Genomic DNA, 379910 nt, shown 5'->3' with positions numbered 1-379910 from the left:
CCGCGGACGGTTGCCGGTTGACCTTCGTCGTGCGCAACGCCACCGGCGCGGATCTTCCCGAGCCGCGCTTCGAGTTCGTGCTGTTCGACAAGGACGGCCTTGTCGACCGGCTGACCACCTTCGATTTCGGGGCGCTCGTCGCCGACAAGACGTCGGTTCGCCAGTTCGACCTCTCGGGCGTGTCCTGCGACCGGCTCGGCCGCATCCTGGTGAACGGGCCGGCCCGCTGCGGCGATGGCTCCGCACCGCATTGCAAGGCGGAACTCGCTCTTGCAAGCCGCGCCGACATTCCCCTGAACCGATAGGAAGCCGTCATGTCCTTCGCCGACATCCTCACCTCCGTCACGGGTTTCCTTGAGCTCGGCGGTCCCGTCGTCGCCGTGCTCGCGGGGCTCTCCGTGATCGCGCTGACGGTGGTGATCCTCAAGCTCGCGCAGTTCTGGCTGCAGCGCGTGGGCCGGCCGGGTCGCTCTGAAGCCGCCGTGCGCCTGTGGGCCCATGGCCGCCGGCGCGAGGCGTGGCAGGCGCTCGGAGACATCCGCAGCGCCTCCGAGGAAGCCGTGGCCATCGCCATGCAGGCGGCCGAAACCGGCAATGCCGACAAGGCCTTGGTCGAGGAAGACATTGCCCGGGCGGCGACCCGCCGGCTGCACCGCTACAACAGCGGCATGAAGGGGCTCGACGCCATCGCGCAGATTGCGCCGCTGCTGGGGCTCTTCGGCACCGTGCTCGGCATGATCGAGGCGTTCCGCGAGCTGCAGTCGGCGGGCAATGCCGTCGACCCCTCGCTGCTCGCCGGCGGCATCTGGGTGGCGCTTCTGACGACAGCCGTAGGCCTCGCCGTCGCCATGCCCGTTTCGCTCGTCGTCACCTACCTGGAGGGGCAGATCGAGAACGAGAAGGTCGCCATCGAGACGCTCGCATCGGCCGTTCTGCTGGAGCAGGCACGCGGCGGCCGGGCCGGCGTCGCCGAGGTCGAGGACGCGGATGCCGGGGGCTACGAACGGGTGGCCAATGCGCATTGAATTCGCCACCCCGCGCAGGCGCCGCCTGTCGCTGACGTCGCTGATCGATGTGATTTTCCTGCTGCTGCTGTTCTTCATGCTGTCGTCGACCTTCACGCGTTTCGCGCAGGTCGAGCTGGCGGCCCCGGGCGGCGGCGGCGGTGCGGGCGCATCGCGCCCCGACATCTTTGCCACCGTCGACGAGAGCGGGTTGACCGTCAACGGCACGCCTGTCGACCCGCAGGCACCGGGAACCGTGGTCTCGTCCCTGATCGAGGCCGGTGCGAAGACAGCGCTTCTTGTGCCGCGCGAGAGCGCGCGTGCCCAGGACCTGGTGAGCGCGCTCGAGCTGCTGCGCGGTGGCGGCGGCGCGCTGCAAGTGATCGTTGCGAGGCCGAGATGATCAGGGTTCGCCAGAAACCGCCGAAACGCCAGGCGGAAAGCACCATCTCGCTGATCAACATCGTCTTTTTGATGCTGATCTTCTTTCTGATCGCGGGGCAGTTGTCGCCGCCGGCCGATCCCGACGTGACGCTTGTCGAGACGACGGACGCACCACCGCTGGCGCCGCCAGATGCGCTTTTCGCCGACAGCAATGGCAGCCTGACCTATCGCGGCCGGCCGACCGATGTTGCCGCCTATCTCACGCAGATGGGCGCGAGCGGCGGGGCCGGGTACGAGAGCGGCGAGCGTTCCGGCGAGCCGTCCGTGATGCTCGCAGTCGACCGCGAACTGGAGGCGGTCCGCGTGCTCGCGATCGCCGACGAACTGTATCGCGCCGGCGCGGGCAAGGTGTCGCTGGTAACGAGGGGAGCTGAGTGATGAAGCTGAGACCGCATCATGTCGTGGCGGCCCTTGCGATCTCGACGGCCGTTCACGCCTCGACGGTCGCCGTCATCATGCACGAGAGCGATGGCGTGCAGATGGAGGGCGGCGGAGCCATCTTGTCGGCGGAACTCGGCGACGCCTTTGTTGACGCGCTGCAGGCGGGCGCCGATGGCGAGCACAACGAGGTCACCAGCGAAACGTCCGAGACGGTGACGCCGATCGACGCTCCGGAAGGGGAAAAGCCGGTCGAGCATTCGACCGCGCTGAAGGAGACGACCGGCGAGGAGGCGAGCGCCCCGGACGTCCCGCAAAGCGAGGCCGTGCCGCCGGAGCAGGTTGTAGAGGCAGTCGAGCCGCCGGCGGAGGCGACACCTGTCGAGACCGAGACGGCGGAAGCCCTGTCACAGGTCGACGAGACGGCCCCGGCCGAGGAAACCGTCCAGGCCCGGCCCATGGAAATGGCGGCCCTGGCACCCGCGAGCGCCGCGGTGGCGGTTGCGACGGCCGTCGAGCAGCCGACCGAAACGCCCGAGGAGGCCGCTCCCGTTAAGGCGAGCGTGTCGCCGCTCGAGGCGCAGCCGGTTCCCTCGACCGAGCAGCTCGAGGCGGTGGTCGCGGCGCCGATGCCGCAGGCACGGCCGAAGGACCTGAAGGTCTCCGAGGTTCGCCGGGAGGCGCCGGCAAAGAAGGCGAAAACCGTCAAGCGGCAGAAGGAGAAGGCGGCAAGCGTTCGAACGAAGAAAACGACGAGCGGCGCTGGCGGCCGGTCGAGCGCCACCGCCAAGGCGGGCGGATCGCAGAACATCGGCAAGTCGAAGGAATTCGGCAATGCCGATGCCTCGAAATATACCGGCAAGGTCTATCGCAGGATCGACCGGGCGAAGAAGCGCGGCCGCATCGGCCGGCAGCGCGGCGAGGCACTGGTGACTTTTGTGGTCAGCAGCAACGGCCGGCTCGCCGGTGTCAAGCTGGCGCGCAGTTCCGGCAACGAGGCGATCGACCGCGAGGCGGTGAAGACGGTGCAGCGGGCGCAGCCCTTCCCGTTGATCCCACCCGAGGCGGGGCGTAAGAACTGGGCCTTCACGGTGCCGATCGTTTTTTGAAGGGACATTTGTTCGAAAAGGCCGGATTTGGACAAAACACGACAATTTTTTTGCAATATTTGATTCAAAATTGCACCGGATTGATCCAAATTTTTTCCAGGCGGGAGGCCGGCCGTGGGCATCCCGCCTGTCACAGCAAAGACGCCTGTCCCCGCTTCGGCAGGGTCGCTGTCCTCGCCGGGCCGGCCAGGAAATCCCCGCACCACGGAGCCGGGGTATGATGCCGGTCTTCGAGACTCAGGTCCGGGCCGGATGCCTGGCAAGGTTGCGATGGGCATGGCGCAGCGCTTCGGCGATCTCGCGGCGGTCGTCGCGGTTGCGAACGGCGGTGTTGGCATCGGTCGCGATCAGGCGCAGGTGGGTCTTGAGCAGATACGCATGTTCGCTGCGCGTCACCAGCGCCATGCGGCCGACCGCCGCGATCAGGCGCAGCGTCATCATCACGTTGCCGCTGGCCACGCGGCGCAGCGGATGCAGCGCCGTGCCGACGATCTCGCCGACCTCGATCAGTTCCAGCCAGACGCGCGGTTTCTCGTCATCATCGCACACCAGCGAGGAGGGCGCGCCGCGCTGCAGGATCATTCCCAGCGATGCCGACAACTGGTCGATGGCACTGATCGCCGTGTAGGGGTCGTTGATGCCCGGCGAAAGCGCCCGCAACGCGATCTCGACGCTGAGATGGACGTTGAAGAGGATGTCGCCATCGGCCGCCCGTGCGTCGGCCAGAAGGATCGAGGCATGCAGCACGTCCTCGTCGATCCGCTTTGCCTTGTCGTGCTCGCCCTCGTCGTGGAGATAGGCAATCGGCGTGCTGGCCAGAATGAAATGTCCCGGACGGGCGACGACGCGCACGAATCCGTCCTTCTTCGTGGCCTCGTGCAGGATCGGAGGCGCCTCGACCGCCGTGACATAGCCCGAGCGGCGGGCGATGACGGCACGGCCTTCGCCATCGGGAACCGCGTCGTGGTCGTCGGCCTTTTCGGCCGGCTCCTCGTCCAGCAACCGGTCGATCGCCGAGCGCAGCGAACGCTGGGTTCGGCCGATTTCATTGTCGACCATCACCCGCTTCGCCGTGTCGTGCACGAAATAGACGACCTGGAAGAAGCTCAGCGTTGCCAGGGCGATGGCAATGGCGACGGCCAGTCGCGGGACCTCGTCGTCGCCCACGGCATAGAGCAGCAGAAGCGAATAGAGAAAAGTTGCCCCAAGCAGGCCGATGGTCGATTGATTGACACGATTGCCGGTGAAGGTTTCCAGCAGGCGGGGACCGATGTTGCCGGCGGCCAGCGTGAAGACCACCAGCGTCAGCGAGTAGACAAGGCTGATCACGGTCATCATCGCGCCGGCAATCGTGCCCAGCACGGCGCGGGCGCCACTGACGGTGATGTCCAGGAAGGGGACGGCCTCGAAGAGGGGCTCGAACAGACCCGACCGATCGATCCATGTGGCGGTGATCGCAAGCAGAACGCCGGTGCTTGCGATCATCGCCGGGACGAACAGGAAACCGCGAACCAGACGGCGAAGACGGAGGAGCAGGATTGTCTCGAACAAGAACGTCCCCATTGACGGCGGATCGGGGCGGGCCCGCGTGAGAGGTTGCCCGCAAGACGACAGCATATCCGTATTTCACCGCGCGGGACGAGGCCCGTTTTCGAAGGTGAGAATCCCGCGCCATGACGACGCCTGCCGGCTGCCGGCATCGGCGAGGGCGCTCGCGGTCCGGGCCTGCGCCATCTTTCTGGCCGGCGGTGTAGCTGTCGGCTGCATGTCGGCCGGGGCGTTTGCGGAGGCGCTGCCGCTGCCGCAACCGCGCCCGGTCGCACTTCCGGCCGGAGGGGGCGAAGAGATGGACGCGCGCCGGCCTGCGGAACGGCTCGAGGGAGCGTTGCCGGATGCCGCCAGCGCACCGCTGCCGGTGTCGAAACCGTCGCGGCCGGCCGGATCGGGCAGGATTGATGCGGCCCGGGCACCTGCTCCCGTCTTGTCATCTCCTCCGTCGCAGGCCGCGCCTGCCGCCGGTAAACCGGGGGGAGGATGCCTGGTCGCGCTCGGCGCGGCGGGAGCCGACTTCGACGCGGTGCCGCCGATAGAAACCGGCTCCGCCTGCGGCATCGAGGCTGCGGTGATCCTGCGGCGTATCGGCGATACCAACCTGCTGCCGCCGGCGACATTGTCCTGCGATACGGCGCTGCGGCTGGCCCGCTTCACGGGGAGCGCGATCCTGCCGGAGACCCGGCGGCTCGCCGGTGCCGGCGTGCGGGACATGATGATCGCCGCGTCCTACGATTGTCGCGGGCGGAACCGCGTGCCAGGCGCCCGGCTGAGCGAACATTCCTTCGGCCGGGCGGTCGATATCCGTGGATTGGGCCTGTCAGATGGCAGCGAGTTCGCGGTGACGCCGCGGGCGACCGCCGACCGCAGCACCCACGCGCGCCTTCAGCGGAGCTTGAGACAGGCCGCCTGTGGCCCCTTCACCACGGTGCTGGGGCCGGGCTCCGACGCCCATCACGACGATCACTTTCATTTCGACACCAAACCGCGCCGGAACCCCTATTGCCGGTAGGCACGGGACAGGGCGCCGCGGTGCTTCAGGCCGGCGTGCAGCGGTATATCGGGCCGTACTGGTACCAGAGCCGCCCCTCAAGCGTGGTCATCTCGAAGGTGAACCCGTTCCGGCGCAGCATCTCCTCCCAGTCGGCCTGGCTGGGCATGATCGTCAAGCCGCCGAAATACTGCTGGCGCACGATGCGGTACTCGGCCTCGGAGATACGGCCGTCATCGTGCCAGTTGTCGATCTCCTCGAAGATGATCTTGTTGTCGAGAAGCAGCGTCTCCCGGTCGAAGGCCTTGTCCCAGAAACCGAAGATCCGGAAACCGTGGGCAAATTCCCCGTCATTCAGCTCGCCGGCCCGATAGCGCGCGAGAAGCCGGTCCGGGTCGAACGCAGCAAAGGGAAAATCCGGGGCCATGACAAAGTTGCGGGTGACCAGCGCACCGCCGGGAACCAGCGTCTCGCGCAGTCGGCCGAGCAGCACGTTCTGTTGCGCCAGGCTGAGAATGTTCGAGAAGACGCCGTCGCCGACGATCGCCGAAACGGGGCCGGGGAGGGCGGCGGGAAGGTTCATCCAGTCGTCGTTGAGGACGGTCTCGCGGGCCCGGAAGGCATCCGGCAGCGCGTTGCGCAGATAGGTGACGGCGCCTTCGCTGATATCCATGCAGGTGACCGCAAGGCCAAGGTCGTGCATCGCCTGGCGAACGCGCACGGTCATTCCCATGACCAGGGCTTTTCCGTTCGCCCCCTCCGCCGTCTCCAGCGCGTCCCTGACATAGGCCTGGTATGCGGCGATCTCCTGATCGTCCGGAGTGCCCGGTTCGAAGCCGACCATGTTGGCGCCGCCGCCGGTACGCTGCTCGAAATCGTTGATATCCCACCTTTTGCCCATCATGGCCTCCCTGGTCGAAATCCGATGAAAACGCCAATTTCCCCTACGGTACTCCTGAGTGATAAGGGGGCTGAAGTCATTCGTCTAATTCGTTGAATCTATTTCTGATGTCCGGTTTGCGCGCAATGCCGCCCGGGCACTTGCGTCACCCGCTGAGCAGGTCGTGAATGATGGCCAGCGCGAAGAAGCAGAAGATGCCGCCGAACACGGCATAGGCCCGGTTTCTGTTCCGCTCGAACCAGCGCACCAGGACGGGCGTCGAGAAGACGGTGGCGGTGATCGAGTGACAGGCGACACCAAGGGCTCCGCACAGGAGCAGGATCGCGATCAGCAGCCGGCCGGAGGCATCCGGCGGGACGAACGCGGTGAGGATCGAGGCAAAGAACAGGGTCGCCTTCGGATTGGCGGCGCAGATCGCGAAGCCGGAACGGAAGGCGACGAGCCGCGAACCGGCGGCCAACGGGTTCGCCGCGCCGGCCCCGCCGGCCGTTCCGGCAAACGCGGCGCGCAGCGCCTTGATGCCGAGCCAGAGCATGTAGCCCGCACCGGCGAGGCGCAGCAGCTGGAACCCTTGCGGATACGTCTCGAAGACGACCCGCACGCCGAGCACGGCAAGCGCCGCCCAGAGGAAACTGGCGGCGGCAACGCCAAATCCGGTCGCAAGCCCGATCGGCCGTCCACCCGTCAGCGATGCGTTCATGACGGCGAACATGTTGGGACCGGGCGTCAGCCAGGCGACGATGTTGATCAACGCGATGTTGAACAGGACGAGAAGCATGCCGGTCATGTCCATCGCGCTGATCGCCCTTGTCAGGATGCGGCTTGCGAAACCCTGACGGCCAGGGCGGCAACCACGGCGTCGCCCATCTCGGCCGTCGTCACCTGCTTCATGCCGGGAGACATGATGTCGGCGGTGCGCAATCCCGCGTCGAGCACGCCATGCACGGCCGCCTCGATCCGCCGCGCTGCCTGCGGCTCGCCGAGACTGTGCTCCATCATCATCGCCAGGGACAGGATCGAGGCAAGCGGATTGGCAAGGTTCCGGCCGGCAATGTCCGGAGCGGAGCCGTGGATCGGCTCGTACATGCCCTTGCCCGTCTCGTTGAGCGCGGCGGAGGGGAGCATGCCGAGCGACCCCGTCAGCATGGAGGCCGCGTCGGACAGGATGTCGCCGAACATGTTCGTCGTCACCATGACATCGAACTGTTTCGGCGAGCGGATCAGCTGCATGGCGGCGTTGTCGACGATCAGGTGGTCGAGCGTGATGTCGGGAAACTCGTCGCGCACCACCCGGGTGGCAACTTCCCGCCAGAGCCGCAACGCCTCAAGCACATTCGCCTTGTCGACGGAGGTGACGCGCTTGTCGCGGGTCCGTGCGATGGTGCAGGCGGCACGTACGACGCGCTCGATTTCCGGCACGCTGTAGACGAGCGTGTTGTAGCCCTCCTGGTGTCCGTCGCCGGTGGTCCTCAGGCCCCTCGGCTCGCCGAAATAGATCCCGCCGATCAACTCGCGAACGATGATCATGTCGACACCCTCGACGATCTCGCGCTTCAGCGTCGAGGCCTCGATCAGCTGGGGGAAGACCTTGACCGGCCGCAGGTTGGCGAAGGCGCCGAGCTGCTTGCGCAGGCCGAGCAGGGCGACACGCTCGAGCGAGGCGGCGCCGGTCAGGTGATCCCATTTGGGCCCGCCTACGGCGCCCAGGAACACGGCGCTCGCCGCATCCGCCCTGGCGCGGGTCTCGTCGGGAAAGGCATTGCCCGTCGCATCATGCGCCGCTCCGCCGATCAGGGCCTCGTCGAAGGCAAGGTCGAGCGACAGGCCATCCTTGAGCGCCTGTGCGACCTTGCGTGTCTCGCGGGTGATCTCGGGTCCGATGCCGTCGCCGGCGAGGAAGAGAATGGTCTTCATGTGCAGTGTCTTTCCGGAAAACGATGGGACTGTTTCGTCGGGTGGATCAAGTGGTTTGCGCTGCAAGGTTGCAGGCCGGCAAGGGTGAAAACGGCTGAACGCCTGGCTGCGCGAGAGGTCGCGCATCCAAGCCTTCCAATGTCGATACCACTTTAAAGCGAGCGCGGGAAGTCGAACACGTATGCGTCAGGAATGCAGACCGGTCCGAGCAATGCCTTGAAGGCCTGCAGTTCGGCCCAGTCGTCCGAGGCTGCAAGCATGTAGAAGTTGCCGGAGTTCCAGATCAATTCCACATAGCGCAGCTCGATCCGGATCGCGTCGACGACATGCTCGAGCGGAACCTGACCCTTGACCATTTCGCCAAGGATGAACTCCTTCTCCTCAAGCTGGCCGGCATCGAAATATCTCGACTTGAAATCGCGGTCCTTGACCAGCTCCCGCCGCAGATATTCCTCGCGGCTGGCATGGGAGCACTTTTCCAGGCAGACGAAGATGCCGTCCCGTCGCAGGTTCTGCAGCACGAAGGGCACCTGCTCGTGACGGTCGGGGCCGTACATCTGGAAGGCCGTGTCCTCGTAGATGATGTCGAAGCCCTCGGAAAAGCGGGCAAGCTCCGGCGTGTTGCGGATGCGGTGCCGGTCGAGCTCGAAATAGGGGCCGAGGTGAAAATGGCAGTCGGGCGGACGGTTGCGCTCGAACTCGCGGCGGTTGGCGTCCGTCGGACTGTTCGACAGCGACGCGATGTGCCCCCCGCTTGCCGCGACGACGGTTCGCGCGATGACGGCCTCCGCGTTGCCGACGGTCTGGAGGTGAGCCGTCCGTCGAAGGTTGCGGCTCTTGCCCGTCAGATAGGCGGTCATTGCGTTGCCCAGACGGCATTCCTCCTCAAGCACGTAAGGGATGCTGGCCAGGAAATGGGCGTTGAACGTGCCGCTATAGCCCATGTAGCGCTCGTGGAAGGCGACAATGTCCTCCCGTCCGTCGAACAGCGACAGATCGGCGGTCACCTCGCGTTTCGACGGATAGCCCGAACGCCCCGCGGCGATCGCCTCGAACGCGTCCACCAGCGAGGTGACCCGCGGCGATGTTTCCCAGTGTTTCTGCCGGTCGAAGCTTGTCTTGAGCATGACCGTTTCCTCCCTGCTGCCCGCGATCAGATCGTTGCGTGGGTGGCGTCCCGAACGATGCTGTTCGGCGCGCCGTCCTGGTAGGGATGCCTGTGGGAATTGTGGGAGTTGAGGTCCTGGGCCGCCTGGTTGGTAAGCTCCAGCAACACATCGTCGGGCATGTCGCTGAAATTGGTGCGCACCGCATCGCCCTGTTCGCCAAGCCCCATCAGGTAGCGCTCGATGATACTGTCGTCGGCAGGGCCGACGATGCCGTCGACCGACTTGCGGATCAGTCCCTTGTCGAGGGCGAGCTGCCAGAACACCGTGCCGGGATAGGCGGTGGTGAAGAAGAACACTTCCGGCCGGTAGTCCATATCGATGCACAGGTCGACGGTTTCGCGAATGGTCTCCGCCGTCTCTCCGGGCGAACCGAACATGAAGGAACAGGAGGCATAGCCGAGCACCCGGACGGTCTCCTGCACCGCGGTCTTGATCGTCGCCGGCGTCTGTCCGGACTTGTCGATCACCTTGAGGATTGTCGGGCTGCCCGTTTCCACGCCATAGGCGACCCGGCGCAGCCCTGCGTCGTGGCCGAGTTCGAGCATGTTGCCGCGCCCCTCGCGTGCGGCGCGGACGATGTCGTTTGCCAGGATGTTGGTGCGGCAAGTGCCGCCCCACTCGACGCCGCGCTTGGGCAACCCGCTCTTGTGGAGCTCCGCGTAGAATTCGAGAGCCCACTTGTAGGAGGTGAGCATCAGGTCATCGAGGACTTCGATGTACTCAACCCCGTATTCGTAGTGCAGATATTCCATCTCGCGCACCACGTCGGCGGGCGGGCGTGAGCGGTAGGCCGTGCCCAGATAGTCGGAGAAGCAGTATTCGCAGGTGTAGGGGCAGCCGCGCGAGGCGATCATCTCGGCCGAGAATTTACCGCCCGACTCGGGCGCGCCCTGGTTCCATTTGCGCCCCTGGTTGAGGTGACCGACCGGATTGACGCGGTAGGTGTTCTCGATGTCCCACAGGTGGCGGAGCGGCCAGGGCATGTGACCGAGCTGTTCGGCGGTCATTGTCCGGCGCGGCGGGTTGCGGCGGATCTCCGTTTTCTCGCCGCGGCTGTCGGTCTCGTAGTAGGTGACCCCGGCGACGCCCTGCATGGATGCGCCCATCTCGATGCGGTGCAGGATCTCCGAAAAGGTGAGCTCGCCCTCGTGCTGGGAGACGTAGTCCACCGGCAGGTGCTTCAGCATGAAGTCGGGCATGGCCGAGGCGACGCCGCCACCAAGGACGATCGGCACGTCGGGCAGCTTGTCCTTGCAATAGGCGCAGATCTTCTTGATCTGAGCATACTGGGTGATGATCCCGCCGATGCCGATGACGTCCGGCTCGCCGGCCAGGGCCTCGTCCAGGCGTGCGAAGAGCCAGGCGTCGTAACCGGGATCGAGCGTGCTGATCGGCACGCGCCGGTCGGCGTTGAGATCGAGCCGGGTGAGGCGGTGCCCGTCCATGATGGCGCCTGCCGCGACATAGCCTTGACCGATCGGCAGCACGTTGGGATAGGACCACTCGCGCACCGGCGTGTTGATCAGCAGGACGTCGAGGCCCTCGTCACGGGGAGCGAAATCCTCGGCGCTCTTGCGGGTGGTGATGCGCGGCACGCCGCCTTGCGCGAAGCGGGGCGTGTCGATGACTTCGTACAGTCGCTGGAATGTGTCAGGCATAAGCCAGCCTTTCCTTGTTCATCAGGTCACGCACCTCGGTGCCCAGATAGGTGAGGGATTGCTCGATGGTCGCCTGGGGCAGCCGGCCGCCGAGATTGCACTCGGCGATGACCCCCTCGACGTCGAGATAGTCGACGATTTCCGACAGCCGGCGGGCGACATCGCGCGGCCCGCCATAGATCAGCTTGTCCTTGAGAAGCTCCGCATAGGAGGGCATCTCGACCTTGTACTTGCGCGACTGCCGCTCGATGGCGGCCATGGTGCTTGCGCGCGGCTCTTCCTGGCCGGAGCGTGTGTCACGGCCCACATGGATGGGTGCGCGCAGCAGCACCCGCGCGGCGCCCTCGTGGCCGGCCGCTTTCCACGACGCGCGGTAGAGGTCGACGCAGTCCTTCAGTTGGGGAACGGTCATGCCGCGCAGGCCGATAAGGATCGGGTAGCCCATCCGCCCCAGATGATGGAACGCCTCCTTGCGGTTGATGGCGAACCAGATCGGCGGGTGCGGTTGTTGCAGCGGGCGCGGCACGAGATTGACGGGTTCGAAACTGTAGTGCTTGCCCTGGTGGCCGTATGTCTCGTTGGTCCACAGCCCCTTGATGATCTCCAGCGCCTCTTCCTGGCGCGCCGTGCTTTCGGCGAAGTCGACGCCGAAGCCGCCATAGGCCTTCTCGTCCATGCTGCGGCCGACGCCGAACTCGAGCCGTCCGCCGCAAATGTGATCGAGCGCGGCGGCGTCCTCGGCGATGCCGACCGGATTGTGCAGGGGCAGGATGCTGACGCCGATGCCGATGCGGATGCGGCTTGTGCGGGCGGCCAGCGCGCTGGCGATCACCATCGGCGTCGACGACACGGACGGGATGCCGGCGCCCATCGTGCCCTTTGCCGCATCCTCGCCGGCGAAGTGCCGCTCCACCATCCACAGCGAGTCGATGCCGCAGCGGTCGGCATGCTCGGTGATCTCGAACGCCTCGGTGAAGGCGGCGGCCTCGCCCCGTCCGGGACGCAGGTCGCATTCCATCACGATGCCGATATGCATGCCGGCCCCTCCGTTTTTCCGGCGTGCAGCACCGTTTCGGTGCAGTCGGCGAGGATCTGCATGCCGTGATTGAAAATCTCTTCCTCGATGACGACCGGGGGCATCACCTTGATGACCGATCCGGACGGGCCGCATGTGTCGATCAGAAGGTTGTGCTCGAAACACAGGCGGGTGATGGCCGAGGCCCGTCCCGGCGTGTCGAGTTCCACGCCCCAGATCGCGCCGCGCCCGCGAATGTCGCGGATCTCGCCATGGGCCTGCCGCAACCGCGCGCCCCAGTTGCGCATCGAGGTTTCGATCGCGGCCGCGCTTCGGCTGGCCCGGCCGTCGCTCCAGAAGGTGCGGATCGCCTGGGTCGCCGCGACGAAGGCGAGATTGTTGCCGCGAAAGGTTCCCGCGTGCTCGCCCGGCTGCCAGATATCGAGCTCGGGCTTCATCAGGACGAGGGAGAAGGGCAGGCCGAAGCCGGACAGGGATTTCGACAGGCAGATGATGTCGGGCTCGATCCCGAAACGCTCGAAGCTGAAGAACGGCCCCGTGCGGCCGCAACCCATCTGGATGTCGTCGACGATCAGCAGGATGTCGTGCCGGCGGCAGAACGCCGCGATGCCTTGCAGGAACGCCTGCGAGCCGATATTGACGCCGCCTTCGCCCTGCACGGTTTCCAGGATCAGTGCCGCTGGAAGCTCGTAGCCGCTGCCGGCCCGGCCGATGCAGCTTTCCAAAAGGTCGAGCGTGTCGATCCCGCCGGCGAACCCCTCATAGGGAAAGAAATAGGTGTCGCGCAGAGGCAGATGCGAGCCGGAGCGCTTCTTGGCGCTGGCGGTCACGGCGAGCGAGCCCATGCTGACGCCATGAAAGGCGTTGGAGAAGGCGATGACGTGCCGGCGCTTCTTGACCTTGCGTGCAAGCTTCAGCGCGGCCTCGACCGCATTGGTTCCGGTCGGTCCGCAAAACTGCAGGCGGTAGTCCATGTTGCGCGGGGCGAGGATCTGCGAGGCGAACACCTCGAGAAATTCGAACTTGGCCGCCGTCATCATGTCCATGCCGTGCAGGATGCGGTCCTCGGCGAGATACCTGGCGACGGCCTCTTTCAGTTCGGTGGCGTTGTGACCGTAATTCAGCGACCCCGCGCCGCAGAAGAAGTCGATATAGGTCTCGCCGGAGATGCATTCGAGATAGGGGCCGCGGGCCCTGTCGAAGACGACCGGGAATGTTCGTGAATACGACCTTACGGAAGATTCCCCAGGGTGATGAGGACTTGCGGCAATGGAGTGCGCATTGGGCATGGTCTCACCTGGAAGCAATGACGATGCGGCGACCCATAAGGTCAGGTATGATGACCTAGAGTAAGAGAACGATAGACTGCATTTCCAGTGAGAGCAATTACAGGTTGTAATACTATTTGCATATAACTTGAGATGGAAATGGCTCGCTGCCGGGGCGGGAGCGGGCTTGAGGACGCGGGTGCGCGGAGTTCAACGTTCCGTCAGGCCTCGGCGACCGGCACGCTATCGATGGTTGAGGATGATGTGCGATCTCGAGGACGAGATCATGTCGCTGGACCTGACCCGGTCATTGAGGCCGGCGAGGGCCTCGGGCGAGGCGATGACGCATCTGGCAACGGCATCGACCTCTCCGGAAAGCGAGAACACCTCGCAAACGCCTTCGAGCGATGCCAGCCATTGCAGCGCCGGCTCGCAGGGGCGCACGGCGATCTCCACGAACAGGAGGGCGTGCATCAGGCCACCGGCTTCCTCCGCGATCTCGGCCCTGTAGCCCCGGATGACCCCGTCTGCCTCCAGCCGGGTCACGCGGTCCTGGACGGCGGTGCGGGACAGGTTGATCTGGCGCCCCAGTGCGGCGAAGCTGATGCGGGCGTTTCGCTCAAGCGCGGCCAGTATTCGCTTGTCTGTCCTGTCCAGAGCCAATTTTCCCTCGATACGCATGCCGCTTACGTCGGTTCGCAAGCTGTCCGGATGGCAGCTTCCGGAGGAATATACAAGCTCCCAAGACAGGAGGTCAGCATGAGAAAAGTCACCGCGAAAGAGTTCACCGGCACCAGGGCCTGGGACGCGCTCGACATCGAGAACATCGAGGGCGCGACGGTGCGGCTGCACTGGACCGACGCACCCTACAAATGGCACGTCAACGACGGTCCGGAGGTTTTCGTCGTCCTTGATGGCGCGGTCGACATGCACACGCGCAGGAACGGCAGGGAGGAGATCTGGCGGCTGGCAGTCGGGGACGTCTTTCACGCGGAGAGCGGCGATGAACATGTCGCGCACCCGGATGGCCCGGCCAGGGTTCTGGTGATCGAGAAGGCCGGGAGCGTGTAACCGGACCGCAACCGCCGCCGGGCGAGGGGCGTGCGGGGGCGCTCTTCATTTGAACGGGGCGGGCGTTGCCGGTTCCGGTTTGCGGCGGAAGCTGCTAGAACGCGCCGTCGCCGCCGACGGCATTGTCGTCGCGAGACAGCCGACCCATGTTCGACGAACATGTATCTGGCCACCGCACCTGGCCATGCGTGCCCGGTTCCAGGTTCCCGAATGCAAAGCCGATGAACGCGTATAACGACCACAGGATTGCCGTCGCCCCGATGATGGAATGGACCGACCGGAACTGCCGGGCGTTCCATCGTGTGCTGTCGCGCCAGGCCTTGCTCTATACCGAGATGGTTGCCTCGGCGGCGGTGATCCATGGCGATCGCGACAGGCTGATCGGCTTTGACGCGCTGGAACATCCCGTCGCCTGCCAGCTCGGCGGTTCGGATCCGGCCGAGATGGTCGAGGCGGCGCGCATCGTCGAGGCTTACGGCTATGACGAGGTCAACATCAATGTCGGCTGCCCCTCGGACCGGGTGCAGTCGGGGCGCTTCGGCGCCTGCCTGATGAAAGAGCCTGGCCTGGTTGCCGAATGCGTGCACCGGATGAAGGCGGCGGTTTCCATCCCCGTCACGGTCAAGTGCCGCATCGGCGTCGATGAACAGGACCCGGAACCCGCGCTCGATGCGATGGCCGACGCCGTCGCCGATGCCGGGGTCGACGCCTTGTGGGTGCACGCCCGCAAGGCCTGGCTGCAGGGGCTGTCGCCGAAGGAGAACCGGGACATTCCGCCGCTCGACTATCAGCGGGTCTATCGCCTCAAGGAACGCCTGCCGGATCTCTATATCGGCATCAATGGCGGCATCGCCGATCTCGATGCTGCGGAAAAACACCTTGAACATGTCGACGGGGTCATGCTCGGGCGCGCCGCCTATCACGATCCCTGGATCCTGGCCCGGGTCGACAGCCGGTTTCACGGGCAGGCCGATCCCGCATCCGACCGGCCGGCGGCGGTTGCCGCCTTTCGCGAGATCGCGCAGGAGCGGATCGCAGCGGGCATGCGGGCGAACCAGCTGATGCGTCATGTGCTGGGCCTGTTTCACGGAGTTCCCGGCGCGCGCGCCTGGCGCCGCCGCCTCACGGTGGATGCGGTCAAGCCGGGCGCCGGCATCGAGGTTCTCGACGAGGCGCTGCAAGAGATCCTGGATACCGCACTGGACAAATCGCCCGCACTGGGTCAGTTAGAAATGACAGGGGCCGTCGCAAGCTAGAGCCCGATCCCACCTGTTCCCGCGACGGCTCGCTCCAACGCCATCTCACGACCTTGCTGGGGGCTTTTCATGGATTTGTCGTCGATCAACGGCGAGGTCATCGGCCTCGTGGTCGCTCTCATCGCGTCAGGCGCGGTGGCTGGCCTGCTTGCCGGCGTGTTCGGTATCGGCGGCGGCGCCGTCCTCGTGCCGGTGCTCTACCAGTTCCTGACCTGGCTGGGCGTCGATGAATCTGTGCGCATGCATGTCTCCGTCGCCACCTCGCTCGGCATCATCGTGCCGACCTCTATCCGCTCCTTCATGGCGCACAAGGCGCGCGGCGCGGCCGATCTGGAGCTGCTCAAGAGCTGGCTGATCCCGGTTCCCGCAGGCGTCCTGATCGCCAGCCTTGTCGCCGCCTATGTTTCGGGCGACGGGCTCAAGGGCATCTTCGCCGGCATCGCCGTCGTCGTCGGCCTGCGCATGCTGTTCAACCGCGAGAGCTGGAAACTGGGATCCGATATCCCGGGGAACCCGATACGGGCGGCCTGCGGCATGCTGATCGGCTTCTTCTCGACGCTGATGGGCATTGGCGGCGGCGTCATGAACAACACCTTCATGACCCTTTACGGCCGGCCGATCCACCAGGCGGTGGCGACCTCGTCGGGCACCGGCGTGCTGATCTCCATTCCCGGCGTCATCGGCATGATCTGGGCGGGCTGGGGCGCGGCCGACCTTCCCGCGTTTTCCCTTGGCTACGTCAACCTTCTCGGCGTCGCGCTGATCATCCCGATCACCACATTCGCCGCGCCCTTCGGCGTGAAGATCGCCCATGCGCTGCCGCGCCGCCAGCTCGAGGTGTTCTTCGGCCTGTTCCTGCTGAGCGTCGCAGCCCGCTTCGCCTGGAGCCTGTGGGGCTGAGGCCACCTGCTACCGGAAGGATCAGGGCTGCAGGATCAGCCTGTCGCCCTCGACACGCCAACTGCTCAGGCGGTCAAGCGCCGAAAGCCCGAAAAGGCTCGTCTCCAGGGCTTCCTCGCGTGCCACGAAGGCGCGCAGGTCCGTGAGGCGCAGGCCGTCGATCTCCAGGCTTTCAAGCCGGATTGCCGCGACCTGGCTGATCCCGTTGGCCGTGGAAACCGGCACCGTATAGGAGAGGGCGGCGGTGTCGATGCCGGCGGCGCGTGCATCACGCGCGGTCAAGGTCACCACCGAAGCACCGGTGTCGACGAGGAACCCGACGGCCGCGCCGTTCACCGAAGCATTGATCCGGTAGTGCCGAGAACGGTCGCGGATCACGGTGATCGTACCCGTGCGGGCATCGGTCATGGCGGTTCCAGGCAGCAGAGTTCCCGACACGCGCTGCCGGACGGCGTCAAGTTCGCTGCGATAGGTGTATGCCGTCACCAGAGACAGGCCGAGCAACGCCCAGACAGCGAGCCACTTGAGCAGCACCAAAACCTGACGAGGCGCGGCGAGCATCGAGCCGCCGATGACGATGAGCAGCGCGACAAGCGCGACGACGCGCGGCCCCTTGTCGGAGAACATCGGCCCGTCGCCCGGCATGTCGACACCGAGGAGAAAGGCGACCACTGCGGCGACCATCACGGCGACGAGAACCGCGATGACCAGGGTTCCGGCGAGATTGCCGCGAAACATCAGCCGGCCTCCGTCAGTCGCGCCTGGCGGGAGGGTAGCGCCGCCATCACCGCGCCGCGCTCGGCGGCGCTGAGCGTCGCCCAGCCGGCGATCTCGTCCAGGGTGCGCAGGCAGCCGGTGCAGAGCCCGCTTCGCGGGTCGATCCGGCAGACCTTGATGCAGGGACTTTCAATTCCGCTCATAGGCTCGCGATATATCGGTTTCCGGTCGGTGTCGGTGACGCCATCCCGTCGATGTGGGGTGGCGTCACTGTCGCGACAAGGCCGTGATCGGAGCGGTCAGGATGCGCAAGGGGAAGGTGATGGCCGCTTTCGCCGTGTTGCCGACCGTTTCCACCGTTGCATCCGTGGTGCCGACTTGCGCACGCAAATCGAGCGATTCCAGCGCCCGGCGCAGCTCGGGGGCAGCCTGCGCCAGTTGCGCGAACTTGCCGTGGTTCGACGCGTCGGCGCCCTTGACCTCGGTCAGGTCGACGACCACGGCGCCGAGTTCGGCCAGTCCCTCCTCGTCGTCATAGGCGCCGAGCCGCTGCTTGCCGCCGGCAAGCAGGCTGGAGGCCTGCAACGCCCGGTCGTCGCGCGAGACGAGGATGACATAGGGTCGGTCGGGCTTGCCGGAGCGGCGCAACTGCGACTTGAAGACGTCGACATCGAGGTCCGGGGCGGCCATGGCCAGCAGCCCCATCTTGTTGCGGGGCAGCGGCTTGCCGGAAATCCGGATCTGCCGGGCCGTCTCGGTCAGCACCCAGTTGCCCATCGAATGGGCCAGGACATTGACCTTTTCCGCGTTCGATGCGGCGACCGCGCGCAAGGTCTTCTCCAGCCCGTCGCGGGCAATCGTGGCGCTGTTGTTGTCGTAGAGATAGCCGGTGATTTCGCCGCTCGAGGCCCAGGTGAAGAGCACCGCGACCTGCGGCAGGCCGGAATCGTGCTTCAGCTGAACCATCCGGTAAAGCGCTTCGGGAAAGCGCGTGTTGTAGCCATGCACGAAGACGAAGACCTCGCGCTGGCCCTTCGGTCGTTTCGCCAGTTCCCGGTTCAGCGCCGCGCGAAACCCGGTATCGTCCAGGTAGCTGGCGGCGCGCAGGGTGAAGTCCGTTTCCGGATTGCCCGGCGGCGCGCTCGGCCACTCGATCTTGCCCGGTTCATGGCTGGGGGGAACCGAGACGGTGGCGACGGCATGGTCCAGTTCATCGGCGCGCTCGCCGCTGAAGAGGCTTCCCGGCCGTGTGTCGCGCTGGCGCGTGGTGGCGACCAGGACGGTGTGCTCCGTGGCGTCCGGGGCCGGTTCTTGCGAGACCGTCAGGCTGCCGGGGCCCGGCCGGCCGGCGCAGGCCACCAGCACCATCGTCAGTGCCAGGACCAAGGCCAGGCGTGTTGGCGCGGCGTGGCCCCGGGCGGTAGGGCGCGTGAATGCGGGGCGGGATGTGCTGGTCTGCAACTGCTGCAACTCCGGATCGCCGGCCGAAGGGACGGTCGCGTTCGTTTTCATATCACGCTGCGGCAGGCGATGACATGCCACTCATGCGGCCGCGCAAAATCCGAGCAGGATCGAGAGGACCGCCAATTGCTGGGCAGCGCCGAGGACATCGCCCGTATGCCCGCCGATCTTGGCCAGCGCGAGCCGGCGAAGACCTGCCGCCGACAGGAGCGCGAGAACTGCAGCCCACATGGCCGCGGCAGGCGGGACGACAGCGAGGGCTGCGAGAAGGCCGCCTGCGCCAATTGCCGTCGCGAGCGCCGCGCCACGGGGCGACGGCGTGCCGCAAAGGCTGGCGAGCCCGCCGGGGCGCGCCGGAGGCAGGGCGGACCACACGCCCGCCATCACCGCCCGCGATCCCGCCTCGGCACAGACCAGAAGCAGTGCCGCCGGCAGGGCGGCGTGGCGCTCGAGGAGGGCGGCGACGAGCGCCACCTTGAGCAGCACCGAAAGGATCAGCGCCAGCGTTCCGAATGCGCCGATGCGGCTGTCCTTCATGATCTCGAGGCGACGTTCCGCCGTTCCCGCCCCGAAGAACCCGTCCGCGACATCAGCGAGCCCGTCTTCGTGCAGGCCGCCGGTCACCGCGATGCCGGTTCCGACCGCAAGAAGCGCGACGGCCATGTCGGGCAGCGCGCTGGCGCCGGCAAGAAGCAGAACAAGCGCGCCCGGCAGCGCCAGCACAGCGCCTGCCAGCGGCATGGTCCAGGCCGCGCGTGAAAAGTCGGGAAGCGAGGCCGGATTGTCGGTTCTGTTGACGCACGGAACGGGAAGGCGGGAGAAAAAGCGGATGCAGGCGGCAAGATCCGCCATCGCGCCGGAGATGCCTCCAGCGGGGCTTTCGCCGTCTTGCGGATGATCGCCTGTCATTTTCTGTCCGTCCGCCTTTGCGAGCCCGTGCCGGTCGGTTTATAGATCGGCGCCCGCCCGCCGCCAAGTTCAGGCGGTTCTACGCCGCCAGCCGGAGTTCCTGTTTCATGACCGTGTCCCAGTCCGCCCTGCCATTCGACGACATCCGCAACCTTGTCCGGCAGATGCCGGGGCCGGACGAGGAGGCGGTCGCCGAGGTGCGGACGAGGGATGCGCAACTGACCAAGCCCGCCGGCTCCCTCGGCCGGCTCGAGACGCTGGCCGAATGGCTCGCCGGCTGGAGCGGCAAGGGGCGGCCCAAGGTGACGCGTCCGGTTGTGGCGATCTTCGCCGCCAATCATGGCGTCGCGGACAAGGGCGTATCGGCGTTTCCGGCCAGCGTGACACGGCAGATGGTCGAGAATTTTTCCGCTGGCGGTGCGGCGATCAACCAGATCTGCATCGCCCATGATCTCGGGCTCAAGGTGTTCGATCTCGCGCTCGACATGCCGACGCCCGACATCACGGAGGAGGACGCCTTCGACGAGCCCAACTGCGCCGCGACCATGGCCTTCGGCATGGAGGCCGCCGCCGGCGGCGCCGACCTCCTGTGCATCGGCGAGATGGGAATTGCCAACACCACGGTTGCGGCCGCAGTGCTGGCGGCGCTTTTCGGCGGCGATCCGGCCGAGTGGGTCGGACCGGGCACCGGGGTGGACAATGACGGCATGACGCGCAAGCGCGCCGCCGTGACGCAGGCAGTGGAGCGCATCGCCGGTACGAAGGACCCGCTGGAGGTCTTGCGCCGGGTCGGCGGTCGCGAGATCGCGGCAATGGCCGGGGCGGTGCTCGCCGCGCGCCTGCAGCGCATCCCGGTGATCGTCGACGGTTTTGTAGCAACCGCCGCCGTTGCCGTCCTGCATGCGATGGATCCGCGCGCGCTCGACCATTGCCTCTTTGCGCATGTTTCGGCCGAGCCGGCGCATCGCCGGGCGCTGGAGACCATGGGCAAGGAGGCGCTGCTCGATCTCGGCATGCGGCTCGGGGAAGGCACCGGCGCGGCGCTCGCCGCAGGCATCGTCAAGGCCGCCGCCCAGGTGCATGATGGCATGGCGACGTTTGCCGATGCCGGCGTGTCGGGGAAGGGCGAGGGCTGAGCGGCAACCGCCGCGCGCCAATCCTCATCCCTTCGCAACCGCAAAGCGCGACCGGTAGGCGCTCGGCGTCTCGCCGGTCACGCGCAGGAACTCGCGGTTGAAATTCGACTTGGTGTTGAAGCCGCTGGCTAGCATCGTGGCGGTGGCGCTGTCTCCCTGACCCAGCAGCTTGCAGGCGTGGCGGATGCGATAGCCATTGACGTGGCGGGAGACGTTCTCGCCGCTTGTGCGGTTGATCGCAGCCGAGAGCTGTTTCATCGGAACGTGCAGGCGCCGGGCGAGGCGGGCAAGGGTCAGGTCCGGATCGAGGCATGCTCCGTCCCGGTCGAGCAGCGCGTCGAGTCGCGCCATCAACTCGCGGTCTGCCTCGGTGTCCACCACGGTCTCCGCTCCGGGCTCCCTGGCGATTGTGTCGCCGGCGTCCGGCTCTTCATCCTCTCCAACCGGTCCGGGGCGCGCGGCGACGAGACCGAGCAGCCCCACGGCCAGCAGCGCCAGTGACGAGGTGAGGCTGACGACAAGGGGGCGCAACCATGCTTCGCCGGACAACAGTGCAATGGCGATCGCCATGTCGCTGGCCGCCGACAGGAGAAGCGAGGCGCCGACCGCCTGCCAGATGCGCTGCGGCAGGCGACCGGCCTCGAGCCGCGCGAGCGGCAGGTCCTCGCGGCCACGCGCCTGCAGCAGGATCGCCGTGCCGTATCCGGCATACAATGCGACGAGGGCCACATCGGGAAGCCAGTGCAGCGCGCCCTGGCCAAGCGGCACGGAAAGGGCCGCGGCGAGCGGCGCCAGTGCATGCGGCAGGGCGCCGGGCAGGGCGGGAACACGGATCGCGGCCTGGCGGAAGGCGAGATAGGCAAGGGGTGGCACCAGCGACGCGGTCACCGGCAGCACGGGTTGAAGCGCTGCGATTCCATAATGCTGGACGAGTGAAATCAGGGTCCCCTGCAGCGCCGCCGCTCCGAGCAGCAACGGGAAAAGCGAGGGACCGTCGCGGAGCAGCACAAAGCGGCAGGCGAGGAAGGTCAGCACGAGGGCGACCGCAAGAGGGATCGGCAGGACAAGCATGAGGGCCTCGGTGGACGGTGTCGGGGCGCGGGGATATCCCTGGTACAGGATCCGGTTCCAGTCGTCCTTGATCCGGTTTCAGGACGCAAGGGCGGGCGCAGGCGGGCATTGACGGGAAATCGCTACCGAAGGAGTTCCCGAGATGAAACGCCTGATCCTCCTGTTTGCCCTTTCCGCAGTATCTGCCGTGTCGCCGGCTCTCGCCGAGGCGGGAAAAGCGGATCTGCCCGGTTATGACCGCATGGATGTGCCGGCCCGCCATCGGGCCATGCCCCTGGCTGCCTCCCTCTGGTATCCGGCCGGCCGCGCCACCTATCGCAATGTCATCGGCGACAGCGCCCTGTTTGTGGGAGCGCCGGCGATGATCGGCGCGGCGGTCGCCAAGGGACGACATCCGCTTGTGCTGGTGTCGCACGGCTCGGGCGGCAACATGGACGGACTTGCCTGGCTTTCCTCGCGCCTTGCCGCTCGCGGGGCCATCGTGCTGGCGGTGAACCATCCCGGCACCACGTCCGGCGATTCTTCTCCGCGCCGCACCATGCGGCTGGCACCGCGCGCCGCCGATCTGGGAGCCGCGCTCCTGGCCCTGCTCGCCGATCCGCAACTCGCACCGCATGTCGACCGGGAGCGCATCTCGGCGCTCGGCTTTTCGCTTGGCGGCAGCACCGTTCTGGGGCTCGCCGGCCTGCGCTTCGACGGCGATGCCTTTGCCGACTATTGCCGCAAGGCCGGGGAGGCATCGCCTGGATGTGATTTCCTCGCCAGCGGCGGCGTCCGGCTGGAGGCCTTGCCGGAGGCATTTTCGGCGGACATGCGGGACGCGCGCGTTTCGTCGGTGATCTCCGTCGATCCCGGCTTCACCCATGCTGCGGTGGAGGAAAGCCTCGCGGGCATTCGGGTGCCGGTGCTCTTCGTCAACCTGGGCGAGGAGCACCGTTGGCCGGCGGTGGATGTCGGTCCGAGAGGCAGCGGCCTTGCCGCCCGGATTTCCGGCGCGCGCCACGTGGCGGTGGCTCCCGCGCATCATTTCACCTTCCTTGGCGTGTGCAAGCCGGGAGGCGCGGAACTGCTGCGCAAGTGGGAGGACGATCCGGTCTGCGATGACCCGCAGGGCACCGACCGGGCAGGGACGCATGAGAAGATCGTGGAGACGGTGGCGGAGTTTCTCGGGCTCGCCCCGTGAACGGGCGGGCGCAGGCGCGAAGGGGAGAGGCGGACGAAGCGGGTCCGCCTCCTCTCAGGACGCCTTGCGGATCATCGACCTGCGCATCGCCGCGCGGCGCGGATCGGCGCTGGCGGCTGCCGTTTCCTCGAGCGCCGGCATCGCTTCCAGCACGCGCGAGGCGGGGAAGGTAACGATGACCTCGGTGCCCTCGCGCAGCTTCGAGCGAAGTTCCAGCTTGCCGCCATGCATCTGGACCAGCGCCTGGACGATCGGCAGGCCAAGGCCTGTCCCGTCCTCGGCGCTCTTGATGGCGATGGCGCCCTGGCCGAAGGCCTGCATGACGATCGGAATCTCGTCCTCGGGGATGCCGGGACCGTTGTCGCGTATCGAGATGTACTGACCGCCGCCGGCCGTCCAGCCGGCCTTGATCTGCACCTCGCCGCCGGTCGGGGTGAACTTCACCGCATTCGACATCAGGTTGAGGATCATCTGCCGGACGGCGCGCTCGTCTGCCCACAGCTTGGGCAGGTCGGCCTCGTAGGTCTCGACGATGGAGATGTGCTTCTTCTTGGCCCTGATGGCCATCATGTGCTTGCAGTCCTCGAGCAGTTCGGCGAGCGGCACCGCTTCCTCGCTGAGCTCGTAACGGCCGGCTTCGATGCGCGACAGGTCCAGGATCTCGTTGATCAGGTTGAGAAGGTGCTGGCCGGAATTGTGGATGTCGGCCGCGTAGTCCCGGTAGGTCGGGTTGTCGAGCGCGCCCAGCAACTGGTTCTTCATCACCTCGGAGAAACCGAGAATGGCGTTGAGCGGGGTGCGCAATTCGTGGCTCATGGTCGCCAGGAAGCGGGATTTGGCGAGATTGGCCTCCTCGGCGCGGCGCCGGGCCTCGTCGGAAATGGCGTTGGCCTGCTCCAGTTCGGCGATCAGGTGATCCTTCTCTGCACGGAACTCCAGCATCGTCACGGTCGAGATGTGGAGCTGGTTGCCGAGCATCAGGAAGAAGCCCTGCGCGCCGATGGCCATCGCCATCATGGCATAGTGGATGGCCGACTGCTGGTTCAGGAAGGAGACCACGATCGCCAGGGTGATCGGCAGCGTTCCGGCGAGCAGCGCCTTCGGCTGGCTGGCCGACAACATGGTCAGCATGGCGATGACGATCAGCATCGTCGCGAACTGGAAGATCTCTGAGCCGTCATGGCCGGGAGCCGTTGATTGCAGCAGGAAGAAGCCGGCCCAGGTGAGACCGTAGAGCATGTCGCCGCTGATCATCTGCCGGCGCCAGCGCCCCAGGTCGGCGTCGACGGGCACCTCGCGATCGAAGCGACGGCAGGCCATCAGCAGCAGCACATGGGCGATGATGTTGAAGGCCAGCCAACCGACGATCAGCTCGGCGCGCATCCACAACAGCGAGATGCTGCCGACGATCAGCGCGAAGAGCGGCAGCGCGATCGCCGCGCTCAGCCGGTTCTTCGAGAAGGTCAGCAGCAGTTCGTATTCGAAGTTCGCCTCGTTTCCGTCGCTGATCGACAACCGTTCGCGAACGTTGCGCACGGTGCGCGCCACGTCGCGCCGCCGCCGGGCACGTTCGCTGTTGAGTGCGGTCTTCGCCTCGCTGCTGGTCGTTGTTTCCTGCGCGGCCATGTGTTGCAGACGTCCGGTTGCCGGGACCTTGCCCCGTATGCTTGAAACCGCTTCATCATGGTGAGCAACCCTTAATATCCGCCTCAAGGACGTGGTTAACAAAACGTCTCGCGCCGGTCATGATGGCGGCCGAACCAAATCCGCGGATCTGTTTTCTTTCAGGAGCTTGCAAGAGGTAAGGATGGCGCTCGCACCCCAGAAGGACGGACTGGAAGCGCTGGCGGGAGAGATTTTCGCCTGCCGCCGCTGCGTCGACGCTCCCGACCGGAAGCCGCTTCCGCATGCGCCGCGACCGGTCTGCGTGTTGTCCGCCACCGCGCGGATAGCGATCTGCGGCCAGGCGCCGGGAACGCGGGTGCACGCCAGCGGCCGGCCGTTCACGGACCCGAGCGGGGACCGGCTGCGCGACTGGATGGGGATCGGGGAGGATGTCTTCTACGACGAAGCGCGCCTCGCCATCGTGCCGATGGGGTTCTGCTTCCCCGGCCTCGATGCGAAGGGCGGTGACCTGCCGCCCCGGCCCGAATGCCGGCGGCTCTGGCACGACCGCGTCTTTGCCGGCATGCGGCAGCTGCGGTTGAAGATCGTCATCGGCGCCTATGCCCAGTCCTATCACCTTGGCGGGCATGCGCGCGGTTCGGTCCGCGAAACGGTTGGCGCCTGGCGCGAGATCTACGAGGCGACCAAAGAAGAGGGCGTGGCCGCGATCTGCATGCCGCATCCCTCGTGGCGCAACAATGCCTGGCTGCGCAAGAACCCCTGGTTCGAGGAGGACTGCCTGCCGGTCCTGCGCGCCGAGGTGGCGCGACTGGCCGGCTGAGCAAAAAAACGCCGGCCCGTTTGGAGGGCCGGCGCAAGGTTATCCGGAGTGATACCGCAGAGGAGACGTTTCGGTATCAGCCGAAAAGATCGCCCAGGAAGGCACGCAGGTCGTCGAGCGTGGTGCGCTCGGACGCCATCGGCAGCGAGCCGTCCTGCGACCAGCCGACCATGCTCTCGTCGTAAAGGGAGACGTTCTCGTAGCCGAGAACCTCGTGCAGGACGAACCAGTTCGTCGCGGCCCAGTGGCCCGTGTTGCAATAGGAGACGATCTCGACCGACTTGTCGGCCAGGGTTTCCGGAACCAGGGCCGCAATCTCCGCCTGCGGCTTCAGCTTGCCGGCGGCGTCGTTGTAGAAACCGGCCTGGTCAAGCCCGAGCGCGCCGGGGATGCGACCGAAACGCGTCGCCTTGGAATGCTTGTCCTTGCCGGCGAACTGGTCGGCGGGGCGCCCGTCCACCAGGATTGCCGAGGTGTCGAGGCGCTTGGCGACGTCCGATGTCTGGATCAGATAGTCGTCGCGCGGCTCGGCGATGAACATGTCGCCGACCGGCGTGACGTTGCCTGTCTCGAGCGGGCGCTTCTCGGCCGTCCAGGCCTTGTGACCACCGTCGAGGATCGCAACCGCGTCATGGCCGAGATACTTGAAGGTCCAGTAGATGCGTGCGGCCGCGCCGAACTCGGAACTGTCGCCGCCCGCCGGCACGATGATCACGGCCTTGTCCTCGGACACGCCGATCTCGGAAAGAGCCGCCTCGAGCTTCTCCACCGACGGCAGGACGCCGACGACGGACCCGCGGTCGGTGCGCCAATAGCCGGGATACTCGCTCCACACGGCGCCGGGGATATGCCCCTTGAGATAGTCGTCCTTGCCGGACTTGGCGAAAGGAGAGCGGATGTCGAGGATGACGACGTCCTGGCGCTCAATGTGGTTGGCCAGCCACTCGGTGGTGACCAGAGGGGTGACCGCCGGTGCGGCCAGCGCGGGCTGGGCAAGCGCAACCGCCAGGGCCATGCCGAGCGCGGCTGCGATACGGGTGAGGGGAAACATGTCGCGTCTCCGCTTGATGGGCTCCCGGATCCGCTCCGGGATTTGATTTTCAAGCTTTGAGTTGACATCGACTGGAAAACGCGGCAAGCGGAATTCAGCCTGCTCTTGGAAGAAAAATCTAATATTCTCCACACGTGCAGTGAGCGAAGAAAACCAGTATCGACTTACCTGTGTTTCATGAAAAATGAATCCAGTTCTGTCGACTGCCATCCGGACCGGAAATCCATGATCGACCGTATCGACCGCCGAATTCTCTCCATTCTCCAGGAGGACTGCACGATTCCGGTGGCCGAAGTCGGCCGGCGGGTCGGGTTGTCGACCACCCCGTGCTGGCGTCGCATCCAGAAACTGGAGGAGGACGGGGTTATCCAGAGACGGGTGGCCATCCTCGACCCGAAGAAGATCAACGTGAAGGTCACGGCCTTCGTCTCGATCACGACCTCGCGGCACAATGACGACTGGCTGCGCAAGTTCGCCGACGTCATCTCGGAGTTTCCCGAGGTGGTCGAGTTCTACCGCATGGCCGGAGCGGTGGACTATCTGCTGCGCGTCGCGGTCCCGGACATCGAAGCCTATGATGCCTTCTACAAGCGGCTCATCGCCAAGATCGACATTTCCGACGTCTCGACATCCTTCGCGATGGAGCAGATCAAGTCGACCAGCCAGCTGCCGCTTGCCTATGTGCAGACGGAGAAGCCACGGGCTGAAAAGGACGATTGAGGGTGGGGTGGCTCCAGACGCATTCGGATTTATGAATGTGTTGGTGGCGCCCGACTGCGCTCTGGGCTAGTGTGCCGGGCGATACCACGCCGCGGCCCGGTTCAGGCGGTGGCGGGAACGCTCACTGGAGGTTCTCATGATGCAACTGTCCTGGACTGTCGGCCGAGGCCTGCGCAGCGGCGTGGCCGCGCTCGGGCTTGCCGCCTTCGGCATGGTCCCGGTCTCTTTCGCCGATGACATGTCCCCTGCAGCCGAGACGCGTGTCGTCGAGGCGGCGTTCGAGGACGTGCGCTTCGATGTCGAGAACGCGATCATCAATCGCGGACTGGTGATCGACTATGTCTCGCACATCGGCGAGATGCTGGCCCGCACCGGCGAGGATGTGGGGTCGGGCGAGCAGGTGTTCGCCCGGGCGGAGGCGATGCTGTTCTGCTCGGCCGCCCTGTCGCGCGCGGCCATGGAGGCCGATGCGGGAAACATCGCCTTCTGCCCCTATTCGGTCTTCCTCTATGAAACGCCGGATGCTCCGGGCAAGGTGACAGTCGGCTACAGGCGGCTGCCCGAAACCGGGACGGAGGCCTCCCGCAAGGCGCTTGCCGCTGTCAACGAACTCCTCTCCGGGATCGTCGGCGAGGCGGCCGGCGAGTAGCGGTCAGCCCGCTGCAGCCGTCGGCCAGTAGGTGCCGAAGCACCAGACATTCTCCTCCGGGTCGAGGCAGACGAATTCGCGGCTGCCGTAGTCGCGCTCGGTCAGCTGCTCGACGATCGTGGCGCCCGCCGTCTCGGCCCTGCGGAAGGCCGTGTCGACATCCGCGACCGCGACATAAAGCGTCTTGCCGCCCGGGCCGTTCGGCTCGCCGACAATCTTCGAAAAGGCATCGTCTCGCGACTGGCCGACCATGATCATGGAGGTTCCGAGGGCAAGTTCCGCGTGAGCGATGCTGCCGTCGTCGGCCTTGTGGCAGGCGTGCAGGCGGAAGCCGAAGGCCTCTTGCAGCCAGTCGACCATCCGGTTCGCGTTGCCGAAGCGCAGGGCTGGAAAGATGCAGGGTGGTTGCTGTTCGGTCATGGTTCGGGCTCCTGTTGGGGTGCCCGTCGATAGCGCGCCGCCGATCCTTCGGATTGAACAAATGTAACCTGGGAACCGGCGTCTTCTACCAGGTGGCGATGCCGAGATTGTCGAGGCTGGCGCGCCACGCGCGCGGCGCCAGCCCGGCAAAGGCGCCGAACTCGCGGATCATGTGGGCCTGATCGGCATACCCGCAGTCACAGGCAATGTCCGCCCATTCCGGCACCGCCTCGAAGCGCGCCAGCGCCTGTGCCCGGGCGAAACGGGCGATGCGCGCCACCGTCTTCGGCGGCAGGCCGATCTCGTCCCGGAACCGCTGCGAGAGATGCTTGCGGCTCCAGCCGATCTCCTCGCCGATCGCGGCGATGCCCTGTCGCCCGCCGCTGCCGACGATGCGCCGATAGGCGTGGACGACCTGCGGCGTGCCGTCCGTGGAGACCGACAGCCGCCGCCAGACGAAGGCTTCCGCAAGGTCGAGGCGGTGCTCCCAGTCGGTCAGGTCCTCTATCCTTCGCTTGAAGTCGAGAACCGCCCTGTCGGCGCAGTCATCGAGCGGGATCATGGCGCCGGTCAGCGCCGCGACCGGAAGGCCGATCACATGCCGTGCCCCGAGCGGCGTCAGGTTGATCTGCAGGCAGGCGGCGCGACCGGTCGAGCCGATATAGACCCGCTCGGTCGTCAGCCCGGCGGCGAAGCTCGGCCTGGCGTCTTCGCGGTCCGGCCTGCGGCCGAGCCCGATCCGGAACGGTTCGCCGAGACTGACGATCAGCGGCACGGTGAGCGAGGCGCTCTCGATCTGGCGGATCGGGCAGCCGGCGCGTTCGTCATAGGCTATGATTTCGCTGTACCAGCGGCGCAGGCCGGGTGGCGCCGGACGGCGCAGCAGCGTCACCGGCAATCCTTCCGGCACATATGTTCCCGGACCGTGCCGGTCGCGGGTCTCCGGGTCTGCGCGGGTCATGCCGCTGCTCCGCAGGTTTGCGTTCTTGCCCGTTCATTTTGCGCCCGTGGGACCGGTCGGTGCAAGCCGGGCGGCGGATGGCGGTCCGGCGGCCGTCGCCGCCGGACCGGAGCGGCTTACTTGTCGGCGTTTTGCAGCCGCGCGATCAGGCTCGACGTGTCCCACCGGTTGCCGCCCATCGCCTGTACCTCGGCGTAGAACTGGTCGACCAGCGCGGTGACCGGCAGGCGTGCGCCCGTCTCGTTCGCGGTCTTCAGGCAGATGCCGAGATCCTTGCGCATCCAGTCGACCGCGAAGCCGAAATTGAACGTGTCGTCGCGCATGGTCTGCCAGCGGTTTTCCATCTGCCAGGACTGGGCCGCACCCTTGGAGATCACGTCGATCACCTTGGCAACGTCGAGATCGGCCTTCTTGGCGAAATGGATTGCCTCCGACAGGCCCTGGACAAGGCCCGCGATGCAGATCTGGTTGACCATCTTGGTGAGCTGGCCCGCGCCTGCAGGTCCCATGTGCCCGACCATCTTGGCGAAGCATTCGATCGCCGGGCGGGCCGTTTCATAGATGTCCGCGTCGCCGCCGACCATGACCGTGAGCGCGCCGTTCTCGGCGCCTGCCTGTCCGCCGGAGACCGGCGCATCGAGGAAGCCGCAGCCCTTCTCCTTCGCGGCGGCATAAAGCTCGCGCGCGACTTCCGCCGAGGCGGTGGTGTTGTCGATGAAGATCGCGCCGCGCTTCATGCCGTGGAACGCCCCGTCAGGACCGGTCGTCACCGAACGAAGATCGTCGTCATTGCCCACGCAGGCAAAGATGAAGTCGGCGCCCTCGGCCGCCGCCGCCGGAGTGGCCGCGTGCGTGCCGCCGTGCTCGCCGGCCCATTTTTCCGCCTTGGCACTGGTGCGGTTGTAGACGGTGACCTCGTGGCCGCCCCGGCTCTTGAGATAACCGGCCATGGGATACCCCATGACGCCAAGACCGATGAATGCAACCTTCGCCATTGCGCCCCTCCCTTCGGGATTTCCGGATGAGGTCGCCCCGCCCGACACGTTGAACAGGAGGGCGACCGAACGTGTCAGTCGCTTCCTGTTTAGCGCATCGAACGGGGCGAGTCAGGGGGAGGGATGCAGAAGGTGCTGTTCCCCTGTCAACGGGTCGGGGTCGCGTCGCGCCCATGCTCGAAACGGGGGCGGCCGTCCTGCGCGAACAAGACCCTGGCGGAATGCGCCTGTGCCCGCGAGCGGTCCTCGGAGCGGGTGGCGGTCATGAAAGTTTCCGCGAGAATACCAATCATCGTTCTGTCTCCGCGTCTCTTTGTGGTGCCCGGATGATTGCGGTTTTCGCGAAATCATGCCACTCAGGAAAGATGATGAAATGTAAGCTGAGGTGACATATGGAGTGGAGCCGGATGCCGTCGCTCGCCAGCCTGCGCGCCTTCGCCACCGTCGCCGAGACGGGCACGCTGGTCGGCGCCGGGCGCGCGCTGAATGTCAGCCATGCCGCGATAAGCCAGCAGGTTCGCGCCCTTGAGGCGTTCTTCGGAACGCAGCTGGTGGTGCGGCAGGGACGCGGCATCGCGCTGACGCGGGAAGGGCGCAGCCTTGCGGACAATCTCGACGAGGCCTTCTCCATCATGCGCCGGGCCGTCGACGAACTCGCCCGTGCCGACCTTGCCAGGCCCTTGCAGGTCACCATGACCCCGGCCTTCGGGGTCAGCTGGCTGATGCCGCGCATCTCCGAGTTTCGGCATCGCCACCCGGAGGTCGAGCTGATGCTCAACCCCACGGCCGAGGTCGTCGAGATGGAACCTGGCGGCGTCGACCTCGCCATCCGCTACGGGCAGGGTCACTGGAGCGGGTTGCAGTCGGAACCGCTCCTGTTCACCAGTTTCGTCATCGTGGCGGCGCGCTCGCTGGTCGGCGATGCCGACTATCCCGATCCTGCGAAACTGCAGGAGTTTCCCTGGCTGCAGGAGATCGGCACGCATGAGATCGCCCAGTGGCTCGACCGGCAGGGCGTCGTTGCGACCGGCAGCCTCAATATCCTGCACCTGCCCGGTTACATGATGCTGGAGGGGCTGAGGCGCGGCGAGGGGGTAAGCGCGACGGCGCGCGCCTTCATCGAGCCGGACATCCGCTCGGGCGCGCTCCGCGTGCTCTTCGAGGACGTGCTGCCGGGCAACGGCTATCACCTGGTCACGCGCCCGGGCGTCCAGCGCCCGCCGCTCAAGGCGTTCCTGGCCTGGATCCGCAGCCACCGCGACCTGGAACCCGGCCCCGAGACCGGGGCCGCAGCTACGCGGACGTGAGGGGAGCGAGCGCTGCCTCGAGGTCGGCTGCAAGGTCGTCGACATCCTCGATGCCGATGGAGATCCGCAGGAGGTTCACAGGAACGCCCGTGGCGTCGCCCTCGATCGTGTGCCGGTGCTCGACAAGGCTCTCGACACCGCCGAGCGAGGTTGCCCGCTTGATCAGCTGCAGCCGCCCGGCGACGCCAAGCGCCTCCTCGGCACCGCCCCGAACGAGGATCGACATCAGGTAGCCGTAGCCGCCCAGCATCTGGGCCTTGGCCGCGGCGTGAGTCGGATGGCCGCGAAGGGACGGATAGAGCACGGTTTCCACGGCGGGATGCGCGGCCAGTCTCTCGGCAAGCGTCTGGGCGCTGGCGCACATGCGCTCCATGCGCAGGGACAGGGTGCGAAGGCCGCGCAGCAGCAGATAGGCCTCGAACGGTGCCAGCACGGCGCCCGCGTCATGACGCTCCTCGCGGATGAAGCGCCAGGCATCGCTGTCGGCGTCCCTGCATGTGGCGACGCCGGCGAGCACGTCGGAATGGCCGTTCATCGCCTTGGTCGCCGAATGCAGGACGATGTCGGCGCCAAGGTCGAGCGGCTTCATCAGCAAGGGCGTTGCCGCGGTGGCATCCACCGCGACGAGCGCGCCGCTTTGATGCGCGGCCTCGCTGATTGCCGCGATGTCGGCGACCGCCAGCCAGGGGTTCGACGGGGCTTCCAGGAACACGAGATCCGGTCCGCTTTCACGCAGCGTCTCGCGGAAGCGCTCGGTATCGGAGGCCTCCGCCTCGATCAGCGCGATGCCGCTATGCGCACAGTGCTTGCGCAGCCAGGAGGTCGTGCCCCAGTAGATGCCGGACTGCGCCAGGATCGTGCCGCCGGGGCGCACGGTGCGGATGGTCGCGGCGATCGCCGCCATGCCGGAGGAGAAGAGCCGGGTGTCCGTGCCGTTTTCAAGTCGGGCGATCAGGCTCTCGATCTGGCGTGCCAGATCATTGTCATCGCGCGAATAGATATGCGCGGCGCTGGTCAGCCGGTAGTCGGTGTCGCGGGCAAAGGTTGTCGCCGTGTGGATCGGCGGCACGACGGCGCCGGTTGCCGGATCGATGCCACCGCCGCCATGGGCGAGAATGGAGGCCGGCGCGAGCTTGCCGCTGCTGTTGTCGGACATGGAATGTCTCCGCGAGGGAAAAGGGTCGCCAAGCGGTATCCGCGACGCGCGCTTTCCGCAATGACGGATAGGTGCAGGCCTTGAAAAAGGCGTCGATCAGCTCCGCTTGAGATGCCGCGTCAGCCGCGCCTCGAGCCGCTCCCAGATCCGGCGCAGGATCTCCACCACCACCAGGTAGAGAACGGCAGCCCAGATATAGGCCTGGAAATCGAAGGTGCGCGAATAGGCCCGCCGCGTCTCGCCCATCAGGTCGAAAACGGTCACCAGCGAGACGATGGCCGAGCCCTTGATCATCAGGATCAACTCGTTGCCATAGGGGCGCAGCGCCACGATCAGCGCCTGCGGCAGGATCACCTTCCAGAAGGTGACGAGCCTTGAAATGCCGAGGGCGGAAGACGCTTCCCATTGGCCCTTGTCGATGTTCTGGACGGCGCCCCGCAGGATTTCCGCCTGGTAGGCGGCGGTGTTCAGCGTGAACGCGAAGATGGCGCAATACCAGGCGTCGCGGAAGAACCACCACAGGCCAAGATCGCTGAAGAACGGCCGGAACGTGCCGGCGCCGTAATAGATCAGGAACGTCTGCGCCAGCAGCGGCGTGCCGCGGAAGAAATAGACATAGGCATAGGCAATGCCGGAGACGAAAGGATTGCGCGAGGACCGTGCCAGCGCGACCGGCAGCGACAAAAGCGCGCCGGTCACCATCGATGTCCCGACCAGCTGCAAGGTAATGAGGATGCCGTCGAGATAGTCGTCCCAGTAGGTGCGGACATAGTCCGACATCACGTTGCTGGCGAGGTAGTAGGCAAGATAGGCGCCGGCGACGATCCACAGCGCCATCAGCACGTTGCCGGCGATGCGGGCAGCGCTCCAGCCATCCTGGCGGGCGGGCGGCGCCGGGCGCGCGGGGAGGGTCTCGGTGCTCACCCAGCTCATCGCGCCGCCTCGCCGCGTTTCGACCAGATCTCGATCCGTCTCAGCCCGATCGAGGAGATCATCGACAAGGCCAGATAGATCAGGCATGCGCTGCCGAAGAACAGGAAGGGCTCCTTGGTGACGCGGGCGGCAATGCCCGCCCAGCGCAGCAGGTCCTCAAGGCCGATGGCCGAGACAAGGGCCGTCTCCTTGAGCAGGATCAGCCAGAGATTGCCGAGTGCCGGCAAGGCAAGGCGGATGAGCTGCGGCAGGACGACGAGCCGCATCGTCTGGCCGCGGCTGAGGCCGAGCGCGTAACCACCCTCGTACTGGCCGTGCCGGATGCCGCGAAACGCGGAAAGGAAGGCCTCCGAGGCATAGGAGGAAAACACAAGCGACAGGGCGATCATGCCGGCGATGAAGGAGTTCACGTCAACCGTCGCACCCGTGACGAAGAGCCGGGCGATTTCGTTCAGCAGCATCTGGCCGCCGTAATAGACGAGGAACAGCGTCAGCAGTTCCGGCAGCCCGCGGAAGATGGTGGTGTAGATGTTCGCGGCATTGCGCAGCGACGCATCGCCGGAATTCTTGGCCAGCGCGACGAGGAAACCGATGACGAGGCCGAAAGGCAGCGATGCCAGCGCCAGGCTCACCGTGATCAGCACGCCGCGCGCGATCTCGTCGCCCCATCCCTCCGGGCCGAACGATATCAGGGTGAGGGCTTCATTCATGCGCTGGGACCGCGTTCAGGCGCAAGGCGGCGGAGGTCCGCCGCCTTGCGTGTTTCAACGCTCTTCAGCCGCCGTAGACGTCGAAGTCGAAATACTGGCCCTGGATCTTCTCGTAGGTGCCGTTCGCGCGGATGGCCTCGATGGCCGTGTTGAACATCGCCTTGAGGTCGTCCTCACCCTTGCGGATGGCGATGCCGGCGCCTTCGCCGTTGATCACCGGGTCCGGCGTCAGCGTGCCAAGAAGCTTGCAGCAGGCACCGTCGTCGGTGTCGAGCCACTCGGACAGCACGACGACGTCGTCGATGGCGGCGTCGATGCGGCCCGAGGCAAGGTCGAGCTTGTACTCGTCAGGCGTGGGGTAGAGCTTCAGCTCGGCATCGCCCAGCTTGGCTTCGGCATAGTTGGAATGCGTGGTCGAGGACTGGGCTCCGAGCAGCTTACCGGCCAGCGCTTCCTTGGTGGCGGCCGAGATGTCGCTGTCCTTCGGGACGATGATCGCCGGCGGCGTGTTGTAATACTTGTTGGTGAAGTCGACCTTCTGCAGCCGCTCCTCGGTGATCGACATGGAGGCGATGACGGCGTCGAACTTGCCGGCCTGCAGCGCGGGGATCATGCCGTCCCAGTCCTGAACGACGAACTCGCACTCGACCTTCATCTCGGTGCAAAGCGCCTTGGCGATGTCGATGTCGAAGCCGACGAGCTGGCCGTCGGAGGTCAGGTTGTTGAAGGGAGGATAGGCACCCTCGGTGCCGATCAGTACCTTGGTCCAGTCCTTGGCCTCGGCGCTGCCGACTGCCGCAAGAACGAGAGCGGCTGCCGCCGCGAGTTTCATGAAACGCATCTGATGTCCCCTGCAATTCCGGTTATTGCCGTGAAGCGGCTTCGCGCTCCTTCGGATCAGCCTGCATACTCCCATCAATATCAAATGGATTTCAACAGCTTTACGTTGCGTTGTCCCCATCGTCGTGGCGAAGACACCTTCGATTTCGGATCGGAACAGGACCTTTCGCAAGGGAAGGTGGTCGCGCCGTTACCGTGCGGGGATGCCGAATTCGGCAAAGGAGATGAAGTCGACCGGTTCGCCTTCTTCGATCCGCACCGTCTCCTCGGCGATCTCGATCAGCCCGTCGGCCTCGCGCAGCGAGGTGATCAGTCCGGACCCATCGCGCGCGAACTTGCGCACGACCGTGCGCCCCGCATCGTCGCTTGCCAGGATACCGCGGTAGAACTCGCGTCGGTCGGGCTTCTTCTTCTCCACCGAGAAGGCTGCGGGAACCTGGTAGCGTCTCGGGGCGAGGAAGGCACCGCCGCCGAGAACCGAGAGGACGGGCCGGACATAGAGCAGGCAGCAGATCATCGCCGCCACCGGGTTGCCCGGCAGGCCGAGCGTGACGCAGTCGCCGATCTGGCCGAAATTCATCGGCCGCCCCGGTTTGATCGCGAGCTGCCACATGTGCCGGGTGCCCAGCGCGTCGATCGCCTCGACCAGGTGGTCCTCTTCCCCGCGCGAGGCACCGCCCGTCGAGATGATTGCGTCATGCTCGCCGGCTGCGCGTTCCAGCGTCCTGCGGATCTGGGCGGCGTCGTCGGGCAGGATGCCGAGGTCGTCGATCTCCACGCCGAAACCGGCAAGCAGGCCGGACAGGAGATAGTGATTGCTGTCATAGACGCCGCCATCCGGCAGCGGATCACCGGGGCGGCGGATCTCGTCGCCGGTCGAGACGAGCGCAATGCGCACCGGGCGGAAGACATTGACGCGGGGCGTTCCGGTCGAGGCGATGGCCGCGATGTCCTGCGGTCTCAGCCGCGTGCCGGGGGCAACCAGCACGTCGCCCGCCTTCAGGTCCTCGCCGGCGCGCCGACGGTTGGCGCCGGGTTTCAGGCCCGGCGGGATCCGGACGAGATGGCCGTCTTCGTCCAGGTCGCAGTCTTCCTGCATGGCGACGGTGTCGGCGCCGGCGGGCATCACGGCGCCGGTGAAGATGCGCGCGGCGGTTCCGGGGGCAAGCGAAGCCGGGGAGGGATGTCCCGCCGGTATCCGTGCCGAAACGGGGAAGCGCCCGCCGGTTCGCCCGTGGTCGGCTTGCGCGAACGCATAGCCGTCGACGGCGGAGTTGTCGGCAAGCGGCACGTTCTGTCCGGCGCGGACGGGATCGGCCAGGATGCGCCCGGCCGCCGCTGCGAGATCGAGCGTCTCGTGTCCGACGGTCGCCGAGACGCGGTCCCTCAGGATGGCCAGCGCATCGTCGTGGCGCAGCCGGTCGCGGTCGTGCAGGAAACAGTCGTCGAGGAGGCGTCTAGACGAGGTCATCGGCGACTTTCCGCAACCCGCAGGTGGCAAGCACGAAGTCGGCGATGCCCTCGACATCGTCGAGGTCGAACGCGGGAAGCCGCGTCTCCGCCGCCGGCTCGTCGCTGGCGATGGCGACGACGCTGGGATCGTCGTCCGCCAGCCGCTCCGCGTTCAGCGTTGAATGGCGGCGCAGCTCGATCTTGGGATGCGGTGCGCGCTTGTAGCCCTCCACCAGTACGATGTCGCAAGGCGACAGCCGCTCGAGGATCTCGCCGAGCGAGGGTTCCTGCGCGCCGCGCAGCTCGTGCATCAACGCCCAGCGGCGGCTTGAGACGAGGGCAACCTCGACCGCGCCGGCAACCCGGTGCCGGTGACTGTCCGTGCCCTCCTGGTCCACATCAAAGGCGTGATGCGCGTGCTTGACCGTCGCCACCCGGTAGCCGCGAGCCGAGATGGCGGCGACCAGCCGTTCCGTCAGCGTTGTCTTGCCGGAATTCTTCCAGCCGGCGATTCCGAATACCGGGGCCTTGTGCGCCGCGCTCATGCCTCGTCCCTTGCCCGCGTCTCGGCAGCGTCGAGGTCTTCCGGCGTGTTGATGTTGAAGAACGGATCGGCAGCCCCCGGCTCGGGGGTGAAATCCGCGGCCGTGTTGGGATGAAGGTCGACAAAGGCGAGCACCTTGCGCGTGGTTCCCTCGCGCAGGAAGCGTTCGAGCGAATCCGCGACCGACACCGGCCAGTAGCCGAAGACCGGATGCATGTGCCCGTCCGATCTTGCCAGCACGATGCGCTCCGGATCGGGACCGCGCGCCTCGAGAAGACGCGGGGCCAGGTCGGCAGGGTAGAACGGCGTGTCGCCGGCCACCGAGATCACGCCCTGTGCCTCGCCGTGATGGGCGCGCGCCCATCGCAGGCCTGCCAGGATACCGGCAAGAGGACCGGCAAAGCCCTCGATCGGATCGGCAACGACCGGCAATCCGAATTCGGCGAAACGAGCCGGTTCGCCATTGGCGTTGAGCACGACCGCGCCGACCTGGCGTTCCAGCCGGGAGATGACGCGCGCCAGCATCGGCGCGCCGGCGAGCGGCAGCAGCGTCTTGTCGCCGCCGCCCATCCGGCGGGCCAGTCCGCCCGCGAGAATGCAGCCTGCAAGGGGAGCGGACGTCATGCGGCGTCTTCCGCGTTGCGCGCGCCCTTGCGCCGGTGTCTGGCGTCCTCGCCGTCGGCCTCGCTTGCCTCCATGTCGTAGATGAGCCGTTCGGCTCCCGACAGCACCACGAACCGCTGGCCGCGGGCGCGTCCGATGAGGGTCAGGCCGACGCGGCGGGCGAGTTCCACCCCCCAGGCGGTGAAGCCGGAGCGCGAAACCAGGATCGGGATGCCCATCATCGCCGTCTTGATCACCATTTCGGATGTCAGCCGGCCGGTCGTGTAGAAGGTCTTGTCCGCCGGGGAAATGCCGTTCAGCCACATCCAGCCAGCGATCTTGTCGACCGCATTGTGGCGGCCGACGTCTTCCATATAGGCGACGGCGCGGTCTTCCTGGCACAGCACGCAGCCATGGATCGCCCCGGCTTCCAGGTAGAGCGAGGGCTGGGTGTTGATCTTCTTCGTCAGCGCGTAGAGCCAGGACGTGCGCAAGCGGGCCTCCGGATCGAGGGCGATCTCGTCGAACCGCTCCATCACGTCGCCGAAGACGGTGCCCTGCGCGCAACCCGAGGTCCGGACCTTCTTCTTCAGCTTTTCCTCGTAGTTCGTCTCGCGCTCGGTGCGCACGACGACCACGTCCAGGTCCTCGTCGTGATCGATGCCGGTGATGCGGTCGTCGGCCTTCAGCATGTTCTGGTTGAGGAGATAGCCGACGGCCAGAAGGTCCGGGCGGTCTCCGATCGTCATCATGGTGACGATCTCCTGGGCGTTGAGGTAGAGCGTCAGAGCGCGCTCGTTCACGACGCGGATCTCGACCTCGTTTCCGTTCTGGTCACGCCCGGTGACCGGCGTCGAAAGCCGCGGATCCTGCGGGTCCGGCTTGACGTGAAAATCCGGCAATCGGTCCGGCATCCGGTCGCTTCTGTCTGCGGTATCCACTGATTTTTCCTTCCGCGGCCCGCGCCAAGATGGCGGGCCGGTCTCGGCGGTCCTGCGTCGGCACAAGGTAGGGAAGGACAGGCATGGCTGGCAAGCGCCGCGAAGGCTGTTCGTCGTGGAAACCTGTGACGCTCGGAGCTAAGCGGACAGGGCCCTGTTCCGCAGGTGCCGCCGCGCGACCCGTGTCGCGCTGAAGATCATCACCGACACGAGGTCGTCGTACCGGACGAGTTCGGGAGAATGGGCAATCGGGATATAGAGGCTGGAAAGCACGCTATCGCAGGCATCGGAGGCGTCGCAGAAGAAGAGCGGGTCGGCGGGCATCAGGCGGGCGGTGTCGGTGCGCTGGTCGATGATGGCGAAATCGCCGTGGCGCGGGTCGGCGCTGATGCGGTCCAGCGCCTCCAGTACGACCGGTTCCGGTCCCTCGATCATCTGGAGGAAGGTGTTGCCGGCCAAAAGCAGCGCCCCGGTCAGGCCGGCTTTTGCATTGTTGGTCCGCGAGCGCGACAGGATTCGCTCGATCTCCTCGTCGAAGGAGAGCGTCATGGTGCTGAAGTTGATCCTGCTCCGGTAGCTCAACCGGGTGATACTCATCGGACTGCCTCGATCGTGTTCGTGTTCTTGGCAGTCACTGTAGAAGCAACACCTTGGCTTTCGGTAAGCCGGATCTCGGATTCTCGGGTGTTGCCATTAACTTGACGGCAAGCAAGGACGCAGGGTCATCCGTATTTCAGACGAGCATCGCCGCGTGGGTGAAGCGGGCGGGCTCCAGCACGCGCGCCACTTCGGCCATGCAGCCGGCCATCTCCGGGAGGTCGACCGGTGCAGGAGCATTGGCGAGCAGGCCGAGCAGGCCGCCGGGCACGGCGTCATCAAGGCGGTAGTCGGCGAAGTAGAGCCAGCAATGCGGAAAGAGCCGTTCTGCAACGGGTCCCTCGCACAGGGTGAAAAGCCCGGAAAGCCGCGCGTCGCGCGAGGCGCAGTCGCGGCTGTCGACGAGACCGCCACGCTCGCCTTCCAGCCATTGCACCAGATGGTCGCGATAGAGCAGGATCGCCCCGGTCACACCGTTCAGGCGGTTCAATCGCCTGGCACGGCCGAGCATGTGCTCGATTTCGGTTTCGACCGGGCGGTGAACCGCGGTCCAGTCGATATGTGCGGCGTAGCAGATCGCATTCATGCTCATTTCCCGGATCCTTGTCCTTCCGGTGTGTCCGTCCCTGGTTTGGAATCCTGCCGGTGAAAACTTGGCGGAACGGTTAAGGAATGCGGTCGGGGAGGGAAAAAGTCGTCGATTTTCATCACATTTTGTCGGTGTGCTGAAAACTTCGTTTACCGATCCGGCTCGCCGCCTGCCGCGATATGCCGCCGGTGAAACCGATTGACCTTTCCCGTTGCGGCCTTACGTTCCCGGCTGATTGATCGGGCACGGGAATGTTGTGATGTTCTGGAAGAAGAAGGGGGATGAGATGCCGACGCGTGACGAGGTTCTGGCGGAACTGTCGAAGGTCAAGGGTCCGGATCTCGAGGGCGACATCGTCTCTCTGGGGCTGGTGTCGGATATCTTCATCTCCGAAGGGCGGGTGATCTTCTCGATCACGGTCCCGGCGGAACGCGCGCAGGGTCTCGAACCCTTGCGCCAGGCGGCCGAAAAGGTGGTCGGCAAGCTTCCCGGCGTCGAAAAGGTGCTGGCGGCGCTCACCTCCGAGCGCAAGGCAGGGGCATTGCCCCGGCCGCCCGAGGGCGGCGCGCCGGTTCGCCCGGCGCCCGCCGCGCGCGATGCGGCCAATGTGCCGCCGCCCATGCAGGGTCGGGCGCAGGCCGCCGAACCCGCCGCCGCCAAGCCCGGGGTCCCCGGCGTCAAGTCGATCATCGCCGTCGCGTCCGGCAAGGGGGGCGTGGGCAAGTCCACCACCACCTGCAACCTGGCGCTGGCGCTCCAGGCGAACGGCCTGAAGGTCGGCGTGCTCGACGCCGACATCTACGGACCTTCCATTCCCCGTCTTTTCCGTGTCTCCGGCCGGCCCGAGCCGGTCTCCGGCCGCATCCTGAAGCCGCTCGAGGGATACGGGATCAAGGTCATGTCGATGGGTTTCCTGGTGGACGAGGAAACGCCGATGATCTGGCGCGGGCCGATGGTCATCTCGGCAATCACCCAGATGTTGCGCGAGGTTGCCTGGGGCGAACTCGACGTGCTCGTCGTCGACATGCCGCCTGGCACGGGCGATGCGCAGCTGACCATGGCGCAGAACGTGCCGCTGGCCGGTGCGGTCATCGTTTCCACGCCGCAGGACCTGGCGCTGATCGATGCGCGCAAGGGGCTCAACATGTTCCGCCGGGTGGACGTGCCGCTGCTCGGCATCGTCGAGAACATGAGCTATTTCCTCTGCCCGGACTGCGGCGGCCGCCACGACATCTTCGGCCATGGCGGCGCCCGCGCGGAGGCGGAGAAACTGGGCGTGCCCTTCCTTGGCGAGGTGCCGCTCGACATGGCGATCCGCGAGAGTTCAGATGCAGGCACACCGGTGACTGTCACCGCGCCCGACGGACCGCACGCCGCTGTCTACAGGGACATTGCCGCCAGGGTCTGGGCCGAGATCGAACGCAACCGGGATGATGGACACCGCGCCGCGCCGCGCATCGTCATGGAAAGCTAGGGCGCTGCTGGCGCCTTGTTTGGCTGCGCCCGCCGCTCCGGCGATCCCGCACGAGAACCGCCCCGGCTCGGGGTGAATTTCGATTCGCACCGAGGCGGGCCGGAGGCCGTGAACTTGCCGTTTTTCGGAGCGTCAATTGCCGGCATCAAAAACATGAATTGATAAGTCATCTTTTCTACTTCAGGTAAACTGTTGATCGTCTGGTCAATTGCCGGAACCAAATCAGACGCGACCCGAGACGGAAATGCTGCATGGCAACATGCCTGAATATGTGATTTGTGTTATTTCGTGTCTTTTTGTTCTTAAAATCCCTTCTATGCGTATGAAATAGCACGAAAAATGGTTGGCGTCGCAAAACTGAATTCGTTTGCAACCACCCGGTCAAAATGACAATCTTCAAGAAGAGGGAGATTGATCTGAATGACGCTTGAGCCGGAGTCGGCTGGCCGCGTGCCGCCCGACATGGAAGCACAGACAAGACGCGCCGACGTTGCTGCCGAGGATGGCGAGCGCGCGATCGTCTATCGTCTGCTCGCCACGGCGTTGGAAGCTCCCGTCGGACGTGACTGGCTTGAGGTCGTTGGCGCTCTTCCCGTGATCGAGGGGCCCCTTGGCACGGCGCTGAAACAGCTTTCCGCCGAGGCCCGCGCGGCCGATCCCCAGGCGCTTCGCAGCGATTACCATGATCTCTTTATCGGCGTGGGCCGGGGCGAACTGGTTCCCTATGCGTCCTATTACCTGACCGGTTTCCTGAACGAGAAGCCGCTTGCCCTCCTGCGCCAGGAAATGCGCCGGCTCGGGATCGAGCGCAGTCCCGAGGTGAGCGAGCCGGAAGACCATATCGCCGCTCTGTGCGAGATGATGGCCGGCCTCGTCGAAGGGGCCTATGGCGACGGGGAGCCGGCGACCGCGAGCACATTTTTCAGGGCGCATGTCGCGGCGTGGGCGCCTTATTTCTTCAAGGACCTGGCCGGGACGTCGACCAGCGCGCTCTACGCGGCGCTGGGGCAGCTGGGCAAGGTGTTCATCGATCTTGAGGACGAGGCCGACCGGCTGTTTTCGCAGCAGCGGCAGGCAGGATAGGAATTGCGGCCGCGTTTCCCGGGCTCAGCGGCCCGGGCGATGTCGCCGGAACTTGAGAAGGACGGGCTGGTCCGTCCGGCAACACAAGAACTGAACAGACCGAAGAGGGTGTCATGAAACGGAAAGACACAGCCATTGAAGCGGATCGGCGCAGCTTCCTGAAACTTGCCGGACTGGGCGCCGTGGCCGGTTCGGCGACGCTGGTTGCCGGCGAGGCGCAGGCCGCGGCTCCGGTTTCGGAGACCGCCGCGGGCTACCGCGAGACCGAGCACGTCAAGACCTTCTACGACACCGCGCGGTTCTGACGTTTCAGGTCCCGGGTCGTGGCCTCCTGCCAAGGTGGCCGATGCTTGAAGCGAGTTGTTGAGGCGTTCGCCCCGAAGCGGGCAAGGGCGCCCGGCGCGACAAGGCGGAAGCAGCGCCGTTGTCGTGCATTCGAGGGAGAAACGTGATGCTGAGGAAAAAGACGAGCGGCGTGGCGCGCCGTGCCAGCCTGGCCTCCGCCATTGAGGCAATCGGCGCCAGCGCGATGGACCGCCGGAGCTTCCTGCGCAGGTCGGGTCTTGCCGCAGGCGGCCTGGCGGCTGCCGGCGCCCTGACCGGTGGCATGGTACGCAAGGCGGAGGCGGCCGGGCCGACCAATGCCAAGGTCGAGATCAAGAAGTCGGTCTGCACCCATTGCTCGGTCGGCTGTACCGTCCTGGCGGAAGTGCAGGATGGCGTGTGGACGGGTCAGGAGCCGGGCTTCGACAGCCCGTTCAACCTGGGGTCCCACTGCGCCAAGGGCGCGTCGGTGCGCGAGCACGCGCATGGCGAGCGGCGGCTGAAATACCCGACCAAGATGGTCAACGGCAAGTGGGAGCGCATCTCCTGGGAGCAGGCGATCAACGAGATCGGCGACCAGATGATGAAGATCCGCGACGAAAGCGGACCTGACAGCGTCTACTGGCTCGGCTCGGCCAAGCACAACAACGAACAGGCCTATCTGGTTCGTAAGTTCGCCGCCTTCTGGGGCACGAACAATGTCGACCACCAGGCCCGTATCTGTCACTCGACCACGGTCGCAGGTGTTGCCAACACCTGGGGCTACGGCGCGATGACCAATTCCTACAATGACATCCACAACTCGAAGTCGATCTTCATCATCGGCGGCAATCCTGCCGAGGCGCATCCCGTTTCGCTCCTCCATGTGCTGAAGGCAAAGGAAGAGAACGCGGCGCCGCTGATCGTCTGCGATCCGCGCTTCACGCGCACCGCGGCCCATGCTTCGGAATATGTGCGCTTCCGGCCCGGTTCGGATGTCGCCCTGATCTGGGGCATTCTCTGGCACATCTTCGAGAATGGCTGGGAAGACAAGGAATTCATCCGCCAGCGTGTCTGGGGCATGGACCAGATCAAGGCGGAAGTCGCCAACTGGACGCCCGAGGAGACCGAGCGCGTCACCGGCGTTCCCGGCTCGCAGCTGAAGCGCGTTGCCCGCACGCTCGCCAACAACCGTCCCGGCACGCTGATCTGGTGCATGGGCGGCACGCAGCACACCAACGGCAACAACAACACCCGTGCCTATTGCGCGCTCCAGCTGGCGCTCGGCAACATGGGCAAGTCGGGCGGCGGCACCAACATCTTCCGTGGCCATGACAATGTGCAGGGCGCGACGGATCTCGGCGTGCTCGCCGACACGCTGCCGGGCTATTACGGCCTTGCCGAAGGCTCGTGGAAGCACTGGGCCCGCGTGTGGGATGTTCCGTTCGAGGATCTGGCCGCCCGCTTCGCCACGATGAAGGGCGCAGACGGCGCCGACAAGGCGATGATGTACGAGACCGGCATTCCGGTGTCGCGCTGGATCGACGGCGTGCTGGAAGAGAAGGAAAACCTCCTTCAGCCGGACAACACACGGGCGATGGTGTTCTGGGGCCACGCCCCGAACTCCCAGACCCGCCTGCCGGACATGAAGCAGGCGATGGAGAAGCTCGACCTTTTGGTCATCATCGATCCGTTCCCGACCATGTCGGCGGTGATGCATGACCGCAAGGACGGCGTCTATCTGCTTCCGGCGACGACCCAGTTCGAGACCTCCGGATCGGTGACGGCGTCGAACCGCTCGCTCCAGTGGCGCGAGAAGGTCATCGATCCGCTGTTCGAGTCCAAGCCCGACCACACCATCGCCTATCTGCTGGCGCAGAAGTTCGGGTTTGCCGACACGATGTTCAAGAACATCGAGGTGAACGGCGAGGAGCCCCTCATCGAGGACATCACCCGCGAGTTCAATCGCGGCATGTGGACGATCGGCTATACCGGCCAGTCGCCCGAGCGCCTCAAGATGCACATGGCCAACCAGCACACGTTCGACCGCACGACCCTGCGCGCGATCGGCGGGCCGGCCGACGGCGACTTCTACGGCCTGCCATGGCCGTGCTGGGGCACGGCCGAGATGAACCATCCCGGATCGGCGGTGCTTTACGACACCTCGCTCCCGGTTGCCGAGGGCGGCATGGGCTTCCGCGCCCGCTTCGGCGTCGAGAAGGATGGCGACAATCTCCTGGCGGAAGGCTCCTGGCCGACCGGCTCGGAGATCGAGGACGGCTATCCCGAGTTCACCATGGCCATGCTGCAGAAGCTGGGCTGGGACGGGGACCTGACCACGGAAGAACGTGCTGCGATCGATGCGGTGGCTGGCGAGAAGACCAACTGGAAGACCGACCTGTCCGGCGGCATCCAGCGCGTCGCGATCAAGCATGGCTGCGCCCCTTACGGCAATGCCAAGGCCCGCGCCGTGGTGTGGACCTTCCCGGATCCGGTGCCGCTGCACCGCGAGCCGCTCTACACCAACCGCCGCGACCTGCTCGACAAGTACGCGACCTACGAGGACAAGACCTTCTGGCGCGTCCCGACCCGCTACAAGTCGATCCAGGAAAACGACTTCTCCAAGGATTTCCCGACGATTCTCACATCGGGGCGCCTTGTTGAATACGAAGGCGGCGGCGACGAGACACGGTCCAACCCGTGGCTGGCCGAGTTGCAGCAGGACATGTTCATCGAGGTCAATCCGCGCGATGCCAACAATATCGGCATTCGCGACGGCGAGATGGTCTGGGTGCACGGTCCGGAAGGCGGCAAGGTCAAGGTCATGGCGATGGTGACCGAACGCGTCGGCACCGGCGTTGCCTTCATGCCCTTCCACTTCGGCGGGCATTTCCAGGGCGAGGACCAGCGTCACAAATATCCGAAGGGCTCCGACCCGTATGTCCTTGGCGAGGCCACCAACACGGCCCAGACCTATGGCTACGACTCGGTCACCCAGATGCAAGAAACAAAAGCCACGCTTTGCCGCATCGAGCGCGTGGCGTAAGGGGGAAAAATCATGGCACGGATGAAATTCCTCTGTGACGCCGAGCGTTGCATCGAGTGCAATGCCTGCGTCACCGCCTGCAAGAACGAGCACGAGGTGCCGTGGGGCATCAACCGTCGCCGCGTGGTGACGATCCAGGACGGCAAGCCGGGCGAACGCTCGATCTCTGTCGCCTGCATGCACTGCTCGGACGCACCCTGCATGGCGGTGTGTCCGGTCGACTGCTTCTACCAGTCGGACGAGGGCGTGGTTCTGCACTCCAAGGACCTGTGCATTGGCTGCGGTTACTGCTTCTACGCCTGCCCCTTCGGGGCGCCGCAATATCCGCAGGCCGGCAACTTCGGCTCGCGCGGCAAGATGGACAAGTGCACCTTCTGTGCCGGCGGTCCCGAGGCTGACAATTCCTCGGCCGAGTTCGCCAAGTATGGCCGCAACCGTCTGGCCGAGGGCAAGCTGCCGCTCTGCGCCGAGATGTGTTCGACCAAGGCGCTGCTCGCCGGCGATGGCGACGTCGTCTCGGCGATCTACCGCGAACGCGTCGTGGCGCGCGGTTTCGGATCCGGCGCCTGGGGTTGGGGCACGGCTTACGAGCAGAAGGCCGGGAGCTTCTGATCCGTCCGGATCAGGACGGCGGGAACTGGCAAAGGCGGCTCATGGCCGCCTTTGTTTTCGACAGCTCAAGGCAAGACCCGTCACCGGTGTCCTTGCTGACGAGGCTTTGTCCGCTATCTCCCGGGATACCGCGGGAGGAGCGGCGCTTTTGACATTGCGCAGATCCCGTCCGGACGGACGGCGGAGCGACAAGGAGACCTGGACGTGAGATCGGGAAGGGCTGGCTGGGGCATGGCGGTGCTTGCATGCACCGCGCTCATGCTTGTTCCGGGATGCCGGGACGAGGAACAGAACCGTGCCCTGCACACGCAAAAGGGTGTCTATCAGGGCACACCCGACGAGACTTTGAGCGAGGCGGATCGTCGCGAGCTGCAGAACCGCGCGGGCAGTCAGCGCTTCTGAGCGCCAATGCTTGTGACGGGCGCTGCCGGACGGAGATGAGCGCGCGCCACGAGCGGTGAAGCCCCGGCAATGCCAGGGGAGGGAGAGAAGATGAACGGAATGGCAATCGCCTGCTTCGCCCGAGGGTTCGGCGGGGCGCTCCTGTCACGCGGCCTTGCCGCCCTGGTTGCGATGGTCCTCGGTGTCATGGTCCTTCAGGGCGCCGGCACCTCGGCCAACGCGCAGCAGCCCGCTGGCGATCCTGCGGCGGAAGCACCGGTCCAGGGCCAGGTCCCGGGCAACACGCTCGGCACGAATTCCGACACGGAACTCTGGCGCGCCGTGCGGCAGGGCGTTGCCGGAAACGTCTCCATTCCCGACAAGAACGCGGCAACCCTCGTCCAGTCGGAAGGCGAACTCTGGCGCTCCCTGCGCAACGGACCGCTGGCGCTCTACGCCAGTTGGGCGCTGCTGGCCATGGTGGTGGTGCTCTGCATCTTCTTCGCCATTCGCGGCCGGATCCGGATCGAGCATGGCCGCTCGGACCAGACGATCACGCGTTTCGCGGCGGTCGAGCGGTTCGGCCACTGGCTGTTGGCCTCGTCCTTCATCGTCCTGGCGCTGACCGGCCTCAACGTCATGTATGGCCGCTATGTCCTGCTCCCGGTTATCGGTCCGGACGCCTTCGGCGCGGTGACGCTCTTTGGCAAGTATCTTCACAACTACCTTGCCTTCGCCTTCATGGCCGGCCTTGTGATCATCTTCGCGATGTGGGTTCGTCACAACCTGCCGCACACGAGCGACATCAAGTGGATCCTCCAGGGCGGCGGCATTTTCTCGAAAAAGCTGCATCCGCCGGCAAAGAAGTTCAATGCCGGTCAGAAGATGATCTTCTGGCTGACGATCCTTTGCGGCATCTCGATCTCCATGTCGGGCTGGTCGCTGCTCTTTCCCTACACCACGCACTTTTTCTCCGGCACCTTCGGGGCGGTGAACTCCGTGTTCGGCACGGAACTGCCGACGGCGCTGACCGTGCTGCAGGAACAGCAGCTTGCCTCCCTTTGGCACGCGATCATGAGCGTGTTCCTGATCTGCGTCATCATTGCCCATATCTATATCGGCTCCATCGGCATGGAAGGCGCCTTCGATGCGATGGGCAGCGGCGAGGTCGACCTCAACTGGGCGAAGGAGCATCACTCGCTCTGGGTCGAGGAAGTGCTTGCCCGGCAGGGCGAAGAAAAGCATCCGCCGGCGGCGCAGCCTGCAGAGTAGTTGCATGGGTCGCATGATGCGTCATCCTGGTGCTGCGTTCCTGCTTGCCGTCGCAGCGATATGCCTGGCTTTCGCCGGCAGCGATGCGATCGCCGATACGGGTGCGCCCGCCGGGGAGAGCGCAACGGCTCCGGCTACCTGGCCGGAGCGCCTCGAAGGGCATGGCGGCCCGGTCAAGTCCATAGCGCTTTCGCAGGACGGGACGGCGGCGCTCTCCACGTCGTTTGACTATTCCGTCATTCTCTGGCGCATCGGGGCCGGAACGGGCGAGATCGTTCACCGCTTGATCGGCCATGAGGCTGCGGCCAATGACGCCCGCTTCGCAGGGCAGGGGCGGGCCGTTTCCGTTGGCGACGACGGAGCGGTCATCCTGTGGAACCTCGATGACGGGGCAATGCTGACGCGGATCGATACCGGCGAGGAAAAGATACTGTCCGTCAGCGTCAGCCCGGATGCCCGCTTCGCGGTGACCGCATCCTGGGATCGCACCGCACGGGTCTACGAGATAGGCGAGGCGTCCCTGACCGAGCGGGCCGTTCTCGAAGGGCACCGGGGCAACGTCAACGCGGCCGCCTTCTCCGCCGACGGGACCAGCGTCTACACCGCTTCCTATGACGGCGGCATCCGTGTCTTCGACCGTGCAAGCGGGGCGTTGCGGCGCGAGATCCATTCGCACGGCTGGGGCATCAACGTGATGCGCGTCCTGGCCGGCGGTTCGCAGATCGCCTTTGGCGCGACCGACGGGGTCGTCGCGGTGATCGACATTGCCAGTGGCACGGTCGTCAAGCAGCTGGCCTCCCACCCGCGGCCGGTCCTGTCTCTCGCTCTTTCGCCGGATGGCAGGCGGCTGGCGAGCGGCGGCGGCGACGGCCGCATCCGCGTCTACGCCACCGATGCGTGGGAACTGCTGGAGGAATACGAGAACCCTTACGGTCCGGTCTGGGGACTTGCGCTCACGGGCGATGACCAGGTCGCGTTCTATTCCGGCCTCGACGACCACGTGAACGCTTGGCAGATCAGCCCGCGCAGGCCCTTCGATCCGGTCGCGAGCGACTTCCCCCGCCGCTTCCAGGTGGCTGCCGAAGATGATCCGGGAGAGCGCCAGTTCGCGCGGAAGTGCTCCGTCTGCCACACGCTCACGCCGGACGACGGAAATCGCGCCGGCCCGACGCTCTACGGCGTCTTCGGTCGCCGGGTCGGCACATTGCCGGGCTATCCGTATTCCGAGGCGTTGCGGCGGCTCGACTTCGTCTGGAACGAGCAGACGATCTCCGATCTCTTCGATCATGGCCCGGACATCGTGACGCCGGGCTCCAAGATGCCGATCCAGCGCCTGAAAAGCGCCGAGGAGCGCGATGCGCTGGTGTCATTTCTCAAACGCGCGACGGCGCCGGATCGGACCTTGCCGGATGGCGGTCCGAGCGAACGGAAGGAACGGGAACAATGAAGGCATTCCTGAGTGCAGTCGTGGCACTTGCGGTCATCGGGACGGGAGCCTGGGCCTATCTGACGCGCGGCCTGGACTACTCCTCCGCGGCGACCTACTCGACCGATACGCCGGGCGCCGTTCGGCTTTCACCGGATTCGGGCGAACGGCCGGGGGAATGAATTCCTGTCGCGCGACGAGGCTGATCCGTGCCGTGTCAGGCATGGTGGCGATTGCGGTCGTCGCAGGTCACGCCGCACCGGCCGCCGCGCAGCTTCCAACCGCGGCTCAGCTTGAACGCGCCAGAGCCTCGGTCGTGGCTGTTCTGCCCGATTGGCCCGACGGGCGCGCCAATGCGGAAGAGCCGGAAGGCTCGGCCGTCGCCATCGGCGACGGAACGATGCTCCTGACCGCCGATCACGTGCTCGGCGCCGCGCGGTCGGTCCGTCTGCGCTTTCCCGATGGCCGTGTCGTCGCGGCCGAAATCGCCTTTCGAGATGCGCCGACGGATCTGGCGCTGCTGCGCGCGCCGGTGACCCTTGAGCCGCTGGCCTTCGGGACGGAGCCGTCGCTCGGCGCGCCCGTCTGCGCGCTCGGCAATGCTTTCGGCCTTGGCATCTCGCTGAGCTGCGGCGTGGTCTCGGCGACGGCGCGCGGCGGCGTCGGCTTCAATGCCGTGGAGGATTTCATCCAGACAGATGCCGCGGTCAATCCGGGCGCCTCGGGCGGCGCCCTGGTGGACGGCGAGGGTCGCCTTGTCGGGGTTCTGTCCGCGATCTTCACCAAGTCGGGCGACGGCGATATCGGCGTCAACTTCGCGGTCTCGGCCTCCCTTGCGCAGCGTGTTGTCGAGGCCGCTGCCATCTCGAAAAGCCCCCGGCGCAGCCTTGGCGCCCGTTTGCGCCAGACCCCGCCGGGCCCGCAAAAAGGGGGACTGGAAGTCGTCTCCCTCGAGGCTGGCGGCGCGGCGCAGCGGGCTGGCCTGCTTCCGGGCGATGTGATCCTGTCGATCGACGGCGTTCCGGCGGTCAAGCTCGCCGGGTTTCGCGGTCGCCTTGAGCGGGACGATGCCAAGGGTGTGCTCACCGTCCGGCGGGCGGAATCGGAACTTCAGGTGGAACTGGGAAAGACCGATTGACCAGAGACTTGCACGGGTTTCCGGATTCAGTTCCACAATCCGTTGAATCAGATTCTCAACCGGCAGATCTCCCCGGCCTCACGGCCCGGGCGAAAACGGGCCGAAACCGATGGAGAAAACCATGGACAACGATACGTTCAACATGTCCTTGAGGAAGTTCCTGAAGCAGGTGGGCGTTACCTCCCAGCAAGCAATCGAGGCCCATGTGCGCGGTTCCGGCGCCGAAAGCGGAAGCCTGACCGCGCGCGTGGTCCTGACCATCGACGGTCAGGAGTTCGAGCACGTCGTCACCGGGCGCATCGATCTGGGATAAACTTGCCGGCAGCGACACCGGCCGCGCCTTGAATCAGTTTGCGAAGGGATTCGCGTTTCATGTCAGGATTTGAGAGCATGGGTTTGCCAGACCCGGTGTTTCCTCCGCTGCTTGCCGGACATCCCGTTGCCGCCGGAACCGTGCCGTTCGAGGTGGCGGTTGCCGGAGCCGAGACCGGGGAACTTGGAGCCGGGGACCTGGTCTGGTCACGCTCGCTCGAACGGATCGAACTGGCCCTGGTGCTCGAGCCGGAGGTTGGCGCCGACCGGGTTCAAGAAATGCTGTTCCTGGCGATGGTCGCGACGACGGATGCCATCGGCGCCCTGATCCCGCCGGAGATTGCCCTGACCTATCTCTGGCCGGCGACACTGCGGGCGAACGGAGCTGCCGTCGGCCGGGCGAAACTTGCGCAGAGCGTGGAGCTGGACGAGAGCGGCGCGCCCGCCTGGCTTGTCGTGGGGCTCTCGTTGCAGCTGGCGCCGTTGACAGGACCGCTGGAACCGGGCGAGGTGCCGCATCTCACGAGCCTCGTCGACGAAGGCGCGGCCGAACTGGACCGCACCCAGGCGGTCGAGTCGCTGTCGCGCCACCTTCTCACCTGGATCCACACCTGGGATGTCGACGGTTTCGCGCCGGTTCTGGAAAACTGGCTGTTCCGTGCCGACGGTTACCGCGCGCAGGTTGTTCTGGAGACCGGCGACGGTCCCCGCAGCGGGCGGTTCGTCGGCCTTGATGAAAAAGGGAACCTCTTGATGAAGCCCGACAACGCGGACAGCGGGCAGACAATTGCCCTCCCGCTTGACGATGCGCTGGCATATCTCGACGAAACGGAGACGCGCCCGTGACCCGGTTGTTGCGCGCCATCCGTCTGGATGTGTCGGATACGCATGTCTTTCCGCTTGCGGCGGAGCCCGGGGACTGGGTCATTCCGGGCACCTTCGCCTTTCGCAACTACACGGACGAGGGGCTGACCGGAAAGATCCGCCAGGCCTTTGTCTCGGGCTTCCTGTCGCTGGAGAACCTTGGCTGGTCGACGCTCGCAACGCCGGCGGACCTTTCCCCCGAGGAGCGCGAACGGCTGATTGAACGGTTGGCACAGCATTTTGTCGACGAACACGGCGCTCCCGCGCTTGAGGCCGCGCGACCCGTCGCCGCTGCCGAGATCGACGATGCGTGCGAGCTTGCCGCCGAACTCGATCTCAACGCGCTTCTGGCGATCCAGCGGGAAATCGATGACGAGGGAGCCATCCACGAACGGTTCCACCTGGTGACGCCATCCGATGACAAATCCCATGCCCGGATCTGGGACGTGACCGAGGACGAATGATGCGCCAGTTCTGGAAATCATCGGGAATGCACCTGGTGACACGCGATGCCAACGGATGGCTTGCAGTCACGCCGGACTTTCTGCGGGCCTATTACACGCGGCCGGAAATTCACCCGGTGGAAGAGTCCTGCGATGCCGAGCACCGGTTGTTCGAGCATTTGATGAGCGATCCCTTCGCGGTCATCGACGACGCCGATCTCGCCGCCATTGCCGATCCGGACGCGGCCGACAACTATCGCGTCATCCTGCGCTTTCGCGACCATCTCGTCGCCAGTGGCAGCATCGAGGCCGGTTACGCGGCCTTCTTTTCAGGCGGGGCCCCGATCGACATTCCGCCGATGTTCATCGACCAGCTGGTGCATCTGATCGCCCACAATGTCCTGCGCAAGGTCGCCGATCCGATGCGGTTGCGCGCGGCGGAGATCCTGTTCCGCGAACAGTCCGTGACCACCGCGGAGGGGCAACTGATGCTTGCCGACGCCGAGATCGTCGAGACCTATTCGCGGACCGGCGGGTTCGGCGGGCTCGGAGCCTTGCTGGCCGAGGCCGGCACGCCGACGCGGGACGTGGCGCTGGATGTGCTGACCGAGGAGAACGCGGGGATCTACTGGGACCGCTCGGACCGTTTCGACACGGCCATCGACTTCCGCTTCACCGAACCGGCGCTCGATGCCTTTGCCCGGGTCCTGGAAAGCTGGATCGCGCATTTCCATGGCACCGGAGTACGCGTCCAGCCGCAACAGTCCATACGCGACGAGCGCTGGTCCTGGCATGTCGGCCTTGACGCCGGCGCAACGCGGATTCTCAACGCGCTCTATGAGGGCACGCCGGTCGACGAGGCGGAGCTGGGGCGGATCATCGCCCTGTTTCGTCTCGACTTCGACCGGAGCGGCGATCTCATCGAGACGATGCGGGGCAAGCCCGTCTGGATGGGACTGTCCATGGGGCCGGACGGCGCTGTCCGGATGAAACCTCAGAACCTGTTGACAAACCTTCCGATTCGGCGACGAAACTAGTTTCTCTTCGAAGCCCGCCGGTCTCCGGCAGCAATTGCAGGAAAGCACAGGCAAACCATGATCCTTTCGGACAACGGGCGGGCCATCGTCTTCATGATGTTCGCCATGGCGGGCTTCATCCTGAACGACAGCTGCGTCAAACTGGTGTCGAGCGATCTGCCACTTGGCGAGATCATGTTCCTGCGCGGGGCGATGGCGCTCTCCCTGTTGCTCGTCTGGTGCGTTGCCAACGGCACGATCAAGCGGTTTCCGCTGCTGCTCAACCGGCTGGTGGGGCTTCGCGTCTTCGCCGAGGTGAGCGCGACGCTGCTGTACCTCACCGCTCTCTTCAACATGCCGATCCCCAACGCCACCGCCATCCTGCAGGCCTTGCCCCTGCTGGTAACCGCCGGAGCCGCGCTGTTCCTGGGCGCGCCGGTCGGTTGGCGCCGCTGGACCGCCATCACCATCGGGTTCGGAGGTGTCTTGCTGATCGTGCGGCCAGGCATGGAAGGCTTCGACGCCTGGGCCCTGGTCGCCCTTGCCGGCGTCTTCCTCATGGCCCTGCGCGATCTGACGACAAGCGTCCTGCCGAAGAACATCCCGACGCTTGGCGTCACCTTCGCCACGCTTGTCGGTGTCACCGTGACGGGGTTGGGGCTGTCCGTGACCGAGACCTGGGTGATGCCGAGCGCGAAGAACCTGTTGCTCCTGGCAACGGCAGCCGGGTTCATCCTCGTCGGCTTCGTCTGCATCATCAACGCGATGCGCATCGGCGACATCTCCCTGGTGGCGCCGTTCCGCTATTCGATCATCCTGTGGGCGATCGTCATCGGATATCTTGTCTGGGAGGACATTCCCGACACGTTCACCCTTGCCGGCATCGCCGTGCTCGTGGGGACGGGCATCTACAGCCTTGCGCGCGAGCGCAAGCTGCTGAGCGGGGCCGGTCCCGCAGCGCAGGCCGACCTGCCGCGCTGAGTTCATGGGTCAGTCGGCCGGGGAGTCAGCGGGCCGGGGCGTTCCCGCAAGCCGCGATTTCGCTGCGCAGCCAGTCGCGGAAGGCGATGACCTTGCGCAGACGGAAGGCCGCCGGCGGTCCGACGAGATAGAATCTTGGCCGGATCGGCAGCTCAAGGCCGAACGGCGCGACCAGCCGTCCGTGCCGGATATCCGCTTCCGACAGGCTCCGCCGGCCAAGCACGACCCCGGCGCCTTCTATCGCCGCGTCGAGCCCGTGGTCGGCATGGGTGAAGCGCAAGCCCTTGGTGGCGTCGACACCGGTTTCGCCGGCAAGCTCGAGCCAGCGCGGCCAGCTCGGGGCGTCGGCAAGGTGCCGGATGCTGTCGTCATGGAGCAGCGTGACCGAGGCAAGGTCCGCCGGTGTCTTCAGCCGGGCGGCCATGTCGGGCGCGCACAGCGGCAGCGCCGCCTCGTCGACCAGCGGCTCCACCTCTAACCCCGGATAATCGCCCAGCCCGAAGCGGATGCCGACATCGGCATCGTCCCGCGCGAAATCGACATTGCGCAGGTTGGCGGACACCAGCAGCTCGATATCGGGATACGCATCGACAAACCGTCGCAGTTTGGGCGCCAGCCATTTGGCCGCGAATGCCGGACCGCTTGAGACGATCAGCCGGTTGTTGTCGGGGCTTGCCGAGATCGCCGAGATGCCTTCGACGATCCGTTCCAGTGCCTCCTCCACGGCCGGGAGCAGCTTGCGGCCGCCGGGCGTGAGCGAGATCGCCCGGTTGCCGCGCACGAAGAGCGGTTGGCCAAGCTGCTCTTCCAGCGTCCGGATCTGGTAGCTCAGCGCCGACGGCGTCAGATGCAGCTCGTCCGCCGCCTGCTGGAAACTCATGTGGCGGGCGACCGCCTCGAACACCCGCAAGGCGTTCATTGCCGGAATGTTGTAGCGCATTTCACTTCAAATTTTTTGTTTCGACTGGAGGAAAATACGAGTTTGTCGCGGGTATCGCAATCAGGCAGTTTATCTCCATGAAATGCCGGCACGTTGCCGGCTGCAACCGGAGAGCGAACATGACCTATCTCGACATTTCTCGGCTTGATCCGATGAACCTGACTGCAGCCGAGATCAACTGCCTCACCCGGCGGGGGCGCCGCCAGCGCGCCGAAGCCCTTCGCGCCATGCTGCGTCGTGTCTTTGCAAGGTGAGGGGGGAGGCAAAATCGAGGAACGCCGGCAAAGGCGGGTGACCCGGTCGCCCGCCTTTGCGCGTCCGGAACGCGAGGGCGTCAGGCCGGGATGCCGTCCGCGCTAAGGGTTTCCGAGATCCACCGCAGATAGTCGCCAAGCACTGCCTCCTGCCGTCTGCAATAGGCCCATTTGCCCTTCCGCCGGACGGTGATGAAACCGGCCTGGCGCAACAGGTCGATGTGGCGGCTCGCCGTTGGCTGGCTGACGCCGAGCGCTTCCGCGATCAGCGTCATGCAGACGCCGAACTCGACCGGATCGGCCGACCACTGGGTGGCGAAATACGTTTCCGGTGTTTTCAGAAGCCTCAGGATTTCCAGCCGTTGCGCGCTGGACATCGCCCTGATCTGGATTGACCTGTCTTGCATGCGGCTATCATATTGTCATTTAGCTAAATGACAATATGAAAAGGAGACCTCATGCTGCCTCTCGACAGGACGTATGACTTTGAAGGCCGGCGGATCGCCTGGGGCACGATTGGAGACGGCCCGCCGCTGGTCCTCATCCACGGTACACCGTTTTCCTCGCAGGTCTGGCGCCGGATCGCGCCCTGGCTGGCCTCACGCTGGAAGGTTCACTATTTCGATCTGGCCGGATACGGGCGTTCGCAGATGGCGGCGGGGCAGGATGTTTCTCTGGCCGTTCAGAACCGCGTTCTCGCCTCGCTTTTCCGCCACTGGCGGCTGGAGCGTCCGGATGTGCTCTGTCACGATTTCGGCGGAGCGACCGCCTTGCGCGGATATTATCTCGACGGTTTGCGCTACCGCTCCCTGACGATCTTCGACGCGGTCGCGCTCAACCCCTGGGGATCGCCGTTCGTCGCTCACGTGCGCAAGCATGAAGAGGCGTTTGCCGGACTGCCGGCCTATGCGCATGACGCCCTGCTGCGAGCGTATATCCAGGGCGCGGCCCACAAGCCCTTGTCGGAAGAGGCGCTGGCCGTCCACATGGCGCCCTGGCAGGGCGAGACGGGGCAGGCGGGCTTCTACCGGCAGATCGCCCAGATGGACCAGCGCTTCACTGACGAGATCGAACCGCTTTACGCACCGCTCGAGTGCCCCGTGCAGGTGCTCTGGGGGGAGGAGGATGCCTGGATCCCCGTCGAGACCGGTGAGCGGCTGGCCGCCCGCATATCCACCCGGCCGCTCATCCGGGTCCCGGCCGCCGGCCATCTGTTGCAGGAAGACGCTGCGGAAGCAGTCGTCGCCGCCATGTTGACGTTTGACCCGGCCGATCCGGGCCGATAGTTCTACGTAACCGGAGTGTTTCATACGACGGCGCGGCCTGGTCCCGGACCGGCATGTGGCGCCGACCAAAAAGCAGTTCACATGACAAAGAGTCTTTCCTCGGCACTGGCCGAGCGTCGTCCGTCGATTGCGCTTCTTGTCGCCGTTTCCGCGGTCAACCCGCTGGCCCTCAACATCTACCTGCCGTCGATGCCCACCCTTGTGGGCATTCTCGGCACGACCGCCGGCATGGTGCAGCTCACGCTGTCGCTCTACCTGGCGGCGGTTGCCGTCGCACAGATCGGCATCGGCCCCTTGTCGGACCGGCACGGACGTCGCCCGGTTCTCCTTTGGGGGCTCGGCATCTTTGTCGTGGGCAGCGCGGTCTGCGCCCTCGCCAACACGATCGAGGTGATGCTGGTCGGCCGCGTGCTGCAGGCCGTGGGCGGTTGCGCCGGCATCGTGCTTGGCCGCGCCATCGTGCGCGACCTCTACGATCGCAGCCAGGCGGCCAGCATGATCGGTTATGTGACCATGGGCCTCGCCGTGGCTCCGATGGTCGGCCCTGTGATCGGCGGCACGCTGGACGAGAATTTCGGATGGCGCACCAGCTCCTACCTGATGGTGGTGCTCGGCATTCTCGTGTTCGCCTGGTCATGGTTCGAGTTGCATGAGACAAATCACAGCCGCGCCTCGGGCGGCGGGCTGGCGGGCCTGGTGCGCAGCTATGCGGCCCTGGTTCGGTCGCCGGTTTTCGTCAGCTATGCCATGACTTCGGCCTTCACCTCGGCGGTGTTCTTTTCCTTCCTGGGCGGCGCTCCCTTCATCGCCGCCGAACTGCTGCACATGACGCCGTCGACCTACGGTCTCTATTTCATGCTGGTCGCCGCCGGCTACATGGTCGGCAACTGGATTTCCGGCCGCTTTTCCGCCCGCATCGGCATCGGCCGCATGATCACCAGCGGCAACACGGTCCTGGCGCTCGCGGTTTCGGCCATCGCCGTCTGCTTCTGGAACGATCTGTTGCATCCGCTCTCCCTGTTCGGCCCGATGTTCATCGTCGGGCTTGGAAACGGCATGTCGTTGCCCAATGCCATTGCCGGCGCGGTGAGCGTGCGTCCGGATCTTGCCGGTGCCGCATCCGGCCTGACCGGCAGCATGCAGATCGGCGCTGGCGCCATTGCCTCGGCACTGTCGGGCTGGCTCCTATCCGGCGTGTTGTGGCCGGGCACGATCTGGCCGCTCGTGCTCGTCATGGCGGTGGCCTGCGTCGTGGCGGTATTGGCCGGGATCGCTGCGCGGGTGCTGGAAACCGTCGACTGAGGCTTGCAGCTGGCGCATCATGCAGTTTGGGCCGCGCCGTGCCTCGGCTGGATCGCGCGGTCGCCGTGACAGGTGGACGGATGCGACCATGACGACAGACCTTTCCCTTGCCCGGCGCCACTTTCTCGCAGGTGGCGCGGCTCTCGGCGCGGCCGCGCTGTTGCCGCGTCGCCCTGCCTTTGCCGCCGCCACGGACTGGCGGGAACTGATCGCGCGTCCCGGCAAGGCCTCGCTGTGGGAGGAGGGCGGTCCTCTCGCCGATATCTGGGGCTATGACGGGGGCGTCCCGGGACCGCTCTTGCGCATCGCCCAAGGCGAGACGCTGAAGATCCGCTTCCGCAACAGTCTCGAACAGCCGACCACGGTGCATTGGCACGGCATCCGCATCGCCAATGCCTATGACGGCGTCGCAGGCCTGACGCAGGACCCGGTCGAGCCGGGCGCGGAGTTCGAGTATCTCGTTCATGCTCCCGATGCCGGAACCTACTGGTATCATCCTCACAACCGGAGTTGGGAGCAACTGGCCCGCGGGCTCTACGGAGTGCTGATCGTCGAGGAACCCGGGACGAAGGCCTACGACCGCGACGTGGTTCTTGCCTTCGACGACTGGCGGCTCGATGACGAGCGCCAGATCGACACGGCCAGTCTCGGCGCGATGCACGACTGGGCCCATGCCGGCCGGCTCGGCAACGTGCTGACCGTCAATGCCGAGCCGTATCTCCGCGAGAGTGCCCGCCCGGGCGAACGCCTACGCCTCCGGGTTCTCAATGCCGCCAACGCCCGGGTCCTCAACCTGCGCTTTGCCGGTCTTGCCCCGCGTGTCATCGCGCTCGACGGACAGCCGGTGACGCCGCACCTCCTCGAGGCGGAAACGCTTCGGATCGCGCCGGCGCAACGGTGCGACCTGATCATCGACCTTCCGGGGGAAGAGCGGGTCTTCAAGATCGACGAGGTCTCCAGGGACCCCTTTGCCGCCTGCGAGATTGTCGTCGCAGGTCCGGCGGCAGAACGCACGGCGGCGCTGCCCGACGACATTGCCCTGCCGGCGAACCCGGTGCCGAAGGCGCTCGACATGCGCGATGTGCTGCCCGTCGACCTGCGGATGGAGGGCGGTGCCATGGGAGGCATGCGCGAGGCGATGCTGCATGGTGAGCGAAGGGCGATGCGGGACCTCTTCGAGGCCCGCAAGATGTGGTCCTTCAACGGCATTGCCGGCAGCCATCACGATGCGGCGCTGTTCACCGTTGCACGCGGCCGTACCGTGCGTATTCCGATCGTCAACGACACGAGATGGCCGCACGCCATTCATGTCCATGGTCATCACTTCCGTGTCCTGTCCCGCAATGGCGAGGAGGTGACGCGCGAGCAGTGGCGCGATACGGTGCTGACGGAACCGGAAGAGCGCGTCGAGATCGCTTTCGTCGCGGACAATCCGGGCAAATGGATGATCCATTGCCACATGCTGGAGCATCAGGCGGCCGGCATGATGGCTTGGTTCGAGGTGACGTGAGCAGCGTGCCTTCGACTGCTCCATGGAGAGGAATTTGAGCCGCATGGCGAACAGACAGGACCGGCGCGCCGCCCGCGCCGAAGGGTCGCTCGATACGACGGGCTTCCTGCAGGTTGCTGCGAAATTCATCGAGGTCGCCAATCGCGAGAACCGCAAGATCCCGGCCACCGACCTTCACCTGGCGTTCCTGTGGGCTGCTGCCCGCTACAACGCCCATGTCGCCAAGGCGGTGATCGAGGTCGAGGACCACGAGGAGTTCGTCACCGGCATGGTCGAGCAATATCGCGAAATGCTGCGCCAGAACCTCGCCGATCCGGAGCTGGATCCGCCCGCCGGTCACGCCTGAGCGCATCTCCCGCGCGAACGAAAAGGGCCGGAGGAAAATCCTCCGGCCCTTTTCTCGTTTCGTGCCGCCAGGCGTCAGTTCTTCTTCAGGAAGTCGTCGGCGGTCAGCGCGTCGCCGTCCGGCAGCAGATAGTCGTCCGTGGTGACGATGCGCGGGCGCGCGCCGCCGCGAAGCGGCGTGTCGTCCATCTCCCACTGCGCCGAGATGCGACAGTCGTCGCACATCTCTATCAGGGCGATCTGGTCCTCGCGCTGGAACATCCAGTGCTTGCCGGAGAGCTTTTCACGAATGCGGGCGATGGAGGATTTCGTGCCGAACGGCTTGCCGCAGGAGGTGCAGGTGGCCGGCTCTTCCTCGTGCAGCACCACGGGTCGCATCGCCGCAGGCGCTGCGTTGTAGCGGGGCTCCAGCGTGATCACGCTCTCCGGGCAGGTCGCGGCGCACAGCCCGCATTGCACGCAGGCGGCCTCCGTCAGGCTCACTTGCGGCTTGTCCGGATTGTCGGAAAGCGCGTTCACCGGGCAGGAGGAGACGCAGGCAAGACACAGCGTGCAGCCCTTGGCGTCGATCTCGATGCGCCCGTAGGGCGCCGTTGCCGGCAGAGCGATGATGTCCGCGGTTGCGGGGGCCTGTGCCATGAGGCGTGAGATCGCGCTGCGCGCGACATCGCGCTTGCTCCCCACGGGAGCGAAGATGCCGCTTTCCCTGGGAAGCGGCCCTCGTACCGGTGCAAGGCGGGAGAGAACCGCGTCGGGATCGCTTTCCACGGCGATCTGGAACAGACCTTCGGTCGCGTATCCCATCCCGGCGAGCAGGCCGGCGGAAAGGTCGATTTCCATGCGAAGAGCGTCGAGTTCGTCGGATTTTGACGGCGGACAGAGGAACACCATTTCCCTGGCGCCGGCCAGCACGGCGGCGAGCATTGCGTCATGGCCGAACAGCGTCACGGCATGAACGTTGACCGGCAGCACATTGCCGGGCAGCCCCTTGCCGAAGCGCGCCAATGCGTTGATCAGGTCCTGTCCATGATCCCCGTCATGTACGAGAAGCACGGGATCGCGCCCGCCCGCCTCGCGATAGGTGCCCAGCAGCGCCTGCAGTCGGCGGACATGGGCGGCCCGGTTCGGATACTGGTAGCTGACCGCGCCCGTTGGACAATGCGCGGCGCAGGAACCGCACCCGCCGCAGATCCCGGCATCGACGACGATCTCGTTGCCGGCACTGGTGATCGCACCGGCCGGGCATGCATCGAGGCAGTTGCTGCAGCCGGTCTTGCCGGAGCGCCCGTGGGCACAGATGGAGGCGTCATAAGTGACGTATTGCGGTTTCTCGAAGGTCCCGACCATGTCGGCCATGTCGAAGAGCGCGCGTGCCACCGCCGCCGGATCCTTCGGATCGACGCGGCAATAGCCGTCGCGCTTGTCCGGCCCCGTTACCAGCGGTGTTCCGCCGGAAAGATCGAGGATCAGGCTGCAGCCGGCCTTGGCGCCGTCGCGGGCCAGCGAGAATGCCGGCGTGCCGCGCGATGAAGGAAGCATTTGCGCATAGCCGTCGACGGTGACGGAGAAATTGCTGAGCGATCCGCCGACGCTGCGGATGCGCCCCAGATGGACCGGAACCGGCAGGACGCCCGGCAGCAGGATGTCCGAGGCATCCGACAGGAGCAGGGAAACGGAGAGACGTCCGTCAAGCGCCAGCGCGGCATCGAGCGCCTGCTGGCCGGCACCATAGACCAGGCACACACCGTCGGATTCGATGGATCGCAGGGCGGCCGGGTCGGACGGCAGCAGCGCTTCGGCAAGCAGGGCCGAGATCTTCGGATGCGGATCCGTGCTGGTGTCGCACCAGCCCGCGCGCTCGCGAATGTTGAAAAAGGAGAGGCTCTGCTCCGCGCCGCGCTCCTCGGCGACGTCCTCGAACAATGGTGCTTCCTGGGTGCAGCCGACCAGCAGGGGTTCGCCGGTTGCCAGCGCCTTCTCGAAAGCGTCGAGCTGGGCGCGGCACAGCTGTGTGTGGATCGGCGTGCCCGCGTCGATTCCCGCGATCCGCGCGGGGTCGAGACGCATCGTCTTTTCGCAATTGCACAGCATGACCCGGGGTTTGGTCGACGTCATGTCGTTCCTCCGTGGCGACGGCCGGTTGGAGCCCCTTGCAAGGGGCGGTCCGCGACCGGTGCCGCTTGTTGATTTGCCTGTGACAATAGCCGAGTTTCCTGACCATTTCCTCCCTCAAGTCTGGTGGCGGTCAAAGCCGGACAGGGGGAGGCGATGCGCCGTGGCGCGGTCTTGCAGCTTGCCATTGTCTTTCCGCCTTGAAGGACCCAAAATCAGGGAGCCGCGATGTACCGCATCGTCCGGCAAGCGATGGGAGAGCGTCTTGCAAAGGGAAGTGTCCGCGTCCTTCGGAGTGGTGCTGGAGCGCCGGCCGTCGGCCTCGAAATGGGCCGACTGGTCATGGTCGGTGGTCGATGTGATCGCCGACGCACCGGCAACGGACGGCTGGACGGTCCTGTCGGACGAGGACGGGCGTCGGCGCTACCTGTCCTCCCCGCATGTGCTGGAACTGCACCACAAGATGGTCGATGCCTATGATGCCAACATCGAGACCGGCGCGCCGTCGATCTGGGTGATGCTGGATGAGGTGCTCTCCGGCGCGGATCCGGCCTATCGGGTGCGCGGCGTCACTGCCGACCCTTATGAGGCGCAAGGTGTTCTCGACAGCGCCGAAGGGATCGTCGACCGCCTGCCGATGCCCAAGGCGACCGTTGCCTGGATGGCGAAGTTCCTGGCCTCGTTGCCCGAGGCTCCGGCCTTTCGCAAGCGCCGCCGGGAGCGGCTCGAGGTCGAGAAGCAGATCTTCGGCAAGGAGCCGATCTTTTCCCCGCTCGGGCGACGTGAGGAGCGCGAGGAATGACACGGGAAACCGAAACGGGCTTCCTCTCCCGTTGGTCGCGCCGCAAGCAGGCGGTGCGTGACGGGGACCTGTCTGACGATGCGCTCGGCGATGCGGTCGGCGATGCGGAAGACACTGCCGGCGAGAATGACGGCGAGCGTGCCCGCAGCGCCGAATTGCGGGCGGAGGCGGCGCGTGTCGAGCAGGAGAACCGGGAGGCGGCCGAGGCCGTCGACCTGGAGGCGCTGTCCTTCGACAGCGACTATTCGGTCTTCCTCAAGAAAGGTGTTTCAACGGATCTGAAAAACGCGGCGCTGCGCAAGCTTTGGAGATCCAATCCCGTGCTGGCCTGTGTCGACGGGCTCAACGATTACGACGAGGACTTCCGCACCGTGCAGACGCTTGTCGGGGGGCTGAAGACGTCATGGCAGGTCGGCAAGGGCTATAGCTGGATGCTGGAGCCCAAGGAAGGGGAAGCCTCGGAGCCCACGGATGCGGCTGCGGAGCTTGCCGGGAGCGCGGAGCAGGACGGAGCCGTGGAGGCCGAGCCCGACCTTGCCGGCGACGGGCATGCTGCCGATGCCGACGAAACAGCAGGGGGCGAAGCGGCAGACGACGACGGGCCGGTGGTGTCCCTGGCGCAGCAGGAGGCGACAAGCACTGCCGATGTTCCGCTCGACGCTGAAGAAGCCGTGGTGACGACAGTCGCCGTGCGGGCCGATCATCCGGTGGAGGCGGTGCCCCGAGGCGAGCCGGCACGGCCGGCGCGGCGCCGGATGCGGTTTCAATAGGCCGGACGGCACGGCGATACAGCTTGGGGGCCTTTCCGGCAGCCGCCGCCGACTACTGCGGGGGAAACTGCGTCTGGCAGTAGCTCTCGGCACGGGCGCGGAAGGCCTCGTACTGACCGGAGTTGATCACCTTGTCGGCCCGCATCTGGTCGACGGCACCGACACGCTCGGCAAGGCAGGCGGCAAGGGCGGGATTGGCGGCGGCATTCCCGCCGGAGCCTGCCAGGGAATTGGCGAAAGGCGTCATGGCGACGCCGGCAAAGCCGACCTGGCCGATCCAGGCGATGGCGCTGGCAAGCGCTGCCGCGATCGCCAGCGCGAGGATGCGGGCCGCCGGCCCGTCGAGGCGACCGGCAGGGCGTCGTGCCTGCGGAGCCCCTTCATTCTCCATGGTCAGCCGCCGGTGACGCTCATGTGGCGCGTGACGGCGGGTTGCCGCGTGCGCCGGTCGATGATGAAATCGTGCCCTTTCGGCTTGCGGCCGATGGCCTCGTCGATGGCTGCGTGCAGCTGCTCGTCGCTTTCCGAGGCACGAAGCGGCGCGCGCAGGTCGGCGCTGTCGTCCTGGCCCAGGCACATGTAGAGCATGCCCGTGCAGGTAACGCGGACACGGTTGCAGCTTTCGCAGAAATTGTGGGTCATCGGCGTGATGAAACCGAGGCGCCCGCCGGTCTCCGCGATGCGCACATAGCGCGCCGGGCCGCCGGTCTTGTAGGGAATGTCCTCCAGCGTCAGCTGTTCGGCAAGCTTGGCGCGAACCATCGACAGCGGCAGATACTGGTCGGTGCGGTCCTCGTCGATCTCGCCGAGCGGCATCGTCTCGATCAGCGTGAGATCGTAGCCATTGGCGTGACACCACTCCACCATCGACAGGATCTCGTGCTCGTTGACGCCTTTGAGCGCGACCATGTTGATCTTGACGGAAAGCCCCGCCGCCGTCGCCGCGCGGATGCCGTCCATCACCTTGCCCAGGTCGCCCCAGCGGGTGATGGCCTTGAAGCGGTCGGCGTCCAGAGTGTCGATGGAAACGTTGATGCGGCGCACGCCGCACTCGTAAAGCTCGGTCGCGTAGCGCGCGAGCTGCGATCCGTTGGTCGTGATCGTCAGCTCCTCCAGCTTGCCGCTGTCGATATGACGCGACAGGCTGCGGATCAGGCTCATGATGTTCTTGCGCACCAGCGGCTCGCCGCCGGTCAGGCGCAGCTTGCGCACGCCCTTTTCGATAAAGGCCGAACACAGTCGGTCCAGTTCCTCCAGCGAGAGCACTTCGCGTTTCGGCAGAAAAGTCATGTCCTCCGCCATGCAGTAGACGCAGCGAAAATCGCAGCGATCCGTGACGGAAACGCGCAGGTAGCTGACGGTGCGACCAAACGGGTCGATCATCGGCTGGGACATGTGATGTTCCTCGCTCGGCCGCCGGCTGGCAGCGGCCTTCTCGATCTTCGGTCCGCGCGGGCCTGGAGCCCACGGTTCCTCCCTGATGTAATCATGCAAGGTAGCGGAATGAAGGGCCGCGTCAATCGGGACGACCCCGTGGGGTGCGCCCGACTTGCGACTTCCGCGCGCAGTGCGCCGGGCAACCGATCTTGCCCCTTGCCCTTCGCCGCGTCGGCACTATCGTCCGCCCCGACACATGTGCATCTGGGAAGGACCCGACCCGTGACCGACAGCACCAAGCCCTGGCCGACCGAGCTCCGCCTGAGCAAGGACAAGAAGCAGCTTACCGTCAGTTTCGACAGCGGCGAGAGCCACGAATATGCGGCGGAATACCTGCGTGTCTGCTCGCCTTCCGCGGAAGTGCAGGGACATTCCCCCTCGCAACGCAAGACCGTGCCGGGCAAACGCGATGTCGGCATCATGAAGATCGAGCCGGTCGGCAATTACGCCGTGCGCATTCATTTCGACGACCTGCACAATTCGGGGATCTTCTCCTGGGACTATTTCATCAAGCTGGCCGGCGAGCGCGAAACGCTTTGGGGCGGTTATCTGAAGGAGCTTGAGGAAAAAGGCCTGAGCCGGGACCGTTAAGGCCGGGGCCGCCGCTCAGCGCACGCCGCGGCGGCGTCGACAAATGCGCGGAATCACGGGCATAGTCTGCATGTTGGAATCACCGTGAAAGGGTGGAACGTGCAGCGTGACCGATCGAACCCGCGTGAGGGCGGGGTGCTTCTGAGCCGCAGGAGCCTTGTTCTCGGCCTTCCGCTTCTGGCGGCCGCCTGTCAGACGAAAAGCAGGGCCATCGAGAATGCGGGGCTGTCCGCAACGCCGGAGGGGCAGCCGAATTACGCGCTGGCCTACGCGGCTCGGCGGGATGGCGGCTTCAACATCCCGGCCATTCCCTGGAAGGATTTCGACCCGCGCTACCTGCGCCAGACCGTGCGCTATTTCTCGCGGCACGAGCCCGGCACCGTGGTCGTCGACCCGAAGTCGAAGTTTCTGTATCTCGTCCAGCCGGGCGGCAAGGCGATCCGCTACGGCATCGGCGTCGGCCGTGCCGGTTTCGCGTGGTCGGGCGATGCCACGATCCGCTTCAAGCGCGAATGGCCGAAATGGTTCCCGCCGGCGGAAATGATCGACCGCGACCCGAAGCTGGAGAAATATCGCGACGGGCAGGATGGCGGCCCGAGCAACCCGATCGGCGCGCGCGGGCTCTATCTGTGGCAGGGCAATGTCGACACGCTCTATCGCATCCACGGCACCAACGCACCGCGCAGCATCGGCACCAACGCCTCCTCGGGCTGCATCCGCATGTGGCAACAGGACGTCATAGACCTGCACAACCGCGTTCAGCTCGGCGCCAAGGTCGTCGTCCTGGGCTGATGGCGCGGGCCAGGGTTCACTCGCTCTCGGCCTTGAGCTTCTCGGCATAGGCGACGATGGCTTCGAGGTCGTCGATCTCGAGAATCATCTCGGCGATGGTCGAGGGGTGGTCAACGGGGCGTGGCTCGTCATGCGAGAAGCGCAGATGGGCCGGATGGGGCAGTCTGGCATGGAAGGTCTCGAACCGGTCGCGCCAGTCGTCGAGCGCCTTCACAAGGATCATGAAGGACGGCGTCGAGGAGATGCCTGTCATCCGGTTTTCCGGTGTGACGACGTGGCAGCGCGCGCAATGCAGCCTCGACAGGGCCGCGCCGCGTGCGGCCAGCGTTTCGTCGAAGGCCGCGGCGGGCGCGCAAAGCATGACGACGAGGGCAAGAGCCAGGCCCGCGACAGCGGCGACAGGTTGCGCTGGCATGATGGCGTTTAGCATCTCGTCCGTCCCTGGCCGGCCTTCACGCGGGGCCGCTTGCAACAGGATAACACCCCTGGCGGCACAGGAAAGCCGGCAACAAAAAGGGCCGGTAACAAAAAAGGCCGGCGCGAGGCCGGCCCTTCTGCGGTATTCGCCTTGGTCAGCGGATCGCGCGGCTCAGCGCTTGACCACCACCTTCGCTCCGACGTCGACATTGTCGTAGAGATGAACGACGTCGTCATTGGCCATCCGGATACAGCCCGACGACACGGCGGTGCCGATCGTCCAGGGCTCGTTCGAACCGTGGATGCGGTAGAGCGACGAGCCGAGATACATGGCGCGCGCGCCGAGCGGATTGTTCGGGCCGCCGGGCATATGCGCGGGAAGGATCTTGCCCTTGGCACGTTCGCGGGCGCGCATCTGCGGCGGCGGCGTCCAGCCCGGCCACTCGGCCTTGCGCGAGATGCGCTGTGTGCCGGCCCACTGGAAGCCCTCGCGGCCGACGCCGATGCCGTATTTCATCGCGCGGCCGTTCGGCAGCACGTGATAGAGGCGCCGCTCGCTCGTATCGATGATGATCGTGCCGGGGGCGTAGGATCCCTCGTAGCGCACGCGTTCGCGGCGGATCGGCGACTTGCCGCTCGGCACGCCGCGTGCGCTGTAGTCAACCCATTGGCGGGTGACAGGATCGAAGAAGCTCGACGCCGCAGCCGGCGTCGCAAGGACGGCGCCAACCAGCGCCGCGGCAATCAAATGTGAAATACGCATTCTCGGTTTCCCCATCCGGTGGTCGTCCGAACCAGCCCCAAGTCCCCCGCCGCCTCCCGGCCATAACCGCCCGGCTCGGGAAACGTTCCAGTGTCGATCGGGGCGCTGCCCGCGCCGGCATCGACAAAACGGGCCAAAGTGGCTCCTTAACGATAGTTGCCATTCTCCCTTGCGATGCGGTTAATGCAAAGGCGTTGATGGCAACAATGCTCGCCCGAATGCCGCCGGGATGCCGTGACGCCGATCACATGATCGTGAGTTTTCACGGTGCGGCAAAGGCCGGGGTGGCCTTTGTCCGGAAGAGTGGGGAGGCGGGCAGGCCCTGCGTGTTAGCCGAGATTGAGTTCCTTGAAGAAGTCGTTGCCCTTGTCGTCGATGACGATGAAGGCCGGGAAGTCCTCGACCTCGATCCGCCAGATCGCCTCCATGCCGAGTTCCTCGAACTCCACCACCTCGACCTTTTTGATGCAATCCTGGGCAAGGCGGGCGGCCGGTCCGCCGATCGAGCCCAGATAGAAGCCGCCATGCGCCTGGCAGGCGCGGCGCACCTGTGCCGAGCGGTTGCCCTTGGCGAGCATCACCATGGACCCGCCGGCGGCCTGGAACTGGTCGACATAGGCGTCCATGCGCCCGGCCGTGGTCGGGCCGAATGAGCCCGAGGCATAGCCTTCCGGCGTCTTGGCGGGGCCGGCATAGTAGATGGGATGGTTCTTGAAATAGTCGGGCAGCGGCTCGCCCGCCTCAAGCCGTTCGCGCAGCTTGGAATGGGCAAGGTCCCGGGCAACGATCAGCGGGCCGGAGAGCGACAGCCGCGTCTTGATCGGATGGCGCGACAGTTCGGCGAGGATTTCCGGCATTGGCCGGGTCAGGTCGATCCTGACGACCTGGTCGGACAGCGTTTCGTCGGTCACTTCCGGCATGTATTTCACCGGCTCGCGCTCCAGCGCCTCCAGGAAGACGCCCTCGCGGGTGATCTTGCCCAGTGCCTGCCGGTCGGCCGAACACGAGACGCCGATGCCGATCGGCAGCGAGGCGCCGTGGCGGGGCAGGCGGATGACGCGCACGTCGTGGCAGAAATACTTGCCGCCGAACTGGGCGCCGACGCCGGTCGCCTGGGTCAGCTTGTGGATCTGCTCTTCCATCTCCAGGTCGCGGAAGGCATGGCCGAGTTCGGAACCGGCGTTCGGCAATCCGTCGAGATAGCGTGCCGAGGCCAGCTTCACGGTCTTCAGCGTCATCTCCGCCGAGGTGCCGCCGATGACGATGGCAAGGTGATAGGGCGGGCAGGCGGCGGTGCCGAGCGTCAGGATCTTTTCCTTGATGAACTCGACGAGCCGGTCCGGCGTCAGCAGCGACGGCGTGCCCTGGTAGAGGAAGGTCTTGTTCGCCGAACCCCCGCCCTTGGCCATGAACAGGAACTTGTAGGCGTCCTCGCCCTCGCTGTAGAGCTCGACTTGGGCCGGCATGTTGGTCGAGGTGTTCTTCTCCTCGAACATGGAGATCGGCGCCAACTGCGAGTAGCGCAGGTTCTTCTTGAAATAGGCGTCGCGGGCGCCTTCCGCGAGCTTCGCCTCGTCGCTGCCGTCGGTCCACACCCGGCGGCCCTTCTTGCCCATGACGATGGCAGTGCCGGTGTCCTGGCACATGGGCAGCACGCCATGGGCGGAGATGTTGGCGTTCTTCAGGAGATCGAAGGCGACGAACTTGTCGTTTTCCGTCGCCTCCGGATCGTCGAGGATCTTGCGCAGCTGGGCAAGGTGACCGGGGCGCAGATAGTGGTTGATATCGGCGAAGGCCTCCTCCGCCAGCAGGCGCATGCCCTCCGGATCGACAACCAGAACTTCTTCCCCGTTGAAGCTCGCCGTGGAGACGAAATCCGCCGTCAGCTTCCGGTACGGGGTCGGATCCTCGCCAAGCGGGAAAAGCGTCGAGTGGCGGTAGTCGGGGGTCTTGGGCTCGGACATCGGCTTGCCTTGGCTGGAAGCTGGACAGGAAATGCTCGCCGCCTTTTACGCCATCCTTCGCCCGCCCGCCAAGCAGACCTTTCCCACAAGTACGGAGGCGGCGGAAAAGGGCCCGCCCGGATGCCTCATCGCGTGGCGACGATGTCGAGGCGGACGGTCACATCATTGGCAACGGTGGCCTCGGGAATGTCGCTGCCGATGCCGAAGACAAGGCGCGCCAGCGACACGTCCGCCTGCGCCCGGGCGCTGTCGCCTTCGACAGTGAGGGTGAATGGCAGGGCGAACTCCCGGACGATTCCCTTGATGGTCAAGGTGCCGGCCGCTTCATAGCGGTTGTCGCCAAGCGCTGTGATGCTGCCGGATTCGAAGATCGCGTCGGGATGGCTTGCCGGATCGAACCAGGCGGCGCTGGCCAGTGTCTGGTCGACCTGGCCCTGGCCGGTCGCGGCCGAGGCGGTGTCGATCACCGCGCGGATACGGCCCGTCTCCGGCGCCTGCGGGTCGAGCGTGATCTCCGCGTTCCAGCCCGCGAAACGTCCCTCGACAGGCGAACCGTTCTGCGTGGCGACGAAGGTCAGGCTGCTCTTCGATGTGTCGACCGTCCAGGAACTGGCGGCTGCAGGCGTTCCGGTGACCAGCGCTGCGGCGACGATGCCGGTCATGAGGGTCAGGCGGTTCTTGCGAAACATTGGGGGGTCCTCGTCAAGTGTCCCAGGCGATGCGTGCGATCCGGATCAGGAGACCCGGTTCTTCGTCTCGCTCGCCGGCGCGGTACTGACCATCCGGCGCAGCACGGTGTCGCGATTGATGAAATGATGCTTGAGCGCGGCCGCGACATGCAGGACGACAAGTGCCAGCAAGGCGAAGCCAAGCACTTCGTGCAATTCCTTCAGCACGGCTTCGGCCTCGGCCTTGCCGCCGAGCGCCTCGGGCACGGGCAGGTGCGGTACGGGAAGCACCTCGAACAGTACGGTCGGGATGCCCCAGGGCGATGCGGAGACCATCAGCCAGCCGGAGAGCGGAAGCGCGAGAAGAAGCGCATAGAGCCCTGCATGGCCAAGATGGGCTGCGATCCGCTCGATGGCGGGCATGCCGTCGGGAAGCCCGGGGGACGGATTGGCGAAGCGCCAGGCGAGGCGGAGAACCGCAAGCGCCAGCACCAGGAAGCCGAAGGACTTGTGCCACTGGTAGAGTGCGAAAGTATCCGGCGCCATCGGATCCAGCCCGGTCATGTACTTGCCGGCGACGAAAAGGCCCACGATCAGCACCGCCATCGTCCAGTGAAAGGCGATGGCGACGCTTCCGTAGCCGCCTTGCGTGTTGCGAAACTGCATGGTTCGGGCCGTTCCGTGTAGAGGCTGCTGCCGGATGTTGAGGGGTGCCGCGGGACCGGATGTCGGCCGCTCCCGCGGAGATTCAATAGCTCTTGGCCCTGATTACTTGGCCTTCAGGGCCTCGGCGGAGAAGGAAATCGTCACCTCGTCCCCGACATAGGGAACGAACATGTCCATGCCGTAGTCCGAGCGCTTGACGACCGTCTTTGCATCGAGGCCGACGGCGGGGGTCTTGGCCATCGGGTGCTCACCGATCGTGTTGATGGTGACGTCGAATGTTGCCGGCTTGGTGATGCCCTTGATGGTCAGTTCGCCGGCGACAGAGAGCGTGTTCTCGCCGGTCTTCTCGACCGTGGTCGAGACGAAGGTCGCGGTCGGATGGGCCTCGACCTCGAAGAAGTCGGCGCTCTTGAAATGCGCATCGCGCTCGCCCCAGAAGGTCGCCAGGCTGTCGACATTGACGGTCATGGCGATCTTCGAATTGGCCGGGGTCTCCTGGTCGATCACCAACTCGCCGTTCCAGTCGTTGAAGCGCCCGTCGGTCGTCGAGTAGCCAAGATGGTTGTAGGAGAAGACGAGGCTCGCGTGTGACTTGTCGAAGTCATAGGCAACGGGCTCGGCGATGGCCGGGGCGGCGACGAGAAGGGCGGCAAGGGCTGCGGCGCTGGTACGAAACATGTTCAAGGCTCCTGGCGGTGTTGACCGGTGTTCGATTGCTGCGGCCGCTTGTCGCGGCCTCGAGCCTCAGATCGTACGAAGAGCGCCCCGCATCAACTGCGTGAGGATGAAATGACTGTCCGCGTCGGGTGAACAATCCTGCTTCTAAATCTTCGAATGTATGACGCTTGCGCGACGCCTTGCGGTCGGGCAACCTCGCTGCCGCCGGGCTGGACGCATTGCGTTCGCGGCGGGAAGAGTGGCGGCCGCGAAGCGGCGCATGGAGGCGCGAAGATGATCGATCTGTACACCTGGAGCACGCCGAACGGCCGCAAGATTTCCATCATGCTGGAGGAGTGCGGTCTTCCCCATTCGGTGTTCCCGGTCGACATCACCAATTCGGAGCAGCACACGCCTGCCTTCATGCACATCTCGCCGAACAGCAAGATCCCGGCGATCGTCGATCGCGAGGCCGGTGTCAGCGTGATGGAATCGGGCGCCATCCTTCTCTATCTGGCGGAAAAGACTGGACGGTTCCTGCCTGGGGAGGGACCGGAGCGGCTGCGGGTCATCGAGTGGCTGATGTGGCAGATGGGCGGCTTCGGCCCGATGCTCGGCCAGGCCCATCACTTCCTGCATTTCAACCCGGGCAAGGCTCCTTACGCCGAAGAGCGTTACGCAAGGGAGGCGGAGCGCCTCTACCGGGTTCTGGACCGGCAACTGTCCGAGCACCAGTTCGTGGCCGGCGATTATTCGATCGCCGACATGTCGATCTGGCCATGGGCGAGCCGTTTCGAATGGCAGGGCATAGACCTGGCGGCCTATCCCAATGTCCGTCGCTGGTATCTGGAGGTCGCCGGCCGCCCGGCCGTGCAGCGCGGTTATGACATCCCTCAAACAGGTGCGGCGATCCCCATGCCCGCCTGAGCCTGCGCCGCCGCGCCTGTCTCCAGACGGAACTTCAGGAAGGTGCTGCCTTCGTGATCCACCTCGCCGAGGAAGGTGGCGCCAAGCCGTGCAAGCCCGCGAAGATGCCGGCGTGAGGGCGGCAGCAGGAAGGTCACGAAGGCAATGCGCGGATCGGCACGGGCAAACGCCAGCGCCTTGCGCGTGATCGCGATGCCAAGGCCGAAGCGGCCGGGCCTCAGAACCAGGCCGAAGTCCCATTCCTGGTCTTCGCGCTGAAATCCGCCCCATCCGGCATAGGTGCCGTCGCACAGGATCGCCCAGTGGCCAAGGCCGTCGCGATGCCAGCATTCTTCCTTGCCCGCCACGAACGCCGCGCTGTTCTGTTCGTCCCAGGAGCCAGTCGCCAGTGGCATGTGCTCGGTGACGCGCGGATCGCTCATATGCGCGGTGATCTCGTCCAGGGAGATCTCCGTCAGGCGTACGAAGGCAATTTCGGGTTCGGTTCGGTGTTTCATTGTTTGCGATCCCGTCGCGGATTGCTGGACGCGGCGGCAATTGCCCCTAGGGCGCCGCTGCCGCGTCCATGCCGGCTCAAGCCAGGATGGTCAGCCCGCGCCGAGAGGCCGGCCGGTCCATGCATTCGGCGAACCAGCGCTGCACGTTGGTGCGCTTCGGCAGTTCGGTGATCTCTCGCGCGCCATAGAACCCGCCAAGCGTGTCGATCCACGGGAAGATGGAGATGTCGGCGATGGAATAGTCGTCGCCCATGATGAAGCGGCGGCCGTCGAGCCGCTGGTCGAGCACGCCAAGAAGCCGCCGCACCTCGCCGGCATAGCGCTCGCGCGGGTAGGGATCCTTGACTTTGTCGGCGGCGAACTTGTGAAAATGGCCGAGCTGCCCGAACATCGGGCCGATCCCGCCCATCTGGAACATCAGCCACTGCAGGCACTCGTAGCGTCCATGCGCATCGGCCGGCATCAGCTTGCCGGTCTTGTCCGCCAGATAGACCAGGATCGCGCCGCTCTCGAACAGCGCCAGCGGCTTCCCGCTGGGACCGTTCGGATCGATGATCGCCGGGATCTTGTTGTTCGGGTTGAGCGAAAGAAATTCCGGTGTCATCTGGTCGTTGGTGTCGAAGGAGACCTTGTGGGCCTCGTAGGGCAGGCCGAGCTCCTCAAGCGCCACGGACACCTTGATGCCGTTCGGCGTCGCCAGAGAATAGAGTTGAAGCCGGTCGGGGTGCTTGGCCGGCCAGCGGCGGGTGATTGCGAAAGAAGCGAGCGAAGTCGGTTCGGACATTTACGTTTCCCTCTGGTTGCGAACCTGCATGATGCTGTCATAGGCGCTGAGGCGCCGGCTGTCCTGTGACGTTTTTTTCATCGCGCCGCTGCTACGGGCTCCTGGGGTGCCAATGGCGAGGCGGAACAGGAACGGAGACGATCTTGAACCTGTCGCTGCCGGTGCTCGCCGCGCTCACCGCCCTTGTCCTTGTCTGGTTCATTGGCTGCCTTGCCGTGCTTGTTGCCCAGAACAGGCGATGGCAAGGGTCGATGGCGCGTGCGGCTGACGAGCTGGGCCGGGAGCAGCGCCGCGCCGCGCGACTTGCCGCGTTGAACGAGCAGCTTGGCGGAGCGCTGATTTCCTGCGACGCGAACGGTCTCGTGGAAAGCGCCAATGCACAGGCGCGCCAGCTTTTCGGCATGTCGCGGGAGGCGTTTGCCGGGCGGCCGCTTGCCGCCATCTTCCCTGAATTGAGATATGACTGGCCGGCAACCGGCGCGGAAAGCGCCGACGGCGAGGGCGCTGGCGTCAGGCTCGAGACGACGGGCGTGCGGGCGGACGGGTGGTCGTTTCCCGCCGAGATCCGGGTCTCCCGGATTGACGCGTCCGCGTCCGGCGCCAAGGCGCTGCTTGTCACGGACATGACCGGGCAGGTGGCAACGAGCACCCGTTTGCGCGAGGCCCAGATCCGTCTGCGCGATGCCATCGAGGCGCTGCCGGATGCCTTCGTGCTGTATGACGCACAGGACCGCCTGGTCCTGTGTAACCGGCGCTACCGCGAACTCTACACGCTGAGCGGTGCGATCATCCGGCCTGGCATCACGTTCGAGGAGATCATCCGCAAGGGCATCGAGCTCGGCCAGTACGAGGATGCGCGCGACGATCCCGAAGGCTGGCTTGCAGAGCGGCTGCGTCTGCACCGCGAGCCTCCGCATGAGCCGATCGAACAGAAGCTGGGCAATGGCCGCTGGCTGCGGGTTTTCGAGAGGCGGATGCGTGACGGGCAGACGGTGGGTTTTCGCATCGACATCACCGAGCTCAAACGGCGCGAGCAGGCCCTGCGCGTCAGCGAAGGCCGGCTGGCCGGGATCGTCGACGGTGCCCTCGATGCGATCGTGGTGACGGATGGCGAGGGGCTGGTGACCGAGTTCAACCCGGCCGCCGAACGGGTCTTAGGTCGCAAGCGCGAGGCGGTTCTCGGCCGGTCCCTGTGGGAAACGCTTGTTCCCCCGAACCAGCGCGCCGGTTTCGAGACACAGCTTGCCCGGCTTGGCGGTGACACACTGCCCTCTCATGGCGGCGTCAGGTTCGAGATGCCGGCACGGCGCGCCGACGGTGCGGAATTCGCGATGGACGTCGCCGTCAGCCGTGTCGATGGTGCGGACGGGCCGCAATACGTGGCTTTCATGCGAGACATAACCGATGAGCGGGCCAAGACCCTCGCCCTTGAAGACGCGCTGAGCCGGGCTGAGGATGCCGACCGGGCCAAGTCGGATTTCCTGGCGATGATGAGCCACGAGATCCGCACGCCCCTCCACGCTGTCCTTGGCCTGCTCGACCTGATCGCCCATACCGGACTGACGGCACGCCAGCGGGACTATACCCGCACCGCGCAGGACGCGGCCCTTGCCCTGCTGCAGATTCTCAACGACATCCTCGACTTTTCGCGGCTCGAGGCCCGCCGGCTGGAATTCGTGCGCGAGCCGTTCGATCCACGCGCCGTCGTCGAGGCAGTGCGTGCGCTCTTTGCCCCCCAGGCGGCAGAACGACGGCTCGACTTCACCGCCAGCGTCCAGGAGGTCGTTCCCCAGGCCGTGATCGGCGACGCCGGGCGTGTCCGTCAGGTGCTTATCAACCTTGTCGCCAATGCCATGAAGTGGACGGAGGAGGGCAGCGTTTCCATTGACCTGTCGCTTCTTGCGGAGATCTCCGGGGACCCGGGGCCGGCGCGGTTGCGCTTCACGGTGGAAGACACGGGTCCGGGCATAGGCGAGGAGGAAAGGGAGCGGATCTTTTCCCGCTTCACGACCATGCAGGTTGGTGGCGGTGGACGCGTGGAGGGCGTGGGCCTTGGCCTTGCCATCTGCCGTGAACTCGTCGACGGCATGGGCGGCCGGATCGAGGTGGTTCCGGGGGCGGCGGGGCAGGGCAGTCGCTTCCTGGTCGATCTCGACCTTGAGATTGCCAGTGGCGTTGCAAGCGAGGTTGGCGGGCCCGCTGCCTCGCTGGAGGGGCTCCGCGTGGTCCTTGCCGAGGACAATCCGACCAATCGCATGATGGCCGGGGAAATGCTGGTCCGCTGGGGATGCAGCCATGTCGAGGCGACAAGCGGGGAAGCGGTTCTCGACCTGCTCGAGACTGGGCCCTTCGATCTTGTCCTGATGGACCTGTCCATGCCCGAGATGGACGGCGTCGAGGCGACGCGGAGGATCCGTGCAAGCGCTCGCCCCTATGCGGATATTCCCGTTGTCGCGCTGACGGCCCACGCACTGGTCGCCGAACGGGACCGGGCGCTGGCCGCCGGCATGAGCGCCTTTGTCACCAAACCGGTCGATGCCGCCGTCCTGCAGCGGGCGATGGTCGACGCCGTGGCGGGGACCTCTCCCGCGGCGGCAGTGCAAGCCGTTGAAGATGCGACGGAACCCGATTATCTGGCGGACCTTTCCGATGACGTTCGGGCACGGGTGACCGAGCGATGTCGGGTCGATCTGGTCGAGCATGCCGCGAGGCTGGACGCGGCGGGAGGGTCGGCAGAGGCGCTCGGCCGCTCGGCGCATGTGCTGGCGGCGCTGACGGAGACTTTCGGACTGCCGCTGCTGGCACGGCGCGCAAGGCAGGTGGAGGCTGATGTTCTTTCAGGGAGGATTGGTGAGGGCGCGGCGGTCGATACGAACGCCGCCGAGCTTGCGCAGTTGGCGCGCGAGGCCGCTCGCGGTCTTGCATCGAAGTGACCGGGCGACGTCGCGCAACGGGCGAGTTCGATCTGCTGCGACAACCCTGATGCGAAAATTACGTCATTTTGGTCTTGGACTTGTCAAGATTGCATGATCCCCTTCACGCTTCGGGAGCCGGATGGCAGCACGCCAGCCGGGAATCAGATTGCCGGCTTCGGTCCGGCCGCCATTGGGGGGAAGCTCATGCATTCGACTGTCAGGGATCGCGGCTCGCGATTGTTTGCAGGCCTTGCCCTATCGCTGCTCGTTTTCGGCGGCCTGGCATCCATGCCCGCAATCGCCCAGTCGTCCGGGGGAACATCCTCCGGTGAAGAACGGCGGATCGTCACGGTCGACGATGCTGATTACTTCGGCGCCGATTTCCGCACCCTGAAGGATGTCGATCTTGAGGCCTGCAAGGCCGCCTGCCTGGACAGCAACCAGTGCCGCGCCTTCACCTTCAACACCTCCGCCGGATGGTGCTTCCTGAAGTCCGATGTCGGCCGCCTGCAGGCCTTTTCCGGCGCGGTCGCCGGCCGTGTGGTGACCGTCGCCGTGCGCGACGAGGCCACCCGCAAGGCGCGCGAATCCGAAATCTCCTTCCTGCCCGGTTCGCTGACGGAAGAGGCGGGGCGCTACGGCCGCGCCCTGTCGCGCAAGTTCGATGCCGGCGGAGCAACCGCCGGGGCGCTCGAATCCGCCGCCTGGACCTCTCTCGGCGCGAGCCGTTACGAGGACGCGGAACGCAGTTTCGCGCGTGCGCTGACGCTGGATGGCGGGCGTTTCGGCCTCTGGAGCGGCCTTGCCAGCTCGCTGGTCGCCCAAAAGCCCTCCGACTGGCAACGCCGCAACCAGGTCGAGAATGACGGGGCGAGTGCGGCCATCAACGCCTATCTGGCGTCGACCGGCGAAGCCGAACGGGTCGATGCGCTCGATCTTCTGGCCAGCGCCCTTGAGCGCCGCCAGCTCTACAAGCCGGCCATCAAGGCGCTGCGCGCCGGCCTGGAGCTGGACGAGACACCGCTGCGCCGCACCCGCTACGACAAGATGGTGGCCCAGCACGGCTTCCGCATTCTCGACCATCAGGTGGATGCCGACGCGGCCACGCCGAGAATCTGCATCGTGTTCTCAGACACTCTGGCGCGCGCCACCGATTTCTCGCCCTTTGTGCGGGTGACCGGCGAGGGCCCTTATTCGATCGAGAGCGAGGGCGCCCAGATCTGCGTCGACGGCGTGCGTCATGGCGAGCGCTACTCGCTTCTGTTGCGTGAAGGCGTTCCGTCCGCCGATGGCGAGAAACTCGAGAAAACCGCCGACCTCACCGTCTATGTCCGCGACCGCAGCCCGTCAGTGCGCTTTCTCGGCCGCGCCTATGTGCTGCCGGCCGGCGATGGAGCGACGATCCCGGTGATCACCGTCAATACCGCATCGGTGGAGACGGAAATCTATCGCATCGGCGAGCGCGGCCTGGCCGCGGCGCTGCGCGACCAGCGCATCCTGTCCCAGCTCAACAACTACCGCGCCGACCAGATTCGCACCGAATATGGAGAGAAGCTCTGGTCGGGCACGGTGGAGACGCAGCAGCGCCTCAACCAGGATGTGACCACGGCGGTTCCGGTTGCCGATTTCGGTCTGGAAATGAAGCCCGGTGTCTACGCGATGGTGGCACGGGCGAAGGAGGACAGGGAGAACCGCTGGGGCCCGTGGGCCACGCAATGGTTCCTCGTCTCCGATCTCGGCGTCAGCGCCTATACCGGACCGGGCGAGGCGGTGGTCGCGGTGCGTTCGCTCTCCGACGCCTCTGCCGTTGCGGATGCGAGTGTGCGTCTCGTTGCGGTCAACAACGAGGTGCTTGGCGAGACGAAGAGCGACGCCGACGGCTTTGCCCGCTTCGCGCCGGGACTGACGCGTGGCACGGGCGGCAGCGCACCGGCGATGATCGGCGTCGAGACGGCGAGCGGCGACTATGCGTTCCTCGACCTTACCAAGCCCGCCTTCGATCTTTCCGACCGGGGCGTGGAAGGACGCGCCGCGCCGGGTCCGATCGACGTCTTCGCCTGGCTCGACCGGGGCGTCTTCCGGCCTGGAGAGACGGTGCATGCGGGAGCGATGGCACGCGATCCCGCCGCCATGGCCCTTCCCGATCTGCCGTTGACCTTCATCTATGACCGGCCTGACGGTGTCGAACATGCGCGCGTCCAGGTCGGCGAGGCAGGGGCCGGCGGCCGTGCCCACGCGCTGGAGCTGCCTGCCTCCGCCCAGCAGGGAAGCTGGTCCTTGAGGGTCCATGCGGATCCCAAGAGCGCGGCGCTGGCGCAAGTGTCCTTCCTTGTTGAGGATTACCAGCCCGAGCGTGTCGACTTCACGCCGACGGCGGATGCCGAGGCGCTCGATCCGCAAGCGCCGCCGACAGTCTCGCTCGAGGCGAAGTTCCTCTATGGCGCGCCGGCCGGCGGCCAGCGTGTCGAAGGCGATCTCGTCGTCTCGCCCACGCGCAAGAACCCGGCCTTCCCCGGTTACGTGTTCGGCCTTGCCGATGAGCAGGTCTATCCCAACCGCCAGTCGTTGCCCGATGGCACGGTGACCGACGAGACCGGCAAGGCGGATTTTGTCCTGCCCGCACCGCAGCTGGAGCCGACAACGGCCGGCTACGAGGCGAAGGTGGTTGTGCGCGTGGTCGAGGCGGGCGGGCGCTATGTCGAGCGTGGCCTGGACCTGCCGGTTCTGGCCGATGGCCCGCGCATTGGCGTCAAGCCTGGCTTCGATGGTGGCCTTGGCGAGGGTGGTCCCGCGAATTTCGAGATTGTCGCCATTGACCGGTCCGGTGCTCGCATGGCCGCGAACGACGTTTTGTGGACGCTTTCGAAGGTCGAGACCCGCTACCAGTGGTACCGCTCCGACAACCGTTGGTCGTTCGAGCCGGTGACAACGAGCAAGCGTGTCGCCAATGGCGAGATCGCCATTGAGGCCGGGCAATCGGCCATGCTGTCGGTTCCCGTCGAATGGGGGCGCTACAGGCTGGAACTGGTGATGAACGGGCCCGAGCCTGCCGCCACCAGCACCACCTTCAGCGCCGGCTGGTATGCCTCGGCCTCCTCCTCGCAAACGCCGGACGTCCTTGAGGTCGGCCTCGACAAGGAGGCCTACCGCGTCGGCGATACGGCGAAGCTGCGCCTGAAGCCGCGGTTCGACGGGATTGCGCTTGTCCAGGTGATGGGCGACAGGCTGATCGAGAGCCGGGTTGTCGAGGTTGCCGAGGGTGAAAGCGATATCGACCTCACCGTTACCGATGACTGGGGCAATGGTGCCTATGTCACCGCGACCCTGCTTCGACCGATGGACCTGGAGGCCAAGCGCATGCCCTCGCGCGCGCTCGGCCTGCAATGGCTTGCCGTCGACCCGGGCGAGCGTCGCCACAGCGTCGTGCTTGATGCGCCCGACACGATGCGACCGCGCACGACGATGGAGGTCGGGGTGCAGATTACCGGCCAGCCGGCCGGCAAGCCCGCCTTCCTGACGATTGCCGCCGTCGATGTCGGTATCCTCAACCTGACGCGATTCAAGACGCCCGATCCCGATGGCTGGTATTTCGGCCAGCGCCGGCTGGGCATGGAGATCCGCGACTATTACGGCGAATTGATCGACCGCACCGTGGGCGACCGGGGGCTGGTCCGCTCCGGCGGCGATGGCACCGGCCTGTCCCTGGCGGCCCCGCCGCCGCAGGAGGCGCCGATGGCGCTCTTCTCGGGCGTTGTCGAGACGGATGCCGACGGAAAGGCCACGGTTTCCTTCGAAGTGCCCGACTTCAACGGGACAGTCCGCCTCATGGCCGTCGCATGGAGCGAGAACGGTGTTGGCCACGCGGAACGCGAGGTGGTTGTGCGCGATCCCGTGGTGGTAACGGCGACCCTGCCGCGCTTCCTGGCTCCGGATGACAGCTCGCGCCTGCTGGTCGAGATCGACAATGTCGAGGGACCGGCCGGCGACTACGTGCTTCAGGCGGAGATTGACGGGCCGCTTTCCCTGGATCTCGACGACATTTCGGGGAAGGTCACTCTGGCGGCCGGCGAACGGCGCTCGCTTCGCTTCCCGGTGACGGCGAATGGCACGCCAGGCAACGCAACGCTCGCCCTGACACTGGCCGGTCCGGACGGACCGGTGGCGGAGAAGTCGCTGGCGCTCGGCATTCGCGACACGATGCCGCCGATCTCGCGGCGGTCCTTCGTGACGCTGGCGCCCGGTGCCGGCCTGACCCTCGATGCCGACACACTGGCCGGGATCGTGCCGCAGACGGCAAGCCTGACGGTGGCGGCCGGAGGTGCCGCGCGCATCGACATTCCGGGCCTGCTCGCCGCACTCGACCGTTATCCCTACGGCTGTACCGAACAGACCACGAGCCGGGCGTTGCCCTTGCTTTATTTGAACGAACTGGCCGTCGTCAGCGGACTTGAGACCGACAACGCGGCGCGCGAGCGGGTCGAAACCGCGATCCGCCGAGTGCTGGGGAACCAGAATTCGAGCGGATCCTTCGGCCTGTGGTCCAGTTTCGGCAATCAGGATCCCTGGCTCGACGCCTATGTGGCGGATTTCCTGATCCGGGCGCGCGAACGCGATTACGATGTGCCGCGCATCGCGCTGGAAAGTGCTCTCGACAATCTCGAGAACCGCATTTCCTACGCTTCGGACTTCGACGACGGCGGCGAGGGGATCGCCTACGGGCTCTATGTGCTGGCGACCGCCGGACGGGCCTCGGTCGGCGACCTGCGCTACTACGCAGATGTCAGGCTTTCAGCATTCGGATCGGCCCTGGCCAAGGCACAGGTGGGCGCGGCGCTGTCGATCTACGGCGAGACGGAACGTGCCGGACGGGTCTTCAAGGCTGCCGTTGCAGATGTCGGCAGGCCGGAGACGACCGGCTATCGCGGTGACTACGGGACTGCGTTGCGCGATGCGGCGGGCGTGCTTGCCTATGTCACCCGTGCCGGCGCGACGAGCGTTGATGCGATGCAACTCGCCCGCGATGTCGCCAACCGGCAGGATGCGGCCGACTACCTGTCGACGCAAGACATGGCCTGGCTTCTTGTTGCCGGCCATGAATTGCAGCAGAAGGCCGACGACGCGAGCTTCGCAGTCGATGGGCAGGTCGCCAGCGGCCGCCTTGACCGCAGGCTTTCCGGCACGGGCATCGCGGCGACGCCGGTGCGCATCGAGAATCGCGGCGACAAGCCGGCCGATGTGGTGCTGACAGTTGCCGGACGGCCGGTCGAGCCCGAACCCGCGGGCGGCAACGGCTACCGCATCACCCGGGCCTTCTACGATCTCGATGGCAACGAGTTGTCCGCCGGAACGCTGGGTTTCAACACCCGCATTGCCGTGGTGCTGACAGTGACGCGCGAGCGGCCGGGCAAGGGGCGCATGCTGGTCGTCGACCGGCTGCCGGCGGGCCTTGTCATCGACAACCCGCGCCTGGTGCGCTCCGGCGATATCGGCGCGCTCGACTGGCTGTCGACTGTCGACAATCCCGATCATGTCGAGTTCCGGGACGACCGCTTCGTCGCGGCCGTTGACGAGACCCAGCGGAACGCCGACGTGCTCACCTTCGCCTATCTGGCGCGGGCGGCCCTGCCAGGCAGCTTTGTCCATCCGCCGGCGACGGTGGAGGACATGTATCGCCCGGATCTCAGCGCGCGTACGGCGACGGGTCGTATCGAGGTGCTCGGACCATTGCGCTAGCGGAGCAGGTGGCAGATGGAACCGGCCGGTGACAGGGCTGCGGGCCTTGCGAGGCGCATGATCCGCCATTGGCGCTGGCTTGCCTTCATCGTTCTGGCCATTCCGGTGGCCGCGGCCGGCGCGCTTGCCTATGGCGTGCTGACTGTCGACCGGCAGGCACTTCTCGCTCCCGTGGAGATGTCGCGCATCGTCACGGATCGCGATGGCACGCTGCTGCGCGCGTTCCAGACGGGCGATGACCGTTGGCGACTGCCGCTTGACCCCGAAACGGTCGATCCGCTCTATCTGCGGATGCTGCTCGCCTATGAGGACCGGCGTTACCACGAGCACTACGGTGTCGACCCGCGCGCCGTGCTGCGCGCCGGGGCACAGGCTCTGTCACGGGGGCGGATCGTTTCGGGCGCCTCGACGCTGACCATGCAGACGGCGCGGCTGGTCATGGAGGAGCCCACCCGCTCGCTGGCGATGAAATGGCGTCAGGTGGTGAGCGCGCTTGCGCTTGAGCGGGAACTCGACAAGCGCGATATCCTCTCCCTCTATCTCGCCCGCGCTCCCTTCGGAGGCAATATCGAGGGTGTGCGGGCGGCAAGCCTCGCCTGGTTCGGCAAGGAGCCGGCGCGCCTCACGCCGGCGCAGGCGGCCCTGCTCGTGGCGCTGCCGCAGTCTCCCGAGGCGCGCCGCCCCGACCGCGACGCGATAGCCGCCCGCGCGGCGCGCGACAGGGTGCTGGCGGTGATGGAAGAGCAAGGCGTGCTCGATCGCGGGACGGTGGCCGCCGCCCGGCGCGAACCAGTGCCGACGCGCCGCCGGCCGGCGCCGATGCTGGCGCCCCACGCGACACGGCAGGCATTGGCGCGAAGCGGCGGGGCGCCCGAGGTTCGCCTGACGCTTGATGCCGGACTGCAGGCGCGGCTCGAGGCGATGGTTTCCGAGCGCGCCGCGCGGCTGGGGCGCAATGTCTCCGTCGCGCTGCTGGTCGCCGATCACGGCAATGGCGAGATCCTCGCGCATGTCGGTTCCGCCGGCCTTCTCGACGAGGCGCGGCGCGGCCATGTCGACATGACGGGCGCAATCCGTTCGCCCGGATCGACGCTGAAACCGCTGATCTACGGCCTTGCCTTCGAGGAGGGTATCGCCCATCCCGACAGCCTGATCGAGGACCGGCCGACGACGCTGTCCGGCTACAGCCCGACCAATTTCGACCTCGCCTTCCAGGGCACGGTACGGGTACGGCAGGCGCTCACCGCTTCGCTGAACGTGCCGGCCGTCGCGCTGCTCGACGCGGTCGGCGTCTCCCGGTTCGTTGCCAGGCTCCGCCGCGCCGGGACCGACCCCAGGTTCCCCGAAGGCGAGGCGCCGGGACTGGCGGCTGCGCTTGGCGGATTCGGCCTGACACTGCGCGATCTGGTCCAGCTCTATGCCGGACTTGCCCGCGGTGGCCGCCCGGTCGTTCTGCGCGAGACCTTCGGGACGGACGCGCACAACCGCCCGGGGCCGGATGCCGGCGCGGTCCTGTCTGCCGGGGCGGCGTGGCGGATCGGTGAGATCCTCTCGGAAGTGCCGCCACCCGACACCGCCAACGGGGAGGGCATCGCCTACAAGACCGGAACGTCCTACGGCTATCGTGATGCCTGGGCCATCGGCTATGACGGCCGCCACGTCGTCGGCGTCTGGGTGGGCCGGGCCGATGGCACGCCGGTTCCGGGCATCACCGGCTATCAGTCCGCGACCCCGATCCTGTTCGATGCCTTCCAGCGGGTTGGTGCGAAGCGCACCCCGCTGCCGCGTGCTCCGCGCGGGCTCGAGGCGGAGCGAGACCAGGTGCCGGCAGCGCTGCACTATGCGCGCACGGCGACGCGGCAGGACGGCTTGCGCGCCGCTCCGGGCCCGGAAATCTTCTATCCGCCCGACGGGGCGACGGTCGATCTGGGCTTGTCCGACGCCCCCGGAGCGAGCCCTGCCATGCCCCTGGTGATCAAGGCAAGGCGCGGTCGGGCGCCGTTCCTATGGCTTGCCAACGGCGCGCCGGTTGCAAGCGGCCCCTTCGCGACCGCGCTCACCTGGGTGCCGGACGGGCCGGGTGCCTCCGTGATTTCCGTGATCGACGCCGACGGCAACGCTGCGCGCATCACCCTGACCATTCGCTGAGTGTCAGCGCAGGTCCGAAGCGAACCCGGCGATCGCCTCCTGGGTCGGCACGTCCCACAGCAGCGGCGCATGGCCTTCATCCGCAACGACATGCAGCCGGGCGCCGGGATGGCGCTCGCCCATCGCGGCGAAGGTCTCGGCACTGAGGATATCCGACAAGGCGCCGCGGATGGCCAGCAAGGGGACGGCGGAGATGGCCTCGAAGACCGGCCGGAAATCCGGCATCTCCGTTTCCTCGTCGATCTCGCCGAGCGTGTTGGCGAGCCGCGCGTCGTAGTCGAGAAGCAAACCCTCCGCCGCCTCGCTGTAGAGCTGGCCGGCGAAGCGCCGCCAGCCGGCATTGTCGAGTGCGGGAAACTGGCCTGAAAGCGCGTCCTTGAGCCGTTCCGCCGCTTCGTTCCAGTCGCGTGCCGCCATGCGCCGGCCGATGGCGCCGGAGAGGCGGCGTAACCCTGCGCGCTCGATGGTCGGACCTATGTCGTTGAGGACGAGGCCGGCAACGCGCTGGGGCGCACGCCATGCGAGCAGCATCCCGTGCAGCCCGCCGCGCGAGGTGCCGACGACGACGGCACGCGCCAGCCCGAGCGCGTCGAGCCCGGCGTCGATGTCGGCGGCTTCCTGCTCGATCGAATAGGTGCGCCAGTCGGGATGCCGCCCCGAGCCGCCGCGCCCGCGATAGTCCATCGCCACGACACGGTGGCCGCGCGCGGCAAGCGTTTCGGCAAGCGCCCCGAAATCTCTGGCGTTGCGCGACAGGCCGGCAAGGCACAGCACATCCGGCTTGCGCAAAGCGGCGGACGACGGTGGCCAGACCGTTGCCGAAAGCTCCAGCCCGTCATTGCTCGGCCAGGTTTCCTGTTGCGGCCGCGAAGGAGGCGCCGCCTTCGCGCCGGCACCGCCATCCGGGGTGGCATCCCCGCGTTCGTCCGTCATTGTGCTGTGTGTCCCCCATCAGTCCCCTGGCAATGATAGGCAAGCCGGCGGCGGCTGCAAACCGGGTTCGAGCCGCTTTTCCTGCCCGTGGCGTCGCGTGTTGCGTCGTCTGCCGGTGCCGACTATTGTGCGCCACCCGGATGCACCATCCGGCCCATGCCACACTCCAAGAGGACCGCCATGTTCAAGGGATCCATCCCCGCACTCGTCACGCCGTTTCGCAACGGGACCGTGGACGAGAAAGCGTTTCAGGAGTTCGTGGACTGGCAGATAAAAGAGGGCAGCCACGGGCTGGTTCCCGTCGGCACCACCGGCGAGAGTCCGACGCTGACCCATGACGAGCACAAGCGCGTCATCGAGCTGTGCATCGAGGCCAATGCCGGCCGCGTGCCGGTGATGGCCGGCGCCGGCTCCAACAACACGGTCGAGGCAATCGATTTCGCCACCCATGCCGAGAAGGCGGGGGCGGACGCGCTGCTGATCGTGACGCCTTATTACAACAAGCCGAACCAGGCCGGTCTGCTGGCTCACTACCGCGCGATCGACGCGGCGGTCGGCATTCCGATCTACATCTACAATATCCCCGGCCGTTCGGTGATCGACATGCAGCCGGAGACGATGGCGGAGCTGTTCCGCACCTCGCGCAACATCAAGGGCGTCAAGGACGCGACGGCGAACATGTCGCGCGCCAGCCGCCAGCGCGAAGTCTGCGGGCCGGATTTCGTTCAGCTCTCCGGCGAGGACATCACCGCGCTCGGCTTCAACGCCCATGGCGGAACCGGCTGCATCTCGGTGACGGCGAATGTCGCGCCCGGCCTGTGCTCGCAGTTCCAGGAGGCCATGCTCGGCGGCGACTACGCCACCGCGCTGACCATCCAGGACAGGCTGGCCCCGCTTCACAACGCGCTCTTCATCGAGCCGAACCCGACGGGCGCGAAATACGCCCTGTCGCTGCTCGGCAAGCTGGAGGACGAGTTGCGCCTGCCCTTGGTGCCGGTCTCCGACACGACGAAGGTCGCGATCCGCGATGCGATGACGCATGCGGGCCTGCTCAACTGACAAGGACAGACGGTTTGCGGGGAGGCGGATGACGCCTTCCCGCGCCGCAACCGAACATGGCATCAAAACGCCCCGCCGACAGCAACCGCAAGATCATCGCGGACAATCGCAAGGCCCGGTTCAACTACGAGATCGAGGACACGCTGGAAGCGGGGATCGAGCTCAAGGGGACCGAGGTCAAGGCCCTGCGCGAGGGCAAGTCGATGATTGCGGAAAGCTACGCCAGCCAGGAGGGCGGCGAGTTCTGGCTGATAAATTCCTATATTCCGGAATACCTGCAGGCCAACCGCTTCAATCATGAGCCGCGCCGCAAGCGCAAGCTGCTGCTGCACAAGCGCGAGATGGCAAAGCTCGCTTTGGCCGTGCACAAGGACGGCAAGACCATTGTCCCGTTGAAGCTCTACTTCAACGACAAGGGGCGGGCGAAGGTCGAACTGGCCCTTGCCCGCGGCAAGAAACTGCATGACAAGCGCGAGACCGAGCGCCAGCGCGACTGGGGCCGCGAAAAGGCGCGCCTGTTGAAAACCGCGGGATAAGTTCTGGATAACCACTGGAGGGAGTGTGGGCGAATCGGAACGTCGTTCGACGTTTGTTCGCTCGCCTTCTACTTGAACTTTTTAATCCAATAGATTCTGAAATATGGATAAATTCATTTTTCAGTGATGGAGCGCAACAGCTCCCGCCGCGCCCCATCTATGGGCGTCGGCCGCCTTGTGGATCGGTCGACCTGCACATGCACGAAACGCCCCTGGGCGCTTGCACGGGTTTCTTCGCCGGCAAACAGGGCGATCTCGTAGGTGACAGATGAACCGCCGAGCCGCTCGACCCGGATTCCGGCCCGGACCGTGCCGGGGAAAGTCAGTTCCGAGAAATAGGCGCATTGTGTCTCGACGACGAGGAACACCGTTTCGGAGGCGCGCGGGTCGAGCACGCCTTCCTCGATCAGCCAGCCGTTCACGGCCGTGTCGAAATAGCTCAGATACTCGACATTGTTGACGTGGCCATAGATGTCGACATCCATCCAGCGGGTCGGGATTTCGCGGAAGAGGCGGAAATCGTCACGCGTCAGCGGCAAGGGGCGGGGCATTCTCGATCTCGCTCGGCTCGGCCGGGAAGGCAGGGGTGAGTGGACGACACCCATGGTGTTGTCTTCGACAATGGAGGGCCCGAAACAGCTTTCACGAGAAAAGTTTGGAAAGCTGGCGGTCCATTGTCCGGTGGGGAATACCTTCGCTTGTCAGGAATGCTGAGATGACCTCCTCGGGGGCTTCGTCGCCATCTCCACTGGTGAATTCAAGCGCCAGAAGCGTCAGAGTGTCGTTTTCCGGCCTGGTGGCAGCCTTGGGGAGACGGCGCAGGAGCGCCTGTCGCAAGGTCTCGACCTCATCCGCAGAAACAATGATCTGCGTTTCTCTTTCGCTGCCGCTGCTGCGGACCCGGATGTCACCGTTGCTTTCGTGCACGGCCTCCGTCATTGACCAGGCTCCGTCATGGGAACGCAGCTCTGCCCTGTGAAGGATCACGTGCGCGGCCATGCTGCCGATAGCGATACGCGTCAGGTCATCGTCATCGGGATAGCGGAGGGCGGAGTTTTTCGGCTCCTCGCGTATCAGTTCGCCATCGACCTCGACAGCGCTCACGAATGAGAGGCCGTACTGGGTGCCGAGGCTCAGGACGGCCCTGAAATGCGCTGCTTCCTCGTTGTTTGCGGCGTTTTCCGCCGCGGCGATCCGCTCCTCGCAGGCCCACAGGAACCCGTTGCACAGCGCGCCGCCGGCGTCCTCGCGCAGGCGGAGAAAGTCTCGCCACACAGCGCCATTGACGACAAAGACGAGATCAGGGCGGAGGTCGCGCATGGCCCTCTCCTTACAGCGTGCGCCGGCCGAACGTGTTGGAGCGCGGGAAGCCGTTCGGGGGCAGGCGGCCTGCCTGCGCTCGGTCGCCGCGCCAGTCGGTCAGCTCCTCCAGCTTGCGGGTGAAGCTGCGGCCGGAGGAATCGGTCCAGGTCAGTCCGTCTTCGCCCTTGAAGACAATGACATCCGAAACGCCGCCGTCGCGGTAGCGCTGCAGGCGCACGCCGCGTCCGCGCGTCATCTCGGCGACCTGCGCCAGCGGGAAGACGAGGAGCTTGCGATTGCGACCGATGATGGCGACATGGTCACCTTCGGCGGCAACGCAGAGCCTTGCCTCGCCCGGCGCCGTGACATTGAGCACCTGCTTGCCTTTGCGGGTGTTGGCGGTGACGTCGGCCTCGCTGACGAGGAAACCGCGCGCCTCGTCGGAGACGACAAGCAGCTTGCGGTCGCCGCGATAGACGAAGACATCGATGACGTCCTGTCCTTCCTCCATGTCGACCATCAGCCGCACAGGCTCGCCATGGCCGCGGCCGCCCGGCAGCTTGTCGGCGCCCAGCGTGAAGAACTTGCCGCCGGTGGTGAAGACGACGAGCTTGTCAGTCGTCTCGGCGAAAAGCGAGAGCTTGAGCGCGTCATCCTGCTTGAAGGCGAGCGAGGTGAGATCCTGCTGGTGGCCCTTGAGTGCCCGGATCCAGCCCTTCTGCGAGACGATGACGGTGATCGGCTCCTTCTCGATCATCGCCTGGTGGATGTCGACGACATCGTGCTCGGGCGCATCGCCAAAGGTGGTGCGCCGCCGTCCGAGCGGCGTTTCCGGACCATAGGCCTTGGCGATCTCGCCGATCTGCTTGCCGATCCGCGTCCATTGACGCGCATCCGAACCGAGCAGGACAAGGAGTTCGTCGCGCTCGGCGGTGAGCTTGTCGTGCTCCTTGCGGATCTCGATTTCCTCGAGCTTGCGCAGCGAGCGCAGCCGCATGTTGAGGATCGCCTCGGCCTGTACTTCGGTAAGGTCGAAGGCGGCCTTCAGCGAGGCCTTGGCATCATCCTCCTCACGGATGATGCGGATCACCTCGTCGAGGTTGAGATAGGCGATCAGGTAGCCGCCGAGCACTTCCAGCCGGTGCTCGATCTGGGCGAGCCGGTGCTGCGAGCGGCGAACCAGAACGTCCTTGCGGTGCTCCAGCCATTCCGCCAGCACCTGCTTCAGGCCCATCACCATGGGGATGCGCCCGCCCGACAGGACGTTCATGTTGAGCGAGAAACGGTTCTCCAGGTCGGTGAGCCGGAACAGCGATTCCATCAGCAGCGCCGCATCGACATTCTTGCTGCGCGGAATGAGGACGAGGCGCACGTCCTCGGCGGACTCGTCGCGCACGTCGTCAAGCAGCGGCAGCTTGCGAGCCTGCAGCAACTCGGCGATCTTCTCGATCAGCCGTGATTTCTGCACCTGATAGGGGATCTCGGTGACCACCACCTGCCAGGTGCCCCGGCCCAGATCCTCGACCTCCCAGCGGGCGCGCACGCGAAACCCGCCGCGCCCCGTCTCGTAGGCTTCCAGGAAGGCGGCATCGTTGCGCACAAGCAGGCCGCCGGTCGGGAAGTCCGGCCCTTGCACGAATTGCAAGAGGTCGGCCGTCGAGGCGTCCGGTGTCTTGATCAGGTGCTGGGCGGCGGCGCAAAGCTCGCCGATATTGTGTGGCGGGATCGAGGTCGCCATGCCGACCGCGATGCCTGCCGCGCCGTTGGCGAGCAGGTTGGGGAAGCCGCCGGGCAGCACCACCGGCTCCTTGTCGAGCCCGTCATAGGTCTCGCGGAAGTCGACGGTGTCTTCGTCGAGCCCGTCGAGCGTGCGCATGGCGATGTCGGTGAGGCGGGCTTCCGTGTAGCGCATGGCCGCGGCGCTGTCGCCGTCGATATTGCCGAAATTGCCCTGGCCGTCGACCATCGGGTAGCGCACGGCGAAGTCCTGGGCGAGGCGCACCAGCGCGTCGTAGATCGCCTGGTCGCCATGCGGGTGGTATTTGCCCATGACGTCGCCGACGACGCGGGCGCATTTCTTGAAACCGGCATTGGGGTCGAGCTTCAACAGCCGCATCGCGTAGAGCAGGCGCCGGTGCACCGGCTTCAGTCCGTCGCGCACGTCCGGCAGCGCCCGATGCGTGATCGTCGACAGCGCGTAGGAGAGGTAGCGCTCCTCAAGCGCGGAACGTAGGTCGATCGGTTCGATGCCACCGGGCGGAATCAGGTCTTTTCCCATGGCTATTGGCTACAGGTATTCGCGCGCTTGCGCAACGCATGCAACGCTACGGATGGCAGTTTTCCGCCGCTTTGGCGCGGTTACAGCGACCGTTTGACCGCCTGCAGGAAACCATCGCGTGCCGGCGAGACGGGGATCTGGCGCGGCGCCAGCACATGCCGGTCGAGAAAATAGCCCGTCAGGCGAAACGCGGCGTCCATCTGACTGGCGTCTAGGCCTGCCAGTTCGCGCTCGTCGGCGACGACCTCCGCGGCGTGTTCCGCGCGCACGCCGAGGAAGGCGGGCAGAGCCAGGAGCTTTGCAGCGTAGGGAAGACCGGCTTCCCGGCAGACCGCGCGCCCCGATTTCGGCGAGACATAGACGAGATCCTCGTGCGTGCCGGTCGCCGCGCATTCACCGAGGTCGAGGCCGAAGCCGAGCTCGGCCAGCATCTGCAGCTCGAAATGCACCATCAGCGCGCCGGCGATGGCCGGATCGCCGAGATGGGCCAGCACCGTCTCCAGACCATCGTGAAGCTGCGGATGCGGGTCGCGTTCGGGCAGCAGATGGAGGAGGGCGGCAAGCGCCTGGATGCCGTAGACGCCGGTGGGGCTCGCCATCAGCCCGGCGGCGCGCATCTCCAGCGGTTCGACGGTGAACAGGCCGAGATGATTGTCGAGCCGCGCCCGCCAGGTCAGTCGGGCACCGTTGCCCGGCTGCAGGGCAGCCTGCATCTTGCGGCTGCGACCGCCGCGCACGAGGCCCAGATGCCGACCGCGCTCGCGCGTCATCACCTCGAGGATCAGGCTGGTCTCGCCGTGCTTCCTCGTCGCCAGGATGATGCCGTCGGCGCTCCATTCCATCTCGGTCGCGGTTCTCGTTGCCAGTAGGGCAGGGACAGGAGCAAGAACTACCCGAGACAAACGGGTGATGCCAAGAGGGGCAATCAGACGAAGCCGTGAGCGATGCCGGCCGGTAGAGGGTATTGCTCGGGCTCTTACTTCTCGTGGGGCAGTTTCATGAACAAGGGCGCACGCATCATCAAGTCCATATTGTTCCTCTCTTTTTTACTGCCGAAAAAAGCCAAACGAACAAATCCCAGCCAGCCGCACGCCATGAACCAAGCAACAAATTCAGAAAGTCCATAGATCATAACTCGTGATGTCTCGGTGAGATGATCCGATGAATTGTAATTTTCATAATTCAATACAGGTATGGATGAGAGGGAAAAGAAATGAAACGCTATAGATGCGACTGTTATTAAAATCCAGAACCTAAATGGCATTATGAATACGCCAGTGGGTCGGAGGAATCGAATCGAAAACAGAACAAACCAGCAACAAATTGTTATGGTGATGCTCATGCAGAAGAAAAACTTCAGAGTGGAGGTGTCCGTGGTTCCAAGTAAATCTTTCGGCGCGTTGGATATTTGGTAAATAAATTCAAATATAGATTTTCCGAAAAATATATTCGATGATAAATCAAATATAAAAATTAGTGATATGAAGCATAGTAAGATCCGGATAAGAAATGAAAATGGACTTTGGGGTGGTGGTGTTTCCATTTTTGCTCTCCCGCGAGTCTCTGAAGATGTGTGATCTCCAGAGACTGGCTGTAGGATTCGTGCCCCCTACCTCGGGAACTCCAGGCCCATCTCGCGGTAGCGCTCCGGATCGTCGGACCAGTTCTCGCGCACCTTGACGAAGAGGAAGAGATGCACCGGGCAGCCGGCGGCCTCGGCGATCTCGGCACGGGCGGCCTGGGAGATCGACTTGATCGTGCGTCCGCCCTGGCCGAGGACGATCACCTTCTGGCTGTCGCGCTCCACATAGATGGTCTGCTCGATACGCACCGAGCCGTCCTTGCGCTCCTGCCAGGCTTCGGTCTCGACCGTCGACATGTAGGGCAGTTCCTGGTGCAGGCGCAGGAACAGCTTCTCGCGGGTGATCTCGGCCGCCAGCATGCGCATCGGCAGGTCCGAGGCCTGGTCCTCCGGGTAGAGCCAGGGACCGGGGGGAACGGTTTGGGCAAGATAACCCATCAGGTCGTCGAGACCGTAGCCCTTGGCGGCAGAGACCATGAAGGTCTGGTCGAAGGGCGCGCGCGCATTGGCGTTGGCGGCAAGTTCGAGCAGCGTTTCGCGCTGGGTGATGTCGATCTTGTTGAGCACCAGCACCTTCGGCAGGCGTACATCCGCCAGCCGGTCGAGGATCGCCTCGGCCTGCTCGTCGATGCCCCTCTTGGCGTCGATCAGGAGCACGACCACATCCGCCTCGCGCGCGCCGCCCCAGGCGGTGTCGACCATGGCCCGTTCCAACCGCCGCTTGGGCCGGAAGATGCCCGGCGTGTCGACGAAGACGATCTGGGAGGCATCCTGCATGGCGATGCCGCGCACCAGGGCGCGCGTCGTCTGCACCTTGTGGGTGACGATCGACACCTTGACGCCGACCAGCGCGTTGAGAAGCGTCGACTTGCCCGCGTTGGGGGCGCCGATCAGAGCGACGAAACCGGCGCGGGTGGCAGTCCCGCTGTCGTCGCCGGAGGGGCCACCGATGCGGGCCACGCCGGGCTCGATGCCGGTAGGGGTGTCGTCGTCTTGCGCGTTCACGTGTCGTCTTTCTCTGTCAGAAGTCCCTCGCGCAGCAAGGCGGCTTCCGCCGCACGCTGTTCCGCGATGCGTTTCGAGCCACCGGCGCCCTGCGCCGGTTCGTAGCCCTCGATATCGACACGAACGGTGAAGCTCGGCGCATGGTCCGGCCCGCTTCGTTCGGTCATCGTGTAGCGCGGGGCGGGCTTGCCGCGTCCCTGTGCCCATTCCTGCAGCATCGTCTTGGGATCCCGCAGCGGGCCGGAATAGCTCGTCATGCGCGGTCCCCAGAGCCGCTCGATCAGATTCTGCGCCGCTTCCAGCCCGCCGTCCAGATAAACCGCCGCGATCACCGCCTCGCAGACATCGGCGAGGATTGCGGTCTTGCGCTTGCCGCCGGTCTGCGCCTCGCTGTCACCCAGAAGCACGGCATCGCCCAGTTCCAGGTCGCGTGCGACCTCGGCACAGGTCTCGCGGCGCACGAGCTGGTTGAGGCGGCGGGCAAGCTCGCCCTCGTCGGCCTTCGGAAAGGCCTTGTGCAGCATGGTGGCGATGGCAAGGCCGAGGACGCGATCGCCCAGGAACTCCAGTCTCTGGTAGCTGGCGTCCGGGCCGCCGCTGCGCGCCGTGGCGCTGCCATGGGTCAAGGCCCGCGACAGGAGTTCCCTGTCGTCAAATGTGTGGCCGAGGCGCGTCTGCAGTCGCGCCTCGGCTTTTTTCTGCCCGTCGGATGTCATGATGCCAGTCTGCCCCGATCGCCGTTGCGGATCAAAGCATCCGGAACAGGCGGCTGCCGCGCACCGTCCACGGCCACTTCCAGAACATCCAGGCGGAGGCATCCTCGTCGACGGAGAAGAACAGCATCTCGGCCCGGCCGACGAAATTCTCGAACGGCACATAGCCGACCGCCGAAAGCACGCGGCTGTCGGTGGAGTTGTCGCGGTTGTCGCCCATCATGAAATAGTGGCCGGGCGGCACCTTGTAGACGCCGGTATTGTCCCAGGTGCCGCGTGTCGTCAGGTCGAGCGTGTCGTAGGAAACGCCGTTCGGCAGCGTCTCGCGGAAGCGGGGCACGCGGCGGACATTGCCGAACGTGTCGGTGGAGATGAAGTCGTCGATGCGGGTGCGCTCGACCGCGGTGCCGTTGATGTGCAGAACGCCGTCGATCATCTGGATCTCGTCGCCCGGCAGGCCGATGACACGCTTGATGTAGTCGATGGAATTGTCGCGCGGCAGCTTGAACACTGCGACATCGCCGCGCTCGGGCTCTTCCGCCCAGACGCGGCCCTCTATCGGCATCAGGCCGTAGGGAAACGAATAGCGCGAATAACCGTAGCTGTATTTCGAGACGAACAGGTAATCGCCGATCAGCAGCGTGTCCATCATCGATCCCGAAGGGATGTTGAACGGCTGGAAGAACAGCGTCCGCACGACGAGGGCGAGCAACAGCGCCTGCACAAGTACCTTGACGGTCTCGTAGAGGCCGCCATCCTTGCTCTTCTTTTCTTCAGACACGCTCATTGCATCCTTCGTGGTGGTCGCCGCGGCGGGGGCCGGTGCATCTCGATATGCAACGCCGGCCGGGACTGTGGCGCAGTGCCATGCTCACCGGCCGTTCGTTCCAGTGGGCCCGGGAGGGGGATTCCGCCGGATATTCTTGGCTTGTACCGGCTCGCCCTTGCAGACGCAACGCAAACGCGCACCGGCTGGTTCCGGACTGACGGCGTCGTCAGTCGTGCTCCATCGGGTCGGCGAGCGCCTGCGGCCAGTCCTCCGGCCAGGCGCTGATGACGACGAAGGCCTGGGCGAGCGGATCGTCGTCGGTGATTGTCAGGTCGATGCGCGCCACGAAGCCCGGCGGTACCAGTCGCTGCAGCCGGGCGGCGGCCGATCCGGCAAGTCGCATGGTCGGCTTGCCGGAGGGCAGGTTGACCACCCCCATCTCGCGCCAGGCGACGCCCATCCTGATGCCCGATCCAAGCGCCTTGGAGCAGGCTTCCTTGGCGGCGAAACGCTTGGCATAGGAGGCTGCTCGCATGCGTCGGCGGTCGGACTTGGCCCGCTCCTCCTCGGTGAAGACGCGCTTGACGAACCGCTCGCCGAAGCGTTCCAGCGTCTTCTCGATGCGGCGGATATCGATCAGGTCCGAGCCGATGCCGACGATCATCCGGCGGCCTCCGGGGCCCGTGCCGTCCCCCGACGAGCCTCGTCCATGCACCGGCGCATCTCGCGGATGGCGGCTTCAAGGCCGATGAAGATCGCCTCGCCGACAAGGAAGTGGCCGATGTTGAGCTCGGCCAGCTCGGGTATGACGGCGATGTCGCCGACCGTGTCGAAGGCAAGCCCGTGGCCGGCATGGACTTCCAGCCCCAGCGAGGCTCCGTAGGCCGCCGCCTTGCGGATGCGCGCAAGTTCCGTCCGCGCTCCGTCCATGTCGCCGTCATTGCGGAGATCGCAATAGCGGCCCGTATGCAGTTCCACGACCGGCGCGCCGAGCGAGACGGCCGCCTCGAGCTGCCTCTCGTCCGCCTCGATGAACAGCGACACCCGGCTGCCGTTCTCCGCAAGGGCGGTGACCACCGGCTTCAGGTGATTGTGCTGGCCGCGCGCGTCGAGGCCGCCCTCGGTCGTGCGTTCCTCACGCTTCTCGGGAACGATGCATGCTGCGTGCGGACGCGCTTTCAGAGCGATGGCCAGCATTTCCTCCGTCGCCGCCATCTCGAAGTTGAGCGGCAGGTCGAGCTCCCGGGAAAGCCGCTCGATATCGGCATCGGAAATGTGCCGCCTGTCCTCCCGCAGATGCGCGGTGATGCCGTCGGCGCCCGCCTGAGCCGCGAGATGGGCTGCGCGAACGGGATCGGGAAAGCGGCCGCCGCGTGCATTACGGATCGTGGCGACGTGGTCGATATTGACGCCGAGACGCAGGCGTTGAGATGTCATGCGGAAGCTCCCGGGGTGACGCAGGCTGGGACGCGAGAACGAAACGTCCCCAATATGGGGCAGTCCGGGCGCCCGCTTCAACGGCAAAGCGGACGCGGCGCGTCGTCACGTGTCCGTGTCGGCATCCGCGTCCGGCTGCGTGCGCGCGGCAAAGCGCATCCGGCGCGTGGCGATCTTCGCCCGGCGCGAACGCTGGTAGGCACGCACGCTGTAGAAGACGAGGAAATAGAAGAACGTTCCCACGGCGATGCCGAGCGGTACCGAGCCAAGCAGCATCGGCTTGATCAGCGGCAGGATCACATCGAGCGATTTCTCGAAGAAGCCGCCGCCCAGATGCCGGTCGATCGTTCCATGATCGAGCGTCTTCGCCTCTCCGTAGATGAGCAGCGAACCGATCTTGTAGGTGAATGCCCAGATGAAGGGGAAGGTGAGGGGATTGCCGACGGCGGTCCCCAGCGCGGCGGCCAGCATGTTGCCACCGATCAGGAAGGCGACGACGAAGCTCAGGAGAAAATGGAAGCCGATGAAGGGCGTCATAGAGGCGAAGGCGCCGGCGGCAAACCCCAGCGCGATGGCGTTCGGGCTGGCGGTCAGCCGCAACACGCGTTTCGAGAAATAGCGGGCCGAACGGGCAAAGCTGTGACGCGGCCAGACTGCCACACGCAGGCGCTCCAGGTGGCTCGGCTTGTCACGGCGTTTGAAAAGCATGCGGGCTCTTGTCTTCGATTCCTGCGGCGGCCACCCGCCTGGTGCAAAGTTGCGCTGCCGGAAGCGGACCCGGCCGATGCCGGGGTTCTAGCCGATTTCCCGTGTCACGCTCGATACATTCGTCTTTGCCCGCAGCTGGTTCATGATGCGGGTCAGGTGCTTCAGATCCCATACCTCAAGATCGATAAGGATTTCGTGAAAATCCGCTGCCCTGCGCAGCATTTTCAGATTGTCGATGTTTCCGTCCAGTTCGGCGATCGTCGCGGCGATCGTCGCCAGGGACCCCGGCTCGTTGAGGGCGGAAACGTTGATTCTGGCGGGAAAGCGCTCACGATGCTCCCCGCTCATGTCCCAGCGCACATCGAGCCAGCGGTCCGTCTCGTCCTCGAACGCCTGCAGCGCGGGGGACTGAATCGGATAGATGGTGACGCCGATGCCCGGCGTCAGGATGCCGACGATTCTGTCGCCGGGCACGGCGCCGCCGTCGGGCGCGAAGGAAACCGGCAGATCGCCGGCAAGGCCGCGAATCGGCAAGGGTCGCGAGAGGTCTGCATCCTCGTCGCTCTCCGGGATCCTGAACTTCATGCCGCTTCCGGCCTCAAGGTCGAACCAGCCGTCCTCAGGGGCATGCGCGGCATTGGGCAGCCGGTCGTCGCGATAGTCCGGATAGAGCGTTGCCACGATCTCGTGGGCACGGATTTCACCGCGTCCGACGGCCGCCAGGAGGTCGCCGACGGCGGTGAAGCCGAGCGGCGACAAGGCACTGCCGAGGCGGTCGTCGTTGAACGCATGGCCGGCCCGCTGGAACGCACGTTCCAGGATGTGCCGGCCGAGCGAGCCGTATTGCTGGCGGGCGCTTTCGCGTGTCGCCCGGCGAATGGCCGCGCGTGCCTTGCCGGTGACTGCGATCGACTCCCATGCCGGCGGCGGCGTCTGCGCCTGGCTGCGCACGATGTCGACCTCGTCGCCGTTCCTGAGCTCGGTGACCAGCGGCATGATCTGGCCGTTGATCTTCGCGCCGACGCAGGTGTTGCCGATATCGGTATGGACCGCATAGGCGAAATCGATAGGCGTCGCGCCGCGCGGCAGGGCGATCAGGCGTCCCTTCGGGGTGAAGCAGAAGACCTGGTCGTGGAACAGCTCCAGCTTGGTATTCTCCAGGAACTCTTCCGGTGTGTCGCCCTGCGACAGCAACTCGATAGTGCGCCGCAGCCATTCATAGGCGCGGCTTTCCTCGTTCAGCTTGTTGACGTTGCGCCCGCCAAGCTCGCCGTCCTTGTAGAGCGCGTGGGCGGCGATGCCGTATTCGGCCACCCGGTCCATGGACGTCGTGCGGATCTGCAACTCGACCCGTTGCCGACTCGGCCCCACGACCGTTGTGTGGATGGAGCGGTAGTCGTTCTGCTTGGGCGTCGACAGGTAGTCCTTGAAGCGCCCCGGGACGGCCGGCCAGGTCGTGTGAACGACCCCGAGCACCCGGTAGCAGGCCTCGACCGTGCCGACCACGACGCGGAAGCCGTAGATGTCGGACAGTTGCTCGAAGGCAATCGACTTCGACTGCATCTTGCGGAAGATCGAGTGGGGTCGTTTCTCGCGGCCGCGCACGAGTGCGGCGATGCCGCGCTCCTCGAGCCGCGACATCAGGTCGTGCTCGATGTCGAAGATGAGGCTCTTGTTTTTCTCCTCGAGCGCACCGAGGCGCTCCGTGATCGCCGCATAGGCGTCGGGATTGAGCGTCCTGAAGGCGATGTCCTCCAGTTCCTCGCGCATGTCATGCATGCCCATGCGCCCGGCGAGCGGCGCATAGATCTCCATGGTCTCTTCGGCGATGCGTCCGCGCTTGTGCTCGGGCATGTGATGGAGCGTGCGCATGTTGTGCAGGCGGTCGGCCAGCTTGACCAGCAGCACGCGCACGTCGTCGGCGATGGCGAGCAGAAGCTTGCGGAAGTTCTCGGCCTGTTTCGCCCGTTTGGAGGCAAGGTCCAGGCGCTTGATCTTGGTCAGCCCGTCGACGAGCTTGCCGATTTCCGGACCGAACAGCCGGTCGATCTCGTCGCGCGTCGCCGAGGTGTCCTCGATCGTGTCGTGCAGGAGGGCAACGGCGATGGTTGCGTCATCGAGACGCAGGTCCGTGAGGATCGCAGCCACTTCGAGGGGATGCGAGAAATACGGGTCACCCGAGGCACGCATCTGGGTGCCATGCTTCTGCATGGCATAGACATAGGCCTTGTTGAGCAGCGCCTCGTCGGCGTTCGGATTGAAACGCTGGACGCGTTCGACCAGCTCGTATTGCCGCATCATCGCGGAAACGCCTCACACATCGGTGCGGCCGCCGCTACGCCACGGTCTCTCGACGAATGGTGAAGTCGACCAGCGGTCGCGTCGCGGCGTTCGCCGCTCGACGACGCGCGGCGGCGCCAGGGCGCCGCCGGACGTCTCCGGTCAGATATCGTCCTTGCGCTCCGGCGGCACAAGTCCCTCCAGGCCGCGCAGCAGGTCTTCTTCCGACATGCGGTCGAATTCGACGGCGCTGTCGTCCACCGCGTTGACCTCGGTGCCGCCCTGCTGTTGCTGTGAAGAGGTGTTGGGAACCATCGGCACGGCGTCGGCCTCCGGCTCGTCCACCTCGACGTATTTCTGCAGCGAGTGGATCAGGTCTTCCTTGAGATCTTCCGGGCTGACGGTCTCGTCAGCGACCTCGCGCAGCGCCACGACCGGGTTCTTGTCGTTGTCGCGGTCGATGGTCAGCGGCGAACCGTTGGAGATCATCCGGGCACGATGGCTCGCAAGCAGCACCAGTTCGAAGCGGTTCTCGACCTTGTCGATGCAGTCTTCGACGGTCACGCGCGCCATGGGAATTCTCCATAATCTGTTGTCGGCAAGCCGTGACATGTACTGTGTTGCACCGCCCAACGCAAGCCTCGCGCAAGGATGTGACACAAGATTGTTTTTAATCACGTTTCTGGAATTGCTTGGGTCCGCTGGCGAATCGCGGTGAAAATCGCGTTGAGTTCTGTTGCCGTTTCATGGAGAAATGGTGTAGTGGGAGTTGCATAACGGCGGCGACAGAAGCCGTCCAAAGCAAAGACGGGGTGCTTGCAGGATGATGCACCCCACGGGCACGGAAACCGGATGGGTAATCCGGGTTGCAGGTCGATCCGAAAACGGTTCTGGGCACAGCCTATTCTCATGCGCGGCGGGCGAAACCGCGCATCAGGGTCGCTCATTATAATCGACGGGGACAATGATCCTCGCGGGCCGTTGATTGTCCTGTGTTACAGCGAAAGGTATTCCAAAAGATGTTCGATCCGCGTGAGAAGGTTGCCTTATTTATTGATGGAGCGAATTTGTATTCAACGGCGCGAACCATTGGTTTCGACATCGACTACAAGATGCTCCTTCAGGAATTTCAGAAGACCGGATACCTTCTTAGGGCGTATTATTACACAGCCCTGATCGAGGATCAGGAGTATTCGTCCATTCGTCCGCTGATCGATTGGCTGGACTACAATGGCTACAAGGTCGTGACCAAGCCTGTGAAGGAGTTTGTCGACTCTTCCGGCCGCCGCAAGATCAAGGGCAACATGGACATCGAGCTTGCCGTCGATGCCATGGAGATCGTCGAGCATGTCGATCACATCGTGCTGTTCTCCGGCGATGGTGATTTCCGCTCGCTGGTCGAGGCGCTGCAGCGCAAGGGCCGCAAGGTGAGCGTTGTCTCTACCCTGCAGACCCAGCCGCCGATGATCGCCGACGACCTCCGTCGCCAGGCGGACCATTTCATCGATCTCGCGACCCTGGCCAAGAAGGTCGGCCGCGATCCGGCCGAGCGTCCGTCGCGTCCGGCTCCGGCACGCCGGGCCGAGGTCGAGGAAGACGACGACGAGTATTGAACCGGGAATGTCGTCTTCGGCTTTGCTCAAGCTTCCGGATCCCGGGCGGGACTGTCCGTCCTGCCCGCGTCTGGTGGCGTTCCGCGAGACCCACCGGGCCCTCAGCCCGGACTGGCATAACGCGCCGGTGCCGACCTTTGCGGCACCGCGCCCGCGCCTGTTGATCGTCGGCCTTGCGCCGGGACTGCGCGGCGCCAACAAGACCGGACGTCCCTTCACCGGCGATTATGCAGGTGACCTGCTCTACGAGACGCTGACGGATTTCGGCTTCGCGCGGGGGCGTTATCAGGCCCGCCCGGACGACGGGCTGGAGCTCGTCGATGCGGCGATCACCAATGCGGTGCGCTGCGTCCCGCCGGAGAACAAGCCAGTCGGCGCCGAGATCCGCAATTGCCTTCCCTATCTGAGCGAGACCATCGAGGCGCTGCCCTCTCTGGTCTGCCTGGTCGCGCTGGGGCGGATCGCCCATGACGCGACGCTGTCGGCGCTTGGCGTTCGCCGTGCGGCGTATCCGTTCGGGCACAATGCACGGCATGATCCGCGCGCGGGACTGGCGCTTTTCGACAGCTATCACTGCTCCCGCTACAACACCAATACCGGGCGACTGACGCGCGAGATGTTTCGCGATGTGTTCGCGGCTGTGCGCGCCGAGATCGACGCCGCGTCCTAGCTCTCGCCCGCGCCCGCCTCGCCGGGCATGTCGGCGGCGAACCAGCCGGCAGGGCCCAGATGGTCCTGCGGCTGGAAACGGGCCTTGTAGTCCATCTTCGGCGAGCCCTTCACCCAGTATCCCAGATAGACATAGGGCAGGCCGAGCCCGCGGGCTCGCTCGACATGGTCGAGGATGAGATGGGTGCCAAGGCTCCGCTGGCCGGCATCCGGCTCGAAGAACGAATAGACCATCGACAAGCCGTCGCCCAGCCGGTCGGTGAGCGCGACGCCGAGCAGCGGTCCTTCGCCGCGTCCGGTGATGAACGTGTCGGGGCCGCGCTTGCGGTACTCGACCAGCATCGTTTCCACGTGAGTGTCCTCGATCATCATCGCGTAGTCGAGAACGGTCATGTCGGACATGCCCCCGCCCGCGTGGCGGGCGTCGAGATACCGGCGAAAAAGATCGTATTGCTGCGAGGAGGGGGCCGGTTCGCTGGCGGTTGCGACGATATCGGCGTTGCGGGCCCACAGGCGGCGGAAGGAGCGGGTCCAGCGGAAGTCGTCGACACGGATGCGGATCGATACGCAGGCACGGCAATTCTCGCAGGCCGGGCGGTAGGCGATGTTCTGGCTGCGGCGGAAACCACCTTGGGTCAGCACGTCGTTGAGCACCTGCGCCTTGGAGCCGACAAGATGCGTGAAGACCTTGCGCTCCTGCTGTCCCGGCAGATAGGGGCAGGGCGAGGGGGCAGTCAGATAGAATTGCGGTGTGTCCGTCGGATGTCGGGTCAATGCCGTCCTTTCCGCTCAGCGCTTCTCACAGCATTGCGAAACCATAGTATATGGGCGCAACAAATGTGAAGGTAAGCCAAAGAAGCAGCGCAAGCGGCGTTCCCGCGACAAGAAAATCCGAAAATCGGTAATGGCCCGGACCCATGACGATCAGGTTGGTCTGATAGCCGATCGGCGTGGCGAAGGAGCAGTTGGCGGCAAAGATCACGCAGGTGACGAAGGCCTCCACCGGCAAACCGGTCTGCACGGCCATGTTGACCGCGATCGGGGTGAACAGCACCGCCGTGGCGTTGTTCGACAGAAGGTTGGTGAGCAGCATCACCAGAAGGAACAGCGCCGACAACATGATCATCGGCGGCTGCCCCTGGAGCTGAGCGACCAGAAGGTCGGCGATCGCCTTGGCGCCACCGGTCACTTCCAGCGCGCTGGCGGCGGCGATCGAGGCGCCGATCAGCATGAAGATGCGGCTGTCGACGGCGCGCAATGCCTGGCGGACGTTGAGGCAGCCCGACAGAACCATGGCAAGCGTTGCCGCGATGGAGGCGGTGACGATCGGCACTAGGCCGAGGGCGCTGACGGTGACCATGATCGCGAAGATCGCGAGCGCGCGCGGGGCCAGCCGGCGCGGCGGAACTTCGGCTGCCGACCAGTCGAGCAGCAGGACATCGCGGTTCTTGCGCAGCCGCTGGATGTCGATGGCCGTTCCCGCGACGAGCAGCACGTCGCCCGGCTCCAGCCGGATTTCCGTCATTGCCATGCGCGGCATGCGCGAACGCCGCTGCACGCCCATCACCACGCAATGGGTTTCCGAGTGGAAGCCGCTCTGCGAGATGGTGCGTCCGGAAATGCGCGAGGCGGGCGCGACGACCACTTCCGCAAGCGTCAGCGAACGCTGCTGCGGGGCGCCGTTCTCCGTGTCGGAGGCGTCGTCGCCATCGGTGGCCATCAGCGGCCGGCGCTGCGACAGGGCGGCGGTCAGGGCGGTTCGGGTGGCGGCGACGATCACCGTGTCGCCGGGCATCAACGTGACATTCTCGAAAGGCGGCAGGATCGGCCGCTCGCCGCGTTGCACCAGACGCACCGTCATGTCCTTGAGCGCCGGGAACAGCCCGGCGACCGAGGTCACGCCCTCCAGCGGATGGCCGCTGTTGATGGCGATCTGGGCGATGAACTGCTTGCCGGACGAGACCTGCAACTCGTCCGCCATAGAGCGGCGCGGTTTCAGCAGGTAGGGCATGACGAACAGCACGTAGACGCTGCCGACCGCGGCCAGGATGACGCCGATGCCGGTGAAGCTGAAGAAGCCGAGCTTCAGGTCGCTCGTGCGGGCCGCCACGTCGGCGACGAGAAGGTTGGTCGACGAACCGATCAGGGTGGTCATGCCGCCAAGGATCGCGATGAAGGAGAGCGGCATCAGCAGGCGGCCGGCCGACTTCCCCTGGGCCGCGGCCACCGCCGAAAGGATCGGCAGGAACATCACGACGACGGGGGTGTTGTTGAGAAAGCCGCTGATCACCGCGACGGCGATCAGAATGGGCGCGGCGGCCAGCGCCGGCCGTCGCCGTGTCGCATCGACGATGATCTTCGCCGGGCGCTCCAGCGCGTCGGTCTGGAACAGGCCCTGGCCGACGATCAGCAGGCATATGACGGTGACGAGTGCCGGGTTGGCGAAGCCGGCAAGCAGCTCGCTCGGGCCGATGGTGCCGCCGGTCGCCGGTTCGAAAACACTGAAAATAAGGAGAAAGGCGACGACGGATCCGAGCGCCACCGCTTCAAGGGCGACGCGTTCCAGTGCATAAAGCACAATGGTGAAAACGATCACCACGAACGTGAGGATCATCGCGGGATCGGCTGGCAGCATACGTCGGGGCCCATCTCCTCAAACGGATCGCACGCCGTTCAGGCGGGCGGCGCGGCGTGCGCTCGACCCCATTTGTACCGGTCCCCGACCGTTTCGCAAAGCGGCAAACGGGCACGCGCGCCCGGTGCGCGGGAGAATGATTTTTCGTGAACCCGCGATTTGCCGTCAGTTCATTCCGCTGTCGCGGTTGATGACCACGGTGCCCAGCACGATGTCGTGCAGCAGGCGCTTCTCGCCGTTGAAGAAGGTGGCGAGCAGCAGCACGGGAATGGTGATCGAGAACCAGGACAGCAGCGCGTGCATGCCGGCGATCAGCACGTCCGGCCGCTTGCCGGAGACCATCCGCATGGTCAGCCCCATGGTGCGCATGCCCGGCGTCGCGCTGTTGGCGCCGCCCAGCGTGAAGGCGACATAGGCAAGCGCCACCGCCGGCCACAGGATCGGCATCAGCAGCCAGCCAAGGCCGAAAGTGAAGATGCCCAGGACGCCGACCAGCAGTCCGGCGAGCGCCGTCAGCGCGACAATCAGCACGGCGTCGATGAGGAAGGCGAAGATCCGGTTGGTGCGGACATTGGCGTAGAGGCGCGGATCGTCGAACCCGGCCGCCGGACGGGACAGGAAGTCGGTTTCAGGCGCGTTCTGCATGGTGTCCTTTCGCGGTTGCATGGGGCTCACGTGGGCATTGCCGCGCGGAATTTCAAATCGGGCGCGGCAGGTCGCCGCTCAGATGCGCGATTCGCCGAGGTCGAGCATGCGCACCGAATGGCCGGCCTGCTCAAGCGCCTCGTGGATGCGGCCCGCATGGTCGCGGTCATGGGTTTCCATGGTCACGTCGAGTGTCGTTCCCTTGGCCGGGACGTTGAGGAACAGCCGGTGGTGCGAGACTTCCAGGATGTTGCCTCCGAGCCGGCCGATCAGGGTCGAGATCTCGCCGAGGATGCCCGGTCGGTCGGCTGTGGTGATGCGAATCGACAGGAGACGCCCTTCGCGCGCCAGCTCACGCACCATGATCGAGGAGAGCAGGCGCGGGTCGATATTGCCGCCGCACAGCACGAGGCCCGTCTTGCGGCCGGCGAAGCGCTCAGGATGGGTCAGAAGCGCGGCAAGGCCGGCAGCGCCCGCACCTTCCGCCATCGTCTTCTGGCGGGTGAGATAGGCGTTGACCGCCCGCTCCAGCGCCGCTTCGTCGACAAGCAGGATGTCGTCGACCGTGCGCCGCACGATCTCAAGCGTCAGCTTGCCGACATTTTTCACCGCGATGCCCTCGGCCAGCGTCGCGCCGCCGCACGTGACCTTGCCGCCGCGCAGCGCGCCGACCATCGAGGGATAGAGCGCCGCCTCGACGCCGATCACCTCGATGCCGGGTGTCAGCGCCTTGGCGGCCGTCGCCATGCCGGAGATCAGCCCGCCGCCGCCGATCGGCACGACGAGGCAGTCGAGATCCGGCTGGTCGGCGAGCATTTCCAGCGCGATCGTTCCCTGTCCGGAAATGATCGCCGGATCGTCGTAAGGATGCACCCAGACGAAACCTTCATCCGCGGCGATGCGCTCTGCCTCGGCCTGCGCGTCGGCAAGCATCTCGCCGGCGAGCACCACCCGGGCTCCATAGCCGCGCGTCGCCGCGACTTTCACGAAAGGGGTTGGTTCCGGCATGACGATGGTCGCGGGGATGCCGAGTCGGGCCGCATGATAGGCGACCGCCTGGGCGTGATTGCCGGCCGACATGGCGATGACGCCGCGCCGGCGCTCCTCGGGCGTCAGTGCATGCAGCTTGACCAGTGCGCCGCGTTCCTTGAACGCGTTGGTGACCTGCAGGTTCTCGTATTTGACGAAGACCTCGGCGCCGGTGAGTTGCGAGAGTTTCGGCGCGGGCAGGCAGGGCGTGCGCATCACCGCCCCCTCGATGAGGCTGGCGGCGCGGGTGATCGTGTCCAGCGTGACCTGCATTGGGGCAACCTGACTGGGAGAAGGTTGCCCCAACTGCCATCAAGCCGGGATCATTTGCAAGCTCAGGATGGTGGAACCGACCATCAGCCCGGCCAGTGCAATGCGCAGTCCTTGCAGGAAACGGCCCGAGCCGCTGCCTTGGCGTAGCCAGCCGCCCGCCAGGAGCCACAACCCGTTGAGAAAGCCGCCGAGCAGGAGGAAGGTGAGCGAGAGGACGAGTGCGTCGAGAAAGTAGCGCTCGGCGGAGACGAACTGGCTGATCCCGGCGATCTGCATCGCATAGGCCTTCGGGTTCAGCGGATGCACCCAGAACCCGCGCAGGTATCCGGGGATCCGCTCCATCGCACGGCCGCCGGCGCCGTTGCTGCGCAGGATCGTCCAGGCGAGATACAAAATGTATCCCATGCAGGCCCAGCGCAGCACCTGGAAGACCTGTGGCGCGCTTTGCAGCAGCGCGAAGAGCCCGGCGACATTGAGCCAGAAGATCACCTGGAACCCGCTCATCGTGCCGGCCATGAAGGGCAGGGCGGGTCGCGCCCCGAAAGCGAGGCTGCTGGCCATCAGCGACATGTTGGCGGGACCGGGCGAGCCGACCATCGCCGCGACAAACAGGGCCAGCAAACCGAACTGGGCGACCGGCATCAGCATTTCGGAAGACATTGTCTCGAACCTTGCAGGGTGGGAACGGCCGTCGGGCCGTCCGGTTGGATTGTGCCAGGTCAGGACAATTGAATTGAAACAATCAGTGGTACAATGATAACATTGTGCTCATGACAATATTCTCGCAACTTGCCGACGAAGGCGCGGTTCCCGGCGCCCGCGCTCTCGAGCAACATCTTCGGCGCGGCATCGAGGACGGGCGGTTGGCGCCAGGCGAGCGCCTGCCGCCGATCCGCGAGGCCGCCTGGAAGCTCGGCTGCGCGCCGGGCACGGTGGCGCGCGCCTATCGCGGGCTTGTCGCGGCGGGGCTGGCCCATGGCGAGGTCGGCCGCGGCACATTCATCGGCGGGGGCGATCGAAAACTGGCCTTTCCTCAGGCGCGCGGGCAGGCGAGGCAGCCGGACTCGGCACGGGACCGCCCACTTGCCGATTTCAGCGTCAATGGGTTCCTGATGGAGGATGCCGGTCCGCTGCTGACCCGGGCTTTGCAGCAGACGACCGCGATGGTCGCCGGACACTCGGTCTCGCTCGCCTATCGCGGGGTCGAAGAGGATGGCGGTGAGCGCGAAGGGGCAATCCCCTTCCTGTCACGCTGGCGGGAGGGCCTGGCGGTTGACGAGATCGTCGTCACCGCCGGGGCGCAGGCAGCGCTTTCGGCCGTCTTCCTCGCGTTGCAGCAGCCGGGCGGCGGCATTGCCTGCGATGCGCTCACTTATCCGGGCGTGATCGGCGCGGCCGCCGCGATCCGCGAGCGCCTGCTGCCCCTGCGCATGGACGAGGACGGCATGGATCCGGATGCGCTTGACGCGCTCTGCCGACGTTCGTCCGTCTCTTGCGTCTTCCTCATGCCGGCGGTGCAGAACCCGACCGGTCGGACGATGCCGCTGCGCCGCCGCGAGCTACTGGCCGAGGTCGCCCTGCGACACGGCGTTCCCATCGTCGAGGACCAGGTCTACGGCTTTCTTGAGCCGGATCGGGTGCCGGGCTTCTCGCATCTCGCACCGGACACGACAGTCCTTGTCACCGGCCTGTCGAAATGCGTGGCGCCGGTGCTCCGGGTGGGCTACGTCGCCGCGCCCCGGCCGCTTGCCCGCAAGGTGATGGCGGTACAGAACGCGCTCAACCTCATGGTCTCGCCGATCCTGACGCAGACCGCCGTCCGCGTTCTCGCCGATCCGGAATTCGAGGCGCGGCTCGCCCGCCTGCGACGGGGGCTGGTCCGCCGCGCCGATCACGTCGCGGGGGCGTTTTCCGATCTCGACCGGATGCGGCTGGCGGGCGGGCTTGCCTGGCTGCCGGTGGGAGAAAACTGGACGGCGGACGGGTTTGCAGCCGAGGCAGAGACCGCCGGCATCCGCGTGTCGCCGGCGCGGTTCTTTGCGGTCGAGCAGCGCGCCGCCCCGCAGGCGGTGCGGCTCTGCCTTGCCTCCGTCCCTGATGAGACGACGTTTCGAACGGCGATCGCCGAGCTCGCGGCCCTACGCGACGCCCGCCCGCCGATGGCCGGCCTTGTCCCGTAGGGGATTGACGTCAGGTCCACAATGAATGGTCGGCGGCGATATCGGGGGGCGTTCATCGGCGACAAGAAATAGGCAGGATATTCTGCCAAATTGATTGCGAATTTCTCGGAATGGAGTCAATTTCATCATTGGGTCAAAATGAATTTTCCATTTTGACCCTGCGGGCTTTTGCAAAATATGGATTTCGCGCAGTTTTAAGCGTGGTCACATCGGGAGATGATGTGAATTTTAGCTGTTCAGAACAAGAATAATGGAGTGGAGGGGCAAATGAACCGGCTTTTACTTAAGGAAGATAAATCTTATCACATTGACCCGTCGAAGCCTCTTGGGGGAGACGGCCTGACTGGGGAAACCGCATTCAGTTCGCTGCCAGAGGCCTATGCGCATCTGCAGGAGAACGTAAGTCTCGGGGGGCGGACGGTGACGTTTCTGCTCGCGGACGGTGTCTATTCGCAGGGGCTTACGGTTGCTCCCGGAGCGATCGGTGGCGGCGAAATCCACGTGCATGGCAAGAACGAGGGCGGGGCGAAAATCGAAGTCGCCGACGGAGGAGGAGTGGTCAACACCAGCTCCATCAACCCCGTTGCCGTTAAGAACATCTGGCTGCCGAGTTGCAGTGCCTACTATGCCGCCCAGATCATTGTCCTGGCGGGAGTATCGTTCACCGACTCCTACCGCGTGGACAAGAAAACCGGAGAACGAAAAAAAGCGGATCACATGTCCGCGACGTATCTAGGATTGATATTCGTCAAGGATCCGTATGCCATCAGGGGCACGTGCGACACGCATATTCACGCCTACACGGGCGGGATCATCACGATCGACGACAGCACGCAGATATGGCCGGACGGCGTCAGCGACATGACGCGCTTCATCGGCGTGGCGGACGGGTCAGTCGTGGCGCGCAACATCTATGTTCACGGCAACTTCAATTGCCATACCTACCTCGTTCACAAGAACGGCTTCGCCGACCTCGAGAGCGCACATTTGCCCGGAACCGGAAGGATCGTTCAGACCGGAGGTGTCGTCACCTGACGTCACGGCTCCTCATCCGTTCTGCCCGATCTTCCTGAAACGGGAGTGAAAGCGATCGGATGACTGCCTGAGCTGCGTTCCCCGGCGATCGTTTCGTCGGGGACGTCACATCTGTCAGTGCTGTAAGCGGCTGTTCATCCAGGAGGCGCTGGCGCAAATATCGCGTCGTCGCGATGTTGTCACGGTCACGATAGACGCTTGCTTCATGGAAGGAGGGCGGGCCTGTCTGCTGGAAACGAGAACAGGCCAACTGGTCGCTCAATCCGTTCTAGAGCAAACCATCCGCCAGCAACTCGCGGGTGCGTTTCAGCGTCGAGCGGAGGGCGGCCTTGTAGCCCTGGTCGCTGTCGAACCGCGCCTGTTCGGCGTGCTCCTCAGGGCCGTTCGGCTCTTTGCCACGCAGGCCGATGTAGCAGTAGAACCGAATTTGCAGTTCGCCGGCATCATCCTCGAACAGTTCGTTGATGATCGCGCCTTCGCGTGGCCCGGTCGCCTGGAAGAAGGTGACCCTGTGTTGCGGTTCGAGCACGATGATCTCGCGCAGATCGGCGCCGGCGATCGTGGCGTCACGGACGAAAAGCGTCGCGCTTTCCTCGGAGACGTCGCATTTGGTGCACAGGCCGGGCGGGAGGAACAGCCGGGCGTCGCGCGCTTTCAACTCGAGGCCCTTCCATACCTGCTCGCGGGTGAGCGGGGTTTCGCCTTCCGGGTTCACCGGAATGGTGGCGGTCGAATAGATCATGTTGGTGGCCCTTGTTCAGGAGAGGTTGGACGGTCAGCCGGCGATCTGTGCCACGTAATCGTGGTAGGTGCGCAGCGGGCGGCCGAGCAGCGTGGCGAGCCGGTTCACATCGCCGGCCTCGGGCAGCATGCCGTCGCTCAGGAAGCGCTCGGCCATCAGACGCATGTCGAACGCCATCCAGCCGGGCATGAACTGGCGCATGTTCTGCTCGAACCCGGCGGTGTCCTCGCCCGGATAGGCGACCGTGCGGCCGAGAATGTCGCTCCAGATGGCGGCCGTGCTTGCGCCGGTCAGCGTGTCCGGGCCAACCAGATTGATGCGTGTGAGCGGGAGCGGGGTGGGCGACTGTTCGCGCCGGATCAGCTCGATCGCGGCGATCTCGCCGATGTCGCGTGCGTCGATCATGGCGAGGCCCTTGTCACCGATCGGCATCGGATAGATGCCATAGCCGGTGACCATATCCTTGATCGTGATCTCGTTGTCCATGTAGTAGGCGGGGCGCAGGATGGTGGCGTTCATCCCCATCTGCTCGATCATCCGCTCGACGCCGAACTTGCCCGCGAAGTGCGGCACGTTGACGTAGATGTCGCTGTGGATCACCGAGAGATAGACGATCCGCTCGATCTTGGTCTCGCGGGCGACGTTGAGCGCGATCAGCGCCTGGGTGAATTCATCGGCGACAACGCCGTTCAGCAGGAACAGCGTGGAGACGCCGGTCATGGCGCCGCGCAGCGAGGCGACGTCGAGCAGGTCGCCCTGGACGACTTCGACGCTGTCGGGGAAACTTGCCTTCGACTGGTCGCGGACGAGAGCGCGCACATCCGCGCCACGCTTCACGAGTTGTTCGACAACATTGCTTCCGACATTGCCGGTCGCGCCGGTCACGAGAATGGTCATTGGGGTCACTCCTTGAGTAGGGCCGATTGGCTGTTCTCAAATTAGTGATCCATATTCCTGCCACTAGCCGCTATATCTGAACGGAGAGTCTCACTGGTGGAACACATGGACCTTCTTGCCCTCGCTGACTTCAACCTGGTCGCCCGCCACGGCGGGTTTGGAAAAGCCTCTCGTGCCGCTGGGCGCCCGAAGGCGACGCTGTCTCGCCGTGTCGCGGAACTGGAGGCCAGCCTCGACTTGCGCCTGTTCGAGCGGGGAAAGCGCGCACTGAAGCTGACCGAGGAAGGACGTGCACTGTTTGAGCGGACTGGCCAGTTGCTCACCGAAATCGATGAGACGGCTGCAGCGATCGCCTCGGGTGGGCACAGTCCGCGGGGTCGATTGCGGATAAGTGCGCCTTTGCTCTTTTCTCAGATCGCGATGGGAAAGCTCGCCGCTGGTTTTGCGCTGAAATATCCGGAGGTCCGGCTTGAAGTTACGACCGAGGACCGGCCTGTCGACATGATCGAGGAAGCCTATGATCTGGTGATCCGGGTCAACCCGGAGCCGGATGAAAGCCTCGTCGGTCGGGCCTTCCTTCGAGATCGGCTGGTGGTCGTAGCGAGCCCGAACCTGACGCCAGACGCTGACGGCTCGGTCGTTCCGGCCGTCGTACGCGGGCCGGTCCGCCAAAACGATGTCTGGAACGTGACGACGCCGACGGGGAAATCGAGGATTGAGGTCAATCCGATCTTGAGCCTGTCGTCACTCGTCATGGTCCGTGATGCAGTGCGAATGGGGGTGGGCGCCGGGCGTCTTCCCGTGTCGCTGGTAAGTCACGACCTTGCTGCCGGCACGCTGGTGCATTGGGGTAACGTGGAAGGACCGGACATCGCTCTGTGGACGCTCTATCCAACACGTCGGCTGCTGAGCGCCCGTGTGTCGGCGTTTCTCGACTTCTTGAGAGAAGCCTTTCCGCAAGGGACACCGGACGAACTGGCCGCGTATGTGGGAAAATAAAGTGAAGCTTGCCGAACGGCGTTGGCGTCAAGGGCGGTTCGCGACGCGCCCACGTTTGGTTTGCGGCAAATGCCTTCCGAGGGCGAACAGAGCGCCCCCAAGCCGCCCTCCGCGTCGGACCGCAGACGACAGATGCTGACCACCGGGCCCTGACGCCCGCCGCGGCTCAGCCCCTGCCGGTGAGCTTGCGCGCCGCATCGACGGCGAAATAGGTCAGCACCCCGTCGCAGCCGGCGCGCTTGAACGCCATCAGGCTCTCCATCATGGCGCGTTCGCCGTCGATCCAGCCGTTCTGCGCCGCGGCTTGGATCATCGCGTATTCGCCCGACACCTGATAGGCGAAGGTCGGCCGCAGGAACGTGTCCTTCACCCGGCGGATGATGTCGAGATAGGGCATGCCCGGCTTGACCATGATCATGTCGGCGCCCTCGGCGATGTCGAGTTCGACCTCGTGCAGCGCCTCGTCCGTGTTGGCCGGATCCATCTGGTAGGTGCGCTTGTCGCCGACCAGCGTCGCGTTGGTGCCGACCGCGTCGCGGAACGGGCCGTAGAAGGCCGAGGCATATTTCGCCGCATAGGACATGATCTGGATGTCCTGGAAGCCGGCCGTGTCGAGCGCGGAGCGGATGACGCCGACGCGCCCGTCCATCATGTCGGAGGGGGCGATCACGTCGGAGCCGGCCTCGACCTGCAGGAGCGCCTGGGCGACAAGCTGTTCCACCGTCTCGTCGTTGAGGATCGTCTCGCCGTCCATCAGCCCGTCATGGCCGTGGCTGGTATAGGGGTCGAGCGCCACGTCGGTGATGATGCCGACCGGCAGTCCCGCCGCCCGGATCGACCGGCATGCCTGGCAGATCAGATTGCCGGGGTTGAGCGCCTCGGAGCCCATCGCATCGCGCTTCGCCGGATCGGTGTTGGGGAAGAGCGCGATTGCCGGAATGCCGAGTTCGGCGGCGATCTCGGCCTGTGCGACGATCCGGTCGACGGAGTAGCGGGTGACGCCGGGCATCGAGGCCACCGGCTGTTCGACGCCGGTGCCATCGGTCAGGAACAGCGGCCAGATCAGGTCGTCGACGGTGAGCGTGTTCTCGCGCACCAGCCGGCGCGACCAGTCCGTGCGCCGGTTGCGGCGCATGCGCCGGCCGCCGGTGGCCGCGTCGACATTGGCTGACGGGAGGCGGGAATGAGGAGGCTGGGGGGCGTTCATCGCATCGTCCGTGATTTGTGAGCTGTGCCTGTCCGGCGAACCTAGCACCGCAAGGCGGGCGACCGGAAGGTGCTGATGGCATGCGACCCACGGCCTGATTGACGCAGGGCCGGACGCCCGATATCCAACCTTCACCGCCACGGCGTCGTTGACCTGCGCAGGGTCACCGGCAGTTAGATGCAACGAAAAGGCAACCGGCGGCGGACCGGACAAGGGGGAGGGTACAGGCCCATGGATTTCGCTCTCGGTGAGGACCAACGCGCCTTTCAGGACGTCGCCCGGCAGTTCGCGCGCGACGAGATGGAGCCTCACGCAGGAGAGTGGGATGAAAAATCCTTCTTTCCCGTCGAAACGCTGCGCAAGGCCGCCGAACTCGGTTTTGGCGGGATTTACGTGGGCGACGATGTCGGCGGGTCCGGGCTTGGCCGCCTTGATGCTGCGGTGATCTTCGAGGAACTGTCGCGTGGCTGCACCTCGACGGCGGCCTATATCTCGATCCACAACATGGCCGCATGGATGATCGACCGCTTTGGCTCGCAGGAGCAGCGCCGGCGGTTCCTGCCCGCGCTTTGCTCGATGGAGCATTTCGCCAGCTACTGCCTGACCGAGCCGGGCGCCGGCTCGGATGCCGCCAGCCTGCGCACCCGCGCGGTGCGCGAAGGCGATGACTATGTGCTGAACGGCTCCAAGGCCTTCATTTCCGGCGGCGGCATGTCGGACGTCTACGTGGTGATGGTGCGCACCGGCGGGGATGGACCGAAGGGCATTTCCTGTCTCGTCGTCGAGAAAGACACGCCGGGCCTGTCCTTCGGCGCGCAGGAGGTCAAGCTCGGCTGGAAGAGCCAGCCGACCGCGCAGGTGAATTTCTCCGATTGCCGGGTGCCGGTGGCAAACCGCATCGGCGAGGAGGGGCAGGGCTTTTCCATCGCCATGGCCGGCCTCGACGGTGGCCGGCTCAACATCGGCGCCTGTTCGCTCGGCGCTGCGCAAAGCTGCCTGGAACGCTCGATCGCCTATCTCAAGGAGCGCAAGCAGTTCGGCAAGGCGCTGGCCGAATTCCAGGCGCTGCAGTTCCGCCTTGCCGACATGGCGACGGATCTGGAGGCGGCGCGGCTGCTGCTTCACAAGGCGGCGACGCGGGTCGATGCCAAGACCCCGGATGCGACACGCATGGCGGCGATGGCAAAGCGCATGGCGACCGATGTCGGCTTCGCGGTGGTCAACGAGGCGTTGCAATTGCATGGCGGATACGGCTATCTGCGTGACTATCCGGTGGAGCGTTACCTGCGGGATGTCCGGGTTCACCAGATCCTTGAAGGTACAAACGAGATCATGCGCGTGATCATCGCAAGGGATTTGCTCAAGGACTGACCAAAACGCGCCTGGTATGGCTGCCGTGATTTCAGTCGACCGGTGAATTGGACAAGTGATCCTATATATTTGTTGAGGATGATTGATGAGTGAGCCTGAAATTCTTTTCGATCGCATCGGCCATGCCGGCGTCGTCACGCTGAACCGGCCCAAGGCCCTCAATGCCCTGACCCATGACATGGTCCTGCGGATGGCCGAGGCCCTGGCCGCCTGGGAAAGCGATGCCTCGGTCCGTCTCGTCCTGGTGCGTGCGGCCGGCGAAAAGGCCTTCTGCGCCGGCGGCGACATTCGCCGCGTCTACGACATGGGCAAGGCCGGCGATCCGGCACAGCGCGCCTTCTTCGCCGATGAATACCGGCTCAACGTTCGCATCAAGCGCTATTCCAAGCCTTACGTGGCCCTGGTCGACGGGATCGTCATGGGTGGCGGCGTCGGCGTCTCCGTGCATGGCAGCCACCGGGTCGGTACGGAGCGCACAACTTTCGCCATGCCCGAGACCGGCATCGGCTTTTTCCCCGATGTTGGCGGCAGCTACTTTCTTCCGCGCATGCCGGACCAGACCGGCATGATGGCGGCGCTCTCCGCCGGCCGCCTGAAGCAGGCCGATGCGCTGTGGACCGGGATCCTCACCCATGCGGTCGCTTCCGCCGATCTCGATGCGCTGACGCAGGCGCTCGGCGAGGAAGTGGATGTCGACGCCGTTCTGGCCCGCTTCGCCGCGCGTCACGATGCGGGGACCCCGTCGCTGGCCGCGCGCGCGCCGCGCATCGCCGAACTGTTCGGCAAGCCGAGCGTCGCGGAGATACTCTCCGCGCTGGATGCGGTCGCGGGCAAGGCGTCCGATGCGGATGCGGATGCGGAGTGGGCCGGCGGCCTTGCTGCCGCGATCCGGTCGAAATCGCCGACCAGTGTGCTGCTGTCCTTTGCCCAGCTCCGGCGCGGCGGGGAGGCCGATTTCGAGGCCTGCATGCGGCTGGAATACCGGATCGTCAGCCATATCCTGCAAGGTCATGACTTCTACGAGGGCGTGCGTGCGCTGATCGTCGACAAGGACAACGCGCCGCACTGGTCGCCGGCAACGCTCGCCGACGTCTCCGAGGACGCGGTGCTTGCCCATTTCGCGCCGCCCGAGGGTGGCGATCTCGACGTCTGACCGGACAGGGTGAAGCCACCGGGGACAGAAAGCGGAAAACGATGAACGAGCTGCTGCTCGACTATCTGAAGAACCGGCCCGCATGGTCGCAGATTCTCGTCTGGTACCTGCGGGGCATGGCCATCATGCTGATCGGGGCGGGTCTCATCCACTGGGCCCGTATCGTCGGCATCGTCCCCTGGCGCGGCCTGTGGTTCTGGGACATGCCGGTGGAATGGCAGACGGCGACGGTGTTCTTCGCGGTGATCGATCTGGTTGCTGCGATCGGCTTGTGGCTGACCGTTTCATGGGGCGCCGTGATGTGGCTGACGCGGGCGCTGACGCAGGTCGTCATGCATTCGCTGTTCTCGGACATTTTCGGCCGGCGTCCTTATGAGATCGCGTTCTACCTGACGACCATCGCGATCTATCTGGTGCTTCTCTATCTGAGCGACAGGGAACAGCGAAGCTGACCGGACGGCCGGCGCGCAATCGAGCAAGAGTATCCGCCCGCAAGGGGCAGGCAATCGGGGAGTGCAGGGAATGGCGACAATAGGTTTCATCGGGCTTGGCAACATGGGCGGGCCGATGGCGATCAACCTGGTCAAGGCGGGTCACAAGGTGTGCGGCCTCGACCTGTCGCCGGACGCCAAGGCCCGGCTTAAGGAGGCCGGCGGCATGCCGGTCGACAGCGTCGCCGAGGCGGTCGCCTCCGCCGACGTGGTGGTGACGATGCTTCCAGCCGGGGCGCATGTGCGCAAGGTCTATACCGGGGACGACGGCATTCTCGCCCATGCCCGTCCCGGCACGCTGCTGATCGACAGCTCGACAATCGACGTGGAGAGCGCGCGCGCCGTGGCTGCCGCTGCCGAAACGGCGGGCATGCCGATGGTCGACGCGCCGGTATCCGGCGGTGTGGCGGGTGCTGCCGGCGGCACGCTGACCTTCATGGTCGGCGGTCCCGAAGCGGCCTACGAGGCTGCTCATCCCTATCTCGACGTGATGGGCAAGACCATCGTTCATGCGGGCGATGCCGGCACCGGCCAGGCGGCGAAGATCTGCAACAACATGCTGCTCGGCATCTCCATGATCGGCGTCAGCGAGGCCTTCGTGCTGGCCGAGCGTCTCGGACTGGACGCGCAGAAGCTCTACGACATCTCCTCGACCGCGTCCGGCCAGTGCTGGTCGCTGACGAGCTATTGTCCGGTTCCGGGGCCGCTGCCGACCTCACCGGCCAATCGCGACTACCAGCCCGGTTTCGCGGCGGCGATGATGCTGAAGGACCTGAAACTCGCCCAGGAAGCCGCCCATGCAAGCGGGGCCTCGACGCCGCTCGGGGCGGAAGCGGCGGCGCTCTACAACATGTTCTGCAACTCCGGCGAGGGCGGCACCGACTTCTCCGGCATCGTGCGTTTCCTGCGCGGCAAGACGGACGCCTGATCCGGCACCGGATCGCGCCGTGAAAATCGTGCCGAAAAAAATCGGACGCGCCGGAGTCGATCCGGCGCGTTTTTCGTCTCCGGAAGCGGAAGTGAGGGGCGTTGCGTCTCCTGCCGGCAGGAGAAGTGCATGAAACCGCTCCAACGCGGGACGCGTGTATCGGGACGCGTACCTACGTGCTCCTGCGTGCATCCTTTCGACGTGCAGGGCGGCTTTTGCGGGCTGCCGCCGGGGCGCGGTTGAGATTGCTGGCAAATTCTGCCCGCAACCCGGCAGTATTTATCCTTAACAAATTCTCGTTTTTGGCATCCTGCATTGCATTCACCCGTTAACCGAAGATTTAGTCTCCTTTTTAAGCGGATTTTAGAGGCCGGCCGGTAATCTCTGTCTCAAGGTGACAAAAAACGCACCGCAAACAATACATGAGGCGCAAACAGATGATGACGGCAAAGAAGGCGGTCGATGCAGCAATGCAGGCCGAAGACAGCGATGACATCAAGCCGCTCTACCTGGAAGCATTGACGCTTGTCGAGCGTCTGCACCGGCGGCTGCTGGATGTGATCAAGGACGAGTTCGACCGCGAGGGTCGTGCGGACGTCAACAGCGTGCAGGCGCTGCTGCTGTTCAACATCGGCGATGCCGAGTTGACGGCCGGTGAACTGCGCACCCGCGGCTACTATCTCGGTTCCAACGTGTCGTACAACCTGAAGAAGCTTGTCGACATGGGCTTCATCCATCACCAGCGCTCGCGCACCGACCGCCGTTCGGTCCGCGTCAGCCTGACGGACAAGGGCAAGGACGTCGCCGAGAAGGTCAACACGCTCTACGAGCGGCACATGCTGTCGGTCGAGCAGGTCGGCGAGATCGGCCCGGACGACTTCAAGGTGCTGAACCGCTCGCTGCGCCGCCTCGAGCGTTTCTGGACCGACCAGATCCTCTACCGGCTCTAAGAGACGGCGGCCTCCGCCGCCGCCTGGAGCGGCCACATCGAAAATCCGCCTTCGAGCTGTCCCGTGCCTTGCCACGGGACAGCTCGACGCATTTCTGCCCCCCGAACCGGCGTGGGGCGGCGCTTTTCTGGCGGTGCGACATGAATGTGCCATAATGGGGTGGCTATCGATTTGCTGTCATGTCACTGACATGGCGGCAGAATGGTCCGCGCACCGCAATCGCGCCGACCGAATGGGCTGGGCGGCGTGTGAGTATTTGTTAATTCCGCCGAAGTATCCCTAACGAGACCTTTATTTTCGGATACCGGACTGGAGTCGACACGGTGGGATATCGAGCAACCGACCTTTTCGCGAAACAGGCGCGGATCGCGCGTGGCGGCATGACCGGCCTCTGGCTGGCGGGCCTGATGGCCGTTGGCGGCACCCAGGTGGCCACAGCGCAGCCGGCTCCGGTCCAGGCGTTGCTCCAGCAGCAGCAGCGGATCGAGTGGCGCGACCAGTTCGACACCACGATGCGCAGCCTGCAGGCGATGGAATCGTCCTTCCCGACGCTGTCTCCCGACACCGCTTCCCACGTCGAATATGCGATCCAGCGCTACTCGACCATTGTCCAGCAGGGCGGTTGGCCGATGGTGACGAGCAGCCGCAAGGCGATGAAACTCGGCGTCCGCGAGGAGCATGTGGTCAGCCTGCGCCGCCGGCTGATGGCCTCCGGCGACCTGGAGCAGACCGCCGGCCTCTCCGACACGTTCGATTCCTATGTCGATGCCGGGGTGCGCCGCTTCCAGCTGCGCCACGGGCTGACGCCGGATGGTGTCGTCGGCAAGTCCACCCTCGTCGCCCTCAACGTTCCCGCCGACGTGCGCCTGTCGCAGCTCGAGACCAATCTGGTGCGCCTGCGCTCCATGTCCGGCTTCCTCGGCGACCGCTACGTGATGGTCAATATCCCGGCGGCTGAGATCGAGGCCGTCGAGAACGGCCGCGTCCGCTCGCGCCACACCGCCGTTGTCGGCAAGATCGACCGCCAGACGCCGATCCTCAATTCCTCCATCTACGAGCTCAACTTCAATCCTTACTGGACTGTGCCCGTCTCGATCATCCGCAAGGACCTGATCCCGAAGATGAACGAGGATCCGGCCTATCTCGACAAGAACCGCATCCGCATCTTCGACTGGAAGGGCAACGAGCTTGCCTGGCAGCAGATCGACTGGAGCACCGACGAGGCGACCCAGTACCAGTTTCGTCAGGAGCCGGGCGAGATCAATTCGCTCGGATCGGTGCGCATCAACTTCCACAACAAGCACCAGGTCTATCTGCACGACACCCCGTCGAAGTCGCTGTTCGGGTCCGACTACCGCTTCCATTCCTCCGGCTGCGTTCGCGTCCAGAACGTGCGCGAGCTGATCACCTGGCTGCTCTCCAGCACCACGCCGGACTGGGACCGCGCCCGCGTCGACGAGACGATCCGGGCCGGAACCCGCGAGGACGTCAAGCTGAAGTCGAAGATCCCGATCTACATGGCCTATGTCACCGCATGGGCGACGGCCGAGGGTGTCGTCCACTTCCGCGAGGACATCTACAACCGCGACGGCCTGCTGATGAGCGAAGCCACGGCGGGAATTAACCCGCAGTGATCGCCAGGGTCTGCCGCGTTTGTGCGGCCCTGTCGCATTCGCGCCAGTTCCGGTCGCGCCCGGGCGTGCCTTTCCCGGCTGCCCGCCGCACCTTCGCGCAAGGTGATCGGGCGTCATGAGCACGGACGGCACGCCCAGGGGCGAGGTCTATTTCGAGTTCAGGCCGGTCGGACGCCAGGTCCGAGTCACCGCGATCGATGCCGCGACCGGCATCGAGGTGGTGGTTCTCGGCCCGGTGCAGGCCGCGCAATCGGACCTGCGGCAACTGGCGCTGCGCAAGTTGATGCGGCGCCTCGCAGGCGAGACCGGCAAGGTCTGAAACGCTCCTTGCATTGTGAGCCGGCGTGACGTCGCGCCACGGCAATGGGCCTTGGTTCGCGCCGGTGGCTGTGTTATCTGGCGGTGCCTTTTGGATTGACCGACCCGGGGGCGGTTTGCGGGCAGGGCGCATCCGTGCCGCATCCGCGATCCACCCTCATTCGCAAGCGATCGCGGCGCCAGCGTTCACGATACGCGACTGATCTCACTTCAGGACTGCTAGAGGGGACCGACGATGTCGATGACTGAAACCACACTCGACTCGCCGATTTATCCGGACTTCTTCACGCGCTCGCTTGCCGACGCCGATCCGGAGATCAATGCCGCAATCACCAGCGAACTCGGCCGTCAGCGGCACGAGATCGAGCTGATCGCCTCGGAGAACATCGTCTCGCGCGCCGTACTCGAGGCGCAGGGCACCATCCTCACCAACAAGTATGCCGAAGGCTATCCCGGCAAGCGCTACTATGGCGGCTGCGAGTTTGTCGACGTGGTCGAGACGCTGGCCATCGAGCGCGCGAAGGAGCTGTTCGGCGCGAAATTCGCCAACGTCCAGCCGAACTCGGGCAGCCAGATGAACCAGGCCGTGTTCCTGGGGCTGCTGCAGCCGGGCGACACGTTCATGGGCCTCGACCTCAACTCGGGCGGCCATCTGACCCACGGGTCGCCGGTCAACATGTCCGGCAAGTGGTTCAACGTTGTCTCCTACGGCGTGCGCGCGGATGACCACCTGCTCGACATGGACGCCATCGCCCGCGCCGCGGAAGAGCACAAGCCGAAGCTGATCATCGGCGGCGGCACGGCTTATTCGCGCGTCTGGGACTGGAAGCGCCTGCGCGAGATCGCCGATTCGGTCGGCGCCTACCTGATGGTCGACATGGCGCATATCGCGGGCCTTGTGGCCGGTGGCGTCCATCCTTCGCCGGTGCCGCATGCCCATGTGGTCACGACGACGACCCACAAGTCGCTGCGCGGCCCGCGCGGCGGCCTGATCCTGACCAATGACGAGGCGATCGCCAAGAAGATCAACTCGGCGGTGTTCCCGGGTCTGCAGGGCGGTCCGCTGATGCATGTGATCGCTGCCAAGGCCGTTGCCCTGGCCGAGGCACTGCAGCCGGAGTTCAAGAGCTACGCCCGCGCGGTGGTCGACAACGCAAGGGCGCTGGCCGCGAGCCTGCAGGAGCAGGGGCTCGACATCGTCTCCGGCGGCACCGACAACCACCTGATGCTGGTCGATCTTCGGCCGAAGAACGCCACCGGCAAGCGCGCCGAGGCAGCGCTCGGCCGCGCCAACATCACCTGCAACAAGAACGGTATTCCGTTCGATCCGGAGAAGCCTTTCGTCACTTCGGGCATTCGTCTCGGGACGCCGGCGGGCACCACCCGCGGCTTCGGCCAGAGCGAGTTCCGCGAGATCGGCCGCCTGATCGGCGAGGTCCTGGACGGGCTGCGCACAGCCAACGACGATGACGGCAATGCCGAGGTCGAGGCGCGGGTGAAGGCCAAGGTGATCGCGCTGACGGACCGCTTCCCGATCTATCCGACGCTTTGAGGCAGGTGGCGCGCGCGCCCCCGGGCCAGACATCGGGGACCGCCGCCCATGGGGGGCCGCGGTGATCCGCCGATCCGGAGCCATGTAACGCATGAAGTGCCCCTATTGCGGCTGTGACGACACACAGGTGAAGGACTCGCGTCCCACGGAGGACAACACCGCAATCCGCCGTCGCCGGATCTGTTCGGAATGCGGCGGGCGTTTCACCACTTTCGAACGCATCCAGTTGCGCGAACTCACCGTATTGAAACGCACCGGCCGGCGGGTCCCGTTCGACCGCGACAAGTTGATGCAATCGGTGCGCATAGCCACCCGCAAGCGCCCGGTCGAGCCGGATCGTCTGGAGCGGATGGTGAGCAGCATCGTGCGCCAGCTTGAAAGCTCGGGCGAAAGCGACGTCAAGGCGAGCGACATTGGCAACCTGGTGATGGAAGGCCTCAAGGTGATCGACGACGTGTCCTATGTCCGCTTCGCTTCGGTCTACAAGAACTTCCGCGAAGCCAAGGATTTCGAGGCGCTGCTCGACGAAATGAGCGGGCCGGACGCCGCAGCGCTCGACGAAACCTGATCGACGGACGTATCACGCGCATGTCCAACGGCTGGAACGACGATCGTTTCATGGCTGCCGCGGCCTCCTACGCGAGGCGTGCGCTTGGTCGTGTCTGGCCGAACCCGGCCGTCGGCGCGTTGATCGTGCGCGACGACGGTGACGGTCCGGTGATTGTCGGGCGCGGCTACACACGCCCGCCCGGCGGGCCGCATGCCGAGGTCGTTGCCCTGACGGAGGCAGGCGAAAAGGCGCGTGGCGCCACCTGCTACGTTACGCTTGAGCCGTGTTCGCACCAGGGGCGCACCGGGCCCTGTTCGGTGGCGCTCGCCGAAGCCGGCGTCAGGCGCGTCGTCATCGGCTTGCTCGATCCCAATCCGCGCGTTGCCGGACGCGGCGTCGCCATGCTGCGCGATGCCGGCGTCGAGGTTGCCTCTGGCATTCGCGAGGACCTTTGCGCGGCGCTTCATGCCGGCCATGTCAGCCGGTTGACGCGCGGCCGGCCCCAGGTCGTGCTCAAGCTCGCGGTTTCCCGTGACGGCTATATCGGCAAGAGCGGGGCCGGCCAGATCGCGATCACCGGCGAGGATGTTTTCCGCCGGGTCCACATCCTGCGGGCCGAATGCGACGGCATCCTTGTCGGTATCGGAACGGCGCTCGCCGACGATCCCGTTCTCAACTGCCGGCTGCCGGGCCTTGGCCACCGCTCGCCGGTGCGCATCATCCTGGACACCAGCGCCCGCCTGCCGCTCGACAGCAATCTCGTGGCCACTGCCGCAGAGGTGCCGTTGTGGCTGCTTGTCGCCGCCGACGCGGATCCCGAACGGACCGAGGCGCTGACGAGCGCCGGCTGTACGGTGATCCGCCTGGCGCGTCCCAAGGACGGCCGCATCGAGCCGCAGGCCGCGGTGCGGGCCCTTGGCCAGCGCGGCATCACCAAACTGATGGTGGAGGGCGGTTCGGCGATCGCCCGCGCTTTCCTCGATGCCGACCTTGCCGACGAGGTGATCATTTCACAGAGCGAATTGGTGATCGGGGAGGGCGGCATCCCGCCCTTCGGCGACCGGGGTGTCGACCTCGTCTCTCAGGATCCGGGCTACCGGACTGTCGGGCAACGGACGGTTGGCGCCGACACCATGACCCATTATGTACGCGACAGAAGCGAGACCTGACATGTTCACCGGCATCATCACAGACGTGGGGCGCATCGCGTCCGTGACGGAGATTCCGGCCGGTCTGCGCACGCGGATCGACACGCTCTACGATCCGGAGGGGATCGACATCGGCGCCTCCATCGCCTGCGGCGGGGTTTGTCACACGGTCACCGCCAGGGGGCAGGGCGACACCGGCAACTGGTTCGAGATCGAATCCGCCGCCGAAACGCTGCGCCTGACCACGGTCGGGGCGTGGCAGCCGGGCGACCGTGTCAACCTGGAACGCTCGTTGAAGATCGGCGACGAGCTCGGCGGTCATGTCGTTCAGGGGCATGTCGACGGCGTCGCCGAGATCATTGCCCGCCAGGATCATCCCGACAGCGTCTTCTTCCGCTTTCGCGTGCCGCAGGATAGCGCCCGCTTCATCGCGAAAAAAGGAGGTGTCGCGCTCGACGGCACCTCGCTGACCGTCAACGAGGTGGAGGGGGACACGTTCACCGTTTTCCTCATCCCGCACACGTTGACGGCAACGACCTGGGCCGAGCGCGGAGTCGGCGACAAGGTCAATCTCGAGGTCGACATGATGGCCCGCTACGCGGCGCGGCTTGCCGAATACCGCTGAACCCCGGCATCCTGCAGAGCTCCCGATGGAGGCATGGCAGCCCCGGGCAATCCGCGCTGGACAAACGCTGCCCGACATGGTTCCTACCGGCACCCTGAAGCCGGCTCCGCCGGCTGCCCGGCCGGTTCCTCCCGCGCGCCCTTCGGCGCCTTGCCGCGCGACCGGCCCGAGAACCACGAAAGCGACGAGAGCGACATGACGACTCCCCGCATCCTGATCATTGACGCCCGCTTCTACGACGATATTGCCGACGCCCTCCTTGCCGGCGCGACCGAGGTTCTCGAAGGCCATGGCGCCGACGTGACCCGCATCTCCGTCCCGGGCGTGCTTGAAATCCCGGCGGCGCTGGCGATGGCGCTTGCCGCCATGGAAAGCGGCCAGGCCGATTTCGACGGTTTCGTCCTGCTTGGCTGCGTCATCCGCGGCGAGACGAGCCACTATGACATTGTCGCCAACGAATCCGCTCGCGCCGTCATGGAACTGGTGATCGATGCGGCCCTGCCGCTCGGCAACGGCATCCTCACGGTGGAGAACCGCGAGCAGGCCTGGGCGCGCGCCGATGTCCAGCAGAAGAACAAGGGCGGTGCCGCCGCGCAGGCCGCGCTCGACATGATCGCGGTCCGGGATCGCCTCGGGGTCTGACAGATGAGTGACGAGAACGAAGCCCGGACGGAGCCTGCTGCCCGCCCCGCCAACAAGCGGGGCGCGGCGCGTCTTTCCGCCGTCCAGGCGCTCTACCAGATGGATGTCGGCGGTTCATCGCTGGCCGACGTGCTGGCCGAGTTCGAGGCCTTTCGTCTTGGCGCAGAGCTTGACGGCGAGCAGTACCGAGAGGCCGACCCGGCCTGGTTCCGCGATCTCGTCAAGGGTGTCGTCGCCGAGCAGCGCATTCTCGACCCGGTCATTCACCGCTCGCTCGTCGCGGGCTGGCCGCTGAAACGCATCGACACGACGCTGCGGGCGATCCTGCGTGCCGGTGCCTTCGAACTGATGCGCCGCAAGGACGTACCAGGGCGCGTGGTCATCAGCGAATACATCGACGTCGCCCGCGCATTCTACGAGGAAGACGAGCCGCGCATGGTCAACGGCGTTCTCGACAAGCTTGCCCGCGAGTTCCGGGAAGCGGAATTCGATGCGCCGGCAAAGTCGTCCGAGCCGCCTGTCGTCGATGAGCCGTCTGCACGGGAGGAGCCCGGCGAGGGCGCCTGAGCACGGGCGCTCCGATGGGGTATGACCCGCGGCTATGGCCCATATAGCCGTGTCACCGTTGTCCTTGCCTGTTGCCTGCACTAGGCTGTGCGTGTTCCGGTCGCTGCCGGAATCCCGCCAGACTGACCCGCAGGACAGATCCAGATGACCGCCCAAGGCGCAAACGTGTCGGCCCCGCCGGCTTCTCTCGTCAATGACGGTCTCGCCCGCCGCAACGCGGTGCTTCTTGCCTGCGCGCAGGCCCTTGGCGGTGCGTCGGCCTCCATCGTCATCGCGTCCGCCTCGCTGGTCGGGGCGAGCCTGCTTGGCGCCGACAAGTCGCTTGCGACCCTGCCGGTGTCCTGCTTCGTGCTCGGCACGGCCTTCGGCGCACTGCCGGCGGGCGCCATCATGCATCGTTTCGGCCGCCGTGCGGGCTTCGTCGGCTCGGCCGCTCTGGGCATTCTCGCGGGGCTCTTGTCCGCCCATGCGATCTTCGAGGCCAACTTTCTGCTCTTCTGCCTCGGCACCATGGGCAGCGGCATCGTCAGCGCTTTCGCTCACCAGTACCGATTCGCCGCCGCCGACACGGCGAGCGAGGCGTTCAAGCCGAAGGCGATATCCTTCGTCCTGGCCGGCGGCGTGGCGGCCGGCATCGTCGGCCCCCAGACGGTGATCAACACGGCCGACCTGTTCGAGCCGGTGATGTTCGCCGGAACCTATGTGGCCCAGGCGGCGCTCTCCCTTGTCAGTCTGTGCATCGTCGCCTTCGTCTCGATCCCGCGCCCGCCGCGCGGCCCCGTTGCCGACGGATCGCGTCGCCCGCTCGCGGTGATCATGACCCAGCCGCGCTTCATCGTCGCCGCCGCTTGCGCCATAACCTCCTATGCCCTGATGAGCCTGGTGATGACGGCGACGCCGCTTGCCATGATCGCCTGCGGCCTGACCCAGACAGACGCCGCCCATGCCATCCAGTGGCACGTTCTGGCGATGTTCGGGCCGAGCTTCTTCACGGGTCACCTGATCGCCAGGTTTGGCAAGGAACGTATTGTCATTATTGGTCTTTCTCTGCTCGCCGCCTGTGCCGTCGTGGCACTGTCGGGCGTCGAGGTCGGTCATTTCTGGATCGCCCTGATCCTGCTCGGGCTGGGCTGGAATTTTGGCTTCATCGGAGCGACCGCAATGCTGACGGACGTCTATCGGCCGAGCGAGCGCAACACCGTCCAGTCGGTCAATGACTTCCTGGTTTTCGGTTTCGTTGCCGCCGCGTCGTTCTCTTCCGGCGCGCTGTTGCAGTATCAGGGGTGGGCGACGATCAACACGCTGGTCTTCCCGTTCACGCTGGCCTGTCTGGGCCTCATCGTCTGGCTTGTCAGATTTGAGAAGGGCCGCGCGATCGGCTGACAGCGAAAGCCCGCCATGCTGCGGCGGGACGTCCTTGCGCCATCGTGAAAGGGTGGAAACTCGTCCTTGACGGGACGCGCAGGACGGATACCGTTCTTCCCCACGGGACCGGATAACAATGAACCAACGGTCCTTTCGCGTCCTTCATTGGGGGGAAGAATGCTCGAGCTTGTAATTGTAATCCTTTGTGGTCTCCTGTCCGTCGCCTATGGCGCATGGGCGATCCAGTCGGTCATGGCGGCGGATGCCGGCAACGCCCGCATGCAGGAAATCGCCGGTGCCATCCAGGAAGGCGCGCAGGCCTATCTCAACCGGCAGTACACGACGATCGCGATCGTCGGCGTGGTCATCTTCGCCCTGGTGGCATGGCTGCTCGGCATGCTTGTCGCCATCGGCTTCGCCATTGGCGCAGTGCTGTCCGCTGCCGCCGGCTATATCGGCATGCTTGTCTCGGTGCGCGCCAACGTCCGCACGGCGCAGGCGGCCAGCACGTCGCTTGCGGCGGGGCTCGAGATCGCCTTCAAGTCGGGCGCGGTCACCGGGCTCCTGGTCGCCGGTCTGGCGCTGCTCGGCGTTGCCGTCTATTACGCGATCCTCACCGGGGGGCTCGGCTACGAGGCGCAGAGCCGAACCGTGATCGACTCCCTCGTGGCGCTCGGCTTCGGCGCTTCGCTGATTTCCATCTTCGCCCGTCTGGGCGGCGGCATCTTCACCAAGGGTGCGGATGTCGGCGGCGATCTCGTCGGCAAGGTGGAAGCGGGCATCCCCGAGGACGATCCGCGCAATCCGGCCACCATCGCCGACAATGTCGGCGACAATGTCGGTGACTGCGCCGGCATGGCCGCCGACCTGTTCGAGACCTATGCCGTGACCGTGGTCGCCACCATGGTGCTGGCCTCGATCTTTTTCACCGGCGCCGCGGCGCTTGAACTGATGCTGCTGCCGCTCGTCATCGGCGGCGCCTGCGTCGTCACTTCGATCATTGGCACCTTCTTCGTCAAGCTTGGTGCCAACAACTCGATCATGGGCGCGCTCTACAAGGGCTTCATCGCAACGGCCGTATTGTCCGCCGTGGCGCTGTTCGGCATCGTGTTCTTCTGGCTCGGCTTCTCCACCGAGTACACGACGAGCGGCGGTGTGACCTTCGCCGGCCGGCACCTGTTCTATTGCGGGCTTGTGGGTCTCGTCGTCACCGGCCTGATCATCTGGGTCACGGAGTACTACACCGGGACCGACTACCGCCCGGTGCGTTCCATCGCCCAGGCTTCGGTCACCGGCCACGGTACCAACGTCATCCAGGGCCTGGCCATCTCGCTGGAAGCAACCGCATTGCCGGCCATCGTCATCATTGCCGGCATCCTTGGTGCCTTCAATCTGGCGGGTCTTTTCGGTATCGCCATCGCCGTGACGACGATGCTGGCGCTTGCCGGCATGGTGGTTGCGCTCGATGCGTTCGGCCCGGTCACGGACAATGCCGGCGGCATCGCCGAAATGGCCGGCCTGCCGAAGGAAGTACGCGTCACCACCGACGCGCTCGACGCTGTCGGCAACACCACCAAGGCGGTGACCAAGGGCTATGCGATCGGATCGGCCGGCCTCGGCGCGCTGGTGCTTTTCGCCGCCTACACGGAGGACCTGAAGTTCTTCGCGGCCAACGCGGCGCCGGGCAGCTATTTCGATGGCGTCAGCGTCGATTTCTCGCTCTCCAACCCCTATGTCGTCGTCGGCCTGCTGTTCGGCGGGTTGCTGCCCTATCTCTTCGGCGGCATCTCGATGACGGCGGTCGGACGCGCCGCCGGCGCGGTGGTGGAGGAAGTCCGCCGCCAGTTCCGGGAAAAGCCGGGGATCATGGAAGGCACGGAGAAGCCCGACTATGGTCGTGCGGTCGACATGCTGACCAAGGCCGCGATCCGCGAGATGATCGTGCCCTCCTTGATGCCGGTGCTCTCGCCGATCGTGATTTTCTTCGTGATCACGGCGATTGCCGGCAAGTCGCAAGGCTTTGCCTCGCTCGGCGCCATGCTTCTCGGCGTGATTGTCACGGGCCTGTTCGTCGCCATCTCGATGACGGCGGGCGGCGGTGCCTGGGACAATGCCAAGAAATCCTTCGAGGACGGCTTCGTCGACAAGGACGGCGTCAAGCACGAGAAGGGTTCGGAAGCGCACAAGGCGTCGGTCACCGGCGATACGGTTGGCGATCCGTACAAGGACACCGCCGGTCCGGCGGTCAACCCGATGATCAAGATCACCAATATCATCGCGTTGCTGCTGCTGGCGGTTCTCGCCCACAGCTGATCGCCGCAAGGCCAGGCTGAAAACAAAGGCGCCCGCCGGGATCCGGCGGGCGCCTTTTGCGTTCGCAAGTACAAGGAAGCTGCGCCGCCGACGCTGCGCATTCTTCCTCTTTACAGGCCGAGGCTCGGGTTCTTGGCGCCGCGCAGGATCTGCGTCAGGAAACCGTAGTCGGAGCCGCCGGTGCGGGTCTTGCGGGTGAGCACGTCGAGGACCTTGCCGTCTTCCAGGCTGTAATAGCCCGTGTCGCGGACAAAGCCGTCCTCGTCGAAATAGATCGCCACGACGCGCCGCTCGACCACGTCCGGGCTCAGGAAGGCGGTCGTCTCGGTCGTTTGCGAGATGTAGTAATAGGCTTCGCCATTCAGCCGCGACACGGTCGACGGGGAACCGAGCAGCAGTTCCACCTGCTCGCGGCTGGAGCCGACCTGGATGTCGCGCACCCGTTCCGAGGGGATCACGTGTCCGTGGTTCAGCGTCGTGGTGAAACAGCCACCCAGCGGCAGGGCCAGCGCACCGACCACGATTGCTCCGCGAATCCATGTCTTCATTGAAGCGTGTCCTGTTGCTTTCTGGCGTCGATTTCCAGCCGCGAGGCATTCTCCGGTGGAAACGGGCTCGCGGCGAAACGGTTTCCGGCAAGGAAGACCGTCCGCCCGGAGCATCATCCCTGTCCGTGCATCCTTGGCAAAGTCCCTAACCTGCGCTAGGCCACTTGGCAACCTTCGTCCAAGCGAGGCATCCAATGGTTTTCGGTCTCTTCCGCCGGCGTCGTCATCCGGAAGTGCATGCCACTTATACTGCGATCGTGGCGCAGGCGCGGCAATCCGGATTTTACAGCCGGCTCCAGGTTCCCGACACGATCGACGGTCGTTTCGAGATGCTGATGCTGCATATGATCCTCGTGCTGAACCGGCTGCGGGGCGAGGGGGAGACGGTGAGCGCGTTCTCGCAGGAGCTGTTCGATCTGTTTTTCGCCGATATGGACGGCTCGCTGCGCGAGATGGGGGTCGGCGACCTGAGCGTCCCCAAGAAGGTGAAGAAGATGGCGGAAGCCTTCTATGGCCGGGCCGGAGCACTCGCCGAGGCCCTGGCCTCCGACACCCGCCAGCAACTCGTCGAGGTCGTCGACCGCAATCTCTTCGCCGAGGCGGCTAATCCGGTTGCCGCGAGCGCGATCGCCGCCTATCTGCGCGAGGCGACGGGCCTGCTTGCCGGACAGGAACCGGGCGAAATCATGGCCGGTCGCCTGCGCTGGCCGGATCTGCCGGCCGCCGCCTGACCCTCTTTCCCGGAGCCCGCATCATGAGCATTGATACATTTCCGTTCAGCTACATGCAGGGCATCCTGCATGTGGGCGAGCGCCCGGTCGTCGTCGAGGTCACCCCGGGGCCCGATGACATCCAGCGCATGATCGAGACCTATTCGCTGGTCGATCTCCGCGATGTCTCGGCCCGCTTTGAGCTGCGCCGGTGGCGCAAGGTCGGGGTCGCCGTCGAGGGCTGGCTGGTCGCGCATGCCGTCCAGGCCTGCGTCGTCACGCTGGCGCCGGTCGACCAGCAGATCGACGAGAGTTTTTCCATGCGCTTCGATCCGGACGCGGCCGAGCTTTCCGGCAGCGACGACGGGGAGATCGAGGTCGATGCCTTTGCCGAGGATCCGCCCGACCAGCTGGAAGGCGGGCGGGTCGACCTTGGCGCCATCCTGTGCGAGCAGTTTGCTCTGGCGCTCGACCCGTTCCCGCGCGCTCCCGGCGCCGAACTGCCCGAGGACTATCGCGAAGACGGGCAGGACGCGCCGGAGGACGGGAAGAAACCCTCGCCCTTTGCCATTCTTGACAAGCTGCGCAAGCGCGACGAGTGAAGCGCGAACGCGATGTAACGTAAGGGAAGACGCTGCGCGCCGGCCTGCAGCATGGCCAGAAAGCTGTTGTTTCCCTGTTGTAAACGGGTATGTTCCCCAACGCCTCGGGCGACAGCGCGCAATGCGGGTCGTACAGCGTTAGGCAGTCAAAACAGCACTCCGCCGTGCCGCGCTTGCCGGGACGACGGAAAAGCCGGGAAGAACGACAAGACGGCGTGAAGCCGGTCCGATCCGCATGGCGGTTCGGACGTTTCGGGATGGCAATGCCGATCGGCGCAGCCACCGCACGTGAGGCGGAGCGGGAGGCGGGCGTTGATCCAGAAGACGCGGACGATGGCTCAAACGATACGAATCTCGCTTGATGCGATGGGTGGCGACAAGGGCGCGGAAGTCGTCATTCCAGGCGCAGCGCTGGCGCTCGAACGCCGCCCCGACATCTCCTTTTCGCTCTACGGCAACACCGACGTGGTGGCGCCGTTGCTGGAGGCGCATCCGCGTCTGCGCGAGGCCTCGACCCTGCACCATTGCGAGGTCTCGGTCGCAATGGATGCCAAGCCGAGTCAGGCGCTGCGCCAGGGCCGGTGGAAATCCAGCATGTGGCGCTCCATCGAGGCGGTGAAGACCGGTCATGCGGATGTTGCGGTGTCCGCCGGCAACACCGGTGCCCTGATGGCCATGTCGAAATTCTGCCTGCGCACGATGGCCAATATCGAGCGCCCGGCGATCGCCGCGATCTGGCCGACCATGCGCGGCGAGTCGATCGTCCTAGACGTGGGAGCGACGATCGGCGCCGATGCACAGCAGCTCATCGATTTCGCACTTCTGGGCGGAGCCATGGCGCGCGTCCTGTTTTCCATCGAGCGCCCGACCGTCGGCCTTCTCAATATCGGCGTCGAGGAGGTCAAGGGCCTTGAGGAAGTGCGCACCGCCGGCCGGCTGCTGCGCGAGGCGAACCTGCGCTCCCTGACCTATGCCGGGTTCGTCGAGGGCGACGACCTTGGCAAGGGTGCCGTCGACGTGGTCGTGACGGAGGGTTTCGCCGGCAACATCGCGCTGAAGACGGCGGAAGGCACCGCTCGGCAGATCGGCGGATATCTGCGCTCCGCGATGAACCGGACCTGGCGGGCGCGTCTGGGCTATCTTCTGGCCAAGGACGCGTTCGACCGGCTGCGCGAGAAGATGGACCCGCGCAAGGTCAATGGCGGCGTCTTCCTTGGCCTCAACGGGATTGTCATCAAGAGCCATGGCGGCACCGACGCGGAAGGCTTCGCCTCGGCCGTCGAGCTTGCCTACGACATGGCCCGCAACGACCTGATGAACAAGATTTCTCAGGACTTGAAGCATTTCCATCGCGGTCGCTTCGCGCCGCGTGACGGATCGGAAGGTGATCAGTGACAGTTAAGCGATCCATCGTTCTGGGAACCGGCAGCTATCTTCCGGAGCGCCGGCTAACCAACGAAGATCTGGCGCAGATGGTTGACACCTCGGACGAGTGGATCGTCCAGCGTACGGGCATCCGCGCCCGTCATATCGCGGCCGAAGGCGAGCTGACCTCGGATCTGGCCGTAGCTGCGGCCCGCAAGGCGCTCGAGGCCTCGGGAGTGGACGCTGGCGACATCGACCTGATCATCCTGGCGACGGCAACCCCGGACAATACCTTCCCCGCCACCGCCGTGACCGTGCAGAACAAGCTCGGCCTGACCAGCGGCTTCGCCTTCGACGTGCATGCCGTATGTTCCGGTTTCGTCTACGCGGTGGCAACGGCGGACGCCTATCTGCGCACCGGCATGGCCAGGCGCGCCCTGGTGATCGGCGCCGAGACCTTCTCGCGCATCCTCGACTGGGAAGACCGCACCACCTGCGTGTTGTTCGGCGACGGTGCCGGCGCTGTCGTTCTGGAAGCGGCGGACGGCGAGGGGACGACGGCCGATCGCGGCGTGCTGACCTCGCACCTGCGCTCCGACGGCTCCCACAAGGACAAGCTCTATGTCGATGGCGGCCCGTCCTCTACCGGGACGGTCGGCCACCTGCGCATGCAGGGCAAGGAAGTCTTCCGCCATGCGGTGTCGATGGTCACCGATGTCGTCGAGGCTGCCTTCGAGGCAACGGGCACCGACGCGAACGCGCTCGACTGGTTCATCCCGCATCAGGCCAACCGGCGGATCATCGATGCAAGCGCAAAGAAGCTCGGCATCGATCCCGCCAAGGTCGTCATCACGCTTGAAGATCATGGCAATACTTCCGCAGCGTCGATTCCGCTTGCGCTCGACCGGGCGGTGCGTGACGGCCGCGTTGCGCGAGGAGACCTTGTCATGCTCGAGGCGATGGGCGGCGGATTCACGTGGGGGGCAACTCTGTTGCGCTGGTAAATACGCAAAGTCTTGACGAGTGTGGGTTTTTCAATCCAACGTTGACCGGCGTGGTTGACCACCAGTACGCAAGACAATAGGCTATCGGTCGGGTTTGCGGGCTCTCATGGGCCTAACAAAAACATCCCTGACACCGCCGGATCGCGTGTCTGGCCAAGGAGGGACTATGGGCGGCAGGACAATTACTCGGGCCGATCTCTGCGAGGCCGTGTATCAGAAAGTTGGCCTTTCCCGGTCGGAATCGTCGGAACTCGTCGAAAAGGTCTTGTCCGAGATTGCCGACTGTCTTGTCTCCGGCGAATCCGTCAAGCTCTCATCGTTCGGATCTTTCGTCGTTCGTTCCAAGGGGGAACGCATCGGTCGCAACCCCAAGACCGGCGAGGAAGTCCCCATTCTTCCGCGCCGCGTGATGGTGTTCAAGCCGTCGAACGTGCTGAAGAAGCGTATCAACGAGACCATGATGGGAGCGTCCGAGAGCGGAGACTGATCCGCCGCCGGACGATGAAGCGCCATTTCAGCGACGGTCGACAAAAGCCCTGATGCCTTCCGCACGATCAGCGAGGTCGCCGATGACCTCGACCTGCCGCAGCACGTGCTGCGGTTCTGGGAAACCCGTTTCTCCCAGATCCGGCCGCTGAAACGCGGCGGCGGTCGTCGCTATTACCGCCCCGACGACATCGACCTGTTGCGCGGCATCCGTCATCTCCTCTATGGCGAAGGCTATACGATCAAGGGCGTTCAACGGATCCTCAAGGAGCAGGGACCGCGCTTCGTCATGCAGGTCTGGCGCGAGGACGGGGTGGCGCTTGCCGCGCTCGCAGCGCAGGCGGCCGCCGCCGACACGGGCGGCGATGCCCGGGAACGCTCGGCCGGGCAGGGTGCGCGTGGCGGCCAGTCCGTTGCCGCGGGCCCTCAGAAGGGCCGTTCGGCCGATGCCGAGGCGAACCGGTCGGTGGCGCATCAGGTTGCCGAGGTTGCAGAAGACGACGACGGCGAGCCCGTGCCGCGCGGCATCATCGCGGAAGGCGCGCAGGCGCCCGACACGCCGCAGGCCCGTGCCGGCCTGCGCCTGATGGAGCGGCTGTTGGGCGACCGGGTCGAGGGCGGTCCTGCCGGAAACCTGTCGAAAGACGATATCCGCCGTCTCCAGGCGACGCTTTTCGAGCTTCTCGAGTGCAAGCGCATCCTAGACCAGGCGCGCTGATCCTGCTTCCTGCTATGGCTTTTCGATTGTCAGTTTCACGGCTGCGTACCAGTCGGCGAAGCGCCGCATCTCCTCGTCGCTGAGATCGGCCGCGATCGCCGACATCACCTCGTGCTCGCGCTTGCCGAGACGAAACGCCTTGAGCTGCGTGTCGATATAGATCGGGCTTTCTCCCGCAAGGTTCGGCACGTCCTCCATCTGCCCCATTCCCGCCTCTCCGTGGCAGGCACTGCATTCCGCCGGAGCATCCTGCGCCGAGACGCCGTCCGCGAGCACCGCTTCCGCCTTTTGCGAGGCATACCAGGCGGCGAGGTTGGCGATCGCTGCGTCGTCGAGCGATTTCGCCACCACGCTCATCATCTCGTGCGTGCGGGTCCCGTCGCGAAACGCCTGTAGCTGCCGGGCGAGGTAGCCGGCCGGCTCGCCGCCGATATGCGGGGCGATGGGAATGCGGGCAAGCCCCTCGATGCCATGGCAGGTCCGGCACATGCCGGCAAGCTTGCGCCCGGCCTGCGGATCTCCTTCAGGCTCCTGCGCGCTGGCGGGCAGGGCCGCGAATGCGATCTGGGCGAGGAGAACCCCGCCCAGACCCCTGATCATGCCTTTGCGCATCAATTGCCCTCGTAGGAGATGCGGTAGATCGCGCCCGCAAGATCGTCGGACACGAGGATCGAGCCGTCGCGCAACTGGGCAACATCGACCGGACGGCCCAGATACTCGTCATTCTCGTCGATCCAGCCCTCCGCGAAAGGCTCGGTCGTGGCTTTGCCCTCTTCGTCGACAAAGGTCACCATGACGCGTGCGCCAACCGGCGTGGTGCGGTTCCAGGACCCGTGCTGAGCGGAGAAGATGGCGTTCTTGTACTTCGCCGGGAACTGCTTGCCCGTGTAGAAGCTCATGCCGAGATCGGCCGCATGGGCCACGGTCTCCACCGCCGGCATGACAACGTCGACAGGCACTTCCTCGCCCGCATATTCGTTGGTCCGCACGTCGCCGCCGCCATACCAGGGGTGGCCGAAATGCTGTCCGGCCGCCGTCTGGCGGTTGATCTCGCCCGGCGGTATGTCATCACCCATGCCGTCCACCTGGTTGTCGGTGAACCAGAGCTCGCCGGTCTCGGGATGGAAGTCGTGACCGACGGAGTTGCGGATGCCGTAGGTGTAGACCTCGCGGCCCGTTCCGTCGGTGTTCAGGCGGATCATGCCGCCGATGCCATGCTCCTTGTAGTGCTCAAGCTTGTCGGCCGGCGCGACGTTGAACGGCTGGCCGAGCGAGATGTACAGCTTTCCGTCCGGGCCGATCCTGCAGACCCGGGCGGTGTGGTTGTAGCTCTCGTCCGCCGGCGGCACGAGCTCGCCCTGCTTCACCACATTGAAGGCGGCGACATCGGGGCTTTCATAGAAGAACTCCGCGGCCGGATAGACCAGCACCCGGTTCTGTTCGGCGATGTAGAGGAAGCCGTCCTTCGAGAAGCACGGACCGTTTGGAATGGCGAACTTGAGCGAGGGCGCGAAGTCCTTGACCTCGTCGGCGACGCGGTCCTTGTTGCGATCGGTGACCGCCCAGACCTTGTCCTTGCGAGTGCCGACAAAGGTGACGATGCCCTGCGGGCCGACAGCCATGTGGCGGGCGTCGGGAACGACCGCATAGAGTTCGATCCTGAACCCGTCCGGCAGCTTGATCCCTTTCAGGGTTTCCCGGATGCCTGCGGCGTAGTCGCCGTCCTGTTCGACATAGGTGAATTCAGTCGTTCCGGTGCTCTGGAAGTTGGAGAGCTTTTCCAGATTGTCCGGAACGGGCGCCTGAGCCGAGGCCAGGGCCGTGGCCATCAGCAGGCTGGCACTTGCAAGCAGAACTGTCTTCATCGTTTCCTCCGGGGTGATATGTGCCGCGGTTGCGGCTGTGTCTTCGGGATCTGCGTCCCGATTGGGCAATCGAAAGGCCCGCCCGCTTGTCCTTTCAGGGGACGATCGGATGCGCGGGAGGGCAAGGTTTGCAAGCGATATCAAATCATACATATGACAAATAGCACAAGTCACGGTCGTGCCGGGCGGGTGCTGCACGCCTCCGCCCGGCACTCGCCTAAAGGGTGCCGCTCGCCAGCTCCGAAGCGATATGGTCCGCCTGCCGGATGGCGAGAGCCACGATGGTCAGCGTCGGGTTCTCGGCCGCGCCCGTGGTGAACTGGCTACCGTCGGAGACATAGAGGTTCGGCACGTCATGCGTGCGGCCCCAGCGGTTCACCACGCCGTCCCTGGGGTTCTCCGACATCCGGTTGGTGCCCAGGTTGTGGGTGGAGGGGTAGGGCGGCGTCGGGAACGTGCGGGTCGCCCCGACCGCCTCGTAGATCGCCATGCCTTGCTTGTAGGCATGCGCCCGCATGGCGGTGTCGTTGGGATGGTCGGAGAAATGAACGTTCGGCGCCGGCAGCCCGTACTGGTCCTTCAGTTCGTGATTGAGGGTGATGCGGTTGGTTTCCTGCGGCATGTCCTCGCCGACGATCCACAGGCCGGCCATGTTCTCGTAGGAATCGAGTGCCGTGGTGAACTCGCGCCCCCAGCCGCCCGGATCGAGGAACGCGGCCATGAAGGGCAGGCCGAGCGCCAGCGTCTCCAGTTCGTAGCCGCCGACGAAGCCGCGCGAGGGATCGTGCCGGGCCTCGTCCTGGACGATGCCGGCCATCGTGGTGCCGCGCCACATGCGCACCGGCTTGTCGAAGACGGCATAGACCGACCCGGTCATGTGGCGCATGTAGTTGCGTCCCACCTGTCCGGAGGAATTGGCAAGCCCGTCGGGGAACATGCTGGAGGCCGAGTTGAGCAGCAGGCGCGGGCTCTCGATGGAATTGCCGGCGATGCATACCACCCGGGCCTTCTGCAGGTGCTGGTTGCCGTCCTTGTCGGCATAAAGGACACCGCTCGCCTTGCCGGAGGCGTCGTGCTCGATCTTCAGAACATGGGCCCTGTCGCGGACTTCCAGATTGCCCGTCGCCTCGCCGCGGGGGATGTCCGTGTAGGCGGCGGACCACTTGGCGCCCCACTTGCAGCCCTGGAAGCAGAAGCCGGTCTGCTGACAGGCATAGCGCCCGTCATTCTCCGCCGAGTTGATCGCCATGCGACCGGTATGGACCTCCTTGTAGCCGAGCTTGCGGGCACCGGCCTCCAGCACCTTGAAGTTGTTGTTGCCGGGCAGGCCGGCACGGTCGCCGGTGCGCGTCACCCCGAGCTTGTCCTCCGCCTTCTCGTACCAGGGTTCCATCTCGGCAAGGTCGATCGGCCAGTCGAGCAGGTTCGCGCCCTGCACGTTGCCATAGGTCGTCTTCGCCTTGAATTCGTGCGCCTGGAAGCGCAGCGAGGCGCCGGCCCAGTGGGTGGTGGTTCCGCCCACCGCCTTGACGATCCAGGTGGGCAGCCCCGAAAAATCCTTCGCCACGCGCCAGTCGCCCGATGTCGAGCGGGGATCGAGCCAGGCGAGCTGGCCGAAACTCTCCCACTCGTCATTGATGTAGTCGTCGGGCAGGTAGCGTCCGCCGGCCTCGAGCGCGACCACGCTGACGCCCTTCTGCGCCAGTTCATTGGCGAGAACCCCGCCGCCCGCGCCGGTGCCGATGATGACGACGACGCTGTCGTCGTTCAGGTCGAATGGTGCAGCCATGACAGCGCCTCCCTCAGATCCAGTTGATGTCGTCGAAACCGCGGTCGATATAGCCGCCCTTGGAATAGCTCTCGCCTTCGTATCCAAAGAGCGGCCAGACGGCCTTCTGGTTGTACAGCCCGGTGACGAGCCCCCCGCGCACGGCCTGGAAGAAGGCGCCGTCCTCCATGGCGCGCAACAGGTCGACCCGGTCGCGTTCCCAGCCGATGGCGAGATAACCGGCATGCCCCTTGCCACGGGCCGCGGCATCGAGCGCGGCGATGCCGGCCTCCACCATCGCCGCCTTGTCAGCGCTGTCGTAGGGCTTCACCGCGGCCGCGTAGAACGCGTCTCCGACATGGTCATGCGGATAGATGTCGCGTGCCATCTGGACGAGCGTCGCCATGGTCTGCGGCTTGAGATGGGCAACCTCCATTGCCCAGGCTGCGCCGGAACCGGCGAGAAAGCCCGGTCCGGTGACGAAGGCGGCGCTCAGCACCGCGCTGCGGGCCAGCAACTGTCGCCGGGTGAGCGCCCGGTTGTGATGCTTTGTTTCGGTCATTGTGTCCTCCCTCCCGAAACGATGTCCGCCTGGAGCGACCCGCGCCGTGCCCGACGCGAATGGGCTGCTCCAGGATCATGAATGCGAACCTGCTGTGGACAGTCGCCAGAACCCGGCCGAACGCCCACCCGCTCCGGTCAGCGGTAGCGGCCGTGGCGCTGCAGCACCTCGATCTGGTAGCCGTCCGGATCCTGAACGAAGAAGAAGCGCGCGAGCAGCGTGCCGTCGCGGTTGAATTCGACGATCTTGCGCGGGGCGAAACCGGCGGCCGCGAAACGGGCGTGCTCGCCATCCAGGTCGTCGACGCAGACGGCCAGGTGCCCGTAGCCGTCCCCCAGGTCGTAGGGTTCGACACGGCCCTTGTTGACCGTCAGCTCGACCTCGAAGTCCGCCTCGTCGTTTCTGAGATAGAGAAGGATGAAATCATCGAACTCGAGCCGCTCGGCAATGTCGAGTGCGAAGGCGGTCCGATAGAATGCGACAGACCGAGTCTCATCGATCACGCGAAGCATCGCGTGTATACATTTTGCCACTTGTCTCCTCCCGGATTGCCTCGCCTCGCCACGTCAAGGTGGGAGCAAGTTTCAACCGTCCTGAGCTTGTTTCCTCATCAGTCGATGAAGTTCGCCAGGATCATGTTGATCTTCCGATGGCACGAGAATGCCCGGGAGTATGTCGCCTCGGGTAGTATGTTTGTACTACAGCCGGATTTTTACTCGGCAGCTTCAAGATGCAGCTGCGGGAGTGTCTGGCGCAGGCGGACCAGGCAGGCGCAGCGCAGCAGCGAGGTGAAGTTGCGTGTCTCGCCGCGCAGCTCGAGCACCTCGGAATGCAGCTTGGAAATGAAGGCCGGCGTGCTGATGCCTTCAGAGGCGGCGATATCGTCGACGATTTCCCAGAAAGAGCGTTCAAGACGGATGCTGGTGCTCTGCCCGTTCAACCGCAGGCGGCGTGTCTCCGGCTCGTAGTCATTGGGGTCCTGACCGGCAAAGATATGGCACATGCGCGTTCCTCCCGCGTCGCGGATGCGTTCTTGTCGATGTTGCGTCCGCGGAACACATGGTAGCGCCGTCCGCCCTCGGCACAAGTGCGCAGGTCTTTCAGTCGACTGGGGTCTCTGCTGGAAGGTCGAGCCGTTCGCGCTCGGGGGCGGAAATCGCATCGCCGAGAGCGAAGGCGAAAGCGGCAACACCGGCAAGATCGGCAGCGACCTCGCAGCGGAACGACAGGTCGTACCAGCGCCCTCCGCCCTGTATGGCAGCGCCCTGCGCAGTGACCGAGAGGCCGGAAAGGGTAGGTGCACTGCGAGCTTCCGCAAGGGCGAAGTCCGCCCGCAGCTTCGGATGCTCCCGGCGCACCTGCTCGATGGCTTCGTAATTGCAAAGCTGGATGATGCGTTCCTGCGGATCGGTCAGGTCCAGGTCGGCAAGGGTCGCCTTTCCCAACCGCGAGGCGAGCGCATGTGCGGTGTAGAGCGTGGTCGCCTCAACAAGTTCCGGCGCTTTCTTGCGCTTTGGCGCGGGCGACGGCGTCAGGCGCGCGGTGTCCTTGGCGATTGGTGAGCGGAAATTCTCCCGCCGCTCACGGACAGGCGCTTGCACGGCCGGGTCTTCCGCGGGAGGTGCTTCGAGGTCGCGTGGCCGGACCTCGGCTCTCTGTTGCGGGCGCGCCGGCGTGGGAGAGGCCGGCGGCACGGTGCGAAGGCGTCGCGGCACCAGAACCACATCTATCGACTGGCCCGCGCGGGGAACGTGGGGCTCGGGCGCGTCCGGCAGGTATTGCAGCAGGGCGAAGGCCGCGACATGCAGGGCAATCGAAATCGCAAGGCTTCGCCGCATCTGGGAGCGACCGTTCGTCGGAGCTTGAAAGGCGGGACAGGGCAGCGGCATTCGCCGCCACCACTCCCTGCCGCGCAAATGAGCCGGAATTCCGGCGAACGCATGCCACGGGCGAAAAAAACGCCGTGACATGTTGCTCTTATGACGGAGATTTTCGAGATAAATGGTCGGGCAGGCCGGATTTGAACCGACGACCCCTTCACCCCCAGTGAAGTGCGCTACCAGGCTGCGCTACTGCCCGACTGCCCAGCGTTTCCGCGAAGCCCGTTCTTCCTATCCGCTTCGCAACCGGCGTGCAAGCGCTTAAGGGCGTGCGTCCGGCGTGTCTGCACGAGCCTGTGTACAGCCTGCGCGCATCGACGCGGCGGCCCGCGCCCGCCAGCCGTATTCGCAGGCGATCAGCCCCCAGGCGAGGCCGTACAGAAGATAAAGATGACGCCAGCGATCGGTGTCGATGACCACGGACATCAGCATGTGGCCGAGCAGCACGACGAAGACGCATTGCGCCGCCCACTGCCACGGGCGTGGCTGGAAGACGAGCGGGAAAAGGCGCGTTGCCGTAAACCCGACCAGCGCCAGATAGGCGACGCCGCCGAGCCAGCCATAGGTGGTGAAGGCCTTCAGGTAGGTGTTGTGCTCATCCTCGGGGAAGAAGTTGCGGAACTGCAGCGGACCCAGGCCAAACGGGTTGTCGAGAACCATCTGGAAGCCGAGCGCGTAGCGGGCAAAACGGCCGAGCCGCGCCGTGTCGTAGTCCTGCACCAGCTTGGCGCGCTGCAGAAGCATGCCGGAAATGGAATCGACCGAGAGCGCGATGACGACCATCGCGACGAGTGCGACGACGCCGGCCAGCCCGAAGCCGAGAAGGCGGGCGCGGGCACGCGCATCGCGCGTGACGATGAAGATCAGCAGATAGACGCCCAGCCCGGAAAAGGCGGCAAGCCCCCACGCGGCGCGCGAGAAGCTGAGCAGGATGGCGAAGCTCAGCACAGCAAGCGCCGCGACCGGCAGGAGGGTGCGGGACAGCGGGCGGGTCAGCACCGCGTGCAGCATCACTGTCCAGGGCAACACGAGAAAGGGGCCGAAGACGTTCGGGTCCTGGAACGTTCCCTTGGCCCGGCCGTAAAGCGTGAACAGGCTGCCGGGCAGGGCGCCGAAATAGCCGCCGATACCGAGCAGGGCGACGATCAGCGCGCTCGCCAGATAGGCGTTGGCAACCGTCCTGAGGCGGGAGGGGTCGGCCGAGGTCACGGCGGCGAAGAAGACGCTGGTCAGCGCCAGGAAACCGGTGACGGCGATGTACATGATCGCCTCGCCGAAATCGTCGGACATCAGCGTCGCAAGAAGTCCGCCGCAGATGAACAGCACGACGACGAGCAGAAGCGGCGCCAGCGCCGGAGACAGGCGCGGTGCGCTGAGCAGCCAGCCGGAGAGAACGACGACCATCGCCAGTTCGTAGGGAGCAGGCTCGCGCAGGACGAAGCCGCCGAGGAAGACGACGGCCCAAAGCGCCACCGTGCCGATGATGCGCCCGTCAAGGCGAAGCCCCGCGCGCACCTTCGCCGGCGCGGGTGCGCCGGCGTTCGATCCGTACGGGACACTCGCGCTCAATAGGCGTTCTCCGTCTTCAGCAGCGCGAAGGGGGTCTGGATGAGGATCCGGATATCGAAGAGGATCGACCAGTTCTCGATGTAGTAGACATCGTATTCGACGCGCTTCTGGATCTTCTCCTGGGTATCGACCTCGCCCCGCCAGCCATTGATCTGCGCCCAGCCGGTTACACCCGGTTTCACCTTGTGGCGGGCGAAATAGCCGTCGACGACCTCGTCCCACAGCTTCTCGTTGGTATGGGCATTGACGGCATGCGGGCGAGGGCCGACCAGCGACAGCTCGCCGCGCAGCACGTTGAAGAGCTGCGGCAACTCGTCGATCGACGAACGACGGATGAAGCGTCCGACGCGGGTCACGCGCGGGTCATTGCGGGTGACGACCTTCTTCGCCGTCGGGTCCGCCATCTCGTGATACATGGAGCGGAACTTGAGGACGTCGATGACCTCGTTGTTGAAGCCGTAGCGCTTCTGGCGGAACAGCACCGGCCCCTTGCTGTCGAGCCGGATGGCCAGCGCCGTGGCGAGCATCACCGGGGTCAGCAGCACGATCAGCATGCTGGCGACGACCAGGTCGAAACCGCGCTTGGCGATGGAATCCCAGTCCGCCATCGGCTTGAGGACGACATCGACGATCGGTACGGTGCCGATGAAGGACGATGCCCGGTCGCGGAAGCTCAGCTTGTCGGTATGGGCCGACAGGCGAATGTCCACCGGCAGCACCCAGAGCGTCTTGAGGAACTCCAGCAGGCGCTTCTCGGCGCGCAGCGGGATAGTCACGATCAGCATGTCGATGCGCGCGATGCGGGCGAATTCGACCAGGTCCGACACCGTTCCCAGCTTGGGATAGCCCGCGACGATATCGGGCGAACGGTCGCCCTTTCTATCGTCGAACAGCCCGCAGATGCGGATGTCGTTGTTCGGCTGGCGCTCGATTTCATGAATGAAGTCGGCTGCCGCCTGGCCACCGCCGACGATGACCGCGCGGCGCTCCAGGCGGCCATCGCGGGTCCAGTGACGCACGAAGGTGGAGACGATCAGGCGGACGGTCAGCAGCGTCGCCATGCCGAATCCGTACCAGATGATCAGCAGGTCGCTCTCGAAGCCGCGCATGACATTGCCGAAGGTCTTGGCCATGAACAGGGTGACGAAGACCAGCGTCCAGGCGATCGTGATCCGGGCGCCCTGGGCGACGATGTTGCGCATCACCGGGATCTGGTAGCAGTCCGATGCCTGGAAGAACGCTGCCGAAAGGATCAGTGCGGTCGCAACCGGCAGCAGCGTGGTCGAGGATGTCAGGGGAACGCCGCCGGAGTTGAGCGACGCGAAACCGAAGGCGGCGACGATCGCCAGATCGGCAAGACGGACGGTGCCGGCCAGGACGATCGGCGAGATCACGGATTTCTGCAGCCGGCTGGCGATCTGCAGCGCCTGCGGGGACAGCTTGCTGCCATGCGGGTTTTCCGCGGCGCCTTCGGCGCCCGCCGCTTTCTCGGCGGGAAGGGCATCGCGCAGTCGGTCTGCGTGATTGCGTGTCATCACGGCTCGGTCCCCCTATTCCCGACCGCGGGGCGAACTCGCCTCGGTCTTGGCCAGAACCCTGCCGCCGACAAGCGACGGTGCGTCGCTCGAGCGGCCCGCCTTGTCGGAACGCTTGTGACCGCGCGTCTCGAGATAGAGCGAGGTGATGCGATCGTTCATCAGGTCGACATTGAAAGTCTCGGACAGGCACTTGCGCTGGCCTTCGGCCCGCCGGCGCATGGCCTCGCGGTCGCTGTAGGCGGTTGCCATGGCGGAGGCAAGGTCCTCGGCATTGCCCGGCGTCACCAGCTTGTCCGCGTAGCGGCCGAAAATCTCGGGAATTCCGCCAACCCGGGTCGCGATCAGCGGCACATTCGCGGCCACGGTCTCCAGGACGATGTATGGCATGGCCTCGGCGCGCGAGGGCACCACCACGCAATGCGTGCGGCCAAAGGCCTCGCGGGCGGGAAGGGGGCCCAGGAACGTCACCTGTTCCTCAAGCCCGTGGTCGCGGACCATGGCCTCATAGCGCGGGCGATCGTCGCCCTCGCCAACGATATGGGCCCGCGGGGTGAGGCCGAAGACCGTCTTCATGCGCGACAGCGCCTCGATGAAGAGATCGGGGCCCTTCAGATCGCGCAACATGCCGATGAAGAGGAAATCGACGGCATCGTCCTGCGGTTGGACCGCGGAAAACTCCTCCGGCATCAGCCCGTTATAGACGACGCGCGCGGCGATTCGGGGAGGTGCGACCTTCGATTCATAGGCCGAGTACTCGTAGTCTGACACGAAGACGAGCCCGTCGGTGAAGCGCTGCTGGAGGCGCTCAAGCGCGAAATAGACCTTCCCCTCGATCTTCGAGGCGTCATAGTGAAGGCTGCCGCCATGCGGGCAATAGATGCGCGTCACCTTGCGGCCACGCATGCGCAGCACCGTGCCGATGGCCCGGGCGAAGACGCCGCCCTTGGCGCCATGACCGTGGAGGACATCGGGCTTGAGGTCGCGAATGTGCCGGTAGAGGCTGCCTGCGGCTTTCAGGTCACCCGGGGTGACCTGGCGCCGCATCGGGAAACGCGCGATGCCGAGGGCGAGTTGCGGGGCGAGGCGGGCAATGGCCGCATCCTCGAACGGGCCGCCGGTCGAAGCGTCGCAAACGACGCCAACCTGATGGCCGGCCCGGGTCTGGGCGATCGCCAGATCCGAGATATGGCGGAAAATGCCACCGATCGGAGCGCGGACGATATGAATGATGCGCAAGGGCGCGGCGGTCATCTGAAGAACTCCCTGGTTCAACGCGTCTGCATGCCCGGATTATTTTCCGGATCAGGCATGGAGAAACGTTAGCAGGCAGGGATGAGTCTCAGGTTAACTCTCGCCACTGGCAGGCAGAACGAGTGAGTCGCGCGGTCAGAAGAAGCGCTCGCGCACATAGATCGTGTCGCCAGGACGGACCGGATCGGTGATCGGCACACGGCCGCTGATGATCTCGCCGTTGATCTGACGGGTGATATCGACGGCCGTCTGTTTGGCGCGCGGCGAGAAGCCGCCGGCCGTTGCGATCGCGTTCTGTGCGGTCATGCCGGCCACATACGGGTACTGGCCGGCATTGGCGACCTCGCCCATGACGAAGACAGGGCGGTAGGTGGCCACTTCGACGGAGACGTCCGGATCGCGCAAGTACCCGTTTTTCAAGCGGTTTGTGATGGTCGCCTCAAGCTCGCGAAGGGTCAGGCCGCGGGCCGCAACGCTGCCGATCAGCGGCATTGCGATATAACCGGCCTGATCGACCGTATAGGTGTTGTTGAGGTCCGTCTGTCCGAACACGATGACCCGAAGGACGTCGCTGGAATCAAGCCTGTAGGGCTTGGTCAGGATATCGTGGAACGCGGTCGGCGGCTGCCGGTAGCCGCTGCAGGCGGAGACCGCGAAGGCCAGGCAGAGGGCGACGATGAGGCGCGTGAACATTCCGATCTCCTGAAACGACTGCGCCATTCTTTTCCGCAACGTGGTTAACTTGCGGTGAATCCGGCGATCATTGTTTCAGGAGGGCAATCCGGCCCGGCTGGCGTCCGGTTAACCCTACGCTTACCATAAGTCTCCATCATTCTCGCCAAGCACCTTTCGGAGTAGCGAGCATGAACGAGTCGCAGGCATACGGCGCCCGGCACCACGGCGACGACGAACGGGTCGAGATCGACCTGTCGTCGATCCTCGGCGCGTTGCGCAGGTCACTGCGTTGGCTCGTTCCCCTGTGTGTCGTGGTGGCCATCGGCACCTTCGTCCTGCTTCAGCTGGTTTCGCCCCGCTACCGGGCTGAATCCAAGGTTCTGATCGAGACGTCCGACAGCGTCTATCCGGGTGATGCGCGCGGCGTGGAGGAGGAGAGGGCGCTGCTCGACAACGAGGGCGTCGCCAGCCAGGTCGAGCTGCTGCTCTCCCGCGATCTCCTGCGGCGGGTCGCCCAACGCCTGGACCTTGCCTCCCTGGCCGAGTTCGACGCGGGCTCCTCCAGTCTGCTGCGCGACATGTTTGTCGCCCTCGGGCTGATGCGCGATCCCGGCAGTAATTCCCGCGAGGAGCGGGTCCTCAAGGTTTTCTATGACAATCTCGATGTCTACCGGGTAGACGGGTCGCGCGTGATTTCGGTGCGTTTCGTGTCGAAGGATCCGGAAGTCGCGGCCCGGGTCGCCAACGCGCTGGTCGAGGAATACATCAACCTGCAATCGTCGGTGAAGCGCGAGACCACGGATCTAGCCGCGACCGCCCTGGAGCCCCAGATCGAGCGGTTGCAGGCGGAAGTGAAGGCGGCGCAACAGCGGGTCGAGGCGTTCCGCTCGCAGAACGACCTGCTGCTTGGCGCCGACAACCAGACGCTCGACCGCCAGCAGCTCGGCGAGATCGGCACGCAACTGTCGGATGCCCGCGCCGCCCAGTCTCAGGCCGAGGCCCGCGCCAAGCTGATCCGCAGCCAGCTCGATGGCGGCGGGTCGCTGGACAGCGCCCAGGACGTGCTCAACTCCCAGCTGATCCAGCGCCTGCGCGAGCGTCAGGTCGAGTTGCAGGCCCGCATTGCCGAACTGTCGACAACTCTGCTGCCCAACCATCCGCAGATTCGCGCGCTGCGTTCCCAACTGACCGATTTCGACCGGCAGGTCCGCCAGGAGGCTGCCAAGATCGCGGCCGGACTGGAGAGCGAGGCGCGCATCCAGAAAGAGCGCGTCGCCTCCCTGACCCAGACGCTCAACGAGTTGAAGGTGACCACGGCCCAGTCGAACGAGGACCAGATCCGCCTGCGCGAGCTGGAGCGCGAAGCGGCCGTGAAGACCTCGCAGCTCGATCAGTTGATGACGCGCTACCGGGAAGCCGACACGCGGCGCAACGCTCCCGTTCTGGGGGCCGATGCGCGTGTGATCTCCAAGGCCACCGTGCCGCTGGAGCCGTTCTCGCCGAAAGTGCCGCAAATCGCGGGGATCGCGACTTTTGTCGTCTTCCTGCTCTCAGTGATGTCGGTGATCCTGGGGCAATTCCTGTCCGGGCGCGCCTTCACCACCCGGCGCTATGAGACCGACCCGTCCGAGATGACCGAGCCGGCGCGCGAGGCTGCGCCGGAGCGACCCCGTCGTCTGGACCCGTCTGCCCCGACAATGGCATCCGGCAGCGCCTATCCCGCATCCTTCTCCTATGACTGGAAGCCGCCGGTTACGGCGCCGGTGGCAGCCGAAACGCCGGGCGATGCCGGGACGGCAGCCGCGGCGATGGCCTCCGCGCCGGCTGCGGCGGCAGGCGATGTCGCCCGGAGTGACGCGGATCGTCCGCGCCGCGTCGCAGTGCTCAGCGTCGACAGCGACGAGGTCTCGCAAGGGGTGACGTTCCGCCTCGTGCGCGAGGCGGCCGAGGACGGTGTCATGCCGCTTTTCCTGGAGGTTCGTCCGGACCTTGCCGATCCTCAGGCCGTCCCCGGTTTCGCCGAGCTTCTCGACGGCAGCGCGTCTTTTGCCGGCGTGATCTACCGGGACGCCGCATCGCGCGCCCATGTCATTGAATCGGGACGTCGCGCCATTGATGACGAACTCGCCCAGAACGAGCGTTTCGAGATGCTGATGGACGCCATCGACCACACCTATGATCAGGTGTTCTTCGATCTCGGCCTGATCGACGATTCGCTGATCAGCGCGCAGATCCTCGCCATGGCCGACCAGGTGGTGGTCGCCACCGGCGGATCGCCGGCCGGACCGGAACTGGAGGATGCGCTGCGCATGCTCGAGGACCAGACCGGCGCGCCGGTCGCCATCGAGAGTTCGGGCGAGGGTGCCCCGCAGGCGGCGCGTGGCCGCTCGGACATGGCCGCCTGAGGCGTCGGGGAACCGGAACTGCTGCCGGAAACGCAAAACCCGGGCTCGACGGCCCGGGTTTTGCGTTCGTGAAGGCAAGGTTTTGCGGCAGGGGCCGGTGCGTCAGGCGCGGAGCTTGCGCAGGGCGCGCACGATCGACCAGAGCGCCGGCGTGTTTCGGATGCGGCGCTTGATCTGGCGCAGGTGACGGATCGCCTCCTGTGCCGCACGTCCCTTCGTCGTCACCGGGATCTTCACGTCCATCAGGACTTCCTTGTCGGCCCAGGCGGTCTTGTAGCGTTCCGCGCCGAGGCCGAAATCGAAGCTCTCCGCGCCGCTGCGGCACGCATCGGCGATGACGTGATTGAGCAGGATGTCACCGGGGCTGCAGGCCGCGACATCCTCGTCGATGCTGTTCGTGTAGGCGTGATAGCGCCCGAACTGCATGCCGCACAGATAGGTGGCGCGGATGCGCCCTCCAGCTTCCAGCGCGTGGATCGTGACCCGGTTGTCGCCTTCACGCAGCGAGGCGAGCAGCTGATCACTGAGGAAGGCGCGCACGTCTGCGGGTTCGAAGACGTTGGGAATGCCCTGGCTCGCTTGGCGGGCGCTGCGCTGTGCGACTAGCGTGTCGAGGAAATGAAGGGCGGTTTCCGCGTCCTCCGCCTTGCGGCAGGACAGCGCGCCCATTTCCGCAAGCTTCTTTTCCTTTGTCCGCAGCTTCTTGCGGGCGCTCGAACTGCGGCGATTCCTGTAAAGCGTCTCGAAATCGGGTTCGAGCGGCAGCGCATGCACCGCGTTGAGGCTTTCGATCGCGTGGCGGTCGACGAGCGGGTGGATCCGCCCGTCGATCTCGGCCGGAACGTATTTCAGGTCGAACAGGTCGATGCCATGCTCGCGGCCGATCTTCAGCAGCGCCTTGTGCAGGCTTTGGCCGTGAATGCCGGCGAGGATGTCCTTGCGCCACAGTCCGCTGTTCTGGTTGCCGTGAAAGTCGCCGAGAAACCGTCCGACCCGCAGCAGCCCGCGCGCGGCCGGCATGATCGCCAGCGGCAGCAGGAAGGCCGGTTGCCCGTCGATGTCGCCGACCACGATCAGCGCTTCGATGCCCCGTGCCCGCGCCACATGGGAAAACCACGACGACAGCCATTCATGGCTGGTGAACATGGTGCCGAAGGAATTGTCCTGAAGGGTCAGCCATTCGCTCCGGGCCTCGGCCGGATCGCGCAGGGTGCGGATGACGAATTCGCCGTTTTCCAGCATTGCGTCGAGCCTCATTGCCTCAAGGTCCATGTCGTCCCAGTCATGCGACTGGAACAGGTCCGTCGACCTGGCTAATGCGTTCCCCATCCGCCTCGCCCTCGCTGCCTGCTGAAACACGTGTGACCAACTGTCCCGTTGCACGCATCACTAGCAACGAGTTCTAAAGAAAACGTCGATATGATCCGTATCGTTGAAAAAGACGTGCCTTTTCAGTGGGCCGTCATTCGATTTTGAGTTTGGGCGGGTGAGGAATGGATCTGCGGCGCCAATTGCTGGCCGGAAGCTGCAAGCTGCTTCACTGGAGCGGCATCGGTCGTCTGATGTCGCCGCTGACCGGCGGACAGGGGGTGATCTTCACCTTGCACAGCGTGCGTCCGGCAGGCGAGGCCCGTGCCTTCGCTCCGAACCGCCACCTGCAGGTCACGCCGGAGTTTCTCGACCACACCATTCGCCAGATCCGCGCCGCGGGCATGCAGATCGTGCCTCTGGAGGAAGCCGTCGCCCGAATGGCGGAGCCTGCCGGAGGCCGGCCGCGCTTCGCTGCCCTGACATTCGATGACGGCTATCGCGACAATCTCGAGCACGCCTGGCCGGTTCTCAAGCGCCACGGCGCGCCTTTCACGATCTTCGTCACCTCCGGCTTCGTCGACCGGACCGCGGAGATCTGGTGGGAGGCGCTCGAGCGCATTGTCGCCGGGGCGCGGGAAATCGAGGTCCCGGTGGGCGCGCGCATGCGCAAGCTCCCTGTCGTTACCGACCGGCAGAAGGAGCATGTCTTCTGCCATCTGCTGTACTGGTTCACCCGCGATCTCGGCGAGGATTCGCAGCGTCTTGAATTGCGCCGGCTTGCGGCGGCCCACAACTTCGACATCGAGGCGCTGGCGAAGGAACTGATCCTGTCCTGGGACGAGTTGCGCGAGCTTTGCCGTGACACGCTCTTTTCCGTCGGGGCGCACACCCACAATCACTATGCGCTTGCCCGGCTCACCGGCGAGCGCATGCGCCAGGATGTCGTCGCCGGGCTCGACCGGATCGAGGCGGAGCTCGGCCTGCGCCCGCGTATCTTCGCCTATCCCTACGGCTACGAGGCGGCGGTCAATTCCCAGTCGATGGATGTGGTTCGCGAACTCGGCTTCGATGCCGCCGTCACAACGCGTCCCGGCGTCATTTCTCCGGGCAACGAGCCGATGGCCCTGCCGCGCGTCTCTCTCAACGGTTATTTCCAGAGCGCCGCGATCGTCTCCCAATACCTGACGGGAGCCCCGTTCCCGGTTTACAACGCAGCCCGGCGCATCCGCGACACGGTCATTCCGCACCCGGCTTGCGGCTGAGCCGGAAGCCGTGCTCCATCCACCAGATGATGGCTCCGGCCGGTAGCGTCCAGGCGATGCCGGCAATGGCGAAATAGAGAATCTGCACGCCACGCGAGGTGTTCTGCATCGTCATGTCGCCGAGCACCATGGCGATGAAGGCGTAGGTGATCACGAAGCCGACGAGCAGCAGCATTCCGATGAATTTCCTGACGCCGTTCTTCATGCGATCCTGGCTCCGGCCTTCAAACTGTCATTGCGTGTGAGTGCATGTGTCACACGAGGGGTATCCGTCAAGGCCTTGTCATCGCGCGCAGCGGTCTGTAACCGGTGGCAGGTCGCCGGCAGCAAGGCCTGCGAAACCGTCCCTGAGCGATGTGATCCATGTCCGAAACGACCGCTACCTCCCCGTCCGGCGCCCTGGAACCGTCCCCGCGCGTTGTCCGCGACCGGCGGGCGATCCGCATCTGGCTCTACGGCATCTGCCTGCTGATCTTTGCGATGATCGTCGTCGGCGGCGCCACCCGTCTCACCGACAGCGGTCTTTCCATCACCGAATGGAAGCCGATCCACGGCATCATTCCGCCGCTTTCCGTCGCCGAGTGGGAGGAGGAGCTGGAGAAGTACCGCCAGATCCCCGAATACCAGCTCGTCAACAAGGGCATGTCGCTGGAGGAATTCAAGTTCATCTTCTGGTGGGAATGGGGGCATCGCCTGCTTGGCCGGATTATCGGTCTTGCCTTCTTCGTGCCGCTCGTCTGGTTCTGGTGGCGTGGCCGCGTCGAACGCCAGCTGCTGCCCTGGCTCGTCGGCGGTTTCGTCCTTGGCGGCATGCAGGGCGTCGTCGGCTGGTGGATGGTCGTCTCGGGGCTTGCCGAGCGTGTCGACGTCAGCCAGTACCGGCTCGCGGTCCATCTGACGCTGGCCTGCCTGATCTTCCTCTATCTCTTTTCCCTTGCCCGCTATCTTGCGCTCACCCCGGTCGGGCGACCCGCCGCGGCGCCGGAGCGGCAACGGCCCTTTCTCGGCACGGCAACACTTTTGCTCGTCCTGCTGGTTGCCCAGATCTTCCTCGGTGGGCTCGTTGCCGGACTGAAGGCGGGGTTTTCCTTCAACACCTGGCCGCTGATGGACGGGGCCTTCATTCCCTCCGGCCTGTGGACCATGGCGCCGGCCTGGATCAACCATTTCGAGAACGTGCTGACCGTCCAGTTCCAGCACAGGATGACGGCCTATCTGATCGTTGCGCTCGGCCTGTGGGCGATGTGGGCGGTCTACCGCTCCGGCGCCGCCCGCCATCTGCGCGGCGCCGCCCACGGCGTTGCAGTGGCACTTGTCGTCCAGATGGTCATCGGTATCGCCACGCTGCTTGGCCATGTGCCGTTCTGGCTGGCTCTCGCCCATCAGGGCTTCATCGCCGTCGTCATGGTCGCGGTGGTCGAGTTCTGGGTTCGCGCCCGTTTCTCCGAGCCGGTCCGCGCCTGACGTCAGCTTGGGGGCATGAAAAAAGCCGGGCCAAAGCTCGGCTTTTCTCGTTCAATCGCCGTCTGGTTCTCAGATCGAGGCAAGCGCCTGGTCGAGATCGGCGATGATGTCCTCCGCGTCCTCCAGTCCGATCGACAGGCGCACCACGTCGGGACCGGCGCCCGCCGCCGTCTTCTGTTCGTCGGTGAGCTGGCGGTGGGTGGTCGAGGCCGGATGGATGATCAGCGAACGCGTATCGCCGATATTGGCCAGATGCGACAGGATCTGGCAGTTCGAAACCAGCGCGACGCCCGCCTCGTAGCCGCCGGTGACGCCGAAGGTGAAGACCGCACCGGCGCCCTTGGGCATGTATTTCTGCTGCTTGGCGTGGTTCGGATCGCTGGACAGGCCCGCATAGGAGACCCAGGCGACCTTGTCATGGGCGGCGAGGTGCTCGGCCACTTTCTGGGCGTTGTCGCAATGGCGCTGCATGCGCAGCGGCAGCGTCTCGATGCCGGTCAGCAGCATGAATGAGTTCATCGGCGAGATCGCGGGTCCAAGGTCGCGCAGGCCGAGCACGCGGCAGGCGATGGCGAAGGCGAAGTTGCCGAAGGTCTCGTGCAGCACCATGCCGGAATATTCCGGGCGCGGCTTCGACAGCATCGGATAGTTCTCGCTCGAGGACCAGTCGTAGCTGCCGCCATCGACCAGAACGCCGCCCATCGAATTGCCATGGCCGCCCATGAACTTGGTCAGCGAATGCAGGACGACGTCGGCGCCATGCTCGATCGGCCGGCACAGGTAGGGTGTCGCCATCGTGTTGTCGACGACCAGCGGCACGTTGTGCGCCTTCGCGATCTTCGAGATCGCCTCGATGTCGGTCACCACACCGCCGGGATTGGCAAGGCTCTCGATGAAGATCGCGCGCGTGCGGCTGTCGATCAAGGCCTCGAAACTCTGCGGGTTCTCGGCGTCGGCCCATTTCACTTCCCAGCCGAAGCTCTTGAAGGAATGGTTGAGCTGGTTGATCGAGCCGCCATAGAGCTTGTTGCCGGCAACGATGTTGTCGCCCGGCGTCATCATCGTGTGGAAGGCGAGCAACTGCGCCGAGTGGCCCGAGGCGACCGCGAGTGCCGCCGTGCCGCCCTCGAGTGCGGCGACGCGCTCCTCCAGCACCGCCGTCGTCGGGTTGGTGATGCGCGTGTAGATGTTGCCGAAGGCCTGCAGACCGAACAGCGAGGCCGCGTGATCGACATCGTCGAAGACGAAGGACGTGGTCTGGTAGATCGGCGTCACCCGTGCGCCGGTCGAGGGGTCGGGCTGGGCGCCGGCATGGATCGCCAGCGTCGAGAATCCGGGAATACGGTCGCTCATGAAATTCTCCTTCGGCAACAATTCGGCGGCATACTGGCCGATGCCCGTGAGGAGGTCAAAGGAAAGCGGTTTCGTTTCAGGCGTCTGAGGGGAACGGCTTTCGCCTGGAAGGTATCGCCGCCCGCGACACCGGTTCAGTCGCCGTCGCATCCCCCGTCGCTGTCGCCGAAACCCCAGCCGCCGTCACCCCCGTCATGGCCGGCATGGATCGAGCGCTCGCTGCGATAGCGGCCCTCCCGTCGGCCGACTGCGATCAGCACAAGCGCGGCGGCAACGAGCGCGACAATCGCCGCAAGGACGGTAATGTTGAAGGGGGTCATCAGGGGCGCAAGAAGCGTTTCCATCGCTTGCTGGTATCAGGCGCGTGCGAAGATTCCCTGAATCCGGACGGGGCAATGCGAAGCGTATGCGGTCATGCCACTGCAAGGTGGCGTCTCCTTCACTCCTTCCTCAGCCCTCGGTGCTGGAAGCCGCCTTTCAGGGCCGGGCGCTTCGCCGACAGGGTGCGCGAGTTGACGCCGGTCCAGCCGATCTCGCCGGAGAGCCGGCCATACTCGATCTTTGGACAGCGGTTCATCACCACCTTGACGCCGGCGTCTTCCGCAAGGGTCGCCGCTTCGTCGTTCCGGACCGAAAGCTGCATCCAGATCACCTTCGGCTGTGGCGACAGGGCCAGCGCCTCCCGCGTCACGTCAAGGGCAGCGTCAGAGTTGCGGAAGATGTCGACCATATCGATGGTGACAGGCACGTCCGCGAGGCTGGCATAGACCTTCTGGCCGAGAATCTCCTTGCCCGCATGGCCCGGGTTGATCGGAAAGACCTCGTAACCCTTCGACAGCATGTATTTCAGCACGAAATAGGAGGGCCGCACATTGTTCGGACTGGCGCCGACCATGGCGATGGTCTTCACCTCGTCGAGGATCGCGCGGATATGGGTGTCGGAATAGCTGTCATGGTAGATCGAGGTCACGGCCTTGTTCATTCCCCGGTCCATTCGGGCGCGCGCTTTTCGATGAAGGCGCCGATGCCTTCCTCCGCGTCGCGCGCCAGCATGTTCTCCACCATCACCTGTGCGCAATGGGCATAGGCGTCGGCAAGCGACATTTCCGCCTGCGCGTGGAACGCCTCCTTGCCGATCTTCAGCGTCAGCGGCGATTTTGCGGCAATGGTCTCCGCGTATTTCGCGGTCACTTGCGCCAGATAGTCGGCCGGCACCACCCGGTTGACGAGGCCGAACTCGCGCGCCGTCGAGGCGTCGATGATCTCGCCGGTGAGCAGCATTTCCATCGCCTGCTTGCGCGAAACGTTGCGGGTCAGCGCCACCATCGGGGTCGAGCAGAAAAGACCGATATTGACGCCCGGCGTGCAGAAGCGGGCCTGGTCGCTGGCAATCGCCAGGTCGCAGGAGGCGACGAGTTGCAGGCCCGCCGCCGTCGCCATGCCGTCGACCTCGGCGATCACCGGCCTGGGATGCGTGACGATGGTCTGCATCAGCGCCGCGCAGCGGTTCATCACCTCGGTGAAATAGGCGCGCCCGCGATCCGCATGCGCCCGCGCGGCCGTCATTTCCTTGAGATCGTGTCCGGCGCAAAAGACATTGCCCTCGGCCCGCAGCAGGATGACGCGCACGGCCTTGTCTCCGGCGGCTGCATCGAGCGCCTGCTGGAGAGCGGCCATCATTTCCTCCGAAAGCGAGTTTCGTCGCTCGGGCCGGTTCAGCGTCAGCCGCAACACGCCGCCGGACAACTCCCGGGCCAGCGGTCCGCAATCGCCCTTCGTTTCCGCGCTCGCGGTCCCCGCACTGGTCCCCGTACTGGTCATTGCGTCTGCTCCCTGTCGTTTCGCCCCTTATAACCGAGACGTCAGGCCCGACAAAGGAGACCTTCGTTCCCATTGCGCCTTGTCGCTTTTCACGGCTTACGTTAACGAAAGCGTCAAGACAGGAAAACAAGAGGAAACAGATCCGTGCAACCCGTGATGACCGCTGCCGAGCTGAACGCCTTTCTTGACCGCGAGTTCCCGCAGATCCATGCCGACGGCCGCATCTACGAGATCGAGGCGGTGTCACCGGGCGAGGCGGTTATCTCGGTGAAGCCGTCGGAAAGACATCTGCGCCCCGGCGGCACGATTTCAGGTCCCACCATGATGGCGCTTGCCGACCTTGCCGCCTATGCGGTGATCCTTGCCCATATCGGTCCGGTGGCGCTCGCCGTCACCACCAATCTCAACATGAACTTTCTCAGGAAGCCGGGGCCGGGCGATCTTGTCGGCACCTGCCGGCTGCTGAAGCTCGGCAAGCGTCTGGCCGTGACCGAATGCGGGATCGCGGGCAGGGGAGAGGACGATCTCGTCGCCCATGCCACCGCTACCTATTCGATCCCGCCGAGATAAACGCCGCAGGGGCTAGGGTCGAGGGGAGGACGTCGGGCGCGTTCTTCTCGGGGTGATGATACGGACGGGATGCCTTCGGAAGACGGTGCCATCGACGGAACCGCTGAAGAACTGCCGGAACTTCGACTTGTCGATCCAAAGGCATGGGCTATGCCTTTTCGACGTTACGCACCACTGCCCGGCGAACATCGAGCGTTCGACGACGCGCACGGTCTTGTCCGTGAGAGGGAAGCAGTCCGGCGAGGCGACGAATTTTCGGGATATGTAATCGAAAAGGACGGGTTTTTCGCCAATATATTCGGTGCTGAACCGGCCACTTGAAAGTCGGCGCCTATGTTGCGAATAGGCGGCCTTTGTGGTGCACGCCCAGCGGTGAGCTCCAAGTTCAGTGGCGCGCTCGAACGACATTGCGCCTGCCGGGCCGGAAACGAGGGTGCTGGCGGCAAAAGCCAAGCTTGCAATCACCAGGCAGCGAAACGTCGAAAGATGGTGAAAGTGGAATTTTGTCATCCGGATTCCTGAAAAAAGATCCAACGACTACGGTGGCATCGCGCGACGTCAGGGCAATACCCGGCAATAAAGCATGTGCAATCCATGCGGGCAATCGCCTCGATAAATACATTCCTGGCAACCCGCATGGCAGGCGCCCGATCGCAGGTGCCGTCGGCGCAGCCGAGAATTGGGATATTTTATGTGGTAAAATAGTACCGTTTTTTTAAGTTGTTGTTTTATAATGATTTATCGGTGCCATCATCCAATAATGCTGATTGACAGGCTCGGCGACTGGGCGTAAACACCCTTCCGACAGCACGCGGCCCCGGTTTCGGGATCGTTTTGCATGGAATTCGGACCGGCTCCACCATCGTTCGGGTGGGGTTCGGTCCGCGACAACAACGGATCGAACCCATGAAGACCTATTCTGCCAAGACGGCCGAGGTCGAGAAGAAGTGGATCTTGATCGACGCCGAGGGCGTTGTCGTCGGTCGTCTGGCCGCCTTCATCGCCAACACGCTGCGTGGCAAGACCAAGCCGACCTTCACGCCTCATATCGACTGCGGTGACAATGTCATCGTCATCAACGCCGACAAGGCGGTGCTGACCGGCAAGAAGTACTACGACAAGAAGTACTACTGGCACACCGGCTACCCGGGCGGCATCAAGGAGCGCACCGCGCGTGCGATCCTCGAGGGCAAGTTCCCCGAGCGCGTCCTCGAGCAGGCCGTGAAGCGCATGATGCCGGGTGGCCCGTTGAGCCGCCAGCAGCTCAGGAATCTCCGGGTTTACACCGGTGCAACGCATCCGCATGAGGCCCAGTCGCCGGTTCCGGTCGACTTCAAGGCCTTCAACGCGAAGAACGACGGAAAGAGGGCTTAACGATGGCTGAGATCCAGTCCCTCGAGGACCTCGGCGGCGCGATGGGCACCGCCCAGGCCGAAGCGCCGGTTCATGTTCAGAAGCTCGATTCGCTTGGCCGCGCCTATGCGACCGGCAAGCGCAAGGACGCCATCGCGCGCGTCTGGATCAAGCCGGGCACGGGCAAGATCATCATCAACAAGAAGGACTACCTCGCGTATTTCGCGCGTCCGGTCCTCCAGATGATCCTGCGCCAGCCGATCATGCTGACCAACCGCGACGGCCAGTACGACGTGGTCGCCACCGTTTCCGGCGGCGGTCTGTCCGGCCAGGCGGGCGCCCTGCGCCACGGCATCTCCAAGGCTCTGACCTATTACGAGCCGGAGCTGCGCGGCGTGCTCAAGAAGGAAGGCTTCCTGACCCGCGACAGCCGCGTCGTGGAGCGCAAGAAGTACGGCCGCCGGAAGGCGCGTCGGAGCTTCCAGTTCTCCAAGCGCTGATCTTTCGGGATCGCTCTTGCAAGTTTCGACGGCCCGCCTTCGGCGGGCCGTTTTGCGTTTGGGCTGCAGTGTCAATGCTGCAGTCAAGCCGGCCGGATGCGCTCGAAAAGTCCTTCGTAGCGTTCGACAAACCCGTCTGCGTCAACGTCAAGGACGGCCTCGAAGCCCGTGAAGACACCAAGGTCGATATAGCGGAACCGCGTGTCCGAGATGCGCTCGTATTTCTGGGTTGAAGCGACGACACGCATGTCTGCCGCGTTGATGTAGCAGGTCGAAAGAACCTGGCTTGAGGCCGTTCCCGCCAGCATCTGCCGGATGGGCAGCGTGTTGCAGAAGGGCGTGACCGAGAGATCCGGCTCGTCGAGCCCGTCGAGATCGGGCCGGTGATCGCCATCGACTGCCCACCCGTCACGGGTCCTCTCGAGCCGCAGACGCTGTTCATTGCTCCCCGCCAGCTTCACGACGTCAAGCGACAGGGTCCGCCAGAGCGGATCGAGCCGCCAGCGGTGGGTCAGCTGAAAGCCTCCGTCCTCAAGGCATAGGACACTCGCTTCTGCCAGCACTCCGTCGTCGTGGTGGTGCAATGCCATGCGTTCCAGGCCCGGCACGTCGACGCGCCGCCAGAACAGGATATCCGTCTTTCCGGTCACCGGGATCGCTCCAACTGGTTCAATGCCGTTCAGGCACGGCGCAGCGTTGCACCCCGGATCCGGCGCGTCCAGCTTTCACCCCTTGCGAGATGACAACAGGATGCTGGTTTCCGAACCGGCGATGCCATCGAGCAGGCGGACGGTGGAGAGGAGGCGGTCGAACGCCTCCAGCGTGTCGGTCTCCAGCTCGGCCACGACGTCCCAGCGCCCGTTGGTCGTGTGCAGGGCGCGCACTTCCGGAAACCCCTGCAGCCGCCGCACCACCGTCTCCGCGCGGTGGCCATCGACTTCGATCATCATGATCGCCCGCACTCGCCCGCCCGCCTCGTGGCTGCGCAGCCGTACGGTGAACCCCTGGATGATGCCCGCCTCGCTCAGGCGGTCGATGCGTGCCTTCACCGTTGCCCGCGACACGCCGAGATCTGCAGCGAGCGAGGCGACGGGCAGGCGCGCGTCATGACGCAGGAGGGCGATGAGTCGGCGGTCGAGGTCGTCCATCTGTGCACTTTGCTCTATCAGGCTTAGCAGATAGCCAAATCTTACATCCAATCTGTCGAAATATCACCTGTTCGTTATCCCTTCATCCGGCCATCATCCGCGCTAGGCTAGGCTGGCACGAGGCGGTTGTGGCCGGATGCGAAACGGACCGCCGACCTTCATTTGTGACAGCAAGGCAGGAGATGCACATGTCGACCGACAGGACACAGCCGATCGCACTTCTGGGAGTGCCGCTCGAGGCGGGCACCGGCCGGCGCGGCGCCGCCATGGGGCCGGCCGCCCTGCGCGTCGCGGGTCTTGCCGAACGGCTTGAGGCGCTGGGGTGGTCCGTGACCGATTTCGGAGATGTCGCACAGCTTCCCCTCGATGCGGTCGGCCGGCTCGACCTGCCGGGCAGGGCGCATGTGCCGGAGGTCGTCGCCTCCTGGGTGCGCCCGCTTGCCCGCGAGGCGCGACGCCTGTGCGACGAGGGTCATCTGCCAGTCTTCATGGGCGGCGACCATTCGCTGTCCATGGGCTCGCTTGCCGGTGTCGCCAGCCACTGGCAGGAGAAGGGGCGTCCGCTCTACGTCCTTTGGCTCGATGCCCATGCCGACTTCAACACGCCCTCGATCTCGCCCTCGGGCAACCTGCACGGCATGTCATTGGCGCTCACCGCCGGCGAGGAGGAGCTTTTCCCGGTGATGGGCGATGCCCCGCGCGCCGTCGTCGATCCGTCACGCATGTGCGTCTTCGGCGCCCGCTCCATCGACCCGAAGGAGCGCGACCTGCTGCGCCGGCGCGGCGTGACCGTCTGCGACATGCGCCAGATCGACGAGAATGGCGTCTCGCTGCTCATGCGCGACTTTCTCAAGAAGATCAAAATGGAGAACGGTGTTCTTCATGTTTCGCTTGATGTCGACTTCCTCGATCCCGGCATCGCGCCGGGCGTTGGCACCACCGTTCCCGGCGGCGCCACCTATCGCGAGGCCCATCTGGTGATGGAGCTTCTGGAGGATGCCGGCGTCACCGTTTCCCTCGACATTGTCGAGCTCAACCCCTTCCTGGACGAACGCGGCCGCAGCGCCATTGCGCTGGCCGAGCTGGTCGCCAGCCTCTTCGGCCAGGATGTCATGGACCGACCGACCCAGGCCTTTGCCTGAGGTTGAAAACCTGAATGGAGCTGACCGCGTGACCCGCTTGCCCGAAGACTATATCGCCGCCGAACACGAGCTTGGCGCGCATAACTACAAGCCGATCGACGTGGTGCTGGCGCGCGGCGAGGGCGTCTGGCTGTGGGATGTCGACGGCAACCGCTACATAGATTGCCTGGCGGCCTATTCCGCCGTCAACCAGGGCCATTGCCACCCGAAGATCCTCAAGGCCATGACCGAGCAGGCGGCGAAGTTGACGCTGACCTCGCGGGCCTTCCGCAACGACCAGCTTGCGCTGCTCTACGAGGATCTGGCCAGGCTGACTGGGGCCCACAAGATCCTGCCGATGAACTCCGGCGCGGAAGCCGTAGAGAGCGCCGTCAAGGCGGTGCGCAAATGGGGCTACGAGGTCAAGGGCGTGCCGGCGAACAAGGCCGAGATCATTGTCTGCGCCAACAATTTCCATGGCCGCACCCTCGGCATCGTCGGTTTCTCCACCGATCCGACCGCACGCACCGGGTTTGGCCCCTTCGCTCCGGGCTTTCGCGTCGTGCCCTTCGGCGATGCCGATGCGCTGGAGCAGGCAATCACGGAAAACACTGTCGCTTTCCTCGTCGAGCCGATTCAGGGCGAGGCGGGTATCCTCATTCCGCCGGCCGGCTATTTCGCCCGGGCCCGTGAGCTCTGCACCGCGAACAACGTCACGCTCATCCTCGACGAGATCCAGACCGGCCTCGGGCGTACCGGCAAGCTGCTTGCCGAGGAGCACGAGGGCATCGAGGCGGACGTGACGCTGGTCGGCAAGGCGTTGTCGGGCGGCTTCTATCCGGTCTCGGCGGTGCTCTCCAACTCCGAGGTGCTCGGCGTGCTGAACCCGGGCGAGCACGGCTCCACCTTCGGCGGCAATCCGCTCGCCTGTGCGGTCGCGCGCGCGGCTCTCAAGGCACTGGTCGAGGAAGGCATGATCGAGAATGCCGAGAAGCAGGGGCAGCGCTTTGTCGAGGGGTTGCGGTCCATCCGCTCCAACGCGGTCAGCGATGTGCGCGGCCGCGGCTTGATGCTGGCCGTCGAGCTGCACGAGGAGGCCGGCGCCGCGCGGGCCTATTGCGAGGCGCTTCGACAGGAGGGGATCCTTGCCAAGGACACCCACGACCACACGATCCGCATCGCGCCGCCGCTTGTCATCACCGCCGAGGAGGTCGACTGGGCGCTCGAGCGTTTCGAGAAGGTGCTGACCAGCGCCCGGTGACGCGTGTCAAACGCCGTCGCATTGCCAAAATTCTGGAGTAATCACGCATGATGCGTTAAGTCTCGCGAGTGCCTTGCCGGGCCGAATCGGATGCCGTGTGGTGTCGCGAAACCGCGCCGGGCAGGGATGCGCTGCGGGTGTCAGCCGCGAGCGCGGATGGGGGCGTCGCAAGGCCGCCAGCGCGTGCAAAGTGCCGGGGTTACTTGGGTTATGGCCACTGCCGTGCTGGACTTCCTGCTGTTCTACGCGGCCGCCTACGGCATCAATGTTTTTCTGTATTTCGCAACCAACCTTGCGCTGGTCGCGCTTCAGTCGCGCCATCCGGAGCGGCGCATCCAGCAGGGGCGCCGCGGCGAGACGCGGATGTGGCGCGAGATTCGCCAGAGCCTCCTGTCGTTGACGGTTACGGCGGGGTGCATCGCCGCCGGCGTCTTCGCTTCGGTGAAGGGCTTGACGTTCGTCGAGCCGCTGCCGTTGACTTGGTGGTCGGCGGCGCTGATGCTCCTCGTATCGATGATCGCCTTCGACGCTTGGTTCTACTGGGGCCACCGGCTGATGCACACGCCCTGGCTCTACCGGTTCCACGCCAAGCACCACCGGTCGGTCGCGCCCACCGTGTGGAGCACCTATAGCGACGACCTTGTCGATGCCTTTGTGATGCAGAGCTATTATCTGTGGGCCGTGTTCATCCTGCCCATTCCGGTGGAGATCCTGATCCTGCACCGGCTGTTGGATCACTTCAACGGCACGATCGGTCACTCGGGGTTCGAGTTCTACGCCTCGCGCCTGTCGCGCATGCCCTCGCCGATGGTGTGCGTCACCTTCCACGACCAGCACCATTCGCGCTTTCGCTACAACTACGCCAATTTCTTCTCGTTCTGGGATCGGGTCGGCGGCACGCTGCATCCTGAATATGATGCGGAAGTGCGCCGCTTCGAGACCACCGGGCGGGCAAGGAACGGGGGCAAATCCTCGGAAAGCTGAGGACCCGGACTAGGACGCCGTCTTGTGATGCTTTGGGGTCTGGCCCGTGTTGTCATTGTCGGGAACGGTTGTCCAGGAGCGGTAGACAGGGTGGGCATCGCGCATCTGGTCGTAGAGGGAGACCATGCCATGCAGGAAGGCGATCTTGCCGGCATAGGTCAGTACCGTTCCGATCAGCACGGCGGTCAGGTGGGTCGAGACCGCCCCCCACATACCGAGCAGGAAGCCGGCGGCCGTCAGCAGCGAGAGCAGGACCGCGCGGCGGTTGTCATCGGCTGGAATGGGAACGATACCGCGGTTGAGCCAGACCCTCTCGCCGAAGGTTGCCCGGGCGTGCCAGGTGTCAAACCGCCGCGGCGGAGGAAAGATCCTCGGATTGAACCACAGCCACAGGCAGACGGTGGCGATCAGCAGGCCGGCTAGCGGCCATCCGAACCAGGCATGCGACCAGATCGACAGGAACAGCACCGGAAGCGTTGCGAAGCGCGTCCAAACGCTCCAGCCGCTCGCATGGCGATGCCAGATATCCTGGTCCATTCCAAGCATGCGCAGCCGGCCGGCATTCATCGGCCTGTAGGCGGCGTAGTGCTTGCTCGGTTCCTTGATCCTTGCCAACTGCTGCATCGTCTTGTCGCTTGCCCGCCCCTTCGACTGCGCAATGCTCCGTGCACTGGCGTTCTGAAAGGGTCCCTCGCGGGTGTTTCGTACGGGAGGGCAGGGACATCAAAGCCGGCCGGACACGCTGTCGAGAACAGCCTGTCCCTCTGTCGCGCCCGCCCTGCCTCGGCGAGCACACAGATCCAGTCGCCTGAAACGACTGCCGCCCCTGGTTGCGTCCTTCCTCCGGCGGGAAGCTTATCGCAACTCGTTCGCCGACGCCATATCCGCGCGCGCCGTTCGCGCCAGCGGCAAAAACCTTCCTTGACGTCAGGACGGGGCTTTACGAAGCTGCCTTGACGAAGCTGCCGGGGGCATCTTCCAGGATCTTCATCCGGTAGGCGCCCGGCTTGCGGGCCTTCACGGTCTCGCCATCGAGATCGCGAATCCAGGCGTCCCAGTGCGGCCACCAGGAACCGGGATGCTCCTTCGCCTTTGCCACCCAGTCCTCGTAGGCGCCCTTGGGGCGCGGGCCTGTCCAGTACTGATACTTGTTGCGGGCCGGTGGATTGACGACGCCGGCGATATGGCCTGATCCGGACAGGACGTAGTCGACGGGGCCGCCGAAGAACTGCGAGCCCAGAAACACCGATTGCGGTGGTGCGATATGGTCCTCGCGCGTTGCAAGATTGTAGATCGGGATCTTCACCTTGCTAAGGTCGAGCCGCTTGCCGCCGATCTCCATCTCGCCCTTGGTCAACCGGTTCTCCAGGTAGCAGTTTCGCAGGTAGAACGAATGATTGGCCGCCGGCATGCGGGTGGAGTCCGAATTCCAGTAGAGCAGGTCGAAGGGGAAGGGTTCGCGGCCCTTCAGGTAATTGTTGACGACATAGGGCCAGATCAGGTCGTTGGAGCGCAGCAGGTTGAAGGCGGAGGCCATCTTCGACCCGTCGAGATAGCCCTTCTCGCCCATCCGCCGTTCCACCGCCTGGATCTGCTCCTCGTCGACGAACACTTTCAGGTCGCCTGCATAAGTGAAATCGACCTGTGTCGTGAAGAAGGTGGCGCTGGCGATCCGCGTATCGCCGGTCGCCGCCATGTAGGCGAGCGTGACGCCGAGCAGCGTGCCGCCGACGCAATAGCCGATCGCGTTGACTTCCTCGGTCCGCGTGGCCTTCTTGATCACGTCGAGCGTCTCCAGGATGCCTTCGCGCATGTAGTGCTCGAAGCCCTTTTTCGCCTGATGCTCGTCCGGATTGACCCAGGAAATGACGAAGACGGTATGGCCCTGGTCGACGGCCCACTTGATGAAGGACTTCTCCGGATTGAGGTCCAGGATATAGAACTTGTTGATCCAGGGCGGCACGATCAGAAGCGGCCGCTTCTGTACGGTCTCCGTTGTCGGCGTGTACTGGATCACCTGGCGCACGTCGTTCTGCGCGATCACCTTGCCCGGCGTCAGGGCAAGGTTGGTACCGACCCGGAACTTGGTCGGGTCCGACTGGCGGATCTTGAGCTCGCCCTTGCCCGCCTCGATGTCCTCGGCCAGCAACTTCATGCCGCGCACCAGGTTCTCGCCATTCGTCTCCAGCGTCTCGCGCAGGAGTTCCGGGTTGGTCAGCACGAAGTTCGACGGCGATAGCGCGTTTGCGATCTGCTTGACGTAGAAATCGGCCTTGTGCCGGGTGTGCTCGTCGAGGTCGCCGGTCTCGACGACAAGCTGCTCGGCCCATTGCGAGGTGATCAGGTAGAGCTGCTTGACGAAATCGAAGAACTGGTTCTCGTTCCACTCCGGGTCGCCGAAGCGCTTGTCGCGCGGGTCGGGGGCGGCGGTCGGCGTGCTTTGCTCGCCCATCATCCGCTTCAGCGAGGAGTTCCACAGATCGACATAGCGCGTCCACAGCCGCGTCTGCGCCTCCATTGCGCGCTGCGGGTCGGACATCCAGTACTCGCCGACCTGCGCCAGCGTCTTGAAGATGACTGTCATCTCATCGGCAAGTTCCGGCTTTATCTCGCCTTTTTCGCGCGGTTCCACATAGGCCGCCATGGCCTTTCCGGCGTTTTCGACGATCCGTGCGAGGTTCTGTGCGAAGGCTTCGGGATTCTTGACGATGTACTGGAGCAGGGGGCCGTGTTTCTCGTCAGTCATCCTTGATCTGTCCTCCGCTGGGCCGCGTTGGGGCGCTTTGCCGGCCGGCTCCGGTGCCGGTCTTTTGACCTTGGGCCAGTTGCCGCCATAATAGCCCTTTATGACGCGCGACTGACAAGTTGGACAATGCACCTACAATGTCGTAGGTGGCCTCTGGCTTGCAAGTGGCCTCTGGCTTGCAAACCGGGAAGCTTGGCAAATTCGGGACAGGTTCAAAAATCCATGCGCTACAGGTGTCTGGCAATCCTGCTTTTGACGTCCGCGATGGTCACCGGTTGCGCCTACGCGCCTTCCGGCACTCTGGTCGAGGCCCTGGAGCCCGAACACGCCCAGCGCGCCACACTCACGGCACCAGCCTCTCAAGCCGAACTCGCCCGTCAGCCCGCGGCCGGAGCGCCGACGGATCTGGCGGCCGGCGTGCCGGACACAAGCCTGCAATCATTGCCCCCGCCGACGGCCTATGGCCCGACGGGCGAGGCGGTCGCGGCCGTTCCCGGCCAAGCCGGACCGCTGGGCGCTGGCCAGGCGGGCGGCGGACCGGGTGTGCTTCTCTCCCGCGACCAGGCCGACGCCACCCGCGACTGGCTCAAGGGAATTGCCCAGACGCGCAGCACGGGAGCCCGGCCGCGGGCCTCCACGACGGCCAGCCAGCTGCGCGAGTTGCGCGAGAATCACGGGTCGCGCGCCATCTCGGAGATCGAGGCGGACGCGGCGGACTGAAACCGGGGCTGCCGGAGACGGATTCGCCCGGACGGCGGTGCCCCGGCGCAGTATTCTTGTCGCTGGTGTTTGGTGCTCCGGTATTTTGGCGGCTACGACCATTTTTGCCGGTGCATGCCGGCTTCGCGGCTGGTATGAAGCCGCCGTTCACGTCTGCTCGGGCAAGCATCGCCGCTGCGACGTGGGCCGAAGTCCGCTAGGCGCGCATCGACCCCGGCGCGGGCGGACACCACGCTTTGCGGGTGAGGATTGAGCCATGGAAGAGTTCTACCAGACGCGGCGGCTGCCGCCCTACGTGTTCGAACAGGTCAACCGGCTCAAGGCAAAGGCACGCGCGGGCGGCGCCGACATCATCGACCTGGGCATGGGCAATCCCGACCTGCCGACACCGAAGCACATCGTCGACAAGCTGACCGAGACGGTCCAGAATCCCAAGACCCACCGCTATTCGTCCTCCAAGGGCATTCCCGGCCTTCGCCGCGCCCAGGCCGCCTATTACGAGCGCCGCTTCGGCGTGAAGCTCGACCCGGACACCCAGGTCGTCGCCACGCTCGGCTCCAAGGAAGGCTTTGCCAACATGGCGCAGGCGATCTCCGCGCCTGGCGACGTGGTGCTGGTCCCCAATCCGAGCTACCCGATCCACGCCTTCGGCTTCCTGATGGCTGGCGCCGTGCTGCGCGCCATTCCGGCCGAACCGGGGCCGGAAGTGTTTCATGCGCTGGAACGCGCTCTGATCCATTCGGTGCCCAAGCCGATCGCGCTGATCCTGTGCTACCCGGCCAACCCGACCGCCTACGTGGCCGATATCGAGTTCTACCGGGACGTCATCGCCTTCGCCAAGAAGCATGACATCTTCGTGCTGTCCGACCTTGCCTATTCGGAGATCTATTTCGGCTCCACCCCGCCGCCCTCCGTGCTGCAGGTGCCCGGCGCCATGGATGTCGCGGTGGAGTTCACCTCGCTGTCCAAGACCTTCTCCATGCCCGGCTGGCGCATGGGCTTTGCCGTTGGCAACGAGCGGCTGATCGCGGCCCTTGCCCGCGTGAAGTCCTATCTCGACTACGGTGCCTTCACACCGATCCAGGTGGCGGCGGCCGCGGCCCTGAACGGACCGGAGGACTGCATCGTCGCGGCCCGCGAGACCTACCGCAAGCGTCGCGATGCGCTGGTCGATTCCTTCGGTCGTGCCGGCTGGCAGATCCCGTCGCCCGAGGCCTCCATGTTCGCCTGGGCTCCGATCCCGGAGAAATACCGTCACCTGGGGTCGCTGGAATTCTCCAAGCTCCTGATCGAGCACGCCGACGTTGCCGTCGCGCCGGGCCTTGGTTTCGGCGAATATGGCGACACCCATGTGCGCATCGCCCTGGTGGAAAACGAGCAGCGCATCCGCCAGGCGGCGCGCGGGCTGCGCCGCTTCCTTGAAACGGCGGACGAAAAGTTGCACAACGTCATCCCCATCGGAGCCTCGGGTTGAGGGCGTGCCGCCTCGTGCGGCGCGGCCTTCCGCAAACGGATCGCGATTTTCATGAAAGTTGACTTGCGTGTCGGCGTCGCCGGCCTCGGTACGGTTGGTGCGTCCCTCGTTCGCCTGCTGCGGCAGAAGTCCGACAGTTTTGCCGCCCGCTGCGGCCGCAAGGTCGTGGTGACGGGCGTCGCCGCGCGCGACCGCTCGCGCGATCGCGGCATCGACCTGTCGCAACTCACCTGGCACGACACCGCTACGGCCCTGGCCGTCTCGCCGGACATCGACGTTTTCGTCGAGTTGATCGGCGGCGACAGCGGCGCGGCTGAGGACAGTGTCAGGGCCGCGCTTGCCGCCGGCAAGCACGTGGTCACCGCCAACAAGGCGCTGCTTGCCCGCCACGGCGTCGCGCTTGCCCGTCTTGCCGAGGAGAATGGCGTCAGCCTCTCCTTCGAGGCTGCCGCCGCTGGCGGCATCCCGGTCGTCAAGACGATGCGCGAAGCGCTGGCCGGCAACGACATCAGCCGCATCTACGGCATTCTCAACGGCACCTGCAATTACATCCTGACCCGGATGGAGCAGGACGGCCTCGACTTTTCCGACTGCCTCGCGGATGCCCAGCGGCTTGGTTATGCCGAGGCGGACCCGACCTTCGACATCGAGGGCTTCGACACCGCCCACAAGCTCGCGATCCTCACCTCGCTCGCCTTCGGCTGCGAGATCGACGTCGATGCGATCTATCTGGAGGGCATCACCTCCATCACCCGCGCCGATATCGAGGCGGCGAGCGAACTCGGCTACCGGATCAAGCTGCTCGGCGTCGCGCAGCGCACCGAAAGCGGCATCGAGCAGCGCGTCCACCCGACCATGGTGCCGCGTGCCTCGGCCATCGCCCGCATCGACGGGGTGCTCAATGCGGTCGCCATCGACGGAGACGCGGTCGGCGAGGTCGTGCTGGTCGGCCCCGGTGCCGGCGGCAACGCGACGGCCTCCGCCGTTCTCGGCGACATCTCCGACATCGCCCGTGGCATCCACGTGCCCACGCTCGGGCGTCCCGTCGAAGAGCTGTCGCCCTACCGGGCCGCGCGCATGCGCCTGCACGAGGGTGGCTACTATATCCGCCTTGCCGTCTACGACCGTCCCGGCGCCTTTGCCGAGATTGCCCGGATCATGGCTGTAGAGGGAATTTCGCTGGAGTCCATCGTCCAGCGCGACCGCACCCGCAAGTCGGGCGAGGCGGGCGCGCATACCGATGCGCCTCAGCCTGTCATCCTGATCACGTATGAAACCACAGAGGCCGCGGTCAAGCGCGCGCTGGCGACGATCTCCGAACAGAACGTCGTTGCCGGCACGCCGCAGATGATCCGGATCGAGAAACTCGGCTGAGCCGCAAGCAAAGTCCCATATTCGAGGAACCGATGTCCAAGACCGAAACCGCCCCCAGTGAAGCTCTCGACCGCATTCTGACCCTGGAACTGGCCCGCGTCACCGAACGCGCCGCCGTCGCCGCCGCCCGCCTGCGCGGCCGTGGCGACGAGATGGCCGCCGACCAGGCCGCCGTCGACGCGATGCGCCGCGAGCTCAACTGCCTGCCGATCGACGGCACGGTGACCATCGGCGAGGGCGAGCGCGATGAGGCGCCGATGCTCTATATCGGCGAGACGGTCGGCACCGGCGACGGCCCGGCAGTGGACATCGCCCTCGATCCGCTCGAGGGCACGACGATCTGCGCCAAGAACCTGCCGAACTCGCTCGCCGTCATCGCCATGGCGCCGAAGGGCGGGCTGCTCAACGCACCCGACAGCTACATGGACAAGATCGCCATCGGTCCGGGCTATCCCGCCGGCATCGTCGATCTTGACGCTCCCGCGGTGGAGAACATCGAGGCGCTGGCCAAGGCCAAGGGTGTTCCCGTCGGCGAGATCACGGCCTGCGTTCTCGACCGTCCGCGCCATGCCCGCCTGATCGAGGAACTGCGCGCCACCGGCGTTTCCGTCCGTCTGATCGGCGATGGCGACGTCGCCGGCATCATCCACACCACCGATGCCGATGAAACCGGCATCGACATCTACATGGGCATCGGCGGCGCGCCGGAAGGCGTTCTGGCGGCCGCGGCGCTGCGCTGCATCGGCGGCCAGATGCAGGGGCGGCTGGTCATCACCCGCGACGAGCAGGTCGAGCGCGCCCACCGGATGGGCATCGACGACATCAAGCGCAAGTACACGATGGAAGACATGGCAAAGGGCGATGTGCTCTTCGCCGCCACCGGCGTCACCGACGGCAACTTCCTGCAGGGCGTGCGCTTCGGTCGCACCGACATCACCACCCACACCGTGGTGATGCGCGCGGCGACCGGAACGGTCCGTTACATCAAGGCACGCCACACCCAGCTCGAGAAGTTCCACCTCGACTGAAACGCGAGGCGCTGAAGGCGACCGCATGACCCGACCCGACCCGAGTGCCCTGTCCGACGACGCGCGTCGCCGCGTTCTCGGCGTGGTGCGTTCGGCCGGCGAGAAGGGGTGGCGGGAACGGCTCACCGCGCAGCAGGGGGCAACGGCACTTGCCATCGCGCAGCGTCTCGGTCTGCCGGAGATCGTCGCAAGGGTGCTTGCCGCCCGAGATGTGTCGCTGGAAGCGGCCGCAGGATTCCTGGATCCCACGATCAAGGACCTGATGCCCGATCCCTCGACGCTTCGCGACATGGACGCCGGCGCGGCCCGCGTCGCCGATGCGGTCATGGCGGGCGTGCAGGTTGCGATCTTCGGCGACTACGATGTCGACGGCGCCACCTCCTCGGCGTTGCTGTCACGCTATCTGGCCGCGCTCGGCACGCAAAGCCGCATCCATATTCCCGACCGCATCATTGAGGGCTACGGGCCGAACGGCCCGGCGATCCGTATGCTGCGGGAGGAGGGCGCCGGCCTGCTCGTCTGCGTCGACTGCGGCAGCACGTCCTTCGAGGCTTTCCAGGAAGCTCGCGTCGTCGGGCTGGACGTGGTCGTGCTCGATCACCACCAGGTCGGCGAGGAGCTTCCCCCGACCGCCGCGCTCGTCAATCCCAACCGCCAGGACGACCTTTCCGGCCTTGGCCATCTGGCCGCCGTCGGTGTCACCTTCGTCTTTGTCGTCGCGCTCAACCGCGAACTGCGCCGGCGGGGGTTCTTCCGGGCGCGTCGCGAGCCGGATCTTTTGTCGCTTCTGGATCTCGCCGCCGTCGGCACGGTCTGCGACGTGGTGCCTCTCAAAGGCCTCAACCGGGCCTTCGTGCGCAAGGGACTGCTGGCGCTGCATGGTCGCGCCAATGCCGGCCTTGCGGCCCTTGGCGATGTCGCCCGCATCCACGGCCCGCCGACGCCCTATCACCTCGGCTTCATGATCGGCCCGCGCATCAATGCCGGCGGACGCATCGGCGATGCGGCGCTTGGCGCGCGGCTGCTCACCACAAGTGACATGGACGAGGCGCGCGGCATTGCCGAGCGGCTCGACGCGCTCAACGGCGAACGCCAGGCGATCGAGGCGGAGATGCTGCAGGAGGGTGACGCCCAGGCACTCGTTGCCGTCGAGGCATCCGACCCGGCCGTGCTGCTCACCGGTGCGGATGGCTGGCATCCCGGCGTCGTCGGGCTGGTCGCCTCGCGCCTGAAGGACCGCTACCGCCGTCCGGCCTTCGCCATCGCCTGGGACGTCGACGGCAAGGGCACCGGATCGGGCCGCTCGATACCCGGCGTCGATCTCGGTGCTGCCGTGCGCAAGGCCGTCGAGGAAAAGCTCCTGGAAAAGGGCGGCGGCCACGCCATGGCGGCCGGTCTTACCGTGCGCCGCGAGCGGCTCGCCGATCTCGCGGCTTTCCTCGACGAAAGGCTCAAGGCCGATGTCGAGACGGCCCGCGCCACGACGGAGCTCAAGATCGACGGCGCGCTGACGGCAAGTGCCGCGAGCGTCGAGCTCATCCATGCGCTGGAACAGGCCGGCCCCTTCGGCGCAGGTCACCCCGAGCCGGTCTTCGCCTTTCCCAGCCATCGCATTTCCTATGCCGACGTGGTCGGCAAGGGCCATGTCCGGCTTACGCTGGGCGATGGCGGCGGCGGCTCGCTCAAGGCCATCGCCTTCAAGGCGGCCGACACGCCGCTCGGCCAGGCGATTCTCGAGGGTCGCGCCGCGCCGCTGCATGTTGCCGGTTCGCTCTCGATCGACAGCTGGCAGGGGCGCGAGCGCGTCCAGCTTCGGGTCATCGACGTGGCGGATCCGCGCAAGGTCCGTCATTGACGTCCTGCCACGCCGGCAGGCTGGTCACGCCGGACCTGCAAGCTCCGTGAGCGCGCTGGCGACATCGTCCGTTTGCGGCCGGCTGCCGATGCCCGACAGCGCGGCTCGTGCAAGCCTCAAGCCTGCCCGCAGCGCCGCGGCCTCGCCGCATCCGCCCAGCATCGCGTGAAGGTATCCGGCGGCGAAGGCATCGCCTCCGCCGGTGCGGTCGACCGGCGTCACGGGGTCGGGCCGGGCGGTGATCGTCTCCCCGCCGCGATGGCAGGCGACGCCCTTGTCGCCCTCCGTCACGATCAGTCGCCTTGTCCCGCCTGCATGGGCCTCGGCGAGCAGCGCCGCCAGATCCGCCGCGCCGGTGGTTTTCAGGGCAGCGTCCAGTTCGTCCCCGTTGGTGAAGGCGATGTCGGGATCGCGCAGCAGCTCCAGGCTGACACTGCCGTTGAGATCGGTCGAGATGCTTGCCTGCGCGAGATCCGCGCGCCGGCCCCCTTCGAACAGCAAGGCGTGAAGGGAGGGTGCGAAATGGACGTGGTCGACACCTGAAAAGCTGATTCCGGCTGCAAGCGCGCGCCAATGCGCGTCGACCCCGCGTGGCCCGCCGCAGACCATCGCCTTCCTCGTGCCGCCGGTGAAGATCGAGGCGACCGAGGGCCCGACATCCGGAAGGTGGGCAATTCCGGTGACATTGACACCCGCATCGGAGAGGAACCCGGTCGCCATCCGCGACAGGGGATCCGTTCCCGTGACCGCGTGAAAGCTCACGTCATGGCCGAGCCGGGCGAGCCAGTGGGCGACATTGGCCGGCGCGCCGCCGCCCGCGATCGTCATCTCGGGGGTCTGCACCTTCTCGTGCTGACGCGGCAGGCGCGCTACGCGGTAGAGGATGTCGACGCCGAGATTGCCGAGGATCGCGATGCGGCTCATGCGCCGACCTTGCCGCTGAAGGCCGCCATGATGAAGCGCTGCGCGAAGGCGAAGAGCACGAGCACGGGCAGGGCCGAGAGCAGGGCGACCGCCATCATCGGCCCCCACAAGGGCTCCACGTCATCGAGCGAGGTGAAGGCCTTGAGGCCGATGGCGAGCGTCCGTTTTTCCGGCGAGTCGAGCACAAGCAGGGCCCACAGATAGATGTTCCATGCGCCCATGAAGCTCACCACCGCGAGCGAGGCGACAGCGGGCAGCACATTGGGCAGCGCGATCTGGAAAAATTGCCGGAACGGGCCGGCATTGTCGAGCCTTGCCGCCTCGAACATCTCGGGCGGCAGCGTCTTGAAGGCCTGGCGGGCGAAGAAGACGTAGAAGCCCACATAGGCGATCGAGGGGACGATCACCCCGGCGCGCGTATCGTACCAGCCGGTCAGCGACACGCCCACATAAAGCGGGACGATGCCGATGGCCACCGGGAAGGCCATGGTCGCGATGATGGCGCGAAACAACCACTCGCGCCCCGCAAAGCGCAGATGCGCGAAGGCAAAGCCCGCCGGGAAGGCGATGGCGAGCTTGCCGAGCGTGACGAGGCTGGCGATGACGAGCGAATTGACCAGCCAGGCGCCGACCGGTTGCTCGGAAAAGGCCTTGCGGAAATTGGCGAGCGAAGGCTCGTCGGGCCAGAAGCGGAACGCCTTGGTGAGCACCAGTTCGTTCGGCGTGAAGGCCGTCGTCATCATCCAGAACAGCGGAAAGACGGCGAGCAGGGTCGCCACGGCAAGCAGCACATGGCTCACCGGTTGGCGGCGCGCGAAGGCATCAGCTTTCATAATGGACCTTTCGCTCCAGCAGGCGGAACTGCGCCCAGGTGACCGCGAGCACGAGCACGATGATGATCACCGAGGCGGCACTTGCCTGGCCGAACTGGAAGTATTTCAGCCCCCGTTCGAACATGTAGTAGAGGATGTTGGTCGAGGAGCCGTAGGGGCCACCGCCCGTCAGCACGTCGATCACGCCGACAATGTCGTCGAGAACGCCGAAGCTGGTGGTGACGGCCACAAAGAAGAAAGTCGGCGAGATCAGCGGCAGCTCGATCGTCCGGAACCGGGTGAAAGGCCCCGCCTTGTCGATGGTCGCGGCCTCCAGGATGTCCTTCGGAATGCTGACCAGGGCAGCGAGGAACAGCAGCATGTTCAGCCCGAACGTCTTCCAGAAGGTGACGATCGCGACCGTCCACAGCGCCAGGTCCGGGTCCGTGTACCAACGGCTCGGCGCATGCCCGAGCGTCGTCAGCACCGTGTTGAGAAAACCGTTCAGCGGATCGAACAGCCACAGCCATGCGATGCCGGCGGTCGAGTAGGCGAGGATCGTCGGCAGGAACAGAAGCGGCTTGTAGATCCGGCCCGCCCGGCTTTCGCCGACCCGCAGAAGGAGCGCGGCGAGCGCTAGTGGAATGACGATCTGCGCCGGGATCAACACGATGCAATAAAGAGCCGTGTTCCAGGCCGCCTCCCGGAAATACGGATCGCCGAGCACCTGGGCGTAATTGTCCAGCCCGACGAAGCGCGCCTCCGGGTGGATGAAGTTCCAGTCGGAGAAGGACAGGCCGACGGAAAACAGCACCGGGGCGTAAAGGAACACGGCGACGAAGACGATGGCTGGCCCCGTCAGCAGATACGGGGCCAGCATCGTCATCGCGGTCCGCACACGGGCGCGGGTCATGATGGGCTTTCTCGTCTCGCGCCGTCTCAGTTGACGACGAGAGGCGCCAGGTCGTCCTTGGCGCGAGCAAGGCCTTCGGCCGGCTGGACCTCGCCGTCCAGGATGCGCGCGACCCACTGGCGCCACACGTCCTGGCCCTCGAGACCGCGTGCGCCCGGCCAGATCGTTTCCGGCGTCAGGCCGGCTTCCAGTTGGGCGATGGCGGCCTCCTGCAACGGTCCGCGCGGAATATCATGCACGGAGGTGTTGAGGTACCCGACCTCGGACCAGATTTCCTGGCCTTCCCTCGAGGCGCAGAAGGCGAGGAAGTCCATCGACGCCCTGGCGAGTTCCTCGTCTCGGGCGTAGACGGCCAGGAAGTTGCCGCCGGAATTCATCTTGCGGTTGCCCTCAATGCTTGGGAACATCACGTCCTTGAACTCGATGTCTGCCTTGGCTGCGGCCGCCGCGCGGGAGGAGGAGGTGGTGACGATGGCGATGTTGCCGGCGAACATGGCCTTCTGCTGGGCGCGGTAGTCCATGTTGGTCCACAGTTCGGCGCGCACCGGCTCGGCGAAACGGGTCATGCCCTCGATCGCCTCGGCGCTGTCGCACACGAGTTTGTCGCCGTCGAGGATGAAGCCGCCGGCATTCTGGATATAGGCCTGCGACGTCCACTCATTGTTGGAAAGATCGAGGGCCGAGCGATAGGTCGGATGGTTCCTGCCACCCAGCGCCTTGTCGATCCTCGCCGCCTGCTCCACCAGCCAGGCGTGGCTCACGTCGAGCGGGATGTTCTCGTCGAGGCCGGCCTCGCGCCACAGATCCATGTTGATCCAGGTGACAGGGGTCGACATCGCCCAGGGCAGGCCGATCAGCGCATCGTCGATGGTGACGAGCGGGCGGACGTTCGGCTTGAACCGGCCGATGATCTCCTCCGCCTTGCCGGCGTCGATCTCGGCAAGGTCGCGTGCGCCAAGGGTCCGGCGGGCGAAATAGCCGAACTTCCAGCCGGTGACCATCATTTCCGGCGGGCGGCCCGAGGCGATCGAGGCGAGCGCCTTGGTGGCCATCTCCTGGTAATCGCCGTCCATGCGGTTGATGACGCTGACGCCGGTCTTCTTGGCGTTGTAGGCGTCGACGACCTTCTGGAACGGCTGGTTGGAGCCCCAGGGGCTGGAAACCGTGACGGTCGCGTCAGAGCTGGCAAGGGCGCGGAAGGGGAGCAGGGAGGCGGCGGCGAGACCTGCCGTTCCGGCCAGGAAGGTGCGGCGCGTGGACGTGAATTGTGCCATGTCGGAAACCTCTCGGAGAGCCTGTGGGGAGCAGGAGTGACGTGCCGCTCTTTCCTGTATACACAGCAGCGACCTGCCGGTTTTACCAAGGCTCGACGAAAGATCTGTGACAGTGCCTGTCTATTAACTATATGTGACATAAAGGATTTTCAGGAAAAATCGGGTCGCCCGAAAAGTTCTGAGGCGGCTTGCGGGCAGATGTGAGAGGGACCAGAGCCTTGGCTGTGATCGAGGAATTGAGGCGGCTTGCCTCGGAAGCCTATGGCGACCGGAGCGACCGTCCGATCTGGCTACAGATCTATGACCGTCTCGAAAGCGCATTGGAAAGCGGGACGCTCGCCGAAGGGGAGAAGCTGCCGGGCGAGGACGATCTTGCCGCGCTCTTCGGCGTCAGCCGGATCACGCTGCGCCGCGCCCTCGACCGCCACCAGCGCGAGGGACGACTGCAGGCCCGAAAGGGCGTCGGCATCTTCGTGCGCGCGCCCACCGTGCGCTACATCGTGCACCGGCACGAGGCGTTCAACGAAGCGGTCTGCGACGACGCGGCCGAGTTGAAGATCCTCTCGCTGGTGCGCAAGCCTGCCTCTGCCGCCGCGATCCGGGCCTTTTCCCTTGCCGAGGGGGAGGAGGTGTTCGCGATGCGCAGCGCCATCGTCATCGGCGCAACGCCTGTCTATCTCGCCGCCAAGGAATTCCGCATCGATGTCTTCGCCGGCATGGAGGCGGTCGTGGCGCGCGGCGGCTCGATCCTCGATGCCTATGCGGCGGCCGGCATTCCCCGCTATGTGCGCGCCGAGACGCGGATCTTCGCCGATCTCGCGACCGAGGCCGAGGCGCGCGAGCTTCAGGTCTCCGTCGGCGCGCCGCTGTTGCGCTCGCGTTCCTTCAACACCGACCTGGAGAACCGCGTGATCGAGGTCAATGCCGGGTGCTGGCCGATGTTCGCCGTCGAGCTGGTGTTCGCCAGCGGCGCCGCCGACATTGCCGCCGGCGTGCTCGACCCGGCCCCGCGCCGTGTCTGATAGGCGAATGCGGAACATGGCGGCTTTTGCCCATCGGCAGGAATTGCCGCTCCGTTAAGGAAGGCGAAACTTCGCCGGCGCTAACGTGTCCCTGGATGGAAGAAGCGGGATGGAATCATGTCTCCTCGGGCCCAGTTGCGTCATTTGATGGCCGATGTCGACAATGCTGCCGACAATGCGGAGCGTGCCTTGCGCCAGCTTCAGGCGAGGGGCGTGACCGCCCGCGTCGAGGACAGTGATCCCGCCGTCACGCCGGTGCGTGCGGGGCTGGTTCTGGCGTCGCTGCTGATGGCCGCCAAGATGCTCGGCCTGCAGGACTGACGGCACCCGTCTGTTCCGATCATCAACAGGATTGACCGACGCGCAGCCCGCCTGCGCGTTTTGTCGTCTTGATCCGGGCACGGCTTGCGGTCAGCATCGCCGGCATGACCCAGCCAGCCTCGTTGCCCGACACGTTCCGCCTCGCGCTTTGCGCCTTCAATCTCGCCAATGGCGGCCCATCGCGGGGCAGTTTCCTTGCCGCGATCGATGCCCGCCTTGCCCGGGCCCGGGCGGAAGGCGCAGCGCTTCTGGTGCTGCCCGAGTATCTCAGCGAAGCCTTTCTCGCGTGGAAGCCGGAAGGTCTTGAACCCACGTCGGAACTCGCATTCATGGCGAGCGAGGCCGAAGTGCTTCTGCCCGATCTTCGCGCGTTGGTGGCGCGGCACGGCGTGTCGCTTGTTGCCGGCTCCGTGCCCTGGCCCGACGGGGCGGGCGGCCATCTCAACCGGGCGATTGCGCTTCTCTCCGACGGACGGGATATCGTCCACGACAAGCTCGCGCTCACCCCGTTCGAGCTCGACCGCGACAGCTGGCTGCTGACGCCGGGCGACAGGGCCGTGCACTTCGAATTCGCCGGCCTGTCGGTGATGATGCTGATCTGCCTCGATATCGAGATGCCGGCGCTGTCCTGCCTCATCGCCCGTGATGCGCCGGACCTGCTCATCGTGCCCTCGATGACCTCGAGCCTTGCCGGCTATCACCGCGTTTTCGGCTGCGCCAGGGCGCGCGCCATCGAACTGATGTGCTCGGTCGCGGTCTGCGGTGTGGTCGGTGCCGCGCCCGGAACCACCCAGAACGACACGAATGTCTCCGGAGCCGCCCTCTATGTCCCCTGCGAGCCTTCGCTCGGCTATCACGGTGTCGCCGGTGAAATCGCGCCCGTGGACGGGACGAAGGGCGAGGAGCCTTTCCTGGTTGCCGATGTGCCTGTGGCGGCGGTGCGGGCGCTGCGCGCGGGCGGTGCCGAGGTGTGGCCGGGCAACTGGTCGGCCCAACATGTCACGCTGGTCGGGGAGTGAGTGTCATGTCTGGCGATAGGCCCGTTCCCGCGCCGAATGGCGCCTGCCTCTTGGCCGCCGGCCTTTCCGGACTTGCCGGCGTCGCGCTCTCGGCGGCGGCGGCCCACAGTGCTGCGGCGAACCTTCTGGATCCGGCCGCGCGCATGCTGCTCTTTCATGCCCCCGCGTTCCTGGCCCTGGCGCTTCTTGTGCCGGCGTGGGGCAGGGGTGGCGCGGTGCGTCGGGTGCTGGCGCTCGGCGCGGCGGCGCTCGCGCTCGGCCTTCTGCTTTTCTGCGGGGACCTGTGTGCCCGGGCCTGGCTTGGCCACCGGCTCTTCGCCTTTGCCGCGCCGCTCGGCGGCACGCTTTTGATGAGCGGCTGGCTCGCCATTCTCCTCGCCGGCGTGATGCGGATCGCCGCCCGCCCCGCCTGAAAGGTCGCCGCCTGCGCCACCGCGTCGCGGAGCTCTCTCGGCCGGCGACGCAATGGCTAGTCCCGATGTCGGTTTTGTACAAGCCGTGCCGCTTTATCGGCTGCACAACAACAGGACACGCTGATCGCCTGTCTTGTTGCCGGCGCCGTCTTGATCGAGGCTCGCATGACCCGTTTTTCCTTCTGGGATCTGGCGTTGAAGGCACTCAACGCCCATCAGGACTGGGGCCACCAGTGGCGCAAGCCCGATCCGAAGCCCGAATATGACGTTGTCATCGTCGGCGCCGGCGGTCACGGGCTGGCGACGGCCTATTACCTTGCCAGCCAGCACGGCATCACCAATGTCGCTGTTCTGGAGAAGGGTTGGCTCGGCGGCGGCAACACGGGCCGCAACACCACCATCGTGCGGTCCAACTATCTGTGGGAGGAGAGCGAGGCGCTCTACGACCATGCCATGGACCTGTGGCAGGACCTGTCCCAGGAGCTGAACTACAACGTCATGTATTCGGCGCGCGGCGTGATGATGCTCGCCCATACGGTGCATGACGTGCAGGTGTTCAAGCGTCACGTTCACGCCAACCGGCTCGCCGGCGTCCAGAACGAATGGCTGAGCGCGGAGGAGGCGAAGGAATTCTGCCCGCCGCTCAACATCGGCAGGAACATCCGCTATCCGGTGATGGGCGCGGCGCTGCAGCGCAAGGGCGGTGTCGCCCGCCACGACGCGGTCGCATGGGGCTATGCGCGCGGTGCCGACAGGCGCGGCGTCGACATCATCCAGAACTGCGCCGTCACCGGCATCCGCCGCCATGCCGACGGGTCGGTGGCCGGCGTCGAGACCTCGCGCGGCTTCATCGGAGCGAAGAAGGTCGGCGTCGTTGCCGCCGGCCACTCCTCGGTCGTCATGGAGATGGCGGGCGTGCGCATGCCGCTGGAATCGAACCCGCTGCAGGCGCTCGTCTCCGAGCCGGTGAAGCCGTGCTTCCCCTGCGTCGTCATGTCGAACACGGTGCATGCCTATCTTTCCCAGTCCGACAAGGGCGAACTGGTGATCGGCGCGGGCACCGATCAGTACGTTTCCTACAGTCAGACCGGCGGCTTGCAGATCACCACCCACACCGTCGATGCCATCTGCGAACTGTTTCCGATGTTCCGCCGCATGCGCATGCTGCGCAACTGGGGCGGCATCGTCGACGTGACGCCCGACCGCTCGCCGATCATCGGCAAGACCCCGGTGCCCGGCCTCTTCGTCAATTGCGGCTGGGGAACGGGCGGCTTCAAGGCAACGCCGGGGTCGGGGCATGTCTTCGCCCACACCATCGCGCATGGCGAGCCGCATCCGATCAATGCGCCGTTCACGCTGGACCGGTTCCGTACCGGCCGGCTCATCGACGAGGCGGCGGCCGCCGCCGTCGCCCATTGAGGCCGCACATGTCCCGCCAGCCCGTCAATCTTGCCGAAAAGCTCTCTCTGTTCTCCGAGCACTGGTCGCCCAAGGTCGTCGGCTCGTTCAACGGCCACGACCTGATGGTGGTCAAGGTCAAGGGCGAGTTCACCTGGCATTCGCATCCCGACACGGACGACTTCTTCCAGGTCCTGTCCGGCCGGCTGACCATACGCATGCGCGATGGCGATGTGACCCTGGGCCCTGGCGAGATCTACGTCGTTCCCAAGGGCGTCGAGCATTGCCCCGTCGCCGAGACCGAAACCCATGTTTTGCTGATCGAGCCCTCCGGCACGCCCAATACCGGCGATCCGGAGACCGCCGCGCAGAAGACCGAGATCTAGGACAGGGCCGATGCTTCTGATCCACTGCCCCTGCTGCGGCGTCGACCGCCCCGAGATCGAGTTTCGCCACGGCGGCGAGGCGCATATCGCGCGCCCCGCCGACCCTTCGGCGCTCGATGACCATCAATGGGCCGACTTCCTTTACATGCGCAGCAACCCGAAGGGCGTGACGGCCGAGCGCTGGCGCCATGTGCACGGCTGCGGCCGCTTCTTCAACGCGCTGCGCGACACCGTCAGCGACCGCTTCCTCGCGGTCTACAGGACGGGCGAGCCGCGCCCGGACCTTGACGCCGCGTCGACCGGCATGGAGGGCGGCAAATGAGCCAGCCTCATCGCACCCCCGCCACCGGGCGCATCGACCGCTCGGTGCCCGTCACCTTCACCTTCGACGGCCGCACCCTGCAGGGATTTGCCGGCGACACCCTGGCCTCGGCGCTGCTTGCCAACGGCATCCATCTGGTCGGCCGGTCGTTCAAGTATCACCGTCCGCGCGGCATCCTGACCGCCGGCTCGGAGGAGCCGAACGCGCTCGTCGGCGTGGCGAAGTCCGCCGCCGCTGCCGCTGCGGGCCAGAGCGTGCCGAACCTGCGCGCCACCCAGGTCGAGATCCACGAGGGGATGGTCGTTGTCAGCCAGAACCGCTGGCCCTCGCTTGCCTTCGACATCTGCGCGGTCAACGACCGGCTCGCCCCGATCTTCGTCGCCGGCTTCTACTACAAGACGTTCATGTGGCCGAAGAGCTTCTGGAACAGCGTCTACGAGCCGTTCATCCGCTCCGCCGCCGGCCTCGGCAAGGCTCCGACGGCACCCGACCCCGACCGTTATGCCAACCGCTACGCCCACTGCGACGTGCTTGTCGCCGGCGGCGGCCCCGCCGGTCTTGCAGCAGCGCTTGCGGCGGCGCGTGCCGGAGGACGCGTGATCATCGCCGACGAGCAGGGCGAATTCGGCGGCTCGCTGCTGCATGAGACGGGCGCCACGGTCGACAGCAAGCCGGCAACGGACTGGGTGGCCTCGGCCGTTGCCGAGCTTGCCGGCAACGCGCGCGTCACGATCCTGCCGCGCACCACGGTCTTCGGCTATTTCAACCAGAATTTCGTCGCGCTCGCCGAGCGCGTCACCGACCACCTCGCAGCCCCCGACCCCTCGCTGCCGCGCGAGCGGTTGTGGCAGGTCCGTGCCCGCCAGGTGGTGATCGCCACTGGCGCCATCGAGCGGCCGCTGGTCTTCCCGGAAAACGACCGCCCCGGCGTGATGATGGCCGAGGCGGCGCGCATTTATGCCGGCCGCTTCGGCGTCCTGCCGGGCGAGGAGATCGTCGTCGCCACCGCCTGCGACAGCGCCTGGGTCGCCGCCTTGGACATTGCGGAGGCCGGCGGCAAGGTTGCCGCGATCATCGACATGCGGCCCGATCCGGGCGCGGCTCTGGTGGCCCGTGCGCGCGAAGCGGGCATCCGCATCGAGACGGATTGCGTTGTCACCGGCGTGCTTGGCAAGAAGCGGGTCAAGGGTGTTCTCATCGGTCGGCGCAAGGCATCCGGCGTCGTCGCCGCCGGCGAGATTTCCTGCGACTGCCTGCTGATGTCGGGCGGCTGGACGCCGAATGTCAGTCTACACTCGCAGGCGCGCGGCAAGCTCGACTGGCAGCCGGAGAAGGGCGCCTTCCTGCCCGGCGATCCGGTTCAGGCGCAGCGTTCCGCCGGCAGCTGCCGGGGCGTGGACGGTCTCGCGGCGGTGCTGGCCGACGGCGCGGCAGCCGGGGCGCAGGCCGTGGAAGCGGCGACGGGCACGCCCGCGCCGGTGCCCGACTTTCCCGCGACGGGCGGCGAGGCGGGCTCCGGCTGGTGGCTCGGCACGGTCCCGCATGACCGAAATGCCGCCCGGGTGCGCGCCTTCGTCGATTTCCAGAACGACGTCACCGCCAAGGACGTCAAGCTTGCCGTGCGCGAGGGCATGCATTCCATCGAGCACATCAAGCGCTACACGACCACCGGCATGGCGACCGACCAGGGGCGCCTGTCCAACATGAATGCGCTCTCCATCGCCTCCAGCGCGCTCGACAACCAGATCCCGCAGGTCGGTCTCACCACGTTCCGCCAGCCCTACACGCCGGTCACTTTCGGCACCCTGGCGGCGACCTCGCGCGGCGATCTCTTCGATCCGGTGCGGCGCACGCCGATCCATCCCTGGGCGGCGGAAAAGGGCGCTGCCTTCGAGGATGTCGCGCTGTGGAAACGCGCCTGGTACTTCCCGGGACCCGGCGAGGACATGCACAAGGCGGTGGAGCGCGAATGCCGCATCGTGCGCGAAAGCGTCGGCATCTTCGACGCCACGACGCTTGGCAAGATCGAGGTGGTGGGCCCGGACGCGGCCGAGTTCCTCGAGCGCATCTACACCAATCCCTGGAAGAAGCTGGGCGTCGGTCGCCTGCGCTACGGGTTGATGCTCAACGAGGCCGGCTTCATCATCGATGACGGCGTCGTCGGACGCCTCGCCGAGGACCGCTTCCACGTGACGACGACGACCGGCGGCGCGCCGCGCGTCCTGGCCCTCATGGAGGACTATCTCCAGACAGAGTGGCCGGACCTGGAGGTCTGGCTCACCTCGACAACCGAGCAATGGGCGGTGGTCGCCGTGCAGGGGCCGAAGGCGCGCGAGGCGATCGCCCCGCTTGTCGACGACATCGACCTGTCGACCGACGCCATGCCGCATATGTCGGTGCGCGAAGGCCATGTCATGGGCGGCATTCCCTGCCGGCTGTTCCGCATGAGCTTCACCGGCGAGGCGGGCTACGAGATCAACGTGCCGCCTTCCCGCGCCCGCCAGGTCTGGGAGGCGGTCTTCGCCAATGTCGAGCGGCTTGGCGGCTGTCCCTACGGCACCGAGACGATGCACGTGCTGCGCGCCGAGAAGGGCTACATCATCGTCGGTCAGGAGACCGATGGCACGGTGACGCCCGACGATGTCGGCATGTCCTGGGCGATCGGCAAGAAGAAGCCGGATTTCGTCGGCAAGCGTTCGCTGGCCCGGCCCGACCTTGTCGCCGAGGGGCGCAAGCAGATGGTCGGCCTGCTGACGAAGGATGCTACGACGCTGCTGGAGGAGGGCGCACAGGTGACGGTCGAGGCCGAACCGGCACGCCGCACACCGGCGCTCGGCCACGTGACGTCCTCCTATGTCTCGCCCGCCGCCGGCCGGCCCATCGCGCTGGCGATGATCGCCAATGGCCGCGCCCGCATGGGCGAGACCCTCCATGTGCCGATGCCGGGCGGCGCCATTGCCGTCGAGGTGGTGTCGCCCGTCTTCGTCGATCCGGAAGGAAACCGGCTCAATGTCTGAGACCGCCCTCTACCGTCCCGCCCTGGCTGACAATCAGGCCAACGCCGAGGTTCTTGCGCGCCCCGGCATCAAGGTGACCCGCGCCGGCCCGCTTGCCCGTTTCGTCTTCCGCGGCGATGCGGCCGCTGCCGGCAAGGCCGGTGGGGCCTTCGGCGCCGCGCTGCCCGTTGCGCCGCTGGCGGCAAACGCGGTCGGTGCCCGTGCGGCGCTCTGGCAGGGCCCGGACGAATGGCTGCTGCTGGCCCGCCCGGAAGCGGACGGGGAGCAGGCGGTCGACATGCTCGCCCGGCAACTCGCCGGCGAGGTCGCGGCTGCGCTCGGCGACACGCCCCATTCGCTGGTCGACGTGTCGGAGCGCAATGTCGCGCTGCTGGTCGAGGGAGCAGGCGCGGCCGATCTTCTCAACGCCCATGTCTTCCTCGATCTGTCGCCGGAAGCCTTCCCGGTCGGCACGGCGACGCGCACGCTCTTCACCAAGGCGGAGATCACCCTCTGGCGCCTTGGTGACGAGGCCTTCGCGATCGAGGTCTGGCGCAGCTTCGCCCCTTACGTCGAGGGGCTCCTCATCGAGGGGTGAGGAACGTAGCGGAAGCTCGCCGGCACCGCACCGCGCCGCATAAAAAGCGTGTAGCATATTGCATTGAAAAGATAATTTCCGGGAAACCAACAATTCAGGAAACCGGCGCCGATACACGTTTCGGGGCTGGCGCCGCTCGGGTAGCTGCTAAGGGTTGCAGCACGGTCAGGCGGGAATCACGGTTTTCTCCGTCATCGGTCCGGCGGCGCAGCGGGTTTCGGCGATTGCCCCGTCCGGGCGGTGGCGGGTCCCGGCCGATTGACTGACATGGTCGCACGTCGCCAGCCGGATGATCCGGCTGGTCGCGCCGACCCCAAAAGGAATTTCATAAAATGTGTGAGGATCATCGTTTTGACGTGTCGCGGCGCGGCCTGCTCGGCCTTGGTGCCGCAGCCGCTTCGACTGCATTCGCCGGTGCCTTTGCCTTGCCCGGGAACGCCCGGGCAACGGAGACGAAGGCGGCTCCAAATGACATCAGCCCCGATGCGGCGTTGCAGCGACTGACCGAAGGCAATGCCCGCTACGTCGCCGACGCCGGTTGTAACAGCGACTTCTCCGCCGGCCGCGCGGCGCGCGCCGGTGCGCAATATCCCTTTGCCGGAATCCTCTCCTGCGCCGACTCGCGCGTCGCGCCGGAACTGCTCTTCGACCAGGGGCCGGGCGAGCTGTTCATCATGCGCGTTGCCGGCAACTTCGTGGATGTCAGCGGGCTTGCGAGCATTGAATACGGCGTTGCCGTTCTTGGCATCCCGCTTCTCGTGGTGATGGGCCACACCAATTGCGGGGCCGTTTCCGCCACGATCAACGTCGTGGAGAACGGCACTGAACTGCCCGGTCATCTGCCTGAACTGGTGAAGGCGCTGAAGCCCGGTGTCGAGGCGGCCTTGTCCGAAAAGCCGGCCGATCCGCTCGCCGCCGCGACCCGGGCGAACGTCCTGCACAATGTCGAGAAGCTGAAGGCCGCCGGCCCCATCGTTTCCGAGGCGGTTGCCGCAGGCAAGGTCCGGGTCGTGGGTGCGGTCTACGACATCGCCACGGGCAAGGTCGAACTCGTCTGACGAAGATGCGGCGGCGCGGGTCTCGCGCCGCCGCAAGGTGTCGCCCGCAGCCGGAGGGCTTGCGGTGCGATCAGCTCACGCGAAGCCGCGCTTCTTCAGCAGCGGCCCGGCATCGGGCAGGGCGCCGCGAAAGGCGACATAGGCCTCCTTCGGGTCCTGCCGGCCACCGGCGGAATAGATCGCCTCGCGCAACCGCCGGGCAAGTTCCGCGTTGAAGATGTCGCCCGTCTCCTCGAAGGCGGTGAAGGCATCGGCATCCATCACTTCCGACCACATGTAGCTGTAATAGCCGGCCGAATAGCCGTCGCCGGAAAACACATGGGCGAAATGGGTCGGCCGGTGGCGCATGGTGATTTCCGCCGGCATGCCGATGCGGGTCAGCGTCTCGCGCTCCAGCGCCGCCACGTCGGTCGCGCCGCCCGCGTCGCGCGTGTGCACGTCGAGATCGAAGAGCGCCGAGGCAAGATATTCGACCGTGGCGAAGCCCTGGTTGAAGTTGCGCGCCGCCAGCACCCGTTCCATCAACTCGGCCGGCATCGGTTCGCCGGTCTCCACGTGCAGGGCGAAGCGCGTCAGGATTTCCGGTTCCGACAGCCAGTGCTCGTAGAGCTGCGAGGGCAGTTCGACGAAGTCGCGCGACACCGACGTGCCGGAGATCATCGGATAGGTGACGTCCGACAGGAGCCCGTGCAGCGCATGGCCGAACTCGTGGAACAGCGTGCGCGCGTCGTCGAAGGTCAGCAGCGCCGGTTCGCCCTTCGGCGCCTTGGCGAAGTTCATCACGTTGACGATGATCGGGCGAATGTTGCCCGCCAGCTTCTCCTGCCGACGGAAGGCGCTCATCCAGGCGCCGCTGCGCTTGGTCGAGCGGTTGAAATAGTCGCCCAGGAAGAGGCCGACATGGGCGCCGTCCGCGTCCAGAACCTCGAAGGCGCGCACATCCGGATGGTAGAGTTTCAGCCCTTCCACCTCACGGAAACTCAGGCCGAACAGCCGCCCGGCCGTGTGGAACGCGGCCTGGATGATGTTCTCGAGCTGGAAGTACGGCTTCAGCTCCGCCTCGTCCAGCGCATGGTCGCGGCTCCGCAGCTTCTCCGCGTAGAAACGCCAGTCCCACGGCGCGATGGCGATGTTCTCGCCGTGCTCGGCCGCAAGCCGCTGCAGCGCCTCCGCTTCCCTGCGGGCCTGCGCCACCGCCGGGCTCCACACGGTCTCCAGCAGCTCGCGCACCGCCTGCGGCGTGCCGGCCATCGTGTCGTCCAGCTTGTAGGCGGCGAAACTGTCGAAACCGAGCAGCTTCGCCCGCTCGTCGCGAAGGGTGAGGATTTCGGCGATCACCGCCCGGTTGTCGGTTTCGCCCTCCGCCTCGCCGCGCGCGCTCCAGGCATTGAAGGCGATCTCGCGCAGGTCGCGCCTTGTCGAGAATTGCAGGAAGGGCTCGATCAGCGATCGCGACAGGGTGATCACGTGCTTGCCCGGATGGCCGCGTTCGCTTGCAGCCTCCGCCGCTGCCTGACGCAGGAAGGCGGGCAGGCCGGCAAGATCCTCCTCGCGCTCCAGCAGCAGCTGGTAGCCGGCCTCGTCGGCGAGCACGTTCTGCGAGAACTGCGTGCCCAGCACGGCGAGCCGCTGGGAAATCTCCGCCATTCGGGCGCGGCCCGCCTCGTCGAGCCCCGCGCCCGCGCGGGTGAACATGCGGTGATAGCGTTCCAGCACCCGCGCCTGTTCCGCATCGAGGTCGAGGTCGTCGCGCGTCTCCCACAGGGCTGCGATGCGGGCATGAAGCGCCTGGTTGAGCAGCGTCTCGCTGGAATGGCGGGCAAGTCTTGGCGCCATCTCCCTTTCGATCCGCTGCAATTCCTGGGACGTGTGCGAGCCGGAGAGATTGAAGAAGACGGAGGCGACGCGTGTCAGTTCGGCGCCGGACAGTTCCATCGCCTCGATCGTGTTGGCAAAGCTCGGTGCGTCCGGGTTCGCCGCGATCGCGTCCACGGCCTGCCGCGCCAGCGCCAGCGCCTCGTCGAAGGCGGGTTCATAGTGCCAGGTCTCGATATCGGCAAACGGCGGCAGTCCGAACGGTGCGCTCCACTCGGCAAGCAGCGGGTTGCGGTCGGCGACGACGGCGTCGGTCATGGGAAATGTCCTTCAGGCGGTGCCGGCCGGCGGGAGGCGCCGGCCATGTCGATGCCGAATATGGGACCGCGCGGGTCCTCTGTCAGCCCCCGGCGCGCCGCCCGTGCCTCATATTCCCGCCCACATCAGGGCGAGCGACACGGTGATGACGCCGGCCGTCGTTGACAGCAGGATTGCCGCCGACAGTTGCTGGATGAAGATGCCGTAGCGCTCGGCAACCACGAAGACATTGCCCGCGATCGGCAGCGAGGCGACCACCACCAGCACCGCTGTCAGAGACGGATCGAGACCGAACAGCATTGCCGCGCCCAGCACCGCCAGTGGATGCAGGAACAGCTTCAGCACGATCATCAGCGAGATCGCGCGTGCCTCGCCCTCCACCCGCCGGGCGGCGAGCTGCACGCCGAGGGAGAAGAGGGCGGTTGCCCCCGCCGCATCGCCCAGGAAATTCAGAAGATTGTCGCCCGCCGGCGGTAGCTTGCCACCGGCAAGCGACAGCAGGGTGCCGCCGAAAATGGCAAGAACGAAGGGATTGAAGACGACGCCCTTCGCCACCGTCATGATCAGTTTCCAGCTTGCACCCTTGCCTGAGGCCCATTCCAGAAGGCCGATGCAGAGCGGAATGAAGATCGTCAGGTCGACGATCAGCACCACCGCCATTGGGGCGGCCGCCCGGTCGCCAAAGGCCGCCAGCATCAGGGGCAGGCCGAGAAAGCCGATGTTGCCGATCGTGCCGGCCTGGCCGCTCACCGCCATCTCGGCCAGGCTGCCACGGCACAGCAGCCGCATCGCCAGCATCGAGATGGCGAAGGTCGCGGCTCCCGCCAGCACCCAGACCGGCACCATCGGCCCGGTCAGTGCGGCGATGATGTCCTGTCCGGCCAGGGCCCGGATCACCAGCGCCGGCATGGCGAAGTTGAAGACGAAGACATTGAGGCTGCGCACCGCGCCGTCCGGCATCCAGCCGCGTTTCGCCGCGAAGAAACCAAACGCGATGACGGCGAAGAACGGGCCGGTGATCGAGAGTGTCAGAAGCATGAACTGCAATCCTTGATTGAAACAACAGGGACGGCTTGGGAACGTCTGGCTCAAATGCGAAGGAAGGGACTCAGGATTCGTTAAGAGGGGGTGGCGATACTGTGCAGATCATGTCCGCCCTGTCCATATCCCTTTCCGGCCTCCAGGCCGCCGGCCAGCGCTTCGAAGCATCCGCCCGTCGCATCGTTGCGGCCGGTGCCGAAGCCGGCAACAGCCTTGTTGCCGCGGCGTCGCCAGCCGGGGATACGAGCGCGGACGGGGGCGCGCAGGGCAGCGGCCGGCCGACCGGCTCCGGACGGATCGGCTTTGCCCCCGACATGGCGAGCGCCATGGTCGACATGATGCAGGCCGAAATCTCCTTCAAGGCGAACGCCCGTGTCGCCGGTCGCATCGGCGACATGCAGAAGGCCTATCTCGACATGATGGGATCTGCGGACAGGCGTTGAAGGCGGGCCGGGTGCCTCTGCCGGCATGAGCCTCCGACTGCATCTGCCACGGCGGTCTTTTCCCTCAAACGATCACATGATCCGAGCGGCCGCGAAGCCGTTCGCGCATTGGCGATCGTCTGTGCGTGGAAGCCGGTTGTCCGGAAGCGAAGGGGCGGAAGGGAACAGTGCTGAAAAAACGAACGCCCACCGGAGGGAGGAGAACCGGTGGGCGTCGTTTTTCGATGGCCGATGAAGGGAGGAGGATCACCGGCCTGAACGGGAGCGAAGCGTGGGAGGAGGATCGCTTGCTCCGTTGCAATTGATATGGGCGAGTCTCCTCGACATTTCCAGACCCGATGATGCATATCAGCCCCGCTTTTTGTGCAGAGCAACATGACATCAGGAAAAATCAATCGAATCAAAGGCCTGAAACGCAAAACGCCGCCCTTTCGGGCGGCGTTTGAACGTGTTGTCGGCAGGTGCGGCGACCTGCCGCATGGCCTCAGCGGGTGTGGCTGCGGGCGATGAAGTCGATGTCGCCCCGGCCGATGCCCAGGTCGCTGAGCTCGCGGTTGGAAAGGCGGGACAGCTCGTCATAGGTCTGACGGTACTTCTGCCAGGAATTGTACTTGCGAACGAGGGTGTTGAGCATTGGTCTCTCCATGAGAACGGTGTTGAGGTGAAGCGGCCGTCCGAGGCAGCGGATGCTGCATCGCGTCATCGCTCCGGTGAGCCTGATATGGGGTGTGTCGCGCCGTTTGTGGCGCGCTGTTTCGGCATGCCCGCTCTGCAAAATGCACCGGGGTCATGTCACGCCCGCGTCATCCGGAAGAGCCTTGCAGGAAGGCCGCGGAGCATGCGGAGGTTGTTAAAAAAAAGCGAACGCCCGCCGGAGGGAGGAGAACCGGCGGGCGTCGCAATATCCGAACGGGGCTGGGAGGAGGATGCCCCGCCGGGACACGTCAAGGAGATAGGGGAGGAGGTCTATCTCTTTGAACGTGAACTGTTAACGGCTGGCGCGCTTGGCGATGAAACGAATGTCGCCGCGTGCAATGCCGAGATCGTCGAGCTCACGGGTGGAAAGCCGCGAAAGCTCCGAAACAGTGCTCTGGTAGGTCCGCCAGTTGCGGTAGGTGCGAGCAAGTGTGTCGAACATGATAGCCTCTGTGTGCATGTCCTGAGGGAGTTGGCTGCCCGGCTTGTCCGTCGGCAGCGCTCCGATCCGATGACCAAGAGATAGTTTTTTCAGCTCCCGAAAAAAAGCGCGATTTCTGCACGTCAGCCATGCATATTGTGCATCGCAGCAATAGTTTCTCCTGCAACGTATGCGAAGTCGCGGGGAACCCGGCGTCAGCCGTTGCCCGGGAATTGTCGCCGACGCATGGCGCGGGCGCAGTGCGGCCGAATTTTGTGGAAAAGGAATGGGTGCCGTAACCGCCTTCGCAGCGCCGGCCTCTTGTCCTGCCCGGTTGTCATTCCGGCCGCGGGCCCGGCCGGAGAGCCGGGAGGTATTGGCGGATGTGAGGGCGTTGGCTTTGCCCCCTCTCAGGGCTTATCCCCCACGTCAGGGCCGATACGCGGGACCCTTGCCACTTGCACCGAGGTCATCCCCGGCTTGACCGGGGAGCCATTGGCGCCCCAGCGGTTGTGAGGGCCCGGATGCCTGCGGCTGGCGTGGCCCCCATCGGCGCCGGCGGACCGGACCGGCAAGGCAAGCCGCCGCGATCCTGTCGCCTTCGCTCCGGGACCGAACGGCCCCGGGTCGCGGCTTCGTCCTGCCCGGGATGACGGCCGGAGAGGGGCTCACGCCGTGCTGAATGCCGCGCCGCGTTCGCCTTGGCGGCCGCGGATGCGTGGGCGACGGACTTCTATTCGGCCGCGCTCATGCGTTCACCGGAGCGCTCGCCCGCGCGGGCCTTGCCGCGTCGCACGGGCCGCCGCTCCAGCACCTCCCTGAGGAAGCGTCCGGTATAGCTTGCCTCCACCTCGACGACATCCTCCGGCGTTCCCTGCGCCACGATCGTGCCGCCGCCATCGCCGCCCTCGGGACCAAGGTCGATGATCCAGTCGGCCGTCTTGATGACCTCGAGATTGTGCTCGATAACCAACACCGTGTTGCCCTGTTCGACCAGTTCGTGCAGCACTTCCAGCAGCTTCGCGACATCGTGGAAATGCAGGCCCGTCGTCGGCTCGTCGAGAATGTAGAGCGTGCGGCCGGTCGCGCGCTTCGACAGTTCCTTGGCGAGCTTGACGCGCTGCGCCTCGCCGCCCGAAAGCGTCGTCGCCTGCTGGCCGACCTTGATGTAGCCGAGGCCGACCCGCGCCAGCGTCTCCAGCTTGTCGCGCACCGCCGGCACGGCGGAGAAGAAGCGCGCCCCTTCCTCCACCGTCATGTCGAGCACGTCGGCGATCGACTTGCCCTTGAATTCGACTTCCAGCGTCTCGCGATTGTAGCGCTTGCCCTTGCACACGTCGCAGGTGACATAGACATCGGGCAGGAAGTGCATCTCGATCTTGATGACGCCGTCGCCCTGGCAGGCCTCGCAGCGCCCGCCCTTGACGTTGAAGGAGAAGCGCCCCGGCGCATAGCCGCGCGTCTTGGCCTCCGGCAGGCCGGCGAACCAGTCGCGGATCGGCGTGAAGGCGCCCGTATAGGTGGCCGGATTGGAGCGCGGCGTGCGCCCGATCGGCGACTGGTCGATGTCGATCACCTTGTCGAGCAGTTCCAGCCCGTCGATATGGTCGTGCGGTGCCGGCGTCTCGCGCGCGCCGTTGAGCCGGCGCGCCGCCGCCTTGTAGAGCGTGTCGATCAGGAAGGTGGACTTGCCGCCGCCGGAAACGCCGGTGACGCAGGTGAAGGTGCCGAGCGGGATGTCGGCCGACACATTCTTCAGGTTGTTGCCGCGCGCGCCCGCCACGTGGATCTGCCGGCGCGTCTTCGGCTTGCGCCGCCCCTCCGGCATCGGGATCGCCATCGCGCCGGACAGGTACTGCCCGGTCAGCGAGGCAGGGTTTGCCAGGATTTCCGCCGGCGTACCCTGGGCGACGATCTCGCCGCCATGGATGCCGGCGCCCGGGCCGATATCGACCACATAGTCGGCGGTCAGCACCGCGTCCTCGTCATGCTCCACGACGATCACCGTGTTGCCGAGGTCGCGCAGGTGCTTCAGCGTATCGAGCAGGCGGGCATTGTCGCGCTGGTGCAGGCCGATCGAAGGCTCGTCGAGCACGTAGAGCACGCCGGTCAGTCCCGAGCCGATCTGCGAGGCGAGCCGGATGCGCTGGCTCTCGCCGCCCGACAGCGTGCCCGAATTGCGCGACAGCGACAGATAGTCGAGCCCGACATCGTTGAGGAATTTCAGCCGCTCGCGGATTTCCTTGAGGATCCGGACCGCGATCTCCGACTGCTTGTCGGTGAGTTCCCCCGGCAGCGCCTCGAACCATTCGGCCGCATCGCGGATGGACAGCTGCGCGATCTCGCCGACATGCCGCCTGGCGATCTTCACCGACAACGCCTCGGGCTTCAGCCGGTAACCGCCGCAGGCAGGGCAGGGACGGTCGGACTGGTAGCGCGACAGCTCCTCGCGCACCCAGTCGCTGTCCGTCTCCCGCCAGCGCCGCTCGATATTGCCGACGACGCCCTCGAAGGTTTTCGCCGTACGGTAGCTCCTGACCCCGTCGTCATAGGTGAACTCGATCTTCTCCCGGCCCGAGCCATGGAGGATCGTGTCGCGCACGGCCTCCGGCAGCTCGGCCCAGGGGGTTGCCATCGACGCGTCGAAATGGCGGCAAATCGCCTCCAGTGTCTGGGCATAATAGGGCGAGGTCGAGCCGGTCTTGGCCCAGGGCAGCACCGCGCCCTCGCGCAGGGTCAGCGTCTGGTCCGGCACCACCATGTCCGGCTCGAAGGCGAGCGTCGTGCCCAGCCCGTCGCAGGTCGGACAGGCGCCGAAGGGGTTGTTGAAGGAGAACAGCCGCGGCTCGATCTCGGAAATGGTGAAGCCGGAGACCGGGCAGGCGAATTTCTGCGAGAAGGTGATCCGCTCATGCGTCTCGTTGCGGTTCTGCAGCACCGCATCCGCGTCGCGCTCGGGCAGCGGCCGGTCGGCATATTCGGCAATCGCGATTCCGTCGGCGAGGCCGAGCGCCGTCTCCAGCGAATCCGCCAAACGCCCGCCGATGTCCTCGCGCACCACGATCCGGTCGACGACCACGTCGATGTCGTGCTTCAGCTTCTTGTCGAGTGCCGGCGCCTCGGCGATCTCGTGGAAGGTGCCGTCGATCTTGACCCGCTGGAAGCCCTTTTTCATGAGCTCCGCCAGTTCCTTGCGGTACTCGCCCTTGCGCCCGCGCACCACCGGCGCCAGCAGGTAGAGCCGGGTGCCTTCCTCCAGCGCCAGCACCCGGTCGACCATCTGGCTCACCGTCTGGCTCTCGATCGGCAGGCCGGTCGCCGGCGAATAGGGCACGCCGATACGCGCGAACAGCAGGCGCAGGTAATCGTAGATCTCGGTCACCGTGCCGACGGTGGAGCGCGGGTTGCGCGAGGTCGTCTTCTGTTCGATGGAAATCGCCGGCGACAGCCCGTCGATCTGGTCGACGTCGGGCTTCTGCATCATCTCCAGGAACTGGCGCGCATAGGCCGAAAGGCTTTCGACATAGCGTCGCTGGCCTTCCGCATAGATCGTGTCGAAGGCGAGCGACGACTTGCCCGAGCCCGAAAGACCGGTCATCACGATCAGTGCGTCGCGCGGCAGGTCGAGATCGACATTCTTCAGATTGTGCTCGCGCGCGCCGCGCACGCTGATCACCCGCCGGTCGGCGGCGGAAGCGGGGGAGGCGGGCGGCGTTGAGGTCGAACGCGACTTCGGCATGTGCGTGCGGTGTCCCTGGATGACGGCCTTGCGGCGCGTGGCCTGCCTCCCGCGCGGGAGGGCGCGGGCCTGCAAAGCCGTACTGATTTCCTGCTTGGCCTGCCGCCCCGGCTTGAATGGCGCGGCAGGCCGTTGATGACCTTCTACGACAAGCGCCGGCCGCCGTCGATTCCATGGCGCGTGGCGCGCGTTCGAGCAATCCGACCGGCCCGCATCCATGCGTGCCGGCGACGCTCCCCGGAGCCCGGGCAGTTCCTGTTGCGGGCGCGCAGCCTCCCGCGCGCCGAGCCTCATATCGGTAGCCCGGCCGGCGGCGGCAACCGCCGGTTTTCCGCTTTTCCGATGCGCCGGCCGACAGCCGGCCTTGTCCTGTTGATGACCCGGTGCTCTCTACGTGTCCCGGGGCGAATCCGATTGCGTGAACATATCAGGAACATGTATGGTTCCGCAAGATGGCTGAAACCGGCGGCAATGCCGGCTGCATGCGGCGCTGTCCGCCGGACTTGTCCCCGCAAGTGTGGATAAGCGCCAAAATCCGCGTGGCCATCGACCTTAGCCCCGCACGGGCCTTTCGCCGGCCGCGCATGCGGGGCTAAGGTCGGCGGGACGGCCGGGGCAACCCGGCGACAGGAACATGAGCGCCGGCACCGCCCGGCGAGACCGATCAAACGGCCGGCCATGCCGGGCCGACGGAAAAGGGCCGGCATGGCCGGCGAACAAGGAGACGACGATGTCGGGAAGCGTCAACAAGGTGATCCTCGTGGGCAATCTGGGAGCGGACCCGGAGGTTCGCCGGATGCAGGACGGCCGCCCCGTGGTCAACCTTCGCGTGGCGACCTCGGAGACCTGGAAGGACCGCAATTCGGGCGAGCGCAAGGAGCGCACCGAGTGGCACCGGGTGGTGATCTTCAACGAGGGCCTTGCCAAGGTTGCCGAGAGCTACCTGCGCAAGGGATCGAAGATCTATGTCGAGGGCCAGCTGCAAACCCGCAAATGGCAGGACCAGTCGGGTCAGGACCGCTATTCGACCGAGATCGTGCTGCAGGGCTTCAACTCGTCGCTGACCATGCTTGACGGGCGCGGCGAGGGCGGCGCCGGCGGCGGCGGGCAGGGCGGTTACGACGGCCCGTCCGGCGGTGGCGGTTACGGCGGCGGCTCGGGTGGAGGTTCCGGCGGCGGCTATGGCGGCGGTTCCGGCGGTGGTGGCTTTGGCGGCGGCTCGGGCGGCGGGTCCGGCGGCGGCGGATCCTCGGGTGGCGGCTTCGGCGGCCCGGGCGACATGGACGACGAAATTCCGTTCTGAGCGGGGCGGCTGGCGGAAGGTCGGGACCGATGGCGTCCCGCTCCGAAACGAACCGGACCGGCGAGGTGATCAACCTGGCCGGCCGCCGGCCGATAAAAGACGCCTATGTGCTGCGCAAGTCGCAGGTTGGAGGGACTCTCAAGGGTTTTCATTTCGACCCGGAGATGCCGACATCACTACAGGCAGGGCTTTCACTGGATCTGCTCTCGGCGACCGAAATTGATGCATTGCCACTCCGCCCAAGATTGATTGTCAGGTCGCCTTTTGGTGGAACCACCGAAATTCCTGCCGTCTTCGGTAGCCTGACAATGCTTATTTTCTTGGCGCCCAGAATCCGGAACCTTCTGGAGGGTCTCGAGCCTGGTGTGCATCGCTTCCTGCCGATCGACCTCCACAGCACGGTGGAAATCGCCGGGCGCACGGAGCATGGCGAGCATTACATCCTGCTGCCGCCGCCGCTGGTCGACTGTCTTGTCATCGCCGAGACCGATTTCACAAAAGGTTACGGCATCGAGGTCTGGATGCGCGGAAACGGCGGCAAGGGTGGCGGCACGCTTTCATCCACGGAAGGCAAGCGTTGCACCTTGCGGCGGAGCGAGATCGAGGGACGGCACCTGTGGCGCACCAAGGTCGGCGAACGTTTCGAATACACCTGCTCGGACCGGTTTTGGGAGGCGGTGAGGGACGAGGTGATGATCTGGGCACCGCGCACCCGCTGCATTTTGAAATAGGCTTGCTCCCGCCGCGCCCGACCTGAACCGGCGGTGTCCTCACACCCGCCCGTCGAGGCCGGGGGCCCCCGGCCCGTCGCCGGCCGCGCGGTCGCCCGGATTGATGCTGGGGCATGAGGCCATCGACAGGCAGCCGCAGCCGATGCAGCCGGTCAGCCGGTCGCGCATCCGGCTCAGCGCCGCGATCCGGGCGTTGAGGTCGTCTTCCCAGCCGGCTGAAATCCGCGCCCAGTCGCTTGCCGTCAGCGTCGAGGACCGGGCCGCATCGCCGAGCCGCTCGCGGATCTCCTCCAGCCGGATGCCGGCGCCTTGTCCCACCCTGATGACCGCCAGCACCCGCAGCACCGAGCGCGGAAACCGGCGATAGTTCGAGGCGTCCCGCTCCGACCGGATCAGCCCCTTTCGCTCGTAGAAATGGATGGCGGAAACCGGCACGCCGCTGCGGCGCGACAGCATGCCGACCGTGAGAAATTTTTCCGGTGATTGATTTTGCTGATCTTTTTCCAAAATATCGCCCTTGCCCTCAACTATGGTTGAGGCTTTAGGGTGGCGGCCATCGACCCGTTTGGCAAGGAGATAGCCATGACCACCCCGATTCGGATCGGCCTCATCCAGGGCAGCATTCGCGAGGAACGCTTCAACGACACGATCGCCGACTGGGCCGCGCGCCGCCTGGAAGGGCAGGGCTTTTCCCTGCGCCGCATCGACCCGCGCGATCCGGACCTGCTGCCGCTGCAGACCGGCGATGCGGCGGCGGCCGCGCGCCTGCGCGAGCGGCTGTCCGGCCTCGACGGCTTTGTCGTCGTCACGCCGGAATACAACCACGCCGCCCCCGGCCCGCTGAAGACGCTGATCGATGCCGCCAGTGCCGAATGGCAGGCCCGCCCCGTCGGGCTGATCTCCTATGGCGGCATTTCCGGCGGATTGCGCGCTTCCGAGACGCTGCGCCCGGTCTTTGCCGAGTTGCATGCGATGACCCTGCGCGACACGGTGAGCTTCGCCATGCCGTTCGACCGGTTTGGCGAGGACGGAGAGATGACGAGTGCGGAGGAGACGGCCCGCGCCGATGCCGCCATGGCGACTTTCGGGGCGTCTCTTGCCTGGTGGGCCGGGGCCTTGCGGGTCGCGCGCGAAAGGCGACCCTATGAAAAGAGGGCCGCATGATGGAACTCTTGCGCGACCGTCAGGCGCTGGCGCTGCTCTTGGCGGCGTCGCTGACGATCCTTTCCAACGCCACGATCAGCCCGGCACTGCCGGGCATCGAGGCCTGGTTCGCCGAAACGCCCGACGCTGCGCTCCTCACCCGGCTGCTGGTCACAGCGCCGTCACTGACGGTGGCGCTCTTCGCGCCATTTGCCGGAATGGCGGTCGACCGCTACGGGCGCCGGCCGTTCCTGCTGGCCGGGGTGGTGCTGTTCGGCCTGTCAGGTAGCGCCGGCCTGATGTTGCCCGATCTGCACATGCTTCTTGCCAGCCGGCTGCTGCTCGGGCTGGCACTGGCGATGCTGATGACCGCGCAGGCGGCCCTGGTTGGCGACCTGTTCGAGGGGGCCGCGCGCGGCCGCTTCATGGGCTACCAGATGGCGGCGACCAATTTCGGCGGCTTCGTCTTCGTCACCTTCGCCGGCTGGCTTGCCGGGGTGGATGTGTTCCTCGTCTTCGCGCTCTATGGAGTGGGGCTCCTCTACCTGCCGTTCCTGTGGCGCGCCATTCCGACAACGCGCCGGCCGCGCGATGTCCGCCTCGCCGGATCTGAGGAGGACGAGACCGGCGCCGGTCCCTGGGTCCTGCAACTGGCCTTTCTCGTGTTTCTCGCGGGCGCCACCTTCGTCCTGTTCTACGTGGTGCCGACGCAGGTTCCCTTCTATCTGGCCCGGATCGGGCATGAAGAGCCTGCTTCCGCCGGCCTCGTCGTCGCCACGGTGCCGCTGGCCGCCGGGTGCGCGGCCTTCGCCTTCGGCGCCCTGCGTCGGCGGCTGGGGCCGGGCGGCACGCCGGCGCTTGGCTTTGTGGTGATGGGGGCGGGCTTTCTGCTTCTGTCCGCCGTGGCCTCGCTTCCCGCCATCGCCGCGGCGGTTGCCCTCATCGGCGGCGGTTTCGGCCTTGTGTTGCCCGGCTTCATCGCCGGCGCCCTCGATGCGGCGCCGGCGGCGCGGCGGGGGCTGGCGAGCGGCGCCATGACGACGAGCATCTTCCTGGGGCAGTTCGCCTCGCCGCTTGCCATGCAGCCGGCGGTGGAGGCGTTCGGCTATGTCGATGCGTTCCGCTTTGCCGCCCTGGTGCTTGCGGTCCTCGCCGTGACAGTCCTTGTCGGCCTGCGGCTTCCCCGTGAAAGGGCCGTTCGCGCGGCCGGCTGAGCCTCCGCCGGTCATGACACGAAAGGGCGCGGAGATCTCTCTCCGCGCCCTTTTCATATTCGTGTTCCGTCGTCCGACAGGCTGTCGGCTTGGCCTCAGCTGTCGTTGGAGGGATCCTTGTCCCCGGACGGCGCATCGCCTTGCGGCCCCTCGTCGGGAGTGTCGCCGGCAGGCCCGTCGTCAGCGGCTCCGCCCTCGGTCGGGGCAACGCCCGCCACGCCGTCGACGCCCGGCAGGTCCTCGACATCCGCCTCGCCATTCTCGTCGGAAACACGCTCGACGGAGACGACTTCTTCGCCCTCGGCCGTGTTGAAGACGGTGACGCCCTGGGTGGCGCGGCCGGCGATGCGGATCCCGTCGACCGGGCAGCGGATCAACTGGCCGCCATTGGTCACCAGCATGATCTGGTCGCTGTCCTCGACCGGGAAGGAGGCGACCAGCGGCCCGTTGCGCTTGGTCACGGCCATCGCGGTGATGCCCTTGCCGCCGCGCCCGGTCACCCGGTACTCGAAGGAGGAGGACCGCTTGCCGTAGCCGTTTTCCGACACCGTCAGGATGATCTGCTCGGCCGCGCTCATCGCGGCATAGCGCTCCTGGGTCAGTTCGCCGGCCTGCACCTGCTCGTCGTCGGTGCCGGCCTCGGCGCCGTTCTCGCCATTGGCATCGTCCGCCTCGCCGCGCATCAGGCGGCGCCAGCGCAAGTAAGCCGCGCGTTCTTCCGCCGTGCAGTCGAAGTGGCGCAGGATCGACATCGAGATGACCTCGTCCCCCCCGGCCAGCGCGACGCCGCGCACGCCGACGGAATTGCGCCCGGCGAAGACACGCACGCTCGTCACCGGGAAGCGGATGCACTGCCCCAGCGAGGTGGTCAGGTGCACATCGTCATGCTCGGTGCAGGTGAAGACGCCGACGATGCCGTCGCCGTCCTCCAGCTTCATGGCGATCTTGCCGTTCTTGTTGATCTGCGTGAAATCGGACAGCTTGTTGCGCCTCACGGTGCCGCGACGGGTCGCGAACATCACGTCGAGATTGCCCCAGGCCTCCTCGTCCTCCGGCAGCGGCATGATCGAGGTGATCTGCTCGCCCTGTTCCAGCGGCAGCATGTTGACCAGGGCCTTGCCGCGCGAGGTCGGTCCGCCGACCGGCAGGCGCCACACCTTCATCTTGTAGGCGATGCCGCGCGAGGAGAAGAACAGCACCGGCGTGTGCGTGTTGGCGACGAAGATGCGGGTGACGAAATCCTCGTCCTTGGTCGACATGCCGGAGCGGCCCTTGCCGCCGCGCCGCTGCGCCCGGTAGGTGTCGAGCGGCACGCGCTTGATGTAGCCGGCATGGCTGACCGTGACGACCATCTCCTCGCGCTGGATCAGGTCCTCGTCCTCGAGGTCCGCGCCGCCGTCCATGATCTCGGTGCGCCGGGGCGTTGCGAACTCGTCGCGCACGGAGGTCAGTTCCTCGCGGATGATGTCGAGGATGCGGGCGCGCGAGCGCAGGATTTCCAGGTAGTCGCGGATTTCCTCGCCGATCTTGTTGAGTTCGTCGGCGATCTCGTCGCGGCCGAGCGCCGTCAGGCGTTGCAGGCGCAGGTCGAGAATGGCGCGCGCCTGCTCCTCGGAAAGGCGGTAGGTGCCGTCCTCGCCGACCATGTGGCGCGGATCGTCGATCAGCCGGATCAGCGGCTCCACGTCGCGCGCCGGCCAGTGGCGCTCCATCAGCTGGGCGCGCGCCGTTGCCGGATCGGGGGCGGTGCGGATGAGCGCGATCACCTCGTCGATATTGGCGACCGCGATGGCGAGACCGACCAGCACGTGGGCGCGGTCGCGCGCCTTCTTCAGCAGGAAGCGCGTGCGCCGGCCGATCACCTCCTCGCGGAAGGCGATGAAGGCGCTCAGCATGTCCTTCAGGCCGAGCTGCTCGGGCCGTCCGCCGTTCAGCGCCACCATGTTGGCGCCGAAGGTCGATTGCAGCGCCGAGTAGCGGTAGAGCTGGTTGAGCACCACGTCGGCGACCGCGTCGCGCTTGAGTTCGATCACCACCCGCATGCCGGAGCGGTCAGACTCGTCGCGAATGTCTGAAATGCCCTCCAGCCGCTTCTCGCGCACATGCTCGGCGATCTTCTCGATCATCGTCGCCTTGTTCACCTGGTAGGGGATCTCGGTGATGATGATGGCGTAGCGGTCCTTGCGGATCTCCTCCACCTCGGCGCGGCCGCGCATGACGATGGAGCCGCGCGCCACCTCGTAGGCGGAGCGGATGCCGGACCGGCCGAGGATGATGCCGCCGGTCGGGAAGTCCGGGCCCGGCACGATCTCCATCAGCTCTGCCGTGGTCATCGCCGGATTGTCCATCAGCGCGATGGCCGCGTCGATCACCTCGCCCAGATTGTGCGGCGGGATGTTGGTCGCCATGCCGACGGCGATGCCGCCGGCGCCATTGACCAGAAGGTTCGGGAACTTGGCCGGCAGGACGACCGGCTCGCTTTCCGAATTGTCGTAGTTGTCCTGGAAGTTGACCGTCTCCTTGTCGATATCGGCAAGCAGGCTGTGGGCGACCTTCTGGAGGCGCACCTCGGTGTAACGCATGGCGGCGGCGGGATCGCCGTCGACGGAGCCGAAATTGCCCTGGCCGTCGATAAGCGGCAGCCGGAGCGAGAAGTTCTGCGCCATGCGCACCAGCGCGTCGTAGATCGCGCTGTCGCCATGGGGATGGTATTTACCCATGACGTCGCCGACGACGCGGGACGACTTCTTGTAGGCCTTGTTCCAGTCGTAGCCGTTCTCGTGCATCGCATAGAGGATGCGCCGGTGCACCGGCTTCAGTCCGTCGCGCACGTCCGGCAGGGCGCGGCTGACGATCACGCTCATCGCGTAATCGAGATAGCTGCGCTTCATCTCGTCGGTGATGGAAATCGGCCGGATGTCGGACGGCAGGCCGCCCGACGGAGCGTTCGTGTCCCGATCTGTCAAGGGATCTCTCGCACTTGTTGAATCTGAACCCGACTTATAGACGATTCCGCGTTCACATCCAAATTATGACACCGGTTTGAAGGGTAAAAAAGCCTCGTGAAAACAATGCCTTGAATATCGCCTTGGGGAAACTTGGGGAAGCGGGTGGCCGGCTATGCCCGACAGCGCGACTTTTCGTTGATATAAGGGGGGCAGCCGAGTCGTGCGGGGGGCTGCGAAATGGTGCCGGACTATCTCGTCAATGCCTTCGCCACGCTGTTCGTGACCATCGATCCGGTCGGGCTGGCGCCGATGTTCCTGGCCGTCACGGCCGGGGCCACCGCGCAGACGCGCAAGCGCATCGCGATCCGCGCCACGCTGATCGGCGGCGGCATCCTTTTCCTCTTTCTGTTTGCCGGCAAGGGCGTTCTGGGCGTGCTTGGCATCTCCGTGCCGGCGTTCCAGATCGCCGGCGGGCTGCTGCTGCTGATCATCGCCATCGAGATGGTTTTCGAGAAGCGCAACCGGCGCAAGTCGGAGACGGCGGAAAAGGCCGTGGCCCATCAGGAAGAGCTGCATGACGTTGCCGTCTTCCCGCTGGCGATCCCCCTGATCGCGGGCCCGGCGGCAATCAGCGCGGTCATCCTGCTGTCGTCCCAGGCCACCGACACGTTCTCGCTCGCCGGCCTTGTCGGCGTGATCCTGGTGATCATCGGCAGCTGTTTCGTCTCGTTCCTGCTCGCCGACCGGATCGAGCGGCTGATGGGCGACACTGCCGCCGTGGTGATCACTCGGCTTCTCGGAGTGCTGCTCGCCGCCTTGTCGATCCAGTTCATCGCCGACGGCGTGCGCGCCATGATCGCCGCCGGCTGAGCCTGTCTTTAGCGCGCAAGCGCCACGATCACGCTCCGGCCACCGAACCCGTGGACGCTGTCGCGCGCCCGGATCTCGACGCTCTGTATCGCGTCGGGGATCGTCACCCCGCTGAGCGTGCGCGTGAAGGGTTGTTCCTCCACATGGGGATGGGCCAGCACCCGTTCGCCAAGCACCGTGCCATCCGGTGCCAGCACCTGCCACAGGTCGGCATAGTGGTCCCAGCCTTCGTCCTCATGCGCCACCGTCACCTCGAACCGCCAGGTGCCGTCGCTCGCCTGTTCTGCCTTCGCGGCAAGCACGTCCGCCTCGCCGGCCTGCGCGGCGGAGACAAAAAACCAAAAGCCCGCCGCCGCGAGACCGGCGAGGAGAGGGCGGATTGCACGGCCTGTCATCGTCATGTTGCCTCCTGCGGGTTGACCTCAAAGCCGGCAGTGCATACCGCCTGGAACGTCGATTTCCTGGCGCGGGAAGCGCACGGCCCCTTTCTGGAAGTCAATGATGAAGCCCCCGTTCGCCCATCCCCAGGTGCCGCTTCCGAAAAACTCGGAATAGGCATCGCATGATTTTCCAAGGTAGATGGTTTCCGTTCCGGTGACGATTTCCGTCGCGGCGCCCTGTCCCTTGAAGCGGGAAACCGGGTTCACGGACTGGAGAACGGCACCGTTGTTGTTGTCTGAATATCTGTATTGATGACCGTCTGCCGAAACATAAAGAAGATCGACCGCGAACGCCGGCGTCGCGATTGAAAGCGCAATGACGCTCCAAAGATATTTCACGTTGCCGCCTTTCGATTCTGGTTGTTCATTGCTTGATATGAGCGGCGGAACCCGCACAAGGGACGTGTATCCGACATGCCACCGGTGCCCGCAAGGCAGTGGGACGTTGGCGCCTCGGAAAGCCCGCGCATTTGCCGTGTCATCGCCATGTCGCCTCCAGCGGGTTGATCTTCCGGGGCTGAACGTCCTTCACTAGCGTCTGTCAGGCGCGGATGCGAGTCACGCCGCTTCACATCGGTGCGTTCCTCGAGCGCGTCGGCAGGCACAGCACAGGGAGAGGTCCGCATGGCGGCGACCGGTTCGAAGAAAGTCATCTACGCCGCTCTGGTCGGCAACGCGCTCATAGCCGTGACCAAGTTCTTTGCCGCCGCCTATACGGGCTCCTCGGCGATGCTGTCGGAGGGCATTCACTCGCTAGTTGACACGGGCAATCAGGGTCTCCTCCTGTATGGGTTGAAGAAATCCTCACAACAGGCGGATGAAAAACATCCTTTCGGATATGGCGTCGAGCTCTACTTCTGGGCCTTCGTGGTTGCGATCCTGATTTTCGCCGTCGGTTCGGGCATCTCCATCTACGAGGGGGTGCAGAAGATCCTGCATCCCCATCCGATCTCCTCTCCGATCATCGCCTATGTGGTGCTCGGGCTCGCCATCGTCTTCGAATCCGTTGCCTGGTGGATCGCCTACAAGGAGTTCAATCGCTCGCGCGGCAAGCGCGGCATCCTGCAGGCCGTGCGTGAAAGCAAGGACCCGGCGGTCTTCACCGTGCTGTTCGAGGACACCGCCGCCATGGCCGGCCTTCTCGTGGCGCTGGTCGGCCTCGCCTGCGTGCAGATATTCGACCTTCCCTGGCTGGACGGGGCCGCCTCCGTGGCCATCGGCCTGATCCTCGCCGCCACGGCTGCTTTCCTTGCCTACGAGACCAAGGGGCTGATCGTCGGGGAGGGCGCCGACCCGCAGGTCGTGGAGACCATCCGCGCCCTGGTCGAGGCAACGCCGACCGTCGATCGCATGAACGAGATCCGCACCCTGCATCGCGGCCCGCAGGATGTGCTGCTCGCCCTGTCGATCGATTTCGAGAACAACCTGACCGCCGGCAAGGTGGAGGAGGCGATCCACGCGCTGGAGATCGGCATCAAGGACCGGTTCCCGATCGTCCGCCGGGTCTTCATCGAGGTGCAGGCCAGCCATCATCACGACGAGATGCTGGCGGCCGAACGGCGCGCTCTGACCGGTACCCCGGACGGGGAGTGAATGGAGAAGTGAACGAGAGAGCGAACGGGGAGCAAACCGGGGCGGGAAGGGCTGAGCGTCTCCCCGGTTCGGGCACCTAGCGGGATTTACGCTCCCTGAAGTCTCTGAAAACGGCAAAGGCGACGCCTGCGTCTCGCAGGGCGTCGCCTTTTGCAGTCATGTCTTGCGGCCGGATCGTTTCCGGCGGTCCGTCTTACGAGTTGGCGGGAACGCGCTCCAGAACGGACGTGTTGGCGGCCGGCTGGCGGGCCTCGAAGGTTTCGAACCGCACCTGCCGCGTGCTGCCGTTGCCGCTGATCGCCGCGACGCAGGCCGGAGACCAGTTGCCCCAGCTTTCGCCGCTGCAAGCTCCCGGCAGTGCCGAGGCGATGCGGTCGGTCTTGGCGGCCACCACCGGTGCCTCGACAGCGCTGGCGGAAGCGGTGCGGATCGAGTGGGCGATGCTCACCATGCCGCCGAAAACCGCAAGGGCTGCGACGGTGGCGATCGCCAGGTCGCGGATGCGGTGGGTATGCTGTTCGTGCTCGTCATGAATGAAGGTCATTGTCGTCACGTCCCTGCTGGTTACCGTCTTTTGATGGGGCCAGAATGCCCCGGAACCGGCAAGGAAACCGTGACCTGCGTCACGATCCGGCGGATTGGGGCGAACCTGCCGGTTCGGCCGCGAGCGTGGGCATTGGCGCCGCTTCGGAGGCGGATCCCCCGCTGAAGCAGTCCGGATCCTCCTCGCGGAAAATGATGCCCTCGCATGCGGGCTCGATGGTCGAGGCGATGGCGCGGGACTGCGTCATCGCCGGTTGCTGCTCGAGCGCCTCGACGGAGGCTTCCACGTCCGAAAAGGCAACGCCGAGACTGAGCGTGGTGGCGAACACGGCGATGCCGGCGCCCCACATGGCTATCGGTAGCGACAGCTGATGAATTTTGTGAATCGTCATCATGGGCGTCATATGGGCTCTTTTGCAGCCCACGGCAATATCCCCACGCTTCAGAAAAGCGTGAACGGAGCGTGCTGATTTGGTGAACGATTGCAGGGAGTTAAATGATAGCCGGGCACAAAGAAACATAGCTGCCATGCGCTCTTTGCATGGCATTGGCCCAATGCTGCGCCAGTCCCCCGGCTGAACCCGATATCCCGCATATGGTGCGTGTCCGGCTTTTCTTCAACCGCGCCGCCATGCGGCAATGCGCATCCGCTGACGCTGTCCGGGAAACGATGAAACGTCCGGTGACCGGCGTGACGATGGTAAATGCCGGTCACCTTCGCGTGAACGGGTCCTGAAATTCGGGATTGGACCTGCCTGCCGACCGACAATCGGATCGACGCCGGTCCTTGCCGGCAAAGGAAAGGGGAAGAGCCCGGGGGACCGCAGGCGGAGACCGTGGATCGGTCGCGGTCGATGTGCGCTGCACAAAAACGTGACGGCGGGCCGGGGAACCCGCCGTCACGCTGTCTGGAGGTCCGAGGTCAGGTGTTTCGGATCACTCAGAAACGCGCATGCGCCGAAGTACCGTCGTTGTGCCTTCCGTCGAGGCGACGGTGGCATAGACGGGACCGGAGTTTGGCGCGAGAGCGCGGGCAAGCTCGTCGCAGCTCTTGGTGTCGGAGACGGTGGACGTGCCGCAGGCGACCTGCACCACCCTGGACAGGCGGTCGCCCTTCTTGGCTGCGATACTGTCCGTCGGCTGCAGGACAAAGCCGGCTGCCGCGACGACGATGGCTGCGGCGGCGAGGCCGCCAAGGCCCAAAGCTGCAATGCCACGCATGGACGCCTCCTTATGCTTATTGGCAACAGTCTAGCAGAAAACGCGGCATTGAGAAATAAGTTCCATCCCAGCGTCATTTTCGCAACACAGGCTCAATCCGATGCTTGTCTAGCCGCGACGGCCTCTGTACACACACGGAATGACTCGCACAGCGCTCTATCCGGGCTCCTTCGACCCGGTCACCAACGGCCATATCGACATCCTGCGACACGCGCTCGATCTTGCCGATCGCGTCGTGGTGGCGATCGGCGTCCATCCCGGCAAGGTGCCGATGTTCTCCTTCGAGGAGCGCGTCGCGATGATCGGCGAGGTCGCCCGCGCGGCGTTCGGCGCCGATGACGCGGCCCGCCTTGAGGTCGTCGCCTTCGACGATCTCGTCATCGAGACGGCCCGCCGCCAGGGTGCGGCCTTCCTGGTCCGGGGCCTGCGCGACGGCACCGATCTCGACTACGAGATGCAGATGGCCGGCATGAACCGCTCGCTCGCGCCGGAGGTCCAGACGGTGTTCCTGCCGGCCTCGCCCGAGGTCCGTCACATCACCGCCACCTTGGTGCGGCAGATCGCGAAGATGGGGGGCGACGTCCGCCATTTCGTGCCGGCGCATGTCGCCGACTGCCTGGCCCGGCGCCTCGCCGAAAAATCCTGACACCGCTTCATCCGTTCCGGGAGCCCCTCGTGATGACCCGATTGCTTTCCCTGATTTCGGCATTTTCCCTTGCCATGGTGCTCGCGCTGCCGGCCTCGCTCGGCACGGCCTCGGCGCAGCAGGCCGACGCCGAGAACACGCTTTATCTCGACCTGAAGGACGGCCGCGTCGTCATCCGGTTGCGCCCGGATCTGGCGCCCGCTCATGTCGAGCGCATCAAGACGCTGACCCGCCAGGGCTTTTACGACGGTATCGTCTTCCATCGGGTGATCGACGGCTTCATGGCCCAGACCGGCGACCCGACCGGCACCGGCATGGGCGGCTCCGAGTTGCCGGACCTCAAGGCGGAGTTTTCCGATGCGTCCTTCGCGCGCGGCACGCTCGGCATGGCCCGCTCGCAGAGCCCGAACAGCGCCAATTCGCAGTTTTTCATCATGTTCGCCGACGGCGACTGGCTGAACGGCCAGTACACGGTCTTCGGCGAGGTGGTCGAGGGCATGGAGTTCGTCGACGCGATCAAGCGCGGCGAGCCGGTCCAGGACCCGGACAAGATCGTCAGGCTGCAGGTTGCCGCCGACGCAAAGTGAACAGTGACGCAGGCGTTGACCGGGTGCGCCCGGACCGCGCCGCCCACCACCGAACAAGGAGACGCTCAGGTGGCTGACTATAAGGACGCAGAAAACACCCTGGTGATGGAGACCACCCAGGGTCAGGTTGTCATCGAGATGAGGCCTGACCTGGCCCCGGGCCATGTCGCCCGCATCAAGGAACTGGCGCGTGACGGCTTTTACGACGGCATCGTCTTCCACCGCGTGATCGAGGGCTTCATGGCGCAGACCGGCTGCCCCAAGGGCACCGGCACCGGCGGTTCCGGCAAGAAGCTTCCGGCCGAGTTCAACGCCGGCAAGCACTTGCGCGGCACCTGCTCGATGGCGCGCGCCCAGGATCCGAACTCCGGCGACAGCCAGTTCTTCATCTGCTTCGACAACGCTTCCTTCCTTGACGGCCAGTACACCGTCTGGGGTCAGGTCCTGTCGGGCATGGAGAATGTCGACAAGATCAAGCGCGGCGAGCCGGTGGTCAATCCGGACAAGATCGTCTCGCTGAAGGTCGCCGCCGACCTCGCCTGATTTCGCCGCCGGCCCTGGCCTGCGACTGAAAACGAAAAAAACCCGCGCTCTCCAATCGGTGAGCGCGGGTTTTGTTTATGGCCAGGCGCTTTGCCTTTCGTCCGGGTAGTCACCCCGCCACAGCGCGGGGCGGGTCACTGGTTTCCGGGGCGATGGCCGCGGGATCGCGGCTGGCGAGCGTCAGGCGCGTTCGGTGGTCACCCCGAGCCGCTTGTCGAGATAGGAGCCGCATTCGCCCATCAGCTCGTCCATGTGGTTCTCGAAGAAGTGGTTGGCGCCGGGAATGATCTTGTGATCGATCACGATGCCCTTTTGCGTCTTCAGCTTGTCGACCAGCGTCTGCACGTCCTTGTTCGGCACCACCTCGTCGGCATCGCCGTGGATGATGAGGCCGGAGGAGGGGCAGGGCGCCAGGAACGAGAAGTCGTGCAGGTTGGCGGGCGGCGCGGCCGAGATGAAGCCTTCCACCTCCGGGCGGCGCATCAAGAGCTGCATGCCGATCCAGGCGCCGAAGGAGAAACCGGCGATCCAGCACGAGCGCGCGTCGGGATGCACTGTCTGCACCCAGTCCAGCGCGGCCGCCGCATCGGAGAGTTCCCCCTGGCCGTGGTCGAAGGAGCCCTGGCTGCGACCGACGCCTCGGAAGTTGAAGCGCAGCACCGCGAAGCCGCGCTTCGCGAACATGTAGTACAGCTGATAGACGATCTGGTTGTTCATCGTCCCGCCGAACTGCGGATGCAGGTGCAGGATCAACGCGATCGGCGCCGTTCGCGATTTCGCCGGCTGAAAGCGGCCTTCGATCCGGCCGGCCGGACCGTTGAAAATCACTTCAGGCATGGACCACCTCGTGCATGGGGCTTCTGTTCCTTGTTTCTGGCCTTCGGGATCCGGACGGCGCATGTCGCGAAAACTCAGGGTTGCTGCCTGGCTCCGGCTTGACTCGGATGCCCCTGGTTCCTACAACTTCTTTAGAATCGTTCGAAAGTTGACGGCTTGCGCCGGGCTTCCTTCGGTTCAGGTGGGCGGTCTGTCGGATCAGCCTGTCCGGTCAGCGTGGTATATAGGCATGTCTTAAACCGATCTCCACGCGGAATTGCAAGGATTGCATCGCACAAGAGGGAAGCCGGGCGCGGTTTTCATGAATGGACCCGGCATTTCCGGGTTCCGGCGGAAATGGCACGTTTGACGATGACGGATGCAGGCAGGATCTATCTCGATCACAATGCGGGGGCGCCCTTGCGCCCGCGCGTGGCCGGGCTTGTCGGCGACCTGCTGACGCGTGTCGGCAATCCGTCCTCCGTCCATGGCGAGGGACGCGCCGCGCGCGCGCTGGTCGAGGCCGCGCGCGCCCAGGTCGCCGGGCTCTGCGGCGTGCCCGCGCCCCATGTCGCCTTCACCTCCGGTGCGACCGAGGCCAATGTCACCGCCCTGTCGCCGCTGTGGAAGGCGGGCAGGGGAGAGCGCCAGTTCACCCGTGTCCTGATCGGCGGCACCGAACATCCTTCGGTGACGGCCGGCGGCCGGTTTCCGGAAAGCCAGCGCGAGATCCTGCCGGTCGATAGCGACGGGGTCGTGGATGTCGCCGCGCTGGCCGCGCGGGTCCATGCGCTGTCAGTGGCCGGTGCGTTGCCGCTGGTCGCGATCCAGGCCGCCAACAGCGAAACCGGCGTGCTGCAGCCCCTCGCCGAGATCGCCCGGGTGCTTGACGGCACCAGCGCTATCCTTCATGTCGACGCGGTGCAGGCGGCCGGCCGCATCGCCATCGACATGGCCGGTTGGGGCGCCCACAGCCTTGCCCTTTCGGCCCACAAGATCGGCGGACCGCAGGGCGTCGGCGCCCTGGTTCTGCGCGATGCGGGTTTGCGCCCGGCGCCGCTTCTGACCGGCGGTGGCCAGGAAAACTGGAACCGTGCCGGCACGGAAAACGTTGCCGCCATCGCGGGTTTCGGCCTCGCTGCCGAACTCGTCGCAGCGGAAACCGGCTGCTGGGATGAAATTGCCACGTTTCGGGATGGTCTGGAACGTGCGCTTTGCCATATATGGAGCGACACCGTCGTCTTCGGGACCGGCGTGCCGCGTCTGGCCAACACAAGCTGTTTCGCCGTGCCCGGCGTTTCGGCGGAGACCGCGCTGATCGCCCTCGACCTTGCGGGCATCGCCGTGTCCTCGGGCTCCGCCTGTTCCAGCGGCAAGGTCGGCGTCTCGCCGGTCCTTACCGCGATGGGCGTATCGGCGGATTTGGCGCGCGGCGCCATCAGGGTCAGCCTTGGCCGCGACAACGGCGAGGCGGAGATCGAACGCTTTCTTGCCGCCTGGCGGCAGATTTCGGGACGGATCAGGCAGGCAGGCGCGGGACGCGCCGCCTGAGGGTCCGGACCATCACGACAGGGATGCGGCGATGCCGCCGCGCCCTTACATAGTGCGACAACCCGCGGTCCTTGACACCGCAGCGGATGGAGACACGCATGCCTGCAGTTCAGGAAACGATCGACCGCGTCCGGTCGATCGATGTGGATCAGTACAAGTACGGCTTCTTTACCGACATCGAGTCCGACAAGGCGCCCAAGGGCCTCAACGAGGACATCATCCGCTTCATCTCGGCCAAGAAGGACGAGCCGGAATGGATGCTGGAATGGCGGCTTGACGCCTATCGTCGCTGGCTCACGATGAGCGAGCCGACCTGGGCCCGCGTCAGCTATCCCAAGATCGACTTCAACGACATCTACTACTACTCCGCGCCGAAATCGGCGCCGGGGCCGAAGAGCCTCGACGAGGTCGATCCGGAGCTTCTCGCCACCTACGAGAAGCTCGGCATCCCGCTGCGCGAGCAGGAGATCCTGGCCGGCGTCGAGCCGAAGAACCGCGTCGCCGTCGACGCCGTCTTCGACAGCGTCTCGGTGGTCACCACCTTCAAGAAGGAACTTGCCGCCGCCGGCGTCATCTTCTGCTCCATCTCCGAGGCGATGCGCGAGCATCCCGACCTGGTGAAGAAGTATCTGGGCACCGTCGTGCCGGTCACCGACAATTACTACGCGACGCTGAATTCGGCGGTCTTCACCGACGGTTCCTTCGTCTACGTTCCCGAGGGCGTGCGCTGCCCGATGGAGCTGTCGACCTATTTCCGCATCAACGAGAAGAACACCGGCCAGTTCGAGCGCACGCTGATCATCGCCGAGAAGGGCGCCTACGTCTCCTATCTGGAGGGCTGCACGGCGCCGCAGCGCGACGAGAACCAGCTGCACGCGGCCGTGGTCGAGCTGATCGCGCTGGACGATGCGGAGATCAAGTACTCCACCGTCCAGAACTGGTTCCCGGGCGACAGCGAGGGCAAGGGCGGCATCTACAATTTCGTCACCAAGCGCGGCGACTGCCGGGGCAAGAATTCCAAGATCTCCTGGACCCAGGTCGAGACCGGTTCGGCGATCACCTGGAAATATCCGTCCTGTATCCTGCGCGGCGACAATTCGCGCGGCGAGTTCTACTCGATCGCAGTGTCCAACGGTCGTCAGCAGATCGACAGCGGCACCAAGATGATCCACCTGGGCAAGAACACGTCGAGCCGGATCATCTCCAAGGGCATTTCGGCGGGCAAGTCCGAGAACACCTATCGCGGCCTCGTCTCGGCCCATCGCAAGGCTTCCAACGCGCGCAATTTCACCCAGTGCGACAGCCTGCTGATCGGCCAGGACTGCGGTGCGCACACAGTGCCCTACATCGAATCGAAGAATTCGACCGCCGTGTTCGAGCACGAGGCGACCACCTCGAAGATCTCCGACGACCAGATGTTCTACTGCCAGCAGCGAGGCCTCTCTGACGAGGAAGCGGTGGCGCTGATCGTCAACGGCTTCGTCAAGGACGTCATCCAGCAGCTGCCGATGGAGTTCGCCGTCGAGGCGCAGAAGCTGATCTCGATCAGCCTCGAAGGTTCCGTCGGCTGACGGACGGTTCGTGATCGAGGAGAAACCGATGACGGCACGTGATGCAGCGGCTCTTTTCGGTCTGCTCGCGCTGCTGGCCGGCTCCGTGCCCGCCAGCGCCGATCATGTCGTCCTGAACGGCCGGGTTGTGGTCGACCAGAACGAGTTGATGCTCAACGTCTACCGGAATGACGGCTGTCCGGTGGCGATAGAGTTTCGTCGTTCGAACATCGTGGACGGCTACTACCAGTGCGAGGGCGACTGGGATTGGGACAACGTTCGCAAGATGACGCGCTACTACCGGGACCGGCTGAACAACGCCGGGGAAGTCGACTATTTCGACGTGGTCAACCAGATCCCGAACACCTGCAAGAAGCTGAAATACAACCCCGGAACGGGATGTTGAGGAGCGCGTTCGTTCTGCCGCCCCTCCAGCCGAACCACTGACGGATCGCGATGGCGATCAACAACACCGGATATACCTACAGGAAACCGAAATGCTTGAGATCAAGAACCTGCACGCCCGCATCGCCGACGACGGCACCGAGATCCTGCGCGGGATCGACCTTGTCGTGAAGCCGGGCGAAGTGCACGCCATCATGGGCCCGAACGGCTCCGGCAAGTCGACTCTCTCCTATATCCTCGCCGGCAAGACCGATTACGAGGTCACCGAAGGCGACATTCTCTACAATGGCGAGAGCCTTCTGGAGCTGTCGCCGGACGAGCGCGCCGCCGCCGGCCTCTTCCTCGCCTTCCAGTACCCGATCGAGATCCCGGGCGTGGCGACCATGACCTTCCTCAAGACCGCGCTCAACGCGCAGCGCAAGGCGCGTGGCGAGGGCGAGCTGTCGACGCCTGACTTCATGAAGCGCGTCAAGGACAAGGCCGCCAAGCTCCAGATCACCATGGACATGCTGAAGCGCCCGCTCAATGTCGGCTTCTCCGGCGGCGAGAAGAAGCGCTCGGAAATCCTCCAGATGGCGTTGCTCGAGCCTTCGCTCTGCGTTCTCGACGAGACCGATTCCGGCCTCGACATCGACGCGCTGAAGGTCGTTTCCGATGGCGTCAACGCGCTGCGTTCGCCCGAGCGCGCTTTCGTCGTCATCACCCACTATCAGCGCCTGCTCGACCACATCGTGCCGGACGTCGTTCACGTCCTGTCTAAGGGCCGCATCGTCAAGACCGGCGACAAGGACCTGGCGCTCGAGCTCGAGAAGAACGGCTATGCCGACTTCGTCGACGCGGCCGCGTGACAAGGCGGGGACCTGACATGACCATCGAACCGCGCGCACTTGAAACCCGCGCAGAAACCGAACTGACGGAAGCCTGGTACAAGGAGCGCGACGCGCTGCCGGGCAACGAGGCCGTCGCCGGCCGCCGCAAGGCTGCCTTCGACGCCTTCCGCCAGACGGGCCTGCCGCATCGCCGCGTCGAGGAATGGAAGTATTCCGACCTGCGCAACCGGCTGAAGAGCATCGCGCCCTTCGCCGCGCGACGTGACGAGGCGGGTGCCAAATCCGTTCTGGCCGGGCTCGACAACGTCTATGGCGACGTCGACCGCCACCGGCTGGTGATCGTCGACGGCCATTTCCATGCGGGCCTTTCCGACATGGCCGCGCTTGCCGCGGACGGCGCGCTCGCGCGTCCGCTCGCCGAGGCGCTGGCCGAAGCCGGCGAAGCGCTGATGGACCTTCCGGCGATTGCCACGAAGGACGCCGCCGTCGGCCTCAACGCCATCTTCTGCGCCGACGGGCTGGAACTCGTCGTTCCCGCCGGGGTCACCCTGTCGAAGCCGGTCGAGATCGTCCATGCGCTCGGCCAGGACGCGGCCAGCACCGCCGGACGGGTGGTGATCCGGGCAGGGGAAGGCGCCGAGGCCATCGTCCTGGAGACGTTCCTCGGCGGCACCGAGGGCACCTTCTCCAACACGCTGACCGACATTCGCGCCGCGGACGGGGCGAAGCTGACCGTGGCCCGCCTGCAGGCGGAGGCCGCCGGCACCACCCATGTCGGCACCGCCGTCGTCACGCTTGGCGCCAAGACCGCCGTCAAGGTGATCGGGGCTGGCATCGGCTCCGGCTTTGCCCGGCACCAGGCCTTCGTCGCCTTCACCGGCGAGCACGCCCGCGCCGACCTGCTGGGCATCACCATGGTGCGCAAGGGCCAGCATGTCGACCAGACGCTGGTGATCGACCATGCGGTGCCCAATTGCGACAGCCGGGAACTGTTCAAGACGGTTGTCGACGACGGCGCCAAGGGCATCTTCCAGGGCAAGATCATCGTCCGCCCGCACGCGCAGAAGACCGACGGCCAGATGATGACCCAGTCGCTTCTCCTGTCGGAAGACGCGGAGATGGCGCTGAAGCCGGAGCTGGAGATCTTCGCCGACGACGTCCAGTGCGCTCATGGCGCGACCAGTGGCGAGATCGACGAGGACCTTCTGTTCTATCTCCGTGCGCGCGGCATTCCGGAAAAGGAAGCCCGCACCCTGCTGGTGCTCGCCTTCCTCGCCGAGGCCGTCGAGGAAATCGGCGAGGAGGTCATTGTCGAGGCATTCGAGGCGCGCATCCGCGCCTGGCTCGACCAGGCCGCCTGATTTGGCATGCCCGGAAACGGGCCAGACTTCCCTCCGGAAGGGGACCGACATGACGCTGACCGCCAATCCCGACACGCTCGCCGCGCCCTATGACGTGACGGCCGTGCGCCGTGACTTTCCGATCCTCTCGCGCGAAGTCTACGGCAAGCCGCTCGTCTATCTGGACAATGGCGCGTCGGCGCAAAAGCCCCAGGCGGTGATCGATGCGGTGACGAAGGCTTATTCCCACGAATACGCCAATGTCCATCGCGGCCTGCACTACCTGTCGAACACCGCCACGGACAATTTCGAGGCGGCGCGCGAGACCGTGCGCCGCTTCCTCAACGCGCCTTCCGTCGACGAGGTGATCTTCACCCGCTCGACGACGGAGGCGATCAATCTCGTTTCCCAGACCTTTGGCGCCGAACGGATCGGGGAGGGCGACGAGATCGTGCTCTCGATCATGGAGCACCATTCCAACATCGTACCTTGGCACTTCCTGCGGGAACGGCAAGGCGCCGTGCTGAAATGGGTTCCTGTGCGCGAGGACGGCTCCTTCGACCTAGAGGCCTTCGAGGCGGCCCTGTCGCCGAGGACGAAGCTCGTCGCCATCACCCAGATGTCCAACGTGCTCGGCACCGTCGTGCCGGTCCGCGAGCTGTGCCAGATCGCCCATGCGCGCGGCATTCCGGTTCTGGTCGACGGCAGCCAGTCGGCGGTGCACATGCCCGTCGACGTGCAGGATCTGGGCTGCGACTTCTTCGTCTTCACCGGCCACAAGGTCTATGGCCCCTCCGGCATCGGCGCGCTGTGGGGCAAGATGGAACATCTGCAGCGGATGCGTCCGTTCAACGGCGGCGGCGAGATGATCCTCGATGTCACCGAGGACAACGTCACCTACAACAGCCCGCCGCACCGGTTTGAGGCCGGCACCCCGCCCATCGTCCAGGCGATCGGCCTTGCCGCCGCGCTCGACTACATGGACGGTATCGGCCGCGACCGCATCGCCGCGCATGAGGCCACCTTGCGCGACTATGCGCATCGGCAGCTGAAGCAGATCAACTCGATCCGCATCTTCGGCGAGGCCCCGGGCAAGGGCGCCATCGTCGCGTTCGAGATGAAGGGTGTGCACGCCCACGACGTGTCGATGATCATCGACCGCGAGGGCGTTGCGGTGCGCGCCGGCACCCATTGCGCGCAGCCCCTGCTCGCACGATATGGTGTAACATCGACATGCCGCGCCAGCTTCGGTCTGTACAACACGGTCGACGAGGTCGACCGCCTGGTCGAGGCGCTGCAAAAGGCCCACGATTTCTTCGCATGAGGGCGAGATGAGCGAACACACGACACTGCCGGCGGACGCGATGGCCGAAGAGCCTCAGGCCGAGATCGGGGCGGCCGGATCGGCCTTTACCGAGGACGAGCTGAAGAGCCTTACCGAGGATATCGTCGGGGCGCTGAAGACCGTCTACGACCCGGAAATCCCCTGCGACATCTACGAGCTCGGCCTGATCTACAAGGTCGATATCGAGGACGACCGCTCGGTGAAGATCGACATGACGCTGACCGCACCGGGCTGCCCGGTTGCCGGCGAAATGCCGGGCTGGGTCGAGAACGCGGTTGCCTCCGTCTCCGGCATCGGCCATGTCGATGTGCAGATGGTGTTCGATCCGCCCTGGACGCCCGAGCGCATGTCGGAAGAGGCGAAGGTCGCGCTCAACTGGTACTGAGCCGGTCCTGCCCCTATATTAGGGGTAACGAAGCGCCGCCGCGTGGCCGGGATCGGTGTCCGATCCGGCCCGGGACACGCGGCGAGCCCGGCACCTCAAATTCGGGAATTCGACACTCATGGCTTCCAGATTTCAGGTCCTGACACTCACCGATGCCGCCGCCGATCGCGTCCGCGAGATCATCGACAATGCCGCAACGCCCGCCCTCGGCCTTCGGGTCGGCATCAAGAAGGGCGGCTGCGCGGGCATGGAATACGACATGAGCCTCGTGGACGAGGCGCGTCCCGGCGACGATGTCATCGACGACAAGGGCGTGAAGATCTTCATCGAGCCCTCCGCCGCGCTCTTCCTTCTCGGTACCGAGATGGATCACGAGGTCTCCAAGTTCCGCTCGGGCTTCATCTTCAAGAACCCCAACGAGGTCTCCGCCTGCGGTTGCGGCGAATCCGTCAACCTGAAGGCGGCGGAAGGCGAGCCGCTTGGCGCCGGGGCCTCGCAAGGCTGAGACCGCGCCAAGCGGGGAAGGGGCCACTCCGCGCGCGTGCTCACGGCGCGGGTGGCCTGTATTTTATCGGGAAAAGATCGTCTGAAGCCGTTTCAGGCGAAACGGCGATGCTGCGTCACGTCCCGCTTGCGTGCCGTGCGGCTCACGCCACGCGGCTGTCTTCCTCGACATCCGGATCGGTCTCGCAGCGCACCAGGTTGCGCCCGGCCGCCTTCGCCGCGTAGAGCGCGCTGTCGGCGCGGCCGATCAGCGATTGCGTCGTGTCCGCCGGCTTGAAGGTCGAGACCCCGATGGAGATCGTGATCCGGCCGAGATTCTCGCCGGTCGAGCGCTTCACCAGTTCCTTCGACAGCACCGCGCGGCGGATATGCTCGGCCACGGTCACGGCCTGGCGCAGCGAGGTGTGCGGCAGCAGGATCGCGAATTCCTCGCCGCCATAGCGGCAGGCGACATCGTGGCCCTTGACGTTCTGCTTCACCGCGAGCGCGACGAGGCGCAACACCTGGTCGCCGGTCTGGTGGCCGTAAGTGTCGTTGAACTTCTTGAAATGGTCGATATCGGTCAAGAGCAGCGACAGCGGCTCCTGGCTCTCCGAGGCATCCTTCACCATCCGCTCGATCGTGTGGTCGAAATGCTTGCGGTTGCTGAGCGTCGTCAGCTCGTCGGTGAGCGATTCGTAGCGGATCGCCTCGAGGCTTTCCTGCAGATCCTCGATCTGCTTGCGCGATTCCACCAGCTGGTCTTCCAGCTGCTTGTTGGAATCGGCCGTGTTGTGCGTTGCCTTGAGCAGATGCGCGACCAGCTGCTTGAGCTGCTTGGGATCCCTGATGCTCTCCAGCTGCGCCTGGGCGCCGGCCAGGGACTGGCCGTATTCCGACACTGAATCCACGCTCTGGCCGAGAATGTCGACCATGTCGCGGATCTCGTCGGAGATCTTCTCGCCGACTTCGTCGATCCGGTCGCCGAGTTTCGTCGGGGACAGGAAGCTGTTGTAGATCTGCTGAAGCTGTTCGGTGGTGACTGATCCGTTCGTGCCGGCGATTTCGTTGACGGCCCGGTTCAGGGAATGGTTGAAACCTGCAGCGTAAGTGTACCAAAGCTCATAGAAACGAGGATATGCCGGAAGCGTGTTCTTCCGGATATACTTGAGCGCCGCGTCACCATAGACGATCGTCCGCTTGTGGTCGTCTTCCTGGGCCATGCAAGGTTCCACACGTATCGGTGACGTGCTGCAAGTCAATGCACGCGACCATCAAGAAATGTATGTCTGAGTGTATCTCATTGAACGCTTAAGGCACGGTTAAGCTTGTCGGAACGTTCCGTCAATGCGCCTCTTGCATTTCGCGTGCAGGGCGATTTCGGGGATGCCGAGGGCGCGAAAAAATCCCGCGGAAAATGGCGGTTTTCCGGCCTGTCTTCAATTGGACGGCAAGGAAGAATCCGTATTTTTGACGGCGGGCAATTTTTCGCCGGCGGCAGAAGTATACCGCCGGCATGGGCAAATGCTGCCTGTTTCCGTCCCGGATTGCGATGGCCGCACGGGAGGGATTCGTTCTTTCGAATCTATCTCGGTAGCCGGCCTTAGCCGGCCTTGGTCGGGCGGATGCCGCGCAGCAGGAAGGCCGGCACGTGGTCGCCGAGACCGATCACCGGCTCGTCGTCATTGCCGCCACGCCGCCGCTTGTTGTTGTCGCCACGCTTGTTGGCGTTGTTGCCCTCGTTGCCGGAAGCCGGCTTGCCGCCGCGCGCCCGGCGCGGGGCGGGGGCCGGAGCGGCCTTTGTCTCTTCGGCCGGAGCCGTCTCGGCCGCGGGTGCAGCGGGCTTGCGCTGGCGCGGCGCCCGGGTTGCGCGCTCCTTGCGGGCGGGCGGGGTCGCCTCGACGGCTTCCGCGATCTCGGCGGGGCTTGCTGCGGTCTCTGCATCGGCTGCCGGTGCATCCGTGGCCGTGGCGCGCTTGCTGCGGGTGCGGGTCGCGGCCCGGCTGCGGCCCTCGTCCTCGGCATCCTTGCCGCGTCCGCCGGAGCGGCCCTTGCCACCGCGTGCGGGAGCAGCGGCATCGCCGCCGCGTCCGCGACGGCCCTTGGCCTCGGCGGCTTCCGCCTCGAAGTCGATCTCGTTTTCCAGCCAGGGCAGCTTGCGCTCGATCAGCTTCTCGATAGCGCCCAGATATTTCTGGTCGCTGCCGGTGATGAGAGTGATCGCGACACCGCTGCGCCCGGCCCGGCCGGTGCGGCCGATGCGGTGGACGTAATCCTCGGCATGGGTCGGCACGTCGTAATTGTAGACATGGCTGACGGCGGGAATGTCGAGGCCGCGCGCCGCAACGTCGCTGGCGACAAGCAGCGTCAGCTCGTTCTTGCGAAACTGCTCCAGCGTCGCCATCCGCGAGCGCTGGTCCATGTCGCCATGCAGTGCGCCGACCGAGTAGTCGTGCCGCTGCAGCGAACGGAACACGGTCTGCACGTCGCGCTTGCGGTTGCAGAAGATGATGGCGTTGGTCAGGTTCTCGGCCTGGTCGATCATCTTGCGCAGCGTTGCGCGCTTGTCGAAATCCTTGGAGCCGGCGGCCACGACCTGCTGCGTCACCGTGTCGGCGGTGGAGGAGGTGCGGGCCACTTCCACGCGCGCCGGATTGTGCAGGAACGTGTCGACCAGGCGCTGGATCTCCGGGGGCATCGTCGCCGAGAAGAACAGGGTCTGGCGGGTCATCGGGATCAGTTTGCAGATCCGCTCGATGTCCGGAATGAAGCCCATGTCGAGCATGCGGTCCGCCTCGTCGATGACGAGGATGTCGACGCCCTGCAGCAGCAGCTTGCCGCGTTCGGTGTGGTCGAGCAGGCGCCCCGGCGTCGCGATCAGCACGTCGACGCCGCGATCCAGCTTCTTGTCCTGGTCACCGAAGGACGTGCCGCCGATCAACAGGGCAACGTTCAGCTTGTGGTTGACGCCGTACTTTTTGAAGTTTTCCTCGACCTGGGCGGCCAGCTCGCGCGTCGGCTCGAGAATGAGCGTGCGCGGCATTCGGGCCCGGGCGCGCCCCTTTTCCAGCAGCGTCAGCATCGGCAGGGTGAAGGATGCGGTCTTGCCGGTGCCGGTCTGGGCGAGCCCCAGCACGTCGCGCTTCTGCAGGACGTGCGGAATGGCGCCGACCTGAATGGCGGTGGGTTCGGTGTACCCGGCCGCTTCCACGGCGGCGAGCACTTTCTCGCTCAATCCAAGTGAGGAAAAGGACATATTACCTTGATGTTATGACAGGGAACATAGCCAGGTCCCGAGTTGGTGCTTCGGGCTCCGGCACTTTGGCGCGCACACTACAGTTTCAAAATAAAATGTCAACGATCCAAAGTCTCGCACGGGCCGTTGCCAAGAATTATCGCCATCATCGCTGGAGGCGGTGCGGCTCAGTTACTTGCCTGCTGAAATACGTAACCGGCTGCATTCTCGCCTTCGAGAAATAGCTCGTAAGTGGTTTCCGCTCCGTCCGCGCCGGCTATATCGACAAAGGCCAGCACGCCGTGTGCATCCTTTTCACTGCGTAGCGATGTGATCCGCCCGCCCGTTTCCGCCGCTTCCCCGACCTCCACGGCGGCCCCGCCGCGCAGGATGAACAACCGGTCGCGCCCCGCCTCGCGCGCCACCACGAAGCCGGTGCCGCTGCCATCCGGTCCGGCCAGCCGCGTCAGTCCAAGCAGGGACTCTGGCAGCGCCCCGACGAGATCGCCGACCGGATCGGCGGCAAGAGGCAGGCTCGCGCCCAGCACGAGGAGCGCGGCAATCGGGGCGGAGGGGAAGGGGATGCGCATCGGCGGGCGTCTCCTTGACGGGTCCGGCGGGAGCTGCGCGTGGGCAGGACTGCTCCGGTCGGAAGGGATGTTGCGGGCAACTCTATAACAAGCCGGAGGTGACCGGAACCGGGGGATTTTACCGGGTGTGACAACCGACCTTGCCCGCGGATGCCGTCGCAGGTCCTGTCACTGGCCCTTCATTGGCCCTGTCACCGGCCCCATCACCGGCACGGCCAGGTCGGTGCCCTCGTAGAACGCCCGGTAGTCGGCGGCGTAGCGGCGACGCAGGGCCAGCCGCAAGGCCGGATCGAGACCGCCCGTCAGCTCCGCGATGCGCTGCTCGCCGGCATCCGCGATCGCCGGCAGCGGACCGATGTCGGCATCGCTGCGCGCCGCCACCTCCCAGCGCAGTGCCTCCCAGTCGGTGTCCGCCGTCTCGTAGCGCAGCACCCGGGTGGGCAGCAGCCGGTTCTTGTGCGCCAGGATCGAGGTCTGGCTGCGATAGGCATTGGCGCTGCGCCAGTCCGGCGTGGCGCAGATGCGGGAGACGAACCGGGCAAAGTCGAGCCCGTTGACCAGAACCGGATCATGCTCCGAAGGCGGGATCACGCCGCGTTCCAGCTTGTCGAAACACGAGGCGGCCCGTGTCAGCGGATCGCGCACCACGGTGAAGACCAGTGCCTGCGGGTGCAGCCGCGTCAGTTGCCGTCCCGACAGAAGGGTCAGCCCGTCGGTCCAGGACGACAGGGTTCCGGTCGCGTAGCGGGGGCGTCCCGGCATGCCGGCCGGGGCGCCGGCGAGACGCAGCAATGCGGTTCGAATGCCTTCGCTGGCTGCGTTCGGACAGCGGCCAAAGGCCAGCCCGTGACCGGCCAGCACCAGGAAGCTGTGGTCGTGCAGGGGCCGCCTCCGGCGCAGGTAGGCATTGATGAGTGCCGTCAGCAAGGCACCGGCCTTTCCCGGTTGATAGGTCAGCGGCAGTGTGGACGGGGATGCCATCCGCGTTGCCATGCCTCAGATATCGAGCTCTTCCGCGAAACGCGCGTTTTCCTGGATGAACTGGAAGCGCGCCTCGGGCTTGTTGCCCATCAACCGCTCAACCGCCGGTCCGGTTCCCGCGGCCTCGCTCTCGTCGATCTCCACTTTCAGCAGGTTGCGCTTGGAAGGGTCCATCGTGGTTTCCTTGAGCTGAGCCGGCAGCATTTCGCCCAGGCCCTTGAAACGACCGATATCCACCTTCGAGCCGGCCTTGAACTCGCTGGCAAGCAGGGCGTCCTTGTGGGCATCGTCGCGGGCGTAGATCGTCCGGCCGCCCTGCGTCAGGCGATACAGGGGAGGGGCGGCGAGATACAGGTGCCCGTTGCGGATCAGGTCCGGTGTCTCACGGTAGAAGAACGTGATCAGCAGCGAGGCGATATGCGCCCCGTCGACGTCGGCATCCGTCATGATCACGACCTTCTCGTAGCGCAGGTCCGTGTCGCGATAGGTCTTGCCGGTGCCGCAGCCGAGCGCCTGGACGAGGTCGGCGAGCTGCTGGTTCGCGGCCAGTTTGTCGCGCCCGGCACTGGCCACGTTGAGGATCTTGCCGCGCAGCGGCAGCACCGCCTGGTTCATGCGGTTGCGCGCCTGCTTGGCCGATCCGCCGGCCGAGTCGCCCTCCACGATGAACAATTCCGATCCCGCCGCCTGGTTCGAGGAACAGTCGGCAAGCTTGCCCGGCAGGCGCAGCTTGCGCACCGCCGTCTTGCGGGCGACGTCCTTTTCCTGGCGCCGGCGCAGCCGTTCGTCGGCGCGGTCGATCACCCATTCCAGCAGCTTGTTGGCCTGGTTGGGCGAGGCGGTCAGCCAGTGGTCGAAGGCATCGCGCACAGCGCTCTCGACAATGCGCGTCGCCTCCGCCGTTGCCAGCTTGTCCTTGGTCTGGCCGACGAATTCCGGCTCCCGGATAAAGACGGAAAGCATCGCCCCGGCCGAGGTGACGATGTCGTCGCCGGTGATGATCGAGGCCTTCTTGTTGCCGGTCAGCTCCGCATAGGCCTTCAGCCCGCGCAGCAGGGCATAGCGCAGGCCCGCCTCGTGCGTGCCGCCTTCCGGCGTTGGCACCGTGTTGCAGTAGGAATTGATGAAACCGTCGCCGGCGAACCAGGTGATCGCCCACTCCACCGAGCCGTGCCGGCCGGTATCCTTTGTACGCCCGGCGAACGTGTCGTCGATGACCCGCCGTTCCTTGCCGAGCGCGTCGGCAAGATAGTCGCGCAAGCCGCCGGGGAAGTGGAACGTGGCCTCCGCCTCGACGCTCTCGCGCTCCGCCACCTCGGGCGCGCAGCGCCAGCGGATCTCGACGCCGGAGAAGAGATAGGCCTTGGAGCGGGCCATCTTGAACAGGCGCGCCGCCTTGAAGGTCGCGCCCTTGCCGAAGATCTCCGGATCGGGGCGGAACCGAACCAGCGTGCCGCGGCGGTTCTGCACATCGCCCACCGTCTCCAGCCCGCCCTGCGGCAGGCCGCGCCGGAAGGTCTGGCGGTAGAGCTTGCGGGCGCGCGCCACCTCGACGACCAGCTCCTCCGACAGCGCGTTGACCACCGAAACGCCGACGCCGTGCAGGCCGCCGGAGGTCTCGTAGACCTTGCTGTCGAACTTTCCGCCCGCGTGCAGCGTGGTCATGATGACCTCGAGCGCCGACTTGTCCTTGTGCTTGGGATGCGGATCGACCGGGATGCCGCGGCCGTTGTCGGCCACCGACAGCCAGCCGTCGGCGGACAGGCTCACCTCTATCCAGCTGGCATGGCCGGCAACCGCCTCGTCCATCGAATTGTCGATCACCTCGGCGAAGAGGTGATGCAGGGCACGCTCGTCGGTGCCGCCAATATACATGCCCGGCCGCCGCCTGACCGGCTCCAGCCCCTCCAGGACCTCGATATGCTCCGCCGTGTAGTCGGATCCGTCGCCGCGTTCCGTGCGCGCTGGCGCGGTCCGCCGGGCGCGTTGGGGCGCCGCCGGCGCCTTGGCCGTGTCCTCGGCTGCTGCGGGCTTCGGGGTCGGCAGGCCGGAGCCCTGTTCGAAGAGGTCGTGGTCCGTGGTCATGCTTTGTCCGGTTGCGGGGCGCGTGTTGGCCGGCCCCGAATCACTCATGATTCTGCCGTGTGCGACGGATTCGTCCAAGGATCAAGCGCAGGCCCGTTGAAAACCGTTTTTCAACCGCTCGCGGATAGACTGCATCCAGGTCGCGGGGAGACCGCGTCGAGGTCTCCGCTTGCCGACCGTGTGTTGGAGGAGGAAGTCAATATGACCGCTTCGTCAAGGCGCTTCGGCGCGCATGTGGAACTTGTCGCCGCCGGCCTGCTGCTGGCCAATGCGGTGATCCTGGTGGTCGCCGGCTGATTGCCTTTGCCCCGGCAGTGAGCCGGGGTTCTGTGGCCGACCGGCAACAGTGTTGCAGGACTCTGCAATGACCGGCCCGATCGTGTCACGATTGCCGTGTTTCGGCCTTTTTTTGACGGCCAACGTGGAGTTCTTCCAGACGCGCCCGGCGGGAATGCGGCGGCGGAATGACCGGTGAGGTCCTACTCTTGCCCAGTTGCCGGTCTAGTCTCGCGTCCACTGGGTCAAGGGTCTTTCCCGAGGCCCGGCCGGGTCCTTGAAACAGGCTCCGGGGCGTGCCCTGACAGGGCGCGGGTTTGAAAGAGGCCAGGATTGAACGCCTGGTGATTTGGGGGGGGACGGCGGCGCGCGGCAAGCGTGTCATCACACCCGACGGGTCTGGCCGGCCCTTGCGACAAGGTCGCTCGCGGCAGGCGCGGACTCGCGAAAAACAAGGATGAAGGCGCGTGCGCGAAGGACACGCCTCCCGGGGAACCGGCCGACACGGCCGATCGACGGGGCAGAATGTCCGGCGTATGCGAGGCGGTCGATAATGCGGATCACTGGTTGGACTAAAGGGTCAGGCGTCGTGTGTGCCTTGGCGGTCTTGCTTGCGGCGCCGGTTTCGGCGGTCGCGCAGGAAACCGCTGCGGAGGCTGCGGCGAAGCTTTCTGGCGCCGTTCGGGACAATGCCGACATTTCTCCCGGCGAGGCACTGCGCAACGGCACCCGCTTCTATTACGCGGGCGAGAAGGAACGCGCGCTGGATTCCCTGCGTTTCGCGGCAGAACAGGGCCATCCCCTTGCGGCGTGGAAGCTCGGCCGGATGTATTCGCGCGGCGACGGCGTCAAGGAAGACGACATCAAGGCGTTCGAGTATTTCCGCCAGATCGCCTCGAACTACGCCGACGACAGCCCCAGTTCGCCCCGCGCACCGTTCATCGCCAGCGCCTTTGTCGAGCTCGGCTCCTACTATCTCACCGGCATCCATGACAGTGCCATCCAGCCCAATGTGACCCGGGCCCGCGAGATCTTCACCTATGCGGCGTCCTACTTCGGCGATGCCGACGCGCAGTATCACCTCGGCATGCTCTATCTCGAGGAGCCCGACCGCAATCCCCACATGGCCGCGCGCTGGTTGAAGCTCGCCGCCCAGAAAGGGCATCTGCACGCCCAGGCGCGACTCGGCGAACTGCTGTCGAACGGCGAATTCGGCGGCTCCGACAACCGCACGGCCGGGCTGATGTGGCTGACGGTCGCCCAGCGCCGCGTCGCGGGCCAGGAGAACATGTGGATCACCGAGGCGCAGGAGCGCAGCTTCGGCCTTGCCTCCGAGAAGGTGCGCCGCCGCGCCACGACGCTTGCCGACAACTGGCTGGCGAAGAACCCCTCGCTGATCGCCGGCAAGGCCGAATAGGCCGCTGCATGCCGCCATGCGCCGGCAGGTCGCCGGCAGCGTACTGGTATTCTGCACAAACGGCCGCTTCTCCTGCTCTTGCCTCCCAATAGACCTTCACGTGCTCGGGTAGGTTGTCGGTTACCCATAATGTTATGATTTCATTTTGATTTTTTTACTTACTGTATTATTGTGGGGCGCACGCAAAGAATGTAATTTTGAATTTTACTCAATTTTGGGGGGGAGAAAACATGGATTTCGCAACCAATTACGATGAACTGTCGGAAATTGTGAGCAGAAACATCCCCTTGGCCCGTTCAGCTGAGGAGTTTCTGTCTATCCTAAAATCAAGTAATACTCCTGAATATTTGAAGGATTCTGTCTCGATTCTCAATCGAGCGAGCTCCGAAGAGCTTCTTGATTTCTCTAGGACTCTCGAATTCAAAGATGGAATGCTCGGCCATGCAAACTACAACTCAATAGGGGCGCATTTGCATAACGAAGAGGAAGTATTAAAGATTTGGGAAATTTTTGGTATTGGATCCGTAATGGCATCCGGTACTGTTGATTACTTTTGTAAGCTTGGTCACCTCGATGAACCGAAGAAGTGCGTTAAAAACAAGGGTTCCTTCTGCGGTTCTTTGATCTGTCAGAATTAACTGGGATGCTTTATTTTTTGAACCCTCAAGAGTAGTCGAGGCGACGGTGCCGCGCGCCCGGGCCTTGAACCGCTTGCCGCACATCCTATCTCAGCGGCAAGCGAGGACGACCTCCCCCATCCGGGACTGAACATTCGGGACGACCCGAAAACCCGGAAAGGGAACTTTCATGCGCACCACCGCCGACCGTATCCGCCACGCCGTTTCCTTCGAGATCATCGGCCTGGCGCTTGTCACGCCGCTCGGTGCCTGGGCGTTCCATGCTCCGATCAACGAGATCGGTGTCGTCGCCCTGGTCGGCGCGACGCTGGCGACCGTTTGGAACTACGTCTTCAATCTCGCATTCGACCACGCGCTGCTGCGGTCAAGGGGTCATGTGGGCAAGACCCTGTGGCTGCGTCTCGTCCATGCCGGCCTGTTCGAGCTTGGCCTGCTGGTCCTGCTGATGCCCTTCATCGCCTGGTATCTGGGCGTATCGCTCGTCCAGGCGCTGCTGATGGACGTGTCCTTCGCGGGGTTCTATGTGGTCTATGCCTTCGTCTTCAACTGGGCCTATGATCTCGTCTTCCCGGTTCCCTCGGGGCGCGAGGCGCGCGCGGGCGAGGCGAGCGGCACGTGATCGCCACGGTTGACCCGTTTCCGGCGGGCGGCTAAGAGCCGTGGCCTGTGGCGGATCCGGGGCAAAACCGGCCGCGGCCGGCCCGGTTCACCAGCGAGTTGCCGAATTCCATGCGTGTTGACGACTTCGATTTCGACCTGCCGCAGGAGCGGATCGCGCTGCGGCCGGCCCGCCCGCGCGATGCCGCGCGCATGCTCGTCGTGCGCCCGCAAGAAACGCCGCCGCTCACGGATGCCGGGGTGCGCGATCTTGCGGCCCTGCTTCAGCCGGGCGATGCGCTCGTCTTCAACGACACCCGCGTCATCCCGGCGCAGCTCGAAGGCACCCGCACGCGAGGCGAGGCGGTCGCCGGCATTTCGGCAACGCTGCATCTGCGCGCCGGCGAGGATCGCTGGTGGGCGTTTGCCCGTCCGGGCAAGAAGCTTGTCGTCGGCGACCGGGTGCGTTTCGTCCATGACCCGGCGCGCGGCGGGAACGGCGCCTGCCTGCTCGGCACGCTGGACGCGACCGTCGCCGAAAAGCGCGAGGGCGGCGAGGTGCTGCTCGCCTTCGACCTCTCCGGCCCGATGCTGGACGAGGCCATCGCCGCCACCGGCCATATCCCGCTGCCGCCCTATATCGCGGCCAGGCGCGGCGAGGACGAGCAGGACCGGCAGGACTACCAGACGATCTTCGCCGACAAGGACGGGGCTGTCGCCGCGCCGACGGCCGGGTTGCATTTCACGCCCGAGCTTCTGGCCGCGCTGGACGCGCGCGGCATCACACGCCACACGGTGACGCTGCATGTGGGCGCCGGCACCTTCCTGCCCGTCAAGGCCGACGACACCGCCGACCACCGGATGCATGCCGAGTGGGGCACGGTGAGCGCGGAAACCGCCGCCGCCCTGCGCGCCGTGCGGGCGCGCGGCAACAAGGTCGTTGCCGTCGGCACAACCTCGCTGCGCATCCTGGAGAGCGCCGCGCAAGGGGAGGAGGGGTTGGCGCCTTTTGCCGGCGAGACCTCGATCTTCATCACGCCCGGCTACCGCTTCCGCGCCATCGACGCGTTGATGACCAATTTCCACCTGCCGCGTTCGACCCTGTTCATGCTGGTTTCGGCGCTGTCGGGTCTCGACACGATGCGCGGGGCCTATGCCCATGCCATCGCATCGGGCTATCGCTTCTACTCCTATGGCGATGCCTCGCTGCTCTTCCCGAAGGACCCCGTATGACCGCGCCCTTTTCCTTCCGCCTTCTGGCCACCGACGGCATGGCCCGACGCGGCGAGATCGTCACCCCGCATGGCCGGGTTTCGACCCCCGCCTTCATGCCGGTGGGCACGCAGGCTACCGTCAAGGCGATGTATCTCGGCCAGGTGCGCGAACTGGGCGCCGACGTTGTGCTCGGCAACACCTACCACCTGATGCTGCGGCCGGGTGCCGAGCGCATCGCCAGGCTCGGCGGGCTGCACACGTTCATGAACTGGCCGCACACGATCCTCACCGACAGTGGCGGCTTCCAGGTCATGTCGCTGGCGCAGCTGCGCAAGCTCACCGAGGAAGGGGTCACCTTCCAGAGCCATATCGACGGCTCGCGCCATGTGATGACACCGGAGCGCTCCGTCGAGATCCAGCAGTTGCTTGGCTCCGATATCCAGATGCAGCTCGACGAATGCATCGCGCTGCCCGCGCCGCGCGAGGACGTGGAGCGCGCCATGCGCCTGTCGCTCCGCTGGGCGGAGCGCTCGCGCGCCCAGTTCGAGAAGATGGGCGGACCGGGCAGGGGCCAGGCGCTCTACGGCATCGTCCAGGGCGGCGACGTGCCGGACCTGCGCATTGCCTCGGCCGAGGCGCTGGGGGAGATGCCGTTCGAGGGCTATTCGGTCGGCGGGCTGGCGGTCGGCGAGCCGCAGGACGTGATGCTGGCGATGCTGGAGGTGACGACGCCGGCGATGCCGGTCGACAAGCCGCGCTACCTGATGGGCGTCGGCACGCCGGAGGACATTTTGGAAAGTGTCGCGCGCGGCATCGACCAGTTCGACTGCGTCATGCCGACCCGGGCCGGGCGTCACGGCCTCGCCTATACCCGCTACGGCAAGGTGAACCTGAAGAACGCCCGCCATGCGGACGATCCGCGCCCGCTCGACGAGGCCTCCGACTGCCCGGCGGCACGCGACTATTCCCGCGCCTATCTTCACCATCTTGTGAAGGCGGGCGAGGGGCTGGCCGCCATGCTTCTGACCTGGACCAATCTCGCCTATTACCAGACCTTGATGCGCGAGATGCGCGCCGCGATCGAGGAGGGCCGCTTCGAGGACTTCCGGGCGAAGACGCGCGAGGATTGGGCCCGCGGCGACCTGGCGCCGCTGGACTAGCAGAGAGGCGACCTGGCGTCGCTGGACTGACCGAGAGGCGACCTGGCGCCATCAGACCGAAGATGCGCCGCCTCAGGCGGAAGCGCCGGGGCTCTTCGTCAGCACGCAGCCTGAGATCTTCCAGCTGCCGTCGGCTTGCTGCTCGAACGTGTAGAGCGCCAGCCAGTCGGTGCCCCCCGCATCCGTCAGGTAGACCTCCTGCACGGGCCCGCGCGCGGTGTCGCGCAACTGGCCGAAACTGACCGCGCGCGGCGCCACGACCGGCGGATATCCGCGCTCCACCATCCGCATGAAACGGTCGGGCGTGGGAAACATTTTCCGGATTTTCGGCGCCGCATAGGAATAGGCGGTGGTCGCGTCTCCCGAGCGGAAGGCGGCGATCTGGCCCTCGATCAGGGAGCGCAGCGTTCCTCCGTCGTCAGCGCGCGCAAGGCCCGCCTGGACGACAAGCGACAGCGCCATCAGCACGGCGAGCAACAAGGGGAGAAACGGCAGGCGTCTTGCGGCAACGCAGATGTTGGCACGGGTCATCGCGGACCTCCGGCTGGGTCGGCCGACCGCCTCGCGGGCGGAGGGCGGGTGAGGGCGTCGCGACCGGTGTCGTGCCGGCATCAAACGCCGCGTCTTATAATGATACGCCGAGTCGTCCCTGTCGGATGTGCATTCGTGCGTTCGCCCGGCGCGTCGGTTTCGCCGTCGATCTTCATCTTCCGTTGAGAGACTTGCGCTACCAATATTCATACAATTGAATTCGTATGCAGCCGTAGCACCGGCCTCTGCCGCCCTCGGAGCTGATAATGCGCCACAAGCCCAATGTTCGTGGAGAGATCCGCGCGGCTCCCAGAGCCGTTTGCACAATCCCGGCGATCATCGTGGATCGCGGCGTCTCCATTGCGTGCACGGTCGAGGATCTCAGCATCAACGGTTGCCGGGTGCGCATGAACGGTCACGGCCGGCTGAGCGAGCGCTTTGCCTTCGAGTTTCCCAAGCGCGGCATCAAGGTCGATGCGGAACTCGTCTGGCTGAATGGCGACGAGGCCGGCATCCGCTTCCTGCACAAGGGCACGGACGCCGGCTAGGCATCCGCTCGGCAAGTCGGTCAGACAACCCTCCACAACCGCGACAGAATCTTCCCCGGTGTCTTTCGTTCGAACGATTGCATGATTATATACGAATCATATATGAATCGTATATTCACATCGTTATCGGGAGGCACTCATGGGGATCGTCAAGATCGGCGATGATCTGCACGAGGACCTGCGGCGGGCCAGCACGGTCATGTGCCGGTCCATCAATGCGCAGGCCGAATTCTGGATGAAGATCGGCATGCTGGCGGAAGCCAATCCGGCCCTGTCGTTCAACGAGATCGTCAGGATGCAGCTTGAGGCGGCGTCCGCGCGGGACGCGGGTGCGGCGGTCGCCTGACATGGTCAAGACACCGGACGAACTGGCGCTGATGCGCATTTCGGGACGGTTGCTGGCGTCGGTTTTCGAGATGCTGGACGGGCAGGACCTCGCCGGCATGTCGACACTGCAGGTCAATGACCTCGTCGACCGTTTCATCACCGATGACCTGGCCGCGCGCCCGGCGAGCAAGGGACAATACGGCTACGAACATGTCCTGCATTGTTCCGTCAATCACGTCGTATGCCATGGCGTGCCGAGCCGTCGGGAGATCATCCGCACCGGCGATATCGTCAACTTCGACATCACGCTCGAAAAGAACGGCTTCATCGCCGATTCCAGCAAGACCTATCTCGTCGGCGATGCCTCGCCGGCCGCGCGGCGGCTCGTGCGGGTCGCCCGCGAGGCGATGTGGAAGGGGATCGGGCAGGTGCGGCCGGGCGCGCATCTGGGCGATATCGGCGCGGCGATAGAGCGGCACGCCAAGAAGAACGGCTGTTCGGTCGTCCGGGAGTATTGCGGGCATGGCATCGGCCGCGAGATGCACGAGGAGCCGCAAGTGCTGAATTTCGGCCGGGCGGGAACCGGGCCGAAGCTGCGCGAGGGCATGGTCTTCACCATCGAGCCGATGATCAACCAGGGCACCCGCAAGGTCTCGACCGAGGAGGACGGATGGACCGTCGTCACCGACGACCGCAAGCTGTCCGCCCAGTTCGAGCATACGGTCGCGGTTACCGAAACCGGCGTCGACGTCCTGACCCTGCGCCGTGACGAGACGCGGTTCCTGGCGCGGAGCGCCTGACCCTCAAAGCCGCGACAGGAGCGCGGGCGTCGGCCAGCCGTCCGCCGGAACGCCGAGGCGCAGCTGTTCTGCCCGCACCGCCGCGCGGGTGCCGGCGCCGAGAATCCCGTCGATCTTGCCGACATCGTGGCCCCTGGCGGCAAGCTTCTCCTGCAACTGGCGCATGGCGGCGTCCGACAGGCCAGGCTCCGGGTTGCCCGGATCGTAGCGGGAGGAGCCGGCGAGCCGCGTTGCCAGATAGGCGGCCGTCGTCGTGTAGATGAAGGACTGGTTCCACTCCAGATAGACGCGGAAATTCGGATAGGCGAGGAAGACCGGCCCCTTGTGCCCCTGCGGCATCAGCAACGCCGCCGGCAGGTTCGCCGCCGGCAGCGATCCCTCGCGCGCCGTAACGCCTGCCTTCGCCCATTCGCCGACGGTCGTGTCGAAGTTGAGCCCGGTCTTTTCCCAGGGCAGGCTCGCCGGCAGCTTCACTTCGGTGAGCCATGGCTCGCCCGCCCGCCAGCCGAGATTCTTGATGAAACCGGCGGCGGTGAGGATCGTGTCGGCCGCGCTCTTTTTCAGGTCGACATGGCCGTCGCCATCGCCATCCTTGCCGAAACGGATGATGTCCTCGGGCAGCATCTGCACCTGGCCGATCTCGCCGGCCCAGGCGCCGGTCGTGCGCGCCGGGTCGAGGTCGACATGGGCCGCCATCTCGATCGCCGCGATCAGTTGCGGGCGGAACAGATGCGGCCGCCGGCAGTCATGGGCAAGCGTCGCCAGCGCGTTGACCGTGTTGAAGTCGCCCTGCACCGCGCCGAAATCCGTCTCCAGCGCCCAGAAGGCGGTGATCACCGGCGCGGGCACGCCGTAGTCGGCCTGCGCCTTGGCGAAGACCCTGGCGAACTTCTTCATGTTGCCGGCGCCGTGCTTCAGCCGGTAGCCGCTCACAGAGCGCTTGGAGAAGGTGAGGAAGTCCTGCTTGAAGACGCCTTGCGCCCGGTCGCGCGACAGCACCGTGCGGTCTATCCGCGCCCCCGAAAGGGTCTGGCGGATGGCGGCGTCCGGCAGGCCCTTGGCGCGGGCCTCTTCGGCGACACCGTTCAGGAAGGCGCCGAAATCCCCGCCACAGGGCGTGTTGGCGAGCGCGGGCAGGGGCGCGAGGAAGACGGCGGCAAGGGCAAGGCCCGCAAGCGGGCGGCACGAGAGGCGGGTGGTCATCGGCGGGTCCTTGTCGAGCAAAGCAAACGGCGCGCCGATGATGGTCGATGCCGGCAGGATTAGACAAGGCCCCGGGGGCGGAAAATTCAAACGGACGAAACCCGGGTGCCGCTCCTCAGCCGACTTTCGTCTTCTCCCGGGCCAGCGGCGCACGTTCTTCCAGATAGGCGGCCGCACCGTCGAAGGGCAGGGGACGGCAGAACAGGAAGCCCTGGCCGAAATGGCAGCCGCGCCGGGTCAGGTATTGCTGCTGCTCCGGTGTCTCGATGCCCTCCGCGACAACATCCGCGCCAAGGCCCGAGGCGATCGCCAGAAAACCGTCGATGATCACCTCGGATGACTTGTCGCGGCCGATGCCGGCGACAAACTGGGTGTCGATCTTCAACTCGTGGATGGTGAATTCGCGCAAGTGCTTGAACGAGCCGTAGCCGGTGCCGAAGTCGTCCATCGAGATGCGGATGCCGAGTGCGGCCAGCATCTCCACATTGTCGCGGATGATGTCGGCGGAGCGGGCGATGAACACGTCCTCGGTGATTTCCAGGGTGATCAGGCGGGCAAACTCGGCGTTCTCGGCAAACAGGCCGTGCAGCGCATCCATGCCGCTGCGCGTCGCCAGCGTTGCCTCGTCCAGGTTGATCGCGACCCCGCCGGTGTCGAGCCCGGCTGCGGCAAAGCGGCGAAGGTCGGAAAACACCTGCCGCGCGACCTCCATCGTGAAATTGCCCTGCAGCCCGAAATTGCCGATCCGGGGCAGGAAATAGGAGGGCGGCAACAGACCCTTTTCCGGATGCTGCCAGCGGGCGAGCGCCTCGAAACCGGCATGACCGTCGGTGCCCAGCCGCACCTTCGGCTGGTAGTGCATGACGAACTCGCCGCGTTCCAGCGCCGTCTCGATCTCTTCCTTGTCTTCCAGGCCGAAACGCTCCGGCATCATGCTGGGTGAATAGACCGAGTAGGAAGGTCGCTTCTCTTGCTTGGCGACATACATCGCCTGGTCGGCGGCTGCCATCAGCTCGTGCGCCGCGCCGGAGACATCCCGGCTGCAGGCAACGCCGATGCTGGCGCCGACGCGCAGTTCCCGACCGTTGAACGGGATCGGCCGGGTCGTCGCCTCCAGGATCCGTCGCGCGATGGTTTCCGGGTCGCGCCGGTGATCGGCCAGCGGCACGACGATGCCGAACTCGTCGCCCCCAAGCCGCGCGACGAAGTCGCCCGGTCGCGTCAACTCGCGGAAGCGCTGCGCCAAAGTCTTCAGCACCGCGTCGCCCGCGTCGTGGCCGTAGGCATCGTTGATCGGCTTGAAACTGTCCAGATCGACCAGCAGGTAGACGAATTCCCCGCCTTCCTGCGTGTCCTGCCAGATCGCGTCGAGGAATGTGTCGAAGGCCTTGCGGTTGGCCACTGCCGTCAGCCCGTCATGGCTGGCGATATGTTCCAGTTCCGCCTGCTTCTGTTCGCGTTCGTCGGCGAGCAGCCGGTTCTGCACCATGACGCGCTGCAATTCGCGCACCGAGGCGGCGATCCGGCCGAACTCGTCGCGGCGCTCGACGAAGGGCACGGCCACGGCAAGATCGCCGCGTAGCAGCGACTGCACCGTGCGCACCAGCCCCAGAATCGGGCGCGTGATCACGCGCGAAGCGGCGAAGCTGACGATGATCGCCATCAGGCCTGTCAGCGCGGCGGCCACGATGAAGTCCCGGGCGAGGCGGTCGGACATGGCGGACGTGCGATCAGTCGCCTCGCGAAAATCGCTGGAGGCCTGGGTGGCGATGGACTGCGCAAGCCTCTCGACGCGCGCGTAGGTCTGGTGGCCGCCGCGCGTCGCGACCGCGCCGAGCGTGGCGTTTCGCAGGATCAGCAGCACCGCCTGTGAGGTGTTCTGCTTGTAGACCGCGAACGCGGCGCGCAGCTCCTCGGCGCCTTCCAGCCCGGCTTCCTGCATCTTGGCGATGTCGGTATCGCTGATTTCGAGATTGTAGGAGATGGAGCGCAGCGTGCCTTCCAGCTCGGCGCCGCGCACGCCGATCTCGCTCCACATGGAGAGCTTGTAGAGGTTCGCCTCGACGCTGGCCAGGTGATGAGAGACGTGATAGGCGCGATCGAGCGCGATTTCGAACTCGGCAAAACCCGACACGATCGCCGTGCGCTGCGTCTTCAACGTCTGCCACGCGACGAATGTCATCAGCGTCAGGGCGACCAGCATCACCAGCGGTCCGGCCATCACCTTGGCAAGGATCGACCAGTTGGAGAACCGCAGACGGCCGGCCAGCTTTCTACCTCGACGCATCTTCGAATGCTCCCGCGCACAGAACGCGTTCGCCGTCCTCCAGCGCGAAACAGCTATGGAAGCCGACAGCCGACTTTCCGGTCTTCGGGTGCGGGAACAGCAGCAGGAACACCTTGTCGCCCGTGCCCAGAGCCGATCGCACCGCCAGTTTCGCCCAGAAGCGTCCCTCGATGTCGGTGATGTTGCTCACATCGATGCCGACAAGCTCCGGATGGCCGGTGTCGAACCAGCTTACACCCGAAACGGTCACACCCCAAAGATGCAGGCCATTGGCATCGCGGACCCAGGGCGCGGTGCCGAAATCCTTCAACGCCTGACGCAGCCCCTTGTCGCCGATATGTTTTTCCGCCAGGGCTGCCAGTTCCCCGACGTCCCGGCGCACGGCGTCGAGATCCGCGCCGGCCGAGCGCGCATGGATCGCCTCGACACCGGTCGTATCGGCATGCGCGGCCGCCGAAAAGGCTGCGGCCAGCGCGGCAAAAAGAAACGGGGCGGCGAAAGCCTTGAGAACCTGACCCATTCAAACCTCCGAACCCCCACCATCCAACACTAATGGCGAGTCGTGAAAGGCTGTTTAAGCCAGGCGCTAAAATTACCGGATATCCCTGCGTCACTTTCTGCCCGCAAGGCGCGGTCTCAGGTCGCGGCGGAGCGTGCGGGAGCGAATTCCGTTTGACATCCGGGCCGTCTCGCGTTCCACCCTTTGCCCGTGGAACGTGGGAAAACCGGACATTTCATGGAAACGGTTCAGGCGACAGGGACGACGGGCGAGGCGCAGGCCCGCGAAAGCATCTCGCCGCAGGCGCGTCGGCACCTGCAGATGCGCAAGGAAACGCTCAAGGCGCATCCCGGCCTGCGGGACCTTGCCGGCCCCGACCCGCGTACGGCGCTTTTCGTGCCGCTGCTCCTCGCCTTGCACTGGGGCATGGCCTGGGCGGTGTCGGACAGCAACCTGCTGGTCGTCTTCCTGGCGGCCTTCCTGTTCGGCCAGTTCGTCATCCATGCGGCCGGCGCGCTGGTGCACGAGACCGCCCACCGGCTGATCTTTCGCGGCGAGAAGGCGAAGCTCGCCTTCGATCTCGGCCTGGAGACCATTCTCGGCTCCTTCGGCAAGCAGCTCACCTACCAGCACGAGCACCTGTCGAGCCATCATCCCTTCATCGGCGACTACGAGCGCGACTACGAGCACGAGGACCTGTGCGCCTTCAAGGCACGGGAGATGCTGGTGGAAGGGCGTCCCCGGCTGCAGCGCGCGCTCACCGTTGCGACGCTTGTCGTCCACATCCTGCCCTTCGGCTTCATTATCTCAGACGAGATATTCCCCCGCCTCTACGAGCGATTGACGGGCCGTGTTGCCCGTGACGGCGAGCGGCATGTCCGCTCGACCCGCGCGCCGCTGTGGCAGCGCCGCCTGTTCATTGCCTGGTCGCTCGGCGTCAATGTTCTCCTGTTCGCCGCCTTCGGCTTTCTCGGCTGGCTCTACCACAACTGGGCGCTGTCGATCTTCCTGGGCAAGTTCGGCATCTCCAATCTCGGCCAGTCGCTCAGCGAGCATCCCGGCGACGATGCCGGGACGCCGACCCGCTCGACCTATGGCTGGATCAACCGGCTGTTGTTCAACACCGGCTATCACAACGAGCACCACACCTTCCCGAACGTTGCCTGGACGCGCCTGCCGGAACTGACGCGCGGCGCGCCGGAGGTGTTCAGCGCCCGCGCCGAGCGCTCCTATCTCGGCTACTGGTGGGATCACGTTCGCGGGGATTTCAAGACCTCGCGCCGCAATCCGCTGCAGGGTGAGGACCAGTCCCGGCGCTGTCCGCGCACGGGTGAGCGCTTGAACTGATATCGATCAATTTCGATACAAAAACGCGCAATTTTTCGCAATTCTTTGTTCGAAATTACGCAAACCACGGCTCGTCTTGCGACAACCGGCGGCACCGTGAGGCGCCGCCGGTCCGCGATCAGGTGACCTCGCCGTAGGTGGTCTGCAGTCCGGCCCGCTCGCGCATGCCGTCGCGATAGATCGCCTTGAACAGCGACACGCACATCAGCACCATCACCAGCGAGAAGGGCAGGGCGCCGATCACCATCGCCGTCTGGATCGCCTTCAGCCCGCCGACAAGCAGCAGCGCGGCAACGACCATCCCCAGCGTGACGCCCCAGAACAGGATGTGGGGCCGTGCCTTGGGACCCTCGTCTCCGGCCGCGTTGATCGTGTTGACGATCAGCACGGCGGAATCGGCCGAGGTGACCAGGTAGGTCATCAGCAGCACGACGATCAGCACCGCCATCAGCCAGCCGAGCACCGGCGACAGCATCAGGCCGGTCATGGCGAAGATCTTGTCGCCGTCCGGCACCGAGTTGATCGCGCCGCCCGCGACGCCGCTGAGTTCTATCTGGATCGCGGTTCCCCCGGCAAAGGCGAACCAGACGAAGCACATGATCGCCGGCGCGATCACCGCCCCGACGACGAACTCGCGGATCGTGCGGCCCTTGGAGATACGGGCAAGGAAGAGCCCGACAAAGGGGGCGAACGCCACCCACCAGGCCCAGTAGAAGACCGACCAGGCACCCTGCCAGCCTTCCAGCGCCTTGGCCGTCTCGCCCTCGCCGGAATAGACCGTGAAGATCATCGACGGCAGGGCCATCAGATATTCAAACCCGCCGACGAACAGCGCGTTGAGGCCGAACCAGGTCGAGCCGAACAGCAGGAAGAAGACGAGCAGGAACGTGCTGAGCACCATGTTCAGGTTCGACAGCCACTTGATGCCCTTGCCGACACCAGACAGCGCCGACAGGGTCGAGGCGCCCATGATGATGACGATGGCGACGATGATGCCAAGCGAGGAAGCGGTGCCCTGTTCGTTGATCAGCCAGTCGCCGATGCCGATGCGCGCCATGCCGGCAACGAACTGTTCGACGCCGAAGCCGAGCATCTGGGCAACGCCGAGAATGGTTGCGATCACCGCGACGATGTCGATCGCATGGCCGATCGGACCCGACAGGCTGCGGCCGAAGAGCGGAGCGAGCGAGGAGCGGATGGTCAGCGGCAACCCGCGGCGATAGGCGAAGAAGCCGAGCGCCAGGCCGGCGATCGCATAGGACGACCAGGCCGAGAACCCCCAGTGGAGATAGGACCACTTGAAGGCGTTGAGCACATTGTCGGCCCCGCCGCTCGTCGCCAGGCCCTGGATCACGTCCGGGTTTCTCTTGAAGTGGTAGATCGGCTCCGCCACAGCCCAGGTCAGCATGCCTACGCCGATACCGGCCCCGAACATCATCGAGAACCAGGAAAAGCGCGAGAATTCCGGCTTGTCGTCGGGACCGCCAAGCTTCATGCGCCCGGCTGTCGGCCACAGCGCGAGCACGATGCAGGCGAGCACGAAGGCGGCCATCACGTAAAAATACCACAGCGCGAAGTTGGCGAGGATAAAGCTGTTGAATCCGGCGAGAACGTCGCTGGCCTGCTGGGGAAAGGCGACCGCCCACAGGACCAGCGCCCCGACCGCCAGTTTCGAGGTGATCGTCACGTCAAGGATGAAGCCGTTGTAGAAGCCGCGTTCGGCGATCTTGATCGGCAGGTCGAGCAGGGGTGGTTTCACACTCATCTGGTCTGTTCCTTTTTGCTTGTTGTTGTCGCGGCGGGAAGGTCATTCGCCGCGGGGGAACCTCTGCCTCTCCTCCAGGACGTTGAGGTCCATGTGATTGCGCATGTAGCGCTCGCTGGCTTTTTGCAGCGGTTGGTAATCCCAGGGAAAATGGGCGCCGTTGCGCAACGCCTCGTAGACGACGAGGCGGCGGGCCTGCGACTGGCGGATCTCCGCGTCAAATCGGTCGAGGTCCCATCGGTTTTCGGCAAGCGTCCGAAAATGCGCGAGAATTTCGCCATGGGCCGGATCGCCGGCGAGGTTCGATAGCTCGTCCGGGTCGGCGTCGAGATCGAAGAGCTGCTCCGGGTCGAGCCGGCAGCGCGTGTATTTCCACTGCCCCTCGCGCAGCGCCACCAGGGGCGCGTAGGAGGCCTCGGCCGCATATTCCATCGCCACGGGGCTCGTGCGCGGCGCACCCCCGGCCAGCGGCAGCAGGCTCTCCCCATCCGTCCACGGCGCCACCTCGTCGAGCGGCACCCCGGCCAGCGCGCAAAGCGTCGGCGTCACGTCCAGTGTCGAGACCGGCGCGGCGATCCGCCCCGGCGCAAGACCGGGGGCCGAGATCATCAGCGGCACCCGGGCTGAGCCCTCGAAGAAGCTCATCTTGAACCACAATCCGCGCTCGCCGAGCATGTCGCCATGATCGGAAACGAACAGGATCACCGCTTCCTGGCGGCTGCGCTCCAACGCATCGAGAATCTCGCCGATCTTGTCGTCGACATAGGAGACATTGGCAAAATACGCGCGACGCGCCCGGCGGATATCCTCGTCCGTGATGTCGTAGGAGCGCCAGTCGTTGGCGTCGAAAATCCGTTTGGAATGCGGATCATGCGCCGCGTAATCCATCGCCGGAACGCGCGGCAGCAGATGCTGGCAGTCCTCATAGAGGTCCCAGTAGCGCCGCCGCGCCACATACGGGTCGTGCGGATGGGTGAAGCTCACCGTCAGGCACCAGGGGCGGGCGTCGTTGCCGCGCGAAAGGTCGAGCACCTTGCGGGTGGCGTGATAGGCGACCTCGTCGTCATATTCGAGCTGGTTGGTGATCTCCGCGACGCCCGCGCCCGTCACCGAGCCCATGTTGTGATACCACCAGTCGATCCGCTCGCCCGGCTTGCGATAGTCGGGCGTCCAGCCGAAATCTGGTGGGTAGACGTCGGTGGTCAGCCGCTCCTCGAACCCGTGCAGCTGGTCCGGCCCGACGAAATGCATCTTGCCGGAAAGGCAGGTCTGGTAGCCGGCGCGGCGCAGGTGATGGGCGTAGCTGGGGATGTCCGAGGCAAACTCGGCGGCGTTGTCATAGACCCTCGTGCGCGACGGCAACTGGCCGGACATGAACGAGGCCCGGCCCGGCGCACAGAGCGGAGAGGCGGTGTAGGCATTGGCGAAACGGACCGAGCGCGAGGCCAGGCGTTTCAGGTTCGGCGCATGCAGCCAGTCGGCCGGACCGTCGGGAAACAGCGTCCCGTTCAGCTGATCCACCATGAAGATCAGGATGTTCGGCCTGGTTCCAGCCGCCTGCGTCTTTTCGTGCGCGCCGTTGTTCTGCATTGCCCCCGCCGCAAAACCCGTGAATTAATGAATTTCTTAGCTTGGCTGATTGAACCTGGCGCTTCCACAGAGACTTTTCTATGAGTGATATAAGCCTTGATTATATCATGATGAGCCGGCACGCCGCCGGCCTTTGCGCTTTCGTCCTGGTCGCGCACCATGGCCAGCTGTCGGCCGCCGCGCGCGAGCTGCGCATTTCCCAGCCCGGATTGAGCCAGCGCCTGAAAAACCTCGAGGACAGCCTCCAGGTCACCTTGTTCGAACGCACGCATCGCGGCGTCCGCCTGACGGAGCAGGGGGCGGAGCTGCTGGCGACGGTCGAGCCCCTGCTTGGAAATCTCGCCGCCAATTTCCGCCGTTTCACCCATCGAAAGCGAACCCCTTCGGTGCTTGTCTCCGTCGACTTCGCCTTCGCCTCGTTCTGGTTGCTGCCACGGCTGGCGCGCCTGCGCGACGCGATCCATCCGATCGACATTTCCATGCTGACCTCGCAACAGCCGGAACTGGCTGCCGGGCTCAGCGTCGACCTGACGATCCGCATGGCCGAAGGCGACGATATCGAGGCGCGCGAGACGAAACTGATGGATGAGCGCGTCTCGGCGGTGTGCAGCCCGGAATTCCTGGCCGATCATCCCGGGCTCCGCGCTCCGGCAGACCTCGTCGGCCTACCGCTTCTCAGCCTTGCAACCCCGCCGACCTCGCACTGGCACGACTGGGGAAGCTGGTTCGCCCATTTCGGCATCGAGGCTCATTCGCACGGCGAACGTACCAGCTTCACAAGCTACGATATCGTCGTGCGCGCCGCGCAGGCGGGCCTCGGCGTGGCGCTCGGCTGGCACGGGCTGATCGACGAGTTGCTGGCGCACGGCGAACTGGTGCCGGCCGTGCCCGATGTCGCCGCAAGCGGGAGGGGGTATTTCATCCACATGGGTCAGGAGACCCCGTCTCCGGCCGCCAACCGGGTCCATGACTGGATCCTGGAAGAGGTGAGCGGGGGCGCGAAATCAACGGGCTGATGCCGCCGCTACGTGTTTTCCTGCCTGTACGCGAGGATGGGCCCCGGTCAGTCTTGCCGCGTTGCAAACGGGGCTTGCGAGGAGCGCATGAGCAAAGCCGACACAACCTTGACGGACGACGACAGACCCGCTCATGCGCTGGCGATGGATCAGGTGCTTGCCGGCCTGGCGACACAGAAGTCGGGTCTTTCCTCCGACGAAGCCCGCCGACGGCTGACCACCCGCGGAGCGAACCGGTTGCCCGAACCGCCCCGCCGACACCCCGTCCTGCGCTTTATGGCGCATTTCCATAATGTGCTGATCTATGTGCTGATCGGGGCGGCCGCCATCACCGCGGGCCTCGGCCATTTCATCGATACCGGCGTGATCCTCGCCGTGGTGATCGCCAACGCGGTCATCGGTTTCGTCCAGGAAGGACGGGCGGAAACCGCGATGGACGCCATTCGCCACATGCTTGCGCCACACAGTTCCGTCTTGCGCGACGGCCGCCGGAGCAGCGTCGACAGCGCCGGTCTCGTGCCCGGCGACGTCGTGATTCTGGAGGCAGGAGAAAAGGTTCCCGCTGACATCCGGTTGATCGAAGCGCGGGGGCTGCGCATCGACGAGGCAATCCTCACCGGCGAATCCGTGCCGGCTGAAAAGCAGCTGGCCCCTGTCGCGCTCCCGGCACCGCTGGGGGATCGCACCTGCATGGCCTATAGCGGCACGATGGTTTCCGCCGGAAGCGGGCTCGGTGCGGTCGTAGCCACCGGCAGAGAGACGGAGATCGGCCGGATCAGCGGCATGCTTGCCCGGGTCGAGCAACTGACCACACCGCTCATTCGCCAGATGGATGCCTTTGCACGCTGGCTCACGGTGCTCATCCTGCTGATTGCCGGGATCCTGCTCGTCTACGGCTATTTTGTCGGCCACATGGGTTTCCCGGAAGTTTTCATGTCGGTCGTCGGCCTCTCCGTGGCGGCGATACCGGAAGGATTGCCGGCGGTCCTGACCATCACGCTTGCCGTTGGCGTACAGGCGATGGCCCGGCGCAACGCCATCGTCCGCCGGTTGCCGGCGATCGAGACGCTTGGTTCCGTCTCGGTCATCTGCACTGACAAGACGGGAACCCTGACGCGCAACGAAATGCTCGTCGCCGCGGTGGCCGCCGCCGGCAATGTCTACACCGTCACCGGGGAGGGATATGCGCCGGAAGGGGCCCTGCGGCTCGCCTCGGCGGAAACCGATGTCGATCTCGCCGCGCATCCGGTCCTTTTTGAGATGGCGCGCGCCGCCGCGCTTTGCAACGATGCGGCACTGCTGTCCGGCGAGGATGGCTGGCGCGCTGAAGGCGATCCGATGGAAGGTGCGCTGAAGGCGCTTGCCGGCAAGATCACCGGCGAGGGCGCTGCCCCCTTCGCCGATTGGGTCCGCCTCGATACCATCCCCTTCGATGCGGCCCATCGCTACATGGCGGTGCTTCACCGAAGTCCCGACGGTTTCAGTGAGATCCATGTGAAGGGTGCACCGGAACAGGTTCTCGCAATGACGACCAGCCAGCGTGGCCCCGGCGGCGTGAGCGAGCCGCTGGACGCATCCTTCTGGTACGGCCAGATCGAGGCGATCGCGGCGAAGGGGCAGCGCGTGCTGGCGCTTGCCGTGTCGAACCGGCCCGCAGAAGACGGTACTTTGTCGGCTGAGGAACTTGGCCGCGACCTGGTGCTGCTCGGGCTCGTGGGGCTGATCGATCCGCCGCGGCCGGAAGCCGTTGCCGCCATTGTCGAGTGTCAGCGGGCCGGGATCCGGGTCAAGATGATCACCGGGGATCATGCCGGAACCGCCGCCGCAATCGCCGGGAGGATCGGACTCACCAATCCCGAGCGGGTGATGACCGGCACGGAACTGGACGCGGTGGACGAGGCCGAACTGGCCGCCATTGTCGTTGACACGGATGTCTTCGCCAGAACCAGCCCGGAGCACAAGCTGAGGCTGGTGAGTGCGCTTCAGTCACACGGCCTGACCGTCGCCATGACGGGCGACGGGGTCAACGATGCGCCGGCCCTCAAGCGCGCCGATGCGGGCATCGCGATGGGCCGCAAGGGAAGCGATGCGGCGCGCGAAACCGCCGACCTGGTTCTGGCCGACGACAATTTCGCCTCGATCGTGGCGGCGGTGCGCGAGGGGCGCACGGTCTATGACAACATCAAGAAGGTGATCAGCTGGACGTTGCCGACCAGCGGCGGCGAGGCGGCAACGATCATCGTTGCCCTGTTTCTCGGCCTTTCGATGCCGATCACGCCGGTGCAGATCCTCTGGGTCAACCTGATCACCGGAATCACGCTCGGACTGGCGCTGGCATTCGAGCCGACCGAGGCAAACACGATGAAGCGAGCGCCCCGGCCGCGTGGAGAGCCGCTCCTGGGCGCCGGCCTGATCTGGCATGTGGTCGTGGTCTCGCTCCTGTTCCTCGGCGCGATCTTCGGCATCCACACCTATGCGCTCGACAAAGGGCATTCCGACGAACTGGCCCGCACTTTGGCGCTCAACACGCTGGTCGTGCTGGAAATCTTCCATCTCTTCTTCATTCGCAACATCTACGGAACCTCGCTCACCTTAAAAGCCGTGCGCGGTACGCCAGTGGTCTGGCTTTGCGTTGTCGCGATAACGGCGGCCCAGTTCGCAATCACCTATTTTCCGCCGCTGCAGGAGGTTTTCGGAACCCGTTCGGTTCCACTGGCAGACGGCGCGCTCGTCGTTGCGATCGGCGTGGTTTTCCTGGCTCTCGTCGAAACGGAAAAGCAGCTCCGTCTTGCCGTGCGCCGCGGCCGGGCGGAAGCGTGATCAGAAGAATTGAAAATACTGGTCACCATTGGGGATCTGCACATCGGTTCCGGCAAAACAGACGGTCACCCGATTGGTTCCTGGCCTTAGAAGCGAGCGATCGAGCAACACATGAAAACCATGGTTACCCGACGTTTCGTATATACCTTGAAGATCCGGACGGTGTTTCTGTGCCGGTGCCCGGATTGTGGCCGTGTCATTGATGATGACGTCGACCGCAACTGCCGAAATCCCGGTCTGGTCCATGGCCCAGCCTGCCACGAGATCGGGTCCGGCGACATCGACATATCCGGTCAGATGCCTGGCGGATGACGGGGAGACGGCCGGCCCACCTGCCCGCGATGCGGTGATCGCGATCGCCGCCGGAAAGTCGCGCTGGTGGAGCCCGACATGGGCAAACCCGGCGCGGAGCGGGTAGCACCACATGTCCGCGCCGAACTCGGTGTGCACCAGATAGTCGTCGGCATTCGCTTTCGGATCGCCGTGATAGCTCTTCGGCAAGCCTGCACGGCTGCGCGTCATCCGGCCGACAATGGTCGGCGCCGTGTAGCAGAGACGTCCTCCCGGAACCAGGACGCGACGGCATTCCTCCAGCGCACGCAACGGGTTGGGCACGTGCTCGAGCGTGTCCGAATGGAGGACGATGTCGAAACTCTCGTCCGCGTAGGGGAGGTCGAGCATGTCGACCTCCGGATAGTCGCCTCTGACGTAGCCGGGAAGCACCGACAGGACATCGGAAATGAAGACCGCGCCGTTGATGTCGAGGACGCGCGGCATCGCACCGGCATCCGAGCGGCAGAAATCCACCAGAGGCCCCGCATGGTCGAGAGCGGCGAGGATCGCGTCGGCGAGAGCGGCCACCCGCAAGCTGGAACCGCACTGCGTGCAGCGGGTGCCCTGCTGGGCGTCGATATAGGCGGCCTCCTCGGCGGAAAGCTGCCATTGGCCGATCAGCTTTGCTTCCAGAACGCCGTGAAAGACGTAGTCGCCATTGCCGCAAACCGAACAGGATGTCATTGCCAGGACTGCCCATTGAATCGAAATACCCGCGGCGTGGGAGGCGCGGGATCCTGACCATAACCGAAACGCTGCCGCGTCCGCCGGCAAATTTCCGGTTTTGGGAGGCGTTGCCACAGTCCCGCCCGGTTCACCCGACAAGGCGCGGTTCGGGACGAGCGGCGCCCCGAACGGCGGGGAAATCCGCAACAATGACCGGAACGGACAGAATGACTTCATCGATTTGCAAGGGCCTGGCCTGGCTCGGCGTTCTCCTCCTGGCCTCCGCCGGAACGGTTGCGACGGCAAAGGCGGATGCCTGGTCGGAGAAGAAATGCGCGCTTTACGGCGACGCGTGGAACAAAGTGCTCGAGTGGCGGGGCGGCGAAGGTCTCGGCCAGGATTTCGTTGAGGGCAACAAGCTCTTCATCGCTGGCGGCTGCTTGACGCCAGCAAGCGTCTGCCCGAAAAGCGCCGCTGAATTCGAGGTCGCCGACATGCTGTCGATGATGGCGGTTTCGCAAGGCATCACCGGATCGTTCCTGCCCTTCGGCTGCAAGGGTTGAGCCCCGACGGCATGTCCCTTCACGGAACACGCAGGGGTTGAAGTCTCGCCGCTTTTTTCCGACCATCCCGCCACCTGGACCCGGTCCGGATACGCCAGGGCAAGGAGAGGCGATGCTGATCAAACGCGCGGTTCTGGAAGGGATCAGGGCAGGGGAGATCACCCTGCAATTCCGACGCTGGAAGCGCCGGACGGTCTCGCCCGGCGGTACGTTGCGCACCGCCGTCGGCGTCCTCAGCATCGGCGCGATTGGTCCTGTCGACGAGGCGGCACTTTCCGATGTCGACGCACGCATGGCCGGTTTTGCCGACGCACAGGCGCTGCGCATCTGGCTCGCCGGAGGTGGAAAGGACGGCACCCTGGAGCGGATCGAGATCGCCTGGAGGGGCGAGGATCCGCGCGCCGCCCTGCGCGATGAGGACGCCCTTTCCGCCGAAGCGCTGGCCGACATTGCCGGACGGCTCGATGCCATTGATGCGCGTTCGCGGGACGGTGCCTGGACCGCGCGCGCCATGGGCCTCATCGCCGCGCGTCCGGCTATCGCGGCGGCGGAACTGGCGGCCGAGATGGGCCTGGAAAAACCCGTCTTCAAGGCCCGCATCCGCCGCCTCAAGGATCTCGGCCTCACGGAAAGCCTGAAGATCGGATACCGCCTTTCGGCGCGCGGCGAACAAGTGCATTCGTTTCGACTCAAGCGATGATCGATGGGCGCCTACCGGGTCAGGACGCGGGCGTCCCGTCCTCCGCCGCATAGGCCGAAAGGAAGATGCGGACGCATTCCCGGGCATGGCGGTTCCGTGTCGCGCTGTCGGGGATGGCGTTGTCGCCCAGCAGCATCGCGGCGTTGACCGGCCCGCCCATCACCAGCCAGTTGAAGTGGGTTGCCGCCTCGTGCGGCTCCGGGATGGCGGCATGCCCCGCCTCGCGGTAGACCTCGAAGGCACGGGCAAGCCGCGCGATCGAACGCCCCGGCCCACGTTCGTGCAACATCCGGCCGAGCTCGGGAAACCGCCCGACCTCGCCGATCACCAGCCGCCGCAACCGCATCAGGCGGGGGGTTAGGACGATCTCGAGTTGCCGTTGCGCGAAGTCCAGCAGGAAATCCGCCAGAGGACGGTCCATTTCGGGATCGGCAACCTGCTCGGCCAGCCTGTCGCCGGCGCCGCCGGTCATGCCGCCGACCACCTCGAGAAACAGCGCTTCCTTGCTCTGCAGATGCGCATAGACCGTCTGTTTCGAGACGCCGGCCATCTCGGACACCTGGTCCATGCTGGCGCCGAGAAAGCCATGTTCGAGAAACACTGCCTCGCCAGCGTCCAGGATCGCCCTGCGGGTCCGTTCCACGCGGGCCTTGCCGCCGGCACTCATCCTGGTTTCAACATTCGCGCTTGCGCCTCCGGGGTCAGGCGTCCGGTCAAAGGACGCTCCCGGCGATCCTAGCACGGCGGTGTTGACCAATCAAACTGGACTGTCTAGTCTAGTTATAGATCGGGAGATGCGCGATGAGTGAAGCAAGGCCGCAGGCACGGGCCGTCAATTGCAGGTGCGGGGCGGTGGCGCTGGAGGTGACGGGGTCGCCCATCATCACCACCGCCTGCCAGTGCTCCAGTTGCCGGAAGGCTGGCCGGCTGCTCGAGGCACTCCCGGGAGCGGCTCCCGTCCTGGATGCCGAGGGCGGCACGCCCTGCATGCTCTACAGGAAGGACCGCGTGCGCTGCGAACGCGGCGCGGTGCATCTTCGCGAGCATCGCCTCGATCCGGGCTCGCCGACGCGCCGTGTCGTGGCAACCTGTTGCAACACGGCGATGTTTCTCGATTTCACCAAGGGACACTGGCTGACGATCTATCGTGACCGGGTCGAGAATGCGGGGGCGGGCGAGAGCGGGCACCGGCGGTCGTCCCTGGCATTTGTCCTGAGACTGCTGGCGGCGTGGGCGGCGATGGGCTTCCGCACACCGGAAATCACTTTTGTCGGAGGACGTCTCAATGGCGCTGAAAGCTGAAAAGATCGAGATCGAGAACTTCACCTCGCCCGGGCACGTTGTCCGGGTGGACAAGGCCAAGTACGAGGCGATGCGGGACGCCCTTCTGGCGGTCCTGCCCGCCGCCTCGCCGGGCGTGACCGTGGCGCAGGCCAAGGAAAAGCTGTTGCCGCTGCTGCCGCAGGAGCTTTTCCCCGGTGGAGAGAAGGCCGGCTGGTGGCTGAAGGCGGCACAACTTGATCTCGAGGCGAAAGGCCGGATCAGGCGCGAGGCGACAAAGCCGCTGCGCCTGCATCTGGCCGGCTAGGCAAGGCACGGACCGCCGCTCCGGCCGCTCCGTTCATGATGTCCGCCGCAGGACAGGGCGCGCGAAGGCGATGCCGATGGCAAGCATCATGAGGCCGCCGGCGACGCCGAACACCAACCGCATCCCGCTGCCCGCCGCCACGGGCGACGCCGTGGTGACATCGTCGGTGCCCACGCCAATGGCGAAGACGGCCCCCATCGCGGACGCGCCAAGGATGAGGCCGATATTGCGCGACAGGCTCAAAAGGCCCGAAACCACGCCGCGCCGGTCTCCCGCGACATCAGTCATGACCGCCGTGTTGTTCGCGGCCTGAAAGAGCTGATACCCCGGCGTCAGGACGGCAATGGCCATCATGTAGCCGGCAACGCCGAGCAGGCCCGGCAGCACCGACAGGGAAAACGCCCCGGTGGCGAGCAGCCCCAGCCCGGCACCGAGCACGGGCCGCGCGCCCCACGCATCGACCGCCCGCCCGGACGGGAGGCCGCTGAGGATCGAGATCGCCGGACCGACCGACATGATCAGGCCGACGGTCATCTCGCCCAAGCCCAGTCCGAGGCCGAGATAGAACGGGCCGACGACCAGCGTCGTCATCATCACCGCCGCCACCAGGACGTTGACCAGCAGGGCCGGCGCCAGGCCCGGCCACAGGCCGGGTTCGCCAAGACCGAGGCCGGTGGCAGGGCCTTCCGGCCGGTCGGCATCCGGGGGCAGAGACACGGACGCCAGCACTATGGTCGCCGCGGCAACCGGCACCTGAACGAGGAAGATGCCGGGCCAACCCGTTGCCGACACGAGAAAGCCGCCGAGCGAGGGGCCAAGGGCTGTGCCGATGGCGGACACCGTGCCCAGCAGGCCCATGGCCTGCCCCATTCGATCGGGAGCCGCGCTCTGGCGCACAAGCGCGATGGTCAGCGTCATCAGGAAGGCGGCGGCGACGCCCTGAAGAGCCCGGGCGGCGATCAGCAACCCGAGATCCGGCGCGAGCCCACAGAGCAGCGAGGCCAGGCAAAACAGTCCAAGGCCGGCAAGATGCATGCGCCGCAGCCCGAAAATGTCGCCAAGCCGCCCCGCGACGACGACGGAAACAGTCAGTGCGGCCAGATAGGCGACGACGACCCACTGGACCTCATGGAAACGCGCCGAGAAGGCCTCCGCAAGCGCGGGCAGGGCGATATTGGCAATGCTCGTCCCTAGGGACGCGAGCAGCATCGAGAGAGCGAGCACCGCCAGGCTTGCCCGGCGGGCGGCGGCGGATGCGGGCGGGGTTGCGGGATTCATATGCGGGGCTCCTCTTGCCTGAAACGCGTTGAGAGGGCAGGCTACGAATTCAAGTCGACTTGAGGTCAAGCATGAAATTTCTCGACATCGGCGAGGTCGCCGAACGCAGCGGCATGCGCCCTTCGGCGCTGCGCTATTACGAGGAGATCGGACTGATTTCCTCCATCGCCCGCAGCGGCCTGCGGCGCCAGTTTCCGCCGGAAGTCCTGTTGCAGCTCAAGCTGATCGCGATGGGAAAGTCGGCCGGCTTTTCCCTCGACGAGATATCGGGAATGTTCGGCCGCAACGGCGCGCCGGACCTGCCGCGCGCATTTTTGCATGAAAAGGCGGACGAACTGGACCGTCAGATCGGCGAACTCGCTGCGCTGCGCGACACGCTGCGTCACGTCGCCGATTGCCCCGCGCCGTCCCACATGGAATGCCCGACCTTCCGTCGTCTCGTCGATGCGGCCGGGCGGCGGCGGTCGGGACGCTCAACTCCAAAGCGGTGACGAGCATCGCGGTGGCCTTGATCCCGGCGGCCTCGTCCCTTCAGCTTCCGCGTGGACTGTGGTTGCAGATCACTCAGGCCGCAGGTGAAGCGGGCTTCTGCGCGCGCCTCAACGAGTCCGGCCGGCCGCAGGCCTCCAGTATTTGGTGAGCGTGACGACAGGAGCGTCGACAGGGAGGAAAGTCTCGGCCACAAACAAGGGGACGAAGGTCCGGCCGACGTTGAATGTTGGCGGGGCGCCGATCGGAACGGAGCAAAGGCCCAGCTGAGACAGCCATGTAACATTATCTCGTCTATATCGCGTTCGCGATGCTTGTCTGCTGCATGTACTCGGCCAAAATCGCTTCAGTCGGCATAACAATGCCGATGGTCTTTCTTGCCATCGGCGTGGTGGTTGGTACAGGCGGCGCGACGCTGGATCTGGAGGCGGCCACGACCTTCCACCATCTGGCCGAGGTCACGCTGGCCCTGCTGCTTTTTGCCGATGCCACAACCCTGCACCGGAAGACGCTGAAGCAGATCGGCCAGCGGACACGGCGGATGCTGCTCATCGGACTGCCGCTTGCCATCGTCATCGGGGCTGCGATCAATCTGGTCCTGTTGCCGCACTGGCCATTCTGGGAAGCCTGCCTGCTGGCCGCGCTTCTCTCGCCGACGTCCACCAATGAGCGGCTCTTCTACGGCTGGTTCGGACCGCGAGGCCTGGCGACGGCGCTTTTCGCGGTGTTCGTGGCCATGGACTTCGAAGGGGTTCGAATGATCAACGAAATCATCGTGATCGCCATTGCTGCGGTCCTGATTTCCGCCTTCGTGCATGGCATCACCGTGAAATATGCTTCCGAACTCTTCCGGCTCGGCAAGTGATCATCAGGAACGCTGACTAGATAAACGCTATCAGGCACGCTAGGACGATTGCCGCGCCCATTGCGACATTCATGACGCGCTCCGCCGCAGGGCGGAGCACTATCCGGCCAAGGCTGGCGCCCAGGGCCAGCCACGCGAAGTCCACCACGATCATGACGGCGACGCAGAGCGTCCATTTGGCCAGGGTGTCACTCGTCCCGAGGGCTGGCTGGAGGACAACGAAAGATCCGAACAGCGATGCAAATGCCAGGTAGGCCTTGGGGTTTGCAACACCCAGGACGAAGCCGGTCAGGATGCTCGGCTTGACCGCGCGGTCGGCGTCGCCGATTTCGCCGGCAACCGGGGCGCTGGCGATCTGCCAGGCCAGCCAAACCAGATAGCAGATCGACACTGCCGAGAGCACCGTGCGCGCCGCCGGGAAGGCTTCCAGCGTACTCGCCAGACCGAGGGCGCTGAACCCGGCGGCCAGCGCAAGGCCGACCTGCATCGCGGCGAGAAACCGGAAGCCGCCGGTCAGGCCGCTGGTTTTGCCGACCGCGACCAATGCGGTGATGCCGGGTCCGGGAGAGCCCAGCAGTGCAACGCTTGCCAGAGTGAAGGCGAAAATCGATTCCATAAGATATTGTCCATATAAAGATATCTTTATGTTGTTATCATAAAAAATCGGGCTTGCAAGAGGCTGTGTGAGACGGTGGAACCGGGTGCCCTGGCTGAAACAGGTCTTTCTCGCGAGGACGCTTTTCGACCGCATGGGCGGAAAGGAACAGGCGGCGCGAACGGCTCCTGTTAAAGCCACCGGCAAACCGGAGTGAGCAAGCCCGGAAGCGATTGCAAGTCAGCCGTAGGGAAGGGGTATAAGCCCGCATTCCGGGGATCATCGGATGCGCAATCTGGCCGAGAGAGGCTTCAACAAGCTCAAGCAATTCAGGGCCGTCGCGCCACGACACGAATAAAATCCCGGCAACTACATGGCAGGCGTCAAATTCGCCTCGGCACGCAACGGAATCAGACTAAGCGAGCCCGCTGCCTGGTTCGCCTACTCGCTGGTGATTTTCGATTTAAGCCGATCCACGGACCGGGCCGTCGCCTCAAGGTTGCCGGCCCAAAGGTCCAGAAGGTCAACGGTGCGCGGCACCGCCCTCGACCGGCTTGCACGGCACCCATCGGACACCGCGCGCGGCTGGGCCTGCTTCATGATCGGCGTGGCCGAGATGCCGCTCGTCAAAAGGCTCGCGGCCATCTGTCCCTATGCGGGCGATCCGCATTTCGGGGTGCGGGAGTGGTCCTGGATGACGGTACGTCCGCATCTTGCCGCCGAGCTTGCAAGCGCCATCGCGCTGCTCGGCGAATGGACCGGGGCGCCTTCGGAGCGTGTCCGCCGTTTCGCTTCGCGCGGATCCTGCCGCCTATGTGCAGAACTCGGTCGGCAACTGGCTGAACGATGCCGGCAAGGACCGGCCCGACCGGGTCAAGGCCCTGTGCGCCCGCTGGTCTGCCGAAAGCCCGACGCCGGAGACGGCGCGCATCTGCAAGCGCGCCTTGCGTTTGATCAAACCCGCCTCCCGACACTGAACCGGATGCAATCCATCGTGACTCACTATCTCGCCGAACTCTACACGCCGAAGCCCGCCTGGCTGGCGCTGACTGACACCGAACGCCAGCAGTTCTTCGCCGCCATCGGCGCGGCCATGCCAGCCTTGTCGGCCCTCGGCGTGGAAGCCCTTGCCCTTGGCAAGGTCGACCAGACCAAAGCGCACGCCGCGCCGCAGACATTCTTTGCCGTATGGCGCTGCCCCAACGACGCGGCGCTCGAGGCACTGGTCGACGGCATCGCGCAATCGGGCTGGCATGACTATTTCGAGACGATCAACGCGGGCGGAGAAGCAACCGACCTGGCTGGTCATCTCGCGCAGCTTGGCGAAGCCACCCGGCAGCAAGCAGGACAGAAAACCGTATCGTCGGATGGACAGCGTTGACCGTTCTGTCCACGGGGCACGGAGCCGCTTTTTCACCCTCCACTCCACATAGAATGGAAGGAGTAGGCCTGGAATGAATCAGGAAGGCGACCAGCGATCGGCGTCGGAAAAGCGAGCGATCTGGCAAAACCTGGGCAGCACCTGACAATGAGCGCGCTGGCGGGCCGAAGCCGACGAAACAGAGAACTACATCTACGCTATAGCCCTCTAAAATGATCCCCATATCTTCTATTCTGCATCCGTTTCGGCCGCCCGCGATCGATTTGAGCGATCCCGAAGCAGGGGTCGTTTAGAGCTGCGACCGCTAGTCGGACGATAAGCCCTCGATGAAGATTCTAATTTGCTCGGTGCTGACCGGCGGATCATTCCGCCGAGCGAGCCATTCATCTGGCAGGCCGGCGATGGCGCGGAAGCGCGCATAGAAATCGCGCCGTCGATCGGGATCGAGCGCCGCAAGGGCTTGCTTGGCTTGTTGTGAAAGGCGCCGTGGAGCCCAGAAGTGCCCGCGACCGTTTATAATAACCACCAGTGAGCGATGCGTGAACCCGCTGGTGTCCCCGCCGCGCCCGCTCGACTTTCCCTTATGATACTTCTGAAGCTTGAGCGCGACAACGAGGTTTCGTTCGGTTGAGTCCAGCAGTGACAGCAACGGTTCGCTCTTGGCGAATAGTCGGTAACCGGTCTTGCTCCATGCGTGTTCGCCCCGTCCACCCTCAGCGCCCCAAGCTTCTGCGCGAAAGGCTGTTGTCCCGTCGATCAACCATCGGCGGACGACAGGATCGTCCGGCTTTGTCCCCATCCGTTCTTGGGTGAACGTCGATGGGAATGGCCTATCGAGAGCTGTGGTGGTAGCATAAGGATCATGGCGATCCAGCTGGCGCTCAGTGTTGGGGGTTTCCGCGACCCACGGCCGAACAGTATGACCGTCGCGGCCGAAATGACGACCGATCTCGTCTTCATCGTGAGGTAACCACCGAAAGAACGGTTCGTCAGACAGCAGCGCCATTGTCGTCGATCGAGCATCAATTGCGTTTGCCATTACGCTGCGAACTGTGACCGTCGTGTCGTGGCCAATCGACCATACCCCCGAAACCGGAATCCAATCCGCTGTAACACTACGGTCATCGATACCTAGCAAGGGGGCCAGCAACTGAATATCCTCGCGCGCCGTACTGCCATTGCTGCTCTCCGGCATAGGCATATCCGCCTCCTTGGTGAGATCGAGCGGAAATGGGTCAGTAAGATCGGCAAGCCACAGGCCATCGTCGCGAGACAGCCGATATTCCTTAAGGAACGCCGTCCAAGCGTCGCCACTCCAGTCCTCACCCACGACAGGACGCGCAGCCACCAGATCGCCGGCAACAAGCATGAGCGCATGCCAGCCGAGATATCCTCCATATCGGTCCCGGTTCGGAACATAGCCTGATGACCAAGTTTCATCGTAGCTGCTGCTACGCGGGCAATCATGCATTGCCCGCACGGCGGCGTCCCAACGACGCACCCAGGCACCGATCCGGTCTTCCACTTCCCAGCCAGGGCAAGCGAAGACATGACACAGGCGCTCGACATGATATTTATTGAAGTCGTAGTCGAGGTGGAAGGTGTCGTCCCGTCGTGGCGAAGAATCCGGCCGGGGAATATAACGGAACTCGGTGTAATCCGACCGAGGAGCGTGGGGATAGGGCGACAGGTTCGCCGGGGCAAGCATGGCTGTCAATGCATCGCGCTCGTCGGATGCGAGTGTTTGGGTTATCTCAAGCAGTATATCAATTGCGAAGGCACGCATCACTACATGCGGGAACTCAGCGGAGAGGGCGATCCGTTCAAAAAACGCACGTCGAGAGATCAGTGCGTCCACAGAATCTTTTGCCACGCGTGCGAGCGCGATTAACAGCCAGAGCTGTGCATGCATGGAGTAAAAGGGGAGCTTTGCATCACTAAAAGGTAGGCCCGAGCCAGACTCAAAACTCTCGATCAGCCTTTCAATAACATCGAAGCGCCTAATTTCAGCCACACGCCGCACTGCATGCGCAGCGCGCCAGCGCATTGCCGCAATGGGATGACCGAGTCTCGACCACAGGAGCTCCGCCACCAAGGTGGCCTCCTCGCCCGGAACAGCCAAACGTGCGTCCCAAGGTCCGTCGCCAACTTCAGTAGGTAACTTCTCGCCGGTGTTCGCCAAGAACCTCTCAAGGCCGTCCGCGATAGCGCTGTCGCTAGCATCAGCGGCAAGCCTAGCGGCCAGCGCCAGCCATGCATTCCCGCCAAGACCATCTGCGCTCGCGCGAAGACCGGCAACCACATGTTCGACAAGTGCGACACGATTGGCTCGAAAATATCGCTCAAGCCCCCGCCAGCCACCCCATGCATCAGTGCTGGAACCCGCGAGCTCTGTGGCATGTTTTGACGCCAGCCGGAGCCCAAGCTCCGGTAACGCATCGCGCATAGCCGCCGACGAAGCGCTCCAGTCTTCTAGATAATCGTCCAGCGCTCGGACTTTGTCGGCAAGCGTCGCGGCGCTCGCTTCGACGACCGCGCGGACGAAGCCGAGACGATCTGCGGGCGAGGTCGTCCGCTTCCCCAGTTCAAGCAGTGTCCGAAGCGGCCATCGCCGTCCAGTGTGGTCAATTTCCTCGCTCAGTATTTGCCGATCAATCTCATCTGGATTGCTCAGGTCAATCGGGAAAACCACCGGAAGTTCAGTGCTGATTATCGGCCTATCCGGCGGTAGCTGCTCCGATTTCGGTCCGAGTCTAGCGAGCAGTCCCTCGATCCGCATCCGAGCCGGCGAGGTAGCGGGGAGATTTTGCTTGGCGAGACGATGTAACCCTTCGATCGTCTCTCGCGCGGGAGACAGCTGATCGTCGCGATCAATCTCGACGATCAGCAGGTTGAACAACCATTCTCTTCGCTCCTGAGGCAGACGGCCGACAGCTTCCGACGCGAAATCAGAAATGTGCCAGGTCCACGTTTCGATCGGAGCAGCTAGGCCGAACAGTGCGACCGCGACCTCAGCCGACAGCTTGGAGTTGCGGATGAGGACTGTGAGCGCAGGACCGAGGGACAGGCCAAGACGTGCGGCATCACGATCATCCAGCCGTGCCAGCATCGCCAACGTTGCACTACCGGCAATCGGCACCATCGTCTGCGCGTATTCGATCCAAGGAAACCGGTCATCCTCATTCTGATTCAACTCAAGAATGCGCGCGAGGGTGTGCGCGGCCTCAGGCGACAGCTCCGGGCCAGAATAGTGCCCAGTCAATTCCAGAAGGTGATTGGTGCGATCGAAATCGTCCGAACCAATTGCTTCGGCTAAGTCGAGCGCGCGACGGAAGTACGCTGCGGCCTCGTCGGTACTCACTCGCCACAGCGCGCGCGCAAGGCCGCCATAGGCGGTGACCCTAGATCCGACATCAGTATCCAGCTGAATCTTCCGCTCGACGTGGCTGGCGAGCAGGAGCGCGGCATCGTGGCAATGCGGGATACGAGAGAGCCGAGCCACAGCGTCAGTCAGTTCTGGAGCGAACAAGCCCGGGGCATTCGCCGCCCATTCGGCCATACGCGTTGCAAGAACTGCGTCGAACGCTCCCAACGCGTCGGCGAGATAGAAAAGCACGCGGAAACCTGTTCGCGCGAGGTAAGCCTTCCCGTCTCGATACGGGTAGTTGGATGCTTCATCGACGTCGCTGACAAGACGGTCGAAAGCCGCGATCAGCATCTCGGTGCGCGTTGTTCCGCGCGGTGGGCGAATGATGTTAGCGGCGTCCTGCGCGTATTGCAGCAACGGCGTGACCCGGTTGCTGAGAACGCGCGAATATTCGGAGCGCTTCTCTTCATCAAGTCCATCGCGCCGTTTTCGCCGCCGCTGCTTTCCATCATACTTTGGTGCGGCCAGCTTCTGATTCAGCACGCGAACGAAGGCAGCTGCGCCGCGCGACCGCGCGCTTACGGGAGCCAATTCAATCAGTTCCGCCGGTGCAATGTCTATTAAAGTGACAGGCTTGCGCCGCAACGCAGCTCGCACGCCGGCAGCGAGCACGATCACATCGACCGTGCGGTCAATCGGATAGTAGCTCGAATAGTCATAGATCGTTTGGGCTTTGAGCGCTGCCCCGGCGAGGATAGCCGTCCCCTCTCGTTCCAAGCCGAGATCGGCCGCTCGGGCTGACGCCAGAACGCTGGCCATCGCCAAGTTCTTGTTGTTGTCGGTGATAGGCGGAGCAGCGGAAAGGGCGGTGATCATCCTGATCACATGGGAGGGGTCGCCGCCGGCGAATTGCAGCGCGGCTGCAAAGAGGGCCCGCGATGGAATTCGGCATCGCAATAGCCGTCTTGCGATACGCGTGGTCGGAGGGTGGGCAGAACGTTGGTGGCGCTCTAGAAGATCAAATAGGTCGTGAAATTTGGCGAACGCCGCACCGTCATCTCGGCGGGCGAAGAATTCGGCTACACGCACATCGTTGCCCGCGAGCATCTCGACATAGGCGAAGCCAACGTCGTCCCATTTTCGCGACGTGTTCGACTCGTTGAATCGCGCGCCACGTTTTGAGTGTGCCGACCAATTGTGCCAGTCGATCGACCGCCGGGCATGACGGCGAGCTTCGTCTCGATCGCCAGCGAACGCATTCGCCAATGCCAGCGCGGCGTGCTTGCCACCTGGCCAGCCAACATTGGTTGCAGAGAGACGCCGCAGCGCCTCGGGGTCACCTGCCGCTGCGGCGAGATCAGGATGCTCGTAGAGAAAACGGTCGGATCGTTCGTGGCCGGCGGCAACAAGCGATGCCTCCAGCAGTAGGCGCAAAAGATCGTCGCGCCGGCCAAGCTCTCCCGCCAACGCGATAGCGGCCGTGATCCGAGCTAACCGGATGTCGCGCGTGCTGACTTGTGACGCCCCGCTGGGAACGCGCAGGTCGTAAGCCAGCCGAATGAGCTGATCCGCATCGCGCAGCGATGTAAGCAGCGCCGGCAACGCTCGGGCTGCATAGTTTGAAGTAAGCTGGCGTTCCTGAAGAGCGGCAATAACTCGATCTCGGCCCACTTGCCTCGTGCCATAGGTAGATCGGATCAGAGTTTCGGTAGGCTCATCGCGGAACATCAGACCATGGGGTGTTCGCTCCAGCAAGGGAGCGAGATCAGCGGCGAAACTCTCGACCTGCTCGGCGATCAATCCATGCGCTGCGGCGAGTTCTTCGATTGGTACCGGCGGCGCCAGCAGGGCAATGCCGGTGAGCAGAAGATCGATGTCCCGATCTGTGGCACCGCGAGCGCGCGCCGTACTGCGCGCTTCTTCAAGACGCTTGCGGAGAAGCGCATCGAGCAGATCGTGTGGCTCGCTAGGGTTGTCGGGGAAGGACACTGGATCGAAGGGGCGTCCACTCGAAATCAGATTGTCTAGGCAGCGTGGATTGCGGCCGGATCGCATGAGTAACGCAGCGACTTCAGCGGCTGAGGCGTCCGGTACTCGGCGTGCGATAAGAGTACGTGCCTCAGTGTCAGTGAACAATGGAACTGAGAAAGAGCGATGCGAGCTGTCGCCGGTTGCCAACGCGAGCCGCTCGGTGCGGCACGATGCAACGATACGAACACCATCAATCGGATCGATACTGATGCTGCGCAGGAGAAGATGGGCGAATGATGACGTGGCGGTTTCCTGTGCGGCAAGACCAGCGTGGTCGATGGCATCTAGAACCAGCGACAGACATGCGTCGCTGCGCGTGTTCCGAGCCGTTGTGACAGACTGGGCCAACCGCCTCCGAAATGCCCTCAGCAAGCTGGTTACGTCAGCGACGGGCAGGAGAATATCGCAAAGTCCTTGCCCGGATAGGAGATTGGCAATGTGAACCAATGTCCGCTCCGGGAGATGCCGGCCGTCAGCAGGGTCCCGCCATCGCCCTGCGCCGAACCCGTCGAAGAGTACTACGGGTCCGTCAGCGCGCAACTGGTCGGTCATGCCCTGCATCAACACCGTTTTGCCCATTCCACCTGCCGCATGGACCACGAGGGGAAAACCAACCTCACGGGCAAGGATTGTGATGTCGTCGAGAACCGCGCGCTGCACGACTTCCTTGACCTCGGAAAATGCATCAGGGGTCGGATACAGGCGATCCTCGTGCTCGACTTCCAACTCAGCCAGGACTGCTACCCGATCAACACGCTTATCTGTTTCGCTGCCGGGGCCGGCCTTAATCCTGATAAGATTCCGCAGCTTGAGCAGGCGCTTCTCCGCATCTGGATCACTGGGTTCGCTCCATGCAGCTAGGGTCGCGGAAATCGTGCGCTCCGCGTCGATCAAGCTCCCTTTGCTGCCCATCAAATCTAGCCGACGCAGCAACTCGGCAGCAGGATGCGGGTAGTCCTTCAGAGCTTGCGCGATTCGGGCTGCTTGGCGCCCCTTATCACCATCTTCTTCGGTATCCGCGATCACTGCTGCAATCGCCGGACCTAAATTGTCGTGGATGGGCCGGTTTGTTGAAAATTCATACCTGACCACTTTGTCGACATGGTCATCGCCGTGCATCGCTCGAAGCTCGGCGTCGGTTGCGGCGAATTTGGTGAGCGTAGAAGCAAGGTCTGCGGCTCGAACTGATGTGTCGGCGCTGGCGATCGAGTATTTGAACTGAACGATCGTGACTCGGTGCGCCCGGGCAACGTCGGTTCCGCCGTGGTATCGGACAAGATCAGCGATCTCGACCGCACCGGTTCCCAGCTCTTGCTCGTCTCGTTCATCAAAGCCTTCGAGCGTGATGGCGGTGAGGTCGGTCGACGGCAGAAGAAGCTCAAGCGCTGTACGCGCTGCCCAAGCTTCATGATAAGCATGACCAGCCTTGGAGGCTCGTACCTTGTCTATTGCTATCGGTGTGACGCTCGGGTCTTTGTCATCATTCATGATCGGCTTGATTCACGTCATTTTACCAGTTTTATTGTCCCGCACACCACGCCATGACACCACCGAAAAATTCCGGCCCATCAAGAGCGATGAGGCACGCAACACGCTTACCTGTTGCTACCTTGCCTAGCAGAAGCGCAGCGGGCCTGTGGAGTACCATCGGCGGTTATACTGGTAGGGCTATCGTGCTTGGCTGGGCGTGTGAGAACTCCTCTCCGCACGCCAATCGCCTCGCGGTAATCTATCAGATTGATAATAAAGAAAATAACCGTTCAATTTGTGCGGCAATCGGCGGTGTTTGGCGGATGGGGTGGGATTCGAACCCACGGTACGGTCTCCCGCACGGCGGTTTTCAAGACCGCTGCCTTAAACCACTCGGCCACCCATCCTGCGCGATCCCGTTTCGCCTTGCCACGCCTTCTTGTCAAGCGGCAAGGGGGAGATGCTGTGGGAGAGGGCGGGTTCGCGCCGCGCAAACGAAAGCCGCCGATCCGGAAGGTCGAGGCAGGGACCGGATCGGCGGCAGCGCCGTTTGATCGGCGTCCGGCGCGGGGGCACGCGCCATGTCCTTGTTGTAGCGTAGCCCCTGCAGACGTTGTGTGACCGGCGTCACACAAGTGCGTGCCGGGCGCAAATCCGGATATCCGAGAACGGTTTGCGGGTCGCGGCGGCCTTCCGGCGATCCGCTTGCCAGAAAAGCCCACGTCTCGTTCGCCCTGATCCGCTTCGCCTGCATTCCCGTAATCATGGTTGGAGAGAGCCGGGGCGGCGCCAGACAGCCGCTCGCCCAGCAATCGATATCCGGGAGACAAGGCATGACCAGGCAGTTCTCAGCATGTGCGGCAGTGTTCGCGATGGTGGCCTGCGCGGCCACCGCAACAGTCGCGCAGGCACGCACGCCATTGTCAGAACGCGAAATCCTGCAAACCGTCGCCGGCAAGCGCATCTACCTCAAGACGCCGCTCGGCGGCGAGTTCCCGCTCTACTACAAGTCCAACGGTCGCGTGAACGGGTCGGGCGATGCCGTCGGCCTTGGCCGCTTCATGCAACCCAAGGACCAGGGCAAATGGTGGGTGAGGGGCGATCGTCTCTGCCAGAAATGGCAGAGCTGGTACGACGGCAAGCAGTTCTGCTTCACCCTGTCGAAGGGGGAGGGCGACATGCTGTTCTGGAAACGCGACGACGGCCTGTCGGGGCGCGCCAGAATCGGGAACTGAACCAGAACCGCCCAGCAAGGCCATCAGGGTTCGAATGATCCGGGAACTGCGGCCCTTTTGCTACAGGTCGGTGGAAAAGCGGTATTCTTGCGCGGTCAGCTTATCGACCCTGTCTTCACCTTGCAGTAAGAGACGCTGTGGTACTCGTGTCGCGATGCGCCATTTGGGGGGCGGCATCGTGAAAACGGGTCCGACCGGCGTGCACTGCCGAGGAACAGATCCCGTCATCGCGGGATGCGGTCACTGAGGGCCGCCCGATGCGATGAATGCGGGGCGGGCAGTGTCCGGACATGTCGGACCGGCGGAAAGGATTTCCGCCGGCAGGTGACATGAGGAACGCGAGTTGTTGTGAAAACTCCCGGACGCATGCGGGACAGGTTTCACGGCTCCGGAATCCGCCGGTTCAGGTATCGAGTAGGGCGGCAGCATGACGAACGACAAGGCACTGGCGGACAACCGCCGGAACTTGAGCGCAAACCCCAGGATTTCCCGTCACATGACACCCTTGCCGGGTGCGGGTGGACTGTCGCGACTGGCGACGCCCCGTACGCTTGCGTTCGTGACGGTCTCCACCCTCTGCCTGGCGCTGGCCGGCTGCGGTTCCGCGCCGAAAAGCGGTGGCAAGGTCAAGTTCAGCGAAGAGAAATACGGCGTCGCGGCAAGCCCGCGCATGGTCGATGGCGGGAAACCGGTGCCCAAGGGCGGTGGCCGCTACATGGTCGGCAAGCCCTACAAGGTCGCCGGCAAATGGTACCGACCGAAGCTCGACCCGAACTACCAGTCAGAGGGGCTGGCATCCTGGTACGGCCCGACATTCCACGGCCGCATGACCGCCAATGGCGAGATCTTCGACCGCAACGCGCTGACAGCGGCGCACACGACGATGCCCCTGCCGTCCTACGCCCGGGTGACCAACGTCAAGAACGGCCGTTCCCTGATCGTGCGCGTCAACGACCGCGGGCCGTTCCACGGCAATCGCACCATCGACCTTTCCGAGCGCGTCGCGACCATGCTCGACTACAAGAGCAAGGGCGTTGCGAAGGTGAAGGTCGAATATGTCGGCCGAGCGCCCCTGCACGGCAAGGACGAGGCCTTCCTTATGGCCTCCTATCGCGGTCCGGGCGCCGTCGAGCCGGGCGCGACCATGCCGGGCACCATGCTCGCCATGGCAGATCCGCAACCCTCGGTCCCCGTCGCGATCGGTCCGGCACCCGTGCCGCGCAATCGCCCCTACGGCCCGGTTGTCGCGGGATCGGGCGATTTCGGCCGCATGGTCACGGCCGCTTTCGATCCGGCAACCGCCTTCGAGGCAAGCGCCGCGACGGTGCGGGTCGCCTCGCTCAATACCTTCTCCGCTCCCGCGCCGGATATGCCCGCCGCCCAGCCCGCGCTCGGCTATGACGAGAGCGGAACGGGGCAGGGCGACGGTCCGCTCAGCCTTACGGGCGAGCGCGAAACGGCACCCGGTCCGGCCTATCTCGGTCAACCGAGCACGTTCGCACGCGGATCGGCGATCTCCTCCTACCATGCAACGGCCCGGATCGAGGCTGCCTACAGCGCCTTCGACGCGATCTCCGGCGGGGTCGCCCCGCGTGATCTTGCCCGCACACCGCGCTGAAACAGTTCGGCAATCGGCAAATAGCCGGTAGGCGTACCCACTCCAAGACGGTATGTTTCGCCCCTGCGCCGTAAGGCGCGGGGAGCGCGCCGGCCATTTTCGCCGGCAAGGCAGTGACGGCGACAGGAGCAGGACGCATGACGGCGCATGCCGGGGCAGGGGCGATGCCGCACGCAAACCCGCCGCACGCACACATCCCGCAGGCAGATCGGATGGCCGCACTGCGCCGTCTGATCCGCAAGGCCGGCCTCGTAGTCGCAATTCTCCTGCCGGTCGTCGTTTCCGCCGCTGGACCGGCAATGGCCCAGGACACGGCCAAACCGGCGGATGCGACATCGGCGCTGTTGCTCGACTTCACCACGGGCACGCTGCTTGCCGACCGCAACGCCAACCTGCGTTTTCAGCCCGGCTCGTCCGCCAAGCTGATGACCGCCGTTGTTGTGTTCGACGCCCTTGCTGCGGGCGAGATCACCCAGGAACAGACGTTTCCTGTCAGCGAGCATGCCTGGCGCACGGGCGGCGCGCCGGCACGGGTCACCACCATGTTTGCCCGGCTCAAGAGCGAAGTCCCGGTGATCGACCTGCTGCGCGGGCTGATCATCCAGAATGCCAACGATGCGGCAATCGTGCTTGCGGAAGGCATGGCCGGCAGCGAGGAGGCGTTCGCGGCCCGCATGAACGCCCGGGCAGCCGAACTGGGAATGACGGACACGCGTTTCGCCAATCCGACCGGCTACGAGGCGGCCAGCGCCCACACGAGCGCACGCGATCTCGCACGCCTTGCCGCCTATGTGCTCTCCCGACATACGCCCTATTACACGCTCTTCAGCGCCCCGGACTTCACCTGGAACGGCATTTTCCAGCGCAACAAGAACCCGTTGCTCGAGGAAATTCCCGGGCTCGACGGTCTTGTCGCCGGATATTCGGAAACGTCAGGCTTCAACGGCATCGGATCCGTGCTGCGCGGCTCCCGGCGCCTCGTCGGGGTCGTGGCGGGTCACAAGACCTCCGACGACCGCCGCGATGCCTTGCGCGATCTCTTCGACAGCCTGGAGAAGGACTACGAGGAGGTGGTGCTGTATGCCGCCGGCGAGGCGGTGACGCAGGCGCGTGTGTTTGGCGGAACCGATTCCCAGGTGCCTTTGAGGGTCGACCGGTCCGTGGAGATCCTGCTGCCGCGCGGCGACCGCCACGACTATCACCTGCGGGCCGTCTACAAGGGCCCTCTGTCGGCCCCGGTCGAGCGTGGTCGCGAGGTTGGCGAGCTGCGGGTCCTGCGGGGCGGGACCGTTGTCTACCGGGCGCCGCTCGTTACTGCGGGCGCCGTGGAGCGCGGCACAGTGACCGGCCGGGCGAGAGATGTCCTGCGCGAAACCCTGTTCGGATGGTGGCTTGATGAAGGATGAGGCGGCAATCCCCAGAACCGGCCGTTTCCTGACCTTCGAGGGAGGTGAGGGCGCCGGCAAGTCGACGCAGATCACACGGCTGAAGGCACGTCTCAACGAGGCCGGCATAGAGGCACTGTTGACGCGCGAGCCGGGCGGATCGCCCGGGGCCGAGACCATCCGGCGGATGCTGCTTGGCGGCCGCGTCAAGCCGCTCGGCCCGGAGATGGAGGCGGTCATGTTTGCCGCGGCCAGGGCCGACCATGTCGACACGACGATCCGGCCCGCTCTCGAGGCCGGCCGCTGGGTGCTGTGCGACCGGTTTTCGGACTCCACCCGCGTCTACCAGGGTGAGGCCGGCGTCGACACCGGCTTTCTCGACCGGCTGGAGACGCTGGCGGTCGCCGGCTACCGTCCGGACATGACGGTGCTGATCGACGTGCCACCGGCAACGGGCCTCGCGCGGGTTGCGGCCCGCAGCGCCACGGCGGGCGCACCCGTGCCCGACCGCTTCGAGACCGACGGCGAGACTGTGCATGCCCGGCGCCGCGAGCTCTTCCTGGAACTGGCGCACAACCAGCCGGGCCGGTTTCTCATCGTTGACGGAACGGCGCGCGCCGACGAGGTGGAAGAGGCAATCTGGAGCGCAGTGAGAACCCGTTTCGCCAACGACCTGGACGCACGCGGATGAATGAACTCGCCGACCCGCTCGTCACCGAGGCGGACGCCCTGGAAGACATCCCGCTGCCGCGCGCGCGAGAGACGCTGCTCGGCCATGCCGAGGCCGAACAGGCCCTGCTGGCCGCCTATCGCTCGCAACGCATGCATCACGCATGGATCCTGGCCGGGCCGAAAGGCATCGGCAAGGCGACGCTCGCCTTCCGCTTCGCCCGTTTCGCGCTGGCGCATCCGGACCCCGCCGCGCCGGACGTGCTCAACGCCACGGATCTGACGCTGGCGCCCGACCACCCCGATTTTCGCAAGGTGGCCGGCGGAGCCCATCCCGGACTTCTCCATCTGCGCCGCCCTTACGATCCCAAGCGAAAGTCGAAGGACAAGATCAAACAGGACCTGACCGTCGACGAGATCCGCCGGACGGTGCCGTTCTTCGGCTCCACCGGTTCGGAAGGGTCCTGGCGCATCTGTATTGTCGATGCGGCCGACGACATGAACACCAACGCCGCCAATGCCTTGCTCAAGGTGCTGGAGGAGCCGCCACGCCGTTCCCTGTTCCTTGTCCTGTCGCATGCACCGGGCCGCTTGCTGCCGACGATCCGCTCGCGTTGCCGCTTGCTGCCCATGCGCGAGCTCGTGCATGAGGAGGTGTTGGCGGGCCTGGCGGGCCTGGGCGTCGCCGAACCATCGAGCCGTACGGCGCAGCGTGCCGCCGATCTTGCCCACGGCTCCCTGCGCAAGGCGATCACCCTTGCCGATGGTGACACGATCGCGCTTGCCGACAGTTTCGCCGGCCTTGTCTCGCACCTGCCGCAACTCGACACCGCCGCCGCGCATGCGCTGGCCGACCAGGTGTCGAAGCATGGCGCGGACGATGCCTGGAGCCTGTTCCACGATCTGGTCGGCGAGCATCTGCACACCCTGATCGCCGGGCACCGGGGGCAGCCTCTCCCGCGCCTTGTCAGGGTCAGCGAGGTATGGGAAAAGACCACCCGCGCCGCCCGCGAGGCGGATGCCTTCAATCTCGACAGGAAGCAGGTGGTGCTCAATGCACTGCGCGATCTTGCCGACGCCGCGCGCCCCTGATTTCGCCGACGCTTGCACGCTCTATGACATGCCACCCGAACGCCGGACCCTTTGACAGGCCATGACCGAACGCACCCCCTTTTTCGTCACGACCGCCATTTCCTATCCCAACGGCGCGCCGCATATCGGACATGCCTACGAGGCCCTGGCGACCGACGCCATCGCGCGTTTCCAGCGGCTTGACGGCCGCGACGTGTTCTTCCTGACTGGCACCGACGAGCACGGGCAGAAGATGTTGCAGACGGCGCGCGCGGAGGGCATTCCGGTCCAGGACCTGGCCGAACGCAACGCCACCCGCTTCCGCGAGATGGCCGGCGCGCTCGGCTGTTCCAACGACGATTTCATCCGCACCAGCGAGCCGCGCCATCATGCCGCCAGCCAGGAGATCTGGCGCCGCATGGAGGCCAAGGGCGACATCTACAAGGACAGCTATTCCGGCTGGTACTCTGTGCGCGACGAGGCCTATTACCAGGAAGGCGAGACGGAGCTGCGCGCTGACGGCGTGCGCTACGGGCCGCAGGGCTCGCCGGTGGAATGGGTCGAGGAGGAGAGCTATTTCTTCCGACTGTCGGACTATCAGGAGCGGCTGCTCGCCCACTACGAGGCCAATCCGGACTTTATCGGCCCGGACGAGCGACGCAACGAGATCGTCAGCTTCGTCAAGCGCGGCCTGAAGGACCTGTCCATCTCGCGCACCACCTTCGACTGGGGCGTCAAGGTGCCCGGCGACGAGCGCCACGTGATGTATGTGTGGGTCGATGCACTGACCAACTACATCACCGCGGCCGGCTTTCCCGACGAGACCAACCCGCGCTGGCGCTACTGGCCGGCCGACCTGCATGTGATCGGCAAGGACATCGTCCGGTTCCACGCGGTCTACTGGCCGGCCTTTCTGATGTCGGCCGGGATCGCGCTGCCGAAAAGGGTCTATGCGCACGGCTTCCTGTTCAACAGGGGCGAGAAGATGTCGAAGTCGGTCGGCAACGTCATCGACCCCTTCGCGCTGGTGAACCATTACGGCCTCGACCAGGTGCGCTATTTCTTCCTGCGCGAAGTGCCCTTCGGCCAGGACGGCAACTACAGCCACGACGCAATCGTCAACCGCATCAATGCCGATCTGGCGAACGACCTCGGCAACCTGGCGCAGCGCTCGCTGTCGATGATCGCCAAGAACTGCGAGGGCAGCCTGCCGCAGCCCGGCGCCTTCACCGCCGAGGACGAGGCGATCCTGGCCCAGGCCGACGCCATGCTGCCGGCTGCGCGCGAGGCGATGGAAAGACAGGCGATCCATCAGGCGCTTTCCGTCGTCTGGGCCTGCGTTGCCGAAGCCAATCGCTATTTCGCCGGTCAGGAGCCCTGGGCGCTGAAGAAGAGCGACCCGGACCGCATGGGCACGGTGCTCTATGTCACGGCGGAAGTGATCCGCCAGGTTTCGATCCTGGCCCAACCAGTGATCCCGGGAAGTGCGGCACGGCTGCTCGACCTGCTGGCACTGGATGAAGGCGGACGCGATTTCGCCTCGCTGGGCGGCGACGGCCGGCTTGTCCCGGGCCGTGCTCTTCCGAAGCCGGAAGGCGTCTTCCCGCGTTATGTGGAAACCGAACATCCCGACGACGGGGCGAAGTAATGCTTGTCGACAGCCATTGCCATCTCGACTTCCCGGATTTCGATGCCGAGCGCGACGCGGTCATCGCCCGCGCCGGCGAAGCCGGGGTGGGCCTGATGGTGACAATCTGCACCCGGGTAGCACGCTTCGATGCGATCCGGGCGCTCGCGGAGAGCCATGACAACGTCTTCTGTTCGGTCGGCACTCATCCGCACAATGCCGGCGAGGAAGCCGAAACGGGCGTCACGACGGCTGATCTCGTTCGCCTGGCGCAGCATGAAAAGGTCGTCGCCATCGGCGAGGCCGGGCTCGATTATTTCTACGACAAGGCGCCGCGCGAGGCGCAGGCGCAGGGACTGCGGCGCCATATCGCGGCGGCACGCGAAACGGGACTTCCGCTTGTCATCCATTCACGCGATGCCGACGATGACATGGCCGCGATCCTGCGGGACGAGACGGAGAAGGGGGCTTTTCCGGCTCTGCTCCACTGTTTCTCGTCTGGCCGTGACCTTGCCATGACCGGCATCGAACTCGGCCTGTATGTCTCGTTCTCCGGCATCGTGACCTTCAAGCGCTCGGACGAATTGCGCGCCATTGCCGCCGAGCTTCCCGCCGACCGTCTGTTGGTGGAGACCGACGCGCCTTATCTGGCGCCGCAGCCCTGGCGGGGAAAACGCAACGAACCCGCCTATGTCGCCCATACCAACAAGGTGCTGGCCGAGACGCGCGGGGTTGCCGAGGCCGAGATGGCGCGGCAGACAACGGAGAATTTCTTCCGCCTGTTCTCCCGCGTGCCGGCGCGCTTCAACCCGGCAGCCGGGGGCTGACACCGATGACTGCGGGAGCAAGACTCGATTTCACGCTTCTGGGATGCGGCTCGTCCGCCGGCGTGCCGCGCGTCGGCAACATCTGGGGCGATTGCGATCCGAAAGAGCCGAAAAACCGGCGTAAGCGCTGTGCGTTGCTGGTCGAGCGGCACGGCCCGGGCGGGACGACGACGGTGCTCGTCGACGCGGGACCGGACCTGCGCCAGCAATTGCTCGATGCCGGGGTTACCAACCTCGACGCAGTGCTCGTGACGCATGCCCATGCCGACCACATTCACGGCATCGACGACCTGCGCCCGCTTGCCATCACCCACCGCAAGCTCATTCCCGTCCACATGGACGCGCTGACCGCGCGCCGCGCGCATGAACTTTTCTACTACGGGTTCGCCACGCCGCAGGGATCGAGCTATCCGCCGATCCTGAAGGACATGAGGATCGTGGCCGGAGAAGCCGGTGTCATCGACGGGGCGGGCGGGCCGATCCCGTTCCTGCCGATCGAGGTCGAGCATGGCGACATTCCCGCCCTCGGATTCCGCTTTGGACCGCTTGCCTATCTCCCCGATGTCAAGGAGATACCGGCGAGCGTGGAAAGCGTCTTCGGCGATCTCGACATCTGGGTGATCGACGCGCTGCGCCGCACGCCGCATCCCTCGCATTTCTCGCTGTCAGAAGCTCTTGGGTGGATTGTGCGCGCCAGGCCGCAACATGCCATTTTGACCAACATGCATGTCGATCTCGACTATGCCACGCTTTGCGCCGAACTGCCGCCAGGGGTCGAGCCAGGCTTTGACGGAATGCGCTTTTCCGTCGATCTCGACGACGGGGCATGAAACGACCGGCGCGACCGCCGACGGAAGAGCGCCTGATGAAGTCGGCGCTGCACTATCTCGACAGATATGGATCGAGCCGCGAGAACCTGCGCCGGGTGCTGGAGCGCAAGGTCATGCGCGTGGCCCACGAACTCGAACTCGATCCGGCAGATTTCACCGGCATGATCGCCAGCACCGTGGAACGCTGCGTCAGGTCGGGCCTGGTTGACGACCGCCTCTACGCGGAGGCCCGCATCGCTTCGGAGCGACGCAAGGGCCGTTCGGCGCGCCGCATCAATGCAGTGCTGCAGGCCAAGGGCGTGGAGAGCGAGCTTGCCGAACGCCTGATGGCGGAAGAGGAGGGGGGAGATGTCGCCGCCGCCTGCATCGCCGCGCGCAAGAGGCGCTTCGGCCCCTGGCGAAAGGGCAAGGCAGACGCGGACCGGCAACGCAAGGAGATTGCCGCGCTCTGCCGCCAAGGCTTTTCCTTCGGCATTGCCCGGAAGGTCGTGGAGGCGGATGACGCCGAGCGCCTGCTGGACGAGAGCTCCCCGGAAGACTGACACCACTGGTGCGATGGCGCTAACCGCAGTTGCCAAGCAATCCGCCGACCGCCTTCGACGACCCTTTCAGCGGGAACGAGCGCAGGTGCTCAAGCGAGCCGCCTAGATGAAACACGGCAGTCCGACCCCGCATCAGTTGGGCAAAGAACGGCTGGTCGCTCGCCAGGCTCGGCGACAACAGCGTGCGCGATCCTTCGTCGATGGAGAAGGGCACCCGGGTCGCCTGTCCGCGGTCGACTTCGATCTCGATCTCGAGGCGTCCCTGCGGTTTCACCAGGTCCCGCACGTGATCGCTCACCGAGCCGTCCTCGTTCCACATCCATGTCGGTCCGTAATGGATACGCACGGATGCGCCCTCGCACACGAGCCGCATTCCGTCGCCACTCGCGGCTTCAAACATCGCCGCGGGCGCCGGATCTGCCGCGAAGAACCAGCGATCGCGTGGCTCCTCGTGCAGCCCGTGTACATCATTGCCTGCCAGCCGGTAACGCCGATAGCAGGTCTCGGCGCCGGAACGTCCGCAGGAGCCGCCGTGAAGGACGGCAAGGAACGAGGCCTGCGACGGGCGATCGAAGCGCAGGTCATAAGCGAGGAATTCCGCCACCTTGTCATAAGCGCCGCCCTCGCGCTGGACATAGAGGTTCTGGGTGCATCCGGCCGAGCCGCAAAAGCCCGACTGGAAGCCGTCGCATTTCATTCGGCCATAGTCGACCAGCACATCCGGATGGGCATCGCCGTTGACGTCGACCTGCCTGGCGAACCCGTCGAGGAACTCCAGTGTCTGGCAGCTGTCGGCAAGGCTCTGTCGTTCGCTCGCAAGTACCGTATCCATCGTGGCCCAGGCAGGATCGGGGGACTGCCACGACAGCAGCAAGGCCAACAGAAAGGCGGAAAACGAGCCGGATACCCGGCGTCGGCAGATCTGAAAAGGCATGATTGCAATCTCCCCGGAGCGAAGGCGCGGGATCCGGACACACAGGTGTTCAACTGGCTGGGCCGGCAGGTTGCCTCCGCTCATGCTCGTGTCACGAATGCAGGCCGGCGCGCATTCCAACAGGGAGAGCCTAGACGCCCGGTCCACGCGGCGCAACGAGGGGGAAGGGGCCGCCGGCATGGCATCAGTTGGCGGCAATGTTGCCGGTGTGGGAATAGAAGGCGGCCTGCCCGCGGCCGTTCTCCTTGGCGCGATAAAGCGCCTTGTCGGCCCGGCGCATGAACTCGTCGACACCCGGCGACTTCGCATCGATCAGCACCATGCCGATGCTGGCGCCGATGGTGATCGTGTGGCCGTCGATCTCGTAAGGCGCGGAGACCGCGGCGATGATACGCGCGGCCAGAAGCAGGACCACTTCCGTGTCCTCGACATCATGTTGCAGGATGGCGAACTCGTCTCCGCCAAGCCGCGCAACATGATCGACATCACGCGTGCTGCTGCGCAGCCGGTCGGCAACTTCGCGCAGCAGGGCGTCCCCCACCGGATGTCCGAACGTGTCGTTGACCTGCTTGAAACGGTCGAGATCCATTGCCATCAGCGCGGAGATCTCACCACGCCCGGCGCGTGCCGCCGCCTGATCGAGGCGGTCGCGCAAAAGGGTGCGATTGCCAAGGTCGGTCAGTGCATCGTGCAAGGCCATGTAGGCAATCCTGGCCTCGTTGCACTTGCGCGCATCGATATCCTCCAGAACGCCAGCCCACTGCAGCACATCGCCCGCATCATCGATCACCGGGCCGCCGCGATCGCGCACCCAGAGCCATCGCTCGCCGGCCACGAGAAGCCGGAACTCGATGTCGACAAGCTCCGCCTCGCCGACCTGCTGGCGGAACGTTTCGACAACGCGGTCCCGGTCATCGGGATGCACCCGGTCGAGCCATGCCATGCCAAGCGCCTCGTGGTCGGGCACGCCGGTCAGCGTCTCCCAGCCCTCGACCCACATGATATTGCTGCTCGGAGACCAGCGCCAGAACACAAGCGCACCGGCACTTGCGACGGTGCGCAGTCGGCGGTCATTCTCCCGGCGGGCCGCCTCGGCCGCCTCCACGCTGGTTCGAAGGGTCTCGAACTCGCGAACCGAGGAGGGGGGTATCGGAGCCAGTACGGAACTGCCGTCGCCATTGGCGACCGCCATGCTGTGCGCGGCAAGAGCTTCCACCGGACGGCGGATCAACCCGCCAATCTTGATCACCGCAAGCGTTGCAAAGGACAGGGCCAGCACGGAGCCGAGCAGCAACCCCACAAACGGGGTCTGCCAACGCGCGTTGAACACATCGAGCGGTTCCCCGACGACAAGCGTCCATCCTTCCGGTCCCTTGAGTTTCTGGAAGGAAAGCACCGTCGAAAGGCCTTCCGTCGTCCTCGCCTCGAACCAGCCGCTGTCAGTACCGAGCGCTTCCAGCTTTTTCCAGTCCGGAGCCGTCATGCCGACGACCTTCTCGGGATCTCGCGACCGGGCGACGATCCGGCCGTTCCCGTCCGTGACGGCGACCAGTATTCCTGTCAGAGCGTCCTCGCGCTGCTGCAGCGTGTGGATCAACTGACCGGGAGGAATCGACAGCACGACGATGCGATCATTCGGCTCGCCCTTGTTGCCGACTGGCATGGCAAGATGGATGCGGTGTTCGGTGTAGCTGCCGCCTGGGACAAGATTCGACTTCATCGGCGCGTCCCGTTCTGCGGACCTCAACGCGACCTCGGCAACCGCCGGCGACAGCGTCGCCGCGACCTCGCCATCGAAAACCTCGACCACCTGGACCTGACCGTCCAGGCCTATGCCGTCGAAACGGCTCGACGTCAGGTTGAAGGTTCCGGACTGCGTTTGCAGCGGCCAGAGCGATGCGATGACGCTCAACGCCGTGAAATGGCTGTCGATGTCGGATTCAATGGAACTCGCCAGCGTCAGCGCGGTATCGCTCAGTCGCGCCGTGGCGGTCTGCTTGTAGACATTGCCCGTGCGCCACGTCGCATAGGCGGACACCACCAGCATCGGAATGACACAGATCAGGGCCAACGCCACCAGATAGACGTTGAGGCTGGCCCGGCGCATGGCTGCAGTTTGTGGCGGCACGTGCTTCAACCTCTCAACTCAGGCAACAGATATGCGATTGGGGGAGTTTTGCCGAACGGCGCGGGGGTGAATTGTAAATAGTACGGATATGACATTACGAATATCTATCCACGAACCGACTTGTGGCGCCACGTCAAACACGCCGTACGAGGCTCACATGTGCGTTTTATTTTTTATTCCATAATATATCTTATGCGACTTTTGCATGCTCCGACGGTCATCTGAACCCGGGGCGTTCCTTCTCGCCCTTTTGATGCGTTGGCTGGTTGACCCAGGCCCGCGGCAGAAGATGCTGTGAACAGCCGCGCCATGCCCTTGCCATATCGGGCGCAGCTGTTAGGAAGCGCGCCGACGTTGCCCAACCATACTGCTGCGAAGGACACCGTGCTCTATACATTCCCCCCCGCGACATTCGCGGTTGCTGTCGCCGACTATGACCGGCCCTATGAGAACCCGATCAGCGCTCAGGCGGACGATATCGTTCGCCCCGTGACAGACGGCTCCATGGAAACGGACATCATGGGATGGACATGGTGTATTGGTCCCGACGGACGCGCGGGCTGGACGCCGGATGCATGGTGCCAGCCGATGGACAACGGCTGGCGGCTGATGCGCGATTTCAACGCCCTTGAACTGACAGTGCGCAAGGGCGACCGCCTGCAGCTTCTCCACGGTGAAAGCGGCTTCCTGTTCTGCGAGACGGAAACGGGCGATCGGGCCTGGATACCTGATGCCGTTGTCGAGCTTCAGTCGTGAAAAGCGATGATGCCGGATAATGCAGCAAGACAACCCATGCAAGCGCAGATAGCGGGGAAGAAGCGAATGCGGAGGCAGCGGCTTGCCGTCTATACGTTCAATCAGTTCGTCGCCCCGTATCAATCGGATCGGATAAAGGGCTTCAGGGACGCCGAACCCGGCACGTTCGCGGCTTTCGAAAAGGCCGAAGGTTTCATTTCACGGTCCGGCTACGATGGAGAACCCGGGCCCGAAAGCTGGGGCGAACAGGTGTTTCCGGCCTGCTGGACGAACTCCAATGGCGATGGCTGGGCTCCCTCGACGCTGTCTCTCTGGACCACGCTCGAGACGCTCATGGCGGCCACCTATCATGGTCTTCATGGAGGCGTTCTTCGGCACGGTCAGCACTGGCACGTTCCCGCAGATCACATTCCCGAGTACGTGTTGTGGTGGGTTGAAGACGGCCGCAGACCGGACTGGCGCGAAGCGGTCGACCGGTTTGAGGAACTGATCTCGCATGGCCCGACCCCGCGGGCTTTCACCTTCAAGGTGGCATATGACCCGGGCGGACAGCCTGTGAAACCGAGTGCTGCCGAGATCAAGAAACTGGCCAAACTGAATGCCCGGAAAACATGACCAGCCTGACAGGAAAAGAATAACATATTGTTTTTAAATATGAAATGAAATTTCTTTAACTGACCACCCTCCTCCATCGCTGTGCGGATCTCCTTTGCCACCTTGGCAAGTTCTGCGGGCGGCGGCGTCGGGATCTCGGCAAAGGTGAGTGTCTCCTCGCGAATATAGCGGCGCGAGGTAATGTCCGTGCCTTCGACCATCGGAACGAGATGCGCGTGTGCATGCGGAATGTCGCCGCCGGTGAACAGGAAGGCGACGCGCTGTACGCAATAGAGACGCTTCTGGAGGCTGGCTCCCTGCTTCGGCGCCTTGAGGGTCATGCATCTTGGGTACAGACGTCAATTCCGCAACCCCGCTTGCCGAAAAAGAAAACGCCGGGAGATTCTTCTCCCGGCGTCTCATCTGGCTGACTCCGCCTTACTGAGGCAGCTTGTCGTCGATGCCCTTGATGTACCAGTTCATGCCCAGAAGCGTGCCGTCGTCGAGGATTTCGCCCTCACCGACCGCCTGCGAACCGTCCTGCTTGAAGATAGGACCGGTGAAGGGATGGAACTCGCCCGAGCGGATCTTCTCCTGCGTTTCCGCAGCGGCCTTGGCAACGTCTTCCGGCAGGTTGGTGTACGGCGCCATCAGCACCATTTCGGCGGCAAGGCCGCCCCACACGTCTTCGCTCTTCCAGGTGCCATCGAGAACCGCCTTGACGCGGCCCTTGTAGTAGACACTCCAGTCATCGACGATTGCCGTGAGCTGCGCCTTGGGCGCGAAGTTGATCATGTCGGAGGCCTGGCCGAAACCGATCGCGCCACGCTCCTCGGCAACCTGCAGCGGCGCCGGGCTGTCCGTGTGCTGGGCGATCACGTCGGCGCCCTGGTCGAGCAGCGCCTTGGCGGCGTCCGCTTCCTTGCCCGGGTCATACCAGGTGTTCACCCACACGACCTTGACCTTGAAGTCCGGATTGACCGACTGCGCGCCAAGCATGAAGGAGTTGATGCCACGCACCACTTCGGGGATCGGGAAGGAGGCGATGTAGCCGGCGGTTCCGGACTTCGACATCTTCGCGGCGATCTGGCCGATGATGTAGCGCCCTTCGTAGAAGCGGGCCGAATAGGTCGACAGGTTATCGGCGCGCTTGTAGCCGGTGGCATGCTCGAACTTCACGTCCGGGAACTTCTTGGCGACCTTGACGGTCGGGTTCATGAAGCCGAACGAGGTGGTGAAGATGAGCCCGGCGCCGTCGCGGGCCAGGCGCTCGATGGCACGCTCGGCATCCGGACCTTCCGAGACATTCTCGATATAGACGGTCTCGACCTGATCGCCGAACTCTTCCTCGATCGCGATCCGGCCCTGGTTGTGCTGGTAGGACCAGCCATGGTCGCCGATCGGGCCGACATAGATGAAGCCGATCTTCAGCTTGTCCGCGGCCTGGGCGCCAACGAGGCCCAGGCCAAGCAGCGCTACCGCTGCCAATCCAAGAACTTTTTTCATTTCAAGCTCCTACGTCCCCTGTGTGAAGCCGACGTCGGTTGCCCCCGACGGCTCTTTTCGGGCGGGAGGGATCACCCCCCCTGCCCGGCATTTCACGCATCACCGGTCCGGCACGAAAGGCCTGCCAAGGCAGGCCGGCGTGTTGATCCGGGTCAGGATACGGTTTCGCGATATGATGACAAGCACGGCGATGGTCGCAGCATAGGGCAAGGCGGACAGGAACTGCGAGGGAATCGAGACCCCGTGCGCCTGTGCATGGAACTGCAGGATGCCCACGGCGCCAAAGAGATAGGCGCCGGCCAGAACCCGCAACGGACGCCATGTGGCGAAGACGACCAGCGCCAGCGCGATCCAGCCGCGCCCGGCGGTCATCCCCTCGATCCATTGCGGCGTGTAGGCAAGCGAGAGATAGCCGCCCGCGAGCCCCGCGCAGGCGCCGCCGAACAGCACGGCAAGATAACGGACCTTGAGCACCGAGACGCCGAGCGCATGGGCGGAACCGTGGTTGTCGCCGACGGCACGGATGACGAGCCCCGCACGCGTGCGGAAAAGGACAAAGGTCACGCCCGCAACGAGCGCCAGCGACACATAGACGAGCAGGTCCTGGCCGAACACGATCCGCCCGACGAGCGGAAGGTCGCTTAGGCCCGGGATCGACAGCGCTTGCAGCTTGATTCCCGGCCGTCCGACAAAGGCCTCGCCGATCATGCCCGACAGGCCCAGTCCGAGCAGGGTCAGCGCCAGCCCGGTCGCCACCTGGTTGGCGACGAGGTGCAACGTCAGGAAGCCGAAGAGCAGCGCCATCCCCATGCCCGCCAGCAGCGCACACAGGGCCCCGACATAGGGCGAACCGGTGGCCTGCGCCCCGGCAAAGCCCATCACCGCGCCGACGATCATCATGCCTTCGACGCCGAGATTGAGGACGCCCGAGCGCTCCACGACCAGTTCGCCGATGGCGGCGAGCAACAGCGGCGTGGCCGCGGTGATCACCGTCAACAGAATGGATTCATAGGCTCCCATGGATCAGTTCCCCCTGCCCGTCGCCGACGGCCGCCCGAAGCGGACCCGATACAGGATCAGTGTGTCGCAGGCGAGCACGTAGAAAAGCAGCATCCCCTGAAAGACGCGAGTGGTCTTGTCGGAGATGCCCAACCCGACCTGTGCGGCCTCCCCGCCAAGATAGGACAGCGCCAGAAGGAAGCCTGAAAAGAAGATCCCGATCGGATTGAGCCGGCCGAGAAACGCCACGATGATCGCGGTGAAGCCGTAGCCCGGCGAGACGATCGGCGTCAGCTGGTTCACGGACCCCGAGACTTCGCTGATGCCGGCAAGGCCGGCGAGACCGCCGGCGAGCAGAAAGGCGAACCAGACCATCCGGTTCTGCGAGAAGCCGGCGAAGCGGCCCGCGCGCGGGGCCTGCCCCAGCACCCTGATCTCGAAGCCCTTCAGCGACTTGAGCAGAACCACCGCCATGATCAACACCGCGATGATCGCGAAGATGGCCCCGAGATGCATGCGCCCGTCGGCCAGGGCCGGCAGGGTCGCCGCTTCGGAAAAGACCCGGCTTTCGGGAAAGTTGAACCCGTCCGGATCGCGCCAGGGACCGCGCACCAGCCAGTCGAGCAGCAGCTGCGCGATATAGACCAGCATCAGGCTGGTCAAGATCTCGTTGGTGCCGAACCGCACCTTGAGAAAGGCCGGGATCGCCGCCCAGGCCATGCCCCCGGCAACGCCCATGACAAGCATCAGGGGAAGCGTCAGCGCGCTCTCGAAACCGGGAAACATGATCGGCAGGACACAACCTACAATGGCGCCGAAGGTGAATTGTCCTTCCGCGCCGATATTCCAGTTGTTCGACAGGTAGCAGACGGCAAGGCCGACGCCGATGAGGATCAGCGGGGTCGCCTTGACGACCAGCTCCTGCAAGGACCAGGATGCCGTCAGCGGCTCGATGAAGAATGTATAGAGGGCGATGACCGGGTTCTGCCCCAGGGCGGCGAACAGGATTCCCCCGGTGACAAGCGTCAGCGCGAGCGCGATCACCGGCGACAACAAGGCCATGAGGCTGGATCGTTCTGCGCGTTTTTCCAGCTCAAGCCGCATGTGTCGCGCCCCCGGTCTTGTCGTCGATGCCGCCCATGAGCAGGCCGATGCGCTCGCGCGTCATGCCGTGCGCCGGTTCCGGCAGGGACAGTCGTCCGCGCGAAATGACGGCGATCCTGTCGGCCAACTCGAAAATCTCGTCAAGATCCTGACTGATGACCAGGACGGCCGCGCCCTGGCGGCTGAGGTCTATCAGCTCCTGGCGGATGAGAGCCGCCGCGCCCGCATCGACCCCCCAGGTCGGTTGATTGACGACAAGCACGCCCGGCTGGCGGTCAAGCTCGCGGCCGATGACGAATTTCTGCAGGTTGCCGCCCGAAAGAGCACGCGCTTCCGGGTCGTCATGCGACATGCGCACGTCGTAATTGGTTTTGATGCGCTGCTCCATCTGGCCGGCACGCAGGCCGTCGACGAAGCCGCCGCGCGTCAGCTCGTCGCCCGTTGCGTGGCGTGTCAGCACGATGTTTTCCGAGAGCTTCAGACCCGGCACGGCACCGTGGCCAAGCCGCTCCTCGGGAACGAAGGCTGCCCCCGACCGCCGCCGGGCCGTGATGCCCGTGCGTCCGACCGGTTTTCCGTCGATCTGGACACTGTCCGCCCTCTCGGCCCGCCGCTCCCCCGATACCAGGTCGAAGAGCTCCCCCTGCCCGTTTCCCGCGATGCCGGCGATCGCCACGACCTCGCCCCCGTGAACGGTCAGGTCGATCCCCTCAAGAGGAACCGAGAACGGCCCTTCCGGTCCGGCCGACAGTCCGGAAAGCTGCAAACGCGCCGGACCCTCCCTGGTCGGCACGCCGCGCTTCAGGTCATGCACAGCGGTGCCGACCATGAGCCGTGCCAGCGAACCGGCGGTCTCCTCGGCCGGGTCGCACTCGGCCACCACCTTGCCGTGGCGCATGACGGTGGCGTGGTGGCAGATGCGCTGCACTTCCTCAAGCCGGTGGGAGATGTAGAGGATCGCACAGCCTTCAGAGGTGAGGCGTTGCAGGGTCAGGAACAGCTGATCCGCCTCCTGCGGCGTCAGCACCGAGGTCGGTTCATCCATGATGATCAGGCGCGGTTCCTGCAGCAGGCAGCGGACGATTTCGATGCGCTGGCGGATGCCGACCGGAAGATCCGCGACGACGGCGCCGGGATCGAGTGTCAGGCCGTAATCGCGGGAGACGTCGCGAATGCGCGCGGAAAGATCGCGCATGGATATCGCGCGGGGCATGGCCAGCGCGATGTTTTCCGCGACCGTCAGCGCCTCGAACAGCGAGAAATGTTGAAACACCATGCCGATGCCGAGGCGACGCGCCTCCGCCGGCGTCTCGATCGACACTTCCCTGCCTTGCCAGTGCAGGCTGCCGGAATTGGGCTCGAGCGCGCCGTAGAGGATCTTGACCAGGGTCGACTTGCCCGCGCCGTTCTCCCCGAGCAGCGCATGGATTTCCCCCGCCCGCATCGTCAGGGACACGTCGTCATTGGCGAGGATGTCGCCGAACTGCTTGGAAATCCCCTTGGCCTCCAGCAGGATTTCCCCCTGCCTGTCGCGGCCTGGCGCCGGCGGATCGCTCGGTATTCTGTCTGTCATCGCTCCCCCCGAGCCCTTATCATACGACCCTCAATCCCCCGGCAAGCCTGCCATCTTCTTTGTTGTGGAAAGTCGTGGCCGCCTCGCGCCGGATCATCAGTTCGCTTGCCACGGCAAGGGCGATTGCGGGTGGTTCCTTCGACGTGATGCCGGACACTCCGATCGGGCAGCGGAAGCGCGCCATCGCCTCCTCGCCGTGACCGGCGGAGCGTAGCCTGGAGCGCATGCGCGCCGCCTTGGTGCGGCTGCCGATCATGCCGACTCCGCGAATGCCCGCGCGGTGCAGGGCCGCGTCGGCGATGGCAAGGTCGAGCCCGTGGTCATGGGTCATGATCAGCACCTCGGCGCCATCCGTCGCCAGGGCGCTCACCTGCCCGCTCGCACCGGTCAAAAGCGAGGGCGGATCGGTGTGATGGATGGACACGACATTGCGCGGTGCATGACCTGGAAACGCATCCGGCCGGCTGTCGACCCAACTGACCTTGAACGGCAGCGGTGCCAGAGCGAGAACCAGGGCGCGCCCGACATGGCCCGCCCCGAACAGCAGCAGCGATGTCGCCGGCATCTCGAAACGCTCGACCAGCAGCGATCCCGAAAGATCCAGCGCCGGCCCACACGCGTCTTCAACCGGCAGGATTTCACGCGGTCCGACCGTCCCGTCCGCGGCGATCCGGGCGCGGGTCGCGATCCCGCCCGACAGGGCCGTCGCCGCCAGCCGCTCCACCTCGTCCCGGCGTACGGTACTGAAGCTCTCCACCGCGAGTGTCACCCGTCCGCCGCAACACTGGCCAAGGTCGGGGCCGAGCGAGAAACCGTGCAGCACGAGGCGATCGTCGGACGCCAGGGCGCATTTCCGTGCAAGGGCAATGGCCTCGAACTCCAGCGTTCCCCCGCCAATCGTGCCGTGGAACGAGCCGTCCGGGGCAACCACCATGCGCGCGCCCGTCTCGCGCGGGCCCGACCCTTCGAGCGCGAGAACGCTGACCATGGCGCAAGTGCCGTGGCGCTCCAGCAGTGCGGCGACAGCGCTCCAGGGGTCTCTCATGCGCGGGCCCGGCTCCGCTTCATATGGGAAACGGCCTTGAGGATTTCTTCCGGCGTCGCCGGGGCATCCAGTTCGGGGACTTCTCCGGGATTGAGGCTTGCCACCGCGTCGTGAATGGCGCTGAACACGGAAATCGCCAGCATCACCGGAGGTTCGCCCACCGCCTTCGAGCGGTAGACGGTCGGCGACGGATTGCCGGTGGAGCCGAACAGTTTCACACGGAAGTCCTCCGGCACGTCGGAGGCGGTGGGGATCTTGTAGGTCGAGGGCGCATGGGTGCGCAGCCGGCCGGAGTCGTCCCAGACAAGCTCTTCAGTGGTCAGCCAGCCCATGCCTTGGACGAAACCGCCCTCGATCTGGCCGATGTCGATGGCCGGATTGAGCGACTGTCCGACATCGTGAAGGATGTCGACCCGGTCGACACGCATCTCGCCGGTCATCGTGTCGATGGTGACTTCGGAACAGGCCGCGCCATAGGCAAAATAGAAGAACGGCTGGCCGGAGGCGCTCGGCCGATCCCAGGTGATGCCCGGCGTGGCATAAAAGCCCGTGGCGGAAAGCTGTATCCGCGCCATGTGGGCCTCGCGCGCCAGCTGGCCGAGGCTGATGGTCTCCTCGCCGATGCGCACGCCATTGTCCTGGAAGGAGATCGCGTCGGGCTCGACCTGGAAGCGCTCGCAGGCGAAGGCGACAAGTCGCGCCCGGATTTTTTCCGCGGCGATCTTGGCGGCCATGCCGTTGAGGTCGGTGCCCGAGGAGGCCGCGGTCGGGCCGGTATTGGGCACCTTTCCGGTATGAGTGGCGGTGATCTTCACCCGGTCGAGCGAGACACCGAATTCCTCGGCAACGATCTGGGCGACCTTCTGGAACAGCCCCTGCCCCATCTCTGTGCCGCCATGGTTCAGGTGAATGGAGCCGTCGGTGTAAAGATGCACCAGCGCGCCGGCCTGGTTGAGATGCTTCAGCGTGAACGAGATGCCGAACTTCACCGGGGTCAGGGCCAGTCCCTTCTTCAGGATCGGGCTCGTCGAATTGAAGACGGCGATCGCCTCTCGCCGGGCCCGATAGTCGGAACTTTCCTCCAGTTCGTCGACAACGGCATGCAGCGTGGCATGCTCCTCCACCTTCATGCCGAAGGGGGTGACGTCACGCCCGTCGCGGTAGAAGTTGCGCTTGCGGATGTCGAGCGGATCGATGCCGAGACGGATCGCAAGCGTGTCCATCATCAGCTCGGCGGCAAGCATCCCCTGCGGCCCGCCAAACCCGCGAAAGGCCGTGTTCGAGCAGGTGTTGGTCTTCAGCCTGCGGGAATGGATCAGCGCATCCGGATAGAAATAGCTGGAATCGGCGTGGAACATCGCCCGGTCGACAACGCCGAGCGACAGGTCGGCCGAGTATCCGCAGCGCGCGAAGAAGCGCATGTCTATGGCGCGCACAAGGCCGTTCTCGTCATGCCCGAGAACCCAGTCGGCCCGGAAATCGTGCCGCTTGCCGGTCATGATCATGTCGTCGTCGCGGTCGAGGCGCATCTTGCAGGGATGCCCGGTCACCCGCGCCGCGACGGCAGCGATCCCGGCCCAGTGATTGGCCTGGGACTCCTTGCCGCCGAAGCCGCCGCCCATGCGCCGGACCTCGACGGTGACCGCCGCATCCGGAACCCCCAGGACACGGGCGATCACATGCTGCGTCTCGCTCGGATGCTGCGAGGAGGTATGCACGAACATGTCGCCATCCTCGCCCGGCACCGCCAGGGAGACCTGGCCTTCCAGATAGAAATGCTCCTGCCCGCCAATCTGCAGGCTGCCTTCCAGTCGCTGGCGCGCGGTGGCAAGCCCGGTCTCCGGAGACCCCTTGCGGAACTGGTAGTCCGGCAGGACTGTCGTGTCCGCCGAAACGGCGTCCTCGACGGTCAGCACCGGGGCAAGCGCCTCGATCTCGAACCGCGCCTTGCGCTCCGCATGACGGGCAGCCTCGCGGGTGGTGGCAACGACCGCGAAGACAGGTTGCCCCCAGAACTCGATTTCCTCCTCGACGAACATCGGCTCGTCGCCGAGTGCCGGCGAAACGTCGTTCTTGCCCGGCACATCGGCCCCAGTAAGCACCGCGACCACGCCCGGTGCGGCGCGCACCGCATCCAGATCGAGCGAGATGATCCTGCCTCTTGTCGCATCACGTGCCCATCCCGGCACCACATGCAGCGTGCCGGCCGGCTCACGGATGTCGTCGACATAGACGGCCTCGCCGGTCACATGACGGGCCGCACTGTCATGCGGCAACGGCTGGCGCACGCGCCGCAGCCCGCCTGTTTCCTCGCCGGTGGCGTCCTCAAGCCGCATTGCTTGTCTCCCCGCCGCGCAAACCGGTCACCCGTGTCCTCTCGTCCGGCGTTCCACCGATTTCAACCAGTGACTTGGCCAGCAAAGCACGTGCCACCTCGCGACGATACGCGTCGCTGGCGCGCATGTCGCTGATCGGGTCGAAGTCGTCGCCAAGCGCCTTCAAAGCCGCAGCCCAGCTCGCAGGCTGGTCCGGTCGAGCCCCGATCAGGGCCAGTTCCGCCTTTGCCGCCCGCCGGGGCGTCGCCGCCATGCCTCCGAACGCGAGGCGCGCCTCGGTGATTGTCCCGTCGGCAAGCGTCAGCCGCAACGCGCAAAGCACGGCCGTGATGTCCTGGTCGAAACGCTTGGAAATCTTGAAGCAGCGAAAAGCATGATTGGGATCGAGGCGCGGCACATAGAGGCCGGTGACGATCTCCCCGGGCGCCCGATCCTGCTTGCCGTAGTCGATGAAGAAATCCTCGAGTGCCACCGTGCGCGAGGCCGCTCCCTTGCGCAGTTCCAGCGTCGCACCGAGCGCAATCAGCGCCGGCGGGCTGTCGCCGATCGGCGAACCGTTGGCGATATTGCCGCAGACCGTTCCGGAGGCCCGCACCTGCCGGGATCCGATTCTCCGCCACAACTCGCCGAGATCCGGATCGATCCGCGCCATGAAGGCATGCGTGTCCGAGAACGTCGCCCCGGCCCCCAGCAGCACGCCGCCAGGCGTCTCCTCGACCTTCTCGAAATCGCGCACCCGGCCCAGCCAGATCACTTGCGGCAGATCGCGAAGCTGCTTCGTCACCCAGAGGCCGACATCCGTCGCACCTGCAACAATGGTCGCATCCGGATGCGCCTCGCAAAGCGCCGCCAGGGCGTCGAGAGAGGCCGGCGCGGCAAAGAACCGGTCCTTGTCGCCGAGCCGCAGGTCGTGCGGGTCGCTCGCCATCTCCACAAGGGCGGCCGTCGTCTCCTCCGCGCGGCGGGAAAAGGCATCGTCCGCCACCTGGAAACAGGCCTCCATCGCCGCGTCGACAATCGGACGGTAGCCGGTGCACCGGCACAGATTGCCGGCGAGCCAGTCGGTCACCGTCTTGCGCGTCGGCGGCGCATCAGGTGCGTGATAGAGGGTGAAAAGGCTCATGATGAAGCCCGGTGTGCAAAAGCCGCATTGCGACCCGTGGCAGTCGACCATTGCCTGCTGCACCGGGTGCAGGCGTCCATCCTGCGCCAGATCCTCGACCGTGACCAGCTCCGCACCATCAAGCATGCCGAGAAACTGGATGCAGGAATTGACCGGCTGGTAGACGAGCCGGCCCTCGACCAGCCGGCCGATGGCGACCGTGCAGGCGCCGCAGTCGCCCTCCCCGCAACCTTCCTTGGTCCCGACGAGGCCGCGCCGCAGGCGCAGGTAGTCGAGAACAGTTTCGGTCGGCCGCACGTCGGCGAGTTCGACCACCTTCCCCCTGTGCAGGAAACGGAGTTCCTGGCGCATGGCCTAGCTCCCCCTGTAGGTGGAATAGCTGAAAGGCGAAAGCAGCAGGGGCACGTGATAATGCGCGGCGGCGTCGGCGATTCCGAACCGTAGCGGAATGACATCAAGGAACGGCGGGTCGGAGAGCGCCGCGCCGGACGCGGCCAGATAGGCGCCTGCCTCGAACCTGAGCTCGTAAATGCCCGTCACGAAGGCATCGCCATCAAGCAGCGGGGCATCGACGCGCCCATCGGAATTGGTGACCGCCCGGGCGATGCAACTGAACTCCTCCCCGCCCGCTCCCCCGGCCTTCCACAACGACAGGGCAAGCCCCGCGGCAGGTTTGCCGAGCGCGGTGTCGAGAACATGCGTGGTCAGTCGTCCCATCGTCCCATTCCGTATTTATTCGGTTTCGCGCACCAAGGGTCGGCCAAGTCTGAACCATGACCGCCCTTTGGGCACGCCTTCAAAGAGTGCAACAGCATTGTGACAGCGACCAGAACAGATTCGCGCGCTCTATGATGCCGTTTTGGCATCAATATGCGAGAGCCGTTCGCGCAATGCGGTCACCGAATGATCGAAGAATGCACGCGCCGCGTGGCTGAGCCCGCGATGCGACGACGTCAACACCGTGAACCGGTCCCGCTGCAGCGGCGGATCGCGCAAGGGCAGGAAGACCAGGGATCCGTCGGCGAGTTCCCGCTCCAGCCCCAGGATGGTCTGGAAGACAACGGCATCGTCGGCAATTGCAAGAGCTTTCATAAGCTTCAGCGAATTGGCCTCGACGAACGCACCGCGCCCGAGCGGTCTGTCGGCAAGCACCATGTCGATGCGCTTGCGCAGGGAGAGGCCGGACGACGGCAAACAGAACGGGTAGGCCAGGCAGTCGGCCAGGCTCGGTCGGCGCGTTGCCGTCAGAGGGTGCCCGGGCCGGACGACCGCGCCGATCGCCAGATCGCGGTGGAAGGCGATGTCGAGGCGTGGATCCTCCGGCGGCTCGAAGGTGAAGCCGACATCGGTTTCGCCGGCAATCACCGCCAGCGCCACCTGTTCGGAGCCTGCAAGCCGCACGGTGATGTGAATGCCCGGGAACTTGCGCCGGAAAGCGGCGATGACGCCAGGCAGCAGGCTTTCCGCCACGCTTTCGACGCTGGTGACATGCACGCCGCCGCGCTGCATGCCGGTCAGGGCGTCGAGATCGCCGGCGGTGGCATCGAAGTCCGACAAGGTGCGGAGCACGTGGGCACGCAGGATCTCGCCGGCCGGAGTCAGGCGGACACCGCGCGCCACCCGGTCGAAGAGCGCGTGCCCGAGCGTTTCCTCAAGCCAGAGGATCTGCCGGTTGACCGCGCTCGAGGCAACGTTGAGCTCTCGCGCCGCTGCGCGAATGGAGCCGGCCGCTGCCACCGCCGCGAAGTAACGAAGCGCCGGACCGTAGAGATGGCGCGCGCGATCCATAGCCTGTTGTCTGCTTTCCGGGCGGCGGCTGTCTGGACTTCCCGACAGGCGCCGCCCCTGTTGATCGGATCAGGGAACGAGAACCGTCGTGCCGGTGGTCTTGCGGCCCTGCAGATCCTGGTGGGCACGCACCGCGTCGGAAAGTGCGTATTCCTGGTTCACCTGGATCTTCACATCGCCCGAGCGAACGACATCGAAAAGGTCTCCGGCGGTCTGCTCGAGATCCGCGCGCGAGGCGATATAGGAAAACAGTGTCGGACGGGTGGCGAACAGCGATCCCTTGGGGCCGAGCAAGGCAAGGTTGAAGTCCGTGATCGGGCCCGACGACTGGCCGAACGAGACCCACAGGCCAAGCGGCCGCAGGCAGTCGAGCGAGCCGGGATAGGTGTCCTTGCCGACGGAATCATAGACGACATCGCAAAGCTTGCCGTCGGTGATCTCGCGCACGCGCTCGACAAAGTTCTCGGTGCGGTAGTTGATCACATGCGTGTAGCCGTTGGCCCGGGCGAGTTCCGCCTTCTCTTCGGACCCGACCGTGCCGATGACGGTGGCGCCGAGCTTTGCCGCCCATTGGCCTGCGATCAGGCCCACACCGCCTGCCGCCGCGTGGAACAACAGTGTCGTGTCGGACGTCACGTTGAACGTCCGGCGCAGGAGATAGCGTGCGGTCATGCCCTTCAGCATCATGCCGGCGGCCGTGTTGTCGTCGACGCCGTCCGGGATCCTGACCAGCCGGTCGGCCGGCACAAGCCGCTCCTCGGCATAGGATCCGAGCGGCCCCACATAGGCGATGCGGTCGCCGGGCGCCACGTGGGTGACACCCTCGCCGACGGACACGATCACGCCGGCACCCTCGTTGCCCGGGATGAATGGCGTACCCGCCGGCGCGGGATAGAGGCCGGAGCGGAAGTAGGTGTCGATGAAGTTGAGGCCAATGGCCGTGTGGCGGATACGCGCCTCGCCCGCGGCCGGCGCACCGACCTCGACCTCCTCCCAGCGCATGACTTCGGGTCCGCCGGTCTCGTGAACCCTGATTGCGTGAACCATTTCGCGTGCTCCCATCGGGACTTGTTGTCGAACTGGACGGGATCATGGGGTTGCCGGACAGTGCCGGCAACCCTTTTTGCGTTACTGGTGTTTCGCCCGACGGCGACGGGACGCCAGGATGTTGATGATCTCGACACCGGCCGAGAAAGCCATGGCGAAGTAGATGTAGCCACGCGGGATGTGGAAGCCGAGCCCGTCGGCGACCAGCGCCACGCCGATCAGCAGCAGGAAGGCAAGCGCCAGCATCTTGGTTGTCGGATGCTTCTGGACGAAGGCCGAAATCGGACCGGAAGCCAGGTACATCGCGATCATCGAGATGATCACCGCCGCGACCATGACCTCGATATGCTCGGCCATGCCGATCGCCGTGACGATGGAATCGACCGAAAACACCATGTCGATGACGATGATCTGGGCAATCACCGCGCCGAAGCTCGCGACTGCCGCCGATCCGCCCGCGTCATGGCCGCCCTCGATACCCTGATGGATTTCGTGCGTTCCCTTGACGATCAGGAACAGGCCGCCGGCAAGCAGGATCAGGTCGCGCCAGGAAATACCTTCTCCAAAAACGGTGAAGACCGGAGCGGTCAGTCCGATCAGCACCGTCAGGATGGACAGGAGCGCGATGCGGAAGATCAGCGCCAGAGCCAGTCCGATCTGGCGCGCGCGCTTGGCCTGCTTCGGATCGAGCCGACTGACCAGGACGGAGATGAAGATGATGTTGTCGATGCCGAGCACGATCTCCATGACCGTCAGGGTCAGGAGGCTGGCCCAGACAGCCGGATCATTCAGCAGTTCGATCATGCCGTTCCCTCGTCTTGCAAGGGGCGGCATCGGGGGGAAGGGGCGCCGCCCTCACCTCCTCATGGCAAATGCCCGACCGGAAGCCAAGAGCGAATTCGCTGTCAGCGCAGCGCTTCGAGGCCCTGCTGCACCGCCGACACGCAAAGCAGATAGACGCTTGAGACGGCCAGCATCCACTTGACCAGGCCTTCCGCCGACATCCCGTTGGCGATGGCAAAGCCCGCCGCGATGAACCAGACAAGCGTCATTGCCAGGGTCAGGATGCGCCACTTCACGACGCGGACCGGATGGACGAACCGGATCGGGGCGAAGGTCAGCGCGCAAAGGGCGACCACGAAGATCACCGTGAAAACCTGGGACGAGGACAGAACCATCAGGCCGAAGACGACCATGTTCCACCCGGCCGGGAAACCCTTGAAGGACCCGTCCGGCTGTTTCATGCCGTTGTCGGCGAAGTAAAGCGCGCCGGTAAACACGACGAGGCCGCCACAGATCCAGTTCCAGGGCGTCGACAGCATGCCGCTGGCAGCGAGCGCGAAGGCTGGCAGGAACACGTAGGTGGCGTAATCGATGACGAAGTCGAGAGAGGCGCCCGACCATTGCGGCATGCGCCTGGCGATATCGAAACGACGCGCAAGGGGGCCGTCGACACCGTCGATGACCAGCGCGATGCCGAGCCAGACGAAGAGCATGCTCCAGTCGCCGCGCGATCCTGCCAGCAGCGCGAGCAGCGCAATGGGCGCGCCGAGCGCGGTCAGGACATGAATGAGAAACAGCGGGTGAGCGCTTTTGAGCCGTTCCGCGACGCCTGCGTCGAGATCCGCCGTCTTGCCCTTTGCCACAGGCTTTGCCTCGCGAAATGGTCCGCGCCGTCGATCCGGCGGGACGAGAGAAACATCCCCCAAACTCTTCCTATGCCTTCATGCGCGGCCAACTGCAACACAACTGACATGTATTTGTCGCAATTGATTTCGCGCGAACCGGACCTTCAGAGCCCCAGCGCCGCCTTGCCGGCATCGGAAACAGCCAGCAGAAGCGTTCCCCACAGGAGAAGCAGCACGCCCACGGCGCGCGGCACCCACATGGCGTGAACGGTCTTTTCGATCGCCATCAGCAGTCCCAAAACGGCGATCCACACGACATTCATGATACCGACAGCGAACATCACCGTCATCAACGCCCAGCAGCAGCCAAGGCACAGCAGGCCCTGGATGACGCCAAGGCGGAACACGCTGAAATAGTTCGCCGGCACCCGTTCGACAAAGAAGGGAAGCGGGCGGCGGCAGCGCATCAGACAGGCAAGCTTGGCCGGCGTGAACTGGTAGATCCCCGCCGCGATCAACGTCGTTCCGGCCAGCACGAGACTGGCCGGCGCCATCATCGGCGACACCAGCCGCAAGGCCGTCAGCCCGCCCTGCGCCGCGGTGGCGACCAACGCGTAGCCAATCCAGACGGAGAGATAGCCGAGCGCCAGGGTCGCCACCGGAAGGGTGCGTGCCTCGCGCCCCGCGATCAGGCGCGGCTGCTCGGAATAGGTCGCGAGCATCGGCGCCGCGCTCGGCAGCATCATCGCCAGCGCCATCATCACCCACATGATGAAGACAAGACCGGCATCGGCGGTCGACCATGCGCCGTCGACAGGCATGCCGAAGGTCGTCGCCCCTTCAGGCAGGCAGATGGCGGCCAGGGCCGCGCGTGCCTCCGCCGGGAGGTCGGCAAAGATGTTGAACCGGTTGAACGCCCCCATCCCCGGACCGAGTTCCGACATGTCCATGACCGGAACCATGGCCGCGACCATCGCCGCGAGATAGGCCCAGCCGGCAAGAGCCGCCACGCCGACAGCCAGGAAGACGGCTCCCCTCGGCCGGCGGGCAAGCGCATGCAGACCGGGCATGCGCCCTGTTCCGCCCCGCTCCGCTTCCGCCCGTCCGGCCATGCACGTCGCTCCATTTTCGGTTTCGGCCCTGCGCAAGGCCTCAGTTCAAGACCGCTACAGGTAGCAAGATACGGGATAGCCGTTCATCCGCTTCCTTGCGGATGCGACCAATCGCGCATGTCCGGTGCTTGCAAATCCGTCCCGGACAGTCATCTTCCACACAAGAGAGTATGCAGACCCGCCGAGGGAGCCGGCAATGACAAAGCGCGAATCCGCCAGTTCGAGGAAACCGGAGACGACAGGCACCTCCGACAGGGTGGATGTCGCGATTGTCGGAGCGGGCCCCTCAGGCATGACGATGGCGATCGCGCTTGCCCGCCACGGTTTTTCCGTGGCGCTTGTCGCCCCGGCGCTGCCCGCACAAGACGACAGGACGACGGCGCTCCTCGATTCGTCTGTGGAAATGCTGCGTGCACTCGACCTGTGGGCCGCGATCGAGCCGCACACGGCGCCGCTTCGACACATGCGCCTGATCGATGCCACCGGCCGGCTGCTGCGCGCCCCCGAGGTCGTCTTCGACGCCTCGGAACTGAAGCTCGATGCCTTCGGCCATAACATCCAGAACAGCGAGTTGAACGGCGCCCTCGCCGCGGCCTGCGATCGCGAACCGTCCCTGCTGCGGATAGAGGATCGCCTGGCGCGCCTGGAGACCGGGGGCGACGACGCAACGCTTGTGCTGGAGAGCGGCCGGCAGGTCGGGGCCCGCCTCGTCATCGGTGCGGACGGCCGCATGTCGTCCGTGCGCGCGGCCGCCGGCATCGCGGCAAAGTCCTGGCGCTATCCGCAGTCCGCCTTGGTGCTCAACCTCGAACATGACGTCCCGCACCACAACCACTCGAACGAGTTCCATACGCCGACAGGACCGTTCACGCTGGTGCCGCTGACGGGCCACCGGTCCTCGCTCGTCTGCGTGGAACAGCCGGAGGAGGCCGAACGGCTCTTGGCCATGGACGACGAGGCGTTGTCGCTGGAGTTGGAGCGCAGGGCCGCATCGGTTCTCGGCCGCATGCGGATCGCCGGCAAACGGCAGGTCTATCCGCTTGGCGGCATGACCGCGGAAACAGTCGCGGCGGGCCGCTGCGCGCTCGTCGGGGAGGCCGCCCACGCCTTTCCGCCCATTGGTGCCCAGGGGCTGAACCTGGGACTGCGCGATGTCGCGGCGCTTGCCGAACTGCTGGTCGCCGCGCGGCGCAAGGGCGAGGATATCGGATCGGACGCGGTTCTTGCCCGCTACGAACGGGCGCGGCGCCCCGACATCGCATCACGGACCATGGCCGTCGACCTGCTCAACCGGTCGCTGATGAGCGACCTGCTGCCGGTGCAGGCGTTGCGAAGCGTGGGGCTCTACGCGGCGAGCCGCGTGCCGCCCCTGCGCCGATTGCTGATGCGCGAGGGGATCGCCCCAATGATGGCGCGCCCGCGCCTGATGCGCGGGCTTTCGCTGGGCTGAGAAAACCTCACAACGGCGCGCTGGCGCTCCCGGGACCACGAAAGGCCGGAGCGATCGGCATCACGGTTGCCGGCAGGCGATGCCCGCCGGTTTCCACGATGTGGTCGAAAAGCCCCCGCTCCATGAAATGCGGATCGCGCAGGGCCTCCTCCAGCGTTGCCAGCGGCGTGGCGCAGCAATCCGCCGCCGCAAGCACCTTCGACCAATGGCCTGTGTCATACGCGGCGAAACGCGCGGCAAGCGCGGCGACGGTCGCCGCGGGATCGCGCGTGTCGTCGCGAAACTCGGGCCCCAGATCCACGGCCTCGCACAGTGCCGACCAGAACTTCTCCTCCAGCGCTCCGACCGCGATCAGTCCGCCGTCGGAGGCCGGATAGATCCGGTAACGCGGCGAGCCGCCGGTGAGAAGATCCTCGCCATTGCCCGGAAGAACGCCGGTCGCGGCAAGTTTTGCATGTGCGAACAGGGCGAAGGTGAACATCGCGTCGCACATGGCGATATCGATGACAGCCCCCTTCCCCGTTCGTTCACGGGCAAACAACGCCAGCAGGATGTTGATGACCGCCGGAAAGCTGCCGCCGCCGATATCGGCCAGCTGCGCGGGTGGCAGGACCGGCGCCTCGGCCGTGCCGCAGGACAGGGCAAGCAGGCCTGTCAGGGCCATGTAGTTGAGATCATGCCCGGCTTCGCCGGAACGCGGCCCGCGCTGTCCGAAACCGGTGATCGAGCAATGAACAAGGCGCGGATTGCGCGCCATCAGCACATCGGAACCGAGCCCGACGCGTTGCATCACGCCGGGCCGGAACTGCTCGATGACGACATCGGCCCGGTCCACGAGCGCCAGGACCTTGTCGCGGTCGGCCGGTTTTTTCAGATCGGCCTCGACACAGGTCTTGCCGCGGTTGAGCATCGCGTAGAGCGCGCTTGCCGGACCGACGCGCGGCGGGAAGAAGCGCATGTCCTCCCCGCCCGGTCGCTCGATCTTGATCACGGTTGCGCCCGCCTCGGCGAGCATCAGGCTTGCCAGGGGACCGGGCAGCAGCGTGCTGAAGTCGACAATGGTGATACCGGAAAGCGGTTGTTCGCTCATGCAGCCCTTCCTCCGCCACCGCTGCTTAGCGCAGCGGCAGGAGCCCCTCGGTGATCAGGTAGATGAAGACGGAGACGGTAATGGTCGAAGCAATGGTCCCGAGCAGGATCGCGCTGGATGCCCGCTGGATATAGACCTGATACTGCTGGGCGATCACGAAGACATTCGCTGCTGGCGGCAGGCAGGCCATGAGAACGGCGGTTGCCACCCAGGCCGGATCGAACCCGCCGACCCAGTTGAGCAGGACAAGCACGATCAACGGATGGGCGACAAGTTTCACGGCCAGGATCACGGGCAGTTCGAGCGGCGTGCGTCCCAGCGGCTGCAAGGCCACGGTGACCCCCATGGCGAACAACGCGCAGGGCGCGGCCGCGTTGCTCAGGAAGGTCAGCAGCGTTTCGAGCGGTTGCGGAGGCTGGAACCCGACGGCTGCGGCAAGCACACCGGCGATGGTCGCCAGAATGAACGGATGGGTGAAAATCCGCTTCAGGACCGTAACGGCCGTGGTCAGCGGGGACTCGTTGTCGGTGCCACCGATCGCCATCATCAGCGGTGCCAGCGTGAACAGCAGGATATTGTCGAAACAGAACACCAGCGCGGTCGGCACGGCCGCCGCCGGGCCAAGCACCGCCAGTGTCAGGCCCGGCCCCATATAGCCGATATTGGAATAGGATCCGGCAAGCGCCTGGATGGTCGCCTCGGGAATGTTCCCGCGCGAGGCCAGCACGCCGACGCAGAAGGCGATGGCGAAGGCACAATAGGTTGCGAAGGTCGTCGCCGCGACGTAGCCGATATTGGTCAGTTCCTCGATCGGTGTCTTGGCCAGCAGCCGGAAGAACAACGCAGGCAAGGCGATGTAGATGATGAAAAACTGCATCCAGGCCAGACCCGATGCAGGGATCTTCTTCAGCTTTCCGGCCGCGACCCCGAGAAAGATCAGGCCGAAGAACGGAAGCGCCAGTGAAATCACATTTTCCATCGGGGTCTCCGGCGGACGTGAGGAGCGTCCGCATGCGGCCGGCATGTTGCCAAGCCCGGGCCGCTTGGTTAATCACCGCAGGCCTAACGGGTTCGCAAAGACCGGTCAACGGCAGCGAAGGGAACTTTGGAATGACGGCGCGCAGCGGCAGCTTTCAATGAGACGGCAACCTCGATCCCGGTCTCGCACATGACCACGAACTCCGAACTGCGTGGACTTCGGTACCGTGCCGAATGGGCCGCACTTGCGTTCATCCTCTGGTTGCTGCGCCTGCTCCCGCCTGACACAGCGTCGCGGCTGATGGGAAAGGCCTGGCGCTTCGTCGCACCGTTCAACAGCCGCCACCGGCGCGCGCTTGCCAATCTCTCCCGCGCGATGCCCGAGCTTTCTCCCGCCGAGAAGCAGCGGATCGTAGGTGACATGTGGGAAAACCTTGGACGCATCGCTGCCGAGACCCTGCAACTGGACCGGATTTCCGCTGATGCGACGCGGTTCGACTACGATATCGACGCCGTGCGCGACGCGGTCGGTGACGGCGGTGCTGTCGTCGTGTCCCTGCATGCCGGCAACTGGGAAGTGACAGCGCTGGGCGGTCTCGCTGCCGGTTGGCAACCCGCGGGCGTATACCAGTCGCTCAAGAACCCGCTGACCGACCGGATCCTCTACGACCTGCGCGCGAGGCTCTACCCCGCAGGACTGCTCCCCAAGAACCATGAAACGGCGCGCAGGCTGCTCACGCTCGCACGCTCCGGCGGCCGGACCGCGATGCTGGCGGATCTCCGGGATCGTCGCGGCGGCGTGATACCGTTTTTCGGCCATGACGCCTATGCAACGCTGTATCCTGCGACCATAGCGCGTGCGGCGGGCGTTCCACTCGTTGCGAGTCGCGTGATCCGTCTGCCCGGCAACCGCTTCCGGATCGAGGCGCGCATCGTCGAAATGCCGGACACGGGAAATCGCAAGGCCGACGCGTTGGAGGCCACCCGGCGCTACCACCTGCTGTTCGAGCAATGGATCCGGGAATACCCGTCCCAGTGGATGTGGATCATGCGCAAGTGGGTTTGACCGGCGCGCGAGCGGACAACACGGCCTCACCCCAGACATATGTCCGGCTTGAACGCGGCGGCGCGAACGTATTTATATGCACTGCAGCATAAACGTTCGGGAGGAACAGAACGTGAAGACACCACGCGCATTCTACCAGCCATTGGCCATCGGAGCTCCCGCCCCCTGGCGCGAGCTGCCAGTCCGGCTGGAACGCATGATTCATTTCGTGCCGCCGCATGTGGAGAAGATGCGCGCCAAGGTGCCCGATCTGATTTCCGGCGTGGATGTGGTGCTCGGCAATCTCGAGGATGCCATTCCGGCCGACCAGAAAGTCGCCGCACGGCGCGGATTCATCCAGATGGCCCGCGACAACGACTTCGGCGCCACCGGCCTTTGGACACGCATCAACTGCCTCAACAGCCCCTGGGTTCTCGACGATCTCAACGAGATCGTCGGCGCGGTCGGCGACAAGCTCGATGTCGTGATGCTCCCCAAGGTCGAGGGTCCCTGGGACATCCATTTCATCGACCAGCTTCTGGCGCAGCTCGAGGCGCGCGCCGGTGTCACCCGGCCGATCATGGTCCACGCCATCCTGGAAACGGCGGAAGGCGTGAAGAATGTCGAGGCGATCGCCACTGCCAGCCCGCGCATGCACGGGATGAGCCTTGGCCCCGCCGACCTCGCTGCCTCGCGTGGCATGAAAACCACCCGCGTTGGCGGTGGTCACCCGGACTATACCGTGCTCGCCGACGGTGACGGCACGAGCGCACCACGTGGGGCATTCCAGCAGGACCTGTGGCATTACACCGTCGCGAAGATGGTCGATGCCTGCATGTCGGCGGGCATCAAGGCATTCTACGGCCCCTTTGGCGACTTTTCCGATCCGCAAGCCTGCGAGGCACAGTTCCGCAACGCGTTCCTGATGGGCTGTGTCGGGGCCTGGTCCCTGCATCCGAACCAGATCGACATCGCCAAGCGCGTCTTTAGCCCGGAGCCGGGCGAGGTCGCCTTCGCCCTGCGCATCCTGGAGGCGATGCCGGACGGAACCGGCGCCGTGATGATCGACGGCAAGATGCAGGACGACGCCACCTGGAAACAGGCGAAAGTGATTGTGGATCTTGCCCGCATCGTCGCGGCAAAGGATCCGGCTCTCGCCTCCGTTTACGGATTGTAGCTCCGTGTGGAGGGCTGGTCACGGCGGCCGTCGCGGCTTGTAAACTGAACGTTGAGGGCGTATGCGCTAGTCTTGAATCAAGGGGAATTGTTCCCCAGACCTGCTCAACTTGGCTGAACTGACGAAATGCGCACCGCGAAATTCATGATCGGACAGGTCGTTCGCCACCGGGTGTATCCCTTCCGGGGGATCATCTTCGATGTCGATCCGACCTTTTCGAACACCGAGGAATGGTGGGAAGCGATCCCGGACGATGTGCGCCCGGACCGCGACCAGCCATTCTACCATCTGCTCGCCGAGAATTCCGAGACAGAGTACGTCGCCTATGTGTCGGAGCAGAACCTTGTTCCCGACGACACGGGAGAACCGGTCCGTCATCCGCAGGTCGACGAAATCTTCGAGCAGCAGGACGACGGCTCCTACCTGCCCCGTGACGTGGACCTGCACTAAGGGAACTCTTGCCCGCTCAGTCCCTGAAAACCAGAACGCCGCGACCCCAAGGGCCGCGGCGTTCTAAGTTTCGATGTCGTCGAAGTGCCCCGGTCAGTTCGAGCCGGAAACTTCCTTCTGCTTCTCGATCAGCTTCTGGCGGGCTTCCTCGGCGCGCTTCTGCAGTTCGGACTGAAGCTGCTGCTGCTTCTGCTGCAGTGCGGCCGCATCAATCGGATCTCCGTCATAGACCTTGGTGAAGCCGGAGAGGGTCAGCTGGAAAGGCACCTGCTTCGCCTGCTGGTTCAGCGTGGTGAGAACCAGGTTCCCGCCCTTCTTCAGCGACGCGATGAACTCCTCGTCGATCACCAGTTCGGAATAGCAGGCATTGGGGAAGCAGATGCCGTACTTGGCTTCGCTCTGCTTGCCGCTGTCGACCTGGACGCGCAGGCCCGGCTGGATCAACATGCCGGGAGGCACGGCGAGAAGCAGCGTCTTGCGCGCCTCGCCAGCGATCTCGCGCACGGCGACGGAGGCAAGGAACTGGCCGGTGTCGGTACGCAGTTCCTGCGTGACGACACAGATTTCCTTGTTGGACTGCGGGTCCGTGTTGCAGATTTTCACCCAGGGCGTGTCTGCCGGCGGTTCAACCGTCTGCGCGCCGGCGCCGCCAATGGTGGCGATCACCGCAGCCACGGCAACGGTCATGCCCGTCAGGTGGTTCTTGAATCTCTCAGCCATGCAATGCGTCCCTAAGTCCATGGTTTCGTCGCAACGGGCAGATATAAGCGCACCGCCGCCGCGAACCGGAGAAAAATGTGTCGCCCACTCGCCCAATCCTCTGCGCAACGAATGCGGCAAGACCTTGGCTCTTGCGGTCACGGGCGCATCTTTACAGCCAAGTTGCACGAATATCCAGATTATCGGCGTGGCACAGGGCGTCTGAGGTGGTTTGCGCCCCACGAGAAAATCGGATGTTGCGCGAAAGCCGCACCTGGCCGGGCAGGTCCGTATCACCGGCTCGAAGAGGCCGCGTTGAGACGTCGTTAACCATAACAAAGTGATTGCAGGTTAGAGATGAACGCATGAAGCACACGTTTAAAATCCTGATTCTCTCGGCCATGCTTGCGTTGACGGCTGCAGTTCCGCTTGCGGCACAGGCGGCCGACGAGGCGCCGTGGCGCCATGGCATCGCCATGCATGGTGAGCCCGCCCTTGCCCCGGATTTCGCCCACCTCCCCTATGCCAACCCCGAGGCCCCGCGCGGCGGCACGGTCACGCATGGCGTTCAGGGCTCCTTCGACAGCCTCAATCAGTTCATCGTCCAGGGCGGAACGACGACCGCGCGCGGCATCCGCGACACCGATTTCGGCGCGCTGGTCATCGAAAGCCTGCTCGAGCGCAACATGGACGAGCCTTTCGCGCTCTACGGGCTGCTCGCCGAATCGGTGCGACTTCCGCAGGAGCGTGACTGGATCGAGTTCCGGCTGAACGAAAAGGCCCGCTTTTCCGACGGCACGCCGGTGACGGTCGAGGACGTGATCTTCTCCTTCGAGATCCTGCGCGACAAGGGCCGCCCGCATTTCCGGGCCCGCTACGCGCGCATCACCGCCATGGAGAAGACAGGCGAACGCAGCGTCCGCTTCACCTTCGAGGACGGGTCCGATCGCGAATTGCCGCTGCTTGTGGGGATGTCGCCGATCTTCGCGAAACACACGATCGATCCCCAAACCTTCGACAAGAGCACGCTGACACCGCCGGTCGGTTCCGGTCCCTATGTGATCGACGCGGTAGATCCGGGCAATCGCATCACCTATCGCCGCAATCCGGACTACTGGGCGGACGACCTGCCGATCCGTCGCGGCCTCTACAATTTCGACGAGGTGCGGATCGAGTATTTCCGCGATGAGAACGCGCTGCTCGAAGCGTTCAAGAAGGGCCTGGTACAGGTGCTGCCCGTCGCCGACCCGGCACGCTGGACCACATCGATCGACTTCCCCGCGGTCGCCAAGGGCGAGGTGCTGAAGGAGAGCTTCCGCCTCGGCACGCCGGCCGGCATGTTCGGTTTCGTCTTCAACACCCGCCGGCCGGTCTTCTCCGATCCGCAGGTGCGCCGCGCACTTGCCATGCTGTTCGATTTCGAGTGGGTCAACCGCACGCTCTATCACGGCCTCTACGCGCGCACCGGCGGCTACTTCGACAATTCGCCCCTGTCCTCGGTCGGCCGCCCCGCTGGCGCACTCGAACGCGATCTGCTCGCCCCCTTTGCCGAGGACATCGAGCCGGCCGTGCTGGACGGAACGTGGCGCCCGACCGAAGCGGACGGATCGGGACGCGACCGGGTCGTGCTGCGCGCGGCCGTCAGCGCGCTGGCCAAGGCCGGCTACCGGATCGACGGCGGCGTGATGAAGGGACCGGACGGCGTGCCGCTCGCCTTCGAGATACTGGTCGCCGCCCAGGACCAGGAGCGCCTGGCGCTGGCCTATCAGCGGGCGCTCAAGCTCGTGGGCATCGCCACGACGATCCGCTCCGTCGATAGCGCCCAGTATCAGCGCCGCCGCCAGACCTTCGATTACGACATGGTGTTGAACACCTGGCTCGTGTCGCTGTCGCCCGGCAACGAGCAGCGCTATCGCTGGGGCAGCCAGGCCGCCGGCCAGGAAGGCTCCTTCAACTATGCCGGCGTCGCCAGTCCGGCCGTGGACGCGATGATCGACGCGATGCTGTCCGCCCGCGACGAGGACGGCTTCACCGCCGCCGTGCGCGCCTTCGACCGCGCCCTGATCTCCGGCGCCTATGTGGTGCCGCTCTTCCATCTTCCCGAAAAATGGGTTGCCCGCTGGCAGGACATAGCCCGCCCGCGGGCGCATTCCGTTTTCGGCCCCCGCTTCGAGGCCTGGTGGTCCGCCAGGGACAATTGAGTGTTGTGGATGTAACGCGATGATCCTGACGCCGCTGAAGACTATCGAGATGCACCGCCAGACCGGCCTTTGGGGGCAGGTCACGCTGGATGCCCTGTTCCGCAAGACGGCAGCCGCCCACCCCGACCGTCTGGCTCTCGCCGATGCGGACGAGACCTGTGGCGGACTGCGCGGCGCGCCGCGCCGGCTGACCTATGCCGAGGCCGACCGCGAGATCACCCGGCTCGCCGCCTTCTTTGCTGCCGTCGGCCTCAAGCAAGACAATGTCGTCGGCCTGCAGAGCGCCAACACGGTGGATGCGGTGATCTCCTTGCTGGCGGCCCTGCGCGCCGGCCTTGTCATCGCCCCGCTGCCGCTGCACTGGCGCCAGAAGAACGTCATCGAGGCGCTGACGCGCGCCGGCGCCAAGGCGCTGATCGCAGGGGAAAGCTTCGGCGGACGCTCCATCGGCATCGAGGCACGCGACACGGCCGCTGAACTTTTCGCGCTGCGCTTCGTCTTCGGTCTTGGGCACGAGGTCGAGGACGGGTTGATGGAGCTCGAGAAGATCCTCGCCGACCTGCCCGACGACATGGAGCCGGCACCGATCCGGCGCGACCCGAATGCCGCCGATCACGTGGCGACGCTGACCTGGACCCGCTCGACCAGCGGCGAGCCGCTGCCCATCGCCCGCAGCCACAACCAGTGGATCGCCGCCGGCCTGATGCCGTACCTGGAACTGTCGTTGCCGCAAGCGCCGGTCTTCGTCCAGCCCTACGCCCTGACGGGCATGGCCGGCCTTGGTGCCGGTCTCGTCCCCTGGCTGCTTTCCGGCGGTACGTTGCATCTGCACCATCCGGCCTCGCTGCGCCGGCTCGCCGCCCATGCCGATGCGGTCGGGGCCGACATGGTGCTGTGCCCGGGCTCGCTCGCCCCGGCGCTGGAACGGCGCATCGACACGGCCGAATGCCGCATCGTGCCCGTCTGGCATGCGCATTCGCCCGCGGCCGCGCCCCACCAGACCAACCGCGACATGGTCGACCTTCATGTCGCCGACGAATTCGCCATGGTGGCAAGACGGCGCGAGGGAAGCGCCCTGCCCCGCCCCTTCTCCGCCGGACGCATCGGCTCCCCCTCCACCGCGCCGAAGGGACCGGCGCTGCTGGAAATCGCCATCGACACCGAATCCGTGCCCAACACGCTGAAGGTACGCGGCGCGATGGTCCCAGACGCCGCCTGGCCGGCCTGCAAGGTGCGCGTGCCGACCGACAAGGCCGGTTTCGTCGACACGCTGCTGCCGCTCCGCCAGAACGAGAGCGGCATCACCGCATTTGGCATTCCCGGCCAGAGCGCGCCCGGCGTTGGCTCCCTGCCCTCGCTCGATGCGCTCTATGCCGCCTATCCCGGCATCCTGGAAGCGGCCGCCTTCGTCGCCGAGGACGATCTCCTCGGCGCCCGTCTTTATGCGGCGCTGGTGCCGCAAAAGGGCCTGCTCTTCGATGTCGAGGGTTTCTTCGCCTATCTGGAGGCGGAACATGCCGGCCTTGCCGAAATTCCGCACCGGGTGATGCCCGTCGCCCGCCTGCCGCGCAGCGAGACCGGCAAGGTCGACCGCGCGGCACTCGCCGCGCGCGCCGGCACGAGCCGGGCACAAGTGGCGTGAGCGATACGGCGACGGATACCGAAGCCGGGCCTCGCATTCTCCTCGGCCATGCCGGACATCGCGGCGCCGAGGCGCGGGCGCAGACCCTCGTCGCGGCAATGCCGGGCGCCTTTGTCCTCCCGGCCGGCAGCGATGGTGCCGCGCCGCTGCCAGACGCAATTCTTTGGATCGGCGCCCCCGGGCCCGATGAGGACAGGTTGTCGCCTGTCATCGCGAGCCTGCGGGACCGGGCGCGCGCCGCAGGCATCGCCCTGCCCCTTGTCATCGCCGGCGACCGGCTGCCGGCCGGAGCACACCCGCGCGGCGTCGAGGCCATCGTGCCGCAGGCCTGTCCCCCTGCGATCCTGCAGGAGCGCATCGCGGAGGCCGTGCGCCAGTCGCTGCGCATGGAGGAGGCCCGGCTGCGCCGCGCCGTCTTCGGCCGCGATCCCTTTGCCCCGGATGCAATGCCGCGCCTGCCGGAAGACGATGCGGAGCGGCACAACCGCATTCCGGTTCTTGTCGCCGGCAATGGCAGCCGCGTCGCCGCAGCGCTCGCCGGCGGCCTGTCCGCCATCGAGCTTGTCGGCTGCCTGACCCCGGACGCGGCCCTTGCCCGGCTTGGCGAACACCCGTTCCGCATGCTGGTGGCGGACCTTCCCGAGGCGCGCGCGCTGGAGCTTGTCGCCGCCCTGCGCCGTGACCCGCGCCACATCGCCCTGCCGGTGATGGCGCTTGCAAACGGGCAACCCGCCACCGCCGCCCTGCTGGAGGCCGGCGCCAGTGATGTTGTTGCCCCGACAGCGTCCGATGACGACCTTGGCGCCCGCTGCCGCCTGCTGCTGCGCATCGGCGCGCGCCGGCACCTGGCCGGTACCTGCCTGTCGCGCTACCGGGGAAGCGGGCCGCGGGCCCGCGCCGCCCTGCCGCGCGAGGCGTTCGAGCGCTATCTGACTGCGCTGCGGCGATGTCTTGCCCTGCGCGGTGACGAACCGCACCTGCTGCGGCTCGAGGAGATCGATACGGCAAGGCCGCCGATCGTCGCCGCCAATGACGATCCTTTTGCCGCCGCGATCGGAAATCCTGTGCGTTCCGCTGCGCTCGCCGCATCGCGCGACGAGGATTTTGTTGCTAGGGTGGCCGAAATCGGCGACGTCGCGCTGGTCCGCAACCGGCAGGCGCTCGAGCGCATCGAGCGCCGCATTGCGGCCATCGTCGCCAGCACAAGTTTCGCCTGACGCCTCCCCGGACACGGCTTCGAGGGGCAGGCAGGCCAGCCGCAAAGGACGCCCTCATGGATGCCGAAACCAGCGATGCCGAAACCGGCCCGCAGCCGATGCAGATCGACGTCATTTCCGACGTGATGTGCCCGTGGTGCTATATCGGCAAGCGCAGGCTGGAAAAGGCGCTGGCGAGCGTCCCCGACATTCCCGTCGTGCTGCGCTGGCTCCCCTATCAGCTCGACGAGACACTGCCGCGCGAAGGCAAGGATCGCCAGGCCTACCTGAACGAGAAATTCGGCGGTGCTGAGCGGGCCGAAGCCGTCTACGCGCCGATTGTCGCCGCCGGCGCGCAGGAAGGCATTCCCTTCGCCTTCGAGCGGATCAAGAAGTCGCCCAACACGCTCGACTGCCACCGGTTGATCCTGTGGTCGCGCGCCGACGGGGTGCAGAGCGAGATGGCCGAGCGGCTGTTCCAGCTCTACTTCGTCGAGGGCGCGGACCTGACCGACCCGCAGGTTCTGGTGGGAGCCGCCGCCGATGTCGGCATGATGTCGGACCTCGTCGCCGAATTGCTGCCGACGGATTCCGACTTCGAGAAGATCCGCAAGGACCTCGACAAGGCCCATGCCATCGGCGTCACGGGCGTCCCCTGCTTCATCATCGACGAGCGCTTCATGGTGATGGGCGCGGAAAAGCCGGAAACCATCGCTGCCGCGATCAAGCACGCCTATGAGACGAAGGCGGGGTGAGCGCCTGACGCCTCGTCGTCCTCGCGCCCCGCGCAATGCCTAGGGGCGCAGGTTCGGGTTGAGGGCTTTCGTGTTATTGTTTCGATGGCGAGGCGATAACCTGAGGGCGATCACGATGGTATTCGCGTCAAGTCAACGTTTTTCCCGGGCGCTGCAGCTTTCCTGCCTTGCGCTGGGTTTGTCGCTGGCAGCCGGGCAGCCCGTTTCGGCCGAACCGCAGCGCATCGCGTTCTCCCAAAAGAACTTTTCCGACCTCCGGGGCATATTGAACGTGTTCGACATGTTTCGCACCGCTTGCCTCGCCCAGCCCGTGACGCAGGGCCTTGACGAACGGCTTCTTCCCGAGGGCTACCAAGTCGTCTCGTCGGGGCTACATGCCCTTGGCTTTGAAACCGGTGCAGTTTCCCGAACGATGGTCCTGTCGAGGACCGGGGACGAGGAGAAGGATTTCGCCGGCGGACATCCCTATGTGGAGCTCGGACTACCCAGCGATACCGCGCCGAACGGCACGTGCCGCATCGCCTGGAAGCGTGCCTGGGACTATGCCGAGGGCGTCGGGAAGATCATGACCGGCACGGCCGTCATCTTCGATCCCTGGCTTTCCTTCCAGCTCAAGGCTGTGCGCGTGTCCCGACCCGAGGACGGGTTCGCAGTGGCGGAGCGTTACGATCTCCTCAGCGAATGGGCCGCGCCCTGCTTCGGCGGCACCTGGTGCCGCCTCGAGACGCTCCTGATCCTGCACCCCGAGGAAGGTATCCATCTGACGATCAAACGCGGCGACCCGCCGTCAGCCTCGGGCAGGAAGAATTAGGCCGCGCCTTACTTAATAACCGCCGCCACGGACAAACCGACACCCTCACCGTCGCGATCAAGCACACAGCTCCAATCCGCCTGTAACCGGCTGTCGTCTTACCTGAACAAAAGCCGCCGGATCGCTCCGGCGGCTTCGTGTTTCAGTCGGCCAGTGACAGGTGATGCAGGGCGTGCGCCCTACACTCAGACCCTCACCCCCGCAACACACTCCGCCCGGCGTAGCGGGCCTGAGTGCCGAGCTCTTCCTCGATGCGGATGAGCTGGTTGTATTTGGCCAGCCTGTCGGAGCGCGACAGCGAGCCGGTCTTGATCTGCCCGCAATTGGTGGCAACGGCGAGATCGGCGATGGTCGCGTCTTCCGTCTCGCCCGAGCGGTGCGACATCACGGCGGTGTAGGCGGCCTTGTGCGCCGTGCCGACCGCGTCCAGCGTCTCGGTCAGCGTGCCGATCTGGTTGACCTTGACCAGGATCGAGTTGGCGACGCCCTTGGCAATGCCCTCGCGCAGGCGCGTGGAATTGGTGACGAAGAGATCGTCGCCGACCAGCTGGCACTTGGAACCGACCATGTCGGTCAGCGCCTTCCAGCCGGCCCAGTCGTCCTCGGCCATGCCGTCCTCGATCGAGATGATCGGGTAGCGGGCGACGAAATCGGCCAGATACGCGGCCATCTCCTCGGGAGCGAGCACCTTGCCCTCGCCGTCGAGATGGTACTTGCCGTCCTTGAAGAACTCCGTCGAGGCGGCGTCGAGGGCGAGGCAGATGTCCTCGCCCGGACGGTAGCCGGCCTTCTCGATCGCCTTCATGACGAAGCCGATGGCCTCGTCGGTGGAACCGATATTGGGGGCAAAGCCGCCCTCGTCGCCCACATTGGTGTTGTGGCCGGCGTCCTTCAGCTCCTTCCTGAGCGTGTGGAACACCTCCGAGCCCATGCGCACGGCATCCTTCAGCGTCTCGGCGCCGACCGGCATGATCATGAATTCCTGCACGTCGATCGGGTTGTCGGCATGGGCGCCGCCATTGATGATGTTCATCATCGGCACGGGCAGCAGGCGCGCGCCGGCACCGCCCACATAGCGATAGAGCGGCAGGCCGGCCGACTGCGCGGCCGCCTTTGCCACGGCCAGCGACACGCCGAGAATGGCGTTGGCGCCAAGGCGCGCCTTGTTGGGCGTGCCGTCGAGCGCGATCATCGCCTCGTCGATCGCGATCTGGTCTTCCGCGTCGAGCCCGCCGAGGGCCTCGTAGAGCTCGCCGTTGACGGCATCGACCGCCTGCTCGACGCCCTTGCCGAGATAGCGGGCACCGCCGTCGCGCAGCTCCACCGCCTCATGCGCGCCGGTGGAAGCGCCGGAGGGAACGGCGGCCCGGCCGAAGGCGCCGTCCTCGAGATAGACGTCGACCTCGACTGTCGGGTTGCCCCGGCTGTCGAGGATCTCGCGTCCGGTAATGTCCACGATGGCGGTCATGCTCGTCTCCCTGTGACGTCTGAAAGGCTGTGATGGCGGGTTCTGGCGGTGCCGCGCAGCCTGCGGGCACGGCTTACGATGAAACTGTGACGATGGAACGTATCGTCCGCGCTTCTAGCCGAGACGGCGCAAAAGGGGAAGCGCGGGCACGCGTTCAGATGCCGCGCGGGCGCGACTTGGCGACCTTGTCGAAGGCCATCAGGTCCTCAAGCAGGTCCTTCAGGTCCTTGAGCGCGATCATGTTGGGCCCGTCGGAGGAAATGGTGTTGTCCGGGTCCGGATGGGTCTCGATGAACAGCCCGGCAACGCCGACGGCAACGGCCGCACGCGCCAGAACCGCCACCATGTGTCGCTCGCCGCCGGAGGAAGCGCCCTGCCCGCCCGGCTGCTGCACCGAGTGGGTGGCGTCGAAGACGACCGGCGCGCCGGTCTGGGCCATCACCGGCAGCGCCCGCATGTCGGTCACCAGCGTGTTGTAGCCGAAGGAGGCGCCGCGCTCGGTCAGCAGCACGTTGGGATTGCCGGTCTCGACGATCTTGGCGAGAACGTTCTTCATGTCCCAGGGGGCAAGGAACTGGCCCTTCTTGACGTTGACGACGCGGCCCGTCTTCGCGGCCGCGACAAGCAGGTCGGTCTGGCGGCACAGGAACGCGGGGATCTGCAAAACGTCGACGACTTCGGCGACCGGCGCGCACTGGTCGGCGGAGTGGATGTCGGTCAGCACCGGCATGCCGTAGGTCTCGCGGATTTCGGCGAAGACCGGCAGCGCCTCGTTGAGGCCGACCCCGCGCGAGGCGGCGATCGAGGTGCGGTTGGCCTTGTCGAACGAGGCCTTGAAGACCACGCCGATACCGAGCCCGTCGGCGATTTCCTTGACGGCGGCGGCGCATTCCAGCACATGCGCCCGGCTCTCCATCTGGCAAGGCCCGGCGATCAGCGCGAACGGCGCCTCCTGGGCAAATGTCACGTTGCCGACCTTCACGCTCTGATTGCAGGTCATCGTCATGGCTGTATCGTGTCTCCTTGCCGCCCCGGCCTTCGAGATTTTCACCGCCCGTCAGTAGTCCGCATGGCGCTTGCGCGCAAGCGCCGCCAGTGCCGGCGACCCCGCCCGAACCGCGTTGTCGAAACGGAAACGCCTTCCCAATTAAGCGGATACTCCAACTTGGTTCCGTCATCCTTTCAGGCTACCTTCCCGCATCCCGGGCCTTCAATGACGGCCAGACAATCCGGAAAGCGCGTTCAATGCAGAAAAAGAAGATCCGCAAGGCTGTCCTTCCCGTCGCCGGCCTTGGCACCCGTTTCCTGCCCGCCACGAAAGCCCTGCCCAAGGAAATGCTGACCATCGTCGACCGGCCGATCATCCAGTACGTGGTCGACGAGGCCCGGGCCGCAGGGATCGAGCATGTCGTCTTCGTCACCGGGCGCAACAAGCATGTCATCGAGGATCATTTCGACATCGCCTACGAGCTGGAGGACACCCTGCGCTCCCGCTCCAAGGGTGGCGCTCTGAAGCTGCTCGAGGCGATTCGGCCGATGCCCGGAACCACCAGCTTCACCCGCCAGCAGGAGCCGCTGGGGCTCGGCCACGCGATCTGGTGCGCCCGCGACATCATCGGCGACGAGCCTTTCGCCATCCTGCTGCCCGACATGCTGATGAAATCCGAGCCGGGCTGCCTGTCGCAGATGGTCGAGGTCTACAACGAGCGCGGCGGCAACGTCATCTCGGTGGAGGAAGTGCCCGACGACCATACTCACAACTACGGCATCGTCGAGGTCGACGGGGATGTCAGCGCAAAGACCTTCTCGATCACCGGCATGGTGGAAAAGCCCGCGCCGGGAACCGCGCCGACCAACCTTTTCATCAACGGCCGCTACATCCTGCAGCCGAAGATCTTCGAACTTCTGGAGAACCAGGAGACGGGGGCCGGCGGCGAGATCCAGCTGACCGACGCGATGCTGGCGTTGATGGGGCTGGAGCCCTTCACCGGCCTGCGCTTCGAGGGCGAGACCTACGATTGCGGTTCGAAGTCCGGCTTCCTGGCCGCCAACATCGCCTACGCGCTGGAGGACGAGGAACTGGCATCGGAACTCCGTCCGCTGCTTAGTGCGATGCTGAACACCTGACACGGACCTCCACGGCACTGGCAACCATGCGGACCATTCTCGTTACCGGCTCGGCCGGCTTCATCGGCTATCACCTGTGCCGACGCCTTCTCGATGACGGCTGGCGCGTGGTCGGGCTCGACTGTGTCAGCCCCTATTACGACCCGGCGCTGAAGGAGGCCCGTCTGAAGATCCTCAACGGGATCGACGGTTTCACCGAGGCGCGGATCTCGCTTCAGGATCGCGACGCCGTCATGGCACTGATGGCGGAGCACGCCCCGCAACGGATCATCCATCTGGCCGCGCAGCCTGGGGTGCGTTATTCGCTGGAAGTGCCGCAGGCCTATGTGGATGCCAATGTCACCGGCTTCCTGACGATCCTGGAGGCGGCACGCGCCTTCCCGGTCGATCATGTCGTCTTCGCCTCGACCTCATCGGCCTATGGTCTCGACGAGGCGATGCCGCTCTCCCCGCATCGCGGCGGCAACCATCCGATTTCGCTCTACGCGGCCACGAAGAAGGCAAACGAGGCGATGGCGCACAGCTACGCGCACCTCTTCGGCATCCCGCTGACGGGACTGCGCTTCTTCACCGTCTACGGTCCCTGGGCGCGACCCGACATGGCGCTCTACAAGTTCACCAGCGCCATTCTCGAAGGCCGTCCGATCGACATCTACAACAATGGCGAGATGTTGCGCGACTTCACCTATGTCGACGACATCGTCGAGGGCATCGTGCGGATTGCGGAGCGTCCGGCCAGGGGCAACCCGGACTGGAACGGCGCGGAACCGGATCCGGCGACGAGCCGCGCGCCCTACCGGATCCACAATATCGGCAACTCCGAGCCGGTGCAGCTGCTGCGCTATGTCGATGCGGTGGAGGCGGCCTGCGGCGTCAAGGCGATCCGCAACTACATGCCGCTGCAGCCGGGCGACGTGCTGGCCACCTGGGCCGATGTCGAGGACCTGGTCGAGGAAACCGGTTTCCGGCCGAAGACCAGCGTCGAGGACGGCGTGAAGGCCTTCGTCGACTGGTATCGCGGCTTCTACGGCGTTTAAGTTCCGGAAGGGCGGCTACTTGCCGCCCTGCTTCTCCGCCTTGGCCCGGGCGAAACGGGCGCGCAACTGCTCGCCGCGCCCTTCCTTGATCACCTGCCGCGAGCGGCCGAGCGACAGGGCGTTTGCCGGCACGTCCTCGGTCACGACCCCGCCGGCGGCCAGATAGGCACCCTCGCCGATCGTCAGCGGCGCGACCAGGGTCGAGTTCGACCCGACGAAGACGCCCGCGCCGATATCCGTGTGGTGCTTGAGGAAGCCGTCATAGTTGCAGGTGATCGTGCCCGCGCCGATATTCGCCTTCGCCCCGACCCGGGCATCGCCGATATAGGTCAGGTGATTGACCTTGGCGCCCGCCTCGATGCTGGCATTCTTGATCTCCACGAAATTGCCGACATGCGCGCCCTCGCCGATCTTCGCGCCGGGGCGCAGCCGCGCATAGGGACCGAGCGTCGCGCCTGTCTCCACCGCGGCCTGCTCAAGATGAGAGAAGGCACGGATGGTCACCTTGTCGCCGACGACAACGCCGGGACCGAAGACGACATTGGGCTCGACCAGGACATCGCGCCCGAGCCTCGTGTCATGGGAAAAGAACACGGTCTCCGGGGCGATGAGACTTGCCCCCTCTTCCATCGCGGCAAGACGGGCGCGGGTCTGGAAGTCGGCCTCGACGCGGGCCAGCTGGGCGCGCGTGTTGATGCCCTGCACTTCCCATTCCTCGGCTGTTTCCGTCACCACGGACAGGCCCATGCGATTGGCGATCTCGACGGCGTCGGTGAGATAATACTCGCCCTTGGCGTTGCCATTGCCGATCTGCCCGAGGATTTCGGCGAAGCGCGCCCCGCGAAAGCCCATGATGCCGGAATTGCAGAAATCGACCTTGCGCTCCTCCGCGCTGGCGTCGCGTTCCTCGCGAATGGCAAGAAGCTGCCCGTCGCGGGCCAGCAGCCGGCCATAGCCCGTCGGATCGGCGGCGTGAAACCCCAGCACGGCGATATCGGCGCCACTTTCCAGTCTTGCCGAGACTCGCAAGAGCGTCTGCGTGGAGACAAGCGGCGTGTCGCCGAACAGCACCAGGACCTGGTCGGGAGTGTCGGCGAAGGCGGCAGAGGCCGCCCGCGCCGCGTGCGCCGTGCCGAGCCGCTCGCCCTGGACATGGCAGCCCGCGCCTGGCGCCCGGCCAGCCACCTCGGCCTCGAGTTCCAGCATGTCGGGGCCGATGACGACCGCGATGCGATCGATGCCCGACCCGCTCACCGCCTTCAGCACATGGCCGACCAGCGACAGGTTCGCAACCTCATGCATCACCTTCGGCCGCTCCGATTTCATACGGGTGCCGAGGCCGGCGGCTAGGACAATGGCGAGGCGGGAGTTGTGCGGCATGAAGGGTCTCAGGGTTGGCAATCGGATGAGGTCAAGTTCTCGAAGGCCGGTCGCGCGGCGTCAAGCCATTGATCGCACAGGACTGCCTTTTTGTCCCGGTCCGTGCCAAGAACAAGGGTGTATGGACGGGCGATTCTCGAAAATTCGTACGTTAGAAACATATAACAGAGCCCGATGCAGGGAATGTCAGAAATGGAAGCGACACAGGGCGACCCCGGATCGAAAACGCTTGCGGAACCGCGGCTGAAGCATTTTCCGGTCACCTTCTTCGCCGTAGTCATGGGCCTTGCCGGTCTGTCGCTGGCGACCGGACGAATGGAGGTGGCGGGCGCGGTGCCAGCCGGCGTCAGCCTCGTTCTGATGGCCGTGACCGCACTGGCCTTCGCCGCAATCGCCGGATTCTTTGTCGCCAAGGCTCTGCGCTATCCGAAGGCCTTGCGGGCGGAATGGGAGCATCCGGTGCGGATTGCCTTCTTCCCCGCGATCACGATCGGCGTCCTGCTGATCTGCGCCGGCCTGCTGCCGCTTGGCGATCAGCTCATTCGTCCGGTGTGGATGGTGGCAACCGCCGCCCATCTGGCCGTCACCCTTGGCGTCGTGTCGGCCTGGATCAGCCATCGGACCTTCGAGCAGGCGCACCTGACGCCGGCATGGTTCATCCCCGCCGTCGGCAACGTCCTGGTGCCGCTTGCCGGTGTGCGTCTCGGCTTTCCCGAGATCTCCTGGTTCTTCTTCTCGGTCGGGATGCTCTTCTGGCTCGTTTTCCTGACGCTGGTCTTCAACCGGTTGATCTTCCACAATCCGATCGCAGAGCGCCTGCTTCCCACCCTCGTCATTCTCGTGGCGCCGCCATCGGTCGGGTTCGTGGCGTGGCTGCAGTTGAACGGCGGCGAGGTCGATGCTTTCGCCCGGGTGCTCTACTATTGCGCGACGATGTTCGTGCTGGTGACGCTGACACAGGTCGGCAAGCTGATCCGCCTGCCCTTCTCCATGGCGTGGTGGGCCTATTCCTTCCCGGTCGCGGCCTTCACCGTGGCTTCCGCGCTCTTCGCCGAACGCACCGGGGCAGGTTTCCAGAGAAGCCTCTCCTATGTCGCCTATGCGGTGCTTTGGGTGGTGATCGCAATCCTCGTGTCCAAGACACTGGCGGCCATCCGGCGCGACGAGATCTGCCGGCCGGAAGGCTGACCGGGCGCCAAATGAAGGCGTGCTACCAGAGCGTCTTGCGCGCCCGCTCCGGCCATTCCCTGTCGTAGCTCTCTCCGCCGACGCGGTCCTCGCTGAGGGCCGCCAGGATCGTGCCCGGCGTCGGCAGGTGCGACAGGTCCCCCTGGGCGTCCGCGTCCCACAGGCGCGAGCGCACGATGGCGCGGGCGCACTGGAAGTAGATCTTCTCGACGCTCACCAGGATGACAGTGCGGGGCGCGTGGCCGTCGACCGTGAAATCCTCCAGCAATTGCGGATCGGTACTGATCCGGGCGAGACCGTTGACGCGCAGCGTGGTGCCGCTACCGGGAATGAGAAACAGCAGCGCCACGCGCGGATCGCGCACGATGTTGCGCAGGGAATCGATGCGGTCGTTGCCCCGCCGGTCGGGAAGCGCCAGCGTCTTGCGGTCGAGGATGGTGACAACCGCGCCGCGGTCGCCGCGCGGCGAACAGTCAAGCCCTTCCGGTCCGACGGTTGCGAGCGACACGAAGGGCGAAGCATCGATATAGGCGCCGTAGTGATCGGAGATCCAGCCGATTTCCTTGACGGTGGAGGCGTCCTTCGGCGTCCCGTAGAGGCGTTCGAGCTCCTCCAGCGTGCTGACGATCATCGCCTGTCTCCTGTCGCGTCGGGGTGGCCGTGCATCCGGGAATCCGGGCGGCGGGCGGCAAGCTAGCAGCGTCGCCTGGCGCTCGCAACACGAGCCCGTTCAGAGCCTGACGGACTACTCCCTCGACATTGGTCGCGGGCTGAAGAGGCGCATTTCGCCGGCGACACCGCGCAAGGCATGCATTCCCATGTCGTCGAGCGGGGCATCGAGCTGTCGGGCGACCGGTTCCGAAACCAGGATGGCGCGGCCAAGCGCCTTGGTCAGCGCCTCTATGCGGCTCGCCGCATTCACCGCCGGCCCGATGACAGTGAAGTCGAGACGTTCCGTCGAACCGACGTTGCCGAAGAACACCTTGCCCTCGTGAAGGGCAATGCCGCTGCGCAAGGGAGCCCATCCGTCGACCGTGGCAAGATCGGGCGGAGGATCGTCGCTGAGCGCCGCGATGGCGGTGAGCGCCCGTTCCGCGGCCCGCAAGGCGGCTTGCGCCGCGTCGCCGCGCTGCGGGAAGACGGCAAGCACGCCATCTCCCATGAACTTGAGGATATCGCCACCTTCGGCAATCACCGCAGATGCAAGGCGCTCGAAATATGCATTCAGCAAGGCGGTCATCGCGGACCCGGACAACCGCGACGACAGGTCGGTGAAGCCGCGCAGATCGGACATCCATATGACGGCATCAATCTCCTCTCCGACACCGCGCCGGATGCTGCCATTGAGGACCTTCCCGCCAGCTGCCGCGCCCAGATAGGCATCGAGCAGGTTCACCGAGATCCGCCGGTCGATATGCCGCTCGACATGCAATGCGAAGATGCGCAACAGCCCGCGCACCGCCTCCAGCTCCGCAGGCCGGAAGCCGCCCGGCTGCCGCGTCGACAGGGATACGAGATTGTGCTGGCGCCCGCCGGCTGTGAGTGGCAGCGCCAGATACTGGCTGTAGCCCTGAGCACCCAACTCGCGCAGCAACGGGTAGCGCTTCTGCGTCTCCTCGTCGATCCGCTCCTCGAATGCGCGCCCGTATTCGATCACACCGTAGAGCGGACTGCGTCTATAGGCTTCGGTTGCCAGGATACCCTCGCCAACCTGGATCTCGTCGCAGATGCCGTCGCCCTTCTCCCAGTTCCAGGCGAAGCCGTAGATCTGCGGGTGCAATGTACCGACATGCAGGCTGGCGCGGTCGAAGGAGACCAGCGCCGAGGCCATGCGCCAGCAGAATGCCTCGAAGAAGGCAAGCACGTCGCCGACCGCGAGTGCCTCTCCAAGCAACCAGTCCCGAACGTCGTCGATCGTCTGCCGGTGGACGATCATTTTGCCCGGATCGCGCCAGGACCTCTGCCGCAGTACGACACCGCTGGCATAGGTCCTTTGAATAGTGTCCTGTCCGTTCATCGCTCGCATTCCTGCTCTGTCGGTGCGATCCTGTGCCCTCGCGCGGGGACTGTCCATCTCAGCGAACGCGACCCGGGTGTCGCCGAGGTCGCGCCGAACGCCAATGGCTGGAGCGGGAAACCCATGAAGCAGGCACGGCGATCCCTGGCGATTGCCTCCAGTTTGATCTCGCTCGCGATCACCATGTTTCCGCTCGGCGCCGCCGCTGAAACGACCGTCGATCTCGAACTCGTCCTTGCAGTGGACGCATCGGCAAGCGTCGACGAGGCGGAGTTCTCCTTGCAGATGAACGGAATTGCCGAAGCCTTCCGCTCAGGCGAGGTCCATGCGGCGATCGCAGCCGGCCCCGTCGGCAGGATCGCCGTGGCGCTGGCCGTGTGGGCGGAGGCGGAGCGCCCCGCGGACCTGTCCCCTTTCCACCTGGTTGCCGACGCCGCGTCGGCCAGGCGTTTCGCCGGCGAGGTCGAGACCTGGCCAAGGCGCGTCAATGGCGGCACCGGCATCGGTGCCGGCCTCGCGCATGCGATGCGGCATTTCGACCACAACGGCTTCGCCGGCCGCCGGCGGGTCGTGGACGTTTCGGGAGACGGCCGGGAAACGCCGCCGCGCGACTATGTGGTACTGATCGACACCGCGCGCGGCATGGCGCTGGGACGGGGCATCACCATCAACGGGCTCGCCATAGAGAACGAGGACCTCGGCCTGGCCCAGTGGTATCGCGACAATGTCGCGGTCGGGCCACGCAGTTTCGTCATGTCCGTCGCCCGTTACGAGGATTTCGCGGAGGCCATGCGGCGCAAGCTGCTCCGCGAGATCGAGGACCGGCCTCCCCTGGCGGCCATTGCACCGGACACAGCCTCAAGCGAACGTTGACCGATCTATTCCGCCGCCTGAGCGCGCGGCTTGATCACGGGCTCCATCTTCGAAAGCTCCGCCGGATCCAGGTGACAGAGAATGCCGTGCCCTTCGCCGAAGCTGCGCAATGGTGGCAGGTCGACATCACAGGTGCCGGGGATCATGTAGGGGCAGCGCGTGGAGAACGGGCATCCCTTCGGCGGATTCGACGGCGAGGGGATTTCCCCCTTCAGCACGATGTGCCTCTTTTCCACCCTTGTGTCGGCGATGGGCACCGCGGCAAGCAGCGCCTCCGTATAGGGATGGTAGGGCGGCGCAAAGATTTCCTCCGTCGTCCCCTGCTCCATGATCCGTCCGAGATACATGACCACGATCCGGTCGGCGAGATAGCGCACGACGGAGAGGTCGTGGCTGATGAACAGCATGGTCGTGCGGTTCTCGCGCTGGATGTCCATCAGCAGTTCGGTCACCGCCGCCTGCACGGAAACATCGAGCGCCGATACGGGTTCATCGGCGATCACCACTTTCGGATTGCCGGCAAAGGCGCGGGCAATGCCGACGCGCTGCTTCTGCCCGCCCGAAAGCTGGCGTGGCTTGCGCTTGGCGAAGTCGCGCGGCAGCTTCACCGTGTCGAGCAGCCGCATGACGATCTCGTTGACCTCGGCCTCGTCGCTTGCCACACCGAACTTGCGGATCACCCGTCCGATCTGGCCTCCGATCGTGTGCGAGGGATTGAGCGTGTCGAACGGGTTCTGGAAGACCATCTGCAGTTTCGCGATGGTCGACTTGTCCCGCTTGTCGACAGGCAGGGCTCCCAACTCGACATCGCCGAGCATGACCTTGCCGTCGGTCGCATCCTCCAGCCCCATCAGCACCTTGGCGAAGGTCGACTTGCCGCAGCCCGATTCACCGACGATGGCGACTGTCTCCGCCTCCCGCGCCTCGAAGCTCAGTTTCTCGTTGGCCTTCACCGTGCGCGCATCGCCGCCGGACACGAAAAGCCCGCCCTCGTCGATGATGTAGTGCTTGGTCATGTTCTCGACGGAGAGCACGGTGTCGCCGGGCAGAACCGGCGGTTTCGCCTCGCCCTTGGGCAGGTCCCGATCCCAGTCGATCTCCTGGAACCGCTCGCAGCGCACCTTGTGATCGTCATCGCCGGGAACCGGATGCATCTTCAACGCCCCGACATTGCACAGCCCGTCGCGGAAGAACGTGCAGCGCGGTGCGAAATTGCATCCTTCCGGCCGCTCGTGCGGCAAGGGCAACTGGCCGGGAATGGCAACCAGCGGATGGGCGTTCTTGTCGGCGCCGGGCAGCGGGATCGAACCGAAAAGGCCGCGCGTATAGGGATGGCGCATTTCCTCGAAGACGTCGTGGATATCGCCGACCTCGACGGCCTCGCCCGAATACATCACCGTCAGCCTGTCACAGGTCTCCAGGATCAGGCCGAGATTGTGCGAGATATAGATCATCGAGGTGCCGAATTCCTCGGCGATCTCGTTGATCAACTCGACGATGCCGGCCTCTACGGTCACGTCGAGCGCCGTCGTCGGCTCGTCGAGCAGGAGGAGCTTGGGATTGGACAGCAGCGCCATGGCGATGACCACGCGCTGCTGCTGACCGCCGGATATCTGGTGCGGGTAGGAATTGAGGATACGCTTGGGATCCGGCAGGCGGACCTTGGCCAGCATCTCCTCCGCACGGCGCAGCGCGTCCGCCTCGGACAGGCCGTCGTGATAGATCGGCACCTCGGCAAGCTGCGCCCCGATCAGCATCGAGGGGTTCAGCGAGGCCATCGGTTCCTGATAAACCATGGCGATCTTCGAACCGCGGATACGGCGCAGCTCCTCATCGCTCATGGTGCGCATGTCGCGCCCCTCGAACAGGATCTCGCCGCCGACAATGGCGCCGTTCTTGCCCATGTACTGCATGATCGCGAGGGCGACCGTCGACTTGCCGCAACCGCTCTCGCCGACGATCCCATGCGCCTCACCGGGCATCAGCTTGAGATTGAAATCGACAACGGCCGGAATTTCACCTGCCCGCGTGTAGTACGAGATGCAAAGGTTCCGGCATTCCAGAACCGGGGTCTGGTCGCTCATGACGGTCCCTTTCTCAGTCACGCAGGCTCATTTCCCTGAGGCCGTCGGCCATCAGGTTGAAGCCGAGAATGAGGCTCGAGACCGACAGGGCCGGCACGAGCAGCATGTAGGAGAACTTCCACAGCATCGCCGTCTTGGCGCTTTCGCGGATCATCAGGCCCCAGTCGGGGTCCGGTGGCTGCAGGCCGAGGCCCAGGAAGGTCAGGGTCGTGATCGCCACCGTGGTGTAGCCGAGCCGCAGGCAGGCATCGACGATGATCGGCCCGCGCACGTTCGGCAGCAGTTCGAAAATCATGATGTAGAGCGGATGCTCGCCGCGGGTCTGCGCCGCGAAGACGTAGTCCCGCGTCTTGATGTCGAGCGCGAGGCCCCTGACGATGCGCATGATCGCCGGCGCCGAGGCGAAGGTCACCGCCACGACGATGTTGAACCCCGACGGCCCCAGATAGTTCAGGATGACTATGAACAGCACCATCACCGGGAAGGACAGGAGCACGTTGGCGGCAAAGGAGATGATCTCGTCCCACCAGCCGCTGAGATATCCCGAGATCAGTCCGAACAAGGCCCCCACGACATAGGCGACCAGAGTTGCCGTGACGCCCCAGACGAGCACCCGCTGGCAACCCCATATCATCCGGGAAAGCATGTCGCGGCCCTTGAAGTCCGTGCCGAGCCAGAAGAAGACGTCCTTGCGCTCGGTAAAGGGCGTGGTGAAGGGAGCGATCGGCTTGTTCGGGTCGAGGAGCGGCAGATAGGGGGCGCTCACTGCCATCAACAGCCAGAAGAACACCAGCGTCAGTCCGATCACCGCGACCCAGCTTTCGCGGAACGCGCGAATGCCCAGGATGTAGAGGATCAGAGTCGCCGGGATCGCCGGCAGGAGCACCATCTGCGCATTGTTGCCAATGGTCTTGCCGAACATGACATAGGCCATCAGCGGCAACCACATCAGCAGCAGCAGCGCGATTACCGGCCTTGGCCGCAACAGACGGGACAGGAAAGGCTGGGATGCCTGGATATCGGTCACTGCCATGGGGTGTGTCTCCGGGGCTCAGGCAAATCGGATGCGCGGGTTCAGGAAGGTGTAGCCGATGTCGGAGATGATCTGCGACACGACGGCAACGGCAACGGCAACCAGGGTGCACGCCTGGACCACCTCGACATCGGGGAACAGCGCCGCCTCCAGCAAAAGCTTTCCGAAGCCGTCATATTCAAAGAATACCTCGACCACGACAACGCCCGACAGCAGCCAGTTGAGCTGCAGCACGATCAGCGTGAACGGCGCGATCAGCGCGTTGCGAAGCGCGTGTTTCATCACCACGCGGCGATAGGGAATGCCTTTCAGGATGGCGGTGCGGATATATTGCGAGGTCATCACCTCGGCCATGGAAGCGCGCGTCATGCGCGCCACGTAGCCGAAATCGTAGATCACCAGCGTCAGCACCGGCAGCACCAGTTCGCGAAAGTCGAACCCGCCGATCATGGCCGACTTGACCGGCAGCCAGCCAAGCCCGAGCGCGAACACGATGGTCAGCAGGATGGCGCTCGCGATCTCCGGAATACTGGTCGTGAAGACCGAGATGAACGAGATCGAGCGATCCTGGAGCGACCCTTCCTTCATGCCGGCAAGAACGCCCAGCACGAGCGATATCGGAATCATCAGCGCGAAAACGAAGAATGCGAGGATGCCGGTATTCGCCAGCCGATCGGCGAGGAGCGGAGCGACAGGCCGGTTCTTCTCGAAGGAGAAGCCGAAATCGCCGGTCAGGATATTGCCGACCCAGTTGGCGTAGCGCTGGTAGAACGGGACGTCGAGCCCGCGTGCGGCAAGCCAGTCCTGGTAGCTGTCCTCGGTGAGCGCGGAGACCGCGAACCCGCCCAGTTCCTGTACCGCCAGCCGCTTCTTGAACTCCGGCGTGTCAAAGATCGCAAAGAGCAACAGTGACGAGACGGCCATGATCAGAACCATCTGAACCAGGCGTCTCAGAACGAGTTTCAGCATGTGTGCCCACCGTGTCCGGCATCGCGCCTGCGAAAGCGGCGGCGCGACGACCCTCCCCTGACCTCAGGAGCCTGAACGGAAACCGCGCGGTTCTCCGTGTCGGAAAACCGCGCGGCGCAACTGTGTCAGCCCATCCAGACCTTGTTGAACTGGTGATACTGGGTCGGGTGAGCCGGATAGCCGTGCACCGACTTGGACGCCATGCAGTAGACCGGGCGCCAGATCGGCATCACCACGACGGCCGCGTCCTGCAGGATCTTCGAGGCCTTGGCGAGAAGTCCCTTGCGCTCCTCGACATCGAGGGTCGCTTCCGCCGCATCCAGGGCCGCATCGAACTCCGGCGAGGCAAAGCCGGATTCGTTCCACGGCACGCCTGACCGGTAGCCAAGCGACATCACCATCGTGCCAAGCGGACGATGAGTCCAGGCGGTGGCGCCGAACGGCGTCTTGGTCCAGATTTCCCAGTACTTGGAGGCCGGAATGACGTTGATGTTCAACGTGATGCCCGCGTCCTGGAGCTGGTCGCGCATGGCTTCGGCAACGGTCTGGTGCCAGGGGCCGTCCGTGTTGCCGACATCGATGGTGATCGTGATGCCGTCCGGATGGCCGGCTTCGGCGAGGAGCGCCTTGGCGCCTTCGACATCGCGGCTGATCGGCGGCAGCGCCTCGTAATCGGGATGGACCGGCGCGACGTGGTAGTTCTCGCCGATATCGCCCCCCTCCGGATAGACCAGCGGCTTGATCGCGGCATTGTCGACAGCCATCGCCACGGCCTTGCGGACGCGCTCGTCATCGAACGGCTTGGCATCGACCCGCATCCGGCAGCACAGCGTCTGCGCGGTGCGCGCGGCGATGATGTTGCCGTCGATGGCCTTGGCCAGTTCCATCTGCTCGACACCGAAGTCGTAGATGGCATCCACGCTCTGGCCCGCAAAGGCGGTCAGCTGGTTGTCGGCATCGAAATTGTAATAGTGGATCTCGTCGAGGAAGACCGTGCCGCCCCAATATTCGAACGGCTGGCCGCCGGCCTCCGTCACCCGCTTCAGGATGCAGCGGTCGCCCACGACATTCTCGGTGATTGTGAACGGACCCGTACCGATCAGCGCGTTGTCGAGCGGCGGTGCGAAGCCGCGATGCACGATCGCCGTCGGATAGTTGTACATGTCTTCCGGGAAGGACAGCACCGGCTTCGTCAGGTTGAAGCGGATGGTGTGATCGTCGATCACCTCGATGGAACCGTCGATCAGCTTCTTCTTGCCGTCCACTTCCTCGACCATGGCCGACACGGACGACAGGCCGATATTGGACGACCCGATTTCCGGATTGGTCCAGCGCTCGAAATTGAACTTCACGTCCTCGGCGGTGAAATCATCGCCATTGTGCCACTTCACGCCCTTGCGCAGGCGGAATGTCCACGTCTTCAGGTCGTCGGAAGCTTCCCAGCTCTCGGCCAGCATCGGCCGGGTCACGTTGTCCGGCCCGGTCATCGCCAGGTATTCGAGCATGTGACGCGTCTGGTTGGAGGCCTGCGTCCAGGAGAATGTCGCGGGATCGTCGATCTTCTGGACCTGCATCGCGACCTTCAGGATGCCGCCCGACTTCGCGCCGGCATCGTCCGCCGGAAACGGCAGGTTCGCCGCGTCCTGGGCGATCGCCGGATTCGGCAGGCCGGCCATTGCGTAGGCCGCCCCGGCCCCCACGCCGAGCAAGGCGGCGTAGCGGACGAACTCGCGCCGGCTCAGCCGGCCGCCATCCATCTGCTCGCGGGCTTCCCCGACCTTCGGATGCAGTTTGTTCGATGTATCGCTGGTCGACATAGGACTGTCTCCCCTCCGTCTGTTCGAATGTCTGTCGATATTGTTTAACCGGTCGCGCGGAGCATTTTCATCGCGCGCTCACGCCGCCAATCGGCACCGGTACGGGCCGGGACCTTCGCGCCGACAACATGCTGGCTCGCATGTCTCACGCATCCGGTTCACGGCCGCCCATCCAGACCCTCCCCCTCGGCTGATCCTTGGTGTGATCCAGGAGACAGGCCCGCCGGAACGGAACCTGACCCATCAGGGTTCAAGCCTAGCACGCATTCCGACCGGATTGGCAAAGCCTTGCCAGCATTTTTTTGATCAGCCGACAGGCATGTCGGTATCGGACAACAGCTGGTCGCATAATTGATATCGCCTTTCCCTCGTTGGCGAGTCTAGGCTCCATGAAACGCTCGCGTATAAAGGCGCGCAGGAACTCGAAAATTCGGGCTTTTTGCTTGGCATTTTCGAGAACAGGATTGCTTTATTCAAGACCCTTGAAACAGACGACTTCCAAAACCCGGAAAGCCGCCGATCATGGCAAGCAGTGACGACATTCGCGCTCCCCTGTCGGAGACCGCCGAGACGCCGGCCAGGCGCCGCGGACGCAGGGGCCGCCGGGACGGCGCGGGGAGCGATGCGCCGATCGAGCAGAAGCCGTTCCGGGCAAGAAGAAATCCGTTTCAACCGGTCGCCTGCGTGTCGGCGGACGAGCTTGAATCCATCCACAATGCCTCGCTCGACGTTCTGGAAAATATCGGCATCGATTTTATCAATCCCGAGGCGAAGGCCATCCTCGCAGCCGCCGGGGTCGAAATTCCCGCATCCGGAGACCGAATCCGCATGGAGCGCGGACTGGTCCTGGAGGCCCTGTCGCATGCGCCGGCCGAGTTCACCCTGCACGCCCGCAACCCTGCCCACAACCTGCGCGTTGGCGGCGACAGCGTCATCTGGAGCGGTGTCGCCAGCGCCCCGAACTGCGCCGACGCCACCCGAGGCCGCAGGCCGGGCAGCCAGGAGGACTTTCGCGACTTCGTCCGGCTCAGCCAGGTCTTCAACGTCATCGACCTCAACGGCGGCTATCCGGTAGAGCCGGTGGACCTGCATGCAAGCGTCCGCCATCTCGACTGCATCAGCGACTTCGTCACACTGACCGACAAGGCGTTCCACATCTACTCGCTCGGCCGCGAGCGCAATCTAGACGGTATGGAAATCGCCCGGATTGCGCTTGGATTGACACATGAAGAATTCTCATCAACACCCTGTACAATATCGATAATCAATTCTTCTTCGCCGCTGCGCCTCGACACGCCGATGCTACAAGGGATCATCGAGATGTCGCGCCGGGGGCAACCGATCGTCCTGACGCCCTTCACGCTGGCGGGAGCGATGGCGCCGGTGACGATCGCCGGCGCACTCGTGCAACAGAACGCGGAAGCGCTGGCGGGCCTTGCCTTCGCCCAGATCGTGAAACCCGGCGCCCCTGTCGTCTATGGCGGCTTCACCTCCAACGTCGACATGAAGTCGGGCGCCCCGGCCTTCGGCACGCCGGAATACATGCAGGCAGCGCTCGTCGGCGGCCAGCTCGCCCGCCGCTACAACATCCCCTACCGCTCGTCGGCCGTGTGTGCCGCCAATTCCCCGGATGCGCAGGCCGCCTACGAGACCGTGTTCTCGCTCTGGGGTGCGCTGATGGGCGGGGCCAATTACGTCAAACACGCGGCTGGCTGGCTGGAGGGCGGGCTGACCGCAGGTTTCGAGAAGTTCATTATCGACATCGACCTGTTGCAGATGGTCGACGCATTCCTGCAGCCGCTCGATGTCTCCACCGAGGCGCTGGCGGTTGACGCGATCCGCGATGTCGGGCCAGGCGGTCACTTCTTCGGAACCGCCCACACCCAGTCACGCTACAAGACCGCCTTCTACCCGCCGATCATCTCTGACTGGCGCAACTTCGAGACCTGGCAGGAGGCCGGTTCGCCGAGCGCCTATGACAAGGCGCAACATCTCCACAAGACCGCTCTGGCAGAATACGAAGCCCCGCCGCTGGAGCCTGCGATCGCGGAGGAGCTAGCGAGCTTCGTTGCAAGGCGCAAGGCGGAAGGCGGCGCGCCGACGGACTTTTGAACCTCCTCCGTTTTCGGGTGACGCCGGCGTCCCGCCGGTCGACACTGTCGGCGGAGAACATCCCGACGAACTCAGAACCGGCAAACCGGAAGGACGAGACGGAATGAAATCGCAGGTACGTGTGGTGGTGATCGGCGGCGGCGTGGTGGGATGCAGCGTGCTCTACCACCTGACCAAGCGGGGCTGGACCGATGTCCTGCTCATCGAGCGCTCCGAGCTCACATCCGGATCGACATGGCATGCGGCCGGCGGCTTCCACACCCTGAACGGAGATCCGAACGTCGCCAAGCTGCAGGCTTACACCGTCTCGCTCTACAAGGAGATCGAGGAGATGTCCGGCCAGTCCTGCGGGCTGCACCTGACCGGCGGCTTGCAGCTCGCCGACACGCCCGAGCGTCTTGAATGGCTGAAAATGGCACATGCGCGCGGTCGCTATCTTGGCATGAAAACCGAGATCATCTCGGCGAAAGAAGCCAAGGAGCTGCTGCCGCTCATCGACGAACGCCATTTCGTCGGCGCCATGTGGGATCCGATCGAGGGGCATCTCGATCCCTCCGGCACCACCCATGCCTATGCCAAGGCCGCGCGCAAGGCGGGCGCGGAAATCTCGCTCCGCAACCGCGTCCTGGAACTGACGCAGAAACCGGACGGGACCTGGCTCGTCGTCACCGAGCAGGGAACCGTGGAGACGGAGCATGTCGTCAATGCCGGCGGCCTGTGGGCCCGCGAGGTCGGCCGCATGGTCGGGCTGGAATTGCCCGTTCTGGCGATGGAGCACCACTACCTCTTGACCGAGGACATGCCGGAGATCGCCGAGATCAACGCCGCAACTGGCAAGGAACTTGTCCACGCGATTGATTTTTCGGGCGAAATATACACGCGCCAGGAGCGCGGCGGCATGTTGCTCGGAACCTATGAGCGCGCCGCGACGCCCTGGAGCCCGCGCCAGACCCCTTGGGATTTCGGCCAGGAACTGCTGGAACCCGACCTGGAGCGCATTGCGCCATCGCTGGAAATCGGGTTCGAGCACTTCCCCGCGCTCAAGGGCGCCGGCATCAAGCAGTTCATCAACGGCCCCTTCACTTTCGCGCCCGACGGCAACCCGCTGGTCGGCCCGGTGCGCGGCCGGACCAACTTCTGGTGCGCCTGCGCCGTCATGGCCGGCTTCAGCCAGGGTGGCGGCGTCGGCCTGGCGCTGGCCAACTGGATGGTCGACGGCGATCCCGGGTTCGACATCTGGGGAATGGACGTCTCGCGTTATGGCGACTGGGCGACGCTCGCCTACACCAACGCCAAGGTGCGCGAGAACTATTCCCGCCGCTTCCGCATCCGCTACCCCAACGAGGAACTCGCAGCGGCCCGCCCGCACCAGACCACCCCGCTCCATGATCGCATGCTGGCCCGCGGCGCCGTCATGGGCGACAGTTGGGCGCTGGAAACACCGCTCTGGTTCGCACCCGAGGGCATCGAGGCGAAAGACGTCGTTTCCTTCCGTCGCTCCAACGACTTCGAGCATGTGAAGGCGGAATGCCGTGCAGTGCGCGAGGCCGTCGGCATCACAGAGATCGCCAATTTCGCCAAGTACGAGATCATCGGCCCGGGCGCCGAGGCCTTTCTCGACCGGATGATGACCAACCGCATGCCGGCTGAAGGGCGCATGGTCCTGACGCCGATGCTCAACGAGCATGGCAGGCTGATCGGCGATTTCACCATCGCCAGGATGGCCAGCGACCGTTTCCTCATGTGGGGATCGAGCCAGGCCGAGGTCTATCACATGCGCTGGTTCGAGAAGCACCTGCCGGCGGATGGCAGCGTCGCCGTCCGGCCGATCAATCTCGGCTGGGTAGGCCTGTCCATTGCCGGTCCCCGGGCCCGGGACCTTCTGGCGCGCGTCACCGGCGAGGACGTCTCGAACGATGCCTTCCCCTTCATGGCCAGCCGGGCAATGGTTGTCGCCAATGCACCCTGCCATGTCAGCCGCATCAGCTATACAGGCGATCTCGGTTACGAGATCTGGATGGCCCCGCACTACGAGCGTCGGGTCTATGACGCGCTGCAAGCGGAGGGAGGCGACCTGGGCCTGCGCGACTTCGGCATGCGCGCCCTGCTCTGCCTGCGGCTGGAGAAAAACTTCGGCACCTGGTTCCGCGAATTCCGGCCGATCTACGGACCTTACGAGGCTGATCTCGGCCGCTTCGTTTCACTGAAGAAGGGGGACTTCATCGGCCGGGAGGCGGCGGCAAGGGAAAAGGAGAGCGGCGGAACCCTGCGCCGTGTCTCCTTCGTCGTCGAAGCAACGGACGCCGATGTCATCGGCGACGAGCCGATCTGGCATGACGGCAAGGTGGTCGGCTGGATCACCTCCGGCGGATATGGTCACTTCGTCGATGCCTCGCTCGCGCAAGGCTACCTGCCGAAGGAACTTGCATCGATCACCGCAACGGGTGCCTTCGAGATCGAGATCATTGGTGAGATGCGCAAGGCACGCATCATCACCGAGCCTCTGTTCGATCCCGAGGCCAAGCGGATGCGGATGTGAAATTTCCTCATGCATGACTTCAGAAAGATCTGTCAAAAGTCTGATTTAAATATCTTCATGTCGGATTGATCTCTCTGAAGCAGGCAACGACATGGCTGGCAAACGCGGCCGTCGCCTTGCCGGCATTTCCCGCCTCCTTGAGGATCAGGTGGTAATCGCCGATTTCGGGGAGCCCGTGCCTGTCGTCAAGTTTCTGCAGCGGCGGCGTGATCACGCTGGTGGGGAACGGAGCAATCGCGAGGTCCGCCAGGAGCGCGGCTTCCTGCCCTGCACTGTGAAAGCTCTGATAGGCGATGCGGTAGGGGTGATCGGACTTGTCGAGCGCGATCCGCGCCGCCTTGCGCCACGGGCAGCCGGAGACCGAAAGCGCCAATGGCAGCGGATCCCGGCTGTAGGCGACGCCGCCCTCGAGCCCCGCCCAGGCAAGCGGCTCCGTATAGACAATCTCGCCGCCCCGGGCGAGATCGCTGTCGGGCCTTGCGGTGTAGAGTATCAGATCAAGCTGACTGTCCTTGAGCTTCTGCTGAAGCGGCGGGCTGCCGTCCAGATGCACATCGACATTGACGCCGGGGTGGGATCGGGCAAACCGCGTCAGGATATTGGGCAGAAAACGGGTGCCGAAATCGGACGGGGCCCCGAAGCGGACCTCGCCCTCGATCTCCGGCGACCGGAACATCGCCACGGCTTCCTCGTTGAGCAGCAGGATCCGCCGGGCGTATCCGAGCAGGGCTTCTCCCTCGGCCGTCATGCGCACGCTGCGACCCTCTCTTGCAAATACCGCAACCCCGAGCAGCAGCTCCAGTTTCTTGATCTGCATCGACACGGCAGAGGGCGTTCGGCCAATAATCTCGGAAGTCTTTGAGAAACTTCCTGTTTCCGCGATCAGAAGGAACGTTCGATAAAGGTCCATCTCGATCAGCGGCGTTCCCTTTCCCGGCACAAGGTCCATGTCAGAACTCCCGAATCCACACTTCAATGGAATTGACGATATCTATTAGATCTTTTTGTTTGTCTGAAGTGACGAATACGACCATATCCCCAATCAGAACGACGGCGAGAGAGCCTGCACCGCAGGATGCCGCCGGTTTTCGCAACACGAGCACATGGAGAGCGACATGTCCTACCTGACCCGGGTCCTCGGCAACACTTTTGGCGTCGCAACGCGCGTTCATGCGCTTCATGTTGCCGACACCGACCAGCGCACCCTTTCCGATCTCGGCTTTGCCGGTGAGGCTGCCAAGCGCGCGCGCTTCCAGGCCTTCCGTTTCGGCGAACCCGGTGCATCCAACGCCGCCCGCCTCGGCGTCAACGGCCGCTGAGCCGCATCCCCGCGGGCAAAGCAGGGCAGTTCCAGTTTACAGAAAAACCGCCGGAGGCAACTCCGGCGGTTTTGTCGTTTCTAAGCAGGATCTTGCGTGGCGCTCGCCCGTCAGAACCTGCGATTGAGCAGGTTCTCCAGATATTCCTGGCGTCCCGACACCGGGCGCGGATCGATCCCGTCCCGCTCCACACGCGCGGCGATATCCTCGAGCGTGCGTTCCCCTGTCAGCATCGCCCGCGCCTCCGTGCCCTGCCATCCGGCATAGCGTTGGGCAAGCGCTGATGAAAGGTCGCCCTTCTCGATCATGTCGGCAGCGGCCAGAAGCCCGCGTGCGCAGGTATCCATGCCCCCCACATGCGCGTGGATGAGGTCGGCCGCGTCGAGCGACTGGCGGCGCAGCTTGGCATCGAAATTCAGCCCGCCGGTGGTGAAGCCGCCGCCTTGCAGGATGTAGTAGAGCGCCAGCGCCACTTCCGGGACACTCATGGGAAACTGGTCCGTGTCCCATCCGGACTGGTAGTCGTTCCGGTTGATGTCGATCGATCCGAAAATGCCGAGGGCGGAAGCGAGCGCCACTTCATGCTCGAAGGAATGGCCGGCAAGCACCGCGTGACCGACCTCGATATTGACCTTCACCTCCTTTTCCAGCCCGTAGGCCTGAAGGAAGCCGTAGACGGTCGCCACGTCGAAGTCATACTGGTGCTTGGTCGGTTCCTGCGGCTTCGGCTCGATCAGGATGGTGCCGGAAAACCCGATCTTGTGCTTGTACTCGACCACCATCGACAGAAAGCGACCGAGCTGGTCCAGCTCCTGTCGCAGGTCGGTGTTGAGCAAGGTCTCGTAGCCCTCGCGGCCGCCCCACAGGACATAGTTCTGGCCACCGAGCGAATGCGTCACGTCCATGCAGGCCTTCACCTGGCCGGCGGCATAGGCGAAGACATCCGGATCGGGATTCGTGGCCGCGCCGGCCATGTAGCGGCGATGCGAGAACAGATTGGCGGTGCCCCAGAGCAGCTTCGTCTTCGACGTTTCCATCTTGCGGGCGAAGATGTCGGCGATCTCCCGAAGATTGCGGTTGCTCTCGGCCAGCGTCGCGCCTTCCGGCGAGGCATCCCGGTCGTGAAAACAGAAGAACGGGGCACCCAGGAGGTCGAACATCTCGAAGGCGACGTCGGCCTTCGCCCGCGCCGCATCCATGCTGTCGCCGAACCAGGGCCGCTCGAAGGTGGCGCCACCAAAGGGATCCCCGCCCGGCCAGCAGAATGAGTGCCAATAGGCAATGGCGAAGCGCAGGTGATCTTCCATGCGTTTGCCCAGGACCAGCCGGTCGGCATCGTACCAGCGATAGGCAAACGGGTTCTCGCTCTCCGGCCCCTCGTAGCGGATGGCCGGAACGCCGTCGAAAAACGCAGTCATCGCAGAACCTCTTTCAATGCCGGGTAGAGCGCCCGGTAGCGACCGAGCCCCTCCCGGTAGGATGAGGAGAGCCCGGCATCGGGCTCCACCGTGAAATCCGTTTCAGGTGACGGGAAAAGCGCCGCGTCGTGCCGGCCGATAGCGGCCGCGCGCCCCAGCCGGGCCGCCCCGAAGGCCGCGCCGAAATCGCCGTGCTGCGGGATATCAATCGGGATGCCCAGAACGGCCGCGAGAATCTTCAGCCAACATTCCGAGCGCGCCCCGCCGCCGATGGCCGTCGCCCGGGCAACGCTCGACCCTGCGGCCGACAGCACGTCGAGGCTGTCCCTGAAGGCGAAGGCAACGCCCTCCAGCACGGCAAGGGCAAGATCGGCGCGGTCGTTCGCGTGCGACAGGCCAATGAAGGAGCCGCGAGCGCCGGCATCATTGTGCGGTGTGCGTTCCCCCGAAAGATAGGGCAGGAAAACGACCTCCGACGGCCCCTGGCGCTGGTCGAAACGCGCGGCCGCCTCCGCTTCCAGTGTCGCGACATCGCAGCCGGACACGCGCGCCAGCCAGTTGAGGCTATCAGTCGCCGACAGGATCACCCCCATCTGGTGCCAGGTATCGGGCAGCGCGTGACAGAAGGCATGCACAGCGCCTTGCGTGTTCGGACGAAACCGGTCGGTCGCAACGAAGAGCACGCCGGACGTTCCGAGCGAGATGAAGGCCTCACCGGGGCGAACCGCACCGATACCGCAAGCACTCGCCGCATTGTCCCCGGCCCCGCCGGCAACCACCGGCGACGTGACGAAGCCCCATCTTGCGGCAAGCTCGGCCTTCACCAGGCCTGTCGCCTCGGACCCTTCGGCGAGGCGGGGCATGTGGTTGCGGTCGAGGCCGGTCGCTGCCAGCAGCACGTCCGACCAATCGCGCCGCGCGACGTCGAGCCAGAGCGTGCCGGCGGCGTCGGACATGTCGGAAACCGCCTCGCCTGTCAGGCGCAGGCGCACATGGTCCTTGGGCAACAGCACAAGCCGCGTCTTTTCGAAGACTTCCGGCTCGTGACGCGCCACCCATTCAAGCTTCGGCGCGGTAAAACCGGGCATGACGAGATTGCCGCCGATGCCGCGAAAGTCGGCACGTGCGTCAAGCTGCGCGCATTCCGCCTCCGAGCGACCGTCGTTCCAAAGGATCGCCGGACGCAGCACACGATGCGCCTCATCCAGAAGGGTCGCACCATGCATCTGGCCGGACAGGCCAATGCCCTTGACCTTCGCCATGACGGAGGAATGAGCGCGCGCGAGCTCGTCCAGCGTGTCGACGACAGCCCGCCACCAGCTTTCCGGATCCTGTTCCGACCAGCCGGGTCGCGGACGCTCGACCGTCAGGGCGCTGGATGCAGATCCCCGAACGGCGCCGGCGTCATCCATGAGCACCGTCTTGACGCCGGACGTCCCGATATCGATCCCGAGATACACGTTCCCTCCCGACCTTTATCACGCGTGCCGCGTGTTTTTTTTCGAAACCAAAATATACCATGGCACGAGGAAATAAAGAGCGGGAATCGCAAATGCCCGTGGCGACACCCGAAGGTGTTGCCACGGGCATGGGATCGCTGACGTGCGGCCCCTTGCGGCAACGCGGCTCAACCGGCCATTGCCGGCTGTCGCCCGGCAATGGCCTTCTGCTCAAGGATTGCAAGCACCGCGACCGCCACCGCCTGCACGATCAGAAAAACAAGGCCGAGCGCACTGGGAGCAACAAGGCCGAGAACCGGCAATGCAATGCTTGCCGCCACCCAGAGCCAGTTTCCTGCAACAACGATTCCGGCGCCGGTTCCGGACGTGCGGGCCGGAAGCGCGACCAGCACCATGAAGGCCGCGACGGGGAGAAGCAGCAGGCCGGCATAGAAGAGCAGATCGGCCGGGAGCCCCAGCGGTCCGGCCAGAAGACCGCCGGCGACCAGCAGCAACGCCCCCATCACCACGCAGGTGACTGCGTCGACGACGAGGAGGTTGCGAAGCGAAAGACGGGCGATGATGTCGAACATGTCGGGTTCCTTCCTGTTGGTTCGATGCGGCGCGAGCCGCTCGATGACCGGAAGAAAATCATCGCGAGGTCATGACGTCGATTACCTCGAAGGTCATTGAATCACGCGCAAGGGAACGCCAATCTGACCTCATGAGCACAGCAAGCACGTTCGCCGATCAGCTACGCACATGGCGCAACCGCCGCCGCCTCAGCCAGCTTGCCCTTGCCAGCGATGCCGGGCTGTCGCAGCGCCATCTCAGCTTCCTCGAATCGGGCAAGGCCAGGCCAAGCCGGGACATGGTGGAGCGTCTCGCGCTTCACCTCGCCGTGCCGCCGCGCGAGACCAGCGCGCTGCTTGTTGCCGCCGGTTTCGCTCCCTTGGCCGAAACGCGGGCCATCGATCATCCCGAGATGGAGATAGCCCTCGGCGTCGTCGAGATGATCCTCAACGGCCATGCGCCCCATCCCTCGATCGCCGTTGATCGTCACTGGACCTTGTTGCGCGCCAACGCGGCCGCCCGGTTCCTGCTGGCCAGCGTCACGCCGACGCTTCTCGCCGGGCCGGTCAACGTACTGCGCGTGAGCTTGCATCCGGAGGGACTGGCTCCACGCATCCTCAACTTCCGGCAATGGCGCTCCCACATCCTGCACCGGTTGTCGGCCCAGGTGGAGACAAGTGGCGACACGGAGCTCGCCGCCCTTCATGACGAGATCGCGAGCTATCCCGTGCCGCCTGGGGCCCGTCCCTACCGGCCTTTCGGCGAAGACCGGCACGCCGGTATCGCCATCCCGCTGCAATTGGCAAGCGAGGCCGGAACACTGTCCTTCCTGAGCACAACGACGGTGTTCGGAACGGCGGTCGACATCCAGCTCTCGGAACTCGTCATCGAAAGCTTCTTTCCCGCAGATGCCGAAACCGCCGCTGTCATGACCCGTATTGCGGCGCAGGAAGAACCGGCGTGAAGGAGTCACTCACTCGTCGGCGGACGAACGCAGGCGCTTGACCGCGGACCTCTGCTTCTTGGAGGCAAGCCGCCGTTCCTTCGACCCGCGCGTCGGCCGTGTCGCCTTGCGCGGCTTGGGGCGCTCCAGTGCCTTGCGCACGAGTGCCGCAAGCCGCTCCAGCGCGTCCTGACGGTTGCGCTCCTGGGTACGAAAACGGTCAGCCTGGATCAGGATCTCGCCCGACAATGTCAACCGGCTGCCGGCCAGTCGTCCGAGCCGCTGCTTCACGTCCTCCGGCAGGGTGCGGTTGGCATGCAGCTGGAACCTGAGTTGCACGGCTGTCGCGACCTTGTTGACGTTCTGCCCGCCCGGACCGGAGGCCCGCACGAAGCTCTCCGACAGATCTTCCGCCGGAATGACGATGCCCTGCTCGATTTCCAGAGGCGCGCTCCTGCCCTCCGCCATGCCGCCTGTCCTTCGTTTCCCGGGTCGGATGCGATGATCGTTGCCACTCTCCTGTGTGCTAGTCGATATCGCCGGGCGGTTCAACGTGCACTCGGGAGGCGGGCTTGGAGCCTGTCCGTGCCAATGCTATGTCGGGACCTGCATTTTCCTGAAACCCGTCCTCCCGCAAAGGTACCGCCCGTGAAACCGGATCGCAGGATCGACCGCCTTATCGAGATCATGGCTGCGCTGCGAACGCCGGAAACCGGGTGTCCCTGGGACCTGGAGCAGGATTTCGGCACGATCGCCCCCTACACGATCGAGGAGGCTTATGAGGTTGCCGACGCCATCCATCGCGGCGACATGGTCAACCTGCGCGAGGAACTGGGCGACCTTCTGCTTCAGGTGGTCTACCACGCGCAGCTTGCCGAAGAGGACGGCGCCTTTGCCTTCCCCGATGTCGTCGAGGGCATCACCACCAAGATGATCCGCCGCCACCCGCATGTCTTCGGAGACGAGGCGGCCCGCTCCGCCGGCATGGCCAAGGGCATGTGGGAACGCATCAAGCAGGAGGAAAAGCGCGAGCGCGCCGCCGCGCGCGAAGCCGTCGGCATACCCGGACGTGAGCCCCGCTTCCTGGACGATGTGCCCGCCATCTTTCCCGCTCTCGTCGAGGCGGAAAAACTGCAACGCCGAGCCGCCCGCGTCGGTTTCGACTGGGGCAGCGCCGGACCGGTATTCGACAAGATTCGCGAGGAAACGGAAGAGCTTGCCGCCGAGATCAAAGAGGACGGCGACCTGTCGGGCGATCGCCGCGACCGCATCGCCGGCGAGATCGGCGACCTGATCTTCGCCATTGCCAATCTCGCCCGTCATCTCGACATCGATCCGGAAGAAGCGCTCAAGCGCACCAACAGGAAGTTCCGCCATCGCTTCGCCGCGATAGAAGATGCAGCGCAAGCCGCCGGCCGTACCCTTGATGATCTCGCACTCGAGGAAATGGAAGCGGTCTGGCAGGCGGCCAAGCAGACACCGTCAACGCAGCAGGCAGGCGATCAGGATATCGTGTCGTCCGTGTCCCCGTCGACCTCGACAAAAGCGCCTCGATAACGGTCGGAGAACTCGTCCTTGCGCCGCTCGCCGACACGGACCTGGACGCGGATCCCCGCCTCCCCGTCCTGCCTCTTCAGCACATCGGTGTGTCGATAGAGCCAGGCAAGTCTCTCGCCGTCCTCGAGTGGCACCGAAACCCGATAGACATGGCTGCCCTCCGACAGGCGGTCCTCGATACGGGTGAGAAGATCGTCCACCCCCTCCCCGGAAACGGCAGAAACGGCAACGGGCCCGGTGCCCGCGCGGTTCGCTCCCACGAGCGTCTGCCTTTGCTCCTCCGGCAGGAGGTCGACCTTGTTCCAGACCTCGACAAGCCGGGCGTCGCGATCCTCATCGAGGCCGAGGATGTCGAGCGTCGCCGCCACGTCGGCCGCCTGCGCGTCCGTGTCTTCATGCGAGATGTCGCGCACATGCAGGATCAGGTTCGCCTCCGTCACCTCCTCCAGCGTCGCCCGGAACGCGGCAATCAGATGCGTGGGGAGATCGGAGATGAACCCGACAGTGTCGGACAGGATGATGTCGCTGCCATGCGGCAGCGTGACGCGCCGCAGCGTCGGATCCAGCGTTGCGAACAGGAGGTCCTTGGCAAACACGTCGGACTGCGTCAGGCGATTGAAAAGGGTCGACTTGCCGGCATTGGTGTAGCCGACCAGGGCGACAACCGGTTGCGGTACCTTCTTGCGCTTCTGTCGATGCAGGTCGCGGGTGCGGGTGACCTGCTCCAGATCCCTTTCCAGGCGCATGATGCGTTCCTGGATCAGCCGGCGGTCGGCCTCGATCTGGGTTTCGCCCGGCCCGCCGATGAAGCCCAGACCGCCACGCTGCCGCTCCAGATGGGTCCATGAGCGCACGAGCCGGCTTTTCTGCCATTTCAGATGCGCCAGTTCGACCTGCAACGTGCCCTCGGCCGTGCTGGCGCGCGCGCCGAAGATCTCGAGAATCAGGCCCGTCCGGTCCAATACCTTGCACTGCAGGGCTTTTTCGAGGTTGCGCTGCTGGATGGGCGTCAGCGGGTGGTCGACGACCACCAGTTCGGCCTCCTCGGCCTTCACGATCGCTCCCAGTTCCTCGACCTTGCCGCTGCCGAAGAGCGTACCCGGGCGGGGATTGGAGACGGTGACGATGCCGGAGGAGACGATGTCGAGATCGATCGCGGCGGCCAGCCCGATTGCTTCCTCAAGCCGGGCCTTGGGCGAACGGCGCAGGGACGCCTCTGTCGCACCGTCGCCGCGATAGCGACCCGACAGAACAGGTACGATCACGGCGGCGCGCGCGCCGGCGGCTCCGCGCGGAGCATCGAACGGATTGTCCGGCTCCTGCGCGGAGGGCTTGTCCTTGCCTGGGCGGGGCTGTTTTTTCAATCAGTCCGCCGCTTTTTCGCCTGCCTCGTCGGCCGGGTCGAAGAGTTGCACCGGAGCATTCGGCATGACGGTGGAAATCGCATGCTTGTAGACAAGCTGCGAATGACCGTCACGCCGAAGAAGAACGCAGAAATTGTCGAACCACGTCACGACACCCTGCAACTTCACACCGTTGATCAGGAAAATCGTGAGCGGCGTCTTCTGTTTGCGTACGTGATTGAGGAAAGTGTCCTGAAGGTTTTGAGCGCGGTCAGCCATGCTTTATATTGTCCTGCATTCGCTTTGTCGTTTATTGGTGCACCCGACCGACAACCCGACCTGAAACCGGTTTCTCGCGACCGCGAGCATTGCGCTGGGCAAGGGTCGGCGTCAAGAGCCCGGAGGAAAGCTCCCGGGCGCACAAGCGGCAGTCTAGCGCATCCCGATCTGCATTTCTGCCCGTTTCTGGGTCAACCCGGATAGACGATCAGAGCCGGGGATCGGTGCCCCTGCCCCGCTCGTCCCTTCCGGTCAGACAGATGACAACTCGCTGACCTTGTGGAACATTTTACGCAGTTCCATCGTGGTCTCGCCGGGATGCCCGTTGCCGATCGTGGTGTCATCGACCCGCACCACCGGCATCACGAGGGTCGAGGCGGCTGTAATGAATGCCTCTTTTGCCTGACGTGCTTCTTCCACGCTGAAGGGCCGCTCGTCAAACGTTAAACCGGCGCGTTCAATCATATCCAGAACAACCTGCCGGGTAATACCCTTGAGGATACCGGACTGCGCCGGCCGCGTGACGAGGCAGTTGTCCCGGGTAACGATCCAGGCGTTGGTCGATCCGCCTTCCGTCACCATGCCGTCTGCGTCGACGAACCAGGCTTCCTTGGCTCCGGCCTCCCTGGCCTTCTGCTTGGCCAGCACGTTGGGCAGCAGGCCGACGGTCTTGATGTCCACCCTGTCCCAGCGGTTTTCCGGAACGGTGATGACCGCCACGCCCTGTTCGGCCGCCTTCTCGCCCGCCGCAGGCCGCACCGGCTTGGCGGTGATGACCAGGGCCGGCGGCGTGTCCGCGGGCGGAAACACGTGATCCCGGCGTGCGACGCCGCGGGTCACCTGCATGTAGACGATACCGTCGCGCACGAGGTTCTTGCGCACGACCTGACGCAGGATCTGGGATAGCGCCGCACGGCTCATCGGCATGCGGATCGACAATTCGCGAAGCGAGCGCTCGAGCCGGTCGAGATGCCGGCGCTCGTCGACGATCTTGCCCTGCCAGATCTCGCAGACCTCATAGACACCGTCGGCGAACTGGTAACCCCGGTCCTCGATATGCACGGCGGCTTCCGCGTGGCGGACATAGCGCCCGTTCACATAGGCAATGCGACTCATTTCCCCTCCGGGTTCACACAATCAAGCGGACGTGGCGTGGAAACGCCGGTTCTATCAGAAGAATTCCAGGCTGACCCGGAACATTTGCTCGACCTGCCGAACGCGCTCGGCAATGGCGAAGAGCACGCAACGATCATGCGCCCGGATGATGGCGCCCCCGTCCGGCGTAATCACGTTGCCGTCCCGGAAAATCGCGCCCACCCGGATCCCGTCCGGCAGATCCACCTCGCGCAACGGCTTTCCAACGAGCGGCGATGTCTCCAGCGCCTCGGCCTCGATCACTTCCGCCGCGCCGTTCTGCAAGGCATGCACGCCGCGAATACGGCCGCGCCGCACGTGCTGCAGGATCTTCGAGATCGTCACCTGCCGTGGGTTGACGAAGGCATCGATCCCCAGCGCATGGGCGAAGGTCGGGTAGCTCGGGTTGTTGAGGAGCGACAGGTTGCGCTTGCAACCCAGCTTCTTGGCCATCACGCAGGACAGGATGTTGACCTCGTCCTCGTTGGTCAGCGCGATCAGCGTGTCGGCATCCTGGATGTCCGCTTCGAGCAGCAGGTTCTGGTCGAGCGCGCTGCCATGCAGGATCACGGCACGTTTCAGCGTGTCGGCGATGCTGAGCGCCCGTTCGCGCGAATGCTCGATGATCTTGACCTTCGCCGCCGACTGGCGCTGTTCCAGCGTATGCGCCACGTAATGGCCGATATTGCCGCCACCGGCGATCACGACGCGGCTGGCCTCGGGCTCCTCGTGGCCAAAGATCGCCAGCGTCCGCCGAACCCGGTCCCGCCGCGCCACCACATAGACGAGATCGTCGACAAGCAGCGTGTCGGAGCTCTTGGGCACGAACAGGTGGTTGCCGCGAAAGACGCCCGTCACGACGGCGCCCAGATCAGGGAACAGCTCCGTCAGCTGACGCAGCGGCGTGTTCACCACCGGGCAGTCCTCGCGGCAGACGACGCCCACCACAACCACCTGGTCGTCGGCAAAACGCACCGTCTCCACGGCGCCGGGCAGCGCAAGGCGGCGCAGCACCATCTCGCCGACCTCGATCTCGGGCGAGATGATCACGTCGATCGGCATGTTGTCGCGGGAGAACAGGTCGCTCCAATGCGACTTCAGGTAGCTCTGCGCACGCACGCGCGCCACCTTGGTCGGCACCTTGAACAGCGAATGGGCCACCTGGCAGGCGACCATGTTGACCTCGTCATAAAGCGTGACGGCGATCAGCATGTCGGCCTGGTCGGCGCCGGCTTGCGCCAGCACATCGGGGTGGGCGCCATGGCCGACGAACCCGCGCACGTCGAGCGTGTCGCGAATCGCGTTGATCAGCCGCGGCGAGGAATCGATCACCGACACGTCGTTCTGCTCGGCAGCCAGCTTCTCGGCAATGCCATAGCCAACCTGGCCGGCACCGCAAATCACCACTCTCATCGGATCCAGCGTCCTTTCGGAAACCTAAGGGCAGGCAATCGGGAGCATGCCGACTGCCGAAGCTAGGAAATGCAGGCGCTCACGACAAGCCGAGCGACTTGAGCTTGCGATGCAGGGCGGAGCGTTCCATTCCGACGAATTCCGCCGTCCGCGAGACGTTGCCGCCAAACCGCTTGATCTGCGCTTGCAGGTAATCGCGCTCGAACATCTCCCGGGCATCGCGCAGCGGCAGCGCCATCAGGTGCTCGCCGCCGCCATTGGTCGGCAGGTTCGGCACGTCCGCGCCTATTTCACCCGGCAACAGGTCGGCGGTGATCACCGCATCCGGCTCCCCTCTCGAGAGGATCATCAGCCGTTCCACATTGTTGCGCAACTGGCGAACGTTGCCGGGCCAGTCATGTGCCTGCAGCACGGCCATCGCGTCCTCGCCGATCTTGCGGATCGGCAGTCCGGAGGCGACCGAAATCTGCTCCATGAAGAACTGCACGAGGTCTGGAATGTCGTCGCGGCGGTCGGCCAGCGCCGGCACATGCAGCGGGACGACGCCAAGACGGTGGAACAGGTCCTCCCGGAACCGCGCTTCGGAGATCTCGTTCTCCAGGTTGCGGGCACTCGACGACAGGATGCGGATGTCGACGCTCACCTTGCCGACACCCCCGACCCGCGTGAAGGTCTGGTCGACCAGCACCCGCAGGATCTTGCCCTGCGTCTCGTAGGGCATGTCGGCGACCTCGTCGATATAGAGGGTGCCGCCATGGGCCTCCTCCATCGCGCCAACCTTCCGGATGCGCCCGTCGACATCCTCGATTCCGAACAGCTCCTCTTCCATGCGGTCGGGAGTTATCGTCGCCGCATTGATCACCACGAACGGATTGCGGGTCCGTTGCGACATGGCGTGAATGGTCCGGGCCGTGAGTTCCTTGCCGGCACCGGAGGGGCCGGCGATCAGCACGCGACTGTTGGTCGGGGCGACCCGTTCGATCGTGTGCCGCAACTGGTTCATGGCGCTGCTGTTGCCAAGCAGTTCCGGCGCGTCGCTGCTGCGCTGCTTGAGCTGCTTGATCTCGCGTTTCAGGGACGACGCTTCCAGCGCCCGCTCCGTGATCAGCACCAGTCGGTCGGCCTTGAAGGGTTTTTCGATATAGTCGTAGGCGCCGCGCTTGATCGCCGAGACCGCGGTCTCGATATTGCCGTGGCCGGAGATGATCACGACGGGCAGTTCCGCGTCCTGGCTCTTGATCTCGTCAAGGAGTTCCAGGCCATCCAGCTTGCTGCCTTGGAGCCAGATGTCGAGCACGACCATCGAGGGCCGGCGTTCCTGGATCGCCGCCAACGCGCTGTCGCTGTCGCCGGCCGTGCGGGTCTTGAACCCCTCGTCATCGAGAATGCCCGCGATAAGGTCTCGAATGTCGGCTTCGTCATCGACGATTAGGATATCATACGCCATCTGTTGCAACCGTCTCCGGAGTATCGGACGCCTCGTCTGTCCGGCCTGTGGCCTCAGCGGTGTTCCTGGCCATTGTCAGCCGGACCATCGCGCCTGTTCCGCCCCCGCTTCCCTTGGCATCCTGCGGGGCGTCGAGAAGCTCGATGCCGCCGCCGTGTTCTTCCATGATCTTCTTGACGATCGCGAGCCCGAGCCCCGTCCCCTTCTCGCGCGTCGTCATGTAGGGCTCAAGCAGCCGCTGCCGGTTCTCCACCGGCAGGCCGATGCCATTGTCGATGACCTCGACCACGATGCGGCTGTCGTCCTCCACCAGATTGACGCGAATGCGCCCGTTCCCCGCCTGCTCGGGCGGCAGCGCCATCACGGATTCCGTCGCGTTCTTGATCACGTTGGTGAAAGCCTGGCCCACCAGCCGTTGGTCGAAGCTGGCCCTGACCGCCTCGTCCGGCAACAGCGTCTTGATCGAGATGTCGGGATTGGCAACGCTCTGAAGGAACGCAGCCTCCCGCACCGTCGTTCGAAGGTCGCTGGTGCTCATGGTCGGCTTCGGCATGCGGGCGAAGGAGGAGAACTCGTCGACCATCCGACCGATGTCGCCGACCTGGCGAATGATCGTGTCGATGCACTGGTCGAAAACAGACCGGTCATCCTCGACGATCGTCTTGCCGTAGCGCCGCCGGATGCGTTCCGCCGAAAGCTGGATCGGGGTCAGCGGGTTCTTGATCTCGTGCGCGATGCGCCGCGCGACGTCGGCCCAGGCCGATGTCCGCTGTGCCGTCACCAGGTCGGTGATGTCGTCGAGCGTCACCACGAAGCCGTGCTCGCTGCGCGTTGACTGTTCGCTGGTGACGCGCACGTTCACCGTCCGCTCTCGTCCCTGCCTGTGGATGGAGACCTGCGTCTCGCTCATCCGGTCGTCGGCACGCGCCAGCGCATCCTCGACGACCTCCGCCAGTTCCGGGATCACCCGCGCAAGAGGTTCGTCGAGCAGTGTGCTCTCGCTGAAATCGAGCAAATGCAGCGCGGACCGGTTGACCAGCGTGATCCGGCCGCTGTCGTCGATGCCGATAACGCCTGCGGTAACACCGGAAAGCACGGCCTCGGTGAAACGCCGGCGCCGGTCGATCTGGTCGTTGGCCGCCAGCAGCGCGTCGCGCTGGCCGCGCAACTGCGCCGTCATGTTGTTGAAGGTCGAGCCCAGGTTGGCAAGGTCACCGGCCGACTTGTCGGTCTCCACCTGGACATAGAGGTTGCCCTTGGACACCTGGTCCGCCGCCCCGATCAGCCGTCTTATCGGGGCGACCAGCATGTTGGCGAAACCGAAGCCGATCCAGATCGAGGACAGAAGCAACACCAGCGTGACGCCGGTATAAACGAGCGCGAAGGCGACCTGCACGCCAAAGCGGCTTTGCTCCATCCGCGTGTATTGGCTCGCCCCGTCCTCCGCCAGCCTGAGATAGTCGACGACGCGCTTGTCCATGGCACGGGTGACATAGAGATACATGTCGTCATAGGCGGAGAGCTTCATCACACCGCCCACGAGGTTCGACACGCCCGGGGCGATCAACACCGGCTCGCCCGCCTGCGTCTGGCTGAAAGCTTCCGTGGGAGGCAGCAGCACCTCGATGTCGGGATTGACGATGACCCGGGTGATCACCGTCCCGTCCGACTTCATCAGGAAGGCACCGAGAAGCGCGCGCAACGTCGTTTGCGTCTGGAAGAAGCTGTCGAAGCGTGTCGGCTCGAAATCATAGACCGCTTTGGCCCGGTCGATATCGTTGGCCATCGCGATAAGGTCGCCGCGCAGCACCCGGGCATGTTCCTGCAGATAGGCTTGGGCGACCGTCAGCGCATTGTCGATGATGAGACGCGTGCGATCCTCGAACCAGCGGTCGAGACCGCGGTCGAGCGTGATCGTTGCCAGGATCGCAACCAGCACGGCCGGCACGGCGGCCACCACACTGAACAGCGTCACGATACGCCCGTGCAACCGGGCTGCGGCACGCCCGCGCCGACGCGCCTGCCACAGCGCGGCGAATTCCAGCCCGATCAGCAGCAGCAGGATCGCCACCAGAACGCCGTTGATCACCATCGCGACCTGCGCCACCGGCCCGTCCGGGGCAATCGGCGTCACGCCCATCAGCACGAAGAAGGTAAGCGTGATCGAGATCAGCGAAATGATGACGAGGACGAGACCGATCCGGCGCACGCGAAGGCCGCGGCCACCATGATCGGGCTGGGAGGAGAAGCTGCTCGTTCTTTCGGCAAGCACAGGCAAGCGACCGTCTGTTGGAATCGATCCATGCGGGACCGGCGCTGGGAATGCGGCACCCTTACCACACAATGTTGCCAAATTACGACAGAGAAGGCCGCCTGTGAATGACGGGCCCGATCCATGCCGGCCATGTCCAGTCGCGTGAACAACGCCGCGTGTCAGCGGTTGGAGCGGATCACTTGCACGTCCAGGTCCCGGATCTTCTTGCGCAGCGTGTTGCGGTTCACGCCAAGGAGCTCCGCCGCCTTGATCTGGTTGCCACGGGTCGCGGCCAGCGCCGCGCCGATCAGCGGATACTCAACCTCGCGCAGGATCCGGTGATAGAGGCCGGGAGGCGGCAACGCGTCCCCGAACGCCTGGAAATAGGTGTTCAGATAGCGTTCCACCGAACCGGACAGGTCGACCTGGCTGTTCTCTTCTTCTTCGACGCTCGGCGCCGGCTGGCTCAGTTCCTGTTCGATGAGGGCAGCCGAAATCACGTCCTGCGGATAGAGCGCGGACAGCCGGCGCACCAGGTTTTCCAGTTCCCGGATGTTTCCGGGCCAGCGGTAGCGGCGCAGCCGGTCGATGGCCGCCGTCTCGATCTGCTTCGCCGGCAGGCCCTCCTTCTCGGCGAGCGCGAAGAAGTGGCGCACGAGATCGGGGATGTCCTCGATGCGCTCGCGCAGCGGCGGCAGCCGGATCGGCACCACGTTGAGACGGTAGTAGAGATCCTCGCGGAAGAGACCCTGGTTGATGAGCTGGCGCAGGTCCTTGTTGGTTGCCGCCACGATCCGCACGTCGGTGCGGATGGGCACGCGCCCGCCGACGGTCGTGTATTCGCCCTGCTGCAGCACACGCAGCAGCCGCGTCTGCGCTTCCATCGGCATGTCGCCGATCTCGTCGAGGAACAGCGTGCCGCCGTCAGCCTGCTCGAACCGCCCGGCGGACCGCTGCTGCGCGCCGGTGAAAGCGCCCTTCTCGTGGCCGAACAATTCCGCCTCGATCAGATCTCGCGGGATCGCCGCCATGTTGATGGCGACGAAAGGGCCGTTGCGGCGCTTGCCGTAGTCGTGAAGCGCGCGCGCGACCAGTTCCTTGCCGGTGCCCGACTCGCCGTTGATCATCACCGACAGGTCGGTCTGCATGAGACGCGCCAGAACCCGGTAGATTTCCTGCATGGCCGGCGACCTGCCGACCAGCGGAATGTTCTCGCCATTGTCCTCCGGCGGCTCTACCCGGGTCCGCTTCGGCTCCGACAGCGCGCGTCCGACGATGGATGTCAGTTCTTTCAAGTCGAAGGGCTTTGGCAGATACTCGTAAGCCCCCTTCTCGGAAGCCCGGATCGCCGTCATGAACGTGTTTTGCGCGCTCATGACGATGACCGGAAGATCCGGGCGAAGCTTCTTGATGCGCGGCAACACGTCGAACGCGTTCTCGTCCGGCATCATCACGTCGGTGACGACGAGATCGCCGTCGCCGGAACTGACCCATCGCCAGAGCGTCGTTGCATTCGATGTCAGGCGGACGGTGTAGCCGGCCCGCGACAGGGCCTGGTTCAGCACCGTCCGGATCGCGGCGTCGTCGTCGGCAACTAGGATTGTACCGGTCGGCATGTATCGGGTTCCCAGGTATCAGGTCTCGTCCTGTGTCGCGAAAGCGGGCATCAGGATACGGAAAACGGTGCGGCCCGGCTGGCTGTCACATTCGATGACGCCCCCGTGGTCGCCGATGATCTTGGCAACGAGCGCAAGGCCGAGGCCGGAGCCGTTGGCCTTGGTCGTCACGAACGGATCGAAGAGATGCGGCAGAAGGTCGTCCGGGACGCCCGGGCCATTGTCCCGCACGCAGAACTCGAGCGGCAGGCTGACCTTCTCGCGCGAACCGGGAACGGAAAGCCGGATGCCCGGCCGGTAGGCGGTGGTCAGGGTGATCTCGCCGGTGGCCTCGCTGCTGACCGCCTCGCACGCGTTCTTCACCAGATTGAGAAAGACCTGGACAAGCTGGTCCCGGTTGGCAAAGACCTGCGGCAAAGAGGGATCGTATTCGACATTGATGGGCGTGTTGCGCGCAAATCCCGAATGAGCGAGACGCTGCACGTGATCGAGCACCACGTGGATATTGACCGGCTCGCGCTCGATCGGCCGCTCATCGGAGAACACCTCCATCCGGTCGACCAGCTTCACGATACGGTCGGTCTCGTCCATGATCAGGCGGGTGAGCGGCCGGTCGTCCTCTCCGGCCGAACCTTCAAGCAACTGCGCGGCGCCGCGGATGCCCGACAGGGGATTCTTGATCTCATGCGCCAGCATCGTCGCCAGGCCCGACACGGTGCGCGCCGCGCCACGCGAGGTCAGCTGCCGGTCGATCTTCTCCGCCATGCCGCGTTCCTGAAGCATCAGGACCACGGCTCCCGGCCTGTCGGCGACGGGGGCCGCGATGATGTCGACGATCTTTTCAGCGCCGATGCGCGGCGAGCCGATGTCGACCTTGTACTCGTTGACCGGCGCGCCCCGCTCGCGCACCTGGGAGATCAGCATCAGAAGCGGGCTGCCAAACGGAACGAAATGCGAAACCGGGTGGCGGCGCAGCACTTGGGCACTCGCCCGGAAAAAGCTCTCCGCGGCCATGTTCGCCTCGATGATCCGCCCTTGCGGATCGACCAGGATCAGCGGGTGAGGAAGAGCATCGAGTATCTGGCTCGATGCGCCGCTCGGCTGGCTTGCAACGGGTTCCCGCACGCCCCTCATGCCGCCTTCTCCATGCGCGCGTCCGGCGCATTGCCAAACCAATCGCGCAGGTTGCGCGTCACGAAGACCGGATCGGTGGAGGTCAGCAACGCCCGGCGGAGATTGCCCGGGATGTCCGGGGCGCCAGCGTCCAGATACCAGGCGATGTGCTTGCGGGAAAGTTTCAGCCCCTTCTCGGCGCCGTAATGGGCCAGCATCATCTCGACATGTTCCTCGATCAGATCTCCGAGTGCCGTGCCGGTCGGCGCACCCATCGCGGCCTCCCCGCCAAGCGCCGCCCCGATCGCTCCCGGAAGCCACGGGCGGCCATAGGCACCGCGCCCGATCATCACCGCATCGGCGCCGGAACGCTCGAGCATCGTCCGGGCATCGCCCGCGCTCAGGCAGTCGCCATTGGCAACCAGCGGCACGGAAATCCGCTCGCGCACGGCAGCGATCGCGGTCCAGTCCGCGCGCCCCTTGTAGAACTGGTTGCGGGTGCGGCCATGCACCGTGATCATCGCGACACCGGCCGCCTCCGCGCGCTGGGCAAGCTCGGGAGCGTTCAGGCATCCCTCGTCCCAACCGAGCCGCATCTTGAGCGTCACCGGCACCGTTGCCGCGCCCACCGTCGCCTCGATCAGGCGCAACGCGTGATCGAGATCGCGCATCAGCGCCGACCCGGAATAACCGGACGTCACCTTCTTGGCCGGACATCCCATGTTGATGTCGATGACGTCAGCACCCGCGCCTTCCGCGATCCTGGCACCTTCCGCCATCCAGCGCTCCTCGCGCCCCGCCAGTTGCACCACATGCGGGGCACCCTCAACGCCTTCGCTGCGCAGGCGCGTTTCGGGATGCCCTTCGGCCAGCTGCTCGCAGGCCACCATCTCGGAGACGACCAATCCGGCGCCAAAGCGATGGGCGAGCCGGCGGAACGGGACATCGGTGACGCCCGACATCGGAGCCAGGAACGCACGATTAGCGCTCGTCACGGACCTGATCCGCACTCCGCCTGCCAGCCTGTCACTGCGTTCTTTGCTCATATGATGTGCACTTTCCATTCTGCCTATAGAATAGACAATGACCGAATTGCTGCAAGCGCGAAATTGGACCGCAGCACTTAAGCCTTGTGGAGGAGCAATGAAAGCTCCAAAACCCGCAGGTCAGTTTCGAAAATCAATGTTGCAAGAATGACAAGACCGGCCGCCACCCAAGACAGCCCCCCTGCCACCGGAGTTTCCGCAATCATTGTCGCGGCCGGCCGGGGCACGCGCGTCGGCGGCGAGATCCCCAAGCAGTATCGCGACCTTGGCGGAAAGGCGGTGCTTCGCCATACGGTGGAGGCGCTGCTGGCTTGCTCCGAAATCGACACGGTCACAGTGGTCATTCATCCGGACGATCACCCTTTCTATGAACGCAGCATCAGAGATCTTGCAAGCGATCCCCGCATGCACGCTCCCGTTTCCGGCGGCGCCACCCGTCAGGCCTCGGTCCTGTGCGGACTGCGTGCGCTCGCCCCGGCCGCACCGGACATCGTGCTGGTCCACGACGCCGCGCGTCCTTTTGTCTCCGCCGGTGTCGTCGCCGCCTCGATTGCGGCTGTCCGCGAGGGCGCGGATGCATCCGTCTCCGCCGTTCCCGTCGCCGACACGCTCAAGCGCATCGACATGGGAACCGGGCACGTCACGCAGACCATCGACCGCACTGCGTTGCACGCGGCACAGACACCGCAGGCCTTCGCCTTTGCCGCGATCTTCAGGGCGCACGAGGCCGCCGCCGCGCAAGGACTGAACACCCTGACCGACGATGCGGGCGTTGCCCAATGGGCCGGCATGAAGGTCGCCGTCACGCTTGGCGATCCGGCGAATGTGAAAATCACCAGTGCGGAGGACCTGATGCAGGCCGAACAGCAGCAAGCCTTACGGACGCGGAACACGCACTGGGAGACCCGCGTTGCCACCGCCTATGACGTCCATGCCTTCGAACCGGGCGATCACGTCATGCTTGGCGGGATCCCGGTGCCTCACGACCAGGGCCTCAAGGGGCATTCCGATGCCGATGTCGTGCTTCATGCACTGACCGACGCTGTGCTCGCCACCCTGTGCGATGGCGACATAGGCTCGCATTTCCCCCCCAGCGACCCGCAATGGCGCGGTGTCTCGTCCGACCGGTTCCTTGCCTTCGCCATCGGGCGTCTGCGCGAACGCGGCGGCGAGATCACTCATCTCGATACGACGATCGTGTGCGAACACCCCAAGATCGGCCCGCACCGCGACCGCATGCGCGAAAGGATCGCGGAGATCTGCGCGACCGCCGCCAGCCGGGTATCGGTCAAGGCGACGACGTCGGAGGGCCTCGGCTTTACCGGCCGCTCGGAAGGCATTGCGGCCCTGGCCACCGCCACGGTCCGCCTCCCCGAATACGAGCAGAATGCGCTGGAAGGCTGAGATGACCGACCTCGCCCCTCTTGAGAGCCTCGCCACACGGGTGATCCGGAACTTCTCCAACGCAGGATGGATGCTGGCAACGGCGGAATCCTGCACAGGCGGCCTGATCGCCGGCGTCCTGACGGAGATCTCCGGCTCCTCCGCCGTCGTCGAGCGGGGTTTCGTCACCTATTCGAACGAGGCGAAGACGGAGATGCTCGGCGTCCCTGCGGACCTCATCCGCAGCGACGGCGCGGTCAGCCAGCGGGTCGCGATCGCAATGGCCGAGGGCGCGTTGCGCGGCTCGCGGGCGGATGTCGCCGTCTCGGTGACAGGCGTCGCCGGTCCGGGGGGCGGATCGCCGGACAAGCCGGTGGGGCTGGTGCATTTTGGTTTTGCCCGGCGCGGCTTTGCAGCGCGGCACCTGGAGAAGAGATTTGGCGACATCGGTCGCGACAAGGTCCGTCTGGCAACGGTCGAGGTTATCCTGCAGGAACTGGCGGGATTATTCGGTCCAATTTTACCGAACGACGAAGCCGGCTATTGACCAGACTTGCAAGTGCCTGTTGCCGTTAATTGTTTTTTCTGGGGATGGAACGCAAAGTCCGCCCAAACAAGGACCCGGCATATGCGTAAATCCTGTCTGATCACCGCCCTGGCCATGCTCGTTCCCGCAAGTGCGCTTGCGGGCGACTTCCACATGATCTCGCGCCAGCAGGACGGCACCTTCTATTCCAGCCACAAGATATTCGAGAAGAACGGCGAGAACCTGTATCAGGTGGCGCTGTGCGGCCGCTCTTATTTCGCCAGGGCCGCGACTGTCGCCTGGATGAACTACGAGGCGGAAGAAGGCCGTGACGTCGGCCTCGAATACAACCGGGGGAGCGGCTGGTACCGTGTCTGCGAAAATCCGGACCAGCAGGTCAAGCTGGCCGATATCGGCGTGCCTGGCACCAATGTCGAGGTGATGCGGGCCAGCGACGAGGCGATGAACCGCCGCCAGCGCTTCATCTTCATTCGCAAGACATTTGCCGACTACAACAATTCAGGTCAGTCCACTCCGTCCTACCACGGGCGCTGACGGCCGCAAGGTTCTCTCAGGTCGCGCTGCCGTAAACGACGTCGGCACGCTCCTCGAACGCGTCGGAGAACCTGCGGAACGCCCTGTCGAACATGGCTGACATCAGCGCACTGAGCGCGCGGCTCTTGAACTCGTAGGTGATGAAGAACCCGATCTCGCTCTCGTCCTCGCCGAGCGAACGGAAGGTCCAGGTGTTCTCCAGATGCCGGAACGGCCCGTCCAGATACTCGACCAGGATGCGCCCGTTGGCAGGCTCAAGCGTCACCCGGCTCGTGAAGGTCTCGCGAAACAGCTTGTAGGCCACCGTCATGTCGGCAACGAGCACCGTCCGGCCATCCTCCAGCGCCCGCCGCCCCCGAACCTGAAGCTTTTCGCAAAGCGGCACGAATTCCGGATACTTCTCGACATCGGCCACCAGCGAGAACATGTCGTCGCTGCTGTGGGCGACCTTGTGAACGGTCTGGAATGACGGCATATCGGGTTTCTGTCCGCGTCCGGTCCTGTTTCAACTCTTGGGGGCCAACCGCTGAAACGGCGAAATGCTCCACAGACGCCGTTTGACCCGATCCGGGTTTAGCGTGATTCCGGCGCTTCGCCAAAGGGGCCGCTGAGCCCCTTGGCCTCAGGCGAGGGCCTTGCCGCCCAGCTTCGCGTCACGGGCCCGCCTCAGATCGGCGAAATCCTCTCCCGCATGGTGCGAGGAACGGGTCAGCGGGCTTGCCGAGACCTTGAGGAACCCCTTGGCATAAGCGATCTTTTCGAAGGCCTTGAACTCGTCCGGCGTGACGAAGCGCGCCACCGCATGATGCTTCGAGCTGGGCTGCAGGTACTGGCCCACGGTCAGGAAGTCGACATCCGCGCTGCGCAGGTCGTCCATCAGCTGCAGAACCTCGTTCCGCTCCTCGCCGAGCCCGACCATGATGCCCGACTTGGTGAACATGGCAGGGTCGATCTCCTTCACCTGCTGGAGCAGGCGAATGGAGTGAAAGTAGCGGGCGCCCGGACGAACCGTCAGGTATTTCGAGGGCACCGTTTCCAGATTGTGGTTGAAGACATCGGGCCGTGCCCGCACCACGGTCTCCAGGGCTCCCGGCTTGCGCAGGAAATCCGGCGTCAGGACCTCGATCGTCGTGCCCGGGGCACGGTCGCGGATGGCGCGGATCACCTCGGCGAAATGCCCCGCTCCGCCATCATCGAGGTCGTCACGATCGACGGAAGTGATGACCACATGCTGCAGCCCCATCGTCGCCACCGCCTCGGCAACGCCTATCGGCTCGTTCCGGTCGACCGGTCCGGGCATGCCCGTGCGCACGTTGCAGAAGGCGCAGGCCCGCGTGCATGTGTCGCCCAGGATCATGAAGCTCGCATGCTTCTTCGACCAGCACTCGCCGATATTCGGGCAGCCGGCCTCCTCGCACACGGTCACGAGATTGTTGGAGCGCACGACCTGCTGCGTTTCCCGGTAGACGGGCGACGTCGGCGCCTTGACCCGGATCCAGGCGGGCTTGCGCTGGATCGGATTGTCGGGCCGGTGGGCCTTCTCCGGATGGCGGGGCCGCGCGGCGTCTGTGTCCGGTTTGGAAACCGTATCGAGGATCGTGACCATGGCCCCTAACTGTCGCTATTGGTGAGAAAGGTCAAGTGTTTCGCCGCAGGGCTGCTATGCCCTGGTAGCAGCTTTCATGAAGCACCCGAGCTTTGCCAGCGCTTCCTCGGAAAGGGGCTGCGATTTGCGTGTCTCGTCGTTCATCAGGACGATCACGGTCCGCGCCCGGGCAATCGGCGTGCCGGCCTGGCAGATGAGCTGGTCCAGCGTCAGCGAGCTGCGCCCGATCCTCTCCACGGCGGAACCGATCTCCACCGAGCCCGGCCATTTTCCTTCCGCGAGGAAGTCGAGTTCCAGACGGGCGATGACGAAGTTGGCGCCCGGCCGGGCAACGCTGTCGTCGCCGCCATAGAGCATGTCGACCCGCCCCGTTTCCAGGAAGGTGGAGAACACCGCATTGTTGATATGACCCTGACGGTCGGTGTCGCAATAACGCAGCTTGTCGGTGGACCTCACCGGATAGTCATCGAGATCGGGGGCATCGCCCATGTGAAGTTCCCGTTGTACGATAGCCCCGTCATCGGGCAGGTGCCGCCCGCTCAGCTGCGGATCTTGCGCCAGACGAACAGCGACAGGATGGCGCCGACAGTTGCCAGCACCAGCTGGTCGATGAACCCGCCGGTGACGTTGAGGTCAAGCAACTCCGCGATCTTGCCGCCAACCAGCGCGCCAATCAGGCCCACGACAAGGCTGCCGAGAAACCCGCCGCGGCTGTCGAGCACGCGATGCGCCACCGCACCGGCAATCAGGCCGATCACAATCCAGATGATGATACCCATGATGCCTCCGTCGCTTTTGCCTGGCGCGTGGAAGCCGACCGGGAACCCCGGCCGGCTGTTCACGTTGCAGGGGTCAGGCCAGGACCCGCGCCACCAGGACGACGACGATTGCGCCGATTGCCGCCACGATGATCTGGTTCACGAAGGCGTTGCCGACATTGATGTTGATGCCGGCGAGGTTGAACAGGAACCCGCCGACGAAAGCGCCGACCAGACCCGTGATCAGATAGCGCACCAGGCCGCCACCGCCGAGCACGAGGCTCGCCAGCCAGCCCGCGATCAAACCGATAACGCACCAGATCAGGATGTTTTTGACGTCCATATCGAATCCCCGTTTTGCGAGTATGCGCTCCTTAGCGCCCGCCAAGGTTAGACGTTCCCCGTGACAACTCAAGCGGTAGCGCCCGCCGCGCGCGTCGCGCGTCTGCTCGCCCGAGAACCCCGAAACCGGTTCCTCAGGCGTTCAGGACCTTGCCGTAGGCGTCGAGCACGCTCTCCTTCATCATCTCCGACAGGGTCGGATGCGGGAAGATCGTGTGCATCAGCTCTTCCTCGGTCGTCTCAAGGTTCATGGCGACGACGAACCCCTGGATGAGTTCGGTCACCTCGGTGCCGACCATATGCGCGCCGATCAGCTCGCCCGTCTTCTTGTCGAAGATGGTCTTGATCATCCCCTGGTCCTCGCCGAGCGCGATCGCCTTGCCATTGGCCGAGAAGCTGTAGCGTCCGACGCGGATGTCACGCCCCTGCTCCTTCGCCTTCGCTTCCGTCAGCCCGACGGACGCGACCTGCGGATTGCAATAGGTGCAGCCCGGGATCTTGGCCTTGTCCATGGCGTGGACATTCGGCAGCCCGGCGATCTTCTCGATGCAGACAACGCCCTCGTGTTCGGCCTTGTGGGCCAGCATCGGCGGGCCGGCGACATCGCCGATCGCATGGATTCCCGGCACGTTGGTGCGCCCGTAGCCATCGATGGCGATGCAGCCCCGGTCCGTCTTCACGCCGAGCGCCTCAAGGCCGAGCCCCTCGATATTGCCGTGCACCCCGACCGCCGATATCAGCCGGTCGGCGGTGATGGTCTGTACCTTGCCGTCCTTGGTCTCGACATGGGCGGTGATCGAGTTGGCGCCCTTCTCGACCTTGGTGACCTTCGCTTCGGTCAGGATCTTGAGGCCGCGCTTTTCAAGCTGCTTGCGGGCAAGGGCGGAGATTTCCGCATCCTCGACCGGCATCACCTGCGACATGACCTCGACCACCGTCACCTCGGCGCCCATGGAGCGATAGAAGGAGGCGAACTCGATGCCGATGGCGCCCGAGCCCATCACCACCAGCGACTTCGGCATGACGTCGGGCTTCATCGCCTCGAAATACGTCCAGATCAGCTTGCCATCCGGCTCGATGCCCGGCAGCGCGCGCGGACGGGCGCCGGTGGCGACGATGATGTTGCGGGCCGTGTAGGTGCCCTCGCCCTTGACGCCCTTCGGCACCGGGTTCTGCGGCTCGACGACAGGCTTCGACGACTTCGAAACGACGATCTCGCCAGGCTTGGTCAGCTTCGCCTCGCCCCAGATCACGTCGATCTTGTTCTTCTTCATCAGGAAGGCGACGCCGCCGTTAAGCCGGGCCGAAACGCCGCGCGAGCGTGCGACGACATCCTTCACATCCGCCGTCATCTTGCCTTCGAGCTTGAGGCCGTAGCTCTTGGCGTGGTTGGCATGGTCGAGGATCTCGGCCGAGCGCAGCAGCGCCTTGGTCGGGATGCAGCCCCAGTTGAGGCAGATGCCGCCCAGATGCTCGCGCTCGACGATGGCCGTCTTCAGGCCAAGCTGCGCCGCGCGGATGGCGGTGACATAACCGCCCGGGCCCGAGCCGATGATGATGACGTCATAGGACGTGCCGCTCATGAAAAATCCTCCAGATCGGACGGTGGATCAACGGCCCTCGCCAGGCCGGCAGTCGCCCGTATACGGACCCGAAAACGGGAATGGCAAAAGCACCGCGATGCGGCGGCCGGGGACGGATATCCCGCACCGCCGCACTGCGAATTACACCAGCATCGACATCGGGTTCTCGATATAGCCCCTGAAGGCTGCGAGAAGCTCGGCACCGAGCGCGCCATCGACGGCCCGGTGATCGGTCGACAGGGTCACCGTCATCACCGTGGCGATGGCGAGCGCATCGTCCTTGACGACAGGCCGCTTTTCGCCGGCGCCGACGGCAAGGATCGTTGCATGGGGCGGATTGACCACCGCCGCGAAGTCCTTGACGCCCATCATGCCCATGTTGGACACGGCCGTGGTGCCGCCCTGGTACTCCTCGGGCTTGAGCTTGCGCTCCTTGGCGCGCTTGCCCATGTCCTTCATCTCGTTCGAGATGACCGACAGCGGCTTCATCTCGGCGCTGCGCACGATCGGGGTGATCAGCCCGCCGGGGATCGACACGGCGACGCCGACATCCGAGTGCTTGTGCTTGACCATCGCCTCGTCCGTCCACGACACGTTCGCATCCGGAACGTCGCGCAACGCCAGCGCCAGCGCCTTGATCGTCATGTCATTGACCGAAAGCTTATAGGCGGGCTTGCCGTCCTTGTCCTTCGGCGCCGCGTCGTTGAGCTGGGCCCGCAGGGCCAGCAACGCGTCCAGTTCGCAATCCACGGAGACGTAGAAATGCGGGATGGTCTGCTTCGATTCCGTCAGCCGCTTGGCGATGGTCTTGCGCATGCCGTCATGCGGAACGAGCTCGTAGGACCCGTCCTCGAACAGCTTCAGCACCTGTTCGCTGGACGGACCCTTTGCCAGGGCCGGCGCCGAAGCGGCTGCCTTGGGCGCCTCGGCGGCGGGAGCGGCCGAGGCCTTGCCCGTGCCCGCTGCAAGCGCCTCGTCGATGTCGCGCTTGACGATGCGGCCATGCGGACCGGAACCGCCGATTGCGGCAAGGTCCAGGCTGTTCTGCGAGGCAAGGCGGCGCGCCAGCGGCGAGGCGAAGATCCGCCCGCCATCAGCGGCGGCCGGTGCCGGCGGCGCCTTGGCGGGCGCCGCATCGGCGGCCGGAGCCGGAGCGGCCTCGCTCTTCGCGGCAGCGTCCGGCGCGGATTTCTCAGGTGCGGGCGCGGAGGGCTTGGAACCGCCATTGTCGCCGCCGGCACCGCTCCCGGCACCCTCCAGCGCCGACGCGTCCTCGCCCTCTTCCAGGAGGAGCGCGATCACCTCGTTGACCTTCACCCCCTCGGAGCCTTCCGCCACGAGGATCTTGCCGATCTTGCCCTCGTCGACGGCCTCCACTTCCATCGTCGCCTTGTCGGTCTCGATCTCGGCAATGACGTCGCCCGAGGAAACGCTGTCGCCTTCCTTCACCAGCCACTTGGCCAGGTTGCCCTCTTCCATGGTGGGAGAAAGGGCCGGCATCAAAATCTTGATTGGCATCGTTCGTCCCTCGCCTCAGGCGGTGTAGGTCACGGCTTTCACCGCATCGATGACTTCCTGCACCGACGGCAGTGCCAGCTTCTCCAGGTTGGCCGCATAGGGCATCGGCACGTCCTTGCCGGTTACCCGCAGGATCGGGGCATCGAGCCAGTCGAAGGCCTTTTCCTGCACCTGGTAACCGATCTCCGAGGAGACCGAGCACATCGGATAGGCTTCCTCGACCGTCACCAGGCGCCCGGTCTTCTTCACCGAGGCGATCACCGTGTCGATGTCGAGCGGACGGATCGAGCGCAGGTTGACGACTTCCGCCGAAATGCCCATGCCCGCCAGTTCCTCGACCGCCTTCATGACGTAGGTCATGCCGATGCCCCAGGAGACGATGGTGACATCGCTGCCCTTGCGCTCGATCTTGGCCTTGCCGATCGGAAGGACGAAGTCCTCGACATCCGGCATTTCGAAGGTCTGGCCGTAGAGGATCTCGTTCTCGAGGAAGATCACCGGATTGGGATCGCGGATCGCCGCCTTGAGCAGGCCCTTGGCATCGGCCGCCGACCACGGCTGGACGACCTTCAGGCCCGGAACATGCGCATACCAGGCGGCATAATCCTGGCTGTGCTGGGCACCGACCCGGGCGGCCGCGCCGTTTGCACCGCGGAACACGATGGGCGCACCCATCTGTCCGCCGGACATGTAGAGCGTCTTGGCGGCGGAGTTGATGATCTGGTCGATCGCCTGCATGGCGAAGTTGAACGTCATGAACTCCACGATCGGCCGCAGGCCGGCCATCGCGGCACCGACGCCAAGGCCTGTGAACCCGTGCTCGGTGATCGGCGTGTCGATGACGCGCTTGGGCCCGAACTCGTCCAGAAGCCCCTGCGAGATCTTGTAGGCGCCCTGGTACTCGGCAACCTCCTCGCCCATCAGGAAGACGTCGCCATCGCGCCGCATTTCCTCGGCCATGGCATCGCGCAACGCCTCGCGGACAGTCGACTTGACCATCGGCGTACCCTCGGGAGCATCCGGCTCGGCCGGCACGTCGGGCGCCGGGGCCACCGGAGCTGCCGCAACGGGCGCGGGCGAGGATGGTGCGGCGGAAGCCTCGGCGGCTGGAGCAGGCGCGGCCTTGGGCGCGGCGTCCAGCGCGGACGCATCCTCCCCCTCGCCAAGCAGCAGCGCGATCGGCGTGTTGACCTTGACGTTCTCGGAGCCTTCGGCAACGAGGATCTTGCCCATCGTGCCTTCGTCGACGGCCTCGACCTCCATCGTCGCCTTGTCGGTCTCGATCTCGGCGATCACGTCACCGGCGGCGACGCTGTCGCCTTCCTTTTTCACCCATTTCGCCAGGGTGCCCTCTTCCATCGTCGGCGAGAGGGCCGGCATCAGAATCTCAATCGGCATCGCTCGGTCCCACCGTCAAAGAAGAATATCGGTATAGAGCTCGGAAACGTCCGGCTCCTTGTCGGTCTGCGCGAACTCGGCGGATTCCGCCACGATCTCGCGCACTTCCTTGTCGATGCCCTTGAGGTCGTCCTCGCTTGCCCAGCCATTGTCGAGGATGCGCTTGCGGACCTGCTCGATCGGGTCGTGCTCGGTGCGCATCTTCTGCACCTCCTCCTTCGACCGGTACTTGGCCGGATCGGACATGGAGTGGCCACGATAGCGATAGGTGATCATCTCGAGGATGAACGGTCCCTTGCCCGTGCGGCAATGCTCCAGCGCCTTTTCGCTCGCCGCCATCACGGCGCGCACGTCCATGCCGTCGACCTGCTCGCCCGGGATGCCGAAGGAGGCGCCGCGCTGGGACAGGTCGGTGGTGGCCGAGGCGCGCTCGATGCTCGTGCCCATGCCGTACTTGTTGTTCTCGATCACGTAGATGACCGGCAGCTTCCACAGCTGGGCCATGTTGAAGCTCTCGTAGACCTGGCCCTGGTTGGCCGCGCCATCGCCGAAATAGGTCATCGCGACGGCGCCGTTCTCGCGGTACTTGTTGGCGAAGCCGAGCCCGGTGCCGAGCGACACCTGCGCGCCGACGATGCCGTGGCCGCCGTAGAACTGCTTTTCCTTGGAGAACATGTGCATGGAGCCGCCCTTCCCCTTGGAATAGCCGCCCCGTCGTCCGGTCAGTTCGGCCATGACACCCTTGGGGTCCATGTCCATCGCCAGCATGTGGCCGTGATCGCGGTAGCCCGTGATCATCTGGTCGCCGTCCCTGGCAGCCATGCGCATGCCGACGACAACCGCTTCCTGCCCGATATAGAGGTGGCAGAAGCCGCCGATCAGGCCCATGCCGTAGAGCTGGCCGGCCTTTTCCTCGAAACGCCGGATCAGCAGCATGTGCCGGTAGGCGGCGAGTTCCTGCTCCTTGGTGAAGTCCGCGATCGCGGGCGCCTGTTTGGCTGCCCCTCCCTTCGTCCGGGATGCGCTCCTCGAGCGCCCGCCGGCCGTCTTGCCTGACGTTGCAGCCATGTCCCTCATCTCGCTTTGCGTCCCGTTCGGGACGGCGTTTCCCCTTCAGCAACCTAGCGGAAGGTACCCGAAGGGAAAAGTCAATGAAAGGACGATGTGAGAGGCGATTTCTGCTTGTATCTTATTGACAAAAATAACCAATCGAGAAATTAATTGGTTTCCGGTTAAATCAATGCGTTAAATCGGAATCAGGTTAAATTCACCGATTGCCCTGCGGTCGCAGGATGGCCAGCTCCTGCGGATGGACGAGGTTGAGACCCAGCCGTGCCCGCTCGTCGATCATGTCCGGATCAAGACTTTCCGGACGCAACAGGACGACACGCCGCAACAGCTCCTGACGCTCGGCCCGCAGGGTCGTCAGTTCCTTTTCCAGTGCCGCATAACGATGTTCGATACGGGCTTTGCCGACAAGCCCCAATTCGCCGTTGAGCGCGTGAAACCCGAAATAGGCGACAAGCCCGATGGCGATCGCCGGCGCTGCAAGGCGCTGGCGGATGGTGTGGCGGCGATAGCGTGTGGAATTGAAAGGCACGGTTGCGACCCGACTCGATACAAACAGTTCGATGTACCGACTATCGGATATCAGCCTTAATGGTTGGTTTCCGAACCGGGATCGCCGCAACCGCATGTCCGCCAGGCGCGAGCGCACATGCTCTTGTCAGGCCGCGGCGGTTTCGGCCTCGGCGATGCGCACCAGCTTCAAGAGCACGGCGGCGCTTCCCTTCAGCCGCTGTTCGGCGCTCTCCCAGTCGCGGATGAGCACGACCTTCTGGTCGGGCCGGATCTTCGCCAGGATGCCCTGCTCGGCGATATAGGAGACCAGTCCGGCCGGGTTGGGGAACACGTTGCCCCGGAAGGCGATGACGACACCCTTCGGTCCGGCATCGATCTTTTCCACATTGGCGCGCCGGCACAGGCCCTTGATGAAGACGATCTTCAAAAGGTGATCGACCTCCTCCGGCAACGGGCCGAAACGGTCGATCATCTCCGCGCCGAAGGCATCGATCTCCTCGGTCGTGGCCAGGTCGGCAAGCCGGCGATACAGCGACAGGCGCAACGGCAGGTCGGCGACGTAGCTTTCGGGAATGAGCACCGGCGTGCCGACCTGGATCTGCGGCGACCAAGTTTCCTCGGCTTCCGTGTCGTCGCCGGTCCGAAGCTGGGCCACCGCCTCCTCCAGCATCTGCTGATAGAGCTCGAACCCCACTTCCTTGATGTGACCGGACTGCTCTTCGCCGAGCAGATTGCCGGCGCCGCGAATGTCGAGATCATGGCTGGCCAGCTGGAAACCCGCCCCCAGGCTGTCGAGTGACTGCAACACCTTCAGCCTGCGGTCGGCGGTCGTCGTCATCGTCTTGTTGGCCGGCACCGTGAACAGCGCGTAGGCGCGCGTCTTGGACCGTCCCACCCGGCCGCGAAGCTGGTAGAGCTGAGCCAGCCCGAACATGTCGGCCCGATGCACGATCAACGTGTTCGCGGTGGGAATGTCGAGGCCAGATTCAACGATCGTCGTCGACAGAAGCACGTCGTACTTGCCCTCGTAGAAGGCGTTCATCACGTCTTCCAGCTCGCCGGGCGGCATCTGGCCATGGGCAACCGCAACCTTCACTTCCGGCACCACGTCCTCCAGGAATGCCTTGCGGTCGGCAAGGTCGGAAACACGCGGGCAGACATAGAAGCTCTGGCCGCCGCGATAGCGTTCGCGCAGCAGCGCCTCGCGCACGACGACGGGGTCGAAGGGGGAAATGAACGTGCGAACCGCCAGCCGGTCGACCGGCGGCGTGGCGATCAGCGACAGCTCGCGCACCCCGGTCAGGGCCAGTTGCAGCGTCCTGGGGATCGGCGTTGCCGAGAGGGTCAGCACGTGAACCTCGGACTTGAGCTCCTTCAGCCGTTCCTTGTGCTTGACGCCGAAATGCTGCTCCTCGTCGATGATCAGCAGCCCCAGATCACGGAACGAGATCCCCTTGGCGAGCAGCGCATGGGTACCGATGACAATGTCGACGGATCCGTCCGTGATCCCCTTCTTCGTCGCCGCGAGTTCCTTGGCCGGCACCAGCCGCGAGGCGTGCGCGACATTGATCGGCAGCCCCTGGAACCGGTCGGAGAATGTCTTGTAGTGCTGGCGGGCCAGCAGCGTCGTCGGCACCACCAGCGCCACCTGCCGTCCTGTCATCGCCGCGATGAAGGCGGCGCGCAGCGCGACCTCGGTCTTGCCGAAGCCGACATCGCCGCACACCAGCCTGTCCATAGGCCGCCCCGAGGCCAGATCCTCGAACACCGCATCGATGGCGTTGAGCTGGTCCTCCGTCTCGTCATAGGGAAAGCGGGTCGCGAACTCGTCATAGACGCCTTCAGGCGGGGCGATCGGGGGCGCCGTGCGCAGCGCGCGCGCGGCCGCCGTCTTGATCAAGCCGTCGGCGATCTCCAGGATGCGCTTCTTCATGCGCGCCTTGCGCGCCTGCCAGGCTCCCCCACCCAGCTTGTCGAGCTGCGCCTCGGTGTCCTCCGAGCCGTAGCGCGTCAGCAGTTCGATGTTCTCCACCGGCAGGAACAGCTTGTCGCCGCCGGCATATTGCAGCTCTAGACAATCGTGCGGTGCGCCGGCCGCCTCGATCGTCTTCAGCCCGATGAAGCGTCCGATGCCGTGATCGACATGCACGACGAGGTCGTTCTGCGCGAGGCTCGCCGCCTCGGTCAGGACATTCGCCCCTTTCGCGCGCCGCTTGCGCTGGCGCACCAGCCGGTCGCCGAGGATGTCCTGCTCGCAGACGAGCGTCAGGCCGTCGATCTCGAACCCCTGCTCCACCCCAAGGACGGCGAGTGCGGCCATGCCCTTCGGCAGCGCCCGCGCTGCCGCGTCGGTTTCCACCGGAGCGGCCCTGTCGAGCCCGTGATCGGCAAGCACATGCGAGAGACGCTCGCGCGAGCCCTCGCTCCAGCAGGCGATGACGATCCGGTCGCCGGCCTTGCGCCGCGCCGCTGCATGGGTGGCAAGCGCATCGAAGACGTTGACGTTGCCCGCGCCGCGTTCGGCCGCAAAGCTCCGCCCCTGCCGCCCGTCGAGGGCAACGACTTTCTGGCCCGTTCCCGGCGGAATGTCGAAGGACGAAAGCCGCAGGCTCTCGCCATCGGCAAGACGTGTCGTCCATTCTTCGCCGGACAGATAAAGCGCGTCGGGATCCAGCGGCTTGTACGGCACCGAGCCGCTGCCGCCCGCCTTGCCTTGCGCCTCGACACGCGCCTGATGATGTTCCGCCACCTGGTCGAACCGCTCCCGAACCACCTCGTCGACAGAAGGAGCGAGTACGACCGGCACACCGCCGCAATAGTCGAAAAGCGTCGCCAGTCCCTCGTGGAAGAGCGGCAACCAGTGCTCCATGCCGGCGTAGCGACGGCCCTCGCTGATCGACTGATAGAGAATATCGTCGCGGTCGGTGGCACCGAACCGGGCGACGTAGCGCTTGCGAAAACGCGAGATCGCCTCTTCGGACAGCACCACTTCGCTCATCGCAACGAGATCGAGGTTCTTCAACTGCTTTGTCGTGCGTTGCGTCTCGGTGTCGAAGGCGCGAAGCGATTCCAGCGTATCGCCGAAGAAATCGAGCCGAACGGGCGCCTCCATGCCCGGTGCATAGACGTCGACAATGCCGCCGCGCACCGCATATTCGCCCGTGTCCTGGACGGTCGAGGCACGGGCGAAACCATTGGTCTCGAGCCAGGCGATCAGCTCCGACAGGTTGATGCGGTTGCCGGGACGCGCGCTCCAGCTCTGCGAACGCGCGAAATCCGGCTCTGGCAGGCGCTGCAGTATCGCGTTGACAGTGGTCAGGAGCACGGTCGGCTGCGTCTCTTTGCCCTCGCGGACAAGTCGGCTCAGGGTCGTCAGCCGGCGGGCGACAAGCGCCGGGTTCGGCGAGACCCGGTCATAGGGAAGGCAGTCCCAGGCCGGCAGGTCGAGCACTTCGGCAGCAGGGGCGAAATACGCCAGGCCTTCCTGCACGGCCTGCGCATGCGAAGCATCGCGCGCGACGAACACAAGCGCGAGCCCGGGCTTGGCATCGGCAAGAAGACCCGCCAGCACATAGGCTTCGGCACCGTCCGGCACGCCGGTGACGACCGCATTGCCGCCCTGCAGCGAAAGTTGATCAAACACCGTAAGAGTTCCCGGTCTTAAGCTGAGAAATCGGAGGACGACCCGTCGCCGGCGGTCTTGAACGCCACGACCGACCGATAGATGTCCGTGTCATGCTCCGCCGGCACTGCTACCCGGCCAATCATCCAGTTGAAGAGATCCTGGTCCGGAACGTCCATCAGCCGCTCGAGAATGTCGAGCTTCTCGTCCGGCAGGGACCCTATATGGGCCTTGGCATAACCGCCGAGCAGGATGTCCATCTCCTTCATCCCGCGGTGCTGGCAACGATAAAGGATCCGCTTGCGGCGTGCCTCGTCGCCGGCGACAGTTCCGGTTGCGCTGGCTTCGATGCGTTCGGCCATGATGTGTCCTTCGCGTCTCGTCATTCCGCGCCACGGGCGCCGGACCACTTGTGGATGGCGGGCGGCGGACTTGACAGAACCTTGATGGTGCGCGGGTTATAGCGGTCCCAGCGGGAAACTCAATCCACGCCGGCCGGCGCGTTCCGGCCCCGCCTTGCCACAACACACCGGACAAGTCGCCTTTCCAGCCATGCGCCCCAGCCTCCTCGATCCCGTCTTTGCCCCCGTTTCCGCGCTGCCCGGCATCGGGCCACGCACTGCTGCCAACCTTGCTACGCTGCTCGGCGTCGACGGGGACCGGGAGCCGCATGTGGCAGATCTTCTGTTTCACTTGCCCGGCGGTGTCATCGATCGGCGTCTGCGACCGGGAATCGCCCGTGCTCCGGAAGGCGCGATCGTCACGCTGGAAGTCAGGGTCGATCGCCATCAGGCGCCTCCCCGCTCAAGCCGTGCGCCCTATCGCATCTATGCCCATGACGAGACCGGCGAGATCGCCTTCGTCTTTTTCCATGCGCACACCGCCTGGTTGGAGAAGACCCTCCCGGTCGGAGCCGACCTGATCGTCTCGGGTCGCGTCGAATGGTTCAACGGCCGGCCGCAGATGATCCATCCCGACCACATCGTCGCGGTGGAGGAAGCCGACAGCCTGCCGCTGGTCGAACCCGTCTATCCACTGACCCAGGGGCTTTCCGGAAAGACCCTGCAGAAGGCAATGGCCGAGGCGCTCAGCCGCATTCCGGAACTGCCGGAATGGCTGGACGGGAACCTGATGACCCGCGAGGGCTGGCCGACATTTTCCGAGGCGCTCAAGGCCATGCACAGGCCGGACGAGGAACATGTCGCGCAGACCGGTGGAGGCGAAGGGAACGAAACCTCTCCTGCCCGCTCCCGCCTCAGCTACGACGAGTTTCTGGCCAACCAGCTTGCTCTTGCCCTGGTGCGTCGCTCGATGCGCCAGACACGCGGTATCGCCCGCGTCTTCGACGGCCGCCTGAAGCGGCGCATCCTGGAGGCCCTGCCCTATTCGCTGACGCAGGGCCAGGCCGCCGCGGTCGCCGAGATCGAACAGGACCTGGCGGCACCGACCCGCATGCTCCGCCTGCTGCAAGGGGATGTCGGGGCCGGCAAGACCGTGGTCGCCCTGCTTGCCGTCGCCGCCGTTGTCGAGGCCGGGGCCCAGGCCGGCATCATGGCGCCAACGGAGATCCTGGCCCGTCAGCATTTCGCCTCCCTCGCCCCCTTCTGCGAGGCAGCCGGCATTCGCATGGAAATTCTCACAGGCCGCGACGGCGCGCGGAAGCGCCGGGAAGCTCGCGCCGCACTGGAAGCCGGCGAAATAGACCTTGTCGTGGGGACGCATGCCCTGTTTCAGGGCGATGTCGCCTTCCGCAACCTGGGCCTGGTCGTTGTCGACGAGCAGCATCGCTTCGGCGTTCACCAGCGCCTGACCCTGGCCGCCAAGGGCCAGGGCGTCGACATGCTGGTGATGACGGCGACCCCGATCCCGCGCACGCTGGTATTGACCTATTTCGGCGACATGGATGTCTCGCGTCTTGCCGAGAAACCGGCCGGACGCCAGCCGATCAAGACAGTCACGGTGCCGCTCGAGCGGATGGAGGATGTCGTCGAGCGGCTTCGCGCGGCGCTGGACCAGGGCAAGAAGGCTTATTGGGTCTGCCCGCTGGTGGAGGAATCCGAAAAGTCGGACCTTGCCGCTGCCGAAGAACGCCACGCAATGCTTGTCCAGGTTCTCGGACCGCGCATCGCCTTGGTCCATGGTCGCCAGTCGAGCGACGAGAAGGCGGCAGCCATGGCCGCCTTTCGCGACGGGCCTGCGGGATTGCTCGTAGCAACCACGGTGATCGAGGTCGGGGTCGATGTGCCCGACGCCTCGATCATCGTCATCGAGCATGCCGAGCGTTTCGGCCTGTCGCAACTGCACCAGTTGCGCGGTCGTGTCGGCCGGGGCAGCGAGGCCTCGACCTGCCTCCTGCTCTACAAGTCTCCCGTCGGCGAGACCGCACGCGCCCGACTGTCGATCATGCGGGAAACGGATGACGGCTTCCGCATCGCAGAGGAAGACCTTCGCCTGCGCGGCGAAGGCGAGATCCTGGGCACGCGCCAGTCCGGATCGCCAGGGTTCAGGATCGCGGATGCCGCAACCCAGGCCGACCTGCTTGAAGTTGCCCGAGACGACGCCCGGTTGATTCTCGAGACCGATCCGCAACTCTGCGGGCCGCGCGGGCCGGCATTGCGACTGCTGCTCTATCTGTTCGGTCGCGACGAGGCGATCCGGCTGCTGCGCGCGGGTTGAGGGAACCGGCCCTCATCCGTCTCAGCCGCCCGCCTTCGCCTGCTCACGCGCTTCCGGCACGTTCGGCTCCGCCTGCAACTGCACGAGCTTGTCGTAGTCCGGGCTGACGAGCCCCGCGGAAATCACCAGCTTCGCCGCCTCTTCCACGGTCATGTCGAGCTCGATGACCTCGCTCCGCGGCACATACAGGAGAAATCCGGAGGTCGGATTGGGGGTCGTCGGCAGGAACACCGCAGTGACATCTGCGCCGGCGTGTCCCAGCTTGTGCGCCACTTCGCCGCGCGCGTCGGTGGCGATGAAGACGATCGCCCAAAGGCCGGGACGAGGATACTGGATGATCGCCGCCTTCTTGAAACTGTTCGAGCGCTCCGCCAGAACGGTCTCGAAAATCTGTTTCAGACCGCTATAGAGATTGCGCACGACAGGCATGCGGCCAAGCAGCAATTCGCCATAGGAGAGAAGCGTCCTGCCGGCGATGTTCGCCGTCAGGAAGCCGATGACGACCAGCCCGAGAAAGGCGACGATAAGCCCCACGCCGGGGACGGGAAACGGCAGATACGTGTCCGGGTTGTAGACGGAGGGAATGAAGGGTTTGATCCAGCCGTCGATCCATTGCACGATCGACCATGTGAGATAGGCGGTGATCCCGAGCGGCCCGGCGATGATGAGGCCAGTCAGGAAGTAGTTCCGCAAGCGTGTCATGGCGCCGGGACGTGGAGGTTTTTCCAGGTGCCCGCCATCCGTCGGTTCCGAACTCGTATCGCCCGTCATGTTTGTGTTGTACCTTGCCGTAACTGTCGCCGGGGATTGCCGAAGCGCTTCCCGGCGGGCGCATCCGCCCGTGTCCTGTTGCCCCTGCCACTAGATTGATACTGTAGATGGCTTCTTTGGGGAATTCATTGAAACGAAAAGACCGCCACAATGAATGAAGCTGAACCCGCGCGGCGCAGCGCCCGGGCGAGCCGCCTCCTTTATCGGCTTCTCGGCGGCGCTCTCGTCGCCATCGGCATCGTCGGGGCCTTTCTGCCGCTGCTGCCCTCGACGATATTCTTCATCGGGGCAACCGCCTGCTTCGCGCGATCCTCGCCCGCGCTGGAAGCCTGGCTGGTGGAGCATCCGCTTTTCGGTCCCGGCATTCGCGCCTGGCGGGAGGAGCGCGCGATCCGGCCACGGGCCAAGCTCGCCGCCTTGGCCGGAATGGCGATCGGCTACGTGTTCTTCCTGTCGAGCGCCCGGCCCGGCCTGCCGCTCGCCGTTCTGGTTGCCCTGTTGCTTGGCTGTTGTGCCGCCTATGTCGCAACCCGGCCCTCCGGTGCCGACATGTCCGGCTGACGCCGGAACGCGTTTCACGCCCTGTTTACCACGTGCCTAACAGCCGTCGGCACATGTGACAGCCATCACGGCGGCATTTCCCGACAGGGCGCAAACTCGTCTTATCCCGTCATCCGATCCCGCAAGGACCGAGGACGGTCCAGCAACGTCAATGTGAGGATACGGCAATGACAACGACGCACCTTCAGTTATCGGGAATTGCCACCGCCCGGCCGCCGGATCGGGTCGCCCTTGCCTGGCAGGCCATCGTCCTTCCGCTCCTGCTGGCCATGGCCATGTGGATGGTCGGACAGGCACCGGCCGCGGCCCAGCCCTTTGACTTCGGACGCGACCGTCCGATCGTCATTCCCGAGCGGCCGATACTCTGTGCCCCGCCCCGCGTCATGCGCGGCGGGCGCTGCGTGTCGCCCGACCGCCCGATCCTGTGTCCCCCGCCCCGGGTCATGCGTGGCGGTCGCTGCGAAATGCCCATACGGCCCGCGGTCTGCCTGCCGCCCCGCGTCATGCGCGGCGGACGCTGCGTCCTGCCGGCGCCGGTCATCTGTGCACCGCCGCGGGTGATGCAGGGCGGTCGATGCGTGATGCCCGCGCCGGTGCTCTGCCTGCCGCCCCGCGTCATGCGAGGCGGGCGTTGCGTCAATCCGCCGGTCGTCTGCGCGCCCCCGCGGGTGATGCGTGGCGGACGCTGCGTGATGCCGCCCCGGCCCATCGTCTGCCGTCCGCCGGACGTGCGTCGCGGCGACCGTTGCGTTCGTCCGCAGCGTCCGCCCAGCTGCCGCCTGCCCTACATCTATTCGGCACGCGCGCGTCGCTGCGTCCTGCCCGCGCCGATCCCTCCCTCCGTCGCGCCGCCGGCCGTCTACCCGCCGGTGCAAAGAAGCCCGGCTCCGCAGGACAACATTTCGTGGATCCAGGCCTGCCTGAACGCGGCCGGCTATGATGCCGGGCCGGTTGACGGGCTGACGGGCCGGCGTACCCGCGAGGCATGGTCCGACTTCCGCAGCGACAGCGATCTGGGCGAGGGACAGGCTCCCTTCACGGATCCAGAAACGCTGGCGAAGCTGTTCGATGCCTGCACCCCCGAGGAAGGACCTGCCACACAGGGTGCGGACAACAAGCCGGAAGGCGGCGACACGTCCTCCGGTGGCGACACCGGCGATGCCGAACGGATCGGCGGTGACTTCACCCCGGCTCCTGCCATGTGCGCGACCGGCAAGCTCTACACCATGTTGAGCGCCGAGCAGGAGACCCTCGAGCCTTGCGGCCGGAGCTGCATTCCCGCGCCTGAGGGCATGAGCGAGGAGGACCTCCTCGAACAGCAGGAAAAGCAGGACATTACCTGGTGCAGCTCCTGCGTCTCCGTCGGTACGCTGGGCATGGTCTGCCCGGTCCCGGGAGATGAGGGCGACGACGCGCAAGCGCCTGCCGCCAACAACTGAACACCGGCGACCCGGTGAAACAAAACGGCCGCCCGGACCCTCCGGGCGGCCGTCCTGCATGTGTGGTGACGGTTGCGGCCTGACGGCCGGCCTATTCGACGGTGACAGACTTCGCCAGGTTGCGCGGCTGGTCGACATCCGTCCCCATGAACACCGCCGTGTGGTAGGCCAGAAGCTGGACCGGCAGTGCGAAAACGATCGGGGCGACGAATTCGGGCACGTCGGGAACGACGATGGTCTTCCAGGTCGGGGCCCCGCAGGCGGCCGCGCCCTTTTCATCGGTAATCAGGATCACCTTGCCCCCGCGTGCGGCAACCTCCTCCATGTTCGAGACGGTCTTCTCGAACACGGCGTCGAACGGCGCGATGACAACAACCGGCACGTCCTCGTCGATCAGGGCGATGGGGCCGTGCTTGAGTTCGCCCGCCGGATAGCCCTCCGCGTGGATGTAGGAGATCTCCTTGAGCTTGAGAGCACCTTCCATGGCGAGCGGAAAGCTCGTGCCGCGCCCCAGGTAGAGAACGTCGCGGGCCCTCGCCAGCGGTTGGGCCAGTGCCTCTATCTCCGCTTCCAGCGACAGGGCCCGATTGACCGTGCCCGGCGCCTCGGCGAGCGCACGCACCATCGCCGCAGCCTCCGCCTCGCTCAGGTGCCCGCGCTGGCGGCCGGCGTGGACCGCAAGCGATGCCAGCACGGCAAGCTGGCAGGTGAAGGCCTTAGTCGAGGCAACGCCGATCTCCCGGCCGGCAATGGTCGGAAACACCATGTCGGCCTCACGGGCGATGGTCGATTCAGGCACGTTGACCACGGCCGCCACCTTGATTCCCTGCGACTTGCAGTAGCGCAGGCCGGCCAGCGTGTCGGCGGTTTCGCCCGATTGCGAGATGAACAGCGCCATGTCATTGGGGCGAATGGGCGTCTCGCGGTAGCGGAACTCCGAGGCCACATCGATGTCGACCGGCAGGCGGGCGATCTTCTCGAACCAGTATTTCGCGACCAGACCGGCATAATAGGCGGTGCCGCAAGCGGAGATGATCAACCGGTCCAGTCCCGCGAAATCGACGGACATCCCGTTGGAAAACGCCGGCTTCATGCCGGAAAGGTCGAGATAGCGCGACAGCGTATGACCGATGACCTCCGGCTGCTCGTGGATCTCCTTGGCCATGAAGTGCCGGTAATTGCCCTTGTCGATGGTCAGCGACACGGCCTGGGACGAAATGACGGCGCGCTCGACCGGTTCGTTGCGCGCGTCGAGGATCTCGCAGCTCTCACGGGTGAGGACGACCCAGTCTCCCTCCTCCAGATAGGCGATCTGGTCGGTAAACGGCGACAGCGCGATGGCGTCCGACCCCAGATACATCTCGCCCTCGCCATAGCCGACAGCCAGCGGCGAACCGCGGCGGGCGCCGATCAGCAGGTCGGGATGATCCTCGAACAGGAAGGCCAGCGCAAAAGCGCCCTTCAGCCGGGGCAGGGTTCGGGCCACGGCGTCCCTCGGCGAGGCTCCGCCGGCGATTTCGCGGGACACCAGATGCGCCACCACCTCGGTATCCGTGTCGCTTGCCAGCCGCGAGCCGGAGGAAACCAGGTCCTCCCGCAGTTCCAGGTAGTTCTCGATGATACCGTTGTGCACGACCGAGACGCCGGGTGCCGTGTGCGGATGCGCGTTCGCCTCCGTTGCCGCGCCATGCGTCGCCCAGCGGGTGTGGCCGATGCCGGCAAGACCGGCGACGGGCGCGCGTTCCAGCTTTTCCTGGAGATTGCGCAACTTTCCGGCCGCGCGGCTGCGCAACAGCTTGCCCCCGTCGAGGGTCGCGACGCCGGCCGAATCGTATCCGCGATACTCAAGCCGCTTGAGAGCGTCGACCAGAAGCCCGGCAACAGGCTCCTTTCCAAGAATACCAACAATTCCGCACATGTATGACTGTCTCCACCATCCGGTGCCGTGACACCAGAGCCCCCGCGTCTCGCCGGGCGTTCCCCGGCACACCCATAGCGAACACAGGCCCCGCCCGCACAATCAAAACCTGTTTCACTTCGTGACACGGAATTGCAAACAAACCAGAAAGAGCCGCAATTCCGGTAAAATCCGCCTTGTGCCCCTCGCTTTCGCCCTGAACTTTAAGGCTTGTTAACCCTGTTTGACGTTTCCTAGAAACAGGATGGATCAGATTGGGGTTGGCAGCGTGAAACCGCTGAAGACAGGCAACAGGAACGCCCCCTCGCAAGGCCGGGCGGATGCGCGCTGGATCGCCCTTTGGGGCGGTGGCGCCATGCTGTTTGCGCTTGTCGGAATTTCCTCGATGTTCCTGTCCCCCACTCCCTTGCAGCCCGGTACGCGGATCGTGGGCCGGGCCCTTCCCCAGCAGGGAGATGTCCGAACGACGGCCTCCATCACTCCGCGTGGCCCGGAAGGGATCGAGATCTACCCCTCCAGTGGCGGCGTCGAGGGCGAGCAGGCACGCCGTGCGCTCAAGGCGGAAATGGAAACCTTGCGCCGCCAGGTCGCGGAACTGCGCCGTGCCATGTCCGTCATGCAGGAGCGCAATGCCATGCTGAGCGCGGGCCCGCGCGAGGACGGTGCGGACGCGCATCCCGGCATCGCCCCTGCCGGGGACGCAACGACGGAACAGGCCGCCGCACCCGATGTCAGCGACGATATCGACGCGGCCGTCGACGCGCGCGCCGGAGAGCCGAGACCGGTCGAGACCTTGCCGGCGCCCCCTGCCCGTCATCAGCAATCCCGGACGGCCCCTCGGGCAAATCCGTCTTCCACCGTCGATACACGCACCGCCGACCGACGCAGGATGGTCGAGGAATCACTTCCCGAAGCCCTGCGAAACCCGGTGCGCATCGTTGCGGCGCCAGGCATCGAAGCTCCGGCCAGCGTCGCCTCGATCCCCCAAGGATCGGCGCCGGTGCCTGCCGCCAAAGAAAAACCACTGCTCTCCATTACCGGGGCGGCGGGCCGCATCGCGCTTGAAAGCGCCGACAGGATCGAGCGCACGGACTTTGCCATCGACCTTGGCACCTATCCTTCCGCGGCCGAGGCGGAAGCGGCCTGGAACGAGCTCAAGACGACGCAGAACCAACTGCCACAGACACTTGAAACCCGTATTATTGACGAGGCGGACGGGTCCGTTCACCTATTCGCCGGCCCTTATCCGAACGCGGCCGATGCCGCCGCCGCTTGCGTTTATCTGGGAAGCGGGGCTATCACCTGCAGGCCCGTGACCTACCCGCGCGCGGTCGCCGCCAGCCGGTAGCGCCTGCGCCCGGATCGGGGAGCGGCCCTCACCGACCTGCTTGACCGCGACCCAAGGCTGTCCATGTTCGATCCCGCCAATGCTCAGCACAGGGCCTATGTCCTGCTGCTCGTGACCCCGCTTTTTTTCTCCTCCAACATGGTCATCGGGCGGGCTGCCGCTGCCACGGTTGAGCCCTGGACGCTTGCTTTCCTGCGCTGGGTTCTTGCTTTCCTGATCCTGTTGCCCTTCGCCCTGCCGGGCCTGCGCCGGCATGCCCGCGACCTCCGGCGCCACTGGGACCTGATCGGCTTGATGGGCCTGCTCGGCATGTGGTTCTGCGGCGCCGGTGTCTATTTCGCGCTGAATTACACCACCGCGACCAACGGCACCCTGATCTACACGTCCTCGCCGATCCTCATCATCCTGCTGGAGTGGCTGTTTCGCGGCCGTGCGGTCGGCTTGCGCGAAGGGATAGGCATCGTCCTTGCCGTGCTCGGCGTCCTGGCCATCGTCGTCAAGGGATCGCTGACGCTGCTGCTGTCACTGCAGTTCAATGCCGGAGACGTGCTCTTCGCCATCGCAGCCCTCAGTTGGGCGATCTATTCGGTCCTGCTGAAACGCTCCTCGCTGAACGAAGTGCCGACGCTCACCCTCTTCGCTGCCCTGGCGCTCGGCGGGGCGATCACACTGCTGCCCTTCACCATCGCCGAGATTGCGGAGACCGGCAGGTTCCCGGTGTCGGCGGACGCCTGGTTGTCCATCTTCGGCGTGGCGCTGGTGGCGTCGGTTCTGGCCTTTTCCTGCTTCCAGTACGGCGTCAAGGTCGTCGGCCCCTCAACAGCAGGTCTCTTCATGTACCTGCTGCCGCCCTACGGCGTTGTCATGGCCGTGGTGTTTCTTGGAGAGGAGTTGCACGGCTATCACTTTGCCGGCTTTCTTTTGATCATGGGCGGTCTTGTCCTGGCAACCGCTCCACGCTGGCTTGTGCAACAGGCAACCGGCCTGACGGCGAGGTTCAAGCGACCTCAAGCCGCACCCGCCGCCGCTGAATAGGCAGGCATGGTGAAATGGAAACCGCCGGGCACTCACCTGCCCGGCGGCTTGTGTAGGGACTGCGGAAGCGGCGGCGCCTAGCCGAAAATATCGGCCGTGATGCCTTCATACCAACCAACGGACTCCTCGTAGGTTGCCTTGCGCAACACTGCGTCCTCGCCAGTCTTGCTGATGAAGCTGTCGACAGAGGCGATCTTTTCTTCGCCGGCTTCATATCTTGCGCCGACCTTCACGCCGTCATCCGTGGCGATCAGGCTCCAGCACGTATTGGAGAAGCGCGGCGGAAACTTGCTGGAGCCCGTAAGGTCGGCGCGGATCGCCATGGCGGCGGCCTTCGCCTGGCTGTTTGCGGAAAAGCCCGACTTCGGCATATCGCCGGCAATGCAGGCATCTCCGATGACATGAATGTTGCCATCGGCCTTGCTTTGCAGCGTTGCCGGTTCGATCGGGCAGAACCCGCTGTCATTGGCAAGTCCCGCATTTTCCGCGATCAGCCCCGCCTTCTGTGCCGGAATGATGTTCCCGACATCCGCCTTGAACGTGTCTAGACCCGTGACAATCTCCCCGCTTGCGACATCGACCGCCTCGATGCCGCCATGGATGGAGGCCGGCAGCCACTCGACCATGCCCGGATAGTGCTTTTCCCAGCCTTCCATGAACAGGGCCTGCTTGGAGAAGGCTTCCTTGGGATCGAGCACGATGATCTTCGCGGTGGGATTCGATTGCTTGAGCATGTGCGCCACCATCGACACCCGCTCGTAGGGGCCAGGCGGGCACCGGTAGGGATTGGGCGGCGGCACCATGACGAAGGTACCGCCCTCGCGCATTGCGGCGATCTTGTTCTTCAGGAGCGTGGTTTGGGTTCCCGCCTTCCACGCATGAGGCATGACACCGGACGCCTCCAGCGAATAGCCGGGAACGCTGTCGTATATCAGGTCGATACCGGGCGCGATCACCAGCTTGTCGTAGGGAACGCTGCCACCGCCGGCGAGCGCCACCGTCTTCGCATCCCGGTCGATCGCCACCGCCCAGTCGTGCAAGACGTTGATGCCGTAGTCGGAGGCGAGCTTGCCATAAGTATGCCCGGTCGATTCCAGTGTCCGGAAACCACCCAGATAAAGGTTGGAGAAAAAGCAGGTGTAATAGGTCTTGGTCGGTTCGATCAGGGTTACGTCGATGGCGCCCTGGCTGTCCTTGGCAAGATAGCGCGCCGCCGTCGCGCCGCCGGCACCGCCGCCGATCACAACGACCCTGGGGCGTGCCTGCTGCCCGTAGGCGGCGCGGCCAAGACCGGCCAGGAGGCCGGCTCCCGCGACCCCCGCGACTGTCTGGGTAAAACGGCGTCGTGTCATGCTGTTCATGCCGGTCTCCTCCACTTCCCGTTAAACGGGTATTTTTCAGATTTCTACTCCAGATTATGGCTGCTGTTCGAGATTTGTGAAATAGGCCGCAAGCGCGGCAATCTCCTCGTCGGCCAGGCTCGCCGCAATCGAACGCATCACCGGGTTCTCCCGGTGCTTCGACTTGTAGGCATGCATCACCGTCGCGAACTGCCAAACAGGCCAGCCGGTGATCGAGGGAATGCCCTTGTCCTCGCCGCTGGCCTGGTGACAGGTCACGCATTCGCTGGAGAGATACTCGCCATAGGCGGGATCGCCGGCGATGGACAGGATATGCTCGGGCACGTCCGGATCGCCTGCCGAGGTGCGCACGGGTTCTGTCGGCGGTGTCTCGGGCATGTTTGCCGAACCTGGCGAATACTGGCGTATGAACGCAACCAGCGCCCGTCTGTCGCGCTCATCCGGCAGGCCCCGGTACATCATCTTGGTGCCGGGAACACGCTGGCGCGGCGCCTCAATGAAGCTCGACAGTTCGGCCTCGTTCCAGACAAGACCGTTCTGGCCGGCATCGCTCATGCCCTTGGAATAGGTGAAGCCGTCGAGCGTACCCGCCCGGCGGCCTAAGATGTTGTTGAGATAGGGACCGACACGGTGGCGGGCCTTCGGTCCGACCTGATGGCAGGCCTGGCATTTGAGGAAAGCCTTCCGCCCGCGCTCGATCTCCGGATCGCTTGCCGCAAGCGTCGGAGACACCGGCATGAACATGGCAACGGCCAGAACCGCTACCGCAAGGCTGGCAGCACGAAGCGCCATTCAGACCGCCCCTCCCAAGGCGCAGGGCGGCAGGGTCGGTGGACCCTGCCGGATATCTCAATCCACATTCACTCCCGCGGTGTCGCCGTCATCCTCGGGCGTCACATCAATGATCCGGGCTCGCTTGGTGATCTTCACCTCGGCCTTGCAATCGCTCATGCAAGGCGCCCCGCCTTCGGCGACCTTGGTGTCCGGGCGCTCATCGTCGATGAAGCCGTCCTCGTTCGGCAGGCGGACCGTTGTGAAGTTCTCGTTGGAAAGCTCGAACTCCTCATCGGTCACAACATCGTTGAGATAGAGCAGATACGCAACGATAGCATAGGTTTCATCCGGGGAAAGACTTTGCGCGTTGCCATAGGGCATGGCCCGGTAAATATAGTCGTAGACTGTTGACAAATACGGCCAGTACGAACCGATTGTCTTCACGGGATTGTGCGAGGCGAGCGTTTCGCCGCCGCCGGCCAGAACCGGCCAGCGACCCGCGCCCTCGCCGAAATCGCCGTGGCAAACCGCGCATTGTTCGGTGAAGATTACCTCGCCCTCGGCGACGGTGCCTTTGCCGACGGGAAGCCCTTCGCCGTCCGGGCGGATGTCGATGTCCCATCCGGTCACCTCTTCGGGCGTTGCCGGTGTTCCAAGGCCCAGCTTGCCGGCGGCAACCGGGGCGGAGACGGTCAGGACCAGGGCCAGGGTCGACGCAAGGAGCTTAGGAAATCTCGACATTTTCAACGCTCCCGTCAGCCTTCACGTACCAGGTCTGGATGCCGTTGTTGTGATAGATGGAATTGGTGCCGCGCACCGCGCGCAAGGCATCCTTGGTGGGTTGCACATAGCCGGTTTCGTCATAGGCGCGCGATTGCAGCAGAAGCTCCGATCCGTCCCAGTCGAACTCGTAGTAGAAGCGGTGCAGCGCCTTGGGCAGGCTCGGTCCGTCGAGGCGTGCCTCGTGCCAGTTCTTGCCGCCATCGACAGTGACGTCGACCCGCGTGATCCGGCCGTTGCCCGACCAGGCCAGACCGCTCAGCACCATCGGCCCCTTGCCGTGGGTGACGGGCGCCTGCGGGCTCGGATTGGTGATCACGGACTTGGTGTCCATCACCCAGGTGAAGCGCCGCGCCTTGCCGTTCTCCATCAGGTCCGTGTATTTCGACGTCTCCTCGCGGGCGTGCCACGGCTCGTCGCCCACCTCGATGCGCCGCAGCCACTTGACCCACATGTTGCCTTCCCAGCCCGGCACCACGAGCCGTGCCGGATAGCCCTGCTCGGGGCGCAGCGCCTCGCCGTTCATCTTGAAGGCGACCATGCAGTCGTCGAGCGCCTTTTCCAGCGGGATCGAGCGGTTCATGCCCGAGGCGTCGCCGCCTTCCGGCATGATCCATTTCGCATTGGTCTTGAGGCCGGCTTCCTCGAGGATGTATTTGAGCGGCACGCCCGTATACATCACGCAATGGACCATGCCGTGGGTGAACTGGCAGCCGTTCAGCTGCGCGCCGCGCCACTCCATGCCGGAGTTTGCCGCACATTCAAGGAAGTAGAGCCGGTTTTCCCGCGGGAAGCGCTTCAGGTCGTCCAGCGTGAAGATCAGCGGTGTCTCGACCAACCCGTTGATCATCAACCGGTAGTCCGTCGGCGTCATCTCGGCCACGCCGCCGTGATGGCGCTCGAAACACAATCCGTTCGGCGTGATGATGCCATCGAGTTCGTGCAGCGGGGTGAAGTTGACCGAACTCTCGCGCGAGGCGGTCAGCCATTCGACGCTGCGGCGCACCACATGCGCCTCGTGCTCGGACGGCACCCCATAGGGCGCCGCATCGACGCCGGCGCCTAGATACCGGCTCCAGTCGGCGACATTGGGCGGCAGGTTTTCCGGGTTGGCCTCGCCGGCACGCACCAGGCCGGCCGTCGCCGCAAGGCTTCCCGCCGCCAGGCCGGCCTTCAGCAGCGAGCGCCGTCCCGGACTGGCAAGGCCCTCTTCGGGCTTCGACGATCTCGTCATCCTTCGTCTCCGTTTTCCTCGGATCAAATCCGTTTATTCATATAAACGCAAGTAAAGAGGCGCGCCTTGCCTCCTGGCGAGGCCGGCTTAGAGCCCGTTCACGCGCACCGCGCGGTTCGGCTCGAGGCTGACCGTCTTGCGCTCCTTCAGGTAATCTTCGACCACGTCCCAGATGGCCGGACCCTCGGTGCCCTCGTTGACGCTTGCCCAACCGGCGACCACATAGCTCTTGTCGGCCTCGATCGGGCTGCCATCGGCAAGCAGTGTCATGTCCGAGATGCGATTGCCGATCGTCGCGTTCGGGTCGATCGCATAGGCCATGCCGCCGATGCGGACCATGTCGCCGCCCTGCTGGTAATAGGGGTCCGCATTGAAGAGGTTGTCGCCGACATCCTCCAGGATCTCCTTGATCAGGGCTCCGCTCATTTCCGAACGGTAGGCGGCCGGATAGGTCATCGACGTTGCGTTGTGCAGATCCTCGACGGTGATCGCGCGGCCCGCGGGCACGGACGTGCCCCAGCGGAAGCCCGGCGACAGCGAAATCTGCGCATCGCGCTGCTCGATCAGCGCTTCGCAGATCATGTCATCGAACGTGCCGTTGAAATTGCCGCGCCGATAGAGAAGCGTTTCGGTGGTGGCCAGCTCGCGTGCCAGTTCGCCCGCATAGGGCGCCCTCACCTTCTCCACCAGCGCCGACATTTCGGCATCCGGCGTGATCGCGTCGGAGAAGATCGGAATCAGGCGATAGCGGAAGTCCTTCACCTCGCCGTCCTGAACGTCGAGATCGAGTCGGGAGAGGAACTTTCCGTTCGAACCCGAAGCGATGATCAGTGTCTTGCCGACCTTGACCGGCTCCGGCAGGGCATCATGGGTGTGACCGGTCAGGATGACGTCGATGCCGGCAACGCGGCCGGCCAGCTTGCGATCGACATCGAAGCCGTTATGCGACAGCAGCACGACGACATCGGCGCCTTCCGCGCGCACCGCATCGACATTGGCCTGCACTTCTTCCTCGCGAATGCCGAAGGACCATGTCGGCATCATCCAGCGCGGGTTGGCGACAGGCGTATAGGGGAACGCCTGGCCGATAACGCCAACGCGCACGCCGCCGCGCTCGTAGATCCGGTATGCCTCGAAAACCGCCTCGTCCCACTCGGTATCGCGAATATTGCCGCCAAGGAACGGGAACGGCAGCGCCTCGACCATCTCCTTGACCTTGTCCGCGCCGTAGGTGAATTCCCAGTGGCCGGTCATTGCATCCGGCCGCAGGGCGTTCATCACCTCGATCATGTCGGCGCCACCGGTCTTGAGCGAGGTGTAGCTGCCCTGCCAGGTGTCGCCGCCATCGAGGAACAGCGTGTTGTCCTCGCGCTCGGCGCGGATCGACTTGAGCACGGTCGCGATCCGGTCGACGCCGCCCATGCGGCCATAGGCCTGCGACAGGGCGTCGAAATCCACCGACGTCAGCGCATAGGCCTCCGGCGAGCCCGGCGTCAGGTTGTAAAGCTTGAGGAAATCCTCGCCGGTCACATGCGGCGGCAGGCCGTTCACCTCGCCAACCCCCAGATTGATCGACGGTTCGCGGAAATAGACCGGCATCAGCTGCGCGTGAATGTCGGTGAGATGGACCAGAGTGACATTGCCGAGCGGCTTGAACGACAGGATGTCATCCTCGCGCAGCGCTTGCTGCGCGGCAAGGCGCGCCCATTGCCCGAAACCGGATCCGCTGGTGATGGCGCCCGCGGCAACCGCCGCCATCAGGAATTCACGCCGCGAGATCATTGTCGTTCCCACTTCTGTCTTCTACGCTTCGCTGTGGCGGCAAGAAACCGGCATGGCTCCGCCGTCGCGGCCCGGCATCGGGCCGCCCGCATGAACAGTTTTTCAGTGTCTTGTCTTTCGAACACGGGCGGCAACGCGGCCGCCCGCCATGCTGATCGGGTCGGCCCGAAGGTCAGTTGCGAACCGAAGGGGTTTCCACCGAGAGCCCCTGCCCGCGCCAGGCGAGATACGTTTCCAGCGCGATGAACTCGTCCGAGCCGCGCTTGTAGGCATCGGCACGGATGTTGTCCATGCAGCCCTTGAAGCGCCGGTGCAGAGAGCCCATTTTCTGCCACTTCAGGCGATAGGTCGGGAAGCCGTTGGAGTTGCCCTGGCTCAGCTTGTCGGCACGGATGTAGTTTCCGTAGTTGTTCTCGTGACAGTTGGCACAGGCCATGTCGAGTTGGCCGACACGGGTGTAGTAGAACTCCTTGCCCTTCTCCCACCAGCTCTGCATGTCGCCTTGCTTGAGGTCGACACCGACCGGCATGCCGCGCGACTGCAGGCCGACATAGGCCGTCATGCCGAGCATCTGGTCGGATTCCCACTTCCACGCATCCGCGCCCATGCGCTCGGTACGACAGCTGTTGATGTGCTGCTCGAGCGTCTGCGGCTTGCCGGCGGCCTCGCTCCATTTCGGCATGGCCGCGCGCACGCCCTTCATGCTCTCGGCCGCATCCCCGTGACAGCTCTCGCAGGACTTTTCGGCGGAACCCTCAACCGTCGACCACGCCTCCTCGCCCTGCTCCACCATCAGGAAGCCGGGATTGGTGAAATCGTCCAGTTCCAGATCCTGTGTTTCCTTGGTGCGGAACTCGAAGCCGGAAATGATCTCCGTCAGCGGATGTCCCTCGGGCGGGGCAACGCGCGTCACGATCTTCACGCCGTCGATGCTCGGCATCTCGTCCTGATCGGCCATCGCCGGGCCGGAAGTCACCAGCAGTCCCACCGCGCAGGCTGCCAGGATAGTTCCCCGATGCGTCCTCATATGGCTTTCCCCTCCAGCGCGAACCGTTCGGTTCGTCTCGTTCTTCTTTGTCGCGCCATTGCGGCCGACGGTGCCGGCCGCCGGCCGGCGTGTCTATTCGACGGCGATCTTCGCATCGGTCGAATAGACCGATCCGTCGTCATCCACCCAGGTAAAGGTGAACGTGCCGCTTTCCGGCACCTTGGCGCTGAACTCGAGATACGGGTTCGCCGAGATTGCCGGCTCCATGTCGCACTCGAAAACGGTCTTGCCGTTGAACTCGCACTTGAACTTGTTGATGATCTTGCGCGGGATCGGCTTGCCGTCGGAATCCTTGCGCTGCCCCGACTCCATCGTGTGGGAAATCAGGGTCTTGATCTGGATAACCTCGTCCTTGGACGCCGTCTTGGGCACCTTGACGCGGGGCTTGGAAGTGGACATCGCACGCTCCTGCTGGCGTTGAATGCTTGAAGTGGTCGGATGGGCGCGGCGATCAGCCGCCGCAGCCGCCGATGGTCACCTTGACCGACTTGCGGTCCATGTAGACCTTGCCGGTCGAGGTCTTCGCCAGGGCGATGACGTCCTGCGTCTTGGCCAGACGCATCCGCGTCGTTGCTTCGGCAGCCCCCGACATCGGCGAGAAGTGGAAAGTCGCCACGCCCGGCTGCGGGTTTCCGGCCGCCAGCAGGATGACCGCAGTCACGTGATCCGCCTCTGTCATCGGGCTCTCCACGGAAACGCCGATCGGCACGGTGTTGCCGTTTTCCGCAATTTCGGGAGCCGTCAGGGAAACCGTTCCCGTCTCCGGGGCGGCGCCGCCGGAAAACGCGTCGATGGCGGCCTGCACCTTGGCGTCGTCAGCAAATGCAAGGCTCGGCAGCCCGGCAGCTGTCAGCACTGCTGCACCTGCACCCAGCGCAAGAGCCTGGCGTCGTGTGATTGTCATTGATCTTTCCTCACGCTTTGTCCGGATCTCCGGTCTTGCCGGGGCCGGTCTCAAGGCCCGGGATCAGTCACCTGGGCAGGGCTGATCCTAGTCCTTCAGGGTCATCAGATAGGCAACCACGTCCTCGACCTGCTGGGCCGACATGATCGTCTTGCCCGCGAATTTCGGCGCGACGCGGTTGAAACCGTCATTGCGGTAGAAGGCCGGCATGATCGTTCCGTCATAAACCGCCTTGGCGTTGACGATGATCATGCGCAGCGATGCCTCGTCCCAGCGGTCGGCGACGCCATCGAGCGGCGGGCCGACTTCGCCATGCCACTGCTGGTCGGAAAAGACGCCCGCGGTGTGACAGGCAACGCAGTTTCCAAGACGCCGGTCGACCATCACTTCACGCCCTGCGACCGGGTCGCCCGGCGTGCCGGTCAAGGATTTGGGGATCGTCCCGTCGACGACTTCATAGGCGACGATGTCCTGGGCAACGGCCGCGGACATGCCGAGAAGCAGCGCGCAACCGGCCACCATGCTCCGGCGAAAGACCTTCATGGGCGATGTTCCTTCCCTCTGCCGGCGATCCCGGCTTTGTTTTTGTATCGTGTGTCCGTGACATCACGACGCAGAAGGAGCCTAGCAGCAAGCCTCGCCGGGATCAATTCACATATTCAATTATGAGAATACATAAACCCGCCGCCGCTCCGACGGGCGGGCATGTGCGCACCGAGAAGCTCAGCCGATGGTCGCAAGTCCGGGAAAAGCCTCGAGAAGCCAGAATGACAGCCGCGCCATCTGGCCGGTCATGAAGGCAACGCCGGTGATGATCATGAACACGCCCATCACCCGTTCGACCGTGACCATGTGCCGGCGGAAGCGCTTCATGAAGCGCATGAACGGACCTGCGAAAAGTCCCGCGATCAGGAACGGCACCCCGATTCCCAGTGCGTAGGATCCCAGCAGAACCGCTCCCTTCAGGACCGATTCCTCGCTTCCCGCGACGAACAGGATCGCCGCCAGGATCGGGCCGACGCAGGGCGTCCAGCCGAAGGCGAACGCCAGGCCGATGACATAGGCCCCGACAAGCCCGGCCGGTTTGCGCTCGACATGAACCCGTGCCTCCCGATAGAGAAGCCCGATTCGGAACACGCCCAGAAAATGCAGTCCCATGACGATGATCGCCGCACCGGCGATATAGCCGAAGATCTGGATATGCTGGGTGACGAACTGGCCGATGAAGGACGCGCTCGCGCCGAGCGCCACGAAAACCGTCGTGAAGCCCAGGACGAAGGCCAGCGAAGCGAAGAACACCTTGTGCGGGTCCGCCTTCTCCTCCCCCTCGCCTGTCAACTGGTCGAGGGAGACGCCTGCAAGGAACCCCAGATAGGGCGGCACCAGCGGCAGCACGCAAGGTGACACGAAGGAAAGCAGTCCGGCAAAGAATGCGCCGATAAGGGTTACGTCCTGAAACATGCCTGATCCTGTCTGGCTTCGCGGTGGCGTGTCTTCGGCATCCGGCTTGGCGGTATCGTGCCGGTCATGCCCCTTGACTGCGCGTGCAGGGCGCGCACGACAATGTGACCTCGTGACACATACACGTATTCTGTTTTTTGCATGTGATCCATCTGTTTTGGTATAGGCTGGCGGCGGGCGATCGTCGCCTCACCTTTTAGCGAGCACGGAACATGCACATCCGCTTGACTGCCCTCAGCCTCGTGACCGCGCTCTGTGTCGCCGGGGCGACATCGCAGCGCCTTGCCGCGGCCGAGCTCGTCATGTTCGAGCAGCGCGGTTGCGAGTGGTGCGAGATGTGGGACGCCCAGATTGCGCCGATCTACCCGAAGACCGAGGAAGGCGCCTTCGCGCCGCTGCGCCGCATCGACATTCACGAACCCATGCCGGACGATCTGGCCTGGATGCGCGGCGAGCGGTTCACGCCCAGTTTCGCGCTGGTTCACGAGGGCCGAGAATACGGCCGGATCCGCGGCTATCCGGGCGAGGATTTCTTCTGGGGCCTGCTCGCCGAGATGGTCGGCAAGCTGAAGGGCACGCTTGGCGGCGACCAGGCGTCGAACGGGACGCGAACGCCGGGCTGAACGAGGTGTCCGCCACGCTGCCCGCCAGGGACGCGGACAATCCTTCCGATACACGATAGACTGACGCCGAGGGACCGTCCGGGTCGGCGCAGATGCCAGCTTCCAGGCAAAAGGACCAGAACTTGTCACTACCCCGTATCAAGGACCTCGAATGCTCCGAGGAACTCGACAAGATCGTCGACAGGGCAAAGCATGCCAGCGATTTCCTCAAGGCGATCGCCCATGAGAGCCGCCTGCTGATCCTCTGCATCCTGGCCGAGGGCGAGAAATCCGTGACCGAACTGGAATCGCTCCTGTCGCTTCGTCAGCCGACCGTGTCCCAGCAGCTTGCGCGGTTGCGCATGGACAAGCTCGTGACGACACGGCGCGACGGCAAGATCGTCTACTACCGGCTCGCCAACGAGGATGCCCGGCAGATCATCGAGGCGGTCTACACCGTATTTTGCAGGGACTGACCGGACACGGCGGCGGCAGCAACGGCCCGCGAGAGGCCAGCCGTCGCCAGGAGACGTCCCGGTCGGTGATCGTGCTTGCGTGAGGGAGGCGCGGCCGATGGAACTGACGACCACGCAGATCGTGGCCCTTAGCGGCTTTGGCGGCGGCCTCGTGCTCGGCCTCGCCGCGCGCGTCGGCCGCTTCTGCACGATGGGCGCCTTCGAGGACGCTTTCCTGGGCGATGACAGGCGACGACTGAGAAGCTGGGGCCTTGCCATCGCGGTGGCGATCGCCGTGACGCAGGTTCTGGCCGCGGCCGGCGTCTTCGATCTCCGTCATTCCATCTATCTGCCCACCTCCTTCCCCTGGCTTGGAGCGATTGTCGGCGGTCTGATGTTCGGCGTCGGCATGGCGCTGGTCGGCACCTGCGGATTCGGCACGCTCGCGCGGATCGGCGGCGGAGACCTCAAGTCCGTGGTGACCTTCCTGGTGATGGCCGTCTCGGCCTACATGGCGATGCGCGGCCTCACCGGCGTTGCCCGCCAGTGGCTGGTCGACCCCTTCACGGTGTCGTTCGAGGCAACCGGCGGCATGGCTCTCGACGGGGTCGTCAACCGGCTTCTGGGGTTGGACACGGGACCTGCGGTCGGCCTTTCGGTCGCCGGCGCCCTGCTTGCGTGGGCGGTCCGCGACCCCGCCTTCCGGCGCGAGCGCCGTCTCGTCGTCAGCGGTCTTGCCGTCGGTCTTGTGATTGCCGGCGGCTGGGTTGCGACGGCTCTGGCCGGCAGCAATCCGTTCCAGCCGCAACGACTGGAATCCTTCACCTTCGTTCGTCCCCTGGGAGACGCGCTGGTCTATCTGATGACCTTCAGCGGTGCGAGCCTGACCTTCGGCATCGGTTCGGTTCTCGGCGTCGTCTGCGGCGCTTTCGCCGGCGCCCTGTTCAAGCGCGAATTCCGCTGGGAGGCCTGCGACGACGTCCGCGAGTTGCGACGCCACATGAGCGGCGCCTTCCTCATGGGAACAGGCGGCATCATGGCGTTCGGCTGCACCATCGGCCAGGGAATCACGGCCGCATCCGCGCTCGCCATTTCCGCGCCTGTCGTCATGCTGTCGATCGCCATCGGCGCCCGTCTCGGCATCGCCTGGCTGGTCGAGGGAAGCCTTGCCGGTCTGTTCGAGCGCTACCGCCTGCCCCGCGACGGCTGAGCGCACCGCAAGACGAAAACCGCGTCAGGCGGCTCCGCGCACCACGAGCACCGAGATCTTCGCGTGACGCACGACGCGCGCCGCATTGGGTCCGAGCAGGTAGTCCTTCAGCTCGGGCCTGTGCGAGCCTATGACGATCAGGTCGGCCTTGACCTTGTCGGCGGAAACGAGGATTTCCTCGTAAATGTTGCCGTGGCCGATCACCGCCTGCACGCGGGTCCCCTTCGGCACATGCGCGTCGATGAAGGTGTGCAGCGCATCGCGCGCCTTCTGTATCGCCGACTTCTCGTAGTCGTCGGGAAAGAACGATCCGACGATGCTACGCCCGAAATCCGGCACAGCGGTGAACACATGCAGTGTGTCGTTGCCGCCGACCGTTTCCATCGCGGCCGCGATCACCTGTGCCGACGAGGCCTCGTCGCCAAGGTCCACACAGGCAAGAACATGCTTGAAGATATTGCTCATGCCGCAGCCTCCCTTTCGCGCGCCCGCTCCTCGCCAAGCAGGGTTCGCCGGCGGCGCTGTATGACATAAATCACGCCGAGCAGCAGGAGCGCCGGGATGTAGAAGAGCTCACGCGGCGGCTGGGAGGCGGGAACCTCGAGGCTCAGGAACGTCTGGTCGAAATCGAAGCCTGCGTCCTGCGCCTTGGAATCGAACGACGCACCGTCCGAAACGAGCTTGCCGTCCTGCTCGAAGACCAGCAGTCCGAACGCCTCCAGCCGTTCCGCTCCCGTTGGCTCGTCGCCGACCGGGATCATCATCGTCAGTGTGATCGGATCGCCGACATCGTCGATCGCCGCCACCGTCGCACGCAGCTCGGTGCCCGGCGTTGCGGCTCCAAGTGTCTCCTCGATCGTCACCGGATCGACACTGGTATAGGGCGCCGCCACCATGTCCATCCAGAAGCCCGGCCGGAACAGGGTGAAGGCGACCAGAATAAGGACGGCCGATTCCCACAGGCGCGAACGCACGATGAAGAACCCTTGCGCGCCGGCGGTGAATATCAGGATCGCCAGCGTCGCGACGACGAAGACGATCGCCCCTTCCACCGGCGTGACGTCGATCAGCAGCAGGTCGGTGTTGAAGATGAACAGGAACGGCAGCAACGCGGTGCGCATCGAATAGAAGAACGCGACGAAGCCCGTTCGTATCGGATCGCCGCCGGAAACCGCCGCTGCGGCAAATGACGCAAGCCCCACAGGCGGGGTCACGTCCGCCATGATGCCGAAATAGAAGACGAAGAGATGCACCGCGACCAGCGGCACGATGAGGCCGTTCTGCTGGCCGAGCGCGACGATCACCGGCGCCAGCAGCGAGGAGACGACGATTTAGTTGGCCGTCGTCGGCAGGCCCATGCCCAGGATCAGGCTGAGGATTGCGGTGAAGATCAGGATCAGCAGGATCTGTCCCTGGCTGAGGAACTCGACCAGTGCCGCGAGCACCGAACCGACGCCTGTTTGCGACACGGCGCCGACGATAATGCCGGCGGCGGCCGTGGCGATGCCGATGCCGATCATGTTGCGCGCGCCCGCGATCAGCCCGTCGATCAGCTCGCTCCAGCCGAGCTTCGCCGTGCCGGCAAGCTCCTGGCCGCGGAACATGGCGAACAGCGGCCGCTGGGTGACCAGGATGAAGATCATCAGCGCCGTCGCCCAGAAGGCCGACAGCGACGGCGACAGGCGTTCAACCATCAGGCACCAGATCAGCACCAGCACCGGCAGCAGGAAATGCAGGCCTGACTTCACCGTCGGCCCCGGATCGGGGAGCCGGATCACCGGTTCGTTCGGGTCGTCCAGCTCGAGTTCCGGAAACGCCGAGCAATAGCGAACCAGTCCCACATAGGCGGCAAGCAGCAGCGCCGCGACCACCCAGGAAGTCGCCCCGCCGGCGGTCGCCCGCAGCACGCCCATGAAATAGAACAGGCCGAAGGCGGAGATGGTGGCAATGCCCAGCACCAGCGCGCCGGTCGAGACGACCTTGGCGCGTGTGTCCTCGTCCGTGCGCGAGCGCAGCAACGCCATCACGCTGAAGACAAGCCCCAGGATGATGACCACGGCCAGCAGCCGGTTCGGGGTCGATCCGAGCGCCTGGAAGGCGGTGAACAGGTAGTAGACCCCGCCGGCGATGGCCAGCAGCACGGAGACGGTCACTCCGAAGGAGATCATCGCCCATTTCAGCGGCTTTGGCTCGTTGGCGCGCGGCAGGCCTTCCATGCCCTGCCGCATGGCTTCCAGATGAACGATATAGACGAGCGCGATATAGGAGATGATCGCCGGCAGGAACGCGTGCTTGACCACCTCGAAATACGAAATGCCGATATATTCCACCATCAGGAAGGCGGCAGCGCCCATCACCGGCGGCATGATCTGGCCGTTGACCGACGAGGCCACCTCGACCGCGCCCGCCTTCTCGCGCGAGAAGCCGACCCGGCGCATCATCGGGATCGTGAAGGTGCCGGTGGTCACCACATTGGCGATCGAGGAACCGGAAATCAGGCCGGTCATGCCCGAGGCGACGACAGCGGCCTTGGCCGGGCCGCCACTGAAATGGCCCATCAGCGAAAACGCCACCTTGATGAAGTAGTTGCCGGCCCCGGCCTTGTCGAGAAGCGCGCCGAACAGCACGAACAGGAAGACCAGATCGGTGGAAACGCCGAGTGCGATGCCGAACACGCCCTCCGTCGACAGCCACTGGTGGAAGGCGACGGCGTTGAAGCTGGCGCCCTTCCAGGCAAGCAGCCCGGGCGCGTAGGGCCCCAGGAACGTGTAGCCCAGGAACACCATCGCCACGATCATCAGCGGCGGTCCGAGCGAGCGGCGCGTGGCCTCGAGCAGGAACAGGATGCCGAAGACGGAGACCACGACATCGGTCGTGTTGGGTGCGTTCGGCCGTTCGGCAAGACGCGAGCCGAGCAGGCTCTTGATCAGAGCGGTGTCGAAGACGAAGAGATAGAGAGCACAGGCGGTCGCGCCGATGGCCAGCGCCCAGTCGGCAAGCGGCACGGACCGGCGCGGCGAGGTGCGGAAGGCCGGAAACACCAGATAGGCCAGGAACATCGCGAAAGCGAGGTGGATCGGCCGGGCCTCGCGGCTGGAAAACACCCCGACGCCGAACATGTAGGGAAGCGGCGATGCGATCCAGACCTGGAAGAGCGACCAGGCGAGCGCGACGCCGGCGATGAGGAGCGCCACCTGGCGGCTGGTCGGGTTACGTCCGCCGGTATCGGTGGAGGCAACAAGATCCTCAAGTTCGGCGGCGCTCAGCTGCCCTGTGTTCTTGTCCTCGCTCATGGATCCCCCCGCGCGTCACGCGCCCTGAAACGATGTGAACATGTGTCGTCCCGCCGGCGGGAGGCGGCCTGCGCGACCGCCTGAACCGGCAGGAAAGAAACGGCCGGCGCGG

The 379910-nt window shown here is 65.2% G+C and carries 357 protein-coding genes, 2 tRNA genes and 1 pseudogene; 171 read left to right on the top strand and 189 right to left on the bottom strand.

Features of this window, described 5'->3' with window-relative positions:
• The 5 genes from RBB46_RS04650 to RBB46_RS04630 form a co-directional block, all read left to right on the top strand.
• Nucleotides 1–305, top strand: a 305-nt coding sequence (locus tag RBB46_RS04650; protein ID WP_306027710.1) for a hypothetical protein, incomplete at its 5' end; no start/stop codon positions are given.
• Between the two features lie 9 nt (nt 306–314).
• A complete protein-coding gene (locus RBB46_RS04645; protein WP_306027709.1) occupies nt 315–1025 on the top strand; it encodes a MotA/TolQ/ExbB proton channel family protein in 711 nt (236 codons plus the stop codon).
• The gene (locus RBB46_RS04640) at nt 1015–1407 is read left to right on the top strand and encodes a biopolymer transporter ExbD (protein WP_306027708.1); all 393 of its coding nucleotides are present in this window, start codon (nt 1015–1017) and stop codon (nt 1405–1407) included. The genes RBB46_RS04645 and RBB46_RS04640 overlap by 11 nt, the downstream gene beginning before the upstream one ends.
• Complete coding sequence (locus RBB46_RS04635) at nt 1404–1826, top strand: biopolymer transporter ExbD (RefSeq protein WP_306027707.1); 423 nt, start codon at nt 1404–1406, stop codon at nt 1824–1826. The genes RBB46_RS04640 and RBB46_RS04635 overlap by 4 nt, the downstream gene beginning before the upstream one ends.
• Complete coding sequence (locus tag RBB46_RS04630) at nt 1826–2935, top strand: energy transducer TonB (protein WP_306027706.1); 1110 nt, start codon at nt 1826–1828, stop codon at nt 2933–2935. The genes RBB46_RS04635 and RBB46_RS04630 overlap by 1 nt, the downstream gene beginning before the upstream one ends.
• A gap of 237 nt (nt 2936–3172) precedes the next feature.
• Here RBB46_RS04630 and RBB46_RS04625 read toward each other — a convergent pair whose 3' ends face one another.
• On the bottom strand, nt 3173–4486 hold the full coding sequence (locus RBB46_RS04625) for a DUF2254 domain-containing protein (protein ID WP_306027705.1): 1314 nt from the start codon (nt 4484–4486) through the stop codon (nt 3173–3175).
• A gap of 106 nt (nt 4487–4592) precedes the next feature.
• Between RBB46_RS04625 and RBB46_RS04620 the strand changes: the two genes are divergently transcribed.
• Nucleotides 4593–5498 carry an extensin family protein gene (locus RBB46_RS04620; RefSeq protein ID WP_306027704.1) on the top strand — a complete coding sequence of 302 codons (906 nt, stop codon included), beginning with the start codon at nt 4593–4595 and terminating at the stop codon, nt 5496–5498.
• A gap of 25 nt (nt 5499–5523) precedes the next feature.
• Here the strand turns inward: RBB46_RS04620 and RBB46_RS04615 are convergent, their stop codons facing one another.
• The 8 genes from RBB46_RS04615 to RBB46_RS04580 form a co-directional block, all read right to left on the bottom strand.
• Nucleotides 5524–6378: a class I SAM-dependent methyltransferase gene (locus RBB46_RS04615; RefSeq protein WP_306027703.1), complete on the bottom strand. Its 855-nt coding sequence runs from the start codon at nt 6376–6378 to the stop codon at nt 5524–5526.
• Between the two features lie 145 nt (nt 6379–6523).
• Nucleotides 6524–7165, bottom strand: coding sequence for a LysE family translocator (locus RBB46_RS04610; protein ID WP_306027702.1), 642 nt, complete (start codon nt 7163–7165; stop codon nt 6524–6526).
• A gap of 23 nt (nt 7166–7188) precedes the next feature.
• Nucleotides 7189–8292, bottom strand: coding sequence for a 3-isopropylmalate dehydrogenase (gene leuB, locus RBB46_RS04605; RefSeq protein ID WP_369293111.1), 1104 nt, complete (start codon nt 8290–8292; stop codon nt 7189–7191).
• Between the two features lie 152 nt (nt 8293–8444).
• Nucleotides 8445–9419, bottom strand: a complete 975-nt coding sequence (locus tag RBB46_RS04600) for a class I SAM-dependent methyltransferase (RefSeq protein ID WP_306027701.1) — start codon at nt 9417–9419, stop codon at nt 8445–8447.
• Nucleotides 9420–9445: 26 nt separating this feature from the next.
• On the bottom strand, nt 9446–11119 hold the full coding sequence (locus RBB46_RS04595) for a radical SAM protein (protein WP_306027700.1): 1674 nt from the start codon (nt 11117–11119) through the stop codon (nt 9446–9448).
• Nucleotides 11112–12155, bottom strand: coding sequence for an LLM class flavin-dependent oxidoreductase (locus tag RBB46_RS04590; protein ID WP_306027699.1), 1044 nt, complete (start codon nt 12153–12155; stop codon nt 11112–11114). The genes RBB46_RS04595 and RBB46_RS04590 overlap by 8 nt, the downstream gene beginning before the upstream one ends.
• Entirely contained in the window at nt 12137–13444 is a 1308-nt protein-coding gene (ectB, locus tag RBB46_RS04585) for a diaminobutyrate--2-oxoglutarate transaminase (RefSeq protein ID WP_306027698.1), read from the bottom strand. Before ectB ends, RBB46_RS04590 begins: the two co-directional genes overlap by 19 nt.
• Nucleotides 13445–13666: 222 nt before the next feature.
• Nucleotides 13667–14104, bottom strand: coding sequence for an Lrp/AsnC family transcriptional regulator (locus tag RBB46_RS04580; protein WP_306027697.1), 438 nt, complete (start codon nt 14102–14104; stop codon nt 13667–13669).
• Nucleotides 14105–14182: 78 nt separating this feature from the next.
• On the opposite strand from RBB46_RS04580, the gene RBB46_RS04575 reads away from it, so the two are divergent.
• The 3 genes from RBB46_RS04575 (at nt 14183) to RBB46_RS04565 (ending at nt 16650) form a co-directional block, all read left to right on the top strand.
• Nucleotides 14183–14494 (top strand): cupin domain-containing protein, encoded by a 312-nt coding sequence (locus RBB46_RS04575; protein WP_306027696.1) that lies wholly within the window; start codon nt 14183–14185, stop codon nt 14492–14494.
• Between the two features lie 221 nt (nt 14495–14715).
• Entirely contained in the window at nt 14716–15750 is a 1035-nt protein-coding gene (dusA, locus tag RBB46_RS04570; protein WP_306027695.1) for a tRNA dihydrouridine(20/20a) synthase DusA, read from the top strand.
• Nucleotides 15751–15819: 69 nt separating this feature from the next.
• The gene (locus RBB46_RS04565; protein WP_306027694.1) at nt 15820–16650 is read left to right on the top strand and encodes a sulfite exporter TauE/SafE family protein; all 831 of its coding nucleotides are present in this window, start codon (nt 15820–15822) and stop codon (nt 16648–16650) included.
• A gap of 21 nt (nt 16651–16671) precedes the next feature.
• Here RBB46_RS04565 and RBB46_RS04560 read toward each other — a convergent pair whose 3' ends face one another.
• The 4 genes from RBB46_RS04560 to cobS all read right to left on the bottom strand — a co-directional run bounded on the left by RBB46_RS04560 (nt 16672) and on the right by cobS (nt 19737).
• Complete coding sequence (locus RBB46_RS04560) at nt 16672–17388, bottom strand: TIGR02281 family clan AA aspartic protease (RefSeq protein WP_306027693.1); 717 nt, start codon at nt 17386–17388, stop codon at nt 16672–16674.
• Nucleotides 17388–17570, bottom strand: a complete 183-nt coding sequence (locus RBB46_RS04555) for a DUF1289 domain-containing protein (protein WP_306027692.1) — start codon at nt 17568–17570, stop codon at nt 17388–17390. Before RBB46_RS04555 ends, RBB46_RS04560 begins: the two co-directional genes overlap by 1 nt.
• Nucleotides 17571–17634: 64 nt before the next feature.
• A complete protein-coding gene (locus RBB46_RS04550; protein ID WP_306027691.1) occupies nt 17635–18879 on the bottom strand; it encodes an alpha/beta hydrolase in 1245 nt (414 codons plus the stop codon).
• Nucleotides 18880–18909: 30 nt separating this feature from the next.
• Nucleotides 18910–19737 carry an adenosylcobinamide-GDP ribazoletransferase gene (cobS, locus tag RBB46_RS04545; RefSeq protein ID WP_306027690.1) on the bottom strand — a complete coding sequence of 276 codons (828 nt, stop codon included), beginning with the start codon at nt 19735–19737 and terminating at the stop codon, nt 18910–18912.
• Nucleotides 19738–19844: 107 nt separating this feature from the next.
• Here cobS and cobT point away from each other — a divergent pair, with 107 nt between their 5' ends.
• A complete protein-coding gene (gene cobT, locus RBB46_RS04540; RefSeq protein ID WP_306027689.1) occupies nt 19845–20873 on the top strand; it encodes a nicotinate-nucleotide--dimethylbenzimidazole phosphoribosyltransferase in 1029 nt (342 codons plus the stop codon).
• A gap of 24 nt (nt 20874–20897) precedes the next feature.
• On the opposite strand, the gene RBB46_RS04535 is transcribed toward cobT, so the two are convergent.
• Nucleotides 20898–21944: a helix-turn-helix domain-containing protein gene (locus RBB46_RS04535; protein WP_306027688.1), complete on the bottom strand. Its 1047-nt coding sequence runs from the start codon at nt 21942–21944 to the stop codon at nt 20898–20900.
• Between the two features lie 142 nt (nt 21945–22086).
• Between RBB46_RS04535 and RBB46_RS04530 the strand changes: the two genes are divergently transcribed.
• The gene (locus tag RBB46_RS04530) at nt 22087–23127 is read left to right on the top strand and encodes a hypothetical protein (protein WP_306027687.1); all 1041 of its coding nucleotides are present in this window, start codon (nt 22087–22089) and stop codon (nt 23125–23127) included.
• Between the two features lie 54 nt (nt 23128–23181).
• Here the strand turns inward: RBB46_RS04530 and RBB46_RS04525 are convergent, their stop codons facing one another.
• Nucleotides 23182–24753 carry a HAMP domain-containing sensor histidine kinase gene (locus RBB46_RS04525; RefSeq protein ID WP_306027686.1) on the bottom strand — a complete coding sequence of 524 codons (1572 nt, stop codon included), beginning with the start codon at nt 24751–24753 and terminating at the stop codon, nt 23182–23184.
• Nucleotides 24754–24934: 181 nt separating this feature from the next.
• Between RBB46_RS04525 and RBB46_RS04520 the strand changes: the two genes are divergently transcribed.
• Nucleotides 24935–25573 (top strand): uracil-DNA glycosylase family protein, encoded by a 639-nt coding sequence (locus RBB46_RS04520; protein ID WP_306027685.1) that lies wholly within the window; start codon nt 24935–24937, stop codon nt 25571–25573.
• Between the two features lie 76 nt (nt 25574–25649).
• Here RBB46_RS04520 and RBB46_RS04515 read toward each other — a convergent pair whose 3' ends face one another.
• Nucleotides 25650–26624 carry a sulfurtransferase gene (locus tag RBB46_RS04515; protein ID WP_306027684.1) on the bottom strand — a complete coding sequence of 325 codons (975 nt, stop codon included), beginning with the start codon at nt 26622–26624 and terminating at the stop codon, nt 25650–25652.
• A gap of 228 nt (nt 26625–26852) precedes the next feature.
• On the opposite strand from RBB46_RS04515, the gene RBB46_RS04510 reads away from it, so the two are divergent.
• Nucleotides 26853–27344 carry an Lrp/AsnC family transcriptional regulator gene (locus tag RBB46_RS04510; protein ID WP_306027732.1) on the top strand — a complete coding sequence of 164 codons (492 nt, stop codon included), beginning with the start codon at nt 26853–26855 and terminating at the stop codon, nt 27342–27344.
• Nucleotides 27345–27480: 136 nt separating this feature from the next.
• A complete protein-coding gene (locus tag RBB46_RS04505; RefSeq protein WP_306027683.1) occupies nt 27481–27993 on the top strand; it encodes a DUF302 domain-containing protein in 513 nt (170 codons plus the stop codon).
• A gap of 3 nt (nt 27994–27996) precedes the next feature.
• Here RBB46_RS04505 and RBB46_RS04500 read toward each other — a convergent pair whose 3' ends face one another.
• The 3 genes from RBB46_RS04500 to RBB46_RS04490 all read right to left on the bottom strand — a co-directional run bounded on the left by RBB46_RS04500 (nt 27997) and on the right by RBB46_RS04490 (nt 30369).
• The gene (locus RBB46_RS04500) at nt 27997–28413 is read right to left on the bottom strand and encodes a VOC family protein (RefSeq protein WP_306027682.1); all 417 of its coding nucleotides are present in this window, start codon (nt 28411–28413) and stop codon (nt 27997–27999) included.
• A gap of 85 nt (nt 28414–28498) precedes the next feature.
• Complete coding sequence (locus tag RBB46_RS04495; RefSeq protein ID WP_306027681.1) at nt 28499–29374, bottom strand: AraC family transcriptional regulator; 876 nt, start codon at nt 29372–29374, stop codon at nt 28499–28501.
• Nucleotides 29375–29490: 116 nt separating this feature from the next.
• On the bottom strand, nt 29491–30369 hold the full coding sequence (locus RBB46_RS04490; protein WP_306027680.1) for an NAD(P)-dependent oxidoreductase: 879 nt from the start codon (nt 30367–30369) through the stop codon (nt 29491–29493).
• Nucleotides 30370–30776: 407 nt separating this feature from the next.
• Here RBB46_RS04490 and RBB46_RS04485 point away from each other — a divergent pair, with 407 nt between their 5' ends.
• A complete protein-coding gene (locus RBB46_RS04485; RefSeq protein WP_306027679.1) occupies nt 30777–31676 on the top strand; it encodes a LysR family transcriptional regulator in 900 nt (299 codons plus the stop codon).
• Here RBB46_RS04485 and RBB46_RS04480 read toward each other — a convergent pair.
• The 10 genes from RBB46_RS04480 to RBB46_RS04435 all read right to left on the bottom strand — a co-directional run bounded on the left by RBB46_RS04480 (nt 31663) and on the right by RBB46_RS04435 (nt 40044).
• Complete coding sequence (locus tag RBB46_RS04480) at nt 31663–32832, bottom strand: PLP-dependent aspartate aminotransferase family protein (RefSeq protein WP_306027678.1); 1170 nt, start codon at nt 32830–32832, stop codon at nt 31663–31665. The two genes, RBB46_RS04485 and RBB46_RS04480, sit on opposite strands and share 14 nt — an antisense overlap.
• 96 nt (nt 32833–32928) lie before the next feature.
• Nucleotides 32929–33669, bottom strand: a complete 741-nt coding sequence (locus RBB46_RS04475) for an ABC transporter permease (protein WP_306027731.1) — start codon at nt 33667–33669, stop codon at nt 32929–32931.
• Between the two features lie 92 nt (nt 33670–33761).
• Entirely contained in the window at nt 33762–34475 is a 714-nt protein-coding gene (locus RBB46_RS04470; protein WP_306027677.1) for an ABC transporter permease, read from the bottom strand.
• A 64-nt stretch (nt 34476–34539) separates the two neighbouring features.
• On the bottom strand, nt 34540–35316 hold the full coding sequence (locus RBB46_RS04465; RefSeq protein ID WP_306027676.1) for an ABC transporter substrate-binding protein: 777 nt from the start codon (nt 35314–35316) through the stop codon (nt 34540–34542).
• 189 nt (nt 35317–35505) lie between these two features.
• Nucleotides 35506–36786, bottom strand: coding sequence for a gephyrin-like molybdotransferase Glp (gene glp / locus RBB46_RS04460; RefSeq protein WP_306027675.1), 1281 nt, complete (start codon nt 36784–36786; stop codon nt 35506–35508).
• The gene (mobB, locus tag RBB46_RS04455) at nt 36773–37312 is read right to left on the bottom strand and encodes a molybdopterin-guanine dinucleotide biosynthesis protein B (protein ID WP_306027674.1); all 540 of its coding nucleotides are present in this window, start codon (nt 37310–37312) and stop codon (nt 36773–36775) included. The genes glp and mobB overlap by 14 nt, the downstream gene beginning before the upstream one ends.
• Nucleotides 37309–37935, bottom strand: a complete 627-nt coding sequence (gene mobA / locus RBB46_RS04450; RefSeq protein WP_306027673.1) for a molybdenum cofactor guanylyltransferase MobA — start codon at nt 37933–37935, stop codon at nt 37309–37311. The genes mobB and mobA overlap by 4 nt, the downstream gene beginning before the upstream one ends.
• Entirely contained in the window at nt 37932–38828 is an 897-nt protein-coding gene (gene fdhD / locus RBB46_RS04445; RefSeq protein WP_306027730.1) for a formate dehydrogenase accessory sulfurtransferase FdhD, read from the bottom strand. The genes mobA and fdhD overlap by 4 nt, the downstream gene beginning before the upstream one ends.
• Before the next feature lie 165 nt (nt 38829–38993).
• Nucleotides 38994–39452 (bottom strand): BLUF domain-containing protein, encoded by a 459-nt coding sequence (locus RBB46_RS04440; RefSeq protein WP_306027672.1) that lies wholly within the window; start codon nt 39450–39452, stop codon nt 38994–38996.
• Nucleotides 39453–39588: 136 nt separating this feature from the next.
• Nucleotides 39589–40044 carry a BLUF domain-containing protein gene (locus RBB46_RS04435; RefSeq protein ID WP_306027671.1) on the bottom strand — a complete coding sequence of 152 codons (456 nt, stop codon included), beginning with the start codon at nt 40042–40044 and terminating at the stop codon, nt 39589–39591.
• A gap of 283 nt (nt 40045–40327) precedes the next feature.
• Between RBB46_RS04435 and RBB46_RS04430 the strand changes: the two genes are divergently transcribed.
• The 15 genes from RBB46_RS04430 to RBB46_RS04360 all read left to right on the top strand — a co-directional run bounded on the left by RBB46_RS04430 (nt 40328) and on the right by RBB46_RS04360 (nt 54392).
• Nucleotides 40328–41515, top strand: coding sequence for an Mrp/NBP35 family ATP-binding protein (locus RBB46_RS04430; protein WP_306027729.1), 1188 nt, complete (start codon nt 40328–40330; stop codon nt 41513–41515).
• A gap of 420 nt (nt 41516–41935) precedes the next feature.
• Nucleotides 41936–42598: a molecular chaperone gene (locus RBB46_RS04425; RefSeq protein WP_306027670.1), complete on the top strand. Its 663-nt coding sequence runs from the start codon at nt 41936–41938 to the stop codon at nt 42596–42598.
• Nucleotides 42599–42711: 113 nt separating this feature from the next.
• A complete protein-coding gene (locus tag RBB46_RS04420) occupies nt 42712–42903 on the top strand; it encodes a twin-arginine translocation signal domain-containing protein (protein WP_306027669.1) in 192 nt (63 codons plus the stop codon).
• Nucleotides 42904–43049: 146 nt separating this feature from the next.
• Nucleotides 43050–45947, top strand: a complete 2898-nt coding sequence (locus RBB46_RS04415; protein WP_306027668.1) for a formate dehydrogenase subunit alpha — start codon at nt 43050–43052, stop codon at nt 45945–45947.
• A 12-nt stretch (nt 45948–45959) separates the two neighbouring features.
• The gene (fdh3B, locus tag RBB46_RS04410; protein WP_306027667.1) at nt 45960–46559 is read left to right on the top strand and encodes a formate dehydrogenase FDH3 subunit beta; all 600 of its coding nucleotides are present in this window, start codon (nt 45960–45962) and stop codon (nt 46557–46559) included.
• A 204-nt stretch (nt 46560–46763) separates the two neighbouring features.
• Nucleotides 46764–46961, top strand: coding sequence for a hypothetical protein (locus RBB46_RS04405; RefSeq protein ID WP_306027666.1), 198 nt, complete (start codon nt 46764–46766; stop codon nt 46959–46961).
• Between the two features lie 90 nt (nt 46962–47051).
• Entirely contained in the window at nt 47052–48212 is a 1161-nt protein-coding gene (locus tag RBB46_RS04400) for a formate dehydrogenase subunit gamma (RefSeq protein ID WP_306027665.1), read from the top strand.
• A gap of 4 nt (nt 48213–48216) precedes the next feature.
• On the top strand, nt 48217–49659 hold the full coding sequence (locus RBB46_RS04395) for a c-type cytochrome (protein WP_306027664.1): 1443 nt from the start codon (nt 48217–48219) through the stop codon (nt 49657–49659).
• Nucleotides 49656–49820, top strand: coding sequence for a hypothetical protein (locus RBB46_RS04390; protein WP_306027663.1), 165 nt, complete (start codon nt 49656–49658; stop codon nt 49818–49820). Before RBB46_RS04395 ends, RBB46_RS04390 begins: the two co-directional genes overlap by 4 nt.
• Nucleotides 49817–50776, top strand: a complete 960-nt coding sequence (locus RBB46_RS04385) for a S1C family serine protease (protein WP_306027662.1) — start codon at nt 49817–49819, stop codon at nt 50774–50776. The genes RBB46_RS04390 and RBB46_RS04385 overlap by 4 nt, the downstream gene beginning before the upstream one ends.
• A gap of 121 nt (nt 50777–50897) precedes the next feature.
• Entirely contained in the window at nt 50898–51089 is a 192-nt protein-coding gene (locus tag RBB46_RS04380; protein WP_306027661.1) for a DUF6494 family protein, read from the top strand.
• Nucleotides 51090–51166: 77 nt separating this feature from the next.
• A complete protein-coding gene (locus tag RBB46_RS04375; protein WP_306027660.1) occupies nt 51167–51934 on the top strand; it encodes a biotin/lipoate--protein ligase family protein in 768 nt (255 codons plus the stop codon).
• Nucleotides 51931–52416: a DUF6505 family protein gene (locus RBB46_RS04370; RefSeq protein ID WP_306027659.1), complete on the top strand. Its 486-nt coding sequence runs from the start codon at nt 51931–51933 to the stop codon at nt 52414–52416. The genes RBB46_RS04375 and RBB46_RS04370 overlap by 4 nt, the downstream gene beginning before the upstream one ends.
• Nucleotides 52413–53432 (top strand): DUF6352 family protein, encoded by a 1020-nt coding sequence (locus RBB46_RS04365; protein ID WP_306027658.1) that lies wholly within the window; start codon nt 52413–52415, stop codon nt 53430–53432. Before RBB46_RS04370 ends, RBB46_RS04365 begins: the two co-directional genes overlap by 4 nt.
• A gap of 57 nt (nt 53433–53489) precedes the next feature.
• Nucleotides 53490–54392, top strand: a complete 903-nt coding sequence (locus RBB46_RS04360; RefSeq protein ID WP_306027657.1) for a DMT family transporter — start codon at nt 53490–53492, stop codon at nt 54390–54392.
• 25 nt (nt 54393–54417) lie between these two features.
• Here the strand turns inward: RBB46_RS04360 and gcvA are convergent, their stop codons facing one another.
• Nucleotides 54418–55332 carry a transcriptional regulator GcvA gene (gene gcvA / locus RBB46_RS04355; protein ID WP_306027656.1) on the bottom strand — a complete coding sequence of 305 codons (915 nt, stop codon included), beginning with the start codon at nt 55330–55332 and terminating at the stop codon, nt 54418–54420.
• Nucleotides 55333–55451: 119 nt separating this feature from the next.
• Between gcvA and RBB46_RS04350 the strand changes: the two genes are divergently transcribed.
• Entirely contained in the window at nt 55452–55586 is a 135-nt protein-coding gene (locus RBB46_RS04350) for a hypothetical protein (protein ID WP_306027655.1), read from the top strand.
• Between the two features lie 80 nt (nt 55587–55666).
• On the opposite strand, the gene RBB46_RS04345 is transcribed toward RBB46_RS04350, so the two are convergent.
• The gene (locus tag RBB46_RS04345; RefSeq protein WP_306027654.1) at nt 55667–55993 is read right to left on the bottom strand and encodes a helix-turn-helix transcriptional regulator; all 327 of its coding nucleotides are present in this window, start codon (nt 55991–55993) and stop codon (nt 55667–55669) included.
• A 51-nt stretch (nt 55994–56044) separates the two neighbouring features.
• Between RBB46_RS04345 and RBB46_RS04340 the strand changes: the two genes are divergently transcribed.
• From RBB46_RS04340 to RBB46_RS04325, 4 genes are all read left to right on the top strand, one after another.
• Nucleotides 56045–56872, top strand: a complete 828-nt coding sequence (locus tag RBB46_RS04340) for an alpha/beta fold hydrolase (RefSeq protein WP_306027653.1) — start codon at nt 56045–56047, stop codon at nt 56870–56872.
• Nucleotides 56873–56953: 81 nt separating this feature from the next.
• Nucleotides 56954–58174: a multidrug effflux MFS transporter gene (locus RBB46_RS04335; RefSeq protein ID WP_306027652.1), complete on the top strand. Its 1221-nt coding sequence runs from the start codon at nt 56954–56956 to the stop codon at nt 58172–58174.
• A gap of 88 nt (nt 58175–58262) precedes the next feature.
• The gene (locus tag RBB46_RS04330) at nt 58263–59684 is read left to right on the top strand and encodes a multicopper oxidase family protein (protein ID WP_306027651.1); all 1422 of its coding nucleotides are present in this window, start codon (nt 58263–58265) and stop codon (nt 59682–59684) included.
• A gap of 43 nt (nt 59685–59727) precedes the next feature.
• Nucleotides 59728–60030: a DUF3144 domain-containing protein gene (locus RBB46_RS04325; protein ID WP_306027650.1), complete on the top strand. Its 303-nt coding sequence runs from the start codon at nt 59728–59730 to the stop codon at nt 60028–60030.
• Between the two features lie 74 nt (nt 60031–60104).
• On the opposite strand, the gene RBB46_RS04320 is transcribed toward RBB46_RS04325, so the two are convergent.
• A complete protein-coding gene (locus RBB46_RS04320) occupies nt 60105–62144 on the bottom strand; it encodes a 4Fe-4S dicluster domain-containing protein (RefSeq protein WP_306027649.1) in 2040 nt (679 codons plus the stop codon).
• A gap of 262 nt (nt 62145–62406) precedes the next feature.
• On the opposite strand from RBB46_RS04320, the gene RBB46_RS04315 reads away from it, so the two are divergent.
• Nucleotides 62407–62943 carry a DUF3305 domain-containing protein gene (locus RBB46_RS04315; protein ID WP_306027648.1) on the top strand — a complete coding sequence of 179 codons (537 nt, stop codon included), beginning with the start codon at nt 62407–62409 and terminating at the stop codon, nt 62941–62943.
• A complete protein-coding gene (locus RBB46_RS04310; RefSeq protein ID WP_306027647.1) occupies nt 62940–63713 on the top strand; it encodes a DUF3306 domain-containing protein in 774 nt (257 codons plus the stop codon). The genes RBB46_RS04315 and RBB46_RS04310 overlap by 4 nt, the downstream gene beginning before the upstream one ends.
• Nucleotides 63714–63765: 52 nt before the next feature.
• Here RBB46_RS04310 and RBB46_RS04305 read toward each other — a convergent pair whose 3' ends face one another.
• Complete coding sequence (locus RBB46_RS04305; protein ID WP_306027646.1) at nt 63766–64104, bottom strand: hypothetical protein; 339 nt, start codon at nt 64102–64104, stop codon at nt 63766–63768.
• 2 nt (nt 64105–64106) lie between these two features.
• Nucleotides 64107–65108, bottom strand: a complete 1002-nt coding sequence (gene moaA / locus RBB46_RS04300) for a GTP 3',8-cyclase MoaA (RefSeq protein WP_306027645.1) — start codon at nt 65106–65108, stop codon at nt 64107–64109.
• Nucleotides 65109–65372: 264 nt separating this feature from the next.
• Between moaA and RBB46_RS04295 the strand changes: the two genes are divergently transcribed.
• Both RBB46_RS04295 and RBB46_RS04290 read left to right on the top strand, forming a co-directional pair.
• The gene (locus tag RBB46_RS04295) at nt 65373–65741 is read left to right on the top strand and encodes a DUF971 domain-containing protein (RefSeq protein WP_306027644.1); all 369 of its coding nucleotides are present in this window, start codon (nt 65373–65375) and stop codon (nt 65739–65741) included.
• Nucleotides 65742–65840: 99 nt separating this feature from the next.
• Nucleotides 65841–66533 (top strand): L,D-transpeptidase, encoded by a 693-nt coding sequence (locus RBB46_RS04290; RefSeq protein ID WP_306027643.1) that lies wholly within the window; start codon nt 65841–65843, stop codon nt 66531–66533.
• 16 nt (nt 66534–66549) lie between these two features.
• Here RBB46_RS04290 and RBB46_RS04285 read toward each other — a convergent pair whose 3' ends face one another.
• The 6 genes from RBB46_RS04285 to RBB46_RS04260 all read right to left on the bottom strand — a co-directional run bounded on the left by RBB46_RS04285 (nt 66550) and on the right by RBB46_RS04260 (nt 71689).
• Entirely contained in the window at nt 66550–66963 is a 414-nt protein-coding gene (locus RBB46_RS04285; RefSeq protein ID WP_306027642.1) for a hypothetical protein, read from the bottom strand.
• A 159-nt stretch (nt 66964–67122) separates the two neighbouring features.
• Nucleotides 67123–67713, bottom strand: coding sequence for a L,D-transpeptidase (locus RBB46_RS04280; protein WP_306027641.1), 591 nt, complete (start codon nt 67711–67713; stop codon nt 67123–67125).
• A gap of 329 nt (nt 67714–68042) precedes the next feature.
• Complete coding sequence (locus tag RBB46_RS04275) at nt 68043–69677, bottom strand: fumarate hydratase (protein ID WP_306027640.1); 1635 nt, start codon at nt 69675–69677, stop codon at nt 68043–68045.
• Between the two features lie 125 nt (nt 69678–69802).
• Nucleotides 69803–70366 carry a YceI family protein gene (locus RBB46_RS04270; protein WP_306027639.1) on the bottom strand — a complete coding sequence of 188 codons (564 nt, stop codon included), beginning with the start codon at nt 70364–70366 and terminating at the stop codon, nt 69803–69805.
• Nucleotides 70367–70411: 45 nt separating this feature from the next.
• Nucleotides 70412–71011, bottom strand: coding sequence for a cytochrome b (locus RBB46_RS04265; protein ID WP_306027638.1), 600 nt, complete (start codon nt 71009–71011; stop codon nt 70412–70414).
• Nucleotides 71012–71113: 102 nt separating this feature from the next.
• A complete protein-coding gene (locus tag RBB46_RS04260; protein ID WP_306027637.1) occupies nt 71114–71689 on the bottom strand; it encodes a YceI family protein in 576 nt (191 codons plus the stop codon).
• A gap of 273 nt (nt 71690–71962) precedes the next feature.
• On the opposite strand from RBB46_RS04260, the gene RBB46_RS04255 reads away from it, so the two are divergent.
• Nucleotides 71963–72595, top strand: coding sequence for a glutathione S-transferase N-terminal domain-containing protein (locus RBB46_RS04255; RefSeq protein WP_306027636.1), 633 nt, complete (start codon nt 71963–71965; stop codon nt 72593–72595).
• Here RBB46_RS04255 and RBB46_RS04250 read toward each other — a convergent pair.
• Together RBB46_RS04250 and RBB46_RS04245 are read right to left on the bottom strand one after the other, a co-directional pair.
• A complete protein-coding gene (locus RBB46_RS04250; protein ID WP_306027635.1) occupies nt 72562–73092 on the bottom strand; it encodes a GNAT family protein in 531 nt (176 codons plus the stop codon). The two genes, RBB46_RS04255 and RBB46_RS04250, sit on opposite strands and share 34 nt — an antisense overlap.
• A 76-nt stretch (nt 73093–73168) precedes the next feature.
• Nucleotides 73169–73876 (bottom strand): glutathione S-transferase N-terminal domain-containing protein, encoded by a 708-nt coding sequence (locus RBB46_RS04245; protein ID WP_306027634.1) that lies wholly within the window; start codon nt 73874–73876, stop codon nt 73169–73171.
• A 143-nt stretch (nt 73877–74019) separates the two neighbouring features.
• Between RBB46_RS04245 and RBB46_RS04240 the strand changes: the two genes are divergently transcribed.
• From RBB46_RS04240 to pbpC, 3 genes are all read left to right on the top strand, one after another.
• Nucleotides 74020–76809, top strand: a complete 2790-nt coding sequence (locus RBB46_RS04240; protein WP_306027633.1) for a PAS domain S-box protein — start codon at nt 74020–74022, stop codon at nt 76807–76809.
• Nucleotides 76810–76995: 186 nt separating this feature from the next.
• Nucleotides 76996–82524: an alpha-2-macroglobulin family protein gene (locus tag RBB46_RS04235; protein WP_306027632.1), complete on the top strand. Its 5529-nt coding sequence runs from the start codon at nt 76996–76998 to the stop codon at nt 82522–82524.
• Nucleotides 82525–82539: 15 nt separating this feature from the next.
• Nucleotides 82540–84672 carry a penicillin-binding protein 1C gene (pbpC, locus tag RBB46_RS04230; protein WP_306027631.1) on the top strand — a complete coding sequence of 711 codons (2133 nt, stop codon included), beginning with the start codon at nt 82540–82542 and terminating at the stop codon, nt 84670–84672.
• A 3-nt stretch (nt 84673–84675) separates the two neighbouring features.
• Here pbpC and RBB46_RS04225 read toward each other — a convergent pair whose 3' ends face one another.
• Complete coding sequence (locus RBB46_RS04225) at nt 84676–85605, bottom strand: alpha/beta fold hydrolase (protein ID WP_306027630.1); 930 nt, start codon at nt 85603–85605, stop codon at nt 84676–84678.
• A 180-nt stretch (nt 85606–85785) separates the two neighbouring features.
• On the opposite strand from RBB46_RS04225, the gene dapA reads away from it, so the two are divergent.
• Nucleotides 85786–86664, top strand: coding sequence for a 4-hydroxy-tetrahydrodipicolinate synthase (gene dapA / locus RBB46_RS04220; protein WP_306027629.1), 879 nt, complete (start codon nt 85786–85788; stop codon nt 86662–86664).
• A 56-nt stretch (nt 86665–86720) separates the two neighbouring features.
• Nucleotides 86721–87200 carry an SsrA-binding protein SmpB gene (smpB, locus tag RBB46_RS04215; protein WP_306027628.1) on the top strand — a complete coding sequence of 160 codons (480 nt, stop codon included), beginning with the start codon at nt 86721–86723 and terminating at the stop codon, nt 87198–87200.
• A 113-nt stretch (nt 87201–87313) separates the two neighbouring features.
• Here smpB and RBB46_RS04210 read toward each other — a convergent pair whose 3' ends face one another.
• The 12 genes from RBB46_RS04210 to rpoZ all read right to left on the bottom strand — a co-directional run bounded on the left by RBB46_RS04210 (nt 87314) and on the right by rpoZ (nt 99847).
• Nucleotides 87314–87751 carry a thioesterase family protein gene (locus tag RBB46_RS04210; RefSeq protein WP_306027627.1) on the bottom strand — a complete coding sequence of 146 codons (438 nt, stop codon included), beginning with the start codon at nt 87749–87751 and terminating at the stop codon, nt 87314–87316.
• A gap of 91 nt (nt 87752–87842) precedes the next feature.
• A complete protein-coding gene (locus RBB46_RS04205) occupies nt 87843–88520 on the bottom strand; it encodes a hypothetical protein (RefSeq protein ID WP_306027626.1) in 678 nt (225 codons plus the stop codon).
• Between the two features lie 10 nt (nt 88521–88530).
• A complete protein-coding gene (gene parC / locus RBB46_RS04200; RefSeq protein WP_306027625.1) occupies nt 88531–90780 on the bottom strand; it encodes a DNA topoisomerase IV subunit A in 2250 nt (749 codons plus the stop codon).
• 80 nt (nt 90781–90860) lie between these two features.
• Nucleotides 90861–91622, bottom strand: a complete 762-nt coding sequence (recO, locus tag RBB46_RS04195) for a DNA repair protein RecO (RefSeq protein ID WP_306027624.1) — start codon at nt 91620–91622, stop codon at nt 90861–90863.
• 767 nt (nt 91623–92389) lie between these two features.
• A complete protein-coding gene (era, locus tag RBB46_RS04190) occupies nt 92390–93322 on the bottom strand; it encodes a GTPase Era (protein WP_306027728.1) in 933 nt (310 codons plus the stop codon).
• A gap of 41 nt (nt 93323–93363) precedes the next feature.
• A complete protein-coding gene (rnc, locus tag RBB46_RS04185; RefSeq protein WP_306027623.1) occupies nt 93364–94083 on the bottom strand; it encodes a ribonuclease III in 720 nt (239 codons plus the stop codon).
• 31 nt (nt 94084–94114) lie between these two features.
• Nucleotides 94115–94867 carry a signal peptidase I gene (gene lepB, locus RBB46_RS04180; protein ID WP_306027622.1) on the bottom strand — a complete coding sequence of 251 codons (753 nt, stop codon included), beginning with the start codon at nt 94865–94867 and terminating at the stop codon, nt 94115–94117.
• Between the two features lie 208 nt (nt 94868–95075).
• Nucleotides 95076–95513 (bottom strand): holo-ACP synthase, encoded by a 438-nt coding sequence (gene acpS / locus RBB46_RS04175; protein WP_306027621.1) that lies wholly within the window; start codon nt 95511–95513, stop codon nt 95076–95078.
• A complete protein-coding gene (locus RBB46_RS04170) occupies nt 95510–96286 on the bottom strand; it encodes a pyridoxine 5'-phosphate synthase (protein ID WP_306027620.1) in 777 nt (258 codons plus the stop codon). Before RBB46_RS04170 ends, acpS begins: the two co-directional genes overlap by 4 nt.
• Before the next feature lie 105 nt (nt 96287–96391).
• Complete coding sequence (locus tag RBB46_RS04165; RefSeq protein ID WP_306027619.1) at nt 96392–96994, bottom strand: DUF2062 domain-containing protein; 603 nt, start codon at nt 96992–96994, stop codon at nt 96392–96394.
• Nucleotides 96995–97081: 87 nt separating this feature from the next.
• Nucleotides 97082–99295 carry a bifunctional (p)ppGpp synthetase/guanosine-3',5'-bis(diphosphate) 3'-pyrophosphohydrolase gene (locus tag RBB46_RS04160; protein WP_306027618.1) on the bottom strand — a complete coding sequence of 738 codons (2214 nt, stop codon included), beginning with the start codon at nt 99293–99295 and terminating at the stop codon, nt 97082–97084.
• A gap of 141 nt (nt 99296–99436) precedes the next feature.
• Nucleotides 99437–99847, bottom strand: coding sequence for a DNA-directed RNA polymerase subunit omega (rpoZ, locus tag RBB46_RS04155; RefSeq protein WP_306027617.1), 411 nt, complete (start codon nt 99845–99847; stop codon nt 99437–99439).
• 446 nt (nt 99848–100293) lie between these two features.
• On the opposite strand from rpoZ, the gene RBB46_RS04150 reads away from it, so the two are divergent.
• Complete coding sequence (locus RBB46_RS04150) at nt 100294–100887, top strand: NYN domain-containing protein (protein ID WP_306027616.1); 594 nt, start codon at nt 100294–100296, stop codon at nt 100885–100887.
• A 7-nt stretch (nt 100888–100894) separates the two neighbouring features.
• The gene (locus RBB46_RS04145; RefSeq protein WP_306027615.1) at nt 100895–101557 is read left to right on the top strand and encodes a uracil-DNA glycosylase; all 663 of its coding nucleotides are present in this window, start codon (nt 100895–100897) and stop codon (nt 101555–101557) included.
• Here RBB46_RS04145 and RBB46_RS04140 read toward each other — a convergent pair.
• The 5 genes from RBB46_RS04140 to RBB46_RS04120 form a co-directional block, all read right to left on the bottom strand.
• Entirely contained in the window at nt 101554–102330 is a 777-nt protein-coding gene (locus tag RBB46_RS04140; RefSeq protein WP_306027614.1) for an arginyltransferase, read from the bottom strand. The genes RBB46_RS04145 and RBB46_RS04140 overlap by 4 nt on opposite strands.
• 25 nt (nt 102331–102355) lie before the next feature.
• On the bottom strand, nt 102356–104191 hold the full coding sequence (locus tag RBB46_RS04135; protein WP_306027613.1) for an SLC13 family permease: 1836 nt from the start codon (nt 104189–104191) through the stop codon (nt 102356–102358).
• 165 nt (nt 104192–104356) lie between these two features.
• A complete protein-coding gene (locus RBB46_RS04130; RefSeq protein WP_306027612.1) occupies nt 104357–104857 on the bottom strand; it encodes an RDD family protein in 501 nt (166 codons plus the stop codon).
• Nucleotides 104858–104914: 57 nt separating this feature from the next.
• Nucleotides 104915–106138, bottom strand: a complete 1224-nt coding sequence (locus RBB46_RS04125; protein WP_306027611.1) for a threonine ammonia-lyase — start codon at nt 106136–106138, stop codon at nt 104915–104917.
• Between the two features lie 39 nt (nt 106139–106177).
• On the bottom strand, nt 106178–106798 hold the full coding sequence (locus RBB46_RS04120) for a LysE family translocator (RefSeq protein WP_306027610.1): 621 nt from the start codon (nt 106796–106798) through the stop codon (nt 106178–106180).
• Nucleotides 106799–106908: 110 nt separating this feature from the next.
• Here RBB46_RS04120 and RBB46_RS04115 point away from each other — a divergent pair, with 110 nt between their 5' ends.
• Complete coding sequence (locus RBB46_RS04115; protein ID WP_306027609.1) at nt 106909–108318, top strand: PLP-dependent aminotransferase family protein; 1410 nt, start codon at nt 106909–106911, stop codon at nt 108316–108318.
• Between the two features lie 267 nt (nt 108319–108585).
• The gene (locus tag RBB46_RS04110) at nt 108586–109353 is read left to right on the top strand and encodes a hypothetical protein (protein WP_306027608.1); all 768 of its coding nucleotides are present in this window, start codon (nt 108586–108588) and stop codon (nt 109351–109353) included.
• A 268-nt stretch (nt 109354–109621) separates the two neighbouring features.
• On the opposite strand, the gene RBB46_RS04105 is transcribed toward RBB46_RS04110, so the two are convergent.
• Nucleotides 109622–110095: an AtaL-like protein gene (locus RBB46_RS04105; RefSeq protein WP_306027607.1), complete on the bottom strand. Its 474-nt coding sequence runs from the start codon at nt 110093–110095 to the stop codon at nt 109622–109624.
• Nucleotides 110096–110128: 33 nt separating this feature from the next.
• Nucleotides 110129–110992: an SDR family oxidoreductase gene (locus tag RBB46_RS04100; RefSeq protein ID WP_306027606.1), complete on the bottom strand. Its 864-nt coding sequence runs from the start codon at nt 110990–110992 to the stop codon at nt 110129–110131.
• 105 nt (nt 110993–111097) lie between these two features.
• Between RBB46_RS04100 and RBB46_RS04095 the strand changes: the two genes are divergently transcribed.
• Nucleotides 111098–111991, top strand: coding sequence for a LysR family transcriptional regulator (locus tag RBB46_RS04095; protein WP_306027605.1), 894 nt, complete (start codon nt 111098–111100; stop codon nt 111989–111991).
• A gap of 166 nt (nt 111992–112157) precedes the next feature.
• Here RBB46_RS04095 and hemB read toward each other — a convergent pair whose 3' ends face one another.
• Nucleotides 112158–113126 carry a porphobilinogen synthase gene (gene hemB, locus RBB46_RS04090; RefSeq protein ID WP_306027727.1) on the bottom strand — a complete coding sequence of 323 codons (969 nt, stop codon included), beginning with the start codon at nt 113124–113126 and terminating at the stop codon, nt 112158–112160.
• Nucleotides 113127–113429: 303 nt separating this feature from the next.
• Here hemB and RBB46_RS04085 point away from each other — a divergent pair, with 303 nt between their 5' ends.
• The 15 genes from RBB46_RS04085 (at nt 113430) to RBB46_RS04015 (ending at nt 128805) form a co-directional block, all read left to right on the top strand.
• Nucleotides 113430–114569 carry an isobutyryl-CoA dehydrogenase gene (locus tag RBB46_RS04085; RefSeq protein WP_306027604.1) on the top strand — a complete coding sequence of 380 codons (1140 nt, stop codon included), beginning with the start codon at nt 113430–113432 and terminating at the stop codon, nt 114567–114569.
• An 85-nt stretch (nt 114570–114654) separates the two neighbouring features.
• Nucleotides 114655–115722 (top strand): enoyl-CoA hydratase/isomerase family protein, encoded by a 1068-nt coding sequence (locus tag RBB46_RS04080; protein WP_306027603.1) that lies wholly within the window; start codon nt 114655–114657, stop codon nt 115720–115722.
• Between the two features lie 41 nt (nt 115723–115763).
• Nucleotides 115764–116174: a DUF6163 family protein gene (locus RBB46_RS04075; RefSeq protein ID WP_306027602.1), complete on the top strand. Its 411-nt coding sequence runs from the start codon at nt 115764–115766 to the stop codon at nt 116172–116174.
• A 70-nt stretch (nt 116175–116244) separates the two neighbouring features.
• Nucleotides 116245–117141, top strand: a complete 897-nt coding sequence (gene mmsB / locus RBB46_RS04070) for a 3-hydroxyisobutyrate dehydrogenase (RefSeq protein WP_306027601.1) — start codon at nt 116245–116247, stop codon at nt 117139–117141.
• 437 nt (nt 117142–117578) lie between these two features.
• Nucleotides 117579–118091: a transcriptional regulator LdtR gene (locus RBB46_RS04065; protein WP_306027600.1), complete on the top strand. Its 513-nt coding sequence runs from the start codon at nt 117579–117581 to the stop codon at nt 118089–118091.
• 380 nt (nt 118092–118471) lie between these two features.
• Nucleotides 118472–119725: a murein L,D-transpeptidase gene (locus RBB46_RS04060; RefSeq protein ID WP_306027726.1), complete on the top strand. Its 1254-nt coding sequence runs from the start codon at nt 118472–118474 to the stop codon at nt 119723–119725.
• A 115-nt stretch (nt 119726–119840) separates the two neighbouring features.
• The gene (locus tag RBB46_RS04055) at nt 119841–120044 is read left to right on the top strand and encodes a serine hydroxymethyltransferase (RefSeq protein ID WP_306027599.1); all 204 of its coding nucleotides are present in this window, start codon (nt 119841–119843) and stop codon (nt 120042–120044) included.
• Between the two features lie 240 nt (nt 120045–120284).
• The gene (glyA, locus tag RBB46_RS04050; protein ID WP_306027725.1) at nt 120285–121595 is read left to right on the top strand and encodes a serine hydroxymethyltransferase; all 1311 of its coding nucleotides are present in this window, start codon (nt 120285–120287) and stop codon (nt 121593–121595) included.
• Nucleotides 121596–121686: 91 nt separating this feature from the next.
• Nucleotides 121687–122163, top strand: coding sequence for a transcriptional regulator NrdR (gene nrdR / locus RBB46_RS04045; protein WP_306027598.1), 477 nt, complete (start codon nt 121687–121689; stop codon nt 122161–122163).
• Between the two features lie 20 nt (nt 122164–122183).
• Nucleotides 122184–123314, top strand: a complete 1131-nt coding sequence (gene ribD / locus RBB46_RS04040; RefSeq protein WP_306027597.1) for a bifunctional diaminohydroxyphosphoribosylaminopyrimidine deaminase/5-amino-6-(5-phosphoribosylamino)uracil reductase RibD — start codon at nt 122184–122186, stop codon at nt 123312–123314.
• Nucleotide 123315: 1 nt separating this feature from the next.
• Nucleotides 123316–123918, top strand: coding sequence for a riboflavin synthase (locus RBB46_RS04035; RefSeq protein WP_306027596.1), 603 nt, complete (start codon nt 123316–123318; stop codon nt 123916–123918).
• A 195-nt stretch (nt 123919–124113) separates the two neighbouring features.
• Nucleotides 124114–124560 (top strand): 6,7-dimethyl-8-ribityllumazine synthase, encoded by a 447-nt coding sequence (gene ribH / locus RBB46_RS04030; RefSeq protein WP_306027595.1) that lies wholly within the window; start codon nt 124114–124116, stop codon nt 124558–124560.
• A gap of 3 nt (nt 124561–124563) precedes the next feature.
• The gene (nusB, locus tag RBB46_RS04025; RefSeq protein ID WP_306027594.1) at nt 124564–125127 is read left to right on the top strand and encodes a transcription antitermination factor NusB; all 564 of its coding nucleotides are present in this window, start codon (nt 124564–124566) and stop codon (nt 125125–125127) included.
• Nucleotides 125128–125271: 144 nt separating this feature from the next.
• Nucleotides 125272–126510 (top strand): MFS transporter, encoded by a 1239-nt coding sequence (locus RBB46_RS04020; RefSeq protein ID WP_306027593.1) that lies wholly within the window; start codon nt 125272–125274, stop codon nt 126508–126510.
• A gap of 159 nt (nt 126511–126669) precedes the next feature.
• The gene (locus RBB46_RS04015; RefSeq protein WP_306027592.1) at nt 126670–128805 is read left to right on the top strand and encodes a sodium-translocating pyrophosphatase; all 2136 of its coding nucleotides are present in this window, start codon (nt 126670–126672) and stop codon (nt 128803–128805) included.
• A gap of 110 nt (nt 128806–128915) precedes the next feature.
• On the opposite strand, the gene RBB46_RS04010 is transcribed toward RBB46_RS04015, so the two are convergent.
• Nucleotides 128916–129353 (bottom strand): outer membrane protein assembly factor BamE, encoded by a 438-nt coding sequence (locus RBB46_RS04010; protein ID WP_306027591.1) that lies wholly within the window; start codon nt 129351–129353, stop codon nt 128916–128918.
• Between the two features lie 194 nt (nt 129354–129547).
• On the opposite strand from RBB46_RS04010, the gene RBB46_RS04005 reads away from it, so the two are divergent.
• The 6 genes from RBB46_RS04005 (at nt 129548) to RBB46_RS03980 (ending at nt 134238) form a co-directional block, all read left to right on the top strand.
• Entirely contained in the window at nt 129548–130084 is a 537-nt protein-coding gene (locus RBB46_RS04005) for a ubiquinol-cytochrome C chaperone family protein (RefSeq protein ID WP_306027590.1), read from the top strand.
• A gap of 23 nt (nt 130085–130107) precedes the next feature.
• Entirely contained in the window at nt 130108–130665 is a 558-nt protein-coding gene (locus tag RBB46_RS04000; protein WP_306027589.1) for a DUF177 domain-containing protein, read from the top strand.
• 333 nt (nt 130666–130998) lie between these two features.
• Complete coding sequence (gene plsX, locus RBB46_RS03995; protein ID WP_306027588.1) at nt 130999–132060, top strand: phosphate acyltransferase PlsX; 1062 nt, start codon at nt 130999–131001, stop codon at nt 132058–132060.
• Nucleotides 132057–133034: a beta-ketoacyl-ACP synthase III gene (locus RBB46_RS03990; RefSeq protein ID WP_306027587.1), complete on the top strand. Its 978-nt coding sequence runs from the start codon at nt 132057–132059 to the stop codon at nt 133032–133034. The genes plsX and RBB46_RS03990 overlap by 4 nt, the downstream gene beginning before the upstream one ends.
• A gap of 166 nt (nt 133035–133200) precedes the next feature.
• Nucleotides 133201–133521 carry an integration host factor subunit alpha gene (locus tag RBB46_RS03985; protein ID WP_306027586.1) on the top strand — a complete coding sequence of 107 codons (321 nt, stop codon included), beginning with the start codon at nt 133201–133203 and terminating at the stop codon, nt 133519–133521.
• Nucleotides 133522–133545: 24 nt separating this feature from the next.
• Complete coding sequence (locus RBB46_RS03980) at nt 133546–134238, top strand: MerR family transcriptional regulator (protein ID WP_306027724.1); 693 nt, start codon at nt 133546–133548, stop codon at nt 134236–134238.
• 12 nt (nt 134239–134250) lie between these two features.
• On the opposite strand, the gene RBB46_RS03975 is transcribed toward RBB46_RS03980, so the two are convergent.
• The 12 genes from RBB46_RS03975 to RBB46_RS03920 all read right to left on the bottom strand — a co-directional run bounded on the left by RBB46_RS03975 (nt 134251) and on the right by RBB46_RS03920 (nt 145364).
• Complete coding sequence (locus RBB46_RS03975) at nt 134251–134838, bottom strand: cytochrome c (protein ID WP_306027585.1); 588 nt, start codon at nt 134836–134838, stop codon at nt 134251–134253.
• Between the two features lie 11 nt (nt 134839–134849).
• A complete protein-coding gene (locus tag RBB46_RS03970; RefSeq protein ID WP_306027584.1) occupies nt 134850–136103 on the bottom strand; it encodes a sorbosone dehydrogenase family protein in 1254 nt (417 codons plus the stop codon).
• A gap of 217 nt (nt 136104–136320) precedes the next feature.
• The gene (locus RBB46_RS03965) at nt 136321–137892 is read right to left on the bottom strand and encodes a GMC family oxidoreductase (RefSeq protein ID WP_306027583.1); all 1572 of its coding nucleotides are present in this window, start codon (nt 137890–137892) and stop codon (nt 136321–136323) included.
• Nucleotides 137893–137905: 13 nt separating this feature from the next.
• Complete coding sequence (locus tag RBB46_RS03960; RefSeq protein WP_306027582.1) at nt 137906–138433, bottom strand: Twin-arginine translocation pathway signal; 528 nt, start codon at nt 138431–138433, stop codon at nt 137906–137908.
• Nucleotides 138434–138570: 137 nt separating this feature from the next.
• On the bottom strand, nt 138571–138966 hold the full coding sequence (locus tag RBB46_RS03955; RefSeq protein WP_306027581.1) for a VOC family protein: 396 nt from the start codon (nt 138964–138966) through the stop codon (nt 138571–138573).
• 179 nt (nt 138967–139145) lie between these two features.
• Nucleotides 139146–139436 carry a ribbon-helix-helix domain-containing protein gene (locus RBB46_RS03950; protein ID WP_306027580.1) on the bottom strand — a complete coding sequence of 97 codons (291 nt, stop codon included), beginning with the start codon at nt 139434–139436 and terminating at the stop codon, nt 139146–139148.
• Between the two features lie 97 nt (nt 139437–139533).
• Nucleotides 139534–140271 (bottom strand): DUF930 domain-containing protein, encoded by a 738-nt coding sequence (locus tag RBB46_RS03945; RefSeq protein ID WP_306027579.1) that lies wholly within the window; start codon nt 140269–140271, stop codon nt 139534–139536.
• Between the two features lie 164 nt (nt 140272–140435).
• Nucleotides 140436–140512, bottom strand: a tRNA-Pro gene (locus RBB46_RS03940).
• Between the two features lie 62 nt (nt 140513–140574).
• On the bottom strand, nt 140575–141882 hold the full coding sequence (locus RBB46_RS03935) for an O-antigen ligase (protein WP_306027578.1): 1308 nt from the start codon (nt 141880–141882) through the stop codon (nt 140575–140577).
• Nucleotides 141879–143417: an undecaprenyl-phosphate glucose phosphotransferase gene (locus tag RBB46_RS03930; RefSeq protein ID WP_306027577.1), complete on the bottom strand. Its 1539-nt coding sequence runs from the start codon at nt 143415–143417 to the stop codon at nt 141879–141881. The genes RBB46_RS03935 and RBB46_RS03930 overlap by 4 nt, the downstream gene beginning before the upstream one ends.
• Nucleotides 143418–143432: 15 nt before the next feature.
• Nucleotides 143433–144671 (bottom strand): glycosyltransferase, encoded by a 1239-nt coding sequence (locus RBB46_RS03925; protein WP_306027576.1) that lies wholly within the window; start codon nt 144669–144671, stop codon nt 143433–143435.
• A gap of 135 nt (nt 144672–144806) precedes the next feature.
• Entirely contained in the window at nt 144807–145364 is a 558-nt protein-coding gene (locus RBB46_RS03920; protein ID WP_306027575.1) for a polysaccharide biosynthesis/export family protein, read from the bottom strand.
• A gap of 170 nt (nt 145365–145534) precedes the next feature.
• Between RBB46_RS03920 and RBB46_RS03915 the strand changes: the two genes are divergently transcribed.
• Entirely contained in the window at nt 145535–147751 is a 2217-nt protein-coding gene (locus RBB46_RS03915) for an exopolysaccharide transport family protein (protein ID WP_306027574.1), read from the top strand.
• 102 nt (nt 147752–147853) lie between these two features.
• Here RBB46_RS03915 and RBB46_RS03910 read toward each other — a convergent pair whose 3' ends face one another.
• Nucleotides 147854–149080 (bottom strand): GNAT family N-acetyltransferase, encoded by a 1227-nt coding sequence (locus tag RBB46_RS03910; RefSeq protein WP_306027573.1) that lies wholly within the window; start codon nt 149078–149080, stop codon nt 147854–147856.
• A 164-nt stretch (nt 149081–149244) separates the two neighbouring features.
• On the opposite strand from RBB46_RS03910, the gene RBB46_RS03905 reads away from it, so the two are divergent.
• A complete protein-coding gene (locus tag RBB46_RS03905; RefSeq protein WP_306027572.1) occupies nt 149245–150324 on the top strand; it encodes a polysaccharide deacetylase family protein in 1080 nt (359 codons plus the stop codon).
• Here RBB46_RS03905 and RBB46_RS03900 read toward each other — a convergent pair.
• On the bottom strand, nt 150299–150529 hold the full coding sequence (locus tag RBB46_RS03900) for a DUF2842 domain-containing protein (RefSeq protein WP_306027571.1): 231 nt from the start codon (nt 150527–150529) through the stop codon (nt 150299–150301). The two genes, RBB46_RS03905 and RBB46_RS03900, sit on opposite strands and share 26 nt — an antisense overlap.
• 158 nt (nt 150530–150687) lie before the next feature.
• On the opposite strand from RBB46_RS03900, the gene RBB46_RS03895 reads away from it, so the two are divergent.
• Complete coding sequence (locus tag RBB46_RS03895; RefSeq protein ID WP_306027570.1) at nt 150688–151788, top strand: COX15/CtaA family protein; 1101 nt, start codon at nt 150688–150690, stop codon at nt 151786–151788.
• Between the two features lie 69 nt (nt 151789–151857).
• Here RBB46_RS03895 and RBB46_RS03890 read toward each other — a convergent pair whose 3' ends face one another.
• From RBB46_RS03890 to RBB46_RS03875, 4 genes are all read right to left on the bottom strand, one after another.
• Nucleotides 151858–153141, bottom strand: coding sequence for an O-acetylhomoserine aminocarboxypropyltransferase (locus RBB46_RS03890; RefSeq protein WP_306027569.1), 1284 nt, complete (start codon nt 153139–153141; stop codon nt 151858–151860).
• Between the two features lie 134 nt (nt 153142–153275).
• The gene (locus RBB46_RS03885) at nt 153276–153485 is read right to left on the bottom strand and encodes a hypothetical protein (RefSeq protein ID WP_306027568.1); all 210 of its coding nucleotides are present in this window, start codon (nt 153483–153485) and stop codon (nt 153276–153278) included.
• 95 nt (nt 153486–153580) lie between these two features.
• Entirely contained in the window at nt 153581–154102 is a 522-nt protein-coding gene (locus RBB46_RS03880; RefSeq protein ID WP_306027723.1) for a CoA-binding protein, read from the bottom strand.
• Between the two features lie 17 nt (nt 154103–154119).
• A complete protein-coding gene (locus tag RBB46_RS03875) occupies nt 154120–154962 on the bottom strand; it encodes an enoyl-CoA hydratase (RefSeq protein WP_306027567.1) in 843 nt (280 codons plus the stop codon).
• 156 nt (nt 154963–155118) lie between these two features.
• Here RBB46_RS03875 and RBB46_RS03870 point away from each other — a divergent pair, with 156 nt between their 5' ends.
• Nucleotides 155119–155532 carry a PaaI family thioesterase gene (locus RBB46_RS03870; protein WP_306027722.1) on the top strand — a complete coding sequence of 138 codons (414 nt, stop codon included), beginning with the start codon at nt 155119–155121 and terminating at the stop codon, nt 155530–155532.
• A 12-nt stretch (nt 155533–155544) separates the two neighbouring features.
• On the opposite strand, the gene RBB46_RS03865 is transcribed toward RBB46_RS03870, so the two are convergent.
• Complete coding sequence (locus RBB46_RS03865) at nt 155545–156042, bottom strand: hypothetical protein (RefSeq protein WP_306027566.1); 498 nt, start codon at nt 156040–156042, stop codon at nt 155545–155547.
• Between the two features lie 396 nt (nt 156043–156438).
• Between RBB46_RS03865 and rplM the strand changes: the two genes are divergently transcribed.
• A complete protein-coding gene (gene rplM / locus RBB46_RS03860) occupies nt 156439–156906 on the top strand; it encodes a 50S ribosomal protein L13 (protein WP_306027565.1) in 468 nt (155 codons plus the stop codon).
• Between the two features lie 2 nt (nt 156907–156908).
• Nucleotides 156909–157385: a 30S ribosomal protein S9 gene (gene rpsI / locus RBB46_RS03855; RefSeq protein WP_306027564.1), complete on the top strand. Its 477-nt coding sequence runs from the start codon at nt 156909–156911 to the stop codon at nt 157383–157385.
• A gap of 83 nt (nt 157386–157468) precedes the next feature.
• Here rpsI and RBB46_RS03850 read toward each other — a convergent pair whose 3' ends face one another.
• Both RBB46_RS03850 and RBB46_RS03845 read right to left on the bottom strand, forming a co-directional pair.
• Nucleotides 157469–158035 (bottom strand): putative glycolipid-binding domain-containing protein, encoded by a 567-nt coding sequence (locus RBB46_RS03850; RefSeq protein WP_306027563.1) that lies wholly within the window; start codon nt 158033–158035, stop codon nt 157469–157471.
• 75 nt (nt 158036–158110) lie between these two features.
• The gene (locus tag RBB46_RS03845; protein ID WP_306027562.1) at nt 158111–158533 is read right to left on the bottom strand and encodes an Lrp/AsnC family transcriptional regulator; all 423 of its coding nucleotides are present in this window, start codon (nt 158531–158533) and stop codon (nt 158111–158113) included.
• A 188-nt stretch (nt 158534–158721) separates the two neighbouring features.
• Here RBB46_RS03845 and rocF point away from each other — a divergent pair, with 188 nt between their 5' ends.
• From rocF to RBB46_RS03830, 3 genes are all read left to right on the top strand, one after another.
• Entirely contained in the window at nt 158722–159675 is a 954-nt protein-coding gene (rocF, locus tag RBB46_RS03840; RefSeq protein WP_306027561.1) for an arginase, read from the top strand.
• A gap of 37 nt (nt 159676–159712) precedes the next feature.
• On the top strand, nt 159713–160915 hold the full coding sequence (rocD, locus tag RBB46_RS03835; protein ID WP_306027721.1) for an ornithine--oxo-acid transaminase: 1203 nt from the start codon (nt 159713–159715) through the stop codon (nt 160913–160915).
• A 210-nt stretch (nt 160916–161125) separates the two neighbouring features.
• Nucleotides 161126–161899 carry a sterol desaturase family protein gene (locus RBB46_RS03830; protein WP_306027560.1) on the top strand — a complete coding sequence of 258 codons (774 nt, stop codon included), beginning with the start codon at nt 161126–161128 and terminating at the stop codon, nt 161897–161899.
• Between the two features lie 9 nt (nt 161900–161908).
• Here RBB46_RS03830 and RBB46_RS03825 read toward each other — a convergent pair whose 3' ends face one another.
• Together RBB46_RS03825 and RBB46_RS03820 are read right to left on the bottom strand one after the other, a co-directional pair.
• Complete coding sequence (locus RBB46_RS03825) at nt 161909–162523, bottom strand: DUF6653 family protein (protein WP_306027559.1); 615 nt, start codon at nt 162521–162523, stop codon at nt 161909–161911.
• Nucleotides 162524–162839: 316 nt separating this feature from the next.
• The gene (locus RBB46_RS03820; RefSeq protein WP_306027558.1) at nt 162840–164645 is read right to left on the bottom strand and encodes an alpha/beta hydrolase; all 1806 of its coding nucleotides are present in this window, start codon (nt 164643–164645) and stop codon (nt 162840–162842) included.
• Between the two features lie 222 nt (nt 164646–164867).
• Here RBB46_RS03820 and RBB46_RS03815 point away from each other — a divergent pair, with 222 nt between their 5' ends.
• The 5 genes from RBB46_RS03815 to recJ all read left to right on the top strand — a co-directional run bounded on the left by RBB46_RS03815 (nt 164868) and on the right by recJ (nt 171096).
• Entirely contained in the window at nt 164868–165365 is a 498-nt protein-coding gene (locus RBB46_RS03815) for a hypothetical protein (protein ID WP_306027557.1), read from the top strand.
• 256 nt (nt 165366–165621) lie between these two features.
• On the top strand, nt 165622–166839 hold the full coding sequence (locus RBB46_RS03810; RefSeq protein ID WP_306027556.1) for an LL-diaminopimelate aminotransferase: 1218 nt from the start codon (nt 165622–165624) through the stop codon (nt 166837–166839).
• Between the two features lie 51 nt (nt 166840–166890).
• The gene (locus tag RBB46_RS03805) at nt 166891–168213 is read left to right on the top strand and encodes a homoserine dehydrogenase (protein ID WP_306027555.1); all 1323 of its coding nucleotides are present in this window, start codon (nt 166891–166893) and stop codon (nt 168211–168213) included.
• Between the two features lie 32 nt (nt 168214–168245).
• Entirely contained in the window at nt 168246–169241 is a 996-nt protein-coding gene (gene glpX, locus RBB46_RS03800; RefSeq protein WP_306027554.1) for a class II fructose-bisphosphatase, read from the top strand.
• Nucleotides 169242–169266: 25 nt separating this feature from the next.
• Entirely contained in the window at nt 169267–171096 is a 1830-nt protein-coding gene (recJ, locus tag RBB46_RS03795; protein WP_306027553.1) for a single-stranded-DNA-specific exonuclease RecJ, read from the top strand.
• Between the two features lie 24 nt (nt 171097–171120).
• On the opposite strand, the gene RBB46_RS03790 is transcribed toward recJ, so the two are convergent.
• Genes RBB46_RS03790 through RBB46_RS03775 form a run of 4 tightly spaced genes read right to left on the bottom strand, consistent with a single transcriptional unit; the run spans nt 171121 to nt 175019 of the window.
• Nucleotides 171121–172020: a carbohydrate kinase family protein gene (locus tag RBB46_RS03790; protein ID WP_306027552.1), complete on the bottom strand. Its 900-nt coding sequence runs from the start codon at nt 172018–172020 to the stop codon at nt 171121–171123.
• Complete coding sequence (locus RBB46_RS03785; RefSeq protein WP_306027551.1) at nt 172017–172853, bottom strand: carbohydrate ABC transporter permease; 837 nt, start codon at nt 172851–172853, stop codon at nt 172017–172019. The genes RBB46_RS03790 and RBB46_RS03785 overlap by 4 nt, the downstream gene beginning before the upstream one ends.
• Nucleotides 172843–173745: a carbohydrate ABC transporter permease gene (locus RBB46_RS03780; RefSeq protein ID WP_306027550.1), complete on the bottom strand. Its 903-nt coding sequence runs from the start codon at nt 173743–173745 to the stop codon at nt 172843–172845. Before RBB46_RS03780 ends, RBB46_RS03785 begins: the two co-directional genes overlap by 11 nt.
• Nucleotides 173746–173771: 26 nt before the next feature.
• Nucleotides 173772–175019: an extracellular solute-binding protein gene (locus tag RBB46_RS03775; RefSeq protein ID WP_306027549.1), complete on the bottom strand. Its 1248-nt coding sequence runs from the start codon at nt 175017–175019 to the stop codon at nt 173772–173774.
• A gap of 224 nt (nt 175020–175243) precedes the next feature.
• On the opposite strand from RBB46_RS03775, the gene RBB46_RS03770 reads away from it, so the two are divergent.
• The 10 genes from RBB46_RS03770 (at nt 175244) to RBB46_RS03725 (ending at nt 184552) form a co-directional block, all read left to right on the top strand.
• Entirely contained in the window at nt 175244–176041 is a 798-nt protein-coding gene (locus RBB46_RS03770) for a GntR family transcriptional regulator (RefSeq protein WP_306027720.1), read from the top strand.
• A gap of 117 nt (nt 176042–176158) precedes the next feature.
• Nucleotides 176159–176362 carry a hypothetical protein gene (locus RBB46_RS03765; protein ID WP_306027548.1) on the top strand — a complete coding sequence of 68 codons (204 nt, stop codon included), beginning with the start codon at nt 176159–176161 and terminating at the stop codon, nt 176360–176362.
• A 104-nt stretch (nt 176363–176466) separates the two neighbouring features.
• Complete coding sequence (locus RBB46_RS03760) at nt 176467–177381, top strand: nitrilase-related carbon-nitrogen hydrolase (RefSeq protein WP_306027547.1); 915 nt, start codon at nt 176467–176469, stop codon at nt 177379–177381.
• Nucleotides 177382–177386: 5 nt separating this feature from the next.
• Complete coding sequence (locus RBB46_RS03755; protein ID WP_306027546.1) at nt 177387–177794, top strand: DUF423 domain-containing protein; 408 nt, start codon at nt 177387–177389, stop codon at nt 177792–177794.
• Between the two features lie 165 nt (nt 177795–177959).
• Nucleotides 177960–179213, top strand: a complete 1254-nt coding sequence (locus tag RBB46_RS03750; protein WP_306027545.1) for a sarcosine oxidase subunit beta family protein — start codon at nt 177960–177962, stop codon at nt 179211–179213.
• Between the two features lie 8 nt (nt 179214–179221).
• Nucleotides 179222–179578, top strand: coding sequence for a cupin domain-containing protein (locus tag RBB46_RS03745; RefSeq protein WP_306027544.1), 357 nt, complete (start codon nt 179222–179224; stop codon nt 179576–179578).
• A 10-nt stretch (nt 179579–179588) separates the two neighbouring features.
• Nucleotides 179589–179900 (top strand): sarcosine oxidase subunit delta, encoded by a 312-nt coding sequence (locus RBB46_RS03740; RefSeq protein WP_306027543.1) that lies wholly within the window; start codon nt 179589–179591, stop codon nt 179898–179900.
• Complete coding sequence (locus RBB46_RS03735) at nt 179897–182917, top strand: sarcosine oxidase subunit alpha family protein (protein WP_306027542.1); 3021 nt, start codon at nt 179897–179899, stop codon at nt 182915–182917. Before RBB46_RS03740 ends, RBB46_RS03735 begins: the two co-directional genes overlap by 4 nt.
• Entirely contained in the window at nt 182910–183494 is a 585-nt protein-coding gene (locus RBB46_RS03730; RefSeq protein ID WP_306027541.1) for a sarcosine oxidase subunit gamma, read from the top strand. The genes RBB46_RS03735 and RBB46_RS03730 overlap by 8 nt, the downstream gene beginning before the upstream one ends.
• A 332-nt stretch (nt 183495–183826) precedes the next feature.
• Nucleotides 183827–184552: a carbonic anhydrase gene (locus RBB46_RS03725; RefSeq protein ID WP_306027540.1), complete on the top strand. Its 726-nt coding sequence runs from the start codon at nt 183827–183829 to the stop codon at nt 184550–184552.
• Between the two features lie 75 nt (nt 184553–184627).
• Here RBB46_RS03725 and RBB46_RS03720 read toward each other — a convergent pair whose 3' ends face one another.
• Both RBB46_RS03720 and RBB46_RS03715 read right to left on the bottom strand, forming a co-directional pair.
• A complete protein-coding gene (locus RBB46_RS03720; RefSeq protein WP_306027539.1) occupies nt 184628–186685 on the bottom strand; it encodes a M3 family metallopeptidase in 2058 nt (685 codons plus the stop codon).
• 108 nt (nt 186686–186793) lie between these two features.
• Nucleotides 186794–187723 (bottom strand): AEC family transporter, encoded by a 930-nt coding sequence (locus RBB46_RS03715; protein ID WP_306027538.1) that lies wholly within the window; start codon nt 187721–187723, stop codon nt 186794–186796.
• Nucleotides 187724–187833: 110 nt separating this feature from the next.
• Between RBB46_RS03715 and RBB46_RS03710 the strand changes: the two genes are divergently transcribed.
• A complete protein-coding gene (locus RBB46_RS03710) occupies nt 187834–188169 on the top strand; it encodes a hypothetical protein (protein WP_306027537.1) in 336 nt (111 codons plus the stop codon).
• A 484-nt stretch (nt 188170–188653) separates the two neighbouring features.
• Here the strand turns inward: RBB46_RS03710 and RBB46_RS03705 are convergent, their stop codons facing one another.
• From RBB46_RS03705 to uvrA, 3 genes are all read right to left on the bottom strand, one after another.
• Nucleotides 188654–188803 (bottom strand): DUF1127 domain-containing protein, encoded by a 150-nt coding sequence (locus RBB46_RS03705; protein WP_306027536.1) that lies wholly within the window; start codon nt 188801–188803, stop codon nt 188654–188656.
• 354 nt (nt 188804–189157) lie between these two features.
• On the bottom strand, nt 189158–189307 hold the full coding sequence (locus tag RBB46_RS03700) for a DUF1127 domain-containing protein (protein WP_306027535.1): 150 nt from the start codon (nt 189305–189307) through the stop codon (nt 189158–189160).
• A 712-nt stretch (nt 189308–190019) separates the two neighbouring features.
• Entirely contained in the window at nt 190020–193025 is a 3006-nt protein-coding gene (gene uvrA, locus RBB46_RS03695) for an excinuclease ABC subunit UvrA (RefSeq protein WP_306027534.1), read from the bottom strand.
• 730 nt (nt 193026–193755) lie between these two features.
• Between uvrA and ssb the strand changes: the two genes are divergently transcribed.
• Together ssb and RBB46_RS03685 are read left to right on the top strand one after the other, a co-directional pair.
• The gene (ssb, locus tag RBB46_RS03690; RefSeq protein WP_306027533.1) at nt 193756–194328 is read left to right on the top strand and encodes a single-stranded DNA-binding protein; all 573 of its coding nucleotides are present in this window, start codon (nt 193756–193758) and stop codon (nt 194326–194328) included.
• A 65-nt stretch (nt 194329–194393) separates the two neighbouring features.
• The gene (locus RBB46_RS03685) at nt 194394–195059 is read left to right on the top strand and encodes a DUF1629 domain-containing protein (protein ID WP_306027532.1); all 666 of its coding nucleotides are present in this window, start codon (nt 194394–194396) and stop codon (nt 195057–195059) included.
• A 39-nt stretch (nt 195060–195098) separates the two neighbouring features.
• Here the strand turns inward: RBB46_RS03685 and soxR are convergent, their stop codons facing one another.
• Nucleotides 195099–195515 carry a redox-sensitive transcriptional activator SoxR gene (gene soxR, locus RBB46_RS03680; RefSeq protein ID WP_306027531.1) on the bottom strand — a complete coding sequence of 139 codons (417 nt, stop codon included), beginning with the start codon at nt 195513–195515 and terminating at the stop codon, nt 195099–195101.
• A 126-nt stretch (nt 195516–195641) separates the two neighbouring features.
• Here soxR and RBB46_RS03675 point away from each other — a divergent pair, with 126 nt between their 5' ends.
• The gene (locus RBB46_RS03675) at nt 195642–196223 is read left to right on the top strand and encodes an NADPH-dependent FMN reductase (protein WP_306027530.1); all 582 of its coding nucleotides are present in this window, start codon (nt 195642–195644) and stop codon (nt 196221–196223) included.
• Nucleotides 196220–197416 (top strand): MFS transporter, encoded by a 1197-nt coding sequence (locus RBB46_RS03670; protein ID WP_306027529.1) that lies wholly within the window; start codon nt 196220–196222, stop codon nt 197414–197416. Before RBB46_RS03675 ends, RBB46_RS03670 begins: the two co-directional genes overlap by 4 nt.
• 95 nt (nt 197417–197511) lie before the next feature.
• Here the strand turns inward: RBB46_RS03670 and gyrA are convergent, their stop codons facing one another.
• The gene (gene gyrA / locus RBB46_RS03665) at nt 197512–200382 is read right to left on the bottom strand and encodes a DNA gyrase subunit A (protein WP_306027528.1); all 2871 of its coding nucleotides are present in this window, start codon (nt 200380–200382) and stop codon (nt 197512–197514) included.
• A 219-nt stretch (nt 200383–200601) separates the two neighbouring features.
• Between gyrA and RBB46_RS03660 the strand changes: the two genes are divergently transcribed.
• Nucleotides 200602–201234, top strand: coding sequence for a MarC family protein (locus RBB46_RS03660; RefSeq protein WP_306027527.1), 633 nt, complete (start codon nt 200602–200604; stop codon nt 201232–201234).
• Between the two features lie 8 nt (nt 201235–201242).
• Here RBB46_RS03660 and RBB46_RS03655 read toward each other — a convergent pair whose 3' ends face one another.
• Together RBB46_RS03655 and RBB46_RS03650 are read right to left on the bottom strand one after the other, a co-directional pair.
• On the bottom strand, nt 201243–201635 hold the full coding sequence (locus tag RBB46_RS03655; protein ID WP_336623131.1) for a hypothetical protein: 393 nt from the start codon (nt 201633–201635) through the stop codon (nt 201243–201245).
• 21 nt (nt 201636–201656) lie between these two features.
• Nucleotides 201657–202013 carry a hypothetical protein gene (locus RBB46_RS03650; RefSeq protein WP_306027526.1) on the bottom strand — a complete coding sequence of 119 codons (357 nt, stop codon included), beginning with the start codon at nt 202011–202013 and terminating at the stop codon, nt 201657–201659.
• A gap of 285 nt (nt 202014–202298) precedes the next feature.
• Here RBB46_RS03650 and RBB46_RS03645 point away from each other — a divergent pair, with 285 nt between their 5' ends.
• The gene (locus tag RBB46_RS03645; protein ID WP_306027525.1) at nt 202299–203267 is read left to right on the top strand and encodes a cation diffusion facilitator family transporter; all 969 of its coding nucleotides are present in this window, start codon (nt 202299–202301) and stop codon (nt 203265–203267) included.
• 193 nt (nt 203268–203460) lie between these two features.
• Here the strand turns inward: RBB46_RS03645 and RBB46_RS03640 are convergent, their stop codons facing one another.
• The 3 genes from RBB46_RS03640 to RBB46_RS03630 all read right to left on the bottom strand — a co-directional run bounded on the left by RBB46_RS03640 (nt 203461) and on the right by RBB46_RS03630 (nt 205031).
• The gene (locus RBB46_RS03640) at nt 203461–203811 is read right to left on the bottom strand and encodes a hypothetical protein (protein ID WP_306027524.1); all 351 of its coding nucleotides are present in this window, start codon (nt 203809–203811) and stop codon (nt 203461–203463) included.
• A 79-nt stretch (nt 203812–203890) separates the two neighbouring features.
• Nucleotides 203891–204202 (bottom strand): hypothetical protein, encoded by a 312-nt coding sequence (locus RBB46_RS03635; protein WP_306027523.1) that lies wholly within the window; start codon nt 204200–204202, stop codon nt 203891–203893.
• A 544-nt stretch (nt 204203–204746) separates the two neighbouring features.
• Nucleotides 204747–205031, bottom strand: a complete 285-nt coding sequence (locus RBB46_RS03630; protein ID WP_306027522.1) for a hypothetical protein — start codon at nt 205029–205031, stop codon at nt 204747–204749.
• A 139-nt stretch (nt 205032–205170) separates the two neighbouring features.
• Here RBB46_RS03630 and coaD point away from each other — a divergent pair, with 139 nt between their 5' ends.
• From coaD to RBB46_RS03615, 3 genes are all read left to right on the top strand, one after another.
• Nucleotides 205171–205677 (top strand): pantetheine-phosphate adenylyltransferase, encoded by a 507-nt coding sequence (coaD, locus tag RBB46_RS03625; protein ID WP_306027521.1) that lies wholly within the window; start codon nt 205171–205173, stop codon nt 205675–205677.
• A gap of 32 nt (nt 205678–205709) precedes the next feature.
• Nucleotides 205710–206264, top strand: coding sequence for a peptidylprolyl isomerase (locus RBB46_RS03620; protein WP_306027520.1), 555 nt, complete (start codon nt 205710–205712; stop codon nt 206262–206264).
• Between the two features lie 105 nt (nt 206265–206369).
• Nucleotides 206370–206807, top strand: coding sequence for a peptidylprolyl isomerase (locus RBB46_RS03615; RefSeq protein ID WP_306027718.1), 438 nt, complete (start codon nt 206370–206372; stop codon nt 206805–206807).
• Nucleotides 206808–206987: 180 nt separating this feature from the next.
• Here the strand turns inward: RBB46_RS03615 and RBB46_RS03610 are convergent, their stop codons facing one another.
• Nucleotides 206988–207644, bottom strand: a complete 657-nt coding sequence (locus RBB46_RS03610) for an alpha/beta hydrolase (protein WP_306027519.1) — start codon at nt 207642–207644, stop codon at nt 206988–206990.
• A 336-nt stretch (nt 207645–207980) separates the two neighbouring features.
• On the opposite strand from RBB46_RS03610, the gene RBB46_RS03605 reads away from it, so the two are divergent.
• The 8 genes from RBB46_RS03605 (at nt 207981) to RBB46_RS03570 (ending at nt 215534) form a co-directional block, all read left to right on the top strand.
• On the top strand, nt 207981–209174 hold the full coding sequence (locus RBB46_RS03605; RefSeq protein ID WP_306027518.1) for a cysteine desulfurase family protein: 1194 nt from the start codon (nt 207981–207983) through the stop codon (nt 209172–209174).
• 98 nt (nt 209175–209272) lie between these two features.
• Nucleotides 209273–210745, top strand: a complete 1473-nt coding sequence (sufB, locus tag RBB46_RS03600; RefSeq protein ID WP_306027517.1) for a Fe-S cluster assembly protein SufB — start codon at nt 209273–209275, stop codon at nt 210743–210745.
• A 28-nt stretch (nt 210746–210773) separates the two neighbouring features.
• On the top strand, nt 210774–211130 hold the full coding sequence (locus RBB46_RS03595) for a hypothetical protein (RefSeq protein ID WP_306027516.1): 357 nt from the start codon (nt 210774–210776) through the stop codon (nt 211128–211130).
• Nucleotides 211131–211221: 91 nt separating this feature from the next.
• Nucleotides 211222–211977: a Fe-S cluster assembly ATPase SufC gene (gene sufC / locus RBB46_RS03590; protein ID WP_306027515.1), complete on the top strand. Its 756-nt coding sequence runs from the start codon at nt 211222–211224 to the stop codon at nt 211975–211977.
• 17 nt (nt 211978–211994) lie between these two features.
• On the top strand, nt 211995–213320 hold the full coding sequence (gene sufD, locus RBB46_RS03585; RefSeq protein ID WP_306027514.1) for a Fe-S cluster assembly protein SufD: 1326 nt from the start codon (nt 211995–211997) through the stop codon (nt 213318–213320).
• Between the two features lie 49 nt (nt 213321–213369).
• Nucleotides 213370–214623 carry a cysteine desulfurase gene (locus RBB46_RS03580; protein WP_306027513.1) on the top strand — a complete coding sequence of 418 codons (1254 nt, stop codon included), beginning with the start codon at nt 213370–213372 and terminating at the stop codon, nt 214621–214623.
• 40 nt (nt 214624–214663) lie between these two features.
• Nucleotides 214664–215029, top strand: a complete 366-nt coding sequence (locus RBB46_RS03575) for an SUF system Fe-S cluster assembly protein (RefSeq protein WP_306027717.1) — start codon at nt 214664–214666, stop codon at nt 215027–215029.
• A 118-nt stretch (nt 215030–215147) separates the two neighbouring features.
• Nucleotides 215148–215534 carry an iron-sulfur cluster assembly accessory protein gene (locus RBB46_RS03570; RefSeq protein ID WP_306027512.1) on the top strand — a complete coding sequence of 129 codons (387 nt, stop codon included), beginning with the start codon at nt 215148–215150 and terminating at the stop codon, nt 215532–215534.
• Nucleotides 215535–215676: 142 nt separating this feature from the next.
• Here RBB46_RS03570 and RBB46_RS03565 read toward each other — a convergent pair whose 3' ends face one another.
• The 5 genes from RBB46_RS03565 to parE all read right to left on the bottom strand — a co-directional run bounded on the left by RBB46_RS03565 (nt 215677) and on the right by parE (nt 222403).
• Complete coding sequence (locus tag RBB46_RS03565) at nt 215677–216735, bottom strand: diguanylate cyclase (protein ID WP_306027511.1); 1059 nt, start codon at nt 216733–216735, stop codon at nt 215677–215679.
• Nucleotides 216736–217115: 380 nt separating this feature from the next.
• Entirely contained in the window at nt 217116–218768 is a 1653-nt protein-coding gene (locus RBB46_RS03560) for a DEAD/DEAH box helicase (RefSeq protein ID WP_306027510.1), read from the bottom strand.
• A 167-nt stretch (nt 218769–218935) separates the two neighbouring features.
• The gene (locus RBB46_RS03555) at nt 218936–219337 is read right to left on the bottom strand and encodes a hypothetical protein (protein ID WP_306027509.1); all 402 of its coding nucleotides are present in this window, start codon (nt 219335–219337) and stop codon (nt 218936–218938) included.
• A gap of 168 nt (nt 219338–219505) precedes the next feature.
• Nucleotides 219506–220318, bottom strand: a complete 813-nt coding sequence (locus tag RBB46_RS03550; RefSeq protein WP_306027508.1) for a sulfotransferase family 2 domain-containing protein — start codon at nt 220316–220318, stop codon at nt 219506–219508.
• Between the two features lie 15 nt (nt 220319–220333).
• Complete coding sequence (gene parE / locus RBB46_RS03545; RefSeq protein ID WP_306027507.1) at nt 220334–222403, bottom strand: DNA topoisomerase IV subunit B; 2070 nt, start codon at nt 222401–222403, stop codon at nt 220334–220336.
• Between the two features lie 865 nt (nt 222404–223268).
• On the opposite strand from parE, the gene RBB46_RS03540 reads away from it, so the two are divergent.
• The 5 genes from RBB46_RS03540 (at nt 223269) to tgt (ending at nt 227706) form a co-directional block, all read left to right on the top strand.
• Nucleotides 223269–224096 carry a tetratricopeptide repeat protein gene (locus tag RBB46_RS03540; protein WP_306027506.1) on the top strand — a complete coding sequence of 276 codons (828 nt, stop codon included), beginning with the start codon at nt 223269–223271 and terminating at the stop codon, nt 224094–224096.
• Nucleotides 224097–224326: 230 nt separating this feature from the next.
• Nucleotides 224327–224734 carry a hypothetical protein gene (locus tag RBB46_RS03535; RefSeq protein WP_306027505.1) on the top strand — a complete coding sequence of 136 codons (408 nt, stop codon included), beginning with the start codon at nt 224327–224329 and terminating at the stop codon, nt 224732–224734.
• Nucleotides 224735–224903: 169 nt separating this feature from the next.
• On the top strand, nt 224904–225353 hold the full coding sequence (locus RBB46_RS03530) for a PACE efflux transporter (protein WP_306027504.1): 450 nt from the start codon (nt 224904–224906) through the stop codon (nt 225351–225353).
• Between the two features lie 110 nt (nt 225354–225463).
• Nucleotides 225464–226564 carry a tRNA preQ1(34) S-adenosylmethionine ribosyltransferase-isomerase QueA gene (gene queA, locus RBB46_RS03525; protein ID WP_306027502.1) on the top strand — a complete coding sequence of 367 codons (1101 nt, stop codon included), beginning with the start codon at nt 225464–225466 and terminating at the stop codon, nt 226562–226564.
• The gene (gene tgt / locus RBB46_RS03520) at nt 226561–227706 is read left to right on the top strand and encodes a tRNA guanosine(34) transglycosylase Tgt (RefSeq protein WP_306027500.1); all 1146 of its coding nucleotides are present in this window, start codon (nt 226561–226563) and stop codon (nt 227704–227706) included. Before queA ends, tgt begins: the two co-directional genes overlap by 4 nt.
• A 72-nt stretch (nt 227707–227778) precedes the next feature.
• Here the strand turns inward: tgt and RBB46_RS03515 are convergent, their stop codons facing one another.
• Complete coding sequence (locus RBB46_RS03515) at nt 227779–228237, bottom strand: DUF4864 domain-containing protein (RefSeq protein WP_306027499.1); 459 nt, start codon at nt 228235–228237, stop codon at nt 227779–227781.
• A gap of 266 nt (nt 228238–228503) precedes the next feature.
• Between RBB46_RS03515 and RBB46_RS03510 the strand changes: the two genes are divergently transcribed.
• From RBB46_RS03510 to map, 3 genes are all read left to right on the top strand, one after another.
• The gene (locus tag RBB46_RS03510; protein WP_306027498.1) at nt 228504–228785 is read left to right on the top strand and encodes a PilZ domain-containing protein; all 282 of its coding nucleotides are present in this window, start codon (nt 228504–228506) and stop codon (nt 228783–228785) included.
• Between the two features lie 139 nt (nt 228786–228924).
• The gene (locus tag RBB46_RS03505) at nt 228925–229131 is read left to right on the top strand and encodes a ParD-like family protein (RefSeq protein WP_306027496.1); all 207 of its coding nucleotides are present in this window, start codon (nt 228925–228927) and stop codon (nt 229129–229131) included.
• 1 nt (nt 229132) lies between these two features.
• Nucleotides 229133–229912, top strand: a complete 780-nt coding sequence (map, locus tag RBB46_RS03500) for a type I methionyl aminopeptidase (protein ID WP_306027495.1) — start codon at nt 229133–229135, stop codon at nt 229910–229912.
• A 3-nt stretch (nt 229913–229915) separates the two neighbouring features.
• Here the strand turns inward: map and RBB46_RS03495 are convergent, their stop codons facing one another.
• The 3 genes from RBB46_RS03495 to RBB46_RS03485 form a co-directional block, all read right to left on the bottom strand.
• Complete coding sequence (locus tag RBB46_RS03495) at nt 229916–231115, bottom strand: lytic murein transglycosylase (RefSeq protein WP_306027494.1); 1200 nt, start codon at nt 231113–231115, stop codon at nt 229916–229918.
• Between the two features lie 115 nt (nt 231116–231230).
• Nucleotides 231231–233402 (bottom strand): bifunctional diguanylate cyclase/phosphodiesterase, encoded by a 2172-nt coding sequence (locus RBB46_RS03490; protein ID WP_306027493.1) that lies wholly within the window; start codon nt 233400–233402, stop codon nt 231231–231233.
• On the bottom strand, nt 233389–233922 hold the full coding sequence (locus RBB46_RS03485; protein WP_306027492.1) for a hypothetical protein: 534 nt from the start codon (nt 233920–233922) through the stop codon (nt 233389–233391). The genes RBB46_RS03490 and RBB46_RS03485 overlap by 14 nt, the downstream gene beginning before the upstream one ends.
• Before the next feature lie 216 nt (nt 233923–234138).
• Between RBB46_RS03485 and RBB46_RS03480 the strand changes: the two genes are divergently transcribed.
• The gene (locus RBB46_RS03480) at nt 234139–235248 is read left to right on the top strand and encodes a fatty acid desaturase (RefSeq protein ID WP_306027491.1); all 1110 of its coding nucleotides are present in this window, start codon (nt 234139–234141) and stop codon (nt 235246–235248) included.
• A gap of 118 nt (nt 235249–235366) precedes the next feature.
• Here the strand turns inward: RBB46_RS03480 and RBB46_RS03475 are convergent, their stop codons facing one another.
• Complete coding sequence (locus RBB46_RS03475; RefSeq protein ID WP_306027489.1) at nt 235367–237013, bottom strand: BCCT family transporter; 1647 nt, start codon at nt 237011–237013, stop codon at nt 235367–235369.
• A 42-nt stretch (nt 237014–237055) separates the two neighbouring features.
• Complete coding sequence (betC, locus tag RBB46_RS03470) at nt 237056–238603, bottom strand: choline-sulfatase (RefSeq protein ID WP_306027488.1); 1548 nt, start codon at nt 238601–238603, stop codon at nt 237056–237058.
• 80 nt (nt 238604–238683) lie between these two features.
• Here betC and RBB46_RS03465 point away from each other — a divergent pair, with 80 nt between their 5' ends.
• On the top strand, nt 238684–239619 hold the full coding sequence (locus tag RBB46_RS03465; RefSeq protein WP_306027487.1) for a LysR substrate-binding domain-containing protein: 936 nt from the start codon (nt 238684–238686) through the stop codon (nt 239617–239619).
• An 87-nt stretch (nt 239620–239706) separates the two neighbouring features.
• Nucleotides 239707–242439, top strand: a complete 2733-nt coding sequence (locus tag RBB46_RS03460) for an HAD-IC family P-type ATPase (protein ID WP_306027485.1) — start codon at nt 239707–239709, stop codon at nt 242437–242439.
• On the opposite strand, the gene RBB46_RS03455 is transcribed toward RBB46_RS03460, so the two are convergent.
• Nucleotides 242440–243597, bottom strand: a complete 1158-nt coding sequence (locus RBB46_RS03455; RefSeq protein ID WP_306027483.1) for a class I SAM-dependent methyltransferase — start codon at nt 243595–243597, stop codon at nt 242440–242442.
• A 68-nt stretch (nt 243598–243665) separates the two neighbouring features.
• Between RBB46_RS03455 and RBB46_RS03450 the strand changes: the two genes are divergently transcribed.
• Nucleotides 243666–244001 carry a hypothetical protein gene (locus RBB46_RS03450; protein WP_306027482.1) on the top strand — a complete coding sequence of 112 codons (336 nt, stop codon included), beginning with the start codon at nt 243666–243668 and terminating at the stop codon, nt 243999–244001.
• Between the two features lie 112 nt (nt 244002–244113).
• On the top strand, nt 244114–244701 hold the full coding sequence (locus tag RBB46_RS03445; RefSeq protein ID WP_306027481.1) for an ASCH domain-containing protein: 588 nt from the start codon (nt 244114–244116) through the stop codon (nt 244699–244701).
• Between the two features lie 19 nt (nt 244702–244720).
• Here RBB46_RS03445 and RBB46_RS03440 read toward each other — a convergent pair whose 3' ends face one another.
• The gene (locus tag RBB46_RS03440) at nt 244721–245368 is read right to left on the bottom strand and encodes a TetR/AcrR family transcriptional regulator (protein WP_306027480.1); all 648 of its coding nucleotides are present in this window, start codon (nt 245366–245368) and stop codon (nt 244721–244723) included.
• A gap of 134 nt (nt 245369–245502) precedes the next feature.
• Between RBB46_RS03440 and RBB46_RS03435 the strand changes: the two genes are divergently transcribed.
• Complete coding sequence (locus tag RBB46_RS03435) at nt 245503–246003, top strand: GFA family protein (protein WP_306027479.1); 501 nt, start codon at nt 245503–245505, stop codon at nt 246001–246003.
• Nucleotides 245987–246289 (top strand): hypothetical protein, encoded by a 303-nt coding sequence (locus RBB46_RS03430; protein ID WP_306027477.1) that lies wholly within the window; start codon nt 245987–245989, stop codon nt 246287–246289. The genes RBB46_RS03435 and RBB46_RS03430 overlap by 17 nt, the downstream gene beginning before the upstream one ends.
• Before the next feature lie 33 nt (nt 246290–246322).
• Here RBB46_RS03430 and RBB46_RS03425 read toward each other — a convergent pair whose 3' ends face one another.
• Nucleotides 246323–247567 carry an MFS transporter gene (locus tag RBB46_RS03425; protein ID WP_306027476.1) on the bottom strand — a complete coding sequence of 415 codons (1245 nt, stop codon included), beginning with the start codon at nt 247565–247567 and terminating at the stop codon, nt 246323–246325.
• A gap of 71 nt (nt 247568–247638) precedes the next feature.
• Between RBB46_RS03425 and RBB46_RS03420 the strand changes: the two genes are divergently transcribed.
• Together RBB46_RS03420 and RBB46_RS03415 are read left to right on the top strand one after the other, a co-directional pair.
• On the top strand, nt 247639–248058 hold the full coding sequence (locus RBB46_RS03420; protein WP_306027475.1) for a helix-turn-helix domain-containing protein: 420 nt from the start codon (nt 247639–247641) through the stop codon (nt 248056–248058).
• 296 nt (nt 248059–248354) lie between these two features.
• Nucleotides 248355–248921 (top strand): cation:proton antiporter, encoded by a 567-nt coding sequence (locus tag RBB46_RS03415; protein ID WP_306027716.1) that lies wholly within the window; start codon nt 248355–248357, stop codon nt 248919–248921.
• A 16-nt stretch (nt 248922–248937) separates the two neighbouring features.
• Here RBB46_RS03415 and RBB46_RS03410 read toward each other — a convergent pair whose 3' ends face one another.
• Nucleotides 248938–249537, bottom strand: coding sequence for a LysE family translocator (locus RBB46_RS03410; RefSeq protein WP_306027474.1), 600 nt, complete (start codon nt 249535–249537; stop codon nt 248938–248940).
• 973 nt (nt 249538–250510) lie between these two features.
• Here RBB46_RS03410 and RBB46_RS03400 point away from each other — a divergent pair.
• Nucleotides 250511–250897, top strand: coding sequence for a DUF6616 family protein (locus RBB46_RS03400; protein ID WP_306027715.1), 387 nt, complete (start codon nt 250511–250513; stop codon nt 250895–250897).
• A gap of 304 nt (nt 250898–251201) precedes the next feature.
• On the opposite strand, the gene RBB46_RS03395 is transcribed toward RBB46_RS03400, so the two are convergent.
• Nucleotides 251202–257783, bottom strand: a complete 6582-nt coding sequence (locus RBB46_RS03395) for a hypothetical protein (RefSeq protein ID WP_306027473.1) — start codon at nt 257781–257783, stop codon at nt 251202–251204.
• Between the two features lie 299 nt (nt 257784–258082).
• Nucleotides 258083–258172: transfer RNA gene (locus tag RBB46_RS03390), tRNA-Ser, on the bottom strand.
• A 426-nt stretch (nt 258173–258598) separates the two neighbouring features.
• Here RBB46_RS03390 and RBB46_RS03385 point away from each other — a divergent pair.
• The 9 genes from RBB46_RS03385 to RBB46_RS03345 all read left to right on the top strand — a co-directional run bounded on the left by RBB46_RS03385 (nt 258599) and on the right by RBB46_RS03345 (nt 267569).
• A complete protein-coding gene (locus RBB46_RS03385; protein WP_306027471.1) occupies nt 258599–259000 on the top strand; it encodes a hypothetical protein in 402 nt (133 codons plus the stop codon).
• A 496-nt stretch (nt 259001–259496) separates the two neighbouring features.
• Nucleotides 259497–260618, top strand: coding sequence for a septal ring lytic transglycosylase RlpA family protein (locus RBB46_RS03380; RefSeq protein WP_306027469.1), 1122 nt, complete (start codon nt 259497–259499; stop codon nt 260616–260618).
• A gap of 212 nt (nt 260619–260830) precedes the next feature.
• Nucleotides 260831–262024, top strand: a complete 1194-nt coding sequence (locus RBB46_RS03375) for a D-alanyl-D-alanine carboxypeptidase family protein (RefSeq protein WP_306027468.1) — start codon at nt 260831–260833, stop codon at nt 262022–262024.
• The gene (gene tmk / locus RBB46_RS03370) at nt 262014–262694 is read left to right on the top strand and encodes a dTMP kinase (RefSeq protein ID WP_306027714.1); all 681 of its coding nucleotides are present in this window, start codon (nt 262014–262016) and stop codon (nt 262692–262694) included. Before RBB46_RS03375 ends, tmk begins: the two co-directional genes overlap by 11 nt.
• The gene (locus tag RBB46_RS03365; RefSeq protein ID WP_306027467.1) at nt 262691–263764 is read left to right on the top strand and encodes a DNA polymerase III subunit delta'; all 1074 of its coding nucleotides are present in this window, start codon (nt 262691–262693) and stop codon (nt 263762–263764) included. Before tmk ends, RBB46_RS03365 begins: the two co-directional genes overlap by 4 nt.
• Before the next feature lie 61 nt (nt 263765–263825).
• Entirely contained in the window at nt 263826–265391 is a 1566-nt protein-coding gene (metG, locus tag RBB46_RS03360) for a methionine--tRNA ligase (RefSeq protein ID WP_306027466.1), read from the top strand.
• Nucleotides 265391–266197 carry a TatD family hydrolase gene (locus tag RBB46_RS03355; protein WP_306027465.1) on the top strand — a complete coding sequence of 269 codons (807 nt, stop codon included), beginning with the start codon at nt 265391–265393 and terminating at the stop codon, nt 266195–266197. Before metG ends, RBB46_RS03355 begins: the two co-directional genes overlap by 1 nt.
• Nucleotides 266198–266202: 5 nt before the next feature.
• Nucleotides 266203–267027, top strand: coding sequence for an MBL fold metallo-hydrolase (locus RBB46_RS03350; RefSeq protein ID WP_306027464.1), 825 nt, complete (start codon nt 266203–266205; stop codon nt 267025–267027).
• Nucleotides 267024–267569 (top strand): regulatory protein RecX, encoded by a 546-nt coding sequence (locus tag RBB46_RS03345; RefSeq protein WP_306027463.1) that lies wholly within the window; start codon nt 267024–267026, stop codon nt 267567–267569. The genes RBB46_RS03350 and RBB46_RS03345 overlap by 4 nt, the downstream gene beginning before the upstream one ends.
• Nucleotides 267570–267588: 19 nt before the next feature.
• Here RBB46_RS03345 and RBB46_RS03340 read toward each other — a convergent pair whose 3' ends face one another.
• Entirely contained in the window at nt 267589–268503 is a 915-nt protein-coding gene (locus tag RBB46_RS03340; RefSeq protein WP_306027462.1) for a hypothetical protein, read from the bottom strand.
• Between the two features lie 184 nt (nt 268504–268687).
• Entirely contained in the window at nt 268688–270631 is a 1944-nt protein-coding gene (locus RBB46_RS03335; protein ID WP_306027461.1) for a diguanylate cyclase, read from the bottom strand.
• A gap of 384 nt (nt 270632–271015) precedes the next feature.
• Between RBB46_RS03335 and RBB46_RS03330 the strand changes: the two genes are divergently transcribed.
• Both RBB46_RS03330 and RBB46_RS03325 read left to right on the top strand, forming a co-directional pair.
• Nucleotides 271016–271387, top strand: a complete 372-nt coding sequence (locus RBB46_RS03330; RefSeq protein WP_306027460.1) for an SH3 domain-containing protein — start codon at nt 271016–271018, stop codon at nt 271385–271387.
• Nucleotides 271388–271423: 36 nt separating this feature from the next.
• Nucleotides 271424–272002, top strand: a complete 579-nt coding sequence (locus tag RBB46_RS03325; protein ID WP_306027459.1) for a DUF3291 domain-containing protein — start codon at nt 271424–271426, stop codon at nt 272000–272002.
• Nucleotides 272003–272419: 417 nt separating this feature from the next.
• Here the strand turns inward: RBB46_RS03325 and RBB46_RS03320 are convergent, their stop codons facing one another.
• The 13 genes from RBB46_RS03320 to RBB46_RS03260 form a co-directional block, all read right to left on the bottom strand.
• Complete coding sequence (locus tag RBB46_RS03320) at nt 272420–273487, bottom strand: BMP family ABC transporter substrate-binding protein (protein ID WP_306027458.1); 1068 nt, start codon at nt 273485–273487, stop codon at nt 272420–272422.
• Nucleotides 273488–273586: 99 nt separating this feature from the next.
• On the bottom strand, nt 273587–274507 hold the full coding sequence (locus RBB46_RS03315) for an ABC transporter permease (RefSeq protein WP_306027457.1): 921 nt from the start codon (nt 274505–274507) through the stop codon (nt 273587–273589).
• Between the two features lie 3 nt (nt 274508–274510).
• Nucleotides 274511–275590 (bottom strand): ABC transporter permease, encoded by a 1080-nt coding sequence (locus RBB46_RS03310; RefSeq protein ID WP_306027456.1) that lies wholly within the window; start codon nt 275588–275590, stop codon nt 274511–274513.
• Nucleotides 275580–277163 (bottom strand): ABC transporter ATP-binding protein, encoded by a 1584-nt coding sequence (locus RBB46_RS03305; protein ID WP_306027455.1) that lies wholly within the window; start codon nt 277161–277163, stop codon nt 275580–275582. Before RBB46_RS03305 ends, RBB46_RS03310 begins: the two co-directional genes overlap by 11 nt.
• A gap of 19 nt (nt 277164–277182) precedes the next feature.
• Entirely contained in the window at nt 277183–278208 is a 1026-nt protein-coding gene (gene xdhC, locus RBB46_RS03300) for a xanthine dehydrogenase accessory protein XdhC (RefSeq protein ID WP_306027453.1), read from the bottom strand.
• A complete protein-coding gene (xdhB, locus tag RBB46_RS03295; RefSeq protein ID WP_306027452.1) occupies nt 278205–280544 on the bottom strand; it encodes a xanthine dehydrogenase molybdopterin binding subunit in 2340 nt (779 codons plus the stop codon). The genes xdhC and xdhB overlap by 4 nt, the downstream gene beginning before the upstream one ends.
• Nucleotides 280534–282018 carry a xanthine dehydrogenase small subunit gene (gene xdhA, locus RBB46_RS03290; protein ID WP_306027450.1) on the bottom strand — a complete coding sequence of 495 codons (1485 nt, stop codon included), beginning with the start codon at nt 282016–282018 and terminating at the stop codon, nt 280534–280536. The genes xdhB and xdhA overlap by 11 nt, the downstream gene beginning before the upstream one ends.
• A gap of 3 nt (nt 282019–282021) precedes the next feature.
• Complete coding sequence (uraH, locus tag RBB46_RS03285; protein ID WP_306027449.1) at nt 282022–282384, bottom strand: hydroxyisourate hydrolase; 363 nt, start codon at nt 282382–282384, stop codon at nt 282022–282024.
• Between the two features lie 129 nt (nt 282385–282513).
• Nucleotides 282514–283455 (bottom strand): LysR family transcriptional regulator, encoded by a 942-nt coding sequence (locus RBB46_RS03280; protein ID WP_306027448.1) that lies wholly within the window; start codon nt 283453–283455, stop codon nt 282514–282516.
• A 69-nt stretch (nt 283456–283524) separates the two neighbouring features.
• Nucleotides 283525–284502, bottom strand: a complete 978-nt coding sequence (locus RBB46_RS03275; protein WP_306027447.1) for a quinone oxidoreductase — start codon at nt 284500–284502, stop codon at nt 283525–283527.
• Nucleotides 284503–284583: 81 nt separating this feature from the next.
• Nucleotides 284584–285306, bottom strand: a complete 723-nt coding sequence (locus tag RBB46_RS03270) for a TerC family protein (protein WP_306027446.1) — start codon at nt 285304–285306, stop codon at nt 284584–284586.
• 101 nt (nt 285307–285407) lie between these two features.
• Nucleotides 285408–286148 carry a phosphatidylcholine/phosphatidylserine synthase gene (locus RBB46_RS03265; RefSeq protein ID WP_306027445.1) on the bottom strand — a complete coding sequence of 247 codons (741 nt, stop codon included), beginning with the start codon at nt 286146–286148 and terminating at the stop codon, nt 285408–285410.
• 146 nt (nt 286149–286294) lie between these two features.
• On the bottom strand, nt 286295–287200 hold the full coding sequence (locus tag RBB46_RS03260) for a DUF2182 domain-containing protein (RefSeq protein WP_306027444.1): 906 nt from the start codon (nt 287198–287200) through the stop codon (nt 286295–286297).
• A 238-nt stretch (nt 287201–287438) separates the two neighbouring features.
• On the opposite strand from RBB46_RS03260, the gene RBB46_RS03255 reads away from it, so the two are divergent.
• Nucleotides 287439–288692 carry a UbiH/UbiF family hydroxylase gene (locus tag RBB46_RS03255; RefSeq protein ID WP_306027443.1) on the top strand — a complete coding sequence of 418 codons (1254 nt, stop codon included), beginning with the start codon at nt 287439–287441 and terminating at the stop codon, nt 288690–288692.
• Nucleotides 288693–288699: 7 nt separating this feature from the next.
• Here the strand turns inward: RBB46_RS03255 and RBB46_RS03250 are convergent, their stop codons facing one another.
• Together RBB46_RS03250 and RBB46_RS03245 are read right to left on the bottom strand one after the other, a co-directional pair.
• Nucleotides 288700–289782 carry a CaiB/BaiF CoA-transferase family protein gene (locus RBB46_RS03250; RefSeq protein ID WP_306027442.1) on the bottom strand — a complete coding sequence of 361 codons (1083 nt, stop codon included), beginning with the start codon at nt 289780–289782 and terminating at the stop codon, nt 288700–288702.
• A gap of 25 nt (nt 289783–289807) precedes the next feature.
• Nucleotides 289808–290761 carry an AEC family transporter gene (locus RBB46_RS03245; protein WP_306027440.1) on the bottom strand — a complete coding sequence of 318 codons (954 nt, stop codon included), beginning with the start codon at nt 290759–290761 and terminating at the stop codon, nt 289808–289810.
• A 189-nt stretch (nt 290762–290950) separates the two neighbouring features.
• Here RBB46_RS03245 and RBB46_RS03240 point away from each other — a divergent pair, with 189 nt between their 5' ends.
• From RBB46_RS03240 to hspQ, 3 genes are all read left to right on the top strand, one after another.
• Nucleotides 290951–291826 carry a lysophospholipid acyltransferase family protein gene (locus RBB46_RS03240; protein ID WP_306027439.1) on the top strand — a complete coding sequence of 292 codons (876 nt, stop codon included), beginning with the start codon at nt 290951–290953 and terminating at the stop codon, nt 291824–291826.
• Between the two features lie 112 nt (nt 291827–291938).
• A complete protein-coding gene (locus RBB46_RS03235; protein ID WP_306027438.1) occupies nt 291939–292982 on the top strand; it encodes a CoA ester lyase in 1044 nt (347 codons plus the stop codon).
• 126 nt (nt 292983–293108) lie between these two features.
• A complete protein-coding gene (hspQ, locus tag RBB46_RS03230) occupies nt 293109–293432 on the top strand; it encodes a heat shock protein HspQ (RefSeq protein ID WP_306027437.1) in 324 nt (107 codons plus the stop codon).
• A gap of 93 nt (nt 293433–293525) precedes the next feature.
• Here the strand turns inward: hspQ and RBB46_RS03225 are convergent, their stop codons facing one another.
• Nucleotides 293526–294152 (bottom strand): invasion associated locus B family protein, encoded by a 627-nt coding sequence (locus RBB46_RS03225; protein ID WP_306027436.1) that lies wholly within the window; start codon nt 294150–294152, stop codon nt 293526–293528.
• 344 nt (nt 294153–294496) lie between these two features.
• On the opposite strand from RBB46_RS03225, the gene RBB46_RS03220 reads away from it, so the two are divergent.
• From RBB46_RS03220 to RBB46_RS03200, 5 genes are read left to right on the top strand one after another with little or no spacing between them, the layout of a single operon-like run.
• A complete protein-coding gene (locus RBB46_RS03220; protein WP_306027434.1) occupies nt 294497–296332 on the top strand; it encodes an extracellular solute-binding protein in 1836 nt (611 codons plus the stop codon).
• A 19-nt stretch (nt 296333–296351) separates the two neighbouring features.
• Nucleotides 296352–297974: a class I adenylate-forming enzyme family protein gene (locus RBB46_RS03215; protein WP_306027433.1), complete on the top strand. Its 1623-nt coding sequence runs from the start codon at nt 296352–296354 to the stop codon at nt 297972–297974.
• A complete protein-coding gene (locus RBB46_RS03210) occupies nt 297971–299191 on the top strand; it encodes a hypothetical protein (RefSeq protein ID WP_306027432.1) in 1221 nt (406 codons plus the stop codon). The genes RBB46_RS03215 and RBB46_RS03210 overlap by 4 nt, the downstream gene beginning before the upstream one ends.
• Before the next feature lie 56 nt (nt 299192–299247).
• Nucleotides 299248–299925 (top strand): DsbA family oxidoreductase, encoded by a 678-nt coding sequence (locus tag RBB46_RS03205; RefSeq protein ID WP_306027430.1) that lies wholly within the window; start codon nt 299248–299250, stop codon nt 299923–299925.
• 58 nt (nt 299926–299983) lie between these two features.
• Nucleotides 299984–300736, top strand: a complete 753-nt coding sequence (locus RBB46_RS03200; RefSeq protein WP_306027429.1) for a hypothetical protein — start codon at nt 299984–299986, stop codon at nt 300734–300736.
• A 193-nt stretch (nt 300737–300929) separates the two neighbouring features.
• Here the strand turns inward: RBB46_RS03200 and eno are convergent, their stop codons facing one another.
• Together eno and kdsA are read right to left on the bottom strand one after the other, a co-directional pair.
• Nucleotides 300930–302204 (bottom strand): phosphopyruvate hydratase, encoded by a 1275-nt coding sequence (gene eno / locus RBB46_RS03195; protein ID WP_306027428.1) that lies wholly within the window; start codon nt 302202–302204, stop codon nt 300930–300932.
• 154 nt (nt 302205–302358) lie between these two features.
• Nucleotides 302359–303210 carry a 3-deoxy-8-phosphooctulonate synthase gene (kdsA, locus tag RBB46_RS03190; protein WP_306027427.1) on the bottom strand — a complete coding sequence of 284 codons (852 nt, stop codon included), beginning with the start codon at nt 303208–303210 and terminating at the stop codon, nt 302359–302361.
• Nucleotides 303211–303449: 239 nt separating this feature from the next.
• Between kdsA and galU the strand changes: the two genes are divergently transcribed.
• Nucleotides 303450–304331, top strand: a complete 882-nt coding sequence (gene galU, locus RBB46_RS03185; RefSeq protein WP_306027426.1) for a UTP--glucose-1-phosphate uridylyltransferase GalU — start codon at nt 303450–303452, stop codon at nt 304329–304331.
• A 26-nt stretch (nt 304332–304357) separates the two neighbouring features.
• A complete protein-coding gene (locus RBB46_RS03180) occupies nt 304358–305368 on the top strand; it encodes an NAD-dependent epimerase (RefSeq protein ID WP_306027425.1) in 1011 nt (336 codons plus the stop codon).
• Between the two features lie 15 nt (nt 305369–305383).
• Here the strand turns inward: RBB46_RS03180 and glmU are convergent, their stop codons facing one another.
• Entirely contained in the window at nt 305384–306748 is a 1365-nt protein-coding gene (gene glmU / locus RBB46_RS03175) for a bifunctional UDP-N-acetylglucosamine diphosphorylase/glucosamine-1-phosphate N-acetyltransferase GlmU (RefSeq protein WP_306027424.1), read from the bottom strand.
• A 192-nt stretch (nt 306749–306940) separates the two neighbouring features.
• On the opposite strand from glmU, the gene RBB46_RS03170 reads away from it, so the two are divergent.
• Entirely contained in the window at nt 306941–307936 is a 996-nt protein-coding gene (locus RBB46_RS03170) for an SLAC1 anion channel family protein (RefSeq protein WP_306027423.1), read from the top strand.
• Nucleotides 307937–307958: 22 nt separating this feature from the next.
• Here the strand turns inward: RBB46_RS03170 and RBB46_RS03165 are convergent, their stop codons facing one another.
• Together RBB46_RS03165 and RBB46_RS03160 are read right to left on the bottom strand one after the other, a co-directional pair.
• On the bottom strand, nt 307959–308567 hold the full coding sequence (locus RBB46_RS03165; protein WP_306027421.1) for a pyridoxamine 5'-phosphate oxidase family protein: 609 nt from the start codon (nt 308565–308567) through the stop codon (nt 307959–307961).
• A 114-nt stretch (nt 308568–308681) separates the two neighbouring features.
• Complete coding sequence (locus RBB46_RS03160; protein WP_306027420.1) at nt 308682–309953, bottom strand: adenylate/guanylate cyclase domain-containing protein; 1272 nt, start codon at nt 309951–309953, stop codon at nt 308682–308684.
• 123 nt (nt 309954–310076) lie between these two features.
• Between RBB46_RS03160 and RBB46_RS03155 the strand changes: the two genes are divergently transcribed.
• Complete coding sequence (locus tag RBB46_RS03155; RefSeq protein WP_306027419.1) at nt 310077–310826, top strand: DUF1194 domain-containing protein; 750 nt, start codon at nt 310077–310079, stop codon at nt 310824–310826.
• A 5-nt stretch (nt 310827–310831) separates the two neighbouring features.
• Here the strand turns inward: RBB46_RS03155 and RBB46_RS03150 are convergent, their stop codons facing one another.
• The 4 genes from RBB46_RS03150 to RBB46_RS03135 form a co-directional block, all read right to left on the bottom strand.
• Nucleotides 310832–312910, bottom strand: coding sequence for an ABC transporter ATP-binding protein (locus RBB46_RS03150; RefSeq protein ID WP_306027418.1), 2079 nt, complete (start codon nt 312908–312910; stop codon nt 310832–310834).
• A 13-nt stretch (nt 312911–312923) separates the two neighbouring features.
• Nucleotides 312924–313943: an ABC transporter permease gene (locus tag RBB46_RS03145; RefSeq protein ID WP_306027417.1), complete on the bottom strand. Its 1020-nt coding sequence runs from the start codon at nt 313941–313943 to the stop codon at nt 312924–312926.
• A gap of 18 nt (nt 313944–313961) precedes the next feature.
• Nucleotides 313962–314912, bottom strand: coding sequence for an ABC transporter permease (locus RBB46_RS03140; RefSeq protein ID WP_306027416.1), 951 nt, complete (start codon nt 314910–314912; stop codon nt 313962–313964).
• A 125-nt stretch (nt 314913–315037) separates the two neighbouring features.
• Nucleotides 315038–316729, bottom strand: a complete 1692-nt coding sequence (locus RBB46_RS03135) for an ABC transporter substrate-binding protein (protein WP_306027415.1) — start codon at nt 316727–316729, stop codon at nt 315038–315040.
• 522 nt (nt 316730–317251) lie between these two features.
• Between RBB46_RS03135 and RBB46_RS03130 the strand changes: the two genes are divergently transcribed.
• Both RBB46_RS03130 and RBB46_RS03125 read left to right on the top strand, forming a co-directional pair.
• Nucleotides 317252–318841 carry a trimethylamine methyltransferase family protein gene (locus RBB46_RS03130; protein ID WP_306027414.1) on the top strand — a complete coding sequence of 530 codons (1590 nt, stop codon included), beginning with the start codon at nt 317252–317254 and terminating at the stop codon, nt 318839–318841.
• Between the two features lie 103 nt (nt 318842–318944).
• On the top strand, nt 318945–321380 hold the full coding sequence (locus RBB46_RS03125) for an FAD-dependent oxidoreductase (protein WP_306027413.1): 2436 nt from the start codon (nt 318945–318947) through the stop codon (nt 321378–321380).
• A gap of 55 nt (nt 321381–321435) precedes the next feature.
• Here RBB46_RS03125 and RBB46_RS03120 read toward each other — a convergent pair whose 3' ends face one another.
• Entirely contained in the window at nt 321436–322329 is an 894-nt protein-coding gene (locus tag RBB46_RS03120) for a LysR substrate-binding domain-containing protein (RefSeq protein WP_306027412.1), read from the bottom strand.
• 166 nt (nt 322330–322495) lie between these two features.
• On the opposite strand from RBB46_RS03120, the gene RBB46_RS03115 reads away from it, so the two are divergent.
• Nucleotides 322496–322699, top strand: coding sequence for a hypothetical protein (locus RBB46_RS03115; protein ID WP_306027411.1), 204 nt, complete (start codon nt 322496–322498; stop codon nt 322697–322699).
• A gap of 110 nt (nt 322700–322809) precedes the next feature.
• On the opposite strand, the gene xylA is transcribed toward RBB46_RS03115, so the two are convergent.
• From xylA to RBB46_RS03100, 3 genes are all read right to left on the bottom strand, one after another.
• Nucleotides 322810–324117, bottom strand: a complete 1308-nt coding sequence (xylA, locus tag RBB46_RS03110; RefSeq protein ID WP_306027410.1) for a xylose isomerase — start codon at nt 324115–324117, stop codon at nt 322810–322812.
• Nucleotides 324114–325577, bottom strand: a complete 1464-nt coding sequence (gene xylB, locus RBB46_RS03105; protein WP_306027408.1) for a xylulokinase — start codon at nt 325575–325577, stop codon at nt 324114–324116. Before xylB ends, xylA begins: the two co-directional genes overlap by 4 nt.
• 167 nt (nt 325578–325744) lie before the next feature.
• Nucleotides 325745–326149: a hypothetical protein gene (locus RBB46_RS03100; protein ID WP_306027407.1), complete on the bottom strand. Its 405-nt coding sequence runs from the start codon at nt 326147–326149 to the stop codon at nt 325745–325747.
• A 131-nt stretch (nt 326150–326280) separates the two neighbouring features.
• Here RBB46_RS03100 and RBB46_RS03095 point away from each other — a divergent pair, with 131 nt between their 5' ends.
• Entirely contained in the window at nt 326281–327093 is an 813-nt protein-coding gene (locus tag RBB46_RS03095) for a helix-turn-helix domain-containing protein (RefSeq protein ID WP_306027406.1), read from the top strand.
• 9 nt (nt 327094–327102) lie between these two features.
• Here RBB46_RS03095 and arfB read toward each other — a convergent pair whose 3' ends face one another.
• On the bottom strand, nt 327103–327540 hold the full coding sequence (gene arfB / locus RBB46_RS03090; protein WP_306027405.1) for an alternative ribosome rescue aminoacyl-tRNA hydrolase ArfB: 438 nt from the start codon (nt 327538–327540) through the stop codon (nt 327103–327105).
• A gap of 180 nt (nt 327541–327720) precedes the next feature.
• On the opposite strand from arfB, the gene mazG reads away from it, so the two are divergent.
• Nucleotides 327721–328629 (top strand): nucleoside triphosphate pyrophosphohydrolase, encoded by a 909-nt coding sequence (gene mazG, locus RBB46_RS03085; protein WP_306027404.1) that lies wholly within the window; start codon nt 327721–327723, stop codon nt 328627–328629.
• Here mazG and hflX read toward each other — a convergent pair.
• The 9 genes from hflX to dusB all read right to left on the bottom strand — a co-directional run bounded on the left by hflX (nt 328575) and on the right by dusB (nt 340292).
• A complete protein-coding gene (hflX, locus tag RBB46_RS03080; RefSeq protein ID WP_306027713.1) occupies nt 328575–329891 on the bottom strand; it encodes a GTPase HflX in 1317 nt (438 codons plus the stop codon). The two genes, mazG and hflX, sit on opposite strands and share 55 nt — an antisense overlap.
• Nucleotides 329892–329993: 102 nt before the next feature.
• Nucleotides 329994–330251, bottom strand: coding sequence for an RNA chaperone Hfq (gene hfq, locus RBB46_RS03075; protein WP_306027403.1), 258 nt, complete (start codon nt 330249–330251; stop codon nt 329994–329996).
• A 252-nt stretch (nt 330252–330503) separates the two neighbouring features.
• Nucleotides 330504–331367, bottom strand: a complete 864-nt coding sequence (locus RBB46_RS03070) for a D-amino-acid transaminase (RefSeq protein WP_306027402.1) — start codon at nt 331365–331367, stop codon at nt 330504–330506.
• Between the two features lie 54 nt (nt 331368–331421).
• Nucleotides 331422–332798 carry a Trk system potassium transporter TrkA gene (gene trkA, locus RBB46_RS03065; protein WP_306027401.1) on the bottom strand — a complete coding sequence of 459 codons (1377 nt, stop codon included), beginning with the start codon at nt 332796–332798 and terminating at the stop codon, nt 331422–331424.
• Nucleotides 332799–332877: 79 nt separating this feature from the next.
• Nucleotides 332878–334245 carry a sigma-54 dependent transcriptional regulator gene (locus RBB46_RS03060; RefSeq protein ID WP_306027400.1) on the bottom strand — a complete coding sequence of 456 codons (1368 nt, stop codon included), beginning with the start codon at nt 334243–334245 and terminating at the stop codon, nt 332878–332880.
• A complete protein-coding gene (locus tag RBB46_RS03055) occupies nt 334235–336517 on the bottom strand; it encodes a PAS domain-containing sensor histidine kinase (protein WP_336623132.1) in 2283 nt (760 codons plus the stop codon). Before RBB46_RS03055 ends, RBB46_RS03060 begins: the two co-directional genes overlap by 11 nt.
• 161 nt (nt 336518–336678) lie before the next feature.
• Complete coding sequence (gene ntrC / locus RBB46_RS03050; protein WP_306027399.1) at nt 336679–338115, bottom strand: nitrogen regulation protein NR(I); 1437 nt, start codon at nt 338113–338115, stop codon at nt 336679–336681.
• Nucleotides 338116–338133: 18 nt separating this feature from the next.
• Nucleotides 338134–339249: a nitrogen regulation protein NR(II) gene (locus RBB46_RS03045; protein ID WP_306027398.1), complete on the bottom strand. Its 1116-nt coding sequence runs from the start codon at nt 339247–339249 to the stop codon at nt 338134–338136.
• A complete protein-coding gene (gene dusB, locus RBB46_RS03040; RefSeq protein ID WP_306027397.1) occupies nt 339246–340292 on the bottom strand; it encodes a tRNA dihydrouridine synthase DusB in 1047 nt (348 codons plus the stop codon). Before dusB ends, RBB46_RS03045 begins: the two co-directional genes overlap by 4 nt.
• 129 nt (nt 340293–340421) lie before the next feature.
• Between dusB and RBB46_RS03035 the strand changes: the two genes are divergently transcribed.
• The 3 genes from RBB46_RS03035 to RBB46_RS03025 all read left to right on the top strand — a co-directional run bounded on the left by RBB46_RS03035 (nt 340422) and on the right by RBB46_RS03025 (nt 342738).
• Complete coding sequence (locus tag RBB46_RS03035; RefSeq protein ID WP_306027396.1) at nt 340422–341678, top strand: bifunctional 2-C-methyl-D-erythritol 4-phosphate cytidylyltransferase/2-C-methyl-D-erythritol 2,4-cyclodiphosphate synthase; 1257 nt, start codon at nt 340422–340424, stop codon at nt 341676–341678.
• A gap of 1 nt (nt 341679) precedes the next feature.
• Nucleotides 341680–342204 (top strand): CinA family protein, encoded by a 525-nt coding sequence (locus RBB46_RS03030; RefSeq protein WP_306027395.1) that lies wholly within the window; start codon nt 341680–341682, stop codon nt 342202–342204.
• An 81-nt stretch (nt 342205–342285) separates the two neighbouring features.
• Entirely contained in the window at nt 342286–342738 is a 453-nt protein-coding gene (locus tag RBB46_RS03025; protein ID WP_306027393.1) for a hypothetical protein, read from the top strand.
• A 16-nt stretch (nt 342739–342754) separates the two neighbouring features.
• Here RBB46_RS03025 and RBB46_RS03020 read toward each other — a convergent pair whose 3' ends face one another.
• The 12 genes from RBB46_RS03020 to RBB46_RS02965 all read right to left on the bottom strand — a co-directional run bounded on the left by RBB46_RS03020 (nt 342755) and on the right by RBB46_RS02965 (nt 355508).
• Entirely contained in the window at nt 342755–343213 is a 459-nt protein-coding gene (locus RBB46_RS03020; protein ID WP_306027392.1) for a type II toxin-antitoxin system RatA family toxin, read from the bottom strand.
• Between the two features lie 147 nt (nt 343214–343360).
• The gene (lipA, locus tag RBB46_RS03015) at nt 343361–344344 is read right to left on the bottom strand and encodes a lipoyl synthase (RefSeq protein ID WP_306027391.1); all 984 of its coding nucleotides are present in this window, start codon (nt 344342–344344) and stop codon (nt 343361–343363) included.
• 54 nt (nt 344345–344398) lie between these two features.
• The gene (locus RBB46_RS03010) at nt 344399–344833 is read right to left on the bottom strand and encodes a thioesterase family protein (protein ID WP_306027390.1); all 435 of its coding nucleotides are present in this window, start codon (nt 344831–344833) and stop codon (nt 344399–344401) included.
• 50 nt (nt 344834–344883) lie between these two features.
• Entirely contained in the window at nt 344884–345123 is a 240-nt protein-coding gene (locus tag RBB46_RS03005) for a GlsB/YeaQ/YmgE family stress response membrane protein (protein ID WP_306027389.1), read from the bottom strand.
• Between the two features lie 73 nt (nt 345124–345196).
• Nucleotides 345197–345445: a GlsB/YeaQ/YmgE family stress response membrane protein gene (locus tag RBB46_RS03000; protein ID WP_306027388.1), complete on the bottom strand. Its 249-nt coding sequence runs from the start codon at nt 345443–345445 to the stop codon at nt 345197–345199.
• Nucleotides 345446–345578: 133 nt separating this feature from the next.
• Complete coding sequence (gene lpdA / locus RBB46_RS02995; protein ID WP_306027387.1) at nt 345579–347027, bottom strand: dihydrolipoyl dehydrogenase; 1449 nt, start codon at nt 347025–347027, stop codon at nt 345579–345581.
• 141 nt (nt 347028–347168) lie between these two features.
• Entirely contained in the window at nt 347169–348545 is a 1377-nt protein-coding gene (locus RBB46_RS02990) for a pyruvate dehydrogenase complex dihydrolipoamide acetyltransferase (RefSeq protein WP_306027386.1), read from the bottom strand.
• A 15-nt stretch (nt 348546–348560) separates the two neighbouring features.
• A complete protein-coding gene (locus RBB46_RS02985; protein ID WP_306027385.1) occupies nt 348561–349943 on the bottom strand; it encodes a pyruvate dehydrogenase complex E1 component subunit beta in 1383 nt (460 codons plus the stop codon).
• Nucleotides 349944–349958: 15 nt separating this feature from the next.
• Entirely contained in the window at nt 349959–351011 is a 1053-nt protein-coding gene (pdhA, locus tag RBB46_RS02980; RefSeq protein ID WP_306027384.1) for a pyruvate dehydrogenase (acetyl-transferring) E1 component subunit alpha, read from the bottom strand.
• A 199-nt stretch (nt 351012–351210) separates the two neighbouring features.
• Nucleotides 351211–351543 (bottom strand): septum formation initiator family protein, encoded by a 333-nt coding sequence (locus RBB46_RS02975; protein WP_306027383.1) that lies wholly within the window; start codon nt 351541–351543, stop codon nt 351211–351213.
• A 126-nt stretch (nt 351544–351669) separates the two neighbouring features.
• Nucleotides 351670–355167, bottom strand: a complete 3498-nt coding sequence (mfd, locus tag RBB46_RS02970) for a transcription-repair coupling factor (protein WP_306027382.1) — start codon at nt 355165–355167, stop codon at nt 351670–351672.
• A gap of 17 nt (nt 355168–355184) precedes the next feature.
• Nucleotides 355185–355508 (bottom strand): succinate dehydrogenase assembly factor 2, encoded by a 324-nt coding sequence (locus RBB46_RS02965; RefSeq protein WP_306027381.1) that lies wholly within the window; start codon nt 355506–355508, stop codon nt 355185–355187.
• A gap of 190 nt (nt 355509–355698) precedes the next feature.
• Between RBB46_RS02965 and recG the strand changes: the two genes are divergently transcribed.
• The gene (gene recG, locus RBB46_RS02960; protein WP_306027380.1) at nt 355699–357822 is read left to right on the top strand and encodes an ATP-dependent DNA helicase RecG; all 2124 of its coding nucleotides are present in this window, start codon (nt 355699–355701) and stop codon (nt 357820–357822) included.
• A gap of 21 nt (nt 357823–357843) precedes the next feature.
• Here the strand turns inward: recG and RBB46_RS02955 are convergent, their stop codons facing one another.
• Nucleotides 357844–358524: a DUF502 domain-containing protein gene (locus RBB46_RS02955; protein ID WP_306027379.1), complete on the bottom strand. Its 681-nt coding sequence runs from the start codon at nt 358522–358524 to the stop codon at nt 357844–357846.
• A gap of 219 nt (nt 358525–358743) precedes the next feature.
• On the opposite strand from RBB46_RS02955, the gene RBB46_RS02950 reads away from it, so the two are divergent.
• Both RBB46_RS02950 and RBB46_RS02945 read left to right on the top strand, forming a co-directional pair.
• Complete coding sequence (locus RBB46_RS02950) at nt 358744–359154, top strand: YbaN family protein (protein WP_306027378.1); 411 nt, start codon at nt 358744–358746, stop codon at nt 359152–359154.
• Between the two features lie 167 nt (nt 359155–359321).
• Nucleotides 359322–360593, top strand: a complete 1272-nt coding sequence (locus tag RBB46_RS02945) for a peptidoglycan-binding protein (protein WP_306027377.1) — start codon at nt 359322–359324, stop codon at nt 360591–360593.
• Nucleotides 360594–360684: 91 nt separating this feature from the next.
• On the opposite strand, the gene glmS is transcribed toward RBB46_RS02945, so the two are convergent.
• Complete coding sequence (gene glmS, locus RBB46_RS02940; RefSeq protein WP_306027376.1) at nt 360685–362511, bottom strand: glutamine--fructose-6-phosphate transaminase (isomerizing); 1827 nt, start codon at nt 362509–362511, stop codon at nt 360685–360687.
• A gap of 244 nt (nt 362512–362755) precedes the next feature.
• Here glmS and RBB46_RS02935 point away from each other — a divergent pair, with 244 nt between their 5' ends.
• A complete protein-coding gene (locus tag RBB46_RS02935) occupies nt 362756–363859 on the top strand; it encodes an SPOR domain-containing protein (protein WP_306027375.1) in 1104 nt (367 codons plus the stop codon).
• 63 nt (nt 363860–363922) lie between these two features.
• Nucleotides 363923–364894: a DMT family transporter gene (locus RBB46_RS02930; protein WP_306027374.1), complete on the top strand. Its 972-nt coding sequence runs from the start codon at nt 363923–363925 to the stop codon at nt 364892–364894.
• 77 nt (nt 364895–364971) lie between these two features.
• Here RBB46_RS02930 and RBB46_RS02925 read toward each other — a convergent pair whose 3' ends face one another.
• The 10 genes from RBB46_RS02925 to RBB46_RS02880 all read right to left on the bottom strand — a co-directional run bounded on the left by RBB46_RS02925 (nt 364972) and on the right by RBB46_RS02880 (nt 374238).
• The gene (locus tag RBB46_RS02925; RefSeq protein ID WP_306027372.1) at nt 364972–366255 is read right to left on the bottom strand and encodes an NAD(P)/FAD-dependent oxidoreductase; all 1284 of its coding nucleotides are present in this window, start codon (nt 366253–366255) and stop codon (nt 364972–364974) included.
• Nucleotides 366256–366309: 54 nt separating this feature from the next.
• Complete coding sequence (locus RBB46_RS02920; protein ID WP_306027371.1) at nt 366310–367047, bottom strand: c-type cytochrome; 738 nt, start codon at nt 367045–367047, stop codon at nt 366310–366312.
• Nucleotides 367048–367104: 57 nt separating this feature from the next.
• Nucleotides 367105–367770: a c-type cytochrome gene (locus RBB46_RS02915; protein ID WP_306027370.1), complete on the bottom strand. Its 666-nt coding sequence runs from the start codon at nt 367768–367770 to the stop codon at nt 367105–367107.
• Complete coding sequence (soxC, locus tag RBB46_RS02910) at nt 367754–369043, bottom strand: sulfite dehydrogenase (protein ID WP_306027369.1); 1290 nt, start codon at nt 369041–369043, stop codon at nt 367754–367756. Before soxC ends, RBB46_RS02915 begins: the two co-directional genes overlap by 17 nt.
• 87 nt (nt 369044–369130) lie before the next feature.
• Entirely contained in the window at nt 369131–370825 is a 1695-nt protein-coding gene (soxB, locus tag RBB46_RS02905) for a thiosulfohydrolase SoxB (RefSeq protein WP_306027368.1), read from the bottom strand.
• 172 nt (nt 370826–370997) lie between these two features.
• On the bottom strand, nt 370998–371852 hold the full coding sequence (soxA, locus tag RBB46_RS02900; protein ID WP_306027367.1) for a sulfur oxidation c-type cytochrome SoxA: 855 nt from the start codon (nt 371850–371852) through the stop codon (nt 370998–371000).
• Nucleotides 371853–371945: 93 nt separating this feature from the next.
• Complete coding sequence (soxZ, locus tag RBB46_RS02895) at nt 371946–372272, bottom strand: thiosulfate oxidation carrier complex protein SoxZ (RefSeq protein WP_306027366.1); 327 nt, start codon at nt 372270–372272, stop codon at nt 371946–371948.
• Between the two features lie 52 nt (nt 372273–372324).
• On the bottom strand, nt 372325–372777 hold the full coding sequence (soxY, locus tag RBB46_RS02890; protein WP_306027365.1) for a thiosulfate oxidation carrier protein SoxY: 453 nt from the start codon (nt 372775–372777) through the stop codon (nt 372325–372327).
• Between the two features lie 87 nt (nt 372778–372864).
• Nucleotides 372865–373320 carry a sulfur oxidation c-type cytochrome SoxX gene (soxX, locus tag RBB46_RS02885; RefSeq protein WP_306027364.1) on the bottom strand — a complete coding sequence of 152 codons (456 nt, stop codon included), beginning with the start codon at nt 373318–373320 and terminating at the stop codon, nt 372865–372867.
• Between the two features lie 180 nt (nt 373321–373500).
• Nucleotides 373501–374238 carry a cytochrome c biogenesis CcdA family protein gene (locus RBB46_RS02880; protein ID WP_306027363.1) on the bottom strand — a complete coding sequence of 246 codons (738 nt, stop codon included), beginning with the start codon at nt 374236–374238 and terminating at the stop codon, nt 373501–373503.
• A gap of 212 nt (nt 374239–374450) precedes the next feature.
• Between RBB46_RS02880 and RBB46_RS02875 the strand changes: the two genes are divergently transcribed.
• The 3 genes from RBB46_RS02875 (at nt 374451) to RBB46_RS02865 (ending at nt 376505) form a co-directional block, all read left to right on the top strand.
• The gene (locus RBB46_RS02875) at nt 374451–374861 is read left to right on the top strand and encodes a transcriptional regulator (protein WP_306027362.1); all 411 of its coding nucleotides are present in this window, start codon (nt 374451–374453) and stop codon (nt 374859–374861) included.
• A 122-nt stretch (nt 374862–374983) separates the two neighbouring features.
• A complete protein-coding gene (locus RBB46_RS02870; RefSeq protein WP_306027360.1) occupies nt 374984–375316 on the top strand; it encodes a metalloregulator ArsR/SmtB family transcription factor in 333 nt (110 codons plus the stop codon).
• Nucleotides 375317–375413: 97 nt separating this feature from the next.
• A complete protein-coding gene (locus RBB46_RS02865) occupies nt 375414–376505 on the top strand; it encodes a YeeE/YedE family protein (RefSeq protein WP_306027359.1) in 1092 nt (363 codons plus the stop codon).
• A 24-nt stretch (nt 376506–376529) separates the two neighbouring features.
• Here the strand turns inward: RBB46_RS02865 and RBB46_RS02860 are convergent, their stop codons facing one another.
• The 3 genes and pseudogenes from RBB46_RS02860 to RBB46_RS02850 form a co-directional block, all read right to left on the bottom strand.
• Nucleotides 376530–376970, bottom strand: a complete 441-nt coding sequence (locus tag RBB46_RS02860; protein WP_306027358.1) for a universal stress protein — start codon at nt 376968–376970, stop codon at nt 376530–376532.
• The gene (locus RBB46_RS02855) at nt 376967–377557 is read right to left on the bottom strand and encodes a DUF3394 domain-containing protein (protein WP_306027711.1); all 591 of its coding nucleotides are present in this window, start codon (nt 377555–377557) and stop codon (nt 376967–376969) included. The genes RBB46_RS02860 and RBB46_RS02855 overlap by 4 nt, the downstream gene beginning before the upstream one ends.
• Nucleotides 377558–377569: 12 nt before the next feature.
• Nucleotides 377570–379798, bottom strand: a pseudogene (locus RBB46_RS02850) (TRAP transporter permease); the annotation flags it as partial.
• Nucleotides 379799–379910: the final 112 nt, after the last annotated feature.

This window comes from Stappia sp. MMSF_3263 (genome assembly GCF_030733745.1).
GTDB lineage: Bacteria > Pseudomonadota > Alphaproteobacteria > Rhizobiales > Stappiaceae > Stappia.
The sequence above is the reverse complement of the archived record's forward strand: the minus strand, read 5'-3'. Positions and strand labels throughout refer to the sequence as shown.

Excerpts from the sequence above, each read along its gene's own strand:
- RBB46_RS04645 (WP_306027709.1), top strand. The coding sequence starts at position 315 with ATGTCCTTCGCCGACATCCTCACCTCCGTCACGGGTTTCCTTGAGCTC.
- RBB46_RS04640 (WP_306027708.1), top strand. The coding sequence starts at position 1,015 with ATGCGCATTGAATTCGCCACCCCGCGCAGGCGCCGCCTGTCGCTGACG.
- RBB46_RS04635 (WP_306027707.1), top strand. The coding sequence starts at position 1,404 with ATGATCAGGGTTCGCCAGAAACCGCCGAAACGCCAGGCGGAAAGCACC.
- RBB46_RS04630 (WP_306027706.1), top strand. The coding sequence starts at position 1,826 with ATGAAGCTGAGACCGCATCATGTCGTGGCGGCCCTTGCGATCTCGACG.
- RBB46_RS04615 (WP_306027703.1), bottom strand. The coding sequence starts at position 6,378 with ATGGGCAAAAGGTGGGATATCAACGATTTCGAGCAGCGTACCGGCGGC.
- RBB46_RS04610 (WP_306027702.1), bottom strand. The coding sequence starts at position 7,165 with ATGACCGGCATGCTTCTCGTCCTGTTCAACATCGCGTTGATCAACATC.
- leuB (WP_369293111.1), bottom strand. The coding sequence starts at position 8,292 with ATGAAGACCATTCTCTTCCTCGCCGGCGACGGCATCGGACCCGAGATC.
- RBB46_RS04600 (WP_306027701.1), bottom strand. The coding sequence starts at position 9,419 with ATGCTCAAGACAAGCTTCGACCGGCAGAAACACTGGGAAACATCGCCG.
- RBB46_RS04595 (WP_306027700.1), bottom strand. The coding sequence starts at position 11,119 with ATGCCTGACACATTCCAGCGACTGTACGAAGTCATCGACACGCCCCGC.
- RBB46_RS04590 (WP_306027699.1), bottom strand. The coding sequence starts at position 12,155 with ATGCATATCGGCATCGTGATGGAATGCGACCTGCGTCCCGGACGGGGC.
- ectB (WP_306027698.1), bottom strand. The coding sequence starts at position 13,444 with ATGCCCAATGCGCACTCCATTGCCGCAAGTCCTCATCACCCTGGGGAA.
- RBB46_RS04580 (WP_306027697.1), bottom strand. The coding sequence starts at position 14,104 with ATGCGTATCGAGGGAAAATTGGCTCTGGACAGGACAGACAAGCGAATA.
- RBB46_RS04575 (WP_306027696.1), top strand. The coding sequence starts at position 14,183 with ATGAGAAAAGTCACCGCGAAAGAGTTCACCGGCACCAGGGCCTGGGAC.
- dusA (WP_306027695.1), top strand. The coding sequence starts at position 14,716 with ATGAACGCGTATAACGACCACAGGATTGCCGTCGCCCCGATGATGGAA.
- RBB46_RS04565 (WP_306027694.1), top strand. The coding sequence starts at position 15,820 with ATGGATTTGTCGTCGATCAACGGCGAGGTCATCGGCCTCGTGGTCGCT.
- RBB46_RS04560 (WP_306027693.1), bottom strand. The coding sequence starts at position 17,388 with ATGTTTCGCGGCAATCTCGCCGGAACCCTGGTCATCGCGGTTCTCGTC.
- RBB46_RS04555 (WP_306027692.1), bottom strand. The coding sequence starts at position 17,570 with ATGAGCGGAATTGAAAGTCCCTGCATCAAGGTCTGCCGGATCGACCCG.
- RBB46_RS04550 (WP_306027691.1), bottom strand. The coding sequence starts at position 18,879 with ATGAAAACGAACGCGACCGTCCCTTCGGCCGGCGATCCGGAGTTGCAG.
- cobS (WP_306027690.1), bottom strand. The coding sequence starts at position 19,737 with ATGACAGGCGATCATCCGCAAGACGGCGAAAGCCCCGCTGGAGGCATC.
- cobT (WP_306027689.1), top strand. The coding sequence starts at position 19,845 with ATGACCGTGTCCCAGTCCGCCCTGCCATTCGACGACATCCGCAACCTT.
- RBB46_RS04535 (WP_306027688.1), bottom strand. The coding sequence starts at position 21,944 with ATGCTTGTCCTGCCGATCCCTCTTGCGGTCGCCCTCGTGCTGACCTTC.
- RBB46_RS04530 (WP_306027687.1), top strand. The coding sequence starts at position 22,087 with ATGAAACGCCTGATCCTCCTGTTTGCCCTTTCCGCAGTATCTGCCGTG.
- RBB46_RS04525 (WP_306027686.1), bottom strand. The coding sequence starts at position 24,753 with ATGGCCGCGCAGGAAACAACGACCAGCAGCGAGGCGAAGACCGCACTC.
- RBB46_RS04520 (WP_306027685.1), top strand. The coding sequence starts at position 24,935 with ATGGCGCTCGCACCCCAGAAGGACGGACTGGAAGCGCTGGCGGGAGAG.
- RBB46_RS04515 (WP_306027684.1), bottom strand. The coding sequence starts at position 26,624 with ATGTTTCCCCTCACCCGTATCGCAGCCGCGCTCGGCATGGCCCTGGCG.
- RBB46_RS04505 (WP_306027683.1), top strand. The coding sequence starts at position 27,481 with ATGATGCAACTGTCCTGGACTGTCGGCCGAGGCCTGCGCAGCGGCGTG.
- RBB46_RS04500 (WP_306027682.1), bottom strand. The coding sequence starts at position 28,413 with ATGACCGAACAGCAACCACCCTGCATCTTTCCAGCCCTGCGCTTCGGC.
- RBB46_RS04495 (WP_306027681.1), bottom strand. The coding sequence starts at position 29,374 with ATGACCCGCGCAGACCCGGAGACCCGCGACCGGCACGGTCCGGGAACA.
- RBB46_RS04490 (WP_306027680.1), bottom strand. The coding sequence starts at position 30,369 with ATGGCGAAGGTTGCATTCATCGGTCTTGGCGTCATGGGGTATCCCATG.
- RBB46_RS04485 (WP_306027679.1), top strand. The coding sequence starts at position 30,777 with ATGCCGTCGCTCGCCAGCCTGCGCGCCTTCGCCACCGTCGCCGAGACG.
- RBB46_RS04480 (WP_306027678.1), bottom strand. The coding sequence starts at position 32,832 with ATGTCCGACAACAGCAGCGGCAAGCTCGCGCCGGCCTCCATTCTCGCC.
- RBB46_RS04475 (WP_306027731.1), bottom strand. The coding sequence starts at position 33,669 with ATGGCGCTGTGGATCGTCGCCGGCGCCTATCTTGCCTACTACCTCGCC.
- RBB46_RS04470 (WP_306027677.1), bottom strand. The coding sequence starts at position 34,475 with ATGAATGAAGCCCTCACCCTGATATCGTTCGGCCCGGAGGGATGGGGC.
- RBB46_RS04465 (WP_306027676.1), bottom strand. The coding sequence starts at position 35,316 with ATGCGTTTCATGAAACTCGCGGCGGCAGCCGCTCTCGTTCTTGCGGCA.
- glp (WP_306027675.1), bottom strand. The coding sequence starts at position 36,786 with ATGACCTCGTCTAGACGCCTCCTCGACGACTGTTTCCTGCACGACCGC.
- mobB (WP_306027674.1), bottom strand. The coding sequence starts at position 37,312 with ATGAGCGCGGCGCACAAGGCCCCGGTATTCGGAATCGCCGGCTGGAAG.
- mobA (WP_306027673.1), bottom strand. The coding sequence starts at position 37,935 with ATGACGTCCGCTCCCCTTGCAGGCTGCATTCTCGCGGGCGGACTGGCC.
- fdhD (WP_306027730.1), bottom strand. The coding sequence starts at position 38,828 with ATGCCGGACCGATTGCCGGATTTTCACGTCAAGCCGGACCCGCAGGAT.
- RBB46_RS04440 (WP_306027672.1), bottom strand. The coding sequence starts at position 39,452 with ATGAGTATCACCCGGTTGAGCTACCGGAGCAGGATCAACTTCAGCACC.
- RBB46_RS04435 (WP_306027671.1), bottom strand. The coding sequence starts at position 40,044 with ATGAGCATGAATGCGATCTGCTACGCCGCACATATCGACTGGACCGCG.
- RBB46_RS04430 (WP_306027729.1), top strand. The coding sequence starts at position 40,328 with ATGCCGACGCGTGACGAGGTTCTGGCGGAACTGTCGAAGGTCAAGGGT.
- RBB46_RS04425 (WP_306027670.1), top strand. The coding sequence starts at position 41,936 with ATGACGCTTGAGCCGGAGTCGGCTGGCCGCGTGCCGCCCGACATGGAA.
- RBB46_RS04420 (WP_306027669.1), top strand. The coding sequence starts at position 42,712 with ATGAAACGGAAAGACACAGCCATTGAAGCGGATCGGCGCAGCTTCCTG.
- RBB46_RS04415 (WP_306027668.1), top strand. The coding sequence starts at position 43,050 with ATGCTGAGGAAAAAGACGAGCGGCGTGGCGCGCCGTGCCAGCCTGGCC.
- fdh3B (WP_306027667.1), top strand. The coding sequence starts at position 45,960 with ATGGCACGGATGAAATTCCTCTGTGACGCCGAGCGTTGCATCGAGTGC.
- RBB46_RS04400 (WP_306027665.1), top strand. The coding sequence starts at position 47,052 with ATGAACGGAATGGCAATCGCCTGCTTCGCCCGAGGGTTCGGCGGGGCG.
- RBB46_RS04395 (WP_306027664.1), top strand. The coding sequence starts at position 48,217 with ATGGGTCGCATGATGCGTCATCCTGGTGCTGCGTTCCTGCTTGCCGTC.
- RBB46_RS04390 (WP_306027663.1), top strand. The coding sequence starts at position 49,656 with ATGAAGGCATTCCTGAGTGCAGTCGTGGCACTTGCGGTCATCGGGACG.
- RBB46_RS04385 (WP_306027662.1), top strand. The coding sequence starts at position 49,817 with ATGAATTCCTGTCGCGCGACGAGGCTGATCCGTGCCGTGTCAGGCATG.
- RBB46_RS04380 (WP_306027661.1), top strand. The coding sequence starts at position 50,898 with ATGGACAACGATACGTTCAACATGTCCTTGAGGAAGTTCCTGAAGCAG.
- RBB46_RS04375 (WP_306027660.1), top strand. The coding sequence starts at position 51,167 with ATGGGTTTGCCAGACCCGGTGTTTCCTCCGCTGCTTGCCGGACATCCC.
- RBB46_RS04365 (WP_306027658.1), top strand. The coding sequence starts at position 52,413 with ATGATGCGCCAGTTCTGGAAATCATCGGGAATGCACCTGGTGACACGC.
- RBB46_RS04360 (WP_306027657.1), top strand. The coding sequence starts at position 53,490 with ATGATCCTTTCGGACAACGGGCGGGCCATCGTCTTCATGATGTTCGCC.
- gcvA (WP_306027656.1), bottom strand. The coding sequence starts at position 55,332 with ATGCGCTACAACATTCCGGCAATGAACGCCTTGCGGGTGTTCGAGGCG.
- RBB46_RS04350 (WP_306027655.1), top strand. The coding sequence starts at position 55,452 with ATGACCTATCTCGACATTTCTCGGCTTGATCCGATGAACCTGACTGCA.
- RBB46_RS04345 (WP_306027654.1), bottom strand. The coding sequence starts at position 55,993 with ATGCAAGACAGGTCAATCCAGATCAGGGCGATGTCCAGCGCGCAACGG.
- RBB46_RS04340 (WP_306027653.1), top strand. The coding sequence starts at position 56,045 with ATGCTGCCTCTCGACAGGACGTATGACTTTGAAGGCCGGCGGATCGCC.
- RBB46_RS04335 (WP_306027652.1), top strand. The coding sequence starts at position 56,954 with ATGACAAAGAGTCTTTCCTCGGCACTGGCCGAGCGTCGTCCGTCGATT.
- RBB46_RS04330 (WP_306027651.1), top strand. The coding sequence starts at position 58,263 with ATGACGACAGACCTTTCCCTTGCCCGGCGCCACTTTCTCGCAGGTGGC.
- RBB46_RS04325 (WP_306027650.1), top strand. The coding sequence starts at position 59,728 with ATGGCGAACAGACAGGACCGGCGCGCCGCCCGCGCCGAAGGGTCGCTC.
- RBB46_RS04320 (WP_306027649.1), bottom strand. The coding sequence starts at position 62,144 with ATGACGTCGACCAAACCCCGGGTCATGCTGTGCAATTGCGAAAAGACG.
- RBB46_RS04310 (WP_306027647.1), top strand. The coding sequence starts at position 62,940 with ATGACACGGGAAACCGAAACGGGCTTCCTCTCCCGTTGGTCGCGCCGC.
- RBB46_RS04305 (WP_306027646.1), bottom strand. The coding sequence starts at position 64,104 with ATGGAGAATGAAGGGGCTCCGCAGGCACGACGCCCTGCCGGTCGCCTC.
- moaA (WP_306027645.1), bottom strand. The coding sequence starts at position 65,108 with ATGTCCCAGCCGATGATCGACCCGTTTGGTCGCACCGTCAGCTACCTG.
- RBB46_RS04285 (WP_306027642.1), bottom strand. The coding sequence starts at position 66,963 with ATGCTAAACGCCATCATGCCAGCGCAACCTGTCGCCGCTGTCGCGGGC.
- RBB46_RS04280 (WP_306027641.1), bottom strand. The coding sequence starts at position 67,713 with ATGCGTATTTCACATTTGATTGCCGCGGCGCTGGTTGGCGCCGTCCTT.
- RBB46_RS04275 (WP_306027640.1), bottom strand. The coding sequence starts at position 69,677 with ATGTCCGAGCCCAAGACCCCCGACTACCGCCACTCGACGCTTTTCCCG.
- RBB46_RS04270 (WP_306027639.1), bottom strand. The coding sequence starts at position 70,366 with ATGTTTCGCAAGAACCGCCTGACCCTCATGACCGGCATCGTCGCCGCA.
- RBB46_RS04265 (WP_306027638.1), bottom strand. The coding sequence starts at position 71,011 with ATGCAGTTTCGCAACACGCAAGGCGGCTACGGAAGCGTCGCCATCGCC.
- RBB46_RS04260 (WP_306027637.1), bottom strand. The coding sequence starts at position 71,689 with ATGTTTCGTACCAGCGCCGCAGCCCTTGCCGCCCTTCTCGTCGCCGCC.
- RBB46_RS04255 (WP_306027636.1), top strand. The coding sequence starts at position 71,963 with ATGATCGATCTGTACACCTGGAGCACGCCGAACGGCCGCAAGATTTCC.
- RBB46_RS04250 (WP_306027635.1), bottom strand. The coding sequence starts at position 73,092 with ATGAAACACCGAACCGAACCCGAAATTGCCTTCGTACGCCTGACGGAG.
- RBB46_RS04245 (WP_306027634.1), bottom strand. The coding sequence starts at position 73,876 with ATGTCCGAACCGACTTCGCTCGCTTCTTTCGCAATCACCCGCCGCTGG.
- RBB46_RS04235 (WP_306027632.1), top strand. The coding sequence starts at position 76,996 with ATGCATTCGACTGTCAGGGATCGCGGCTCGCGATTGTTTGCAGGCCTT.
- pbpC (WP_306027631.1), top strand. The coding sequence starts at position 82,540 with ATGGAACCGGCCGGTGACAGGGCTGCGGGCCTTGCGAGGCGCATGATC.
- RBB46_RS04225 (WP_306027630.1), bottom strand. The coding sequence starts at position 85,605 with ATGACGGACGAACGCGGGGATGCCACCCCGGATGGCGGTGCCGGCGCG.
- dapA (WP_306027629.1), top strand. The coding sequence starts at position 85,786 with ATGTTCAAGGGATCCATCCCCGCACTCGTCACGCCGTTTCGCAACGGG.
- smpB (WP_306027628.1), top strand. The coding sequence starts at position 86,721 with ATGGCATCAAAACGCCCCGCCGACAGCAACCGCAAGATCATCGCGGAC.
- RBB46_RS04210 (WP_306027627.1), bottom strand. The coding sequence starts at position 87,751 with ATGCCCCGCCCCTTGCCGCTGACGCGTGACGATTTCCGCCTCTTCCGC.
- RBB46_RS04205 (WP_306027626.1), bottom strand. The coding sequence starts at position 88,520 with ATGCGCGACCTCCGCCCTGATCTCGTCTTTGTCGTCAATGGCGCTGTG.
- parC (WP_306027625.1), bottom strand. The coding sequence starts at position 90,780 with ATGGGAAAAGACCTGATTCCGCCCGGTGGCATCGAACCGATCGACCTA.
- recO (WP_306027624.1), bottom strand. The coding sequence starts at position 91,622 with ATGGAATGGAGCGCCGACGGCATCATCCTGGCGACGAGGAAGCACGGC.
- rnc (WP_306027623.1), bottom strand. The coding sequence starts at position 94,083 with ATGACATCCGACGGGCAGAAAAAAGCCGAGGCGCGACTGCAGACGCGC.
- lepB (WP_306027622.1), bottom strand. The coding sequence starts at position 94,867 with ATGAGCGTGTCTGAAGAAAAGAAGAGCAAGGATGGCGGCCTCTACGAG.
- acpS (WP_306027621.1), bottom strand. The coding sequence starts at position 95,513 with ATGATCGTCGGCATCGGCTCGGACCTGATCGATATCCGCCGCATCGAG.
- RBB46_RS04170 (WP_306027620.1), bottom strand. The coding sequence starts at position 96,286 with ATGACATCTCAACGCCTGCGTCTCGGCGTCAATATCGACCACGTCGCC.
- RBB46_RS04165 (WP_306027619.1), bottom strand. The coding sequence starts at position 96,994 with ATGCTTTTCAAACGCCGTGACAAGCCGAGCCACCTGGAGCGCCTGCGT.
- RBB46_RS04160 (WP_306027618.1), bottom strand. The coding sequence starts at position 99,295 with ATGATGCGGCAATACGAGCTGGTCGAACGCGTCCAGCGTTTCAATCCG.
- rpoZ (WP_306027617.1), bottom strand. The coding sequence starts at position 99,847 with ATGGCGCGCGTGACCGTCGAAGACTGCATCGACAAGGTCGAGAACCGC.
- RBB46_RS04150 (WP_306027616.1), top strand. The coding sequence starts at position 100,294 with ATGTTCGATCCGCGTGAGAAGGTTGCCTTATTTATTGATGGAGCGAAT.
- RBB46_RS04145 (WP_306027615.1), top strand. The coding sequence starts at position 100,895 with ATGTCGTCTTCGGCTTTGCTCAAGCTTCCGGATCCCGGGCGGGACTGT.
- RBB46_RS04135 (WP_306027613.1), bottom strand. The coding sequence starts at position 104,191 with ATGCTGCCAGCCGATCCCGCGATGATCCTCACGTTCGTGGTGATCGTT.
- RBB46_RS04130 (WP_306027612.1), bottom strand. The coding sequence starts at position 104,857 with ATGCAACCGCGAAAGGACACCATGCAGAACGCGCCTGAAACCGACTTC.
- RBB46_RS04125 (WP_306027611.1), bottom strand. The coding sequence starts at position 106,138 with ATGCAGGTCACGCTGGACACGATCACCCGCGCCGCCAGCCTCATCGAG.
- RBB46_RS04120 (WP_306027610.1), bottom strand. The coding sequence starts at position 106,798 with ATGTCTTCCGAAATGCTGATGCCGGTCGCCCAGTTCGGTTTGCTGGCC.
- RBB46_RS04115 (WP_306027609.1), top strand. The coding sequence starts at position 106,909 with ATGACAATATTCTCGCAACTTGCCGACGAAGGCGCGGTTCCCGGCGCC.
- RBB46_RS04110 (WP_306027608.1), top strand. The coding sequence starts at position 108,586 with ATGAACCGGCTTTTACTTAAGGAAGATAAATCTTATCACATTGACCCG.
- RBB46_RS04105 (WP_306027607.1), bottom strand. The coding sequence starts at position 110,095 with ATGATCTATTCGACCGCCACCATTCCGGTGAACCCGGAAGGCGAAACC.
- RBB46_RS04100 (WP_306027606.1), bottom strand. The coding sequence starts at position 110,992 with ATGACCATTCTCGTGACCGGCGCGACCGGCAATGTCGGAAGCAATGTT.
- RBB46_RS04095 (WP_306027605.1), top strand. The coding sequence starts at position 111,098 with ATGGACCTTCTTGCCCTCGCTGACTTCAACCTGGTCGCCCGCCACGGC.
- hemB (WP_306027727.1), bottom strand. The coding sequence starts at position 113,126 with ATGCGCCGCAACCGGCGCACGGACTGGTCGCGCCGGCTGGTGCGCGAG.
- RBB46_RS04085 (WP_306027604.1), top strand. The coding sequence starts at position 113,430 with ATGGATTTCGCTCTCGGTGAGGACCAACGCGCCTTTCAGGACGTCGCC.
- RBB46_RS04080 (WP_306027603.1), top strand. The coding sequence starts at position 114,655 with ATGAGTGAGCCTGAAATTCTTTTCGATCGCATCGGCCATGCCGGCGTC.
- RBB46_RS04075 (WP_306027602.1), top strand. The coding sequence starts at position 115,764 with ATGAACGAGCTGCTGCTCGACTATCTGAAGAACCGGCCCGCATGGTCG.
- mmsB (WP_306027601.1), top strand. The coding sequence starts at position 116,245 with ATGGCGACAATAGGTTTCATCGGGCTTGGCAACATGGGCGGGCCGATG.
- RBB46_RS04065 (WP_306027600.1), top strand. The coding sequence starts at position 117,579 with ATGATGACGGCAAAGAAGGCGGTCGATGCAGCAATGCAGGCCGAAGAC.
- RBB46_RS04060 (WP_306027726.1), top strand. The coding sequence starts at position 118,472 with ATGACCGGCCTCTGGCTGGCGGGCCTGATGGCCGTTGGCGGCACCCAG.
- RBB46_RS04055 (WP_306027599.1), top strand. The coding sequence starts at position 119,841 with ATGAGCACGGACGGCACGCCCAGGGGCGAGGTCTATTTCGAGTTCAGG.
- glyA (WP_306027725.1), top strand. The coding sequence starts at position 120,285 with ATGACTGAAACCACACTCGACTCGCCGATTTATCCGGACTTCTTCACG.
- nrdR (WP_306027598.1), top strand. The coding sequence starts at position 121,687 with ATGAAGTGCCCCTATTGCGGCTGTGACGACACACAGGTGAAGGACTCG.
- ribD (WP_306027597.1), top strand. The coding sequence starts at position 122,184 with ATGTCCAACGGCTGGAACGACGATCGTTTCATGGCTGCCGCGGCCTCC.
- RBB46_RS04035 (WP_306027596.1), top strand. The coding sequence starts at position 123,316 with ATGTTCACCGGCATCATCACAGACGTGGGGCGCATCGCGTCCGTGACG.
- ribH (WP_306027595.1), top strand. The coding sequence starts at position 124,114 with ATGACGACTCCCCGCATCCTGATCATTGACGCCCGCTTCTACGACGAT.
- nusB (WP_306027594.1), top strand. The coding sequence starts at position 124,564 with ATGAGTGACGAGAACGAAGCCCGGACGGAGCCTGCTGCCCGCCCCGCC.
- RBB46_RS04020 (WP_306027593.1), top strand. The coding sequence starts at position 125,272 with ATGACCGCCCAAGGCGCAAACGTGTCGGCCCCGCCGGCTTCTCTCGTC.
- RBB46_RS04015 (WP_306027592.1), top strand. The coding sequence starts at position 126,670 with ATGCTCGAGCTTGTAATTGTAATCCTTTGTGGTCTCCTGTCCGTCGCC.
- RBB46_RS04010 (WP_306027591.1), bottom strand. The coding sequence starts at position 129,353 with ATGAAGACATGGATTCGCGGAGCAATCGTGGTCGGTGCGCTGGCCCTG.
- RBB46_RS04005 (WP_306027590.1), top strand. The coding sequence starts at position 129,548 with ATGGTTTTCGGTCTCTTCCGCCGGCGTCGTCATCCGGAAGTGCATGCC.
- RBB46_RS04000 (WP_306027589.1), top strand. The coding sequence starts at position 130,108 with ATGAGCATTGATACATTTCCGTTCAGCTACATGCAGGGCATCCTGCAT.
- plsX (WP_306027588.1), top strand. The coding sequence starts at position 130,999 with ATGGCTCAAACGATACGAATCTCGCTTGATGCGATGGGTGGCGACAAG.
- RBB46_RS03985 (WP_306027586.1), top strand. The coding sequence starts at position 133,201 with ATGGGCGGCAGGACAATTACTCGGGCCGATCTCTGCGAGGCCGTGTAT.
- RBB46_RS03975 (WP_306027585.1), bottom strand. The coding sequence starts at position 134,838 with ATGATCAGGGGTCTGGGCGGGGTTCTCCTCGCCCAGATCGCATTCGCG.
- RBB46_RS03970 (WP_306027584.1), bottom strand. The coding sequence starts at position 136,103 with ATGAAGACAGTTCTGCTTGCAAGTGCCAGCCTGCTGATGGCCACGGCC.
- RBB46_RS03965 (WP_306027583.1), bottom strand. The coding sequence starts at position 137,892 with ATGGCTGCACCATTCGACCTGAACGACGACAGCGTCGTCGTCATCATC.
- RBB46_RS03960 (WP_306027582.1), bottom strand. The coding sequence starts at position 138,433 with ATGACCGAAACAAAGCATCACAACCGGGCGCTCACCCGGCGACAGTTG.
- RBB46_RS03950 (WP_306027580.1), bottom strand. The coding sequence starts at position 139,436 with ATGTGCCATATCTTTGCCGGTCAGGACCCCAATGACTACGAGCCGGAG.
- RBB46_RS03945 (WP_306027579.1), bottom strand. The coding sequence starts at position 140,271 with ATGCGGCGAAGCCTTGCGATTTCGATTGCCCTGCATGTCGCGGCCTTC.
- RBB46_RS03930 (WP_306027577.1), bottom strand. The coding sequence starts at position 143,417 with ATGACACGCAATCACGCAGACCGACTGCGCGATGCCCTTCCCGCCGAG.
- RBB46_RS03925 (WP_306027576.1), bottom strand. The coding sequence starts at position 144,671 with ATGACCGCCGCGCCCTTGCGCATCATTCATATCGTCCGCGCTCCGATC.
- RBB46_RS03920 (WP_306027575.1), bottom strand. The coding sequence starts at position 145,364 with ATGTTCACGCGCCTCATCGTCGCCCTCTGCCTGGCCTTCGCGGTCTCC.
- RBB46_RS03915 (WP_306027574.1), top strand. The coding sequence starts at position 145,535 with ATGAACGAGTCGCAGGCATACGGCGCCCGGCACCACGGCGACGACGAA.
- RBB46_RS03910 (WP_306027573.1), bottom strand. The coding sequence starts at position 149,080 with ATGGGGAACGCATTAGCCAGGTCGACGGACCTGTTCCAGTCGCATGAC.
- RBB46_RS03905 (WP_306027572.1), top strand. The coding sequence starts at position 149,245 with ATGGATCTGCGGCGCCAATTGCTGGCCGGAAGCTGCAAGCTGCTTCAC.
- RBB46_RS03900 (WP_306027571.1), bottom strand. The coding sequence starts at position 150,529 with ATGAAGAACGGCGTCAGGAAATTCATCGGAATGCTGCTGCTCGTCGGC.
- RBB46_RS03895 (WP_306027570.1), top strand. The coding sequence starts at position 150,688 with ATGTCCGAAACGACCGCTACCTCCCCGTCCGGCGCCCTGGAACCGTCC.
- RBB46_RS03890 (WP_306027569.1), bottom strand. The coding sequence starts at position 153,141 with ATGAGCGACCGTATTCCCGGATTCTCGACGCTGGCGATCCATGCCGGC.
- RBB46_RS03885 (WP_306027568.1), bottom strand. The coding sequence starts at position 153,485 with ATGGAAACGCTTCTTGCGCCCCTGATGACCCCCTTCAACATTACCGTC.
- RBB46_RS03875 (WP_306027567.1), bottom strand. The coding sequence starts at position 154,962 with ATGACCAGTACGGGGACCAGTGCGGGGACCGCGAGCGCGGAAACGAAG.
- RBB46_RS03870 (WP_306027722.1), top strand. The coding sequence starts at position 155,119 with ATGACCGCTGCCGAGCTGAACGCCTTTCTTGACCGCGAGTTCCCGCAG.
- RBB46_RS03865 (WP_306027566.1), bottom strand. The coding sequence starts at position 156,042 with ATGACAAAATTCCACTTTCACCATCTTTCGACGTTTCGCTGCCTGGTG.
- rplM (WP_306027565.1), top strand. The coding sequence starts at position 156,439 with ATGAAGACCTATTCTGCCAAGACGGCCGAGGTCGAGAAGAAGTGGATC.
- rpsI (WP_306027564.1), top strand. The coding sequence starts at position 156,909 with ATGGCTGAGATCCAGTCCCTCGAGGACCTCGGCGGCGCGATGGGCACC.
- RBB46_RS03845 (WP_306027562.1), bottom strand. The coding sequence starts at position 158,533 with ATGGACGACCTCGACCGCCGACTCATCGCCCTCCTGCGTCATGACGCG.
- rocF (WP_306027561.1), top strand. The coding sequence starts at position 158,722 with ATGTCGACCGACAGGACACAGCCGATCGCACTTCTGGGAGTGCCGCTC.
- RBB46_RS03830 (WP_306027560.1), top strand. The coding sequence starts at position 161,126 with ATGGCCACTGCCGTGCTGGACTTCCTGCTGTTCTACGCGGCCGCCTAC.
- RBB46_RS03825 (WP_306027559.1), bottom strand. The coding sequence starts at position 162,523 with ATGCAGCAGTTGGCAAGGATCAAGGAACCGAGCAAGCACTACGCCGCC.
- RBB46_RS03820 (WP_306027558.1), bottom strand. The coding sequence starts at position 164,645 with ATGACTGACGAGAAACACGGCCCCCTGCTCCAGTACATCGTCAAGAAT.
- RBB46_RS03815 (WP_306027557.1), top strand. The coding sequence starts at position 164,868 with ATGCGCTACAGGTGTCTGGCAATCCTGCTTTTGACGTCCGCGATGGTC.
- RBB46_RS03810 (WP_306027556.1), top strand. The coding sequence starts at position 165,622 with ATGGAAGAGTTCTACCAGACGCGGCGGCTGCCGCCCTACGTGTTCGAA.
- RBB46_RS03805 (WP_306027555.1), top strand. The coding sequence starts at position 166,891 with ATGAAAGTTGACTTGCGTGTCGGCGTCGCCGGCCTCGGTACGGTTGGT.
- glpX (WP_306027554.1), top strand. The coding sequence starts at position 168,246 with ATGTCCAAGACCGAAACCGCCCCCAGTGAAGCTCTCGACCGCATTCTG.
- recJ (WP_306027553.1), top strand. The coding sequence starts at position 169,267 with ATGACCCGACCCGACCCGAGTGCCCTGTCCGACGACGCGCGTCGCCGC.
- RBB46_RS03790 (WP_306027552.1), bottom strand. The coding sequence starts at position 172,020 with ATGAGCCGCATCGCGATCCTCGGCAATCTCGGCGTCGACATCCTCTAC.
- RBB46_RS03785 (WP_306027551.1), bottom strand. The coding sequence starts at position 172,853 with ATGAAAGCTGATGCCTTCGCGCGCCGCCAACCGGTGAGCCATGTGCTG.
- RBB46_RS03780 (WP_306027550.1), bottom strand. The coding sequence starts at position 173,745 with ATGACCCGCGCCCGTGTGCGGACCGCGATGACGATGCTGGCCCCGTAT.
- RBB46_RS03775 (WP_306027549.1), bottom strand. The coding sequence starts at position 175,019 with ATGGCACAATTCACGTCCACGCGCCGCACCTTCCTGGCCGGAACGGCA.
- RBB46_RS03765 (WP_306027548.1), top strand. The coding sequence starts at position 176,159 with ATGTCTCCTCGGGCCCAGTTGCGTCATTTGATGGCCGATGTCGACAAT.
- RBB46_RS03760 (WP_306027547.1), top strand. The coding sequence starts at position 176,467 with ATGACCCAGCCAGCCTCGTTGCCCGACACGTTCCGCCTCGCGCTTTGC.
- RBB46_RS03755 (WP_306027546.1), top strand. The coding sequence starts at position 177,387 with ATGTCTGGCGATAGGCCCGTTCCCGCGCCGAATGGCGCCTGCCTCTTG.
- RBB46_RS03750 (WP_306027545.1), top strand. The coding sequence starts at position 177,960 with ATGACCCGTTTTTCCTTCTGGGATCTGGCGTTGAAGGCACTCAACGCC.
- RBB46_RS03745 (WP_306027544.1), top strand. The coding sequence starts at position 179,222 with ATGTCCCGCCAGCCCGTCAATCTTGCCGAAAAGCTCTCTCTGTTCTCC.
- RBB46_RS03740 (WP_306027543.1), top strand. The coding sequence starts at position 179,589 with ATGCTTCTGATCCACTGCCCCTGCTGCGGCGTCGACCGCCCCGAGATC.
- RBB46_RS03735 (WP_306027542.1), top strand. The coding sequence starts at position 179,897 with ATGAGCCAGCCTCATCGCACCCCCGCCACCGGGCGCATCGACCGCTCG.
- RBB46_RS03730 (WP_306027541.1), top strand. The coding sequence starts at position 182,910 with ATGTCTGAGACCGCCCTCTACCGTCCCGCCCTGGCTGACAATCAGGCC.
- RBB46_RS03725 (WP_306027540.1), top strand. The coding sequence starts at position 183,827 with ATGTGTGAGGATCATCGTTTTGACGTGTCGCGGCGCGGCCTGCTCGGC.
- RBB46_RS03720 (WP_306027539.1), bottom strand. The coding sequence starts at position 186,685 with ATGACCGACGCCGTCGTCGCCGACCGCAACCCGCTGCTTGCCGAGTGG.
- RBB46_RS03715 (WP_306027538.1), bottom strand. The coding sequence starts at position 187,723 with ATGCTTCTGACACTCTCGATCACCGGCCCGTTCTTCGCCGTCATCGCG.
- RBB46_RS03710 (WP_306027537.1), top strand. The coding sequence starts at position 187,834 with ATGTCCGCCCTGTCCATATCCCTTTCCGGCCTCCAGGCCGCCGGCCAG.
- RBB46_RS03705 (WP_306027536.1), bottom strand. The coding sequence starts at position 188,803 with ATGCTCAACACCCTCGTTCGCAAGTACAATTCCTGGCAGAAGTACCGT.
- RBB46_RS03700 (WP_306027535.1), bottom strand. The coding sequence starts at position 189,307 with ATGTTCGACACACTTGCTCGCACCTACCGCAACTGGCGGACCTACCAG.
- uvrA (WP_306027534.1), bottom strand. The coding sequence starts at position 193,025 with ATGCCGAAGTCGCGTTCGACCTCAACGCCGCCCGCCTCCCCCGCTTCC.
- ssb (WP_306027533.1), top strand. The coding sequence starts at position 193,756 with ATGTCGGGAAGCGTCAACAAGGTGATCCTCGTGGGCAATCTGGGAGCG.
- soxR (WP_306027531.1), bottom strand. The coding sequence starts at position 195,515 with ATGCTGTCGCGCCGCAGCGGCGTGCCGGTTTCCGCCATCCATTTCTAC.
- RBB46_RS03675 (WP_306027530.1), top strand. The coding sequence starts at position 195,642 with ATGACCACCCCGATTCGGATCGGCCTCATCCAGGGCAGCATTCGCGAG.
- RBB46_RS03670 (WP_306027529.1), top strand. The coding sequence starts at position 196,220 with ATGATGGAACTCTTGCGCGACCGTCAGGCGCTGGCGCTGCTCTTGGCG.
- RBB46_RS03660 (WP_306027527.1), top strand. The coding sequence starts at position 200,602 with ATGGTGCCGGACTATCTCGTCAATGCCTTCGCCACGCTGTTCGTGACC.
- RBB46_RS03655 (WP_336623131.1), bottom strand. The coding sequence starts at position 201,635 with ATGACGATGACAGGCCGTGCAATCCGCCCTCTCCTCGCCGGTCTCGCG.
- RBB46_RS03645 (WP_306027525.1), top strand. The coding sequence starts at position 202,299 with ATGGCGGCGACCGGTTCGAAGAAAGTCATCTACGCCGCTCTGGTCGGC.
- RBB46_RS03640 (WP_306027524.1), bottom strand. The coding sequence starts at position 203,811 with ATGACCTTCATTCATGACGAGCACGAACAGCATACCCACCGCATCCGC.
- RBB46_RS03635 (WP_306027523.1), bottom strand. The coding sequence starts at position 204,202 with ATGACGATTCACAAAATTCATCAGCTGTCGCTACCGATAGCCATGTGG.
- RBB46_RS03630 (WP_306027522.1), bottom strand. The coding sequence starts at position 205,031 with ATGCGTGGCATTGCAGCTTTGGGCCTTGGCGGCCTCGCCGCCGCAGCC.
- coaD (WP_306027521.1), top strand. The coding sequence starts at position 205,171 with ATGACTCGCACAGCGCTCTATCCGGGCTCCTTCGACCCGGTCACCAAC.
- RBB46_RS03620 (WP_306027520.1), top strand. The coding sequence starts at position 205,710 with ATGACCCGATTGCTTTCCCTGATTTCGGCATTTTCCCTTGCCATGGTG.
- RBB46_RS03615 (WP_306027718.1), top strand. The coding sequence starts at position 206,370 with ATGGAGACCACCCAGGGTCAGGTTGTCATCGAGATGAGGCCTGACCTG.
- RBB46_RS03610 (WP_306027519.1), bottom strand. The coding sequence starts at position 207,644 with ATGCCTGAAGTGATTTTCAACGGTCCGGCCGGCCGGATCGAAGGCCGC.
- RBB46_RS03605 (WP_306027518.1), top strand. The coding sequence starts at position 207,981 with ATGGCACGTTTGACGATGACGGATGCAGGCAGGATCTATCTCGATCAC.
- sufB (WP_306027517.1), top strand. The coding sequence starts at position 209,273 with ATGCCTGCAGTTCAGGAAACGATCGACCGCGTCCGGTCGATCGATGTG.
- RBB46_RS03595 (WP_306027516.1), top strand. The coding sequence starts at position 210,774 with ATGACGGCACGTGATGCAGCGGCTCTTTTCGGTCTGCTCGCGCTGCTG.
- sufC (WP_306027515.1), top strand. The coding sequence starts at position 211,222 with ATGCTTGAGATCAAGAACCTGCACGCCCGCATCGCCGACGACGGCACC.
- sufD (WP_306027514.1), top strand. The coding sequence starts at position 211,995 with ATGACCATCGAACCGCGCGCACTTGAAACCCGCGCAGAAACCGAACTG.
- RBB46_RS03580 (WP_306027513.1), top strand. The coding sequence starts at position 213,370 with ATGACGCTGACCGCCAATCCCGACACGCTCGCCGCGCCCTATGACGTG.
- RBB46_RS03575 (WP_306027717.1), top strand. The coding sequence starts at position 214,664 with ATGGCCGAAGAGCCTCAGGCCGAGATCGGGGCGGCCGGATCGGCCTTT.
- RBB46_RS03570 (WP_306027512.1), top strand. The coding sequence starts at position 215,148 with ATGGCTTCCAGATTTCAGGTCCTGACACTCACCGATGCCGCCGCCGAT.
- RBB46_RS03565 (WP_306027511.1), bottom strand. The coding sequence starts at position 216,735 with ATGGCCCAGGAAGACGACCACAAGCGGACGATCGTCTATGGTGACGCG.
- RBB46_RS03560 (WP_306027510.1), bottom strand. The coding sequence starts at position 218,768 with ATGTCCTTTTCCTCACTTGGATTGAGCGAGAAAGTGCTCGCCGCCGTG.
- RBB46_RS03555 (WP_306027509.1), bottom strand. The coding sequence starts at position 219,337 with ATGCGCATCCCCTTCCCCTCCGCCCCGATTGCCGCGCTCCTCGTGCTG.
- RBB46_RS03550 (WP_306027508.1), bottom strand. The coding sequence starts at position 220,318 with ATGGCATCCCCGTCCACACTGCCGCTGACCTATCAACCGGGAAAGGCC.
- parE (WP_306027507.1), bottom strand. The coding sequence starts at position 222,403 with ATGACCACGGACCACGACCTCTTCGAACAGGGCTCCGGCCTGCCGACC.
- RBB46_RS03535 (WP_306027505.1), top strand. The coding sequence starts at position 224,327 with ATGGATTTCGCAACCAATTACGATGAACTGTCGGAAATTGTGAGCAGA.
- RBB46_RS03530 (WP_306027504.1), top strand. The coding sequence starts at position 224,904 with ATGCGCACCACCGCCGACCGTATCCGCCACGCCGTTTCCTTCGAGATC.
- queA (WP_306027502.1), top strand. The coding sequence starts at position 225,464 with ATGCGTGTTGACGACTTCGATTTCGACCTGCCGCAGGAGCGGATCGCG.
- tgt (WP_306027500.1), top strand. The coding sequence starts at position 226,561 with ATGACCGCGCCCTTTTCCTTCCGCCTTCTGGCCACCGACGGCATGGCC.
- RBB46_RS03515 (WP_306027499.1), bottom strand. The coding sequence starts at position 228,237 with ATGACCCGTGCCAACATCTGCGTTGCCGCAAGACGCCTGCCGTTTCTC.
- RBB46_RS03510 (WP_306027498.1), top strand. The coding sequence starts at position 228,504 with ATGCGCCACAAGCCCAATGTTCGTGGAGAGATCCGCGCGGCTCCCAGA.
- RBB46_RS03505 (WP_306027496.1), top strand. The coding sequence starts at position 228,925 with ATGGGGATCGTCAAGATCGGCGATGATCTGCACGAGGACCTGCGGCGG.
- map (WP_306027495.1), top strand. The coding sequence starts at position 229,133 with ATGGTCAAGACACCGGACGAACTGGCGCTGATGCGCATTTCGGGACGG.
- RBB46_RS03495 (WP_306027494.1), bottom strand. The coding sequence starts at position 231,115 with ATGACCACCCGCCTCTCGTGCCGCCCGCTTGCGGGCCTTGCCCTTGCC.
- RBB46_RS03490 (WP_306027493.1), bottom strand. The coding sequence starts at position 233,402 with ATGCGTCGAGGTAGAAAGCTGGCCGGCCGTCTGCGGTTCTCCAACTGG.
- RBB46_RS03485 (WP_306027492.1), bottom strand. The coding sequence starts at position 233,922 with ATGGGTCAGGTTCTCAAGGCTTTCGCCGCCCCGTTTCTTTTTGCCGCG.
- RBB46_RS03480 (WP_306027491.1), top strand. The coding sequence starts at position 234,139 with ATGGAAACGGTTCAGGCGACAGGGACGACGGGCGAGGCGCAGGCCCGC.
- RBB46_RS03475 (WP_306027489.1), bottom strand. The coding sequence starts at position 237,013 with ATGAGTGTGAAACCACCCCTGCTCGACCTGCCGATCAAGATCGCCGAA.
- betC (WP_306027488.1), bottom strand. The coding sequence starts at position 238,603 with ATGCAGAACAACGGCGCGCACGAAAAGACGCAGGCGGCTGGAACCAGG.
- RBB46_RS03465 (WP_306027487.1), top strand. The coding sequence starts at position 238,684 with ATGAGTGATATAAGCCTTGATTATATCATGATGAGCCGGCACGCCGCC.
- RBB46_RS03460 (WP_306027485.1), top strand. The coding sequence starts at position 239,707 with ATGAGCAAAGCCGACACAACCTTGACGGACGACGACAGACCCGCTCAT.
- RBB46_RS03450 (WP_306027482.1), top strand. The coding sequence starts at position 243,666 with ATGACTTCATCGATTTGCAAGGGCCTGGCCTGGCTCGGCGTTCTCCTC.
- RBB46_RS03445 (WP_306027481.1), top strand. The coding sequence starts at position 244,114 with ATGCTGATCAAACGCGCGGTTCTGGAAGGGATCAGGGCAGGGGAGATC.
- RBB46_RS03440 (WP_306027480.1), bottom strand. The coding sequence starts at position 245,368 with ATGAGTGCCGGCGGCAAGGCCCGCGTGGAACGGACCCGCAGGGCGATC.
- RBB46_RS03435 (WP_306027479.1), top strand. The coding sequence starts at position 245,503 with ATGAGTGAAGCAAGGCCGCAGGCACGGGCCGTCAATTGCAGGTGCGGG.
- RBB46_RS03430 (WP_306027477.1), top strand. The coding sequence starts at position 245,987 with ATGGCGCTGAAAGCTGAAAAGATCGAGATCGAGAACTTCACCTCGCCC.
- RBB46_RS03425 (WP_306027476.1), bottom strand. The coding sequence starts at position 247,567 with ATGAATCCCGCAACCCCGCCCGCATCCGCCGCCGCCCGCCGGGCAAGC.
- RBB46_RS03420 (WP_306027475.1), top strand. The coding sequence starts at position 247,639 with ATGAAATTTCTCGACATCGGCGAGGTCGCCGAACGCAGCGGCATGCGC.
- RBB46_RS03410 (WP_306027474.1), bottom strand. The coding sequence starts at position 249,537 with ATGGAATCGATTTTCGCCTTCACTCTGGCAAGCGTTGCACTGCTGGGC.
- RBB46_RS03395 (WP_306027473.1), bottom strand. The coding sequence starts at position 257,783 with ATGAATGATGACAAAGACCCGAGCGTCACACCGATAGCAATAGACAAG.
- RBB46_RS03385 (WP_306027471.1), top strand. The coding sequence starts at position 258,599 with ATGACCAGGCAGTTCTCAGCATGTGCGGCAGTGTTCGCGATGGTGGCC.
- RBB46_RS03380 (WP_306027469.1), top strand. The coding sequence starts at position 259,497 with ATGACACCCTTGCCGGGTGCGGGTGGACTGTCGCGACTGGCGACGCCC.
- RBB46_RS03375 (WP_306027468.1), top strand. The coding sequence starts at position 260,831 with ATGGCCGCACTGCGCCGTCTGATCCGCAAGGCCGGCCTCGTAGTCGCA.
- tmk (WP_306027714.1), top strand. The coding sequence starts at position 262,014 with ATGAAGGATGAGGCGGCAATCCCCAGAACCGGCCGTTTCCTGACCTTC.
- RBB46_RS03365 (WP_306027467.1), top strand. The coding sequence starts at position 262,691 with ATGAATGAACTCGCCGACCCGCTCGTCACCGAGGCGGACGCCCTGGAA.
- metG (WP_306027466.1), top strand. The coding sequence starts at position 263,826 with ATGACCGAACGCACCCCCTTTTTCGTCACGACCGCCATTTCCTATCCC.
- RBB46_RS03355 (WP_306027465.1), top strand. The coding sequence starts at position 265,391 with ATGCTTGTCGACAGCCATTGCCATCTCGACTTCCCGGATTTCGATGCC.
- RBB46_RS03350 (WP_306027464.1), top strand. The coding sequence starts at position 266,203 with ATGACTGCGGGAGCAAGACTCGATTTCACGCTTCTGGGATGCGGCTCG.
- RBB46_RS03345 (WP_306027463.1), top strand. The coding sequence starts at position 267,024 with ATGAAACGACCGGCGCGACCGCCGACGGAAGAGCGCCTGATGAAGTCG.
- RBB46_RS03340 (WP_306027462.1), bottom strand. The coding sequence starts at position 268,503 with ATGCCTTTTCAGATCTGCCGACGCCGGGTATCCGGCTCGTTTTCCGCC.
- RBB46_RS03325 (WP_306027459.1), top strand. The coding sequence starts at position 271,424 with ATGCAAGCGCAGATAGCGGGGAAGAAGCGAATGCGGAGGCAGCGGCTT.
- RBB46_RS03320 (WP_306027458.1), bottom strand. The coding sequence starts at position 273,487 with ATGAAAAAAGTTCTTGGATTGGCAGCGGTAGCGCTGCTTGGCCTGGGC.
- RBB46_RS03315 (WP_306027457.1), bottom strand. The coding sequence starts at position 274,507 with ATGGGAGCCTATGAATCCATTCTGTTGACGGTGATCACCGCGGCCACG.
- RBB46_RS03310 (WP_306027456.1), bottom strand. The coding sequence starts at position 275,590 with ATGCGGCTTGAGCTGGAAAAACGCGCAGAACGATCCAGCCTCATGGCC.
- RBB46_RS03305 (WP_306027455.1), bottom strand. The coding sequence starts at position 277,163 with ATGACAGACAGAATACCGAGCGATCCGCCGGCGCCAGGCCGCGACAGG.
- xdhC (WP_306027453.1), bottom strand. The coding sequence starts at position 278,208 with ATGAGAGACCCCTGGAGCGCTGTCGCCGCACTGCTGGAGCGCCACGGC.
- xdhB (WP_306027452.1), bottom strand. The coding sequence starts at position 280,544 with ATGCGGCTTGAGGACGCCACCGGCGAGGAAACAGGCGGGCTGCGGCGC.
- xdhA (WP_306027450.1), bottom strand. The coding sequence starts at position 282,018 with ATGCGCCAGGAACTCCGTTTCCTGCACAGGGGGAAGGTGGTCGAACTC.
- uraH (WP_306027449.1), bottom strand. The coding sequence starts at position 282,384 with ATGGGACGACTGACCACGCATGTTCTCGACACCGCGCTCGGCAAACCT.
- RBB46_RS03280 (WP_306027448.1), bottom strand. The coding sequence starts at position 283,455 with ATGGATCGCGCGCGCCATCTCTACGGTCCGGCGCTTCGTTACTTCGCG.
- RBB46_RS03275 (WP_306027447.1), bottom strand. The coding sequence starts at position 284,502 with ATGGTTCACGCAATCAGGGTTCACGAGACCGGCGGACCCGAAGTCATG.
- RBB46_RS03270 (WP_306027446.1), bottom strand. The coding sequence starts at position 285,306 with ATGATCGAACTGCTGAATGATCCGGCTGTCTGGGCCAGCCTCCTGACC.
- RBB46_RS03260 (WP_306027444.1), bottom strand. The coding sequence starts at position 287,200 with ATGCCCGGTCTGCATGCGCTTGCCCGCCGGCCGAGGGGAGCCGTCTTC.
- RBB46_RS03255 (WP_306027443.1), top strand. The coding sequence starts at position 287,439 with ATGACAAAGCGCGAATCCGCCAGTTCGAGGAAACCGGAGACGACAGGC.
- RBB46_RS03250 (WP_306027442.1), bottom strand. The coding sequence starts at position 289,782 with ATGAGCGAACAACCGCTTTCCGGTATCACCATTGTCGACTTCAGCACG.
- RBB46_RS03245 (WP_306027440.1), bottom strand. The coding sequence starts at position 290,761 with ATGGAAAATGTGATTTCACTGGCGCTTCCGTTCTTCGGCCTGATCTTT.
- RBB46_RS03240 (WP_306027439.1), top strand. The coding sequence starts at position 290,951 with ATGACCACGAACTCCGAACTGCGTGGACTTCGGTACCGTGCCGAATGG.
- hspQ (WP_306027437.1), top strand. The coding sequence starts at position 293,109 with ATGCGCACCGCGAAATTCATGATCGGACAGGTCGTTCGCCACCGGGTG.
- RBB46_RS03225 (WP_306027436.1), bottom strand. The coding sequence starts at position 294,152 with ATGGCTGAGAGATTCAAGAACCACCTGACGGGCATGACCGTTGCCGTG.
- RBB46_RS03220 (WP_306027434.1), top strand. The coding sequence starts at position 294,497 with ATGAAGCACACGTTTAAAATCCTGATTCTCTCGGCCATGCTTGCGTTG.
- RBB46_RS03215 (WP_306027433.1), top strand. The coding sequence starts at position 296,352 with ATGATCCTGACGCCGCTGAAGACTATCGAGATGCACCGCCAGACCGGC.
- RBB46_RS03205 (WP_306027430.1), top strand. The coding sequence starts at position 299,248 with ATGGATGCCGAAACCAGCGATGCCGAAACCGGCCCGCAGCCGATGCAG.
- eno (WP_306027428.1), bottom strand. The coding sequence starts at position 302,204 with ATGACCGCCATCGTGGACATTACCGGACGCGAGATCCTCGACAGCCGG.
- kdsA (WP_306027427.1), bottom strand. The coding sequence starts at position 303,210 with ATGACGATGACCTGCAATCAGAGCGTGAAGGTCGGCAACGTGACATTT.
- galU (WP_306027426.1), top strand. The coding sequence starts at position 303,450 with ATGCAGAAAAAGAAGATCCGCAAGGCTGTCCTTCCCGTCGCCGGCCTT.
- RBB46_RS03180 (WP_306027425.1), top strand. The coding sequence starts at position 304,358 with ATGCGGACCATTCTCGTTACCGGCTCGGCCGGCTTCATCGGCTATCAC.
- glmU (WP_306027424.1), bottom strand. The coding sequence starts at position 306,748 with ATGCCGCACAACTCCCGCCTCGCCATTGTCCTAGCCGCCGGCCTCGGC.
- RBB46_RS03170 (WP_306027423.1), top strand. The coding sequence starts at position 306,941 with ATGGAAGCGACACAGGGCGACCCCGGATCGAAAACGCTTGCGGAACCG.
- RBB46_RS03165 (WP_306027421.1), bottom strand. The coding sequence starts at position 308,567 with ATGATCGTCAGCACGCTGGAGGAGCTCGAACGCCTCTACGGGACGCCG.
- RBB46_RS03160 (WP_306027420.1), bottom strand. The coding sequence starts at position 309,953 with ATGAACGGACAGGACACTATTCAAAGGACCTATGCCAGCGGTGTCGTA.
- RBB46_RS03155 (WP_306027419.1), top strand. The coding sequence starts at position 310,077 with ATGAAGCAGGCACGGCGATCCCTGGCGATTGCCTCCAGTTTGATCTCG.
- RBB46_RS03150 (WP_306027418.1), bottom strand. The coding sequence starts at position 312,910 with ATGAGCGACCAGACCCCGGTTCTGGAATGCCGGAACCTTTGCATCTCG.
- RBB46_RS03145 (WP_306027417.1), bottom strand. The coding sequence starts at position 313,943 with ATGGCAGTGACCGATATCCAGGCATCCCAGCCTTTCCTGTCCCGTCTG.
- RBB46_RS03140 (WP_306027416.1), bottom strand. The coding sequence starts at position 314,912 with ATGCTGAAACTCGTTCTGAGACGCCTGGTTCAGATGGTTCTGATCATG.
- RBB46_RS03135 (WP_306027415.1), bottom strand. The coding sequence starts at position 316,729 with ATGTCGACCAGCGATACATCGAACAAACTGCATCCGAAGGTCGGGGAA.
- RBB46_RS03130 (WP_306027414.1), top strand. The coding sequence starts at position 317,252 with ATGGCAAGCAGTGACGACATTCGCGCTCCCCTGTCGGAGACCGCCGAG.
- RBB46_RS03125 (WP_306027413.1), top strand. The coding sequence starts at position 318,945 with ATGAAATCGCAGGTACGTGTGGTGGTGATCGGCGGCGGCGTGGTGGGA.
- RBB46_RS03120 (WP_306027412.1), bottom strand. The coding sequence starts at position 322,329 with ATGGACCTTGTGCCGGGAAAGGGAACGCCGCTGATCGAGATGGACCTT.
- RBB46_RS03115 (WP_306027411.1), top strand. The coding sequence starts at position 322,496 with ATGTCCTACCTGACCCGGGTCCTCGGCAACACTTTTGGCGTCGCAACG.
- xylA (WP_306027410.1), bottom strand. The coding sequence starts at position 324,117 with ATGACTGCGTTTTTCGACGGCGTTCCGGCCATCCGCTACGAGGGGCCG.
- RBB46_RS03100 (WP_306027407.1), bottom strand. The coding sequence starts at position 326,149 with ATGTTCGACATCATCGCCCGTCTTTCGCTTCGCAACCTCCTCGTCGTC.
- RBB46_RS03095 (WP_306027406.1), top strand. The coding sequence starts at position 326,281 with ATGAGCACAGCAAGCACGTTCGCCGATCAGCTACGCACATGGCGCAAC.
- arfB (WP_306027405.1), bottom strand. The coding sequence starts at position 327,540 with ATGGCGGAGGGCAGGAGCGCGCCTCTGGAAATCGAGCAGGGCATCGTC.
- hfq (WP_306027403.1), bottom strand. The coding sequence starts at position 330,251 with ATGGCTGACCGCGCTCAAAACCTTCAGGACACTTTCCTCAATCACGTA.
- RBB46_RS03070 (WP_306027402.1), bottom strand. The coding sequence starts at position 331,367 with ATGAGTCGCATTGCCTATGTGAACGGGCGCTATGTCCGCCACGCGGAA.
- trkA (WP_306027401.1), bottom strand. The coding sequence starts at position 332,798 with ATGAGAGTGGTGATTTGCGGTGCCGGCCAGGTTGGCTATGGCATTGCC.
- RBB46_RS03060 (WP_306027400.1), bottom strand. The coding sequence starts at position 334,245 with ATGGCGTATGATATCCTAATCGTCGATGACGAAGCCGACATTCGAGAC.
- ntrC (WP_306027399.1), bottom strand. The coding sequence starts at position 338,115 with ATGCCGACCGGTACAATCCTAGTTGCCGACGACGACGCCGCGATCCGG.
- RBB46_RS03045 (WP_306027398.1), bottom strand. The coding sequence starts at position 339,249 with ATGAGGGGCGTGCGGGAACCCGTTGCAAGCCAGCCGAGCGGCGCATCG.
- dusB (WP_306027397.1), bottom strand. The coding sequence starts at position 340,292 with ATGGAAAGTGCACATCATATGAGCAAAGAACGCAGTGACAGGCTGGCA.
- RBB46_RS03035 (WP_306027396.1), top strand. The coding sequence starts at position 340,422 with ATGACAAGACCGGCCGCCACCCAAGACAGCCCCCCTGCCACCGGAGTT.
- RBB46_RS03030 (WP_306027395.1), top strand. The coding sequence starts at position 341,680 with ATGACCGACCTCGCCCCTCTTGAGAGCCTCGCCACACGGGTGATCCGG.
- RBB46_RS03025 (WP_306027393.1), top strand. The coding sequence starts at position 342,286 with ATGCGTAAATCCTGTCTGATCACCGCCCTGGCCATGCTCGTTCCCGCA.
- RBB46_RS03020 (WP_306027392.1), bottom strand. The coding sequence starts at position 343,213 with ATGCCGTCATTCCAGACCGTTCACAAGGTCGCCCACAGCAGCGACGAC.
- lipA (WP_306027391.1), bottom strand. The coding sequence starts at position 344,344 with ATGGTCACGATCCTCGATACGGTTTCCAAACCGGACACAGACGCCGCG.
- RBB46_RS03010 (WP_306027390.1), bottom strand. The coding sequence starts at position 344,833 with ATGGGCGATGCCCCCGATCTCGATGACTATCCGGTGAGGTCCACCGAC.
- RBB46_RS03005 (WP_306027389.1), bottom strand. The coding sequence starts at position 345,123 with ATGGGTATCATCATCTGGATTGTGATCGGCCTGATTGCCGGTGCGGTG.
- RBB46_RS03000 (WP_306027388.1), bottom strand. The coding sequence starts at position 345,445 with ATGGACGTCAAAAACATCCTGATCTGGTGCGTTATCGGTTTGATCGCG.
- lpdA (WP_306027387.1), bottom strand. The coding sequence starts at position 347,027 with ATGAGCGGCACGTCCTATGACGTCATCATCATCGGCTCGGGCCCGGGC.
- RBB46_RS02990 (WP_306027386.1), bottom strand. The coding sequence starts at position 348,545 with ATGCCAATCAAGATTTTGATGCCGGCCCTTTCTCCCACCATGGAAGAG.
- RBB46_RS02985 (WP_306027385.1), bottom strand. The coding sequence starts at position 349,943 with ATGCCGATTGAGATTCTGATGCCGGCCCTCTCGCCGACGATGGAAGAG.
- pdhA (WP_306027384.1), bottom strand. The coding sequence starts at position 351,011 with ATGGCTGCAACGTCAGGCAAGACGGCCGGCGGGCGCTCGAGGAGCGCA.
- RBB46_RS02965 (WP_306027381.1), bottom strand. The coding sequence starts at position 355,508 with ATGGCCGAACGCATCGAAGCCAGCGCAACCGGAACTGTCGCCGGCGAC.
- recG (WP_306027380.1), top strand. The coding sequence starts at position 355,699 with ATGCGCCCCAGCCTCCTCGATCCCGTCTTTGCCCCCGTTTCCGCGCTG.
- RBB46_RS02955 (WP_306027379.1), bottom strand. The coding sequence starts at position 358,524 with ATGACACGCTTGCGGAACTACTTCCTGACTGGCCTCATCATCGCCGGG.
- RBB46_RS02950 (WP_306027378.1), top strand. The coding sequence starts at position 358,744 with ATGAATGAAGCTGAACCCGCGCGGCGCAGCGCCCGGGCGAGCCGCCTC.
- RBB46_RS02945 (WP_306027377.1), top strand. The coding sequence starts at position 359,322 with ATGACAACGACGCACCTTCAGTTATCGGGAATTGCCACCGCCCGGCCG.
- glmS (WP_306027376.1), bottom strand. The coding sequence starts at position 362,511 with ATGTGCGGAATTGTTGGTATTCTTGGAAAGGAGCCTGTTGCCGGGCTT.
- RBB46_RS02935 (WP_306027375.1), top strand. The coding sequence starts at position 362,756 with ATGGATCAGATTGGGGTTGGCAGCGTGAAACCGCTGAAGACAGGCAAC.
- RBB46_RS02930 (WP_306027374.1), top strand. The coding sequence starts at position 363,923 with ATGTTCGATCCCGCCAATGCTCAGCACAGGGCCTATGTCCTGCTGCTC.
- RBB46_RS02925 (WP_306027372.1), bottom strand. The coding sequence starts at position 366,255 with ATGAACAGCATGACACGACGCCGTTTTACCCAGACAGTCGCGGGGGTC.
- RBB46_RS02920 (WP_306027371.1), bottom strand. The coding sequence starts at position 367,047 with ATGGCGCTTCGTGCTGCCAGCCTTGCGGTAGCGGTTCTGGCCGTTGCC.
- RBB46_RS02915 (WP_306027370.1), bottom strand. The coding sequence starts at position 367,770 with ATGTCGAGATTTCCTAAGCTCCTTGCGTCGACCCTGGCCCTGGTCCTG.
- soxC (WP_306027369.1), bottom strand. The coding sequence starts at position 369,043 with ATGACGAGATCGTCGAAGCCCGAAGAGGGCCTTGCCAGTCCGGGACGG.
- soxB (WP_306027368.1), bottom strand. The coding sequence starts at position 370,825 with ATGATCTCGCGGCGTGAATTCCTGATGGCGGCGGTTGCCGCGGGCGCC.
- soxA (WP_306027367.1), bottom strand. The coding sequence starts at position 371,852 with ATGAGGACGCATCGGGGAACTATCCTGGCAGCCTGCGCGGTGGGACTG.
- soxZ (WP_306027366.1), bottom strand. The coding sequence starts at position 372,272 with ATGTCCACTTCCAAGCCCCGCGTCAAGGTGCCCAAGACGGCGTCCAAG.
- soxY (WP_306027365.1), bottom strand. The coding sequence starts at position 372,777 with ATGACAATCACACGACGCCAGGCTCTTGCGCTGGGTGCAGGTGCAGCA.
- soxX (WP_306027364.1), bottom strand. The coding sequence starts at position 373,320 with ATGAAGGTCTTTCGCCGGAGCATGGTGGCCGGTTGCGCGCTGCTTCTC.
- RBB46_RS02880 (WP_306027363.1), bottom strand. The coding sequence starts at position 374,238 with ATGTTTCAGGACGTAACCCTTATCGGCGCATTCTTTGCCGGACTGCTT.
- RBB46_RS02875 (WP_306027362.1), top strand. The coding sequence starts at position 374,451 with ATGCACATCCGCTTGACTGCCCTCAGCCTCGTGACCGCGCTCTGTGTC.
- RBB46_RS02865 (WP_306027359.1), top strand. The coding sequence starts at position 375,414 with ATGGAACTGACGACCACGCAGATCGTGGCCCTTAGCGGCTTTGGCGGC.
- RBB46_RS02860 (WP_306027358.1), bottom strand. The coding sequence starts at position 376,970 with ATGAGCAATATCTTCAAGCATGTTCTTGCCTGTGTGGACCTTGGCGAC.